Here is a 456875-nt window from a genome sequence, read left to right on the forward strand (position 1 = left end):
CGCACTCATCTTCTCTTTCTCCATCACCATTTCCGGGTCCGCGCTCGGCCGCTACCTGCTGGGACTGGCCGGGGTGGACGACACCGCCTGGGGACACAACGTGCTGTCCGCGATCTCGATTCCGCTGGCGTTGCTGGCCAACTGGCTCGTGTTCCTCTGGGTGCTCACCCGGCTGCCGCGGAAACCGGTCGGGGTCCGCAGCGCGATCCGCGGTGCGATCGCCCTGGCCCTGGGCTTCGAACTGCTGAAGCTGGCTGGCGGGATCTACCTGCGGATGATCGGCGACTCGCCGACCGGGGTCGCGTTCGGCTCCATCATCGGTCTGATCTTCTTCATCTCGCTCGTGGCGCGGATGCTGGTTTTCGTCACGGCCTGGACGGCGACCGCGCGGGACGCGCCGCCGGACCCGATCCGGCCGCCGGCGCCCGTGGTGGTGCGGCCCGTGGTGGCACCCGCCGACCGGCACGGCCTCAAACCCGTGCTGGTGGGTGCGGTGACCGGGGTGGTCGCGACGCTGGCCGCGCAACGCCTCCGGCCCCGCCGCCGCACGTGACACAAGTCCCCAGTGCTATGAACGACTCGTTACTTGCGAAATTTGCAAGTAACGAGTCGTTCATAGCACCACCGGGGGCCTTCAGCTCGGCTTCGCCGACCCCACCACCCACATCGAGAAGAACTGCGAACCGCCGCCGTACGCGTGCCCGAGCGCGACGCGCGCGCCGTCGACCTGGTAGTCCCCGGCCCGGCCCATCACCTGCTTGGCCGCTTCGGAGAACCGGAGCATCCCGGACGCGCCGATCGGGTTCGACGACAGCACGCCGCCCGACGGGTTGATCGGCAGCCGTCCGCCGATCGCGGTCTCGCCCGCCTCGGTGAGCTTCCAGCCTTGGCCTTCCTCGGTGAAACCCAGGTTCTCCAGCCACATCGGCTCGAACCACGAAAACGGCACATAGATCTCCGCCGTGTCCACTTCGGACAGTGGATCGGTGATGCCCGCGGCGCGCCACAACGCGGCGGCGGCGTCCCGTCCCGCCTGCGGGTTCACCTGGTCACGTCCGGCGAACGTGGTCGGCTCGGTGCGCATCGCGGTCGCGTGGATCCACGCCGCACCACCGGGAACGGCGTCGCCGGCCGTCTCGTCGCCGATCACCATGGCGCACGCGCCGTCCGAAGAGGGGCACGTCTCGTCGTAGCGGATCGGGTCCCACAGCATCTGCGAGGCCTGCACCGATTCCACGGTGATGTCGGTCTGCCGCAGGTGCGCGTACGGATTCAGGGCCCCGTTGCGCCGGTCCTTGGCCGCCACGATCGCCCCGATGTGGTCGGGGGCGCCGGAACGCCGGATGTACGAGCGCACGTGCGGCGCGAAATAGCCGCCCGCCCCGGCGCCCACGGGCATCTGGAACGGCGGCAGGATCGACAAACCCCACATCGCGTTCGACTCGGACTGCTTCTCGAACGCCACGGTGAGGACGCGCTTGTGCACACCGGCCTGGACGAGCGAAGTCGCCACGAGCGCGGTCGATCCGCCGACCGAACCCGCGGTGTGCACGCGCAGCAAGGGTTTCCCGGTCGCGCCGAGCGCGTCGGCCAGGAACAGTTCGGGCATCATCACGCCCTCGAACAGGTCCGGCGCCTTGCCGAGGACGACGGCGTCGATGTCGTCCCAGCCGGTCTGCGCGTCGAGCATCGCGCGGTCGATCGCCTCCCGGAGCAGCCCGGGCATGGAAACGTCGGTGCGCTTGGCCTTGTGGTGAGTCTGGCCGGTGCCCAGCACGGCCGCGAGGTGCTTCACGAGAGGACCTCCAGGGTCGCGACCAGGTTCTGTTGCAGGACGGGGCCGCTGGTCGCGTGGGCGAGCGTCTTGCGGGCGCTGCCGTCGAGGATGCGGTTCGCCGCTTCGCCGATGCGCGCCAGCCCGGCGGAGAACATCGGATTCCCGGTCAGGACACCGCCCGACGGGTTGATCCGCACCTGATCGCCCAGGTTCAGCGCGTCGCGCAGGATCAGTTCCTGATGGGTGAACGGCGCGTGCAGTTCGGCGAGTTCGACGCCGTCGAGGTCGAGTGCCCGCCCGGCGGCCACTGTGGACGGTGAGCGGGTGAGGTCCCGGACGCCGAGCGCGGGGGAGTCGACCCGGTGCTCGATCCCGGAGATCACCGCGGGACTGTCGACGAGGTCCGCGGCTCGTTCCGCCGAGGCGAGCACGATCACCGCGGCGCCGTCGGTGACCGGCGCGATGTCGTGGGCTCGCAAAGGATCCGCGAAGTATGGGGTATCGAGCAGTTCGGCGACCTCGACCGAGCCGGAGAACTGCGCGGCCGGGTTTCCGGCGGCGTCGGCACGGCTGCGCGCGGCGACTTCGGCCAAGTCCTTTTCGGACCACAGACCCGCTTCGAGGCCCAGCCTGGCCTGGATCCCGGCGACGCTCACCGAGTCCGGCCACAGCGGCGCGACGACGTACGGATCCATCTGCAGCGCCAGCACCCGCCGCAACTGACCGGCCGACGACTTGCCGAAGCCATAGACGAGCGCGGTTTCGGCCTCACCCATCTTGATCTTCAGCCACGCCTCGTACAGCGCCCAAGCGGCGTCCATTTCGACATGCGACTCGTGGATCGGCGGGAAGGCGCCGATGGCGTCGACGGCGGCGATGAACGAGAAGGCGCGTCCGGCGAGGTAGTCCGAGGAACCCGAGCACCAGAACTCGATGTCCTGTTTGGACAGACCGGTCCGTTCGAGGACTTCGGCGAAGATCGGCACCAGCATTTCCACGCCGTTGGTGGTGCCCGGAGTATTACGAACGTTGGGGGCCTGCGCGAAGCCCACTACTGCTACATCCGGCACGGTGTCCTCACAGATGGTGGGCGAAGGATTCGTACGGCGCGTCGGGCTCGCCGGTCGGTTCGAAATGGCCGATGTTCTCCAGCGACGTCCACCATTCGTCCCGTGGTTTCCAGGCCGCGCGCACGCGCATGCCCATCCGGACGTCGGCGGCGTCGCAGCCGAGCACCAGGTGCAGGAACGCGATGTCCGCGCCGTCGAGCAGGATGTACGCCGCCACGTACGGCGGTTTGATCTTCTGTCCGAGGAACGGCACGTTCACGATGCAGAACGTGGTGACGATGCCGGTGTCGGCGAGTTCGACCTCGTCGGTGGTCGGGACGCCGTCGGTCGGGCAGGCGCCGCGCGGCGGGATGTAGACCTTTTCGCACGACGGGCAGCGCTGGCCGATCAGCTTTCCTTCGGCGAGCCTGCGCAGATAGCGGCTCTCCTCCGGCGACGCGGAATGCTCGTAGCGCAGGTGGATCGGCGTGATCACCACGCTGACCGGCGCGCCCTCCTCACGTTTCGCGACCGGGGGAGGCGGGGCCGTGGGTTCGGTGTCGGGCCCGTCGGCGGGGACGAAGTAGGCGATGTCCCTGATGTGGCCGACGGTCTCTTCTGCCCACCGGATACGCACTCGCTGTCCAGTGTGGACATTCGACGGGCTGCCCGCGTCGACGGCGTGCAGGATCGAGGTGTCGGCGCCGTCCAGCCGGATCAGCGCCCACGCGAACGGCCGGGCCAAGGGCTGGCCGTCGAGCGGTTCGGCGATCCAGGACCACGACACGATCTCGCCCACGGCGGCGACGGGCACGAATTCGGACAGCGCTTCGGCCGTCACGGGGTCGTACTCCAGTGGCGGCACGTGGACACGGCCGTCGCTGCCCCGGATGCCTTCGACACGGCGTTCGCGCAGGGCGTTGACGAACCGGCCGAGCACCGGGCCTACCGAACGGGTGTAGTCGAAGCCCACGTTGAGCGGGGCCGACAGCGGGAGTTCAGGTGCGCTCACAGTCTGAGTGAAACACGTTCTCGAAATTCCGGCAAGATCGGCCTTCTGGGCCTTGCTGGCGGTTGCTCTTGTGTGGAACGCGTTCTAGATTTGCGCGTATGTCGACTGCTACGGGGACACTTGGGGTCTGGAACATCGCCGCGCAGGAGCCGGAGCGGGTCGCGCTCGTCGACCCCGACGGCCGCTCGATCGGCTACGGCGATCTGGCCGCGAAGGCGAACGCGTATTCCCGGGGCTTGCAGGCCCTCGGGCTCGAGGCCGGGGACGTGGTCGTCGTCCTGCAGCCCAACGGCGACGAACTCGTGGCGGCCTATTTCGCCGCCATCCAGTCCGGTCTGTACATCGTGGTGGTCAACTGGCACCTGGTCGGGCCGGAGGTCGCCTACATCCTTTCCGACAGTGGCGCCAAGGCGTTCCTCGCGCACGAACGGTTCGCCGACGTCGCGATCGCCGCCGCCGACGAGGCGGGGATCGCCGAACGCGGACGGTTCGCAGTCGGTGACGTCCCGGGTTTCCGGCGGATCGAGGAACTGGGTTCAGGCGAAGGCGACGGACGTCCGGAGCGGCGTACGGCCGGCTCGCCGATGCTCTACACATCGGGGACCACGGGGCGGCCGAAGGGCGTCCGGCGGCCGCTGTCCGGCGCCGACCCCGACGACGTCCCCGGCGCGTCGACATGGTTCTTCGGGATCTTCGGGCTGGCGCCGCACGACGACCACGTGCATCTGTGCGGATCGCCGCTCTATCACACGGCGGTGCTCAACTTCGTCGCCATTTCCCTGCAGCTGGGCCATACGGCGGTGCTGATGGACCGCTGGGACGCCGAGGACATGCTGCGGCTGATCGACCGGCACCGCGTCACGCACAGCCACATGGTCCCGACGCAGTTCCGGCGGCTGCTCGGGCTGCCGGACGACGTCCGGGCGGCCCACGACCTGAGTTCGCTGCGCGTGATGATCCACGGCGCCGCGCCCTGCCCCCTGGAGGTCAAACGTCGGATGCTCGACTGGTGGGGACCGGTCGTCACCGAGTACTACGCGGCCACCGAGGGCGGCGGCACGGCGATCTCGGGCGAGGAATGGCTGAAGAAACCGGGTTCGGTGGGGCTGCCGTGGCCGGGCTCGACGATCAAGGTGCTCGACGACGAGGGCGCGGAACTGCCCGCGGGCGAGACCGGCACCGTGTACATGAAGATGGGCGACTCGAAGTTCGAGTACCACAAGGACCGGGCCAAGACGGACAAGGCGCGGGTCGGGGATCTGTTCACCCTCGGCGACGTCGGGCATCTCGATGACGACGGCTACCTGTTCCTGCACGACCGCAAGGCGGACCTGATCATTTCGGGCGGCGTCAACGTCTACCCGGCGGAGATCGAGGGTGAACTGGTGATGCACCCGAAGATCGCCGACATCGCGGTGTTCGGCGTCCCGCACGAGGACTGGGGCGAGGCGATCAAGGCCGTCGTGCAGCCGGCGGACGGTGTCGAGCCCTCGCCGGAGCTGACTTCGGAGATCCTCGAATACGCCGCCACCCGGCTGGCGAAGTTCAAGCTGCCGCGTTCAGTCGACTACTTGCCCGAGCTTCCGCGTGATCCCAACGGGAAGCTCTACAAGCGCAAGCTCCGCGATCCCTACTGGGAGGGCCACCGCGCCCCGTAACCCGGATCTCGCGTGATCAGACGGCGATCACGTGTGATTACGCGGCGAACTCGCGTGATCAGACGGCGAACTCGATCATGTCCGTCTGATCACGTGAGTTCGCCGTCTGATCACGCGTGTTGCGGGTTAGCGACCCTTGAAGACGGGCTTGCGCTTCTCGGCGAAGGCGCGGGGGCCCTCCTTCGCGTCTTCGCTCGCGAAGACCGCGATGCCGTATTGGGCGTCGAGCTTGAAGGCCTCTTCCTCGTGCATGCCCTCGGTGTCGCGCATCGTCTTGAGGATCGCGCGGACCGCGAGCGGCCCGTTCGCGGCGATCAGCCCGGCCAGTTCCAGCGCCTTGGCCAGCGCCTCGCCGTCGGGGACGACGTGCCCGATGAGCCCGATTTCCAGGGCCTCGGCCGCCTTGATGTGCCGTCCGGTCAGCAGCAGGTCGGCGGCGACGGTGTACGGGATCTGCCGGGGGAGCCGCACGGCCGAACCGCCCATCGGGAAGAGGCTCCACCGCGCCTCGGACACGCCGAACTTCGCGCTCTCGCCCGCGACGCGGATGTCGGTGCCCTGCAGGATTTCCGTCCCGCCCGCGATGGCCGGCCCTTCGACGGCGGCGATCAACGGCTTCGTCAGCCGGCGTCCCTTGAGCAGGCCCTCGATCCGGCTGGGGTCGAAAGTGCCCTTCTCGAACGAGTCGCTCGGCGAGTTCTTCGACATCGACTTCAGGTCCGCGCCCGCGCAGAACGCGCCGCCCGCGCCGGTGAGTACGCAGCACCGGATTTCGTCGTCCTCGTCGACCCGGTTCCAGGCCTCGACCATGATCCCGAGCATCTCGCCGCTGAGCGCGTTGCGGGCCTCGGGCCGATTCATCGTGACCACGAGGGTGTGTTCGATCTTTTCCACCAGCGCGTGCGGTTCGCTCACCGGTCCTCCACTCACTTTTACTGAACAGCGCCCATTGCCCGGAACGATAACATGTTCTACTTTGGGACCGTGGCACTCAATATCGCGGATCTACTCGAGCACGCCGTCGACGCCGTGCCGGAGCGCATCGCGGTCGTTTGCGGCGATCGGCGGGTCACCTTCGCCGAACTGGAAGAGCGCGCCAACCGGCTGGCGCATCATCTCGCCGCACACGGCGTGGGACCTGGATCCCACATCGGTGTCTATTCCCGGAACTCGATCGAGGCCCTGGAATCGATGATCGCCGCGTACAAGCTGCGCGCGATCGCGATCAACGTCAACTACCGCTACGTCCACGGCGAATTGCGGTACCTGTTCGACAACGCGGACCTCGTGGCGCTGGTCCACGAACGCGAGTATTCGGACAAGGTCGCCGCCGTCCTGCCGGAAACGCCGAAACTGAAACACGTTGTCGTTGTCGATGACGGCAGCGACGGCGAGTACTCGTCCTACGGCGGCGTGAGCTACGAAGCCGCTCTCGCCGAAGGATCGCCTGAACGCGACTTCGGCGAGCGCAGCGCCGACGACATCTACATCCTCTACACCGGTGGCACCACCGGCTATCCCAAGGGCGTCCTGTGGCGCCACGAGGACATCTGGCGCGCGCTGGGCGGCGGCATCAACTTCGTCACCGGCGAGTACGTGCCGGACGAATGGACGCTCGCCGAGCAGGGCAAGTCGGGCAGTCTCGTCCGGCTCCCGGCGGCGCCCCTGATCCACGGCGCCGCGCAGTGGGCCGCGTTCGGCGCGCTGTTCACCGGCAGCCCGGTCGTGTTCGTGCCGCGGTTCGACGCGCACGAGATCTGGCAGGCCGTGCAGGACAACAAGGTCCAGGTGCTCACCATCGTCGGCGACGCGATGGCGCGGCCCCTGATCGAGGCCTACCGCGAGGGTGACTACGACGCGACGTCGATCGTCGCGGTGTCGAGTCACGCCGCCCTGTTCTCCCAATCGGTGAAGCAGGAATTCCTCGCGATGCTGCCCAACGTGGTGATCACCGACGCGATCGGATCCTCCGAAAGCGGGTTCACCGGGATCGGCATGGTCAGCAAGGACAGCGATCATTCAGCCGGTCCCCGGGTCAGTTTCGGCAAGGACGCCATCCTGGTGACCGACGACGGCACGCTCGTCGAGCCGAAACCGGGCGCGATCGGGTTGATCGCGCGGCGTGGGCACGTCCCCCTCGGGTATTACAAGGATCCCGCCAAGACCGAGAAGATCTTCGTCGAGGTCGAGGGCAGGCGGTACGTCGTTCCGGGTGACTACGCCCGCTACGAAGAGGACGGCACGGTGACCCTGCTCGGCCGGGGATCGCAGTGCGTGAACACCGGCGGCGAAAAGGTGTACCCGGAAGAAGTCGAGGGCGCCCTGAAGTCGCATCCGGACGTCTTCGACGCGCTCGTCATCGGCATCCCGGACGACCGGCTCGGGCAGCGGGTGGCCGCGGTGATCCAGCCGCGGACCGGCCGGGAGCTGGACTTCGCCGGGCTCGAAGCGCATGTGCGGACCGAGATCGCCGGGTACAAGGTGCCGCGCACCCTGTGGCTGACCGACGAGATCGGGCGGTCGCCCAGCGGGAAACCGGACTATCCGTGGGCGCAGCGCTACGCCGCCGAGCACGAGCCCGTCACCATCCAACCGGCGTAAGAAGGAGCTACATGCGGACGTCCCTTTGTGATCGGCTCGGGATCGAGCTGCCGATCGTCGGGTTCACCCCGTCCGAACACGTCGCCGCGGCGATCAGCCGGGCGGGTGGTCTGGGCGTGCTGGGCTGCGTGCGGTTCAACGACGCCGCCGAACTCGACTCCGTTCTCGACTGGATGGACGAGAACACCGGCGGAAAACCGTACGGCGTCGACATCGTGATGCCTGCCAAGATCCCGGCCGAAGGGACGTCGGTCGATCTCGCGAAACTCATCCCGCAGGAGCATCGCGACTTCGTCGAACGGACTCTGCGTGACCTCGCCGTGCCGCCCTTGCCGGACGACACCGACGAACGCGCCGGGGTGCTGGGCTGGCTGCATTCCGTCGCGCGGTCGCATGTCGAGGTCGCGCTGAAACACCCCATCCGGTTGATCGCCAACGCCTTGGGATCACCACCGGTGGACGTCATCGAGCAGTGTCACGCGAAGGGCGTGCCCGTCGCCGCGCTCGCGGGTAAAGCGGAGCACGCCGTCCGGCATGTCGAGAACGGCGTCGACTTCGTGGTGGCGCAGGGCTATGAGGCGGGCGGGCACACCGGCGAGATCGCGTCGATGGTCCTGCTGCCCGAGGTCGTCGACGCCGTCGGCGACCGGGTGCCGGTGCTCGCCGCGGGCGGGATCGGCTCGGGACGTCAGGTCGCGGCGGCGCTCGCACTGGGCGCTTCCGGGGTCTGGATGGGATCTTTCTGGCTCGCCACCACGGAATACCTCCAGACCATGGGGGAATCCGAGGCGATGCAACGCGCGCTCGTCGCGGCCGGCTCGTCCGACACCGTGCGCACGCGGATCTACACCGGCAAACCGGCCCGGCTCCTCAAGACGCGGTGGACCGAGGCGTGGGCCTCGCCCGACGCGCCCGAACCGCTGCCGATGCCGTTGCAGAACCTGCTGGTTTCGCAGGCGCACAACCGAATCCACCACGCGGCGGATCCGAGTGTGGTCTCGATGCCGGTGGGGCAGATCGTCGGGCGAATGGACCGGGTACGGCCGGTCGCCGAGGTGATCACCGAACTCGTCTCGGGCTATGAGGAGACCCTGTCGCGTTTGGACAAAACTCGCTGACGTGTCATCCCGCGTGCTATGAACGGCCCGTTACTTGCAAAATTTGCAAGTAACGGGCCGTTCATAGCATCCCGTGCCGCAGAAGAAAGTCCCCTTCGCCACGACGCTGTGGTGAAGGGGACTTTCCGCTCATATCGTGCAAAAGGTTACAACCCGGCGGCCGCGTTCTTGATCGCGGTCGCGAAGGTGCTCACCTCGGCGTAGACGCCGGGAGCGTGCGCCCGCGCGCAGCCTTCGCCCCAGCTGACGACGCCGACCTGGATCCAGGCCCCGGCGCTGTCGCGGCGGAACATCGGGCCGCCCGAGTCACCCTGGCAGGTGTCGACGCCGCCGGAGTTGATGTTGCCCGCGCAGATCTCGGCGCTGGCGATCAGGTCGGCGTAGCTGCCGCCCTGTGCCTTGCAGGTCGCGTCGGAGACGAACGGGACGGTGGCCTTGAGCAGGTAGCGCTGCTGCGCCCCGCCTTCGGACGCGGCACCCCAGCCGGCGACGGTGAACGTGCCGCTGTTGTAGGCCGTCGTGGTGGCGATCGGCAGCGTCGCGATCCCGGTGACCGGGCTCGCGAGCTTGATCAGGGCCCAGTCACCGCCGGTGGAGGTGGGGTAGGTCGGCGACCGGTGCACGTAGGTCGACTTGACCTTCTTGGCCGAGCCGCTCTGCAGGTCCACCACGCCGAGGGTGGCGGTGATGCTCGTGTTGGCCCCGGTCCGCGACACACAGTGTGCGGCGGTCAGCACGATCTGCGGAGTGTAGAGCGCACCACCGCAGCCCATGGAAAGCCTTACCATCCAAGGGAATTCGCCCTGGGCGGCTCGGGTTCCACCGACCACATCGGTGGACGGTGGCTGAGCGGCCGCGGCCGGGGGAGCCGTGGCGAGGCCCGCCAGGGTTCCGGCCGCCGCTACGGCGATCAGGGTCTTTTTGAGCAGGCTGAACCGACGCTTGATGTCCAAGGGTTCATTCCTTCCGGCTGTCCACAGTGGAGGCAGGGAGACTGACTGCGGCCAACTGACTACAGCAGGTCGACGGACACCGGACAACCAACTTTCTTCGGATCTTTCGGATGATGATGGTGATTAACGGACGTTCGCTCCGCGTTGCCGACGAATGGCGTAGCCCGGAGCGTCAAACGCGCATACTCCGGAACCGGTGAGCGCCGAAACCGCCGGAAGGCTGAAACGCGCCGAGGTCGTCTGGCGGGGAGATGGCCGCCGTCGGCGTGGTGTTCGACACACCGGTGACCGAAGCGAGTAGCGCCCAGACCGCCGTGTGGGCGTGTTCTGTTCGCCCACGAGTGTGAGCGTGTCATGAACACTTCGTTCGGGTCAGTACAGGCCAGGTGAATTCGGCCTAGGATCGCCCATTGTGAAAGCGCGTTCGCCACGACTCCATCCACCCGCCGAAGGCCCGGTTCGGGACGGTATTCCCGAACACGGCCGCATTCCACGCTATTACGCGGTCAAAGTCGAACTCCTCGACGTGATCTCGGAATTGGGGCAAGGTGCGGCACTTCCCACCGAAAGGGAACTTTCCGAACGTTTCGAAGTTTCCCGGGCGACGGTCCGCCAGGCCGTCGGCGAGCTCGTGCTCGAGGGCCGGCTCAGCAGGCGCCAGGGGAGCGGAACCTATGTCGCGGGCCCCAAACTCGTCCAGCCGCTCGCCTTGGTGAGTTACACCGAAGGGCTCCGGCGCCAGGGCATCCAGCCGGGCCGGAACCTGATCTCACTCGAACGCCGCGAGGCCGGGCCGTCACTGGCTTCGGAACTGGAGATCGATCCCGACGACGACGTCATCCACATCGAGCGCGTGCTGCTGGCCGACGACGAACGGGTCGGCCTGGAGTCGACTTATCTGACCGCCGCGCGATTTCCGACCCTGATGGAGGTATTCGACCCCACGCAGTCGCTGTACGCCTGTTTGCGCGAAAAGCTCGGCGTGATTTTCGACGGTGCCGAGGAGCGGGTCGAAACCGTGCTGGCCACGCCCCGCGAAGCGCTGCTGATCGGGACGAATCCGGCGTTGCCGATGTTGTTGATGCACCGGACCTCCTGGGGGTCCGACGGGGTGCCGTTCGAACGTGTCCGGTCGCTGTTCCGGGGTGACCGGCTCTCGTTCGAAACCCGTCTCGGCCGCGTGGAGTAGCCCGCCTCTGCCGCAAGTAGTCCTCTGGTTGCGGTACTTGCCCGCTCAACGACCGCGTTGAGAGGACTACTTGCGGTAGAATGTAACGAAAAGGTAACTCATCCGGTCCAATGTTCGAGGGTGCTTCACCTGGGGTTGGGGCGGCGGACACGGGGTGTTGGTGCGCGCAGGCGAGCGTCTGCGGTGTGCGAATCCTCATCATCGGCGGCGGAGTGCTCGGCACTCAGCACGCCTGGCAGGCCGTCGAACGCGGCCACGACGTCGTCCAGATCGAACGCGAACCCGAGGCCCGGGGCGCGTCGGTGCGCAACTTCGGGCTGGTCTGGGTCGGCGGCCGCGCCAGTGGCCTCGAACTGGAGACGGCGGCCAGGGCCCGGGTGCTGTGGGAGCGCATCGGCGAACGCGTACCCGGAATCGGCTTCCGGCCGAACGGCTCCCTCACCGTCGTCCGCACGGAGGCGGAACTCGCCGTCGCCCAGGCCGCGGCCGCGAGCACGGAGGACCGTGGGTTCAAGCTGCTCGACGCCGCCGAGACCCGCGAGCTCAACCCGGCTCTGCGTGGCGACCTCCTCGGCGCGCTCTGGTGCGATCGTGACGCCGCCGTCGAACCGCGGGTCGCCCAGCCCGCGCTGCGCGCCGAACTGGCGAAATCCGGCCGCTACACCTGGGTGCCCGGCCGTGAGGTCCGCGATCTGACCGATCGCGGCGTCGTCGACGATACCGGCGAGACCCACGAAGGCGACGTCGTCGTGCTGTGCACCGGCGCCTGGACGGGTGGCCTGGTGAAGGAACTCGCCGGTCCGACGCCGGTCCGCCGGGTGCGGCTGCAGATGGCCCAGACCGAGCCGCTCGGCGAGGCCCTCACCACCACAGTCGCCGACGCCGACAGCTTCCGGTACTACCCGGCCTATCGCGGCGACGCGCTCGACGGCCTCAACGACGGCCAGCCGCAGGGCGACATCGCCGCGGCCCACGCCATGCAGTTGCTCATGGTCCAGCGCCTCGACGGTTCGCTGACCATCGGCGACACCCACGAATACGACGAGCCCTTCGCCTTCGACACCAGCGAGGACCCGTACGACCACCTGGCCGAGGTCGCCGCGGCGCTGCTCGGCCGGGCACTCCCGCGGATCACGCGGCGCTGGGCCGGGGTCTACGCCCAGACCACCGACACCACGCGGATCGTCCACCGCGCCCGCGTCGCCGACAACGCCTGGCTCGTCACCGGCCCGGGCGGCCGGGGCATGACCTGTTCCCCGGCCATCGCCGAAGACACCGCCGAGGAGCTGTCGTGGTGAACACCGAACTCGTCGTCCTGGACATGGCGGGCACCACCGTCGCCGACGACGGCCTGGTGATCCGCGCCTTCACCGAGGCGATCGCCGCCGCCGGAGTGTCCGAAAAGGACAGCCGCTACCCGGGCATGCTCGGCTACGTCGTCGAAACCATGGGACAGAGCAAGATCGTCGTCTTCCGTGCCTTGCTCGACGGCGACGAAGCCCTTGCTCAGCGCGCGAGCACTGCCTTCCAGGACGCCTACGGGAAACTCGTCGCCGACGGACACTGCGAGGCGATCCCCGGCGCCGAAGACACGATCCAAGAGTTGCGTGCCCAAGGTGTGAAGGTCGCCCTCACCACCGGCTTCGCGGCCAGTACACAGAACGCGATCCTGGACGCGCTGGGCTGGCACGGCCTAGCCGACGCCGTCCTGGCCCCGGGCGAGGGCGTCCGTGGACGCCCGTTCCCCGACCTCGTCCTCGCCGCCGCCCTGCGGCTCGAAATCACCGACGTCCGCCAGATCGCCGTCGCCGGTGACACCCCCTCGGACGTCCAGACCGGCCTTTCCTCCGGCGCTTCGCTCGTCGCCGGTGTGCTCACCGGATCGGCGAAGAAGCCGGAACTGGAAGCCGCCGGTGCCACCCATGTCCTCGAATCCGTCCGCGACCTCCCCGCCCTGCTGTCCTAAAAGGAGCTTTGACGACATGAAGAAACTCGCGGCCGCCGCCCTCGCCGGGCTGCTCACGATCACCCTGGCCGCCTGTGGCGGCACCGCCGGTGGCGCGTCCGGCGACCAGACCGTCACGCTGTACACAGTGGACGGTCTCGAAGACTGGTACACCCAGCGCGTCGAGGAGTTCAAGGCCAAGACCGGGATCACCGTCCAGGCGGTGACCGCGGGCTCCGGCGAGGTCGCCTCGCGGGTGGAGAAGGAGAAGGCCAACACCCAGGCCGACATCCTGGTCACCCTCCCGCCGTTCATCCAGCGGGCCGCGTCGCAGGGCCTGCTCGCGACGACCGCGCCAGCCGGGATCGACCAGGTCCCCGCCGGGCAGAAGGACGGCCAGGGCCGCTACTTCGCGATCATGAACAACTACCTCAGTTTCATCCGCAACCCGCAGGCCTCGCCCAAGACCTGGGACGACCTCCTGTCCCCCGCGCTCAAGGGCAAGCTCCAGTACTCGACCCCGGGCGAGGCCGGCGACGGCACCGCGGTGTTGCTGCAACTCCAGCACGTTCTCGGCGAACAGGGAGCCCTCGACTACCTCGCCCGGCTCGAAGCCAACAACGTCGGCCCGTCGTCCTCGACCGGCAAGCTCCAGCCGAAGGTGGCCAAGGGCGAGATCCTGGTGGCCAACGGCGACGTCCAGATGAACCTGGCCGCGATCGAGAAGAGCGGCGGTTTCGAGGTCTTCTTCCCGGCGGACGCGCAGGGCAAGCGGTCCACCTTCGCGCTCCCGTATTACGCCGGTCTCGTGAACAACGCGCCGCACGCCGAGAACGCCAAGAAGTTCCTGGACTTCCTGCTCTCGCCCGAGGTCCAGAGCAAGGCCGTCGACGCCTTCGGTGCCCCGTCGCGGACCGACGTCACGCCGTCCGGTCCGCGGGCGGACAAGGTGAAGGCCGCGCTCGACGGTGTCGAGATCTGGCAGCCGGACTGGGACGCCGTGCTCGCGAAGCTCGACACCGACCTCTCCGCGTACAAGAAGGCCGTGGGCCGATGACCCCGGCGGTCGAGTTCCGCGGAGTGTCCGTCCGGTTCGGACAGACGACCGCGCTCTCGCCACTGGATCTCACCGTGGCGAGAGGGGAGACCCTGGCCATGCTCGGGCCGTCCGGCTCCGGCAAGTCGACGGCCTTGAAGGCACTCGCGGGATTCGTCGTCCCGAGCACCGGCCGCGTCCTGCTCGACGGCGAGGACGTCACCGGCCTTCCCCCACACCGGCGCGGGCTCGGCGTGGTCGTCCAGAGTTACGCGCTGTTCCCGCATATGCGGGTCGAAGCCAACGTCGCCTTCGGGCTCAAGGCGCGCAAGACCCCTCGCGCGGAGACCGCGAGCCGGGTGACCGAAGCGCTCGAACTGGTCGGCATGGGCAAGTACGCCCGGCGTTTCCCGAGGGAGCTTTCGGGCGGTCAGCAGCAACGGGTCGCGCTCGCCCGGGCACTGGCCATCCGGCCGCGTGTGCTGCTCCTCGACGAGCCACTGTCCGCTTTGGACGCCGCCCTGCGCGAGGACATGGTCGCAGAACTCCTGCGGCTGCGCGCCGAACTGCCCGACACCACGCTGATCTACGTCACCCACGACCAGGGCGAGGCACTGGCGCTGGCCGACCGGATCGCGGTCATGCGTGACTCGAAGCTGGTCGAACTCGGCCCGAGCCGCGAGCTGTACCAGCGGCCGACGACGGAGTTCACCGCGAGCTTCCTCGGCGCGTCCAACCTCATCCCGGTCGAGCTGATCCAGGCCGACGGCACCCGCGTCCGGCTGGGCGATCGCGAACTGGCGGCCGACCCGTCCGGGGTGATCCGGGTGGGCCAGTCCGTCGCGCTCGGCGTGCGGCCGCACCGGATCGGGATCACCGCGGTGGACGCCCCCGGCGCGTTGCCCGCGGTCCTGCGCGGCGTCCAGTGGCGCGGCACGGGTTTCAGGCTCGACCTCGAACTGGCGCCCAACGGCGACGAAGTGCGAGCCGAGGTGCCGGACGTCGAGGGGCTTCCGAGTGTGGGGGAGAAGGTCGGAGTGTCCATTCCGGACGGTTGTCCGCTGGTGGGCATCGGATGACCGGGATCGCCCTGGCCACCGCGGCGGCACCGGTGCGACGGCAGGAGAAACGGCCGGGCCACGGCTGGCTCCTGCTGCCGCCGGTGCTCGTCCTGCTCGGCTTCTTCGGATATCCGCTGGTCCTGGTCGTCCTCCAGTCGCTGGAATCGAAGACCGGCGAATTCGGGCTCTCGGTGTGGCTGGACGTCTTGGGCTCGGCGGAATTCCGGGACGCCGCCTGGAAGACCGTCGCGCTCGCGCTCGGTGCCACCGCGGGCTGTGTCGTACTGGGGACGTTCCTCGCGCTGGTGATCGCGTTCGTCCCGTTCCCCGGCGCACGGACGCTGTCACGGCTGGTGGACACCGTGCTCGCGTTCCCGTCGTTCCTCATCGCGCTCGCGTTCACCTTCATCTACGGCAGCGCGGGAATCCTGGGCGCGGGCGGCTTCCTGTACTCGCCGTTCGGGATCCTGCTGGCGGAGATCACCTTCTACACGCCGTTCGTGATGCGGCCGGCGCTCGCCGCGTTCGGCCAGGTCTCCTCGGCGCAGATGGAGGTCGCGGCCAGCCTCGGCGCGAAACCCGGACGTGTGCTGCGTCAGGTGATCCTGCCGGAAGCCTTGCCGTCACTGGCTTCCGGCGCCTGCCTGACCATGCTGCTGGCGATGAACGAGTTCGGCATCGTGCTGTTCCTCGGCGCCAAGGACGTGACGACCTTGCCGATGCTGGTCTACGGCAAGGGGATCGTCACCTTCGACTTCCCGCAGGCGTGCGTCATCGCCGTGGTCAACGTCGCGTTCTCCCTTGCCCTGTACGGAACCTACCGGCGACTGACGAACGGAGGCCGTCGTGCTGCTGTGGACAAGGCGTAGCCGGATACTGCTGTGGACGGTGTTCGCGGTGCTGTTCGTCGCGATCGTCCTGGCGCCGTTGCTGATGATCGTGCTGGCGTCGGTCGCCGGGAACTGGACCGGGCTGCTGCCGGGGTCGCTCACCGGGTCGCATTTCGCGCAGGCGCTGTCGGGGGAAACGTTCGCGAGCCTCTCGGTGAGCCTCCAGACCGGCGTGATCGCCTCGGTGGTCTCCGTGCTGCTGGGGACCTGGGCCGCGCTCGCCGCGCCGTCCGCGCCGCCGAAGCTCCGGAAAGCCGTCGATACCCTGTTCCACCTGCCGATCGCGGTGCCGTCGGTGGTGCTCGGGCTGGCGTTGCTGGTGGCGTTCAGCCGTCCGCCGCTGGCGTTCAACGGGACGCGCTGGATCGTGCTGCTCGGACACGTGATGATCCTGCTGCCGTTCTCCTACAGCACGGTCTCCGCCGCGATCGCGCGGATGGACCCGCTGCTGGCGCAGGCCGCGGCGAGCCTCGGCGCCGGACCCGCCCGCGTACTGCTGCGGGTGCGGCTGCCGGTGCTGCTGCCCGCGATCTCGGCGTCGGCGAGCCTCGCGCTGGCGATGTCGATGGGAGAACTGGGCGCGACGATGATGCTGTACCCGCCGGACTGGCGCACGCTGCCCGCGAGCATCTTCGCGCTCACGGACCGGGGACAGGTGTTCCTGGCGTCCGCGAGCACGGTGCTGCTGCTGGCCGTCACGCTCGCCGGGGTGGTGATCCTCGGCCTCGCCCGCGGGAGGGCCGCCCAGCGTTGAACGGCACAGCGTTGAACGGCACAGCGTTGAACGAAACAGCGTTGATGCAACCGTTCGCGGCCTTCGTCCCGTCTTGGAGCCATGAAGAACGCAGCGAAAACGCTAGGCGCGGGGCTCGTGCTCGCCGCGACGGCGGCCTGCGGCGCGGGCGGCCCGGGAGCACCGGCGAACACGGGCACCCCGCCCGTCGTCACCACACCGTCGGATCTGCCCACCTCTCTTCCGGCCAGTCCGCCGGTGGCGAAACCACCGATATCGCGGCCGACGGTCGGTCCGCCGCCTTCGGACACGATGCTGCCGCCGTCGCAGGTCGACGCCCGAGTGCCCGCGCAGGTCAGCGCGGACAAGGGCGGCGCGATCCTGAACGTCCACATCGAACTGAGCGGCTGCGACGAGGCGGCCGCGAACCTGGCCGAGCAGAACGCGCGGCGGGTCGTGATCAAGGTGAAGATCGATCACGGCGATCCGGGGCGGATGTGCCCGCAGGTGATCCGCTACGCCGTCCTGCCGGTTCAGCTCGCCGAGCCGGTCGGGCCGCGGGCCGTGGTTCTGGAAGCGGGTTGAGATCATGTGCAACCCCACAGCGGCCTCGTTCCGTCCTAGCCACATGAGGTACTTAACGAATGTCATCGGCCTTGGCCTGATCGTCGTTGCGGTATCCGCTTGCGGGGCGCAGAACCAGGCAACGGAACCCGCGGCCGGACCCGGTAACGGCGACCTCAGTACCGTCCCGTCGCCGTCCGTTCCGCCGTCTTCGTCGCCGGCGCCCGCTCCGGGCAACCAGCCCGGGAGTCAGCCGGGTGTGCCCGGCGCGCCGCGCCAGGAGGTGCCCGAAGGCAGCACCAAGCTGCCGGACAAGCAGCTCGACGCCGCGGCGCTGCCCGCGGACTATCCGCGTGAGGTGTACACCAGCAACGGCGGGACGATCCTGAACATCCGCGGCCAGGAAGGCGGCTGCGGACACGCGACGGCGGAGGCCGCGCAGCAGGACGGGAACCGGGTCACCGTCAACCTGACCGAACTGAAGGGCCAGACCGGCCAGATGTGCACCATGGACATCCGGCACCCGGTGATCTCGGTGACGCTCGCCGCGCCGCTGGGGGAGCGGACCGTGGTCCTGAAGCAGATGCGCTGACGCGTGGGTCGGGAGTGGCGTTTCGGGGTTTGACCCGAAACGCCACTCCCGACCCCAGTGCCTGGTCGCGCCGCCTACGGGATGAGGTCGGCGGCCGGATAGCGAGGGGACGGGCGGTCGAAGAGCCGGGTGGGACGGTGCCGCAGGTGGAGGTCGAAGAACGCGCGAAGGTAGGCGCGGCTGGTACCGACGGCCTCACCGGGAGGAAGTGTGCCGATCTCCCCCTGAACGTATTCCTCCGGCGTCGTGCCGGGTGGGAGCTTCGCGACGCCGGAGGCGACGATCTGCGGGAGCAGTGACTCGTAGTCGGCGAAGGAGATGTGCTTGGCCTCCTGCAGTTGCAGGTCCCGTTTCCAGGCGCGCTGGTGGGCCCAGAATGACGCGATCGAGGGGTCGGCCGGGTCTCCTCGGTGTGTGAGGTTGAAGGCCGAACTGCTGAACAACAGCACTGGGCGGTCCAGCCCCTCGGTGGCGACCGGCGGGAGCACCGCCGCCGGTGGCGCACCCGGCAAGTCCATGCCGTAACTGAGGTAGCTGTCGACGACGACACCGGCCTTGATACGGGGCTCGTAGTACATGGCCTCGGCGGTCGTGGCGCCACCGCCGGAGTGGCCGAACATGCCGACCCTGGTCAGGTCCAGTGCGTCGGCGAGACCGGCGGGCAGGCGCCGCTGCTCGGCATCGGGGTTCCGGCCGCCTGCCAGGACGTGGAGCTGGTCGAGGACGGTCCGGGTGTCGGCGACCCTGGCGGCGATGGTCGTGCGGTCGAACTCGACCACTTCCTCGGCAGTGGCGGGGAGCTTGACCTGCCTCTTTTCGACCCTGCCGCCGGGATGAGTGGCGGAGGGCGGAAAGTCGACGTCGCTCTCGTAGGTGTGGTCGATCGTCACCACCACGGAGCCGTGGCTGGCCAGGTCCTCGACGAGAGTGGTGTTGAAGGCACGGGGCGCGAGGTGTCCCGGCGAGAACAGCACCACCGGACGACGGCCTCCGCGTAGCTCCACCGGCGCTCCTGTCCGGCCATGGGTGCGGACGGCGGCGAAGTCCACGCTGCCTTTCGGAATGACCGGGGGGCCGTCGCCCCACGTGCCGACGGCGGTCGCCAGGCCGTCTGCCGCGCCCCTCTGCAGATACGGCGCGATCGGGTATCGGTCGGCGTCACGGGCCGGATACCAGACGCTGATCATCAGCTCACGGTATGGCCGCGTTGGTACCCATGGGTCCGAACGGGATCTGTCGACCAGATGCATCGACACGGTGCCGACCGAATGCGGGCCGGTCGGGGCGGGCAATGTCAGCCGCGATCCGGCAGACGGTTCTGCTCGCGCCTCGGTCGGCGCGAGCAGAACCGTCAACAACGTGGTCAGTGCGGCGATACCCGCACGACGTAAGGGTCCTCTTGCTCCTTGGGACTGCTCAGATCTGGACATGAACCGAGGGTCCCGCCCGGAGCCGGGGCGGGACCTCACGCGCGGGTAGCATTCCATTCCCCCATGCGGGGGGACACCTGCGCCGCTACAACGTCAGTGGAAACTGATCTGCAGCACCGGTTCCGAGGTGGCCTCGAAGAAGTCGTTGCCCTTGTCGTCGATGACGATGAACGCGGGGAAGTCCTCGACCTCGATCTTCCAGACCGCTTCCATCCCCAGCTCGGCGTACTCGAGGACGTCGACCTTCTTGATGCAGTCCTGCGCCAGCCGCGCGGCCGGGCCGCCGATGGAGCCGAGGTAGAAGCCGCCGTGCTCGTTGCACGCCGAGGTCACCTTCTTGGACCGGTTGCCCTTCGCCAGCATCACCAGCGAGCCGCCCGCGGCCTGGAACTGCTCGACGTAGGAGTCCATGCGACCGGCCGTCGTCGGGCCGAAGGAGCCCGACGCGTAGCCCTCGGGCGTCTTCGCGGGGCCGGCGTAATACACCGGGTGGTCGCGAAGGTACTGAGGCATCTCTTCGCCCGCGTCGAGCCGCTCGGCGATCTTCGCGTGCGCGATGTCGCGGGCGACCACGAGCGGGCCGGTCAGCGACAGGCGCGTCTTCACCGGCAGCTGCGAGAGCTGGGCGCGGATGTCCGCCATCGGGCGGTTGAGGTCGACGGTCACCACCTCGTCGGACAGGTCGTCCTCGGTGACGTCCGGCAGGAACCGCGCCGGGTCGCGCTCGAGCTGCTCAAGGAACACGCCGTCGGCGGTGATCTTCGCCTTGGCCTGGCGGTCGGCCGAGCACGAGACGGCGACGCCGACCGGGCACGAGGCGCCATGGCGCGGCAGGCGGATCACGCGGACGTCGTGGCAGAAGTACTTGCCGCCGAACTGCGCGCCGATGCCGAATTGCCGCGTCATCTCCAGCACCTGCTGCTCGAGGTCGACGTCGCGGAAACCGTGGCCCAGCTCGGATCCCTCGCTGGGGAGGTCGTCGAGGTAGCGGGCCGAGGCCAGCTTCGCGACCTTCAGGTTGAACTCGGCCGACGTGCCGCCGACGACGATCGCGAGGTGGTACGGCGGGCACGCGGCGGTGCCGAGGCTGCGCAGTTTCTCGTCGAGGAACTTCGCGAGCCGCTTCGGGTTCAGGACGGCTTTCGTTTCCTGATAGAGAAATGTCTTGTTCGCGCTGCCGCCGCCCTTGGCCATGAACAGGAATTCATAGCTGGGTTCGTCTTGGCCATCTTTGTGATACAGCTCGATCTGAGCAGGCAAGTTGGTGCCGGTATTGCGCTCATCCCAGAAATTCACCGGCGCCATCTGCGAATAGCGCAGATTCAACTCCTGATAGGCGTCGAAAATGCCTCGTGAGAGCGCGCGCTCGTCGTCGGCGCCGGTGAGGACGCCTTCGCCGCGCTTGCCGATCACGATCGCGGTGCCGGTGTCCTGGCACATCGGGAGCACGCCGCCGGCGGAGATCGCCGCGTTGCGCAGCAGGTCCATCGCGACGAAGCGGTCGTTGCCGCTGGCTTCCGGGTCGTCGACGATCGCGCGTAGCTGCGCCAGGTGTGACGAGCGCAACAGATGCTGGATGTCGGTGATCGCGGTCTTGGCGAGCTTGGTCAGCACTTCCGGCTCGACCTTGAGGAACTTCCGGCCCGCGGCTTCGACGACCTCGACACCTTCGGTGCTGAGCAGGCGGTACTCGGTACGGGTGTCCTTCGCGAGCGGAAGGACTTCAGTGTGCTGGAACGTGGTGGGCGCCACTGCGCAGGCTCCTTTGCCGGCATCGGGAACCCGCCCACGGTACTAGGCGAGGCCCCTGTGACCGGCGCCACGTGGGCGGGCGGCCCTCCAGCGCGTGCTATGAACGACCCGTTACTCGCAAAATTTGCCAGTAACGGGTCGTTCATAGCGTCGGCGAGGTGGAAGCGGTCTGCAATTCTCGCACTGCAATTTGTGGCCGCGAACCACAAATTAGTTCGGGAGGCCGGGCCCACCCCGACGGACCCGACCTCCCGGGGAAAGCGATCCAGGTGCGAACACCCGATCGCGAAGACTTATTACCTGCTCGACGGTCTCGTGACGCAGGTCATAAGTCAACGCTGCCGAACGGGTGTCGCTTTTACCGCGCCGAAAGGCGCAGTGAGGACTACGAAGCGTAGGCGCGCAGGCGGTCGGCTCGCTCGCCCTGGCGAAGCTTCGACATGACCTCCCGCTCGATCTGGCGAACGCGCTCACGGGAGAGCCCGAAGTGCTTGCCGATCTGGTCGAGCGTGCGGGGCTGGCCGTCGTCGAGGCCGTAGCGCAGGCGGATCACGTACTGCTCCCGGTCGTCCAGCGTCGCGAGCACGCGGCGCAGGTCGTCCTGCAGCAGGCCGGAGATCACGGCGCTCTCGGCGTCGGTCGCCTCGGAGTCCTCGATGAAGTCACCGAGCGGGGCGTCCTCCTCGGTGCCGACCGGCATGTCGAGGCTCACCGGGTCACGCGAGTGGTCGAGCAGGTCGGAGATCTTGTGCGCCGGGATGCCCGATTCGGCGGCCAGCTCGTCGTGCGTGGCGTCGCGCCCGAGCTGCTGGTGCAGATCGCGCTTGATGCGGGCCAGCTTGTTCACCTGTTCCACCAGGTGGACCGGCAGCCGGATGGTGCGTCCCTGGTCGGCCATCCCCCTGGTGATGGCCTGACGGATCCACCAGGTGGCGTAGGTCGAGAACTTGAACCCCTTGGAGTAGTCGAACTTCTCCACCGCGCGGATCAGACCCAGGTTCCCCTCCTGGATCAGGTCGAGCAGCGGCATCCCCCGGCCGGTGTAGCGCTTCGCGAGCGAGACCACGAGCCGGAGGTTGGCTTCCAGCAGGTGGTTCTTCGCGACGTGGCCGTCACGCACGAGCGCGGCCAGTTCCTTGCGCCGCTTGGGCGTGAGGTCCTCGGCCGTGTCCCTCATGTGCTGGGCGAACACGCCGGCTTCGATGCGCTTGGCCAGTTCGACCTCGTCGGCGGCCGACAGCAGTGCCGTCTTGCCGATCCCGTTGAGGTACACGCGGACGAGGTCCGCGGCCGGGCTCTGGGCGTCGAGGTCTGCTACTGCGTCGGTGAACGCCCCCGCGATCACCGGCTCCTCGGTGGACTGCGCCGGGATACGGCGCTCGCGAATCCCGCGCGCTTCGCGTTCGAGAGTCTGGACTGACATTCTGCCTCCCCGGTCACGGGCTGAACGTGCTGCGATGTGTCCGCCGGATCCGCTCGGCGTAGCAAGCCCTGTGGAAACCTGCTACTCCTCGCCAGCCCGGCTTGGCTGGACACTTTGCACAACGCCGGGAGGTCCTGAAACGTTCCCGGCCGCTATAGAGGAGACGGGCGGCTGACCTGGGGCGTTGCTCGACCAACCCTGAGCTTTTCCTGAGAATGCCCGTGACCGGGAGAAAGAACGTGGTCTAGACCTCTACTAGGAGGGTGAACGGACCGTCGTTCACGCTCCGGACCGCCATCATGGCCCCGAACCGGCCCGTTTCCACCCGTGCGCCGCGTTCGCGCAGGGCGTCGACGACGGCGGTCACGAGTGGTTCGGCGATTTCCGGCCGGGCGGCCGCCGTCCACGACGGACGGCGGCCTTTGCGGGTATCGCCGTAAAGGGTGAACTGGCTTACGACAAGTAGGGGAGCGCCGGTGGTGGCGCACGACTCTTCGTCGCGAAGTATGCGAGCTTCGTGCAGTTTCCGAGCCATTGTGGCGGCCTTCGTCACCTCGTCCTCGACGTGAATTCCCAGCAGCACCAGCAATCCCGGTTCGGCGATGGCGCCGGTCACCTCGTCGCCGACGGTCACGCTCGCTTCCGTGACCCGGGCCACGACGGCCCTCATCGGGCGGCCGGGACGAGCATGCCGTGCCGGACGAGCTGACGGACTACGGGCAGCGCGGCGCCGGCCAGTTCCTCCGGTTCGAGCCCTTGAGCGGCCGCCAGGAGGACGATCAGGTCCTCCAGGGGCAGCGCGCCTTGGCACCCGGCGAGCAGCCGCGTCGCGAGTTCGTCGACCTCGTGCGACCAACCGGGGCCGTCGGTGCGGTGCAGGCGCTGGACGGTGGTGTGCCAGCCCTCCTCGCCCGGCTCGGCGACACTCTCCAGCAGGACGCTCTCCGGGATCCGGAATCGGACATCGAGGAGGGAATCCCCGTTGGCGCGCAGCCATTCCACCCGGTCCAGCCAGTTCGCCGCCTCGGCGCCCAGCGGATCGTCGTAGGCCTGGCGGAGATCCTCACAGACGACGGTCGGCGTCATACCGGACGCGCGCCTGAGGGTGACGAAGCCGAACCCGATGCCCTCGACGTCGTTTTCGGTGAACCAGTCGAGCCAGGCCCCGGATTTCGCGCGGCCTTCGGGGGAGCGGGGGTCGATCCCCGCGTCACGCAGCCACGTGCCGACGTACAGGCCCGGATCGGCGATGTCCCGCTGGACGAACCAGGCATCGGTCTCGGCGGGCAGCCAGCGCGTCACCCGATCGCCCCAGTCCGCGCCCTTGACATGCAGCCAGGAGGCCAGCAGATGCCCGGTGCCGCCGTCGTTGAGGAACCCGGGCAGCTGGCGCACCACGAGCGCGCTCGCGTCGTCGCCGGCGAGACCGGAGTCGCGATAGGTGTAGTCCACTCGCGGCGGGCCGACCACGAACGGCGGATTGCAGACGATCTGGTCGAACCGGCGCCGCGCGACCGGGGCGAACCATTCGCCCCGCACGAGTTCGACGTCCAGTTCGTTGAGCCGGAAGGTGGCCGCGGCGAGCGCGAGCGCGCGGGCCGAGACGTCGGTGGCGGTGACCTTCTTCGCGTGGCGGGTGGCGTGCAGCGCCTGGACGCCGTTGCCGGTGCCGACGTCGAGCAGGCTGCCGACCTCGCGGCGGCTCGTGGCGCGGATCAGGTTGAGCGAGGCGTGCCCGACGCCGAGCACGTGGTCCTCGGGGACGGACTCACCCAGGACGTCGGCGTCGAGGTCCGAAACGACCCACCAGGAACTCTCGTCGTCCCCGTGCGGGCGGACGTCGAGGCCCGCCCGGTAGCCGCCGGTCGCGGGCGCCAGCAGCGTCGCGGTGACGGCGTCCTCCAGCGAGAGCGGCGCGAAAGCGGCTTCGACCTCATTCTCCGGCTCTGTCGACCCCATGAGGAACAGGCGGATCAGCGTGCCGAGGTCTCCGGCGTCGCGAGTCGCTCGGTAGGCGGGTTCGGGTTCGCCGCGGCCGAGGGCGGCGTGCGAGGAGCCGAGGGCGTCGATCACGCCGTCGGTGTCGTAACCGGTCCGGCGGAAAGCGTCCCGCAGCCTCGCGCAGACGTCGTCGGACAGGTCGGGGAGGGCCGCTCGTGTGCTCACGGTGGGTAATACTGCCAGGATGAGGTGGTGAGCCTCGAAAGTGTCCTGGCACCGCTGCAGGCGGCGCTGCCCGGATTGGAAGACCTGTACACCGACCTCCATCGTCATCCGGAGCTGTCGTTCGCCGAAACGCGCACCGCCGCCGAACTGGCCCGCCGTCTCGAGGCCGACGGCTACGAGGTGCACACCGGTATCGGGCGCACCGGCGTCCTGGGCGTGCTGCGTAACGGACCCGGCCCGAAGGTGATGCTGCGCGCCGACATCGACGCGCTGCCGGTCGAGGAGAAGACCGGCCTGCCGTACGCGAGCACGGCCCGCGGGATCGACGCCGACGGGCGCGACGTGCCGGTGATGCACGCCTGCGGCCACGACATGCACGCCGCCTGGCTCTCCGGTGCCGCGTCGCTGCTGGCCGCCGGGCGTGAGCACTGGTCCGGCACGCTGATGGTCGTCTTCCAGCCGGGGGAGGAGGCCGGTGACGGCGCCGTCGGCATGGTCCGCGACGGTGTCTTCGAACCGGTGGGCAAACCGGACGTCGTACTGGGCCAGCACGTCGTCCCCGGTCCGGCCGGCTGGGTCCTGACCAGGCCCGGCGTGATCATGGCGGCCACCGACGCGCTCCGCATCACGCTGCACGGCCGGGGCGGGCACGGCTCCCGGCCGGAGACGACGGTGGATCCCGCGGTGCTGGCCGCGTCCGTGGTGCTGAAACTGCAGACCATCGTTTCGCGGGAGATCTCCGCGACCGAGTCGGCGGTGGTGACCGTCGGGTCGCTGCACGTCGGCACCGCGCACAACATCATCGCCGACCACGCCGTCCTCGAGGTCAACGTCCGCTCCTTCGACCAGCAGGTGCGGGAGAAGGTCGTCGCCGCGGTCGAGCGGATCGTCCACGGCGAGGCCGCCACCGCGGGCGCGCCGAAACCGCCCGAGATCGAACGCATCGGGACGTTCCCGGTCACCGCGAACGACGAGACGGCCACCAACGAGCTCACCGCGGCCTTCCTGGAGCACTTCGGTGAAGGCCGGGTCATGCCGGCGCCGCTGGTCACCGGGAGCGAGGACTTCAGCGAGTTCGGCCGCGCCGCCGGGGTGCCGTCGGTGTTCTGGCTGGTCGGCGGCCTGGACGCGGAGACCGTGGTGAACGCGATCGCGGCCGGCCGGTTCGAACAGGACATCCCCTCGAACCACTCGCCGCTCTTCGCGCCGCTTCCGCACCCGACGCTTTCGGCCGGCGTCGAAGCACTCGTGGTCGCGGCCTGGCATCGGCTCACCCACCCGGGTGTCGGATGAGCTCGGCGAGTGGGAGCATGAATGCCGGAGGTGGTGCTGTGAACGCGCCCGCCCACGGCCCTGAACCGAGGGAACCCGCTCCGGTGCTGATCACCGAAGCCGCCCCGTCCTACGAAGACCAGCTCGCCAAGCGGAAGAAGAAGTACATCATCATGATGTCCTTCCGGATCCCGTGTCTCATCGCCGCCGGGATCCTTTACCAGACCTGGTGGCTGGCACTGGCGCTGATCGCGATCTCCATCCCGCTGCCCTGGATCGCCGTCCTGGTGGCCAACGACCGGCCGCCGCGCAAGAGCGAGTCGGTCAACCGGTACCAGGCCGAGCCGACCCGGATCGAGGGCGGCGGGCACCAGGTCATCGACGGCGGCTGACCCGCTTCGGGAGTGCTATGAACGGGCCTTTCCTTGCAAATTTTGCAAGGAAAGGCCCGTTCATAGCATCCGGCTACGGCTGAGGACCGACCTTGGCGACGGCGCGGGCACCCAGGCGCGTACCCGCCCGGAGGACCTCCACCGTGGACTCGCCGCGCAGCCACGCAGCCAGCACGCCGGCGTCGAAGGCGTCCCCGGCACCGGTGGAGTCGATGCATTCGACCGGCTGTGACGGCACTGAAGTGATGTTGCCGCCCGCGTCGACCCAGCTGGCTCCTTCGAGCCCGGCGGTGACCACGACCTCGCCCACGAAACCCAGCAGTTCCTTCGCCGCCGCCGGATCACTCGACCCGGTCAGCGCGACGAGTTCGCTGGTGTTCGGCATCAGCAGGTCGACCCCGCGCACGTCTTCGAGGAACGCCGCGGGATCGGTGATCAGCGTCGCCGCCTGCGGGTCGACCGACGTCGTCAGCCCTGCCTTCTTCGCCGCCGCCAGTGAGGCGAGCGCCGCGGGCCGCGAGGACGGCTGCAGCAGGACGTAGCCCGAAAGGTGCAGGTGGCTCGCCCCGGTCAGCGCCTGCTCGGTGATGTCTTCGGGGCCGAACTTCGAGTTCGCGCCGCGGTCGGCGAGCATGCTCCGCTCACCGGTCTCGTCGACGAGCACCACGACGCAGAACGTCGGCTCCTCGGCGTCCACCGCGAACATGCAGCGGACCCCGGCCGCCTCCAGTTCGCTCTTCACCATCCGGCCGCCGGAATCGTCGCCGATCCGCGCGATCAGCGTGGTCTCCGCGTCCTCGGTCCGCAGCCACAGCGCGGTGTTCGCGCCCGCGCCGCCGCTGGTGAAGTGGACCTTCGCGCGGATATCGCCGCCGTGCGGGATCGGGCCCACGTGGCGCGCGACCACGTCCAGGCCGACGTCCCCGACGACCACGATCCCGCTCATGCCACGTTCCCGGCGAGGGCGACGGCCACCGCGGTGGCCAGTTCGGCGTTGGACAGCACCAGCGCCTCGTTCGCGTCGAGGCTCACGCCGCCGCTGGCGGTGTGGAAGTGTTCCAGCAGCACCGGCGTGACCTCGCTGCCGTGAACCCCTCGCGAGCGCAGGAGTTCGAGGCCTTCGGCGAGCAGCCGGTCGTGCAGCTCTTTGTCCATTTCGGACGCTTCGGGAATCGGATTCGCCAGCAGCACACCGGAATCGGCGTGCGCGCGATGCGCGGCGATGACCGCGGCGGCCTGCGCGGCGTCGTCGACCCGCCACGGGACGTCGAAACCGGAGGAGCGGAGATAGAACGCCGGGAAGTCGTCGGTGCGGTAACCCAGTACGGGCACCGAGTTGGTCTCCAGCACCTCGAGCGTCGCGGCGATGTCGAGCACCGACTTCACGCCCGAGCAGACGACCGTGGTCGGCACCTTCGCGAGCACGCCCAGATCCGCCGAGACGTCCCAGCTCTGCGACGCGCCCATGTGCACGCCCCCGAGCCCGCCGGTGGCGAACATGCCGATCCCGGCCGCGGCGGCCAGCGCCGCCGTGCTCGCGACCGTCGTCGCCCCGGAGCGGCCCAGGCCGATAGCGGGGCCGATGTCGCGCAGGGAGAGCTTGTCCAGATCCGCACCGGGCGCGCAGACGCGCTCCAGCTGCCCGGCCGAGAGACCGACCAGCGGGACGCCGTCGAGCACGGCGATGGTCGCGGGAACGGCGCCGCCGTCCCGGACCACCTGCTCCAGCCGGCGGGCGACGTCGAGGTTGCGGCCGGGCGGGAGGCCGTGGGAGAGGATGGTGCTCTCCAGTGCGACGACGGGGTCACCGTTGTCGAGGGCGGAGGCGACCTCTTCGTGGAGGGACGATTGCGGAGTCACGAACGAACATCATCGGTGATGTGGGTCCGCGTTACGCCAGCGGGTCAGTTCTCCCGCGAGGTTCTCCCGCGCCGTGCTCTCCCAGCGTGTCCGCGCGCTCTCGCTGCGGTACAGCCGCGGCCGGTCCAGCAGGTTCTCCAGCACGGCCGCGCGCCCGGCGCGCCAGTCCTCGTCGGAGTAGATCGAGTACTCCTCCCGGACGCCGCTCGCGTACTCCTCGTAGACCTCGGGTGAGGCGCCGAGGACGGCGAGGTCGGCGTCGAGCAGTGCCGAGGCGAGAAGGTCGTCTTCCGGGGCGTCGTGCTTGATCGTGGTGAGGACCAGGTCCTCCGCCCGGGCGATATCGGCTTCGGCCACCCCGGCGTTGGTGAGCTCGTCGCGGGTCCAGGCGGCGCTGGCCTGCTCGTCCTCGCCGGGGCGGGCGTCGTAGATGACGTCGTGCGTCCACGCGGCGATGGCGACGACGGCCCGGGCGTGCTCGTCCAGCCCGAATTCGCGGGCGAGGCCCTCGCTGTCGCGGGCGACGGCGGTGGCGTGCCGCAGATCGTGGTAGCGCCGATGCGGTTCGCGGTAGCGGGTTTCGAGGTCGTTCCACGCGACGGCGGCGATCGGGTGATCGCCGCCGAGCCGCGCGATCGCGGTCAACCAGTCCATCTCAGTCGAAGATCCCGCGTGACTTGGCCACCTCGTGCAGCCAGCCCTCGAGCTGCGGCTCCCACTTGACCCGCTCCAGCGCCGCGTGCTCGACCTTGAACAGGCCGAGGAACTCCTGCCCGCGCCCGCCGAACCCGCCGGACTTGGACACCCGGACCCGTTTGGTCACCTCCAGCACGACCTCCGTCTGGACGGACGACGACAGGAAGGTCACCGCCACCGAGGTGAAAACGGGGGCGAAGCGCGGCGAGGGGGTGAAGCGGATCTCCTGGAAGAACGGCAGTTGCTGCGCCGCCCCGTTGATCCGGCCGCGTTCCAGCACGGCCTCGCGGAAGACGAACCCGATCCGGCTGAAGGCGTCGAGGATCCGCTTCTGCGCGGGGAGTGGCTCGATCGAGGCGCCGTCGACGTCGGCGGGGTCGGTGACGGAGTTCGCGATGTCGAGGGTGGTCTGGAGGCCGACGGCCATGCCGTTGAGCGGTTTGCCGAAAACGCTGGAGATCGGGGTCTCCCAGGGCAGGTCGACCTCGAACGGGAGGCGGATCTGCTGGCCGGGGGCGATCCGCTCGCGGCCGGCGAGCTGCTGCGCGCCGAACTCGAGATCCTCGACACCGGGATCGCGCTCGTCCGGGGTGCTGACCCGGGCGAGCAGCTTCACCGAGAGGCCGTTGATCTCTTGATCGACTTCGCCGCCGAGCAGCAGAACCTCGCCGCGCAGGGGGCGGCCGGGGGAGACCGAGTGGTCGAGCAGCCGGGCGTCGATCTTCGCTCCGCCCGAACCGAATGTCGCGAGCACCTTCTGGAACATGGGCGAGATCCTGCCAGGTCCCTGGGGTGCGCAGGAGGATTTGGGGCATTATGGACGGGTGAGCACACAGACCCTTCCGAAGCAGGATACCCGTCCCGAGGGTACCGACAGCACCGATGACGACGCGCCGAAGATGTTCCACTACGTGCGCAAGAACAAGATCGCCGAAAGCGCGGTCATGGGCACGCACGTGGTGGCGCTGTGCGGCGAGGTCTTCCCGGTGACGAAGTCGGCGAAGCCCGGTTCGCCGGTCTGCCCGGACTGCAAGAAGATCTACGAAGGTCTCAAGCCCGGCGACTGACGGACGAGGAGTCCGGTGTCCGAAACCGGACAAAATCTGAAAATCCTTCACATGGTGGCTGCCCGTCCCGGTTTTCGCTGGTAATCAGTACCCGCCAGTAAAACCCGCCGGGACGGAGCCTTCATGCGTAGAACCGGGATCGTGCTCGCCATCGCCGCCTTGCTCGCGGTCTTTTCCCCTGCCGCGGCCCAGGCCGTGACGGGCTGGACCACGGTCGGCTCCGACAACGCCCGCCCGCTCGACGAGGGCCAGGGCCTGGCCACGATCGAGCGGCCGTCCGGGACCATCTACCGCTACACCGGGATCGCGACCGTGCCCGCCAACCTGTCTTCACAGGGCTGGAACCACATCGGCGACCCGGGTTCGGCCCAAGGCTGGTACGTCGAGCCGTTCCAGCGCGACGACCGCGGCGCGAAGCTGTTCCGCGTCGAGTCGCCCAACGGGACCTGGGCGAACTACACGCACGCGCTCGAATCATGGGAAGCGAACAACAACTCGTTCGCCGCCGTCTCGCCCGACGCGCGCTGGCTGGTGGCCGGCGAGTGGGGCACCATGGACCGCCTTCTCGTGCACCCGATGCCGGGCGTCGCGCACACGAACCCGTCGGCGAACCTGCCGTACTCGTCCGCGATCCGCCTCGACCGGCAGGTCCGCGACATCCAGGGCTGCGACTTCGTCAGCGCGACGCGGCTGCTGTGCGCGTCCGACGACCCGGCGGGCACCCTGTTCGGGACGACCAAGCCCCTGCTGCAGGTGGACCTCTCCGGCGCGCTGTCCGGTTCCGACGTCACCGGTCGGGTGACCTCGCTCGGCCAGCTGCCGTTGAAGAGCACCTGCAGCGGCAACTTCGAGACCGAAGGCATCGACGTCGACGCGAACGGGCTCCTGCGAGTCGTGGTGCTGTCGCCGTCGTGGTGCGTGGCCTTCGACAGCAAGACCTGGCGGTTCCGCAAGTCCTGACTCACGTGATTGAAGGCCGAACTCACGTGATCGGACGCGGTGCGCGTTCGATCACGTGAGTTACGGCTTCCGTCACGTGTGTTCGGGGTTACGGGGTGGGCTCCGGGGTGAGGGTCTCGCTGACCGGGGCCTCGGCGCCGGTGCGGCGGGCGTCCTTCTTCGCCCGGCGGCGTTCCTTGCGGGTCTCGACCATCGTGTAGAGCGTCGGGACCAGCACCAGCGTCAGCAGGGTGGAGCTGACCAGCCCGCCGACGACCACGATCGCCAGCGGCTGGCCGATGAACCCGCCCTGGCCGGTCAGGCCCAGCGCCATCGGGATCAGCGCGAAGATGGTCGCGGCCGCGGTCATCAGGATCGGCCGCAGCCGTCGCCTGCCACCCTCGATCACCGCTTCGGACACGCTCATTCCTGAAGCCCGGTACTGGTTGATCAGGTCGATCAGCACGATCGCGTTGGTCACCACGATGCCGACGAGCATCAGCATCCCGATCAGCGCGGGCAGGCCCAGCGCCGTCCCGGTGGCCAGCAGCAGCCCGATCGCGCCGGTCGCCGCGAACGGGATCGACACCAGCAGGATCAGCGGCTGGAGCAGGCTGCGGAACGTCGCCACCATGATCAGGTACACGATGGCGATCGCGGCCAGCAGCGCGAGGAACAGGTTCCCGAACGCCTCCTGCTGGTCCTCGCTGACACCGCCGAGGCTGTACGCCGCCCCGCCACTGAAGGTCAGACCGTCCAGTTTGGACTGAATCGACCTGGTCGTGGCGGCCAGGTCGGCACCGGTGTTCTTGGCGGTCACCGTGGTGCTCAGCTCGCCCGAGGTGCGGTGCACCGCGGCCGGGCTGTCCACTGTGGACACCTTCGCGACGGAGTCCAGCCGGACGACGCCGGTCGCGCTCGGGATCGGCAGCGCCTTCACCGCGTCCACCGACACCGGGGCCGTGCCCGCCCGCAGCACGATGTCCGTGCGCTGCCCGTCCACCGGGAGCTGGGTCACCGTGCGGCCGGCGATGGCCTGGTTCGCGATCTGGCCGATCGTGGTCGCCGAGAGCCCGCGAGCGGCGGCCGCGGCGGCGTCGACCTCGACCTGCACCCGCGGCGAACCCTGCGCGAGGTCACTGGTCACCTCGGTCAGGTCCGAAACGCCGGCGAGCGCCTGGCGGACCTGCTCGGCGGCGGGCTTCAGCGTGGCCTCGTCGGGTGCGGTGACGGTGATCGACACCTGGTCCGAGTTGAAGCCGCCCGCTTCGGCGCCGATCTTGACCTCGCCGAGTTCCGGGCCGCTCAGCTTGCCGCGCAAGCGCTCTGAGAGCGCGTCGAGGTCGGTGTCCTTGGCGACGGTGACCTGGATGTTGGTCGCCGTCCCGCCACCGCCGAAGAAGTTCCCTCCGCCGATGCTCACCTGATAGGTCTCGACGGCCGGTTCGTCGGCGAGCGCCTGTTCCACCGCTCCGGCCGCCTTCTCCTTGGCTTCGGAACTGGTACCCGGCGGCAGTTTCTGCGACAGGCTCAGCGTCGTCGAGCCGGACTGGTCGAGGAAGTTCGTGTTCAGCTGCGACGCCAGCCCGACCGTGCCGCCGAAGATGATCAGCGCCAGCAGGACCACGGTGACGCGGCGTTTCGTGGCGAACCGGATCACCGGCACGTACCCGCGCTGCAGCGGCCCGCGGCGCTCCTTGTCCTCGGCAGCCTGCCGGGTGAGTTCGGCTTCCTGCTCGTTCGCGGGAGTCTTCGGCGGCTTGAGGAACCAGTACGCGAGCACCGGCACGATCGTCAGCGAGACGAGCAGCGACGCCAGCAGCGCCACGGTGACCGTGATGGCGAACGGTGAGAACAATTCGCCGACGAACCCGCCCACGAAGGCGATCGGCAGGAACACCGCGACCGTGGTCAGCGTGGACGAGGTCACGGCTCCGGCGACCTCGCGCACGCCGTCGAGGACCGCGCGTTCCTTCTCTTCGCCGTACGCCAGATGTCGTTTGATGTTCTCCAGCACCACGATCGAGTCGTCGACGACCCGGCCGATCGCGATGGTGAGCGCGCCCAGGGTGAGCAGGTTCAGCGAGAGATCGCCGGTCCACAGCGCGAGCAGCGCCACCACCACCGAAAGCGGGATCGACACCGCCGTCACCAGCGTGGAGCGCAGCGACATCAGGAACAGCAGGATCACCAGGACGGCGAACGCCAGGCCCAGCAGGCCTTCGGTGGTCAGCCCGCTGATCGCGTCCTTCACCGGGGTGCCCTGGTCGAACACGACGCTCATCTCGGCGCCGATCTTCTTCGACAGCTCAGGAAGCTTGTCCCGCACCGAATCCGAGATCGCGACCGCGTTCCCGTTCTCCACCATGGTGATCGAGAGCCCGAGGCTCGGCTTGCCGTTGGTCCGCGTGATCGACGTCGGCGGCGCGAACCCGGTCTGGACGTCCGCGACTTCACCGAGCTTCACCGGCTTGCCCGCCGGGGCACCGGGACGCGGTGTGGGCGTCAGATAGAGGTCGCGGATCGTGTCCACTGTGGTCGGTCCACCGCCGACCTGGACGCTCAGTGTCTTGTCGCCCTCGGTCAGCGTCCCGGCCGGGACGGCGGCACCGGCGGTCTGCAGGGTGGTGGCGATCGACGACGGGTCGACGCCGGCCGCGGCCAGCTTCGCGTAGTCCAGCGCGATGGTGACCCGCGCTTGCCGCGCACCGGTCACCTCGACCTCGCGGACGCCGTCGATCTTGCGCAGTTCCGGCGCGACCTCACCGGTCAGCGCGGGCGCGAGGGCCTGCGGGTCGCCGGTGGTCCCGGCGGCGAGCAGCACCACCGGGAGATCGTCGGTGGACCCCGCCGACACCGTGGTTTCGGTGTTCTGCGGCAGCCGTGCCTTGACCCCGTCGACGACGCGCTGGATCTGCCCGACGGCGGCGTCGATGTCCGTGCCGAACTCGAACTGCGCGGTGATCCGCGACAGCCCCTCCGACGACGTCGAGTTCAGCTCCTCGAGCCCCTTGAGGCCCTGCAGCCCGCCTTCGAGCGGCTCGGTGACCTGCGAATCGACCGCGTTCGGCGAGGCGCCCGCGTACGGCGTGATGATCTGGGCCTGCGGGAACTGCAGCGACGGGAACAACTGCTGCTTGAGCTGCGGCAGGGCGAAGGCGCCGAAGCCGATCACCACCAGGGCGAGCAGCCCGATGAGACTTCGGTTGCGCAGGCTCAGCCTGGCCAGCGTGGACATGACGGGATCCCCCAGAAAGGCGACTCGGACGTTCGGGATACCGGGAGCTTTTCATGGCGGAGGGTGGACTGGATTCACACCACGGGTGGAATCGAAGTACGACTTCGGGATGAGGGGACCCCCCATCCGGTGTCAACTTCGGCGTTCTGTCACCTGATCGGCTTCGCTGTGCGTTTCTTCGTTCACTGACTGTTCCGATTCGTGTTCGGGCTCAGAGTCGCCGTGGGGCCGGGGGCGGCGCAGCGGGACGGTCGTCCGTTCCCACAGTTTGCGGCCCTCCTCGGCGCGGATCCGTTCGCCGGCGCGTTCCATCTCCAGCCGCCGCCATTTACGGCGCTGCCGCTTGGTCGCCCTGGCCGGCCACAGCTCCTGGATCGCGCTGTTGAAGTACGCGCCGCCGACCACGGCGAGACCGATGAAGAACATCAGCAGCAGGAACGCGATCGGCGCGGCGAGCGCGCCGTAGGTGTAGCCGGTCTTGGTGATCCAGTTGAGGTAGATCCGCAAGGCCACGCTGGACAACAGGAAGATGATCATGGCGAGCATCGCGCCCGGCAGTCCCCGGTGCCACGGAAGCCTGCGCGGCAGCGACAGTTTGTACAGCGTGGTGAGCGCCAGCACGATCATCGCCCCGAGGACGGGGTAGTACAGCGTCCCGACCCAGTACGACACCGTGGCGCGCCAGTCGGTGGGGAAGAACTGGGGGAGCAGGTCCGGCCCGATCGCCAGCAGCGGCAGCCCGACCACCAGGATGACCAGCCCGGCCAGGTACAGCAGCAGCGAGAAGATCCGCTGCCAGACGTCGTTGCGGACGCCGTACTGGTCGTGCGCCACGGTGATCGCGTCGACGAACGACGACATCGCCGACGAACCGGCCCACAGGGAGATCAGGAAGCCGATGGAGACGATCTCGCCCTTGCCGACGAACAGGATGCTGTTGACCGTCGGCTCGATGATGTCCTGGACGGCGTTGTCGCTGAAGATCGTCTTGCTGAAGGTGATGATCCGGTCGTGGACGGCGGTGACGACCTCCTGGCCGAACCAGTCGCCGACGAAACCGAGACAGCCGAGAAGACCGAGCAGCAGCGGCGGCAGCGACAGCGTCTGCCAGAACGCGGCCTCGGCGGCCTCGGAGAAGATGTTGCCTTCCCAGGCTTTGTTGAGCGTGCGCTTGAGCAGGCGCAACGGACCTTTGCGTTCCTTTGCGACCTCGGCGGCCGCGTTCTCACGGCCGTTCTCCTCGCTCATGCAGCTCCTCCGCCGGCGCCGAGCGCCTCTGACGGTGTCCAGCATGGTCCATGGTCCGGCATTTGGCTCGACACCCCTGGGTTTTCGGGTGAGTAACCCGACAACGGGGGTGGCGCTTCCGGCGTTCCACGGACCCGGCGGGTAAGCTCCCTTCAGTGCCCTCACCTCAGGCGCCGGCGTCGCAGCCGGGTACCAAAGTGGGGGTTTTTGCTTGTCGGACAGCGGTGAACAGGCTTTTTGGGTGAGGGAGGAGGTGGCCGGAATGTCGGAAACGGTTGAACGCAATCGGGGCAGGCTGGGCGCGCCTCCCGCGGCGCAGGACAGCACCGCCCGGCCACTGCGTGCCTGGCAGCGCCGCGCGCTGACGAAGTACCTGACGACGGGACCGAAGGACTTTCTCGCGGTCGCGACCCCAGGCGCGGGGAAGACGGTTTTCGGCCTGCGGATCGCCGCGGAGCTGCTGAGCGACCGCACGATCGAAGCGATCACCATCGTCGCCCCCACCGAGCACTTGAAGCACCAGTGGGCCGCCGCGGCGGCGGCCGCGGGGATCGCGATCGACTCGAACTTCCGCAACGGCGCGGGTGCCACGTCGCGGGACTACAACGGCGTCGCACTGACCTACGCACAGGTCGCCGCGCATCCGACGCTGCACCGCGTGCGCACCGAGAACCGCAAGACGCTGGTCATCCTCGACGAGATCCACCACGGCGGTGACGCGAAGTCGTGGGGCGACGCGATCCGCGAGGCCTTCACTCCCGCCGTGCGGCGGCTCTCACTGACCGGGACCCCGTTCCGCAGTGACGACTCGCAGATCCCGTTCGTCAGCTACGAGCCCGACGGCTCGGGGTTCCAGCGCAGCAAGTCCGACCATTCCTACGGTTACGCCGACGCGCTCGCCGACGGCGTGGTCCGGCCGGTCGTCTTCCTGGCCTACTCCGGTGAGGCCTCCTGGCGCACCAGCGCGGGGGAGGAGTTCACCGCGCGGCTCGGCGAGCCGCTGACGGCCGAGCAGAACGCGCGGGCCTGGCGTACGGCGCTCGACCCGTCGGGCGAGTGGGTCCCGGCGGTGCTCCAAGCGGCCGACACCCGCCTCGCGCAGCTGCGCGCCAACGGCATCCCCGACGCCGGCGGGCTGGTGATCGCCACCGACCAGGAGTCGGCGCGCGCCTACGCCAAGATCCTGGAGCGCATCTCCGGCCAGAACCCGACGGTCGTCCTCTCCGACGACCCGAAGGCGTCCGGGCGGATCAAGGAGTTCTCCGACTCGACCGATCGCTGGCTGGTGGCGGTCCGGATGGTGTCCGAGGGCGTCGACGTCCCGCGCCTTGCTGTCGGCGTCTACGCCACGAGCGCGTCGACCCCGCTGTTCTTCGCCCAGGCCATCGGCCGGTACGTGCGTTCGCGCAAGCCCGGCGAGACGGCTTCGGTCTTCCTGCCCAGCGTGCCGGTGCTGCTGGAACTGGCCAGTGAGCTGGAGGCCCAGCGCGACCACGTCCTCGGCAAGCCGCACCGCGAGAAGGAGGGCTGGGACGACGAACTCCTGGCCCAGGCCAACCGCACCGAGGACGAACCGGGCGAGGAGGAGAAGGCGTTCACCTCGCTGGGTGCCTCCGCCGAGCTCGACCAGGTCATCTACGACGGCAACTCGTTCGGCACCGCGGTGTTCTCCGGTTCCGACGAGGAGCAGGAGTACCTCGGGCTCCCCGGACTGCTCGAACCGGACCAGGTCCGCGCGCTGCTGCGCAAGCGGCAGGAAGAGCAGATCTCCGACGAGAAGCGGCGCAAGCCCAAGGCCGAAGAGCAGGCGCCCGTCGCGCGGCCGCAGTCGGTCAGCGAACGCCTCGGCAGCCTGCGCAAGGAGCTGAACGCGCTGGTGGGCGTGCATCACCACCGGACGCGGAAGCCGCACGGCGCGATCCACAACGAGCTGCGCCGGATCTGCGGCGGCCCGCCGACCGCGATGGCGACGGTCGAGCAGCTCGAAGAGCGGATCGTCACCCTGCGTACCTGGTAAGTACCAGTCCAAACGCTATGAACGACTCGTTCCTTGCAGAATTTGCAAGGAACGAGTCGTTCATAGCATCCGGTCCCAGGCGAGGGAATCACCCAGCGTAAGTGGTGGCGGTCACACCGTCAGCGGATCTAGACTTCGTACGTCTTGCTACGGCCACGTTGCCAAACCGTGTCCATTTGATGCGGCTTAATCGATTCAGCCATCTTCCCCGAAACCCTTTCGGCGGCATATGTTGTCGCCCACAACATATGCGCGACGAGTGCGACCGGTCCTCCAGGATCGCCGCCCGCGAGCAAGATTCGGAAAGGTTCGAGGATGCGCAGCAGAACCCTTACCCTCCTCGCCACGACAGTGGGCGCCGGCCTGGTGCTCTCGGCTTGTGGCGCCAACACCGCGGACTCCGGGAGCAGCAATTCCTCGCAGTCCGCGCCCGCTCCGGGCGGCGCCGCCGCCGGTGGCAAGGTCGGCGTCATCCTGCCGGAGACCGCCACCTCCGCGCGGTGGGAGGCCTTCGACAAGCCGTTCCTGACCAAGGCGCTCAAGGACGCGGGCTTCGACGCCGACGTCCAGAACGCCCAGGGTGACGTCCAGAAGTTCTCCACGCTGGCCGACGGCATGATCGCGCAGAACGTCAAGGTCCTGATCATCGCCGCCATCAACGGTGAGGTCGGCGGCGCGGTGGCCCGCAAGGCGCAGGCCGCGGGTATCCCGACGATCGACTACGACCGCCTGAACCTCGGCGGCAGCTCCGACTACTACGTCTCGTTCGACAACGAGAAGGTCGGCCAGCTGCAGGGCCAGGGTCTCGCCGACGCGCTGAAGGACAAGAAGGGCGCCGAGGTCGTCATGATCGAGGGTGCCCCGACCGACAACAACGCGACGCTGTTCGCCAACGGCCAGAAGTCCGTTCTTCAGCCGAAGTTCGCCAGCAACGACCTGAAGCTCGTGCGCGAACAGGCCATCGACAACTGGGACAACCAGAAGGGCGGCCAGACCTTCGAGCAGATCCTGACCGACAACAAGGGCAAGGTCGACGGCGTCGTCGCCGCGAACGACGGCCTGGCCGGCGCGGTCATCACCGTGCTGAAGAAGAACGGCCTCAACGGCAAGGTCCCGGTCACCGGCCAGGACGCCACCGCGGACGGCCTCATGGCCATCCTGCGCGGCGACCAGTACATGACCGTGTTCAAGCCGATCAAGGAAGAGGCCGAGGCCGCCGCGAAGCTCGCCGTTCTGCTGGCGAAGGGCGACAAGGCGGGCGCCGACGCGCTGGCCACCGGCAAGGCGAAGGACCCGAAGGGCAACCGCGAGGTCAAGTCCATCCTCCTCGAGCCGAAGCTGACCACCAAGGAAGGTGTCAAGGAGGTCGTGACGCAGGGCTACGTCAAGGCCACCGAGATCTGTGGCGGCGACCTGGCGGCGGCCTGCGCGACGCTCGGTATCTCCTGACCCTGTAAACACCAGACAACCGGGCCGGGGCGTGTTTCCCGACAACGCGCCCCGGCCCGGTACCCAGCCGGGAGAATTCGAGAAACCCCCATGAGTGAACCCATCCTCGAACTGAGGCAGCTCAACAAGAGCTTCGGACCGGTCCACGTCCTCCACGACGTGGACTTCGATGTGCGGGCCGGTGAGGTCACCGCGCTGGTCGGCGACAACGGTGCCGGCAAGTCCACGCTGGTCAAGTCGATCGCCGGGATCCACGGCTACGACTCGGGCACGGTGAAGTTCCAGGGCAAGCCGGTGAACATCCACGGCCCGCGTGACGCCGCGGATCTGGGGATCGAGGTCGTCTACCAGGACCTCGCCCTGGCGGAGAACCTCGACATCGTGCAGAACATGTTCCTCGGCCGGGAACGCGGCAGTAAATGGCTGCTCGATGAGGCCAGCATGGAGAAGGCCGCCCGCGAGACGCTCGCCTCGCTTTCGGTCCGCACCGTGAAATCCGTCCGCACGCCGGTTTCCGCTCTCTCGGGTGGACAGCGGCAGACCGTCGCCATCGCCAAGTCCGTGCTCTGGGACTCCAAGGTGGTCCTGCTCGACGAGCCGACCGCCGCGCTCGGTGTCGCGCAGACCCGCCAGGTGCTCGACCTCGTCCGCCGCCTGGCCGAACAGGGCCTGGGTGTGGTGCTGATCAGCCACAACATGGCCGACGTGTTCGAGGTCGCCGACCGGATCGCGGTGCTCTACCTCGGCCGCCTCGTCGCCGAAGTGCACACCAAGGACGTGACCCACGGCCAGGTCGTGGAACTGATCACCGCCGGCCGCTCCGGCGACCTCGGCCTTGCCCGCCCCGAAGCCGCCGTCCTGTGAGTGGAGAGAAAGAACCGGAAATGACTGAGACTCCTGCAAAGCCCGCCTCGCCGGAGGGGGGCAAGTCGGCGGCCGCCGCGCTCAACCCGTCGGCGGCCATCACAGACTTCGGCATCGATACGACATCGATGTCAACGGGCGAGGCGATCGGCGACTACTTCTCCCGGCTCAAGGCAGGCCAGCTGGGTTCGCTCCCGGCGCTGCTCGGCCTGCTCGTCCTGGTGATCGTGTTCGCTTCGCTGTCGGACACCTTCCTGACGATGAACAACATCGCGAACCTGATGGCGCAGGGCGCCGGCAAGGCGATCATCGCGATGGGCATCGTGTTCGTGCTGCTGCTCGGCGAGATCGACCTGTCCGCGGGTACCGCGTCCGGTGTCACCGCCGCCGTGCTCGCCATGCACTACGTGCGCAACGGAAACCTGTTGGGCGGCATGGGGAACGGCGTGTTCATCGCGTTCCTCGTGGTGCTCGTGATCGCCGGTCTGCTGGGCGTGATCCTGCGGATCTGGGCGGGCGTCGGGTTCGCCGTGCTCGCCATCGCGCTGGTGTTGTCCGGCGCGGCCGCCAACCCGTGGATCGAGATCGTGCTCGCGATCAGCGTCGGTGGCGCGATCGGTGTGCTCACCGGATTCCTGGTCTCGAAGATCGGCATGCCGTCCTTCGTCGTGACGCTCGCGCTCTTCCTTGCCTGGCAAGGTGTCATCCTCCAGTTCATCGGTGAGGGCGGCACGCTCGGCATCAGCACCTCCGACGTGCTGTTCCAGGTCGCCAACGGCAATCTGTCCGTTTTGGGCAGCTGGATCCTCTTCTTGGTGACGGCCGGTGGTTTCGCCGCCGTGTCCCTGGGCCAGCATTTCTCGCGGCTCAAACGCGGGCTCGTCACCCAGCCGACGCCGATGGTGCTGTTCAAGGTCGGCGCGATCGCCGTGGTCGCCGCGGTGGCGACCTACCTGCTGACGCTGAACCGCGCGCCGAACCCGAACATCGTGATCACCGGCGTCCCGTACGTCGTGCCGATCGTGCTCGCCCTGCTGGTGCTCGGGACCTACGTGCTCAACCGCACGCAGTACGGCCGCCACATCTACGCCGTCGGTGGCAACCGCGAAGCGGCCCGCCGTGCCGGTATCAACGTCGAGAAGATCCGGGCCAGCGTGTTCGTCATCTGCTCGGCGGTGGCCGCGATCGGCGCGATCGTCTACTCGTCGAAGGTCGGTTCGGTCGACCCGCAGGCCGGTGGCCTCAACACGCTGCTGTTCGCGGTCGGTGCCGCGGTCATCGGTGGCACGTCACTCTTCGGCGGTAAGGGCCGGGTGGTCGACGCGGTCATCGGCGGTCTGGTGCTCGCGGTCGTCGAAAACGCGCTCGGCCTGCTGAAACAGTCCGCCGCGGTGGTCAATATCGTCACCGGTCTCGTGCTTTTGCTCGCGGCCACGGTGGACGCGCTGTCCCGGCGCCGCGCGGCTGCGTCGCCGCGCTGAGTCCGCATGGAATGATGAAGACCGTGACCAGCACACCCGTTGCACGACCAGACGAGGTGCGCAGGCACAATCGCACGACCTTGCTCAGGTTGCTGCACGTCAGCGGCCCGAGCACCCGGGCGACCTTGGCCACCGAGCTGGGGCTCAACCGCAGCACCATCAAGACCCTCGTCGACGGGCTCGCCGAAGCGGGCGTCGTCGAGGAGCGGGTCCCCAGGCCGGGACGAGGGGCGGGCCGCCCCTCGCTCCTGGTCCTGCCGCAGCCGCACGCGGCGGTGGTGCTCGCGGTCGACCTCCAGGTCGAACACGTGGCGATCGCGCTGGTCGGGTTCGGTGGCCAGATCCTCGGGCGCAACAGCTGGAACCTCCGCGGCCGGATGCGGGAGGCCGACGAGGTGATCACGCATGTGATCGAGTCGACCACCATGCTGGCTGGCGACCTCGGCGTGCAGCCGATCGCCGTGGGAGTCTCGGTGCCCGGTGTCGTCCGCAGGGGCGACGGGTACGTGCACGAGGCCCCCAACCTGCGCTGGACCGACGTGGCGCTCGGGGAACGGCTCGGCAGTGTGCTGCGCGTTCCCATCCTGGTCGGCAACGACGCCGAACTCGGCGCCATCGCGGAACACCTGCGCGGTGCCGCCCGCGGCTCGTCCGACGCCGTGTACGTCTCCGCCGACGTCGGGGTCGGGGGAGGGATCATCGCGGACGGCTCGTCGCTGCGCGGCGGCTCCGGGTACGTCGGCGAGATCGGGCATATGGCGATCCGGCCGGGCGGGCGTCCCTGCTACTGCGGCAGCAGCGGCTGCTGGGAGACCGAGGTCGGCGAGGCTGCCCTGTGCCGTGCGCTCGACCTGCCCGAAGACACCCCGCGCGGGGCGATCCTGTTCGAACTGCGTGAACTGGCCCGCGACCCGCACGCGGCCGAGGAACGGCTCTCGGAGTTCGCCGAGTGGCTCACCCTCGGCCTGGTGAACGTGGTCAACCTGCTCGGCCCGCAGCTGGTCGTGCTGGGAGACCTGCTCACCGTGCTGCCCGAGTCGGTCGTGCGGTCGGTGGCGAACGAGGTGCGCCGCCGGAGCCTGGTCAGCCGGGCCGTCGGCGGGACTCAGATCGTGAGTTCGGCGCTGGGTGCGGACGTGAAGTTGCTGGGGGCGGCGGAGGCCGCCTTCGAGATGATCTTGGATACGGTTTAGGGCCACGGTCCGGGTATGTCATGAAAGGGTCTTTCAGGACGAAAAATGTCCTGAAAGACCCTTTCATGACACTGTCGAGTCTTTCACGAGGCCCGAGAGCAGGCCCACCAGCGCCTGCAGCGACTTCACCTTCGCCGCCTCAGGGTCTTCGGCGTGCGCGATCATCAGCGCCGCCTCCCCGCACGCGCTCAGTACCAGCTGCGCGAGTTCCGGGATCGGCACCGCGATCAGGCGCCCGTCCGCGGCGGCGGCTTCGAGGATTTCGGTGATCAGCCCCAGCCCGTACCGCTGCTCGAGTTCGCGCCACTCCTGCCAGCCGAGGACGGAGAGCGCGTCGGTGAGGGAGATCCGCACCACGTCGGGCCGCACGCACAGGTCGAGGAACCGGGTCAGCGCCGCGATCGCGGCCGTCCACGGGTCGTCCGCCGCCTCGACGACGGCGGTGATCTCCTCGGTGATCTCCGTTTCGAGCTGCTCGATCACGGCCCGGAACAGGCCCTGTTTGTCGCCGAAGTGGTGATACAGCGCGCCACGGGTGACGCCGGCCGCCCGGACGATCTCATCGGCGGGGACGGCGGCGTAGCCCTGCTCGGCGAACAGCGTCCGCGCCGCCGTGATCAGGGCGGTCTGCGTCGACTGCGATCGCTCGGTCTGGCTACGTCGTGGCGTGGGCACGCATGAATTCCACCACCATGGCGCTCAGCAGCTCCGGCTGGTCCTCCGGCACGAAGGTGTAGGAGTCGTCGATCGTCTTCAGTTCGGAGTTCGGAAGCACTCCAGCGAGCTTCTGGCCCAGCCACAGCGGGAAATGCCGGTCTTCGGGCGCCCAGGTCAGCAGCACGGGCTTCTCGAACGCGGGCAGCCGTTCGGCGGCGGTCAGCGTGTACCGCTTGTCGATCCCCGCCATGAACCGGCGCAGGTCCTCGCGGATCTCCGGATTCCGCCTGCTGGGCAGCAGATACGCGTCGAGGATGTGCCGGGGGACAGGATGCTTCACCGCCCAGGCGAAGTTCGTGCTCTTCAGCAGCAGCTGTGAGCGCAGCGCCTGCACGACCGTCCAGACGCCGCCCGGGATCCGGGCGAGCACGGGCAACCCCGCGAAGATCGGCGGCAGGAACCGTTCGAAGGAGTCCGACGGCGTCAGCACGACGCGGCCGATCCGCTCCGGGGACGTGGTCATGAGCAGCTGCGTGAGCGCGCCGCCGGTGTCGTTCGCGACCACGGTGACGTCGGTCAGGTCCAGCACCTCCAGGAACCGCGCGATCAGCGCCGCGACGCCGGGCGGGCTCAGGTCGGCGCCGGGGGCCGGGATCTCGTGCGAGCCGAGCGGCCAGTCCGGGGTCAGGCACCGGAAGCCCGCCTCGGCGACGGTGGGGGCCACCTTCCGCCAGAGCAGGCCGTTGGTCAGCAGGCCGTGCACGAAGACCACGGGAGGTCCTTCGCCGCGGTCGTGGTAGCGGATGCGGGCGCTGCCGAGGTCTGCCTCGTGCACCTCGCCCAGGAGGTCGCTCGTCGTCATGCCAGAAACATACACGCAGTATGTATGTATTTGCCAGGCTCGTTTCAAGTCCGTGAAGGACTCCTTGAGGGACTCAGAGTCCCTCAAGGAGTCCTTCACGGACTGATTCGCTGGCAAAAAACAGGGCGGCCGGCTCGCTCCATGGGGAGCAGCCGGCCGCCGGGTGGTCGTGTACTGGTGGGTTACCGCTGAATGTCCGCAGACAGTTCTTTGAGCTTCGTTTCGTGTGCGCGGGCGTGGTGACCACAGAAGAGCAACTCGCCACCGGTGCTGAGGATGGCTCGAACCTGGGCTGCAGCTCCACACCGGTCGCATCGGTCGGCAGCGGTCAGTTCGGGGCGGGTGAGCGTCGGTGAAGTCATTGGAGTCTCCCTCCGTCCCGGCACCGGTGACCCGGTGCCATCGATCCAGCTACGACCACTTCGGCACTGATGCCGGAAACGCTCGTTTCCGGCCCCGCCGTGTTCGTGCTTCCACTCTTCCAGACGTTTGGCGGCCCGCAAGTGTTCCCGAGCGGGTGTCTCATTTGTCACTGGTAATTACCTCGTATGTCGTAGCGTAATCACGCAACGTAGGAGATGACGCCCGCCGAAACCGTCTTTTCCCATGTCAGGCACCATGCGAAGGTGGGTAGCGCAGTCCTCCGGAATCGCCTTTCGAGCGTCCCGGCTCCGATCTTGTTCGTTCTCAGCGGAATTTCCATGTACGCCGGTGCGGCCGTCGCCGTAGGTCTCTTTTCGGTCGCCTCCCCCGCGGGGGTGGCATGGCTCCGGTGCCTCGGGGCCGCGGTCGTGCTGCTGGCGTGGCGGCGGCCACCCCGCTCGGCGTGGACCGGGCGCGCGTTGCTGCTCGCCGCCACCTTCGGCATCGTCACCGCCGGGATGAACGTCCTGTTCTACGAGGCGCTCGCCCGGTTGCCGCTCGGCACGGCCGTCGCACTCGAGTTCGCCGGGCCTGTTCTGGTCGCGGCGTTCGGCTCGCGCACCCGCCGCGACGTCCTCGCGCTCCTGCTGGTGGTGGCCGGGGTGGTCACGATCGCCGACGTCCGGCTCGAAGGCAGCGTGCTCGGCGTGCTCTTCGCGCTGGGCGCGGCGGCGACCTGGGCCGGGTACATCCTGCTCGGGAAGCGGGTCGCGGCCGGCGGCAACGGGATCGACGCGCTGGCCGTCGGGTTCGTCGTGGGGACCGTGGTGCTGTCGCCGCTGGCGTTCGGCACCGGCGCGGTGTGGGGTTCGCCACGGCTGCTGCTCCTGGGCATCGGGGTGGGCGTGCTCGCGACCGTCGTGCCCTACGCGCTTGACCAGGTCGTCCTGCGCAAGGCCGGGCAGGCACGGTTCGCGCTGCTGCTCGCCCTGCTGCCGGTCACCGCCGGGGTGATCGGCTTCCTCTGGCTGAAGCAGGTCCCGACACTGCCCGAGGCGATCGGCACGCTGGCCGTCGTCGCCGGGGTGGCGCTGCGCTCGCCCGAGCCCCGCGACCGGACCGTGGCCGAACCGCCGGCGTAACCCGATGGCCCAGGGCCCCTCCGAACGGGATACTGACCGGATCGGGGCGAGCAGGAGGACCGGGGCCATGACGAAGGCGGCATCGGCGGCGGCGAAGGATCTGGCCGCGACCGGGGTGAGCGGTGTCCACCTGGCCTGGGCGGACAACAACGGCATCCCGCGGTCCCGGATCATCCCGATCGCCGGGCTGGCGAACGCGGCGAGCCGAGGTGTCGGCGTCACGGCGCTCTTCGCGGTCTTCGACAGCCACGACGCGATCACGTTCGCGCACGCGGGCCTGGCGACGCCGTCGGGCGACGTCCGGCTGATTCCGGTGATCGAGCGGCTGCGGCGGCTCGTCGGCCAGCCGGCGCTCGCCTGGGCCCCCGGACGGCAGGTCGCCGCCGACGGCTCGCCCTGGCCGTACTGCCAGCGCGGGGTCCTGGAGCGGCAGGTCGAGGTCGCCGCGGAGCGCGGGCTGGAGTTCAAGGCAGGCTACGAGCTGGAATTCGCCGTCGCACCGGCCGGGAGTCCCGGCATCGTCGGCTCGCCAGGGCACCGGGGGCCGGCCTACAGCCCGCACGCGCTGGTCCCGCTGGACGGTTTCATCGCGTCCCTGCTGCACGACTTCGCCGCCAACGGCCTCGACATCGGCCAGCTGCACGCCGAGTACGGCCTCGCGCAGATCGAACTCTCGCTGCCGGCCACCGACCCGGTCTCCGCCGCCGACGACCAGTTGCTGGCGCGTCAGACCATCCACGCCGCCGCGCACGCCCACGGGCTCGTCGTGAGCTTCGCGCCGATGGTCGGGCTGGAGACGGCGGGCAACGGCTGGCATCTGCACACCTCGGTCCGCCGCAAGGGCCGCAACCTGCTCGCGGGCGACGGCCTCCCGGGGCCGGAGGGCGCCGCGTACCTGGCCGGCCTGCTGCGGGACCTGCCCGCGCTGACCGCCGTCACCGCGCCCAGCGTCCCGTCCACGATGCGGCTGCGTCCCGGCTACTTCGCGGGCGCCTACGTCTTCTGGGGCGTGGAGAACCGCGAAGCGCCGCTTCGGTACGTGCCCGCGACGACGATGCTCGGTGACGCGCACGCGAACGTCGAGCTCAAGACCTCCGACGCCTCCGCCAACCCGTACCTCGCGCTCACGGCCGTCCTGGCCGCGGGGATGGCCGGGATCGAGGACGCCTTGGTGCCGCCGGAGCCGGTCGATACCGATCCGGGAGGCTGGACCGAGGGCGAACGGGAGAGCCGGGGCATCGTCCGCCTGCCGGAGGACCCGGCCGGGCAGGACGCGGCCCTGCTCGCGTCGCCCCGGGTGGCGGGCGCGCTCGGGAACGAACTCCTGGGCGCCTTCCGCGCCGTCCGGGCCTCGGACGCCGCGTGGGCCGCCGACCGCAGCACCGAAGAGATCATCGCCGAGCACCTGTGGCGTTACTAGCCGCTACCAGAACCGGGAGGGCACGTGACCGACATCCGACGGGCCGGCACCGTCGAAGAGGTCGTCGCCGCCGAGCACCTGTTCGACGGCCCCGCGCAGAGGAGCGCGTCCGAGAAATTCCTCGTGGGGGAGGAGAACCACCTGCTGATCGCGTACGAGGACGGGGTCCCGGCGGGGATGATCACCGGCACCGAGGTGACGCATCCGGACAAGGGCACCGAGATGTTCCTCAACGAACTCGACGTCAGCCCGGACTACCAGCGGCGCGGGATCGGCCGCGACCTGGTCGACGCGCTGGCCACGATCGCGCGGGAACGGGGCTGCACCGGTATGTGGGTCGGCGTCGAACCGGACAATTCCGCCGCGCTGGCGACCTACGCGTCGGCCGGGGCCTCGAACGAAGGACCGTTCATCATGCAGTCGTGGACGTTCGAGAGCTGATGTCCAGCGGAATCGACGACGACCGCACCGGTCTCTCCGGTCATCGCTGGCTGCCCGGCGGCGAGCACCTCGTCGCGGTGGCGCGGCCCGAACTGCCGCAGAAGGACGGGCTCGCCGGCCCTTTCACGGCCTTGGCGGCCCTGCGCGCAGCGGGTTTCGACGTCGCCGATCAGGACGAGGTCGCGGCCTTGGCGGGCACGGTTCTCCCTGAAGTGCCGGAACTTCCGGCGGGTGAAGAGTCCCGTGTGGACTATCGCCTGGCCCTGCCGGTGTCGGAGCCGGGTGCCGGGACGACGCCGGAAGGGCTGGCGCGCGCGATCGAGACGCTCTCGGGCGGACGGCTCGCCGCGGTGCCCGCCACCGGGAACTGGGCGCCGCAGTCGCTGTTCATGCTCCTGGCCGCGCTGTGGCATCTACCGCGTGTCGCGCTGATCGCCGACGTGGACCCGGCCGAATTCGGCGCGCACGACACCCCGGTGCGCGCGCTGCTCGACTACCTCGACACCGGAGTTCCGCCGCTGTGGTCGTCACGGTGGCGCCCGTCGACAGGACATTTCGTCCTGGTGACCGGGATGCGGATCGGCGTCGAAGGAACCCTGGTGTCCCTTATGGACGGTTACGCGTCCTTGGGGGACAACGGTTTACACGACCAGCCAGTGGAATGGGTGGCCGCGGCGCTGAGCCGGATGCTGGTCGTGGTGGACGTCGGTGAGGCCGAGGCCGCCGACGCCGCGATCAAGACGGCCGGTCTGTGGAGTTAGTGTCCTCGGCCGGCTTCGCGAAGCGGGAGTGCTTGCGCCCGTAGAAGACGTAGATCAGCAGGCCGAGCGCCAGCCACGCGGCGAACCGCAGCCAGGTCATCACGTCGAGGTTGAGCATCAGGTACAGGCACGCCAGCGCCGCCGCGATCGGCAGGTAGGGCGAGAACGGCACGGTGAACGGGCGCTCCAGGTCCGGGCGGCGTTTCCGCAGCACCGGGACGGCCACCGCGACGATGATCATCGCCGAGAGCGCGCCGATGCTGACCATGTCGGCGAGTTCGGAGATCGGGATGAAGGCGGCGAGCAGCGCGATCAGCACGGCACCGGCGATGGTCATCCGGTGCGGGGTTCCCCAGCGCGGGTGCGTCGTGCCGAACTTCTTCGGCAGCAGGCCGTCGCGGCCCATCGCGAAGCCGATCCGCCCGATCGTCACCAGTTCCACCATCATCACCGACGTCAGCCCGGTGACCGCGCCGAGCGAGATCAGCGCGCCCACCCAGTGCTGCCCGACCCGGTCGAAGGCGTCGGCGAGCGGGGCGCCCGAGTCGATCTCGGCGAACGGCACCATCCCGGTCAGCACCAGCGAGACGCTGATATAGAGCAGGGCACAGACACCGAGCGCGCCGAGAATGCCGACCCGCAGGTCGCGTTTCGGGTTCATGGTCTCCTCGCCGAGGTTGGCGAGTGCTTCGAAACCGGTGTAGGCGAAGAAGACGACCGCGGCGGCGGTGACCATCCCGGCGATACCGTAGACGGACTGTTCCAGCCCGAGTACGGCTTGCACGATCGGTTGATGCAGCGCGTTCGCGGTCTCCGTCGGCGGCTGGGCGGGCGGAATGAACGGAGTGAGGTTCTCGGCGCGGATGAAGAAGACGCCGACCGCGAGGATCAGCACGCACACCGCGACCTTCACCAGCACGAGCACGTTCGTCACCCGCGCCGACTCCTTGATCCCGATGACGGCGATCACGGTCAGCACGGCGATGATCGCGACCGCGCCGATGTTCACTTTCGCGTCCTCCCCGAACCAGTCGGGCGAAAGTCCCATCAGGTTCGCGAGATAGCCGGACCAGCCGCGGGACACCACGGCCGCGCCGAGGGCGAACTCGAGCAGCAGGTCCCAGCCGATGATCCAGGCGAACGTCTCCCCGAGAGTGGCGAAGGCGTAGGTGTAGGCACTCCCGGCCGTCGGCACACTGGAGGCCAGTTCGGCGTAGCAGAGCGCGGCCAGCCCGGCCACGACGGCGCCGAGCACGAACGACAGCGTCACCGACGGGCCCGCGTGGGACTTCGCCTCGACGCCGGCGAGGGTGAAGATCCCGGTGCCGATGATGATGCCGACGCCGAAACCGATCAGGTCACGACCGCGCAGGCGGCGTTTCAGCTCGCCCGAGTCCTGTCGCTTCAGGACCTCGTCCACGTCCAGAGTTCGCCGCATGAACGGTCACGCTAGAAGATCGCCGCCCACCTCGCAGAACAGTGAGAGCCGAAGGCGACCCAGGGCCCCGGTGGCGGCGCGGCATTGGTTCGCGCCGGGGCCGCCTTCAGCTCTCCAGGACGATGCCGTTCTCCTGCGCCAGGATCGCCGCCTGTACCCGGGACCTCAGCCCCAGTTTCGTCAGCACCCGGGAAACGTGCGTCTTCACCGTCGTCTCGCCGATGTGCAGCCTCGTGCCGATCTGCGCGTTCGACAGGCCGCCGCCGAGGCAGGCCAGCACGTCTCGCTCGCGTTCGGTCAGGTCGCCGAGGCCGTCCGGGACGGCGACCGGTTCCCGGGTGCCCGAGGCGAACGCGGCGATGAGCTTCCGCGTGACCTGCGGCGCGAGTACTCCTTCGCCCGCCGCGACCAGTTTCACCGCCTCGATGAGCCGCGAGGCCTCCACCGATTTCAGCAGGAATCCGGCCGCGCCCGCCCGCAGCGCCGCGTGCACGTATTCGTCGAGGTCGAAGGTGGTCAGCACGAGGACTTCGCACAGTCCCTCGGCGGTCAGTTCCCGCGTGGCGGCGATGCCGTCGACGCCGGGCATCCGGACGTCCATCAGCACGACGTCCGGCCTCAGCGCCCTCGCCTGACGGACGGCGGTGGCGCCGTCCGCGGCCTCGCCGACCACCTCGATGCCCTCGGCGTTGCCGAGGATCATCATCAGCCCGGCGCGGATCGCACCGTGGTCGTCGGCGACCAGCACCTTGATGTTCCCGTCGCTCAAGACCCCTCCAGAGGCAGTTCCGCGCGGACCAGCCAGCCGCCGCCGGACGGTCCGGCCGCGAGCACACCGCCCACGGCGGCGGCCCGTTCCCGCATGTTCAGCAAGCCGAGACCGGTCCCGTTGCCGTCGGGGGAACCCGGCTGAAGATCATTGCGCACTTCGACGGTGAGTATGCCGCCGCGGCGGCGGATGTCGAGGACCGCCCGCCCGCCGGGGGCGTGTTTGGCCGCGTTCGTGAGCGCTTCCTGCGCGATCCGGTACGCGGTCAGATCGACGGCGGCGGGCAGGGGAGGGGCTTCGTCCACAGTGGAGCGGACCTCGACGTCCAGCCCGCTCGCCCGCGCCGATTCGACCAGTTTGGACAGTTCGGCCAGCCGGGCGGGCGCGGTCGGCTCGATCTCGGAGTCCCCTGTGGACGGATCCCCGCGCAGTAGCCCGATCATCGCGCGCATCTCCTCCAGTGCGCTGACACTGTTCTCCCGCACCGATTCCAGCACCTTCCTGGACAGTTTCGGGTCGGCGTTCGCCATCGACAACGCCGCTTCGGACTGGATCGCGATCGCGGAGAGGTGCCCGGCGATGACGTCGTGCAGGTCCCGCGCCATCTTCGAGCGCTCCCCGGCCACGGCGGCCTTGCGGTCCAGCTGGCCGATCGTGGCGACCTGCATCGCGTTCGCCCGTTCGTTCTCGGCGATGTCCCGCTGCTGCCGCACGTTCGTCGCCCACCACACCGGGGTGACCAGGAACGGCAGCAGCGCGAACGCGACCACGATCGCCGTCCGCCATTCCGACGAGAGGATGAGCGCCAGGCAGACCACCGCGAGCGTCCCGATCGCGGCGATGCCGATCATCGTCCGGCTGGTGCGCCGCGAACCGTAGAGCGTCGTGGCGTAGAGGAAGTCGGTGAAGACGACGAGGATCGGCAGCGAGGGACTGATCGCCACGATGTCCACGATGACCACGGCCAGCGCGCAGAGCACCGCCAGCGGCACCTTGCGGCGCAGCATCTCCAGCGAGCACAGCACGGTCAGCTCGGTCAGCCGGATCCACAGCGGTGTCGTGTCCGGGCCGTTGAGCAGGACCTGCATCCCGCTCAGGTAGACCAGGGCGCCGGCGATCCAGGTGCCGGCGGCGATGACGAGGTCCTGCTTCCACTGGGGAAGATGGCTCAGGCGCGGGACCAACGGGGGCACCGGTCCATCCCAGCACACCGGGACGCGGGACGGGTCCTCCTAACTGATGACGATGATCTAGATCTGTTCACCGACGCGGACCGGCGGTGCCGCGGGCGAGACTCGAACCGTGAACAAGATCTGGGACTTCATCGCGGAAAACCCGATGGCGGCCGTGATCGCCGGCGGGGAGATCGGCTTCTGGGTCGCCATCGGCGCCGGCCTGCTGGCCCGCTACCTGCTCCGGCTGAAGCGGACGAGCACCGTACTGCTGGCTCTCACCCCGGTGATCGACATCGTGGTGCTGGTCGCGACGGTCCTCGACCTGCAAGGCGGCGCCAAGGCGACCTTCGTGCACGGCCTCGCCGCCGTGTACCTGGGCTTCAGCGTGGCGTTCGGGCCGTCGATGATCCGGTGGGCCGATGTGCGGTTCGCGCACCGGTTCGCGGGCGGGCCGCCTCCGCCGCCCAAGCCGAGGGGCCGGGAGAAGGCCCGCGCCGAATGGCGCGACTGGGGGAAGTGCGTGCTCGCGAGCGCGATCGCCGCCGGGGTGCTGCTCGTGCTGATCGTCATGGTCGGCGACACCGAGCAGGTCGCGGCGCTGTGGGGCTGGCTGCCGCGGCTGGGGGTCGTGACGGCCATCTGGTTCGCCACCGGCCCGCTGTGGCAGCAGTTCACGCCCCACGACGACCACAAGGACGACGACCGTATTTCGGAAGGAGCGCGACGATGATCGAGCTACTGGGGATTCTGCTGCTGGTGCAGGGCGGCGGCGGGCTGATCAACCGGCTGCTGGGGAGCAGCAACCCGAGCTGGTTCGTCCAGCTTCACCTGCTCCCGCCGGGGATGCACATCGTCGCGAGCGCGCTGATGGTGGCCGCGGGGGCGGCGGTGCTGTTCGGCGAGCGTGCGCGCAAGCAGCGCCGCAGCGGGTCAGAGTGACACGAGGACCTGCATGACCCCGAGAACGATGGTGACGACCGTCAGCACGACGGTGACCACGGTGAGCCGCGTGACCCGCGCGCTCACCGTGTTCTCGTAGGAATACCGGGTCTCCTCGTCCATCGCCTCGGCCTGGCGGTCGAGCTGGGCCACGATCCGCTCCACGCCCATGCTGGTGACCAGACGCCGCTCCAGCAGGTCGACCTCGGGCGGGAGTACCGAATGGAGCATTTCGAGGATGTCGTCGAGCGAGCCGCGGAGCAGGCGGGTGCGGGTCGCTGCCTTCTTCTTGGTTTTCAGTGCTTTCATTTCGCGCTGGGCGTTGCGCAGCCATTGGTCGGCGAGCGCCATCCGGATCAGGACCCGTTCGAGGATGAAGAGCATCCCGTGGTCGAGCCCGCCGACGGCGCTGTCGATGCCGAAGTACGGCTCGTCCTCGCCGAACGGGCCGCGCATCAGCTCGCCCTGGTGCTCGATGTAGTCGGAATCCTTGCTGTTGAGGCAGATGATCCCGCCGGCCATCGTGTAGGCGGCGACGAAGGAGCGCGTGCCCCAGGATGGTCCGAGCGCGTCGCGGGCGACCTCGCGGGGCACGAACCGCCAGCCCTCGTCGCTGGTCGCCATCCCGTAGAACGGCCGGGGATCGGCCGCGACCCGTTGCGCGGGTGGATGTCCGTCGTGCGACCGAAGTTCGACGCACCAGCCTTTACGGCTCAGCCCCTCGGACAGCTCGCAGCCCTTGGTCAGGTCCTCGAAGACATGGGTGACGGCTTTGAGGAGCGAGGAAAAGGACTTCTCGCCGTAGCGGCCGTGCAGTCCGCTCTGCCCGTTCGCGGTCTCGCGGCCCTGAAGGCTCTGCAGGACGGCGATGGCGAGGTCGAACTCGGTGGCCTGGCGATCGGGGTCGGCGTTGGTGATCGTGGTGGCGAGGATCAGCGTCATCGCGTGGTAGGCCGGGTGCCAGGTGACGACGAGTTCGCACGGCAGGCTGACCGCGCCGACACAGATCGACAGCCGTGAACCGCCGGTGCGTTTGCGCAGCACCCGTCTTCGCGGCGGGGTCGTGTAGCTGGCGAGGAAGCCTTCCGCGGCGGCCCACTCCTTGCCGAGGTCGCCGTCGAGATGGGTCAGCAGACCCCGGTCCCGGCCGCCGTCCAGGACCTTCTCCGCCTCTCGCTCGGACAAGGGGACCGCCCAGGCGAAGGTGAGGAGCAGTGCGGTCATGCGTCCTCGCGGCGCAGCAGGGCGACCAGGTCCCGCCCGAGATGGCGACGCAGCGGGCCGGAGGCGTTGACCAGTTCGTCGCGGTCGATGTGCTCGTCGGCGGGGCCGAGGTCCTCGAGGACGTGGTAGGTCCACTCCCAGGCCGTCCGCCAGCCCGCTTCCGCGGCGTCCGCGGTGACCTCTTCGGGATCGAGATAGCGGATCGGGAGTGCCGGTCCGTCGCCGTCGCGCAGCGCTTTGTCGAACTCTTCGCGGCCGACGCGGCGGGAGCGGACCTCGCCGTCGGCCTCGACGCTGTCCAGGCTGTACTTGCCCTGCCCGATCGGCGACCGGCTGTAGGCCAGCACGAGCGTGCCGCCCGGCGCGGTGACCTCGGCCAGGCGTCGCAGGATCGGCGCGACGTCCGAGGTCGGCACGTGCTGGATGACGTGGCTGCACACCACGAGGTCGTACGGGCCACCGTCGAGTTCGGTGATCGGCGAGACGGTGAAGGTGACTTCGGTGTCCTTCAGCGCGTTCCGGCGGGCCGTGGCGAGGCGGTCCGGGTCGGGGTCCGCGGCGGTGATGACGGCGGAGAACCGGGAGAGCCAGTCGAGCAGGCGCCCCTCGCCGCAGCCGGCGTCGAGCGCCTTGAGCTCGTCGCGCGCGCCGAGGCCCGCCGTGAGCTGCTCGGCGACTTTGCCGAGGGCGCGATCTTCGCTGGCCGTCCAATAGCCGTCGTAGGGTTCGTGCCGTCGGATGAACATCCCGGTGACGTGGTCGCCGGCGTCCGGGTAGCGGTAGCTCTCGGTCAGCACAGTCGCGAATATAGCCGGATTCGAGGCTTCTCCTCCCCCTCCGCGCGGGATTACCCTCCAGGTGTGGCAACCGGGCCTGTCGCGTTGTACACCGCCGTCGCCGTGGCGCCGACGGTTCTTTTCTGGTGCGCGCTGAAAGTTCCGGCGGTGCTGCGCTGGTGGCGACGCCGTCGTGAGCCCGAGGTCCCGGCCGGGCCGCCCATCGAGCAACTCGCCGCCGATCTCCGGCGGGTGCACCGGCTGCTGGCCGACCTCCCGTCCGGAGCTTCGGCCGTCCGACGGCACGGCACTCGCCAGGCGTACGACGCGCTGCTCGTCCAGGCCTGTCAGGAGGTCGAGGTCGCGCACCGGCTGGACACGCTGCCGGAGGGGTTCGACCGCGGGATCGAACGGCTGCGTATCGAGGAATCCCTGGCGGAGCGCGGACTTTCGGTGTCCTGAACCGGTTTGTATCGAATGTATGCGGGTCACCGGGAGCCTCCCCGGTATGAAGAGGCTGGGACTGCTCGCTTCGCTCCTCCTGGTGTTCGCGCTCATCCCCGGGGTCGCCTCCGCCGCGGCGACCTTCCCGAGGATGGACGCGGCCACGGTCGACGGCTATCGCTGGACGCCGGGTACGACCTTCGACACTTACGCCGCCCGCATCGCCGCGCTGGAGACGAAACTCCCACCACGCGGGCTCCCGGAAATCCTTTCGACGGCGAACCGGTCGGCGCGGCCGCTGTGCCACGGCACCTACCTCGCCGCGGCGCTGAAACCGGCGGGCTTCTGCTGGGAGAACGCCAATGACGACAAGACCAACGACTGGATCCCGCAGGGCCTGACCGGCTCCGGTGACGCCGACGCGGCGACCGGGAAGGTCGGCGGCAAACGGGTCGTGGCGACGTCCTGGCACACCCCGGGCGACACCATGGTCCGCCTGTCCTTTGTGGACGCTTCCGGGCTCGGCTACCGGCACGTGCTGCTCGTGGAGCCGACGTCGAACGACAATTTCGCCGTCGTGCAGGGGCACGGGCACGGGATGACCTGGATCGGGAACCGGCTGTTCGTCGCGACCACCGGGGGAGTGGTGCGAGTGTTCGACACGCGCCACTTCTGGAAGGTCGACGACAGCTCCGGCGTCGTCGGGAAGGGCCCGGGCGGCAAGTACCACGCGGCCTTCTACGACTACGCGATGCCGCAGATCGGCGCGTTCTGGTACCCCGGTGGCGGTACCTGCACCACCGCGACGGGGCCGCGTCCGTGTCTTTCGACGATGTCCTTCGACCACAGTGACAGCTCGATCGTTACCTCCGAGCACGTGTCCAATGGAGCCGGGAGCCGGGTGCTGCGCTGGCCGTTCGACCGCGCGACCGGCCTGCCGAAGATGTCGGCCGACGGCACCGTGCACGCGAAGGAAGGCTTCCTGTCACCGGTCTGGGGGATGCAGGGAGCGGTGTCGCGTAACGGATATTTCGTGATGACCGGCGTCTGCCCGGAGTACGCCGGGGTGCCCGGCGACCATCCGTCGTGCCTGCATGGCGGTGTCGGCGGCACGTCGACGTCCCGGCTGAGCGGGAAGGCACCGGTGAACTCGCAGAACCTGTCGTACTGGCCGGCGACGGGGGAGCTGTGGCTGATGAACGAGCAGCTCCGGGAGCGGGTGACCGTGCACGTCCCGTGGACCACGCTCACCGGCAGGCCCTGACGCCCCTCCCTTTCGCGTTTAGTCCTCTAGTTGCGGTCCTTGCGTACGCAACTACCGCAACTAGAGGACTAAACGCGAAAGACCCCGTCACCCAAGGGCGACGGGGTCTTTCGTGAGCCTGAAATCTAGTCCAGGTAGTCGCGCAGCACCTGCGAACGCGACGGGTGACGCAGCTTCGACATCGTCTTCGACTCGATCTGCCGGATGCGCTCACGGGTCACCCCGTACACCTGGCCGATCTCGTCGAGCGTGCGCGGCTGGCCGTCGGTGAGGCCGAACCGTAGCCGCACCACACCCGCCTCACGCTCGGACAGCGTCTGCAGCACCGACTGGAGCTGGTCCTGCAGCAACGTGAACGACACCGCGTCGACCGCGACGACGGCCTCGGAGTCCTCGATGAAGTCACCGAGCTGCGAGTCACCTTCGTCACCGATGGTCTGGTCGAGCGAGATCGGCTCACGGGCGTACTGCTGGATCTCGAGGACCTTCTCCGGGGAGATGTCCATTTCCTTCGCGAGCTCTTCGGGGGTGGGCTCGCGACCGAGGTCCTGCAGGAGTTCACGCTGTATACGGCCGAGCTTGTTGATGACCTCGACCATGTGCACCGGGATACGGATGGTGCGGGCCTGGTCGGCCATCGCGCGGGTGATCGCCTGACGGATCCACCAGGTGGCGTACGTGGAGAACTTGTAGCCCTTGGTGTAGTCGAACTTCTCGACCGCGCGGATCAGACCGAGGTTGCCCTCCTGGATCAGGTCCAGGAACGCCATGCCGCGACCGGTGTAGCGCTTGGCCAGCGAAACCACGAGCCGGAGGTTCGCCTCCAGGAGGTGGTTCTTCGCCCGTTCACCGTCGCGCACGATCCACTTGAGGTCGCGCCGCATCTGGGTGACGAGCTTCTCGCCCTCCTCCTCGGCGTTGCGGACGCGCTCGGCGGCGTAGAGCCCGGCCTCGATGCGCTTGGCGAGCTCCACCTCCTCCTCGGCGTTCAGCAGGGCGACCTTGCCGATCTGCTTCAGATACGCGCGGACCGAGTCCGCCGAAGCGGTGAGCTCGGCGTCCTTGCGGGCCTGGCGCAGCGCCTCGGACTCCTCCTCGTCCCAGACGAAGTCCGGGTTGTCGGAGGTCTTTCCGGCGTTCTTGTCGGCGTTCGTGCGACGTGCGCGCGGGGGCGTCTCTTCGACGTCCTCCTCGGACTCGGCGTCCTCTTCCGTCTCCTCGGTGACCGTCGCGTCGACGACGTCCACCTCGACCTCTTCGAGGTCGGACAGATCCGGGGTTTCGAGGTCGGCTTCGTCGATCTCGCCGGGGCCGTCTTCCGATTCGCCGTCTTCGGTCTTGGCACCCTTGGTGGTGGGTTTCTTGGCCGGAGCCTTCTTCGCCGGGGCCTTCTTCGCGCCGGCCGCCTTGGGAGCGGTCTTGCGCGCCTCGGGCTTGGCCGCGCCGGTGGCTGCCTCGTCGGCCGGCTCGCCGGCTGCGGTCGCTGTCTTCGTCCCGCTTCGGGTTGCGGTTCTTGCGGCTGCCACTTACGCCCTTTCGCAGCGGTCGAACATGACGAGCCGAGGTGTGATGGCCTCAGCTGCCTCAAACTTCGGGGAACACCCCTCGGCCTGCGGTTTTCCACGTTCTCGTGAATGCCGCCGCCGTGGGCCGTGTTCCATTGTAACGACGATACGTGACAGCGTCGCCGCGCGGATCACCGACCGGCGGGCGCGACACGCCGTCCGACCCGCCGAAGTGACATCTGTGGCACGGATGTCAGCTCGGCCGCGTCAGTGTTCGATGCCTTCCGCCGCGGCCGCCGCCGCACCGACGATGCCCGCGTTGTTCTGCAAGGACGCGACGATGACGGGCGTGCGGATCTCCAGCAAGGGCACCCACTTGTGCGACTTCTTGCTGACCCCGCCGCCGACGATGAACAGGTCCGGCCAGATCAGGTTTTCCAGCACGGTGAGATACCTGTTCACCCGTTCCGCCCATTCGGGGTACGACAGTTCCTCGTTGTCCTTGACCGACGCCGCCGCCTTCTTCTCGGCGTCGAACCCGTCGACCTCGATGTGGCCGAACTCGGTGTTGGGCACGAGCTTGCCGTCCTGGAAGACCGCGCTGCCGATGCCCGTGCCGAAGGTGAGCAGCGCGGTCACGCCGCGGCGTGCCACCGGGTCGCCCCAGCGGACCTCGGCCATGCCCGCCGCGTCGGCGTCGTTGAGCATCGCGATGTCGTCGACGGTGCGGCCGAGACGCTTGGCGAACAAGGCGTCCGCGTCGGTGCCGATCCACTTGTGGTCGATGTTGGCCGCGGTGTGCGCGACCCCCTTCTTGACCACCGCCGGCAGGGTGACCCCCACCGGGCCGTCCCAGCCCGCCTGCCCGGTGATCTCGGCGACGACGTCGGCCACCGCTTCGGGCGTGGACGGCTGCGGCGTGGCGAAGCGAATTCGGTCGCCGACCAGCTGTCCCTGCTCCAAATCGACCAACGCGCCCTTGATCCCGCTACCGCCGATGTCGATTCCGAAACCTCGGGTCGCCTCCACTGACGTGGTCCCTTCTCGCACGATTCAGAAGCCTGCCTCGGAGACTTTAACCGGATGTGGTGACATGGCGGACGTGGGAGTTGACGAGACGTTGCTGAAGAGTGTCGCCGAGCGTGTCGCGGGCGAGGCCGCCGAACTGGTCCACGAGGCCTGGACCGGGATGAACGCGGGCCGCCAGGTGCGGGTGGACACCAAATCCGCCGACACCGACGTGGTGACCGCGGTGGACCACGAGTCGGAACGACTGGTGCGCGCGCGGCTGGCCGAACTGCGGCCGGACGACGCCGTGCTGGGCGAGGAGGGCGGCGGCGTCGCCGGCGACGGGGTCACCTGGGTTGTCGACCCGATCGACGGAACGGTGAACTTCCTCTACGGCCTGCCGTGGTTCGCCGTTTCGGTGGCCGCACAGATCGGCGGGGTGTCGGTGGCGGGCGCCGTCATCGAACCGGTGAGCGGCCGCCGCTGGACCGCCGCGCGCGGGCAGGGCGCGTTCCTGGACGGGCGGCCCTTGTCGGTCAACGCCCCGGAGCGGCTCGATCTGACGCTCGTCGGCACCGGATTCGCCTACAAGGTCGAACGGCGCACCAAACAGGCCCGCTTCGTCGCCGAACTGGCGACGCGGGTGCGCGACGTGCGGCGCAACGGAGCCGCCTCACTGGACCTGTGCGCGGTCGCGGCGGGCTGGCTGGACGCGTACGTCGAACACGGGCTCGGCCGGTGGGACTGGGCCGCTGGGGCGCTCATCGCCGCCGAGGCGGGAGCCCTGGTGTCCCTTCCGGGGGAAGACGCCGAGCTGGGACCGGACGCGACCTTCGCGGTGGCGCCGTCGATCGCCGCGCCGTTGCGTCAGGCGCTGGTCGACTCCGGGGCGGGCGTGATCTGAGGGGTTCCGGACGCTATGAACGACTCGTTACTTGCAAAATTTGCAAGTAACGAGTCGTTCATAGCACTTGAGAGAGGGTCAGCAGGGGGCTTCGCGAGCGGCCTTGAGCAACGCCTGGTCGATCACCGGGGCACCGCCGCCGGAGGACTGCTCGCCGCCGCCGTTGCCTTGCTGCGCCTTCGACCACTGCGTCAGCTGCTCGAGCACCTGGCGCGCCTCGGCCTTCGGGCGGATGTCGCCGAAGAGGCTGCCGGTGGTGATCGTGACCGACGCGTCCTTGCGGTTGTCCTTCACCAGTTCGGCGCACGGGACCACCAGGCTCAGCGTGCGGGCCGCCGCCGCGCCGTTCTCGCCGAAGCGGATCTGGCCGCGGCACTTGGCTTCGGAGTTCTCGTAGGCCGGGTCGTTGACCGGGTCCAGCGCCTGGGAGAAGCCCAGTTCCTTGAGCGAGTTGGTGGCGATGCCGCCCTGGCCGCGGACCTTGGAGCCGTTGAGCACCTGGACGGCGACCTTGTCCGGCGGCACCGGCGCGCGGTCGTCCAGCCCGTCGTGCGCCAGCGGTGTGTACGTGACGCCGGGCTGCGGCGCGGGCGGCGGATCGCAGCGGATCACGGCGTCGATGTCGCTGCGGCTCGTCACGACGTTCACCCAGACGATCACAGCGCCGAGCGCCAGCACCCCGATCACGATGAGTGCCGGCAGCGGATTGTGTTTGCGATACGGCTTCGCCTCGCGGTCCCCGATGCCGTTCCCCGACGCCACCTGCCAGTCCCTTCCCCAAAGCCCGGATCCCCGGACGGTGTGTTCACTCACACCGTCGTGTCCGATCAGCCTAGGCGTTACGGCGAAGGTGATCGGCGCGGGCCTCCGGATAGCACCACGCGATGGCCACTCCGGGCAAGCGGCCGGGCCCGTGGGGTGAGGATCCCGACTCGGGGGCAACCCATTCGGACGACAGGCGTCTTTATGGCAGGTTCCCCCTGTTGGGTGACGTAATCGCAGCAATGTCTGACTCGTTGCAGAGCCGGTATCGGCGTGAGCTACCCTTCGCGGGCTCAGGCGGCAGTAAGAGGGACAAAAGAGAGACCTCGCTCACTGCCTCGCCGGGCACAAACAGGGGCGCTGGGACGTTAACCAGCGGCACGAAGGATTCACGAGCCGCGCGCTCGAGGGTCCGGGCCATCTGACATCGAAGCTGATCGCAGGGGTGAGGGACAAATGGCGACCGACTACGACGCTCCGCGCCGCAGCGAAGCCGACGAGCTGGCCGAAGACTCGTTGGAAGAGCTCAAGGCACGGCGTAACGAAAACCAGTCCGGCGTCGTGGACGTCGACGAGGACGCGACCGCCGAAAACTTCGAGCTGCCGGGCGCGGACCTCTCCGGACTTTCCGGGGAGGACCTGACCGTCAAGGTCGTGCCCAAGCAGGCCGACGAGTTCACCTGCTCTGTCTGCTTCCTGGTGCACCACCGCAGCAGGTTGTCGGAGGAGAGTGGCGGACGGCTCATCTGCCGCGACTGCGCCTGAGCCTACGGGCACAGGGGACGGCGCGACAGGGGTTTCGGGGTCTAAACAGGAATAAGGGGGCCGGCCATGGTGCCGGCCCCCTTTCCCGTGTCAGGAGCTTTGGACGCCGTCGCGCGCCGGGTGGCGCAGCAGTTCGGCCACTTTTTCCGGGTGCCGGGTGCTGAAGAGCCAGTACGGCGTCGGGTCTTCGGGGTCGGTGAGCCACACCCGCACGACCGGGCCGACCCAGCCCCGGTGCAGCACGAACGCCGCCGGATCGGCGTCGCGGCCGAGAGCCTTGCGCTTCTCTTCCTTGCCGATGACCTCGACATCGCCCACGAAGCGCAGCGGCAGATGCGCGTCCCGCAGCCACAGCTCCGGCCGGTCATCGCCGGTGACCTTCACCCGTGACCGGCCCAGGGAGAGCATCAGCGCGATCACGGCGGGGATCAGGACCACATACGGCAGCCATCCGCGGAGCCCGGGATAGCCCATGTCGATCTCCGCGGCCAGCAGCCCGCCGCCCAGCAGCGGCAACGGCCAGCCCCACCACGGGACATAAAGCCGCTCGGAATGCTTGATGGTGCCGCCTTCGGCCGCGTTCACGCTTTCACCCACGCGTTCAGGGTAGTCTCGCCGCCCGTGTCCACCGTTCAGGTACTGCTTTCCCGGATCGACCCTTCGGTCCCTCTCCCTGCCTACGCGCGTCTCGGCGACGCGGGCGCCGACCTCGTCACCACCTCGGATCTCGTGCTCGCGCCGGGCGAACGCGGCGTGGTCGGGACGGGCGTCGCGATCGCCCTGCCGCCCGGGTACGCGGGCTTCGTCCACCCGCGATCGGGCCTGGCCGCCCGAGCCGGCCTTTCCGTGGTGAACACCCCCGGCACGATCGACTCGGGGTACCGCGGTGAGATCCGCGTCTGCCTGATCAACCATGATCTCACCGAGAAGGTCGTGCTCACCCGCGGCGACCGGATCGCTCAGCTGGTCGTGCAACGGGTCGAACAGGCCGAGTTCGTCGAGGTCGCCGAACTCGAGCCGTCCGAGCGCGGCGAGGGTGGGTATGGCTCCACGGGCGGACACGCCAGACTGGGAGCCGGAGTCAGGGAAGGAACGGAGAACTAGTGGGGATTTTCGGACGCAAGCGCGAGGCGAAGTCCAGCGGACGGCACGCCGCGCCCGAGGTCGAGGACCGCACCGGTGACGTCGAGGACGGTGGCGAGGAGATCGAGCCGCAGCTGTCGGAGACCGAGGACGGCCCCTTCGACGTCGCCGACGCGCCCGAGGACGGCCTCCCGAGGATCGACCTCGGCTCGGTGAAGGTGCCGGTGCCGGACGGTTCCCAGGTGCAGGTCGAGATGGACCCGGACAGCGGCGGCGTCCGCGCCGTGCACGTCGTCACCGAACAGGGTCAGATCACCGTCAGCGGTTACGCGGCGCCCAAGTCCGGCGGGCTGTGGAAGGACGTCAGCACCGAACTCACCGAGCAGCTGCGCGCCGACGGCGCCAAGGTGTCGGTGGGCATGGGGGAGTGGGGCCTGGAGCTGTCCGCGATCGTCGGCGACGTCGCGCTGCGGTTCGTCGGGGTCGACGGCCCGCGCTGGATGCTCCGCGGCGTCATCGCCGGGCCGCAGTCGCAGGCCTCGCAGGCGCCCGCGGTGCTGCGCGAGATCGTGCGGCACACCATCATCGACCGCGGCGACGCGCCGATGCCGGTCCGCACCCCGCTGACCATCACGCTGCCCGACGCCGTCGCACAGCACATCGCCGAGCAGCAGGGTTGATTTAATCGCGCTGTGTTTATTTGATCGCGCGCTGACGAAAACTCGCCGAAGGGGCGTCGTTTCGTAGGCAACTCACGTTGCGTGCGGAGGCGCCCCTTCATCGAGTTTTCGTGGGCCTTCGGCCCGAAAGAGGGCGCGCGACGGGTGAAGTCTCCGTCGGGCGCGGGGCGCCCTTGGGGAGACCGTGTGGTCGAGGCAGCGTCGGTCGGGAGCCCGTGGTGTCGTTGGCCCGTTGGCTAGCTGGTTGCTTTAAGCCAGGCCAGCACGGTCGCCCGGCCCAGGGATTCCCGGTCCGCGCCGAGGGCGGTGAGCGTCGACTCGCCGACCTCGGCGCGCGGCAGGGCGGCTGCCCAGGCGTGGGCGACCTCGGCCGGATGGATCGGGTCGTCGACGCACGCGCCGATCCCGGCGGGCACGTCGAGGCCCTTCAGGTCCTCGAGTGCCGGGGCGGGATGGGACGCCGCCGTCCGCAGGCTCGCCGCGAGCCCGTCACCGTGCCGTCGCCACGCCCGGCCGAGCTCCGCCGAAAGCCACTCCGGTACACCATCGGACGACTTCGCCAGCGCGCCGTCGACCCCGTTTTCGGCCACCAGATCGGCTGACAGCCGCGCGGCCAGCGACGCGGGTGCTCGTCCGGCGGGGCCGTTCCAGGCCGGGAGCGCGGCCAGCAGGCCGGTGCAGCGGCCCGGATTCCGGACGGCCCACTCGGCCGACAGATGCGCCCCGAACGAGATGCCTCCGACGAGGAGCGGACCGTGTTCGGCGGCCAGCCTGTCCAGCTCGGTCAGATAGCCCTCGGCGAGGCGGTCTCCAGGGGGTGGCGGCGGGGCCAGCAGAGGGATGCCGAGCGTGCGCAGCGGGCCTTCGAACACCCTGCGTACGAACACTTCGTCGGACCCGGTGCCGGGCAGTACGACCGCCGTCGTGGGCGGAATGGCGGAGGACACGGTGCGATCTTCTCCCAAACGCATCTTGAATCACATGATGCCCTGGCCCGAGCACAGTTACGCTGGTTTACGCACGGGCCGTTCAAGTCGGGGGCCCCGGAGCACAGGAGCACCGTTATGTCCGCCAAAGACGGCGGCTACTTCAGCCGGTTGGTTCGTAAGCTGACCAGCGACGTCGAGGATCTCGACGCCGACGACCTGTCCCAGAAATCCGAGGCCGGCGGTGCGCAGCGCGCGTGTGATTGCCGATCGGGTGAAGAGGTGACGGTGCTCGGCAGAATCCGCAGTGTGGAGCTCTGCCCGACCAACGAGGCCGCGACACTGCAGGCCGAGCTGTTCGACGGCACACAGGGTGTGACGCTAATCTGGCTCGGACGCCGCCGGATCCCCGGAATCGAACCCGGGCGAACCATCAAGGTGCGCGGCCGGATGGCCGAACGTGATGGCCAGAAGGTGCTTTACAACCCATATTACGAACTTCAGAGCACTGTGAGTTGATCCCGCATCGTGACTGAACCCGCCAGCGGCGAACCGAAGAAGACCGGGGAAGAGCCGGACGGCGAAAAGCCCCAGCCGACCCTGTTGGAACAGATGGGTGGGCTGTCGGGGCTGTTCTACTCCTCACTGCCGGTCATCGTGTTCGTGATCGCGAACTCCATCTTCGGCCTCACGGTGGGTATCTGGGCGGCGGTCGGCAGCGCGGTGGCGATCACCGTGCTGCGGATCGTGCGCAAGGAGCCGCTGCAGCCCGCCATCTCCGGATTCTTCGGGGTGGCGATCGCGGCGTTCATCGCCTACCGGACAGGCTCGGCCAAGGGCTTCTTCCTGTTCGGTATCTGGACGAGCCTGGTCTACTTCGGTGTCTTCGTGCTCTCGATCGTCGTCCGCTGGCCGCTCGCCGGCGTGGTGTGGAACGCGCTCAACGGCAGCGGCCACGCCTGGCGCAAGGACAAGAAGTCGCTGATCGCCTATTCGATCGCGACCGGTGCCATGGCGCTGATCTTCGGCGCCCGGTTCGTCGTGCAACGCTGGCTCTACGACGAGGACTACACCGGCTGGCTGGCCTTCGCGAAGATCGCGATGGGCTACCCGCTGTACGCGCTCGGCCTGCTCACCGTCGTCTGGGCGGTGCGGCGGTCGGACAAGCACCTCAAGGCGCAGGCCGAGGAGGAGCCTCCCAAGGAGACCGACGCCGAGGTCGAGGCCCGCCTGCGGGAGAAGTACGCGCAAGCGCCCGCCGTGGAGAACTAGACGCGCTCGTCAAGACCCCGATGCTATGAACGGCCCGTTACTTGCGAAATTTGCAAGTAACGGGCCGTTCATAGCATCGGCGAGTGAGGTGACCGGGCCGCTCAGTACCCGAGTGCCGTCCGGATCTCCGGTTCCACGTCCGAGGTGGCCACGAACAGCAGCTCGTCGCCCGGCTCCAGCGGGTCTTCCGGCTGCGGCACGATCACGCGGTCACCGCGCAGGATCGTCACCAGGGCCGCGTCACGCGGCAGGTTGATCTCGCTGACCGCCTTGCCCGCGAGCGGCGTCTCCTCCGGGAGGGTGAGTTCGACGAGGTTCGCCTGGCTCTGCCGGAAGGTCATCAGCCGCACGAGATCGCCGACACTGACCGCCTCTTCGACCATCGCCGCGAGCATCCGCGGTGTCGACACGGCGACATCGACGCCCCAGGCGTCGTTGAACAGCCATTCGTTGGCGGGGTTGTTCACCCGCGCCACCACCCGGCGCACCGCGAACTCGGTCTTCGCCAGCAGCGACACCACCAGGTTCGCCTTGTCGTCACCGGTCGCGGCGATCACGACGTCGCACTGCTCGATGCCCGACTCTTCGAGGATCGACACCTCGCAGGCGTCACCCAGCACCCAGTCCGCCTGTTCGACGGTGTGCGGCTCGAACTGGTCGGCCTCGCGCTCGATGAGCATCACCTGGTGGCGCCCGTCGATCAGTTCCGCGGCGATCGACCGGCCCACCGCGCCGGCACCGGCAATCGCGACCCGCATCAGTTCTCCTCTTCCGGTTCGCGAGCGGCGACGCTGGTCACTTCGCTGACGGTGCCCGACTTCGCCGCGACGTAGACGACGTCATCGGCTTGGATCACGGACTTGGCGTCGGGCAGCACGGCGGTGCCGAACCGCATGATGAACGCGACCCGCGCGCCCGAGGTGTCCTGCAGTTCGCGCACGCTGCGCCCGAACCACCCCTCGTGCAGCGGGAGTTGCAGGAGCGCGACGTTGCCCGACGGGTCTCGCCATTCGGAGGCGACGCCGTCGGGAAGCAGGGTGCGGAGGAACCGGTCGGTCGTCCAAGGGACGGTCGCCACGGTCGGGATGCCGAGCCGTTCGTAGACCGCCGCGCGCTTGTGGTCGTAGATCCTGGCGACGACCTTGTCGATGCCGAAGTTCTCCCTGGCCACCCGCGCGGAGATGATGTTGGAGTTGTCACCGCTGGACACCGCCGCGAAGGCACCCGCGCGTTCGATCCCGGCCTCGATCAGCACCTTCCGGTCGAATCCGACGCCGACCACCTGCTGACCGTGGAAATCACTGCCGAGCCGCCGGAACGCCTGCCGGGTCTTGTCGATGATGGCGACGTCGTGCCCCAGCCGCTCCAGCGCCGCGGCCAGGGATGCGCCGACCCGGCCGCATCCCATGATCACCACGTGCACGCCCTGCCTCCTTAGTTCTCGGACGTTCACCCGTCCGCAGGTACCCAGACATACCAGCGCCGAACCTACCGTGAGGAGCGACCGTTAGTCTTCTGCGGTGTCGAAGTTCCCCACCGTATTGAAGAGGCTGGTCCTCGGGCGCCCGTTCCGTAGTGATCGCCTCGGTCATACGTTGCTTCCCAAGCGCATCGCGCTGCCGGTTTTTGCCTCCGACGCGCTGTCAAGCGTCGCGTACGCGCCCGAAGAGATCTTTCTGACCCTCAGCGTCGCAGGCCTGTCCGCCTACGCTTTCGCGCCCTGGGTCGGGGTGGCCGTCGCGCTGGTCATGCTGGTCGTGGTCGCGTCCTATCGGCAGAACGTGCACGCCTACCCCAGCGGCGGCGGGGATTACGAGGTCGCCAACACCAACCTGGGCGGCAAGTTCGGTCTCACCGTGGCCAGCGCGCTGCTGGTCGACTACGTGCTCACGGTGGCGGTGTCGACGTCGGCCGGGGTGGCGAACATCGGTTCGGCCCTGCCGTGGGTGGCGCAGCACAAGGTGATCGTCGCGGTCGCCATCGTCGTCGTGCTGACCGCGCTGAACCTGCGCGGGGTGCGTGAATCGGGCCGAGCGTTCGCGATCCCGACCTACGGGTTCATCCTCGGCATTTTCGGCATGGTGGTCTGGGGCCTGATCGAGGCGGCCTCCGGCGCCGACATGCGGGCCGAGAGTGCCGGGTTCGAATTGCACGAAGAAGCCTCTTTGACCGGTTTCGCGTTCTTCTTCCTGCTGTTGCGGACGTTCTCCTCCGGCGCGGCGGCGCTGACCGGGGTCGAGGCGATCAGCAACGGTGTCCCGGCGTTCCAGAAACCGAAGTCGAAGAACGCGGCCACCACGCTGCTGCTGATGGGGGTGCTCGCGGTGACGATGCTGATCGGCATCATCACGCTGGCGATCATCACCGAAGTCAAGTTCGCCGAGCATCCGGCGACCCAGCTCACGGGCACTCCGGCGGGTTACGAGCAGAAGACCATCGTCGCGCAGATCGCGCAGGCGGTGTTCGCCGACTTCACCCCGGCGTTCTACTACATCTCCTTCGTCACCGGCATCATCCTGCTGCTGGCGGCGAACACCGCGTTCAACGGCTTCCCGGTGCTCGGGTCGATTCTCGCCCAGGACCGCTATCTGCCGCGCCAGTTGCACACCCGTGGTGACCGGCTGGCCTTCTCCAACGGCATCCTGTTCCTCTCAACCTTCGCGCTGGTCCTGATCATCGCGTTCGACGCCGAGGTCACGAAGCTCATCCAGCTCTACATCGTGGGTGTGTTCGTCTCCTTCACGATCAGCCAGCTGGGCATGATCCGCCACTGGAACCGCTTGCTGACCAGGGAAACCGAGCCGGCGGTGCGGCGGCGGATGCGACGTTCGCAGACGGTCAACGCGATCGGTTTCACCCTGACCGGCACCGTGCTGATCATCGTGCTGATCACGAAGTTCCTGCTCGGCGCCTGGATCGCGATCGCGGCGATGGTGGCGATCTACGGCCTGATGACCGCGATCCGCAAGCATTACGACCGGGTCGCCGAGGAATTGCGCGAAATGGAGCGGAAGCCGGTCGTATTGCCTTCGCGTAATCATGCGATCGTGCTGATTTCGAAGCTGCACCTGCCGACGTTGCGCGCGCTTTCCTATGCGAAGGCCGTGCGGCCGGACGTCCTCGAAGCCGTCACCGTGAACGTCGACGACATGGAGACGCGCAAACTCGTGCAGGAATGGGACGACCACAATTTCAAGGTGCCGCTGAAGGTGATCGAATCGCCGTATCGCGAGATCACCAAACCGGTGCTGGACTACGTGAAGCGCGTGCGCGGGGACAACCCGCGCAATGTGGTGACCGTGTTCATCCCGGAGTACGTCGTCGGGCACTGGTGGGAACAGGTGCTGCACAATCAGAGCGCGTTGCGGCTCAAAGGACGCCTGCTGTTCCAGCCCGGGGTCATGGTGACCAGCGTGCCGTGGCAGCTCGAATCCTCGGAAAAGGCGATCAAGCGCGACCGGAAGGCGCGCCCGGCGGCGGGCGACGTCCGCCGCGGGTTCTCACCCGTCGCCAAGCAGCCGAAGACCACCGTCGTCGAACCCAAGACCAAGACCAAGACCAAGGAAAAATCTGAATGACTGTGGACGCGTCGACCGGCACCTGGCTCGGACGGACGATCGAACTCGAGGTCGGCGCGGTCGCGCACGGCGGGCACTGCGTCGCGCGGGCGGAGGGACGGGTCGTGTTCGTGCGGCACGCGCTGCCCGGCGAACGGGTCCTGGCTTCGATCACCGATGACAAGGGCGGTTCGTTCTGCCGCGCCGACGCCGTCGAGGTCATCGAGGCTTCGCCGGAACGCGTGGAGCCGCCGTGCCCGCTCGCCGCGCCGGGGGAGTGCGGCGGCTGCGACTGGCAGCACGCGTCCCCCGGGTACCAGCGTGAACTCAAGGCGACGGTGGTCGCGGAGCAGCTGAAGAGGCTGGCCGGGATCGAGCGCGAGGTCGTCGTCGAAGCACTCGACGGCGGGCCGCTGGACTGGCGCAGCCGGGTCCGCCTCGTCGCGGGGAAGGACGGCCGCGCGGGTTTCCGGGCGAACCACAGCCATCGCGTGGTCCCGATCGACGACTGCCCGATCACCGTTCCGGGCGCGCTCGAGGACGTGGTCTCGCGGAAGTGGCGTCCCGGCTCGGAAATCGAGGTCACCAAGGACGGTGACGGCAACGTGCACCTGCGGGACCTCTCGACGGTGCACGGGAAGACCAAGCCGCGGCAGCTGACGGGCGGGCTCGCCGTGCAGCACGCGGCCGGTCGCGACTGGCGGTTCGACGCCCACGGTTTCTGGCAGGTGCACCCGGCCGCCGCGGACACGCTCGCCTCCGTCGTCGCCGAATGGGCCGAAGCCCCGCGCGACGGTGTGGCCTGGGACCTCTACGCCGGTGTCGGCCTCTTCGCCTCGGTGCTCGCCGAGCAGGTCGGCCCGGGCGGGCGGGTCCTGGCCGTGGAATCCGGCCGCCGCGCGGTCTCCGACGGCGAAGAGAACCTCGCCGACCTGCCGCAGATCCGCTGGCGCTCGGGCCGTGTCGAGCACCTGCTGGCCGACGCCCCGAAGCCGGTCGACGTCGTCGTCCTCGACCCGCCCCGCAAGGGCGCGGGCAAGGCCGTCGTCGAGTCCATTGTGGAGGGATCGCCGGACCGGATCGTCTACGTCGCCTGCGACCCGGCGGCACTGGCCCGCGACATCGCCCTGTTCGCCGGGCACGGCTACGGCCTCAGCGCCCTGCGCGCCTTCGACGCCTTCCCGATGACGCAGCACGTCGAATGCGTTGCGTTGCTGCAATAGTCGCGCATTTGTAGACCATCGGAATGGATATCGCGGCGAATTCGCGGACAGGCGTCAGGTGAGCTTGTCCGGGCGCTGAGTGCTGGCTAACTTGATTCTCGTGGTGACGAGGAAAAGTGGGTCGGCGAGGTCGTGAGTGGCATTCGAATCATGGACCACATCGCGCTTCCTCCGGGAGTCAAAGCCGAGGAATTCGTTTATCGGAACGGTAAGAAACAGATCATCTACACGGCGCCGTATCCATCCGAGGGTCCGGTGTTCGTGCGGGACACGCTGGGGCGGCCGGCGTGGATGTTCATGTACGCCCATTTCGTCTTCACCTGGGCGGAAGGCGCGGTCCACGTACAGGTCAGTCACGGCACGCTGAGTGGATCGAAGATGCTGCTGTGGAAGAGCGTCAAGATCGCCGCGTCCTGGTCGGGGCCCGCGCTGGCGGAGTTCGGCACGGCGTGGGCCTTGGAGCAGGTCGCGAGTCCTTGCCGTGCAGGCGGCGGTTCCGCGTGATCAGACGGACGACTCGCGTGATCAGACGGACGACTCGCGTGATCAGACGGACGACTCGCGTGTTTGGACGGACGACACGCCTCGCGGCTGGATTCCACCCCGTGTCGTCCGTCTGGACACGCTCGCCGTCCGTCCGGACACGCGTGTCGTCCCCGCAGTCACGCGAAACCGCCGTCCGCGCACCGGCCAGCAGAACCACACTCTTGACCCTGACGACCCGAATCACTCACGACGCGCCTTCTGTACCGGACATGGGGCGGCCCAGTAGCGCACTGGCGACGGATTCGATGTGCGGCGCCAGATCTTCGGTCGTCGCCTCGGTGATGGCGGGGGTGCCGACGACGGAGCGGAGGATGCCGATGCCGAGCAGCCAGGCGCTCAGCAGTTCGCTGCGCAATTGGTCGTCCGGGCCCGTCGCCATTTCCCGGAGAACGTCGACGTAGTGGTTGCAGACCTCTTCGCGCATCCGCTCGCGGGTGCTTTCGTGGCCGGACGAGCGCAGCATCGCGACCAGGGGGTGCTCCCCGCCGAACCGCGTCCAGTCCTGGAACACCACCGAGCGCATCATCCGCGCGACCATTTCCTCCGGCGGGCCGTCCAGGAGGGGGGAGGGGTCGCCGGACGCGGTGGCCTCGTCGAAGAGACGTTGCTTCGAGCCGAAATACCGGAAGATCAACGTCGGGTCGACGTCGGCGTCGCGGGCGACGTCGCGCATCCCGGTCGCGTCGAAGCCATCGCGGGCGAAGCGGAGGCGTGCCGCTTCGAGGAGTCGTTCCCTGGTGGCCTCGCGGTCGCGTTTCTGCTTGCCCGTCACTGTTCTCCCTGAAGTCATCGCTCGTTGACATAGTACCCGAGGACGGCTAGCTTCGAATAAGTCACCAGTCGATGACTTATGGGGTGCGGACATGAAGAACTTGGTCGTGGCAGGCGGAACCGCGGGAATGGGGCTCGGCCTGGCCCGTCATTACCTGCGCGAGGGCGCCCACGTGACCGTCATCGGGAGGGACGCCGAGAAGGGCCGTCGCTTCCTTGGCGAAGCGGGGGAGCGCGGCGCGTTCATCCAGGCCGATCTGACCGTGGTCGCCGAGAACAAGCGGGTCATCGAGGAGGTCAAGGCCCGTCACGCATCCCTCGACGGACTCGTGAACACCGCGATGCGCCACTTCTCGCGCCGGGTGGAGACGGTCGACGGCTTCGAGGGAACGTTCTCGCTCTACTACGTCAGCAGATTCGTGCTCGCCTACGGGCTCACCGAACTGCTGGAGAAGGGGACCGACCCGGTCATCGTCAACGTCGGCGGAGTCGGCGTGACGAAGGGAAGGATCCCTTGGGACGACTTGAGTTTGAAGCAGGGCTACAGCGGTATCAAGGCGGTGCTCCAGGCCGGGCGGGCGACCGATCTGCTCGGTGTCGCGTACGCGGCGAATCATGTGGGCGGGCGCACGCGCTACCTGCTGCACCATCCCGGATTCACCGACAGTGGCTCGGATTCGCTGGCACAGCCGGTGAAAACGATCGTCAAGGTGCTGGCCAGGTTCTTCGCGCAGCCCGTGGAGAAGAGCATCCAGCCGATCATCGAGCTGATGGACACTCCCGGTGCGGGCGGGCTCCTCGCCTACGACAGGCGGGATCCGGTGGACCTATCACTGTCCACACTGGACCCCGCCGCTCGCCGGCTCTATGAGCTGACCGAACACGTGCTCTAGCCGCGCGCGTCCTCTTTGAGCATGTCCGCGCATTTCTCGCCGATCGCCATGGTCGTGATGCACGGGTTGACCGCGACCAGGAAGGGCATCGCCGAACCGTCGGCGACCCGCAGCCCCTCGACCCCGCGCACCCGCAGGCGGGCGTCCAGCACGGCGAGCGGGTCGCCGTCGCCACCCATTTTCGAGGTGCACGAAGGGTGATAGACGGTGTTGTGCGTCTTGCGCAGGTAGTCGGCGATCTCGTCGTCGGTCTTGACGTCCTTGCCCGGCGCCAGTTCGATGCCCGCCCATTCGTCCAGCGCGGGCTGTTCGGCGATCTTGCGCGCCAGTTTGATCCCGTAGGTCATCACGCGCATGTCGTGCGAGTCGCTGAAATACCGGGGATCGACCTTCGGCTTGTCCCGGTAGTCCCGGCTGCGCAGCCGCACTGTCCCGGTGGACCGGCTCCGCGTGACGTTCGGTGTCAGGCAGAAGCCGTTCTCCGTCGTCGGGTATCCCTGCCGCAGGGTGTTCATGTCGAACGGCACGGAACCGTAGTGGAACATCAGATCCGGCCGGTCGAGGCCTTCCTCGGTGGTGGTGAAGATGCCGATTTCCCACCACTGCGTGGATTCGGTGACCATCGGCTGCAGCGCGTCCCATTGGATCACGCCTTCCGGGTGGTCCTGCAGGTTCTCACCGACACCGGGGGAGTCGACGAGCACGTCCACGCCGACGTCGCGCAGGTGCGCGGCCGGGCCGATCCCGGACAGCATCAGGAGTTTCGGGGTGTCGATCGCGCCGGAGGAGAGGATCACCTCACGCCGGGCACGCAACTTCACGCCGTGGATCAGGTCGTCGGCCAGGTATTCCGCACCGGTGCAGCGTTTACCGTCGAACAGCAGCCGCCGGACCCGGGCGCCGGTGATGATCTCCAGATTCGGCCGGCTACCGATGATCGGGTGCAGATAGGACACCGACGCCGACGACCGCGTGCCGTCCTCGCGCGCGTTGATCTGGAACCAGTTCGCGCCGTGGGTGACGGTCTTGCCCGAGTTGAATTCGGTGGTCGGGATGCCGGCCTGCTGACAGGCTTGCAGCAGTGCGACGCCGGTCGGGTCGTGCGGCGGTACCGAGCGGATCGTCACCGGGCCCGACCGGCCGTGGTGGTCGCCGGGGCCGTCGTTGGTCTCGAGCCGTTGGTACAGCGGGAAGATGTCTTCGGCCGACCAGCCGGGCAGGCCGAGCGACGACCATTCGTCGAGGTCCTCCGCGGGCGCCCAGAACGCGATGCACGAGTTGTGCGACGAACAACCGCCGAGCACCCGCGCCCGGGCGTGGCGCAGGAAGGAGTTCCCGGAATCCTGCGGCTCGACCAGATAATCCCAGTCGTAGCCGGATTCCAGCAGGCCCATCCATTTCGTGAGCTCCAGCACCGCCGGGTCGTCCACATCGGACGGTCCCGCCTCCAGCAGTGCCACGGTGACGTCCGGATCCTCCGAGAGTCTCGCCGCGACGACCGACCCAGCGGTCCCGCCGCCGACGACGATGTAGTCGAACTCTCCGGTCACTGTGCGGCCTCCTCGGGATTTGCTTCAGCGGCGTGATCGGCCAGGACGCCGCTCTTGTGCCGCAGGACGAACCAGTAGTACGCGAAACCGATGACCGCGACGGCGACGACGAACAGCACGGCGCCCCATTCGAGGTACCAGTGGTAGGGCTCGGTGGCGTTGTAGACCTCGCGGCGCGGCCAGGCCAGGTTGACCACGATCGCACCGCCCCAGAGCACGCCGAGGATGTTGACCGGCAGGCCCAGCTTGCCGAGGGAGAAGTACTTGGCGCCCGGCACCTTCGGCGGCGGCCATTCCCCGCGCAGCCGCTTGATCAGCATCGGGATGGTGACCAGCAGGTAGGCCAGGTAGATCATGATGATGCCGATACTGGTGATCACCGTGAAGATCTGCGGCTGGCCGACGTTGACCACCAGGATCAGGATCGCGATGACACCCGAGACGATCGCGGGGATCACCGGCGTCTTCGTCTTCGGCGACACCTTCGCCAGATGCTTTCCGGCGGGCAGGTTGTTGTCCCGGCCCATCGCGAACATCATCCGGATCGACGCGGACTGCACGGCCAGGTTGCACACGGTGATAGCGATGACCACGGCCAGCAGGAAGATCGTGCCGACGGTGCTGCCGAGCACGTCGAGGACGATGAACTGCAGGCCGCCGGTGGCGATCTCCGGGTTGTTGATGTCGCTCACGGCCATCAGCGCGAGGATGAGGATGAGCCCGCCGATGACGAACGACGCGATGAGCGCGCGCATGATCGCCTTGGGCGCGTTCTTGCGCGGGTCGTGGGATTCCTCACCGAGCGAGCTGGCCGTGTCGAAGCCGTACATGACGTAGGTCGACGCGAGCGAGGCGACCAGGAAGGCGCCGAAATAGCCCCAAGGCTGGTCGGCGCCGGTGTTGTTGGTCTGCATCACGACTTCGGGACCCCGGGTGATGTTCACCGCGAGCGCGACGATCAGCAGGACCGCGGCGACCAGTTCGATGAACACGCCCGCGCTGTTGATCCGGGCCATCAGCTTGACGCCCCAGGCGTTCACCAGCGTGGTGAACAGGATCAGGACGGTGCCGAGGATGACCGCGTTCAGCGCGCTGTCGTCGGAGAAGGAGAAGAACGACCAGATCTGGGGGAGCGTGATCTGGTACGCCAGCGCGACCGCGGCGATGGTGACGATCGACGCGGTGAGCATCATCCAGCCCGCCAGCCAGGCCACATGGGGGCTGCCGAGCCGTTTCGACCAGTTGTAGATCGACCCGGCGACCGGATAGTGCGCGGCCAGTTCGGCGAACGACAGCGCCACCATCAGCTGGCCGACGAACACCATCGGCCACGACCACCAGTACGCGGGCCCGCCGAAGCTGAAGCCGAAGTAGAACAGCTGGAAGGTCCCGGTCAGGATCGAGATGTAGCTGATCCCGGCGGCGAAGGTGTGGAAGTTCCCGAGGGACCTTTCGAGCTCCTGTTTGTAGCCGAAACCGGCGAGGCCGTCGTCGGAAGGAGTACTCATCGGCACTTTCCCCTTCGTCAAGCCGGCTCCCCGGAGAACCAGCGCTGAGGTGCGGGCCGGAGGTTCTGGTAGATGTGCTTCGCCTCCGTGTACTCCGCCAGACCGGTCGGGCCCAGTTCGCGCCCGAACCCGGATTGCTTGTATCCGCCCCATTCCGCCTGCGGCAGGTACGGGTGGAAGTCGTTGATCCAGATCGTGCCGTGCCGCAGCCGGTTCGCGACCCGCTGCGCGCGGGAGGCGTCGGAGGTGAACACCGCGCCGGCCAGGCCGTAGTGCGTGTCGTTGGCGATGCGGACGGCGTCGTCCTCGTCGGTGAAGGTCTCGACGGTGAGCACCGGGCCGAACGATTCGTCGACGACGGCGCTGCTGCCCTGCTTCACGTTGTCGAGGATGGTCGGCAGGTAGTAGTGCCCCTTCGCGAGCTCGCGATCGTCGGGGCGTTTGCCGCCGGTGCGCAGGACGGCGCCCTCGTCGAGGGCGGCGGCGACGTAGCGTTCGATCTTTTCCAAATGGGCGGCCGAGATCAGCGGGCCGGTTTCAGCCTTTGGGTCGAAAGGTCCACCCAGTCGGATCAGTTCGGCGCGGCGGACGAGTTCGTCGACGAATTCGTCGTGCCACTCCTGCTGGACGATCAGCCGCGTACCCGCCGAACAGACCTGCCCGGAGTGCAGGAACACCGCGGTCAGGGCGTAGTCGACCGCGGTGTCGAAGTCGGAATCGGCGAAGACGACGTTCGGGTTCTTCCCGCCGAGTTCGAGGGCGACCTTCTTGACCGTGGCCGCGGCGGACGCGGCGATGATCTTGCCGGTCGCGAGGCCGCCGGTGAAGGACACCATGTCGACGTCGGGATGTTCGGACAGCAGGGCTCCGGCCTGGGCGCCGGCGCCGAGCACGAGGTTGGCGACGCCGCCGGGCAGCCCCGCCTCGGTCAGCAGCTTCATCAGCAGGATCGAGGTGTGCGGCGTCAGCTCGCTGGGCTTGAGGACGAACGTGTTGCCCGCCGCGAGCGCCGGCGCGACCTTCCAGATGGTCTGCAGGAGCGGATAGTTCCACGGCGTGATCAGCCCGCAGACGCCGACCGGCTCGTGCACGATCCGGCTGAACGCGTCCGGGTCGCCGGTGTCGACCACGCGGCCGGCGTCGTTCCCGGCGAGTTTGCCGAAGTAGCGCAGGCACGCGGCGATGTCGGCCATGTCGTACTTGCTCTCCACCAGCCGTTTCCCGGTGTCGAGCGACTCGGCGCGGGCGAAGATCTCGGCGTCGCGATCGAGCAGGTCGGCGACCTTCAGCAGCAGCGCGCCACGCTCGGGCGCGGATGTGTTCGGCCAGGGTCCGGTGTCGAAGGCCTTCCGGGCGGCGGCGATGGCCGCTTCGGTGTCCTCACGGGTGCCCTCGGCGACCTCCGCCACCAGCGAGCCGTCCGCGGGACAGCGGATCTCCCTGCGACCGCGGCCGACCGCGTCGACCCATTCGCCACCGATGAAAAAGTCCGCCATCAAGCCCTCCGAACCGGCTCCTGCTCAACCGTCGATCAGGGATTATCGCGGGCACGGCACGTGACCGCTACTTGGCAAACGAGACCATGTTCACACCCGTGGGTGGCGAGTGGTGATTTTCTTACCTGTGACTCGTGACGCGGTGGCGGGGAGGCTCTCAGGTGCCCTCCGTAGACTGGTCGGAACGGCGGAAGAGGAATCAGGCGAGGTGGGAGAGTGACGTTGCTCGAGTCCGTGCACGGACCGGCCGACTTGAAGCGGATGAACCAGGAGCAGCTCGGTGAGCTGGCCTCGGAGATCCGGGACTTCCTGGTCGAAAAGGTCCGTCTGGCCGGTGGGCATCTCGGCCCCAACCTCGGCGTCGTCGAGCTCACGATGGCGCTGCACCGGGTCTTCGACTCGCCGAGCGACGCCATCGTGTGGGACGTCGGTCACCAGGCCTATGTGCACAAGATCGTCACGGGGCGCCATGAGGGCTTCGGCAAACTCCGTCAGCTCGGGGGCCTCACCGGCTACCCGGCGCGCGGCGAGAGCGAGCACGACCTCGTGGAGAACAGCCACGCCTCGACGGCGTTGTCCTATGTGGACGGTCTGGCGAAGGCGTTCGAACTCGGCGGGGGCGGCAGGCACGCGATCGCCGTCGTCGGTGACGGCGCGCTGACCGGCGGGATGTGCTGGGAGGCGCTCAACAACATCGCCGCGAACCCGCGCCGCCCGGTCGTCATCGTCATCAACGACAACGGCCGGTCCTACTCGCCGACCATCGGCGGCGTCGCCGACCACTTGGCTTCGCTGCGGCTGAAGCCGGGTTACGAGCGCGTGCTGGACCGCGGCAAGGAAATGCTGCGGCACACCCCCATCGTCGGCAAGCCGATCTACGCGGCGCTGCACGCGGCGAAGGCGGGCCTCAAGGACGCGCTGAGCCCGCAGATGATGTTCTCCGACCTGGGCCTGAAATACCTCGGCCCGGTCGACGGACACGACCTCGTGGCGCTGGAAAAGGCTTTCCAGAGTGCGCGCGACTTCGGCGGCGCGGTCATCGTGCACGTGGTCACCGAGAAGGGCCACGGCTACGAGCCCGCCGTGACCAACCAGGCCGACCAGATGCACCAGACCGACCCGATCGACCCGGAGACCGGCCTGCCGCCGGTCAAGGGGCCGAGCTGGACCGGCGTCTTCGCCGACGAACTGGTCAAGATCGGCGCCGACCGCGAGGACGTCGTCGCGATCACCGCGGCCATGCTGCGCTCGACCGGGCTGCACAAGTTCGCCGAGGCCTACCCGGATCGCTGGTACGACGTCGGGATCGCCGAGCAGCACGCGGTGACCTCGGCCGCCGGGCTCGCGATGGGCGGGAAACACCCGGTCGTCGCGGTCTACTCGACCTTCTTGAACAGGGCCTTCGACCAGCTCCTGATGGACGTCGCGCTGCACCGCCAGCCGGTGACGCTGGTGCTGGACCGCGCCGGGATCACCGGGCCGGACGGGCCGAGCCACCACGGCATGTGGGACCTCTCGCTGCTGGGCATGGTGCCGGGGATGCGGGTCGCCGCGCCGCGGGACGCCGGCACGCTGCGCGAGGAACTGCGCGAGGCCGTCGCCGTCGAGGACGGGCCGACCGCGCTGCGGTTCTCCAAGGGCGGCGTGATCGACTCCGTCCCCGCCGTCGAACGCGTCGGCGTGGTGGACGTGCTGCGCAAACCGTCCGGTGACGCCGACGTGCTGCTCGTCGCCGTGGGCGCCTTCGCGATGCTCGGGCTCGCCGCCGCGGACAGGCTCGCGGATCAGGGCATCGGCGTGACCGTGGTGGACCCGCGCTGGGTCGTTCCGGCGCCCGCCGAACTGGTCGCGCTGGCCGAACAGCACAAACTCGTCGTCAGCGTCGAGGACAGCGGCCGCCACGGCGGGTTCGGATCCGCGCTGGCCGCGCTGTTCCGCGACGCCGAATGCGACGTCCCGCTGCGCGACCTCGCCGTACCGCAGGTGTTCCACGAGCACGGCTCGCGCGAGGAGGTGCTGGCCCGCATCGGCCTCACCGCGCAGGACGTCGCGCGCCGGGTCACCGAATGGTCCGCGAACCTGGCGAGCCGGACGCCCGCTCCGGAGGACACGCACCGCTGAGTTCAGTGCTATGAACGGCCCGTTACTTGCAAATTTTGCAAGTAACGGGCCGTTCATAGCGCGCGTTACGCCCGCCAGACGGTGCCTCGCCGCTCGTACTCCAGCACGATTTCGGCCCGCTGGGCGGCCTGGGCGCCCAGGAACCGTTCGATGAGCCAGAGCGACACGTCCAGCCCGGACGTGATCCCGCCGCCGGTGATCAGGTCGCCGTCGTCGACAACGCGCGCGTGGATCACCTTCGCGCCCTGAGCGGCCAGGTCCGCCTTCGCGCCGCTGTGCGTGGTCGCGTTCCGGCCCTTCGTCAGGCCCGCCGCGGACAGCACCATCGTGCCGGTGCAGATCCCGACCGGCAGCGCCCGCGAAGACGCGAGCCGCCGCAGGAAGCCCTGATCGGAGATCAGCCGGTGCACGCCGGGTCCGGTGCGGTCGGTGTAACCGCCGCCTGGCACCACGAGGACGTCGGCCTCGCCCGGCGACCAGCCACGCGCGACTTCGACGGTCGTGCCGTACGTGCAGCGCACGGTTCCAGGCGGCCCCGCGGTCACGAGCGAAGAATGAACAGCGCCGCCGGTGAGTTTCCCGGCCAGCCCCAGTACCTCGACGGGCGCGGCGAAATCCTGTTCCTCCACGCCGTCGTACATCAGGATCTGGACTCGCAAGGACGAACCCGCCGAACCCGCCGAGACCGCCGAGGCCGAGGGCACGGTGACTCCGGCGGCGAGACCGGCGGACAAGGCTGAAGCGCGCAGAAAAGTTCGACGCTGCAAGACGACCTCCCAGGTGATGTAACCCAGTGGTCGTACGGAAACCGTGTCAGGTTCCCGTGATCCGGGCGACCGCGCGGACGACGAGGTCGCGGTTCGCGGCGGGGGAGGAGAACCCCAGGATCGACAGGTGCACGACGAGGCTCAGCAGTTCCTCGGCGTCGAAGTGGTCCGGTACGGTCCCGGCGCGCTGCGCGTTCTGGATCGCGGTGACCTTGTCCGCGTGCGCCCGCACCTCGGCCTCCGGCATCGCGTCGAAGCCCTGCTCCAGGCGGAGCCAGCCCATGAGCCGCAGCACCTCGGGGTGTTCGAGGTAGCGGTCGAACAGCTTTCCCGCGTAGCCGGGGAGATCGTCCGGGGTGATCGGAAGGGATCTGATGGCGAGGTCCACCTGCTCCTGGACGACCATCTCGAAAAGGTATTCCTTGCTGCAGAAATAGGTGTAGATCAGGGCCTTGTTGGCGCCGGCGTTCTTCGCGATGCGATCCACCCGCGCGCCGGCGATGCCGTACGTCGCGAACTCCTGCGTCGCCGCCGCCAGCAGTCTCCGCTTCGTCGCTTCCTTGTCCCTGACCATGTCCCCGAGTCTAACTAACTGGTTGGTTGACAGCTAGTCCGGTCTCGTGGCAACCTGAGTTGGCAACCAACTGGTTAGTTAGGAGATCGACATGAAGGTCGCACTGGTCACGGGAGCCTCCTCGGGAATCGGCGAGTCGACGGCGCTCGCCCTGCAGGACGCGGGCTACACCGTCTACGGCGCCGCCCGGCGCGTCGACCGGATGGCCGGGCTCGCCGAGCGCGGCGTCAAGATCCTGAAGATGGACGTCACCGACGACGCCTCGATGGTCGCGGGCATCGAGCAGATCATCGGGGAGTCCGGCCGCATCGACGTCCTGGTCAACAACGCCGGCTACGGCTCCTACGGCGCTTTCGAGGACGTGCCGCTGTCGGAAGGCAAGTACCAGTTCGAGGTCAACGTGTTCGGCCTCGCGCGCCTGGTCCAGCTGACCACGCCGCATATGCGCGAGCAGGGTTCCGGCAAGATCGTGAACATCTCCTCGATCGGCGGCAAGATCTATGAACCGCTCGGCGGCTGGTACCACTCGACGAAGTTCGCGGTCGAAGGCCTGAGCGATTCACTGCGGCTCGAACTCAAGCCGTTCGGCATCGACGTCGTGGTCATCCAGCCCGGCGGTATCAAGACCGAATGGGGTGGCATCGCCGTGGAGAACCTGCTGAAGACCTCCGGCGACACCGCCTACGGGCCGCAGGCGAAAGCGCTCGCGAAGCTCTTCGAGCAGGCTGTACGCGGTTCCGAGCCGAAGGTGATCGCCGACGAGATCGTGAAGGCGGTCCGGGCCCGTCGCCCGAAGACCCGCTACGCCGCGGGGTTCGGGGCCAAGCCGATCCTGTTCGTGCGCCGGATCCTCCCGGACCGCGCCTTCGACGCGATGTTCCTCGGCGCACTCCGCCGCTTCGCCTAAGCGCGCGTGGCGCTGCGCCGGAACTCGCTCGGGTTGACTCCCCGGACCCGTTTGAACGCCGCGCTGAAGCCGAACGGGTCGGAATAGCCCACGGTGCGGGCGATGTCAGCGACGGTCGAGGCCGTCCGCTCGACCAGGAGATCCGCCGCGAGCGTCATCCGCCAGCGGGTGAGGTAGGTCAGCGGCGGTTCGCCCACCAGGTCGGCGAACCGCTTGGCCAGCGTCGACCGCGACACGCCCGTCTGCTCGGCCAGCGAGGCGACCGTCCACGGTGCCGCCGGTTCGGCGTGCAGCAGGCGCAGCGCGTCACCGACCAACGGGTCCCGCTGGGCGGCCCACCAGGCCGGGGGTTCGCCGCCGGGCCGGTCGAACCACTCGCGCAGCGTGCAGACCAGCATCCAGTCCAAGAGCCGGTCGAGGACCACCTGCTGGCCTGGCGTGTCGACGGCGACCTCGGCGGCGAGGTGGCCCAGCACGGCGTCGGGACTGCCTCCGGGGTCCGCGCGCACCACGACGGGCAGCGCGTCCAGCAGCCGGCGGCTGATCTCGCCGCGCACCGGATAGGCGCCGACGATCAGGGTCGTGGCGCCCTCGGCGTTCTCGTCGTGGTCGGCCCAGCCGAGCCGGTGCCGGGTCCCGCCCAGCTCCGGCACCGCGCAGTCCTCGCCGCACGCGATCGGTTCGGCCAGGGTGGCGACCTCGTCGACGAAGGTGAACGTCGCCGGGCCGCGCACGAGGATCGTCTCGCCGGCGCGAAGCGGCTCGGGCGGATGGTGCTCCGGCACGATCCAGCCCGCCCCGGTGAGGACGGTGCACAAGGTGAGCGGTGGGCCGTCCACGAACTCGAGCGCCCACGGCGGGGACAGGGTCGAGCTGCCGAACAACGAGCCGTGGGCTCGTACCCCTCGGATCAGGTCACTGAACGCGTCCACCCTGGCGAGGTTAGACGAATACACAGGCGATCCGGCTTCTTACCCATGGGATCGTCCGAGCCGGTCCGGTTGAATCGGTGTCATGAGTACCGGTTCACTGACCACTGAAGACCTCGAATTCCTCCGGCGTCCCCTGCACGGGTTCCTGTCCGTGGCCGCGGGGCCACTTCCGCCGCAGCCACGGCCGGTGTGGTTCGAGGCCACCGCCGAGGGCATGATCCAGCTGTTCACCGGCGCGGACTCGCTCAACGTGCGGCGACTGAGCCGCGACCCCCGCGCCTCGATCGTCGTCGCCAGTCCGGTGGGTGAACGCGAGCGCTGGGTGTCGGTCGCCGGCGGTGTCACGGTGGAGCCGGACGGGGCACCGGACCTGTGTGCCCGCCTGGCCGCCCGCTACTGGGATCTCGGCGATCAGGCCCGTGCCGACGACCTCGCCGGGATGCTGGAGCTGGACTGGGTCCGGCTCGTCATCCGCCCGGAGACCGTCGGCCGCTACCTCATGTGACCTTGGCGAGCACCACGGGCTGTTCCGCGGCCACGGGACCGTAAACCTCCGGTGGCTCGGGGAAAAGCTTGACCAGCAAAGGAAACGCGATGGCCGCCGTGCACAGCGTCACCACCATGCTGATGTCGACGCCGCCCGCGATGTCCTTGAGCGGCCCGGCGATCATCGGGGTGTTGGCGGTCAGCAGCCCCAGCGTCGTCGCCGGGATCCACGCGGCCATCGCCCGCCAGTTCACCCCGCGGGTGAACCAGTAGCGCCCGCCTTTGCGGCCCTGGTTGAACACCTGGAGGTCGTCCGGATCGTAGAACCCGCGCCGCAGCACGAAACCGATCATCATGATCACCATCCACGGCGAGGTGCACAGGACGATCAGCGTGGCGAAGGCGTTGATGCTCGAAACCATGTCCAGCACGAAGTTGCCGACGAAGATGAAGATCACGCTGAGCGAGCCGATCAGCAACGTCGCTTGCACGCGGCTCAGCTTCACGAAGATCGAACTGAAGTCCAGGCCGGTCCCGTAGAGCGAGGTCGTACCGGTGGACAGCCCGCCGATCAGCGCGACCACGATCAGCGGGATCGCGTACCAGAGCGGCGAAATCGCGGTCAGGCCGGTGATGTAGTCGGCCGGGTCGGCGACCAGGGTCGCGGTGGCGATGCCGAAACCGAACGGCAGCAACGTCGCCAGCTGCGCCAGGAACGGCGCGGCCAAAAGGGAACGGCGGCTGTACCGCGCGGGAATGTAGCGCGTCCAGTCACCGAGAAAGGCGCCGAACGAGATCGGATTCGCCATCGTGGTGAGCGCGGCGAGGATCCAGGTCGGCCAGAAATCGCCGAGGGCGTAGGTGCCGGTGCCGGCGAACCCGGGATCGAACGTGCCGCCGTAGGCCACGATCCCGAGCAGCATGATCGCCGTGCCCAGGACGACGGCCACCCGGTTGACGAGCAGCATGAAGCGGTAGCCGTAGATGCACACGACCAGCGTCGCGATCGCGATGACGCCGTACGCGACGCCGCGCAGCACCTCGCCGCCGTCGAAGCCGAAAAGCCGTTGGGCCGCACCGGCGACGGCGTCGCCGCTGACCCAGACCGAGATGGCGAAGAACGTGATCGCGGTCAGCAGCGAGAGGAACGAGCCGACACAGCGGCCGACGACGCCGAAGTGCGCGCCGGAGGAGACGGCGTTGTTGGTCCGGGTGAGCGGGCCGAACAACGACATCGGCGAGAGCACCAGCGCTCCGACGACCACACCCGCGAAGGTGGCCGCGACCGCCGCCCAGAAGCTCAGTCCGAAGGCGATCGGGAGCGTCCCGAGGATGATGGTGGCGAAGGTGTTCGCACCGCCGAACGCCATCCGGAACAGGTCGCGCGGGCGCGAAGTCTGTTCCTCAGGCGGGATCGGCGCGATGCCGTGCTGCTCGACTTCGGTGATCTTCTCACCCATGGGGACCTCCAAAATACGCAAGTAGTCCTCTGGTCGCGGTAGTCGGCGATACGAACTACCGCGACCAGAGGACTAAACGCGGTCAGGCGAAGCGGGTCATGACGTGCTTCACGCGGGTGTACTCGGCGAAGGAGTAGGACGAGAGGTCCTTGCCGTGACCCGAGTGCCCGAAGCCGCCGTGAGGCATTTCCGCGACCAGCGGCCCGTGGGTGTTGACCCAGACGCAGCCGAAGTCGAGTTCGCCCGAGACGCGGGTCGCGCGTCCGAGGTCGTGGGTCCAGATCGACGACGCCAGTCCGTAGGGGACGCCGTTGGCCAGCCGTACCGCCTCGTCCTCGTCCACAAAGGACTGGACGGTGATGACCGGGCCGAAGATCTCCTCCTGCACGATCTCGTCGTCCTGTTTCAGACCCGAGACCACGGTGGGGGAGAAGAAGAAACCGTGATCACCGGCGGGTGAACCGCCGGTCTCCACGTGGGCGTGCGACGGCAGCCGCTCGATGAGCCCGCGAACCCGGCCGAACTGGGCCTCGCTGTTGAGCGGGCCGAAATCCCGGCCGGGCGCTTGTGCGGCGGCGGCCTTGGTCAGTTCCGCGACGAACTCGTCGTGGATCGCGGCGTCCACCAGTACCCGGCTGCCCGCGGTGCAGTCCTGCCCGGCGTTGTAGAACGCCGCGCCGACGATGCCTTCCGCCGCCTCGGCGAGGTTCACGTCGCCGAAGACCAGCAGCGGCGCGTTCCCGCCGAGTTCCAGGTGCGTGCGCTTGAGATCGGCCGCCGCCACGGTGGCGACGTCGATCCCCGCGCGGGTCGACCCGGTGATCGACACCAGTTCGGTGATCGGGTGCTTCACCAGCGCGCGGCCGGTGTCGCGGTCGCCGCACAGCACGTTGAACGCGCCCTGCGGCAGGAACTCCGACGCGACCTTCGCCAGCAGCACGGCCGTCGACGGCGTGGTCTCCGCGGGTTTGAGGACGACGGTGTTGCCCGCCGCCAGCGCCGGGGCGATCTTCCAGACACCCATCATCAGCGGGTAGTTCCACGGCGCGATCTGCGCGCAGACGCCGACCGGCTCGCGGCGGATCACCGAGGTGTGCCCCGGCGTGTACTCGCCGGCCGCGCTGCCTTCCAGATGCCTTGCCGCGCCGGCGAAGAACCGCAGCGCGCTGACGCACTCCGGGATCTCCTCCTCCAGCACGACGGCGCGGATCTTGCCGGTCTCGCGGATTTCGAGCTCGGCGAACTCCTCCGCGCGGGCCTCGACGGCGTCGGCGATCTTCAGCAGCGCGAGCTGACGCTGGGCGGGCGTGCTTTTGCGCCAGACCTCGAACGCGCGGTCCGCGGCGGCCAGTGCGGCGTCCACATCGGACTGTTCGGAAAGAACGCTGGTGCCGAAGACCTCGCCGGTGGCCGGGTTCACGAGGTCGAGCGTCCGCGAGCCGGCCGCCGATACCTCGGAGCCGTCGACGAAGTTCTGGACTGTGTTTATAGATGAACCCGCGGCCGCGATCGCGTCGACAGGGCGCTCGTTCTCGAGTTCGCTCACGTCGTGCTCCTCGGGCGCCCTGTCACCGCGATAGCGAGGCCTTCGGCCAGGGCGGGTTCAGGCAGCTCCGCCAACTGTGTCTGAGTCATTTCTTCTCCAGGTGGGTAGGCTCGAACATCTTCAGCAGAGCGGGGACGACGACCACCGATGGGCCCGGCGTGCGCAGCGCCTCGGCGAGGTCCTTGCCGACGGTGTCCAAAGAGGACAGCGTCGCGGGAACGCCGAACGACTGCGCCAGCGCGACGAAATCGGGCCGGGCGAGTTCGGTTGCGGTGGACTGGCCGAACGCGCCGGTCAGGTACTCGCGCAGGATGCCGTAGCCGCCGTCGTCGACCACGAGCCAGGTGACGTTCAGGTCGTGCTGCATCGCGGTGGCGAGTTCGGCGATGCCGTACATCGCGCCGCCGTCGCCGGAGACCGCCAGCACCGGGCCGCCGGTCGCGACCGCGCCGCCGAGCGCGCCGGGCAGGCCGTAGCCGAGCCCGCCCGCGCCCTGCGCGGTGTGGATCGGCGAGCCCTCGGGGTTCCACACGGACCAGGCCCAGTAGGCCGCGATCGTCATGTCCCAGAACGTCTGCGTGCCCGCGGGGACCGCCGCGCGGATGTCGTCGATGAGCTTGCGCTCGGTTTCGAGCGGTTGCCCGTCGAGCCGCTCCCGCACCTTGCCGAGCAATTCGGCCACGGCGGCTTCCGCCTTGCCATCGGTCTGATGGAACGGCACCTGCTCGAGAAGTCCTTGCAGGGCAAGGCGGACGTCGGCGTGGATGCCCAGAGCCGGGTAGTTCGACTCAAGCTTCCCGAGGTCGGCCTCGACCTGGATCATCCGCCCGCGCGGGGCGAACTCGCGGTAGTTGCTGGACAGTTCGCCCAGCCCGGAACCCAGCACCAGCAGCACATCCGCGTCCGAAAGGAACTCGGTGCTGTGCCAGTCTTCGAGCCAGGACTGGCCGGACAGCTCGTGGTCCCAGCCGAAGACACCCTTGCCGCCGAACGTCGACAGCACCGGGGCGCGCAAGGCTTCCGCGAGTGCCGTCAGTTCCGCCTGGGCGCCGGATCGCAGCGCGCCGCCACCGGCCAGGATCACCGGCTTCTTCGCCGCACCAAGGAGATTCGCCGCCTCGGCGATCAGCTCGGGCAGCGGGGCGAGCGGTGCCGGTCGCGCCGTCACCGACGTGATCCGCGGCAAGGTGGTCCGCTCCAGCAGGATGTCCTGCGGGATCTCGACCCACACCGGTCCGTACGGCGCGGTCGAGGCCGATTCCCAGGCCGCACGCAGCGCCGTCGGGATCTGGCTGACCGTCCGCACCACGTGCACCGACTTGACGACGTCACGGAAGCTGGCCTGCTGATCGGGCAATTCGTGCAGGTAGCCGTGCCGTCCGCCGCCGAGCCCGGCGACCGGGATCTGGCTGGAGATCCCGAGCACCGGCACCGACGCGGCGCGGGATTCCTGCAGGGAAGCCAAAGTCAGCAGCGCACCAGGGCCGGTCGACACGATCATCGGTGTCACCGGGACCGGGCCTTCGGGATTCGCGGCGAGCCGGGCACGGGCGTGCCCGTCGGCCGCGAACGCCAGGTTGTTCTCCACCCGCGAGCTGATCACGCGCAGGTCGGAGGTGCGCCGCAGGGCCTCGAACAGGCCGAGCGCGTGCTGGCCGGGCAGGCCGAACACGGTGTCCGCGCCGAGCGCACCGAGGGTTTCGACGACGACGTCGCCGCCTATCCGTTCTGTCATTCGCTCTTCCCCAAGCTGAGCAGGCTCACCAGGTCGTAGGCGACGTGGGAGGCCGCGATGGCGGTGATCTCGGCATGATCGTAAGCCGGGGCCAGCTCCACCACATCCGCTCCGATGAGGTTGCAGTCGCGCAGGCCTCGCAGGATCTCCAGCAGTTCGCGGCTGGTCATGCCGCCCGCCTCGGGGGTGCCGGTGCCGGGCGCGTGCGCGGGGTCGAGCACGTCGATGTCGACGGAGATGTAGAGCGGGCGGCCGCCGATGCGCTGGCGCAGCGCGTCGACGGTCTCGGCGACCCCGCGGCGCATGACGTCGCCGGAGGTGACGATGCCGAATCCGAGGCGGCGGTCCTCTTCCAGGTCCCGCTTGCCGTACAGCGGGCCGCGCGTGCCGACGTGAGACAGCGCTTCGGTGTCGAGGAGGCCTTCCTCGGAAGCCCGCCGGAACGGGGTGCCGTGCGTGTACGGCTCGCCGAAGTAGGTGTCCCAGGTGTCGAGGTGCGCGTCGAAGTGCAGCAACGCCACCGGGCCGTGCTTCTTCGCCGCCGCGCGCAGCAGCGGCAACGCGATCGTGTGGTCACCGCCGACGGTCACCAGCCGCGTCCCGTTCGCGGTCAGCGCCTCCGCCTCGTCCTGCAGGGTCTCGATCGCCTCGCCGATGTTGAACGGGTTGAGCGCGATGTCCCCGGCGTCGACCACCTGCGTTTCGGCGAACGGGGAGACGTCGAGTTCCGGGTGGTACGGGCGCAGCAGCCGGCTGACCTCGCGCAGCGCGGCGGGGCCGAACCGCGCGCCGGGGCGGTAGGACACCCCGGCGTCGAACGGCACCCCGACGACGGCGACGTCGGCATGCTCGACCTGATCGATCCGCGGAAGCCTGGCGAAGGTCGCGAAACCGGCGAACCGGGGCACCTTCGCGGAGTCGACGGGTCCGATCGGGTTCTGCACAGGCACGGCTGGTTCTCCTTTTTCTTTCTCTGATGGGAGTTTCAGGACTTCGAGGCAGCGAGTTTCGCCGCCGCTTCTTCTTCGGCGACCGCGCTGCCGTTCAGGCGGCGCGTCCACACGGTGAGGATCTCGTCCGACGTCCGCGGGGTCAGGAAACTGACCAGCAGGTAGACCGCGAGGCTGGAGCCGAGACCCCAGTAGATCGGGCTGTTGGCTTCGACGCCGTCGATGAACATGAACGCGACGACCACGACCGTGCCGACGACCATCGAAGCGAGCGCGCCCTGGCGGGTGCCGCGTTTCCAGGCCAGCCCGCCGATGATCGCGACCAGCAGGCCGCCGACGAGGATGTCGTAGGCGATGGTCAGCGCGTTGACCACGTCGTCGACCACCATGGCGATGCCGATCGCGACGATGCCCAGGACCAGGGTGGTGACGCGGTTCCTGGTGACCTCGTTGAGGGCCTTCTTCAGGCCCAGTTTGGACATCAGGTCCGAGGTGCTGACCGTGGAGCACGCGATGAGCGCGCCGCTCGCGGTCGACATCATCGCGGAGAGGGCCGCCGCGAGCACCAGACCGCGGATACCGGCGGGCAGCTGCTCCTCGACGATGGTGGCGAACGCGTCCTGCGCGCTGGCGAGGCTCGGGTAGAGCGCCTTGGCCGCGGTGCCGATCAGCGCGCCGGCGAGGCCGTAGACCAGGCAGTAGACGCCGGAGATGATGCCGCCGCCGGTGGCGATGCCGGGGGTGCGGGCGGTGAACACGCGCTGCCAGATGTCCTGGCCGATCAGCAACCCGAAGCTGTAGATCAGGAAGTAGGTGAGGATCGTGTCGCCGCCGATGGCGGTGAGTTCGAAGTAGCTCTCGTCCAGCCGCGCTGCCATCCCGTCGAAGCCGCCCGCCGAGACGATCGAGACCGGCAGCAGGATGAACAGGATGCCGATGGTCTTGATGACGAACTGGACGATGTCGGTCAGCGTGATCGACCACATGCCGCCGAGCACCGAGTAGAGCACCACGATCGACCCGCCGATGGCGATCCCGACCCAGCTGGGGACGTTGAACAGGACCTTGAAGATGGTGGCGAACGCCAGCGTCGAGGTGACGGTGAGCATCAGCGTGTAGGCCCACATGACGACGCCGGAGATGGCGCTGGTGGAGCCGCCGTAGCGCAGGTCGAGCATCTCGCCGACGGTGTAGACGCGCAGCTTCACCAGCCGCCGCGCGAACAGCGTGTGCAGGACGAGGATGCCGACGCCGATGGCGATCACGAGCCAGGCGCCGGAGATGCCGTAGGTGTAGCCGAGCTTCACGCCGCCGACCGTCGAAGCGCCGCCGAGGACGACCGCCGACATCGTGCCCGAGTACATGAACCAGCCGAGGCGGCGGCCCGCGACCAGGTAGTCGGACTTGGTCTTGGCCAGCCGCAGGCCGAACCAGCCGACGCCGATCATGCCCGCTATGTAGAGCGCGATCACCGCGTAGTCACCGGCCACGATGTCCTCCTTGCCTTTGTCGTCCGGGTCACCGTAGGTTCGCGCGCTCCTTGAACGACATGGGAGGATTCGTCCAAAGTCATGCAGTAGCGAGGACGAAATGACCCAAATCCACGATCCAGTCGACTCCGATGTGAATGTCCCGTTACGGGCCGTGGTCGGCAACCCGGAACTGGCACTCGACCCGGTCGTGGAGACGCTGCGCCCGGGCGCGCTCGACGCCCCGGTGCGCTGGGCCCACGTCAGCGAGCTGCTGGATCCCGCGCCGTACCTGCTCGGGGCCGAACTGCTGCTCACCGCCGGGGTGAACCTGCCGGTGGAGCCGCGCGAGATCGACCGCTACGTCCGGCGGCTGGCGGGCAGCGGTATCTCGGCGCTGGGGTTCGGGCTCACGCCGGGCGCGTACGAGACGTTGCCGCCGCCGCTCCGGAGGGCGTGCGCCGAACACGGCCTGCCGCTGCTGGTGGTCCAGCCCCGGACGCCGTTCCTCGCGATCAGCCGGGCGGTGTCGGTCGCGCTCGCCGAGGCCGGCCAACGGGAACAACGGCGGATCGCGGCCGCCCGGGAGGCTTTGACCAGGGCGGCGGGGGACGGGCTGGGCGAACTGGCGAGCGCGTTGGCCGGACGGCTGCGGGCGTGGGTGGCGCTCGTCGGCGTCGGCGACGTCCTCGCCGCCGACCACGGAGCGCCGTCCCCGCTGCCCGCCGAGGTCCGGGATCTGGTCGCCACGCTGCGGGCGGGGCGGGGGATCCGGAGCGCGACGACGGAACTGCCCGACGGCACGCACGTCGTCGCGCAGCCGGTGTACCCGCAGGCGACGGCGTCGCATCTGGTCGTGATCGGCCGGCCCTCCCGGTTCGACGGCGCGGACCGCTCGATCCTGTCGGTCGGGGCGGCGCTGCTCGGACTGGTCGGCCGCGCGGGTTCGGACGCGGCGGAGCTGGGCGCCATCGCCACCGCGTTGCTGCTGGGAGAGACCGATGTGGCCGGCGGGGACGAACGCCGCCTGGTCGCCGGGATCGCCTACCGCCGCGGGCCCGACGAGGTCGCGGCGCGCTACGACTGGCTGCGCGCCCGGCTGGACACCCCGCTCGTGCGGCTGCTGCCCGGACCGCGGTTCGCCGCGATCGTCGGCGAGGCCCCGGAGATCGGCGACCTCGACCGGCTCCGTGCCGACGGCTGGCTCGCGGTGGTGAGTTCGCCGGTGCCCTCGGACCGGCTCCCCGAGGCGGCCACCGAGGTGGAGCTGCTGCTGCGCCGGGCCGCCGCGCTGGAACGACCGGTGGTGGCGGAGGCGTCGGGGCTCGGGCTGGACGCGCTGATCACCCCGAGCGCCGGGGCGGGTTTCGCCGCCAAGGCGCTGGCGCCGCTGCGCGAACTCGACCGGAAAGGCGAGCGCGAACTGGTGGAGACACTGCGGACCTGGCTCGCGCATCACGGCGGCTGGGACCGGACGGCCGCGGAACTGGGCGTGCACCGCAACAGCGTCCGGCACCGGATCGGGCAGATCGAACGGGCGCTGGAGGTGGATCTGGCGGACCCGGAGATCCGGATGCGGCTGTGGTTCGCCCTGCGCTGGTCCTGAGGCCTTTCAAGCGAGGGGTCGCGGTCGTCTCTGAACGTGAGTGGCACCCTTTCTTTGAACGCAACCGCAGAGTCTCCCAAAGGGCACTCCGCGCCCGACGGAGAGTTCACCGTCGCGTGCCTCTTTTAGGCCGGAGGCCCACGGAAACATTTTGCAGGGCGCCTTCCACGATGGAGTGAGTCCACTGTGGTCCGGCGCCCTGCGGAATGTTTCCGTAAGCGCGCGACAGATCAACACAGGTCACTCTCAGGAATCTGTGGCAACGTAGGGTCGTGCGAATTCTGGTAGTCGAAGACGAAGAACCCCTTGCCGACGCGATCGCACGCGGCCTGCGGCGCGAGGGGATGGCGGTGGACATCGCGCTCACCGGAGACGACGGTCACGAAAAGGCGACCGTCACCCGGTATGACGTCGTGCTGCTCGACCGCGACCTGCCCGGGATGTCCGGCGATGACCTGTGCCGCGAGATCGTGTCCTCCGGCGAGCTGACGCGTGTCCTCATGCTCACCGCGAGCGGTTCCGTGTCGGATCGGGTGGACGGGCTCTCGCTCGGCGCCGACGACTATCTCGCGAAGCCGTTCGCCTTCCCCGAACTCGTCGCGCGCGTGCGGGCTTTGGGTCGCCGCGCGACTCCGGCCGCGCCGCCGCTGCTGACCGCGGGCGACGTCGAACTGGATCCGGCGAGGCGGACCGTCCGCCGCACGAGCGGCCCGGTCGAGCTGACCCGCAAGGAATTCGGCGTGCTCGAGGTGCTGCTTTCGGCCGCCGGTTCGGTGGTCAGCAGCGAGGAGCTGCTCGAGCGGGTGTGGGACGAGAACGCCGATCCGTTCACCACCACCGTCCGGGTCACCGTGATGACGTTGCGGAAGAAACTCGGCGAGCCGGGGATCATCGAAACCGTCGTCGGCTCCGGCTACCGGGTGCCGGAGCAGGGGACAGCACGCGGGTGAAACCGTCCGGCGCTCGCAGCCTGCGTGCCCGGGTCACGCTGCTCGCGACCGGTCTGGTCGCGCTGGTCAGCCTGCTGTTGCTCTGGCTGGCCTGGAACCTGGTCGGCGACGCCGTTTCCGCCGTGCCGCAGCTGCCGCCGGGCACCACGGTGCGGGTCGACGGTGTCGATGTCGACGCCTCGGCGGTCACCGAACATCTGCGGGTGTACTCCCGGAACCGGGTGCTGTTTTTCGGCGCGGCCGCGTTCTGTTTCGTCGTGCTGGCGGCCGGGATCCTCGCGTGGACGTTCACCGCGCGGGTCCTGCAGCCGCTGCGCGAGATCACCGGTACCGCTCGGCGGCTTTCGATCGAGTCGATGGGGGAGCGGATCGGCGAGGTCCGCACCAAGGACGAACTCGCGGAACTGGCCGAGACCTTCGACGACATGCTCGACAGGCTGCAGGCCGCGTTCGACGCGCAGCGCCACTTCGTCGCCAACGCGAGCCACGAACTGCGGACGCCGCTCGCGGTCATCCGCACCGAACTCGACGTCACCCTGTCCGACGAGCACGCCGACGAGGCGGAGTTGCGGCGGATGGCGGGGGTGGTGCGCGACGCGACCGAGCGGGCCGAACGGCTCGTCGGCTCGCTGCTGCTGCTCGCCCGCACCGATGGCGCCGGTCTCGTGGCCAGGGAGCCTGTCGATCTCGCGGTGATCGTCGCGAGCGCGTGGCGTTCGGTGCGGGCCGAGGCCGAGAAACGGGACATCCGCGTCGAATTCGCCACCGCGGGCGCGCCGACGTTCGGCGATCCCGCGCTGCTGGAACGGATCGCGGGCAATCTGCTGGAAAACGCCGTGCGGCACAACGTCGACGGTGGCTGGCTGGACGTCGTCACGCAGGGCGGTCCACTGTGGTCGGTGCTGCGCGTGCGCTCGTCCGGCGGCCTGCTCGACCCGGCGGCGGTGCCCGAACTGTTCGAACCGTTCCGCCGCGCCGGCGTCGCCAGGACGGCCCGCACCGGTGCCGGGCTCGGGCTGTCGATCGTGCGGGCCGCGGTCCAGGCCCACAGTGGAACGGTGTCCGCGGAACCCGTTGTGGGCGGCGGTCTTTCTGTGACGGTGCACCTTCCCGCTGTGCCCTGAGCCATCACCGGGGTTACGGTTCATTCATGGTCCCCAGCATGCGGCTGAACAACGGAACGTCCCTTCCCCAGCTCGGTTTCGGGGTGTACAAGATCGGCGACGACGAGGTGGTGCGCGCGATCCGCACCGCCATCGAGGCCGGCTACCGCGCCATCGACACGGCGACCCTGTACGCCAACGAGCGTGGCGTCGGTGAGGCCGTCCGGACCAGTGGGCTACCCCGAGAGGACCTGTTCGTCACCACGAAACTGTGGAACACCGAGCACGGATACGACTCGGCGTTGCGCGCCTTCGACACGAGCATGAGCGAACTCGGCCTCGATTACGTCGACCTGTACCTCATCCACTGGCCGCTGCCGTCGCGGGACAAGTACGTGGAAACGTGGCGGGCGCTGGAAAAGATCGCTTCGGACGGCCGGGCGCGCGCGATCGGCGTGTCCAACTTCCAGATCCCGCACCTGGAGCGGCTGATGGAGGAGACCGGCGTGATCCCGGCGGTGAACCAGATCGAGTGCCACCCGTGGCTGCACCAGCCGTTGCTGCGGAACTTTCACATCAAGCACGACATCGTCACCGAGGCGTGGAGCCCGCTTGCGCGCGGCGGGGAACTTCTCGCCGACGAGAAGATCACGACGATCGCGGGGAAACACGGCAAGACCCCGGCGCAGATCGTGCTGCGGTGGCATATCGAGATGGACCACATGGTGATCCCGAAATCCGTCACCCCGGAACGGATCGCCGAGAACATGGACATCTTCGACTTCGCGCTCGACGCCCACGACACCGCCGCGATCGCGACGCTGGAGCAGGGGCGGCGGATGGGCCCGGACCCGGACGAACTCTCGTAAGCGCGGGTGGCCCCAAGACCGCCACTAGAGGACTAATTGCGGCGGTCGGTAAGTGCCAAACCGGCCCGCAGCACCCCGGCGGCGTGTAGAAGGGCTTGCCGGGCAGAGGGATCGACGCCCACCCGGCTCGCGAACCCGTGCAGCTGCCCGGGATGCCGCCGGTGGATCACCGGGACCCCGGCCTCGGCCAGTTTCCGCGCGTAAGCCTCACCTTCGTCGCGCAGGGGGTCGAAGCCCGACGTCGCGATGTAGGTCGGCGGCAGGCCCGCGACGTCTTCGTCGTACAACACCGAAGCGCGCGGGTCGCGGTAGAGCGCGGCGTCGGAGAGGTAGCGGTCGCGGTACCAAGCGCGTTCCTCGGTGTCGAGGCGGAAACCGAGCCCGAACAGCTCATGCGACGGATGGGTGCCGAACGCGTCGGTCGCCGGGTTCAGCAGGAGGCTGAACGCGGGCCGGGCGCACTCGCCGCGGGCGCCCGCGTGGGCGACGACGGCGGCGAGGTTGCCGCCGGAACTGTCCCCGCCGACCGCGATCCGGCTCGGATCGACGCCGTACCGGTCGGCGTTCGCGTGTACGTGGGCGAAGGCGGCGATCCCGTCCTCGACCGCGGCGGGGAACGGGTGTTCCGGGGCGAGCCGGTAGTCCACCGAGACCACGCGCATCCCGGCTTCCTCGGCGAGGTAACGGCAGGCGCCCTCGTGCGTCTCGATCCCGCCGAGCACGAATCCGCCGCCGTGGAAGAACATCAAGGCCGGACCCGGCGAAGCGGCACCCGCCGGTTCGTAGACCCGTATCCGCATCGGCCCGGCAGGACCGGTGAACACGTGATCGGCGCTGCGGACGTCCCCGCCGATCCCCGCGCCCGCCAATTCCCCCGCCTGGTTCAATTCGGCGCGCGCCCGTTCGACGCTCCCGTTGCGGTGCGGATAATCGAAAGGCGCCAATTTGGACATTTTGATGAGCACCTGCGAACTGGTCGCCAGCCGCTGCCCGTCCAGGCGGACGGGGCGGCCGGCGACCAGGCGCAACAACGGTTCCGGAAGACCGAGAAGGAACCGGAGGGCGGCCATGAGCGAACGCACGAGCAGTCTCCTGCTCACAGATGGCATGGCCGGAACCCTACGCTCAACGGACGTCCACGAAGACCGGATTCCCATAGAGCCACAGGTCCTCGAACGGGTTGGACTGTCCGATGACGTCGGCGCTCGGTTCGATACCGCCGGGTACGTGCTCCTTGCCGTCGGTGCCGCGCGTCCGCACGAAGAACGGCTCGCGCACGTTGCGGAAGGTGTGCTTGAAGGCGACCCGCCGCCCGGGCACCCACCGCGGTTCGAAGGAGCGCATCACCCGCGTGCCCGGCGCCGTCTGGGCGTCGCGGTCGGCGGCGGGGCCGGTGACCGGCCCGGAGACGAGGTCGAGCCGCGCGAGCCGGGGTATCGCGCCGCCACTGTTGGGCCGGGACGCGAGCTTCGCCGAGACGACGACCGTGACGTCGTCCCCGCGACGGACGCGGAGCCTGCCGCCCATGGTGGCGGAGTCCCAGTGGCTGTACGCGCCGAACTCCAGCTCCTGCGCGAGCCCGCCGTGAACCACCCAGACGCGTCCCGCGCGTAGTCCTTCGAGCACTCCTTCGTGGCTCTTGCGGGTCACGCCGACGACCGTCCGGCTGAATTCGGCGGGTGCGAAGTCCGCGTACGGCGCCAGAACCTGCGGGACGCCGGTGTCGATCGGGTCCGGGTAGACGCCGTGCTCGTCGTAGTAACCGTCGGGGACTCCGGGCCGGACCAGGGTGTCGCCGCGGTTGTAGTGCGAGTCGGAGTTGCTGGTGATCCACCACGGCTTCCCCTCGGCCAGCAGCGAATCCCACAGTCCGCCGACGGTCGCGGTGCTCCAGTCGAAACCGCCGTAGGTGCGGTAGGCCTCCACCGGGAAACCCGGCCACGAGTTCGCGCCGGGGGAGTTGCCGTACCCGCCCCGGGCGCCACCGCCACCCAGCGGTTTCGGGAAGCCGTCGGCCTGTGCGCCGGGCGCGCCTTCCATGCCGATGACGATGCCGGGCGAGGCGTCCCGCAGCGCGCGGATCTCGTGCGGGGCGATCCGGCCGTTGCGCAGAGGGTGGTTGATCACCACCACCGGCGCGTGGATCCGGCGCGCCCGCTCTTCGGTGGCGAGCCAGCGGATCGCCGCGACGGCCAGGGCTTCGTTCGACGGCGTGCCCGGCTCGGTCCCGGTGAGCCGCCAGTCGAAGGCGCGCTCGAACTCGCGCAGTTTCGCCGCCTGGTTCTCGCCCGCCTGGAAGAACAGCGTCGCGTGCTCGGCGCCCGGGACATTCCACTCCATGCCCTGCCACAGCAGGAGATCGCGGTGTTCGCGCTGCGCGGCGCGGATCGCGGTGTTCGTCCGCTCCACAGAGGACTTCTCGTGGGTGGCGTGGCCGTGGTCGGTGATCACCGCCCAGTCGGCGCCGTGCGCGCGGGCGCCGTCGGCGATTCCGTCCACTGTGTACATCGCGTCGTAGGAGTACTGAGTGTGGATGTGGTGGTCGCCCACCAGCCACCGGTAGCGGTCGCGGCCGAAAAGCCGTCTGACATCGATGTCGAGATCGACGTCCAGATCGAGGCCGGTGGCCTCCGCCGGCGCCGCGAGCGGTGCGGCCGCGGCCGCGGCGGACACCAGGCCCGCCCGCTTGAGGAATCCGCGACGGTCCACGTGTTCGCTGTTCATCGTGCTCCTGCCTGGAAGGTTCTCGAGTCGGCAGGACGCTAGAGAGCGCCGCTGAACGGGTGGTGTCCAAGCGGCCAACAGGCGGCACCGTGTGATGATCGTCCCTGTGGAAGAACCGGAACGGAAACGCTCGGCGTCGCACCGGTTGCTCTGGGTACTCGGGGTGGTCCCGCGACGCCGAACCCGTGCCGCTGGGCGCCCGGGGACGGCGGCTGAGGGGCCGTCTCCCCGGAGGATGGCCGGGGAGACGGGCCCTTTCCCGCTACATGTCCCGGTTGGCCGGGGTGATGCCGAAGTCGCGGTTGTCCACTCCGGTGATCCGGACGCTGCCGGTCTCGTCGCCGGTGATGCGGACGCTGTCGTCAGCGCTCGCCACCCCCGCTCCGAGCATCAATCCCAGAACCGCCGCGCCGGCCCCCAGGCCCACGCGCACGACGATGTTCTTCATCGGTATTCCTCCCAGTGTGTGTTTCTTCCCCAGTACCTGGAACCCCAGGTGGGGATGAGTGTTCCGGAAATCGCGGGCACACGCCACAAAGTCCGCGAAATACGCAGAAAGCCACCGCGAGCGATCGAGAGATCGCCGGCGGTGGCTTCCTGTGTCGAGGGTCAGGAGACGGGCACGCTCGCCACGCCCTGAGCCAGGAACGGCTTGCCGTTGACCTTTTCGGACACACCGGCGCGGTCCAGGTACGGCGTGATGCCGCCGAGCCAGAACGGCCAGCCCGCACCGAGGATCAGGCACAGGTCGATGTCCTGGGCCTCGGCGACCACACCCTCGTCGAGCATGATCCGGATCTCCTCGGCGATCGCGGCCAGCGCGCGGTCACGCACCTGCTCGGACGTCGACGGCGAATCGCCGCGCTGCCAGAGTTCCGCGACCTCGGGGTCGACGGTGGCGTTGCCCTTGTCGTCCCACTGCCAGACGCCCTTCTTGCCCGCCTTCACGAAGCGGGCGAGGTTCTCGCTGACGGTGAACCGGTCCGGGAACGCCTCGTGCAGGGTTTCCCCGACGTGCAAGGCGATCGCCGGGCCGACCAGCTGCATCAGTGTCAGCGGCGTCATCGGCAGGCCCAGCGGCTCCAACGCCTTGTCCGCGACCTCGAACGGCGTGCCCTCGTCGACGGTCACCAGCACCTCGCCGAGGAAGCGCAGCAGCAGCCGGTTGACCACGAACGCGGACGCGTCCTTGACCAGCACGCTCGACTTCTTGAGCTGCTTGCCGACCGCGAACGCGGTGGCGAGGGCGGCGTCGTCGGTCTTCTCGGCGCGCACGATCTCCAGCAGCGGCATCACCGCGACCGGGTTGAAGAAGTGGAACCCGACCACGCGCTCCGGGTGCTTCAGCCGCGACGCCATCGCGGTGATCGACAGCGACGAGGTGTTCGTCGCCAGGATCGCCTCGGGGGAGACGTACTGCTCCAGGTCGGCGAAGACCTTCTGCTTGACGCCCAGTTCCTCGAACACCGCCTCGATCACGAAGTCGGCGTCGGCGAACGCGGACTTGTCGAGCGAACCGGAGACGAGTGCCTTCAACCGGTTCGCGCCGTCCGGCGAAACCCGCTTCTTGGCCAGGAGCTTGTCGATCTCACCGTGCACATAGGACACACCTTTGTCGACCCGGTCCTGGTCGACGTCGGTGAGCACCACGGGCACCTTGAGACGGCGGACGAACAGCAGCGCCATCTGGCTGGCCATCAGGCCCGCGCCGACGATGCCGACCTTGTTCACCTTGCGCGCCAACGACTTGTCCGGCGCGCCGGCCGGGCGCTTGGCCCGCTTGTTGACCAGGTTGAACGAGTACAGCCCGGCCCGCAGGGTGTCGTCCATGAGCAGTTCGGCGAGGCCGTCGGTCTCGGCCGCGTAGCCGCGGTCCAGATCGTTCTCCCGTGCCAGCTCCAGCAGCTCGACGGCCTTGGTCGCGCCCGGGGACGCGCCCTTCGTCCGTCCGTCCACAAGGGACTTGGCGCGGGCGATCGCGGCGTCCCAGCCGGCACCGCGGTCGATCTCGCGGCGGGCGGGGGTGATCTCGCCGTTGACGACCTTCGCCAGCCACAGCAGTGACTGTTCGAGGTAGTCGGCCGAGCCGAAGACCTCGTCGACGATGCCGAGCTCCGCCGCCTGCGCGACCTTGAGCATCTTGTTCTGCGCCAGCGCGTTCTCGATGATCACCGTGACGGCGGCGTCCGGCCCGATCAGGTTCGGCAGCAGCTGCGTGCCGCCCCAGCCCGGGAACAGGCCGAGGAAGACCTCGGGGAACGCGATCGCGGGGGTGTTCTCCGACAGCGTGCGGTAGTGGCAGGAGAGCGCGAGTTCGAGCCCGCCGCCCATCACCGCGCCGTTGATGAAACCGAAGGTCGGGATCTCGGTCTCGGTGAGGCGACGGAAGACGTCATGCCCGGTCTGCGCGATTTCCCGTGCCAGCGCAGGATCCGCGACCGCTTCGACACCGGAAAGGTCGGCGCCGACGGCGAAGATGAACGGCTTCCCGGTGACCGCGATCGCGGCGGGCTCCGCGGCGAAGGCGATGTCGATCGCGGCGTTGAGGCTCACCAGGCCCTGCGGGCCGAAGGTGCTGGGCCGGGTGTGGTCATGGCCGTTGTCCAAGGTGATCAGGGCGACCGGCTTGGTCAGACCGGGCACCTTCACCAGGCGCGCGACGGCGTTGGTGACGACCTCGTCGGGGAAGGCGGCTTTCGCCTGCTCAGCGGTGAAAGTCATTACTTCGCCCCCTCGAACGCCGGGTTTTCCCAGATCACAGTGCCGCCCATGCCGATGCCGATGCACATGGTGGTCAGGCCGTAGCGCACGTCGGGGCGCTCGGCGAACTGACGCGAAAGCTGCGTCATCAGCCGGACACCGGAGGACGCGAGCGGGTGGCCGCAGGCGATCGCGCCACCCCACTGGTTGACCCGGGGGTCGTCGTCGGCGACCCCGAAGTGGTCGAGGAAGGCCAGCACCTGGACGGCGAACGCCTCGTTGATCTCGAACAGGCCGATGTCGTCGATCGACAGGCCGGTGCGCTTGAACAGCTTCTCGGTGGCGGGCACCGGGCCGATGCCCATGACCTCCGGCTCGACGCCGGCGAAGGAGTAGCCGACGAGCCGCATGCCGATGGGCAGGCCGAGTTCGCGGGCGGTGTCCTCGTCGGCGAGAAGCGCCGCGGTGGCGCCGTCGTTGAGGCCGGCCGCGTTGCCCGCGGTGATCCGGCCGTGCGGGCGGAACGGCGTCTTCAGCCCGGCGAGCTGCTCCACGGTGGTACCCGGGCGCGGCGGCTCGTCCTCGGTCGCGAGCCCCCAACCCAATTCCTTCGAACGGGTGGCGACCGGGACCAGCTCGGGGCCGATCTTGCCGGTCTTCACCGCTTCGGCGTACTTCTCCTGGCTGCGCGCGGCGAAGGCGTCGGTGCGCTGCTTGGTGATCGCCGGGAACCGGTCGTGCAGGTTCTCCGCGGTCTGGCCCATCACGAGCGCCGTCGGATCGACGAGCTTGTCGGCGATGATGCGGGGGTTCGGGTCGACGCCCTCACCCATCGGGTGACGGCCCATGTGCTCGACGCCGCCGGCGATGGCGATGTCGTAGGCGCCGAAACCGATCCCGCTCGCGATGGTGGTTACCGCGGTCATCGCGCCCGCGCACATGCGGTCCAGCGCGAAACCGGGTACCGACTTCGGCAGGCCCGCCAGCAACGCGGCGGTGCGGCCGATGGTCAGGCCCTGGTCGCCGATCTGGGTGGTGGCGGCGATCGCCACCTCGTCGACGCGCTCGGGCGGCAGCTCGGGGTGCCGCCGCAACAGTTCCCGGATGGCGTTGACGACGAGGTCGTCGGCGCGGGTGCCGGCGTACATGCCCTTGTCGCCGGCCTTGCCGAAGGGCGTTCGCACCCCTTCGACGAAGGCGACATTGCGAACCGACCGCGCGTTCGGCGCGAGCGGTGTTGCTCCTGCGGCCACGAATGCTCCTGAAGTAGAGGTAGTCCTGACCGCACCCTAGCCCTGGTTACCCGTCGGTAACCAGGTTGGTGGCCCGGTCGAGTGGGGGAAGGCACACTCCCGTGGGTATCGGGGTCGGCCGCTTGGCCGATCCGGAGTCCGTCAGGAAATTGCTATGTTCGAAGTGATCAGGGGGAGGATCACCATGGCATCGTCGGGCCCGGCCGTCTCTCGCCGCGCGCTCCTGGGGATGGCGGCGCTGCTGCCGCTGGCGGCGTGCACCCGGGGGACGCCGCCGGCCCCGTCACCGCCACCCGCTCCGCCGCCTCCATCGCCGCCGCCGACCACGCGGCAGCACCACGATCGCTTGCTGGAGCTGGAGCGGAAGTTCGATGCCAGGCTCGGGGTGTACGCGCTCGACACCGGCGATGGCGGCACGGTCGAACACCGCGCGGACGAGCGGTTCGCGTTCTGCTCGACGTTCAAGGGCGTGGCGGCGGCCGCCGTCCTGCAGCGTAATCCGTTGTCGCACCTGGAAACCCGGGTCAGCTACTCCCGTGACGACCTGATGAAACACGCCCCGGTGACCGGGCAGCACGTGGCGACCGGGATGACGATCCGCCAGCTCTGCGACGCCGCCGTCCGGTTCAGCGACGGCACCGCGGGCAACCTCCTGCTGCGGGATCTCGGCGGCCCCGCGCAGCTGACGGCGTTCACCCGCAGCCTCGGCGACACGGTGACCCAGATGGACCGGGTCGAACCGGCGATCACCGAGGCCACGCCGGGCGATCCGCGGGACACCACGACACCGCGCGCGTTCGGCGCCGACTATCAGAAGATCGTGCTCGGGGACGCGCTCGCGGCCGACAAGCGCGACTTCCTCCGCGATCTGCTGCGGCGCAACACCACCGGCGCCCAGCGGATCCGCGCCGGACTGCCGCCGGGCTGGGTCGTCGCCGACAAGACCGGGACGGGGGACTACGGCACGATGAACGACATCGCCATCGTGTGGCCGCCGGACGGCGCCCCGATCGTGCTCGCGCTCATGTCCAGCAAGACGGCCAAGGACGCGCCTTACGACCAGGCGCTGCTCGCCGAGGCCGCGAAGTACGTGGTCGAAAAACTCGCCTAGTGAGCAATGGGATCACGTGAGTTCCGTCCCTGATCACACAAGATCCGGGACTGATCACGTGAGTGCGGCTTAGGAGCCGGTGGCGCTGGGGAGCAGGGCGGGGCAACCGCCGGTGGCGTAGGCCGGGTCGTATTCGAAATGCCACTTCTCGTTGTCGTAGCGGCGGCACCAGCCCAGCGCGCCGCCGTTCTTCTCCACCCAGGCGGCCGAGGCCAGCGGCTGGATGTCGACGGCGATTCCCTTGACGTGCATGGACGTCTCCGGCGTCAGCACGTACCGCTTGGCCAGTTCCTCGGTGCCGAAGCGCTGCACGGCGTTGTCGAACTCGCGCTGCTGCTGGCCGCGGCTGCGTTTGCCGTCGTTCACGCACAGGCTGATGTTCTGTTGCTTGGCCTTGGCGCGCAGCGTGTTCCACGCATCGAGGACGTCGGGACGAAGACCGACCGGCTGCTCGTCGACGTAGCGCTTGTCGAGAGCGCATTTCGGACCGGTCTCGGGTCCGGGGACCTCCTCGACGACCGCGAGCGCCTGGCCGGTCACCGGTTTGAAGGTGAACGGGAGGCCGCCCGTGGCGCCTAGCGACACCATCGCGATCCCGACGAGCCCCAGGGCCACGAGCACGCTGATCGCCGTCCGGCGGCTGCTCGCGACTGTGGTGGGCACCACCCCGAAGTTACCCGGCGCCGGGCGGGCCGCCACGGTTTGTGACGTTGTTCCCAGAATGCCCGAAGAAGCCAACCAAATCGGAAAAGGCCTGGTGAGCGGTGGGCTCGTGAGTGGCAATGACGGTTCTCACCACCATTACCACTCACGACCCCACGTTACCGGCTCAAATACCCGAGCCACCCTCCGAACGCCGTGATGTCCTCGGCGCCCTCGACGGCTCCGGGCTCGCAGACGAACCCGGACACCTCGCTCCCGTCGGCGAGGCGAACCTTCCCGATCGCCAGCGGCGCGGGGATCCCGGCCACGAACTCGCCGAATCCCGCGAGCGGCAGATCCCAGACCTCGGACTCGATCGGCGCGCCCCCGGAGGCGACCCGCACCAGACCGGGTTTGGGCGGCACGGTGTCCAGCGCGAACAGCCGGTACTCGGCCGCCGTCGGCCCCGCCGCGACGAACCGGCCGCCGCGCGACGTCAGTTCGTGGTTCAGCGGCTGCCCGCGCAGATGCGCGCCGACGACGGCGATCCGCGTCCGGCGCGGCACCGAGCGGGCGACGTCGGCGAGGATCCGGTCGGCGAACGCGGCGCCGACGAGCATCACGCCGAACGGCAGCCCGCCGACCGCACCGGCGGGAACGGCCAGTGACGACAGGCCCAGCAGGTTCGTCGAATTCGTGAACCGGCCCAGCCGGGAGTTCACCCCGAGCGGGTCGGCGTCGACTTCGGCGATCGTCGGATGCTCGGTCGTCGTGGGCAGCAGGACACAGTCCACAGTGGACAGCACTGCCGACGCTTCCCGCGAAAGGTCGTCGAGCGACGCGAGATCGGTGAACAGCCGATGTGCCGGGATGTCCTGGGCCGCGCTGATGATCCGCCGCACGGCCGGATCCACGACGTCGGGATGCGCGTCGATGAACTCGCCGACGGCCGAGTACCGCTCGGCCACGAAAGCGCCGTCGTACAGCAACCGCGAGGCGGCCAGGAACGCCGATATGTCGACAGGCACCAGTTCGGCGCCCGCGTCCCGATAGGACTCGGCCGCGGCGGAGAACGCCTCCGCCCAGCCTTCCTGCAACGGGCCCAACTCCTCCGGGACACCGATCCGGAAAGGACGGTGGACCACCGGGAGCTCGCGCGGCTCGCTCAGGCACGCGAACGCCGTCGAAGCCTCGTCGACCGTCCGCGCGAACACGGTCACGCAGTCGATGCTCCGGCAGGCGGGGACGACGCCGGTCGTCGGCAATAGCCCCCGTGTCGGCTTCAGGCCGACGATCCCGTTGAACGCCGCCGGCACCCGGCCGGATCCGGCGGTGTCGGTGCCCAGTGCGAGATCCGCGATCCCCAGCGCCACCGCGACGGCCGAACCGGAACTCGACCCGCCCGAAACGTACGCCGGATCGACCGCGTTGCGGACCGCGCCGTGCGGACTGCGCGTGCCGACCAGCCCGGTCGCGAACTGGTCCAGGTTGGTCGTGCCGAGGATCAGCGCCCCGGCCGCGCGCAACCGCGCCACGACGGGCGCGTCCTCGTCCGGCCGGTAGGCGTACTCGGGACACGCGGCCGTCGTCGGCAGCCCGGCGACGTCGATGTTCCCCTTGACCGCGGCGAGTTTCCCGTACAGCGGCAGGGATTCCCCGGCCGCCCGGCGGGCTTCCAGTTTCTCCGCGTCGGCGAGAACGTCGTCCTCGGGACGTAGGTCGATCCAGATCTCCGGCCGGTCGACCCGGGCGATCCGGTGGTACGCGGCCCGAACCCGCTCCTGCACACTCATCCCGCGCTCCTTCCGAGGACCACCAGCGGAGTGCCGGGGGCGACCTGCTCACCGGGGGAGACGAGTATCTCGACGACTTCCCCGTCGGCCGGGGCGGGGATCCGCGCCTCGGTCTTCATCGCTTCGAGGATCACCAGGGTCTCCGCCTGGTCGACCCGCTTGCCGGGTTCGACGTCGACCCGCCACACGGTGGCGGCGAACGGGGCTTCGACGACGTGGCCGCCGGGCGGTGCCTCGATCTTCGTGGTCGGGACCTTCGCCCCGGCCGGTTCCGGCCGCGGGTCGAACTCGCCCGCCGCCGCCCACGCCTGCCGTTCGGCCTCGAACGCCGTGCTCTGTTTCGTCCGGAACTCGGCGATGTCCGCGGCGTTGTCGGCCAGGAACCGTTCGTGGTCGGCGAGCGCGAACTCGCCGTCGGTGATGTCGAGTTCCAGTTCGCCCGCCGAGCTTCGCGCCCGCAGGTCCAGCAGTTCCTCGGCGGACACCGGATACCACGAGATCCGGTCGAAGAAGCGCAGCAGCCACGGGAACCCCGGCTCGAACGAACCCCGCTGCCGCCAGCCGCTCCACACCTGCACGGTCCGTCCGACGAACTGGTACCCGCCGGGGCCTTCCATGCCATAGATGCAGAGGTACGAACCGCCGATCCCGACCGAGTTCTCCGCGGTCCAGGTGCGGGCAGGGTTGTACTTCGTGGTGACCAGGCGATGGCGAGGATCCAGCGGCGTGGCCACCGGCGCGCCGAGGTAGACGTCGCCGAGCCCCAGCACGAGGTACTCCGCGTCGAACACCGTCCGGTAGACGTCGTCCACACTGGACAGACCGTTGACCCGCCGGATGAACTCGATGTTCCATGGGCACCACGGCGCGTCGTCGCGCACGCCGGCCATGTACCGCTCGATCGCCTCGCGCGTGGCCGGGTCGTCCCAGGACAGCGGCAGCCGCACGGTCCGGCTCGGTACCACGAGATCGGCGGTGCGCGGCAGATCGTGCTCCACCTCGCGGACGAGACCGAGCAGTTTCGAGACCGGCAACACGTCCGGGTCGACGTGGATCTGGAGCGAGCGGATGCCCGGCGTCAGGTCGACGACGCCACTGAGTCCTTCCGAGGCCAGCCTGTCGGCCAGGGCGTGGACCCGCATCCGCAAGGCCAGATCGAGTTTCATCGGCCCGTACTCGATCAGCAGGTTGTCGTCCCCGCTGCGCCGGTAGGTGACCTCCGGGTTCTCCTCCGAAGTGGACAGACGGCCGAGGATGCCGCCGTCGTCGATCGCCTTCCGGCTCGCTTTGACCGCGGTGCCGGGAGAAGTGCGCAGGGAGACGGCGTGCTCGGAGGTGATCGGCACGAACCGCACGGTGTCCCCGGGCCGCAACTGGCCGAGTTTCCAGCGTTGCCCGGTCACCACGGTGGCCGGGCAGACGAACCCGCCGAGGCTCGGCCCGTCCGGGCCCAGCAGGATCGGCAGGTCGCCGGTGTAGTCGACGGCGCCGATCGCGTACGGCGTGTCGTGGATGTTCGACGGGTGCAGGCCCGCCTCGCCGCCGTCCTCCCGTGCCCACGTCGGCCGGGGCCCGACGAGCCGGACGCCGGTGCGCGCGGAGTTGAAGTGCACTTCCCAGTCGGTGGCGTAGAACGTCTCGACGTCGTCCGGGGTGAAGAACTCCGGCGCCGCGTGCGGCCCCTCGGACGCGCCGATCTCCCAGTGTGTCCCGAAAACCGGGCGCTCGTCCTCGGGAACCACACCGCCGACGGCGTTCTCCGGAAGAGGCCCGGGGGAGAGGACGTCGCCGGTGGCGAGCGCGCGGCCGCCGTGCCCGCCGAAACCGCCCAGGGTGAACGTGGCCGCGCTGCCCAGGAAAGCCGGTACGTCGATCCCGCCGCGGACCAGGACGTAGGCGCGGAGACCGGCCGTGCCGGTGCGGACGTCGAGCACGCCGCCCGCGGGGATCTCGATCGGTGCCCACTGGGGAACGGTCTCGCCGTCGACGGTCACCGGGGAGGGAGATCCTGTGACGCAAACGATTGCGGCGTCGGTGAACCTCAGTGAAACACCGTCCACAGTGCACTCAAGCCCGGGTGCGCCTTCGGGGTTGCCCAGCGCGCGGTTGCCCAGCCGGAGCGAGAGGTCGTCCATCGGCCCGCTCGGCGGGACGCCCACGTGCCAGAACCCGAGCCGCCCCGGCCATTCCTGGACGGTGGTCATGGTGCCACCGCGCAGCACTTCGATCCTGGGGTCGGTGTCGGTGATCCCGTCGAGCGTCGCGGTGTCGTGCGTGACCTCGCGCAACCGCTCGTCTTCGGCGACCGCGCGCAGCTGGCCGAGGTTCGTGCGCACGCCGTCCACCCGGCTTTCCGCGAGCGCGGCGCCCAGTGCTGCGAGTGCCTCGGCCCGGTCCGCGCCGACGGTGATCACCTTGGCCAGCAAGGGGTCGTAGTGCGTGGTCACCCTCGTGCCGGCTTCCACCCAGGTGTCCACCCGGACTCCGGAGGGGAAATCGGCGCGGGTCAGCAGGCCGGCGCTCGGCCGGTGCCCGGCGGCCGGATCTTCGGCGTAGACCCGAGCTTCGATCGCGTGCCCGCGCGGCTCCGGGGTGGTGCCGAACATGCCGGCGTCCCCGTCGGCGAGGCGCAGCATCCACGCGACCAGATCGATCCCGTAGACCGCTTCGGTGACCGGGTGCTCGACCTGCAGCCGCGTGTTCACTTCGAGGAACGCGGCCTCTTCCCGGACCGGGTCGTAGATGAATTCGACCGTGCCCGCCGACCGGTAGCGCACCGACGCGCAGAGGTCGACGGCCGCCGAGACCAGTTTCTCGCGCATCGCCTCGGAAAGACCCGGTGCGGGGCACTCTTCGAGCACCTTCTGGTTGCGGCGCTGCAGAGTGCAGTCCCGCGTGCCGAGCGCCAGCACCTCACCCGCGCCGTCGCCGAACACCTGGACCTCGACATGCCGGGCGCGGGTCACCAGGCGTTCCAGGAACACGCCCGAGATCGAAAAACTCTTCGCCGCGATGCTCTGCACCGCGTCCCAGGCGTCCCGCAGTTCTTCGGCCGAGGCGCAGGCACGCATACCGATCCCGCCGCCACCGCCGGTGGCCTTGAGCATCACCGGATAGCCGATCTCGGCGGCCGCGGCTTCCGCGTCGGCGAGCGTGTCCAGCAGCCCGGTGCCCGGCAGGAGCGGGACTCCGGCGTCGACGGCCTTCGCTCGTGCGGTGTGCTTGCTGCCGAACACGTCCAGGTGCTCGGCGGAGGGTCCGGCGAACCGGATCCCGGCCTTCTCCGCCGCCCGGGCGAAGGCGGCGTCTTCGGACAGGAAGCCGTAACCCGGGTGGATCGTGCCCGCCCCGGTTTTCAGCGCGGCTTCGATGATGGCGTCACCGAGGAGGTAACTCTCCCTGGCGGGTGCCGGGCCGAGCCGGACGGCTTCGTCGGCGAGCCGTACGTGCGCGGCGGTGCGGTCGGCGTCGGAATAGACGGCGACCGTCGCGATGCCCATCTCCTTGGCGGTCCTCAGGATGCGGACCGCGATTTCCCCCCGGTTGGCGACGAGCAGCTTCACACGCCACCGCCGGTGACGATCATTCTGACCGCGGTCGGATCGAAACCGTTGCAGGGGTTGTTGATCTGCGGGCAGTTCGACACCAGGACGAGGACGTCGGTCTCGGCGCGCAGCTTCACTTCGAGGCCGGGTGCGGAGATGCCGTCGACGATGCCGAGTGTGCCGTCCTGTTCGACCGGCACGTTCATGTACCAGTTGACGTTGCTGACCAGATCCCGTTTACCGAGGCCCCATTTCGCGCCCTCGGTGAGGAAGTTCTCCACGCAGGCGTGCTGGTACCGCGTGTGCTGGCCGTACCGGAGGCTGTTGGACTCCTTGCTGCAGGCGCCGCCGATCGTGTCGTGCCGCCCGCAGGTGTCGCCGACGACGGTGAGCAGCGGCGCGCCCGCACCGGTGCGCAGCACGCTACCGGTGGTGAGGAAGATGTTGCGCTGCGCGGCGATCGTGGCCGCCGCGCTGTACCGCTGGGACGTGTCGGCGGCGTCGTAGCAGAGGAAGTCGACGGCCTGGTTGCCGCCGAGATCGATGATGGCGAGGGTCTCGCCGCGGCGCAGGACGGTGGAGTACGGCGCCCGCGCGGCGACCTCGGTGTCGGAGACGGTCTTCGTGGTCATGCCATCCCCCTGGCGGTGAGGTAGTCGGCGGTGTTCTCGAAGGCGCGCTGGGACTCGGGTGACGCGGTCCATTCCGGACTGTCCGGAGTGGACGGTGTGCTGCGCTGCGCGAGGACCTGCAACGGGGTGACCGTGTAGTCCGGGCGCGGGTCGAGCGGGTGTGCCACGTTGGCGATCAGGACGACGACCGGGAGTTCGGTGCGCAGGACCACGGATTTGCCCGGTCCGGCCGAACCGGTGAACGTCAGCCCGCCGTCGGCCTCGACGTGGATGCCCTGGAAGAACGAGAGGCTCGGCGGGAGGTCGCGCGGGGTGAGGCCGTTCTTCGCCGCGGCCAGCGTGAACAGCGCGTTCCCGGACGGCGATCCGCCCTGCGGGCTCCCGTCGCCGTAGCGTTCGGTGTTCCCGTCCACAGTGGACGTCCCGCACAGGGCGTCGTGTTTGCCGCTCTCGTCGGTGACGAGCGTCGCGAGCACCCGGGCCTGGTCCGAAAGCAGCGTCATCGCCTCACCGAGGTAGGCGTTCCACTGGACCTTCACCGTGTCCGCGGCGTTCAGCCGCTCCCACGGCCCCTCGGCGTTGAACAGCAGCAGATGCGCGCAGGCGTCGCCTTCGACGTCGGTCAGCCGGAGTTCGGTACCGCGGGCGAGCACCTTGTGCGTGTAGCCGCCGCCGGCGACGGTCTCGGCCCAGACCAGCTTCGCCGGGTCGACCCCGGGAGGCGGATCCGGCCAGGCGGACGCGGGGATGACGGGCATCGCCTCCGCGACCGTGCCCGCCTGGGCGCGCGCGTGATCGCGAGCGCCGTACGTGGTCGATGTCGTGCTCATGGAACCTTCCTTCAGGTCGCGGGGACGGGAACCGTGGTGAGCGCGGAGCGGCGGCGCCAGCAGAGGAAGCCGGTGAGCAGCGCGGCGCCGACGAACTCGATCGGGAACAACAGGGCCCAGGCGGAACCGGTGCCCGCCAGGTCGTAGATCTCGGCTCGTGGCCAAGCGATGTTGACGATCATCATCGCGCCGTACCCTACCGCCGCGACGTTGACCGGAAGAGCCCATCGCCCCAGGGAAAAATGGCCGGGTTCGGCGGTGAAACGGCCTTGGCGACGGCGCAGCAGCAGCGGTCCTGTGACCAGTAAGTAGGCCAGGTAGACCACGACCACCGACGTCGCGGTGATGGTGCTGAAGATGGTGGGGTTGCCGAGGTTCAGCAGGAGCAGCCCTATGGCGAGCAGACCGGACAGGACGGCGGGCGCGATCGGCGTACCGGTGCGGGCGTTGACCGCGGAAAGCCGTCCGGCGGCGGGAAGCGCGCCGTCGCGGGCCATCGCGTAGATCAGCCGCACGGTGCCGGTCTGGATGGTCAGGGTGCAGACGACGACGGCGATCGCGACGTCGGCGAGGAAGACCCGGCCCAAGGTGTCCCCGAAGACGGCCGTGATCACGTACGGCAGGCCCTTCCCGGCCAGCTGCCCGTCGGTCAGGCTCGGTGCGGCCATCAGCGCGGTGAGCACGACGGCGAGCCCGCCGATCCCGGAGATCAGGAGCGCGCGGAGCACGGCGCGCGGCGCGGTGCGGCGGGCGTCTTTGGTCTCCTCGGCGACCGAGGCGGCGGTGTCGAAACCGTAGAGGACGTAGGCCGCCATGAGCGCGGAAGCCAGCACGCCACCCGCTCCCGGGCTGTCGCCCGACGGCTGGAGCACGACCTGCGGACCGCGGACGGCGAACAGCGCGAGCCCGGCGATCAGCACCACGACCCCGACGAGTTCGGCCGCGACCCCGATGTCGTTGATCCGCGCCATGAGCCGGACGCCGCCGGCGTTGACCACCGTGGTGAAGACGATCAGCAGGGTGCCGAGCAGGACGGCGTTGGTGGCGCCGGTCGGCGACGTCACCGCGGGGTCGCCCCCGACGAGCTGGAAGCCGCTCCACACCGAGGGGAGCACCACCTGCAGCGCGATCGCCGCCGCGGCGAGCGCGACGACGCAGCCCAGCAGCATCATCCAGCCCGCGAGCCAGCCGGCGAAGCCGGGCACGAGATGTTTCGCCCACTGGTAAACGGAACCGGCCAGCGGGAAACGGGCGGCGAGTTCGGCGAAGGTGAGCGCGACGAACATTTGCCCGGCGAGCACGACCGGCCAGGTCCAGAAGAACAGCGTGTCGCCGAACGAATAGCCGAAGGCGAACAGCTGGAACACCGTGGTCAGGATGGAGACGAAGGAGAAACCGGCGGCGAAGGCGGAGAACCCGCCCAGTGTCCGGCGGAGTTCTTGGCGGTATCCGAAGGAAGAAAGGTCCTCGGAAGGCATGGCGGGACTCCCGTCACTGAAGGCTGATTTCGATCAGCTGACCGAAATTAAGCGCATGCGGGGTCCTTCCGATCTCCGCCCGGTAAGCGCGGTGTTAACAGATACCGGATTCGGTAACCTGATCCGACCGCCGGGCTTAACAAAGATCGCCGCGGAGAAATGGCAGGATCGGATAGATGACGAAAACGACCGGGGTCGGCAGACCGAGAGCCAGCGGTGCGGCGGCGAGCAAGCGGGAAGCGCGGCTCGCGGTACTGGACGCCGCGGGGGAGCTGTTCACCGGCGCCGGGTACGCGGCGACGACCACCCGGGCCATCGCCGAACGCTCCGGCCTGCGGCAGGCGTCGCTCTACTACCACTTTCCGTCCAAAGAGGACATTCTCGCGGCGCTGCTGCAGGACACCGTCCGGCCGTCGCTGGAGGTCGCCGGTGGGCTTTCGGCCGGTCAGGCACCGGTCGGCGTCCGGCTGTGGGCGCTGGCGTACGCGGACACCCATCTGCTCGGCAGCGCGCGGCACAACATCGGTGCGCTGTACCTGCTGCCGGAGATCGCTTCACCGAACCTGGCCCAGTTCCGGGCCGAGCGGGCGGAACTCAAGCGTGTCTACGGCGCGCTCGTCGCGGCGGCCGGGGTGCCGCCGGAGCTGCTGGCCATCCGGACGGATCTCGTGTTCGGGCTCGTCGAGAGCATCGCGATCGCCCGGCGTGACAACCCCGCCCTGGACGTCGAGGCGCACGCCGTCGAAGGCGCGGACTGCGTCCTGCGGATCTCCGGTCTCGGGGAACCGGACGAGGCCCTGCGCACTTCCGCGCGCGCTCTGCTGGAGAGCTGAAGGGCGTCAGGCAGCGGCGGCGGTCGAGTGCAGCGCTTTGCTCAGCGCCGTCGCGGTCAGCTCGATCTGCCACGGCCGGGCGCCGGCTTCGCGCAGGACGTCGGCGATCGAGTCCTCGCTCAGGTCGGCGGGCGGGCGCCAGCAGGTGCGGCGCACGAGTTCCGGCAGCAGCAGGTTCTCCACCGGCAGTCGCCGGTCCTCCGCGATCGCGGACAGTGCCGCACGCGCGGCCGCGAGCCGGGCGGCGGCGTCGGGATCCTTGTCGGACCAGCGATTCACCGGCGGCGGGCCGTCGGTCTGCTGCGCCGGGGTGGGCAGCTCGGCGGTCGGTAGCGCGCGGGCGGCCTGCAGATGGCGCAGCCAGCTCGAGGTGTACTTGCGCTGGACCCGGCCGCTGAACACCGGCAGTGCCTGCAGCTGCTCGACGGTCTTCGGGTCCGCGGTGACGGCGTTGATGATCGCGGTGTCGGGCAGGATCCGGCTCGGTGCGCGGTCGCGTTTGCGGGCGAGTTCGTCGCGCGCCTGCCACAGTTCGCGCACCGCGGCGAGCCCGCGGGCACTGCGGATCTTGTGCACCCCGGAAGTCCGGCGCCACGGCTCGGCCCGCGGTGCGGGCGGGGGCGCGGTGCGGACGGCTTCGAACTCCTGCTTCGCCCATTCGATCTTGCCCTGGGCGGTCAGCTCGGCTTCGAGCTTCTCGCGCAGTTCGATGAGCAGTTCGACGTCGAGGGCGGCGTAGTTCAGCCAGTCGACCGGGAGCGGGCGCTTCGACCAGTCGGCGGCGCTGTGTCCCTTCTCCAGCTGGTAGCCGAGAAGGAGTTCGACGAGGGTGCCGAGGGCGACACGTTCGTACCCGGCGAGACGCCCGGCGAGTTCCGTGTCGAACAGGCTCTTCGGGTGAAGATCGAGTTCGGCCAGGCACGGCAGGTCCTGTGAGGCCGCGTGCAACACCCATTCGGTGTCGTTGAGTACCTCCGCGAGGGGTTCGAGCTGTCCCTCGAGCGGAATGGGGTCGATGAGGAAGGAGCCGGCACCTTCGCGGCGCAGCTGGACCAGATAGGCCTTCGGCCAGTACCGGTAGCCGGACGCTCGTTCGGTGTCCACGGCGATGGCCCCGCTGCCGCCGGCGATCTTCGCGCAGGCTTCGGCGAGGGCTGTCGCGTCGGCGATGACCGGTGGAGTGCCCTCTGAAGGCTCGCGTAGCAGAACCGGAGCACTGGTGTCATCAGTGCCGGTCGTCGGGTCTGCCTGCGGTTCTCCGGGTCGGTCGCCTTCCATAGGTGAAGACCCTACGGGACGAGCGGACCGCGCCTGGTCCGCCCGCCCCGCAGGGCAGTTCGCCTTTGTCAGCGGATCACGCCGGCACGCATGGCCAGCGCCACCATCTGAGCCCGGTCACCCGTGCCGAGCTTGCGCCCGATGCGGGAGAGGTGAGACTTCACTGTGAGAGCGGAGAGGCTGAGTTCCTCACCGATCTCCTTGTTGGACTGGCCGTCGGCGACGAGTTGCAGCACCTCGACCTCGCGCGCCGAAAGCTCGCGCGGGGTGTTGTCGGTGCCGGCAACGCGGGTGCCGGTGGCCAGGACCGGTGCGACGCTCGGGTCTGCGTAGACGCCGCCCTCGAGCACCCTGCGGACGCCGTCGGTCACTACGACCGGCGATGCCGACTTGAGCAGGTATGCCTGGGCGCCGGCTTGGAACGCCGACCTGACCGCGTACGGGTCATCTGATGAAGCGAGCACCACTACTCGAGGCCAGCCATGGCTACGAAGTTCCGTAACCAGCTCGATGCCGCTGCCATCCGGCAGTCCGAGATCAAGGATCGCCAGGTCACAAGGCCCAGTGGCCTGTGCTCGCGCCCTTGCCTCGGCCACCGTGGCGGCCTCGTGGACGGTGCCCGCACCCATCTGTGCGAGTCTTGCTGAGATTGCCTCCCTCAACAACGGGTGATCATCTACCACCAACACGGAAAAAAGTTCTTCCCGCGGGTGGGGAACCATGCTCGCCGGCAAAGCACCGGCTGGCGTGGATCGGACGGCCTGAGAAATGCCGACGGTAGCCACGTCACTACCTCCCTGGAGTCGGTCGTGCCCCCCGACCGGCACCGGGACCTTCGGCCGTTCAGCCGCGCCAGCTTTAGACCGAAAGTGGTGTCGTCGAAGGCACTGTAGCCGGACTGAGGGCCTCACGGGGGGATCGAATGGGTATCTATCTCAAACCAGCGGTCACTCAGGGAGTTCGTTGTAACACGATCGGGCTAGTACACAGCCGGTGGCTAACACATCGCCGAAAGAACACGATGCACTTCAGTTACCGGGTTCGAATCGACTGTGCAGATGGCCCGTGCAGCTGCGGGTGCCGCCTCGTGAAGGCCTTGGCCACCTGTGTCTTAGACGGCGAAAACCGCCTCCGGCATGGGCATGATCAACTTGCCGGACGTTCATGATCGCTTCGCTCGGTGACCGTCGCGGTAACGCTCCGCAGGCGTCTCGGGGCGCTCCGGAGACCCGATCCGGACTACTTGATCTTGTTGCTCACCGTGACACTGTGAGTAGCACGAACGGGGTGGTCCAGACCTCCGTGCGGCCCACTGTGCGCTGGTCGGCGGCGGTCTAGGCCATCTGGCCCCACGAGGGGTCTCGACGGCGTACAGACGCTCTGAGGCCTTCGCGCCCTACGTACTCTCGCTCCCCGACGCGCTCCCGCGCGCTCTCGACGCGAGTCCGTGAAGGCCACCTTGAGGGACTCTGATTCCCTCAAGGTGGCCTTCACGGAACGTCGGGCGGGAGCAAGGGACCTTTAGTATCGCTAGCTTTCCTAGCGGCGCTAGTCGGCCGGAAGGCGCAAATTAACCCGAATGCCGGGTCTCGATTGCTGAGACCTCGGCGTGTCGAAGGGTGTCGAGGGGTGTGTCAGGAGGACTGGCGCTGCTCGAAGAGCGTCACGCCGACCGGCGGCAGCCCGACGACGCTCGCCATCACCTGGCAAAAGGCCTGCCCGTGCGACCGCAGAGCGGCGTCGGTCGGCGTCCAGGACGCCCTCAGCTCCAGGTCGTCGGTGCGCGAGGGGCCGGAGATGTCGCCGAAGCGGGCCGACGAGGTCTCGGTGACCGTCCCACCCAGCGCCGTCCACTCCGCGCCGGAGCTTTCCAGCGCATCGGTCAGCCAGGACCAGCCCACGGCCGGGAGGAAGGGATCGGTCGCCAGTTCCCGGTCGAGCTCCGCCCGCACGTACATGACCAGGCGCAGGACACCGTCCCAGCCTTCCTGGCCGTCCGGATCGTGCAGCAGCACCAGGCGTCCGGAGGCCAGCACGTCCGCCGGTCCTTCGACCTCGCAGCTCACCGCGTACGACCACGGAGCCAGGCGCCGCGGCGGGCGCATCGTCTCCAGCTGCACTTCGGGACGGGGCTGGACGGATTGCAACGCCGCGACGGCTTCACGGAAGAGGTCGGGTACTGACGTCATCGCGGTCACCAACCGACTGTAAGACGCCATCGCCGCGATCGGGGCGCAGACGCGCCGAGAGTAAGGGCTCGGAGACGTCATGGCACCATGAACACGATGTCTCCTTCAGCTGTTTCTCCCGCGCAGACCGTCCCCGCGGCCCGCCGTGCCCTGCCCGGCGCGCCGTTCCTGGCCGCCGCGCGCGGCGAACGGCCGGCCCACACCCCGGTGTGGTTCATGCGCCAGGCGGGCCGGTCGCTGCCCGAGTACCGGGCGCTGCGCGAGGGCACCTCGATGTTCGACGCCTGCTTCGACCCCGAGATGCTCGCCGAGATCACCCTCCAGCCGATCCGCCGTCACGGCGTCGACGCGGCCATTCTCTTCAGTGACATCGTCGTCCCGCTCAAGGCGGCGGGCCTCGACATCGACATCGTCGCGGGTACCGGCCCGGTCGTGGCCGAGCCGATCCGCGACGCCGCGGGCGTGCGCGCGCTGCCGGTGCTCGACCCGGAGCAGGTGGAGCGGGTCGCCGACGGGATCCGGCTGCTGGTCGGGTCGCTGGGCGAGACGCCGCTGATCGGCTTCGCCGGCGCGCCGTTCACGCTGGCCTCCTATCTCATCGAGGGCGGGCCGAGCCGCAACCACGAGCACACCAAGGCGCTCATGCACTCCGAGCCGCGGCTGTGGCACGAGCTCGCCGGGCGCCTGGCGGAGATGGCGATCACCTTCCTCAGTGCCCAGCTCGACGCCGGTGTCGACGCGATCCAGCTGTTCGACTCGTGGGCGGGCGCGCTCTCGGAGCGGGACTACCGCGAGTTCGTCCTGCCGCATTCGGCGAAGGTTCTGGACGCCGTCGCCGGGTACGGGGTGCCCCGGATCCACTTCGGCGTCGGAACCGGCGAGCTGCTGGTGGCCATGCGCGACGCGGGTGCCGACGTGGTCGGCGTCGACTGGCGTATCCCGCTCGACGAGGCCGTCCGGCGGCTCGGCGGCGGTGTCGTCCAGGGCAACCTCGACCCCGCGCTGCTGCACGCGTCCTGGCCGGTGCTCGAAGCGGAGATCCGGCGCATCCACGCCGAAGGCCGCGCGGCCGACGGCCACATCTTCAACCTCGGCCACGGCGTCCTGCCCGGCGTCGACCCCGATGTCCTGACGCGCGTGGTCGGGCTGGTGCACGAGCTTCGACCGTGAAGACCGTTGCCGTCGTCGGTGGCGGGATCTCCGGGCTGACCGCGGCCTACCGGCTGCGGACACTGCTCGGCGACGACGCTCGCATCGTCGTCTTCGAGGCGACGGACTCTCTCGGCGGGAAACTCCGCACGATCGAACTCGCCGGCGAACGCTACGACGTCGGCGCCGAGGCCTTCCTCGCCCGACGCCCCGAAGCTCTCGCGCTGGTACGCGAAGTCGGGTTGGGCGAGAGCCTCGTCCATCCGACCAAGGCCCGCGCGAAGATCCACGCCGGCGGTACCGTGCTCGGCCTGCCGCCGGGCACGGTCATGGGTGTCCCCGCCTCGGCCGACGCCGTCGCCGGGGTGCTGTCGGAGAAGGGACGCCGCCTCGTCGAGGCCGAGTCGTCGCTGCCGCCGGTGGATCTGCCCGCCGGGGACACGCCGCTCGGTCCGCTGCTGCGGGAGCGGTTCGGCGATGAACTGGTGGACCGGCTCGTCGATCCGCTGCTGGGCGGGGTCTACGCCGGGGGAGCGGACGGCCTCGGACTCCGCGCGACGATGCCCGGTCTCGCGTCGGCGGTCGATCGCGGCGCGCGGTCGCTCACCGAAGGCGCCGCTTCGCTCATGCCCGCCTCGCCGAGTACGGCGCCGGTCTTCGGGACTCTGCTGGGCGGACTCGGCACGTTGATCCAGCGGCTCGCGGAGCTTTCGCGTGCCGAGATCCGGACCGGGGTCACGGTGACGGCGCTGAACCGCACCGCGACTGGCTGGCTGATCGACGGTCTCGAAGCGGACTCCGTTCTTCTCGCCGTCCCGGCACCCTCGGCCAGGCGGCTGCTCGACGGTGTCGCCGGAGTGGCGTCGTCGGCGTTCGCGGACGTCGAACTGGCGTCGATGGCGGTGATCGCGCTCGCGTTGCCTGCCGGGACCGCGCTGCCCGAGTCTTCGGGCGTGCTGATCGGCGCGGGTGAACGGGACTCGGCGGGAAAACCGTTCGCGGCCAAGGCGTTCACCTTCTCTGCCCGTAAGTGGGCGCACTACGGCGAAGGCCCGGTGCTGGTGCGCGGGTCGGTCGGCCGGTTCGGCGAACCGGGCGCGCTGCACGCCGACGACGACGAACTCGTGCGCGTGATCCGCGACGACCTGGCCCGGCTGACCGGCGTCACCGCCGCGCCGATCGAGACGCTGGTGACCCGCTGGGGCGGCGGGCTCCCGCAGTACGGCACCGGTCACCTCGAACTCGTCGAGCGGATCGAAAGCGCCATCGCGGACGTCCCCGGGCTCGCCGTGGCCGGCGCGACACTGCACGGTGTCGGGCTCCCGGCGTGCATCGCCACCGCCGACGCGGCCGCCCGGCGCATCGCCGGGATCACACCGACCCACGAGGGCTCCTGAGCACGGGCAGTGCCAAGATGGCGGTATGGCGCGGCTGAACTACAACGAGCTCAATGACACCATCCGCTACACCGCCTGGTCGGTCTTCCGGGTCGAGCAGGGCAAGCTCGGCGAGGACCGCGCGAAGGCGGCTTCGGAGACCACCGAGTACCTCGACGCGCTCGAAGCCAAGGGTGTCGTCGTTCGCGGGGTGTACGACCTTTCGGGGCTGCGTGCCGACGCCGACTACATGATCTGGTGGCACGCCGAGGAGATCGAGCAGGTCCAGGCGGCCTACAGCGGTTTCCGGCACACGCCGCTCGGCCGCGCCTCGGTTCCGGTGTGGAGCCAGGTCGCGCTGCACCGCCCGGCGGAGTTCAACAAGAGCCACGTCCCGGCGTTCATCGCCGGTGAAGAGCCCCGCAAGTTCGTCTGTGTCTATCCGTTCGTGCGCTCCTACGAGTGGTACCTGCTGCCGGACGACGAGCGCCGCAAGATGCTCGCCGACCACGGCAAGGAGGCCCGCGACTACCCGGACGTCCGCGCCAACACGGTCGCGTCGTTCGCGCTCGGCGACTACGAGTGGATCCTGGCCTTCGAGGCCGACGAACTGCACCGGATCGTCGACCTGATGCGCCACCTGCGCGGCACCGAGGCCCGCCTCCACGTGCGCGAGGAGATCCCGTTCTACACCGGGACCAAGGTGGCGCCCGCCGAGCTGATCGCCCTGCTGCCCTAGTGAACGCATCAGTGGACGCGCGCGTCTGGACCACGCTCACCGGCGACACCCTCGCCGAAGACGCCGTCGAGGTCACCGGCCCCGAATCCGTGCTGCCCGGCACCTTCCGGATCGAGGAGGTGGCGACGACGAGCATCGCCGCGGCGACCCTTTCCGCCGGCGAACTGCTGCGGCTGCGGGGGATCGAACCGGGCCGGGTCTCGGTCGACACCCGGCACGCGGCGGCGTCGTTCCACAGCGAGAGCCACATCCGGGTCGACGGGGAACCGGTGCCGTTCAGCGCGCCGCTGTCCGGCGACTACCGCGCGAACGACGGCTGGGTGCGGCTGCACTGCAACTACCCGCGCCACGTCTCGGCCGTGTGCTGGGGACTCGGCGTGCCCGCGACGCGCGCCGCGTTCGAAAAGGTCGTGGCGGCCAAGTCGAAGTTCGAGGTCGAGTCGGCGGTGGTCGGTGCCGGCGGCGCCGCGGCCGTGCTGCGCACCCGCGAGGAATGGCTGGCGCACAAGCAAGGACAGGCCTCCGCCACACTGCCGGTCGCCGACATCCGGACGCTCGGGCCGTCCGAACCGGTACGGCTGTTCGAATCCGACCGGCCGCTGGGCGGGGTACGGATCCTGGACCTGACCCACGTCATCGCCGGCCCCGTCGCGGGCCGCGTGCTCGCCGCGCACGGCGCCACCGTCATGCACATCGGGTCGGCCCAGCTGCCGACCGTGCCGCCGCTGGCCGTCGACACCGGCATGGGCAAACTCTCGGCGTATGTCGACCTGGAGACCGAAGCCGGACGCTCACGGCTGCGCAAGCTGATCGCCCGCGCCGACGTCGTCCTCCAGGGTTTCCGGCCGGGATCGTTGGTGGCCAAGGGTTTCTCTCCGGAGGCGATCGCCGAACTCCGGCCGGGGATCGTGATCGCGGACCTGTCCGCCTATGGCTGGGAAGGGCCGTGGGCGCGCAGGCGCGGCTTCGACAGCCTGGTGCAGATGGCGTCCGGGATCGCCGACGAAGGCGGGAAGATCGCCGGGCTCGACGGTCCGGGACCGCTGCCGGTGCAGGCGCTCGACCACGCGACCGGCTGGCTCACCGCGGCGGCGATCATGACCGCCGTCCGCCGCGCCGCCACCGACGGCGGCACCCAGCACGTCCGGACGTCGCTCGCCGGAACCGGGCATTGGCTGGACTCGTTGGGGCGTAAGGATTCTGAGGTGTCCGAGTTCGACGTCGCCGAGTTCCTGGAAGACGCCGACAGCCCGCTCGGACGGCTGACCCGGGTGAAGATGGCGGGTGTGCTGCCGGGATCGAATCCGTGGTGGGTAGAGGGAACGCGCGTGCCGGGGAGCGACCGAGCCGTTTGGTGACCCGCGAGTACCGCAACTAGAGGACTAAACGCGGCGTGACCACCAGGGCTTGCGCTTCGGTTTCGGTATTTCGCCGCGCTCGACGAGCCAGGTGCCGAACGCGTCCGCGTAGGCCCGCGCGCGGATCGCGTCGGTCTTCGGATGGCTCGCCATGTACTCGCGGAACAGTGCGGGCAATCGGTCGCCGAGCGCTTCCGCGAGGTCGGGCCGCAGGTAGGCGGCCAGCCTGCGCTGCTTGTTCCGCAGGACGTTCGCCTCGATGCGGAGCCTGTCCGCGTCGAAGCCCGCCGGGGCGTCACCGCCGGTGAGGAGCGCCTTGAGCAGTTCGGCCTGCTGTCCGGCGAGCCGTTTCCGGGGCGAGGTCACGGCGAGACCGCTTCCCGTAGCGCGGCCAGCTCGGCCGCCAGTTCGCTGTCGGGCGGGTAGTCGTCGTCCCGTTCCAGCAGCACCCCGGGCGGCGCTGTACGTTTCCGAAGCTCTCTGAGCAGGTCCAGTACTTCCGGTACCACCGGATGGGCGTGTGTGTCGTGGTAGACGCCGTCGCGTTCGACGCCGCCGGCCATGTGGACGTAAGCCAGTCGCTCCCAAGGGATCTCGTCGAGGAACCGTCCGGGATCGGTGCCGACGTTGCGTGCGTTGGCGTACAGGTTGGCGACGTCGATGATCAGCAGGCAGCCGGTCCGCTCGGTCAGCTCCCGCAGGAATTCCGACTCGGAGAAGTCCGCCTCCGGCCATTCCAGCACCGCGGCGATGTTCTCCACCGCGAACGGTACGTCCACAATGGACTGAGTCAGCTTGACGTTGTCCACCAGGACATCGAGCGCTTCCCGGGTGCGGGGGAGCGGCATCAGATGGCCCGAGTCGAGACCGCCCGCGCGCACGAAGCACACGTGGTCACTGGCCATCGGCGCGCCGAGCTCGCGGGTGATCTCCGCGAGGTGCTCGACGCGCGCGGTGTCCAGCGGTTCGGCCCCGCCGAGTGACAGCGAGACGGCGTGCGGCAGGACCGGGATCCCCTTCTCCCGCAACGCGACCAAGGTCTCGGGGAGATGCCCGGCGTGCAGGTTCTCCGCGACGACCTCGACCCAGTCGACGCCGGGCAGCCGCGCGATCGACAGGTCCAGCTCGTGCCGCCAGCCGATCCCGATCCCGAGCCGCCCGGGTCCGTCAGCCACCACAGCCTCCGCCGCCCCCGCCGCAGGAGCTGCCACCGCCACCGCCGCCGCACGAGCTTCCGCCCGAGGAACCGGTGCTACAGGTGCTGCCTCCGGACGAGCCGCCGCCAAAGCCACCCGAAACGGGAGGCGGGATCAGCGCGGCGCTCAGTTCCTCGTCCGGGTAAAACGCGAGCCCGCCGAGCGCGACCGCCACCGCGGCGCCGCCCAGCACGGCGCCACCGGCCGCGCCGCCCACCGCCGCACCGTGGGAGATCCCGCGCTTGCGCTCCCGTCCGTGGGCGGACTTGGCCCGGTGGAGGACCCGGCTGCCTTCGCTGGTCGGGCGCGGGCCGGTCCTCTTCTTCTTGACGGCCCTGGCGACCAGCGTCGCGAACAAGGCCGCGATCAGCAGCGGGATCAGGAAGCCGATCGGGCGGTCGCGGGAGATCCCGGCGAACAGGCGCACCACGCCGAGGACGAACACGGCCAGGTAGAGGCCGAACACGACCCGGCGGATCTGCGGCGTCGCGTCGGCGACGAGGAGCCCTCGCGCTTCGAGACCCTTGGCGAGCGCCTGCATCGGCCCCGACATCCGCAGGCGGTCGCGAATGCCGCGGGTCGTGTTGCTGTAGCCCGGCTTGGCTCCCTTGGCGACGGCCCTTTCGATGGGGTCCGCGGGCTCGGCTCCCGTCAGCTGCAGCTGCTTCGAGCTGCTGACCCGCAGCGTCCCGCGATCGACCAGCGCCGCGATGGCCGTGTCGACCACCCGGTCCGGGCCGCCGGCGAGATAGGCGAGTTCGTAGGTCGTCGGCTGAGGCCCGGAAACGGCGGCGCGCGGTGCCTTGCGGCCCAGCTTGACCGCGATCGTCCACAAGAGAGCGACGATCAGCGGCAGCACCAGCAGAACGGCGTAGATCGCCAGGAAAGTGGGTCCGGGGATGCCCCAGGTGTCGTCCATCGCACGGGCCTTTCGCGAGCAGGTGCACTTACCGTAGTCGGACGCTTTTCGGTCCGGTCGTGGTTCCGTTGAGCCGCATTCGAGCAGGAAGGGGAATCCCGCACGACGGTCGTTCAGCCGTCAGCCGTCAGCCGTCAGCCAGAGCCGCCACCACCGTCGCTGCCACCACCACCCCCGCCGCCGCACGAGTGGCCGCCGGAACCGCCCAGCCCGGCCATCAGGATTCCGAAGTCGTCGCCCCCTCCGTACGTGTTGCGGCTGAGTCCACGTCCTGGCCATCGGCGGAGTTTCGCGAGGGCGTGACCGCCGGTTCCGGTCACGGTGAGAGTGCGGGTCAGTGCCGGGGCCAGGGCCTGGTCGGGATAGGCGGAAAGGCCACCGAGCGCCACGGCTCCCGGCGCACCGGCGACGAGACCGCGATCTTCGGCCGCCTCGGCGAGCACTCGGCGGCCCGCCCGGGTGGGCCGGCCTTGATGCCGGGTGCGGCCGAAACGCAAGGCCGCGAAGGCCGACCCGAGTACCGCGGCCACGAGAACGGCCAAGAGCACGGTCGGGGAGCCGATCCCTTCGACCAGCCCGGCCGCGAACAGCACGACGTAGCAGACCGAGGCGATCCGCCAGCCGACTTTCCGCCGCCCCTCCGGTACGAGCAACCCGCGGTCCGCGAGGTCTTCGCGCAGCGTCCGGATCGCCTCGCCGCGGCTCAGATACCAGCGGAGCCGGAATCCTTGGATCCGTGGGAGAAGCTCGACGATCTCCTTGCCGACGGCGTCGACCGGTTCGAGCGGGGTCCGGTAGAGCCTGCCGGAGCCGGCGATCCGGACCTGCTCGCGTTCGAGCAGGGCGGCGATCACCGTGTCGGTGACGCGGTCCGCGCCGCCGGCCAGCGCGGCCACGTGCCGGACGGTCGGCAGCCTGCCGCCGTCATGGAACCCCCGGCGGAGCCACGCCGCGTGCAGCCCCGCGAGCGCGGCGGGCAGGACTGCACAGGCGGCGTAGATCCAGGCGAAAGCCGGTCCGCTGATACCCCACGGTCCGTTCATACGACACCGCCCTCCCCGACGCTGCTCTGTTCATCGAGAACGCGCTGGGGAGGGCGGTGGTTCGCTTCGGTTGGTTACGACTCGGGAACGAGCGTCAGCGAGATCGAGTTGATGCAGTACCGCTGATCCGTCGGCGTGGCGTAGCCCTCGCCTTCGAAGACGTGCCCGAGGTGGCTGTGACACGACTTGCACAGCACCTCGATCCGGCGCATCCCCATCGCGGTGTCCTCGCGGAGGAGGACGGCGTCGGTATCGGCCGGGTCGTAGAACGACGGCCAGCCGCAATGGCTTTCGAACTTGGTGTCGCTGCGGAACAGTTCGGCGCCACAGGCGCGGCACTGATAGACACCGACACTCTCGGTGTCCGTGTACTCCCCGGTGAAGGGGCGCTCGGTGCCCGCCTTGCGGAGTACCGCGTACTCTTCAGGGCTGAGCTGTTCCCGCCATTCCTGTTCGGACTTGACCACGCGAGGCGTGGCTCCGACAACGGGTTTCATGCCTTTCACCCGTTCCACGTTACTCCGCGAGCCAGGCCAGGGCCCGGCCGATGATGTCCCATGCGGTGACCATCACGCCGAGCACGATGAGGATCACGACGAGCGCCGAGATCCACCAGCGAAGACCACCGAGGCGGTTGCTGGAGTCGGCGAAATCGGAGACACCGTCGAGGCACGCTTCCACGGTGAAGTTGGGGCCGCAGCGTTCGATGCGGTCCAGATGCTCGGCGAAGGCACGAGCTTCGGGGTCGTACGGGTCTAGGCCTACCAGGTCCTCGCGGAAGCGAGGATTCTGGCCAGGCCCGAAACGTCCGCTATCGGCCATACCAGCAACAGTAAGCCAAGATGGTCTTTTGGCCTACCGCCGCCGAGTGTGTCGCCGGTCAAGCCGTCATCCCTGGTTACCCTGCGCGCTGCGGGTGTCACCGGCGATCAGGAGCTGGCCGCCGCCGTCGACGACACGGACGGTCTTAGGCTCGCTGTACCCGCCCTTGAAGGTGAGGTTGATCGTGATGTCGACCGAGCCGTCGGTGTTGTTGCCCTTGAGAGCGTTGGCGCCCTTGTAGCTGCTCAGCGAGTTCGCCGCCCAGTACTCCTGGAACTTCGCCTGGTCGCCGTAGACGGCCTGCGCGTCGGGTGTGAGCATCGCCCAGCCTTCCGGCGAACCGGCACTGCTGTAGAAGTCCACGACTCGCTGCCCGCCGGCCTGGTACCCGATCTTGCCGCCGCTCGACGCCGCGGACGACGTGGGCGCGGTGCTCTTCGAGCCCTTCGGCGGCGTCGCCGAGGCGGAGGTCTGAGGGTTCGCTCCGGCGTTGTCACCGGTCTGATTGTTGCTCCCGTTGCTCGAATTCAGCACCAGGAACACGATCACCGCGATCACCACGACGGCGGCACCGGCGCCCGCGAACAGGGCGGCCTTGCGCTTGGCGTCGTGTTTGCCCGAGGAGGGACGCATCGGGGCGGCCGCGGACGGCGGCGGGCTCGCCGCGGCGACCGGGCGCGGCGGCGTGTTCGGCGGGGCGGCCTGCGAGCGCATCGGGATGAACGCGGCCGTCGGCGGGTGCTGCTTGGCCGGAGCCGGGGGAGGCGCGGAGGACTGGGCCTGGGGATCGGTCCGCTGCCACGGCGGCCGGTCCCCGCCGGGGTTGCCGCGTCCCGGGGTGTCGGGCGCGGCCGGCTGTCTGCCGCCGCCCGCTCCGAAGAGCCGCGGCGAGGGCGACATGCCCGAGCCGGATTCCTGTGCCGCCAGCGCGGCCAGGCGCTCGCGGGCCTCGGCCATGGTCGGCCGCTCGGTCGGTTCGGGCCGCAGAAGGCTCATCAGCAGCGCCGTCGCGCCACCCGCCTGCTGCGGGGGGTTGATCTGCCCGTTCGCGGCCGCGTAGAGCAGCGCGAGCTGGTTGGAGCTGTTCCCGTACGGCGTCTGGCCCTCGATGGCCTGGTAGAGCGTCGCGCCGAGCGCGAAGACGTCGGAGCTGGGCACCGGGTCCGAGCCGCGCGCCAGTTCGGGCGCGAGGTAGGCCGGGGTGCCGCCGATCAGGCCGGTCTGGGTGAGCGTCATGTCGCCGGCCGCGCGCGAGATGCCGAAGTCGGTGATCTTCGCGGTGCCGGCTTCGTCGATCAGGATGTTGCCGGGTTTGACGTCGCGGTGCACGATCCCGGCGCGGTGCGCGGCGACCAGCGCCGACGCGACCTGCTCGCCGATCTTCGCGACGCGTCCCAGCGGCAGCGTGCCCTCATCGGAGATGATCGCCGAGAGGCTCGGGCCGTTCAGGTATTCCATCACCAGGCACGGGTCGCCGCCGTGCTCCGCGATGTCGAACACCACGATCGCGTTCGGGTGCTGGAACCGGGCCGCGTTCTTCGCCTCGCGCATGGCGCGCTGGCGCATGTTGTCGCGTTCGGCTTCGGAGACGCCGGGCTGCGGGAGGATCTGCTTGACCGCCACCGAGCGCTCGAGGCGGACATCGATGGCACGCCAGACCACCCCCATGGCACCGCTACCAATTTGCTCGACAAGGCGGTAGTGCCCAGCGATCAGCTGACCGGTGTCGATGGCGACTGCTCCTGACACATTCTTTGACGAACACATCCCGGGTGATGGTGGCGTTACGCGGTCGTGATGGTCCCGCGCACCCGATCGAGTGTAGCGGGCGCCGGTTTCGGGCCCCCGTCAGCTCGCCGGTGCGGAGGCGGACAATTCTTCTTCGCCGCTCGGCTCGGGTGTCGGGAGGGCCTTGCGCCGGAAGACCTTGACCAGTCCGATGGCGCCCGCCGCGGCGAAGACGGCGTAACAGATCAGCAGGGCTGGGGGCGTTTCTCCGGTCAGAGCGTCTCCGAGGACGACGACCGCGACCGTTCCCGGCAGACTGCCCAGCGCGGTCCCGATCAGATACGGAGTGAAACGAACCGATGACACTCCGCACAGGTAACTCAGCGGAGCGAACGGCACCATCGGGATCAGCCTTAAGGAGGTGATCGCCAGAACTCCGCCGTCCGAGAGCCGGTCGTTGACCGCGCGGACCTTGGCCCGGTGCAGATGCCGGGTGACGAGGTCCCGGCCGAGCGCCCTCGACAGGGCGAACGAAAGTCCTGAGGCGACCGTCGTCGCCAGGATGCCGACGACGACGCCCGTCGTGGTGCCGAGCAGGAGCCCGCCCGCCAGGTTGAACACCGTGCGGGGGATCGGCGCCACGGTGAGCACCGAATACATCAGGAAGAACACCAGCGGCGTGGCCGGACCGGTCGCGGCCGCCCAGGCCCGCAGCCCGGCCGGGCCGGGGATCGGCAGCAGGACCGCGGCCGTCACGAAAACGGCGAGCACGGTGAGCGCGAGGAGTAATTTGGTACGGCCGGACACTGGGTCAACCGTACGGTATTCGCTGTGATCGACACCGAAGCGCTGCGGCGGCAGCCCGAACTCACCGGCGAGACCGTCGTCCTGAAGCAACTCGACGAGTCGTACTTCGAGGCCTCGTGGAAGGCGTTGCAGGAACCGGAGACCATCCGGCTGACCGGCACGCACACCGTGTTCACCGAGGAACAGATCCGCAAGTGGCTGGCCTCCCGGCCGGGCCTCGACGACCGGGCCGACTACGCGATCGTGCGCGATGAGGACGGCGTCTATCTCGGCGACGTCGTGCTTTCGGGTCTTGACGAGGACAATCGCTCCGCCGCGTTCCGCATCGCGCTGACCGGCCCCGACGTCTTCGGCAAGGGTTACGGCACCGAGGCGACGAAGCTCATCCTGGACTTCGCGTTCGAGGTCGTCGGCCTGCACCGCGTCTCGCTCGAGGTCTTCGACTTCAACCCGCGGGCGCGGCACGTCTACGAGAAGTGCGGGTTCGTCCGCGAGGGGCTTCAGCGGGAAGCCCTGTGGTGGGACGGCGCATGGCATGACGTCCTCACGATGGCCGTTCTGAAGAGCGATCCGCGCCCCTGATCGGCGATACGGTGGGCGCATGCCCAAGAACGGTGAGCCGATCGAGGTCGAGGCAGGCGAGCGCAAGGTCCGGGTCTCCAGCCCGGACAAGGTCTACTTCCCCGCCCGCGGGATCACGAAGCGCCAGGTCGTGGAGCACTATGTCGCGGTCGGCGTGCCGCTGCTGCGCGCGATCGGCGAGCGGCCCACGACGCTGAAGCGCTATGTCGACGGCGTCGAAGGCGAGTGGTTCTACGCCAAGCGCGTGCCGAAGGGTGCCCCGGACTGGGTCGAGACGGCGAAGATCACCTTCCCTTCCGGCCGGACGGCCGAGGAGGTCTGCCCGACCGAACCCGCCGTGTTCGCCTGGGCGGCCAACCTGGGGACCTTCGACTTCCACCCGTGGCCGGTGCGGCGGCCCGACGTCGACCACCCGGACGAACTCCGCATCGACGTCGACCCGCCGGACGAGGCCGGGTTCGCCGACGCGGTGCAGGTCGCGGGCGTGGTCCGTGAGGTCCTCGACTCCGCCGGGCTCGTCGGCTACCCGAAGACCTCAGGCGGCCGGGGCGTGCACGTGCTGGTGCGGATCCGGCCGGACTGGGACTTCATCGACGTCCGGCACGCGGTGATCGCCCTGGGCCGCGAGGTCGAGCGGCGGATCCCGGAGAAGGCGACCATCGCGTGGTGGAAGGAAGAGCGCGGCGGACGGGTCTTCATCGACTACAACCAGGCCGCGCGCGACCGCACGGTGGCCTCGGCCTGGTCGGTCCGCGGCACCTCGCGCGCGACGGTGTCGACCCCGCTGACCTGGGATCTTCTGACCGAGGTCGACCCGGACGACTTCGACGTCCTCACCGCCGGCGCCTTCTACGCCGAGCGCGGCGACCTCCACGCGCCGATGGACGAGCAGGCGTTCGGCCTCGAGACGCTGCTGGAGTGGTACGCGCGGGACGAACGCGACCACGGGCTCGGCGAGATGCCGTATCCGCCGGACTATCCGAAAATGCCGGGCGAGCCGAAGCGGGTCCAGCCCAGCAAGGCGCGGGACGACTAAGCGCGTGAGGGCCACCCTCAGGGACTCTGAGTCCCTGAGGGTGGCCCTCACGCGCTTCTAGCCCCGAGTGAACTCGCAGCCCGCGACCTGGACGAATTCGCCGGTGCGGGTGGTGAACCGGGCGGCGCCGGTGGTCAGCTGGTCGGCCACGATCTTCGACGTCCCGTCCGGGCGCAGCCGTGCCCAGTAGCAGTGCCCGTTGCCGCCCGGCGCCGGTCCGGGCGAGCGATACGAGCCGGCCGCGACCTCGGTGCCGACGAGGTAGGTCCCGTCGGCGAACCGGCTGACGGCACCGGCGGGAGCCGCGCGGCCTGAGGTCACAGGAGGTGCCGGGACGGTCACGGTCGGCGCGGGTGCGGCCTCCGCCGTGACGGTGACCGTCGCGGGGACCACCGGTGGCGCGGAGGTGACCCTCGGGGAAGTGGCGGCGACCACGCCGACGCCGGCGCCCAGGGTGAGGGCGACGGCGAGCCCGGCCAGGAGCGGCAACGCATTTCGTGACGGTGCGTGCGGTATCGGTGACCAGTTCGTACTTCTCATCCGTCTCTTCTTCGCTTTTCTCGCGGAGTGATTGCGAACTCGTGTCGATCTAGAAACCTGTTACCGCTTGAGAACGAATCGATACAAGACTGTGTGACGCGTGGAGCAAAGTCGTAACGCCAAAGCTCCTGCCAGCGACATTTCCCTCCGAACCGTACGCTGGGGGAGACGAAGGAGTGCTCGTGGACGACCTGATCGCCTTTCTCGCCGCGCGTGTCGGACAGCGCCAGGCGTTGATCATGCAGGCGGTCAAGAAAACCGAGATCAGCGATTCGCTCAATCGCGGTGAGACCAAGGTCGTCATCGAAAAGAAGATCCGCTCGCTGAACGACATCGAACTCGACGTGATCAATCAGATGATCAACGAGATCGAGGCGACCCGGCGGATGCTGCAGACGCACCGCACCACCGTGTCGGAGAAGGTGCCGGGGTTCCCCCTGTACGGCAACGAGTACTGGTGCGAGACGTGCAACGTCCCCGCGGACGAGGCCGGGACGAACTGGTGCCTGACCCTGCGGCTGCTGGCGCTGCCCTACGCCGACCACCCGGACTACAGCGAGCGCTGGCGCCCCTGAGCGGGGAATGCCCGCCGGGTCCGGGCGCGTTGATCCAGGGGTGATCAGGCTTTCGGTACTGGATCGGTCCCCGACCCGCCGCGGTGGCGACGCGCCCCGCGCGTTGCGGGACACCGTCGGGTTCGCGCGGGACATCGAAGCGCTGGGGTATCACCGGTTCTGGGTCTCCGAGCACCACAGCGTGCCCGGCGTCGCCGGTTCGGCGCCCACGGTGCTGGCGGCCGCGGTCGCCTCGGCCACCGAGCGGATCCGTGTCGGCACCGGCGGCGTGATGCTGCCGAACCACCGCCCGCTGGTGGTCGCCGAACAGTTCGGGGTGCTCGAATCGCTGTTCCCCGGCCGGATCGACATGGGACTGGGCCGCTCGGTCGGCTTCACCGGCGGCGTGCGCCAGGCGCTCGGGCACGAGAAGGACGACGCCGATCGCTTCGGCGACCAGGTCCGGGAACTGCTGGGCTTCCTCACCGGCGATCAGACGGCGTATCCGGGCGTGCACGCCATCCCGGCGGAGGGCCTGCGCGTGCCGGCGTTCCTGCTGGCCACCGGCGCGGGGGCGCGGCTGGCCGCGGAACTGGGGCTGCCACTGGTGATCGCGCCGGTCCGCGGTGAGGGTCCGCTGCTCGAAGCCATCGAGGGTTACCGCGCCGCCTTCCGACCTTCCGCGCAGGCCGCGCGGCCGTCTGTCGTGGTGTCCACGGCGATCGCGGTCGCCGAAACGGCGGAGCGGGCACGGCGGCTGCTGATTCCCGAAGCGTGGTCGACGGTCTACTCGCGCAACCACGGCGTCTTCCCGCCGCTCTCGCCGGTGGACGAGATCCTCGCCGGGCCGTTGTCCGACCGCGATCGGGAGCGGCTGGACCGGGCACTCGACGGCCAGATCGCCGGCACCCCGGGCGAGGTGGGGGAGCGGCTCGCCGCTCTCGTCGCCAAGACCGGCGCCGACGAGATCCTGGTGACCACCAGCACCTTCGACCAGGCCGAGCGGCTGGATTCCTACCGCGCGCTGGCCGAGGTGGCGGGGTTGCGGAGCCTCGCCGCGGCCTCGTGACCCCTTTCAGGACGCCGAGCGTTTGACGATCAGCTCCGGTTTGATCTCCCGTTCCAGGAACCGGTGGTAGTCGATCGCGTTGATCGTGGCTTCGACCTGCTCGAAGGTCGGCGGTCGCAGACCCCCGTTGAGCACGACGGTGAGGCTCTTGCGTGCGATGTTGATGACGACCGGATCGACTCCGACGTCGTCGCACACCGCGAGCAGCACCGCGGTCCAGTACCGCAGATCCTCGTTCTCGCCGAGGTGTTCCCACCTCGCGACCAGCCATCTGCCGTTCATCAGCGCGCCCGCCATCTTCCACGGGTCGTGCACCATGTACGGCTCGGAAAGACCGCTCATCGTTCGCGCCAACGGATCATGCGGGGCTCTTCTCTGCCGGGGGCCGACTCCGTGTGGCGGGTATTCGGCGCATACGGGGTCGCGGACGGCTCGGAAGACCGAAATCTTCGGCGAATCCCTTTACCGGACAGGGAATGTCATGTCAGCTCGCTCGCCAAGACCGCATTGAGAGGGCTACTTGCGGTCTTGGTGAAAACCTAAAGGCGTAACTGAAGCTGGGTGAGGATGCGCTGCGCGGGGTCGTCCAGGTCCACCCCGGACACCTCGCCGGCGCGCCGCACCCGGTACCGCACCGTGTTCGGGTGGATGTTCAGTTCGCGCGCCGCCCGCCGGACGTCGCCGAACGCGTCGAGGTAGGCCAGTACCGCGGGCACCAGGATCCCGCCGTGGTCGGCGTCGTGCGCGACCAGTGCGGTCAGCCGCGGGTCGCGGATCCTCGGTTGCTCACCGAGGAACGCGAGCACTTCCGAGAGCAGGACCTCGGCGCGGACGTCGGCCAGCGAAGCCACGTCCGCGGTCCCGTGCCCGCGCGCCATCGTCGCCAGCACCCGGTCCGCGTCGCCGCGGGACCCCGCCGCGTCGGAGAGCCGAGGTACGACGCCGCCCAGTGCCGCGCGCACCCGGACGTCGAGATGTCGTTGCGCGGTGCCGACGATTTCCTTGGCCAGCGCGAGGACCCGCGCCTCGGCGTGCTCGGGCAGATCCGGTAGCAGCGCGTAGACCCGGCCGCCGATCACGCTCACCAGCGCGCTCCGCCGGTACGCCGCGGTGTGCACGGTGATCAGGTGCACCAGTTCCGCCCGCCGTAGCTGCCGGTCGGTGGCGGCCCCGTCGCGGGGGAGGGAGAACGCCAGCACCACCGCCGGTTTGCCGGGGTCGGCGCCGATGTCGTCGGCCACGGATTCCACGTCAAGACGCCCGTCGAGCAGGCCGGCCAGCAGGTCTTCGCGGAGCCGGAGTTCCGGGCTGGGCAGCGTCCGGTGCCGGATCAGCTGCGGCGCGAGCGCCCGGCTGGCACCGAGCAACGCGACTTCCGCGCTCTCGGTGAGGGGATGCGCGCCCTCCTGCACCCAAATCGTGCCCAGCGGCTGCGACCCGGCGTGGATGCCGGCCACGATCCGTCGCCGGATGCCGAGGTCGGGCCGTTCGTCGATGCGCACGATGCCTTCCCCGGCGCGAAGCCGCTGATAGACACCCCATTCGCGCAGCATCGCGAGATACCGCTCCGGGCCTTCGCGGCCGAGGATCGAGAGCCTGCGCAACTCGTCGACCTCGTCGCCCGCTCGCGAATAGGCCAGTACGCGGCTAGCGGTGTCCTCGATGCTGACCAGGCCGCCGGTCAGGGTCGCGATGGTCTGCGCGAGCGAGAACAGATCGCCCAGCACTTCGCCGTTGTCCGCCTCGCCGCCCGCGCGCGCCGCGTCGACGACACCCCTGGCCAGCGCCTCCACCTGCTCCCAGCGCGCTTCGTGGCCGACCTCGATCAGCGCGATCCCGGCATCGGCCGCGACGTCCACGGCGGCCGAGCCGTTCTTGACCGCCACCCCGGCCGCGCCCGACCGTCCCGCCGCCCGGATCGCCCCGGCGGCCGACCGGCCGCGTGCCCCGATCACCAGGACGAGGTCACCCGGATGGGCGTCAGGCGGGTCTTCCGGATCGTGGATGACGACGTCCTCCACCTCGACGCCGAGTCCGCCCGGCGCCGCGAGCACCCTGAACAGCGGTTCTCCGAGTGTGGTGAGGACGTGCCGCAGCGAAGCGCCAGGCACTTTAGCGGCCGGTTCTGTAGTCGTTCTCATCACCGAATTAAGCCGATCGGACAAGACGGTCACCCTGATTCTAGCCAGTTGAACAAGCCGCGGCCGAGCCGTCAGGTCTACCGTTCGGGAAGAGACCTTTAACCGGCGAAGTGAAGTCAGGAGCAGTCAGTGGACGCCGTGACCCAGACCCCCGCCCCGCAGAACGAGCCGGTGCTGAACTACGCACCGGGTAGCGCCGAGCGCGCCGAACTCGAGGGTGCGCTCAAGTTGCTGGGCGGCGCCGACCCCATCGACATCACCGTGACGATCGGTGGTGAGCAGCGCAAGGGCGGCGGCGAGAAGATCGAGGTCGTCCAGCCGCACAACCACCGCGCGGTGCTGGGTGTCATCCACAGCGCGACCGAGCAGGACACCCACGACGCGATCGCCGCCGCCAAGGCCGCGGCCCCCGGCTGGCGCGCGCTGTCCTACGACGACCGCGCCGCGATCATCCTGCGTGCCGCCGACCTGCTGGCCGGCCCCTGGCGCGCCCGTATGAACGCCGCCACCATGCTCGGCCAGTCGAAGACGGCGCTGCAGGCCGAGATCGACTCCGCCTGCGAGCTGATCGACTTCTGGCGTTTCAACGTCGCGTTCGGCCGTCAGATCCTCGCCGAGCAGCCCGTCAGCTCACCCGGTATCTGGAACCGGATGGAGCACCGCCCGCTCGAGGGCTTCGTGTATGCCATCACGCCGTTCAACTTCACCGCGATCGCCGGCAACCTGCCAACCGCGCCCGCGCTGATGGGCAACGTCGTGCTGTGGAAGCCGTCGCCGACGCAGAGCTACGCCGCGCACCTGCTGATGCGCCTGCTCGAAGAGGCCGGCATGCCGCCGGGCGTGATCAACCTGCTGCCGGGTGACGGCAAGGCCGTCTCCGACGTCGCCCTGACCCACCGCGACCTGGCCGGGATCCACTTCACCGGCTCCACCCCGACGTTCCAGCACCTGTGGGGCACCGTCGGCGCGAACATCGGCGGCTACCGGACCTACCCGCGCCTGGTCGGTGAGACCGGCGGCAAGGACTTCGTGCTCGCGCACTCCTCGGCCGACGTCGACATCCTGCGCACCGCGCTGGTCCGCGGCGCCTTCGAGTACCAGGGCCAGAAGTGCTCGGCCGCGTCCCGCGCCTACGTCCCGCGTTCGCTGTGGGCGAGCCTGAAGGACGAACTGGTCTCCGAGACCGAGGCCATCACCTACGGCGACGTCAACGACCTGAGCAACTTCGGTGGCGCCGTGATCGACCGCCGCGCGTTCGACAAGCACGCGGCCGTGCTGAAGAGCGCCGCCGAGGACAGCGAGGTCGAGGTCGTCGCGGGCGGTACCGCGGACGACAGTGTCGGCTTCTTCGTCCGGCCGACCATCCTCGTCTCGGGCAACCCGAAGCACGAGATCTTCCGCACGGAGTACTTCGGCCCGATCCTCTCGATCCACATCTACGAGGACGACACCGACGACGCGTTCGACAACGTGCTGAAGCTGGTCGACGAGACGGCCGACTACGCGCTCACCGGCGCTGTCATCGCCAACGACCGTACGGCCGTGGCGAAGGCGTCCGAGGCGCTGCGCTTCGCCGCCGGCAACTTCTACGTCAACGACAAGCCGACCGGCGCCGTCGTCGGCCAGCAGCCCTTCGGTGGTGCTCGCGCGTCCGGCACCAACGACAAGGCCGGTTCGGTGTTCAACCTCCTCCGCTGGACGAGCCCGCGCTCGATCAAGGAGACGTTCGTTCCGCCGACCAGCGTCCGTTACCCCCACCAGGGCTGAGATCTTCAGGAGTCCGTGATGTTGCGTGCCCCGTTGCTCGCCGCCGCCCGATCCCGGCGGATGCGCAAGCTGGTCGAGGTCGTCCCCGCCACCCGATCGGTGGTGACCCGGTTCGTCGCCGGTTCCGGGACGTCCGACGCCGCCCGGGTGGTCCGCGAACTGGCCGACGACGGCCTGCGTGTCACCCTCGACCACCTCGGTGAGGACACCTCCGACGCCGAGCAGGCCTCGACGACCGTCCGCGCCTACGAGGAGCTGCTGTCCGCGCTGGCCGCCGACGGCCTCGCGTTCGGCGCGGACGTCTCGGTGAAGCTCTCCGCGGTCGGGCAGTTCCTGCCTGCCGACGGCGAGAAGGTCGCGCTGGAGAACGCCCGCAAGATCTGCGCGGCGGCCGAAGCGGTCGGTGCCACGGTCACCCTCGACATGGAGGACCACACCACCACCGACTCGACGCTGGGCATCCTGCGGGAACTGCGCACCGAGTACCCGTGGGTCGGCGCGGTGCTGCAGGCCTACCTGCGGCGGACCGAACAGGACTGCCGTGACCTCTCCGGCGAGGGCTCCCGCGTCCGGCTGTGCAAGGGCGCGTACGCCGAACCCGAAGAGGTCGCGTTCCAGGGCAAGTCCGAAGTGGACAAGTCCTACGTCCGCTGCTTGAAGATCCTCATGCAGGGCAAGGGTTATCCGATGGTCGCCTCACACGACCCGCGGATGATCGCGATCGCCGAGAAGGTCGCGTCGGACGCCGACCGCGAGCCGGGCGACCACGAATTCCAGATGCTGTACGGGATCCGTCCCGACGAGCAGCGCCGGATCGCGGGCGACGGCAAGACGATGCGCGTCTACGTCCCCTACGGCGACGAATGGTACGGCTATTTCATGCGCAGGCTGGCGGAACGCCCGGCGAACCTGGCGTTCTTCCTGCGCGGACTCGCCACCCGGGGCTGACCCGGTCCCAGGTGGCACTGCTCCGCTGAAGTAAAAGGGGCCCTTCCCGGGGAAATCCGCCGGGAAGGGCCCCTTCTTCGTGCTTGTCAGGCCTCTTGGGCCTCTTCCTTGAGCTTGTCCACGTCGATGTCGCGTGCCTGCTGGATGAGATCTTCGAGGGTCTTCTCCGGGAGCGCGCCCGGCTGGGAGTAGATCACCGTCTTGTCGCGGATCACCGCGAGGGTGGGGATGGAGCGCACGTCGAACGCGGCCGCCAGCTGCTGCTCGGCTTCGGTGTCGACGCTCGCGAACACGATGTCGTCGTGGTTGCCCGACACCTTCTCGTAGGTCGGCGCGAACTGGCGGCACGGCATGCACCAGCCCGCCCAGAAGTCGATGATCACGAAGTCGTTCTCGGAAACGACCTGATCGAAGTTGGCGGCGGTCAGCTCCACAGTGCTCATGCCCGGCACAACGAAACACGCCCGGCGCACATTCCCAGAGGAACGCGTAGCGTCGGGATCGAGTGACCCAGGAGACTTTCGCGAGGAGGACCACATGGCCGACGGGGACATCCTCAGCCGGATCGACGAACTGGTCAGCGAGGAGCACGAACTCCGCTCGCGGGCGATCGGCTCCGGGCTGAGCTCGGACGACCGCACCCGGCTCGCCGGCGTGGAGCAGCAGCTCGACCAGTGCTGGGACCTGCTGCGTCAGCGGCGGGCGCGGGTCGAGTTCGACGAGGACCCGGACGAGGCCACGCCGCGGCCGATCTCCGAGGTGGAGTCTTACCGGCAGTAACAGTCCGTGAAGGCCTCCTTGAGGGACTCAGAGTCCCTCAAGGAGGCCTTCACGGACTTGCCGAGGTGAGCGCCGGGACATGGCGGGGTCAGGCGGGGCAGAGGGTTCCGTCGACCGGGATCTTGCCGTCGATCAGGAACGCCCGGGTCGCGTCGGTGACACAGGGGGAGAGCCCCAGCGCGCCGTGCCCGGCGCCCTGCCAGGTGATGGTCACCGCGCTCGGCATCTGGTCGGCGGCCCGGCCGGTGCCCTGTTCAGGGGTGACCGGGTCGGTCGCGGTGCCCGCGACGAGGATCGGCGGAGCGCCGGGAGCACCCGCGGGCGGGAGCGGTTCGCGGCGTACCGGCCACGGGCTGCACCACGCGAGCTGTTGCGCGGCGAGCACGCCGAACTGCGGGTACTTGTCGCGCAGGGTCGTGGTGAGGCGCGTGAGTTCTTCGGCCGAAAGCCGTGTCGCGCTGTCGTTGCACTTGGTCGCGAGCGTGCCGTCGAGGCGGGACGGCCGCGCCCGGGTGTCCTTCAGTACCGGCTCGGCGAACGCGGCGAGCGGCGTGACGTCGCCGGTCTGCGCCGCCTTGAGCGCCTCGGCCAGTTCCACCCAGCGTGAGCGCTGCGCCAGCCCGGAATAGAGGGCGTACATCGCGATGCCCGGAGTGATGTCCACCCCGTCGGTGGTCACCGCGGAGGCGGAGCGCAGCCTGTCCGCGACCGCGTTCACGGCCGAGCGGGCGTCCCCGATCGGGCAGCCCCTGGCGATGCAGTCGGCGCCGAACGCGTCGAGCGTGGACTGCGCGCTCGCGGCGATGGATTCCCCGACGGCGGCGGAATCGGCGCCCGGATCGGGCAGCCCGTCGAGCATCATGCGCCCGACCTGCGCGGGGAACCGCACGGCGTACTCGGCGAGGACCTTCGAGCCGTCACCGCGCCCGAGCGCGTGCAGCCGGTCCAGGCCCAGTTGTTCCCGCACCTCGTCGAGATCGCCCGCGGTCCGCCAGCTGTCCATCGCGACCTGCGAGTCGTCCAGTTCGATCGCGCACTGCTGGCCGGCCTTGCGTGCCGCGTCGACGACGGCTTCGAGATCCGAGGCCGTCGGGTCGCCGCCGAGCAGGTCGGTGCGGATCTCCGCCGGGATGCACTGCACCGGGGCGGACATGCCGGTCCCGCGCCGGTCGACGCCGACGAGGGAGAACTTCTGCAGGTACTCGGGCGGCAGCGACGCGGCCAGCCGGGCGGCGTAGAGCGAACCCGGTTCCCCGTCGACGTCGTTGACCACGACCAGCGGGATCGGCCCGTCGCCCGCCTTGACCACGGCGATCCGCGAGAGCCCGCGGCCCGGCAGGTCCGGCGCGTCGAGCGTGGTGGGCACCCGGGCGCACGAGAACTTCAGCGTGTCCGGCACGGATGGCTGGCCCAGCCGCTGCCGGGTCGCGTCGTCACAGTCCTCCCATTTGATGCTCGGGGACTGTGGTTCGTTCAGCGGCGGCAGTGGTACCTGCTGCGCCGCCGGCGGGGCGCCGCCGGTGGGTTTGCCGTCGTTGTCGATCACCGCCGGGCGCACGGACGGCCCGGCCGTGCAGCCCGCGAGAACGGCGGTGACGAGGGTCGTCATCAGGATCAGCCGTGGCCTGCGGCGAACGGTGCTGGCGGGGCGCACGGGCTGGTCCTCACTTTCCGGGCATGACACGAGCTCGTGGATGAGCTTCGCAGGTTACGTGTCAGAACCCGGTTAGCGGGTGCGTTTGACCTCGCCGCGGAACACCGCGTCCAGGTCGTAGCGGGCGACTTCGTCGAGCTGGGCGTAGGTGCAGGAGTCCGGCTCGCGGTCGGGGCGCCAGCGCTTGAACTGCGCGGTGTGGCGGAACCGAGACGGATAGCCGCCTTCGGTGTGCTCGTAGCCGACCTCGACGACCTTCTCCAGCTTCAGCGGCACCCACGGCGCTTCCTTGGACTTCCACCGGGTGATCCCGCCGGGCACGCGCTGGCCCTCGCGGACGTTGTCGCCCAGCCACGGGTGATCGGTGCCGTCCGTGATCAGCGGCGCCAGTTCCTCGGCCAGTTCATGCCGCCGGGTGACCGGGAACGAGCCGACGACGCCGGGGTGATGCAGCACGCCGTTCTCGTCGTACAGCCCGAGCAGGAACGAGCCGACCATCTCGCCGGCCTCCCCGTCGACGTGCCAGCGCAGCCCCGCCAGCACGCAGTCGGCCGTGCGCGAGTGCTTGTACTTCAGCAGCACGCGTTTGCCCGGCGTGTACGGCTCGTCGAGCGGCTTGCCGATGACGCCGTCGAGACCCGCGCCCTCGAACAGCTCGAACCAGTGCCGCGCGGTGTCCGGGTCCGTGGTGGCCGGGGTCAGATGGATGCCGTCCGACGCCAGGTTCTCCAGCCGCTCGCGCCGCTTCGACGTCTGTTCGTCCAGATAGGACTCGTCGCCCAGCGCCAGCAGGTCGAACGCGACGAACTCGGCCGGGTTCTGCTCCGAGAGCAGCGTCACCCGGCTCGCGGCGGGGTGGATCCGCTCGGTGAGCGCGTCGAAGTCCAGCTTCCCGTCCCTGCCGATCACCAGTTCGCCGTCGAGCACGATCTGCTTCGGCAGGGTCGCTTTCAGCCGCTCGACGACCTCGGGGAAGTACCGGTTGAGCGGCTTCTCCGCCCGCGACTGCAGGGTCAGCTCGTCACCGTCGCGGAACACCAGGCAGCGGAACCCGTCCCATTTCGGCTCGAACAGCAGACCGCCGGAATCGGGGATCGCCTTCGCCGGTTTGGCGAGCATCGGCTTGATCGGCGGCGTCAAGGGAAGCGACATGACGGCCATTCTTGTCTTATCGGCGCGTTCAGCGCACCCGTTGCGGTGAGGCCGTGTCGAGTTCGATCCGGACGGCGGTGGGCAGCACGTCGACGCCGAGCGATTCCCTCGCTCGGGTCAGCACGGTGGCGTCGAGCTGTTCCCAGACCCGTTTCAGGTCGGTGCCCTCGCTCAGCCAGAGCGTGATCCGCAGTGCCGGGTTCTCGCTGTCACCGACGGCTCGGACCCGGGCGCGGCCGACGCCGTCGATCGTTTCGGCGTCGAGCCGGACGGCCTCGGAGATGGCCGACGAGGTCACCACGAGGTCGTCGTCGAGTTCGAGGTCCGGACGGCCTTCCGGGCGCAGCGAACGGAAGAACCACCACAGCCCGAGCCACAGCAGGAGCACGCCGAGCACGAGCGCGCCGATACGGGAAGCGAGCGCGTTCCGGGAAAGCCAGTCGAGCGCGATCGGGTCCACCAGCGGACGGCGGCCGCGGTAGGCGCCGAGCCAGCCCGCGCCGACGACGAGCGCCGCGGCGCCGGCGAGGAGCGCGAGCAGTCCGATGAGGACGGTCAGCGACCGTTCCGTGCCGGTGGACCGGCCGAGTGCCTTGGCGGAGACCGAACGGCTCATCGGCGGTCCTTCGGGGAGTCGACGACGACGGACACCTTCGGCCGCCGTACCAGGGGGACTTCGTCGAGCAGGCCGGAAACCGTCTCCAGCAGCCGCGGTCGCAGCTCGCCTTCGGTCTCCATCCTGCTGGTCGCGCGGACGCGGACTTTCTTGGCGCTGGCGGTGACCTTCGCGCCGGCGACGTTGTCCTGCGCCCGCACCGTCACCCCCACCAGCCGCGCCAGTGAACGCGGCGACGTGGTCACACTGACCTCGTTCGCCGGATCGGTCAGCCGGATCGCGCGCCGCCCGGCCGAGGCGGCCGCCACGATCAGCAGCAGCCCGGCCACCGCGACCACGATCGCGGTGACCCGGACCGCGGAACCGTCCCAGGTCAGTTCCGCGAGCCTGTCGCGCCAGTCGTCCCACGGGACGAACAGCGGCCCCCGCCCCGGCCGCCACCACCCCCAGCCGACCTCCAGCGCGAGCAGGACCCCGGCGGCGGCCAGCGCCAGCCCGATCAGGGCGGACAGCAGGCGGACGAACAGACGCATGCGCGTACTCCTTCTAGCGGACGCGGGGTGCGATGTCGGGCAGCAGCGCGGAGACCGTCACCGAGATGTCGCGTACCTGATAGGACGTGATCCGCTCGACCTCTTCGGTGACCCGGGCGCGCAGATCGCCGACGATCCGCCGTACCGGTGCCGGGTACTTCAACGCGACGTCGAGCACGAGGTCGACGTCGTTGCCCTCGCCGCCGACCTTCGCGCTCGCCCCGTGCGTGCCCAGCCCGACCCCCGCGATCCGCCGCTCGGCCCGCGTGGTCCCGTCGACCTGGTCCGCGGCGTGCTGCGCGACCTTGCGGACCACGGCGGGCGCGATGGTGAGCCTGCCGCGGTCGTCCGGGCTTTCGGGGCCGGGAGGGAGGGTCATTTGTCGCGGCCCCGGCCGAACAGGTCGCCGAGGTCGAGTTCGCCGTCGATGACCCGGCCGACGACGAGGCCGATGATGCCGACGGCCAGGGTCACCAGGAACGCGGTGAAGCTCTGCGTCGCGGCGAGGCCGAGGATGAGCCCCGCGATCAGGCCGGTCTGGGTCCCGTTCATCATTCGACCCGCGAGGTCTCGGTCTCGCCGCCGTTCTCGTCGGGCAGGTGGATGTCGTTGACCGAGATGTTGACCTCGATCACCTCGAGGCCGGTGATCTGCTCGACCTGGCCGATCACGTTGCGGCGGACCGCCCGCGCCACGTCGACGATGCGCGCGCCGTACTCGACGACCACGTCGAGGTCGATCGCCGCCTGCTTCTCGCCGACCTCGACCGACACACCGGACGTGGTGACCGTGCCGGAGCCGGGGATGCGCTCGCGGATCGCGCCGAAGGCCCGCGAAACCCCGCCGCCCAGCGCGTGGATCCCGGTCACCTCACGGGTGGCCAGCCCGGCCACCTTCTGCACCACCACCGACGAGATCGTGGTCTTGCCGGCGGCTCCATCCTCGTTGAGGGAAGATCCGGTCCCGGCGCCCGCCACCGGGGTGTCGGTCTTGCTCGCGCTCGGCTGAGCCATGAAGTTCACTCCTTCTCGCACCTGCGCCGCACGGCCTGCGCGCGCGGCGTTCCCTACGCTCTCACCGATCCGGACACGCGCGCATGCCGAGTCGTCACGCGCAGTCCCCCGAACGGGTTAATCAGTTCCGGGGGACCGTCTGTCCTTTGTGGACGCTCAGTCCGGGTGGACGTCGACGACGTGGACGTTCACCGCGGGCGGCGGCGAGCCGAGCTGCCTGGTCAGCGCCTCTGTGACGCGGTGGCGCAGCAGATCCGCGGCCGCCGCTTCGACGCCGAACCGGACCGTCACCAGCACCTGCAGCACTTCGCCTTCGAGCGCGACGGCCGAGACGTGCACCCCGCCGATCCCACGCCCGGCTTCGGCGGCGAGCTTCCGGGTCATCAGCACCAGCGCCCGTTCCGAAACCTGGGTCTTCCCCCCGGCCGAGGGCAGATCCAGCGGGGGCGTGGTGTGCCCGCCGCGGACGCCGCCGACCGAACGGAGCACCCGTTCGACGAGCCCGGGTGGCGTCGGCACCGGGCGATTCGCCGCGGCGCGCACCTGCTCCCACCGGGGGTCGTCGCGCGGATCGTCGCTCATCACCGTTCCCCGGATCGGAGGTCGCCGCCGAGGTCTTCCCGGCGGAGTTTCGCGAGCAGCGCCACCCTCGCGCGGTGCAGGCGGGCGCGCAAGGCGGGCACACTGACCTCGAGGACTTCGGCCACCTCCTCGTAGGTCAGCCCCTCGAATTCTCGCAGAATCAGCGGGATCCGCTGGCCGACGTCGAGTTCGGCGATCGCGCGCAGCACGGTGCCGACCTGTTCCGCGCTCACCACATGGCCTTCCGGGCCGGGCACGATCCCCGCGTCGCCCTCGTCGAGGGGGACCGTGGGCTTCCGGCGCCGGACCATGCTGAGCGCGCCGTTGGTGGCCACCCGGTACAGCCAGGTGGACACGGCGGCCTCGTGCCGGAACCCGGGGAGGGCGCGCCACGCGGAGAGCCAGGCCTCCTGGACGACGTCCTCGGCCTCGGACGCGCTGCCGGTGATCCGCAGCGCCACCCGGTACATCTTGGCCGTGTGCCGCCGCACCAAGGTGTCGAAGGCACCGTGGTCCCCGCTGGCGGCCCGGGCCACCAGTTCCTCGTCCGGAACCGGCGCGGGCTCGCTCACCCGCCCTCCCGGCGGCGGTAGCGAAGCATCGTGAAGCCGTCTTCGTGCAGCAAAGACGCGAGGTCCATCCGCCGCGGCTCCGGGGAGGGACGACCGAAGGCGATCCGGCCCGCGCCCGCACCCGCCAGCAGCGGGGCGACGGTCAGGCACAACTGGTCGACGAGGTCGTTCGCGATCAGGTCGCCGAACAGCGTCGGCCCGCCCTCGCAGTCGATCCGGTACAGGCCGCGTTCCCCGAGGAGTTCGAGCGCGCGGGGGAGATCGACGTCGTCGGCGCCGGCCACCAGGACCTCGGCACCCGCGCGCTCCAGCGCGGCTCGCGGCGCCTTCTCGGTGGTGAGGACGATCGGCGGCACCTTCGTGTCGGTGAACAGCGGGCCCGCGGGGTCGAGTTCACCGGACCGGGTCACCACGGCGATCGGCGGGACCTCCGACAGCCCGAGCGCGACCCGGCGCGCGGCGCGTTCGGGGCTGACCCGCGCGCCGCGGTAGCCCTCGGCGCGGGCAGTGCCCGCACCCACCAGGATGACGTCGGAAAGCAACCGGCCGAGCAGGAAGATCCGTTTGTCCGCGGGATGCGAAAGCCCCTCGGACAGCTCGTCGACGGCGACGGCCCCGTCCGCGGAGCTGACGAAGTTGACCTGGACCCATGCCTGGGACAGGTCTTCCGGATATCCGTAGAGCCGTTCGAGGTCGGCGTCGGAGACGGCGCCCGCCGGTGTCGTTGGCCACAAAAGCTGCACGGGCCTATCCCAGCACGCGCCGCACGACACCGCTGAGCGGGGGATACGCCGGTCAGGGAGGGTGAACGGCCGTCACCGGTGCCGTTACTCTCGCCGAATGCCCGCCCGCCTGATCGATCGCCGTCCGGAGCTGTCCGCCGACGAGCTGATCACCGCGCTCGTCCCGCCGCCCCGGTTCGACGCGGTCCGGTTCTCCACCTACGTGCCCAACCCGGACGAGCCGACCCAGGCCGCGGCCGTGGGCGACTGCGGCGCGTTCGCGAGGCGGGTTTCGGAGGCCGCGAACCGGAAGCCGAAGTCGAAGCTGCGCGCGCTGTTCGGCGGCGGGGACGACGCGCCTTCCGGGCCGATGGGGCTCTATCTGGACGGCGGGTTCGGCGTCGGCAAGACCCACCTGCTCGCCTCGACGTGGCACGAGACGCCGTCGCCCAAGGCGTACGGCACCTTCGTGGAACTGACCCACCTCGTCGGCGCGCTCGGGTTCGCCGAAGCGGTGCGGAGGCTTTCGGAACACCGGTTCCTGGCGATCGACGAGTTCGAACTCGACGACCCCGGCGACACCATGCTCGTCACCCGGCTGCTGCGCGAACTGACGTCGGCGGGCGTCTACGTCGCGGCGACCTCCAACACCCTGCCGGACAAACTCGGCGAAGGCCGGTTCGCCGCCGAGGACTTCCTACGCGAGATCCAAGCGCTGTCATCCCGGTTCGGCGTCGCGCGCGTCGACGGCCCGGACTACCGGCACCGCGGCCTCCCGGACGCGCCGCCGCCGGCGAGCCCGGAGGAGCTCGATGCCTCCGCCGCCGCGCATCCCGAGTCCACTGTGGATGATTTCGACGCGCTGTGCGACCACCTGGAGAGCCTGCACCCTTCGCGCTACGGCAGGCTTCTCGACGGTGTGAGCCGCGTGCACCTGCGCGACATCCACCCGGTTCCCGACCAGAACGTGGGGCTGCGGCTGGTCGCCTTCGCCGACCGGCTCTACGACCGCGCGATCCCGCTGGTCGTCACGGGCGAGCCGGTGCCGCTGCTGTTCACCGAGGAGATGGTGGACGGCGGCTACCGCAAGAAGTACCTGCGCGCGGTCAGCCGTCTGACGGCGCTGGCGCGCGACGCCGTGCAGCCCACCACCTGAGCAACGTCCCAGTGGCGAGCACGGTCGCGATGGCGAACAGCGTGCCGCCCACGACGTCGGTCAGGTAGTGGTAGCCCAGCCCGATCATGCCGATGGTGACGCTGCCGAGCACGACGGCGCCGACCATCGCGATGACGGCCGTCGCGACCCCGGGCCGGGCGAGCAGGACGAGCACGGTCAGCACCGCGACCAGCGCGACGGTGTGCCCGCTCGGGTAGGCGAGCCAGGTGTTCTTCCAGCGGTCGAAGAGCGGTTTGAGCACCCAGGTGTTGGCGAGGATGGCGATGAGCGGGCCCGCCACGGTCACTATCGCTTCGAGACGGTGGTGGCTCAGCAGGCACAGGCCCGCGGCAAGGAGCGCCACCGGGATCAGGACGTAGGCCTCGGTCGGCAGCACGAGCAGGTTCAGCAGGTCGTGGTCGGCGCCGAAGGTGCGCCGGACCCACGAATCGGCGACGGCGTCGGGGCCGGAGAGCCCTTCACCGGAGACCAGCATCCCCAGCACGACCATGATCACCGCGCAGGTCACCGCGATCAGCCCGTACGGCTCCCGTCCGTTCACGGCGCGAGATTACGCGAAGGGCGGTCGCCCGGGATACACGGCGATCAGTCACCATGCGGAGACGGCATGCGGAGAAACGGGGGACGATGCGGATCACGGTGGTCGGCGGCGGAGTGGTCGGACTGAGCTGCGCGCACCGGCTCGCCGAAGCCGGGCACGACGTCACGGTGGTCACCGCCGCGAAACCCGGGGACACGACCTCGGCGGTCGCGGGCGGCGTGATCTTCCCGCCGGTGTCGGCGAACTCGGACCGGATCGACCGCTGGACCGCGACCGGCCTGGCGGAGTTCCGCGACTCGGCCGCGCCGGGCGTCCGCCTGCTTCGCGGAACGTTCCTCACCTCGCGTGTCGCGCCGCTCCCGTCTTGGGCGTTCTCGATTCCCGACCTCGACCACTCGCCCGGACGGCTCACCTTCACGACAGCGGTCGTCGACACCCCGGTGTACCTCGACTGGCTAGCCGAGCGCGTCGCCGCTTTGGGGGTGCGTACCGAATACCGGGTCGTCTCGCGGCTCGACGACGTCGACGCCGATCTCGTGGTCAACGCGGCCGGCCTCGGCGGCGCGCGGCTGGCGGGGGACAGCACCGTGATCCCGGTCGGCGGCCAGGTGGTGCACGTCGCCGACCCCGGGCTCACCGAATGGATCGTCGACGACTCCTCGCCGGTGCTGAGCCACGTGATCCCGCACGGACGGCACGTCGTCTGCGGTGGCACACAGGAACCCGGACGCGACGACGTCGTGCCGGACCCCGGGGTGGCCGCGGACATCGTGCGGCGCTGCCGGGAACTCGTGCCCGCCCTGGCCGACGCCTCGGTGCTGGGGACCAAGGTCGGGCTGCGGCCGTTCCGGCCCGAAATCCGGCTGGACCGGGACGGGCGCGTCATCCACTGCTACGGCCACGGCGGCGCCGGGATCACCCTGGCGTGGGGCTGCGCGGACGACGTCACCGACCTGGCCGACGGCGGCTGACCGCGGATACGGGAGTAGTCGGCTAAACGCGAACGTGGCGATCACTCACGACCCAACGCGTGGTCCGCGAATCAACGCCGTGAAGGCCTCCTTGAGGGACTCTGAGTCCCTCAAGGAGGCCTTCACGGACTGACGCCACGCGACAACGCACGCAAGTAGTCGGCTGCTTGCATTGTCGGGTCGTGCCCCTGCCGCTGCCCCTGCCGCTGTCGGACCTCGGCCGCGCGGTGGTCGTGAGTGGCGATTCGGGTTCTCTTGAGGGGTAAAGCAAAAGTGGCGTGGTGGGTGCTCGTTACGTGTTGTGAAAGCCACTTTCGCAACCTTCAACGTTGTGAAAGTGGCTTTCACAACTCCTGCAGACACCGGCGCCACGCGATAACCCACGCAAGTAGTCGGCTAAACGCGGGCGGCGAAGGCGGCGTGGTCCGCTTCGGTCTGGTCGGCGTACGCGACCGCGTAGGCGCCGATGGCCTCGTCGAGGTCTTCGTCGTCCTCGAAGTACCCCGCCAGCGTCTGCGGGTGCAGCGACCGCGTGTGCGCCCGCGCCAGCAGCGCGCCGGCGAGCCTGCCGTAGTCGTCGAGGTGATCCTTCTTCAGCTCGGCGGGATCGATGTCGCCCTTGAGGTTGCGGAACTGCCGCACGATGTAGGGCAGGCCGTCGATGGTCGTCCAGCCGAGCAGGATGTCCGACTCGGCCTGCACGAGCCGCGCGCCTTCGACGATCCGGCGGCCTTCGTGTTCCGGAGCCGCCAGGCCCAGGTGAGGCGCCAGCGCCGACGGAATGGCCTGTTTCACTTGCAGCACAAGGTCTTCACCGCTGTTGCCGTGCAGCAGCGCGACGTAGCTGCGCAGCCCGACACTGCCGGTGCCGACCACCCGGAAGGCCACATCGGACACCCGGTACCGCGAGATCAGCGTCCGCCGCGACTCGCGCAGTGTGTCCACATAGGACATGAGTCCGGTGATGACCGCGTCCGCGGTCGCGTCGTCGACGTGAGTGAGCACTGGCGGATCCTCGACGAACCGGTGGTGTTCCAGGCCGGTTTCGTGGTCGTCGATCCGCTTCGTCCACTTCGCGGTCACTTTGGCGCTGGTGTTCTTCAGCGCCTTCTCGGCCGCTTCCTCGAAGTCGTCGATCAGGTCGTGCGCCTTGACCTTGTTCAGCACCGACGCGTTCGGCAGCGCGTTCCAGGCGCGCAGGAACGGCAGTTCCGCGAGTCCCCGGATCGTGCGCCGGTAGGACTTCACCGCGTCCTCGGCGGCCTCGCGGCACCCCGATTCGCCGATCCCGCCCTCACGCCCGGCGAGCACGAGACTCGCCGCCAGCCGCTTGAGATCCCACTCCCACGGCCCGGGCACCGACTCGTCGAAGTCGTTGATGTCCATCACGATCTGGCCCTCGGGCGTGCCGTACAGCCCGAAGTTCGCCGCGTGCGCGTCCCCGCAGAGCTGCGCCGTCAGCCCGGACACCGGCGTGCCCGCCAGATCCGCGGCCATCAGCCCGGCGGCGCCGCGATAGAAGGTGAACGGCGACGCGAGCATCCGCTCGCGCCGCAGTTGCACCAGCTCCGGTAGCCGCCCTTCGTTGGACCGCGCGAAGAACTCCGCCACGTCCGGACGGTCCCGTCCCGCCGCCGCGTGGTCGTGCGCCGACGACGGGGCCTCGTCCCGCAGTGCCTTACCCCTGGCGAACCAGTCCTCCGGCGTCACCGTCTCGGTGCCGACCAGAGGCCGCTCCACCCACTCCCGCTCGTCTCCCATGGACAGCCAACGTACCGGCCGCCCGAAAGGTTCACCGGGTCTTGACGACCTCCGTGATCGCGTCGATGCCCCGGTCGAGTTCGTCGCGGCTGATCACCAGCGGCGGCGCGATCCGCAGGGTGCGGTCGTGGGTCTCCTTGCACAGCACCCCGCGCTCGGCCAGCGCCGTGGACGCCTCCCGGCCGGTCGGCCCGCCGGGCGTGATGTCGATGCCCGCCCAGAGCCCGCGGCCGCGGACCTCGGCCAGCCCGTCGCCGACGAGTTCACCCAGCCGGGTGTGCAGGTGGGCGCCCAGTTCCCGCGAGCGCTCCTGGAACTCGCCGGTCTTCAGCAGCCCGACCACGGCCCGCCCGATCGCGCAGGCCACCGGGTTCCCGCCGAAGGTGGACCCGTGTTCGCCCGGCCGCAGCACGCCGAGCACGGCCTGGCTACCGACCACGGCCGAGACCGGCATGATGCCGCCGCCGAGGGCCTTGCCCAGGGTGTAGACGTCGGCGCGGACCCCTTCCTGGTCCAGCGCGAGGACAGTGCCCGTGCGCGCGAGCCCGGACTGGATCTCGTCGGCGATCAGCAGGACGTTGTTCTCGTCGCACAGCCGCCGCGCTTCGGCGAAGTAGCCGACGGGCGGCACGATCACGCCCGCCTCGCCCTGCACCGGCTCCAGCAGGACGGCGGCGGTGCGTTCGGTGATGGCGTCGCGCAGCGCGTCGACGTCGCCGTACTTGACGGTGACGAAGCCCGGGGTGAACGGGCCGAAGTCGGCGCGGGCGGTCTCGTCGGTGGAGAAGGACACGATGGTCGTCGTGCGGCCGTGGAAGTTCGACCCGGCGACGACGATCTCGGCCATCCCGTCGGGGACGCCCTTGACCTGGTAAGCCCACTTCCGGGCGATCTTCACGGCGGACTCGACGGCCTCCGCGCCGGAGTTCATCGGCAGCGTCATCTCGGTGCCGGTCAGGTCGGCCAGCTCACGGCAGAACAGCCCGAGCTGGTCGTGGTGGAACGCGCGCGAGGTCAGCGTGACGCGGCCGAACTGCTCGATCGCGGCGGCGATCAGGCCCGGGTGGCGGTGCCCGAAGTTCAGCGCCGAGTACCCGGAAAGGAAGTCGAGATAGGTCTTGCCCTCGACGTCGGTGACCGAAGCGCCCTCGGCGGTGGCGATCACCACCGGCAGGGGGTGGTAGTTGTGTGTGCTCCACTGCTCGTCGAGGGCGATGAAGTCGGCGGCTGAGGTGGCGGCGGTGTCCCGGCCGGCGAAGGTCGTCATGCGTTCAGGTTAGATGCCGCCCGCGTGGAGTTCAGCCGGAAAACGTTGCTTTCACCCGTTGTTCGTTGCGTATCGAGGGGTGCAGGCGGCGAAATCATGCGGAAGGCCCGCGCTTACCGCAGGCGCGGCGCCCGGAGCGCGGTTATCGTCGCCGGATGGCGAAAAAGGACCGAGCCTCCGTCCGGGACGTGCTCAGGATCGGCAAGGGCTCCGCCGACGAGACGGCGCGGCATGATCCGGGCTCGTTCCCGATCGGGCCGCACAAGAAGCCCCAGGCGCAGCAGGAGCTCCTCGGCTCCGCGGGCAAGCTCGCGAAGCTGCAGGAGGCCCTCTACGCGGAGGGCGTCGGTGGCGGCGGCCGCAGCCTCCTGCTGGTGCTGCAGGGGATGGACACCTCCGGCAAGGGCGGCACGGTGGGGCACGTCCTCGGCCTGGTCAACCCGATGGGGGTGCGGTACGCCGGGTTCAAGAAGCCGACCGCCGCCGAGCGGCGGCACCACTACCTCTGGCGGGTCCGCAAGCAGCTGCCCGTGCCCGGGCAGGTCGGCGTGTTCGACCGCTCCCACTTCGAGGACATCCTGGTCCCGCGCGTGCAGAAACTCGTGCCCGCCGCGGAATGGCGCAAGCGCTACGCCGAGATCAACGACTTCGAAGCGGAACTGACCGCCGCGGGCACCACGATCGTGAAGGTGTTCCTCGACATCTCGCCGGACGCACAGCTGAAGCGGCTCAAGGCGAGGCTGGACAACCCGGACAAGCACTGGAAGTACAACCCGGCCGATCTCGACGCCCGGGCCCAGTGGGCCGACTACCAGAAGGCCTACGCCGACGTCTTCGCCAAGACCTCCACGCCCTCGGCGCCCTGGTACGCCGTGCCCGCCGACCACAAGTGGTACCGCAACTGGCTGGTCGCTCAGCTGTTGATCGAGACCCTCGAGGAGATGGACCCGAAGTTCCCCGTGACGGACTTCGATCCCGAGACGGAACTGAAGAAGCTGGAAGGAGTTGGCGTACCCGCGTAAGCGTCTGAAAGAGTGCGGGATGTGACCGACATCAGCATCGAAGATCTTCCGTTCCTCCGACGTCAGGCCCGTACCCAGCGCTTCACCCTCGGTGCGCCGAAGGAGTTCAAGGTCGCTCCGGACGGCTCCCGGATCCTGTTCCTGCGGACCGAGTCCGGTACCGACTCCCGGCACAGCCTGTGGTCGTTCGACATCGTGTCGGGCGAGGAGACGAAGCTGGTCGACGCGGCGGAACTGCTGCCCGGCGAAGAGGATCTGCCCGCCGAGGAGCGGGCCCGGCGCGAGCGCAGCCGGGAGACCGGCGGTGGCGTGGTCGGCTATGCCGTCGACGACGCCTTCACCGTCGCCGCGTTCTCGTTGTCGGGCAAGCTGCACACCCTCGAACTGGCCACCGGCACGGTGTCCGTCCTGGTCGACGGCTCGGTCGTCGACCCGCGGCCCAGTCCGGACGGCACGCGCGTCGCCTATGTCCGCGACCGTCGGTTGCGGGTGGTCGACCGGGTGACCGGCGAGGACAAGCTGGTCGTCGACGAGGCGGGCGAGGACATCGCCTGGGGGCTCGCGGAGTTCATCGCGGCCGAGGAGATGGGCCGCGCCCGGGGTTACTGGTGGGCACCGGACGGGCGGAGCCTGCTGGTCGAGCGGTCCGACCGGGCGGCCGTGCCGCGCTGGACGATCGCCGACCCGGCCAACCCGCAGGCGCCCGCCAACGTCGTCGCGTATCCGGCCGCGGGCGAGGCGAACGTCGACGTGACACTGGCGATCATCGGCCTCGACGGCTCCCGTGTCGACGTCGCGAAGACCGACTGGGAGTACCTGGCCGCGGTGCACTGGTCAGCTGCCGGGAAGCCGCTGCTTTCGGTGCAGTCGCGTGACCAGCGCAAACTCGAGATCCACGCGGTGGACCCGGCGGACGGTTCGGTCGAGGTGCTGCACACCGAGACCGACGGGCACTGGGTCGAGATCGCCGCGGGTGTCCCGGCGTGGACCACGGACGGCCGCCTGGTGCGCGAGAGCGCCGCCGACGGTGACCACCGGCTCGTCGTCGACGGTGTCGCGGTCACCCCGCCCGGGCTGCAGGTGCGCTCGATCCTGCACGTCGGCGACGAGGTGCTGTTCAGCGCTTCGGACGCCGACCCGACGCAGATCCACGTCTTCCGCACCGAAGGCGGCGAGCTCCGCCGTCTCTCCACTGAGGACGGTGTGCACGTCGGCTCCGGCAACGCTTCGCTGACCGTGCTGTCGTCCTGGAGCCTGGAGCGCAGCGGCCCGGTGGTGACCGTGGTGTCCGGTGAGAAGACGCTGGCGCGCATCGGTTGCTACGTCGTCGATCCCGACGTCGTGCCGAACCTGACCTGGCTGACACTGGGGGAGCGGGGCCTGCGCGCCGCGCTGCTGCTGCCCACCGGGTACGAGGAGAGCGAAGGCAAACTCCCGGTCCTGCTCGACCCGTACGGCGGCCCGCACGCCCAGCGTGTCCTGCAGACCCGCAACGCCTACCTGACCCCGCAGTGGCTGGCGGACCAGGGTTTCGCGGTCCTCGTCGCCGACGGGCGCGGTACGCCGGGCCGGGGTTCGGCGTGGGAGAAGGAGGTCGCGGGCAAGCTCGCCGACGTCACCCTCGCCGACCAGGTCGACGCGCTGCAGGCCGCGGCCGCGCTGCATCCGGAACTCGACACCGACCGGGTCGCGATCCGCGGCTGGTCCTACGGCGGCTACCTGTCCGCGCTCGCCGTGCTGCGGCGTCCCGACGTCTTCCACGCCGGCGTCGCGGGCGCACCGGTGACCGACTGGTCGCTGTACGACACGCACTACACCGAGCGCTACCTCGGGCTGCCGCAGAAGGAAACGCAGGCCTACGAGCACAACTCGCTGATCGCCGGCGCGGGGGAGCTGTCCCGGGCGCTGCTGATCGTGCACGGCCTGGCCGACGACAACGTTTTCGTCGCCCACTCGTTGCGCCTGTCGTCGGCACTGCTGGCCAAGGGGCGCCCGCACGTGTTCCTGCCGCTGGCCGGCGCGACCCATATGACACCGCAAGCCGAAGAGGTCGCGGAGAACCTGATGCGCACGCAGGTGGACTGGATCGTGCGTGAGCTGACCGGTGACGCGGTGAAGAGCGAGGAGAACGCATGAAACGGTGGGGCATCACCATTCCGCTGACCGGGGTACCGCTCGCGGCGCACAAGGAGATGGTCGAGCGGCTGCCCGATCTCGGCTACACCGACGCGTGGTCGGCCGAGACGGCGGGCAACGACGCCTTCACCCCGCTGGTACTGGCCTCGCAGTGGGCGCCGCAGCTGCGGCTGGGCACCGCGATCGTGCCGGTGTACACCCGCGGTCCCGGCCTGCTGGCGATGCAGGCGGCGACGGTCGCGGAACTGGCGCCCGGCCGGTTCGTGCTCGGTATCGGGGCGTCGTCCCCGGTGATCGTGAAGAACTGGAACGCCGCCGAGTTCGAGGCCCCGTTCGCCCGGTCGCGGGACACCTTGCGGTTCCTGCGGGCCGCGCTGGCCGGGGAGAAGGTCAGCGAGGACTACGAGACGTTCTCGATCAGCAAGTTCCGGCTGGAACGGCCCACCGACCCGCCGCCGTCGATCATGCTCGCCGCGCTGCGGCCGGGGATGCTGCGACTGGCCGCGAAGGAGGCCGACGGCGCCATCACCAACTGGCTGGCCGCTTCCGACGTTCCCAAGGTGCGCAAGGAGATCGGGCCGGACGTGGAGCTGGCCGCCCGGATCTTCGTGTGCCCCACCGAGGACAAGGCCGCCGCGCGCGGGCTCGGCCGGATGCTCATTTCGAGCTACCTGACCGTGCCGGTGTACGCGGCGTTCCACGACTGGCTCGGCCGCGGCGACGCGCTCGCGCCGATGCACGCGGCGTGGGCGGCGGGTGACCGGCAGAAGGCCAACCAGGTCATCCCGGACGAGGTCGTCGACGACCTGATCGTCCACGGCAGCCTCGACTCCTGCCGCGAGCAGGTGCAGTCCTATGTGGACAACGGGCTGACGACGCCGATCATCGCGCTGCTGCCGACGGGTGAAGACCCGTTCGCGCAGGTGCGAGGTCTCGCTCCGCGCTCCTGACTGGGTCACCGGCTGCTATGAAAGACTCGTTACTTGCAAATTTTGCAAGTAACGAGTCTTTCATAGCGCGCGTGGGGCACTCAGGCGACGTTGAACAGCTCCTCGTACCGCGAAGCCATCATGTGCGACCCCTTGATCTCCGAAGTCGTCGCCGCGTCCAGGATTCCCACCTCTTCGGCGTAAGTCGCGCCCCCCGACGGCCCGAGCGGTAGCGAGATCATCGGCGCGCCCGGCGTGTAGGTCCGCAGCTCACCGCCGTCGACCAGCGCCCGGATGTTCGCCACCACGACCTCCGCGTGGTCACCGGCAGACTTGGCCAGTTTCGCCTCCGGCAGCGCGGTGATGTCGCCGAGCGCGAACACCCGCTCCCGGCCGGGGAGCCGCAGTTCGGCGGTCACCTCGACCTGACCGTCCGGTCGCCGGGCGGTGGCCAGCCCGCCGTCGAGGTAGGCCGTGTGCGGCGCGCCGCCGAAGCATTGGAACCAGAGGTCGGCGGTGACCTCGCCGCCGGAACTCAACGAGGCGGTGAACGTCTTGGCCTGTCCCGGTTCCGACACCGGCGTCTCGGCCAGCGAGGTGCCGAGCAGGAGTTCGACACCCAGTTCGTCGAGCTGGCGGCGGACCTCCGCGCGGAACTCGTCCGGGAATCCGGGCAGGATCCCCTCCGCCGGATCGATGATCGTCACGGCCTTGTCCGGCCACACCGCCTTGATCTCGCCCGCCAGTTCGAGCCCCACCGGGCCCGCGCCGAGCAGCAGCACCTTCTCCGCGCCGGCCAGTTCCTCCCGCGTGGCACGGATCTTCGCCTTCGCGGCGGCACTGTCCTGGAAGTCGATCTTCGCCGGGAACGGGTACGCCGAGCCGGTCGCCAGCACGATGAAGTCCGGTGTCAGCCGCTCACCGGAACCGAGCGTGATGCCGTTCTCGTCCACGCTCGCCGCGCGGTCCCGGACGACCTTTCCCCGATCGAGAAGCCGGTCATAGGGATAAAAGAGCCGATCCGTCCACTCGGGATCGACGAGGCCGCGCAACGCGGCCACGTGGTGGACGAAGTCCTCGCGCGGTTCGACGAGGACGACGTCGGTGAACGCGTCCAGTGCCTTGGCGACGGAAGTGCCGCCGTATCCCCCGCCGATGACGGCCACGGTCGTGGTCATGGGAACCCCCTAGTTCGTAGTACGGAATGTTGGTACTGCGAACTACATTAGTTCGTACTCCGAACGATCGTCAAGTAGACTCCGTCCATGACCACGGCCGAAGACCTCGGATTCGCGACAGCACTGGTCCGGCTCTCGCATCTGGTGCAGCGCGCCTTCATCGACGTCGGCCGTTCGTACGACCTCACGCCCCAGCAGGCGCAGTTGCTCTGCGTGCTGGCACAGGGCGACACCGGGGTCGGGATGACCGACCTGGGCAAGATGCTGAATCTGGAGAAGTCCAGCGTCACCGGCCTGGTGGACCGCGTGCAGCGGCGCGGGCTCGTCGAGCGTGTCGCCGCACCCGGTGACCGCCGCGCGCTGAAGATCACGCTGACCGAGGAAGGGCTCCGGCTCGCGAACGCCGCTCACGAAGGCGTCGTCGAGAAGCTGGAGGTGATGGCGTCCGATCTTCCGGCGGAGCAGCGTGACGCGATCGCTTCGGCCGTGTGGCGGATGGCGCCCGAAGACTGAGTCAGGGCCAGAGGACGGCGGCGAGCAGGAGGCCGGCCGTCGCGGCCCCGATCCCCGCGACCACGGTGAGGCCGACGTTCAGGACGGCTCGCGGCCGCGCCTCCTCGGTGAACAGCCGGAGCGTTTCGTAGCCGAACGTCGAGAATGTCGTGAGCCCGCCACAGAAACCGACCGCCAGCAGCGAGCGGATCGCGTCCGGCTGGCCGCCGTGGAGTGCCCAGCCGGTGAGGACGCCGAGGAGCGCGGAGCCCGCGATGTTGACCACCCACGTGCCCCACGGGAACGCGGAATCCCGCCACGCCTGGACGCGCCGGTCGGTCAGGTAGCGCAGGATCGCGCCGAGACCGCCGCCGAGCGCGACGAACAGAACGGTCATTTCAGCACCGCCCGGGTGATCTCGTGTCCGGTGTAGACCGCGAGCAGTGAGGCGAGCACCGTGCCGAGCGCGTACGTCAATCCAGTGAACGGATGGCCGGTCGTCACCAGATCGAGCGTCTCGGTCGCATAGGTCGAAAACGTGGTGTAGCCGCCGAGGATCCCGACCCCGAGGAACGGCCGAAGCAGCCGGTGCGGATCCGCCGCGGCGGTGAGCGCCGCCATCAGGATCCCGATCAGCAGGCAGCCGGAAACGTTGGTGGCGAAGGTGGAAACCGCGAACTGACCACGGGAATGGGGGAGTGCGACGGTGAGGCCGTACCGCGCGAGGCTGCCCAGCGCGCCACCCGCGCCGATGGCCGCGAGCACGTCCCATCGGGTGGCGGGAGCCCGTCGCGGGACGGATGCCGGATCAGCCATGGGTGGCAGCTTAGAACCGCTGTCCGGGTGAACTCGGCCCACGGTGTCGAAGATCGCTCGCAAGACCGTTTTTCCCTGCTGGGCGGTGAATTTTCTCGAAACGTGTCGTAGGCTGGTTGACGCTCCAGGCCGATTTTCGGTCCGTCCGCTCGTCTAAGCGAAGGTGGCAGGATGGCTCAGGAACAGTCAGGTACGCAGGCTCCCGTCAGCGGTTTGCTGCTGGAAGTAGAGATGATCCCGACCGCGACAGACCGCGGGAAGGCCAACGGCGCCGCCGCCGACAACGACGGTAACGACGGCTGAGTGCCCGAAACGCCGACGCTGGCTGACCTCGTGGCTCCGCTCGGGGTCAGCCAGTTCTTCCAAGACGTCCAGGGCGAGACCTACCGCCGTTTCGAAGGCCGGACAGGGCGGTTCGCCGACCTGTTGCCGTGGCCGGCGCTCAACGCGATCCTCCGGCAGCATCGGCTGGATTTCCCGCGCCTGCGCCTGGCTCTCGACGGGCAGCCCGTGCCCATGGAGAGCTACACCGACCTCGTCCCCACCCGCCGCAGTGGCACCGTCCCCCGGCTGCAGAGCGCTCCGTTCACCGAGCATCTGCGAGGCGGCGCGACGATGGTGCTCGACGCGATCCAGGAACTCAGCGACCCGATCGGCGACCTCGCCAGAAGGCTCGAACACGACCTGCGCGAGAGCGTCCAGGTCAACCTGTACGCCGGCTGGGGCGTGACCCACGGCTTCGACGTGCACTGGGACGACCACGACGCCTTCATCATCCAGGTCGCCGGCCGCAAACGCTGGCGGATGCACGGCCCGACCAGGCCCGCGCCGCTGCATCGCGACGTCGAGCAGCCCGAACAGCCCGGTGAACCGATCGCCGACTTCGTCCTCGAAGACGGCGACGTGCTCTACGTGCCGCGCGGGCACTGGCACGACGTCACCGCGGTCGGGGAGATGTCCCTGCACCTCACCCTCGGTTTCAGCCCGGCCACCGGTGTCGACCTGGTGTCCTGGCTCGCCGACGCGCTGCGTTCCAGTGCCACGTTCCGGCAGGACCTGCCGAGGTTCGCGACGGAAGAGGAGCGCGCGGCCCGTGCCGACGCCCTGCGCAAGGAGCTCGACGCCGCGCTGACCTCCGACGTCGTCGGCCGGTTCCTCGCCGATCGCGATGCTTCGGCCCCGGCACATCCGAGGGTCGGACTGCCCTGGGCGGCGACCCCCGGTCTGCTGCCGGACGGCGACGAGACCGAGGTCCGGTTCCTCGTCCCGAGGGCGGTGCTCGAATCCGGCGACGGCCGGCTGACCCTGCTCGCGGCCGGAAAACGGTTCGTGTTCGCGGCCGCGGCCGGGCCGGTGCTGACGGCGTTGCTCGACGGCACACCCCAGGCGGTCAAACGACTCGCCGAACTGTCCGAACTCGATCGGGGGACCGTCCGGGCACTCCTCGGCGAGCTCACCACACAGGGGCTTCTCTCGATCGGCTGAATGTCACAGGGGACGAGAAGTGTGAAGGGAGACCGACCGGGGTAAGCTAAGGCATGCCTAAGGTCAAGTCCGGGGCGGTCGGCCGATGACCGCCCAGCTCTCGGACACCGAAGCGCCGCCGAAAGCGTTACCCGGCTGCGCGACCGTCGCGCGGATGCTCGGCGCCAGCCCGGCCGGCACCGCCGCCGACATGCGCTGCTGGCTGCTCATCGAGCAGCCGGGCCCCTGGCCCGCGGACGCGCTGGAAAACATGCTCGACGAGGCATTCCCCGCCGAGCGGCGTGAGCTGCTCGAGAACCTGAGACGGTCACACGGGCTCCGCCCGCTGCTGATCCGCCGTCCCGGAAAGCATCAGCGCGACCCGGATCGCCCCCGCATCGTGTACGTCGGCGGGGGCGAACCGGGCAACCGCTGGCTGGAGCGCCTGGAGATCCGGGACCTGAGCGAACTGGCGGAGCTGGACCTCGAAGCCGTCGCGGACGGCGTCGGCGGTCTCGGCAAGCCGGTGCTCGGGCCGCTGTTCCTGGTCTGCACGCACGGCACCAAGGACATGTGCTGCGCGGTGCTGGGCCGCCCGCTGGCGTCGGCCCTCAACGCCAACCATCCTGGCCGCTCCTGGGAGGTCAGCCACGTCGGCGGCGATCGCTGGGCGGGCAACCTCCTCGTCGTCCCCGACGGTTTCCTGCACGGCCAGCTCAACCCGGCCGAGGCGGCCCTGGTCGCCAAGGCGGCGTTGCGCGGGCAGGTCGAGCCGGACCAGTTGCGAGGCCGGACCTCCGCGCGGACGGCGTGGTCGCAGTTCGCGGAGATCGCGATCCGGCGGCAGACGAATCTGTCCGGTCTGGACGACGTCCTCGCCGTCGGCGAAGAGCCGCTGGCCGAAGCCGACGCGCGGAAAGTCACCGTGCGCGGTGGCGACGACCTCTACTCGGTGACGGTCCGGCGCCGGTCGGCGACGCCGCGGGGAGACAGCCGCTGTGCCGGGCTGATCCAGCCCGCCGGATATGTCACGGAAAACGTCGTCAAGCTCTGAATTCCCCGCGTGTGCAAGTACCGCAACCAGAGGACGAAACGCGGCTTGGGTCACCCGCGTTCGAACATACGTTTGACACTCACTTAGAACATGTGTTCGACTGGCCGGGTGCGATGGGAACGACAGCGGGCGGACGGCGGAGAGCCGGTCCTGCCCGGATTGGAAGGGTTGCTGCGTTCGGTGCGCGCGCCCGAGTTCGACGGCGTCACCTTTCACGAGGTGCACGCCAAATCCGTGCTGAACAAGGTTCCCGAGGGTTCGGGTGTCCCGTTCGGATGGACCGTGAATCCGTACCGGGGCTGCTCCCACGCGTGTACGTACTGTTTGGAAGGATCGACGCCGGTCCTGATGGCCGATGGCCGGACGCGGGCGCTGGCCGACCTGGCGCCCGGCGACGAGATCTACGGGACGCGCGGTCGCGGCGCGGGTCGGCGCCTGGCGCCCACGACCGTGCTCGCGCACTGGTCGACGCTCAAGCCGGCCTTCCGTCTGATCCTGGACGACGGCACCCGGATCGTGGCCAGCGGCGACCATAGGTTCCTTACCGGGCGTGGCTGGAAGCATGTGACGGGCACTCGCTGGGGCGCGGCACAACGGCCGCATCTGGTCGGTGGCACCGAACTCGTCGGCGTCGGACGGCTCACCCGCACCCCGGACGACACCATCGGCTACCGTGCCGGTTTCCTCTGCGGGATGCTGCGCTCCGGCGGGTTCTCGGCCGAGCAGGACGCCGCGGATCGCGCGCTCACGTACCTGCCCGACTTCGGGGCCTCGGTCGGGTTCGTCCAGGTTCCGCCGTCGCCGGATTCCCATTGGCAGCGCGGATTCCTGGCCGGACTGTTCGACCTCGCCGGCAGCTACCGGCACGGCGCGCTGCGCGTCACCCACGACGAGGCAGACCTCATCTCGACCTTCTGTGGCGCGCTCGACAGGTTCGGCTTCCGTTACGTGAAAACGGAGAACGCCAAGTTCCGTCCGTTGTGGACGGTCCAGCTGCTCGGCGGCCCGGGGGAGGAGATGCGGTTCTTCCACCTCGCCGATCCCGCCGTCGGCTGGAAACGGTCGCTCGACGGCCTCGCCATCGGCCGGACCAGGCGGAAGGTGTCGGCCATCGAGGAGCTGGGCATCGAACTCCCGCTGTTCGACATCACCACCGGCACCGGCGACTTCATCGCGGACGGCATGGTCACGCACAACTGTTTCGCGCGGAAGACGCACACCTACCTGGACTTCGACGCCGGACGCGATTTCGACACCCAGGTGGTGGTGAAGGTCAACGCGCCCGAGGTGCTGGCCGCGCAGCTGCGGCGGCCGAGCTGGAACCACGAGCACGTCGCGATGGGGACGAACACCGATCCCTACCAGCGGGCCGAAGGCAGGTACAAGCTGATGCCGCGCATCATCACCGCGCTCGCGGACTCGGGGACACCGCTGTCCATTCTCACGAAGGGGACGGTGCTGGCCAGGGATCTGCCGCTGCTGGAATCGGTGTCGAAGGACGTGCCCGCCGGTCTGGCGATCTCCTTGGCGTTACTGGACGAGGAACTGCAGCATCGGCTCGAACCGGGGACGCCGAGCCCTCGGGCCCGGCTCGAACTGATTCGCAAGGCGCGGGAGGCCGGGCTGCCTTGCTCGGTGCTGGTCGCCCCGGTGCTGCCGTGGCTGACCGATTCGGTGGAAGCGCTCGACGCCCTGTTCGCCCGGCTCGCCGAGGCCGGCGCGACCAGGGTCACCGTCCTTCCGCTGCACCTGCGCCCGGGTGCCCGGGAATGGTTCGCGCGCTGGCTCGGCCGTGAGTATCCGGCGCTCGTGCCGAAGTACCGGGAGCTGTACTCGCGCGGCGCCTATCTGCCCAAGCCGTACCTGGAGCGGCTCGGTGCGCGCGTCGGGCCGTTGTTGCGCCGGCATGGACTCGCTGCACGTGAGGACGACGAACAGCGGACGCAGGTGAAGATGCCCGTGCAGCGCACCGACGGGCCGGAGAAGATCGTGCCGGCGGCGGAGCAGCTCAAGCTCCTCTGACCAACGCGAGGTAACGCGGAGCGGCACCTGGGGGTGCAGCCAGTTTCCGGTGCGCAGGGCGCACTGTGAATCCTCTTACCCCGCAACGGGTTCGGCCGTTCGGTCCAGTCGCTTGGCTTAATCGCGTTTCGTGCTTAATCTCGATAGGGACGAAGGCGAGGAGGTGCCTGTGACCACCCGGACGGATCGCACCGCCGCTGTCCGCATCGCCTGGGCCGCGACCAAGCTGACCAGAGCGGGCAGACACCCGATCGCGATCGGCAGGCTGGCCGCCACCGTCGGCATGGACCCCGGCGAGGCGCGACGGCTGATGGATCTGATGGGCTTCGCCATCCGCGACGGCCTGGTCCTGATGGATCGCGGCCCCCGCCAGAGCTCCGACGGCGACCCGGACGACCGGTACCGCGTCGACCTCTTCCTGCTGGCCATCGCCACCGGTGAACCCGTGCACGCGGACGCGACCTGCCCGGTCACCGGCACACGCGTCCGCGTCCACTTCACCCGGGAAAGGGTGCTGAGCGTCGATCCGCCGCAGGCCGTGGTCGCCGCGGCGGGCCTGCCCGGTATCGACCTCGCTCTCCGGGGGGACTACGTCGAAGCCCTGGTCTGCAGTCAGTTCTTCGCTTCGAGGGAGGCGGCCGCGGGCTGGCTGCTGGACAACATCGACGGCCGGGTCTTGTCCGTGCCCGAATATCTGGGGCACGCCCGGCGCATGGCCGCCGCGCTGGAAGCCTGGCCGACGATCTGACGAGACGCGGGCTTGTACCTGGTCGCGAGGCATCAGGGGCGATTCGTTAGCCTTTGACGTCGGCGAAAAGCCGTCGAATCGCAGAATCGTGATGCCGAAGGAGAGCACCCGCAGTGCTTCGCACCCACAAAGCCGGCACCTTGCGTGCCGAGCACGCCGGTCAGACGGTCACCCTCACCGGATGGGTGGCTCGGCGGCGCGATCACGGCGGCGTCATCTTCATCGATCTGCGCGACGCCAGCGGCGTGAGCCAGGTCGTCTTCCGCGAGGGCGAGATGGCCGAGCGCGCGCACCAGCTGCGGTCGGAGTACTGCCTCCGCATCGTCGGCGAGGTCTCGACGCGCCCCGACGGCAACGCCAACACCGAGATCCCCACCGGCGAGATCGAGGTGCTGGCCACCGAGCTCGAGGTGCTGTCCGAGGCCGCCGTGCTGCCGTTCCCGATCGACGACCGGGTCGACGTCGGCGAAGAGGTGCGCCTCAAGCACCGCTACCTCGACCTGCGCCGCAGCGGCCCCGCCGCCGCGATGCGCCTGCGCAGCGACGTCAACCGGGCCGCCCGCGAGGTGCTGCACGCGCAGGACTTCGTCGAGGTCGAGACCCCGACCATGACCCGTTCCACCCCCGAGGGCGCCCGCGACTTCGTGGTCCCGGCGCGGCTCAAGCCCGGCTCCTGGTACGCGCTCCCGCAGTCGCCGCAGCTGTTCAAGCAGCTGCTGATGGTCGGCGGGCTCGAGCGGTACTACCAGATCGCGCGCTGCTACCGGGACGAGGACTTCCGCGCCGACCGGCAGCCGGAGTTCACCCAGCTCGACATCGAGATGAGCTTCGTCGAGCAGGACGACGTCATCGCGCTCGGCGAAGACATCGTCGGCGCGCTGTGGAAGCTGATCGGCGCCGAGATCCCGCGCCCGTTCCAGCGCATCACCTACGCCGACGCGATGGAGAAGTACGGCTCGGACAAGCCGGACCTGCGCTTCGACCTCGAACTCACCGACATGACGGCGTTCTTCGCCGACACGCCGTTCCGCGTGTTCCAGGCGCCGTACGTCGGCGCCGTCGTGATGGCGGGCGGGGCCGACCAGCCGCGCCGGACCCTCGACGCCTGGCAGGACTTCGCCAAGCAGCGCGGTCACCGCGGTCTCGCCTACATCCTGGTCAACGAGGACGGCACGCTCGGCGGGCCGGTCGCGAAGAACCTGTCGGAGAAGGAGCGGGAGACCGTCGCCGAGGCCGTCGGGGCCAAGCCCGGCGACTGCGTCTTCTTCGCCGCCGGCAAGTCCGCCGACGCGCGTTCGCTGCTCGGCGCCACCCGGCTGGAGATCGGCAACCGTCTCGGCCTGATCGACGAAAACGCCTGGTCGTTCGTCTGGGTCGTCGACTTCCCGATGTTCATCTCGGCCGAAGAGTCCGACGACGTCGCCGTCGGTGGCGGCAAGTGGAAGGCCCTGCACCACGCCTTCACCTCGCCGACCCCGGAGTGGATCGGCAAGCTCGCCGACGACCCGGGCGGCGCGCTGGCCTACGCCTACGACATCGTCTGCAACGGCAACGAGATCGGCGGCGGCTCGATCCGTATCCACCAGCAGGAACTGCAGAAGCAGGTCTTCGAGCTGATGGGCCTCGGCGAGGAGGAGGCGCAGGAGAAGTTCGGCTTCCTCCTCGACGCCTTCGCCTTCGGCCCGCCGCCGCACGGCGGTATCGCGTTCGGCTGGGACCGGATCGTCATGCTGCTGGCGAAGGCCGACTCGCTGCGTGACGTGATCGCGTTCCCGAAGACCGGCGGTGGGTTCGACCCGCTGACCGCCGCCCCGGCGCCGATCACCCCGGAGCAGCGCAAGGAAGCGGGCATCGACGCGAAGCCGGCGCCCCCCGCCAAGAACTGATGCTCCACCTCAGGGCCGTGTGCCCGCCGGAGCGGACCGACGAAGCGGTCCGCATCCTGCGGGCCCACACCGGCACCGCCCACCTCATCGTCCATCGCGGGGTGGCGGTGGCGCCCGAAGGTGATCTGGTCGAGGCCGACGTCGCGCGTGAGGCGGCCGACGAGATCGTCGAGTCGCTGTGCGGGCTCGACCTCGACCACACCGGCGGAATCACGCTGGAAGCGCTCGACACCACGGTGTCCGACGCGGCCGACAGGGCCGAAGAGGACGCGCCGGGGGAGGGTGCGGACACCGTGGTGTGGCAGGAACTCGTCGGCCGCACCGGCGAGGAGTCCAGGCTCACCTGGACATTTCAGACGTTCCTGACCATCGCGTGCCTGCTGGCCGCGGTCGGGGTGATCACGAACTCGTCGGTCACCATCGTCGGCGCGATGGTCGTCGGCCCGGAATTCGGGCCACTGGCCGCGATCGCGGTCGGGCTGGTGCTGCGCCGGAGTGATCTCGTGAAGCAGGGCAGTATCGCGCTGCTCGCCGGATTCCCGATCGCCATGGCGGTCACGCTCGGTGTCGTCGTGGCCGGAAGTTTGACCGGTGTCCTCGAGGTGGACAAGCTCGTGGACAACCACGAGGTGGATTTCGTTTACCAGGTGGGAATCGCGTCGCTGATCGTCGCGCTGCTCGCGGGCGCGGCCGGGATGCTTTCCATGACGTCGGCCAAATCCGCCGCGCTGGTCGGTGTCTTCATCTCGGTGACCACGGTCCCGGCGGCGGGTTACGCCGTGGTCGCGGCGGTTGCCGGTCAGTGGGACCGGTGTCTTTACTCCGCCGGTCAGCTGCTGGTCAATCTCATCGGAATCGTTGCAGCTGCGGCCATTGTGCTGATGTTTCGCCGTCGTGGGCAACGATCGAGGGTAACGGAACGTCCGCTTTCACGCGGATGAGTCCCAGATCGCGCCAGTGCGCGTGATTGCCCGGATCTCAGTCGTCATGGTTGCTCAGTCACGAGTAGGGTCGGTGGTAATGACAGTCGATACCTCCTCTGCCGACGATTCCACAGTCGGAGCTGGAGCCGAAACGTCCGTCGTCGCAGCGGCGGTCGCTGCCGGTGAGACGGTTCTTTCGCGCCGCTTCGGCAGCGCCATCACCCTTGTCGCACCCGAAGACCTCGCCGGCACCGGTCCGGCGACGGTGGTTCGCGCGCGGGTGGCGTCGTCGCCGTTCGCGTTGCCGCGCACACTGGTGATCAAGCACTACCCCGATCCGCCGGAACCGGGGCGCGCCGACCCGTTCGCGCAGGAGGCGGTCAGCTACCAGCTGTTCACCGCGCTCGCGCCCGAGGACCGGATGTGCCCGGAACTCCTCGCGCACGACGGCCGCGATCGCGTCCTGGTGATCGAGGACCTCGGACGTGTCCCGACACTGCACGACAAGCTTTTCGCCCGCGACGCCCGCGGTGCCGAACGCGCGCTGCTGTCCTGGGCCCGGTCGCTGGGCAGGCTGCACGCGAGCACCGCGAGCCGCGAGGCCGATTTCAACGCGCTGCTGCGCCGTCTCGGCGGTCCGGTCAAGAACGAGGACGCGCCGCTGCCCGCGGTCTGCGCGCAACTGCCCGACCTGCTGGAAGAACTGCTCGACGTCGAGACGCCGGAGCCGGTGCAGCAACGGGTCATGGAGGTCGCCGAACGCGCCGGTTCGCCGTCGTACCGCGCGTTCAGCCCGGTCGACCTCAGCCCGGACAACAACCTCGTGACCAATGACGGAGTGCGCTTTCTCGACTTCGAACGTGGCCGGGTGCGCAGCGCGCTGGTGGACGCGGCGTACCTGCGGCTGCCGTTCGCGTCCTGCCCGGACGCGCTGGCGCTGCCGCCGGGGATGAGCGAGGCGATGATCGCGGCCTGGCGGGCCGAGGTGGTGTCGGTCTGGCCGGTGCTCTCGGACGAGGAAGCGCTGGCCGAGCACCTGATGGACGGTCAGTTGCTGCTGCTGTGGATCGTCACCTGGGAGATCCTCCCGGAACTGGACCTCACCCGGCACGCCACCCCGGTCAGCCGGGAGGCCGCGTTGGTGACGTGGTGGCGTGAGCTGGCCAAACACTCGATGCGCGCCCGGCTGACGGATATCTCCGAGCACGCCACCCGGGTCGCCGCGGCGCTCGGCGCCCGGCTGGGTCCGCACGCGGACCTGGCGTTCTACCCCGCCTTCCGCTAGCGGCCGCACGGACTTTTCGCTCGCCTGTCCTCGTCGCGTTACCCAGGCATCACCGCAGGTGAGTCTGCGTGGCGGATGGTGTTGGTCGTGACCGTGATCAGTGTCGAAGTCACTCCGAGTCCCGAACCCGACCACTCCTTCCTCCCGCCCGTGACCGGTGCGCCCCGGCGCGCTCGGAGACTGGTCGTGCTCGGCGATTCCACGGCGGTGGGCCTGGGTGACCCGCTGCCGGGCCGCGGCGGCTGGCGAGGGGTCGGCCCGCTCGTCGCCGAAGCGCTGGGCGTCGAACCGGACGGCTACCTGAACGCGTCGTTCACCGGCGCGCGCATGGGGTGCGTGCTGACGAAGCAGCTTCCCGCGGCCGCGGCGCACCGCCCCGACGTCGCGCTGCTCGTGGCGGGGATGAACGACACGCTGCGGCCCGATTTCAGTGCCGAGAAGATCGCCGCGGACCTCACCGAGGTGATCCGGTCGCTGGCCGCCGTCGGCACCACCGTGGTACCCGTGCGCTACCACGACCACGGCAAGGTTTTCCGGCTCCCGCAGTCACTGCGGCGGGCGCTGAGCGAGCGCGTGGCCGAACTGAACGCGGCCATCGCCGGGGTCGTCGAGCGTGAGGGTGTGCCCTGCCTCGACCTGGAACTGCTGCCCGGCGCCTACGACCTCACCGCGTGGAGCGTCGACCGGCTGCACCCGTCGGAGCTGGGCCACCGGATGCTCGCGACCGGGTTCACCGAGCATCTCGCCGTCGCCGGGTTCTCGGTGCCGCGGCCGGTGAGCCTGACCTGCTCGGGAGGGGTGGATCCGAGCACGGCCGGGCATGTCGGCTGGCTGGTGCTGAAGGGTGTCCCGTGGGTGTGGCGGCGGGGCCGCGAGTTCGTGCCGTACGCGGCCGTGATCATGTGGAGCGCGTTCCGGGAGCGGCTGCGCTGACCTGTGCCGGGGAACGTCGGTGGCTACGGCTACCGTCGACACCGTGGCACAGGACGAACTCTTCACCGTGAACCCCGATCTCGGGCCGCCTCCGGAGCCGGCCGAGCCGAGGGACGTCGCCGTTCCGCCAGGCTCGCCGCTGGCCGTGCGGATGCGGCCACGGTCGCTCGACGAGGTCGTCGGCCAGCAGCACCTGCTGCGCGAGGGCGCGCCGCTGCGGCGGCTCGTCGAGGGCGCGGCACCCGCGTCGGTGCTGCTCTACGGCCCGCCGGGGACGGGCAAGACCACGCTCGCGAACCTCGTTTCGGCCGCGACCGGACGCCGGTTCGTGGCGATGTCGGCGCTGTCGGCCGGGGTGAAGGAGGTGCGCGGGGTCATCGAGGAAGCCCGGCGCCGCCGGAGTTACAACGCCGAGAACACCGTCCTGTTCATCGACGAGGTCCACCGGTTCTCCAAGACCCAGCAGGACGCGCTGCTCGGCGCGGTCGAGGACCGCACGGTGCTGCTGGTGGCGGCCACCACCGAGAACCCGTCGTTCTCCGTCGTGGCGCCGCTGCTCTCGCGGTCGCTGGTGCTGCAGTTGCAGCCGCTGACCGACGAAGACATCGTCGCGCTGATCGAACGCGCGCTGACCGACGAACGCGGCCTCGGTGGCGAACTCGCCCTGACCGACGACGCGCGGGCGCACTTGGTGCGGCTGGCCACCGGCGACGCGCGGCGCGCGCTCACCGCGCTGGAGGCGGCCGCGGACGCGGCGGGCGCGACCGAGCACAAGACCATCGATCTCGCCATCGTCGAGTCCACAGTGGACAAAGCGGCGGTGCGGTACGACCGCGACGGCGATCAGCACTACGACGTCATCAGCGCGTTCATCAAGTCGATCCGCGGTTCCGACGTGGACGCCGCGCTGCACTACCTGGCGCGGATGATCGAGGCCGGGGAGGACCCGCGGTTCCTGGCCCGGCGCCTGGTCGTGCACGCGAGCGAGGACATCGGGATGGCGGACCCGACGGCCCTGCAGTCGGCCATCGCGGCGGCGCACGCGGTGCAGTTCATCGGCATGCCCGAAGGCCGTCTCGCGCTGGCGCAGGCGACCGTGCACCTGGCGACCGCCCCGAAGTCGAACGCCATCATCACCGGGATCGACGCCGCGCTCAGCGACGTCCGGTCCGGGCGGATCGGGACGGTGCCGCCGCATCTGCGGGACGGGCACTACGCGGGAGCGGAGAAGCTCGGTAACGCGAAGGGCTACCGGTCTCCGCAAAAGGTGCCGGAAGGTGTTCTGCCGCAACAGTATCCGCCGGACGAACTGGTCGGGCGGGACTACTACGAACCGACTGCGCGCGGCGCGGAGCGGACTCTGCACGAGCGGGTCCCGAAGCTGCGCCGCGTGATCCGGGGCGAACGCTAGCCGGCATCGCCTAACGTATAACGATCTATATAGCGGTCCGTGAAGGCCTCCTTGAGGGACTCTGAGTCCCTCAAGGAGGCCTTCACGGACCGCTGCCTCCCACAGTCTGAGAATCGGTGTCATATCGTGGACGACGGACATAAAGTCCGGGACATGTCGCCGAGAACCTTCCTGCGGGCCGTCACGGCCGTTTCCGCCGTCGTGCTCCTGGCCGGGTGCAACGCCTCCGCCAAGGACCCGGCCGCCCAGAACGCCACCGGGCCCGCGCTGGTCCTGATCACGCCGAGCCCGGTCGGGGTCAACGACTTCCTCAAGCTCGCCGTCCAGGGCGTCGAGGACTCGGCCAAGAAGCACAACGGGACGCAGAAGGTGTATCAGAGCACCGACCCGACGTCGATCCAGCAGAACCTCGCCGCCGCGGTGCGCGAGAAGCCCGCGGTGATCGTCGCGGTCGGCTTCAACTTCGCCGACGCGCTCGCGAGCGAGGCCGAGCGGAACCCCGAGCAGAAGTTCCTGTTCGTGGACTCCTGCACCACCCAGCCGTTCCCGAACGTCACCTGCGCGGTGTTCCGCGAGCACGAGGGCACCTACCTCGCCGGTGCCGAAGCCGGGCTGCTGAGCAAGACCGGCAAGGTCGGCGCCGTCGTCGTGCTCGACGCGGCCCAGTTCCACCGGTACTCGGTGCCGTTCGGGCAGGGCGCGGAGAAGGCCAAGCCCGGCACCACGCTCAGCCCGTTGTACATCGGCGGCGCGAATCCGTTCAACGACCCGGCCCGGGCGAAGGCGCTGGCCACCACGCTCGGCGGCCAGGGTGTCGACCAGGTCATGGGCGCGGCGTCGGCGGCGGGCAACCTCGGCGTGTTCGAAGCGGCGAAGCAAGGCGGGTTCTTCGCATTCGGCGTCGACGCCAACCAGTGCCCGGCCAGCCCGGGGCAGGTCGTGGACAACGTCATCAAGCGCACCAACGTCGTCATCGGCGACGGGGTCGACGCGGTCCTCGGCGGCAAGTCCGGCGAGGTGAAGTCCTACGGGCTCAAGGAGAACGGCATCTCCCTGACCGGCCTGCAGCCGGAGGCCCCGACGTCGCAGTGCGTCGTCGCGAGCCACCCCGACGTGCTGGCGAAGGTCGGCGAGCTGCGGGACCAGATCATCTCGGGCGCGATCGTCGTCGATGACCCGGCCAAGTCCTAGCGCGGTCTCACTCCGGGGGATTGTCAAGCGGTTCCCCGGAGTGCTCGCCAACGACCACGTCGACCTCGACGTCGGCGCGGGGGAGATCCACGCGCTGATGGGTGAGAACGGCGCGGGCAAGTCCACGCTCATGTCGGTGCTCTACGGCCTGCACCGGCCCGACGAGGGCACGATTTCCCTGCACGGCAAGGAAGTCTCGTTCGGCTCACCGGCACAGGCCATCGAGGCCGGTGTCGGCATGGTGCAGCAGGGGTTCGCGCTGTTCGGCGAGCTCACCGTCACCGAGAACGTCGTGTTCGGCCGCGAGCCGACCCGGCGCGGTCTGCTGGACCGCAAGGCGGCGACGGCCCGCGTCACCGAACTGATCGAGCGGCACGAACTGCGGCTGCGGCCCGGCGACCGGGTCCGCGATCTGCCGGTCGGGCTCCGGCAGCGGGTCGAGATCCTCAAACTCCTCTACCGCGAGGCCGACGTCCTGATCCTCGACGAACCCACCGCCGTGCTGACGCCGCCCGAAACCGAGCGGCTGTTCGGCGTACTGCGCGTGCTCGCCACCGAGGGCCGCACGATCCTGGTGGTGTCGCACAAACTCCAGGAGGTCCTCGCCGTCAGCGACCACGTGACGGTGCTGCGGGACGGCCGCGTCAGCGCGCGCGGGCGCACCGCCGACCAGACGGCCTCCGGGCTCGCCGCGGCGATGACCGGCCGCGAGGTCGACCTCGACCGGATCCACCCCGCCGGGACGCCCGGGGACGCCGTCCTCGAAGCCCGTGCCTTGACCGTTCCCGGACCGGAAGGAAAGCCGTTGCTGGACAACGTTTCCCTGACCGTCCGGGCCGGGGAGATCGTCGGCGTCGCCGGGGTCGCGGGCAACGGCCAGGCCGAGTTGTCCGGCGCGATCACCGGTCTCCTGAAGACGGAAGGCGAAGTAGTCCTCAAAGGACAGAGCCTCGACGGCCTTTCGGTCCGGGCCCGTCGTGACGCCGGGCTCGCGCACGTCCCGGAGGACCGCTCCGAGGTCGGCTCGGCGCCCACGGCGGGGCTCAAGGAAAACCTGGCCGTCGGTTTTCACCGGAAGCAACCGTTGGTGCGCAAGGGTTTCCTGCGCCGCAAGGCGATCGACGACCACGCGGCCGCGATCATCGAGGCCTACGACGTCCGAGCGTCCGGGCCCGCGGCCGCGATGGGCACCCTGTCCGGCGGCAACCAGCAGAAGGCGATCTTCGGCCGCGAACTCACCCACGACGCCCCGTTCCTGCTGATCGAGCAGCCGACCCGCGGGGTCGACGTCGGCGCGATCGAGAACATCCACGCCCGGCTCGTCGCCCATCGCGACGCCGGGCACGCCGTCTTGCTGATCTCCGCCGAACTCAGCGAAATCCTCGCGCTGTCGGATCGTGTGCTGGTGCTGTTCGAAGGCCGGATCGTCGCGGAGTTCACCAAGGCCGAAGCCGATCAGCACGACGTCGGCCTGGCGATGGCCGGAGGTGCGGGATGAAACGCCTGCGTGTCCTCGCCATCCCGGTCGCCGCCGCGCTCGTCCTCGGCGCGATCCTGCTGCTGGCGACCGGGACCGACCCCCTCTCCGCCTATGGCGCGATCGTTTCGGGCGCCTTCGGCCCGGACGGCATCGGCGACACCCTCGCCTACGTCGTTCCCGTCGCGGGGATGGCCGCCGCGCTCGCCATCCCGCTGCGCGCGGGCATGGTCAACCTCGGCGGGGAGGGCCAGCTGGTGCTCGGCGCGATCAGCGCGCTCGCCGTCGGGCTGTACGTCCCCGGTCCCGGCCCGGTGCGGGTGGCGCTCGCGCTGCTCGCGGGAGTTGTCGCCGGGGCCGCGTATGCCGCGCTGGCCGCGGTCTGCGAGAACCGGTTCGGCGTCCCGCTGCTGATCAGCTCGCTGCTGCTGAGCTATCCGGCGATGTCGCTGGCCGGGTATCTGGTGCGGTTCCCGCTGAAGGACGCCGGTTCCAGCCTGCCGCAGAGCCCACGGTTACCCGAAGACACGAGACTGCCCGAACTGGGCTCGGGCGGGGTGACGACCGGGATCTTCCTGGTGCTGGCGGTGATCGCGGTGTACACGGTGATCGACGCCCGCACTCCGGCCGGTTTCGAGACGAAGGTGACCGGCTGGGCGCCCCGGTTCGCCGCTTACGCCGGCATCGACCGGCCGAAACTCACCGTGCGGCTGCTGGCGGCCTCGGGCGGGACCGCCGGACTGGTCGGCGCGATCGCCGTCCTCGGCTTCCCGTACCGGTTCATCGACGGCGCCCTGATCACCCCGCAGTACACCTGGATCGGCCTGCTCGCGGCCCTGCTCGCCGGGGCAAGCCCGCTCGGGACGCTGCTCGCGGCCGTCTTCTTCGCGGCGCTGACCAGCGGCGGGTTCGCGATGGAACGCGCCACCCAGGTCCCGCGCGAACTGACCGCGGTCCTGCAGGCCGTGCTGATCCTCTTCCTCGCCGCCACCTCGGGTGTCTTCCGGCGGAAGGCGAGGCGGGCATGATCGACGCGAGCCTGTTCTCCTCGGCGCTCACCGCGCTGACACCCATCCTGTTCGCCGCGCTCGCGGGCACGCTGTGCCAGCGGGCGGGAGTCTTCAACATCTCGCTCGAGGGCTCGCTGCTCGTCGGGTGTTTCGGTGCCGTGGCGGGCAGCTGGTACACCGGCAGCGCGTGGATCGGCGTCGTCGTCGCGGTCATCGCCGCGACGGCCTACTCGCTGATCCTCGCGATCGGGTCGATCACCTTCGACGGCGACCCGATCGTGCTCGGCGTCGCGAGCAACCTGCTGGCCGTCGGGCTGACGAGCTTCCTGATCCGCACAGTCTTCGGCACCGAAGGCTCCTTCAGTGATCCGACGTTGCAGGGCCTCGGGCAGTTCGGTCCGCTGCCCGGGCATTCCCTGCTGGTCTACCTCTCCTGGCTGGCCGTGCCCGCGCTCGCGGTGCTGCTGTACCGGCACCCGTGGGGACTGCGGCTGCGCGGCGTCGGGGAACGGCCGGAAGCGGCGTCCAGCCTGGGCGTCAACGTGACGAAGTACCGCTACGGGGTGATCCTCGCCGGGGGAGCGCTGTGCGGTCTCGGTGGTGCGCAACTGGCGCTGGGCTCGGTGACGTTGTTCGCCGAGAACATGACCGCCGGCCGCGGCTGGATCGCCGTCGTCGCGGTCATGCTGGGCCGCGCGCATCCGCTCGGCGTGCTCCTGGCCGCGCTGCTGTTCGGCCTCGCCGAGGCGTTCGGCTTCCGCCTGCAGGGCATCGGCCTGCCGCAGCAGGCCACCGACGCGGCCCCCTACGTCGTCACGCTCGTGGCGTTGTTCCTGTCGAATATCAAACGCAAGAAGGGACAGCCCGCGTGAGCGACGTCCTGCCCATCACGAAGATCCCCCGGCACGGTCTGCCGCCGCTCGCGCTGGTCGTCGGCGACCCGGACCGGGCGACGGCGGTGGCCGAGTCGCTGGAGGACTCCGTCCTCGTCGGGCAGAACCGGGAGTACCGCAGCTATACCGGCACCTGGAAGGGCGTCCCGGTCGTCGTGTCCTCGCACGGTGTCGGCGGCCCCGGCGCGCTGTGCCAGTTCGGCGAACTGGCCGAGGCCGGTGTCCACACCTATCTCCGGCTCGGCACCGCGGGCTCACTGACCGACGGGATCACCGACGGCGACCTCGTCATCGCCGAGGCCGCGGTCCGGGACGACGGCGTCACCCAGCAGCTGATCCACCCCGAGTACCCGGCGTTCGCGACCCCGGAGGCCGTCGTGGCGCTGGCCCGCGCCGCCGGTGACGCGCACCGGGGCGTGGTGTGGACGCGGGCGGCGTTCAGCCCGCTGGTGCTCACCCTCCCGATGGCCGACTACCTGGCCGCGCGCGTGATCGCCATTGAGATGGAACTCTCCACGCTGCTGGTGTTCGCGGCATTGCGCGGCCTGCGGGCCGGTGGTGTGCTCGTGATCGACGGCGACGCGCGGGCCGAGCATCCCGACCCGTCGGCCTACGACCCGCACCGCGACGTCGTGGCCGCCGGGGTGGCGAGGGCGACCCGGGTGGCGCTGGACGCGCTGATCGAGCTGTGACGATGCGTTCTCAGCGGGAAAGAGTGCTTCGAACGGAAGGGGCGGCATGACCGAAGTGTGGCGAAAAGCGGCCCTGGAACTCGCCGACACCCTCCGGACGGACGCGGCCGAGCGGGACCTCGCCGGACGTCTCCCGGTCACCGAGGTCGGCCTGCTGCGCGAGTCCGGTCTCCTGCCCCTGCTCGACACCGCGGGCTGGACGGCCGCGAACCAGGCCACGCGCATCGTCTCCGCCGCCGACGCCTCCGCCGGGCACCTGCTCGGCTACCACTACCTGCAACTTTGGCGTGCCGGCCTGTTCGGGCCGCGGCCATCGAGCGAACCGGGCTGGTTCTGGGCGGGTGTGAGCAATCCGCTCGACGCCGCCTTGCTCCTGACCCCGGCAGGCGGCGGGTTCACCGTCGAGGGCACCAAGGCCTTCGCCACCGGTGCGGCCGTCGCCGACAGGCTGGTCGTCAGCGCGACGAGGACCGACAACGGCGAGAAGCTCACCTTCGTCGTCGACGCGCGAGCCGGCGGGATCACCTTCCCCGGTGAATGGGACAACATCGGCCAGCGGCTCACCGCGAGCGGCGCGGTGCGGTTCGAAGCCGTCCGGGTCGACGCCGGCGACGTGCTCGGTGTCCAGCCGGAGGACCAGTCCGATCCGAAGGTGCCCCGTATCTCGCTGGCGGCCATCGGGTTCCAGCTCATGCTGGCGCAGGTCTACGTCGGCCTCGCGTTCGGCGCGCTCGACGCCGCCGCGGCCTACACGCGGGAGACCGCGCGGCCTTGGACACTGTCCGATGTGGACAAAGCGACCGAGGACCCGTACACGCTGGCCGGCTACGGTGAGCTGGTCGCGAACGCGCGGGCGGCCGGACTCGCCGTCGACGCGGCGGTTTCCGTACTCGGCGAGGCGGACGAGCGCGGTTTCGCGCTGACCTCGGCCGAGCGTGCCGAAGCGGCGATCGCCATCTCGTCGGCGAAGGTCGTCGCGAGCCGGGTGGCGGTGGAGACCACGAGCAAGGTCTTCGAATTCACCGGCGCTCGGGCGACGGCGACCAAGTACGGTTTCGACCGCTTCTGGCGCAACGCCCGCACCTTGACGCTGCACGATCCCGTGTCCTACAAGGCACGCGAGGTCGGCGACCATTTCCTCAACGGGATCCCGCCGTGTCTTTCGGGGTACAGCTGATGACGCTGCCCATCCTGGCCGAAAGCGTCCGTCTCGACGACGAAGGCGTGCACATCCTCGACCGTCGCGTGTTCCCGTTCGCGCGGGAATGGGTGCTGTGCCGGACCTCGGACGAGGTCGCGGTGGCCATCGAGGACATGGTCACCCAGTCTTCCGGGCCGTATTTCGCCGCGCTCGGCGCGATGGTGCTCGCCGCCCGCGAGGCGTCCGGGCTCGCGCCCGCCCAAGCGCGCGCGTACCTGGACCGGGCGGGGGAGCGGATCGTCGCGACCCGCAAGACGAACAATCATCTGCGCAAGGCCGTCGCCGCCGTTCTGTCCGAAGTAGACAAATCGGCAGCGGATCTCGTCGAGGCCGCGACCGCGGGCGCGCGACTGGGCGACGAGCTGTACCGCTCCCGCAGCCGCGCGCTCGGCACGTATACGGCGGCGCTCGTGCCGGACAAGGCGACGGTGCTCACCCACTGCTGGGCCGACCTCTATCTGGTCGAATTCGTGCTCGCCGCGCGGCGCCACGGCAAGGAGTTCTCCTTTCTCTGCACGGAAACCCGGCCGTACCTGCAGGGCGCGCGGCTGACCGCGGAGACGCTCGTCGAGATGGGCGCGGACACCCGGCTGATCACCGACGGCATGGGTGCCGCGGTGCTGGCCTTGGGCGAGGTCGGCGCGCTGGTGACCGCCGCCGACCGGGTCACCATGGACGGCCACGTCGTCAACAAGATCGGCACCCTCGGCTTGGCCGTGGCGGCGGAGGCGTTCGGCGTGCCGTTCCACGCGATGGTCCAGGCACCCGATCAGGCCGCGCCGACCGGCGCGGACGTGCCGATCGAATACCGCGACGGCGACGAGGTGCTGAGCGTGCTCGGCCACCGAGTGGCCGGCGAGCGTGCCCGGGGGCACTATCCGGCCTTCGACGTGACACCGCCGCGGTTCGTGACGGCGGTGGTGACCGATCGGGGCGCCTACGAGCCCGGACGGCTCCGCGAGTACTACGCAGAAGGGGAAGCGAACCAGTGACCGCAACGCTGACCGCCCGGTGGGTGGTCCTCGACATCGAGGGCACGCTGACCGCCACCAGTTATGTGCACGTCGTCCTCTACGACTACGCGCGCCCGCGCCTGGGCCCGTGGATCGACGAACACCCGGACGACCCCGCGGTCGTCGATGCCGTGGCGCGGATCAAGGAACTGGGCGGGCTTCCCGCGAGTGCGTCCACAGTGGACGTCGTACGGGTGCTGCACGGCTGGATGGACGCGGACCGGAAGATCGCTCCGCTGAAGACGTTGCAGGGCCTCATCTGGCAGCGCGGGTACGCCGAGGGCGACCTCACGACGGAGTTCTTCCCGGACGTCGCGCCGGCGCTACGGGCCTGGCACGAAGCCGGGTTGCGGCTCGCGGTGTTCTCGTCCGGTTCGGTCGCCGGGCAGGTCGCGTCGTTCTCGCGGACCACCGACGGCGACATCACCGGCCTGTTCGAGCGGCACTTCGACACCGTCAACGCGGGCCCGAAACGCGAGGCGCCGTCCTACCGCGCGATCGCTTCCGCGCTGGAGGCCGAACCCGGCGACGTCGTGTTCTTCTCCGACGTCCCGGCCGAACTCGACGGGGCCGTCGCCGACGGCTGGCAGACCGTCGGGCTCGCGCGCGACGGCGAACCGTTCGGCGACGCGGATTTCGGGACACATCGGGCGATCCGGACGTTCGACGAGGTGAAGGTCGTGCCGCGGTGACCGCGCCGGCGACACTGGAACTCGCCGGGCGCGCGCTCGCCGAGGAGTCCGCCCGGTTCGCCGGGCTGGGCTGGATGCGCGGCACCTCCGGCAACCTTTCGGTGGTGCTCGGACGCGATCCGCTGCGGGTCGCCGTCACCGTCAGCGGCCGGGACAAGGGCGAGCTGACCAGCGACGACGTCGTGGTGGTGGGCGAGGACGGGCGGGCCGTGCCCGACCAGCCGCATCCGGGCAAGGTCCCGTCGGCCGAAGCCGGGCTGCACGCCCGGATCGCGGCCGTCTCGGGAGCCGGCGCCGTGATCCACGTGCACGCGATGGCGCCGGTGGTGGCCGCCGAGCACTGGCCGGACGGCGTCGAACTGCGGGACCTGGAGATGCTCAAGGGCTTCGGCCGGGCCGCGCACGACGACCTGGTGACCGTCCCGGTGATCGCCAACGGCCAGGACATGCGCGTGGTCGGCGACGCGTTCGAGGCCGGGTTCCGGGCCGACACGCCGGCGGTGATCGTCGCGCGGCACGGGATCTACGTGTGGGGCGATGACCTGCGCCACGCACGTCATCGCCTGGAATGTCTGGAGTGGTTGCTCCGGTTCCGGGTAGAGACAAGACTCGTTGCTGAGGAAAGGGGAGTGCGATGACCTTGCTGACGGTGTGGCCGGACGACCGACCCGGGGAGATCGCGCTCAGGACCGAGGATCCCGCCGTGATCACCGCCGAACTGGGCCGCCTCGGTGTCCGGTTCGAGCGCTGGGAACTCGTCTCGGACCTGCCGCGCGAAGCGACGCCGGAGCAGGTGCTGGCCGCCTACGAGGAGCAGATCGGCAAGGTTTCCGCGGCCGAGGGCTACACCTTCGTCGACGCCGTCCGCATGACGCCGTCGGACGACCCAGGCTGGTCCGCCCAAGCCGCCGAGGCCCGGCAGAAGTTCCTCGCCGAGCACACCCACGACGATGACGAAGACCGCTTCTTCGCGCGCGGGTCCGGCGTGTTCTACCTGCACGTCGGCGGCCGGGTGTACGCCGTGCTGTGCGAGGCGGGCGACCTGCTGAGCGTGCCCGCCGACACCACGCACTGGTTCGACATGGGGACGCGGCCCGACTACGTGTCGATCCGCTTCTTCCACGACGACGGCGGCTGGGTCGGCAACTTCACCGGCGCCACGCTCGCCGGGGACTTCCCGGACTTCGACACCCTGACCGCCGGGCGCCGCTGACCTCTCTCGCGATGCCATGAACGGGCCTTTCCTTGCAAATTTTGCAAGGAAAGGCCCGTTCCTAGCGCGCTGTCGGGGTCTTTGTCAGGCGGGTGTCCAGAGAGCCGGGACGTTCGGCGGCTCCCAGCCGGGCAGGGACCGGTGGCCCTGGCGGCACACGTAGGCCGTGCCGTTGTGGGTCACCCGCGCGCCGGTGGCGTAGTCGGTGTTCGGCTTCCAGGCGTCGGAGGGCGCCGTCGTGGTCGTCGTGGGCGTGGTCGTCCGGGTGGTTGTCGGACTGGTCGTCGTCGTGGGTGTGGTGGTCGTGGTCGTCGTTCCGGTGGTGGGTGTGGTGGTGGTCGTCGGCGGAGCGCCGCCGCCGCGCGGGTGATCCGACGCGATCGCGTAGGTCGTCCCGCCGAAGGTGAACGTGAAGTTCGACGGCGACGCGATCGGCATGTAGTAGTTCAGCCGGATCTCGACCGTGGCACCTGGGGCGATGGTCTGCCAGGTCGGCACGGTGACCGCGACGCGCTGGAAGTCGCCCTTCATACCACCGACGTTGGGCCCGCTATGGCCCTTGCTCGTGACCGTCAGGCCGAAGCCGGACTGGTCGGACATGCTGCCGGGCGCGCTCGTGCCGTAGTCGAACTCGATCTTCGTCCCACCGGGGATGGTGGTGGTCGAATTGTTGGTGATGCGCATCCGCGGGGTGATCGGGTAGTTCGCGTCGCCCAGCGCGAAGCCGGTCAGGTTGACGTTCGCGTTCAGCACCGACGACGGCGCGGGGCGCGACGACTTCGTGTTGCCGTACGGGGCGGCACCGCGCAGGCCGTCGTTGATCTTCGTGATCAGCGTGTCGCCCATGAAGTACTGGCCCTTGGCGTCGTCGAAGGCGTAGTCGCCCGCCAGTTCCCAGATCATGATGCCACCGATGCCCTTGTCCGCCACGTACTTGGCTTTCGTGGCGAGCGAGGCTTCGTCCTCAGTGGACAGGAACACCTTCTTGTCGTTGTTCCACAACCACGGCGTCACCATCGTGTTGTCGTAGTGCCGGTTGTAGGTGCCGGAGACGCGGTCGGTCGGGTCGGTCTTGGGCGTGAGCCCGTACGCCTCCAGATAGTCCGGGGTGATCTCGTTCTCCAGGTTCTTGGCGTGCCACATGGGATTCGCGCCGGCCGGTACCTCGCCGCCGGCCAGGCCGAGGTCGTGCCAGAGGTTGTCGATGCCGATCGCGCCGTTACCGCACGGCACCGTCGAACCGACCTGGGATCCGGTGCCTGGTGGACATTTCGTCTGATCCGGTAGGGGAGCCTTGCCCCAGAGCCCGTTCGTCCCGCCGGTCACGCCTTGCCAGCCGCGCGTGTAGAACCCGACGCCGATGTTGATCCGGCCGGCCTGCATCGCGCCGCGGAAATAGTGATAGGCCCAGTCGGTATTGAGATATCCCTGCCCGTCGTACTGCGGCGTCGTGTACACCTGCCAATGCGCCAGTTCGGCGTCGTTCCCGGCGTCGTAGAGCGCCGCGTTCGGGCCGGCGAACTGATTCCACGCGCCGTGCAGGTCGTAGCTCATCATGTTGGCGTAGTCGAGATAACGCGTGACGCCGTAGACCTCCTGGCCGCGCAGCAGCCAGCCGGACGCGGGAACGGCCGCGGTCAGCAGGTAGTGCTTGCCGTCGGCGGCACCGGCGCGGTCGATCTTCTCGCGCAGCGTGCGCATCAGGTTTTCGTAGCCTGTCCAGAGGGTTCCGCGATTGGCCTGCGCGATCCAGTAGTCGTCGGGGTTTCCGGCGTAGCTGGCCGACGTCGCGTACTCGTAGTCGATGTCGGCGCCGTTGAATCCGTAGGTGCGCAGGAACTGCACGACGGAATCCGCGAAGACGTCGATCGTCGCCTGGCTCTGCGTCATCTTGTAGAAGCCGCCCGAGGCGTTGCGGGTCCCGTCCGGGTTGAGGAAGCCGCCGGTCTCGGCCCAGCCGCCGATCGAGATCAGCGACTTCACGTTCGGGTTCTGCTTCTTGTACTTGGTCAGCAGATTGAAATGTCCCTTGTAGGGCAAGGACGGGTCCATCTCGGCGCCGGGCACGCCCGGCCATTCCATCCCGATGGACTCGTTGGTCGCGCTCGGGGCGCCGACCGAAACCTTGTTCTGCGCGTCGACATGGGCGAACGCGTAGTTGAGGTGGGTCACCTTCGACCACGGGATATTGTTGACCAGGTACGACGGCGAACCGTTCTTCCCGGTGCGCCAGCTGGTGAAGTAGCCGATCACGCGGCGGGAATGGTTTTCCCCCAGTGATTCCCGGCCGTTCGTGTCGTAGACGGTGCAGTAGGGGGTGTCGACGCCGGGTGTCCGGTAGAGCCCGTCGGGACGGCAGTCCTCATGGCCTGCCGCGTTCGACGTGGACGGGGTGATGACGACGATCATGAGTCCGGCCAGCGTGATGAGCGACGCCAGCAGTGGAAGAAATTTCCTGGTTCTCCTTGGCACGCCGAACCTCCGACAGTGGAAGATGACCCTCGGTCCCAGCAGCTTGAGCCGCTGACCAGGCGCGCGTCAATAGGTGTAGACCAATTTCCATCCTGTGCCGTAGAGCCGGACGTACCTGCGTCGCGTCAGGTCTGGTCTTCGAAAGCAAGGTTCGCGGATGGCCATACTCTCGACCACATCTGGTGAGTGCTATTACGCCATTTCCCTCGACGCGCGTATGGGATGGTTCGCTGGATTTCGCGCAGTTCGGGGAACTGGGGAGATTATCGAGGACCCACGACAGAAAACTCGTTGCCGTCCGGATCGCTCATCGCCAGGTGGCCGTCTTCGCCGATGCCGTGGCTGGTCGCTCCGAGCGAGACGAGCCGCTCGATTTCCGTGGGGGAGGCGCTGAGGTCGAAACGCAGCCGGTTCCGCCCGGTCTTCGGAGTGAACGGCGGGCCGCCCCAGGTGATCTTCGGGCCGCCGTGCGGCGACCGGATCGCGGTCTCCTGGTCGTGATCCCAGACCAGCGGCCAGTCGAGCGCCTTGCTCCAGAAGTAGCCGACTTCTTGCGAACCGTCGCTCGCCACCGCGCCGACGAAGCCGCATTCGGCGAGGAAACCGTTGCCCGGCTCGATGACGCAGAACTCGTTGCCTTCGGGGTCGGCGAGTACCACGTGCTCTTCCTCGGGGAGCTGGCCGATGTCGAGATGCCTGCCGCCGAGTTCGAGCGCCTTCGCGACCGTCTGCCGCTGATCCTCGAGGGATTCGCTCGTCAGGTCGAAATGCATCTGGTTCTGGCGGGTCTTCGGTTCTTCCGTCGGCAGGAAACGAAGCCGGAAACCGGTGTCGTCGTCCGGGATCAGGGTGTCGCCCTCGCTTTCCCAGCCGAGGAGGCCCGCCCAGAAGCGCGTCAGACCTCGAGGGTCGTGCGCGGCGAAACAGAGCGTGTGCAAGGTGACGGTCATAAGCGACGCTAGATACGACGGCGACCCGCACGCAACCGAATAAGGTGCTCTCCCCCGTGGAGTGGACCCGCTTCAATCCGGCGGGGGACGCAGCGGGCCGGGGCGGCTGTGATCGTTGAAACCGATCAAGTCAGCGGAACCCGATCTTCCGAGGAGCACGTATGACCGTCCACCAAGCCACCGCGACCGGGCGACTGCGCGCCGCGTGGACCAGAGCACACGCACCGGTGCCCGGAGTTCCCCGGTGGGCCCGGATCGCCGCCTACGCCATCCCTTTCGCCGTGCTCCCCTCCGGCCTGTGGCGGATCATGACCGTCGTCTTCCACATCGGCGACGACGGCGTGCACGGTGCGGGCCAGCTCCCGTCGTGGTTGCCGGGGCCGGTGTACGTCATCGCGTTGTCCGTTGTCTCCGAGCTGATCGCCTTCACCGCCATCGGGCTGATCGCCGAGTGGGGGGAGGTTCTCCCGCGCTGGATTCCGCTGCTGGGCGGCCGCAAAGTACCGCCCCTCGCCGCCGTCGTGCCCGCCGCTCTCGGCGCCACGATCCTGACTGTTCTGTGGACGACCGCCTACGCCACCTCACTGGCCGGGCTCACCCTCCAAGGCGATCCCCTGCCGGACGACTTCCCCACGGAGTCACTGCACGGCTGGCAACTGGCCTTCTTCGAACTCACGTACGCCCCGCTCCTGCTGTGGGGACCGCTGCTGGCGGCAGTCTGTTTCGCGTACTGGCGGAGGCGCCGGCAGTGAACAAGCACAAGTCCGTGAAGGCCTCCTTGAGGGACTCTGAGTCCCTCAAGGAGGCCTTCACGGAACGATCAGCAGGAGACGCCGGTCCGTCCGTTCTCCACTCGCGCGGTCAACGTCCGCAGGAACGACGGGTCACCATCGGCCGTCACGCGGACGTCGTACCAGCCGCCCGAAACCGGCCAGTCCACAGTGGCCGAACGCCCGGCCCCGACCCGTACGACCCGAGTGAACCGCGACGTCGACAGCCGCAACGTCACCGCCGAGGAACCCGAGTTGGACAGCTTGAACTCGACACCCGAACGCCACGTCAGGAATCGCGTCCGGACATCGACACCCGCGGCGGCCCCGCGACGGTTCCCGCGCAGTTCCCACCACGACCGGTTCGGTCCCTGGACGACCACGCGGTACTCGTCTCCGGTCAGGGGCACGACTTCCGAAGCCTCGCCGCGGACGTCGCGGTGCGCGGGCTCGGCGAATTCGCCCTTGTACGGATAGAGCGCGAAATGCGCCGAAGACGATCCGCTGTTGGCCAGCGACAGCGCGAGCGAGCCGGATTTCACCGCGCCGGACACCGACACCTGGTACGGCAGCGGACGGGACGGCCGGTTGCCGGGCTCGGCGACGGGGAGCGCCTGCTCGGTCGGCGCGGACGGGCGCCAGCGGCTGATCGGCGTGGGGACCGCGCCGGGCCGGGTCACGCGCGGCCGGCGCCCGGTGCGCGAGAAGTCGAAGGCACCGGTGAGGTCTCCCGCCACGGTCCGCCGCCATTTGCTGATGTTCGGCTCGCCGATCCCGGTCCAGCGTTCGAGGAACCGCAGCACCGAAGTGTGGTCGTACACCGTCGAATCGACGTTGCCGCCGAGGGACCACGGCGAGACGACCGTCATCGGCACACGCGGGCCGAAGCCGAGCGGCTGACCGTTGAAGTGGTCCGCGTCGTTGGCCGCGTTGCCGGGCGGCATCGGCGGCGGGACGTGGTCGAAATAGCCGTCGTTCTCGTCGAAGTTGATCAGCAGCACCGTTTTCGACCAGGTCTCCCGGTCGGACGCGAGGGCGTCGAGGACGCGGTAGATCAGGTTCGCGCTGCCGACCGGAGTGGACGCGCCGGGGTGCTCGGAGTCCTTCGCGGAAGGCACCAGCCAGCTGACCGCGGGCAGCCGGCGCGCCTGGATGTCCGCCTTCAGCCGGGTGACCAGCGTCTCCGGCTCGCTGCGGTACATGGCCTTCTTGAACAGGTTCCGCTCGGCGGGGGTCAGCTTCGCGACACCGGCGTCGAACTGCGCCAGCAGCTTCACGCGCTCCTCGGGTGTCTTCTTGAGCAGCCCGTCGTAGAACTCCTCGGTGGTACGGAACTTCCCCTCGACCGAAGCGAGGATCTTCGTGCCGACCTTCTTGAACGGCAGGAAGTACTCGACGGCGTTGTCGGTGAAGTTGTCCCACTCCTGGTAGATCTGCCACGGCACCCCGGCGGCCTCGAGGCGCTCCGGGTACGTCGTCCAGTCGTAGCCCTTGTGGTCGTAGGAGTACGCCGCGTTCGTCACCGCGCGGTTGGTCGTGCTGCCCGGTTCGAAACCCGTGGTCCCGGTCCAGAGGAAGTTCCGGTTCGGGTTGGTCGAGCCGAAGATCGAGCAGTGGTAGGCGTCGCAGATGGTGAACGTGTCCGCGAGTTCGTACTGCAGCGCGATGTCACGGCGCTCGTAGTAGGTCATGGTGGCGGGCGTCTTCGCCGCGATCCAGCCGTTGTTCCAGCCACGCGCCCACGCCTTGCCGCTGCCGTTCCAGCTGTGGTCGAGGTCGCCGAGGTACTGGATGTCGTCCGCTTTCCGCCCGGCGAGTTCGGCCGCCTTGCGCACCGAAAAGGGCAGCACCGTCCCGCCGGCGGGATTCGGCTGCTCGAACACCGATTTCCCCGACGGTAGTTCGAGCGGGTGGGCGTCGGAGAAGCCCCGGACGCCGCGCAGGCTGCCGTAGTAGTGGTCGAACGACCGGTTCTCCTGCATCAGCACGATCACGTGCTCGATGGCGTCGAGTCCGCCGCGCCGCATGGGTTCGGCCATGGCGGCGTGCACGGACGGCGGGAGCAGGGTGGTGGCGGCCGCGGCGCCGGTGGCGCCCAGCAACGTACGGCGTGACAGTTCAGGCATGCCGGAACCTTGACCCAGTAACGTGAACGTCACAAGAACCGAACCGGTCGACTCGGAGTCGGTAGCCGGAGTGGTCCGCCCGTACGATCCCTGGATGGCCGTGATTCCCGAGCATCACGACGAAAACGGCGGTGGGGGAGACCTCGCGAGACCGGTGGTCGCCGACCCCGGTGGCCGTCGCCGCGTCTTCGTCCGCCGGACCGCGATCGGTGTCGGCGCCACCGCCGGTTACGGAGTTCTCCTTCTCGTCGCGCTCTCCGGCGTGCCGGACCTGCCCGCCGCGCTGGGCCCCAGGCCGGTACCCGGGCCGCAGGCGACATCCCAGCCGTCCACGGCAACGCCGCCTACGACAACGCCGAGCGGGCCTCGAACGGCTTCGTCGCCGGAGTCGCGGGGAGCGCCCGAGCCGGTCCGCGAAGCCACGCGCGCGAGCGCCAGGCCTGCTCCGGTCCGGACCACGACCGCGCCCGGCCCGCCGGACACACGGGCCCCCTCCGCCTCTTCGCGGCCGGACAGCGACCGCCGCAACAGCCGCAACAGCCGCGCGCCTGATGACCCGCCCGGGCAGGCGAGGACCACGCCGCCCAAGAGCGGGCGCTGACGTCCGGTTCTCGCCGGTTCGTCGTGAGGTCACTGCACTGAGTGACGGTCCGGCGGGGTGACACCGCCGAACGGCTGGAGGGGCGGTAACCTCACGGGCACCAAAGACCGCAGACCCTTGAGGAGGGCCCGTGTCGGCTGGGCAGATCGCCGCGCTGATCGCCGCAGGAGCGTTTGTCGTGCTGGTCGGGTTGCTGGGGATCGTGCTGTTCAAGGCCGGCCGGACGCTGGACGAGGCCACGATCGCCATCCGCAAGGCGCACGAGAACACCGACCCGTTGCTGATCGGCGCGAACGAGACGATCACGCACGTCAACACGCAGCTCGAGCGGGTCGACGGCATCACCGCCAACGCGCAGGCCGTCACCGGCAACGTCTCCGCGCTGTCGTCGGTGTTCACCGCGACGCTCGGCGGACCGCTGGTGAAGACCGCCGCGCTCTCGTACGGCCTCAGCAGGGCCATCAAGGCCCGCCGCAAGAAGGCGGAAGCGAAAGCGGCACGCCCGAAGAAGCGGGGCCGTAAGTGAAGCGCCTGTTCTGGCTCGGCGTCGGCGTGGTCGCCGGCGTCGCCCTGTCACGCAAAGCGACCGAAACCGCTCGCCAGGCCACGCCCGCGGGGATAGCCTCGAATCTGGGCGACGCCATGCGTGAGCTGGCGGGCGCCGTCGGCTCGTTCGGTGCGGAGGTCCGCGCCGGGATGAGCGAACGGGAACAGGAGCTGCACGACATGGTGTCCGAACGCACCGGCTTGAGCACGGCCTCTGACGGCCCTGCGGGCAGGCACGCGGCCCCGCCGCGGCGCCCGGCCCGGCGAGCTCGCCGGGCGGAGGGCTGATCTGATCGCGTCCGCGATCAGAAGAGCTCAAGCCCCCCGCCGTTCACTCCTGTCCGCATCCCAGCGCCTTCGCGCGAGCTCGTATACAAGGACGAACCCGTGGAAACACACGAAATCACCCAGCGCTTTTTGAGCCACTTCGAGAACAAGGGCCATACCCGCGTTCCCAGCGCGCCCTTGATCCTCGACGACCCGAACCTGCTGTTCGTCAACGCCGGCATGGTCCAGTTCAAGCCGTACTTCCTCGGCGAGGTCCCGCCGCCGTACCCGCGCGCGACCAGCGTCCAGAAATGCGTCCGCACCCCGGACATCGACGAGGTCGGCAAGACCACCCGGCACAACACGTTCTTCCAGATGGCGGGCAACTTCTCCTTCGGCGATTACTTCAAGGAAGGCGCCATCGAGGCGGCCTGGGAGCTGATCACCAAGCCCCAGAGCGAAGGCGGCTACGGCCTGGACCCGGCGCGGATCTGGGCGACCGTCTACGAGGACGACGCCGAGGCGGGCGGCCTGTGGAAGAAGCTCACCGGCCTGCCCGGCGAGCGCATCCAGGCCCGGGACGGCAAGGACAACTACTGGGACATGGGCGTGCCCGGTCCCGGTGGCCCGTGCTCGGAGATCTACTACGACCGCGGCCCGGAGTACGGCCGCGAGGGCGGCCCGGTCGTCGACGAGGACCGCTACATCGAGATCTGGAACCTCGTCTTCATGCAGGACGTGCGGGGTGACAAGAGCCCGAAGCACGGCCACAAGCCGATCGGCGAGCTGCCGAAGAAGAACATCGACACCGGCATGGGCGTCGAGCGGGTCGCGACGATCCTGCAGGGCGTCGAGAACGTCTACGAGACCGACCTCGTCCGCCCGGTGATCGGCCGCGCCGAGGAGTTCTCCGGCCGCCGCTACGGCAGCGACCACACCGACGACGTCCGCTTCCGCGTCATCGCCGACCACGCCCGCACCGGCGTCCTGCTCATCGGTGACGGCGTCACCCCGGGCAACGACGGCCGCGGCTACGTGCTGCGCCGCCTGCTCCGCCGGATCGTCCGCTCCGCGCGACTGCTCGGCGTGCACGAAGCGGTGCTGCCCGCCTTCGCCGCGGTCGTCCGCGACACGATGGGCCCGACCTACCCCGAGCTGGTCGCCGGTTTCGACCGGATCTCCGACGTCGTGCGCGCCGAGGAAGAGGCCTTCCTCGCGACGCTGACCAGTGGCTCGCGCATCTTCGACCTCGCCGCCGTAGAGACCAAGCGTGACGGCGGCTCGCTGCTGGCCGGCGACAAGGCGTTCCAGCTGCACGACACCTACGGCTTCCCGATCGACCTGACCCTCGAGATGGCGTCCGAGCAGGGCCTGACCGTCGACGAAGAGGGTTTCCGCACGCTCATGAACGAGCAGCGGCAGCGGGCGAAGGCCGACGCGGCGTCGCGCAAGACCGGGCACGGCGACCTGTCCGAGTACCGCAAGGTGCTCGAACAGCACGGCGAGACCGAGTTCCTCGGCTACTCCGACCTGCAGGCCGAAGCGAAGGTCGTCGCGCTGCTGGAAGACGGCGTCCCCGTCCGCAGCGTCGGCGCGGGCAAGAAGGCCGAGCTGGTGCTCGACCGCACCCCGTTCTACGCCGAGAGCGGTGGCCAGGTCGCCGACACCGGCGTGCTGCTCGGCGACGGCGTCGAGCTCAAGGTCCACGACGTGCAGAAGATCGTGCCTGGCCTGTTCGTGCACCGCGTCGAGGTGCTCGACGGCGAGGTCGGTATCGGCAGCGCGCTGACCGGTTCGGTCGACCAGCACCGCCGTCTGTCGATCGAGCGGTCCCACTCCGCGACGCACCTGGTCCACGCGGCCGTGCGCGGCGCGTACGGCAAGCGCGCGGCGCAGGCCGGTTCGCTCAACTCGCCGGGCCGGATGCGGTTCGACTTCACCACCTCCGGCTCGGTCTCGTCCGACGTGCTGACCGAGGTCGAGGAGGAGGTCAACGACTACCTCCAGACCAACGTCGAGGTGAACACCTTCGTCACCACGAAGGACAAGGCCCTCGAACTGGGCGCTGTCGCGCTGTTCGGCGAGAAGTACGGCAACGACGTCCGCGTCGTCGACATGGGCGAGTACTCCCGCGAACTGTGCGGCGGCACCCACGTCGACCGTATCGGCCAGCTCGGCCTGGTAAAGCTCGTGGGCGACTCGTCCATCGGCTCCGGCGTGCACCGCGTCGAGGCGCTCGTCGGCACGGACGCGCTCAAGTACGTCCGCAAGGAGCAGCTGCTCGTCTCGCAGCTCGCGAGCACCTTCAAGGTGCCTTCGGACCAGCTGCCGTCGCGGATCGACGACGTGCTCACCCGGCTCAAGAACGCCGAGAAGGAGATCGAGCAGCTGCGCACCCAGCAGGTGCTCGGCTCGGCGGGCGCGCTCGCGGACAAGGCCGAGGACATCGGCGGGGTCGCGGTCGTGGCGGCGAAGCTCGGTGACGGCGTCGACTCGAACGGCCTGCGCGCGCTGGCCTCGGACATCCGCGGCCGGCTCGGCGCGCGCCCCGGCGTGGTCGCGCTGTTCGCACCGCAGGGCGAGAAGGTCGCCTTCGTCGTCGCGACGACCAAGGCGGCGCAGGAAAAGGGCATCGCGGCGGGCAAGCTCGTCCCGTCGTTCGCCGAGGCGATCGGCGGCCGTGGCGGCGGCAAGCCGGACATGGCCCAGGGTGGCGGCACCAACCCGGCCGGTGCCGAGCAGGCCATCGCCTCACTGCGCGCGGCGGTCGCCCAAGTTGGCTGACGACGCCCCCCAGCGGCGCCCGGATCGGGCCGGAGAGTCCGATCCGGGGCGTGGCAGGCGGCTTGGTGTGGATGTCGGATCCGTCCGGGTCGGGGTCGCGCTCAGCGATCCCGACCCCATCCTCGCCAGCCCGCTCGTTACCCTCACTCGAGACGCGAGCGGTGACAAGGACGTCGACCAGCTCGTCGGACTTGTCACCGAACACGACGTGGTCGAGGTGGTCGTCGGCTTGCCGAGGACCCTCAAGGACCGTCACGGCCCCGCCGCGCAGGCGGCGCTCGACTATGCCGAAAAGGTCGCGGTCAAGATCGCTCCGGTACCGGTGCGGCTGGCCGACGAGCGGTTGACCACGGTGACGGCATCCAGGATGCTGTCGCAGCGTGGGGTGAAGGGACGTAAGCAACGTGCCGTCGTCGATCAGGCGGCCGCGGTCGAGATCCTGCAGGCCTGGATCGACGCGGTAACGGCACATCGCGCACGGAAGGGCGATACATGACCGAGCCCCACGGCCGGCCCGAACGCCGGCAGGGCGGCAGACGAAGGTTGCGGGAGCCTGACGAGCCAGTCCAGCCCCCCGCCCGTCGCCGGCCCGAACCTCCGCCGCCGGCCGAGCCGGTGGCCCGCCGACGGCACGTCCGGCAGGAACCCGACGACGTTCCGCCGCCACCGCCGATCCGCCGGGCCGCCGCCGATCCGCCTCCGCCGCCCGCTCGGCGGCAGCGTCCGGCACCGCCGAGACGCGCTCCGGAAACGGCGGCACCCCCGCCTCCTCCGCAGCAGCCGCCGCCCCGGCGGTCCCCCCAGTCGGGTGACCGTGGTTCTGGCATGCCCGCCTACGCCCAGGACGAGCCGCGTCCCGGCCGCCGCAGGCGCCGTGAGGACGACGGCCCGTTCCCCGACGAGCGGCCGACGGACATCCTTCCCGCGATCCAGGAGGCGCCGCTGGCCCGGCGCCCCGGCGCGGCCCCGCTTCCGCCTCAGTCGCCTCCTCAGGGCAGCGAGGAGGAGTACGACGAGATCTTCGGCGACGACGCCTACGACGACACGTATGACGAGTACGGCGAGTACGAGGACTACGACGAGTACGAGGACGAGCAGGGCCTCGACGACGACGATCGTGCCGAGCCCGAACGGATCGAGGACGCCCGCCCGGAGCGCAACGCGCCGCCGCCCAAGAAGCGCAAGAAGAAGCGCGCGCTGGGCTGGGTCGCCGCGCTGGCCGTGCTCGTGCTGCTCGCCGGCGGGGCCTTCTACGGCTTCAACGCGATCTTCGGCTACGACGACTACGAAGGCGTCGGCGAGAGCGACGTCCTCGTCCAGGTGGAGAAGGGCGACTCGACGTCGGCCATCGGCAACCGGCTGCAGGCGGCCGGGGTGGTCGCCAGCGGCAAGGCGTTCGTGAAGGCGGGCGAGGACAACACCGCGGTCTCGCGGCTGCAGCAGGGCTACTACGTCATGAAGACGAAGATGTCCGGTGCCAGCGCGGTCGACAAGATGACCGCGGCCGCGTCGAAGGTCGGCCAGGTCGAAATCCGGCCGTACACCCAGTTCCACGACATCACCCAGCCCGACGGCAAGGTCACGCCCGGCGTGTACACCTTGCTGTCCAAGGCCTCCTGTGCGGACCTGAACGGTACGAGCACCTGCATCCCGGTCGAGGAACTGCGGAAGACGATTGAGACCGCGGATCTGGCGAAGCTGGGCGTGCCGTCGTGGGCGGTCGAGTCCGCCTCCAAGGCCGAGCACAAGGACCGGCGGCTCGAAGGCCTCATCGCCCCGGGCATCTTCAACGTCAAACCCGGCTGGACTGCGGAGGAACTGCTTACCGCCGTCGTGAAGACCTCGGCGGAGCGCATCCTGAACGCGGGGCTGAGCGACCAGTCCAAGGGCGACGGCAAGACGCCGTACGAGACGCTCATCATCGCGTCGATCATCGAACGCGAGGCCGTGAAGGCCGACTTCGGGAAGATCTCGCGGGTCATCTACAACCGGCTCGACGAGAAGATGCGGCTCGAGATGGACTCGACGGTCAACTACGTCCTCGACCGGCCGACCCTGCTCACCAAACCCGAAGAACGGGACAAAGCGGGCGCCTACAACACCTACAAGTCGGTCGGCCTGACCCCGACGCCGATCGCGGTGCCGAGCGCGGAGGCGATCCAGGCCGCGCTGAAGCCGATGGCGGGCGAGTGGCTGTTCTTCGTCAAGTGCGAGAAGAACGGACTCTCCTGCTTCACGGTGACGAACGACGAGCACAACAAGGCCAAGTTGGACGCACAGAGGCGCGGTGTCTACTAAACGCAAGGCCGCGATCCTCGGGAAACCGGTCGAACACTCGCTCTCGCCGGTTCTGCACGGCGCCGCCTTCCGCGCGCTCGGGCTGGACGGCTGGACCTACGAGCGCGTCGAGATGGACGGCCCCGGATTGCCCGCGTTCGTCCGTGGGCTCGGTCCGGAGTGGACCGGGCTCTCGGTCACCATGCCCGGGAAACGGGCCGCGCTGGAGCACGCCGACGAGGTGACGCCGCGCGCGGCGTCGGTCGGCGCGGCGAACACGTTGGTACGCCGGGAATCCGGCTGGCTGGCCGACTGCACCGACGTCGACGGCGTCACCGGGGCCCTCCGGATCGCGGGGGGCTACTCGGCTGATCCGGACGACGCGGCGGTGATCCTCGGAGCGGGCGGCACGGCCGCGGCGGCCGTCGTCGGGCTGGCTTCGCTCGGCGTGCGGACGGTCCGGCTCGTCGTGCGGGACCCCGCACGGGCGACCGAAACGGCCGAAGCGGCGAAGCGGGCCGGACTGGACGTCGAGGTCCTGCGCTGGGCCGACGCCGACTTCGGGAAGCTCGCGGCGGATTCGGCGGTGCTGGTGAGCACCGTGCCCCCGGACGCCGTCCGGCCGCATCTGACGGACCTGGCCGGGATCGGCGTCGTCCTCGACGTCATCTACCACCCCTGGCCGACGGCGCTCGCCGAAGCCGTCGCCGAGCGGGGCGGGCGGCTGGCCACCGGGCTGGACATGTTGCTGCACCAGGCTTTCGGGCAGTCCGAGTATTTCACCGGGCGGCCCGCGCCGCGTGCGGAGATGCGGGACGCGCTGTGCGAGGCGACCGGCGGGATCCTTCCTCTGCCCATCGGGTGATCTGAAAAAATGCCTGACAAGATCGTTCGGGTTCGATAACCTGGCCGACTGCCTCGAGAGGGGTGTCGCGGCAATCTGGTGACCCACGGCGCGCGCCCCTGGCCGGATGGCCCCGCTATCGCGGCGGCAGGGCGCCCTGAATGGGGGACGGGACGTCTCTTTCCCGCTTGCGCCCTGGCGACGTGATCGCGGTCGCGCGCAGACTCGCGAAGAGTGCTGCAGGAAGGAACAAGGGGTCAATGCCTAAACCCGATCGTGACGACTACACCGAAGAAGACATCAACAACGCGTGGGTCGATCAGGCTCCGGTACTGAATTCCACCGTCACCCTGGCCGAATACGACCCGGAGTGGCCAGAACTGTTCGACCGCGAAGCGAAGCGCATCAGGGGGATCCTGGGGGAGCGCGCGCTCATTCTCGAACACGTCGGCTCGACGTCGATTCCCGGTCTGTGCGCGAAACCGATCATCGACATCATGCTCGTCGTCCCGGATTCGGACGACGAAGACGCCTATCTGCCGCAGCTGGAGGCGGAGGGCTACAAGCTCGTCATCCGCGAGCCGGAGTGGGAGAAGCACCGCAGCCTCAAAGGCCCGGACACGAACATCAACCTGCACGTCTACTCGCCGGACAACGGCCAGACCGAGCGTTACCGGCTCTTCCGTGACCGGCTGATCGCCCACGAGGACGAGCTGAAGCTCTACGAGACCAAGAAACGCGAACTGGCCGCGCGCACCTGGAAGTACATCCAGCACTACGCCGACGCCAAGACCGAGGTGATCGACGAGATCATCGAACGGGCGCGGGCCGCCCAATACGACGGCTTCGCCCGGCTCTACGCGGCGCACGCCGAAACCAGCAGCACCAACGCCCGCTACGACCGCCCGGCCATCGTCGAACTGGCCGGGGACGTCGAGGGCAAGCGAGTGCTCGACGTCGGCTGCGCGGCCGGGCACCTCAGCGCCCTGCTCGCGGCGAAGGGCGCGGACGTCTTAGGCGTCGACGCCAGCGAAGGCATGGTCACCGTCGCCCGTGAAGGCTTCGGGGACGTCGCGAAGTTCGAAACGGCCGACGTGTCGCGACCGATGACGTTCCTCCCGGATGCCTCGATCGACGTCATCACGGCGTCGCTGGTCCTGCACTACCTGAAGGACTGGGGGCCGGCGCTGGCCGAGTTCCGGCGGGTGCTGAAGCCCGGCGGTGTCCTGGTGTTCTCGGTGCACCATCCCGGCGAGGACTGGCGCTGGTTCGAGAAGGACGACTACTTCCAGCTCGAACTGCTCGACGACGAGTTCCCGCTGGGGGAGTACAAGCAGAAGGTCCAGTTCTATCGGCGGCCGCTGAGCTGGACCTTCGGCGCCGTCCGGGACGCGGGGTTCGCCGTCGACAGGCTCGTCGAGCCGATGCCGGAGGAGTCCGTCGCCGAGACCGACCCGCGCTGGTACGCGAAGCTGCGGACGAAACCACGATTCCTGTACTTCCGAACACTTCGCGAAGACTAGGCACCGGCAAGCGCCGGCAAGTCCGTGAAGGACTCCTTGAGGGAATCAGAGTCCCTCAAGGAGTCCTTCACGGACTTCCGAAGCGCAAGCTCAGGCGGCGTCGTCTCGCTTCGAGAGGTCCCGGATCAGCGACACGATCTCCCGGCTCACCGGTCGCAGCACTCGCAGCCGCGAGAGCCCCACCAGCCGCGCGACCAACGGGACCGTGCGCTCCACCAGCATCCGGCTGCGCTTCTGTCCCCGGGACCGGTCGTGGATCCAGAACAGCACCATGCCCATCTGGTACAGCCACAGCAGTTCGGGCAGGTCGTCGCGCAGGTCCGGGTCGAGTTTGGCGTCGGAGTCGGCGATGACTTCGCGCATCAGGCCGATCGAGGCGTCCCGCGCGGGCGTCGACTCGTCGCTGAACGGGCTCAGCGGCGAATCCGGGTCGGCGGCGTTGACGAAGAACTGGGTGCCGAAGCGGTGATACGGCTCGGCCACGTCGAGCCAGGTGAGCAGGACCGCCTTGAGCCGGGCGCTGAAGTCCCGCTCACCTTCGATGGCCTGGCGTGCCGTCGTCAGGTGAACCTTGGCTATTTCGTCGTAGAACCCCTGGATCAGCTGGTCTTTCGAGGCGAAGTAGTAGTAGGCGTTCCCGACCGATACGCCGGCTTCGGCGGCGATGGCGCGCATGGTCGTGCGGTCGTAGCCGTTCTCGGCGAACAGCCGCATCGCGGTCGCCACGATCAGCGACCTGGTTTCCTCACTCTTCGCCACTGGTGCACGTTATCCGGTCAGGGCGCCGGGTGCGGAGCGGGCGCCGGATAGCCGGGGTGGCCGGGATAGGGCGGCGGCATCGGCGCGGGCCGCGCGGCGTGGTTCAGGTGGCGGCGCCGGATGCTGTTGAACACCAGCACGTTCCCGACGTGCATCACGCCGAGTACCAGGGCCACGGTTCCGACCTTCACCGACAGCATTTCGAAGATGTCGCGTGCGTCGAGAACGGTGTCGGTGCTGGTGAGGAACAGGGTCACGAAACCGAGGCTGATCAGGTAGAAGCCGACGACCAGCAGCTGGTTGACCGAGTGGGCGAGCGCCTGCTTGTCCTGGAAGACGTCTTCGAGGAACGTCTTGCCGTGCCTGCTCAGGGTGCGGGCGACCAGCACGGTCAGGGGGACGGTGATGACGAGGTAGAGCGCGTAGGCGATGACGACGGGTTGCATGGGGACCTCCTTTTGAACGTGTTCAAGAAGTACCGTAGCCCAAGTTTTGAACGCGTTCAAGTGCGGGTGTTCACCTGAAGCTCACCCGTACGGCCGCCGAAGATGCGTAAGGTCGCACAGACTCTGGGAGGTAAGACCGTGAAACGCATCGCCGCCGTGCTCACATCGGGAGCTTTGCTCGCCGGGACGCTGTTGGCCGCCACTCCGGCGGAGGCCACCGTCGGCCAGAACGTTCGCTTCGCGACGTACAACGCTTCGCTGAACCGCGGAGCGGCCGGCCAGCTGGTGACCGACCTGTCGCAGCCGGGCAACGCGCAGGCGAACGAGGTCGCGGAGGTCATCCAGCTCAACCGCCCGGACGTGCTGCTGATCAACGAGTTCGACTACGTGCCGGGCAACCGCGCCGCCGACCTGTTCCGAGAGAACTACCTGAAGCGCGGCCAGAACGGCGCCGCCCCGATCGACTACCCGTACGCCTTCACCGCGCCGTCGAACACGGGCGTGGCGACCGGTTTCGACCTCGACCGCAACGGCCAGGTCGGCGGCGGCAACGACGCGCACGGCTTCGGCCTGTTCGAGGGCCAGTACGGCATGCTCGTCCTCTCGAAGTACCCGATCGACACCCAGAGCGTCCGCACGTTCCAGAAGTTCCTCTGGAAGGACATGCCGGGCGCGCTGCTCCCGGACGATCCGGCCACCCCGGCGCCGAACGACTGGTACTCGCCGCAGGCACTCGACGTCTTGCGGCTGTCCTCGAAGTCGCATTGGGACGTCCCGGTCCGCGTCGGCCGGTCCACCGTGCACTTCCTGGCCGCACACCCGACGCCGCCCACCTTCGACGGCCCCGAGGACCGCAACGGGACGCGCAACAACGACGAGATCCGCTTCTGGGCGGACTACGTGACGCCGGGCAAGGGCCGCTACATCCACGACGACCGCGGCCGCCGCGGCGGGCTGGGCGCGCACGAGAAGTTCGTCATCGCCGGCGACCACAACTCCGACCCGCTCGACGGCGACAGCGTCCCGGGCGCGATTTCGCGACTGCTGAAGGCGCCTCGCGTCATCGAGACGCGGCCGGGCAGCGAAGGCGCTGTACGGGCGGCTCAGGACCAGGGTGGGGCCAACATCGGCCAGAAGGGTGACCCGTTCTTCGACACGGGCGACTTCAACGACAACGCGCCGGGGAACCTGCGGATCGACTACGTCCTGCCGTCCAAGGGGCTCTTCCCGTGGCGCGCCGAGGTCTTCTGGCCGCTGCCCGGCTCACCGCTGGCACGGCTCAACGACGCTTCGGACCACCATCTCGTGCGGGTGGACGTGTTCGTACCGCGCTGGTGACCCTCTCAGCGCGCTAGCCGCGCGGCTCCCGGGCCGGTGAGCGTGGCGAGTCCGGCACTCCGGCCGCTCACCGCCAAGAGCAGGTCGGCGAGCGGTCCCCGTACCTCGTCGGGGCCCGCGCCGCCGGTCCACTCGGCGTCGGTGGCGATCAGCCGCACGTCCTTGCAGCGTTTGCGGGCACCCCAGAACGGGCTGACGAGAATGTGCTCCAGCGACGCGATCACCGGCTGCTCCGGCATCGGCCGGACGAGGCCCAGCGGCCGGGCGATGTCCTGGCCGTGGATGAGCACGTCGGCGAGCGGGTCGATCGGTTTGGCGCCGGGCGAGCGGCGTGGCGATCCCGCGTCCGCCCGGATCTGGGCGACGAGTTCGGCCGGGGAGAACCGGGCGGCATAGGCGACGGCCTGGTCGGTGTTCATCCTGTCCCAATTGCCCTTGGCCTTGAGGACACCGAGAAGGGTGTCCTTGAGTCGGTTCCTGGTGGACTGCGCCAGATGGCCCGCCATCGCGTGCACCGTCCACTCCGGACACAGGGTCTTCACCGACCAGTCCGTTTCGCCGAGGCCCTCCAGCAGATCCGCGAAACTCAGCCGCTCCGTCTCGGTCCAGGTCAAGATCGTGCCCTCGTCCATGCCTGCTTCCTCCCCTGCAGCCGGTGGTGCCGGAATCCTAGCTAGATTGGGCCCATGAAGATCGCGATTCTCGACGACTATCAGAACGTGGCGCTCGGTTACGCCGACTGGGCCTCCCTCGGCGCCGAGATCGAGGTGTTCACGAACCCGTTCTACGGCGCCGATGAAGTGGTCGAGCGGCTTCAGGGCTTCGACGTCCTGGTCGCGATGCGCGAACGCACCCGTTTCCCCGCCGAGGTGCTCGACCGGCTGCCCGGGCTCAAGCTGCTGGTGAGTACCGGCAAGCGCAACGCGGCGATCGACGTGGCCGCCGCCCGGCGCAACGGCGTGGTCGTCTCCGCCACCGGGTACATCGGCGCGCCCGCGGCCGAGCACACCTGGGCGCTGATCCTCGCCGCCGCCCGGAACCTGCCCACCGAGTTCCGGAACATGAGCGAGGGCGGCTGGCAGAGCACCGTCGGTACGGTGCTGCAGGGCAAGACCCTCGGCCTGCTCGGGCTCGGCAGGCTCGGCGCGGGCGCGGCCAAGATCGGCCAGGCGTTCGGGATGGAGACCATCGCCTGGAGCCAGAACCTGACCCAGGAGAAGGCCGCCCCCCACGGCGTGACGGCGGTGTCGAAGGAAGACCTGTTCGCCCGTTCGGACGTGCTGTCGATCCACGTCGTGCTCAGCAGGCGCAGCAGGGGACTCGTGGGCGCGACCGAACTCGCGTCCATGAAGCCGACGGCGATCCTCGTCAACACCTCGCGTGGCCCGATCGTGGACGAGACCGCCTTGGTGGACTCCTTGCGGCGCAAGGAGATCGCCGTCGCCGCGCTCGATGTCTACGACGTCGAGCCGCTGCCGTCGGAGCACCCGCTGCGCACGCTGGACAACGTCGTGCTCACCCCGCACATCGGCTACGTCACCCGCGAGGCCTACGAGATCTTCTACCGCGACGCCGTCGAGGACATCGCGGCGTTCCAGGCGGGCGCGCCGGTCCGTGTCATGGAGTGAGGCCGAATCATGGAGTGAGGCCGCGCAGTTCGGCCAGCACGGCGTCGGTGTAGGGCGGCCACACCTCGGCCGCCCACGGGCCGAACGCGCGGTCGGTGAGTGTGACGCAGGCGGCGCCGGCGTCCGGATCGACCCACAGGAACGTGCCGGACTGCCCGAAGTGGCCGAAGGTCCGTGGTGAACTCGCCGACCCGGTCCAATGTGGACTCTTGTGGTCGCGGATCTCGAAACCGAGGCCCCAGTCGTTCGGTTTCTGATGGCCGAAGCCCGGCAGGACACCGGAAAGCCCGGGGAAGACGACAGAAGTGGCCTCGCGCACCGTTTCGGCGGCGATGAGCTTCGGAGCCTGGAGTTCGGCGGCGAAGGCGGCCAGGTCGTCCACAGAGGACTCCGCGCCGGAGGCGGGGGAGCCGGTCAGCCGGGTCGACTTCATGCCCAGCGGCTGGAAGAGCGCCTCGGCCTGGTAGTCGGCGAAGGGGATGCCGGAATGCTCGGTGAGCGCGTCGGCGAGCTGTTCGAAGCCGGCGTTGGAGTACAGGCGCCGGTTGCCGGGCGCGGCCATCTGCTTGTGCTCGTTGAAGGCCAGGCCCGAGGTGTGCGAGAGCAGGTGCCGGATCGTCGAGCCTTCCGGCCCGGCGGGGGTGTCGAGTTCGACGACGCCCTCTTCGATGGCGATCAGCGCGGCGTAGGCCGTCAGCGGCTTCGTCACCGACGCCAACCGGTACACCTTCGTCGTGTCGCCGTGCGTGCCCAGCACGTCACCGGCGGCGTTCACCACGGCCGTGGCGGCGTTGTCCACCGGCCACTGTTCGATCTCGCGCACGCTCTCCATGCCCAACACCCTACGAAGCCCGGACCGATCGGGGCGGCCCGGGCTTCGCAGGGTGAGGGATCAGGCGTCGAGGTCGGTCGCCACCAGCTCGGCGATGGCGTCGACGGCCGCTTCGGCGCCGTCACCCTCGGCACTGATGATGACCTCGTCGCCGAAACCGGCGGCGAGCGTCATCAGGTTCAGCACACTGCCGGCCGCGACCGGGTCGCCGTCCACCTTGGCGATGCTCACCGCGACGGACTGAGCCGCGGCCGCCTTGGCGACCAGTGCGGCGGGCCTGGCGTGCAGGCCCACCTTGCTGGCCACGGTGACTCGTTTCTCCGGCATGTTCTTTCCCTTTCGTGCCTTCGGTTTTCTGGAGCTGAAACTACTTGACGGGCTTCGCCGAGGTGGCTTCGAGGTCGGCCTCCATCGAGTCGTCCTCGCGGCCGGGGGTCCGCAGGTTCCACTTGGTGATCACGAAGCGGAAGATCACGTAGTAGATGACCGCGTAGGCCAGGCCGATCGGGATGAGCAGCCAGACGTTGCTGCTCGCCGCCGGTGCGGTGCTGTTGAGCGCGAAGTCGATCGCGCCGGCGGAGAACGAGAAGCCGAGGTGGATGTCGAGCGCGTTGACCAGAGCCAGTGACGTACCGGTCAGGACCGCGTGGATCAGGTACAGCGGCCACGCCACGAACATGAACGAGAACTCGATCGGTTCGGTGACACCGGTCAGGAACGACGTCAGCGCGCCGGCGATCATCACACCGCCGACGATCTTCTTCTGGCTGGGCTTCGCGGTCTGCCAGATCGCCAGCGCCGCGGCCGGGATGGCGAACATGAAGATCGGGAAGAACCCGGTCATGAAGGCGCCCGCGTTGGGGTCCTTCTCGACGAAGAAGTTGTTGATGTCGCCACCGTCGAAGATGAACCACACCGGCACGTTCAGCAACTGATGCAGACCGACCGGGATGAGCAGGCGGTTGAGCACACCGTAGATCCCGCCACCGACCACCGGTGCGCCGGTGACCGCCTCACCGGCGGCTTGGATGCCCTCGTTGACCCAGTGGAAGACCAGGCCGAGCGGCACCGCGAGGATCATCAGCACCACGGCGGTGATGATCGGCACGAACCGGCGGCCGCCGAAGAAGGCCAGGTACGGGGGCAGCTTCACGCGATAGAACTTCTGCCACAGCAGCGCGGTGACCAGACCGACGATCACGCCGGCGAGCACACTGTAGGGCCACTTGAGCGGGTTGAGCATCAGGCCGCCCTGCTTCTCCGGGTCCCAGCCGGGAAGCTCGGAGAAGGGAGCGAAGACCTGGAGAACGCTGGTGAACACGAAGAAGCCGACTACAGCGGCCAGGGCGGTCGCGCCATCACTCTTGCGGGCGAAGCCGACGGCGATACCCACCGCGAACAGCAGCGGCAGCCAGTTGAACAGGGAACCGCCCGCCGCGCCGAGCACGGCCGCGACCTTGTCCCAGCCCAGCCCGTCTTTGCCGAGCAGGTCGTCCTGGCCGAGCCGCAGAAGCAGGCCGGCGGCGGGAAGAGCGGCGATGGGGAGCATGAGGCTGCGGCCGAAGCGCTGGAGCCCGGCCAGTCCCTTGCCCTTGCTCTTCGCCCCCTCGGCGGTGGTGGAGCTCATCGGGTACCTCCATAGTGAGGATGGTGACCGGAATCCGGGGTGTTCCGGTCCAGCTGCATGGTGACCTGGTAGTGATCGCCCCGGTACCAGGAAGTCATGTCTTCGATCGGCTCTCCGTTGACGCTGGAGACCCGGCGGAAGACAAGGAGCGGACTGCCGGCGCGCATGCCGAGCAGGCGTGCCGTTTCGCGGTCCGCTGATTCCGCCCAGACCGTTTGATAGGCGTGGTCAGGGCGGAGGTCGTACGACTGCGCTAACTGGACGTACAGCGATCGGGTGAGATCGAGATCGAGCAGACCCGGCATGCGGCCCGCGTGGTACCAGCCGCGTTCGACCGCGAGCGGCACCCCGTCGGCACGGCGGAGCCGGACCAGCCGGTGCGCCGGGCTCCCGGCGGCCAGGCCGAGGGCGTGCGCCGAGGGGGTGGGCGGGACCTCGGTGGCTGTCTTGACGACCTCCGTGGTCGGCGTCATCCCGCGACGGCGCATGTCCTCGGTGAAGGACATCAGGTAGAGCTGGAGCTCCATCCGCCTGGCGGCGGTGAACGTCCCTTTGCCGCGCACGCGGGACAGGAGCCCTTCTTCGACCAGCTTGCCGATCGCCGACCGTACCGTGAGCCGCGACACCTGATAGGTCTCGGCGAGGTCACGTTCCGAGGGAATAGGTGAGCCGGGGGGTAGCTCTCGCTCGACAGTGCGGCGCAGAATCTCCCGCAGCTGAGCGTGTTTGGGTGTCGGTCCGTTGATCACGCGGTCGGACGGCGGCACCTGTGCCGAAGCGCTCGTCATGGTCACCGTCCTTTCGGGCCGGTCGTCGGGGAACCCGTACTCGCATCTGGTCCGGAAGATTGGTACGTTCCGGTCTAGACCAATGATCCGATGGGGCAGGATGCTCCGTCTCATGAGCGGGTGTCAACCACCGTTACGCGTTCGTGGCCAGGGATCGGGTGCGAGTCGGCGAACGGCGTAGTACAGCTGGTTCGCATGTGGGAAACCGACAGGGAACAGGGAGACCGCGATGGCGGATGACAGGCCGGAAAAGATCCTCGCGGCGCTCGGCGGAGCCGAGAACGTCATCGAGATCGAGGGGTGTATCACCCGGCTGCGCTGTGAGCTCGAAGACATGAGCCTGCTCGACGAGCCGGCGCTGAAGGCCGCCGGCGCGATGGGCGTCGTGCGCATGGGAGCCGGTGTCCAGGTCATCGTGGGGCCGGAGGCCGACACGATCGCCAGTGACATCGAGGATCTGCTGTGAGCCTCGAGATCCTGAGCCCGGTCGCCGGGAAGACGACCGCTATGACCGAAGTGCCCGATCCGGTCTTCGCGCAGGCGATGGTCGGCCCGGGGATCGCGGTCGTGCCTTCGGGCGGGCGTCAGGACGCTGTCTCGCCGGTCGACGGCACGGTCGTGACCCTGCACCCGCACGCCTATGTGGTGGCCACCGAAGACGGCCGCGGCGTGCTGGTCCACCTCGGGATCGACACGGTCAAGCAGAAGGGGGAGGGGTTCACCCTCCACGTCGTCAAGGGCGAGGCCGTCCGCGCCGGGCAGCCTGTCGTCGGCTGGGACCCCGAGGCCGTCGCGGCCGCCGGCTACTCGCCGATCGTCCCGGTGGTGGCGCTGGACGCCAAGGCCGAGGTGCTCTCGGGACTGCTCACCGGGGGCGACGTCGAAGCGGGCGACCCGATCTTCACCTGGGACGCCTGAAACTTCGTACACCAAAGGGTCCCTTTAGGACGGTTTTCGTCCTGAAGGGACCCTTTGTGGCATTTCGGGATTCTTCTCAGGCCGTGACGACCTGGCCGTTCGTGACCTTGACCGCGATCGAGGGCAGCGGCTGGTCCGCCGGGCCTTTTTTGACCGCGCCGGTCGCGGCGTCGAAGATCGAGTTGTGGCAAGGACATTTGAGCTCCGCGCCCTCCGGGACGACGGCGCAGCCCTGGTGGGTACAGATCGCGCTGAACGCGGCCGCGGTGCCCTCGGCGGTCCTGCAGACGATGACGTCCTTGCCGTCGGCGGTCTTGGCGGCCTTCGCCTGCCCGACCTCGATGTCGGCGAGCGCGGCGAGGCTTTCGCCCGGAGCCGCGGCCGGGGGTGCGGCGGCCGAGCCGGTCGAGGGGGTGTCGCTTCCGCAGGCCGAGAGGGCCACGGCACCGACGGCCACGCCGGCGACGGCGGCCCCGGTGGACAGAACGGTGCGGCGGGAATGCAGTTCGGCAGTCATGCCCATACACACGGGCCGCACACCCATCCGGTTCAATTTCGCCGACCATCGGGTGCGGAATTGAACCGAGCGGCCTTCTTTTCCGTGTTCAAAGGCATAGGGGAACCGAACACGCGGAAAGAGATACGGACATGATCCGGTGGTTGTTGCGGGCGGTGGTGGCGGCGGGCCTGCTCGGCTCGGCGTGGGTGCATTACGTCGTATGGCAGGACTGGGCGTCCGAAACGGATGTCGTCGGTCCACTCTTCTTGGTGAACGTGGTGGCCGGTGTGGTCCTCGCGATCGCGGTCCTGGTCTGGCACCACTGGCTTCCCGTGCTCGGGGCGGTCGGCTTCGGCTTGGCCACGCTGGCCGCGTACGTGCTTTCGCTGACCACCGGCTTCTTCGGGGTCACAGAGCAGTTCGCCACCCAGGCCGAACTGTGGGGAGTGATCACCGAAGCGGCCTGCGTGGTGTTCGGGGTGCCTTTGCTCTTCAACCGCGAAGGCACGGATCGGTGAAGGAATTCGCGGAGGACCGGCTGATGCGGGCTTTGCACGAGGAGCACGCCACGGCGCTCTGGTCCTACGCACTGCACCTGACCAGTGGAGACCGGGTCCGGGCCGAGGACGTCGTCCAGGAGACGCTGCTGCGTGCCTGGCGCAACGCCAAGGTGCTCGACCAGTCCGAAGGTTCGGCGCGGGGCTGGCTGTTCACCGTCGCGAGACGGATAGCCATCGACGACTGGCGCGCCGCCGAGGCGCATCCGGAGGTGGTGACCGGCGACCCGCCCGAACGGGCGATCACCGACGGCACCGAACGAGCGGTTCAGGGCTGGCTGGTCGCCGAAGCCCTCGGTGAGCTCTCGCCGAGGCATCGGGACGTCCTCGTCCTGTGTTATTTCCAGGGTTACTCCGTCGCGGACGCTGCGAAGCGGCTTGGTGTGGCCGAAGGGACGATCAAGTCGCGGACGCACTACGCCTTGCGGGCGTTGCGGCTGGTATTGGAGGAAAGAGGGGTGACTCAATGACCGACCCCTTCGCCACCTACGACGCGGCCTACGTGCTCGGGGCGTTGTCCCCGGAAGACCGGTTCGCGTACGAGAAACACCTTCGCGTGTGCGACCAATGCGCGGCTTCGGTGCGTGATCTGGCCGGGATCCCCGGTCTGCTCGCGCAAGCCGGCGCTCCGGCGCTGCTGGAGGAGGAACCGGTGCCCTCGCCGGAACTGCTCCCGACCGTGCTCAAACGGGTCCGCCGGGGAAGGCGGATCCAGCGAGCGGTCACCGCCACCGCGGCCGGGGTGGCCGTCGCGGCCAGCGTCACGCTCGCCGTGGTCCTGACCGGACCCGCCTCGGCGGGCGGGAACCCGATGGCCCTGCTCGGCGACTACCCGGTGACCGCCGAGGTCAGCATGTCCTCGACGGAATCCGGCACCAAGGTGGACATGACCTGCAACTACGGCGGCACCCGCACCGGCGACTACATCCTGGTCGCCGTCGGGGCGGACGGCGGCACCAGCGAACTGGCCTCGTGGCGGGCGATGCCGAAGGACACCGCGCACATCGTGGTCGGCACCGCGATGCGCACGGGGGACATCAAGGCGCTCGAGATCCGCACGCCCTCGGGTCTGCCGCTGCTGCGGATGAACCCCTAGTCCCGGTTTCATGACAGGTCTTCGGCACCGGATGCGGGGTGGATTGGCCGGGCCACGAAAAATTTCGGGAGGTTTCGGGGGAGGAGCCGGGACGTTGAGTGACGCTGTTGGCGATTTCGTGGCCGGGGCGGGTGTGCGTCGATGGACGTCACCCGTGATCAGACGGCGATCACGCGTGATCGGACGGCGAACTCGCCCGTGGCCGGATTCCGCCGCGAGTTCCGTGTCCCATCACGCGTGTTCGCCGTCTGGACACGCGTGTCCTCCCTCAGATCACGCGAAACTTTCGCGGCACAGGTTGAGGGTCGCCTTCAGCTACCCCGTGCGTCAAAGTTCCTGTCACGAAAAGAAGTTCTTGCCTCACGGAGCGCGAAGAGTTCACTCTTGATCTTGTGTTCATGCCGATCGCCTTCGCGGTGGCGGGCGCCGGATCGGCGCTCGCCACCCGGTCCTGCCTGCGCCGCGCGGGCGCCCCGGTCACGCCCTGGGCGGCAGCCCTCGCGGCGGTCTTGCTGGTCGTGGTCTGCCTCCGCCACCAAGGCGGGGCGTGGCCGTCGTGGTGGCTCCCGGTCCCGGCTCTCCTGACCGTCTTCGCGGTCCCGCTGGCCCTGGCGGACCTGAAACACCGCCGCCTGCCCGACATCCTGACCCTGCCCGCGTACCCGGTGCTGGCCGCGGCGCTGGCGGTCGCCGCGGCCGGGGGAGGGGCGGCCATCGCCTGGCGGGCGGTACTGGGCGCGGTCCTGTTCGGCGGCGCGCACGCGCTGGTCCACGCGCTGTCGCCGCGGTCTCTGGGCGCCGGTGACGTGAAGCTCGCCGGGAGCCTCGGCGCGGTGCTCGCCGCGATGGGCTGGCCGTCGGTGGTGCTCGGCGCCGTCGCCGCGGCGCTCCTGAGCGTGGCGCTCGCGGTGGGCGGGCCCAGGCACCCCACGGTGCCGCACGGGCCCGGTCTCCTGGTCGCGGCGTGGGTGCTCGCGGTCTTCGCCGGACCGGCTCCGGGATAGCCCGGCCTGTCCTGGGACGGAAGGGAGGCTGTGACAGGATCTGTCAGGTGTTGCGCTGGATAACCGCAGGGGAATCGCACGGACCCGCCCTCGCCGCCATCCTGGAAGGGATGCCCGCCGGGGTCGAGGTCACGACCGCCGAAGTGGGCGAGCAGCTCGCCCGACGGAGGCTCGGCTTCGGCCGCAGCCCTCGTATGGGTTTCGAGACCGACCACTGTGAGTTCACCGGCGGTGTCCGGCACGGGCTCACCCAGGGTGGCCCCGTCGCGGTCCAGATCGAGAACGCCGAGTGGCCCAAGTGGGAGAAGGTCATGTCGGCCGATCCCGTGCCCGCCGAGGAGCTGGAGGGGCTGGCGCGCAACGAGCCGCTGACCCGTCCCCGCCCCGGCCACGCGGACCTGCCCGGCATGCAGAAGTACGGCTTCCCCGAGGCCCGTCCCGTGCTGGAGCGCGCGAGTGCCCGCGAAACCGCGTCCCGCACGGCGCTGGGCACGGTCGCCCGCGCCTACCTGAAGCAGCTGCTCGGGATCGAGATCCTCAGCCACGTCGTGTCGATCGGCGGCGCTTCGGCCCCCGAGGGCCCGCTGCCCTTGGCGTCGGACCTGCCCGCCATCGACGAGAGCCCCGTCCGGGCGTTCGGCCAGGAGGGGACCGACGCGATGGTCGCCGAGGTCGACGCCGTGCGGAAGGCGGGTGACACCGTCGGCGGCGTGATCGAGGTGATCGCGTACGGCCTGCCGCCGGGCCTCGGTTCGCACGTGCACTGGGACCGCAGGCTCGACGCTCGCCTGGCCGGCGCCCTCATGGGCGTGCAGGCGATGAAGGGCGTGGAGGTCGGCGACGGCTTCACCACCGCCACCCGCTGGGGCAGCCAGGCACACGACGAGATCGACCGCGGCACCGGCCCGGTCGGCGTGACCCGCCGGTCCAACCGCGCGGGCGGGCTCGAAGGCGGCATCACCAACGGCGAGCCGCTTCGCGTGCGCGTCGCCATGAAGCCGATTTCGACCGTCCCCAAAGCACTGTCCACTGTGGATGTCACCACCGGCGAGCCCGCCGTGGCCATCCACCAGCGTTCCGACGTCTGCGCGGTCCCCCGCGCCGGTGTCGTGCTGGAGTCGGTGGTCGCGCTGATCCTCGCGGACGCCGCACTGGAGAAGTTCGGCGGCGACTCGCTGGTCGAGAGCAAGCGCAACGCCGAGGCCTACCTGAAGGCGCTCGAGGAGCGCTGGTGAGCCCTCGCGCGGTGATCATCGGGCCGCCGGGCTCGGGTAAGAGCACGGTCGGCCCGGCGCTCGCCGCCAAGCTCGGCCTCGCCTTCCGCGACAGCGACGAGGACATCGTCGCCCGGGCGGGCAAGCCCATCACCGACATCTTCGCCGAGGAGGGCGAGCCCGCCTTCCGCGCGCTGGAGGAAGAAGCCGTCGCCGAGGCGCTGGCCGAACACGACGGAGTGCTCTCCCTGGGCGGCGGAGCACCGATCACCTCGGGCACCCGGGAGCGGCTGGCCGGGCACACGGTGATCTTCCTCAACGTGGGGATGGCCGCCGGGGTGCAACGCGCCGGACTGTCGGCCGCCCGTCCGCTGCTGGCCGGGGTCAACCCCCGCGCCACCTACAAGGCACTCCTAGACGCCCGGCTGCCGGTGTATCGCGGGGTGGCCACGATCGAGATCGACACCGACCACCGCACACCCGATGAGGTCGTCAAGGCCGCCGTCACCCAACTGGGGCGACTGACCGAGAACAGCAAGGAACGAGCATGAAACGCACCATCACCGGCGTTCTCCTCGCCGCCATGGCCCTGACGCTGACCGCCTGCAGCGAGGAGAAGCCGCCCGCGGGCTCGGACGTGATCCAGACCAGCGCCGCGGCGACCGGCTCGGCCACCGCTTCGGCCGCGCCCGACATGGATGCCGCCGCCGACGTCCAGGTCATGAAGTGCGACAGCAACAGCTACACCCCGAAGGTCACCATCGAGGTCACGAACAGCACCGGTGAGGACGCGCGCTACGCCGTCACCATCGCGATCAAGGACGCCACGGGCAAGGAGTCCGGCGAAGCGCTGTTCGCGAAGAACCGGATGACGCCGGGCCAGAAGGTGACCGAAGAGATCCCGGGGGACACCCCGGTCAAGGGCAAGATCTCCTGCGAGGTCGCCAGGGCCAAGCGGCTTCCGCCGAAGTGAGGGAAACGATGACCGAGCCGGTCCGCATCACCGTCAACACCGCCAAGCCGTACGACGTCGTCATCGGCCGCGGGCTGCTGGGCGAACTCGCCGAGCAGCTGGCCGACGCCTCCAAGGTCGCGCTGATCCACCCGCCGACGCTGACCGCCACCGCGGAGGCCATCCGCGAGGAGCTGGCCGCGGCGGGGATCGACGCGCACCGGGTCGAGATCCCCGACGCCGAGGACGGCAAGGCGCTCACCGTCGCCAGCTTCTGCTGGGAGGTCCTCGGCCGCATGGGTCTCGACCGCCGCGGCGTGGTCGTCGGCCTCGGCGGCGGCGCGGTGACCGACCTCGCCGGGTTCGTCGCCGCGACCTGGATGCGCGGCGTGCGCCTGGTGAACGTGCCGACCACGCTGCTGGGCATGGTCGACGCCTCCGTCGGCGGCAAGACCGGCATCAACACCGAAGCGGGCAAGAACCTGGTCGGCGTCTTCCACGAGCCGAGCGCGGTCCTGGTCGACCTCGCGACGCTGGAAACCTTGCCGCCCAACGAACTCGTCGCCGGCATGGCCGAGGTCGTCAAAACCGGGTTCATCGCCGACCCGCGCATCCTGGAGCTCATCGAGCAGGATTCGGCCGCCGCGCTCGACGCGGGCGGCGAGGTCCTGGGTGAGCTGGTCCGCCGCTCGATCCAGGTCAAGGCCGACGTCGTCGCCGCGGATCTGCGCGAGTCGGACCTGCGGGAGATCCTCAACTACGGCCACACCCTCGCGCACGCCATCGAACGCCGCGAAAAGTACCGGTGGCGCCACGGCGCGGCGGTCAGTGTCGGACTGGTGTTCGCCGCCGAGCTCGCGCGCCTGGCGGGGCGTCTCGACGACGCCACCGCCGAGCGCCACGCCACCGTCCTCAAGCTGCTGGGCCTGCCGACCACGTACGACCCGGACGCGCTCCCGCATCTGCTGGAGACGATGAAGGGCGACAAGAAGACCCGCTCGGGTGTGCTGCGCTTCGTCGTTCTCGACGGGCTCGCCAAACCCGGCAGGCTGGAAGGCCCGGACCCGTCGCTGCTCGCGGCGGCGTACTCCGTGATCGCCGGTGAGGCCCCCAAGAACGGCGGGAGTGTGCTGCTGTGAAGGTGCTCGTCCTCAACGGCCCCAACCTCGGCAGGCTCGGCCTGCGCGAACCGGGGATCTACGGTTCGGCCACGCACGCCGACCTGGCCGAGACCTGCGTCGCGACCGGCAAGGAACTCGGGATCGACGTCGAGGTCCGCCAGACCGATCACGAGGGCGAGATGGTCGGCTGGCTGCACGAAGCCGCCGACGCCGGCTGGCCGGTGGTGCTCAACGCGGCCGCGTGGACGCACTACTCGATCGCGGTCCGCGACGCCGCCGCCCAGCTGAAGGCGCCGCTGATCGAACTGCACATCTCCAACGTGCACAAGCGCGAGCAGTTCCGGCACCACAGCGTGCTTTCGGATATCGCCACCGCCGTGATCGCCGGGCTCGGCGTCGACGGCTATCCGCTCGCCTTGCGCTGGATGGCCGCGAACGCGGGATGAACAACCCGCCCGAGATCACGACCGCCCGGCTGCGGCTGCGCGCGCTCGCCGAGCCGGACACCGAAGCGATCGTCGACCTGTTCGCCGACCCGGCGCTGAGCGCGCACTTCGCGGTTCCCCTCACCGAGCCGGACCGCGTCCGCGAAATGGTCGCCCGGCGGCTGGCCTATCGCGGCCCGGCCGGGATGGGGCACTGGGTGATCGAGCGGGACGGTGAGGTGATCGGCCTCGCGCACCTGCGTCCGGCCGAGGAACTTCCCGGAGCGGTGCCGGAGATCGGCTACTACCTCTCTCGCGCGCACGGCGGACAAGGGCTGGCGACGGAAGCCGCGAGCGCGCTGCTGGACCACGGGCTGGCCGGACTGGGGCTTTCCTCGGTGTGGGCGCTCGTCGGTGAGTCCAATGTGGCCAGTCTGAACCTGGTGCGGCGCTTGGGTTTCCTCGATGTCGGTGGCGATGAGCACTACGGCAGCGGGCAGCATCGCGTGTTCGTCGCGCTGCCGTCGGACCACGGGCGGCCGCACCACATCGAACTGTGGGTCCCGGATCTCGCGCGCGCCGAGCAGAGCTGGGGCTGGCTGCTCGGCGAACTGGGCTGGCGGGAATTCCAGCGCTGGCCCGCCGGGGTCAGCTGGAAACTCGGCGCGACCTACCTCGTCGTCGAACGTTCGCCCGCGCTCAGCGGGGAAACCCACGAGCGGACTTCGCCGGGCCTGAACCATCTCGCGCTGCACGTCGGAACCCGCGAACGGGTGAACGAACTGGCTTCGAAGGCCGTCGAACATGGCTGGTCGCCGATGTTCGCGGAGAAGTTTCCGTATGCGGGCGGTGATCACCACTACGCCGCATACCTCGAGAACGCCGATGGTTTCGAGGTGGAGTTGGTCGCACTACCGGGGAGCGACGTCACCCAGGCGGGTTAAGTCTCGCTACACTCGGCGATCATGCGCCTTTTTCGTGGGGGTCGGCGACCCGCCCGTGTCGTGGTGGCCGTCTTCGCGGTCGGCGCGTTGCTCGTGGCGTGCAGTGACGGCCACACCCAGTCCCAGGCCGACGGCAAGGGCGGCGGGATAGGCGGAGCCCGGCAGGCGCCCGGCGAGGCGCCACGGCCGATGGACGTCGAACTCGCCACGGGTGATCCCCGTCAGAGCGGCGGTGTCGTCGGCGCGGGTGATCAGGACGCGGTCTACAACTACGGCCCGACCCTGATGCGGGACGGCGGCAAGCTCCGGATGTGGTGGTGCAGCCAGTACGGCAGCGCGCAGCCCGCCGGGGACGACATCCTCTACGCCCAGTCGCCCTCGCTCGACGGCCCGTTCACCGGCCCGTCCGGCGGCGGCCCGGCCGCGGTGTTCTCCGGCGCGCCGGGCGCGTTCGACGGGATGCACACCTGCGACCCGTCGGTGATCAAGGTCGGCTCGACCTACTACATGTACTACACCGGCGCGGCGGGCGATCACGCGCTCGGCAACTCGATCGGGCTCGCCACCAGCACCGACGGCCTCAAATGGACGCGGGCCGCGGGCGGGCAGCCGATCATCGGGCCCGCGCACGACGTGCACCGCGCCAACGTCTACGGCGCCGGCCAGCCCTCCGCGGTGTACCTCGACGGCTGGTTCTACGTGCTCTTCACCGACACGACGGCCAAGGCCGCCGGGTGGAACGGCGCCGGTCAGTTCCTGCTTCGCGCCAAGGACGCGGCGTTCACCCAGGGCGTGGAAACGCTGGGGGAGCAGGGTCTCGTGGCCAAGCCCAGCACGATCTCGCCGCGCACCCGCTCGCTGGTCGACGCGTTCAGCACCGACCTGATGTGGGTCGGCGCGCTCGACGCCTTCGTGATCGCCCACGAAACCGAGAAGGGCACCACGCTCACGTTCTGGACGAAGGACTTCACCGCGCAGCCGTACCGGCCGGTGGTCGTCCCCGGTGCGTGGCAGGAGGGCCCCGGCCTGGTCCGGCGGCCCGACGGGCACGCCCCGCTCTCCTCCGGCGACGTCTGCGACCGGGTCCCGTTCGACCTCGTCCGCGCGACGGTGATGGGCGGAGCCAACGCGCCGACCGACCTCAAGCATTTCGGCCTGGACGTCCGCGGCTCCCGGGCCTGCGACGGCGACGCCCGGATCCGGACCTCGTTCGAAGGCGTCGCGATGCCGTCGCCGCAGCGGACGATCGACCTGGTGTCCGCCGGCGAACTGGTGCGCGTCGACCGCCGGTCGGTGGCGGCGGTGCTGGCGGGCGAGGTACTGGACCAGCGCCTCAAGGTGGTCGACCGCTTCCCGCAGGCCGCGCGCCTGCGAGCGGGCGCGCAGATGGTGCGCTCGCCCGGCCGCGGGGTCGGTGTGGTGCTCGACGGCAAGCTCTTCGCCCTGCCGGACGCCGGGGCCGCCGCGCTGAACGACTCGACCGTCGAAGAGATCACCGACCAGGTCTGGGACGGCTATCCGGCCGGTTTCTCGCTCGCGGGCTGAGCCTCGACGTCGGTGTCTTCGCCGTCCGGGGCGGTCTTGGTGATCCGGCCGCCGACGAACAGGCCGAGCCCGGCCGGGATGAGCACCAGCAGGGCCGAGAAGGCGGCGCCGCCGGTGAGCGCGCCGCCGAGTTCGGAGACGCCCGTCTGGTCGACGAACACCGCGCGGCCGATCACGTACAGCACGCCCGAGACCGGTCCGGCGATCAGCGCCGCGATGAACCAGTTCTTGCCGCGTTCGGGTTTGTCCCGCCAGGCGTCCACGGCGCTCCACCCCGCCGCCGCGCCGACGAGGATCGCGAGCGCTAGGGAGATGACGAGCGTCTGGTCGGTGGGGTTGAAGACCTCGTACTTGGCCAGCACGGTGACGGCCGCGCCGTGCAGCAGCGCCATCACGAGTCCACGAGTCAGCCACGGTGCCATTCGGGAAGTTTAACTCGCCAGTAGCCGCAGTCACGCATCCCCGCGCGTGCAGCCGACGAATCCCTTGACGAAGACCGACGCAACCCAGGAATGGACCGGCGGACCGTCTACTCGGAAGCGCGCCAGCGCGACGAGGAGACTTCACCGTCGCGCGCCTCTTTGCCCTGCGAGACGTTTCCGTCAGCGCGCGACATAATAAGCCAGTGCGTGAATACTTCTCTCGCCGCCGCGCGGCGCTGCGTTCCCTGCTGGCCGACTCCGGGGTGGACGCGCTGCTGGTCACCGACCTGCTCAACATCAGGTACCTGACCGGCTTCACCGGGTCCAACGCCGCTCTCCTCGTCCACGGGAGCGGGGACGACAAGACGATCTTCTGCACCGACGGCCGCTACACGGTCCAGTCGGAGACGGAGGTGCCCGACCTGGAGCGGGTACTCGATCGGGCGAGCGCGGCGAAGCTCGCCGACCTGGCCGCCTCGAAGACCCGGGAGTTCGGCAAGACCGGGTTCGAGAGCCAGCACGTCAGTGTCGAGCAGCACGAGGACCTGAAGGTGCGCTTCGACCGCGTCGACCTGGTCCGCACGCCCGGGCTGGTGGAGCAACTGCGGCTGGTCAAGGACGAGCAGGAGATCGAGGCGCTGCGCCAGGCGTGCGCCGCGGCGGACAGGGCGCTGGAGGACCTGGTGTCCGCCGGTGGGCTGCGGCCGGGCCGCACCGAACTGGACGTCGCCCGCGACCTGGAGAACCGCATGTTCGGGCACGGGTCGACGGCGCCGTCGTTCGACTCCATCGTCGCGGCGGGCGCGCATTCCGCGATCCCGCATCACCGGCCGACCTCGTCCGTGCTCGCGACGGGCGACTTCGTCAAGATCGACTTCGGCGCCACCGTCGACGGCTACCACTCCGACATGACCCGCACCTTCGTCCTCGGCAAGCCCGCGGCCTGGCAGGAAGAGGTCTACGAGCTGGTCCGGGGCGCGCAGGAAGCCGGTTGTGACGCCGTTCTCCCCGGCGCCGAAGTGTCCGAAGTGGACAAGGCGGCGCGCAATGTGATCGTCGACGCCGGGCACGGTGACGAGTTCGGTCACGGCCTCGGCCACGGTGTCGGGCTGCAGGTGCACGAGGCGCCCAGTCTCGCCGCCACCGGCGTCGGTACACTGACCGCCGGTATGGCGGTCACCGTCGAGCCTGGTGTGTATCTGCCCGGCCGCGGTGGCGTGCGCATCGAGGACACGCTGGTCGTGCGGGAAGGTACGCCCGAACTCCTCACGCTGAGCACCAAGGAACTCGTGGTCGTCTGACGGCGGCCCGGAAGATCGACACAGGAGACTGCACACTCGTGGCCACCACCAACGACCTGAAGAACGGGATCGTCCTCAACCTCGAGGGCCAGCTGTGGACCGTCACCGCGTTCCAGCACGTCAAGCCGGGTAAGGGCGGCGCCTTCGTGCGCACCACGCTCAAGCACGTGCTGACCGGGAAGGTCGTCGACAAGACCTTCAACGCGGGCACGAAGGTCGAGACGGCCACCGTCGACCGGCGCAACATGACCTACCTGTACAAGGACGCCCAGGACTTCGTGTTCATGGACTCGGAGACCTACGACCAGATCACCGTGCTGGCCATGACCGTCGGGGACAACGCGAACTATCTGCTCGAGAACACCGAGGTCCAGGTCGCGGTGCACGAGGGCAATCCGCTGTACATCGAGCTGCCGACCTCGGTCGAGCTGCTCGTGCAGCACACCGACCCGGGTCTGCAGGGCGACCGCTCCACCGGTGGCACCAAGCCGGCCACCCTGGAGACCGGCGCCGAGATCCAGGTGCCGCTGTTCCTCACCACCGGCGAGAAGATCAAGGTCGACACTCGTGACGGCCGCTACCTGGGCCGCGTCTCCAACTGATGGCCGCTGCAGACAAGTTCGGGCAGGATCGATCCAAGAAGTCACCGAACCGCGGCGGGCCGATCAGCCGTCGCCAGGCCCGCAAGCGTGCCGTCGAGATGATGTACGAGGCCGCCCAGCGCGGTACCGACGCGGTGACGCTGCTGGCGGACCGGGTCGGTTCGGTCGAGGTGGACCCGATCGGCGACTACACGGTCTCGCTGGTCGAGGGCGTGACCGGGCGCCGTGCCCAGATCGACGAGCTGCTCTCCGAGCACGCTCAGGGCTGGACGCTGGACCGGATGCCGCCGGTGGATCTGGCGGTGCTGCGGGTCGGCGTCTACGAGCTGCTGTGGGCCTCGGACGTGCCGGACCCGGTCGCCATCGACGAGGCCGTCGGTCTCGCGAAGGAGCTCTCGACGGACGATTCGCCGCGGTTCGTGAACGGCGTGCTCGGCCGGATCGGCACCATCGCCGACAGGCTCAGGGCCGTCCTCTAGAAGACGTACTGCAACGGGCCGTGTCCTCTTCCGAAGGCACGGCCCGTTCTCATGCTTGATGGTGCCGGTTGGCGTTTCCGGTCCCCCCGGACCGAAAACGTCGCCATCTCTAGTCCTCTTTGGATGGTCGAGCCTCGGGCGGCAGCACGCCCCAGTCGATCAGCTGCTCGGTGAGTTCACCGGGGGTCATGTCGTAGATGATCGCCAGCGAGCGCAGGTCTTCGGTGCGGATGGAGAGCACCTTGCCGTTGTAGTCACCGCGCTGGCTCTGAATGGTGGCGGCGTAGCGGGCGAGCGGCCCGACCTTCTCCGCCGGGAGCTGCTGTAGCCGCTCGAGGTTTATGACGATCTTCGTAGCGGGTTCGGCTCCCGAGGGCACCCGGCCCTCCGGCAGCAGTTCGACCACCGGCACGCCGTAGAAATCGGCCAGCTCGGCGAGCTTCTGCACGGTGACGGCGCGGTCGCCACGCTCGTACGAACCGACGACGACGGCCTTCCAGCGGCCTCCGGACTTCTGCTCCACCCCGTGCAGGGACAGGCCCTGCTGCTGGCGGATCCCGCGGAGCTTGGCCCCGAGCGCCTTGGCGTAATCGCCCATCTGGTGGTTCTCCGTTTCCTCACCCCCAACCGGTCGAGGTGACCGGTCCAGGGGACTCCTAGAGTCGAATACTCAGAGTAATGGTTACGCATAGTTGTCACCAGGTCAAGCGGGTGCTTTCGAGAGGCCTTCGTCACCTGGGGCGCGCCACCCGTAAGACTGAGCCTCCGCTCCTGCTAGTGTCGACTCGATTTCCTCGCTACGCAGGAAGTCGACGTCCTTTAAGGACCCGTCCAGAGAGGCGGGGAAGGAGGTCCGCCTTGTCGTCACGTCCGCGTGGCGCGGCGGAACCGGCGGGAGAGCGTGAGCTCCTCTCGACCGGCGATGTCGCGCGCACGATCGCCCGAATGGCCCATCAGGTCATCGAGAAGACCGCTCTCGGTGCCGGAGGCTCGACTCCACCCGTGTTGCTGGGCATCCCCACCCGGGGTACTCCGCTCGCCCTGCGGCTCGCGGACAAGATCGCCGAATTCTCCGGCGTCCGTCCGCCCACGGGCACGCTGGACATCACGCTCTACCGTGATGATCTGCGCCGCCGCCCGCCCCGCGCGCTCGAACATTCGCAGCTGCCGCCGACCGGTATCGACGACGCGGTGGTGATCCTGGTCGACGACGTGCTGTTCTCCGGCCGCACCATCCGCGCCGCCCTTGACGCCCTGCGCGACCACGGCCGCCCCCGCGCGGTCCAGCTGGCCGTGCTGGTCGACCGGGGGCACCGCGAACTGCCGATCCGCGCCGACTACGTGGGCAAGAACGTGCCCACCTCGCGTGCCGAAGGCATCGAGGTCCTGCTGTCCGAAGTGGACGGACGGGACTCGGTTCTGCTGCGGTCGTTGAATGAGAGCGCTTCACCAGAAGGAGATCGATCGTGAAGCACCTGCTCGCCACCGACGGGCTCGACCCGGCGCTCGCGACAGCCGTGCTGGACACCGCCGAAGAGCTCAAGCACACCCTGCTGGGCCGCGAGGTCCGCAAGCTCCCGACGTTGCGGGGCCGCACCGTCATCACGCTGTTCTACGAGAACTCGACCCGCACCCGCGTCTCGTTCGAGATCGCCGGGAAGTGGATGAGCGCCGACGTGATCAACGTCTCCGCGTCCAGTTCCTCGGTCAACAAGGGCGAATCGCTGCGGGACACGGCGCTGACACTGGCCGCGGCCGGTGCCGACTGCGTGATCATCCGCCACCCCGCTTCCGGTGCGGCGCAACGGCTCTCGGGCTGGCTCGCCGAGGCCGGGACAGCGGTCGTCAACGCGGGCGACGGCACCCACGAGCATCCGACGCAGGCACTGCTCGACGCGGCGACGCTGCGGGAGCGCCTCGGTTCGTTCGAGGGACGCCGGATCGCGATCGTCGGCGACGTCCTGCACAGCCGGGTCGCGCGGTCGAACATCCACCTGCTGTCCTCGCTGGGCGCCGAGGTGGTGCTCGTCGCACCGCCGACCCTGCTGCCCGCCGGGGTGGAAAGCCTGCCGGTCACGGTGTCGCACGAACTCGACGCCGAACTGCCCGCGGTCGACGCGGTCATGATGCTGAGGGTCCAGGCGGAGCGCATGTCAGCCGGGGGGCCAGGGCAGAGCTTCTTCCCTTCGGCGCGTGAGTACTCGATCGCCTACGGCCTCAACGAGCGGCGGATGAAGCTGCTGCCCGAGCACGCCGTCGTCCTGCACCCCGGCCCGATGCTGCGCGGGATGGAGATCGCTTCGGCGGTCGCCGACTCCCCGGCCTCGGCCATCACCGAACAGGTCCGCAACGGCGTCCACGTACGCATGGCGGTCCTCTACCACCTGCTCGCCAGCGAAGGAGCCGCCGCGTGACCACCGTCCTGATCAAGGGCGCCCGCCCCTACGGAGAGGGCGACCCGGTCGACGTGCTCATCGAGGACGGCGTGATCACCGATCTCGGTGCCCTCGAAGTCCCCGCCGACGACACAGACGCCGAAGTGATCGACGCGGCCGGCCAGGTGCTGCTCCCCGGTTTCGTCGACCTGCACACCCACCTGCGTGAACCCGGCCGCGAAGACACCGAGACCATCGCCACCGGTTCGGCCGCGGCCGCGCTCGGCGGCTACACGGCGGTGTTCGCCATGGCCAACACCGACCCGGTGGCCGACAACGCGGTGATCGTCGACCACGTGTGGCGGCGCGGCCAGGAGGCCGGGCTGGTCGACGTGCACCCGGTCGGCGCGGTCACCGTGGGCCTCAAGGGCGAGCGGCTCGCCGAACTCGGCACCATGGCGAAGTCCGAGGCGAAGGTGAAGGTCTTCTCCGACGACGGCCTCTGCGTCGCCGACCCGCTGCTGATGCGCCGCGCGCTGGAGTACTCGACCGCGCTCGGCGTGGTCATCGCGCAGCACGCCGAGGAGCCGCGGCTGACCGTCGGCGCCCAGGCGCACGAGGGCGAGCAGTCCGCGCGCCTGGGCTACACCGGCTGGCCCGCGTCGGCCGAGGAATCGATCGTCGCCCGCGACTGCCTGCTCGCGCGGCACGCCAACGCGCGGCTGCACGTCTGCCACGTCTCGACGTCGGGCACGGCCGACATCCTGCGATGGGCCAAGGAGCGCGGCACCCAGGTCTCGGCCGAGGTCACCCCGCACCACCTGCTGCTGACCGACGAGCGGCTCGCCACCTACGACCCGATCAACAAGGTCAACCCGCCGCTGCGCACCGGGTCCGACGCCGAGAAGCTGCGCGCCGCGCTGGCCGAGGGCGTCATCGACTGCGTGGCCACCGACCACGCGCCGCACGCGGTCCAGGACAAGGACTGCGAGTGGAACTCGGCCCGCCCCGGCATGCTCGGTCTCCAGACCGCGCTGTCGATCGTGGTCGAGACCATGGTCCGCACCGGCCTGCTCGACTGGCGGGGCGTCGCCCGGGTGATGAGCGAGCGGCCGGCCGAGATCGGCAACCTGACCGACCACGGCCGTCCGATCGAGGTCGGCGAACCCGCCAACCTGACACTGGTGGACCCGGACACGGAATGGACCGTCCGGGGCGTGGAGCTCGCGAGTATCGCGGCCAACACCCCGTACGAAGGAATGCGGCTCCCCGGCGTGGTGACGGCGACGTTGCTGCGCGGGCGGATCACCGCGCGGGAAGGGAAGATCACGCAATGAGCGACCGGATTCTGCTGACCCTGGCGGTCTTCGCCTTCTTCCTGTTCTGCGTCTTCCTGATGTGGCGCGGCTGGCGGCGGAAGTCGCGCGCCCAGAGCGTGCAGATCCCGCTGTTCGCGGACATCCCCGCGGAGCCCGGCGACGCGCTGATCGAGTCGACCGGCCTCTACGTCAGCACGACGACGGCGGGGCACTGGCAGGACCGCGTGGTCACCCGCGGCGCCGGCCTGCGCACCGGCGCGGTCTGGCGGCTGCACGACGACGGCATCGCCATCGAACGCGGCGGCGGCCCGGACTTCTGGATCCCGCGCACCGCGGTGACCGGCGTCCGCAAGGCCAAGGGCATGGCCGGGAAGGTGATGGGCATCGACGCCCTGCTGGTCATCACCTGGCTCGCCGGAGACGTCGAACTGGACACCGGATTCCGCGGCGACGACGTCGACGACTATCCACAGTGGATCGAAGCTTTGCAAGACACTCGCAACGAAATCAAGGGAGGTGCCTGATGAGCACCGTGAACGGCACCCGCACACCGGCCGCGCTGGTACTGGAAGACGGCCGGGTGTTCCGTGGCTCCGCGTACGGAGCGCGCGGACGGAGCCTGGGCGAGGCGGTGTTCTGCACCGGCATGACCGGCTACCAGGAGACCTTGACCGACCCCTCCTACCACCGGCAGATCGTGGTCCAGACCGCGCCGCAGATCGGCAACACCGGCTGGAACGACGAGGACGACGAGTCCTCCCGCATCTGGGTCTCGGGTTACGTCGTCCGCGACCCGGCGCGCACCCCGTCCAACTGGCGCTCCAAGCGCACGCTGGACGAGGAACTGGAACGCCAGGGCGTCGTCGGGATCTCCGAGGTGGACACCCGCACGCTGACCCGGCACCTGCGCGAGCAGGGCGCCATGCGGTCCGGCGTCTTCTCGGGTGACGCGCTCGGCACCGACGAGGACATGCTCGCCGAGGTGAAGGCCAGCCCGCAGATGAAGGGCTCCGACCTCGCCGGCGAGGTCACCACCAAGCAGCCGTACGTGGTCTCGCCGGCGGGGGAGACCCGCTTCCGCGTGGTCGCGCTGGACCTGGGAATCAAGTCCAACACCCCGCGGATGATGGCCGCGCGCGGCATCGAGGTGCACGTCCTGCCCTCGACGTCCACTGTGGACGAACTGCTGGCGATCGAGCCGGACGGCGTGTTCCTGTCCAACGGCCCCGGCGACCCGGCGACCACCGCGCACGCGACCGAGCTGACGAAGTCCGTGCTGCAGCGCGAGATCCCGCTGTTCGGCATCTGCTTCGGCAACCAGATCCTCGGCCGCGCGCTGGGACTGGGCACCTACAAGATGCGCTACGGCCACCGCGGGATCAACATCCCGGTGATCGACGTGGCGACCAAGCGGGTCGCGATCACCGCGCAGAACCACGGTTTCGCCCTCGAAGGCGAACCGGGACAGCGGTTCGAGACGCCGTTCGGCGCCGCGCAGATCTCGCACTACTGCCCGAACGACGACACCGTCGAAGGTGTCCGCGCGTTCGACATCCCCGCGTTCTCGGTGCAGTACCACCCCGAGGCCGCCGCCGGCCCGCACGACGCGGCCCCCCTGTTCGATGAGTTCGTTGGCTTGATGGAGAAGGCGAAGTAATGCCGAAGAGGACAGACATCCAGCACGTGCTGGTCATCGGCTCCGGGCCGATCGTGATCGGCCAGGCGGCCGAGTTCGACTACTCCGGCACGCAGGCCTGCCGCGTGCTGCGCGAAGAGGGCCTGCGCGTCTCGCTGGTGAACTCGAACCCGGCGACCATCATGACCGACCCCGAGTTCGCCGACGCCACCTACATCGAGCCGGTCACCCCGGACTTCGTAGAGAAGGTCATCGCCGAGGAGCGCCCCGACGCGATCCTCGCGACCCTGGGCGGGCAGACGGCGCTGAACTGCGCTGTCGCCCTGCACGATCGCGGCGTCCTGGAGAAGTACGGTGTCGAGCTGATCGGCGCCGACATCGACGCCATCCAGCGCGGTGAGGACCGGCAGAAGTTCAAGGACATCGTCCGCACGATCGGCGCCGAGGTGCCGCGCTCGCGGGTCTGCCACGACATGGACGAGGTCCGCGCGACCGTCGTCGAGGTCGGCCTCCCGGTCGTCATCCGGCCGTCGTTCACCATGGGCGGGCTCGGCTCGGGCATGGCGCACACCGACGAGGAACTCGAGCGGCTCGCCACCACCGGCCTCGACGAGTCGCCGGTCACCGAGGTGCTCATCGAGGAGAGCGTGCTCGGCTGGAAGGAGTTCGAGCTCGAGCTCATGCGCGACCGGCACGACAACGTGGTGGTCGTCTGCTCGATCGAGAACATCGACGCGATGGGCGTGCACACCGGCGACTCGGTCACCGTCGCGCCCGCGATGACCCTGACCGACCGCGAGTACCAGCACATGCGCGACGTCGGCATCGCGGTGCTGCGCGAGGTCGGCGTCGACACCGGCGGCTGCAACATCCAGTTCGCGATCAACCCGGAAGACGGCCGCATGGTCGTCATCGAGATGAACCCGCGTGTCTCGCGTTCGAGCGCGCTGGCGTCGAAGGCGACCGGCTTCCCGATCGCCAAGATCGCCGCGAAGCTCGCCATCGGCTACACGCTCGACGAGATCCGCAACGACATCACCGGCGAGACCCCGGCGGCCTTCGAGCCGGCGCTGGACTACGTCGTGGTGAAGGTGCCGCGGTTCGCCTTCGAGAAGTTCCCCGGCGCGGACCCGACGCTGACCACGACGATGAAGAGCGTCGGCGAGGCGATGTCGTTCGGCCGCAGCTTCCCCGAGGCGCTCGGCAAGGCCCTGCGGTCCATCGACACCAAGGCCACCGGTTTCTGGACCCGCCCCGACGCCGAGGGCGCGACGCTGGAGTCCACTTTGGACCTCCTGCGCACACCGCACGACGGGCGGCTCTACGAGGTCGAGCGCGCCCTGCGGTTCGGCGGCACCGTCGAGCAGATCCACGAGGCCTCCGGGATCGACCCGTGGTTCATCGACCAGATCGCCCTCATCGGCGAGGTCGGCTCCGAGGTCCGCGACGCGCTGGTGCTGGACGAGCCGCTGTTGCGGCGGGCGAAGCGCACCGGCCTGTCCGACCAGCAGATCGCCGCGCTGCGGCCCGAGCTGGCCGGTGAGGACGGCGTCCGCGCGCTGCGCCGCCGTCTCGGCGTGCGGCCGGTGTACAAGACCGTCGACACCTGCGCGGCCGAGTTCGCGGCCAAGACGCCGTACCACTACTCGGCCTATGAGACCGATCCCGCGGCGCAGTCGGAGATCACGGCGCAGACCGAGAAGCCGAAGGTGCTGATCCTCGGCTCCGGGCCGAACCGCATCGGGCAGGGCATCGAGTTCGACTACTCGTGCGTCCACGCCGCGATCGCCTTGCGCGAGGCCGGTTTCGAGGCCGTCATGGTCAACTGCAACCCCGAAACCGTCTCCACCGACTACGACACCTCGGACAGGCTCTACTTCGAGCCGCTCTCCTTCGAGGACGTCCTGGAAGTCGTCAACGCGGAGCAGGAGTCGGGCACCGTCGCCGGGGTCATCGTGCAGCTGGGCGGCCAGACCCCGCTCTCGCTCGCGAAGCGCCTCGCCGACGCCGGTGTCCCGGTGATCGGCACCTCCCCGGACGCGATCCACCTCGCCGAGGACCGCGGCGCGTTCGGCGAGGTCCTCACCGACGCCGGGCTGCCCGCGCCGAAGTACGGCACGGCGACCTCGTTCGAGGGCGCGAAGCGGATCGCCGACAAGATCGGCTACCCGGTCCTGGTGCGGCCGTCCTACGTGCTCGGCGGACGCGGCATGGAGATCGTCTACGACGAGGAGTCCCTCGCCGGCTACATCCACCGCGCCACCGAGGTCACCCCCGAGCACCCGGTGCTGGTGGACCGCTTCCTCGACGACGCCATCGAGATCGACGTCGACGCGCTGTTCGACGGCGACGACCTCTTCCTCGGCGGCGTCATGGAGCACATCGAGGAGGCCGGGATCCACTCCGGCGACTCGTCGTGCGCGCTGCCGCCGATAACGCTGGGCCGGACCGACATCGAGACGGTGCGCCGCTCGACCGAGGCCATCGCGCGCGGCGTCGGCGTCCGCGGGCTGCTGAACGTCCAGTACGCGCTCAAGGACGACGTCCTGTACGTCCTGGAGGCCAACCCGCGTGCCTCGCGGACGGTGCCGTTCGTGTCGAAGGCGACCGCCGTGCCGCTGGCCAAGGCGGCCGCGCTGATCATGACCGGCTCGTCGATCAAGGAACTGCGCGAGTCCGGGGTGCTCCCGGCCGAGGGTGACGGGGGCCATATGCCCGCCGACTCGCCGGTCGCGGTCAAGGAGGCGGTCCTGCCGTTCCACCGCTTCCGCACCCCCGAGGGCCACGGCGTCGACTCGCTGCTCGGCCCGGAGATGAAGTCCACCGGCGAGGTCATGGGCGTCGACGTCTCCTTCGGGAAGGCGTTCGCCAAGTCCCAGGCCGGGGCCTACGGTTCGCTGCCGACCTCGGGCAAGGTGTTCGTCTCCGTCGCCAACCGCGACAAGCGCTCGCTGGTGTTCCCGGTGAAGCGGCTGGCGGACCTCGGTTTCGAGATCCTCGCCACCTCGGGTACCGCGGAAGTGTTGCGGCGCAACGGGATTCCCTGCACCGTCGTGCGCAAGCACTACGAGGGTTCCACCGCCGAGGAGCCGAACATCGTGGACGTCATCCTCGGTGGCGGCGTGCAGATGGTGATCAACACCCCGTACGGCAACAGCGGTCCCCGCATCGACGGCTACGAGATCCGCACCGCCGCGGTGTCGCGGGACATCCCCTGCATCACCACGGTGCAGGGCGCGGCGGCGGCCGTGCACGGGATAGAGGCCGTCATCAAGGGCGACATCGGCGTGCGCTCGCTGCAGAGCCTCCAGGCGGCGCTGAAGGCCAAGGCATGAGCGAACGGTTCGGGGCGAGGCTGGCGCGGGCGGTCGCGGAAAAGGGATCGCTCTGCGCCGGGATCGACCCCCATCCGGGGTTGCTCCAGGCGTGGGGTCTCTCCGCGGACGCGGGCGGTTTGGAGAAGTTCGCCCTCACGGCCGCTGAGACGATCGCGCCCGAGGTCGCGGTGATCAAGCCCCAGTCGGCCTTTTTCGAGGCCTACGGGCCTCCTGGGGTCGCCGTTCTGGCCAAGACGATGAAGGTATGCCGGGAAGCGGGCGCGCTCGTCCTGCTGGACGTCAAACGCGGGGACATCGGTTCCACGATGGCGGCGTACACGGCGGCCTTCCTGCCCGCCGGCGCGGAACTCGAAGCCGACGCCATCACCGTGTCCCCGTACCTCGGTTTCGGCTCACTGGCCCCCGCGATCGACGTTGCGCAGACGCAAGGCAAGGGTCTGTTCGTCCTCGCGCGCACTTCCAACCCGGAAGCGCAGGGATTGCAGAATGCCTTGCTGCCCAACGGAAAGACCGTCGCGCAGGACATCGTCGACACGGCGGCCGCGTACAACGCGGGCGTCGGGCCGCTCGGTGACATCGGTGTCGTCGTCGGGGCCACGATCACGCCCGGAGAACTCGATCTGAGCCAGCTGAACGGTCCCGTCCTGGCACCCGGTTTCGGGGCGCAAGGAGCCACTCCGGCCGATTTGCGGGCACTTTTCGGGCCGGGACTGCCCGGCGTACTTCCCGCGTCGTCCCGCGACGTGCTCAAGCACGGGCCGGACCCCGAGGCGTTGCGTGCGGCCGTTCGGAGGACACGGGATTCCCTCGGACCCCAGGAAAAAGGCCAATAGCAGGCCCGGGAATCGGTCATGACCGGCCACCCCCGCATTGTGGGCCGAGGTAACGGGTGGGTACCGTCGCCACACCCACCCAGATTTGAGAACTACCGGAGGAAAACGTGGCACTTCCCCAGCTGACAGAGGAACAGCGCGCTGCGGCGCTGGAGAAGGCCGCCGCCGCCCGCCGCATCCGTGCTGAGCTGAAGGAGCGGCTGAAGCGGGGCGGTACCACTCTGGTCGAGGTGCTGAAGCAGGCCGAGGAGAACGAGGTCCTCGGCAAGATGAAGGTCTCGGCTCTGCTCGAGGCTCTTCCGGGTGTCGGCAAGGTCCGCGCCCAGCAGACCATGGAACGACTGGAGATCGCACCCAGCCGTCGGCTTCGCGGCCTCGGCGACCGGCAGCGCAAGGCGCTGCTGGCCGAATTCAGCGGCGAGTGAGCGGCGTCGGTCAGGACCACCCGGTGCTACCGGGCGCTGACCGCGGCGGTGAGCCGGTGGCGGGGGGAAACCCCCGGCACCGGCTCACGGTCGTCTCAGGGCCCTCGGGCGTCGGGAAGTCGAGCGTGGTGGGGGAGCTGCGCAAGCTGGACCCGGAGATCTACTTCAGTGTCTCGGTGACCACCAGGAAACCGAGGCCGGGTGAGGTCGACGGCGAGCACTATCACTTCATCGACCGGGCCGAGTTCGACCGCATGGTCGCCGGCGACAGGCTGCTCGAATACGCCGAGTTCACCGGGAACTGCTACGGCACCCCGCGTGAGCCCGTCGAGCGGGCCTTGAACGCCGGGCGCAACGCCGTACTGGAGATCGAACTCCAGGGCGCGCGGCAGGTCCGCAGGGCGATGCCGGAGGCCCGGCTGGTGATGCTGATGCCGCCGTCGTGGGACGAACTGGTCGGCAGGCTGACCGGTCGCGGTACCGAGAACGAGGCCGCCGTGAAGGCCCGGCTGGCCGAAGCCGAGCGGGAACTGGCCGCCGCGGGGGAGTTCGACGAGCGTGTCGTCAACGCCGACGTGCGGGACGCCGCCGAGCAGTTGCTAAACTTGATAATCGGCGACCAGACACTTGAAGATTCGGAGCACCACGAGTGACGACCATGTCCACGCTCGGTATTCACGAAGAGCTCGAAGGCATCACCAACCCGCCGATCGACGACCTGCTCGAAAAGGTCAGCTCGAAGTACGCCCTGGCGATCTACGCGGCCAAGCGCGCCCGCCAGATCAACGACTACTACGCCCAGCTGGGCGAGGGACTCCTGGAGTACGTCGGCCCGCTGGTCGAGCCGGGTCCGCGGGAGAAGCCGCTCTCCATCGCGCTGCGCGAGATCCACGGTGGCCTGCTCGAGCACACCGAGGGTGAGTAAACCCAGGATCGTTCTGGGCGTAGGCGGCGGGATCGCCGCCTACAAGGCCTGTGAGGTTCTGCGCGGACTGACCGAATCCGGTCACGACGTCCGCGTGGTCCCCACCGAAGCCGCGCTGAACTTCGTCGGCGCGGCCACCTTCGAGGCACTGTCCGGGCACCCGGTGCACACCGGTGTGTTCACGGAGGTGCCCGAGGTCCAGCACGTCCGCGTCGGCAAGGAAGCCGACCTGGTGCTGATCGTGCCCGCCACGGCGAACCTGCTGGCGAAGGCGGCGCACGGCATCGCGGACGATCTGCTGACGAACACCCTGCTCACCGCCCGGTGCCCGGTCGCCTTCTTCCCGGCGATGCACACCGAGATGTGGGAGCACCCGGCCACCCGCGACAACGTGGCGCTGCTGCGCTCGCGCGGGCTGGTCGTCGCCGAACCCGCCGCCGGCAGGCTCACCGGCACGGACACCGGCAAGGGGCGTCTGGCCGACCCGGCCGAGATCGTCGACCTCGCCCGGCTCCTGCTCGCCCTGCCGAACGCCCTCCCGCGTGACCTCGAAGGCGTGCGCGTGGCGATTTCGGCCGGTGGAACCCGTGAGCCGCTCGACCCGGTCCGCTATCTCGGCAACCGCTCGTCCGGCAAACAGGGCTACGCGCTGGCCCGGGTCGCCGCCCAGCGCGGCGCCGAGGTCACCCTGGTCACCGCGCACACCGTCGCGCTGCCGGATCCCGCGGGCGCGAAGGTCCTCCACGTGTCGACGGCCGAGGAACTGCGCCAGGCGATGCACGCCGAAGCCGCGTCCGCCGACGTCGTCGTGATGGCCGCCGCCGTCGCCGACTTCCGGCCGTCGAACCGGGCCGAGCACAAGATCAAGAAGTCCGACGACGCGCCGGACCCGGTGGTCGAACTCGCCCGCAACGCGGACATCCTCGCCGAACTCGTGCGGAACCGGACGGAAGGCCAGCTGGTCGTCGGGTTCGCCGCGGAAACCGGGGACGATAGGGGTGGCGTGCTCGACCACGCCAGGGTCAAATTGAAGCGCAAGGGTGCGGACCTGCTGGTGGTGAACGCCGTCGGTGAAGGAAAGGCGTTCGGGACCGAGGACAACTCGGGGTGGCTCCTCGGGTCCGACGGGACCGAGATCCCCATCCCGCTCGGCGCCAAGGCGGAGCTGGCGTCCACATTGTGGGACGCTGTTGTGACCTTGATGAAGCGTTGACTGAGTCTCGAACGATAGTCAGTACGCTTGAACACAACTAAGGGGTGCCTAACTCTCTGGGCATCAGACGTCTAGGTGAGGAAGTGACGGCCACCGTGACCGCGTCCACCAGCAGACTGTTCACGTCGGAATCGGTGACTGAAGGTCATCCCGACAAGATTTGCGACGCCATCAGCGATTCGATCCTCGACGGCCTGCTCGCCAAGGACCCGCGGAGCCGGGTGGCGGTCGAAACCCTCATCACCACCGGCCAGGTCCACGTCGCCGGCGAGGTGACCACCGAGGCCTACGCGGATATCCCGACCATCGTCCGCGACGTGATCCTGAAGATCGGCTACGACTCTTCGGCCAAGGGTTTCGACGGGAACTCCTGCGGCGTCAACGTCGCGATCGGCTCGCAGTCGCCCGACATCGCGCAGGGTGTCGACACCGCTTACGAGTCCCGCGTCGAGTCCGACGAGGACGAGATCAACCGCCAGGGCGCCGGCGACCAGGGCCTGATGTTCGGCTACGCCTGCTCGGACACCCCCGAGCTGATGCCGCTGCCGATCGCGCTCGCGCACCGGCTCTCGCAGCGCCTGACCCGGGTCCGCAAGGACGGCGTGCTGCCGTACCTGCGCCCGGACGGCAAGACCCAGGTCACCATCGAGTACGCCGGCGACCAGCCGGTGCGGCTCGACACGGTGGTCGTGTCCACCCAGCACGCGGACGGCATCGACCTGGAGCAGATGCTCGGCGTCGACGTCCGCGAGCACGTGGTCGCCCCGGAGATCGCCGAGCTCGGCCTCGACACCTCCAACGTGCGGCTGCTGGTCAACCCGACCGGCCGCTTCGTCATCGGCGGCCCGATGGGTGACGCGGGCCTGACCGGCCGCAAGATCATCGTCGACACCTACGGCGGCATGGCCCGCCACGGTGGTGGCGCGTTCTCCGGCAAGGACCCGTCCAAGGTGGACCGCTCGGCCGCGTACGCGATGCGCTGGGTGGCGAAGAACGTCGTCGCCGCCGGTCTCGCCTCGCGCGCCGAGGTCCAGGTCGCCTACGCGATCGGCAAGGCGGCCCCGGTGGGCCTCTTCGTCGAGACCTTCGGCACCGAGACGGTCGACCCGTCGAAGATCCAGGCCGCCATCACGGAGGTCTTCGACCTGCGTCCGGCCGCGATCATCCGCGATCTCGACCTGCTGCGCCCGATCTACGCGCCGACGGCCGCGTACGGCCACTTCGGCCGTCCCGAGCTGGGACTCCCGTGGGAGAGCACGACGCGTTCGGCGGCGCTGAAGTCGGCCGCGGGCGCCTGATCCCTCGGTCCAGTAGTGCTATGAACGGGCCGTTCCTTGCAAATTTTGCAAGGAACGGCCCGTTCATTGCACGTGGTGACAGGCTGTGTCGGGGGAGTCTGGTAGAGATCACCGGGTGAGCAGCAGTTCCGAACCCACCCCGCTTTGGGAGCTTCCCGAGCCTCCGAAGGCCGAACCGGCGCGGAAGGCGAAACCGGCGCGCTCGAAGGCCGCCGAACGGCGTGGCGCGCAGCAGCCCGCGCCCGAGAACCCGGTTGCCCGGATCGTCGTGGACATCCCGCTCACGCACCTCGACCGCACCTTCGACTACCGGATCCCGGAGAAGCTGCACGAGGCCGCCATCCCCGGCTGCCGGGTCCGCGTGCGGTTCGCGGGCCAGCTCGTCGACGGCTATCTCGTCGAACGCGCGGACACCACGGAATTCACCGGCAAGCTCGCGTATATCGACAGGGTGACCTCCAGCGAGCCGGTGCTCACCCCGGCGCTGCACACGCTCTGTCGCTCGGTCGCGGACCGCTACGGCGGCACCCTCAGCGACGTCCTGCGCCTCGCCATCCCGTCCCGGCACGCGAAGGTCGAGGGGGAGGCGCCCGCCGAGGCCGCGCCGTCACCGGAGGCTCCCGACACCGCAGCTTGGGAGAAGTACCAGAACGGGCCCGGTTTCCTGGAGGCCGTGGCGGAACGGCGTCCGGCCAACGCCGTCTGGCAGGCCCTGCCGGGTGAGGACTGGCCGCGCCGCCTCGCCGAAGCCGCCGCGGTGGCCTCCGCCACCGGACGCGGCGCCGTGATGGTCGTCCCCGATCACCGCGATCTGACCCGCCTGCACCACGCGTGTACCGAGTTGCTGGGCGCGGACGCGGTGGTCGCGCTGATCGCCGGGCTGGGCCCGGCCGAGCGCTATCGCCGCTGGCTCGCGGTTTCGCGCGGCGCGGTGCGTGTCGTCGTCGGCACGCGGGCGGCGATGTTCGCGCCGGTCACCGACCCCGGCCTGTTCGTGGTGTGGGACGACGGCGACGACGTCCACCTCGATCAGCACGCCCCGTACCCGCACGTCCGCGATGTGCTGATGGACCGGGCGCACGCCGCGAAGGGATCCATGCTCGTCGCCGGGTTCGCGCGTACGGCCGAGGCGCAGTTCCTGGTGGAATCCGGCTGGGCGCAACCGGTCGTCGCGGGCCGTTCCGAACTGCGGGCCGCCGCGCCGCGCGTCACGCCGGTCGGCGAGGACTTCGACGTCGCGCGTGATGAAGCGGCGAAGGCGGCACGGCTTCCTTCGGTCGCCTTCGAGGCGGCTCGGCAGTCGCTGGCCGCCGGATTCCCTGTCCTGGTGCAGGTTCCTCGTCGTGGCTACGTGCCAGGGCTCGCGTGCGGCAACTGCCGGACGTCGGCCCACTGCCGTCGTTGCGCGGGCCCGCTTTCCCTGCCCGGCGGCACGATCGACGGCTCGCCGAAACCGCCCGCCTGCCGGTGGTGCGGTGTCCCCGAGACGAACTTCCATTGCACCGCCTGTGGTTCCGTGCGGTTGCGGGCGGTCGTCGTCGGCTCCAAGCGAACCGCGGAGGAACTCGGCCGCGCGTTCTCCGGATTCTCCGTGCGGACGTCGGGTGCGTCGGAGGTTTTGGCTTCGGTGCCCGGAAAACCGGCGCTGGTGGTGTGCACGCCGGGAGCCGAGCCGGTCGCGGAAGGCGGCTACGGCGCCGCGTTGCTGCTGGACGGCTGGGCGCTGCTGGGACGTCAGGATCTGCGCGCGGGGGAGGAGACCCTGCGCCGCTGGATGGCGGCCGCGGCCCTGGTCCGGCCAGGAACCGACGGCGGCCGCGTGTTCGTCGGCGCTGAAGCGGGTCTCGCCGTCGTGCAGGCGCTGGTGCGCTGGGACCCGTCCTGGCACGCGAGCCAGGAGCTTTCCGAACGCCGCGAACTCGGCTTCCCGCCCGCGATGCGGATGGCGAGTATCGAAGGCACCCCGGAAGCGGTCGCCGGGCTGCTCGGCGATCTCGCCCTGCCGGAAACCGGGGAGGTGCTGGGCCCGGTGCCGCTCGGCGAGGTCGACGAGGACGGCAACGCCGAACGCGAACGCGCCCTCGTCCGGGTCGCGCGTCCGGACGGCAAGGCCCTCGCCGCGGCGATCCACGCGGCCGCCGCGCGCCGCGATGCCCGTAAGGCCACCGAACCCATCCGGATCCAGCTCGACCCGCTGGAACTCATCTAGCCCCCGGCAGCCCGCATTTCGTCCTCTACTTGCGGTAGTTCGACGTCGAACCAGCGCAAGTAGAGGACGAAACGCGAGGGGTTTAACGCGGGGTTTAGAGCGTCGTGCCCGGGACGGCGAGGACGTCGGCGCGAGCCGAAGCGTCCGGAGCGGGCGTGGCGGGCTTCGTGGCACTCGGAGCCGGGGTGTCGCCGAGGGCGGCGGTGAGCAGGCTGACGATCTGCGAGGAGATCGCCGCCCGTCGAGCCTCGAAGCCGGCGTCGGTCAGGGCCGCCGGGTCGGCAGGCGTGCCGAGCACGGGCGTGTGCAGGTGCCCGCCCGCGACACCGGCCAGGCCGAGTCCGGTCCGCAACCGGTTGCTGCGATACATGGATTCGTTCGACAGATAATTTCCGCCGCCACCGGAAGCGGCGATCTCACCGGGCTTCGGCGCGTCCGTCCGGCACACCGCGGTCCCGGTCCCCGGCTTCGTGCTGTCCGGCCAGACGCAGAACGCCTGGTTGTACAGAACCTGGTACTCCCCGGCGGGCGCGGCGAGCATTTTTTCGTACGGCAGCGTGGTTTCGATGAACTGGACGTCAGGCTGCGGCCAGCCTCGCGCGGGCGGGACCCCGCCGGCGACGGACTCGTCGAGGTTGTCCGGGAAACCGCCGCGCCAGGCACCGGCCCACCGCTCGATGTCGAACCGGCCGGGGCGGCCCTGGCTGATGGTCATGATCAGTTCCGGGCGGCGGAACCGGTCCGCGAGCGCCTTGCCGTAGGCCGCTTCGACGATGCCGGTGTCGAAGTAGCTCCACACCACCGGGAACGACACCGCCTGCACCAGCGCGGGCCCGGCCGGGGTCTGGACGACCTTGCCGTCCAGGTGCAGCGCGGCCGCGCCGGACGGGTTCGCGATCCGGACGCCCGCGCCGTTGAGCGTGAACGGGTCGAAGCCGCTCACCAGTACCCGGCGCAGCGACGGGCCGAGCGGGAAACGGGAGTCGTCGAGACCGCGGGCACCGAAGTCGAACGTCTTCAGCAGGTTCGCCCGCGCGGTCGCGGAAAGCGGGAACCGCGGCGTCCATTGGCGCAGCGCCTTGCTCATCTGCAGGCGCGCCCAGTACAACGGCCGGTCGTCGGCCGCGTCGATGCTTCCGAGATCCGGACGGCGGCCCTGCGCGCGGTCGACGGCGGTCCGCCACAGCCCGGCACCGGTGATTTCGGCCAGCTTCTCGGCACGCGAGGCGGTTTTCGTCGAGCAGAGGCGGGTCGTGAAGTCCGAGACGAGCTTGTCGAAGCCGGCGAGCCGGACGAGTTCCGGGCCGACGGCGGGGCCACCGGCCGGAAGCGTCGCGGTGAGCCGCCGTTCCTCGACGGTGATCACCGCGGAGCCGTCGAAGCAGTCGCGCGGACTTTCGGCCTGCGCCACACCGGGCGCCACGAAGACGGGGACGGCCGCGAGGAGCGGGAGCAGGATTCTCCATCGCTTGCCTGGGAGCATCATGAACCGCATTCTGCTCGCCGAGATCGTGCCGCACTACCGACCTTCGCAGGGCCGGGCGGGGTCTTGTCCGGGGTGGACAGGCGGGGCAGACTCGCGCCATGGCCGCGCACAGAAGCACTTTGGGACGCCTCACCACAGTCACCGCGATCGCCACCCTCCTCGCCGCCGCCGTGCCGGGCACCGCGGCGGCCGCTCCACCGACGGCCAAGTCGCCGGTCGCCGTCGGCTACCTGGGCGCGGTGTCGAGTATCGACGCGGACGCGACCGCGATCGGCACGAAGATCCTGCGCGAGGGTGGCAACGCCGTCGACGCGGCCGTCGCGACCGCCGCCGCGCTGGGCGTCACCGACCCGTTCTCCGCCGGTTTCGGCGGTGGCGGTTTCTTCGTCTACTACGACGCGCGCACCGGCAAGGTGCACACTCTCGACGGCCGCGAGACCGCGCCGTCCAGCGCGAACGAGAACCTCTTCGTCGAGAACGGCAAGGCGATCCCGTTCGCCGAGGCCGTCACCAGCGGACTCGGCGTCGGCGTCCCCGGTACACCCGCCACCTGGCAGGAGGCCCTGCGTAAGTGGGGGACCAGGTCGCTGGCGAAGTCGGTCAAGCCCGCCGAAGAACTCGCCCGCAGAGGCTTCACCGTCGACCAGACCTTCAGCAACCAGATCACCAACAACGCCGCCCGCTTCGCGGCGTTCCCGTCGACCCGGTCGCTGTACCTGCCCGGCGGAGCGCCGCCCGCGGTCGGTACGACGTTCAAGAACCCGGACCTCGCCGGCACGTATGCGCAACTCGCCGCGAAGGGCACCGACGTGCTCTATCGCGGGCAGATCGGCGCGGACGTGGTGAAGACCGTGCGGACGCCGCCGGTCGATCCCGCCTCGGCGCTGAACGTGCGCCCCGGCGACATGACCGCCGCCGACCTCGCCAAGTACCGCGTCGTCGAGCGGAAGCCGACCAAGACCGAATACCGCGGTCTCGACGTCTACGGGATGCCGGCGCCGTCGTCCGGCGGGCTGACCGTCGGCGAGGCGCTGAACATCCTCGAGAACAAGAAGCTGAGCAAGCTGGAGAAGGCCGACTACCTGCACAACTTCCTCGAGTCGACCCGGTACGCCTTCGCCGACCGCAACCGATGGATCGGCGACCCGGCGTTCGTCGACGTCCCGGCGAAGGAACTGATCAGCCAGAAGTTCGCCGACAGCCGTGCCTGCCTGATCGATCCGGCGCAGGCCGGGGTGAGCCCGGTCGCGCCCGCCGACCCGCGTAACCCGGTGCCGTGTGCCGCCGGGACGAACGCGGCGCCGACGCCGTACGAGGGCGAGAACACCACGCATCTCACGGTCGCCGACAAGTGGGGCAACGTCGTCGCCTACACGCTGACCATCGAGTCGGAGGGCGGCAGTGGCATCGTCGTACCGGGCCGCGGGTTCCTGCTCAACAACGAACTGACCGACTTCTCCTTCACCCCGGTGACGCCGGGCGTGCCCGACCCGAACCTGCCCGGCCCCGGCAAGCGGCCGCGCTCGTCGATGGCGCCGACCATCGTGCTCGACCACGGCAAGCCGCTGCTCGCCGTCGGTTCGCCCGGTGGCGCGTCGATCATCACCACCGTGCTGCAGATCCTGACCGGCCGCATCGACCGCGGCCTGAAGCTGATCGACGCGATCGCCGAACCGCGCGTTTCGCAGCGGAACTCGGCGGCCGCGCAGGTGGAGCAGGCGTTCCTCGACCAGACCGAAGTGCTGCGGATTCTCACGGCCAAGAAGCAGGGCTTCTCGACGGCTCCCGCGGAGATCGGCGCCGCGACCGGCGTCGAGCGGCTGCGGGACGGCCGGTGGCTCGCCGCCGCCGAGCCCACCCGGCGGGGCGGTGGCTCCGCGGCCGTCGTGCTGCCCTGGCCGCACCGGTAGCCCCGGCCCGCGTTCAGTCCTCTAGTTGCGCTCCTGGACGCGCTATGAACGACTCGTTACTTGCAGAATTCGCAAGTAACGAGTCGTTCATAGCGCGCGACGGCGCATCAGAGGGACAGCGAGCGCGCCAGGTGAGCAGGGTCCTTCTAGACTGAGCGGCGATGTTCGCCCAGTCAGAGGTACCCGTCCCCATGGTGGAGGTGCGTTGATGCGCCTCGTCTTCGCCGGCACCCCCGAGCCCGCCGTCCCTTCGCTGCGCGCGCTGCTGGCGTCCGAGCGGCATGAGGTCGTCGCGGTCGTCACCCGGCCGGACGCGCAGGCCGGCCGCGGCCGCCGCGTCGTGCGGTCCCCGATCGGCGCGCTGGCCGACGAGCACGGGATCGAGGTGCTGACCCCGCCCAAGGCGAGCGACCCCGCGTTCCTCGCCCGGCTCGCGGAGATCGCGCCCGACGCGTGCCCCGTGGTCGCATACGGGGCGCTGCTGCCCCAAGCCGCGCTGGACATCCCCGAGTACGGCTGGGTCAACCTGCACTTCTCGCTGCTGCCCGCGTGGCGCGGCGCCGCGCCGGTCCAGGCCGCGATCCGCGCCGGTGACGAGATCGCCGGCGCCTCGACGTTCCGGATCGTCAAGGAACTCGACGCGGGCCCGGTCTACGGCGTGCTCACCGAGCAGATCGCCGTCACCGACACCGCCGGGGAACTGCTCGGCAGGCTTTCGGAGTCCGGTGCGAAACTGCTCGTGTCCACGATGGACGGAATCGCCGACGGCACGCTGCGCGCGGTCGAGCAGACCGGTGACGGCGTGAGTTACGCGCCCAAGGTGACCGTCGAGGACGCGCGCGTCTCGTTCGCCGACCCGGGTTCCGCGGTCGACCGGCAGATTCGCGCGGTCAGCCCGGAACCGGGCGCGTGGGCGGAGTTCCGCGGCGAGCGGTTGAAGCTCGGGCCGGTGACGGTCGTCGACGAGCCGGGCCCCCCGCCGGGTGAACTGGTCGTCGAACGCAAGCGGGTCCTGGTCGGCACGGCGTCGAAACCGGTGCGGCTGGGCGAAGTACAGGCGCAGGGCAAGAAGCGGATGGCGGCCACCGATTGGGCGCGCGGTACGAGGATCGAACAAGGAGAGCGCCTGCAGTGAACGAGCGTAGGGAACGTCGGCCGTCGAGGCCGGAGCGAGGCCGCCCGGCCCCGCGTAAAGAAGGGCCCAGCCGCCCGCCAGAGATCGACCCGGCTCGGCAGGTCGCCTTCGACGTCCTGCGCGCGGTCCGGGAAAAGGACGCGTACGCGAACTTGGTGCTGCCCGAGCTGCTGCGCACCCGCCGGATCTCCGGCCGGGACGCGGCGCTGGCCACCGAACTGACCTACGGGACCTGCCGCGCGGTCGGCATGCTGGACGCCGTCATCGAGGCCTGCCTCGTCGACCGCTCGCTGGCCAAGGTGGACGCCATCGTGCTGGACGGGCTGCGGCTCGGCGCGTACCAGCTGCTGCGCACCCGCATCCCCGAGCACGCCGCCGTCGGGTCCACTGTGGACCTCGTCCGCGCCGAAGTCGGTTCCTGGATCGCGGGTTTCGTCAATGCGGTGCTGCGGTCGGTGTCCGAAAAGGACGAAGAGACCTGGCTCAACGAGCTGGCCCCGGACGAGGCCGTCGACCCGATCGGCGCGTACGCGCTGCGGACGGCGCACCCGCGCTGGGTCGCGCGTTCCTTCGCCGAAGCGCTGGGGGACAAGGGAGCCGAGCTGAAGGCGGCGCTCGAGGCCGACGACGAGCGGCCCGAGGTGCACCTGGTCGCCCGTCCCGGTGAGATCAGCGCCGACGAACTGGCCGCCATCACCGGCGGCGACGTCGCCCCGTACTCGCCCTACGGCGTCCGGATGCCCTCGGGCTCCGGCGACCCCGGCGATGTGGAGCCGGTCAAGGAAAAGCTGGCCGCCGTGCAGGACGAGGGCAGCCAGCTGTGCGCCGTCGCCGTCACGAAGGTCCCGCTCACCGGCACCGACGTGCGCTGGCTGGACCTGTGCGCGGGCCCGGGCGGCAAGGCCGCGCTGCTGGGCGCGCTCGCGTCGATCAGCGGTGCCACCGTCGACGCCGTCGAGAAGGCGCCGCACCGCGCCAAGCTGATCGAGAACGTCGTCCGTGGGCTTCCGGTGACCATTCACGTCGCCGACGGCCGCGAAACCGAGCTCGAACCGGGCTACGACCGCATCCTGGTCGACGCGCCGTGCAGTGGCCTCGGCTCGCTGCGGCGGCGGCCGGAGGCGCGCTGGCGCCGTCAGCCCAGTGACATCTCGGACCTGACGAAACTGCAGGGCCAGCTGATCACCGCGGCGCTGGACCTGGTCCGGCCCGGCGGCATCGTCACCTACGTCGTCTGCTCGCCGCACCTGGCCGAGACCGAAGGTGTCGTGGGGGAGACCGCGCGCCGCGCCGGCGCCGAGATCGTCGACGCGCGGGAGTTCTTCCCCGACGTCCCGCAGCTCGGCAAGGGCCCGTACGTCCAGCTGTGGCCGCATCGCCACGGCACCGACGCGATGTTCTGCGCCGTCCTGCGGAAGCCGGAAACCGCCGGGTGAGCAGGGTTCTCGGCCTGATCGCGAGCTCCTGCGGCGGACTGGACACCCGGTTCGCCGCGGAGCTCGCGAAACCGGCCGCGGACCGGGGCTGGGATCTCGCGATCACGCTGACCCCGACAGCGGCCCGCTGGCTGGAGACGACCGGCGGGATCGGTGAACTCGAGGCGTTCACCGATCTGCCGGTCCGCAGCACTTCACGGCTGCCGGGCGAACCCCGGCCCCATCCGGATCCCACGGTGTTCCTGTTCGCTCCGGCGTCCGCGAACTCCGTGGCGAAACTGGCGCTGGGTATCGCCGACAACCAGGCGCTGACCCTGCTCGGCGACGTGCTCGGCACCCCGGGCATCACCATCGTGCTGGGCTACCAGATCCAGGACACGCGGGTGCACCATCCGGCCTGGCAACGCCATCTCGACACGCTCGCGTCGGCGGGCGTCACCACCACGAGGCTCACCATCGACGCGCCGTGGACCTCCGTGCTGAACCTGCTGCCAGCGCCTTAGCGGGAAATCTCACGAGGCGGTGTTGCGAAAGCCTCTTTCGCAACCTTGAACGTTGCGAAAGAGGCTTTCGCAACACCGGCGGCCCTCCGGCGTACTTACCCCTCAATAAGTATCCACGATGGCTGCGCCGGTCACGAGGCGCAGAACCCCGTGTCGACGGCGGTGAAGAGATCCTTCGACGCCTTGCCCGGCAACGGATCCTGGTTCAGCACGACGTTCACCTGCTTGCCGTGCGGGATCGCTCCGGACAGGGTGGTGAAGCCGGGGACGCTCCCGCGGTGGCCCCAGAACGTCCCGCCGCACGACAACGGGACCGACACGATCCCGAGGCCGTACTCCGCGCCCGGAACGCCCAGGTTCACGGGCATGGTCCGCTGCATCTCCGCCTGCTGTGGCCGATGCAGGAGCCTGCCGCCGGTGAGCGCGGCGAAGAAGCGGTTCAGGTCTTCACCGGTCGAAACGAGGCCGCCGGAGGTCCAGGCGGCCGAAGGGTCGAGTTCGGTGAAGTCGACAAGGCCGGTGTCGCGGGGTGTGTAGCCCCTGGCGTGCGGGTGCGGCAGTCGTTCGTCATCCCGTGGAGGCAGGTAGGTGTCGCGCAGGCCCAGCGGTTTCACGATCCTGGCGTCGATCTCGTCGGAGACCGAGCGTCGGGTCAGCTTCTCGATGAGCATGCCCGCGACGATGTAGTTCGTGTTGGAGTACGACCAGCCCTTGCCGGGATCGAACAACGGCCCCTGCGCGAGGGCGATCGCCATCAGCTCTTCGGGTTCGGCGCCGCGATGCCGCCACTCGTCGATGTCGATGTCGCGGGAGAAGTCGTGGAGCCCGCTGGTGTGCTGGAGCAGCTGCCGGACGGTGATCTGGGTGCCGTCGTTGCCGTTCCCGCGCACCAGGCCGGGCAGATACCGGTCGATCGGCGTGTCCAGCCGCACCTTTCCGTCGGCGACCAGTTGCAGGACGACGACGGCGACGAAGGTCTTGGTGACACTGCCTGCCCGGAACTTCGAGCCGCGCGGGAACGGCGTCCTCGTCTCGATGTTCCCGACGCCTTCACGCTCCGACCACGTCCGCCCGGACGCGCTCGTCACGGTCGCCTGCGCGCCGGGGACTCCGTCCTGTACCAGCGTCTTCAGTGCCTTGTCGACCTCGTCGCCCGGCTTGGTCACGGCGAGTGCCGGTGCGGCGGTGGTGGCCGCGAGCAACGCGACCAGCGAACCGACAGCGACGATTTTCCTGCCTGGCAAGGTTTTTCGCATGAAGCCAAGTTAGGTAAACCGGAACCGCGCGACCATGAGGCAGGCCCCCACCCCTCAACGGGGGCCTGCCCCACCCCCTAACGCAGGCGCAGCGCGCGCTTCAGGGTGCCGAACAGGTCGGTCTGGTCGGTCAGGCCGACGATGTTCGCCGCCTGCGGCCCGTAGCCCGCGACGCGGATCTGCGTGCCGGTGTGCTCCTGCGACGAGCCGGGCATCCCGGTGCCGTAGTTGATGGTCATGTTCGCGCCCTCGTTGGTGATGAGGGTGGCGGTCTGGCCCGGACTGACCGCGCCGTTGCCGACGATCTGGCTGGTGTGGCCGTGGTCGCCGGTGACGATCACCAGGGTGTCGGGGTTGCTGCGAGCGAACGCGAGACCGGCCGCGACGGCCTGGTCGAAGTCGATCGTCTCCCCGATCTGGCCGCACGGGTCCGCGGCGTGGTCCTGCTTGTCGATGCTCGCGCCCTCGACCTGGAGGAAGAAACCCTTGTCCTTGCGGCGGTCGTCGAGCAGCGAGATCGCCTTGCGGGTCTGGTCGGCCAGCTTCGGCTGCGTCTTCGGCAGCGCCGGGTTCGGCGTGCAGCGGGCCGGCGGCGTGCCGCCCTGCTTCGCGGCGGGCCCGGTCCAGTTGACCGGCAGGTTGCCCGAGGCGAACAGGCCCAGCAACGGCTTGCCCGGCTTGGCCGCGGCGAGGTCGGCCGCGGTGCTCACCACCTGGTAGCCCGCCGACTTCGCCTGGTCCAGCACGGTCTTGCCGGCGAACTTCCCGGCCTTCACGGCCTGGTCGAAGTACTTCGCGCCGCCGCCGAGCAGGACGTCCGGCTTGGTCTGGACCAGCTGCTCGGAGATGGAGCCCGCGCCGCCGTTCTCCTTCGCGTTGACCGCACACTTGGCGCTGGTTTCGTTGGGGCCCTTGCAATCGCGGCCGACGACGTGGGAACCGAGCACGGCGGGCGTCGCGTCCTGGATCTCGGACGTGGTGACGTCACCGGTGCGCAGTCCCGACCGCTGGGCGATTTCGAGGATCGACGGGACGGCGTTGCCGTACGCGTCCACGGAAATCGCGCCGTTGTAGGTCTTCACGCCGGTGGCCCATCCGGTGCCGGAGGCGGCCGAGTCGGTCACGTAGTCGGGCTTGGCGGGATTGTTCCGCTCGACCGCGTACGTCGTGTAGTCACCGGTGAGCGGCAAGCCGTCCATCGCCAGCCGTCCGGCCGCGCCGCGCTCGTAGTTGCGCGCCGAGGTGATCTCGGACTGGCCCATGCCGTCGCCGATGAACAGGATGACGTTGCGGGCGTTGCCGCCCTTGATCGCGGCGCGCACGTCCTGGGTGCGGTCGCCGGACGCGGCCGCGAGGCGGGCGTCGTCACCGGCGGCGAGCGCCGCGGGGGCCAGCGCGAGCAGCGCGGCGCCGAAGGCCCCGCCCGCCAGCCACCTGCGCCGTCCTGTGAACAGCGAAGCCATCGAATCTCCTTGGGATTGCTGGGGATCAGAGCAGTCCCATTAGTCACCGCGCATGTGTGCGGCGGGAGATCTCCGGATGAACGGCCGAAGAACAGCGGCGGTCCGCTAGCGCAGGCTGTGCCCCGGCGAGACGATCCCGGTCTCGTAGGCGAACACCACGGCCTGGCTGCGGTTGGCCGCGCCCAGTTTCCCGAAGATGTTGCCCACGTGGGTTTTGACTGTTTCCAGGCTGATGACCAGATCGGCTGCTATGTCCACATTGGACATCCCGGTGGCGATCAGCCGGAGCACCTCGGTCTCCCGTTTGGTCAGCGAGGCGGGCCGCGGCGCGAGCCCCGACTCCGCCGGGCGCGCTGCCACCATCCGCCGGATCGCGTCGGGGAACAGCAGCGTCTCTCCGGCGGCGATGGTGCGGATCGCGTGCGCGAACTCCTCCTTGCGCGCCCGCTTGAGCAGGAACCCGCTCGCCCCGGCGAGCAGCGCGTCGTACACGTAGTCGTCGTTGTCGAACGTGGTGATCACGAGGACCTTCGGCGGTTCGGGCACTTCGGCCAGCACCCGCCGGGTCGCCTCGATCCCGTCCACGCCGGGCATCCGCACGTCCATCAGGACCACCGCGGGATTCGTCCGCCGCACCAGGTCCACCACTTCGCCGCCGTTACCCGCCTCGCCGACCACGGTCAGGTCGGGCTGGTTGTCCAGCAGCGAACGCAGCCCGGCGCGCAGCAGTGGTTCGTCGTCGACGATCAGGACCCGCAGTGTCATGAGCGCGACCGTAGCGGGATCGTCGTCACCAGCCGCCACAGCGGTTCCCCGTCGACGGCCGGGCCCGCGATGAGCTCGCCGCGCAGCGCCTCGACGCGTTCGGTCAGCCCAGGCAATCCGTTGCCACCACGATCCGACGTGGCGGCCATCTCCCTGAGCGGGTTCACGATCTCGATCCGCAGCGCGTCCGCCAGCACCGCGACCCGCACCGTCACCGGGCCGGGGTGGGCGTGCCGCAACGCGTTCGTCAGTCCTTCTTGGACGATCCGGTACGCCTCCCGCGAAAGGGTCGCGGGCAGTTCGGCGGCGGGCCCGGTCAGCTCGTAGTCGATCACCGCGCCACCGGAACGCGCCCGCTCGGCCAGCGTCGCGGCCTCGATGAGCCGTCGTTCGGGTTCGCGGGACGACTTGTCCTCGCGCAGCAGGCCGAGCACGTGGTCGAGGTCTTCGAGCGCCGCCCGGGACGATTCCTCGATGGTGCCCAGTGCCTTGCGCACGAGTTGCGGTTCGGAATCGACCAGTTCGGCGGCCGCGGCGGCCTGGATGGTCGACGTCGTCAGCGTGTGCCCGATGGAGTCGTGCAGTTCGCGTGCCAGCCGGTTGCGCTGCTCGAAGTGGTTCGCCCGGACCTCGGCCGCGGCGACCCGTTCGGCGGCGGACGGCCCCAGCAGCGCCACCGCGCTGTACTGGAAGAGCTTGGTGAAACCGGAGAGGACGTACGCGATCACCACGAGCGTGAAGAACCCGATCGGCAGCGTCCACGCTCCGGCGACGCCGGGCTCGATCGTCACCTCCTCGCCGAAGATCGCGATGGGACTGCCGCCGCCTCCCGCCCACACCAGGGTCAACACGAAGCCGAGGAACAGGAAGCAGCCAAGGCCGAACAGCACCCAGCCGAGCACGGTGTGCACGAGCAGCCAGCCCGCCGAGCGCCCGCGCTCCGCCCAGGCGACCTTCGTGTTCGGCAGGGGCTGGGCGATCCGCGTCCCCAGCATCTGGTTGGAGATCCAGATGCCGACCCGCCGCATCGGCCCCGGCAGCCCGGCGAGTGCGACCAGCACCCCCATCGCGAGCATGCCGTAGACCATCTTCACCCTCACATCGCCCGGGATGAGGATGGCGGGGATGAGCGCGATCGGGAACGGGATCGCCGTGATCGCCATGCCGAGGAGTCCGAATGGCACGCTCCGATAGCTGCCGATCCGCACCAAGGGTTTCAAGGGATTGATCATGACGGGAACGCTATTCGCACCGGGTATGCGCGCACCTCCCACTCCGGTGCCATTTCGCGTCATCCTCAAGACCACCGACGCCGGTCACAGCCGGTTAGCGGGCGTTAGCGGTGTCCTCCTACACTCGGGCGCGTGGCTCACCGACCTTTGATCGCACCCAGCATCCTGTCCGCGGACTTCGCCCGGCTCGGCGAAGAGATCCGCGCCGTCGCGGGGGAGGGGGAAACCCGCGCGGACTGGGTCCACGTCGACGTCATGGACGCGCACTTCGTCCCGAACCTGACCTTGGGCCTGCCCGTGGTGCAGTCGCTGATCAAGGCCACCGACGTCCCGATCGACTGCCACCTGATGATCGAGAACCCCGACAAGTGGGCCATCGGGTACGCCGAGGCGGGCGCCTACAACGTCACCGTGCACGTCGAGGCCGCGCACGACCCGATCGCGCTGGCGAAGAACCTCCGCGCCGCCGGGGCGAAGGCCGGTCTGTCGATCAAGCCGAACACGCCGATCGAGGATCACCTCGACACCCTCAAGCACTACGACACGCTGCTGGTGATGTCGGTCGAGCCCGGTTTCGGCGGCCAGTCGTTCATCACCGACGTCCTGGAGAAGGTCCGCACCGCGCGACGCCTGGTCGACACCGGGCATCTCAAGCTCGTCGTCGAGATCGACGGCGGGATCAACGCCGACACGATCGAGCAGGCCGCCGAAGCCGGAGTGGACTGTTTCGTCGCCGGTTCCGCCGTCTACGGCGCCGAAGACCCTGGTAAGGCGGTCGCCGCGCTGCGCGAGCAGGCGGCCCGCGTCCGCGGCTGATCCCAGCCCCTGACCCGGCGTCGGGTCAGGAGAAGGAATCGGCCCTCGTGGGTGTTGGATGAGGGGAGCACCGTTTTCCAGCGGCGGTGCGACCAGGAGGAGGGCAGCAGGAGTGTTCACCGGCATTGTCGAGGAACTCGGCGAAGTCACCGCGGTCGAGCAGGTCCCGAACGCCGCGCGGCTGACCGTGCGGGGGCCGCTGGTGACCAGCGACGCCGGTCACGGCGACTCCATCGCGGTGAGTGGCGTGTGCCTCACCGTGGTCGCGGTGGCGGGTGGCGAGTTTACCGTCGACGTCGTGCACGAAACCCTGCAGCGCTCCAGCCTCGCGAAGGTGAACGTCGGCGACGTCGTGAACCTGGAACGCGCGACGCCGGCGGGCGGCAGGCTCGGCGGGCACATCATGCAGGGCCACGTGGACGGCACCGGCGTCTTCCTCAAGCGGGACGAACAGGGTCTGACCTCGTTCGCCCTGCCGGGAAGACTGTCACGGTACGTGGTCGAAAAGGGGTCGATCGCGGTCGACGGCATCTCCCTCACGGTCGCTTCGGTGACCGACGAGGAGTTCGCCGTGGCGCTGATCCCGACCACTCTCGAAGTGACCACCCTCGGCCGGAATCAGCCGGGTGACCTGGTGAATCTCGAGGTCGACGTGGTCGCCAAGTACGTCGAGAAGCTGGCCATGCCGCACCTGCGTCCGCAGGGGGACAATGGTGGCGGCGGCACGGAGGAGCGGGCGTGACTGAAACGAGTGCGATTCCGGGGTCGGCGGATCTGACCCCCTGTGGAAGCGGGGTGGCCGTGAACACCGACGCCATCGAGGCGGCGATCGCCGACATCAAGGCGGGCCGCCCCGTCGTCGTGGTCGACGACGAGGACCGGGAGAACGAAGGCGACCTGATCTTCGCGGCGGAGAAGACCACGCCGGAACTGATGGCCTTCATGGTCCGCTACACCTCGGGTTACGTCTGCGTGGCGCTGACCGAAGCCGAGGCGGACCGGCTGAATCTTCCGCCGATGTACCACACGAACCAGGATCAGCGCGGCACCGCGTACAGCGTCACGGTCGACGCCGCCGAGGGGATCACCACCGGTATCTCCGCGGCCGACCGGTCGCACACCATCCGGCTGCTCGCCGACCCGGCGTCCCAGGCGTCGGACTTCCGGCGCCCGGGCCACGTGGTCCCGCTGCGTGCCAAGCAGGGCGGCGTCCTGCGGCGTCCCGGGCACACCGAAGCCTCCGTCGACCTGGCCCGCCTGGCCGGGCTTTCGCCGTCCGGCGTGCTCTGCGAGATCGTGTCGCAGAAGGACGAGGGCGACATGGCCCGCCGCGACGAGCTCGAGGTCTTCGCCGCGGACCACGACCTCAAGATGATCACCATCGCCGATCTGATCGCCTACCGGCGCCGGACCGAGAAGCAGGTCGAGCGGGTCGCCGAGGCGCGTATCCCGCTGACAGCCGGTACCTTCCGCGCCGTCGGTTACGACAGCCTGCTCGACGGCATCGAGCACATCGCCTTCGTCTACGGCGAGATCGGCGACGGCGACGACATCCTGGTCCGCGTGCACTCCGAGTGCCTCACCGGCGACGTCTTCGGCTCCCTGCGCTGCGATTGCGGCCCGCAGCTCGAAGCCGCCTTGGAAGCGGTGGCCAAGGAAGGCCGGGGCGTGGTGCTCTACATCCGCGGCCACGAGGGCCGGGGCATCGGGCTGCTGCACAAACTGCAGGCCTACCAGCTGCAGGACGCCGGCGCGGACACCGTCGACGCGAACCTGCAGCTCGGCGTCCCCGCCGACGCGCGGGACTACGGCACCGGCGCGCAGATCCTGTGCGACCTCGGGGTCCGCTCGATGCGGCTGCTGACGAACAACCCGGCCAAGCGCGTCGGCCTCGAGGGCTACGGCCTGCGGGTCACCGGCCGCGTCTCGCTGCCGATCTCGCCGAACCCGGAGAACCTGCGTTACCTCAAGACCAAGCGGGACCGGATGGGGCACGACCTGTCCCAGCTGGAACATTTCGACCAGGTCGGCGCCGAGGTCGACCAGGGCAACGGAGGTGGCTCGCGGTGAGCGGCGAAGGCCGTCCGGACGTCGAACTCGACCTGTCCGACTGTAAGAACATCCGGCTCGGGATCGTGGCCACACGCTGGCACACGAAGATCACGACCGCCCTGCTGGAGCGCGCCCTGGCCGCGGTCAAGGCGGCCGAGCTCGAAGAGGAGCCGACGATCGTGCGCGTCGCGGGCGCCGTCGAACTGCCGGTCGCCGCGCAGGCACTGGCCCGCACCCACGACGCCGTCGTCGCGCTGGGCGTGGTCGTCCGGGGCGGCACGCCGCATTTCGAGTACGTCTGCGACGCGGTCACCGCGGGCCTGACCAGGGTGGCGCTCGACGAGAGCACCCCGGTCGGCAACGGCGTGCTCACCTGCGACACCGAACAACAGGCCCTCGACCGCTCCGGCCTGCCGGGCTCTATCGAGGACAAGGGCTACGAAGCGACGATCGCGGCGCTGGACGCCGCGCACGCGCTGCGGAACCTGCGCCAGCCGTGGACCGAGCGGGGCTTCGTGTGAGCGTCGAGGCGGATGTGATGACAGAAACCGAGGTCGTGGTGGTGCGGCCGCGCCGCGCGCTGGTGATGTGCTCGGTGCTGGCGGTGATCCTGCTGGCGACGTTCGTGGTCGTCGCGGTGCTGCTGCGCGGCTCGGACACCGGCGTGATCTTCCAGCCGTCCGACCAGGCGGCGATGATCGGGATCGGCGTGCTGCTCGCGGCGGGCACGATGCTGTTCGCGCTGGCGCGCGTGAAGGCCGACGCCGACGGCATCGAGGTCCGGAACGTGCTGCTGACCAAGCGATTCGCGTGGAGCGAGGTGCTTTCGGTGAGCTTCCCGGACGGTGCCTCGTGGGCACGGCTCGAGCTGCCGGACGACGAGTACTACTCGGTCATGGCCGTCCAGGCGGTGGACCGGGAACGAGCGGTGGACGCGGTGCGGGCGCTGCGGCGGCTGCACAAAGCGGCCTGGAACGGCTGACGCCCTTCGCGCTCTCTGGCGACTCCCGCGTGCTATGAACGGCCCGTTACTTGCAAATTTTGCAAGTAACGGGCCGTTCATAGCGTTCGTTCGGCAGACCACTCAAAGCTCGAAATCCACCACGATCGGCGCGTGGTCCGAGGAACCCTTGCCCTTCCGCGCCTCACGGTCCACATAGGAATCCGTGACCGCCCCCGCCACCTTCGTGTCGGCGTAGACGAGGTCGATCCGCATTCCCTTGTTGTTCGGGAAGTTCCCGGCCCGGTAGTCCCAGTAGGTGAACGGGTGGTCGTACTTCAGCGGCCGCGGGAACACGTCGGACAGGCCGAGGTCACGCAGCGCCGCGAGCGCCTTCCGCTCGGGCTCGGTCACGTGCGTCGACTCGGTGAAGACGCCGATGTCCCAGACGTCCACGTCGGCGGGCGCGATGTTGAAGTCGCCGAGCACCGCGAACGGCAGTCCCCGCGTCAGCTCCTCGCGCACGGTCGCTTCGAGCGCCGAGAGCCAGTTGAGTTTGTAGGTGTAGTGCGGGTTGTCGAGTTCGCGCCCGTTCGGCACGTACACCGACCACAGCCGCACCCCGCCGCAGGTCGCGCCGATGGCCCGCGCGTCGTTCTTCTCTTCGAAGGTGGGCTCGCCGGTCAGCCCGCGCGTCACGTCCTCCAGCCCCACCCGCGAAACGACGGCGACGCCGTTCCAGCGCCCGCTGCCGTACGCCGCCGTCTCGTAACCCAGTTCCCGCACGGCGTCGAAGGGGAACGCGTCCGTGCCGCATTTGAGTTCCTGCAGGCACAGCACGTCCGGCTGCACCGACCCGAGCCAGTCCAGCACTCTCGGCAGCCGGGGCCCGATCGAGTTCACGTTCCAGGTCGCGATCCGCATGCCCGCGAGAATCCCACACCGCACCGACAACAATGGCTCCCGGATGCCATGAACGGCCCGTTACTTGCAAAATTCGCAAGTAACGGGCCGTTCATGGCACGCGCCGGGAGTGGAGGTCAGACCCCGGTGGTCGAGCGGATCCAGGAGCGGCTGGACGCGACGCTCCCGTAGTTGTTGGTGCCGCGGGTGTTCGAGCCGCTCTGGTTCTGCACGGTCGAAGCGACACCGACCTGGACGCCGTTGGAGACCTGGGGGCCGCCCGAGTCGCCCTTCCACGCCGAACCGTTGATGCCGACGCTCTGGATGGCCGGGCCGCCGTAGGCGTCGGACGAGCTGCCGGACACGCGGACGTTGGCCACCTTCAGCGCCGAGGCGGGCGGGCCGGTCGGGGTCTCACGGCCCCAGCCGTAGAGCTGGTTGGTGGACCCGACCGACGGGTTCGCGCTGGCCAGGCCGATCGGCGTGACACCGGCGTCGGAGACCAGGTGCAGCAGCGAGACGTCGGCGCCGGTCGGCGAGGACACCTTGCGGTCGACGGCGATCACGCGGCCGCCCTGCAGCGCGTTGCTGCCGACGCGGACCCGCATACCGGTGCCGTCCGAGTCGAGGCAGTGCTTGGCGGTCAGCACCCAGCGCTGGGCGATGACACTGCCGGAGCAGTTGAACCCGTCCCACTGACGGCCGGGGGTGTTGACGTAGACCTGGGCGCCCCAGCTGACGGTGGGGGCGGTGCCGCCGCCCACGATGTTGGGCTGGACCCCGGTGGGGGTGCCCGCGGAGGCGACCGCGCCGGCGGTCAGGGTGAGTGCGGCGGCGGCGAGGGACGCGGCGCCCAAAGTACGAAGACGGCTCACGGTGCAGGAGTCCTTTCGAGCGTCATGAGGACGAAGAACCGAGTGAAAAGGAACTGGGACGGAAAGTAATCACCCATTCACCCGCTAGGAACCAACGAACGTCTGGTCCGGTCGAATACCCGACTTAGGTCGGTATACGTTGCGAAATGCGGACCGCATCGTGGGAATGGCCACTCGATGGGTTGACCGGACCCTGGCTTAGGACGGGGCCTCGTAAGACTGTCGGTGGGGCCCCATAGGCTTGACGACGTGGCTGACCCGACCACCTACCGTCCCTCGCCGGGGAGCATCCCGGACGCACCTGGCGTGTACAAATTTCGCGACGCCACGAAGCGGGTCATCTACGTCGGCAAGGCGAAAAGCCTCCGAAGCAGGCTGAACTCCTACTTCGCCGACCTCACGGGCCTGCACCCGCGCACGCGCCAGATGGTGACGACGGCGGCGAGCGTCGAGTGGACCGTGGTGAGCACCGAGGTCGAGGCGCTCCAGCTCGAGTACAACTGGATCAAGGAGTTCGACCCGCGGTTCAACGTCCGCTACCGCGACGACAAGAGCTACCCGGTCCTCGCCGTCACCATGAACGAGGAGTTCCCGCGCCTGCACGTCTACCGCGGCGCGGCCAAGAAGGGCGTCCGGTACTTCGGGCCGTACGCGCACGCTTGGGCCATCCGCGAGACGCTCGACCTGCTGCTGCGCGTCTTCCCCGCGCGCACCTGCTCGGCCGGGGTCTTCAAACGGCACGGCCAGATCGGCAGGCCGTGCCTGCTGGGCTACATCGGCAAGTGCTCCGCGCCGTGTGTCGGCAAGGTGTCCGCGGATGAGCACCGGGATATCGTCGAAGACTTCTGTGATTTTCTTGCCGGTCGCACCGACGCGCTGATCCGCCGCCTGGAACAGGAAATGGCGGCCGCGTCCGAAGAGCTGGAGTTCGAACGCGCGGCCCGGCTGCGTGACGACCTCGGCGCGCTGCGGCGCGCGATGGAGAAGCAGGCGGTCGTGCTCGGCGACGGCACGGACGCCGATGTCGTCGCCTTCGCCCACGATGAACTCGAGGCCGCGGTCCAGGTCTTCCACGTGCGCGGCGGCCGGGTCCGCGGGCAGCGCGGCTGGGTGATCGACAAGGCCGAGGAGATGGACGTCAAGGACCTCGTCGACCACTTCCTCACGCAGTTCTACGGCGAACAGGCCGATCGGGCCGACGATCACGACGGCGTACCGCCCGTGCCGCGCGAGGTGCTCGTCCCCGAACTGCCCGCCGACGCCGAAGCGCTGGGCGAATGGCTTTCCGGGCTGCGCGGTTCGAGGGTGAGCCTCCGGGTGCCGCAGCGCGGGGACAAGCGCGCGCTGGCGGCGACCGTGGAGCGCAACGCGGGGGAGGCGTTCACGCAGCACAAGCTGCGCCGGGCCGGCGACCTCACCGCGCGGTCGGCCGCGCTCGCGGAACTGCAGGACTACCTGGCACTGGAAACCCCGCCGCTGCGCATCGAATGCGTCGACATCAGCCATATCCAGGGCAGTGACGTGGTGGCGTCGCTCGTGGTGTTCGAGGACGGGATCCCGCGCAAGTCCGAGTACCGGCGCTTCGCGCTGCGCGAGGCCGCGGAGGAAGGCGACGTCGCGTCGATCGCCGAGGTCGTCCGCCGCCGTTTTTCCCGCTATCTCAAGGAAACCGCCGAGGACGCGCCGGTCGATCCGGACCGGCCGGGTATCGACCCGGAGACCGGCCGGCCGCGTAAGTTCGCCTACGCGCCGAACCTGCTCGTCGTCGACGGCGCGGGCCCGCAGGCCACCGCCGCCGCGGACGTGCTCTCCGAACTCGGCATCACCGATCTGGCCGTGGTCGGGCTGGCGAAGCGGCTGGAAGAGGTGTGGCTGCCCGGCGATCCCGATCCAGTGATCCTGCCGCGCACCTCCGACGCGCTGTATCTGCTGCAGCGGCTGCGTGACGAGGCACATCGCTTCGCCATCAGGTACCACCGGGAGAAGCGGTCCAAGCGGATGCAGGTGTCCGCATTGGACGGTGTGCCGGGACTGGGGCAAGCTCGCCGTACCGCGCTGATCAAGCATTTCGGCTCGGTGAAGAAACTCCGTGATGCACGGATCGAGGAGATCGAGGCGGTGCCCGGCTTCGGCAGGCGCACCGCGGAAGCGGTCGTCGCGGCGCTCGCAGGGGAGCCCGTGGGGACAGGGGAGTCCGGTATTACGTGATGATCGGGGAAAGGACCATCGTGAGTGCGCAAGAAGAAGGCCGCGGTTCCGGAATGGAGGTTGCGGTCGTTTCAGGATTGTCCGGGGCCGGCCGCAGTACCGCGGCGAAATGCCTGGAGGACCTGGGCTGGTTCGTGGTGGACAACCTGCCGCCCGAGCTGATCGCCACCATGGTCGAGCTCGGCGCGCAGGCGCGGGGCGCGATCACCAAGGTCGCCGTGGTGATGGACGTGCGTTCGCGTGCCTTCACCGACGACCTGGCGTCGGTCATCAAGGACCTCGATGCCCGCGGCTACAAGCCGCGTGTGCTGTTCCTGCAGGCGACCGACGCGGTGCTGGTGCGCCGGTTCGAAGCCGTCCGCCGCGGGCACCCGATGCAGGGTGACGGGAGGCTCGCCGACGGCATCACCGCCGAGCGCGCGCTCCTGGAGCCGCTGCGGGACGAGGCCGACCTAGTGCTCGACACGTCGTCGCTTTCGGTGCACGACCTGCGGGCGAAGATCGAGGACGCCTTCGGTTCCGAGTCCAGTACGCAGACCCGGGTCACCGTGCTCTCGTTCGGCTACAAGTACGGCCTCCCGATGGACGCGGACCTGGTGATGGACGTCCGGTTCCTGCCGAACCCGTTCTGGATCCCGGAACTGCGCGACCACACCGGTCTCGAAGGCGAGGTCCGCAACTACGTGCTCAGCCAGGAAGGCGCCGACGAGTTCCTCGACCGGTACCACCAGCTGCTGCGCCTGATCGGCGCCGGCTACAAGCGCGAGGGCAAGCGGTACCTGACGCTGGCCGTCGGCTGCACCGGCGGAAAGCACCGCAGCGTCGCCATTTCCGAGGAACTCGCCCAGCGTCTGTCCAATGAGGACGGCATGGCCGTGAAGGTGGTGCACCGCGACCTTGGCCGCGAGTAGCGACCTGCGCGCGGTGGCACTGGGTGGCGGGCACGGCCTGCACGCCACCCTCACCGCGTTGCGCCGGGTGACCTCGCAGGTCACCGCCGTGGTCACCGTCGCGGACGACGGAGGCTCGTCCGGCAGGCTGCGCCGCGAACTGGGGCTGCTGCCGCCGGGCGATCTGCGGCAGGCCTTCGCCGCGTTCGCCGCCGAAGACGGCGGGACCCTGTGGGCGGAGGTGTTCCAGCACCGCTTCGGCGGCGACGGCGCGCTCGCCGGGCACGCTGTCGGGAACCTGTTGCTGGCCGGCTTGTTCGAGGTGCTGGGTGACCCGGTCGCCGCGCTCGACGAGGCGAGCAGGCTCATGGGCATTTCCGGCCGTGTCCTGCCGATGTCACCCGAACCGTTGGAAATCCAGGGTGAGGTCTCGGGACTGGACGTCGAGAATCCCTCGGCGTTGCGGCGGATCCGCGGTCAGGTCGCGGTGGCGACCACGCCCGGCCAGGTGCACCGGATCAGCCTGCACCCGACCGGTCAGGCGGACCGGCCGCCGCGAGGCTGCGTCGAAGCGGTCGACGCGGTGCTCGGCGCGGACGCCGTGTTCCTCGGGCCCGGGTCGTGGTTCACCAGCGTGCTCCCGCATCTGCTGGTGCCGGACCTGCACGACGCGTTGCTCCGAACGAACGCCACGAAAGTGGTCATTCTCAATCTGATCCCCCAGCCGGGGGAGACCGCGGGGTTCTCCCCGGAGAAGCATTTGGACGTACTCTTCGAACACGCCCCGGAGTTGCGGGTGGACGCGGTCATCGCCGACGGCGACTCGGTCCCCTCACCTGCCCGGTTGCGTGACGCGGCCGGGAGACTCGGCGCCCGGGCGTTGCTGGGGGCGGTGGCTGACCCGGTCGTGACGGGGCGGCATGATCCTGATGCGCTCGCGGGCTGTATGCGGGACGCTCTCGGTCTCACCGGGGGAGGAGCTGAAGGTATGGAGGGGCAGCGATGGCGATGACCGCCGCCGTGAAGGACGAGCTGAGCCGGCTTGAGATCACCAAGATCGGCCCGCGCCGCGCGGAGGTCGCGTCGATGCTGCGATTCGCGGGCGGGCTGCATATCGTGGCGGGCCGCGTCGTGGTGGAGGCCGAACTGGACACCGGTTCGGTGGCCCGGCGGCTGCGTAAGGAGATCCACGAACTGTACGGACACCAGTCCGACGTCCACGTCATCTCTTCCAGCGGGTTGCGCAAGGGCACGCGGTACGTCGTACGGGTGGTCAAGGACGGTGAGGGCCTCGCCCGGCAGACCGGCCTGATCGACCAGCGCGGCCGCCCGGTACGCGGGCTGCCCGCCGCCGTCGTCTCCGGCGGCGTCGCCGACGCGGAAGCCGCCTGGCGCGGCGCGTTCCTGGCCCACGGTTCGCTCACCGAACCCGGCCGCTCGTCGTCACTCGAAGTCACCTGCCCCGGCCCGGAGGCCGCGCTGGCGCTCGTCGGCGCCGCCCGGCGGATGGGCATCCAGGCCAAGTCACGCGAGGTCCGCGGCGCGGACCGCGTCGTGGTGCGCGACGGTGACGCCATCGGCGCCCTGCTGACCCGCCTCGGCGCGCACACCAGCGTGCTCGCGTGGGAAGAGCGGCGGATGCGCCGCGAGGTGCGCGCCACCGCGAACCGGCTCGCGAACTTCGACGACGCGAACCTGCGCCGCTCGGCCCGCGCGGCCGTCGCGGCGGCGGCCCGGGTCGAGCGAGCACTGGACATCCTCGGCGACTCCGCCCCGGATCACCTGCTCGCCGCGGGCAGGCTGCGGCTGTCGAACCGGCAGGCCTCGCTCGAAGAACTGGGCCAGCTGTCCGACCCGCAGATGACCAAGGACGCCGTCGCCGGCCGGATCCGCCGCCTGCTCGCCATGGCCGACAAGAAGGCGAAGGAACAGGGCATCCCGGACACGGAATCCGCTGTGACGCCCGAAATGCTGGAAGAAGACGAGGCTTAGCGGCTCACCGACCCGCGTTTAGTCCTCTACTTGCGTTCGTTGCGTGCGCAAGCATCAGGATGCGCGTGAGGGCCACACTCAGAGTCCCTGAGGGTGGCCCTCACGCGCATCGCGATCTGGCACCTGCTCGCCGAAGACCGTGCAAGTGGCCGGGTCGCCCTCAAGCGCGGCGGTGGCCAGCAGGACGGCGCCCGCGGTCCATGTGGTGCGCTCGTCCGGCCAGAACTCCTGGTCCGAAAACTGGTATCCCGTCCAGTACGAGCCGTCGTCGTGCCGCAACCGCGTGACGCAGTCGAGGAGTTCGGCGGCACGGGTGCGGTCACCGCGAGCGGCGAGGGTGAGAGCGAGTTCGGCCGTCTCCCCACCGGTCGCCCACGGCTCATGGTCGACGCAGCGCACCCCGAGCCCCGGTTCGACGAACCGGTCCCAGCCGCCGGCGATCCGTTCCGCGGCGACGGATCCGGTCACGACGGAACCCAGGATCGGGTAGTACCAGTCCATCGCGTGCGGTTTCACCGCGAACAGGTCCGGTTCGCCGACAAGGGCAGTGCGAAGACTTCGTGCCGAGGACTCCCAGTGCGGACGCTCCTGACTCAGCTCCGACGCTAGGGCGCTCGCCTGGGTCAGGGCGTGGTGGATGCTGCTGCACCCGGCGATCAGGCGGACTCCGGGATCGGTTCGCCAGGGGATGGCACCGGACGGCTGCTGCCGTCGCACGACTGCGTCCAGGGCGCGATCCACAGTGGGCCACAAGCGTTCCACGAACGAGTGGTCTCCGCTCAGCAGGAAATGATGCCGTACCCCGACGGCCGCATAGGCCGTGAAATTCGTGTCCATAGTGGACAGACTGATTTCGTCGCCGCGGTACTCGGCCGCCCAGGAGCCGTCAGGACGCTGGTTCCGCGCGAGCCAGCCGTACGCGGCCTCGGCTTCCGCGTGCAGCCCCGCGACGTCCAGACCCATGGCGGCTTCGATGTGGTTCCAAGGATCGAGGTGACCGCCCGTCTGCCAGGGGATCCCGCCATCCGGTCGTTGGACGGCCGCGATCGTGGCGGCGGTGGCCTTCACGGTTTGCGGGCGTAGACGACGAGGCTCTTGCCGAGCAACGGATTCAGCACGCGTTCGGCGAATCTGACCGGGCGAGGACTCCGCATGATGTCCCACACCAGGAACCGGTGGTACAGCTCGCAAAGCCGATGACCGGTGTCGGGTCCGACAGCACATTTCAGCCACCAGTAAGGCGAATGCAGCGCATGCGCGTGGTGACTGCCGATCGTCCGCAGTCCCGCGCTCGCCATGCGGTCGAGGAGTTCGTGGCGCCGGTAGATCCGGATGTGTCCGCCCTCGACCTCGTGATACGCGTCCGAGAGCAGCCAGCAGATTCGCTCCGGCCACCAGCGCGGGACCGTCGCCACCGCCAGGCCGCCGGGCGACAGGACCCGGCTCACCTCGGCGAGCACGGCTCGGTCGGAGTGGATGTGCTCCAGTGTTTCGGCGACGATCACCCGGTTGAAGGCCTTGTCCGGGAACGGAAGCCGGAGGGCATCCGCCCGGACTGCCAGCGCCGACGTCGAAATCGGAGCTTCGCCGGCGTCCGCGATGGTGGAGAACATGTCCCGGACGTGCTTCAACGCGGTGTCGTCGAGATCGGCGGCCACCACGTCCGCGCCGCGTTTGTAGGCCTCGTAGGCATGCCGTCCGTCCCCGCAGCCGAGGTCGAGCACCCGGTCACCCGGGCCGACGGGGAACCGGTCGAAGTCCACGGTCAGCACTCGGCCCGCTCCCGGTTCGACGCCTGTCCGAGGATTTCCCGGTAGTGGTTCGCGGTTTCCTCGGCCGTCCGCCGCCAGTTCAAGGTGCTTGCGGCGTCGAGACTTATCGCGGACAGATCGGCGCGCCGACGCCTGTCGCCGAGCAGTGCGCTGATCGCGTCCGCGAGGGCATCGGGATCGGCGGGTGGGACAAGGATTCCGGCGTCCCCGACGACTTCGGGCAGCGCTCCCGCGGTCGTGGCGACCACTGGCGTCCCGCACGCCATCGCTTCCGCGGCCGGTAGCGAGAATCCTTCGAAAAGCGACGGCACGCACACGATTTCGGCGGAGGCTATGAGGTGAGCGAGTTCGTCGTCCGACAGGCCGCTGACGAAACGCACGTTCGCGTCGGGGCCGAGATCCGCCAGGGCCCGCGCGGCCGGGCCGTCCGGTTTCGGTTTACCCACCACGATCAGTTCTCCGTCGACCTTCGCCCACGCGGTGAGCAGCCGGTCGAGGCCCTTGAGTGGCTCGTCCGCGCTCGCTGTGGTGACGACCCTGCCCGGTACCCGCGCGATCTCGGGACGGGGTTTGAAGACGCGGGTGTCCGCGGCGAGCGGCACGACCCGGATCCGTTCGTGCGGCACGCCCATCTCGCGGGCGATCGCGTCGCGCGAAGCCTGGGACACCGTGAGCGTGGGCAAGCGCCGGGCGACGCGATGCTGCATGCGAACAAAGCCGTACCAACGCTTGACCCGCTCCGCTTCCGGGCCGGCGACCGTGGCGAGTTTCAAGTCGCGGTCCACCGCGATGGGGTGGTGGACCGTCGCGGTCGCCGGAAGTCCACAGTGGAGTGTTCCGTAGCCGAGTCCCTGGTTGTCGTGCACGATGTCGAACTCGGCCCGGCGTTTCGCGAGATGCCGGGCGGCACGCAGGGAGAACGCCAGCGGTTCAGGGAATCCGCCGCGGCGCATGCCGAGGAACTCCACCCACGAAGGCAGATCACGCAGTTCCCTCGGCTTCGGGGTGCGAAACGGGTTCGGCTCGGCGAACAGGTCCAGCCCCGGCAGTTTCGTCAGCCGCACACCCTCGTCGACGTCCGGGTAGGGCGGCCCGGCCAGTTCCTCGACCTGATGGCCCAGCTCAGTGAGCTCGCGGCTCAGATGCCGGACGTACACGCCCTGTCCGCCGGAACGAGGGTTCCCCCGATAGCTCAGCAGCGCGATCCGCAGCGCACTCACCGATCCGTCTCCGGCCGTTCCCCCGAGTGACCTGTCCTACCCGCCCAAGTCGCGTGCGAGGCCTTGCAGCGCAAGGTGATCCGGTCTTTCTCGCCCAGTTCCCGTGCCGCGCGGTTCGCCCACACCGCCCAGGTTTCCCGGTTCTCCACCGGAATCCCCGACGCACGGCGCTCCACCGAGCGGACGGCGTCCTCGTGAAGGCCCGCGAGCCACAGGAATTCGGCCTCGTTGGCGGCCGCGTAGGCCTGTTCCACCGTCGGCTCCTCGTCTCCGGACACCGGTTCGATATCCGACGTCGCGGCCGCCAGCCGAGCGTGCAGCCGCGGCGTCACCTCGAGTAGGGGGCCGCTCCACAGCACGGTTTCGGTCGCCAGACCGGCCTGCGTCCGGCGGACGGCGGTCCGGAGACCGGCCAGGACATCACGGACGTGCACCGCCCTGTCCGGGCCGCCGCTCGCGGCGCTCGCCTTGGTCAGGATCGAGATCGGGATCGGACCGCGGTCGGCCGCCAGGCACAGCAGATCCAGCAGGATCGCCCGCGTGGGCCGGGGTGAGGGCAGAGAGCCGGTGTCTTCTTCTTCGGCCTCCGCCCCTTTCTCCTCCTGGCCGACGCTGATGAAGGTGACCTTCGCATCGCCGAGCTTGATCACGTCGCGATGTGCCAGTTCGGCGTTCAGCACCCGCCGCCCGTTGACGAGCGTGCCGTTGGCGGAGTCGAGATCGGACAGCCACGCGGTCGTGCCGTCCCACCGGATTTCGCAGTGGAGCCGGGAAACGCGCGAATCGCTGACACGGAGGGTGGCGCGCCTGCTGCGGCCGAGCGTCATGAGCCCATAGGAGAGTTCGTGTTCGACGATCGGCTGTCCGGGGACGTCGATGATCAGCGTGGCGGGTGTGATCTTCGGCGAGGTGGGCGAGCCGTTGCCCTTTTCCGAGCCGTCCATCCAGTCGATCGTCCGCCGCTCTGACTCGTCCTGCGGTCGGTCCGGCCGGAGCCGCCCCGCATGAACGTGCCCCGGTTTGGAGATGCGGGGAGGATCGAAGGTCGGCGGCTTGCCGGGCGTGGGCGCCGGGACCAGCCGCACCACGGTCGCGGCCGGGAGCTCCTTCGGGTCCCGCGTCGCCACCACGGTCGTCACCCACGACAGCTCCGGATCGGTGGACAGGCTCCGCAGGAGACCGGTCAGCCGGGAGGTGACGTCGGGATCGAGATCGTCCAGACCGTCCACCGCGATCCGCACCGGACTGTCCGTCCACTGTGGAGCGAGGGTGCGCAGTGGGCCGAGGATCACCAGATCGAAAGCGCTTGCGCCGGCTCGCGCGGCGTCGTCGAGCCCGCTCAGGAACGCCTCACCGGCCTCGGCGAAACCGGGGACGGTGCGCCGCAACTGGCGCGCCAGTTCCCGCGCGAGCTGTTCCGCGGTCTGGCCGCGGGAGGCGAACAGCACGGCGTGCAGGAAGTCCGGCGGCACATACGATCCGGCCACCGACGGCCGCGCGAGCGCCGCGAGCATGGTCGATTTCCCGGCATCCGCCGCGCCGCTGATCGCGACCAGCCGGGCACCCGTGAGCAGATGCCCGACGGTCTCGCCGAGTTGCGGATTCTGCCGGTAGTTCGCGGTCAGCCGTTCGATATCCGGAGCGGCGGGATTGCCCGCCAGCGGCGAACGGCGCCACGCGGGGGAGGAGTTGAGCGCGAGCCACAGCCCTTGATCGGCCCCGATCACCTCCCGGGTGCCGTCGAAACCCAGGTGCACGGCGGTCTGCGCCGGGCACAGCCCGGTGATGACCCGCTTGAGGTCCGCACACCGGACGCGTTCGCCGAGACTCGCGTCCCCCGAACGCAGCACGGTCACCAGCGAGCGGCTGAAGCAACCGTTGGCCGCCACCCGGTCGTCGGAGGCGGTGAGCAGGTCGAACCGTTTGCCCGCCTCGCTGACGATCCGCAGCCAGCGCTTGCCCGCCTGGATCGCGCCGATCCCCGCGTGGCAGGTGTCGAGCAGGATCACGAGCCCGTCGAGAGTGGAATAGCGGCCGAGGAGTTCCTTGATCCGCTGGGCGAACAGGAACGACTTCCGGCTGTCCACCGGCAGGCTGGTTTCCCTGGTGAGGAAGTAGAAGTCGTCGTCGGCGTACTCGCCGTGCCCGACGAGCGAAAGGAAAAGCGTCGCTTCGTCTTCCGACGCGCGTTCGAAGGCCTCGACGAGCGCGTCGTCGAGTTCGACCATCGTCGGGTCGATGAGCAGGCCGCGGCCGTCCGCGAGCGCCGGCACGCAGCCGCCGATTTCGGGATCGAGCAAAGTCTTCGAAACGGCGTGGCCGACGTCCGGGAGGAAGGAGAGAAGGTTCAGCGAAGCGCATTGCGCCGCGACGACCAACGACCTCCGCTCTCCCACGGCGATCACTTTGTCGCATCGGCGGGGCACCGGCAAGCACTTCGGCCATACTGGGCGCCATGGCTCGGATCGTTCTGGTGCACGGCATCGCCCAGGAACAGAAGTCCGCGGACACCCTCGAGGCGGAATGGCTGCCGAGCCTGGCGGGCGGGATCCGGCTCGCCGGGGACACCGTGCTGGCCGACGACCTGTGGCGGGACGCCCGGCCCGGCGCGGCCGGCGCGCGGATGGCGTTCTACGGCGACCTTTTCCTCCGCGACGGGCAGCAGGGCGGCGCCGACGAACTGACCGTCGAGGAAGGGGCGCTCGCCGAAGCACTGGCGGCGGAGTGGCTCCGGAACGCGGCCTTCCGCTCGTCGCGCGAAGGCGATCGGAACCTGGCGCGGACCGAACTGGCTCACCTGGGCGGAGTGTCCGAGGAGTACCAAGGTGTGCGCGCGGCCGCCCGTCCGGTGCTGAACGCGCTGGTGCGACTGCGGCCGTTCGCCCGGCTCGGGGTCGCCTTCGCCGAACGCGTACTGGTCAAGGCACTCAAACAGGTCACGCTGTACCTCACCGACGAGACGATCCGCGAACGCGTTCAGGAGCGCGTCGCCGCCCATATCGGACCGGAGACCGAGGTGATCATCGGGCATTCCCTCGGTTCCGTCGTCGCCTACGAAGCCGCCCACCGGCACGGCGGCCCGCTGCCGCTGCTGCTCACCGTGGGCTCGCCGCTCGGTCTGCGCACGGTGGTCTACGAGCGGACGCGCCCGCAGCCGCCGTCCGTTCCGCCCGGCGTCGCGCGCTGGGTGAACCTGGCCGACCGCGACGACCTCGTCGCCGCCAAGCCGGACCTCGGCCCGATGTTCCCCGGCGCGGACGGCGTCCTCGACAGCGGTTACACCGTCGACAACGGGGCCAAACCGCACGAGGCGGCGTTCTACCTGGCCAAGCGCCGGACCGGCGAAGTCCTCTCCGCCGCCTTGTCCGCTTAGCTTCCCGTGTGGCTCAGCGTCTTCGCGGGCTGCCAGCCCGGCGGACCGAACACGAAGCCCAGTTTGTCCCGCCAGGTTCCGGCGGCGCGGACGTCGCGCAGGATCGAGCCGTACTCGTGAAAGCCGACCTTGAGCAGGTTGTGGGTCTCGATGTTCTTGGTCAGCCCGTAGGTCGGCCGTTTGCCTTCGAGGACGAAGCTGTCGAACAGGCGATCCCAGATGATCAGGATCCCGCCGTAGTTCGCGTCCAGGTACTCCTCGTCACTGCCGTGGTGCACACGATGGTGTGAAGGTGTGTTGAAGACGTACTCGAACCAGCGTGGCAGCTTCCGGATCTTCTCGGTGTGCACGAAGAACTGGTAGACGAGGTCGATGGAGAGACCGGTGAGGATCATCCACGGCGGGATGCCGGCGAACGCCAGGACGGACCAGAACGGCAGCTGGAAGTAGGGGGTCCACTTCTGGCGCAGCGCGGTCGAGAAGTTGTAGTGCTCACTCGAATGATGGACCTGGTGGCCCGCCCACATGATGCGCACGCGGTGGCTGGCCCGGTGGTAGGCGTAGAAGACGAGTTCCTGGCCGAGCAGCATCAGGACCCAGGTCCACCAGTCGCCCGGACTGAACTTCACCGGCGCCAGTTCGTAGAGCGCGGCGAACACGAACAGCATCCCGATCCGGAAGACCCCGTTGATCACGACGGCCACCGCACCCATGGACATGCTGGTCCGGGTGTCCTTGACGCTGTAGCCGATGACGTTGTCGTCATGGCCCAGCACATGCAGCGCGAGGATCTCGATCGCGACGAACAGCAGGAACACCGGTGTCGCCATCAGCACCGGGTCACTCAGATGGACAAGGAAATCCGCCACCGAACCGCACCCTCTTCCTCTGCAGCGCCGCTAACTGACCTTAAGGTAACTTACCCTAGGGTCATTTACCACAGGGTAAGATACCGGCCGTGACAGAAGCAAGGGCCGTCGGGACCAAGGGCGTGCCCCGCGAAGAGCGGGAAACCCAGATCGTGCGCGCCGGCACGGAGGAGTTCGGCAAGAACGGGTACGCCGGGGCGTCGATGGTGGAGATCGCCCGCCGGGTCGGTGTCACGAAACCCTTGCTGTACCAGTACTTCGGCTCGAAGGACGGGCTCTACCTCGTGTGCCTGAACCGGGCGGGGGACAGGCTGACCGAGGGAGTCGCCGAGACGATGGCGGCGGCGGACCGGCCGCCGGAGCGGATGCCGCTCGCGGTGCTCTCGGCCATCTTCGAGACCTTCGACCACGACCGCTACGCGTGGAAACTGCTCCGCGACCCGACGGTGCCTTCGACCGGCGAGATCGCCCGGGTCGCGGTCGACTACCGCTTCCGGCTCGACGGGTTCGCGCTGATCGGCGCCGCCCAGCTGATGCGCTCACGCGGGCTCGACGACGATCGCGACATCGAGGCGATCGCCCAGGTGTGGACCGGGGTCGTCGATTCGCTGATCAGCTGGTGGATCGATCAGCCCGATCAGGACGCGGCGGCGATGACCGACCGATGCTCGCGGATCATGCGGAACCTGTTCGGCTGGTGAGCGCGATCAGGTCCGCCACCGCCGCCCGGCCGTCGGCGAAAGCGATTTCGGGTAGACCGGTGAGCGGGAACCAGGCGTACTCGGAACTCTCTTCTTCGAGGCCTTCGCGCACAAGGTTTTCTTCGGCGGTCTCGGCGCCGGAGAGGAATCCGCCGACGGTGTCCCAATGACCCTTCCGCGGTTCATGTGCCCTGCGCAGCAACAAAAGCCGACCACTCTCGAGCACGAGCCCGAGAGTGGTCGGCAGTGGATTGTCGTATTTGGTGAACCCGCAGGCGGGGCACTCGACGTGGGCTTCGCCGTCACCGGCGTGCCGGGTGCCCGCGCCGCAGCGAGGGCAGAACTTCCAGTCCTTCACCGGCGGCAGCCCTAGCCGCCGGTGAAGGACCGGTCAGAAGACCAGGTCAGAACCACCACTGGTTCTTGGCGCCCGCGACGAAGTCCCACAGCTGGACCTTGGAACCATTGCCGGTCGTGTTCGCGTCGTCGTCGAGGTAGCGGCCACTGTGCGCGTTCTGCAGGCGCAGGAAACCTTCGGGGTTCTCGGTGATACCGAACCACTGGTTCTTACTGCCGGCCACGAAGTCCCAGAGCTGGATCTTGGTGCCGTTGCGGCCGATCGAGTTGAGGTCGGCGTCCAGGTAGCGGCCACTGTGGACGTTCTGGAGCCGGTAGTAGCCCTCGGGGTTCTTCGACATGTACCACGCCTGGTTGGCGGGCACGGTCTCGTTCTCGTCGATCAGGCAGGTCCACAGCTGGACCTTCGTGCCGTTTCCGTTGATGGAGTTCATATCCGCGTCCAGGCACCGGGTTTCGTCCGTGGCCGGGCCGATGTAGTAGGCCACCTGCTGCATGGCGAGTCCGGCGCCACGGACCTTCGCCGGGCGCAGCTTCACTTCGCCGGCGCTGACCGCCTTGGTCGGCTCGGCCGCCTGCGCGGCGGGCGCGACGAACAGCGCCGAGAATCCGGCAAGGACGGTCGCGGATACCAAGAACCGTTTGAGATTACGCACTCTGCTCCCCAGTTCGTCGCAGATGTCTCCACTGGGCCCCGACCAGAACACCTGCTACCGGTGATCCTGCCGTGCCGTGCAGGCCCCGTCAACGAGGTACTTTCTGACAAAAAACGCCACCCCGCCGGGAAATCCCGGACGGGGTGGCGTTCCTCCAGTTCTTCCTGGATACGGTCGAGGTGCCCGGCGCCGCTCCGGACACCCCGACCGTGCTCAGGTCGCGGCGTTGGAGTTGCCGCGCAGTTTGACGTTGGCGCTCGAGGCGTTCTTGATCGCCGTCTCGATCTGCGCCATCGTCGAGGACGAGGTCAGTCCCGGCACCGTCGCGGTGTTCAGCGCGTAGAGCGTGAACGTGTACGGGTGGGTGGATCCGCCGGGACAGGGGCCGAAGTACTTCTGCGAGTTCGCCCCACTGCTCATGGCCTTCTGCTTCGCGCCGTTCTGGTTCGGGACGGTGAAACCCGCTCCGAGACCTTCGGGAAGCGATGCGGCCGAAGCCGGGATATCCCAGATGGCCCAGTGCAGTTTGTTGCCGTTGTTCGCCACGTCGGCGAAGACGACGGCGTAACCCTTGGCGCCCGTGGTCCCGGCACCCCACGCCAGCGGTGGGGAGGTGTCCTGGCCCGCGGAGCCGTCACCGGCGCAGGTGTACTTGGCCGGAATGGACGCGTTGTCGGCGAACGCGGAACTGTTCAGTTTGAACGCGCCCGGCTGCGAGGAACCCGGGAACTTCAGCCGCACCACCACGTTGTCGATCCCGCTGGGCGTGCCGCCGTTCTTGTCGGCGTTGGTCGAGGTGACCCACAGACCGCCGTCCGGGGTCTTGGTGACCGAGCGGATCCTGCCCCAACGGCCGGAGAACAGCGACTGCACGGAGCCGACGCCGGTGCCGGTGGCGTTGATCTGCGTGGCGAACACCTGCTGGCTGGTGACGGCCGCGACGTAGATCCAGTCGTTGACGATCTCGATCCCGCTGGGCCCGCCGGAACTGGTCGGCCAGGTCTTCTTCGGCGCGACCGTGCCACCGCAACTACCGGTGGAGCCCTCGCACTGCGGCCAGCCGAAGTTGCCGCCCTTCTGGATCAGGTTGAGCTCGTCCTGAGTACCGTCCCCGAACTCCGACGCCCACAGTTGACCTCGGGAGTCCCACGCCAGGCCCTGCGGGTTGCGGTGCCCGAAGCTCCACACGTACCGGGCGTTGCCGCCGGTGGAGAAGAACGGGTTGTCGCCGGGCGCCGAACCGTCGGAGTTGAGCCGCAGGATCTTCCCGTTGAGCGAACCCTTGTTCTGCGGGGTGTCCTTGTTCTGCCCGTCACCGGCGGTCGCGTAGAGCTTGCCGTCCGGACCGAACCGGAGCCGCCCGCCGTTGTGGTAGCGGTTCTTCGCGATCCCGGTGAGCACCGGTGTCGCCGTCGAGGACAGGGTTCCGTTGTCGTAGGTCATCTTCACGATCCGGTTGTCGCCGGAAGCCGTGATGTACAGGAAGATCGTGTGATCGGTGGCGTAGTTCGGCGAGATCGCCAGGCCGAGCAGGCCACCTTCACCATTGGTCCCCACCGCGCCCGGAACCTTGCCCAGCGTGGTCTTCTGGCCCGACGGCGTGATCCGCAGGATCTCGAACCGGTCCCGTTCGGTCGCGAGCGCCGTGCCGTCCGGCAGGAAGTCGACGGACCAGGCGAGGTCGACCTTGGTGATGTCCTTGTCGTACTCGGGAATTCCGCCACCCGCGTTACCGCTGGTCTTGGCGGTCACCGCGCTGCTCGCCGCGGAGGTGTTCCCGTCCGGGTCGCGCGCCTTCACCGTGAACGTGTAGGAGGTGTTCGGCGTCAGCCCGGTGATCGTGGCTTCGAGCGAAGGCGTCGTCGCGACCTTTGCGCTGCCCTGATAGACGTCGTAGCCCGAGATGGTGCCACTGTTGTCGGTGGAAGCGTTCCACGCCAAGGAAACACTATTGGCCGTCACTGACGTCGAGCGTACGTTCCCGGGTACCGTCGGCGGTGTGGTGTCGCCGCTGGGCGGAGTCGTGAACTGCACGACATTGCTTTGCTGCGAAGGGTTCCCGGCCGCGTCGAAGGCGCCGACCGAGATGTCGTAGGCGGTGTTCGGCGTCAGGTTGTCGACGGTCGCGGTGAGCGTGTTCCCGTCGACGGTCTTGAGGATGTTGCCGCCACGCATGACCTCGTAGCGGACCACGCCGACGTTGTCGGTCGCGGCTTCCCAGGTGAAGGTGGCCGAGCGGGCCTTGATGTCCTTGGCCGCCAGGTTCTTCGGCGGTGTCGGCGCCTCGGCGTCGGTCACTCCGCTCGCGGTGAGCTTGTCCGCGTTGGGGCCGCCGTTGGCGGTGGTGGAGGTGGTGCTGATCTTGTTCGCCCCGGCCGTCAGCGCGACGTCCTTCGTGACGGTCTTCCACGTGGTCCACGCGCCGGTACCCGGGAAGGAAAGCGTCCCGGCCGCGGTGCCGTTGATGCTCAGCGAGACCGGCCTGTCGACCGTGGTTCCGTTGGCATAGCGGAAGGTCAGCGTCTGGGTTCCGGCCTGCGCGGCGTTCACCGTGTACTCGACATAACTGCCGACGATGTTGTCGAAGTTCACGAACCCGGAGCCGGAATAGCCCGCATGGTTCGACTCGACCGCGCCTTGGGAGATCGTCGCGGCTTCGGATTCGTGCTCGGTCGGTGCCGCGCCGGCGGGGAGCGCCGGCACCAGGGCGAAGGTGATCGCCGATGCGGCGGCACACGTGAGAAGCGCGCGCCACGGGGGTCGGGGTGCCACTGGTTCCTCCATGCGTGAAGTCGGGGTAGGGAGGTACAACGGCGGGCCGGGCGAGGCCCGGGGGAGAGCGGGAGTTTTAGTTAGGAAACTTTCCTATCTATGGGACAGATCACACACCAGTGGGTGCTTCGTGTCAATACTCGACTTGGTTCGTCACCGGGTGTCATGACGAGCCTGCGCATCCAGGTGTCACCGGCCACCGGGACAACGCGTTTAGTCCTCTAGTTGCGGTACTTGCGCGTGCAAGTACCGCAACTAGAGGACTAAACGCGAAGGAAGAGAGGGCTCAGCCGGCGATGTCCGCCCGCGCGATGACCTTCACGATCTTGGCGCGTACCAACGACTCCTCGGGTACGGCGTTGCGCTTGCCGTAGGCCTCGGCGTTGTCCTGGCCCATGTACCGGCTACCGAGCCTGATCGCCCATTCGAGCATCTCGTCGTAGTCGTGGTGCAGTTCCGCTTCGGCGGTGATCTGCACATACGAGTACGGCGGCTTCTGGTCGTCGACGCACAGCGAAAGCCGCGGGTCGCGCCGCAGCGCCTTCCCCTTGAGCGTGTCCGTGCCGGTGGTGAAAATGAGCTCGTCCCCGCCGGGGCCCTCGTTCAGCAGGAACCACACCGGCGTCACGATCGGCGCCCCGTTCGCGCGGACCAGGCCGAGCATGCCCGTGCGGGTGCCCTCACTCGCGAAGTTCCACCACTCGTCCCGGCTCATTTCACGCATGAACCAGACGCTACCGGCGTCCGCGGAGACCGGCACCCCGGTCACCCGTGCGGGTGCGGGGGGTGCCGACTAGCCTGGCCTGCTGTGCGAGACGACGAGCTGACCGGGATGGGGCTGGCCGACGAGGGGCTGACCCGCCGCCTCAAGGCGCTGGCCTGCACCGCGCCCTTGCACGACCTCGACGGGCGCAAGGCGAAGCTGGACTGGGCGGACGCCACGATCTACCAGATGGCCGAGATCGCGCTGCATACGATCGACCAGGTCACCGTATCGATGGATTTCGACACCGGCGCCGACCACGAACAGGTGATCGTGCGGCTACTGCCGTTCGTCGCGCTCCAGGCCCCGGGCCGGACGCCGGACGAACACGCCAAGGTCGCCCGCTGGGTGCTCGACAACCTGATCAACGTCGGGACCACCGATCGCGGGTTCCGCCGCGTCTACGGCTCGATCGGCCCGGGCGGCGGCTACCAGCGGCGTCAGTTCGACTTCAAGCTGCTGGTCGAGCTGGCCGCGCCCGACGGCGAGGTCTACCTGCGCGCCACCGACGAGGCGATCAACGTCCTGGTCGGCGCGCTGGACACCGACGTCGAATCCGCGCAGATCGCGGCCGAGGTCAAACTGGAGAACCTGATCAACCGCGGCCGTCTCGCCGACGCGAAGCTCGCCGCCGAGCAGGCCCGCTACCGCACCGTCCAGTACGGCGAGACCCTGCGCGCCAAACTCGACGCCACCCGGCGTGACGTGCGCGCGGTCGACTGGGAGCGGGAGGTACCGGACCTGCTCGACCAGGCGCTTTCCCATATCGAGTCCCGCTTCCGCGCGGAGAACGCGATCCTCAAGAACATCACCGCGTCCCGCGACGAGACCGAGGACCTCGACCGCAAGCGTCGTGCCGCCGAGCTCGTCGACATCGTCAGCGATTGCATCCGCCGGCACACCAGGCTGCAGTCGAGGCTCGCCGACGCCGGGGCGGTGTTCCGCGCCGAACAGGACCGCCAGCAGTTCTCCGGGCCGCCGCAGCGCGCCACGATCGACCTGTTCGGCCAGCTGCTGATGCCGACGCTGGGCCTGCCGATCGCCGACGCCGTCGCGCCCGCCGAGTCGTTCTTCCACGCCGGGGCCGGTATCTCGCCGCCGACGGTGCCGTCGCTGTCCTCGCTGGTGTCGCTGCTGCTGCGGCCGGCGCCCGAACGCGACCAGCTTGTCGGAGAGATCCCCGAACCCGAACTCATGCCCGCCGACGTCACCGACCGCTTCGGTGACGAGCAGTGGCGCCTCGCCGACGACCTGCTCGATCTGCCCGAGGTGCCGCGGCGGCTGTCCGGGCTGCTCGAAGAGGCCCGCCGGATCGATCGCTCGCTGCCCGCCCTGGTCGCGTTGCGGGCGGTCCACGCCTACAGTCCCGAGGTCGGTGCGGCGCTCCGGCTGGGGGAGCGCCAGGTGCTGCTGGCCGTCGACGACGGCACGCTGCTGGAAGATCCGGAGTTCGGCGGGGCGGACCTGCTGCTTTCGTCGGCGCGGGTCGATCGGCACGACCAGGAAGAGGAGGACGTCGCGTGACGCCGGTGACCACAGGGGACGTCGAATCCGCGGCCAGGCTGGTCTCGTTCGGAATGCGCCCGAAGCAGCTGCCGTCGAGGGACGTCGTCTACGGCGATCTCGTCCGGCGCTACGGCGAGGACAGCGCGTTCAAGCAGCTCACCCACGCGGTCGCGGCCGGGCTCGGGCTGATGGTGCTGGAGGTCAACTTCCAGGCCGGTGCCGTGCTGGCCGCGACCGACGAGTCGGTCTTCGAGATCAAGATGGACAGCTACGCGCGGCAGAGCAAGATCCGTGAGCGCCGCGAGACCGAAAAGGTCCTCCACGGGCTCATCCACCTCGCCGCCGCCGCGCTCGGCTACCCGCGCCCGGACGACCTCGCGAATGACACCTACATCGGCCGCGTCAGCGTCGAGCAGGTGGACGCGATGGTCCGGGAGGCCTGCCGGATCCTCGACGAGCGTGCGGCCGAAGCCGAAGCGAACAACGACCCGCTGGCCGACGCGCCCGAACTCGAACAGGCCTGGCGCGCCTACGCCCGTCGACCCGCGGCGGCGGCGACCAAGGACGGCAGGCTGGCCTCGGACACCACGCGCGGCATGGTCGCGCGCGCCCTGCGCTTCCTCGCCGATCAAGGCTTTCTGGTCCAGGTCAGCGGGGAACAGGGCGGGACCTACCGGACGACGCCGCGCTACCAGGTGCAGGTGCGCGAACTCGCCGCCGACGCGGCCTTCGACGATCTGCTCGCGCTGAACGTGGTCTCGGTCGCCAACGGCGGCGGGACCTTGCGCGCGACCGCGTCGGACACGCTCTAAAGGGGAGAAGATGTACGAGCTTTCGCGGGTTCGCCTGCACTCGGTGGGCCCGGCGGGCGCGCGGTACCAGGACGTCGTGCTGGACTTCAGCGGCGTCGGCGCGGCCATCACCGCGCCCAAGCAGGACGCGCTGTTCAGCGCCGGGATCCACCTCGCCGGGGAAGGCCCGCCGCGGCGCCCGTCGCCGGCGAGTGTGCTGTTCCTGGAGAACGGCGGCGGTAAGTCCGTCCTGATCAAGCTGATCTTCTCGGTCATGCTGCCCGGCCGCCGTCAGGTCGTCGGCACGACGAACACCAAGGTGCTGGAGAAGTTCGTCGCCGCCAAGGACGTCTCGCACGTCGTGCTGGAGTGGCTACAGGTCGAGACTGGTCAGCGCGTGATCACCGGCAAGGTGTCGGAATGGCGCGGGCACGTGGTGTCGTCGGATTCGGAGAACCTGGCCGACTCCTGGTACTGCTTCCGCCCCACACCTTCACTCGACATGGATTCGCTGCCGCTGACCTCGGACGGCCGGCTGCTCACGATGTCCGGATTCCACGACAAGCTCGACAAGGTGCACGGCGGGGAACCGGAACTCGAGCTGTTCTGGACCCGGCGTCACCACGAGTGGACGTCCCGGCTGGACGGGCTCGGGCTCGACACCGAGCTTTTCCGGTACCAGCGCGCGATGAACGCGGGCGAAGGCGAGGCGGCGGACGCGTTCGCGTTCAACACCGACGAGGCGTTCATCGAATTCCTGCTGCGCGCGGTGCTTTCCGAGGACGAGCCGAAGGACCTCGCCGAGGTCGTCTCGACCTATGCGCACAACCTCGCCCAGCGTGGGGATCTGCTGGCGGAGCGGGACTTCGTCGCCGGAGCGCTCGATCTGCTCGGACCTCTGGCCGAGGAGGAAGGTGTGGCCGCCGCGTCGCGGAAGCTCGCCGACGCCGCCCGCGCCGAGATGCGGACGCTGGCCGGTCAGGTCAAGGGCCGGGACAAGCTGGAGAACGAGCGGCTGAGCGGGCTCGACCAGCACGTCGACGAGGTGAAGTCGGCGGAGAAACTCGCCGAGGGCGACCATCGCAGGCTCACCGCCGGGGTCACCGAACTGCGGCGGCTGGTGGGGAAGCTGCGGCTCGACGAGGCGCAGGAGAGCAAGAAGCGGATCGACGGCGAACTTTCCGAAGCCAAGACGGCCGCCGAGGCCTGGCGTGAATGCGCCACCGTGCTCAACCATCTCAACGCCGCGCGCAAGGCCCGCGATTTCCGGGAACTGGTGGGGAATCGCGAGCAGAAGGCGCAGCCCGCGCTGCAGGCGCGCAACACCGCCGCGTCCGCGCTCGCCCGGGGGTTGCTGGCGCTGGCCAAGAACGCGGCCGAGCAGGCCACGAAGGCCGAAGCCCATGTCGGTGCCTTGCGTGCCGAGGCCGAAAAGGCCCAGTCGGAGCGCGACGAGTCGTCGAACCTCGCGGCCTCGCGCCGCGCGGAAGCCCGGGGACTGGGCGCGCGGATCGCCGAGATCCGCGAGGAGATCGCGGAAGTCGTCCGCGCCGGTGCGCTCAAAGCCGGCGCCGACGTCGCCGAAGCGGCACGTTCGGCCCGGACCGAAGCCGAGACGACCGCCGCGGAACTCGTCCGGCGCGAACAGGAACTCGAACGGGTCGCCGAGGATCTGCGCTCCGCGCAGTCGACCGTCAACGACGCGCACCGGCTGGCCGGGTCCACAAAGGACCGTTTGGAGCGCGCGGCGGAGGAACTGGACCGGGCCAACCGGCGCACCGACGCGCTCGCCGTCGAACCCCGGTTGACCGAGCTTCTGGGCGTGGACGACGTCGCGCTGGAGACGGATCTTCCGGTGCTGCTCGAGCGTCTTCGTGAGTCCGGTGCGACCGCGGAGAAGGAACAGACCTCCCTGCGGATGGAGGAATCCGTCGACGAGCGCGCGCTGGCCGCGCTCGGTTCCGGTGGTCTCCTGCCCGCCACCGAAGAGGTCCAGGCCGCTTTGGACGCGCTGGAAGCCGCGGGGATGAACGCGTGGTCCGGCTGGCGCTATCTGTCTACTTTGGACCCGAAGCGGCGGGCGGCCGTGCTGGCCAGGGCGCCCCAGCTGGTCTCGGGAATCCTGCTCAACGAACCGGAGCAGGTCCGGCTCGCCGAAAAGGTGCTCGCCGAACGGCGCTTGCTGCCCACCACGATCATCCCGGTCGCCACGACCGAAGCCACCGCCACCGATCGCCTGCCGGGTGAAGCCGGGATCGAGTTCCTCGTTCCGCCCAACCCGGCGATGTACGACGAGGAAGCGGCCGACGCCGAGCGTGAGGCCATCGCGCGCCGGCACGCGGAACGGCAGCGACGGCTGGAAGCGCTGGCGACCTCGCTGGCCGAGGACGGCGCGCTGTCGTGGAAACTCAAGACCTGGCGCGAGGATTACCCGCCCGGCAGCATCGCGACCCTGGCCGAACAGCTGCAGAGCGCGCGTACCGCGCAGGAGACCGCGCACACCGCTTTGGATCAGGCGGAGAAGGAGTTCCAGCGCCTCGGCGAGAAGGCGAACACGCTTCGAGAGCGTGTTCCCGAACTGCGCACGGCGTCCGGCGAGGCGGGGGAGCGGGCACGCAGGCTGGAAGCCCTCGCCACGCGTGCGGGGAAGATTCCCGAGTGGACGGACGACGTCGAGCGGGCGACCGAGGTCGCCGAGCGGGCCGAGTCGACGGCGTCCGAGGCCGCGGTGAAGGCGTCCCGGCTGCGCGAGCAGGCCGGCGAGGAACAGCGCACCGCCGACGGTCACCGGCGCACCGTGACGACGGCGAAGTCGGAACTGGCCGAGGTGCCGGGATCGAGCGATGTCACCGAGGACGACGCCACGCCCGCCGAACCGGTCGACGCGTTGCGGCGGACTTTCGCGTCGGCGTCCGAGGCGTACGCGAAGGTCGAGGTCGGCAGCGATCTGCGGGCCGAACTTGACCAGGCGGAAAGCGTGGAAGCGTCGGCACGGGCGGCCATCGAGGCGCTCGACGACGCGGTCCGCGAACGGGCCGCCGAACTACTGGAGACGCCGGACGGGTCCGACTCTTCGGCGCGGGCGGCCGCGCAGGCGCGGGCGAACCGGGCGGTCGCGGTGCTGGAAGACGAGCGCACCGAGATCGTCGGCCTGGTCGCGACCCGCAAGGCGGAACTGAGCCAGCTTCCAGAACAGCCCTCGGCGCTCGCCGCGATCTCTTCCGACGCGCGGCCGAAGGACATCGAGCACGGCTTGGCGCTGATCGACGACGCCAGCCTCGAGGTTTCCGCCGCCGCCCGGAAGTGGGAGGAACTCCAGGAACGCCGCGCCGAGGCCGAAGCGACGCTGGAATCCGCGAAGACGTCGGCGTCCGGCTTCGGCCTGCTGGCCGAGTCGATGGCGCTCCTGCTGTCCAAAGAGGATGATTCGGCGGCGTTCGACGGAGACGTCGAATCCGCGCGCACCAAGCATTCCCGGCTCAACGCGTCGCTCACCGAAGCGCAGGAGGCCGCCGACGCGGGCGACCGCCGGGTCCGGGCCGCCGCCGACCAGCTGGCGCAGTACGCCACCGACAAGCGGTTCGAGAAGCTCAGCACGCCGGTGCGGCAGCAGGTGATCTCGGTCCGCCGCGACCAGTTGCCCGCGCACGCCGCCGAGTGGGCCGAGGCACTGCGGCCCCGGCTGCGCACGCTCACCGACGATCTGGCCCAGATCGACCGTCACCGCGGCGGCATCATCACCCGCCTGCAGGGCATGGTCGACGGTGCCTTGCGCACACTCCGTGCGGCACAACGGGTTTCCCGGCTGCCGGACGGCCTCGGCGACTGGTCCGGCCAGGAGTTCCTGCGGATCCGGTTCACCGAACTCGAGGACAACGTGCTCGCCGAGAAACTGGGCGAGGTCGTCGACGAGGCAGCAGTGGGGAAGACCTCCGATGGCCGCGACGTCAAACGGGACGGGCTTTCCCTGGTGCTGCGCGGTGTGCAGGCCGCCGCTCCCAAGGGTTTCCGGGTCGACATGCTGAAGCCGGACTCCGTGCTGCGGACCGAACGGCAGCGCGTGTCCGAGATCCGCGACGTGTTCTCCGGCGGGCAGCAGCTGACCGCGGCGATCATCCTGTACTGCACGCTCGCCGCGCTGCGGGCCAACAACCGCGGCAAGGCGCGCAACCGGCACTCCGGCGTGCTGTTCCTCGACAACCCGATCGGCCGGGCGTCGGCCGGGTACCTGCTGGAGTTGCAGCGGGCGGTCGCCGAGGCGCTGGGCGTCCAGCTGATCTACACGACCGGCCTGTTCGACGCCGGCGCGCTGAGCGAGTTCCCGCTGATCGTGCGACTGCGCAACGACGCCGATCTGCGGGCGGGGCGGAAGTACCTGTCCGTCGACGCGACGATCCGGAGCGCCACCGACGAACTCGGGGAGCCTGACGGCGTCGCACGGCTTTCGGCGACGCGGCTGTTCACGCGGCCCGCCGAGGCGCCCGAGGACGCGGAGGTGGAGACGGCCTGACGACAAGGTAGCACAGGGTGGCACAGGGTGCTACGATGCAGCTATGGGCGTTCAGCATGAGATCTCCCAGCGTGATCTCCGGAACCGATCCGGCGAGATCATGGACGCGGTCGAGCACGGAGAAACCTTCACCGTGACCCGTAGCGGCTCGCCCATCGCCCAGTTGGTCCCGCTGTGCCGTCGGCACGCCGTCTCACGGGACCAGTTCGCGGCCGTCTCGGCGAACGCTCCGCTCATCGATCCGGACAGGTTCCGCGCGGACCTCGACGACGCTTTCGCGGGGGAGGCGGACGATCCCTATGGCCGCTGAGGTCCACGGCCTGCTCGACACGAACATCCTCATCCTCCGGCGGGCGATCGATCACGCCCAGCTGCCGGATCTGATGTCGATCAGCACGATCACGCTCGCCGAGTTGTCGGCGGGTCCGCATTACGCCATCGATCCCGAGGAGCGGGCCCGGCGAACGGATCTGCTGCAACGGGTGGAGTCCGAGTTCGACCCGCTGCCGTTCGGCACGGAGGCGGCGCGGATCTTCGGCCGGGTGTCGGCGTCGGTGCTCGCGATGGGCAGGACGCCGCGGCGACGGGTGGCCGACCTGATGATCGCCAGTGTCGCCGTTGCGCACCGGATGCCGCTGTACACCACGAATCCTCAGGATTTCGAAGGCCTGAAAGAACTTCTCGACGTCGTCCCGGTTACTCGGCCGGAGTAGGCCGAGAGCGGCTCGCGGTCCGATACTGCCCAGGGGCCTGGCGGCGTACGCGCCGGAAGGCTCGGCTGAACGCGTACACCGACGTGTAGCCGACCGAGTGGGCGATGGTGTCCATCGTGTCGTCGGTGTCGCGGAGCCGGACCGCGGCCAGGTCCATCCGCCACCGGGTGAGGTAGTCGCCGGGGGTCCGGCCGGTGGTTTCGCGGAAGCGGCGGGTCAGCGTGCTGCGCGAGGTCGCCAGTTCCGCCGCGAGCAGGTCGGTCGTCCACGGTTTTGCCGGGTCCTCGTGGATCTTGACCAGCGCCACGCTGATCAGCGGATCGCCGAGGACGCCGAGCCAGGTTCCGCGCGTCTCGGCGGGTTTCTCGGTCCGCCACACGCGGAGCAACTGGACCAGGAGGATGTCGACGAGCCGGTTGAGAACGAATTCGGTGGCGATCTGCGGCTGGGCCAGTTCCCGCGACAGCAGCCGGACGGTGTCGTCCAGCCCGCCACCGCCGTGGTTCGCGCGGATGTGCACCAGTTCCGGCAGGGTGGCGAGCACCTGGGTGGACACCGCCGGGTCGTAGTCGTAGGACGCGCCGAGGACATGGGTCTGCACCTCCCCGGAACCGAGGCGCAGCACGCCGCCACAGTCCCGTGCCTTCTCCGCCGCCGTGCAGAGCCCGGGAATGATCGGGGCGTCCGGGGCGCTGCGCAGGGTGTGCTCCGGTCCGTTCGGCAACAGGACGACGTCGCCGGGCATGAGCTGCCTCGGCGGGTGGCCCGGCAGGTCCAGCCAGGCCGTACCGCAGGTGATGGCGTAGAAGGCCGCGCCGGCGATGCCGTGCCAGAGGATCCCCCACGGCCCGGACGCCTCGATCCGGGCTCCGGCGGTGCCCCGGACACCGCCCACGGCGAGAGTTTCGGCCAACAGGTCCATGCCATCGAGGATAGTGCGACAGATGGATATGTTCGTGGCGTATTCAGGCATCGATACGACCACATTGCGCGTCATATGATCAAGTTCATGGCAGACACGATCGACTTCGACGAGATGAACCGCGCCGTGATCACCGACTTCCGGGCGAACGGCGGCAAGGCGGGCGGCATGTTCGAGGGCTATCCGCTGGTGCTCGTGCACCACACCGGCGCGAAGTCCGGCACCGAACGGATCGCGCCGCTGGTCCCGTTCCTGGAGGACGACCGGATCTTCATCTTCGCCAGCAAGGGCGGTGCCGACGAAAACCCGTCCTGGTACCACAACCTGGTGGCCAACCCGGAGACCAAGGCCGAATTCGGCACCGAGACCTTCCCGATCCGCGCACGGGTGCTCACCGGTTCCGAGCGCGATGACGTCTACGCCAAGCAGTCCGCCGTCCAGCCGCAGTTCGCCGATTACCAGCGCAAGACCAGCCGGGTCATCCCGGTGATCGAACTGGAGCGGATCTAGCCACGCGCCGTCAGTCCTTGCGGCCGGTGAAGGCGAGCGACGTCCCGAGCCCGATCATCACCAGCCCGCTGGTCCCGCCCACCAGCTGAAGCCGTCGCGGTGACCGCGCGAACCACGTCCGCGCGGTCCCGGCGACGAGCGCCCACACCGTGTCGGAAATCAGCGCGATCAGCGGCAGGCAGACCCCGAGCACGAGCATCTGCACCGGGACCGAACCGGCCGACGCGTCCACGAACTGCGGCAGGATCGCGGCGAGGAAGACGATCGACTTCGGGTTCGCGAAGCCGACGACCAGCCCGTCGCGCAGGACCGTGAGCGTCCGGCCCGGCGTGGTCCGGACTTCGGCCGCGAAGGCGTCGGCGAGTTCGCGGCGGTTCCGGATCGCCTGCACCCCGAGATAGACCAGGTACAGCGCGCCCGCCAGCTTGATCACGGTGAACGCCGTGGCGGACCCGGTGACGACGGCGCCGAGCCCGAACGCGACGGCCAGCACCTGCAGGTAGACGCCCACGGCGTTCCCCGCGACGGTGAGCAGCGCCTCGCGCCTGCCGACGGTCAGCGCGCGGCTGATGGTGAACAACACGCTCGGACCCGGTACGACGATCATCAGGAAGGTGAGGGCGGCGAAGGCCGCGAACTGCCCGGCGGAGACCATGCCCGGAGGTTACGGCGCGCGGCGGGCGAGGCGCAGCGGATTTCCGACGGTGAGGAAAGAAGCGAAAGACGACCGACGGCCGCCGTGCTGTTTCTAGCATCCGTGTCATGCCTTCGGATTCGCCGGGAAACGGCGACGGAATCCCCGACCTCACCTCCTACGCCCGGGCAGCCGTCCGCCTGCATCCCCGGGCGGGTACACCGACCGCGCACGACAGCCACATCGGCGGACCGTTGCTGTGGCCAGTCGACGAGCCCTGGCCGCATTGTCCCGATACCGCGCGGAACGAGGCGGCGCCGGGCGTGATCCACACCCCGGCCGCCGAGTTGGAAGCGGCGCATCCCTGTGAGAAGGCGATGCCGCTGGGAGGCGTGGCGCAGTTCTTCCGGCGGGACTTCCCGAAGCTGCCCTTCCCGGACGGCACCGACCTGCTGCAGGTGCTGTTCTGCCCGGACCCGCACGACGGTCCAGGCTACTGGGGGCCGGGTGTTCAGGTGGTCTGGCGGAATTCCGCCGGAGTGACCGCTCTGCTCGAGAGCCCGCCTGAGCCGTTCCAGAGCGACCACTACGAGTACCTTCCCGCCCGGCCTTGCTCGTTCGCGCCGTGCGAGGTCGTCGACCATCCGCATCCGTCGGAGCTACCGGCCGAGCTCAACGCGACGCTGCCCTTCACGAATGAGCATGGTGATTTCGTCGATGGCGAGGCCGAAGCCGCCTGGCCTCCGCTGGCCACCGGCTCCAAGCTCGGCGGCCTGAACGTCTGGTGGACGTCCGACTCCCGGAGTTTCCCGCTGATCTGCCCGGACTGCGGTGCCGGGCTCGAACTCCTGCTGGCCCTGGAAAGCTCGGAAGGTCCGGACGGCGAGTGCTCCTGCGATCAGCCGGACGACGGGCCCGGCTGGGAGCTGGCGGGTTCGTCGGTCAACGTCTTCGTCTGCGGTGCCGACGCGAAGCACACGATCAGGCCGCACGCGGACTGATCCCACGCTCTGTCGGCGTCCGGTGGTAGGAACGATCCGTGACCCTCAAGATCGGCATCCGGCAACGCCGTGCTCGCCTGGCCACCCGGCATCGCCTCGCCACGCCCGCCGCGTCGGTGCACGACGCGGCGGACGCGGTCGTCGCGCTGCACGCCACGGATCCGGCGTCGGTGCACCTCTCCGCGTGGGCGCGGGTCAAGGGCGACGGCGTCGCGGAGGTGGAGAACGCGCTCTACGACGAGCGCACGCTGATCCGGATGCTCGGCATGCGCCGCACGGTCTTCGTCGTCGGGCACGAGAACGCGGCGCTCATCCAGGCGGCCTGCTCGGCCGACATCGCCAAGAAGCAGCGCCGCCTGCTCGAACAGCATCTCGGGCAGCAGGGTCACCCGGAGAACGTGCCCGAGCCGGAGCGCTGGCTGGCCGACGTCGAGGACGCCACCGAGCGGGCGCTCAAGGCCCGTGGCTCCGCGACGGCGCAGCAACTGAGCGAGGACGAGCCGCGGCTCAAACAGCAGCTGTTGATGGCGAAGGGCAAGCCGTACGAGGCGATCGCCAACGTCACCAGCCGTGTCCTGTTCCAGCTCGCCGTCGACGGCCGCATCGTGCGCGGCCGTCCGCGCGGCAGCTGGATCAGCAGCCAGTACCACTGGGCCCCGATGTCCGGCTGGCTGTCGCACGGCCTCACCGAATGGGACGCCGACGCGGCCAGGGTCGAGCTCGCCCGCAAGTGGCTGTACTCCTACGGCCCCGCCCCGGCTGCGGACCTGCGCTGGTGGATGGGCTGGACGGTCGGCCAGACGAAGAAGGCCCTCGCCGCCATCGAACCCGTCGAGGTCGATCTGGACGGCGTCCCCGGCGTCGTGCTCGCCGACGACCTGGAGCCGGTCGCGGAGCCCGAGCCCTGGGTCGCCCTGCTCCCGTCGCTCGATCCGACCTCGATGGGGTGGATCGAGCGCGAGTGGTACCTCGGCCCGCACAAGGCGCCGCTGTTCGACGGCACCGGCAACATCGGGCCCACCGTCTGGGCCGACGGCCGGATCGTCGGCGGCTGGGCGCAGCGTCCGGACGGCGAGGTCGTGCACCACTTCCTGGAGGACGTCAGTGCGGACGTCGAGCGAGCCGTCGAAGCGGAGGCGAACCACCTGGCCGAGTGGTTCGGAGAGGTGCGAGTCACGCCACGGATGCGGACGCCGCTGGAGCGACGGTTAGGCGCTGTCCGATAAGTCTGCTCGCGGTCTTCGCGCCCAGGTGGTCCCTGACGGCACGGGCGGGATCACCCGAGTACGGCCCGGTACGAGGGCGACCCGCCCGCACCGCCAGGAACCACCTGGATCACGAAGCCCATCGAGCAGACTTATCGGACAGCGCCTAGCACAGGAAAGCTGAGAGTTCGCAACAGAGGTGCTGGTGGCGAACCACTTAATCGATTCTTGACCTGACCCACCGAGTGGTGGAAGTCTCGTCAGGGCAAAGAGGGCCGCCCTGGCTCGCACGCTAGGGTTGCGCCCGAGTAACGGACGTCTTACCGGGGCGATCCCGGACGAGTCTCAAGGGAGTGGCAGTAGTGACGGTTCGCGTAGGTGTCAACGGCTTCGGCCGCATCGGCCGCAACTTCTTCCGGGCCGTGCAGGCCGCCGGTCACGACATCGAGGTTGTCGCTTTCAACGACCTCGGCGACGTCGCCACGATGGCCCACCTGCTCAAGTACGACACGATCCTCGGCCGTTTCCCGGGCGAGGTCAGCGTCAGCGACGAGGGCATCGTCGTCGACGGCAAGACCATCAAGGCGCTCGCCGAGCGCGACCCGGCGAACCTGCCCTGGGGCGACCTGGGCGTGGACGTCGTCGTCGAGTCGACAGGCTTCTTCACCAAGGCCGAGGCCGCGAAGGCGCACCTCGCCGGTGGCGCCAAGAAGGTCATCATCTCCGCGCCGGCCTCCGGCGAGGACCTGACCGTGGTGCTGGGCGTCAACGAGGACAAGTACGACGGCTCGCAGACGATCATCTCCAACGCCTCGTGCACCACGAACTGCCTCGGCCCGCTGGCCAAGGTCCTGCACGACGCGTTCGGCATCGAGCACGGCCTGATGACCACCATCCACGCGTACACGCAGGACCAGAACCTGCAGGACGCGCCGCACAAGGACCTGCGCCGCGCCCGTAACGCCGCGGTCAACGTCGTGCCGGCCTCGACCGGTGCCGCCAAGGCCATCGGCCTGGTGCTCCCCGACCTGCTGGGCAAGCTGGACGGCTTCGCCTTCCGCGTCCCGGTCCCGACCGGTTCGGCCACCGACCTCACGGTCAAGCTGAAGAAGACCGCCACGGTCGAGGAGATCAACGCCGCCTACAAGGCCGCCGCGGACGGCCCCCTCAAGGGCATCCTGCGCTACAACACCGACCCGATCGTCTCGTCGGACATCGTCACCGACCCGGCCTCGTGCATCTACGACGCGCCGCTGACCAAGGTGATCGGCGACCAGGTCAAGGTCGTCGGCTGGTACGACAACGAGTGGGGCTACTCCAACCGCCTCGCGGACCTCATCGTCCTGGTCGGGAACAAGCTCTCCTGATGGCCGTCAAGAACCTCGAAGACCTGTTGGGCGAGGACGTCTCAGGTCGGTACGTACTCGTGCGTTCCGACCTGAACGTCCCGCTCGATGGGGAAACCATCACCGACGACGGCCGCGTCCGCGCGGCCCTGCCGACCCTCAAGCGGCTCGCCGAGGCGGGCGCGAAGGTGGTCGTCACGGCGCACCTCGGCCGTCCCCAGGGCGAGCCGGACCCGAAGTTTTCGCTCGCACCGGTCGCCGCGAAGCTCACCGAGCTGCTCGGCATCGATGTCCCGCTGGCGGGTGACCTGGTCGGCGAGTCCGCCAAGGCCACCGTCGCCGGGCTGAACGACGGCCAGGTAGCCCTGCTGGAGAACGTGCGTTTCGACGCGCGCGAGACCAGCAAGGTCGAGGCGGAGCGCCAGGCACTGGCCGCCGAGCTCGCCGCGCTCGTCCCGGGCGGGGCGTTCGTCTCCGACGGGTTCGGCGTCGTGCACCGCAAGCAGGCTTCGGTCTACGAGATCGCGCGGGCGCTTCCGGCGTACGCGGGCGGTCTGGTGCTGGCCGAGGTCGAGGTCCTCAAGAAGCTCACTGAGGACCTGACCCGGCCGTACGTGGTAGTGCTCGGCGGCGCGAAGGTCTCGGACAAGCTGGCGGTGATCGCCAACCTGCTGACCAAGGTCGACAGGCTGCTCATCGGTGGCGGCATGGCGTACACCTTCCTCAAGGCCCAGGGCCACGAGGTCGGCAACTCGCTGCTGCAGGAAGACCAGCTGGAGCAGGTCGCCGGCTTCCTCGCCGAGGCGGAGAAGCGTGGCGTCGAACTGATCCTGCCGGTGGACTTCCTCGCCGCGACGGGCTTCGCCGCCGACGCCGAGTTCGACGTCGTCGACGCGTCGGCCATCCCGGCCGACCGCATGGGTCTCGACATCGGCCCGAAGTCGCGCGAGCTGTTCGCGGGCAAGCTGGCCGACGCGGCGACCGTGTTCTGGAACGGCCCGATGGGCGTGTTCGAGTTCGAGTCCTTCGCCGGCGGCACCCGTGCCGTGGCCGAGGCGCTCGTCAAGAGCGACGCCTTCACCGTGGTCGGCGGCGGCGACTCCGCCGCGGCCGTACGGCAGCTCGGCCTCCCGGAGGACGGCTTCTCGCATATCTCGACCGGCGGCGGTGCGTCGTTGGAGTACCTGGAGGGCAAGGAACTGCCCGGGGTCGCAGTGCTGGGAGAGAACGACTAGTGGCGCGCAAACCGCTCATCGCCGGCAACTGGAAGATGAACCAGAACCACCTCGAAGCCATCGCGCTGGTTCAGAAGATCGCCTTCGCCCTGCCGGAGAAGTACTACGCGAAGGTCGACGTCGCGGTGCTGCCGCCGTTCACCGACATCCGCAGCGTCCAGACGCTGACCGACGGCGACAAGCTGTCGCTCACCTACGGCGCCCAGGATGTGTCGCCGCATGACTCCGGTGCCTACACCGGTGACGTGTCGGGCCTGATGCTGGCGAAGCTGGGTTGCAGCTTCGTCACCGTCGGGCACTCGGAACGGCGCGAGTACCACGGCGAGTCCGACGAACTGGTCAACAAGAAGGCCAAGGCCGCGCTCAAGCACGGCATCACGCCGATCCTGTGCGTGGGGGAGAAGCTCGAGGTCCGTGAGGCCGGCGAGCACATCGCCCACACCACGACCCAGCTGGTCGAGGGCCTCAAGGGGCTCAAGGCCGAGCAGGTCAAGGACGTCGTCGTCGCCTACGAGCCGGTCTGGGCCATCGGGACCGGCAAGGTCGCGACCCCGGCCGACGCCGAAGAGGTGTGCGGAGCCATCCGCGCCACCCTCGCCGAGAAGTACGGAGCCGAGGTCGCGTCCTCGGTCCGCGTGCTCTACGGCGGCTCGGCGAAGGCCAACAACATCAGTGACCTCGTCGCCTGCGAGAATATCGATGGTGCGCTCGTTGGTGGTGCCAGCCTGGATGGTGACGAGTTCACCAAACTCTGCGCACTCGCCGCGGGCGGGCCCCTGCCCTGATCGGGGCATCAACCGGGTAGCCTGGGTATCCGGTCCGTCACACAGCAGTGGACGAGTCCAGGAGTACGGTGTGTTCTGGTGGTCATGAGCCGCTGGTGGCACACCGTTTTCCTGCATTCTCCAAGAGCGCAGAGGATGACATGAAGCTGTTCCTGCAAATCCTGTTGATCGCCTCCAGCTTTTTCCTGGTGGTGGCCGTTCTGCTGCACCGCGGCCGGGGCGGCGGTCTGTCTTCGCTGTTCGGTGGCGGTATGCAGTCGAGCCTGTCCGGTTCCAGCGTGGCCGAGAAGAACCTCGACCGGATCACGGTGCTGCTGGGCTCGGTGTGGCTGATCAGCATCATCGGCCTGGGGCTCCTGCTCAAGGTCTGATCCATCCAGGTGTTTCGGCGTGCCTATGGGGGGCGCGCCGCCGATCCCTATAGGTGTGAGGATTCATGGTTGGCGGTAATGCGATTCGGGGCACCCGTGTGGGTGCCGGACCTTCGGGCGAATCGGAACGGGGTGAATCGGCGCCAAGGCGGCGAATCTCGTATTGGTGCGCCAACGGGCACGAGGCTCAGCCCTCGTTCTCGATGGACGCCGAGATTCCCCACGAGTGGGATTGCCCTCGGTGCGGGCTGCCCGGTGGGCAGGACGAGCAGAACCCGCCCGCCGCGCCGCGGACCGAGCCTTACAAGACTCACCTCGCGTACGTGAAGGAACGGCGTTCCGACGCCGACGGTGAGGCCATCCTCACCGAGGCGCTGGAGCGGTTGCGCCAGCGCCGGGAGATCTAGCCGCTCACCGGTCGAGCGGGTACCGGGCACGCACCCGGAACCCGCCGTCCTCGGTGTCGGCGGTTTCGAAACTCCCACCCAGCAGTCGAGCGCGTTCGGCCAGACCGGTCAGCCCGTGCCCTCCCGAGGGCAGGGCCGCACCGGACGTCCGGGCGCGCTCATTGCGTATTTCGACCTTGAGCGCCCCGTGCTCGCCCTGGATCCGGATGGTCGCGGTGGCGCCGGGCGCGTGTTTGTGCACGTTGGTCAGGCATTCCTGCACGGTCCGGTAGGCCGCCGCCGAAACCTGGCTGGGGAGCAGATCGGGGATCCGCTCGACGGTGAGGTGCACCGGGACGTCCGAGCCGCGGATCAGCCGGTCGAGTTCGTTGATCCCCGGCCGCGGCCCGTCGTCCTCGGAGCCCGAGCGCAGCACGCTCACCAAGGAGCGCAGCTCTTCGAGCGTCTTGGTGCTCAGTTTCCGGATGACCAGGGCGGTCTCGAGCGAACGAGCGTCATTGGTCTGCGCCTGCAGCGCGCCGGCCTGCATCGCGATCAGCGTGATCTGGTGGGACACGACGTCGTGCATCTCCCGCGCCAGCCGGGCGCGCTCTTCCGCGCGGACGGCGTCGGCGTGGAAGCGGCGTTCGCGATCACGGCTGGCGGCGAGTTCTGCGAGCTTCTGCGAGATCTCGGTCCGCGCTCCGATGAGCAGGCCGATGGCCACCGGCATCCCGGCGACGATGACGCCGTAAATCCCGTCCAGCACGTGTTCGCGCCAGCTGAGCTCGACGAAGTCGGGCAGCGGCCACTGGACGAACCGGCAGGTGAAGACGAGTGCGAACCCGGTCCAGGTCTGCCAGTGCATCTGTTTGCGGGTGGCGAGGAAGCCGAGCGCGATCATCGCGGCCAGCTGTGACCAGCCGGCCATGAAACCGGGGACGGTGGCGATCACCGCGAGGAACGGCAGCTTGCGGCGGAAGGCGAGGCCGAGGCACGCGGCGCCGGACAGGTAGATCGAGTACGGCTGGGCCTTCTCGGGGATCACCAGCCAGACGTCGAGCGCGGCCAGGAAGATCGCGAGAGTGTCCACCCCCAGCGCGGCCAGCGCCGGACGTTTGACCTTTACGAACGACATGACCCCGGCGGCGCGGCGCATCCGGTCGGCGGCCCCCGCTCCGGAGCCGCCCACCGAGATACCTGGCATCGAGATACCCTCTGTGCTCATCGCTGGCGACCTCACTCGTCTTGTGGACTTGAATGATGAGACGTGTTCTTCGCCCGATCGGGACGCGCAGGAACGAACAAATGTGCGGATGCTAACGGGTGGATGTATTAGGGCGGTAAGTTTCCCCCAGTCGGGCTAGGGTGCGTCCGTCCACTGTCCGCTCTGCGGACAAGTGCATGAACGTTCGGTCGGTCGAGCCCCCGGCCCCTTAAGTACATCAAGGCCCCCTTCCTCGCGCTAGACGCAAGGAAGGGGGCCTTCACGTACTTACAAGGTCAAGCCGTGGGCGGCTGGTAGACCTTCGTCAGCTTCGAAGCGGCACCGCGGTCCAGCAGCCACAGCGTGCGACGGCTGCCGCGCGCTCCCGCCACCGGGATCTGGACCTCGCCGGCACCGGCCAGCGCCAGCGCGACGGCGTCCGCCTTGGCGTCGCCGCCCGTCACCAGCCAGATGTCCTGCGCGCGACGGATCGCGGGCAGGGTCAGCGACACCCGGGTCGGCGGCGGCTTCGGGCAGTCGCGCACCGCCACGACCGAACGCTCCTGCTCGTACACCGCCGGGGTCTCGGGGAAGATCGAGGCGGTGTGCCCCTCTCCGCCGAGGCCCAGCAGCATGACGTCGAACGCGGGCACGTCGCCGTGGTCTTCGGGACGCGTGTTCGCGGCGAGCACGTCGGCGTAGGCCGCCGCGGCCGCGTCGACGTCGTCACCGAATTCGCCGTCCGAAGGTGCCATGGCGTGCACCCGCTTCGGGTCGAGCGGAACGTGGTCGAGCAGGGCCTCACGGGCCTGCTTCTCGTTCCGCTCGTCGGAATCCGCCGGGACGAACCGCTCGTCGCCCCAGTAGATGTCCAAACGCGACCAGTCGATGGCGTCCCGGGCACTGGATTCGCGCAGTTCCTTCAGGATCGCGATCCCGGTCCCGCCGCCGGTGAGCACCACCGACGCCGAGCCCTTGGCCGCCTGGACGTCCACGAGCCGGGTGACCAGCCTGGCCGCCGCGGCGGCGGCCAGGAGGTCCGGATTCGCGTAGACGACGACCTCGGTCTTGCTCATGAGGCGCTCTTCCCGGTCTTCGCGGGCGCGGGCTTCTTGGCCGCCGAAGCCACCTTCTTCGCCGGAGCCGCCTTGGGGGCGGTGCCCGACGAGATCTTGGAGAGCCCGTTCAGCGAGGCCTCGTAGACCTCGTCCGGGTCGAGCCGCCGCAGCTCCTCGATCAGGCAGTCCTTGTTGTCCCGCCGCTGCAGGGCGATCCGCCGCGTCGGCTGGCCCGGCTGGGTCAGCGCGCCGACCCGCCCGTCCGGCCGGTGCAGTTCCACCGGTCCGGAACGCCGGTCCAGCGTCACCGAGATGATGCCCGCGGCGCCGGTGGTCTTGACCCGTTTGACCGGCACCTTCAGGTACTCGGCCAGCCAGCCCGCGAGCAGCTCGGTCGACGGCGAGTCGGCCTCGCCGGTCACGGTCGCCGAGGTGACCTTCTCGTAGGGCGGAAGGTCCAGAGCGGACACCAGCTGGGCGCGCCAGTGGGTCAGCCGGGTCCACGCCAGGTCGGTGTCGCCCTCCACATAGGACTTCGCCCGCGTGGTGAGCGCCCGCACCGGTGCCTTTTCCGCCGCGGAGTCGGTGATCCGGCGCTGGGCCAGTTCACCGAGCGGGTCCTTGGCGGGTGCCTTCGGGCCCGTGCCGGGCCACCAGGTGACGATCGGCGCGTCCGGCAGCAGCAGCGGCACGACGGCGCTCTGCCCTTGTGCGGCCAAAGCTCCGTAGAGCCGCAGCACGATGACCTCGCTCGCGCCGGCGTCGCCGCCGACCCGGATCTGGCCGTCGATCCGCGGGGCCGCGGTCCGCGCGCCCTTGGCCACCACGATCACCCGCGACGGGTGCTCCCGGCTGGCCTCGTTGGCGGCTTCGATCGCCTCTTCGAGCTTGTCGTCGTCGTCGGCCACTATGACGAGCGTCAGCACTCGTCCGAGCGCCACCTGCCCGCCCTGTTCGCGGATTTCGACGAGTTTCTTGTTCAGCTGCGACGTCGTGGTCGACGGCAGGTCGATGATCACGGACGCCTCCAGTTCCGGCCGGTACGCTCCAGCATCTCGTCCGCCGACTGCGGTCCCCAGGACCCCGGCGGATACTGCTCGGGCGAGCCCTTCCTGGCCCAGTGGTCGATGATCGGGTCCAGGATCTCCCAGGACAGCTCGACCTCTTCGTTCACCGGGAACAGTGACGGTTCGCCGAGCAGCACGTCCAGGATGAGCCGCTCGTAGGCTTCCGGCGAGGACTCGGTGAAGGCGTGCCCGTAGCCGAAGTCCATGGTGACGTCGCGGACCTCCATCGTGGTCCCCGGCACCTTCGAACCGAACCTCAGGGTGATGCCCTCGTCGGGCTGCACCCGGATCACCAGCGCGTTCTGGCCCAGCTCCTCGGTCGACGTCGAATCGAACGGCAGGTGCGGTGCCCGCTTGAACACCACGGCGATCTCGGTGACCCGGCGGCCCAGGCGCTTGCCGGTCCGCAGGTAGAAGGGCACCCCCGCCCAGCGGCGGTTCTGCACCTCCAGCGTCACGGCGGCGTAGGTCTCGGTGGTCGAGTCCTTCGCGAAACCGTCTTCCTGCAGCAGGCTCGGCACCTTCGAGCCGCCTTGCCAGCCGCCCGCGTACTGGCCGCGCGCGGTGGTCTCTTCCAGCGGTCCCAGCGGTTTCGTCGCCGAAAGCACCTTGACCTTCTCCGCCCGCAGCGCGCGCGGCGCGAACGAGACCGGCTCCTCCATCGCGGTCAGCGCCAGGAGCTGCAGGAGGTGGTTCTGGATGACGTCGCGAGCGGCGCCGATGCCGTCGTAGTACCCCGCGCGGCCGCCGAGACCGATGTCCTCGGCCATGGTGATCTGCACGTGGTCCACGTAGTTGGCGTTCCAGATCGGCTCGAACAGCTGGTTCGCGAAGCGCAGCGCCAGCAGGTTCTGCACCGTCTCCTTGCCGAGGTAGTGGTCGATGCGGAACACCGACTCCTCGGGGAAGACGTCGTTCACGATCTCGTTGAGTTCCTTGGCGCTGGAGAGATCGCGGCCGAACGGCTTCTCGATGACGACGCGGCGCCAGGTCTCGTCACTCGCGTCGGCGAGGCCGGAGCGGGCGAGCTGCTTGGTCACCACCGGGAACGCGCTCGGCGGGATCGACAGGTAGAACGCGGTGTTGCCACCGGTTCCCCGTTCGGCGTCGAGGTCCTTGACCGTCTGCGCGAGCCTGTCGAAGGCGTCGTCATCGTCGAAGGTGCCCTGGACGAAACGGATGCCTTCGGCGAGCCGGTTCCACACCGACTCCTTGAACGGCGTCCGCGCGTGCTCCTTGACCGAGTCGTGCACGAGCTCGCCGAAGTCCTGGTGCTCCCAGTCCCGGCGGGCGAAACCGACCAGCGAGAACCCGGCGGGCAGCAGTCCGCGGTGGGCGAGGTCGTAGATCGCCGGCATCAGCTTCTTGCGGGCGAGGTCGCCGGTCACGCCGAAGATCACCAGGCTGGACGGCCCGGCGATCCGCGGCAACCGCTTGTCGCGCGGATCGCGCAGCGGGTTCTTCCAGGCTCGGGTCACTCGCCCACCTCCTGTACAGCGCGGACCAGCTCGGCCAGGCCGGCGGCCCGGTCGGTGAGGTGCAGGCGCAACACCGGGCGCCCGTTGTCCGCGAGCACCTGGCCGTCACCGAGTGCCTGCGCGTGCTGCAGCACTCCTAGTGTGTAAGGCCGGTCCGGCACGTCGAGATCGCTCTCGACGGCGCCGGTGATCTGCAGGAAGACACCGTTCTGGTGCCCGCCCTTGTGATACTGCCCGGTGGAGTGCAGGAAGCGCGGCCCCCACCCGAAGGTGGTCTGCCGTCCGGTGCGTTTGGCGACCTCGCCACGCAGGATCGACGTCGACGCGTCGTCGAGACGGTCGAGGTAGGCCTGCACGGCGAGGTAGCCGGTTTCCGGGGCGGAATCGAAGAAAGCCCGCAGAATATCCGCGAGCTTTCCGTCCGTGGCAACGCCTTCCGAGCCGAATACCTGGACTGAGCCGTCCACAGTGGACGGCTCTTCGCCGCCCTTGAGCGCGTCCGGGTTGTCGAGCAGCGACCGCGCGGCCTTCTTGGCGGCCTCGACGTCGGGCTGGTCGAACGGGTTGATCCCGAGCAGCCGTCCGGCGAACGCGGTGGCGAACTCCCACAACAGGAACTGTGCGCCGAGCGGGCCGGTCACCGAGATCTTCGCGGTGCCCTGAGCCGGGCCGACCGCCACCGGGGTGGCATCGGCCTTCGCGTCGGCGAACCCGGGAGCGTCCGGACCGTCGACCGCGACCGGGAGGAGCCCGGTGCCCTGCTTGCCGGTGGATTCGGCGATCAGCTGCTCCGCCCAGTCGGCGAAGCCCTTGATGCCGGAACCCGTATCGGCGATGACGACCTTTTCGGCGCCGCCCTCGTGTGCCGCGGTCCACGCCGCCGCGAGTTTGATCGCGGGGTTGTCCGCCGAGTCGGCGGCGAGCGTTTCGGCGACCGAAGCGGCCTGGTCGAGCAGACGGGCGACGTCCGCGCCGGCGAGGCCGGACGGGACGAGCCCGAACGCGGTCAGCGCCGAGTACCGGCCGCCGACGTTCGGGTCGGCGAGGAAGACCTTGCGGTAACCCTCCTTTTCGGACAGTTCCGCGAAGGGGGAGCCGGGGTCGGTGACGACCACGATCCGCCGTGCCGCGTCGATGCCCGCGTCGGTGAAGGCCTTCGCGAAGATCCGCCGGTGGCTGTCGGTCTCGACGGTTCCGCCGGACTTCGACGAAACCACGAGGACCGTGCGCTCCAGGTCACCGGCGAGAGCGTCGGCGACCTGGCCCGGGTCGGTGGTGTCGAGGACGGTCAGCGCGACGCCGTCCGTCCCCGTGATCACCTCGGGTGCCAGCGACGAACCGCCCATGCCCGCGAGGACGACGCGATCGACGCCCTCCGAGCGCAGTTCGGTCCGCAGTGCCTCGATCTCGCCGATCAACGGCCGCGAGGACTTGTGCAGCGCCGTCCACGAGAGACGGATCGACGCTTCGGACTCGGCTTCGGGACCCCACAGTGTGGCGTCCTGGGACGCCAATTTCGATGCGACCTGATCGGCGACAAGCCGCTCCGCGAACGGAGCGGCTTCGCCGGCCAGGGCGGCGTCGACAATTTCGACGCCGGTCGTTTCCCCTGCCATGGTCCAGATCAGTCCTTTGCCTTTTCGAGCTGCCCGGTGACGGTCTCGAGAAGTTCCACCCAGGACTTCTCGAACTTCTCGACGCCTTCGTCCTCGAGGACCTTGAAGACGTCGTCGATGTCGATGCCGACCACACGCAGCTTGTCGAAGACGATCTGCGCGTCGGGGCCCTTGCCGGTCACCGTGTCGCCGGTGACGTCGGCGTGGTCCGCGGCCGAGTCGAGGGTCTTCTCCGGCATCGTGTTGACCGTGTCCTTGACGACGAGCTGGTCCACGTAGCGGGTGTCGGAGTACTGCGGGTCCTTCACGCCGGTGGAGGCCCACAGCGGACGCTGCGCGTTCGCGCCGGCCTCGGCGAGCGGCTTCCAGCGGTCCGAAGCGAAAAGCTCCTCGAACGCCGCGTAGGCGAGCCGCGCGTTGGCGATGGCGGCCTCACCGCGCAGCGCGGTGGCCGCCGCGGTGCCGAGGGCGTCGAGCCGCTTGTCGATCTCGGTGTCCACACGGGACACGAAGAAGGACGCGACCGAGTGGATGCCCTTGAGGTCGTGGCCGTTGGCCTTGGCCTGCTCCAGGCCGGCGAAGTAGGCCTCGATGACCGCCTTGTAGCGCTCGACCGAGAAGATCAGCGTCACGTTCACGCTGATGCCCTCGGCCAGGGTCGCGGTGATGGCCGGGAGGCCCTCTTCGGTGGCCGGGATCTTGATCAGCACGTTCGGCCGGTCCACGGTCTTCCACAGGTCCTGCGCCTCGGCCACCGTCTTGTCGGTGTCCTTGGCCAGCCGCGGGTCCACCTCGATCGACACGCGCCCGTCGACCCCCTTCGTGGCGGTGTAGACGTCGCGGAACAGGTCCGCGGCGTTGCGCACGTCGGTGGTGGTCAGCTCGCGGATGGTGGCTTCGACGTCGGCCCCGCGCGCGGCGAGTTCCTTGGTCTGCTCGTCGTACGCCTCGCCCTTCGACATCGCGTTGGCGAAGATCGTCGGGTTGGTCGTCACACCCACGACGTGCTTGTCGCGGACGAGCCCGGCGAGGTTGCCGGTGTTCAGGCGCTCACGGGACAGGTCGTCGAGCCAGATCGAAACACCGGCCTCGGACAGCTGCGCGAGCTTGTCGTTGCTCATGTGCTGTGTCAATCCCTTCAGTTCTTGGTGTTGGAGATCGAGCGACGGGCGGCCTCGACGACTGCCTCCGCGGTGAAACCGAACTCGCGGAACAGCGTGCCGGCGTCGGCCGACGCACCGAAGTGCTCGATCGAAACGTTCTCCCCGGCGTCTCCGGTGAAGCGGTGCCACGACAGGGCGATACCGGCTTCGACCGAGACGCGTGCCTTGACCGACGGCGGGAGCACCGAGTCCTTGTAGGACTGGTCCTGCGCGTCGAACCACTCGACACACGGCATCGAGACGACGCTCGCCGTGATGCCGTCGGCTTCGAGGGTCTTGCGGGCCTCGACGGCCAGCTGGACCTCGGAGCCGGTCGCGATCAGCACGACCTGGGGATCGCCGTCGGACGCCTCGGCGAGCACGTAACCGCCTCGCTTGACGCCCTCGGCGTTGGTGCCCTCCAGGACCGGCACGTTCTGGCGGGTCAGCGCGAGACCCGACGGGTGGTGGACGTCCTCCAGGACGGCCTTCCACGCGTACGCGGTCTCGTTGGCGTCCGCCGGGCGGACGACGTTGAGGCCGGGGATCGCGCGCAGGGAGGAGAGCTGCTCGATCGGCTGGTGCGTCGGGCCGTCTTCGCCCAGGCCGATCGAGTCGTGCGTCCACACGTAGGTGACCGGCGCCTTCATCAGCGCGGCCAGCCGCACGGGCGGGCGCATGTAGTCGGAGAAGATGAGGAAGGTCGCGCCGTAGGGACGGGTGCCGCCGTGCAGCGCGATGCCGTTGAGGATCGAGCCCATCGCGTGCTCGCGGATGCCGAAGTGCAGCGTCCGGCCGTACGGGCTGGTCTTCCACATGTCGGTGGAAGCCTTCTCCGGGCCGAACGAGTCGGCCCCCTTCATGGTGGTGTTGTTGCTCTCCGCGAGGTCCGCGGAACCGCCCCACAGCTCGGGAAGCGGGTCGGCGAGCGCGTTGAGCACCTCACCGGAGGCCTTGCGGGTCGCGATGCCCTTGGCGTCCGGCTCCCACGACGGCAGGTTGTCCGCGAAGCCGTCGGGCAGCGTGCGGGTCGCCATCCGGTCCGCGATCTTCTTGCGCTCCGGGTTGGCGGTGCCCCACGCCTCGAACCGCTCCTGCCACTCGGCGCGCGCGGTCTTGCCGCGGTCGACGGCGTGGCGGGTGTGGGCGATGACCTCGTCGTCGACCTGGAAGTTCTGCTCCTTGTCGAAGCCGAGGATCTCCTTGACCGCGGCGACCTCTTCGGCGCCCAGCGCGGCACCATGGGCCTTGCCGGTGCCCATCTTCTTCGGCGCGGGGAAGCCGATGACGGTCTTCAGCGCGATGAAGGAGGGGCGCTCGGTCTCGGCCTTGGCGGCCTTGATGGCCTCCTCGATCGCGACGACGTCCTCGCCACCCTCGACGACCTGGGTGTGCCACCCGTAGGCCTCGTAGCGCTTCACGACGTCCTCGGACAGCGCGATCTTGGTGTCGTCCTCGATCGAGATCTCGTTGTCGTCCCAGAAGACGATCAGGTTGCCCAGTTCCTGGCGCCCGGCGATCGACGAGGCCTCGGCGGTGACGCCCTCTTCGATGTCACCATCGGAGGCGATCACGTAGATGTGGTGGTCGAAGATGCTCTCGCCGACGGCGGGCTCCGGGTCCAGCAGGCCGCGCTCGCGGCGGGCCGCCATCGCCATGCCGACGCCGTTGGCCAGGCCCTGGCCCAGCGGGCCGGTGGTGGTCTCGACACCCTTGGTGTGGCGGTACTCCGGGTGACCCGGGGTCTTCGAGTCCCACTTGCGGAGCTGCTTCAGGTCGTCCAGCTCCAGGCCGAACCCGGCCAGGTACAGCTGGATGTAGAGGGTCAGGCTCGAGTGTCCCGCGGAGAGGATGAAGCGGTCACGGGCGGGCCACTCGGGGTCCGCCGGGTCGTGGCGCAGCGTCCGCTGGAACAGCGTGTAAGCGAGCGGCGCGAGGCTCATCGCGGTGCCGGGGTGACCGCTGCCGCAGTTCTCGACCGCGTCCGCGGCGAGCACCCGAACGGTGTCGACGGCCCGCGTGTCGAGATCGGTCCAGTCGGCGGGCACGTTGCGCCGGAGGAGTGGGTTCTTCTCGCTGGTAGAGGCGGTTTCGGACACTGAACTCGGACTCCCCGTCATCAGGTTGTGGCTTCTCTTCCCTCGTGGGTAACCCACGCGTACCGCTACTAATCTCAATCGATCCGGAAGGGACGATATTCCTGCTCCGGGCCGTTCGCAGAGGCACGCTGCGACCTACCGCGGCCAGCCTAATGGTTCGGCCGGTCGAGGACCCGCGATCACCCTCTGGAAACAGCACGTCTAACATCGGGGAAGGGTTCAGATCGAAGGGATCCGGGGCCCGCCACATCACCCGGAAGCCTGATGGGCCCGCCCCGAAAACTGACGCAGGGAGTGAAATGTCGTTGGTGAACGCTGCGCACGGACGCAGTGACAACACCAGCGCCGTACATCCGACCGGTGAACGACCGCACGGTGGCCGGCGAACAATCCGCCAGGTCGTCGGCGCTTACGCCGCCCTCGCGAAGCCCAGGGTGATCGAGCTTCTCCTCGTCACCACGATTCCCGCGATGTTCCTGGCAGGCAGGGAAATCCCGTCGCCCTGGCTCGTGCTCGCGACGCTCGTGGGCGGCACCATGGCCGCCGGTAGCGCCAACGCCTTGAACTGCGTCATCGACGCGGACATCGACAAGGTGATGAACCGCACCAAGCGCCGCCCGCTGGTGAAGGATTCGGTATCCCGGCGAGGCGCGCTGATCTTCGGTCTCGTGCTCGGTGTCCTGTCGGTCGTCGTGCTCTATTTCACGGTGAACCTGCTCTCGGCGATTCTCGCGATCGCGACGATCCTGTTCTACATCTTCGTGTACACGCTGGTGTTGAAGCGGCGTACGTCACAGAACGTGGTCTGGGGCGGGGCGGCCGGCTGCATGCCGGTCGTCATCGGCTGGGCCGCCGTCACCGGCACCGTCGAGTGGCCCGCGTTCGTGATGTTCGGCGTCATCTTCTTCTGGACCCCGCCGCACACCTGGGCGCTGGGCATGAAGTACCGCGACGACTACGAGCGCGCCGGCGTGCCGATGTTGCCGGTGGTCGCCAGCCCGCAGCACGTGGCGCGGCAGATCGTCATCTACTCGTGGGTGATGGTCGCCTGGACGTTGCTGCTGGTCCCGGTGACGAGCTGGATCTACACCACGTTCGCGTTGCTCGCGGGCGGCTGGTTCCTCTTCTACGCGCACAGCCTGAACGCGGCGGTGCGGCGCGGCGAGGAGACCAAGCCGATGTCGCTGTTCCACCGGTCGAACACGTACCTGATGATCGTGTTCGTCGCCCTGGCCGTGGACTCGGCCATCGGCATGCCGGTGATCGGCCTGCCTTTCTAGCCTGTCGCGCTTTCCCAAGGGGTGGTGCGCGTTGCCGCGCCGGGTTACCCGTCGGTACGGTCCGGCAAGGTGACGAGGACAACGGAGCGCCCGGCCACGATCAAGGGTGAACGCCGGACCATGGCGATCGCCTGCGTGGTCGTCTTCATGGCCCAGATGGCGACCACGATCTACCTTCCCTCCCTCCCCGTGATCGAGCACGACTTCGGGGTGTCGCGCAGCTTCGCGGCGTTGTCGGTCTCTCTGTTCGTCATCGGCGCGGCGGCGCCGGTGGTCCTGTGGGGCCGGGCCGCCGACCGCTACGGCCGACGCGGCGCGATGCTGGCCGCGCTGGGGCTGTTCGTCGCCGCCAGTGCGGTCCTGATCGTGAACACCTCGCCCGCCTGGCTGCTGATCCTCCGTTCCCTGCAAGGGATCGGCGCCGGGGGCGCGGCCATTATCGCCCGTATCGCCGCGCGGGACCTTGGCGGCGGTGACGCGCTCGCGAAACGGCTTTCGGTGCTGTCCATCGCGTTCGTCACCGCGCTCGGCGGCGGGCAGTTCCTCGGTGGCCTGATCGGCGACTGGCAGATCGGGTTCGCCGTGCTGACGGTGGTCGGGGTGATCTGCGTCATCGGCACGCTGACCCTTTCGCTGGATCCCGGCCGCGGCCGGGAAGAGACGACCGGCATGGTCCGGATCTACTTCCGGATCCTCACCACGCGGGCGTTCCTGCTGCCGACCGTCGCCGCGGGGCTCGGCTTCGCGACGATCGTGCTCCTGCAGGAGGTCGCGCCGTTCGTCTTTCAGCGGCACTTCGGGCTCAGCGTGACCGAGTACGGCAACGTCGGGCTCCTGATCGGGCTGGCCTACTTCGGCGGCGCGCTGCTGGTGAACCGGCTGGCCGGCGGCAAGGGCTCGTCGTGGCTGATGCGGGCGGGCGCGCTGGTCATGACCGGCGCGGGCGCGCTGACGGTCGCCTTGTGGTTGCTGCCGGGGATCCCGCTCACGGCCTCGCTCGTGACGTTCATCGCGCTGTACTGCGGCATCACCTTCGGCCAGGCCGCGCTCTTCCCGAGCAGCATGGCCGTCGCGGTGAGCGAGGTGCCCGGACACGGCGCCTACGCCGTCGCGCTGTGCGGTTTCGTCGCGCAGTCCATCGCCGGCGTCGCGGCCACGTTCGCCGTCCTGCTGCACGAGAACATCGTCTGGGCGAGCGCCGCCACCGGTCTTTCGCTGCTGGCCTTCCTCCTGGTCCGGGTGCGCGCGAGGGAATGAGATGATGGCGGGCGCCGTTGTAATCCGTTCGGCCCCTGTCCCACCTCCGAAAGCAGGCTGCTTTTGTCCGTGTCCCCGGACCGGGAACTCGACGCGCTCGAGCAGGACGTCGCGCTCGAGCAGGAGTACGTCACCACCCTCTACCGCAAGCTCGACGCCGAACGCGTCGACGCGCAGCGCAGGCTCGACGAGACCCTGCGCCAGACCGGCGGCACCCCGCAGGCGCGCACCGAACGCGACGTCGCCACGACGCTGTACACCGACAGGCTGGCCCAGCTGAGCTCCGTCGAGCAGGGCCTGTGCTTCGGCAGGCTCGACTTCGTCCCCGGGCACGCCGAGGAGACGACCTACATCGGGCGGCTCGGGCTGTTCGACGAGGACGACGAGTACCGTCCGCTGCTCGTCGACTGGCGCGCGCCGGTCGCGCGGCCCTTCTACCTCGCCACCGCCGCCTCGCCCGAAGGCGTCCGCCGCCGTCGCCACCTCCGGTCGCTGAGCCGGAAGGTCGTCGGCGTCGACGACGAGATCCTCGATCTCTCCGCCGCCGATCAGGGCCAGGACCTCGGGCTGGCCGGTGAGGCCGCGCTGCTCGCCGCGCTCGAACGCCGCCGCACCGGTGAGATGAGCGACATCGTCGCCACGATCCAGGCCGAGCAGGACCGCATCATCCGCGCCACGCCGAACGGCGTCCTCGTGGTCCAGGGCGGGCCGGGCACCGGCAAGACCGCGGTGGCGCTGCACCGCGCCGCGTACCTGCTCTACACCCACCGCCAGCAGCTCACCACGCGTGGCGTGCTGGTGGTCGGGCCGAACAGCACGTTCCTGCGCTATATCGGGCAGGTGCTGCCGTCGCTGGGCGAGACTGGGGTGCTGCTGGCCACCATCGGGCAGCTGTACCCGGGCCTCGACGCCACCGGGGAGGGAACCCGCGAGGCCGCCGAGGTCAAGGGCCGCCCGAAGATGGCCGACGTGCTCGCCGCCGCCGTCCGCGACCGGCAGCAGGTGCCGGAACCGGTGCTGGAGATCGAGTTCGAGCGCGAGATCCTGATGCTGGACCGCAAGACCTGTACCGAAGCCCGGACAAGGGCCCGGCGCTCGCGGCGTCCGCACAACGTCGCCCGGCGCATCTTCATCTCCGACCTCCTCGACGCGCTGACCAGGCAGGCCGCCCGCAAACTGGGGGAGGACCTGCTCGACGCGCGCGACGTCCAGGACATCCGGGCCGAGGTCGCGGCCGACAAGAACGTGGCCGCGGCGCTCGACTCGCTGTGGCCCAAGCTCACCCCGGAGATCGTGCTCGACGAGCTGTTCGCCGACCGCGAACGGTTGCGCAGCGCGGGCGGAAAAGCGTTGTCCGACACCGATCGTGAGCATCTCTACAGCCCGACCGACGCGAAGTGGACCCCCGCCGACGTCCCGCTGCTCGACGAACTGGCCGAACTGCTGGGCGAGGACGACACCGACGCTCGTGCCGAACGCGTCCGCCGCGAGCGTGAAGACCGCGCCTACGCGGAAGGCGTCCTCGACATCCTCGAACAGGACGAGGAGATCATCGACGAGGAACTCCTGCGGGTGAGCGACGTCCTCGACGCCGAACTCTTCGCCGAACGCCAGCATCGCCGCAGCGAGATGACCGCGGCGCAGCGGGCCGCGCAGGACCGGACCTGGACCTTCGGGCACGTGATCGTCGACGAGGCGCAGGAACTGACCGCGATGGACTGGCGGCTGCTGATGCGCCGCTCGCCGAACCGGTCGATGACGCTGGTCGGCGACGTCGCCCAGACCGGCTCGGCCGGTGGCGCGCGGTCGTGGGGCGAGGTGCTGTCGCCGTACGTCGCGGACCGCTGGAAGCTCGAAGAACTGACCGTGAACTACCGGACGCCGGCGGAGATCATGGCCGTCGCGTCCCGGGTACTCGCCGAGGTCAATCCGGAACTGGAAGCGCCGGTTTCGGTGCGGGAGACGGGTTTCGAGCCGTGGCTGCGTTCGGTGGCACCGGACGGTCTCACCGCCGGACTGCCCGCTCTCATCGACGCCGAACTGTCCGCTGTGGACGGTGGGACGGTCGCCGTGCTGTGCCCGGCTTCACTGGTCGACGAGGTCTCGGAGACGCTCGGCGAGGCGGGGGACCGAGTGTCGGTGCTGCCGGTGGAGCGGGCCAAGGGCCTGGAGTTCGATTCGGTGGTACTGGTGGCCCCCGACGAGGTCGTCGCCGAATCCCCGCGCGGGCTCAACGATCTTTATGTGGCCCTGACCAGGGCGACCCGCCGGCTCGGCGTGGTACAGACCGGTGAGGCTGTTCCGGCGCTCAAGGGTCTTGGCTAAGGTCGGCCGCATGCGCAAATTCGGCAAGATCGTGGTCATCGGCGCGGGCGTGCTCGCCCTGGCGGCCTGTGGCGAGAAGCAGAACACCGCAGGCTCGGCCCAGCCGTCGTCCGGTGCGGCCCCCGCGTCGGCTTCGTCGCAGGCTCCGGCCGCCCCGAAGGGCAAGGAGTGCACGGCGGACGACGTCAAGACCACCGGGAAGTTCGGCGAGGCGCCGACCATCACCATCCCGGACACCTGCGACCCGCCGAAGAAGCTCATCACCAAGGACCTCGAGCCCGGCACCGGCGAGGGCGCCAAGGCCGGCGCGAACCTGAAGATGAACTACACCGTTGTGACATGGTCGGACAAACGAAAGCTTGACAGTTCATTTGATCGTGGCGAAACGCTCGACCTGACTCTTGGCGCCGGCATGGTTATTCCGGGCTGGGATCAGGGGCTTCTTGGCGTCAAGCAGGGCGGGCGGCGGTTGCTGATCATTCCGCCGGACCTCGCTTACGGTGAAGGGCAGCGGGGGATCAAGCCGAACGAAACACTCGCTTTCGTCACAGATGCGGTTTCCGTGCCGGGAGCGTAGAAATCACGTCTTCCCAACGTTGACAATTCCGCTCGTTCGGGTGTCCTCGGTGTCGAGATATTGACCTCGCCCCGCCTCGGTCTTTAGTTTGGCTGGTAAGGGGGTGAGATTCCGGAATGGGACATTCGGACGGGCGGACCTATCGTGGTTTCGTTCGCCTGTGGCATGTTGACGATGGCTGGGGTGTAGTAGAGTCTCCGAGTTTCGCGGATCCGATCTGGGTGCACTACTCCACGGTGTCCGAGGACAGTCGTGGCATTCTCGCCGACGGTTTTCTTCAGCTCTTCGTCGGCGACGAGGTCGAGATCACGGTCGAACATGCCGAGCAAGATGAGTTTCATCTGCGTGCTTTATGGGTGCGATCGATAGGGGGAAATCGGGATGAAAAGAGCTCAAATCGGTAGAGTTGGCGTCATTTTCGCCGGTGTGCTGGCCCTCGTTGGCTTGACCATCGGACCTGCTCAGGCGGAGCATTCCTTTACTTTTACGCAAGCCAACACGAAGTTCGATGCCACTGATACTCACGGTAGGTTCACGGGGCAGGCGAAGACGATTCCAGGTCAGGCGGTGCCGATGACTTGGTCCTTCCGTGTCGCGCCCGCGGTCCAGGCGATCGCGACCAGTTCGATGAACTGCACTGCGGGACATATGCAACTTTCTTATCATGATGCGCACTCAAATATTCCGGTCGACTACTTCTGGCATTCGACCGTTCAAGGTAATCGCTCTAATAATACGAAGTATGATCTCTATGGAAGCTGTACATTCAGCGTGAAGGGGAACGGGAAGGCGAATCTCAAGTTCGTGTTCCATTATTCGATGTTCTGTGGGCCTTGCGGCAATGTCGCTGCTCGGACGATCGCAAACGGCTTCTCGACCACGCTGGATGTGACACCTGCTGGTAGGTGAGCTTCCGCAGAGTTGAAGGGCCCTTCACCGCATCTCACGCGGTGAAGGGCCCTTCGCTGCATCGCATGAGGGGAGTCCTGTCAGCTTCCGGCGTGCTCCCAGGTCAGCAGGGTGATCTCCAGTCCCTTCTCGACCTTCGTCGTCGGCGGCAGGTCGGCCGGGACGTAGCCGGCGCGGCGCGCGACGGCCTCGCTGGCCGCGTTCTGGGCGTCGATCTGCAGCCGAAGCGGTCCGAGGCCGAGTTCCAGCGCGTACGCGGTGAGCACCCGGAGAGACCGGGCCGCGAGATCGCGGCCGCGATGGGCCGGGCCGACCGCGTAGCCGAGTTCGGCCGGGCCGGCCCCTTCCTCCGGTACGAACAGCACCGCTTCGCCGAGCGGTTCGCCGCCGTCGTCGGTGATGGCGAGCCGCAGCCCCACGCCTTGCGCGCGGCGCACGACGCCTTTGTCGTAGTGCGCTTGTGCCTCCGCGGCGTGGAACGGCGACGGCAGGGGCGTGAACCGCGCGACGGCGGCGTTGTCGAACAGGCCGGGCATCAGCGCGATGTCGTCTTCGATCCAGTCGCGCAGGACCAGATCCTCACCGGTGAGCCAGACCTTCTCCGGCCATGGCGTCGTCATGGGATCAGCAGGAGCTTGCCGGTGGTGCGTCGTCCCTCGAGGTCTTCGTGCGCCTGACGAGCTTCGGCCAGCGGGTAGCGGCCGCCGATACTGATCTTCAGCGAGCCGTCCTGGACGGCGGCGAACACTTCGCTCACCCGCCATTCCAGTTCCTCGCGGGTGAGCACGTAGTGCGCGGAGGTCGGACGGGTGAGGTACACCGAGCCGCTGCGGTTGAGCAACTGCGGGTCGATCGGCGGTACCGGGCCGCTGGCCGCGCCGTAGAGGGCGAGCAGGCCGCGGATCTTCAGGCTCGCCAGGCTCCCGTCCACAGTGGACTTGCCGACGCCGTCGTAGACCACCGAGACGCCCGTGCCGCCGGTGAGGTCACGGACGGCCTTCGCGAAGTCGACCTGGTCGTAGCGGATGACGTCGTCAGCGCCCGCCTCCGTCGCGAGCTTGGCCTTCTCGTCGGTGGACACGGTGCCGATCACCCGGGCGCCGCGCGCCTTGGCCAGCTGGACGAGCAGCAGGCCCATCCCACCGGCGGCCGCGTGGATGAGGACGTCGTCCCCGGCCTTGACCTCGTAGGTCGAAGCGATCAGCGCGTGCGCGGTGACGCCCTGGAGCATGGTCGCGGCGGCGGTCTCCGTCGAAACGCCGTCCGGGATCTTCACCGCGATCCGGGCGGGGAGCAGCCGCTGCTGGGCGTAGCTGCCGAGCAAGCCCTGCCACGCGACGCGGTCACCGACGGCGAAACCGGTCACTCCGGAGCCGACCGCGGCCACCGTGCCCGCGCCCTCCATACCGAGGATGAACGGCTTGTCGACCGGGTAGGTGCCCGCGCGGTGATAGGTGTCGATGTAGTTGACGCCCGCCGCGGCGATGTCCACGAGCAGTTCTTCCGGACCGGGTTCGCCGACCTCGACTTCGGCCAGTTCGAGGACTTCGGGTCCGCCGGTTCGCCGGATCTGTACTGCCGTGGGCATACGTCCTCCTCGTTCATGGTCTTTCCGACTCGGACAACTATGGCCGACGCCACGGTTATTCCGCGTGCCGAGCGTCCTGAGGTTAAGCTCGGCCCGTGGCTGAGACCGAAGAGAAGACCGAGACCTCCGCTCCCACGTCGCGCCAGGTCGCGGCCGCCCGTGACTTCGTGAAGCGGCACGGGAAGCCGTCGCGCGCGGTGGTGGAGAACATCGGCCGGATCGGTGCCCGGGTCGTCCTGGTGGGCGCCGACGGCGCGCTGGGCGACGTGGTCGTCGCCTCCACCGAGGCGGGCGAGGCGCTGGTCGAGGCCGTCGAGGACCTCGAACCCGCCGAGTGGGACAGCGAAACCGTCAACGCCACCAAGATCGGTGCCGAGCACCGCCGCCGGATGGCGGGCAAGTGAGCGGTTCCGCGATCCTCGTCGCCTGCTCCGATCTGCCGGAAGGCGACGGCGACGAACACGCCGTTCCCGAGGCGCTGGCCGACCTCGGCTTCAAGACCCGTTGGGCCGCTTGGGACGACACGACCGTCGACTTCGGCGCCGCGGACATCGTCGTGGTGCGCGCCGCCTGGGATTACGCCGAGCGCCGCGACGAGTTCCTGTCCTGGGCCGAATCCGTGCCGGCGCTGGCCAACTCGGCCGAGGTCGCGCGGTGGAACACCGACAAGTCCTACCTGGCCGAACTCGGCGACTCCGGGGTCGCGGTGGTGCCGACGACCCTGATCGCGCCGGACGAGAAAGCCCCTCGCTGGCCCAAGTCCGACTTCGTGCTGAAGCCCGCGATCGGTGCCGGGTCCCGTGGCGCCGGGCGGTTCAAGGCGGGCGACGCCGACGCCGCGGCCGCCCATCTCGCCGGGCTGCACGCCGAGGGGCACACCGCGTTGCTCCAGCCGTATCAGTCCAGTGTGGACGAACAGGGCGAGAGCGCGCTGGTGTACTTCGGCGGCGTGTACTCGCACGCGTTCTCGAAGGCCGCGATGCTGGGCCGGGAACTCGACGAATCCGGTTTGTACGTCACGGAAAAGCTCGCGCCTTTGCAGCCGGCCGCCGCCTTCCGGGCGCTGGCGGAAGACGCGCTCGACGCGACCGCGGCGCTGCTCGGCATCCTGCGCGCGGAACTGCTCTACGCCCGCGTCGACCTCGTCGCCGGGCCGGACGGCAGGCCGCTACTGCTGGAACTGGAACTGGTGGAGCCGTCGCTCGGCTTCCGTCAGACCGACGTGACCGCCGCCTGGCGCTTCGCTTCGGCCGTGCGCCAGCAACTCGCCTGACGCAATTCGTCCTCTACTTGCGGTAGTTGCACGCGCAAGGACCGCAAGTAGAGGACGAAACGCGAGGGTGTCAGGCGGGTTTGACGAGCTTCGCGGCCAAACGCTCGGGCTTCGGCCACCGCACGTCCCGCGCCCAGCCGAACTTCTCGAACAGCCAGATCACCCGCGCCGACACGTCGAGCTGGCCGCGCAGCACGCCGTGGCGCGCGCAGGTCGGGTCGGCGTGGTGGGAGTTGTGCCACGACTCGCCCATGGACAGGATCGCCAGCGGCCAGAAGTTCGCCGCCTTGTCCCGGCTGACGAACGGGCGCTCGCCGACCATGTGGCAGATCGAGTTCACCGACCAGGTGACGTGGTGCAGGAACGCGATCCGGACCAGCCCGGCCCAGAAGAACCCGGTCACCACACCCCACCACGACCAGCTGATCAGCCCGCCCAGCACGGCGGGCAGGAGCAGGCTGAGCGTGATCCACAGCCAGAAGTAGCGGTTGACCACGCGGAGGTCCTTGTCGGCCACCAGGTCCGGGGCGAACCGCTCGTAGTTCGTCACTTCACGGCTGAACATCCAGCCCATATGCGCGTGCCAGAACCCGCGCAGCAGCGCCGACGGCGACGTCCCGAACAGCCAGGGGGAGTGCGGGTCGCCTTCGCGGTCGGCGAAGGCGTGGTGACGACGGTGGCTGGCCACCCAGAAGATGACCGAGCCCTGCACCGCGAAGCTCCCGGCGATGGCGAGCGCGATCCGCAGCGGCCGCCCGGCCTTGAAGGCGCCGTGGGTGAAGTAGCGGTGGTATCCGACGGTCACGCCGAGCGTCCCGACGGTGTAGAACACCGCGGCCAGCGCGAGATCGACCCAGGTCATGCCCCAGCCCCACACGATCGGCACGGCGGCGAGCAGCGCGACGAAGGGGACCAGCAGGAAGGTCTTCAGGATCAGCATCTCACCCCCGCCGCGTCGGTGGGAGATCAGTGGTTTGGACTGGCCTGCCGGTGCGTCCGGCTCCGTGCTGGCGGTCATACGACACCTCGTGCCTCGACTCGGTGGTGGCCCCCATGTGGGCCACCGAACGCAGCGTAAGGGCACCGTCTGGCGAACACGCCGCCCGGGGGTTACGTCCGGTTTGCCGATGGGTCAGTTCGAAGCGGCGAGTTCCCGGTCAGGGGCATCGGCAATCGGAGCGGGACCGCGATCGCGTGATCCGCACCACAGTGCGGCGGTCGCAATGATGACCAGTGCGGAGCCGAGGACGTGGAAGGAGACCAACGCCTCCGGGACTCCGAGGGCGTACTGGACCGATCCGAGGACGCCCTGCGCGAGCGCGACGACCCACACGATCGTGTAGCGCTGCCACAACTGCTTCGGCGCGCTGCCGCGCATCAACTGGAGGCCGAAGACGGCCAGCACGATCAGGTAGACGACCAGCAGGCCGCCGTGGACCTGGGTGAGCGTCTCGATCGGCGCCTGGAGCCGGTGGGTGCCGGGGTCACCGCCGTGCGGGCCCGCGCCGGTGACCGTGGTGCCCGCCACGAGGACGGCCCACATCGAGGCGGCGAGGACGATCAGCGTCTTGCGGCCCGCGTCCGGGATCAGCCACCGGCCGGGTTCGTCGCCTTCCTTGAACGCGCGCAGCAGCAGGACCGCGAGCCAGACCAGGGGAGTGGAGGCCAGGAAGTGCAGCGCGACGGTCCACCATTCGAGCTTGGCGAGCACGGTGATCCCGCCGACCACGGCCTGCAGCATCACCCCCGCGGGCATCGTCCAGGCCAGTTTCACCAGACGGCGGCGGTTCGGGTGCTCGATCTGCACGCGCCACGCGGTGATCACGCACAGCGCGGCGACGGCGATGACGACGCCGGTGAGCATCCGGTTGCTGAATTCGATCCACTGGGTGAGCGCGTCGAATTCGGGGTGGGCCACCGGCACGATGCTGCCTTCGACGCACTGTGGCCAGGTGGGGCAGCCGAGGCCGGAGCCGGTGACGCGGACGACCGAACCGGTGACGCCGATTCCGGCCTGTGCGATCACCGCCGCGATCGCGACCGCTCGCTGAACAGCGAACGAGGGATACGGCAGACGCGCTACAAGGCTCTGGAACGGCACCGCCCGATGCTAGAACGCTTCACCTGAGAGCGTTCCACCGGCCGTACTCGCTGTGTCGGCCGCCTCAGGTGAGGCGAGTGGTCCTGGTCGCCAGCGCCCCGGCGGCGACGCCCCAGCCGGCGAGCACCGCGAACGGGCCCCAGCCGAACGACCCGTCCAGCAGCACCGACCGGAGTCCTTCGGCGAGCGCGCCCGAGGGCAGCAGTTCGACGAACGTCGCGAGGCCCGGCGGCATCGTCGACGGCGCGAGCAGGATGCCGCCGGCGAGCAGCAGCACGAACCAGACGATGTTCGCCAGCGCCAGCACGGCCTCCGCGCGCAACGCCCCGCCGAGCAGCAGCCCGAGCGCGCCGAACGCGAACGTGCCGATGATCAGGAACGGGACGGCGCCGAGGAGTCCGCCCAGTGACGGCGACCAGCCCAGCAGCGCGGCCACCACACCGAGGATGACGGCCTGCAGCGCGACCACGACGAGGGCGGCGGCGACCCGCCCGGCGACGAGGAGCCAGCGGGGCAGCGCGGTTGCGGAAAGTCGTTTGAGGACGCCGTAACGGCGGTCGAAGCCGAGTGCGATGGCCTGTCCGGTGAAGGCAGACGACATCACCGCGAGCGCCAGGATCCTCGGCGTGATCCAGTCCACTTTGGACGCGGAGCCGAGCTGCGCCGACGGGAGGATGTCCAGCAGCGACAGGCCGATCAGCAGCGCCAGCGGGATGAGCAGGGTCAGCAGGATCTGCTCGCCGTGGCGCAGGGTCAGGCTCGCCTCGATCTTCGCGTGCGTGCGCAGCATCTTGCCGAGCGAACCGCGGCCGGGGGCAGGGGTGAACGTGCCCGCGGTGAACCGAGGGGCGGGCGGCGGCGTGGGCAGGGTCGTCATGCGCGCAGTTCCCGTCCGGTCAGATCGAGGAAGACCTCTTCCAGCGTGCGCTTGCCGACCTGCAGTTCCTCGGGCATGACGCCCTGCTGGGCGCACCAGGCCGTCACCGTCGACACCACCTGCGGGTCGATCGGGCCCTCGACGAGGTACGTCCCCGGCGCCGACTCGCGCACGAGGTGCCCCTCGGGCAGGGCCGCTGTCAGCAGGACGGTGTCGAGCCGCGTGCGGGCCTTGAAGCGGAGTTGCGCAGCCTCACCGGCGTCGACGGTCAGCGAGTGCGGCGAGCCTTCGACGACGACCTTGCCGTGGTCCACGATCACCACGGTGTCGGCCAGCGTCTCGGCCTCCTCCATCAGATGCGTGGTGAGCAGCACGCTGACACCGTCGGCGCGCAGGGCGCCGAGCAGGTCCCAGACCAGACGGCGGGCCTGCGGGTCCATCCCCGCGGTCGGCTCGTCGAGGAAGAGCAGTTCCGGCCGCCCGACGAGCGCGCAGGCGAGGGAAAGACGTTGCTGCTGCCCGCCGGAGAGCCGTTTGAACGGCGTCTTCCGCGCCCCGGCGAGGCCGAGGATGTCCAGCAGCCAAGCGGGATCGAGCGGGTTCGCGGCGCACGCGGCGACCAGGCCGAGCATCTCGTCCGCCCGGACGCCGGGGTACGCGCCGCCGCCTTGCGGCATCACGCCGATCCGGGGCCGCAGCGCGGATCCGTCACGCTTGGGGTCCAGGCCCAGCACACGGACGTCTCCCGCGTCAGGCCGCAGGAAGCCTTCGCAGATCTCGACGGTGGTGGTCTTGCCGGCCCCGTTCGGGCCGAGCAGAGCGAGCAGTGTGCCGCGGTCCATCCGCAGATCGAGTCCATCGACCGCGGTGGTGGATCCGTAGCGTTTCACCAGCCCGGTGATCTCGACGGCGGGGGCGTTCACGACAGGTCACGATACGGCCTCATGCCGGGACCGACTGTTCCGGGGACGGTCTGGACAGCAGCAGCGGCGAGATGCGGTGGACGATGAACAGCCCCAGGAGCGTGACCACGATGGCGGCGGCCCACGCGAACGGCAGGACGTACCCCCGGCCGTCGAAGGTGCTGCCCGTCGTGGGAAGCAGGAACGGCAGGACGGCGGTGATGATCGTCGCGGCGACCCGGAACCGCGAAGTCCCCGCCGACGCGGCCAGCGGGATGATCGCCCACAACAGGTACCAGGGCTGCAGCGCGACGTGCAGGACCATCACCGCGCCCAGCGAGACGCCGAGGCCGATCATCGGCCGGTAGCGCCATTTGAAGCTGTCCCAGAGGAACTTGACCGTCACCGCGCCCGCGACGAGATAGCCGAGCGTGCCGAGGATCGGCACCATCGCGTTGGTGTGGTTGCCGAGGCCGAGCACGATGCCGAGGACACCGCCGAGCGCGGCGAGTTCCGACGTCGGCGAGATCCACGACCGGACCAGTCCCGGTGTCCCGAGCGCGCCGACCCAGCCGAAACCGAGCCCGGTGCCGTAGCAGACCGCCACCAGCACCACGCCGAACAGCAGCGCCATCGGCACCGCCGCGGTGAGCAGGTCCTTGAGCCTGCCGTGCCAGCGTCTGGCCACCATCACCGTGAAGAAGGGGAGGGCCAGGATCGCGTTCAGCTTCACCCCGACCCCGAGGGTGATGATCGCCACGCCGAGCCCGATGAAGAGCAATTCGCCCTTCGCCAGTGGCGGGGGACTGTCGCCCTTGATCCGGACCGGCAACCGCCGGATGCCGATCTCCAGCCCGGCCACCATGAGGCCGATCGCCAGCGCGTCGTTGTGGGCGCCCGCGACGAAATGGAAGATCAGCAGCGGGTTCGCCGCGCCGAGCCACAGCGCGGTGGCGGGCTGCACGCCGAACCGCCGGGCCAGCCGGGGCAGCGCCCAGATGATCAGGATGACGCCGATCAACGCGAGGCCGCGCTGCAGCAGGACGCCGGTGACGATGTTGCCGCTGCTCAGCGGGGCGAGCCAGCCCCCGAGGCGCAGCAGCAGCGGACCGTACGGGGCCGGGGTCTCGCGCCACATGTTGGAGACGCCGGACGTCAGCGGGTCGGAGACGCCGAGCGCTTCGGCCGGTCCGAGGGAGTACGGGTCCATCCCGCGGGCGACGATCTCGCTCTGCGCGAGATAGCTGTAGACGTCGCGGGAGAACAGCGGCGGGATGAACAGCAGCGGCGCGCACCAGAGCGCGATGGTGCGGGCGAGCTGGCCCTGGGTGGCGAGGCGGCGGCGGGCGGGCTGGGCGAACCGGCCGAGCATCAGCCAGCTCAGCACGATGATCGTCATCCCGGCCAGGCCCATCGAGAGCGAAACCGTGGGGATGCGGGTGAACAGCCGCAGGACCGGGATGTTCTGCACCGGGTTGATCACCGGCGCGGCGCCGGCGCCGAGCGAGCCGAGCGCGAGGAAGAGGGAGCCGACCGCACCGAACCGGCGGACCACGTTCAGGCCGCGTTCTTCCTTGGCGTCGAGTGGCTCGGGCTCCTGCGGGCGCACCGGGGACAGCGTCGCCACCGATCCTGCCGCCGGATCTTCCGCTTCCGCCCCGTCCGTGTCCCGCCGTGCGGGGTGTTCGCCCACTGCCACGCACGAAGGGTAGCGATCGCGGGAACAGACTGAACGGGTACGTGGTTACCGAGGTCATGACCGGCGGCTCTCCGTGACGATGTCCGGCGAAAGTGACCCTCGCCACTCCGTGAGGCACCCCTCTTTGCCGTCTCCCCGGAAATACGTCACACTTGTGTTGTGAAAAAGACGGGGACGGCGAACCAGGCCGGTGGCGACATGCACGCCGCCGCGGTTCAGGCTGTCCCCGCGCAGGTCGGCCCCGAGGGGCGGACCAGGCATGAAGTGGCCCGCTTGCTGCTGGAACAGGGTCCGATGACCGCCGTCGTGGTCGCCGAGCAGCTGGGGATCAGCGCCGCGGCCGTCCGCAGGCATCTCGACGCGCTGCTGGCCGACGGCGAGGCCGAGACCCGCGACGTGCCCCGCCGCGGACCGCGCGGACGAGGCCGTCCCGCCAAGAACTTCCTGCTCACCGAAGCGGGCCGCGCCCGGTTCGGGCACGCCTACGACGACCTCGCGTCGTCAGCCATCCGGTTCCTCGCCGAACACGCCGGCGAAGACGCTGTGAAGGCCTTCGCCGAGGCTCGCGTCGCCTCGTTGGTCGGCCCGCACCGGGACGCGATCCTCGGGCACACCGACCCCGCTGCCCGCGCCGAGGCCCTCGCCACCGCCCTGACCAGGGAGGGCTACGCTGCGTCGACCCGTCAGGTCGGTGCCGGCGAACAGCTCTGCCAGCACCATTGCCCGGTCGCCCACGTCGCCGCCGAGTTCCCCCAACTGTGCGAAGCCGAAACCGAGGCATTCGCGCATCTTCTGGGTACTCACGTACAGCGGCTGGCGACCATCGCACGCGGTGACAACGCGTGCACCACACACGTACCCGTCGCTTCGACGGGTCACCCGGCCACACCCCGGCCGGGAAGCACGGCGCCCTCCCCAGGGCGCACAGCACGGATCCCGAATGGAGGGAAACCCGCATGACTGCCGCTGCCGAGCAGCGCACTCCCACCACCGCGCCCATGAGCCAGGAAGAGACCATCGAGTCCCTTGGCAAGTACGCGTTCGGTTGGTCGGACTCCGACGAGGCGGGCTCAACGGCCCGCCGCGGGCTGAACGAGGACGTCGTCACCGACATCTCCTCGAAGAAGTCCGAGCCGGAGTGGATGCGCGAAGCACGACTGAAGGCGCTCAAGCTTTTCCGCTTGAAGCCGATGCCCAACTGGGGTGCGGACCTCTCCGGGATCGACTTCGAGAACATCAAGTACTTCGTGCGGTCCAGCGAGAAGCAGGCGACGAGCTGGGAAGACCTGCCCGAGGACATCAAGAACACCTACGACAGGCTCGGCATCCCCGAGGCGGAGAAGCAGCGCCTCGTCGCCGGTGTCGCGGCCCAGTACGAGTCCGAGGTCGTGTACCACTCGATTCGTGAGGACCTCGAGGCCCAAGGTGTGCTGTTCCTCGACACGGACACCGCGCTCAAGGAGCACCCGGAACTCTTCAAGGAGTATTTCGGCTCCGTGATCCCGGCCGGGGACAACAAGTTCTCCGCGCTGAACACCTCGGTGTGGTCGGGCGGTTCGTTCATCTACGTGCCCAAGGGCGTCAAGGTGGACATCCCGCTGCAGGCCTACTTCCGGATCAACACCGAGAACATGGGCCAGTTCGAGCGGACCCTGATCATCGTCGACGAAGACGCCTACGTGCACTACGTCGAGGGTTGCACCGCGCCGATCTACCAGTCCGACTCGCTGCACTCGGCGGTCGTGGAGATCATCGTGAAGAAGGGCGCTCGCTGCCGCTACACGACGATCCAGAACTGGTCGAACAACGTCTACAACCTGGTCACCAAGCGCGCCAAGTGCGAAGAGGGCGCGACCATGGAGTGGATCGACGGCAACATCGGCTCCAAGGTGACGATGAAGTACCCGTCGGTCTTCCTCATGGGCGAGCATGCCAAGGGCGAGGTCCTTTCGGTCGCGTTCGCGGGCGAGGGCCAGCACCAGGACGCCGGCGCGAAGATGGAGCACCTGGCGCCGCACACCTCCTCGACCATCGTGTCGAAGTCGGTGGCGCGCGGCGGTGGCCGCACCTCCTACCGCGGCCTGATCAAGGTCGCGAAGCGGGCGCACCACTCGCGGTCCAGCGTCGTCTGTGACGCGCTGCTGGTCGACACCATCTCGCGGTCGGACACGTACCCGTACGTGGACATCCGCAACGACGAGGTGTCGATGGGCCACGAGGCCACGGTCTCGAAGGTCAGCGAAGACCAGATGTTCTACCTCATGTCGCGCGGTCTCGACGAGGCCGAGGCCATGGCGATGATCGTGCGCGGGTTCGTCGAGCCGATCGCGCGTGAGCTGCCGATGGAATACGCGCTCGAGCTGAACCGCCTGATCGAGCTTCAGATGGAAGGGTCCGTCGGCTAGTGGCAGACAACAACGTTGCCGAAGCTCTGCGCGAGGGGGCCGTCATTCCGGCGGCCTCCCGCGGGGAGCGGTTCACCTCGTACGACGTGGAGGCCTTCGAAGCGCCTCGCGGTCGTGAGGAGAACTGGCGTTTCACCCCCATGAAGCGACTGCGAGGCCTGCACGACGGCTCCGCGGCGAAGTCCGGCGAAGTCACCGTCGCTATCGAGGCCGCCGATGAGCTGGTCATCGAGACGGTCGGCCGTGAGGACTCGCGTCTCGGCGCCGCCGGTGTGCCCAGCGACCGGATCGCCGCGCAGGCGTACTCCGCGTTCGACAAGGCCACCATCGTCACCGTGCCGAAGGAGATCAGCGCCGCGAAGCCCGCGGTCCTGCGGATCTCCGGCCCGGGCGAGGGCAAGGTCGCCTACGGGCACCTGCAGGTGCGTGCCGAAGCGTTCTCGAAGGCCACCATCGTGCTGGACCACGTCGGTTCCGGGACGTACGCGGACAACGTCGAGTTCGTCATCGGCGACTCGGCGAACATCACCGTGGTCAGCGTCCAGGACTGGGCCGACGACGCGGTGCACGTGTCCGAGCAGCACCTCAACCTCGGTCGCGACGCGAAGCTCAAGCACATCGTCATCACGCTCGGCGGTGACCTGGTCCGCGTCTCGCCGACGGCGACCTTCGCCGACCGCGGCGGCGACGTCGAGATGCTGGGGCTGTACTTCGCGGACGCGGGACAGCACCAGGAGCACCGGCTCTTCGTCGACCACGCCGTGCCGAACTGCAAGTCGCGCGTGATGTACAAGGGCGCCCTGCAGGGCGACGGCGCGCACACCGTGTGGGTCGGCGACGTGCTGATCCGGGCGGCCGCCGAGGCGACCGACACCTACGAGCTCAACCGCAACCTGGTGCTGACGCCGGGCGCGCGGGCGGACTCGATCCCGAACCTGGAGATCGAGACCGGCGAGATCGAAGGCGCCGGGCACGCGAGCGCGACGGGAAGGTTCGACGACGAGCAGTTGTTCTACCTCCAGTCGCGCGGAATCGGCGAAGACGCCGCGCGTCGGCTGGTCGTGCGCGGGTTCTTCCACGAGATCCTGGTCAAGATCGATGTGCCCGAGGTGCGCGAGCGTCTCGAGGCCGCGATCGAAGCCGAGCTCGAAGCAGTCGGTGTCTGACTCAGCGGCCTCATCGCGCGCGTCCGTCCACAAGAGACTTTAGGAATCACTGAAATGCCAACCCTGGAAATCAAGGACCTGCACGCCTCGGTCACGACCGACGAGGGCCCCAAGGAGATCCTCAAGGGCGTCAACCTGACCATCAAGTCGGGTGAGACCCACGCGATCATGGGCCCCAACGGTTCGGGCAAGTCCACGCTGTCCTACGCCATCGCCGGCCACCCCAAGTACCAAGTCACCTCCGGGCAGATCCTGCTCGACGGTGAGGACGTGCTCGAGATGAGCGTCGACGAGCGTGCCCGCGCGGGCCTGTTCCTCGCCATGCAGTACCCGGTCGAGGTTCCGGGCGTGTCCATGTCGAACTTCCTCCGCACCGCGGCCACCTCGGTCCGTGGCGAGGCCCCCAAGCTGCGCCACTGGGTCAAGGAGGTCAAGGAGGAGATGGGCAAGCTCGACATCTCGTCCGAGTTCGCCGAGCGCTCGGTCAACGAAGGCTTCTCCGGCGGCGAGAAGAAGCGTCACGAGATCCTGCAGCTGGCGCTGCTCAAGCCGAAGATCGCCATCCTCGACGAGACCGACTCGGGCCTCGACGTCGACGCGCTGCGCGTCGTCTCCGACGGTGTCAACGAGTTCAAGGCGAACAACGACGCCGGCGTCATGCTGATCACGCACTACACGCGGATCCTGCGCCACATCACGCCCGACTTCGTGCACGTCTTCGCCGGCGGCAAGATCGTCGAGTCCGGCGGCCGCGAACTGGCCGACGAGCTGGAGGAGAACGGGTACGTCAAGTACACCGGTTCCACCGAGACCGCCGCGGTCTGATCGCGCTCCGCCTGATCCTGGAAGCACACGACTACACCGAGAGGAGTTGGCCCGATGACCACCACCACGGCTAACTCTGCTGTACCGCTGGACGTAGCGGCCATCAGGGCCGACTTCCCCATCCTGTCCCGTACCGTTCGGGACGGAAAACCCTTGGTGTATCTGGATTCCGGTGCGACGTCGCAGAAACCGGTGCAGGTGCTCGACGCCGAGCGCCGGTTCCTGGAGACCTCGAACGCCGCGGTACACCGCGGCGCGCACCAGCTCGCCGAGGAGGCGACCGACGCCTACGAGTCCGCCCGCGCGCGGATCGCGGAGTTCGTCGGCGCCACCCCGCAGGAGCTGGTGTTCACCAAGAACGCCACCGAGGGCATCAACCTCGTCGCCTACGCGATGAGCAATGCCGCCACGGCGGGTCCCGAGGCCGAGCGGTTCAAGATCGGTCCCGGCGACGAAATCGTCATCACCGAGATGGAACACCACGCGAACCTGGTGCCGTGGCAGCAGCTCTGCCAGCGCACCGGCGCCACGCTGAAGTGGTTCTCGGTCACGCCGGACGGACGGCTCGACCTGTCCGATGTGGACGAACTGATCACCGAGCGGACCAAGGTGCTCGCGTTCACGCACCAGTCCAACGTGCTCGGCACGATCAACCCGGTGAAGATCCTGGTGGAGAAGGCCCGCGAGGTCGGCGCGCTGACCGTGCTGGACGCCTGCCAGTCGGTGCCTCACTTCACCGTGGACTTCCACGACCTGGGTGTCGACTTCGCCGCGTTCGCCGGGCACAAGATGGTCGGCCCGTACGGCATCGGTGTCCTTTATGGACGTCGCGAGCTGCTCGAGGTCATGCCGCCCTTCCTGACCGGCGGCTCGATGATCGAGATGGTCCGCATGGAGGCCACGACGTTCGCCCCGCCGCCGCAGCGGTTCGAGGCCGGCACCCCGATGACCTCGGAGGCCATCGCCCTCGCCGCCGCCGTCGACTACCTGTCGGCGATCGGCATGGACCGCGTCGCGGCGCACGAACACCTTCTCACCGAGGCGGCGCTGGCCGGGCTCGGCGAGATCCCGGGCGTGCGGATCATCGGCCCCACCGACATGACCGACCGCGGTGGGCTGGTGTCGTTCGTCATCGACGGCGTGCACCCGCACGATTCGGGACAGGTGCTGGACAGTCTCGGCATCGCCGTCCGCGTCGGGCACCACTGCGCGTGGCCGCTGCACCGCGCCTGCGCGGTCCCGGCGACCGTGCGCGCGTCGTTCTACCTCTACAACACACTGTCCGAAGTGGACGCACTGGTGCAGGGTGTGCGTGAGGCGCAGAAGTTCTTCGGGGTGGCCCAGGGGAGTGCTGCGCAGTGAATCTCGAGAGCATGTACCAGGAGATCATCCTGGACCACTACAAGAACCCGCACGGCCGCGGTCTGCGCGAGCCGTTCGACGCCGAGTCGTTCCAGGTCAACCCGACCTGTGGTGACGAGGTGACGTTGCGGGTGAAGGTCGACGACGGGAAGGTCGCCGACATTTCGTACGAGGGACAGGGCTGCTCGATCAGCCAGGCCTCGACGTCGGTCTTGACGGATCTCGTCGTCGGGCACACCGTGGAGGAGGCGTTCACCACCATGGACGCCTTCGTCGAGCTGATGCAGGGCAGGGGCCAGATCGAGCCGGACGAGGACGTGCTGGAAGACGGCATCGCCTTCGCCGGCGTGGCCAAATACCCGGCGCGAGTGAAATGCGCCCTGCTCGGATGGATGGCGTTCAAGGACGCCGTCGCCCGCACGACCAACGGAGTTGAGACGGCATGACCGAACAGCAGACCGAAACCCGCGAGGGGCGCACGGCCGCCGACCTCGACGCCGAGACCGCCGCGGCGCCCGATACGGCCGACCTGGCGAAGGTCGAGGACCTCGAAGAGGCGATGCGGGACGTCGTCGACCCCGAACTCGGCATCAACGTCGTCGACCTCGGCCTGGTCTACGACATCCGCGTCGAGCCGGACAACACCGCCACCATCGACATGACCCTGACGTCCGCGGCCTGCCCGCTGACCGACGTCATCGAGGACCAGGTCGGTGCCGCGCTCGTCGGCGGGGGAACGGGACTGGTCAAGGACTTCCGGATCAACTGGGTCTGGATGCCGCCGTGGGGCCCGGAGAAGATCACCGACGACGGCCGCGAACAGCTGCGAGCCCTGGGCTTCACCGTCTGACCCTCTCTCTTTGTCCGTGAAGGCCCCCTTCCCTCGGCTCAGCCGAGGGAAGGGGGCCTTCACGCGCTTGGGGCTCCGGGTTGCGGCGTGGGTCGCTTCGTGGAAGTACGTGAAGGGGTCCTTGCCTACCCTCAAGGTAGGGAAGGAGTCCTTCACGTACTTGGGCCTCGCCTCAGCCGTCACATCGGCCACTTCTGCTTGTGTATAACGACCTATACCGCACCTCGGAGTGCGGTCGGGCTGGTCGTCAGCGGCTCGATCGGGAGCGTTGCCCGGTTCGCCGGAAAACGACGAAGAGCAGCCGCAAGCCCACCAGTGCGCTGACCACCAGCAGGTTGTAGCCGAACATCTGGTGCAGCGTGACCCCCGGAAGGACCTCCGGGCCGGTCGCGCCGCCCAGCAGCAGCACGGCCATCAGCCCGGTCGCCGCGCCGACGAAGGCCAGCAGCAGTTCGTGCACGAGGCCGGTGACGACGTCGCGGTCGCGTTCGTCGGAGAACAGCCGGACGTTGACCGAAAGCCTGCCCTGCTCCAGCGCGTTGCCGATCCGGTCGATGCGGCGGGGGAGGCGGCGCAGCACCGGCAGGAGCGCCATCAGTTCGTTGGTCGCGGTGGAGCGCAACGATTCGGGCCGTAGGCCGGCGCCGACCTGCTCGGCGGCGTAGGCGCGGGATTCGACGACGATGTTGAAGCCCGGTGCCAGCGCGCCCAGCGTTCCCTCCAAAGTGGCCAGTGCGCGGAACACCGCGGCGATCGGCGGGGGCACGCTGAGCCGGAAGTCGGCGATCACCCGGAACAGGTCGGTGAACATGTCCAGATCAGGGGCCTGCCCGTGGTTGAAGTGCTTGGCCACCAACGATCCCAGTGCCCGTTCGAGCCGCTGCTCCTCGATCTCGTCCGGCCGGTCGACGATCTCTAGCAGGCCGTCGCGCAGTGCGGCCGGGTCGCCGCGGTCGAGGGCGAGGATCAGGTTCTGCAGCCCGCCGCGCAGTCCCGAGTCGAGCCGTCCGACGGAGCCGAAGTCGAGCAGGCCCAGCCTGCCGTCGGTCAGCAGCAGGACGTTGCCGGGATGCGGGTCGGCGTGGAAGACGCCGCTGCCCATCACCTGGCCGAGCACGCACCGCAGCATCGACCGCGCGAGCTTGGCGCGCTCCGCCGCGGGGACCTGTTCACGCGCACTGGCGAGCGGTTTGCCGTCCAGGCGCCGCATCACCAGCACGCGTTCGGTGGACAGTGCTTTGTGGACGGTCGGCAGGGCGACCTCGGTATGCGGGTAGGCGGCGCTGACCGCTTCGATGTTCCTTGCCTCCGTGCGGAAATCGAGTTCCTCGACCAAGGCGTCGGCGAACCCGTCGGCGAGGTCGACGACGCCGAGCGAGCGGGCCCAGTCCGCGCGCAGGTCCAGTGCGGCCGCCACCCGGCGGACGATGTCGAGGTCCTGGTCGACGAGTGACTGCACCCCCGGCCGCTGCACCTTGACCACGACGTCCTGGCCGTCGCGCAGTTTCGCCCGGTAGACCTGCGCGATCGACGCGGCCGCGATCGGTTCCGGGTCGAATTCCGCGAAGATCTCGTCGGGGTTGCCGCCCAGTTCCTCTCGCAGCACCGTCGCGACCTCGTCGGCGTCGGCGAAGGCGACCTGGTCCTGGAGTTTGCTCAGTTCGTCGATGAACACCGGCGGGAGCAGGTCGGAACGTGTCGAGAGCAGCTGGCCGAGCTTCACGAACGTCACGCCGCCCTCTTCCAGCGCGCGCCGGAGTGAGCGGGCCAGTTTGGCGTGCCGCACGGTGGCGAGCCCGGGTTCACGGCGGCCGGTGAGGTAGCGGCCGAGGCCGTGTTTGATCGCGATCCGGGTGATCTGCGAGTACCGGCGGGTGCGGGCGGCGCGGCGGCGCAAGGACCGGATCCGGCCGATCAGCCCGAGCCCGGAACCCGCCGGGAGGATGAATTCCGCGACGAACAAGAACATCAGCGTCGCCAGGAAAGCGCCGCCCGCCACGGGAATGATCAGACCGGCGACAGCGCCTCCGCCGGCGAACATCGGCTTCGGGAAGGCGCTGAGGATGCCGCCCGCGACGAGCCAGCCGAAGCCGGCGGCGCAGAACGCGCGGACCACGCCGATCCGCACACCCAGCACGCGGCGGGCGGCGACCACGAGTGGCCACAGCATCAGCGCGTAGACGGGCAGGGTGAGCAGGCCGAGCAGCAGGTTCATGCGATGAGGACATCACGCGCAGCCCGCCCGGGATTCCCGCTGCGGCGGGACGGAGCTCACCCTTGAGAGGGAGCGGATCCCGAAGTTGTAGGTCGTGGTCTGTTCCGGCGGAGCGAACAGGACACCGAGGAGCGCCATCACCGCCGCGGCGAGGAACCCGACGCGGAGATCGGCGACGTCGCCGAGGAACCCGATGAGCGGCGCTCCGGCGGCCTGTCCGAGCGCCAGCATCAGGAAAGCCACGCCGACCCCGAACGCGGGCGACGCCGGATAGGCCCTGGTACCCCAGAGGATCAGCACGCTGGTCAGTCCGATGTAGACAGCGCCGAACAGGGCGGCCGCGACGATCAGCGCCGGTAGCGAACGGGTGGCGAGCGCGAACAGGGCGGTCGCGACCGCGAACAGGACCATCCCGGCCGACCAGGTTCGGCGCAGTCCCGCCCGCGACGTCAGTTCGGCGGTGAACGCGCCGATCAAGCCGGAAGCGCCGAGGACGATCCACACCACCGTCGACTCGGTCTCACCGAGCCCGCCGATGCCGACGGCGATGTCGCGGCCGAACGTCCAGATCGCCGCGCTGGCGAGGCCCAGCATCGCGGCGGCGGGCAGCAGCCGTCCGGTCGCGGGCGGGAACAGCGGCACCGGCAGCCCGTCGCCGGGCTTCGCCTGTCCGCCCGGCGCGACGACGCGGGCGATCCACAGGGTCACCAGCGCCGATGTCGCGGCGAAGGCCCACCAGGCCAGCCGCCAGTCGCCGACGGCGAGGAGCGCGACCGGACCCGACACCAGCACCCCGAGCCCGGTTCCGGCGTTCACCACGGTCTGGGCGCGGTCGCGGCGGGTCACCCGGACGGTGCGCGAGACCGCGTCCGCGAGCGAGGGGGAGGCCAGGCCGGTGCTGGCTCCGGCCAGGACCACGCCGAGCGTGAGCAGGGCCGCCGAGGGGGCGGCCGCGATCAGCGCGGTCCCCGTGGTCGCGGTCGTCCCGGCGGCGAGCGCTCCGGCCCGCGCGCCCCAGCGGGCCGTGATGGCGGTCGAGGCCGCGACGGCGAGGCAGTAGGCGACGTAACTGCCCGCGGCGATGGCGCCGAGCGTGCCGCCGTCGAGGTCGAACTCCGCCCGCAGCGTCGGCGCGAAGAGGCCGTACGCGTACCGCGCGAGCCCGTAGGAGACCGCGATCAGGGCCAGCCCCGCCGCGGTGAGCGTCAGCTCTCGTTTGTGCGAAGAAACCATCAGTGCTCCTCCAGAGGTATACCGATCGGTATACCCAGGGAGTGTTCCTGCATTCGGCGCTCAGGTCAACCGATCGGTATAGTCGAGGCATGCTGACACCGGCCGGCGAGCGAGTCCTGAGCGCGGCGAGCGAGCTGTTCTACCGGAACGGCCTGAACGCGGTGGGCGTCGCGGCCGTGGCCGAGGCCGCCGGCGTCACGAAAAAGACCCTCTACGCGTGCTTCGGGTCGAAGACGGAGCTCACGATCGCGTACCTGCGGCGCCGCCACGACGTCTGGTGGGCGTACCTGGAACAGCAGCTGGCCGAGGCCGGTGCGCCGCGGGCCCTCGTGGTCTTCGACGCCTACATCGATCACCCCCGTCTCGGGAGCGACCGGGGCTGCGCGTTCCTCAACGCGGCCGCCGAGCTGCCCGCGGGGCATCCCGGGCTCGACGTGATCCGGCGGCACAAGGCGGCGGTGCGGGCCAAGTTCACCGAACTCCTCCGCGAGGACGTGCCCCAAGCAGGCGAACCGGAGCGGCTCGCGGAGCAGCTCTTCCTACTGCTGGAAGGCGCGGTGGCGCATACCGGCATCGACGGCGACGCGCACCGTGTCACGCTGGCGAGGGAGATCGCGGAGATACTGCTGAGGGATCCGCGCCGGGCCGTCACCCGCTAGAAAGAGCACATGCGACTTTTCGGCCCGCTACTCGACCGGGCGACTTACCGGCGGTGGGTGTACTTCATCCTCGGCGGCGCCCTGAGCGTGCCGTACCTGCTCTTCGCCGCCATCGTGGTGCCCTCGCTGCTGCCCCTCGTCGTGACGGTGGGGCGCGGCGTGGTCATCGCGATGATCACCGTCGTCCTGGTGATGATCGCGTCGTCGTTCATCCCCGCCGTCCGCGTGCTGGAAGGCGCGGCCGTGCGGGAGCTGCTGGACGACCCGGTGCCCGGAGTGACCTTCGGGCCCGCGGGAAGCTGGCCGGTCCGGCTGCGGTCGAGCGCGATGTTCCTGCTGCACGTGGGATCCGGTTGTGTCGTCAGCCTGGTGAGCCTGGTCGTCCCGGTGGCCTTCGGGTTCGCGGTCGCGGCACCGTTTTCCGGCCGTATCGTGCTGTCCACAGAGGATCCGATCCTGGTGCCGAAGGGCTGGGCGAGCGCGTGGATCCCGGCGGCGCTCCTGCTCGGCCTCGTCGCGCTGGCATACGGCGTCTGGCTGGCCGGTGCCTTGCTCACCCGCGTCGCCCGCAGCCTGCTGGGGATGTCGGCCGCTGAGCGGATCGCCCAGCTGGAGAAACGCACCGAACAGCTCGCCGAACGCAACCGGCTGGCGCGGGAACTGCACGATTCGGTCGGGCACGCGCTGAGTGTCGTGACGATCCAGGCCGGGGCCGCCCGCCGGACGCTCCGGACCGATCCGGACTTCACCGAGCAGGCGCTCACCGCGATCGAGGAGTCCGCCCGCGCCGCGCTCGAAGACCTCGATCACGTGCTCGGCCTCCTGCGCGAGGAGGCTTCGGCCAGGACGCCGCAGTCCGGACTGGCGGAGCTGTCTTCGCTGGTCACGGCGACACGGCTGGCGGGCGCCGAGGTAGAGGCCGAGGTGCGGGGCGAGCCCTCGGGAGTGCCGCCGGTCGTCTCTCGCGAGGCCTACCGGATCTTGCAGGAATGTCTGACCAACGCGCTGCGGCACGCCGGTAAGGTGCCGGTGACGGTGCTCGTCGACGCCGGGCCGGAACTGCTGCGGCTGCGGGTGTCGAACCCGCTCGGTGCCGCCGAGCCGTCGCGTGACGGCGGTGGCCGGGGGCTGCGGGGGATGGCGGAACGGGTGGACGTGCTCGGCGGCACGATCACCGCGGGCCGCGCGGGCGAACAGTGGGAAGTCGAGGTTGCGGTGCCATGGGGGAAACGGCGATGAGTGTCGGTGTCTTGCTGGTCGACGACGAACAGCTGATCCGGGCCGGGTTGCGGGCGATCGTCGCCTCCGAGCCGGATCTGGAAGTGGTGGGGGAGGCGGCCGACGGGGCCGAGGTGCCCGGCCTGGTCTCGAGGTTCCGGCCGGACGTCGTGCTGATGGACGTCCGGATGCCGTCGGTCGACGGAATCAGGGCGACCGCGCATCTGATGTCCACTATGGACACCCCGCCGAAGGTGATCGTGGTGACCACCTTCGAAAACGACGACTACGTCTACGACGCGCTGCTCGCCGGCGCGAGCGGCTTCCTGCTGAAACGAGCCCGGCCCGAGGAGATCGTCGCGGCGATCCGGACCGTGGCGTCGGGGGAGTCGCTGCTGTTCCCGGCCGCGATCCGGCGGTTGGCCGCACAGCAGGCCAAACGCGGGCCGCAGGAAGGGCTCGCCGAGGCAGGGCTCACCGAACGCGAACGCGAGGTGCTGCGGCTGATGGCGGGCGGGCTGTCCAATGTGGAGATCGCGGGCGAGCTGTATCTCGGGGTGCAGACGGTGAAGACGCACGTCGGCAATGTCCTCTCGAAACTCGGCGCGAGGGACCGGACACAAGCTGTGATCAAGGCGTACGACACCGGATTCGTCACACCGGCCGGCTGAACGCGGTAGGTTGATTTTCACATACACGCCCCTGATGTGAGGGAGTTCCTGGGTGGATACGAACGTCAATCGCCGGCGCCTGCTCGGCCTGGGCACGGTCGCGGCCGCGGGTGCGGTGCTCGGAACGGCGCAGATCGCTCAGGCCGCCGGGGCCGACGACGTGGACACGGCCGCCGCCGATGCCTCCGCCGCCGCTCGCCGGATTTCCCGTGTCTACGAACGGGAAACCGTGAAGGCGGGCGGCACCTGGTCGTCCTACATCAGCGTCGCCGACTCCGCCGGGACTCTGGTGCCCGCGGTCTCGGTGCGGGCCGACACGGTGGTCGAGGCCTACAGCGTCAACAAGATCGCGGTCGCCACCGCGGTGCTCGACAAGATCGACCGCGGACTGCTCACTTTGGACCAGCGGGTCGACGTCACCTCCGGCATCGTCATCCAAGACACCGACGGTATCTTCGGGCTCGACGGCGCATACCCGAGTTCGGTGACCCTCGGGCACGCCATGGCCGCGCTGCTCACGCTGTCCGACAACACCGCGGTTCGCCTGTGCGGGCTGGTCTGCCCGGCCGCCGAACTCAACGAGATCCTGCGCGGCAAGGGATTCGTGCACACCCAGGTCGTCCCGGTGGCGAACCCGAACCGGTTCTTCCTCGGCACGACGACCCCGGCCGAGACGCACACGCTGCTGCAGAAACTGGTCGGCGGCACGCTGCTTTCGGCGAAGTCGACCGCGTACCTGCTGAACATCCTGCGCTCGCTGAGCGCGTTCACCGACGGGGTGCGGCTCGACCTGACCTCGGCCGAGCGGCTGCGGGTCGCCACCAAGGCGGGCTGGTTCAACGACGGCCGCAACGAGGCCGGGGTGATGTTCAGCGCGGACGGCAAGCCGATCCTGACCTATTCGCTGTTCGCCTCCGGCGAGTTCGCGGGCGACCCGGCGGTCAACAAGGACGACTACGCCGCGACGCACCCTGCGCTGAAGGCGCGCGCGAAGCTCGGGAAGTCGATGTTCCGCGCGGTCGAGAAGCTGACCGCGACCACCGCTCGCACCTACTCGACCGCTCCGTACCGCGCCTCCAACGGCGGCTGATCGAGGACACGCGTGATTGAACGGCGATCTCGCGTGATTGAACGGAGAACTCACCGCGGCCGGATTCCGCCGTGTGTTCCGCCTCCAATCACGCGTGATCGCCATCCAGTCACGCGTGTTCTCCCTGAGATCACGCGACACCGGAGATCTTTCTCCTGGCCACGAATTGGCCGAGTAGCTAGTCCAGGGCGGCGATGATCAGCGCGGCCATCGCGGCCGGGTCCCCGTTTTCGGGGCGCAGCACCAGATCCGGGGATTCGGGACGTTCGTAGGGGGCGTCGACACCGGTGAAGCCGCTGATCTCGCCCGCCCTGGCCTTCGCGTACATCCCCTTGGGGTCGCGGTCTTCGCAGACTTCAAGGGGGGTGTCGACGAAGACCTCGAGGAACGGCAGCCCGGCCGCCTCGTGCGCGGCGCGGGCGAGTTCGCGATCCGCCTGGTACGGGCTGATCAGCGAGACCACCGACACCACACCGGCGTCGGCGAACAGCTTCGCGACCTCCGCGACGCGGCGTACGTTCTCGGCGCGGTCGGCCGGGCTGAACCCGAGATTCCCGTTCAGCCCGTGTCGGAGGTTGTCGCCGTCCAGCAGGTACGCGGGCCTGCCGGCGGCGACCAGCCTGCGTTCCAGTTCGACGGCGACACTCGACTTGCCGGACGCGGAAAGCCCGGTGAGCCAGACGGTGAGCCCGCGCGTCGCGCGTTCCGTCCTGGTGACGGCGGCGGTATGCCAGACGACGTTCGCCGCCGTCACGCTCGGCCCGGTGATCATGCCCGCCGCGACCGTCGCGCCGGAATGCTCGTCCACGAGCAGGAAGCCGCCGGTGGATCGGTTGCGGCGATAGGGATCGAACAGCAGCGGCTGCCGTGAGCGCAGCCGTATCCGGCCGATCTCGTTGAGGGACAACGACTTCGCGGTCTCGTCGCGGTGCAGTGTGGTGACGTCGAGGCGGTAGTCGAGTTCGCGGATCTCGGCCTTGGTCTCGCGGGTGGTGTGCCGCACGACGTAGCTCGCGCCGGGGGAGAGCGCGCTTTGCTCGGAGAACCAGCACACCATCGCGTCGACGTCCCGGCTGGTGTGCGGGCGGTTCCCGGGGCGGCAGATCAGGTCGCCACGGCCGAGATCGAGGTCGTCGGCGAGCTCGATCGTGACGGCCTGCGAGGCGAAGGCTTCGGTGATCGTGGTGCCGCCCGGTCCCCAGATCGCCCGCACCGTGGTGGTGAATCCCGACGGCAGCACGGTGACCTCGTCGCCGGGCTTGAACACCCCACCCGCGATGGTCCCCGCATAGCCGCGGAAATCGCGGCTGTGCTCCCGGATCACGTACTGCACCGGGAATCGCGCGTCGATGAGGTTGCGATCCGAGGCCACGTGCACCTGTTCGAGGTGATGCAGCAGGGAAGTTCCCTCGTACCAGGGCATGCTGGCGCTCCGGTGCACGACATTGTCCCCGTGCAGCGCCGACATCGGCACGAACGTCAGGTCGTGCACCTGGAGTTTCATGGCGAAGCGGCGGAAGTCCTCACGGATCTCTTCGAAGCGCTCCTGCGACCAGTCGACGAGGTCCATCTTGTTGACGCACAACACCAGATGCGGAATGCCCAGCAGGCTCGCCAGGAACGCGTGCCGCCGAGACTGTTCGAGAACGCCTTTGCGGGCGTCGATCAGGACCAGCGCGAGGTCCGCCGTGGACGCTCCGGTGACCATGTTCCGGGTGTACTGCACGTGTCCCGGGGTGTCGGCGATGATGAACTTCCGTTGGGGCGTCGCGAAATAGCGGTGCGCGACGTCGATGGTGATGCCCTGTTCCCGTTCCGCGCGAAGGCCGTCGGTCAGCAGCGCGAGGTTCGGGTACGCCTCGCCGCGGTCCCGGCTGGTGCGTTCGATCGCTTCGAGCTGGTCGGTGAACACCGTCTTCGAATCGAACAACAGACGGCCGATCAGCGTCGACTTCCCGTCGTCCACACTGCCCGCGGTGGCGAGCCGGACCAATGAGGCACCCATCAGAAGTAGCCTTCCTTCTTCCGGTCTTCCATACCCGCCTCGGAGATCCGGTCGTCGGCGCGGGTGGCGCCGCGTTCGGTCACCCGGGTGGCGGCCACCTCGGCGACGACTTCCGACGGTGAGGACGCCGTCGACTCGACACAGCCGGTGCAGGTCGCGTCGCCGACCGTGCGGAAACGAACCGTTGCCTCGTAAGGGGTTTCGCTCTCGTCCAGGGTGAGGAACCGGGTATGCGCGAGCAGCATCCCGTCCCGTTGGACCACCGGGCGGCGGTGCGAATAGTAGATCGACGGCAGGTCGACGTCCTCGGCCTCGATGTACTGCCAGATGTCGAGTTCGGTCCAGTTCGACAGCGGGAAGACGCGGATGTGCTCGCCCTTGCGATGCCTGCCGTTGTAGAGGTCCCACAGTTCCGGCCGCTGATTGCGCGGATCCCACTGACCGAACTCGTCACGGAAGCTGAACACCCGTTCCTTCGCGCGGGCCTTCTCCTCGTCGCGCCGCGCGCCACCGAAGACGGCGTCGAAAGCGTTCTCCCGGATCGCACGCAGCAGTGCCGCGGTCTGGAGGCGATTCCGTCCGGCCTTCGGATCCTCGACGACGCGGCCGGCGTCGATGTCGTCCTGGACGCTGGTGACGACGAGGCGCAGGCCGTAGGTCTCGACGGTGCGGTCCCGGAACTCGAGTACCTCGTCGAAGTTGTGGCCGGTGTCGACGTGCATCACCGGGAACGGCGGCGGCGCCGGCCAGAACGCCTTGGCCGCCACGTGCAGCATCACCATCGAGTCCTTGCCGCCGGAGAACAGCAGCACCGGTCGTTCGAAGGTCGCCGCGACCTCCCGGAAAATATGCACGGCTTCGGCTTCGAGTGCTTCGAGGTGGGTGAGCTCGTAGGCCGGGGACGCCATCGTGACCTCCGTGGTTCGAGATCAAGAAAGTAGAACAAGTTCTTGTGCTTGGTCAAGAGGTGGAGGACGCTGTCGGCATGGACTTGGTCGCACTCGAAGAGATCCGACGCGTCAAATACCGCTACCTCCGGTGCCTCGACCTGAAGCTGTGGGACGAGATGGCCGGGACCCTGACCGTGGACGCGCGGGCGCGCTACGGCACGCCGTCCTATGGCGAACCCCTGAACTTCGAAGGCCGTGAAGCGATCCTGGGCTTCTTCCGGAACGCCGTCGGGCCGGGGGTGACCACGGTCCACGTCGCCGGTCATCCCGAGATCGAGATCGACGGCGACAGCGCGCAGGGCACCTGGCTGATGCACGACAAGGTGATCGTGCCCGAGCACCGCGTGATGATCGAGGGCGCCGCGTTCTACGATGACACCTACCGGCGCGTGGACGGCGCGTGGCTGCTCGCCTCGACCCAGTACGACCGGCTGTACGAGTCGATGGTCTCGCTGGACGATCAGCCGAGCTTCAAGCTCACCGCGAACCGGTGGGCCGAAGCCCGCAAGTAGAGGACTACTTGCGGCGGCCGCCGGATTCGGTGGTGACGGCGTCGGCGGCGGCGACCAGGGCGGCGCCTCGCCGGGCGATCTCGGCACCGGTGATCGGTTCGCCGACCGACAGCGTGAGCACCAGTTCCTGCCGTCCGGCGGCGTCGAACGTCGGCGCCGCGAGCAGGCTCACCGCGTGCTTGTGGCGCGGTTCCAGGTCGGCGCCGAGGTACACGCGCTCGCCGAGGCTCGAGACGAGTTCGCCGACCAGCCCCCGGACGTCGGCCGGCAGGTCGTCCGCGTCGACGCCCGCCATCAGCGCATAGAGCCGTCGCCCGGCCGAGGTCAGGCTTTCCACGAGGTAGCCGTGCTCGCGGCATTCCGCGACGACGCGGCGCAGGTGGGTTTCGTCCAGCCGCACCGGAACTGTCGGAGGCTTGGCCAGCCACGCGTCGAAGGCCGCGTCGGTGTCCCACAGCACGTACATCAGCCCGACGGGCGGCGCGAACGGGTAGGTCTCGCCGAGTTTGACCCGGCCCGGGCCCGCGCTCTGCAGCATCAGGATCCGGTCGCCGACCACCGCGGACGCGGTGCAGGTGGCGGCGTACCGCCCGCTCAGGTCCTCCAGATGCCGCCGCGCGACTTCGCTCGCGCCGAAACCCTCCCCGGCGACGTGGCCGGCGGCGATCATCGCCGGGCCGAGCCGGTAGGTGACCGTGCGCGGGTCCCGGACCAGGTATCCGCCCGCGGCCAGTTCGGTCACGATGCCCAGGCAGGTCGGCTTGGCCAGGTCCAGTTCGCGGGCGAGTTCCGAGAGGCCGAAGCGTTTCCCCGGACGGGCGGCGAAGAAGTCGAGCAGCCGCACGACCCGTTCGGTCGGCGGAGAGCGCCGAGTCACGGTCATTGACCCATCCTTAGAACGCGTTCTAGTCTGATCTCGCGAGGAACGTACCAAGTCGGTACGTATTTGTACCAGTATGAGGAGTCGCCGGTGCTCACTCAACCGTTCGCCGACGCGATCGTCGAAGCCGAGAAGGTCATCGCCGAAGCGCCGCATATCCGGACCGAGCAGGATCTGGTCGAGGGGTACGACTACCTCGCCGGCAGTATCCGGGCGTCCCTTCAGATGGCGTGGGCCTACGAACGGGACTATCCGTACTTCACCCAGTCCACCGGCCCGTACACGAAAATGGGCCTGGACAACCCGGACACGCTGTACTTCAACGCGAACATCCGTGAAGACCGCGAGTACGTCGTCACCGGGACGCGGGGCACCACGGCCGACGTCAGCTTCCAGATCCTCAACGGCGACTATTCGCCGGTCGAGGTCCCGGACAGCCTCGCCGCCTTCGACGATCGCGAGATCCGGATCGAGGACGACGGCTCGTTCGAACTCCGCTTCGGCCCGGCGAAACCCGACCCCGGTCCGAACTACTTCATCCTCGGCCCCGGTTCGTCGATGCTGGTGGTCCGCGAGGTCCACAGCGATTGGGCCACCGAACGCCGCGGCACGATCCAGATCCAGTGCGCGGACACCGCCGGTGGCTCTCCCGCGCCGCTCACCCGCGACGTGCTGGCCAAGCGGTACGGCGTCACCGGCAAGATCCTGCTGAGCAGGCTGAAGACCTTCCTCGCCTTCCCGAAGTGGTTCTATCTGAACCTGCCGGTCAACACGATGACGGAACCGCGTCCGACGCCCGGTGGCCTGACCACGCAGTACTCGTCGGCCGGGCACTACGAACTCGGTGACGAGGAGGTCATGATCGTCACCGTGCCCCGCTCGGACGCGCCGTACCAAGGCATCCAGCTGGGCAGCATCTGGTACCTCTCGCTGGACTACATCAACCACCAGACCAGCCTCACCGCCGACCAGGCGCGGGTCGACCCGGACGGCAAGATCCGGTTCGTGATCAGCGAACGCGACCCCGGCGTGGCCAACTGGCTCGAACGCACCGGCCACGATCGCGGCTACGTCCAGATCCGCTGGCAACGGCTTTCCCGGGAGCTGGACAAGGCCGACGGCCCCGAAGTCGAGGTCGTGAAGTTCGACGAACTCGCCGACAGGCTGCCGTTCCACGACGAAGCCAGGGTGACCCAGGAGGAATGGACGAGCCGGATCTCGGCGCGTCAGAGCGCCGTCGCGGCGAGGATGCTGGGCTGACATGGATCTCTTGAAGGACAAGGTGGTCGTGGTCTCCGGCGTCGGGCCGGGGCTCGGCCGGTCCATCGCCGTGCGCTGTGCCGCGGCGGGCGCCGATGTCGTTCTCGCGGCCCGCACCGAATCCCGGCTCGCCGAGGTCGCCAAGGAGGTCGACGCGCTCGGCCGCCGCGCCGTCACCGTGCCCACCGACATCACTGACGACGCCTCGGCCGCGAACCTCGCCGAGGCCGCGCTGGAGGCGTTCGGCCGGGTGGACACCTTGGTGAACAACGCTTTCGCGATCCCGCCGATCATGGACCTCGCGGACGTCGACCTGGACGCCGTCCGGGCGGGCTTCGAGACCAACGTGCTCGCCGCGCTCCGGCTGACGCGACTGTTCACGCCTTCGCTCGAAGAGAGCGGCGGCTCGGTGGTGATGATCAATTCGGCCGTGCTGCGGCATTCCCGGCGCACGTTCGGCGCGTACAAGATGGCGAAGTCGAGCCTTCTCGCGCTCGCGCAAAGTCTCGCCTCGGAACTGGGGCCGCGCGGGATCCGGGTCAATTCCGTGGCGCCCGGTTACATCTGGGCGGACTCGCTGAAGTGGTACTTCGCTTATCTGGCCAAGGAACGCGGCGTGCCGCCGGAGCAGGTGTACGCCGAGACGGCGGAGACGATCGACCTGCGCCGTCTGCCGGAACCGGACGAGATCGCCGACACCATCGTGTTCCTGGCCTCGGCGCTGGCCCGGTGCGTCACCGGCCAATGTCTCGACGTCAACGCCGGCGAATACCACCACTGAAGGGGAGACCATGCTGCCAGGGCGGGAAAACGTCGGCACCGTCGAGGATCTGCACGCTTCCGCGGCGAAACTCACCGGGCTGGACGACTTCGGCGGGGACGACCATCTCGAAGGCCTGCGAGTGCTGCTGGAGTCGTACGCCGGTGAGGCGGGTTTGACGCCGTATGGCAACAAAGTCCAGCGCGCGTTCCTGCGCGGGGCGCTGATCGCGAGGTCGTTGAGCGAAGCGTCGTGGAAGCAGAATCCCGCCCATGCCGAGGTTTCCGTCGAACGGCCCATCTTCGTCACCGGGCTGCCGAGGACCGGGACCACGGCGCTGCACCGGCTGCTCACCGAAGATCCCGCGCACCAGGGCCTGGAGGTCTGGCTGACCGAGGTGCCGCAGCCGCGGCCGCCGCGCGAGACCTGGGCGGAGAACCCGGTGTTCCAAGGGATCCAGGCGGGCTACGAGAAGCACCACGTCGAGCATCCCGAGTTCATGGGCCTGCACCACATGTCGGCCGATCAGGTCGAGGAATGCTGGCAGCTTCTGCGGCAGTCCCTGAAGTCGGTGTCCTACGAATGCCTCGCGCACGTGCCGTCGTACTCCCGCTGGCTGGACGGCCAGGACTGGGCCGACGCCTACCGCAGGCACCGGCGCAACCTTCAGCTGATCGGCCTGCCCGACGCCGGGCGCCGCTGGGTGCTCAAGAATCCGAGTCACCTGTTCGCGCTCGACGCGCTGCTGGAGGTCTACCCGGACGCGTTGATCGTGCAGACCCATCGCGCGCCGAGCACGATCATCGCTTCGGTGTGCAGCCTGAACGAACAGGCGTCCGAGGGCTGGTCCGACGTCTTTCGCGGCGACGTGATCGGCCGCGGTCAGCTCGATCTGTGGGCGCGCGGAGCGGAAAGGTCACTCGAAGCAAGGAAACGGCACGATCCGGCGCAGTTCTGCGACGTCCGGTATGAGGATTTCGTCGCCGATCCGATCGGGACGGTCGAGGGTGTCTACCGGCACTTCGAACTACCTCTGAGCGGTGAGGCGCGGGACGCGATGACCGCCGTCCACGCCGAAAGTAGTTCCGGGCAAAGGAAACCCGTGCACCGCTACGACCTCGCGGACTTCGGCCTGTCCTCGGGCGAGGTCGACGAACGCTTCTCCGCCTACCGCGCCGCCCACGACCTCTGAGACCCCGCAATTCGTCCTCTAGTTGCGGTAGTTGCACGTGCAACTACCGCAACTAGAGGACGAATCGCGGAAGGCGTTAGAAGCTCGCGGCGGCGCGCTGGGCGGGGAGGCCACGCGTCGTGATCCCCCGCAGTACCTCGACGCGTTCCGAACCCGGCCGTCCGAGCACCCAGCTCGACCCGGGCACCTCCTTGGCGCGCTTCTTCAACGGTGCCAGCAGCCGGGAAGCGTCCTTGTAGGACCGGATCGCGCCGCTGCCGCATACCAGCGTCGCGAGCGACACCGTCACCGGCAGCTCGTCGGCCGACCAGGGCGTGTCCAGCAGCGCGGTCGCGACGGTACCGATTTCGTCGACGTCGCAGGCGATCAGGAAGTCGTCGCCGCCGACGTGGCTGACGCGCATCCGGCGCAGCCGGGATTCCAGGTCGGTGAGCGTGCGGCCGAGGGTGCGGATCAGGTCGTCGCCCGCGGCGAACCCGGCGGTGTCGTTGATCGTCTTGAACGAGTCGACGTCCAGCCAGGCCGCGACGAACGGTTCCCGCGCGTTGATCCGGCGGTCGACGTCCCTGGCGACGGCGTCACTGCCGGGAAGCCGGGTCAGCGGGCTCAGCGAGACGGCCTCCTCGACCTTCGCCTCCGCCACCCCGCGGACGACCTCGTTCACCAGCACGACACCGACGCAGCGGCCACGGTCGTCGACCACCACGACGTCGTCGCCGGTCCGGCTCCAGTCCGCGTCGGTGACCAGTTCCAGGAATTCGAGCGCGCTGGCGTCGGCGTGGATCGTGTGCGGCCGGTCGGCGAGCCGGGACGCGGGACGCTTGGCGTGCAGGGCATGGCCGTACAACCCGGTCACCGCGACCAGGAACCGCGTCCGGTCGATCGACCACTGTGGACGGTGCCGGTCGTCGATCCCGACGATGCCGCTCGGCGCGTCGGCCGCGGCGAGGACCTCGCGGACGTCGTCGCACGTGGCCGCCTCGGGCAGCGTGGTCGCGGGACGCAGGAAGTCGCCGACGCGACGGGCCCGCGCGGTCCCTGGGAGCACCGGGCCGGGCCCCTCGGCGGCGGGCAGGGGAGCGTGGTCGCCGTCGGGCGGGGCGAGCAGGTTGCCCTGCGCGATCCGCACCCCGAGCCTCCGCGCGGACTCCAGTTGCTCGGTGGTTTCGAGCCCGGTGGCGACCAGCCGGTTGCCGGTGCGCGAGGTGAAGTGCAGCAGCGCCTCGACCACCGCGACGGCGGCCGGGTCGTGCGGCAGGCCGCGCAGCACGGTGCGGTCCAGTTTCACCAGGTCGATGGGTGCGGACGCGAGCAGCGTGAGCGGGAGGTCGCCGCGGCCGAGGCCGTCGAGCGCGAGCCGGAAGCCGAGTTCGGTGAGCCGCCGCATGCCCATGAGCACCTTGTCGGCGGGGACCTGGGAGAACGGCGGCCCGATCTCCAGCACGACGTCCCTGGTCCGGCGCCCGCACAGGCTCAGCGCCTCGGCCAGCGGTTCGAACCGGGTGGGAGGCGCTGCCAGGGTCCGTGCGGACAGGTTCAGGTGCAGGGGGAGCGCGGCATGCGGCTCGGCTTGCTGGCGGACGGCTTCGGCGGCGAGGCCGATGTCGACCTCGGCGAGCCTGCCGTTGCGCCGGGCATCGGCGAGCAGTTCGTGGGCGGTGCCGCGCCCCGGCCGCGCCAGCGCCTCGAACGCGACGACGCCACCGGTGTGCAGGCTGTATAGCGGCTGGTAGGCGAAGCGGACAGCGATCTGCAACGTCACCATCGAATGTTCGCGGGTGAAGGGGGGAAACGAAACACGTGTCAGCTGATGTTCATCGGGAAGGCACCAGGGTTACCCGGAACGGAGCAATCCACGACGGCCGGGCCACCCGATCAGGTGACGCCTGACCGGCCAAGGCGCCCTCCGGAAAAGTGCCGTCATCGCTTCGGTGGTACCTGAAACATCTTCGCGACCGGAGGTGAAAGCGCGCTGGAGCCCGATGGGCAGCGAGAAGAACAGGTCGAAGAACACCGGGACCAGTTCGGGCGGCATCCCGCACAGCGCGCGCAGCCCGTGTCTCCGCAGCTCGTGCACCGTGCGGGCGGAGGACGGCCACAGTGCCCGGCGAGCCGCCGTCGCGATCTCGGCGGGCCCCCGGTCCCACGCCCCCGCGACGGCGGCGGCGACCGGATCCGCCAGCCGCACCGACGTCGCGACGCTGTACCCGGTCGCGGGATGCACCAGCCCGGCCGCGACGCCGAACGGCACGACCGGACCACGGCGGGGTACTCCTACGTCGAGCACGATCCGCACGCGTTCCTCGCGGCCGCGGGAATCCAGCCCGGCGGCGGCCAGCCGTGCCCGCAGCCGGGCCGCCAGCAGTTCCAGCGGCAGTCCGGGCTTCCTGGCCAGCGAGGTCTCCTCGACCAGGACGGTGCCGTCGCCGAGCGGCAGCAGGTACAGGAACCCGGATTCCGTGCCACGCCAGTCCATGAACACCGCCGCGTCCGGGCAGTCCACCAGCCGCAGCGCGTCTTCGGCGGGCAGGACGGCACCGAACGCCGTCTGCTCGTACCGGCTGCCCTTCGGCGTCCCGCCCGAGAGGATCCGGCGGTCGCCGGAGACGTCGAAGACCACTCCGGCCGCGAACGCGCGCCCGTCCGCGAGCCGCACCGACGAGCCCAGACGCCCGGGGACGACCTCGGACACCGTCCCGGCGACGACGTCGTAGCCGCCGCTCAGCCACTCGCGCAGACCGTCGTTGTCCGCCACGAGGTACTGCCGGTCCAGGGCGTGCGGCCCGGTTCCGAAGGCGAGCGTCGTCGAGGGTGCGCAGGCGACGGCGCTCGCGGGTAGCGACGGCAGTTCGTCGGCCCACAGACCGTAGGTCGCCTGCCAGCGCCTGGCCGGCGCCGGATCGATCAGGACCGTCGCGAGGCCGCGGCGGGCGCAGGCACGGGCCAGCGCGCGCCCCGCCGGGCCGCCACCCGCGATCACCACGTCCGCCACCTGGGCATCTCACCATGCCGCCGCGACGGATACGGTGTGACGCATGGAACAGACGGACCCGAGGGCATGGCGGCGCGATCCGGAGAGCGCGGCGGCCGGGTTCACCGACCTCGCCACGAGCCCGTTCCGGATCGACCGGGACCGGATCGCGGCGTCGCCGTTCTTCGCGCGGCTCGGCGGGGTGACCCAGGTGGTCAGCGCCGGGGGAGCCGGGCTGCTGCACAACCGGCTCACGCACAGCCTCAAGGTCGCGCAGGTCGCCCGCGCGATCGCCGAGCGGATCAACTCCTCCAGCGACTCCGCCGAACTCGCCGCGAAACTGGGCGGCTGCGACCCGGACGTCGCCGAGGCGGCCGCGCTCGCGCACGACCTCGGGCACCCGCCGTTCGGGCACCTGGGGGAGCAGACCCTGGACCGCATCGCCCGGCATCGGTTCGGCCTCGCCGACGGGTTCGAGGGCAACGCGCAGTCGTTCCGGATCATCACCACCACCGACGTGCGCGGGCCGTCCGCGTCCGGGCTCGACCTCACCACGGCGGTGCGCGCCGCGGTGCTGAAGTACCCGTGGGCCCGGCTCCACGTGCCCGATCCGCATCCGACGTCGATGAAGGTCCAGCCGCGTGGCGCGGCCGAGCCCGGCGACGCGCCCGGCACCGGCGCGAGCAAGTTCTCCGCCTACAGCACCGAACTCGACGACTTCGCCCAGGCGCGGGCGCCCTTCGACGGGCGGATCGAACCCTGGCAGCAGACCGTCGAAGCGTCCGTGATGGACACCGCGGACGACATCGCCTACGCCATCCACGACCTCCAGGACTTCCACCGGATCGGCGTTCTGCAGCACGCGCCGGTCGCGGCGGAGTTCGCCGGCTGGATCAACCACGCCGTCGAACTGGCCGGGCTGGACGACGCGACGCTGACCGCCGAACGGCGGCTCCCGGGGCGTTCGCTGGAACGCCTGCGCCGCCGGATGCACGTCAAGGACGGCTGGATCGTCGACGACGACGCTTTCACCAGCGCGATCGCCCGTGTCCGCGCCGAACTCGTCGACGGTCTGCTGGCCACCGGCTTCGACGGCTCGATCGAGGCCGAACAGGCCACGGCCGCGTTCTCCGCGAAGTGGACCGCGCGGCTGGTCGACGGCGTGCAGGTGGTGCCCTCGCCCTCGACCCGGACAGGGCACCTCACGCTGCGGCCCGCGCAGTGGCACGAGGTGCAGGTGCTCAAGTTCGTGCACCGGCGATTCGTCCTGTTGCGCCCGGAACTGGCGCTGCACCAGCGCGGCCAGGCAAGCCTGGTGACGACGCTCGTCGACGCGCTCGACGCCTGGCTGCTCGACCGCGACGAGTTCTACCGGCTCCCGCGGCGGCTGCACGATCTGGTCGAACTGGCGCAGGGGGAGTTCTCCGTACTCGCGCGGACGTCGCCGGAACTGCTCATCGGGGCTACCGGGGAACCGGTCAGCGGGGCGGACGCCGTGCGCGGGCTGGCTCGCGGCCGCGCCGTCGTCGACTTCGTGGCGTCGCTGACGGACAAGCAGGCGGTGACCCTCTTGGACGGACTGTCCGGACGATCGTCGCAACCGTGGTCGGACTCATTCGTCCTTTAAGGCCGGTCTTCGAGCACCCTGTGATCGCACGATTACGCTGAACGGCCTACAACCTAGGACCAGAAACGGAAATTACCCATCCGACGTCACTCGAACGGCCGCTGTGGACTGTGCACGGGCAGTACTTAGCTTGATCCTGCCGGTGATCGCCGGTGTCGGTCAGCGTGAGTCGGGGCACGCGCCTAGGAATCGGAGGCGCACGTGCGTCCAACCCGTTCTAGTAGGAGAAGAAGAACGATCCTGACCGCGGGCACCGCGGTGCTCGTCACCGCGCTCGGCCTGGTCAGTCCGCCCATCGCGGCGGCGGAAACCGGGCAGTCCCCGGACGCGTTCTCGGAGAACACCGTCCGGCAGATCGAGGCCCTGCAGTCGATCAAGAAGAGCCAGAGCGCCGGTGAGTCCAAAGTGGACAGCCGACTGCTCGTCGAACAGAAACTCCGCGCACAGCGTATGTCGGCCTCCGCGGTTCCCGCACTGGGGTCTGGGGCGAATGTTTCCGCGGCCGGCACCGTACTCGTGGACATCCGGGGCAAGGTCTCGGACGCACTCCTGAAGAGCCTGCGTGAATCCGGTGCGGGAATTCGCGCGGTCTCCGAGCACTACGGCAGCGTCCGCGCCGAGGTTCCGCTGAACGCGGTCCCGGCCATCGCCGGCCGTGAGGACGTCAAGAAGGTCGAAGCCGCCAACGAGGCGTTCACCGCCCGCGAGCTCGCCGAGCCCGCCGGTGCGGGCAAGCAGGTCAAACGGGAGAGCAAGGAAGAGAAGGCCGCCCGTATCGCGGCCGAACTGAAGAAGGCCGTCGAGGCCCAGGGCCAGGTCGGTATCGCCGCCGGGCCGATCAACAGCGAGGGCGACCGCGCCCACAACGCCGACACCGCGCGCCAGCAGTTCGGCGTCACCGGCGTGGGCACCAAGATCTGCGCGCTGTCCGACGGCATCGACTCGCTCGCGACGTCGCAGGCCCGCGGCGAACTGCCCGCCGGCGTCGACGTCATCCCCGGCCAGGAGGGTGACGGCGACGAGGGCACCGCGATGCTCGAGATCATCCACGATCTCGCGCCGAACGCGTCGCTCGGTTTCGCCAGCGCGTTCAACTCCGACGCCAGCTTCGCCGACAACATCCGCAAACTGCGGTTCGACGCGCACTGCGACGTCATCGTCGACGACGTCCTGTATTTCAAGGAATCGCCGTTCCAGGACTGGATCATCGCCCAGGCCGTGAACGACGTGACCGCCAACGGCGCGCTGTACTTCTCCTCGGCCGGTAACGAGGGCAACGTCGCCGACGGCACCTCGGGCCACTGGGAAGGCGACTTCGTCGACTCGGGCAAGAGTGTCGGCAAGTTCGCCGGCACGGCGCACAACTTCGCCGGCGCCGCGGGCAACCAGATCTTCGAGCCGATCTCGAGCGCGTCCGGCGCCGTGCCGGTCACGCTGTTCTGGTCGGACCCGCTGGGCGCTTCGAACAACGACTACGACCTGTACCTGCTGAACGCGGCGGGCAACGTCGTCGACTTCAGCCAGGACAACCAGACCGGGACCCAGGACGCCTACGAGCGGGTGGACACCACGGGCGGCGCCGGTCTCCGGCTGGCGATCGTCAAGTTCTCCGGCGAGGGCCGCTACCTGTCGCTGTCCGCGCTGCGCGGCCGCTTCACCGACTCGGCCGACGGGCTCAAGGCCTACACCAGTCCCGGAGTGACCGTCGGGCACTCGGCCGCGCGGGACGCGTTCAGCGTCGCGGCGGCTCCGGCGGCCAAGGCGTTCCCGCGGGCCCTCGAACCGGGCGACCCGGCCAACCCGGCCGGCCCGTTCCCGGGTGCGTTCAGCGCGTCGACCAAGGTCGAACGGTTCACTTCGGACGGTCCGAGGCGCGTGTTCTACCAGGCCGACGGCACGCCGATCACCCCCGGAAACGTCTCGGGGACCGGTGGTGAGGTCCGCGCCAAGCCGGACATCACCGCGGCCGACGGCGTGTCCACCAGCGTCACCGGCTTCACCACGTTCTACGGCACGTCGGCCGCCGCGCCGCACGCCGCCGCGATCGCGGGCCTGGTGCTCTCGGGTAACCCGGGGCTGCCCCCGGCCGAGGTGCGCGAGGCGCTGATCACCACCGCCGTCGACATCCTGACCCCGGGCCGCGACAACTCCAGCGGCGCCGGCGTCATCCTCGCCGACAAGGTGCTCGCCTACACCGGTGCCAGCCCGCAGCCGCTGGCCACCGCGGGCCAGCCGACGGTCACCCCGGCCGACGGCGGTTCGGCGCTCGACCCGGGCGACACCGCGAAGGTGACCCTGCCGGTGACCAACAGGGGTGACGGCACCGCGTCGTCGACCAGTGTGGTGCTCACCAGCCCGACCCCGGGTGTCACGGTGGCGCCGCGGTCGAAGTCGTACGGCACGATCAGCCCCGGGCAGACCGGTGTCAACGACTTCACCATCACCGTGCCCGCCACGCAGGAACTGGGTGTGCCGGTGGTGCTGAACGCCCGCGTGACCTTCGCGGGTTCGTTCTCGCCGACCACGACGTCGTTCTCCCTGCCGGTCGGCACTCCGTCGCCGGTGACGCAGAACTTCGCCTACGCCGGTGACGCGGTGGCCATCCCGGACAGCGACCCGACCGGCGTGAGCGTGCCGATCACGGTCAGCGGTGTCGGGCGCGCGTCGAAGCTGACGTTCTCGGTGGACGGGGCCACGTGCACCACCGACCAGACCTCGGCGACCGTGGGCATCAACCACTCGTACGTCGGTGACCTGGTCGGCACGCTGACCTCGCCCTCGGGCGCCAAGGCGACCGTGCTGCAGCGCAGCGGCGGCTCGGGCAACAACCTGTGCCAGGTGGTCTTCGCCGACGGCGCGGCCGCCGCGTTCAGTTCGGTGTCCGCGGCGAATGCCCCGTTCACCGGTACCTATCGGCCGGCGCAGGCGTTCGGTGGCCTGATCACCGGCGCGGCCGCCGACGGCACCTGGACGTTCTCCGCGGTGGACGTCGCCGGTGGCGACACCGGGTCGATCCGCTCGGTTTCCTTGCACATCAACGGTTTCGCCCAGCCTGCCGTGGCTGAGCGGCCCGCGTCCGTCGGCAAGTCCGTCGGCAAGGGCCCGGTGAAGCCGGTCTAGCCGGGCACTGTTTCCGTGAAGGCCTCCTTCACTACCTTGAGGGTAGGGAAGGGGGCCTTCACGTACTTTGAGGGGCATGATGCGGGAGCGGCAGGTGGCGGGCGGGGGCCGGGCGGTCGAGGTCGCCCCGGACCGGCTCGAAGGCTGGTACGCCCGCTTCGCCGTCCGCAACGACGGCGTCCGCTCGACGGAGCTGACGCCGCACACCGTCGCTGTCACCGCCGGCAACGGCGTCGTGGCCATCGCGTCCGTCCCTTTCGGACCACTGGACGCCGAAGGGACCGTCGACGGCCTAGCTGTCGACGGGCTGGCCGTCGGCCCGCTCATCGAGCACGCGCTGGTCTCCCGCCGGATCGCGCTGCTGCTGGTCCGCCGCGGCGGCCACAGTGTCGGGATCGCGCGTGGCGGGGTGGTGGTCCAGTCCAGGACCGACCGCCATCTCGTCCAGGGCCGGTCCGCGGCGGGCGGCTGGTCTCAGCAACGGTTCGCGCGGCGGCGGGAAGGCCAGGCGCGAAACGCGCTCCGCTCCGCCGCCGACGACGCGTTCGAAGTCCTCGTGCCGCAACTGTCCGAAGTGGACGCTGTCGTCCTCGGCGGTGACCGTCGGGCGCTGGAAAAACTGCGCGAGGACCGGCGGCTGGCGCCGCTGTTCGCCCGCGCGGAACCCCGCGTCCTCGACATCGCCGAACCGCGGCGCACGGTGCTCGACGACGCCGCCGAACGCGCCGTCGCGGTGGAGATCACCTTGCGAGGTTCGTGACTTCGGGCACGGTCCGATAAAACCTGTCGACAGCGGCCCGTACACTGATCGCGTGGACATCCTCTTGGAGTGAGCTCCTCCCCGGCATGAGTGCCGGGGAGTCGAAGCTGTTCACCCATCCACCCCTTGTTCTGGGAGTTCCTGTGATCACGGCCTCTGGCCTGCAGCTGCGCGCTGGTTCGCGCATCCTGCTCCAAGACACCAACGTCCGCATCCAGCAGGGCGACCGCATCGGCCTCGTCGGCCGTAACGGCGCCGGCAAGACCACCTCGCTCAAGGTGCTGGCGGGGGAGGGTGAGCCGCACGCCGGCGAGGTCCGCCGCAGCAGCGAGCTCGGCTACCTGCCGCAGGACCCGCGTGAGGGCGACCTGTCCGTCACCGCGAAGGACCGCGTGCTCTCCGCCCGCGGCCTCGACTCCCTGCTGCGCAACATGGAAAAAGCGCAGACCGCGATGTCGGAGCTGGTGGACGACAAGGAGCGCGACAAGGCGATCAACCGCTACAGCCGTCTCGAAGAGCGGTTCGCCTCGCTCGGTGGCTACGCCGCCGAAAGTGAGGCCGCGCGGATCTGCTCCAACCTCGGTCTCGCCGACCGGGTGCTCGCGCAGACGCTGCAGACCCTCTCCGGTGGTCAGCGCCGCCGCGTCGAGCTGGCCCGGATCCTGTTCGCCGCCGCCGAGGCGGGCGCGGGTGGCAAATCCGAGACGATCCTGCTGCTCGACGAGCCCACCAACCACCTCGACGCCGACTCCATCAACTGGCTGCGCGGGTTCCTCAAGCAGCACGACGGTGGTCTCGTGGTGATCAGCCACGATGTCGAACTGCTCGGGGACGTCGTCAACAAGGTGTGGTTCCTCGACGCGACCCGCTCCGAGCTCGACCTGTACAACATGGGCTGGCAGCGCTACCTCGACGCGCGGGCCACCGATGAGAAGCGCCGCCGCCGCGAGCGCGCGAACGCCGAGAAGAAGGCGTCCGTCCTGCATCAGCAGGCCGCGAAACTCGGTGCCAAGGCCACGAAGGCGGTGGCCGCCAAGAACATGGCGCGCCGCGCCGACCAGATGCTCGCCTCGCTCGACGACACCCGGCAGGCCGACAAGGTCGCCAGGATCAAGTTCCCCGTGCCCGCCCCGTGCGGCCGGACCCCGCTCACCGCGGAGGGGCTTTCGAAGTCCTACGGTTCGCTCGAGATCTTCACCGGAGTCGACCTCGCGATCGATCGGGGATCGAAGGTCGTCGTACTCGGATTGAACGGTGCCGGAAAGACGACTTTGCTCCGGCTGCTCGGCGGAATGGAAACTCCGGATACCGGCGAGACCATTCCGGGTCACGGAATGCGTTTGGGCTATTACGCACAGGAACATGAAACGCTCGACCACGATGCGTCCGTGTGGGAAAATATCCGTCACCTCGCGCCGGACACCGGCGCACAGGAGCTGAGGAATCTTCTCGGGTCGTTCTTGTTCACGGGCGAGCAACTCGATCAGCCCGCCGGCACGCTCTCCGGCGGCGAGAAGACGAGGCTCGCGCTGGCCGGTCTGGTGTCCAGCGCTGCCAACGTTTTGCTGCTCGACGAGCCGACGAACAACCTGGACCCGGCCAGCCGTGCCCAGGTCCTCGACGCGCTGCGCAGCTTCGCCGGCGCCGTCGTCCTGGTGACGCACGACCCGGGCGCCGTCGAGGCGCTGGAGCCGGAACGCGTCATCCTGCTGCCCGACGGAACCGAGGACCATTGGTCCCCGGATTATCTGGAACTTGTCCAGCTTGCGTGAGGCCTGCGTCCGTTCGGGTGCTTGATCGATGCCATCCGGCCACTGAAATGGCCCAATGTGATCGCGGTTTCGGCAGTTTTGCGCTCGTCGTCTGGCATTCCGGCGCTCAGTGTTCGATCATTGCGGCGACAGGGGCCGTAATGTGGCCCAGAACACTCTCGGCGGGAAGGCGATCGACGTGGCTGATCTCAAGAAAGGCGCGCGGATCACCGGCAACACGCGTGACAAGCTGGCCGCTGACCTGAAGAAGAAATACGAGAAGGGCTCGAGCATTCGTGCCCTCGCGGAGTCGACGGGTCGTTCGTACGGGTTCGTGCACCGGGTTCTCTCCGAGTCCGGTGTCCAGCTGCGTGGCCGTGGTGGTGCCACCAGGGTCAAGAAGAAGTAGCGGACTGCTGCGCGGGGGGCGCAGTTCCCTTTCCGGGGACTACCGCGGCTTCACGGGATTCACCGGCTAGGCGGTGTTCGTCTGCAAGAAAGGCCAGCCTGGCTCCGAGCAGGACCAGCGGGTAGACCAGGTAGCCGTACCTTGTGGCCGGGGTGAGCAGAATCAGGGCGATGAGCCCGACGGCCATGCGCAACAGCGCGTCGGAACCGGTCGCGGGGGGCCGGCGCACCAGCCAGATCAGGATCGCGACGGCCGCGATCCCGAGCAGGACGAAGGAAATCGCGGTGCCCACAGGGCCGAGCGAGGCGATGAGGTGGCCGGGCAGCGGGCTCGCCGCCGGTGACTTGAGCACGCCGATTCCCATGGGGAACCGGAAGACATGCTCGACGAACGCCTTCGGGTCCACCAGGTACACCGGTACATGCAGGACCACCGTCGTCACCACCAGTGCCGCCGCGTATCCGCCGAGTGCGCGGGGACCACGCCGCGTGAGCAGGAGAACACCCAGCACCACCGCGGCGGGCGCGACGATGAGTTTCGCGCTGATCACCAGTGCCAGCACCAAACCCGCCAAGATCGCGCGACCGGTCGTGGCCAGCGCGAAGGAAAGTACGAGCAGGCCGACGATGGCGAGGTCGGGACCGGCGACGGCCCAGGTCAGCGCGGTCAGCGGGCAGGCCATCGCGAGTTGAGCGGCGCTCACCGGGATCTTCGGCCAGTGCAGGAGCTTCAGTGACACCAGCACGCACGCGACGGCCGCCAGGGCGAACATCCAGCGCGCGTCGGTGAGCGCGTCGGCGACCGGGCCGCCGCCGAACAACGCGCGCGGCAGGCCGAAGACCGTCATCACCGGACCGTATGGCGTGTAATCGTTTACTTCCACCGCGCGACCGAGCGCGGTGACATCGATGTACGGGGTTCCGTTCTCCAGCAGGAGTTTCGCCGACCGTTCGATCACCCAGACCTCGGGCTGTGCCGCCCACGAGATCGGCGTGATGAGCCAGTCCACTCCGGTCAGGCGGCGAATGACCAGCATTCCCAACGGAAGGATCATCGCGAACAGGCCGATGGCGCCGATACCGATCCACCGCGAACCGAGCGCGCCGGCGGGCCGGACGCCGCGCCGGGCGGAGAGGGCCAGCCAGATCGTGTGCGCGAGAGCGAGCCCGTAACCTGCTACAGCGAAATTCGCCCACACGCGGTATCCGTAGAATTCCGCCAAGGCGGTGTTGACGACGGCGAAGATCAGGCACCCGGCGTAGAACGCGAGGTCGATGGTCAGCCGTCGCCGGTCGACGTGGTCGGCCCCCGGGTCCTTGGTCACCGGCTCAGGCTACCGACGCGGCCGGGCTCGCTGAAAAGAGGACGCGGAAATCGGGAAGCATCCGGTGTCCTGGGGTGTTGGTCGTGGTTATATCCGGAAAAAATCTCGACCAATGTCGAGGTTTTGTGGGGGCAAGGAAGTGGGATCCCATGGAGAACATGTGGACGCTGATGAACTCGGCGATGAAGTCGGCCGATGTTCCGAAGGGACTGCACAAGGGGACCCTGCGCCGCGTCGCGCGGTTCGCCAGGCCGCATTGGCGACGGTTGCTGATATTCCTGGTGCTCACCGTCGTCTCGGCGGTGCTGGCGGTGAGCAGCCCGGTACTGGCAGGGAAGGTGGTCGACGCGATCATCGGCGGCCACGACGTGGCGCTGGTGGTGTGGCTGGCCGTCGTGATCGGCGCGCTGGCGCTGATCGACGCGGCACTCGGGCTGGCGGAACGTTCGCAGTCGTCGAGGATCGGGGAGAACATCATCCTCGACCTGCGCGTCGCGGTGTACCGGCACGTGCAGCGGATGCCGGTCGCGTTCTTCACCCGTACGCGAACCGGTGCGCTGGTGAGCAGGCTCAACAACGATGTGATCGGCGCGCAGCGCACCTTCACCGCGACGTTGTCGGGCCTGGTCACCAACGTGATCCAGCTGGTGCTTTCGCTGGTGGTCATGATGACGCTGTCCTGGCAGGTCACCCTGCTGGCGCTGGTGCTGTTGCCGGTGTTCATCCTGCCGACGCGGCGGCTCGGCAAGCGGATGGCCGCGCTGCAGCGTGAGGCCGGGCAGCTCAACGCGTCGATGACCACGCAGATGACCGAACGGTTCTCCGCGCCCGGCGCGACGCTGGTGAAGCTCTTCGGCGACCCGACGAGGGAAGCGGGGGACTTCAACGCCCGCGCCGGGCGGGTGCGCGACATCGGGGTGCGGACGGCGATGCTGACCCGCTGGTTCATGACCAGCCTGACCACGGTCTCCGCGCTCGCGCAGGCGCTGGTGTACGGCCTCGGCGGGTACCTCGCGCTGACCGGTGCGCTCGCGCCGGGCACCGTGGTGGCGCTGGCGTTGCTGCTGACCAGGCTGTACTCGCCGCTCACCGCGCTGGCGAACGTCCGGGTGGACGTGATGACCGCGCTGGTCTCGTTCGAGCGGGTCTTCGAGGTGCTCGACCTCAAGCCGATGATCGAGGAGAAGCCCGCCCCGCGCGGCGTGCCCGAAGGCCCGGTGTCGGTGGAGTTCTCCGACGTCCGGTTCGGGTACCCCGCGGCGGACCGGTATTCGCTGGCCTCGCTCGAAGATGTGTCCACTTTGGACCACCGGGGCGGTGAGGAGGTGCTGCACGGGATCAACTTCCGTGCCGAACCCGGTCAGTTGGTGGCGCTGGTCGGTTCGTCCGGCGCGGGCAAGTCGACGATCGCCTCATTGCTGCCGCGGCTCTACGACGTCGACAGTGGTTCGGTGCGCTTGTCCGGTGTGGACACTCGTGAGCTGAGTTTCGCCTCACTGCGGGAAACCGTCGGTGTGGTGACCCAGGACGGGCATCTCTTCCACGAAACGATCCGGGCGAACCTCGAATACGTGAGGCCCGGCGTCGCCGACGCCGAGATCTGGTCGGCCCTGGAGCGGGCGCGGCTCGCCGACCTGATCCGGGAACTGCCGGACGGGCTGGAGACGGTGGTGGGGGAGCGGGGCTACCGGCTCTCCGGTGGGGAACGCCAGCGGCTGACCATCGCCCGGCTCCTGCTGGCGCAGCCGAGGGTCGTGATCCTCGACGAGGCCACGGCGCATCTGGACTCGCAGTCGGAGGCGGCCGTCGGCGAGGCGCTGACCGACGCGCTGGTCGGGCGGACCGCGCTGGTCATCGCGCACCGGCTGTCGACGGTGCGGGCGGCGGACCAGATCCTGGTCCTCGAGCACGGGGAGATCGTCGAGCGAGGGACGCACGAAGAGCTTCTCGCGCGCGATGGGCGCTACGCGACGCTGTACCTGACGCAGTTCTCGGAGGAGCCTGCGGTGGCGTGACCCTCCTCCCGTAAACGCTATGAACGACTCGTTACTTGCAAAATTTGCAAGTAACGAGTCGTTCATAGCGTTTACGGGACTCAAGCGAGGGCGGGCGAGGAGAACACGGCCTCGACCAGGGCCATCTTGCGCGGATCGTCGCGCATCAGCGGGCCCATCCGGTTCATCGTGTAGCCGAAGGCGATCCCGTTTTCGGGGTCCGCGCCGCCGGACGAGCCGCCGAGCCCGTCGTGCCCGAACGCCCGCGGGTTCGGGCCGAAGCCGCGTTCCTCGCTGCCGAGGTAGAACCCGAGCGCCCATTCGTTGCCCAGCCCGCCGACGACGTCGACCTCGCGGCCCTGGCCTTCCCGGGCGCTCGCCAGTGCGGCGTTCGAGAGCAGCCGCTCGGAACCATCGGCGAGCGCGCCGTAGACGGTCGCGATCGCCCGGGCGGTGCCGTGCCCGTTCAGCGCGGGTAGGATCGCCCGCCGCCACGCGGGATCGTTGGCGTTGCGGCCTTGGACGCGCGGATTCGCCAACGCGGCGAGGGCGGCGGGCCCGGCGTTGGCGAACGCTTGGGCCAGCGCGCCGGCCATTTCGGTGCTGAGCACGGGTTCGACGAGCGTGGAGCAGCGGTCGAGGTCCGCGTCGGAGCCGAGGCCGATCTGGAAGTCCGCGCCCAGCGGGCCCGCGACGTGCTCGGCGAAGTAGGTGTGGACGTCCTGCCCGCTGACGCGGCGGATCACTTCGCCGACGAGGAAGCCGTACGACAGCGCGTGGTAACCGCTGACCGTGCCCGGTTCGAAGAGCGGTGCCTGTGCCGCGAGCAGCCCGGTGATGTGTTCCCAGTCGTAGAGTTCCTCGACCGCCACCGGCCGGTCCAGGCCGATCCCGGTCACCCCGGAGCGGTGCGAGAGCAGCCAGCGCACCGGAATCTTCTGTTTGCCCTCGGCCGCGAACTCCGGCCAGTACTCGGCGACCGGTGCGTCGAGGTCGAGCAGACCGCCGTCGGCGAGGCGGTGCGCGCAGATCGCGGTCATGCCCTTGGTCGTCGACCAGACGTTGGTGAGCGTGTCCGCCCGCCACGGGGCCGTCCGGTCCGGATCCGCCCAGCCCGCCCACAGATCGACCACCGGCTCGCCGCGATGGGTGACGGAGAAGGCGGCGCCGATCTCGTCGCGCCGGGCGAAGTTCTCTTCGAAGGCGGCCCGCACGGGCTCGAATCCCGCCGCGCATTCGCCGTGGATCTCGGGAAGTGTCATGAGCGTGCGACCTCCTTCGGTCACCGGCGGCGTGAGGACACCGACCGGTCGGTATGTGACCGTAGAAGCCCCGCGCGGACGAGTCAAGAGGCTCGTCCGCGCGGGATTCTTACCGCAGTGCCGGGACCCGGGCGCCGTACTTGGCCAGCAGCGCGGCGTTGGCCTCGTCGCCACCGTCCACGTTGGAACTGCGCCACAGCGGGATGTCGACCCCCTGCGCCGCACCGAGGTCCACGACCTCGGCGAGAACCAGGTTCCACAGGAACGCGTTGATCACTGTGGACAGTGGCGCGGTCCGCGGCGCGTCCGCCGGGTAGCTCGAGTCACCGGGGCGGACATGGGAATCGAGCACGATACTGGCTTCTTCGATCAGCGTCGTCGGCGCGCGTTTCGGTGCCGCCGCCACGGACGCGGCCGAACTCACCGCGATGACCGCCGCGCCGCGGGCCCGCGCTCCGGCGGCCAGTTCGACGGGATACGGGTTGACGCCCGAGGTCGAGAACACCACCAGCAGGTCGTCCGGTCCCGGCGCCCGCTCGGCCAGCACCTCTTCGGCCAGCCCGGAGCGGCGTTCGGTCTTGGTGCTGTGCTGCGCGCCGTGCAGCGGCAGCAGTTCGGGGTGGTACAGCGGGTACACGCAGGCGAGGCCGCCCGCGCGGTAGAAGGTCTCGGCGACCGCGGCCAGCGAATGCCCGGCGCCGGCGGTGAACACCAGCGCGTCGGCCCGGATGACCCCCAGTACCAGCTCGGCCGATTTCCGGATCTGCTCCGCGTTACCCCGTTCGGCCTCAGCGAGCCTTTCGGCGACGTCTGCATAACGTTCGGTGGTACTCACCACATCCACCCTTCCGTCAGGAGATCAGCGACGAATGTATCGCGTGGACCAATGGCCGGAGTGGAATACATCGGGAGATGATCGAGGGTGACCCGATCGCTGTGGCCGGGGTTTTCGGAGACTGGAGGATCCAGGGTGAGCGAGGCGGATCCCGCGGTGCGGACCTGGCGAGCGCGTGGCCAGGCGAAAGCCGTGGTGTTGGTGCTGCACGGCGGCGCGGAGCACAGTCATGCCCGCGTTGCGCGGTGGCGGCTGGCGTACCAGCGGATGGTTCCGCTGGCCAAGGACGTCCACCGGGCGGGGAGGGCGCATGGGGTCGAGGTGCGGTTGCTGCGTAACCGGGTCTACGGCTGGAATGACCAGGGTACCGACGCGATCGCCGACGCGCGCTGGGCCTTGGCGCGGATCCACGAAGACCATCCGGGACTGCCGGTCGTCCTCGTCGGTCACTCGATGGGAGGGCGGGTCGCGCTGCGCGTCGCGGACGATCCCGCCGTCGTCGGAGTGTGCGGGCTGGCGCCGTGGACACCACCGGGTGAACCGGTCGGGGCGGTCGAGGGCCGCGCGGTGCTCATCGCGCACGGGACCAAGGACCGGATGACCGATCCGGTGGCATCGCACGCTTTCGCGGAACGCGCCGAAAAGGTGACGTCGCGGTCCGCGCGGTTTGAAATCGGCGGCGAGGGGCACGCGATGCTTCGAAGGTCCGGCGTCTGGAATCGCCTGGTACGCGCTTTCACGCTCGAACTGATCGAAGCCGGGGGAAAGGACGAGACGCTGAGCGCGGCCTGGGATCGGCCGAGCTCCGAACGGCTGCGGATCCCGGTCTAGACCGGGCAGGAGGGAGCACCTTTATGACCACGTCAAGCGTCGACCAGGCGGTAGGCCCGTCCGGCCTGCCCGCGCCCGACGAAACGCGGTGGCCGGGATTGGCCGCACCGCCGCATTCGCCGTTCCGGGCGCGGATCGCCGAGCAGTTGTTCCGCCGCGCGGTGCACCCGCTGGACGTCCGCGTGCGGATGCCCGACGGTTCCCAGCTCGGTTCCGGCGGCCCGGGCTCGCCCGAGATGCGGATCAACCGTCCCGCGGCCTTCTTCCACCGCCTCGGTGTCGACGCGAAGATCGGCTTCGGCGAGGCGTACATGGTCGGCGACTGGACCACCGACGCCCTCGCCGAGGTGCTGACCCCGTTCGCGGAGCGGATGGCGACGCTCATTCCGCCGCTGCTGCAACGGTTCCGCCGGTTCGTCGACCGCGGCCACCCCGCGGGCGAGGAGAACACCATCGAGGGGTCGCGGGAGAACATCCACCGCCACTACGACCTTTCCAACGATCTGTTCGGTGCTTTTCTCGACCCGTCGATGATGTATTCGTCGGCGCTGTTCGGCCCGGACGACGATCTCACCGCCGCGCAGTACCGAAAGATCGACAGCGTGCTCGACTACGCCGGCGTCCGCGAAGGCAGCACCGTGCTGGAGATCGGCACCGGCTGGGGCGAACTCTCCATCCGGGCGGCCGCCCGCGGTGCCCGCGTCACGTCACTGACCATTTCCGAGGAGCAGGCGGCGCTGGCCACCCGGCGCATCGCCGCGGCGGGCTTCGCCGACCGGGTCGACGTCCGGCTGTGTGACTATCGCGACTCCACCGGCGAGTACGACGCGGTGGTCAGCGTCGAGATGATCGAGGCCGTCGGCGAGGCGTACTGGCCCACGTTCTTCGAGACCATCGGGAAGCGGCTTCGGCCGGGCGGTCGGCTCGGGCTGCAGGCCATCACCATGGACCACGAACGCATGCTCGCCGCGGCCCGGTCCTACACCTGGGTCCACAAGTACATCTTCCCCGGCGGCCTCATCCCGTCGACGGAGTCCGTGGAGCAGGGGATGCTCGACCACGCCCGGCTGAAACTGCAGGGGGTGCGCGAGTTCGGCCAGGATTACGCCCACACGCTGCGGTTGTGGCGGGAGAAGTTCACCCACCGGTGGGACGAGATCACCGAACTGGGCTTCGACGACGTGTTCAAACGGATGTGGGAGTTCTACCTGGCGTACTCCGAAGCGGGGTTCCGATCGGGGTATCTCAAGGTCCACCAGTTCGGTTTCGCCGCCGACGGGCGGTGAGCGCCACCCAACCGATGCGGGGTGCCGCGCGTCTTTCACCTAGGGTCTGCGGTTGACTGGGCCCACACGCGAAATCGGGACGGGTGATTCGGCATGACGTATGGAGGCGACGACCGAGGGCGACGGATGCCGCCACAACGGCCGCCGTCCGGCCGCCCCCGGCAGCACCAGCCCGCGCAGATGATGCCGCTGCCGGGCCGGGGCAGCAGCCCGTACGACGAGCGGACGGCGCCGATGGGCCACGGGGGCGAGCAGCGTCCCGCGGGCCCGCCACCACGCCGTCCAGGCCCGCCGCAACCGCCTCCGGGCCGTTCGGCGGACGGAGCGCGCCCGCCGAGGCGCAAGCGTCGCTGGGGCTTCGGCAAGGTGCTGGTCACGTTGCTGACCGTGTTCGTGGTGTTCCTCGCCGGCGTGTGGGTGTACCTGGAGTTCTCCATCAACCGCGTCGACGCGCTGGCCGACTACTCCGGCCGCCCCGCCGCGGCCGAAGGCACCAACTGGCTGATCGTGGGCTCCGACAGCCGGGACGGGCTGACCGCCGCCGAGCAGGAAAAGCTGGTCACCGGCGACAGCAAGGCCGCCGGTGGCGGCAGGCGGACCGACACCATCATGGTCGCGCACGTCCCGGACAACAGCACCAAGCCGACGCTGCTGAGCCTGCCGCGCGACTCCCAGGTGACCATCCCCGGCCACGGCAAGAACAAGATCAACGCCGCGTTCTCGATCGGCGGCCCGACGCTGCTCGCGCAGACCGTCGAAGGTGCCACGGGCCTGCGCATCGACCACTACGCCGAGATCGGCTTCGGCGGGTTCGCCAAGATCGTCGACGCGATCGGCGGCGTCAACATGTGCGTCGAGAAGCCGATGGAGGACACCCTCACCGGGATCAAGATCCCCGCGGGCTGTCAGGACCTCCAGGGCCCGCAGGCGCTCGGGTTCGTCCGCATGCGGCACAGTGACGCCACCCCGCGGTCGGACCTCGACCGCGTCGCCAACCAGCGGAAGTTCATCGGCGCGCTGGTCAGCGAGATCGGCAGCCCCGGCACGCTGCTGAACCCGTTCACGCTGTTCCCCTTGCTGTCCACCGCGCCGGACGCGCTGACGATGGACTCCGGCGACCACCTGCACAACCTGGTGGGACTGGCGCTGGCGATGCGCGGGATCTCCTCGGGCGGCGTGGTCACCACCACCGTCCCGGTGACCAGCGGTTCGGCGGAGAACTGGGACAAGACGAAGTCGAAGCTGCTGTTCGACGCGCTGAAGAACGACACGGAGATCCCGGACAGCGCGATCCTCACCTGATACCCGGGTCACGAAAACGCTATGAACGACTCGTTACTTGCAAAATTTGCAAGTAACGAGTCGTTCATAGCATCTGGCGACCCCCGGAAAACCGGAGGCATCGAGGCGCGTTTTCGGTCACCATGGGGTGATGGAAGCGCCCGCCGAAACCCTCGCCGACGAAGTCGTCGAACTCCGCCGCTGGCGGCCGGAGCAGCTGCGCGTGCTGGCGGACGTCGCCGGGGATTCCGCCGCGCATATCGGCGCCTGGATGATCTGGGCCACCCACGGCTATGGCGAGCCGGAAGCCAAGGAGTTCCTCGAGAGCACCGCGCGGAACTGGGCCGACGGCAAGACCTACGACTTCGCGATCTTCACCGAGGGCGACGTCGTCGGCGGCACCGGCATGATCACGCGTCCCGGCCGGATCGAGATCGGCTACTGGCTCAGCCGTCACCACACCGGTCGTGGCCTGGTGACGAGAGCGGCCCGCTTGTTGACCGCCGAGGCCTTCCGTCTGGGCGCGCCGGAGGTCGAGATCCGGCACGACGAGCTGAACACCGCGAGCGGCGCCGTGCCCGCGCGGCTGGGGTTCACGATGGTCGGCGACGAGGTCGCGGAACCGCCGCTCGCCCCGGCCTGTAAGGGCGTCCACAAGATCTGGCGGCTCAAACGTCCTTAGCCGTACGTTCACGCAGGACGGCCAGCGCCTTGTCGGCGTGCACGGCGAACTTCAGCTCGCTCTTGATGACCTCGAGCACCTTGCGATCGGTGTCGATCACGAAGGTGTGGCGCTTGGCGTGCAACGGGCTGAACTTGCGCCACACACCGAACTGCTTCGCCACCACACCGTCCACATCGGACAGCAGCGGATAGTCGAAGTCATGCTTCGACGAGAATTCGCGCTGTTTGGCGACGGCGTCCGGGCTGATCCCCACGCGGTGCGCGCCGGCTTCGGCGAATTCCGTTGCCAGGTCACGGAAATGACAGCTTTCCGCGGTGCAGCCACTGGTCATCGCGGCCGGGTAGAAGAACAGCACGACCGGGCCGGACGACAGGAAGTCCGACAGTGTGCGCTCCTCACCCTGGTCGTCGAGCAGAGTGAAGTCCGGGGCGAAGTCACCTTGGTCCATGCACGGATCCTGCCATGTCAGTGGGCGTGCCGTTCGATGAGCTCGTCGACCTCGTCCCCGGTCGCGGAATCGGCGACGAACGAGCCGCGGGCCGCGAGCACCCCGTGCCGCCGCAGCCGTTCGGCCTGGTCGTGGTTGCGGACGCCTTCCGCGCCGATACGCAGGTTCAGTTCCTTGGCGCGGGACACCAGCTGGGTCAGGTGCCGCACGTCGGCCTCGTCCTCGCCGGCCGCCAGCGCGTCGATCACCGCGCCGGAGAGGATCACGTGGCGGACCGGGAGCCGGTGCTGGGGGATCAGTTCCAGATCGGCCGAACCGGAGATGGTCAGCACCAGCTGGGCACCCAGATCGGAGAGGACGGCGAACGAGTCCAGCACCTCGCCGCGCGGGTCGAGGACGGATTCGCGGTCCGTGCACAGCCGTAGCGCGTGCGCGGGCAGGTTGTGCCGGTCGAGCTGTTCCTTGACCAGCAGCACCAGATCGGGCTCGATGGCCAGCCGGTTCGGCAGCCGCACGCAGACGTCCGGAGCCGCCTCGCCGAACCGGCGCCGCCACCGCGCGGTGGCGGCGAGGGATTCGGCCAGCAGCCACCGGCCGAGCGGGATGGTCATCCCGGTGGTCTGCGCCAGCGGGTAGAACTCGTCGGAGTCCAGCTCGCCCTTTTCCGGGTGGTTCCAGCGCAGCCCGGCGTTGACCGCGGCCAGCTGATCGGGTTTTGCGAGCTTCACCGTCGGCTGGTAGATCAGCGAGAACTCGCCGTTCTCCAGCGCGCCCGCGATGACCGCGCCGAGCCGGTAGCGGCCGCGATCGCGCGCGTCGAGTTCGGGGTCGAAGAGCATCCACTGTGCTTTGCCGGCTTCCTTGGCGCGGTGCAAGGCGATCTCCGCGGCGCGCAGCAGTTCTTCCGGCCCGCCGTCGGTGACCGAGCGGACGACGATACCGGCGCTCGCGCTCACGCCGATCCCGTTCCCGCCGAGGTAGATCGGTTCGGCCAGTTCCTCCAGCGCCTGTTCGACCAGCCCGATGACGTGGGTGGGGGAGAACTCGCCGCGCAGGAGGACGGCGAAACCGTCGCCGGACAGCCGGGCGACGGAACCGTTGTGCTTGCCGGTGAACACGGCCTTGAGCTTGTTCGCGACCCCGCGCAGCACCTGGTCGCCGACGCCGGCGCCGAGGCCGTCGTTGATCACCTTGAAGCCGTCGACGTCGAGATAGACCAGCGCGACCTGTTCCAGGCCCGGGCCCGCCAGCGCGGATTCGAGCGCGTTGGTGAACGCCGTCGCGTTCGGCAGGCCGGTCAGCGCGTCGTGCACGTTCTGGTGCAGCAGTTGTTCCTGCAGCAGGTGGATCTCGTTGGCGTCGGAGACCATCAGCACCGGGTAGGACGAGCCAGGGCGGTCTCCGGGGAGGTCCGCGAGGGTCACGTCGACCCAGAGCGTGCCTTCCTCGCTGTGGTCCAGCAGCAGGCGTTCCTGGTGCGTCTGCTGGCCGAGTTTCCGGAGCTGGTCGAGCCCGCCCCGCAGCCGCGAGACGTCGTGCTCGGTGGAGCCGAGTTCGGGTATCCGCCGCCCGCGCAGGGCGGCGGGACGGCAGCCGAGCAGCTTCCCGAGCGCCGCGTTCGCCTCGACGATCTCGCCGTCGTGGTCGGCGAGCGCGATCCCGATGGGCGAGGCGGAATAGAGCTTGGTGAACCGCAGCAGGGCGGGCCGGTGATTCGGCTCGGTTTGGACGGCGTCCTGGGCGACGCCGAGCAAGAGCTGCTCGAGTTGCTCTTGGGGAAGCGATACTCCTTTAGTGTCAGCGAGCGTCGCGGCCCATCTTCGAGCGACGTCGACCAACCCTGGCGCGGCACCAGGCTCAGGCACGCTTCACCTCTTCATGCGCGGTTGATGGCCAGCTCAGACAGGGTGTCCGAACCCACGGACCCACACTAGGTATGAGCCGACCGGGAGTAGTGCCACGGCACCATGCGCGAAACGGCGTGTCTACCGGCTGAAAGGGTGATGGCAGCCACACGAGAGGTGACCAGAGGTTACCAAGAGTACTCGATCGTGTTTGTCCCTTTGGTCGGGAATCAGCAGGGCTTCAGCTGGATCGGCAGGCCGTCCGCGGGGACGGGCAGCGAGACGTAGTCCCAGCGGGCCGTGTAGTTCTCCGGGACCGACCATCGGTAGGCCCGCAGCATCTCGTGCAGCAGGGCCTTCACCTCGAGCGTCCCGAAGTGCAGCCCGATGCACTTGTGCGCGCCGCCGCCGAACGGCATCCACGCGAAGCGGTGCGACTTGTCCTCGCGGCGTTCCTCGCCGAAGCGGTCCGGGTCGAAACGCATCGGGTCGGTCCAGTACTCCGGCGCGAAATGATTGACGGTGGGGGAAACCCCGACCAGGGTCCCTTCGGGGATGAAATGCCCCAGAACCTCGGTGTCCTTCACCGTTTTCCTTGCCAGGGAAGGAACCGGGGCCACCAGGCGCAGGGATTCCTTGATCACCAGGTCCAACGTCTTCAGGCTTTCCAGCGCCTCGATATCCGGCAGATCGTCGCCGAGCGCGAGGGATTCCTGTCGCGCCCGTTCCTGCCATTCGGGGTGCTTCGCCAGGTGGTACGCGGCGGCCGCGCTGGTGATGGTCGTGGTGTCGTGCGCGGCCATCATCAGGAAGATCATGTGGTTGACGACGTCGGAGTCGGTGAACCGGTCACCGTCTTCGGTGGTGGCGTGGCACAGCGCGGTGAAGAGATCGTCGCCGTCGCTGCGCCGTTTCGACGGCAGGTTCGCGGAAAAGTAGCGTTCGAGGACTTTGCGGCCGTGCAGGCCCGCCGCCCAGCGGCCGCCGGGCACGGGGAAGCGGACGATGGCGGTGCCGGCGCGCACGGAGTTGACGAAGGCGCGGTTGATCGCGGCCGATTCGTCCCCGGAGCGCATGCCCATGAACACGCGTGTCGCGACGTCGAGCGTGAGTTGCTTGAGGGACCAGTAGATCCGCGGGTTCGGCTTGTCCGCCCAGGTCGCGATGCCTTCCCGCAGCGCCGGTCCCATCTGGTCGACGTAGCCGGTGAGCCGTTGCCGGGTGAACGCCGCCTGCATGATCCGGCGGTGCAGGTGATGCTCGCCGAAGTCGAGCAGCATGAGGCCGCGGTCGAAGAAGTGCTCGATGAAGAACTTCCAGCCCTCTTGGGAGAAGGCCTTGTCCTTGTTCACCAACGCGATCTGGGTGGCCTCCGGGCCGGAGAGGGCGACGATGCGGCGGCCGAACGCGCCCATCCACGACACCGGGCCGTAGGTCTCGTAGCGTTTGAGGCCGAACTCGATGCCGAACCGCATGAAGTCCAGCGCGTGCCCGATGACCGGCGGACCTTCGTCGCCGAGGACCGGCTTGAGGCCCGGCGGGGCGGGCGCGAGTTCCCGGACCGGCCAGGTCGCACCGAGCCAGCGCTGGTCCACCGAACGCGGCAGGGGGATCGAGGTGAGCGGGGGGACCCGCTCGCGCAGCACTCCGGTGACCTTTTCGACGGCGTTCGCCATGGTGACCATCTCCCCGCTGAGATCGGTTACCGCCACCATCGCATCCTTATTGACGTCCTGACAATACTCCGGCGGAAGTACATCGCCCGAGTGTCATGAAAGGGTCTTTCAGGACGTTTTTCGTCCTGAAAGACCCTTTCATGACAGTTGTCAGCCCAGTTCGGCCCGGACCGCGAGAGCGGCCGCGACCAGGTTCCGCAGGGCAGGCTCGACCTCGGCGTACCCGCGGGTCTTCAGGCCGCAGTCCGGGTTGACCCAGATCCGCTCGGCGGGCACCGCGCCCACGGCGGTCCGCAGCAGCCCGCTGACCTCGTCGACGTCGGGGACACGCGGCGAGTGGATGTCGTACACGCCCGGCCCGACGCCGCGGCCGAAGCCCGCCGCGCCGAGGTCGGTGACGACCTCCATCTTCGACCGGGCGGCCTCGATGCTGGTGACGTCGGCGTCGAGCGCGTCGATCGCCTTGACCACCTCGCCGAACTCCGAGTAGCACATGTGCGTGTGGATCTGCGTCGCGTCGTCGATACCCGACGTCGCCAGCCGGAACGACGAGACCGCCCAGGCGAAGTACGCCTCGTGCGCCGCCGCGTGCAGCGGGAGCAGTTCCCGCAGCGCGGGCTCGTCGACCTGGATGACGCGGAGGCCCGCCTCCTGCAGGTCGTGCACCTCATCGCGGATGGCCAGCGCCACCTGGCGGGCGGTCTCGCCCAGCGGCTGGTCGTCGCGGACGAACGACCACGCCAGGATCGTCACCGGCCCGGTGAGCATCCCCTTGACCGGCTTGGCGGTCAGGCTCTGCGCGTAGCGGGCCCAGGCCACCGTCATCGGCTCGGGACGCGAGACGTCGCCGTACAGGATCGGCGGCCTGACGCAGCGCGAGCCGTAGGACTGCACCCAGCCGAAGTCGGTGGCCGCGAACCCGGCCAGCCGCTCGGCGAAGTACTGCACCATGTCGTTGCGCTCGGGCTCACCGTGCACCAGCACGTCCAGGCCGAGGTCCTCCTGCAGCCGGATGACGCGCTCGATCTCGCCCTTCATCGCCGCCTCGTAGCCCGCGTCGTCCAGCGAGCCCGCCTTGTGCGCGGCGCGCGCCTTGCGGACGTCGGTGGTCTGCGGGAACGAGCCGATCGTGGTGCTCGGCAACGGCGGCAGGTCCAGCGCCGCCTGCTGCGCGGCCGCACGCCGGGCATACGGCGAACGGACGGTGTCCTCCGGGCGCAGCGCCTCCAGCCGGGCGCGTACCCCGGCGTCGGCGAGGTCGGCCGCCGTGGCGCGGTCCGTGATGGCGGCCCGGGCGGCGGTGAGGTCGACGCCCTCCTCCTTCAGCGCGCGGCCGAGCAGGACGACCTCGTCGACCTTCTGCTTGGCGAACGCGAGCCAGCCCTTGAGCCGCGGGTGCAGTTCGGTCTCACGCTCGACGTCATAAGGCACGTGCAGCAGCGAGCACGAGGTCGACACGCTGACCGACTTCGCCGTGCCGAGCAGCGTCGCCGCCCGGCTGAGCGCGCGGGTGGGGTCGGTGCGCCAGACGTTGCGCCCGTCCACGACGCCGGCCAGGACCTCCTTGTCCCGCAAGGCGGGTTCGGCCGCGACGGCGTCCACAAAGGACTCATCGGTGACGAGGTCGACGGCGAGGGCGTCGATCGGAGAGCGGGCGAGCACACCCAGTCCGCGGCCGAGTCCGCCGAAGTAGCCGGCGACGAGGATCTTCGGGCGCGCGGTCTCCTTCGCGAGCCGGTGGTAGGCGCGGATGAGCGCGTTGAGCTCCGGCTCGGTGCGGTCGGCGGCGAAAGCGGGCTCGTCGAACTGGACCCACTCGACGCCTTCATCGTGCAGACGGCGCAACAGTTCGACGTAGCCGTCGAGGAGGTCGTCGAGCAGATCCAGCGGCCGGAAGCCCTCCGGAGCGCCCTCGGAGGCCTTCGCGAGCAGCAGGAACGTCACCGGGCCCACCAGCACCGGCCGTGTCTCGACGCCGATCGCGCGGGCCTCGCGGTACTCGTCCAGCGGTTTGGTGCCGGTGAGCGAGAACCGGGTGTCCGGCCCGAGTTCGGGGACGATGTAGTGGTAGTTCGTGTCGAACCACTTCGTCATCTCCATCGCCGTCGCGTCCTGTACCCCGCGTGCGGCGGCGAAGTAGGTGTCGAGCGGCGAAAGGCCGAGCTTCGTGAAGCGTCCGGGCAGCGCGCCGAACAGTTCGGCGGTGTCGAGTACCTGGTCGTAATGGGAGAACGTGTTCGAAGGGACGGAATCCAGCCCGGCGTCCTTGAGTTGCCGCCAGGTCCGGGTACGCAGAGCGCGGCCGGTCTCCAGCAGCGCGGCCTCGTCGGCCTTGCCCGCCCAGTAGCGTTCGAGTGAACGCTTGAGTTCCCGGTCCGGTCCGATCCGGGGGTAGCCCAGCACAGTGGTGCCGATATCGGTCACAGCTCTCTCCTCGCGAGCTTGTCGAGAGAGCCCGGAGCGCGCAGGAGTGACCGCCGTTCGGTCGCGCCCATCCCACGAGGCCCGGACTCACGCACGCCGTCGGCGTACGTACCACGGGCAGGTCTTCGGACTCGTGGGCGACTCGCTCGCGCCTACCGGCCGTCGCTTCCCGGGCGCCATGCCCAGTGCTTTACCGTGTCTCGCACGGTGACGGCTTTCGTTCCCACATACCGCTGCGGGGCAGTCCCGGATTCACACCGGGTTCCCTGTTACCTCGACCGGCCTGGGAGGCCGGGCGAACCAGTAGCACCCCGGAGCGTACCCAATTCGGATCTCGTGTGACTGGAGGCGTAACTCACGTGATCAGAGACGGAACTCGCGAGTTACGCCTCTGATCACGCAAGTTCCGTCTCTGATCACGTGAGTTCGGGGTCAGTCCCAGTCGAGGGCGCCACCGGACTGGTACTCGATGACGCGGGTCTCGAAGAAGTTCTTCTCCTTCTTGAGGTCCATCGCCTCCGACATCCACGGGAACGGGTTCTCGGTCTCGCCGAAGATCGGCTGAAGACCGATCTGCTGCGCACGCCGGTCGGTGATGAAGTGCATGTACTGCTCGATCAGCTCGGCCGACAGCCCGAGCATGCCGCGCGGCATGGTGTCGCGGGCGTAGGCGACCTCGAGCTCGCATGCCTCGGTCAGCATCGTCCGGATCTCGGCCTGGAACTCTTCGGTCCACAGGTGCGGGTTCTCGATCTTGATCTGGTTGATGCAGTCGATGCCGAAGTTCAGGTGGATCGACTCGTCGCGCAGGATGTACTGGTACTGCTCGGCGATGCCGATCATCTTGTTCTGGCGGCCGAGCGAGAGGATCTGCGCGAAGCCGGTGTAGAACCACATGCCTTCGAAGATCACGTAGAACGCGACCAGGTCACGCAGGAAGGCCTGGTCGGCCTCCGGAGTCCCGGTCTCGAAGTCCGGGTTCTCCAGGTTCTGCGTGTACTTCAGCGCCCACGCGTCCTTGTCCGAGATGGACGGGACCTCGCGGTACATGTTGAACAGCTCGCCGTCGACCAGGCCGAGGCTCTCGCAGATGTACTGGAAGGTGTGCGTGTGCACGGCCTCCTCGAACGCCTGGCGCAGCAGGTACTGGCGGCATTCGGGGTTGGTGATCTGGCGGTACACCGCGAGCACGATGTTGTTGGCCACCAGCGATTCCGCGGTGGCGAAGAAGCCGAGGTTGCGCTTGAGCATGGTGCGCTCGTCCTCGGACAGGCCGTCGGCCGACTTCCACAGCGCGATGTCGGCCTGCATGGCGACCTCGGTCGGCATCCAGTGGTTGTTGCAGCCGGCGAGGTACTTCTCCCACGCCCAGGTGTACTTCATCGGCAGCAGCTGGTTGACGTCGGCGCGGGCGTTGATCATCCGCTTGTCGTCGACGTTGATCCGGGCGGCGCCGACTTCGATCTCGCCGAGGCCGGTGGCGTCGGCGGAGGCGTCAAAGGTGGTCATAGAGAGGCTCACTTAGGGAGGGGGTCGTGAGTGGTAATGACGGTTAGAACCGTCATTACCACTCACGAGCGGCGGTCACTGGCAGGCTTCGCAGTCGGGGTCGTCGATCCGGCAGGCGGCACCGTCGGCGGCGACGAAGTCGACGTCGGAGACCTGCGGGATCTCCTTGGACTCCGGCTTGGCGGCCGGGGTCACCGGCACGGCCGGAACCGCGGCGGCCGGGCTGGGCGAGACCGCGGCGGACGCCGACGGGGCAGGCGAAGCGACGGGTGCGGGAGCCTGGGCGGCGGGCTTCGGCGTGGCGGGGGCCGGGGTGGCCGAGACCGCGTTCAGCTTGCCGTCGGTGCCGCGCAGGGTGCTCTTCTCCACGTGCGTCGCGGACCGCGCCCGCAGGTAGTACGTGGTCTTGAGGCCCTTGTGCCAGGCGTAGCGGTACAGCTCGTCGAGCTTGCGGCCGCTCGGCGACGCGATGTACAGGTTCAGCGACTGGGCCTGGTCGATCCACTTCTGACGACGCGAACCGGCGTCCACCAGCCACCGCGACTCGATCTCGAACGCGGTCGCGTACAGCGCCTTCAGGTCGTCCGGCACGCGGTCGATCTGGCCGAGGCTGCCGTCGAAGTACTTCAGGTCCGAGACCATGACCTCGTCCCACAGCCCGCGCTCCTTGAGGGAGCGGACCAGGTGCGGGTTCACCACGGTGAAGTCGCCGGACATGTTCGACTTGACGAACAGGTTCTGGAACAGCGGCTCGATCGACTGCCCGACACCGCAGATGTTGGAGATCGTCGCGGTCGGCGCGATCGCCATCACGTTGGAGTTGCGCATGCCGACGGTCTTGACCCGCTCCCGCAGCGGCGCCCAGTCCAAAGTGAACGAGGTGTCGACGTCGAGCGCGTCGCCCTGGCGGGCGTCGATCAGCAGCTGCAGCGAGTCGATCGGCAGGATTCCCTTGCTCCACAAGGAACCCTCGAACGTCTGGTACTGGCCGCGCTCCTCGGCGAGATCGGTCGAAGCCGAGATCGCGTAGTAGCTGATGTGCTCCATGCTGGTGTCCGCGAACTGGACGGCCTCGTCCGAGGACAGCGGCACACCGATCTCGAACAGCGCGTCCTGGAAGCCCATCAGGCCCAGCCCGATCGGGCGGTGACGCAGGTTGGAGCGGCGCGCCTCCGGGATCGTGTAGAAGTTGATGTCGATCACGTTGTCGAGCATGCGGACCGCGGTGCGCACGGTCTTCTCGAGGCGCTGGGTGTCCAGGCCGTCGGGGGTGACGTGCTTGAGCAGGTTCACCGAGCCGAGGTTGCAGACCGCGACCTCGTCGGTGGTGGTGTTCAAGGTGATCTCGGTGCACAGGTTGGACGAGTGCACGACACCCACGTGCTGCTGCGGCGAACGCAGGTTGCACGGGTCCTTGAAGGTGATCCACGGGTGGCCGGTCTCGAACAGCATCGTCAGCATGCGGCGCCACAGGTCGACCGCGCGGATCTTGCGGGACACCTTCAGCTCGCCGCGCTCGGCCATCGCCTCGTACTCGGCGTAGCGGGCGGAGAACTCGTTGCCGTAGAGGTCGTGCAGGTCCGGGGTCTCGTTCGGCGAGAACAGCGTCCACTGCGCGTCGGCCTCGACCCGGCGGAGGAACTCGTCCGGCACCCAGTTCGCGGTGTTCATGTCGTGGGTGCGGCGGCGGTCGTCACCGGTGTTCTTGCGCAGATCGAGGAATTCCTCGATGTCCACGTGCCAGGTCTCGAGGTACGCGCACGCCGCGCCCTTGCGCTTGCCGCCCTGGTTCACCGCGACGGCGGTGTCGTTGGCGATCTTGAGGAACGGCACGACACCCTGCGACTGGCCGTTGGTGCCCTTGATGTGCGCGCCGAGGCCGCGGACCGGGGTCCAGTCGTTGCCGAGACCGCCCGAGTACTTCGCCAGCAGCGCGTTGTTCTTGTACGCCTGGAAGATCGAGTCCAGGTCATCGTCCACAGTGGTCAGGAAGCAGGACGACAGCTGCGGGCGCGTGGTGCCCGAGTTGAACAGCGTCGGGGTGGACGCCATGAAGTGGAACGACGAGAGCAGCTCGTAGAACTCGATGGCACGGGCCTCGCGGTTGTCCTCGCGGATCGCGAGTCCCATCGCGACGCGCATGAAGAACGCCTGCGGCAGCTCGAACCGGACACCGTTGTGGTGCTGGAAGTACCGGTCGTACAGGGTCTGCAGGCCGAGGAAGCCGAAGTCGAGGTCGCGCTCGGCGTGGATGGCCTCGGTGATCTTGTCGAGGTCGAAGGTCTGCAGCTCGGGGTTGACCAGCTCCAGCTCGATGGCGCGCTTGAGGTAGTCGCGGAAGTACTGCGGGTACCGCGCGGTCATCTCGTCCTGGCTGGCCAGCTGCGGCGACCCCGCGAGGTAGCTGAGGGCCTCGCCGCGGAGCTTGTCCGCGAGCAGCCGGGCGCTGACGTAGGAGTAGTTCGGCTCCTGCTCGACGAGCACCCGCGCGGCCATGATCTGGGCGAGGGCGAGCTCGTCGGCGCTGATGCCGTCGTAGAGGTTGCGCTTGGCCTCGGCCAGCACCGGCGCCGCCGAGACGTCTTCGAGTCCGGAAACGGCCTCGCCGACCACGTGCGAGACGCGGGCCCAGTCGAGCGGGCGGACGGTGCCGTCGGCGGACTTGACGCTGATCTTGACGTCGGAGGACGCCGGCTTCTCGGACTCGCGGGCCTTCGCGCGCTCGTCGCGGTAGAGGACGTAGGCGCGGGCGACCTTGTGGTGCTCACCGCGCATCAGCGCCAGCTCGACGATGTCCTGGATCTGCTCGATGTGCAGAGCGGTCTCAGGCCCGGCGTGGCGGAGCAGGGTGGCTTCGATCTGCTCGGTCAGTTCGTTGACCAAGTGGTGGATCCGCGACGAAGCGGCCGCGTCACCGCCCTCGACGGCAAGGAAGGCCTTGGTCACCGCGACCGAGATCTTGTTCGCGTCGAAGGGGGACACGCTGCCGTCCCGCCGGATGACTCGCACGGTCGCTGGCGCTGTGTCCGAAGATGAGGGCGGCCGCTGACCGGTTTCCAATGACATGCGTGTCTCCAATTGGGCGCGTTGAAGCACCACAAGGCCTCCCAAGGCCGTGCGCTGCACGTTCACAAAGCTGTCCGACAACCGCTCCCGAGCGGTCTCCCCGTCGCTGGGCGGTGCCGGTTCCCAGAGACTACATGTAGGGGTCGGAGGCTGCACGTGCCCCAATGGGTGGCGTGTCATCGTCTCACCCTGCCGGGTTAGGCGATCACGCTCAGCGGCTGGTCAACCGCCGAAAACGATCTTGAAATCCCGCAGGTGAGCGCTCAGGACGGCCTTTTGACCGGCGAGGAAGCCGAGCGGCCCGGCTTCGTTGATCTTCCAGTCCGCGGCCGCCGGATGAGGGCGTGCCTTCGCCCGGACGGGGCTCCGCTTGATCCCGCCGTCCAGGATTTGGACGACGTCGAAGGCGGCGGGCAGCGCCAGCGGGAGCCCCGGGCGGGCGGTGAAGGCGGCCGTCGCGATCCAGTCCTCGTCGGTGGCGGCCGAGGCGGTGAAGGTCCGGCCGTGGGTGAAATCGAGCACGGCGAGGTCCTTGGGGATGCCCCACAGCGCGCGTCCGCCTGCCAGTGAGACCTCGCTGTCGACCCAGATGTCGGTGATCGAGCTGGAGAGGCGTTTGCCGCGGACGGCGACCGTCGCCAGCAGTTCGTGGTACCGCAGCTGTCCGGGTTCCTGGTAGTCGATCCAGGCGGTGAAGACCTGCGCGCGGCCACCCGCGACGACGGGTTCGACGCCGTCGGGAAGTTCGGGCAGTTCGCTGACCGGGACACGCCACAGCGAGAGGTACGCCTGGCCCGCCAGGTTCCACGGCTCCGGGGGATAGGTGGTCATGCGTCCCGCCAGGGCAGGTAGCCGGGCTGGTCGGTGTCGACGCGCATCGAGAACTCCGGTGGTCGTTTCTGCAGGAAGGACATGACCCCTTCGATGGCGTCCGGGCTGGTGCCCAGGCCGCCGATCAGCCGGGAGTCCAGTTCGTGCACGGGGAACGGCGACGGGGCGCTCGCCATCCGGTACAGCAGCTGGCGGGTGACCGCGACCGACACCGGGGACGTGGTCGCAACTAGTTCAAGAGCCAGCTCACGGGCCTTGCCGAGCACTTCCTCGGGCTCGTGAACACTGTGGACCAGTCCGGCGCTCTTCGCTTCTTCGACGCCGAAGACGCGACCGCTGATCATCCAGTCGAGTGCCGTCCCCATCCCGACGAGCCGGGGGAGGAACCAGGCGGACGCGCCTTCGGGGTAGATCCCGCGGCGGACGAACACGAAACCGAAGCGGGAATCCGTCGAGGCCAGCCGGTAGTCACACGACAGGGTGATCGTGACGCCGCCGCCGACCGCGGCGCCCCGTAGTGCGGCGATCACCGGTTTGTTCATCGTGAAGATCCGCTTCGAGCAGCGGCCCGCCGGTTCCTGCCAGGCCGCGTCCGGGCCGGTCGCCGGGTCGAAGTCGAACCCGCCCTGGGAGAGGTCGGCGCCGACGGAGAAGTCCTTGCCGTTGCCGGTCAGGATCACCACCCGCACGTCCTCGTCGCGGTCGGCGCGATCCATCGCGTCACCGAGTTCGTCGGCCATGCGGATGGTGTAGCCATTGCGGGCCTCGGGCCGGTTGAGCGTGACCGTCGCGATGCGGTCGGCGACCTCGTAGGTGATTTCGGCGTACGCGCTCATGACGTGAAGGTAAGGTAACCGGCTAGTGTTGACAAGTTGTCAATAAGGATCACTCGACGTCGTCCAGGTGATCCGAGTAGTACTCGACCGCCCGCCGGTACCGCTGGACTCCTGCGTCGCCGCTGGTCTCCGCGAGCACCTTCAGCAGGGTTCCCACCGCGTCGCGCGCCTCGCCGACGTTGTAGAGCGCCATCGCGAGGAACGTCCTCAGGGCCGCATCCGCGGGGAACTCGGCCAGCCCGCGGCGCAGCGTCGCCAGTGACTCGTCGTATCGGCCCAGGACGCGGTAGGTGCTGCCCAGCCCGACGAACACGCCACGCCTGTCCTCAGTGGACAGTCCTTCGTTGGCCAGCGCGCGTTCGTAATAGGGGGCGGCTTCGGCCTCGAAGCCGAGGGAGTCGTGTGCCCATGCGGTCTGGTAGGCGATGACCGCGTCCCGCGGGTTGCGCTCCGCCAGATCCACCAGCCGCAGGCGGGCCTCGTCGGTGCCCTGCTCTCGCAGCCGGATCGCTTCCTTTGTGTCGCTCATGCGGCGTACGTTAGGCGAGGTCTGTGTACGGAACTTATGCGCGGTCCCGGCAGCCTCGGGGACCATGACGACAACCTTGTCCTCGCGGCAGGCCGCCCGATGGTCCGTGATCGCGCTGCTGTTCGCGTTCTTGGGTTCCCTGCTCGCCGCGGCGCCGTCCGCCGGGGCGGCGCCCGCGTCCGGGATCCGGGCCAGTTACGCCAATCCCGTCCGCAAGGCCGACGGGCACGTCGACGCGCAGGCGACGGTGGACCGCCTCCGCGCGATGAACGCGGACACCTACGCGTTCCTGGTCAACAAGTCCACCGACTGGGCCGACCTGGAACAGGAATTCCTGCCCGCCGCGCAGGCGAGCGGGCTCGCGGTCTGGGTCTACCTGGTCCCGCCGACCGAGTGCCCCGTCGGCACGTCGTGTGCGGAGTACCTGCCCTACAAGAAGGACTACGTCGCCTGGGGTCAGGCGATCGCCCGGCTCTCGGTGCGTTATCCGGTCCTCAAGGCGTGGGCGATGGACGACTTCAACGCCAACGCGAGCACTTTCCCCGCGGATTACACGGCCAAGATGCGCAACACCGCCCGGGTGATCCAGCCGACGCTGGACTTCTATCCGGTGGTGTACGCCAACGCCGTCACGCAGTCCTTTGTGGACGCCTACGCCGCGAGTATCGACAGCCTGATCCTGCCCTTCCGCGACGACCCGTACCGCAACACTTTGTGGACCGGGAGTCTCCGCCCGCAGCTGGACCAGATCGTCGCGCGGCTCGCGAACAAGAGCCGCAAGGTCATCCTGATGGTGTACGCCTCCAGCTTGTCGCGCACCACGATCACTCCCGACGTCGAGTACGTCCACGCGGTGACCGCCGTCGGCATGGAGTACGCGGCCGCCGGGAAGACCGCCGGCGTCATCCAGTACGCGCTGCCGCTCACCCCGGGCCGGGCGCAGTCCCGTGATGAGCGGGTCGCGCACACCGGCAACAGCGCGCTGGTGTTCACCGTGCAGCCCGACAACGCCACCACCGCCGGGGACTACGCCGCCGCGAGCACGACCGTCCGCCTCGACGCCGGGTCGACGTCGTGCCGGATGGTCGTGTGGCACACCGACGACCGGCCTGCCACGAGCCCGGCCGGCCATCACGCGAAGCAGGCGATCGTCGGCGGGGCGCTGGTGTGGGAGCGCGACGTCGCGAGCGAGGGCACCGACTGGTACACCGCCGCGCCGATCGACCTCACCCCGCGCCTGAGCGGCGGGTCGGCGACGCTCACGCTGCGCTTGTACGAGAAGAAGGCCGTCACGAACTATTCGGTCACCGCCCGGATGGACGACATCAGCCTGACCGGCTGCCATGTCGCGAATCCGGGCTTCGAGGCGGCCGGCGGATGGAGTTTCAGCCGTAAGGGTGGAGACGTCCTCGCCGGTCGGCACACCTATGACCCGGTGTACTCGACGTCGGTGCACGCCGCGGTCGGCGCCCTCTACGGGAACTGAGGGCCTCCGGAACAAAACAATCAGGCGTGCTTGATTTTTCCGTCGGAGGGTGCGAGCCTGGAAAAGACGCGAGGAGGCGGGCATGGCTGACCTTGGCGTGATCCTTGGGGATCTCGCGACGGAATCGCAGGCCATCGACGACGTGGTGGCGGAACTGCCCGCGTCGGACTGGGCGCGGCAGACCCCGGCCGAAGGCTGGACGATCGCCCATCAGATCGCCCACCTGGCCTGGACGGACCAGAAGGCGCTGATCGCGGCGCGCGGGTCCGAGGCCGAGTGGCAGAGCGAGATCGAAGGGCTGCTCGCGACGGGGGAGACCTACGTCGACGACGGTGCGGTCGAGGGCGCGAAAACGCCACCCCGTGAGCTGCTGGAGCAGTGGCGGGCCACGCGGGCGGACCTCGCCACCGCGCTCGCCGCCGTGCCGGACGGGCAGAAGATCCCCTGGTACGGCCCGCCGATGAGCGCCGCGTCGATGGTGACGGCGCGCCTCATGGAGACCTGGGCACACGGCCAGGACATCTTCGACGCGCTGGGCGTCGAGCGGGAGAACACCGGCAGGCTCTGGCACATCGCCCGCTTCGGCACCCGCACGCGCGATTTCGCCTACAAACTCAACTCGCTCGCCCCGCCCACCGAGGAATTCCGGGTCGAGCTGACCGCGCCGGACGGCACCACCTGGGAGTTCGGCCCCGAGGACGCCGAGCAGCGGCTCACCGGCAGTGCCGTCGACTTCTGCCTCGTCATCACCCAGCGCCGTCATCGCGAAGACACCGATCTGGTCGCCATCGGCGCGGACGTCGAGGAATGGCTGGGGATCGCGCAGGCCTTCGCCGGGCCTCCCGGCGCGGGACGGCAGCCAGGGCAGTTCTCGTGAGCACCCCCCTCAGGATCGGCAACGCCTCCGGGTTCTACGGTGACCGGTTCTCGGCCGTCCGCGAGATGCTCACCGGCGGCCCGCTCGACGTGCTGACCGGCGACTACCTGGCCGAGCTGACCATGCTCATCCTCGGCCGGGACCGGATGAAGGACCCGGATCGCGGCTACGCCAAGACGTTCCTCCGCCAGATGGAGGAGAACCTCTCGCTGGCCAAGGAAAAGGGCGTCAAGATCGTCGCGAACGCGGGCGGGCTCAACCCCGCCGGGCTCGCCGGCGCGCTGCGCGAACTGGCCGCGAAACTCGGTGCCGACGTCGCCATCGCGCACGTCGAAGGGGACGACCTCCTCCAGCGCGCGGAAGAGCTGAATTTCGGCAAGACGTTGACCGCCAACGCCTATCTCGGCGCGTGGGGGATCGCGGAATGCCTGAACGCCGGTGCCGACATCGTGGTGACCGGTCGTGTCACCGACGCGTCGGTGATCGTCGGTCCCGCCGCCGCGCACTTCGGTTGGGCACGCGACGACTACGACGCGCTGGCCGGCGCGGTCGCGGCCGGGCACGTGATCGAATGCGGCACGCAGGCCACCGGCGGCAACTACGCGTTCTTCACCGAACACGAGATCGGCGTCCCCGGCTTCCCGATCGCCGAGATCTCCGCCGACGGGTCCGGCGTGATCACCAAACACCCCGGCACCGGGGGCGTCGTGAACATCGGAACCGTTACCGCGCAACTGCTTTACGAGATCACCGGTGCCCGCTACGCCGGACCGGACGTCACGACGAGGTTCGACACGCTGACCCTGGCCGACGACGGTCCGGATCGCGTCCGGATCACCGGTGTCACCGGCGAACCGCCGCCCCCGACGCTCAAGGTCTGCCTGAACGGCCTCGGCGGCTTCCGCAACGAGACGACGTTCGTCCTCACCGGACTGGACATCGAGGCGAAAGCCGTGCTCATCAAGGAACAGCTCGAAGGAGCGCTCAAGGCCCGGCCGCCCGCCGAGGTCCGCTGGACGCTGGCGCGCACCGACCGGCCCGACGCCGAAACCGAACAGCAGGCGAGCGCGTTGCTGCACGTCGCGGTGAAAGACGCCGACCCGGAGGTCGCCGGGCGCGCCTTCAGCGGCGCGGCGATCGAGCTCGCTCTGGCCAGCTACCCGGGCTTCCACGTCACCGCGCCACCCACGGCGGCATCGCCCTACGGCGTCTATCGGGCCGCGTTCGTCGACGCGCGGGAGGTTCCGCACGTCGCCGTCCTGCCGGACGGTTCGCGCCGGGACATCGCTCCCGCCGCCGAAACGCTGACACTGTCCGATGTGGACGAATACGGCCTGCCCGCTCCCTACACCCAGGCGCAGGTCCGGCGGGCACCGCTCGGCAAGGTGATCGGGGCCCGCAGCGGGGACAAGGGCGGTAACGCGAACGTCGGCGTCTGGGCACGTTCCGACGAGGCGTGGCGCTGGCTCGCGCACCGGCTCACCGTCACGGAGTTCAAACTGCTGCTCCCGGAGACCGCGGATCTCGAAGTCCAGCGGCATCTCCTGCCGAACCTGCGGGCGATCAACTTCGTCGTCGAAGGCATCCTCGGCGAGGGCGTCGCGTCGCAGGCGCGGTTCGACCCGCAGGCGAAGGCGCTCGGGGAATGGCTGCGCTCCCGCGAGATCGACATCCCGGAGGCCCTGCTGTGACCGACCTCTTCACCACGCCGGAACGCGCCGAACTGCGCCGGACGGTCCGGAAGTTCGCGGAAACCGAGGTCCTGCCCCACCTGGACGAGTGGGAGCGCGAGGGCGAACTGCCTCGCGATCTGCACCGCAAGGCCGGAGACCTCGGACTGCTCGGTGTCGGCTTCCCCGAAGAGGTCGGCGGCGGGGGCGGCGACTACCTCGACGCGGTGGTCATCGCCGAGGAACTGCACTACGCGGGCGGCTCCGGCGGACTGTTCGCCTCGCTGTTCACCTGCGGGATCGCGGTCCCGCATATCGCCGCGGCCGGTGACCCGGTGCAGATCGAACGCTGGGTCCGGCCGGCGCTGGAAGGCGCCAAGATCGGCTCGCTCGCGGTCACCGAACCCGACGGCGGTTCCGACGTCGCAGGGATCCGCACCACCGCGGTGCGCGAGGGCGACGAGTACGTCATCAACGGCGCCAAGACCTTCATCACCTCGGGCTGCCGCGCCGACTTCGTGACCACCGTGGTCCGCACCGGAGAACCCGGCGCCCACGGCCTTTCGCTCATCGTGGTCGAACGCGGCACACCGGGATTCACCGTGTCCCGCAAGCTCGAAAAGATGGGCTGGCTCTGCTCGGACACCGCCGAGCTGTCCTATGTGGACGTCCGGGTGCCCGCCGAGAACCTGATCGGCGCCGAGAACAGCGGCTTCGCCCAGGTCGCCACCCAGTTCGTCACCGAACGGGTTTCGCTGGCGGTGCAGGGATACGCGCACGCGCAGCGGGCACTCGATCTCACGCTGGACTGGTGCCGCCTGCGGGAGACGTTCGGCCGCCCGCTGATCTCCCGCCAGCTGGTGCAGCACAAGCTCACCGAGATGGCCCGCAAGATCGACGTCGCCCGGACCTATACCCGGCAGGTCGCCCTGCGGCACGTCGCGGGCGAAGAAGTCATCGCCGAAGCCTGTTTCGCCAAGAACACCGCCGTCGAGACCGCCGAATGGGTGGTCAACGAGGCCGTGCAGCTGCACGGCGGGCTCGGCTACATGCGAGAGGCCGAAGTGGAGCGTCACTACCGTGACGTCCGCATCCTCGGCATCGGCGGCGGCACCAACGAGATCCTCACCGGCTTGGCCGCGAAGCGATTGGGATACACCGCATGAGCACGATCAGGTCCGGAGTGGACACGCGGAGCGAGGAGTTCGCCGCCAACCGTGAGTCCATGCTCGGCAAACTCACGGAGATCGACGGCGAACACGCCAAGGCGATCGCGGGCGGCGGCGAAAAGTACGTCGCCCGGCATCGCGAGCGCGGCAAGCTGATGGCCCGCGAGCGGATCGAACTGCTCCTCGACGAAGACTCGCCGTTCCTGGAACTCTCGCCGCTGGCGGCCTGGGGTTCGGACTACCGGGTCGGCGCCAGTGTGATCACCGGGATCGGTGTGGTCGAGGGTGTCGAGTGCATGATTTCGGCGAGCGATCCGACGGTCAAGGGCGGGGCGAGCAACCCGTGGACGGCCAAGAAGAGCTATCGCGCCGCGGACATCGCCGCGCAGAACCGCCTGCCGGTGATCAACCTCGTCGAGTCCGGCGGCGCGGATCTGCCGACGCAGAAGGAGATCTTCATCCCCGGCGGCCGGATCTTCCGCGACATCACGCGGTCTTCGGCGGCGAAGGTGCCCACGATCGCGCTGGTGTTCGGCAACTCCACCGCGGGCGGCGCGTATCTGCCCGGCATGTCGGACTACGTGGTGATGGTCAAGGAACGGGCGAAGGTGTTCCTCGGCGGGCCGCCGCTGGTCAAGATGGCCACCGGTGAGGAGTCCGACGACGAATCGCTCGGTGGCGCCGAGATGCACGCCCGGACCTCCGGTCTCGCCGATTACCTCGCCGCCGACGAAGAGGACGCCATCCGGCTCGGCCGCAGCATCATCAAGCGGCTCAACTGGACCAAGCAGGGGCCGACACCGAAACCGGACTACGCCGAGCCGCTGTACTCCGCCGAAGACCTGCTCGGCATCGTGCCCGCCGACCTCAAGGTGCCGTTCGATCCGCGCGAGGTGATCGCCAGGGTCGCCGACGGTTCCGACTTCGACGAGTTCAAACCCTTGTACGGCAGCAGTCTCGCCACCGGCTGGGCGAATATCCACGGCTACCCGGTGGGCATCCTCGCCAATGCCCAAGGCGTGCTCTTCGGTGAGGAGTCGCAGAAGGCGGCGCAGTTCATCCAGCTGGCCAACCAGATCGACACCCCACTGGTCTTCCTGCACAACACCACCGGCTACATGGTCGGCAAGGAATACGAACAGAGCGGCATCATCAAGCACGGCGCGATGATGATCAACGCCGTGTCGAACTCGAAGGTCCCGCATCTTTCGGTGCTCATGGGCGCTTCCTACGGCGCCGGGCACTACGGCATGTGCGGCCGCGCCTACGATCCCCGGTTCCTCTTCGCGTGGCCCAGCGCCAAATCCGCGGTCATGGGACCGCAGCAGCTGGCCGGTGTGCTGTCCATTGTGGCCCGTGCCGCCGCGGCGTCGCGGGGCCAGGACTACAACGAGGACCACGACACCGCCATGCGCGCCATGGTGGAAGGGCAGATCGAGGCGGAGTCGATGCCGATGTTCCTCTCCGGAATGCTCTACGACGACGGGATCATCGATCCCCGCGACACCCGTACGGTGCTCGGGCTCAGCCTGTCCGTCATCCACAATGGACCAGTGAAGGGCGCCGAGGGTTTCGGCGTCTTCAGGATGTGAGCGGCATGATCGAGAAACTCCTGGTCGCCAACCGCGGCGAGATCGCCCGCCGCGTGTTCCGTACCTGCCGTGACGCCGGGATCGGTACCGTCGCGGTGTTCTCCGACGCGGACGCCGACGCGCCGCATACGGCCGAGGCGGACGTCGCCGTCCGGTTGCCGGGCAACGCGCCGTCCGACACTTACCTGCGTGCCGAACTGATCATCAAGGCGGCGGTCGAGACCGGCGCCGACGCGATCCATCCCGGATACGGTTTCCTGTCGGAGAACGCCGCGTTCGCCCGCGCCGTCCTCGACGCCGGGCTGACCTGGGTCGGCCCGCCGCCCGAGGCCATCGAGAGCATGGGCTCGAAGGTGGAGTCCAAGCGGATGATGGCCGAGGCGGGCGTTCCGATCCTGTCAGAATTGGACCCGGACACGGTCACCGCGGACGACCTTCCCTTGCTGGTCAAGGCTTCCGCCGGGGGTGGCGGACGCGGTATGCGCGTGGTCCGGTCGCTCGGTGAACTGGCGGAGGCCGTCGAAGGGGCCAGTGCGGAGGCGGCGTCGGCCTTCGGCGACGCGACCGTGTTCTGTGAGCGGTATCTGGAGACCGGGCGTCATATCGAGGTCCAGGTCCTCGCCGACAGCCACGGAACGGTGTGGGCGGTGGGGGAGCGGGAATGCTCGATCCAGCGCCGTCACCAGAAGGTCGTCGAAGAAGCCCCGTCGCCGTTCGTCGACGAGGCCATGCGGGAAGCCCTGTTCGACGCCGCGCGCAAGGCCGCGCAGGCGATCGACTACGTCGGCGCCGGCACGGTCGAGTTCCTCGCGGGGCCGGACGGGCGGTTCTACTTCCTGGAGATGAACACCCGGCTCCAGGTGGAGCACCCGGTCACCGAAGCCACGACCGGCCTCGACCTCGTCTCGCTGCAACTGCGGATCGCCGAAGGGGAACACCTTCCGATCGAGGAGCCGGAAACGCGAGGCCACGCGATCGAGGTCCGGCTCTACGCCGAAGACCCCGCTGCGGGCTGGCAGCCGCAGTCCGGCACCCTGCACCGCTTCGAGGTCCCCGCCACCCGGCGGGAGTTCGAAGTCGGCCAGGGTGTGCGACTCGACTCGGGCTTCGTCAGCGGCCAGACCGTCGGCGTGCACTACGACCCGATGCTCGCCAAGGTGATCGCGTTCGCCCCGGACCGCCGGAGCGCGGCGCGGGCGCTGGCCGGAGCCTTGGCCGGCGCGGAGATCCACGGTGTGGTGACCAACCGCGACCTGCTGGTGAACGTGCTGCGGCACGAGGCCTTCCTCGCCGGGGAGACCGATACGGCGTTCTTCGACCGGCACGGGCTGGAAACACTCGCCCGTCCACTGGCCACAGTGGACACCGTGCGGCTCTCCGCGCTCGCCGCCGCCTTGGCCGGTGCCGCGGCGAATCGCGGCGGAGCCCAGGTGCAGCGACGGCTGCCGAGCGGCTGGCGCAACGTCCGGTCAGCCGGGCAGCGCAAACGTTTCTTCCAGGGAGACAACGAGATCGACGTCGTCTACACGCTCACGCGGGACGGCCTGCGCGCCGACGGTCATGAGGGCGTCGAACTGGTTTCCGCCGAGGCGGGCCGGGTCGTGTTCGAGACCGCCGGTGTGCGGCGGGCGTTCGAAGTCGCCCGCTATGGCGACGCGGTCTACGTCGATTCTCCCGATGGCGCGGTCGACCTGACGGCGGCGCCGAGGTTCGCGGATCCGGACGCGGGCCTGGCCGCCGGTTCGCTCGTGGCGCCGATGCCGGGCACGGTCGTCCGGCTCGCGGTCGCCGTCGGCGACACCGTCAAGACCGGCGATCCGTTGCTGTGGCTGGAAGCGATGAAGATGGAACACCGGATCGCGGCGCCCGCGGACGGTGTCGTGACCGAACTCCCGGTGGTCGTCGGGCAGCAGGTCGAAGTGGGCATGATCCTCGCGGTGGTAGGAGAGAACGAATGAACGCGATGAACTTCACCGAGCCCGAGGAGCGCGTCGCGCTGCGGGCGGCGGTCGCCGAACTCGGCAAGAAGTACGGGCACGAGTACTACGGCAAACAGGCCAGGGCCGGGCTCAAGACCGAGGAACTGTGGTCCGAGGCCGGACGGCTGGGCTACCTCGGCGTGAACCTGCCCGAGGAGTACGGCGGCGGGGGAGCGGGAATCGCGGATCTCGCCGCGGTGCTGGAAGAACTCGCCGCGGCGGGCTGCCCGCTGCTGCTCATGGTCGTCTCACCGGCGATCTGCGGCACGGTCATCTCCCGGTTCGGCACCGACGAGCAGAAGAAGCGCTGGCTGCCCGGCATCGCCGACGGCAGCAGGCGGATGGTCTTCGCGATCACCGAACCCGACGCCGGGTCGAACTCGCACAAGATCACCACCACCGCCCGGCGCGACGGCGGCGACTGGGTGCTCAGCGGCCGCAAGGTCTACATCTCCGGCGTCGACGAGGCGGACGCCGTGCTGGTCGTCGGCCGCACCGAGGATTCGAAGACCGGCAAGCTCAAGCCCGCGCTGTTCATCGTCCCGACCGACGCGCCCGGCTTCGAGTACAAGCAGATCGAGATGGATCTGATCTCGCCGGAGAAACAGTTCGGCCTGTTCCTCGACGACGTCCACCTGCCGGCCGACGCGCTGGTCGGCGAGGAGGACGCGGCGATCGCGCAACTGTTCGCCGGGCTCAACCCCGAACGCGTCATGGGCGCGTCGTTCTCGCTCGGCATCGCGCGCTACGCGCTGGGCAAGGCCGTCGCCTACGCCAACGACCGCAAGGTGTGGGGCGCGCCGATCGGTACCCACCAGGGCCTGGCGCATCCGCTGGCCGAGATCAAGATCGAACTGGAACTGGCCAAGCTGATGACGCAGAAGGCGGCGTCGCTCTACGACTCCGGTGACGACTTCGGCGCGGGCGAGTCGGCGAACATGGCGAAGTACGCGGCCGCCGAGGTCGCGATCCGCGCCGTCGACCAGGCCGTGCAGACCCACGGCGGCAACGGGCTCGCCAGCGAGTACGGGCTGGGCACGCTGGTCGCGGCCGTCCGGCTGGGCCGGATCGCCCCGGTCAGCCGCGAGATGGTGCTCAACTTCGTCGGCCAGCACAGCCTCGGCCTGCCCCGGTCCTACTGAGAGGTCCACCATGAGCACGCTCAACGGCAAGACGATCATCATTTCCGGTGGCAGCCGGGGGATCGGCGAGGCCATCGCGATCCGCGCCGCCCGCGACGGGGCGAACATCGCCCTGCTGGCCAAGACCGCCGAGCCGCATCCGAAGCTGCCCGGCACGGTCTACACCGCGGCCAAGGCGATCGAGGACGCCGGCGGCCAGGCGCTGCCGATCGTCGGCGACGTCCGCGACGACACCTCGGTCGAAGCCGCGATCGCGCGGACCGCGGAGCAGTTCGGCGGGATCGACATCGTGCTCAACAACGCCAGCGCGATCGATCTGACGCCGACCGAGGCGGTCAGCATGAAGCGCTACGACCTGATGCAGGACATCAACGCGCGGGGTTCCTTCCTGCTGTCGAAACTCGCCATCCCGTATCTGAAACTGTCGGGCAACGCGCACATCCTGACGCTTTCGCCGCCGATCAGCCTCGACGAGAAGTGGTTCCAGGCCGGGCATCTCGCGTACAGCATCGCGAAGTACTCGATGAGCCTGGTGACCGTCGGGCTCGCGGCGGAACTGCGGCAGGACGGGATCGCGGCGAATTCGCTGTGGCCGCGGACCACGATCGACACCGCGGCGATCCGCAACGTCGTCGGCGCCGAACTGGCCGCGAAGTCGCGGACACCGGAGATCATGGCGGACGCGGCGCACGCGATCCTCACCAAACCGAGCCGTGAAGCGTCGGGGAATTTCTACATCGACGACGAGGTGCTCGCCGCCGAGGGCGTCACGGACTTCTCGAAGTACCGCATCGGCGGATCCGAGGAAGACCTGCAGCTCGATTTCTGGGTCGAAGCACGTTTTCCCGCTGAGACCCCATCAGACTCAGTGGACGCGCGTACCCCGGAATCAGGGCCATGATCCGCGAACCACAGCAGGAACGCAGCCGGACGACGCGGCGGCGGCTGGTCGAGGCCGCCGTCGAGACGATCGGCGAGCTGGGCTGGAACGGCACCACGGTGTCCGTGATCGCCGAGCGCGCCGGGGTCTCGCGAGGCGCGGCCCAGCACCACTTCCCGACCAGGGAGGACCTGGTCGCGGCGGCGGTCGAACACGTCGGCGAGATCCAGATCGTGGAACTGCGCTCCCGCGCGGCCGACCTGCCGAGCGGGCGGTCGCGGATCGAACGGGCCGTGGACATGGTGCTCAACCTGTACAGCGGCCCGATGTTCCGTGCCGCCCTCCACCTGTGGGTCGCGGCCTCGACCGACGAGTCGCTGCGCGCGACCCTGGTGCCGTTGGAGGCGCGGGTCGGCCGGGAAGCACACCGGGTGACGGTCGAACTGCTCGGCGCCGACGAGGCTCACCAGGGCGTTCGTGAGCTGGTCCAGGCCACTCTCGATCTTGCCCGTGGCCTGGGCCTGGCGAATCTGCTGACCGATGACACGAAGCGCCGCAAGCAGATCGTGGCCCAATGGGCGAGGGTCCTCGAGCCGACCTTGGTACCGGCGAAGAACACGAAAACGTAGCGGAACCAAGAAGTCACGGACAACGTCTGAGATCTTGTTAACACTGATGGAGCAGCGACCGATAACACGGTGTGAGTGCTGCTGATCCAGGTAGCTGATCGAGAGAGGTCTGTCCGGTGTCCGGTTCAGAGATCGAACTGTCCCATCGAGCCATGGCGATGCTGCGAGCGGTCGCGGCCCGCCGCGCCCAGATGTCGTGCAGCTGCGAGCCGGACTTGTTCATCGACGGCTTCGCCTGCTGCGATCAGATGACCGCGCGCGCCCTCGCCCGCGGCGGCTACATCAAGCCCGCCGAGACCACCGGCCTCACCGCGGTCACCGGCCGCGTGTCCGCCGAACTGACCGAAGCCGGCCACGCCGCGCTGGCCGTCACGGCCGCCGCCTGACCGCTCGTCTGTCCGGTGTGGACGACACCGTTTACAACCGGCTCCTCCGTTCCTAGGATCCACTCCGGGATGAGGCCGTCGCAGTGCGCGACGGGCATGGGGTTTCTGGAGGTGCCGATGGCTCGCACGGCTCGCCACGCCGACGGTGGGGACGCCCTGAGCGAACTGATGCGGGAAGCGGGGGCCGAACCACGGCGCCGTGGACCGCGCGGGCCGCGACATCGCGCCAAACCGTCGAGCGAGGCGAAGGCAGGCCCGCCCGGAGGCGGGAAACTGCGCCGGATCTCCGTGCTTTCGGCCGGGGGAGTCGTCGTCGGTGGCCTGGTGATCGTGCTGCTCTCGCCCACCGACCCGGCCGACGTCATCCCCGGTCTTCCGCTCGCGCCGCCATCGCTGACCATCGCGCCGCAGGCGGTCGAGGTCCCGGACGACGCGGTGTCTTCGCCCGCCCCGTCGGGGCCCCCGGGCGGCAACGTGGCGCCTCCGCCGCCGTTGTCCGCGTCGATGAACGGTTCGGAGACCCCTTCTCCCGCACCGGCTCCGGTCACGTCGACGGCCGCTCCTGAGTATTCGTACGATCCGCGGGCCGACTATCACGACTATGGCTGGTACTACGACGACTGGAACCGGGGCGGCGGATATCGCGGCGGTTACCACGGCGGCGGTCGCCAGCCGCAATGGGACGGCGGCCGCTGACGCACATCATCGGCCGATGATTCCCGCTTTCCTGATTTTTCCCACCTTCGTGTCAGGTGTCATTCTTCCCGTTTCCTGTATTCGCCCGGGAACCTACTATGGTCCGCACTCTCCACGTTTCCCGGATCGCAGGCAGGGGCTGATCAGGAATAATGAGTGCCGGTCGACATTATCCTTCGGTGTTGCTCGTCCGAAGGATGCTGATCAATCGCGAGGTGGGGAAGCCGTCCCGTCCGCAACCGGTGACGATTCTGCTCGGGCCGGTCGGTTCGGGGAAATCCCACACGCTGGAGGCGATCCGGCGGGATCTGGGCTGGGGCGTCGTGCACGCGCGGTTCGGTTTCGGCCAGGAGGGGCCGGTCGGCACGGTCGACGTGCTCACGGAACTCGCGTACGAGTTGTCGATCAAATGGCGTAATCGATCGAAACCGCAGTTCATTCGGTTCGCCATTGCGTTGATCGCAGTCCGGGCCCAGCTTTCCGGTCAGAATCGTGAGGCGGACCGGCAACAGTTGCGATCTTTGATCAATAATTTCCACGGAATGCGGTGGACACCGCAGCTGGACGAACTGGTGAACACGCTCGCCGACGCGGCGCAGGAAACGAGCCTCGTCGAGCCCGCCTACGCGGAACTGTTCCGCCGCGTGTTCCCCCAGCTGATCCGCGGTGTCCGGCCGCGGCTCGGGAAGGCGCTGTGGTCGCTGGCCGATTTCCCGCACGCGGAAGGCAGATCGCCGCTGGACGCGCTGGTCGACCTGAACCGGCTCGCGCAGGGCCGGGCCCGGGACGCCAAGGCCGTCACGGAATGGCTGGCCGCGGCGTTCCTGGGCGACGTCCGCGAGAACCACCGGCGGATGGCCAAACCGGAAGAGAAGAGCCCGTGCGCCTGCGACAACTCCGAGCGTCGACGGCACTGGCACAACTGGGTCCTGCTGCTGGACGACGTCGACCATCCCGGCGGGGTCGAGTTCCTGGCCGATCTGGCTTCCGCGCGGGAGAGATACGCGGCCGAGCATCCGAACGACCACGAGGCGCACGACGCGTTGCTGGTCATGGCCACCAGCGGGAGATGGCACCGGGAATGGGGCACCGGGTGGCTCGCGCCGTGGAAGCCGGCGTCCGGCGCGTCGTCGACGGTCCGGCCGGTGGTGGAGTGCCGGGAAGCGTCCTATGACGACTGGGCGAATCCGCGCGGGGCGCTCGAATCGCCCTACTACCCGGTCATGCTCGCACCGCAGCCGGCCGGGGAGATCGCGGGAATCCTCAACGCGGGCGCGAACACCCCGAAGGTCGGGCTCGTCCACCGGGCGACCGGTGGCCTGCCGAAGGCGGTCGAGCAGGTCACGGACGCGCTGCGCGGCCGCGATGTCCGTGACGGCGCTCGGGACGTGCTGACCAAGGAGTTCGATGACGGTCAGGATCCCTGCTACCTCAGGCTGACCGAGCTGGGGCTGACCGATCATCTCGACGACGTGCACATCGACGACTTCGTCACGGCCGCGCCGTACGCGACTGCGCCGTGGCTGATCCCGGACGCCGCGCAGAGCCGGATCCAGCAACCGCATGTGGGGCGGATCCTGACCGAACTGCGCACCGCGCTGTGGGTGACGGCGAAGAGTTCGGCCGGCACCACCGACGATCAGGCGGCACTGCATCCGTGGATCGCCGCGAACCTGGTGTCCGCGCTGGCCCGGCGCGGGACCGGGCCGACCTACAAGGACCAGTTCACCGCCCTGCGCGACGACCCGGACACCGAACACGACCCCGTCCGCCTGGCCTACTGCACCCTCGCGGTCGGGGACATCGGCGACGTCGTCACCTTCTTCGAACGCGAGTTCAACCGGATCCCGCACGCCGCGTGGCTCGCGAAACTCAGCCTGGTCCTGCACGCCCCGGACGACCTGCCGCCCGAGCGGGTCCACGCCGACCTGTACGACGACCTGGTCAACCTGGACACCGCGGCCAGGCCCGCCGAGCGGACCGAGATCCGCAACAACATCGCCCGGCTGATCGCCGCGGGCTGGCTGACCGCCGATCCGTTCGCGGTCCGCGGCCAGGACCAGCCCAAGGTGATCGTGAACGCCTTGGCCGCGCTGGCCAGGACCTCGGAGCGGCCCGACGTCGGCGACCTCGTGTCGGCCATCGATCTCGCCCGTCGCGGCGAATTTCCCTGATCCCGGAACGGAACTCACCATGTCCTGGTTCACCGCGTTGAGAACTCGACTGTCCCGAGCCCATGAGCGCGCCGCGGCCGGCCCGCCCGTGCGCCCGCGCGGCTGGGCGCACCGGCATCGCGTGCTGGTGTCGGCGGTCGTGGCGGTACTGCTGGCAGCACTGTTGATGGCGATGAAACCGTGGGAAACCTGTGGTGCCGGGCTGCATTCCGAGGACGCGAACTCCGATTCCGTGGGCTCGCCCTATGTCTGCGTCGGGCTCAACCTCGATTCCGGGCCGGTGCGGAAGAACGATCCGCTCGGCTGGCTGGAGCAACGCATCAAGGACCGCAACGACGCGGTGACGGGTGACTTCAAGACCATCGTGGTGCTGGAGAATCTCGCGCCGGACCCGAAGGTCGACAGCCAGCCGTTCCCGTTCGTGCAGCGCGAGATCATGGGCGCGATCGCCGCGGCGTGGCCGAAGAACGGGCCTGCGGGCATCAAGCTCCTGCTGGCGAACTACGGCAGCAACGCCGACCACTGGCGCACGGTGGTCGACGAGATCGTCGCGGCGGCCGCGAGTCAGCGGATCGTCGCGGTCACCGATGTCGGTGTCAGCTCCGAGAAAAGCCGGGCGCTGGTCGCGGAACTCTCCAAGCACGGCATCGCGACGATCGGCGCCACCGTCACCGCGGACAACATGAACACCGATCCCCAGGGCACGCGGATCGAGAACTTCTTCCGGGTCGGCCCGACCAACACCGACGAGGCGCGGGCCGCCGCCGGGTACATCGCGGCGCACGGTTTCCAGCGCGTGATGATGATCCAGGGCACCAGCGAGGACGACACCTACGCGACGACGCTCGCCGAGGCCTTCCGGAGCACGGCCAAGGTGCCGATCATCTTCACGAAGAAGTACGACTTCAAACCGCTCACCGACATCCGGCGCGAGGTCTATCTCCGGAATCTGTTCGGCAGCTGGCATTCCGATATCTGCGGTGCCCGGCCGGACCTGATCTATTTCGCCGGCCGAGGGCTGGATCTCGGCGCGCTCGTCACGGCACTGGCCGACGACGGGGCCTGCGAACAACTCGCCTCGGTGACCGTGATGACCGGTGACGACGCGAGCACACTCGCCGACAAGCCCTTGCCGCTGGACAAGGACATCGGTGTCCGGCTCCGGTACACCGCGCTGGCGTATCCCGATCAGTGGCGCATGTTCACCGCCGATCCCGCGTATCCGACGTATGCGAAGAACTACGCCAACTTCGTCCGCGAATTCACCGAGACCCACAAGTTCGCCTTGGCGGAACTGTGGGACGGCGCCGCGATGATCGAGCACGACGCCGTCGCCGTCGCGGTCGAGGCGGCGACGAAGAACGTGTCGTCGGATCCGGTTTCGGTGGCGAACCACCTGCGCAATATCGATTGCAACTCAGCGGTTCCGGGCGCGACCGGGTTCCTCGCGTTCGACCAGTCGACCGGGAACCAGCTCGACAAGGCGCTGCCGATCCTGTCCATCGACGCGGACGGTTCGGTGCATCCGGTCGACCTGGTCTGGTCGCGGGGGCGCCCGCTGAACACGGCGGAGGATTGCAACGGCTGAAAGGAAAGGCCGTCCAGGACGGGAAGTCCTGGACGGCCCTTCACCGACCACCGGTGGGGAACGGAAGTCAGCCGGTGTAACCCGCCACGATCTTGGTGTAGTCGTATTTGCCCTGGCCGATTCCCGCACAGTTGTTGCAGTCGCGGTTCACCGCCCAGAACGACAGCCGGGCGAGGTGCTTGCTCGCCGCGTAGTCCTTGATCGCGCGGAAGTCGGCGACGCTGACGGTTTCGCCGGCCACGTCGGTCTTCCCGTTCATCGACGAGAGCCCGCTGCGCCGGTAGGCAGCGTCGTCGCTCAGGCCGAAGGTGGACTTGACGACATTCTTCAGCCCGTCGACGGCACTGCGGGTCTTGCCCGCCATGTCACCGCCGCTGGAGAAGTCGAACGGCATGACCGACCACGCGTCGACACCCGCGCCGAGCGTCTTCGACTGGTTGATCAGTCGCTTGCCGTGGGAGTTGGGGCCGCCGACCTCGGTCGGGATGGTGATGACCACGCGCAGGCCGGGGTTCTTCTGCTTCGTGATCTTGATGGCGTTCAGGATCCGGTCCTGGACGGTGTAGTTCTCGAACTCGTCGGTGTTTTCGATGTCGAGGTCGATGGCCTTGAGCTTGTAGGCGTCAATGACCTTCTGGTAGGCGCCGGCGAGCGCGGCGGGTGTGCCGCACTTCGGGCCGAGCTTGGTGCCGGACCAGCCACCGAACGACGGGATGACGTCCCCGCCCTTGGCGCGGATGTTGTTGATCAGGGTGGCGTCGGAGCCGGTGAGGGAACGGCTGCCGTCCCACTTCGGGTTGCAGCCGCCGTCGGAGAGGACGAACGCCAGCGTGAAGGCCTTGACTCCGGTGGCGTTCATCGCGGCGATCGGGTCCGTCTGTCCCGACCACTGGTACAGATAAGGCGAAGCGAGCACCGGATCCGGGGCCGCCGAGGCGACGGGGGCCAGGCCGACAGCCGTGGCGAGAGCGGCGCCGACGGTGGTGGCCAGGGTCGCCCAGCGTCGTAAAGATTTCATAGGTCCTCCAACTGGTACGCACGCGACGAGCGCGCAGGTTTGGAGCACCTCCGTCTTGACGCGGCGTATCAACCGGGAGGTCACTGTGTGCTCTCTCACGGTGGACTAGACCATTGAGGACTGTCAAGAATTCACCGGAAACCCCGGGGAGAACGACCGACCTTAGTAGGGGGTGATGACCCGGAAAGCGGAGTGACAGCACCGCTCGAACCGGCTAGTTTGCCGAAATGGTGGGGGACTCCCTGATGGCGACCGGAGGCGGCGGCCGAACTGGCCGGTTCGCCGTGCCTCGGCGGGTACTCGGGGCCTGGAGCCTGTGGGAACTACCCAGGCGGGGCCTGATCGGGTACCTGCTCCTCGTCGAAGTGGCCGCCCTCGCGGCCATGATCTACATCTTCGCCCTAAGGCCGCCCGCGTCGGCGTCGTTGATCCCGTTTTCCGCTCTGCTGGGCGGAATGATCCTCAGCGCGGAGCTTTCGCGTCCCGTTGAGCGGTCCCGTGCCGACACCCGGCTCGGTGCCGGGCTGGACGCCGCCTGGATCTTCGCGGGCGCGCTGCTGCTGCCGCCGGGTCTGGCCGCCGCGCTCGTCGTGGCTTCGGCGGCCTACCGCTGGTTGCGGATCCGGCGCGGGATCCCGCACCGCCAGGTGTTCGCGGCCGCCGCCACCATGCTGTCCGCACTCGGTGCCTCGCTCGTCCCCGTGTTGCTGGGAGCGGCGCCTTTCACCGAAGCGGCAAGGGATTTCCCCAGTTTCGTGCTGGCTTTGGGCACCGGACTGGTCTTCCTGTCCGTCGATGCCGCCTTGGCCGCCCCCGCGGCCGAATTCGGCGCGGAACCCTCGGGGTTCGCCTTCGACGCGGCGATGGTCGCGTTCGGACTGCTGCTCGCGTGGTCTTTCGCGGACTGGCCGTTCGTGACGCTGGTGCTCGCGAGCGCGCTCGTGGTGCTGCACCGCGCGGGAACGATGCGAGCCCTGCGCGGGCACGCCGGCACCGACGCCGGTACCGGGCTGCTCACCGCATCGTCCTGGATGGACGGCGCTCGCACCCAGTTCGACCTGCTTCGCGGCCGTGGCCCCGATCTTTCCCTGCTGATGCTCGACCTCGACCATTTCGCCAGGCTCAACGACCGGCTCGGCAGGCGCGTCGGCGACGACCTCCTGCGCGCCGTCGCGGACACCCTGCGCGCGGAGATCCGCGCGGCGGATCTGGTCGGCCGGTTCGGTGGTGAGGAGTTCGTCGTCCTGCTGCCCGGCACCAGCCGGTTCGACGCCCTCGCGATCGCCGAGCGGATCCGGCTGCGGATCGCGTCGACCTCGGTGTCACTGGGTGTGACGAGCCCGGATGACCCGCTGTTCGCCGGCACGACCGTTTCGATCGGCGTCTCGTCGCATTCCGCTGACGGGGAGACCCTCGACCGGCTCGTCGGCGCGGCGGATCAGGCGCTGCGCGCGGCGAAGGCGGCCGGGCGCAACCGGACCGTCGTGTTCGAGACCGAAGAGCCGCTGGACTAGCCGGGGGTCGTGGGCACGCCGATGTCCTCGAACCACAGTTCGGGGTGCTGCTCGATGAACTCGGTCATCAGCGCGGTACAGGCCGGATCGTCGAGCAGGGTGATCTCGACGCCGTTCTCCTCGAGCCAGCCATGCCCGCCTTCGAAGGTGGCCGCCTCGCCGATGATCACCCGGCCGATGCCGAACTGGCGCACGAGCCCGCTGCAGTACCAGCAGGGGGACAGGGTGGTGACCATGATCGTGTCGCGGTAGTGCGGCCGCCTGCCCGCGTCACGGAACGCGGAGGTCTCGGCGTGCATCGACGGGTCGCCGTCCTGCACCCGGCGGTTGTGCCCGCGGCCGAGCAGGACGCCGTCGGTGTCGAACAGCGCGGCGCCGATCGGGACCCCGCCCTCGGCCTTGCCGAGTTCGGCTTCCTCGCGGGCGATGGACAGCAGGTTCGCGGGAACGATCACTCGGCTACTTTACTTCGCCCGATCAAGGACCGAACCTGTCCGCGTTGTCTGCCAGACTCCCTTCCATGAAGCGAGCGAAGCGATGACCACGGGCACGTCGGCGCGGCTGCTGAGGATGCTGTCGCTGCTGCAGGCGCGGCGCGACTGGCCGGGCGCGGACCTGGCCGACCGGCTCCAGGTCGACGTCCGCACGGTCCGGCGCGACGTCGAGCGGCTGCGGGAACTCGGCTACCCGGTGCACGCCACGCCGGGTGTCGCGGGCGGGTACCGGCTCGGCGCCGGGGCCGCGCTGCCGCCGCTGCTGCTGGACGACGACGAGGCCGTCGCGGTCGCGGTCGGGCTGCGCACCGCCGCGAACGGGACGGTGTCCGGGATCGAGGAGACCTCGGTGCGCGCGCTCGCGAAACTCGAGCAGGTGCTGCCCGCGAGGCTGCGCCACCGGGTGTCCGCGCTGAACACCGCGATGATCCCGCTCGGCGGCACGGTGCCGATGATCGATCCGGAGGCGCTGACGGTCATCGCCTCCGCGTGCCGGGACCACCAGCGCCTCCGGTTCGGCTACAGCGGCTACAACGGCGACGTCACCGAGCGGTACATCGAGCCGCTGCGCCTCGTGCACACCGGGCGCCGGTGGTACCTGGTCGCGTTCGACCTCGATCGCGACGACTGGCGGACCTTCCGCGTCGACCGGATCGACGGCGTCCCGGACACCAGTTTCCGTTTCACGCCAAGGGAACCTCCGGCCGAGGATCTGGCGGTCTACGTCTCCCGCGGGATCACGACATCGCCGTACCCGCACCAGCTGGTGCTGCGGGTGAGCGCGTCCGCGGACGCGCTCGCCGAGTATGTGCCGCGGACCATCGGGACGATCGAGGCCATCGACGAACACACCTGCCGCGTTCGCGTCGGCTCCAACAACCTTTCCGTGGTGCCGTACTACCTGGCCCAGTGGGAGGTCGACTTCGTCATCGAGGAGGCGCCGGACGAGGTCAAGGAGCGGCTACGGCTGGTCGCCGACCGCTTCCTGCGCGCGGTCAGCTGATTCGGGGTCTGATTCGGAGTCCGAAGTGGACCGTGCGGCCTTCGCCCGCTTGGCCAGCAGGCCGATCGAGCCGAGCGAGATCAGCGACAGCACGATGATGTAGATCGAAACCGACATCGACGTCCCGGTGGATTCCAGCAGCAGCACCATGATGAACGGCGCGAGCCCGCCGCCGACGACCGCGCTGATCTGATAGCCGAGCGAGGCGCCGGTGTAGCGCATCTCGGCGGTGAACAGTTCCGCGAACAGCGCCGCCTGCGGGCCGTACATGATGCCCAGGAACAGCGAACCGACGAACGAGGCGACCACGAACAACGGCAGCGAGGCCGTGTCGATCAGCAGGAACATCGGGATCGCCCAGAGCGCGACGCCCACCGCGCCGAAGGTGTAGATCTTGAGCCTGCCGATGCGGTCGGACAGTTTCGCCGACAGCGGGATGATCGCCAGCTGCAGGGTGCTGATCAGCAGGGTCGCGACCAGCACGGTGGTCCGCGACATCCCGAGATGGCGGGTGGCGTAGTCGAGAACACCGTTGAGCAGGATGTAGAAGGTCGCGGTGTTGACCATGAACGAGCCGCCCGCCAGCAGCACGGTGCCCTTGTGGTTCTTCAGCACTTCGCGCAGCGGCGACTTCGCGCGGCCGCGTTCCTCGGCGGAGAGTTTCGCCGCCGCACGGCGATATTCCGGGGTTTCGTCGATCCGGACGTGCATGTACCAGGCCAGGCCGAGCACGAGAATGCCGACCAGGAACGGGATGCGCCACGCCCAGGTGAGGAAGTCCGACGGCGGCGCGACCTGCGCGGCGACCAGGAACACCGTGTTCGCCAGTACGACGCCGATCGGGACGCCGAGCTGCACCAGGCTGCCGTAGAGACCGCGTTTGCCGGGCGGCGCGTATTCGGTGGCGAGCAGCATCGCGCCGCCCCACTGCGCGCCGACGGCGACACCTTGCACCAGCCGCAGCAGCACCAGGAGGATCGGTGCGGCGATACCGATGGACTCGTAGGTCGGGAGCAGGCCGATCAGCGTGGTCGCGGCGCCCATCAGCGCGATCGCCATCACCAGGACGGGTTTGCGGCCGTGTTTGTCGCCGAGGCTGCCGGCGATGATCCCGCCGATCGGCCGGGCGAGGAAGCCGACGGCGAAGGTCGCGAAAGAGGCGAGGACCCCGGCAGCGGCGTTGGTGGTGGGAAAGAAGGTCTTGCCGAAGACAAGGGCGGCGGCGATTCCGAAGACGAAGTAGTCGTACCACTCGACGGACGAGGCGAGTGCCGCGGCTGTCGCGGCCCTCCGTCGCTGGGCGGTGGTGATCGTCGGTTCGGCGGAGGAATCCGGGGCGGTTCCAGGGGCGTTCTGTGCGCTGTCGGCCATCTGTATGCCCTTCGTCGGCAGCTGCTGCGGCGATGCGTCCGGGGCAAGTTAACAACCGCTTAGTATGTGGTCAACGTCTCAGCGGGTATTTCTCGATACCGACTGGTTGGTATGTCACTCTGGTGGCGGTATCGCCGGTGATGTCGGATCAGTACTGGTCAGGAGAGTTTCGTGCCGAGCATGCGCAGCACCAGCTCGCTGTACTCCTGGCCCAGCGCCTTCGGCGTCTGGCGGGCCCGGTCGGTGTACCAGCGGGCGACGTCGACGCCGAGCGAGAGTACGGCACGGGCCGCCGTATGCGGATCACCGACGGAGAACACGCCCGCGTCCGTGCCCGCGGTGATGACCTCGCGGACGACCTGTTCGATGCGGCGGCGCAGTTTGGCGACGACCTCGAACTCCTCGTCCGGCAGCGCGTGGAGTTCGTACTGCACGACGCGTGCCACGGTGTGCCGTCGGGCGTGCCAGGCCACGAAGTCCTCGGTCAGCAGGCGGATCCGCTCGACCGGATCGGTCTCCCGCGCCACGACGCTCTCGACCAGGGAGAGTGTCTGTTCATGGCCGTATTTGGAGATCGCGAACAGCAGTGCGGCCTTCGACGGGAAGTGCACGTACAGCGCCGCGGGGCTCATGCCCGCCGCGGAGGCGATGTCCCGGGTGGTGGTCGCGTGGTAGCCGCGGCGCGCGAACGATTCGACCCCGGCCAGCATCAGCCGTCGTGCCGTCTCCGGCTGGACGTCCGGCCACAGTTCGGCCGAAAGCGACATGGTCATCCGCAGATCCTCCCAGACGCTCGTACCGGATGGTGGGCTTGACACCGCCTCCGGTCCTTTCCATTGTAAGTGAGCGCTCGCTTAGTGCCGCGCTCGCTAGTGAACACAGAGGAGATCGAAGAGTGAACTCGTTCAAGGATCGCGTCGCGATCGTCACCGGCGCGAGCCGGGGTATCGGGCTCGGGATCGCCAAGGACCTGGTCGAGCGAGGCGCGAAGGTGTGCATCACCGCGCGCAAGCCAGAACCGCTGGCCGAGGCCGTCAACGAGCTGGGCGGCGCCGGCGTCGCCATCGCCGTCCCGGGCAAGGCCGACGACACCGCGCACCAGGACGAGGCCGTCGCCAAGACCATCGAGGCCTTCGGACGACTGGACATGCTGGTCAACAACACCGGCATCAACCCGGTGTACGGGCCCACGCTGGACATCGACCCCGAGGCCGCCGCGAAGATCTTCGCCGTCAACGTGCTCGCGCCGCTTTCGTGGACCCGCCGGGCGCGGGACGCGTGGATGGGGGAGCACGGCGGTTCGGTGGTGAACGTCGCGTCCGTCGCCGGTCTCGGCGCGTCGCCCGGAATCGGCATGTACGGCGTCAGCAAGGCCGCGCTGATCCGGCTCACCAAGGAACTCGGCTTCGAGCTGGGCCCGAAGATCCGGGTGAACGCCGTCGCGCCGGCCGTGGTGAAGACGAAGTTCGCGACCGCGCTGTACGAAGGCCGCGAAGAAGAAGTGTCGGCGTCGTACCCGATGAAGCGCCTCGGCGTACCGGCGGACATCGCGAGCGCCGTGTCGTTCCTGCTCTCGGAAGAGGCGGGCTGGATCACCGGGCAGACGATCGTCCTGGACGGCGGCGTCACGCTGGCGGGTGGCCTGTGACCGCATCGTTCACCGAAGCCGGGGTGGTCGTCACCGGCGGAGGCGCCGGCATCGGTGCTGTCCTCGCCCGCCGGTTCGCCGCCGAGGGCGCCCGTGTCGTGGTCGCCGACCTGAACGGGGACGCCGCGGCCGAAGTCGCGAAGGAGATCGGCGGCACGGCTGTCGCCGGGGACGCCGCGAGCGAGGCCGGAGTCGCCTCCCTGATCGAGACCGCCCGAGAAACGCTCGGCGAGGTCGACGTCTTCTGTGCCAACGCCGGGATCGCTCCGATGGGCGGCGTCGACGCGCCCGAAGAGGACTGGGCGCGGATCTGGGACGTCAACGTGATGGCGCACGTCCGCGCGGCGCGGCTGCTGCTGCCTCCGTGGCTCGAACGCGGACGCGGGCACTTCATCTCGACGGTGTCCGCCGCGGGTCTGCTGACCACCCTCGGCTCGGCGTCGTACTCGGTGACCAAACACGGCGCGCTCGCGTTCGCCGAATGGCTGTCCGCGACCTACCGCCACCGCGGGCTGACCGTGCAGGCCATCTGCCCGCAGGGCGTGCGGACCGCGATGCTGGAGAACACCGGCCCCGCGGGCGAACTGCTCATGGGCGCTTCGGCGATCCAGCCGGAGCAGGTCGCGGACGCGCTGTTCGAGGCCATCGCCGAAGAACGGTTCCTGGTGCTGCCGCACCCCGAGGTCGCGGACTACTACGCCGCGCGGGCCACCCAGACCGACCGCTGGCTCGGCGGGATGAACAAACTGCAGCGCAAGATCGAACAGGTCGTCGGCGAATGACCCCGCGCCGCGACCGTCTCCGCACGGTCGCGGCGCCGTGTCCCGCGTTCAGACGACCTCGTTCAGTTTTCCGGTGGCGACATCGAAGACGAAGCCGCGGACGGAATCCTTCTTGGGAATGAACGGGCTGCCCTTGATCCGGGCGATGGACTTCTTGAATTCGTCGTCGGTGAAGGTCAGCATTCCGCAGTCGGTGTGGTGAATGAGGATGATCTCTTCGGTGCCGAGCAGTCGCTGGCTGATCGCGAGAGAGCGGACCTCGTCCTCGGTGACGACACCGCCCGCGTTGCGGATGACGTGCGCCTCGCCTTCCTGCAGGCCGAGTACTCCATAGACGTTGATGCGGGCGTCCATGCAGGCGAGCACGGCGACGTGCTTGGCGGGCGGCCGAGGCAGCGGCCCGGAGAAACCCGCGGCGTAGCCGGCGTTGTTGGCCAGGAGTTCGTCGGTCGGGTGGATGCGCCAAGCTGCGGGCTTTCGGTTATCGAACGGGCGTGAGTGGGATTCACGGCACCGGAAACAAATCGGACCTGACGCGTACTCTATGATCACTCAATAGTGTTATCCACGCTATTTGTCGGTCACCTAAAATTACGAACACATGTTCGACAAATGTGCGGTATTATGGAGGGGTGGCCGAGACCTCCGTTCTTCCCCCGTTGCCGCAGGAGTTGTGGCGTGCCGGGAAACTGGAGCTTGCCCACGGAGTGGCTGAGGCGTTGACGTTGATGCGTGCCGCGGCCGCTGTGTTGGGCACGTATCTGGCGGAAATCGAATCCCGGGGCGCCAAGGACCTTTACGGCTATGCCAATACAAAAATGTGGCTGGCTGATGTGGCGCGGATTGCTCCGGCTGATGCGAAGAAACTCGTGGATCGCGCGGTGGCGCTGAACCCGACCCGCGCACTCGATGGCACCGAGGTTCCAGCACTCGCACCCGCCACCGCGGCGGCAGCTGCGGATGGCGCTGTCGGGGAGCAACACATCGACCGGATCATCGAAGTGTTGAAAAGGATCCCCGCGCATGTCTCGGTCGAGAACCGGGATGCTGCCGAGAAGATCCTCGCTGATCTTGCTCGTGATGGGGGTCCTGGGCAGATCGCGGCCGCTGAAGCAGGCTTGATGGCCTGGCTGGACCCGGACGGCAATGAGCCGAAGGATCCTGAGCCGGTTGAGCCGCGTCGTGAGTTGAGGTTGCACCGTCGGAAGGACGGGTTCTGGAAAATCGCCGGCCTGCTCGATGACGAAGCAGGTGCGCGGACCATGGCGGCGATCGAGGCTTACTCCAAGCCTCGTCCGGTCGACGAGTTCGGCCAAGCTGATCTGCGGACGGTGTGGGAGCGCCAGGGTGACGCGTGGGTGGATCTTCTCGATCTGGCGATCGCGAGTCCGGACCAGCCGGGGACGTGTGGGTATCGGACGATGGTGCATGTCCTGGTCGGTTTCGAGGAACTGAAATCGGGTCTCGGCACCGCGAGCGTGGATTTCGTGGGTCAGATGACGGCCCGCGAGGCGCGGATCGCCGCCTGCGACTGTCTGATGCTGCCGATCGTGATGAGTGCCGCCGGTGAACCCCTGGATGTGGGGCGGATCAAGCGGTTCGTCACCCCGGGTCAGCGGAGGGCCTTGAACGCCCGCGACCGAGGATGCTCCTTCCCTGGCTGTCAGCGGAGACCGAAGCGCTGTCACGCTCACCATATTCACCACTGGGCAGACGGCGGCATGACCGACCTTCGCAACCTGTGCCTGCTCTGTTCCTTCCACCACCGCCTGATCCACCACGGCGACTGGGAAGTCCGCATGGCACAGGATGGGTTACCTGAGTTCATCCCGCCTCAGTACTTGGATCCGTTACAACGGCCGAGTCGCAACACGCTGCATCACACTCTCGTCTGAGCCGAGGAGCCCGCCAGCCACACCGCCGACGGGCCCCTCGGCATGCCCACGGCAAGAACCGTGCGGCGACTCGGCACGCCACCTCGCCCTAAGAACCTGAATCGTCACTTACGACCCGCTGGACCGTGCGACCATCCCGCGGCCCGAAAGCGCTCAGTGCCTCACTGTCGCTCGCCCGGGCGTTGAGGAAGTAGTCCGTCCATTCGTCGACGTCCGGGTACGACGACCCGGCGCGGATCGCGGCCCGTGCGTGTTCGACGTCGAATTCGGTGCGGCGAAGGCTCACGGCGCCGTCGGCCAGCAGCGCCCAATGCGCGCCAGGGCGGCCGTAAGGCATGCCGACGCTGCCGGGATTCACCACGAGCCTGCCGTGGGCGAGCCGGACGAAGGGCATGTGGGTGTGCCCGCACAGCACGGTCGACACGTCGGCCGGAAGATCGGCGAGGACTTCCGCCCAGCGATCCAGTGTGCTGTCGACGAGGACGACCTCGTCGTCATCCCGGGGAGTGCCGTGGCAGAAGACGATCTTCCCGAAGCCGTCCACCGGCAGGGTGACCGGATGGGGGAGCCCGGCCAGCAAGGCGACGTGGTCCGGCCGAAGTTGCGAGGCGGCCCATGGCGCGATGGGGTCCGGGATGTCCGTACGACCGCCGCGGGCGAGGGCGGCCAGTTCGCGGTCCGCGTTGCCACGTACCCAGACGACCCGGTCTCCCCACGAGATCAACCGGTCGAGGACCTGGACCGGTTGCGGGCCCGCGGCGATGTCCCCGGTGAGCACGATGCGATCGGCTTCGGCGACATCGGGTTCCGCCAGAACGGCGTCGAGTGCCGGCAGGACACCGTGGATGTCGGACAGTACGGCGATCGTCATGGCCGGAGCCTGCCAAGGCCGGCGATCCCATGCAAGGCGGGCCCGCTCGGCGGTTGATCTTCGCCGGGGGATCGGCCACTGTGGGAGCGGGGTCTTGTCCGCAGTGAGGAAACTCAATGAGCAAACGCTTTGTGGTCCGCGGGTTCGTGCTTTCCGCGGCCGTCGCGGGATCGATGCTCACCGCGGGCTCGGCGATGGCGAGCACCGCCGAGCCGTGCGCGGTCGGCGCGTCGGGTGATGTCGCGGCGGCTTCGTGCACGCCGTACCGCAAGCAGAGTCAGGGCTGGAGCAGCAAAACCGCCTGCAACCGTGCCGGTAACGAAGGCGCGCAGGCGATGCGCTGGACCGGCTGGAACTGCAACCAGGCGTTGGCGGGCTGGGAGTTGTGGGTGCGCACCTGCACCGCACTGGCCGCAGAGAAGGCCGCGGTGACCACGCGCGAAACGGTCTGATCCAGGGCGAGGCCGCCCCAGGTTCATAAACCCGGGGCGGCCTAGTCTCCTTGGTAGGGCGGGAAATTCGGCGGACGGCGTTCGTTCCAGCTGGCCAGTCCTTCGGGAAGTTCCGGGCGGGTGAAGGAATCGAGCATCAGCGCGGTGGCTTCGCGGGCGGATTCCTCCAGTGACAGACCAGCTTCTCGCGTGATCTGGCGTTTCATCAGCGCCATCGAGCGGGGTGCGCTGTAGGTGGCGAGTTCGGTGGCATACGCGTGCGCCCGCAGCGAGAGTTCTTCCGCCGGAACGATTTCCTGCACCAGACCGTACTCGTGCGCCTGTTCGGCGGTGAAGGTCCGGCCGGACAGCAGCAGGTCGAGCGCCCGGCCGCGGCCGACGAGTTCCGGCAGCAGTTTCGCGACGCCGTATTCGGCGATGAGACCGCGCCGTGCGAACGCGGTGGTGAATTTGGCGCCCGCGGCGGCGAACCGGACGTCGGCGGCGCAGGCGATCACGAAGCCGAGGCCGGCGCAGCCGCCGTTGATCGCCGCGACGACGGGAATATCGGCATACGCGGCGGCGAGGACGTTGCGGAAGCCCTCGTGCTCCGGCCCCTCCTGTTCCGGCACGGCCGCGCCGCTCGACGAAATTCCCTCCAGCAGTCCCAGATCCGCGCCGGGGCAGAACGAACGCCCGCTGCCGGTGACGACGACGGCGCGCACTCCCGGGTCGGCGGACGCCTTGCCCAGCAGTTCGCCGTAGCGGACCTGCATCGCCTGGTCCATCGCGTTGCCACGCTCGGGTTTGTCGAAGGTGATCGTCGCGACGGTACCGTCGGCGGCGTAGCGCACAGTGTCCAAATCGGACGGTGAGAGCTGATCGGTCACGTCGGCCTCCTTGCCTCGTAGTCATACTAAGCGTTCGCTTAGGCCTCGTCGAGACCTTGACGTGCCCGCCGCCCGGCTTCTACGGTCGGTCGTACCGACTGGTCGGTGTGGCGTTGTCGAGGAGGACCCCTGCATGAGCCCCTACGATGCGAAGCCGTGGCTGGCCGCTTACGACGACCGGATGAAGGCCGCGGAAGTGCCGGAGATGACCACGCTCCCGTCGGCCTTCCGGCGGACGGTCCTGCGCTCTCCGCATGCCACCGCGATCGCCTACTTCGACGGCCGGATGAGCTACCGCGAGGTCGACGAGCTCTCCGACGGCATCGCGCGGCACCTGATCGCGTCCGGTTTCGCCCCCGGCGACCGGCTCGCCCTGATCCTGCAGAACATCCCGCAGTTCGTGCTGGCGTTGCTCGGCGCGTGGAAGGCGGGCGGGATCGTCGTCCCGGTCAACCCGATGTACCGCGAACGGGAACTTCAGCACGTCTTCGACGACGCCGGCGTACGCGCTGTCGTGTGCTCCCAGAGCGGATGGAACCGCCGTATCGCCCCGCTGGTCCCCGGCAGCGGCGTGACGATCGCGCTGACCACCAGCGAACTCGACCTGCAGACCCGCGACGATCCGCGCGTCTTCGTCAAGACGGTGCGGGAACCGACCCCTGGCGCCGCCGATCTGCTCAAGGTCGCCCGGGCCGCGGCGGGCGGACCTCCACCGGACCTCGGCCTCGGGCCGGACGACGTCGCGCTGATCAGCTACACCTCGGGCACCAGCGGAACGCCGAAGGGTGCGATGAACACCCACGGCAACCTCGGCGTGAACGCGGCCGTGCTCAGCACTTTCAGCGGCCTCGGCGAAGGCTCCACCCTGTTCGGCCTGGCGCCGCTGTTCCACATCACCGGCATGGTCTGCGAAATCGCCTCCGCCATCGACATCGGCGGCACACTGGCGCTCGCGTACCGGTTCGAACCCGGCGTCGTGCTCGACGCCTTCCTGGAGCACAAGCCCGCGTACACGGTCGGCCCGTCGACGGCCTATATGGCGCTGATGGCCCAGCCCGACGTCCGCCGCGAGCACTTCGAGTCGTTCCAGTTGCTGTACTCGGGCGGAGCCGCGCTGCCGCCCGCCGTCGTGGACGTGTTCCGCGAGCGGTTCGGTCACTACATCCACAACGGCTACGGGCTCACCGAGACGACCGCGGGCTGCATCGTCGTGCCGGGCAGTCTCGAAGCGCCCATCGACGAAGAATCCGGCACGATCTCGATCGGCCTGCCCGTGCCCGGCACGGTCGTGCGCATCCTCGGCGAGGACGGCGAGGAACTGCCTTTCGGGCAGGCGGGCGAGATCGCCGTCGAAGGTCCGATGGTGATCCCCGGCTACTGGAAGCGGCCCGAAGCGACTGAAGCGGCGCTACCCGGCGGCAGGCTCCTCACCGGCGACATCGGCTTCATGGACCCGCGTGGCTGGGTCTACGTCGTCGACCGCAAGAAGGACATGATCAACGCTTCCGGCTTCAAGATGTGGCCGCGCGAGGTCGAAGACGTCCTCTACACGCATCCGGCGGTACGCGAAGCGGCCGTCGTCGGCGTCGCGGACGACTATCGTGGCGAGACCGTGAAGGCCTACATCAGCCCGGCGCCGGGCAGCACGCCCGACCCGCAGGACCTCGTCGCCTTCTGCAAGGAACGCCTCGCCGCGTACAAGTACCCGCGGGTGGTCGAGGTGCTCGACGAACTGCCGAAGACGGTGAGCGGCAAGATCCTCCGCCGTGAACTCCGAGCCAGGGGCTGATCGCCGATGACCAGGATCGAGACCGTCCGCGGGGCCGTCGACACCGCCGAACTGGGCCGGGTGCTCATGCACGAGCACCTGTTCGTGCTCAGCCCGGAGTTCATGGCGAACCATCCCGAGCACGACGGCTTCCGCGAAGACGAGCACGTCGCCGAGGCGATCCGGCGGCTGAACGAACTGAAGGCCGCCGGGATCGACACGATCGTCGACCCGACCGTGATCGGGCTCGGCCGCTACATCCCGCGTGTCCAGAAGGTGGCGGCCTCGACCGATCTCCGCATCGTCGTCGCCACCGGGCTCTACACCTACAATGACGTCCCGCATTACCTTCATCACCGCGGACCCGGCCTCATCTTCGACGACGGCGAGGACCCGTTGATCGGCCTGTTCACCGGCGACATCGTCGACGGGATCGCCGGTACCGGGGTCAAGGCGGGCCTGCTGAAGTGCGCGACCGACGAACCGGGCGTCACCCCGGGCGTCGAACGAGTGCTGCGCGCGGTCGCCAGGGCGCACCGTGAGACCGGCACACCGATCATGACCCACACCCACGCGCCGACCAGGCGCGGGCTCGAACAACAGGCGATCTTCGAGACCGAAGGCGTCGACCTGAGCCGGGTCCTCATCGGGCACAGCGGGGACAGCACCGACCTCGCCTACCTGACCGAGATCGCCGACAAGGGGTCGCTGCTGGGGATGGACCGCTTCGGGCTCGACCCGTTGTTGTCGTTCGAAGAGCGCGTCGCCTCGGTCGCGGCGATGTGCGAGCGCGGTTACGCGGGAAGCATGGTCCTCTCACATGACGCCTCCTGTTTCATCGACTGGTTCGAGCGGGACAAGATGGCCGCCGTGGCACCCAACTGGCATTTCCTCCACATCACCCGGGACGTGCTGCCCGCCCTGCGGGAGCGCGGGGTGCCCGAATCCGACATAACGACGATGCTGGTCGACAACCCCCGCCGGTTCTTCGAGCACATCGGCGGCTATTAGTCCCATTCCCCTGACGTCGACAAACCGGCCGGTATGCTGAGCGTCCGCACGAGAAGGAGCCGGCCATGACACGAGCGACCACCCGTAAGGCGGGTACGGCCGAGGCGAGCGGCGACGACCAGGCCGCCGTGCCCCGCCGTCTGCTGTCGCACGCCACGAAGCTCTTCGCGAAGAAGGGTTTCGACCGCACCTCCGTGCAGGAGATCGTCGAGGCGGCCGGGGTCACCAAGGGGGCGATGTACCACTACTTCGGCTCCAAGGACGACCTCCTCTACGAGATCTACGCCCGGGTGCTGCGTGCGCAGACCGAACAGCTGGAGAAGGTGGCTTCGAGCGAGGCGCCGCTGCGGGAGCGGCTGCGCTCGGCCGCCTCGGACGTCGTCGTCAGCACCATCGACAACCTCGACGACAACACGATCTTCATGCAGTCCATGCACCAGCTCAGCGTGGAGAAGCAGAAGGCCGTCCGCGCGGAACGCCGCAAGTACCACGAGCGGTTCCGCACGCTGATCGAGGAAGGCCAGGAATCGGGCGAGTTCCGCGGTGACAAACCGGCCGACGTGATCGTCGACTTCTTCTTCGGTTCCGTGCATCACCTCGGTTCCTGGTACCGGCGCGGCGGCGCGCTCTCGGCCCGCCAGATCGGCGACCACTACGCCGATCTCCTGCTGGCCGCGCTGCGTCCCGAGTAGAGGCTCAGCCGGGTGGTGCGGGTACGAGGCGTTCGGCGAACCAGTAACACCGCCGTTCGAGCACCGTTCCCACCTCCCACCCCGAGGTGAAGGCCAGCAGTCCTGTCGCCACCTCTTCGGCGGCTTCGGGTGGCCAGCCCTGGGCGGCCAGGCTCGACCGCAGGGCTTCGGCGTAGTCGGAGTAGGTGAATCCCGGCAGGTCCGCCACGCGCGCCGTCGTCGTCCCGCAGTGGGAGTTCAGTCCGCCGAACGACCGGCTGCAGCCGCATTCGGAATCGGCCGAGAGGTCTCCGTCGCTGCAGCTCGGGGCGATCCAGATCAGCTCGCCCTCGACGCAGTCGTTGAAGTCGTTTTCCCGCGCACCTTGGGTCTCCGAGGTGGCCACGAGCAGTTTCATGGTGACTCCCTGTTCGCTCTGATGTTCGAACAGGTCTACCGGCGGGGTCCGACACTTTCCGGACCCCGCCGAAACGAGTCAGGCAGGAAGGTTGATCAGCGGCGCGAGGGCCGCGCGATGCCGCCCAGGAGTGCCGAAGGCGATCTCGTCGCTCTTCGCGCGCTTCAGGTACAGATGCGCGGGGTGTTCCCACGTCATGCCGATCCCGCCGTGCAACTGGATCGCCTCTTCGGTGGCGTGGACGGCGATGAGGGAGTTGCGCGCCTGCGCCACCGCGACGGCGATCGGGATGTCGTCGCCGGAAGCCAGGCAGTCGGCGGCGTACCGCGCGGTCGCCCTGGCGTTGGCCAGATCCGTGTACAGGTTCGCCAGCCGGTGTTTGAGCGACTGGAACGAACCGACCTGGCGCCCGAACTGGTAGCGCTCCTTGAGGTAGCGCACGGTTTCGGTCAGCGCCCATTCGGCGATCCCGAGCTGTTCCGACGCGAGCAGGCCCGCCGCCGTCACGAGCGCGGTGTCCAAGGCGGACGGTGCCGTCGCGGCGTCGGCGACGCGTTTCGCGGCCACGTTCTCCAGCGTGACGTCGGCGATGCGCCGGGTCAGGTCCAGCGAGATGGCCTCGGAGACCGTCACCCCGGCCGAAGCCGCGTCGATCGTGTAGAGCCCGGGGCCGTCAGGACCCACCGCCGGGACGACGATCAGTTCGGCCACCGACGCGTCGGCCACGCTGCGGACGTGGCCGCTGAGCGTCCCGTCCGCGGCCGCGGTGACCGTCGTGGGGAACGCGGCACCGGGTGCGGTCGACAGCGGGATCGCCAGCGCGCCGATGAGCGAGCCGGCGGCCAGTTTCCCGAGTTTTTCCACCACTTCCGGTTGCGAAGTGTCCGTCGCCAGCAGCGCCGACGTCGCCAGCACCACACTGCCGAGGTAGGGGACCGGGGCGACGCTGCGCCCGAGTTCCTCCATCACGACGGCGACTTCACGCGCCGAAGCGCCGTGCCCGCCCAGCGCCTCCGGCACGGCGAGACCCGCCGTGCCGAGGTCGGCGGCGAGCGTGCGCCACAGCTTGAGGTCGTACGGTTCGGCCGTCTCCGTCCTGGTGATCAGCGCGGCCGCTTCGGTGCGGTCGGTGAGCAGATCGCGGACGCTGGCGCGAAGGTCCTCTTCGACCTCGGAGTACAACAGGTCGCTCATCGGGGCAGGTCCTTCCAGGCGACGTCCTTGTCGATGCGCGGCTCGGACGGCAGTCCCAGCACCCGCTCGGCGATGATGTTGCGCAGGACCTCCGAGGTGCCGCCCTCGATGGAGTTCCCCTTGGCGCGCAGGTAGCGGTAGCCGGCTTCCCGGCCGAAGAAGTCGACCCCGTCGGGACGCCGCATCGTCCAGTCGTCGTAGCGCAGGCCGTCGTCGCCGAGCAGTTCGATCTCCAGCCCCGACGCGGCCTGGTTCAGCTCCGAGAACGCGACCTTGACCGCCGAACCCTCCGGGCCCGGGGCGCCGACGGCGAGTTGCTGCCGCAGCCGGGCACTCACCAGGCGCAGGCTTTCGCCTTCCACCCACAGTTTCAGCAGCCTGTCGTGCAGTTCGGCGGTGCGCAGTTCGGGGCGCTCGCGCCAGGTGTCCGCGACGACGCCGACCATGCCGCCGTCGCGCGGGAAACCGGCCCCGCCGATCGCGACGCGCTCGTTCATCAGCGTGGTCTGCGCGACCTTCCAGCCCTCGCCGACCGCGCCGAGGCGGTGGGCGTCGGGGATCCGGACCTCGCTGAGGAAGACCTCGTTGAACTCGGCCTCACCGGTGATCTGGCGCAGCGGCCGGACTTCGACGCCCGGAGCGGTCATGTCGCACAGGAAGTACGTCATGCCCGCGTGTTTCGGCACGTCTGGATCGGTGCGGGTGACCAGGATGGCCCACTGCGACTTGTGCGCGCCCGACGTCCAGACCTTCTGGCCGGTGACGACCCAGTCGTCGCCGTCGCGTACCGCGCGGGTGCCGAGCGCGGCGAGGTCGGATCCGGCGCCCGGCTCACTGAACAGCTGGCACCACACCTCCCGCTCGGTCCACAGTGGACGCAGGAAGCGCTGGTGCTGTTCCGGCGTGCCGAAGGCGAGGATGGTCGGCGCGGCCATGCCGAGGCCGATGCCGATCCGCCGCTTGTCGTTCTCCGGCGCGCCCGCGGCGGCGAGCTCGGTGTCCACAACGGACTGGAGCGAACGAGGGGCGCCGATTCCGCCGAGGCCCTCGGGGAAATGGATCCACGCGAGCCCGGCGTCGAACCGCGCGTCGAGGAAGTCCTGGCGCGGCGTGCTTTCCGGCGGATGCGCGGCCAGTAGATCGGCCACGCGCTTCTTGAGGTCTTCTGGCGTCGTCATGTTTTTGAATGTCACCGTGACGCCTCCGTGCGGTACTTCTTCAGTTCGCGGTGCGCCAGCGAGCGCTTGTGCACCTCGTCCGGGCCGTCGGCGAGGCGCAGCGTGCGCACCTGCGCCCACATCTCGGCGACCGGGAAGTCCTGGCTGACCCCGCCCGCGCCGTGCACCTGCACGGCCTTGTCGAGGATCCACTCGACGGTGATCGGCGTGGAGATCTTGATCGCCTGGATCTCGGTGTGCGCGCCCTGGTTGCCGACGGTGTCCATCAGCCACGCGGTCTTGAGCACCAGCAGGCGCTGCTGCTCGATCTTGACTCGGGCCTCGGCGATCCAGTCCTGCACCACGCCCTGTTCGGCGATCGGCTTGCCGAAGGTCTCCCGCGACAAGGCGCGGCGGCACATCAGTTCCAGCGCGCGTTCGGCCATCCCGATGGCGCGCATGCAGTGGTGGATCCGGCCGGGGCCGAGGCGGGCCTGCGCGATGGCGAACCCGTCGCCCTCGCCGGCGATGAGGTTCTCCGCGGGCACGCGGGCGTCCTCGAACACCACTTCGGCGTGGCCGCCGTGGTCGCCGTCGGTGTAGCCGAACACGTGCATGCCGCGTTTGACGGTCATGCCGGGGGTGTCGCGGGGGACCAGGATCATGCTCTGCTGCTTGTGCGGCGGGGCGTCCGGATCCGTCTTGCCCATCACGATGAAGATCTTGCAGTTCGGGTTCATCGCGCCGGAGATGTACCACTTGCGGCCGTTGATGACGTACTCGTCGCCGTCACGCCGGATGCTGGTGGCGATGTTGCGGGCGTCGGACGAGGCGACGTCGGGCTCGGTCATCGCGAAGGCGGAGCGGATCTCGCCCTCCAGCAACGGCTGCAGCCACTGCTTCTGCTGCTGCTCGGTGCCGAACATGGTCAGGACTTCCATGTTCCCGGTGTCCGGGGCCGCGCAGTTCACCGCGGTCGGGGCGAGCCGGAGGCTGCGGCCGGTGATCTCGGCCAGCGGCGCGTACTGCAGGTTCGTCAGCCCCGCGCCGTGGTCGCCGGGGAGGAAGAAGTTCCACAGACCGCGTTTGCGGGCCTCGGCCTTCAGCTCTTCGACGATCGGCGGCTGCGACCATTCACTGTCGCGCTCGGCCAGCTGAGCCTCGAAGACCGGCTCTGCGGGGTAGACGTGCGAATCCATGAACTCGAGGAGTTTTCCGCGCAGTTCTTCGGTTTTCGCGTCGAAGGCGAAGTCCATCTCTATCCCTCTTCCTTGAGAGTCTCGTTGCCGTGCGCGATAAGTGGGACGACGCCCGCGCCGATACCGTCGAATCCGGTGCCGACGGTCTGGCCCTTGCTGTAGCGGAGGTGGATGCCTTCCAAGATGACCGCGAGCTTGAAGAAGGCGAAGCCCACGTACCAGTTGAGCCGGGAGACGTCGCGGCCGGAACGCTCGGCGTACCGGGCGATGACCTCGTCGTTGCGTGGGTAACCCGGCGCGGAACTGGCGTTGGACACGAACTGCAACGACACCTTGTCCCGTTCGGCGTAGGCCACCAGCAGCGCGAGGTCGGTCAGTGGGTCGCCGAGGGTGGACATCTCCCAGTCCAGTACCGCGGTGATCCGGTCGTCGGTGTTCACCAGCACGTTGTCCAGCCGGTAGTCCCCGTGGACGATCGACGGCTTGCCCGAAACCGGCACGGTCGCGGCGAGCCGGTCGTGCAGTTCGTCGACGCCGGGAAGGTCGCGGCTGCGGTTGCCGTCGAGCTGCTTCTTCCAGCGCCGCAACTGGCGTTCGAGGAAGCCTTCCGGGCGGCCGAAGTCGCCCAGCCCCACCGATTCCGGGTCGACGGCGTGCAGCTCGACCAGCGTGTCGACCAGCTCGTCCGCGATCGCCCTCGTCCGGGCGGGGCCGAGCGCGGCAAGCTCGTTGTCCGTGCGGTAGGGCGTGCCTTCGACGAACTCCATCACGTAGAACCGTGCGCCGAGGACGTCGGTGTCGTCGCACAGCAGCACCGTTTCCGGTACCGGGACGGCCGTGCCGTGCAGGCCGGAGATCACCCGGAACTCGCGGCCCATGTCGTGCGCGGTGGGCAGGACGTGGCCCAGGGGCGGCCGCCGGACCACCCAGCGGGTCCGGCCGTCGCCCACGATGTAGGTGAGGTTCGACCGGCCCCCTTCCACGACCTGGCCGCTCAGGTCCCCGGTGACGAGCCCGGGCCGGTGCTCGTCCAGGTGGGCCTTGAGCCTGGCCAGGTCGAGGCCCGGCAGGTCGGTCTGGTTCATGGCGCCTCCAGCAGCTGACTTTCCGGGTACAGTACCGACCAGTCGGTATGTCGTACAGTGGTGCACCGGCACAGGGTGCCGGAGGTCACCTGCTCAGGCGATGAGGCGGGCGACCATCTCGGCGACGCAGGCCGGTTTGGCCTCGCCGTCGATCTCGATCGTCCACCGGACGACGGCCTGTTTGCCACCGGCGACGTCGGTGACCTCGATCAGTTCGGCGCCGGCCCGGATCTTCGCGCCGACCTTGACCGGCTGGGGGAAACGGACCTTGTTGAGGCCGTAGTTGATGCCCATCTTCAGCCCGTTGACCCGGTAGATCTTCCCGACGAAGCCCGAGATGAGCGACAGCGTCAGGAACCCGTGGGCGATCGGCGCGCCGAACGGGCCCTCGGCCGCCTTCTCGACGTCGACGTGGATCCACTGGTGGTCGTCGGTCGCGTCGGCGAACAGATTCACCCGTTCCTGGGTGAGCGTCAGCCATTCGCTGTAGCCGAAGTGCTCACCGACCGCGTTCTCGAAATCCTGGAGGGAGGCGAATTCGCGCATGTCCTTAGTCCTTCGGTCCGCCGGCGACGTAGATGACCTGGCCGGAGATGAATCCGGCGCCGTCGCTCACCAGGAACGACGTGAGGTTGGCGATGTCGTCGGGCGTGCCGACGCGCTGCACCGGGATCTGCGCCGCGGCCGCCGCCTTGAAGTCCTCGAACGACATGCCGATCCGCTCGGCGGTCGCCGCGGTCATGTCGGTGGCGATGAAGCCGGGGGCGATGGCGTTCGCGGTGACGTTGAACTTGCCCAGTTCGATCGCGAGGGTCTTGGTGAAGCCCTGCATGCCCGCCTTGGCCGCGGAGTAGTTGACCTGCCCGCGGTTGCCCAGCGCCGAGGTGCTGGACAGGTTGACGATGCGGCCCCACTTCTCCTGCGTCTGGTACTTCTGCACCTCGCGCGTCATCAGGAACGAACCCTTGAGGTGCACGCCCAGCACCGAGTCCCAGTCCTGCTCGGTCATCTTGAACAGCAGGTTGTCGCGGGTGATGCCGGCGTTGTTGACCAGCACGGTCGGCGCGCCGAGTTCTTCGGCGACCCGGGTCACCGAGGCCTCGACCTGCGCGGCGTCGTTGATGTCGAGCGCGACACCGACGGCCTTGCCGCCCTCGGCGACGATCGCCTCGGCTCCCTGCTTGACGCTCGCTTCGTCGAGGTCGAGCAGGCCGACGGCGAACCCGTCGGAGGCGAGCCGCGTGGCGACGGCGGCGCCGATGCCACGGCCTGCGCCGGTGACGATCGCTACGCGGGAGGGGTGGTCGGTCACGGGTGGACCTCCTCGTCTTTGAGTGTGAAGTGCCGCCGAGTCTGCCGTACTAAGCAGTCGCTTTGGAAGGGAACGCGCAGGATCTCACTCGGGAATTCGTGCCGGACCCGCGGTTCAGCTCGCCCGCCTGCCGAGGACCTCGTCGATCAGCCGGGGCAGTTCGCCGCCGTGCCACGAAGTGGCCGAGAACCGTTCTTGCGCGATCCCTTGCCACGGCGCGATCAGGTCGCCGTCGGCCAGCTGGATCCCGCCTTCCCGTGGGGTCAGACCGCCGATCTCGTGAACCGAGACGCCCTCGGCGGCGAGGCTCTTCCTGATGAGCTCGACGTCTTCCGGCCGCGCGGCGACGAGGAGGTTCCAGTCGCCCCAAGCCTGAGCGAGGTCGAACGGGCTGAGCCCGGCTTGCGCGCAGACGTCGGCGGGCGCGTCGTCCAGCCGGATGTCCGTGGTGATCATCGCGCCGAGCCCGTTGGCGTCGCAGAGGGTCCGCACCGTGGGGAAGAGGCCGTCGGAGACGTCCATCGCGGCACGGGCCAGGGACCGGGTCGCGAGCATCCTCCCGGCGAGCACCTGCGCCATCGGACGGCAGGCACGCTCGCGGATCTCGGCGACGGCGTCATCCGGGAGACTCGCCTGTTCTCCGGCGAGCAGCGCGTACGCCCAGAGATAGCCGGGCGAACCGACCAGCAGCAGGCGATCGCCCTCGGACGCGCCGGTTCGCCCGAGCCTGGCATCCGGGACGCAGCGGCCGATCGCGGTCGCGGTCAGCTGGCGGACCGGGCCGTCGCGCAGATCCCCGCCGACGACCTTCGTCCCGTGGGCGCGGGTGCAGTCGTCCACGCCGTCGAGGAGCCGCCGGAACTCCCCGGCCGTGGTCTCCTTCGGCAGGGTGTAGTTGACGACCAGGCCGAGCGGCGTGGCTCCGGCCGCCGCCAGATCCGACAGGTTGATCGTCGCCAGCAGCCAGCCCGCGTGATATGGATCCGTTTCACCCAGGATGGTGACCAGAGGAGTCGGGCAGCTGTCGGTGGTGGCGACCAGTTCGCCGCCGGGGAGATCGTCGGCGTCGAGGACGGCGCAGTCGTCACCGAACCCCCGGACTCCGCCGTACCTCGGTCGCAGGATGTGCTCGAGGATCGCGTGCTCGCCGAGGTCGCCGAGGCGGATGTCGTCCCCGACGGGGGAGATTTCAGTTACGCCCGGCATGATCCGCCAATCGGGACGGGGCGACGTAATGGTCGCTGGAGTAGTTGTGCGGCATTTCGCCGTAGGGCTGATCGCTGCCGGTACTGGCGAACAGCATCAGATTGCAGATCCGGGTACCGGGATGCAGGAGTACCGCGTGCCGCAGATGGTTCACGATCTCCAACGTGAGGACGGCGCCGTCCTGCCTGCCGAAGCCGGGACTGACCTGACCGCACAGGACCACACTGATCCCGAGACGCGCGTAATCGCTCGTGCCGTCGACGAGGCCGACGAGTTTCTCCGAAAGGCCGATCTTTTCCAGTGTCGGCGCGAGAACGACTTCTCCCGGCTCGACGCGCAGCCTGCCCTCGGCGTCGAATTCCCTCGGCCGCAATTCCGGATAGGTGCTCCGGTCGGCGATGTCGACGGTTCCCGTGGTGACCAGTTCGAACGCCTCGTGACCGAGCCGCAGGCTGATCGCGGCGGGGCGGACGAGGGCTGGGTCGAACGGGCTGATCGTGAGTTCCCCGGTGCCGTGAGCTCGCCTGATCGCCCGGTCGGTGAGCACTCCCCGGCGGGGCCACGTTATCGACATGACGACGCTCCGTTTTCGAAAGACGCGTTTTCGAAGGACGCGTTTTCAACGGACGCGTTCCCGAAGGCCCTCACGACGGCACCGACGAGCATCCGGAAATCGTGCTCGGTCAAGTCACCGTTGGGCTGGTCGTCGGTCTGGCCGGGCTCGCAGTAGACGACGGTGGTCGGGGTGCGATGCGTCCCCTGGATCACCACCGTCGCGGTCAGCCCGGCGTCGATCGGCCGGACAGTGTGGACGATGCCGGTGTCGCACGAATAGACCTCGCCGCGCCGGACATGCGGTGACTTCACCACTTTGAGCCGGGCTTCCCCGTCGGCGAGCAAGGCCGCGGGATCGGCCGGATCGGCGCCGTAGCGGTACCGATCGTGCGGCTTACCGCCTTCGCCGGTCTCGTTGTACTCGACCATGTGCATGCCTTCACCGGCGATGATGGTCGAAGCGAATTCCCAGCGATGGCTGTGCGGGTTGGACTCACCGCGCGACGGTTTCTCGGACGACGGCCATACGTGGAGCCGGATCCGGAAATCGGCGGAGGAATGGAGGACCATCTTGGCGAAGCCGTTGGGGTGCCAGTAGGAGCGCTTGGCCGCGGCCCGGACGGATTCCTCGTCGCGGAGGATTTCCTCCAGCCACGAAAGGAATGTCTCGCGGTCGTCCTGGACCCGGTGCGCCATCGCGCGCAGCCAGGACAGGTCCGCGAGGCCGTCGCCGGGCCGGGATTCCGTGACACCACTGAGAAAGGCGTGCGCGTCAGGTGAATCGGCGGGCGAGGGCGGATTGTCGGTCATCGAAGTGTTCCTGGGGGGCTGAGCGGGGGAACGGCCGCGGCGAATGCGGCCGTGCGGAGGGCGGTGACGGCGTCCAGCGTCTGCCAGATGGGTAGGTCCCCGCTTCCCCAAGCCCACAGCCCCTGGTCGGCCTCGTAGCGCTCCCAAAGGGTTCCGAGCGCCCGGTTAAGCCGGGGGAGTGGCAGGAAGGGGGCGGCGGCCAGCGCTTGGACGACCCAGGCGGAGGTGAAGTGCCGGATGATGATCCGGGTCGTCCCGTCTCCGTCGGGGCGAGGTCGTTCGAGATCCTCGGCCACGCCGTCATCCGGGTGCGTCCGGTCGACGAGCCATTGTGTGGCTTCGTCGGCGGCGTCCCGGACGTCGTTGCGATCAGCGCGGCTGCGCAGGACGTCCCTCAGTGCGACGACGGCTCGGGCGGTGTGCGCCACCGAGGCCTCCGGGGCGACCAGTCCGGCCTCGTTCTTCTCCGGCCACAGGTATGTGCCGTCGAAGTCGAGCCGGGCCGCCAGGAGGGCGTCGATCAGGCTGTCGGTCAGCGGGGCGTCCGGTCGCAGCCGGACCGCCGTGTGGAGCACGGCGGACAACAGGTAGGGGCGGGTCCTGCTGTACGAGTCGAGCGACCGCTCGAGCAGGTCCAATCCCTTGCCGGCGGACATCGTGCTCGTCCGGAAGAGCGCGTCCACCGCCGCCGAGGTGGTCTCGGGCCGTTTCCCGCCCGACCGGCCTTGCCAGCCCTCGTCCGAACCCAGCGCGTAGAGATCCTCGGCGAGCGTATGTAGGTCGATGTAGGGCTCGCCTACCACCAGCATCGTGCTGATGCCGTAGGCGGTGCTGAGCGCGGTCGGCCCGGAGGTCTTCTGCAGGTTGTGCCGCCAGCCGAGCGGCCTGCCGTCCTCGTCGCGGATCAGGTGCTCGGCCAGCCTCGTCCCGACGGTGTGGAAGACCTGCAGCAGCGACCGGGACGTGTCGACGACTCCGGCGTCACCGGCGGTGGCGGGGACGTGTTCCTGAGGCGATCGGGCCGTTTCCACCAGCGTGAACAGTGAGTTCGCGGCGCGGAAGTGATCGTCGAGCTGCCGGGCGTTATGCGTCGACGGCAGGTATTTTCCGGTCTCCCACTGGGTCAGGTTCGCCCTGGTGACTCCGACGACCTGAGCGGTCTGGGCCTGCGTTTCTCCGGCGGCCTTGCGGAGACGCCGCAGCTCACTCCCGACACCCGACGCGGTAACGGTTTCCGCATCAGGGCTTACCGGCCCGTCCCCGGCCGATGTAGGCTTGATGTAGGCACTAGACACGGGCTTACCTACCTTGTGTAGGCAATGTAAGGTGGTGACTGAACGTGCACACAACGGGGAGAGTACAGCAATCGGATCGGCTTCCGCTGGCGCGTCGGTCAACGCCTTGCCTCGCTGTGTCGGGGGCGGTGCCGGGCTCCGTTCTGCCAGGTCCCGGCGTACGCGACCCACCTGAGGGCGGGGGCCGGTACGACCCGGGCTCGGCCGGATCGCGGATGCGTTAAGCCATCTGAAGGTGACTGTGCGCATCCGTCTCGGCTTCAGCCGTCTGCGGGCCACACGAATGCCGGAGTAGGCGTCGTGTGTGCCGACCCGAGTCCGCGCACCGCCGCATCGGGGGTGAACCCCATGACCCACCACGAGACCTACACGGCTGAACGACGTAGCCGGTTCGACCGTCTGCTCGACCATTTCGACAACTGGCTCAACGCGACCGAGGACGACGCCGTTGCCACCGCACGCGGCCGGCAGGTCAGGCGCGTGCCGAACAGCAGGCGCCGGGTCTACCGCGATCCCCGCTGGGACACCGTGCACGCCTGCGAAGTGTGCCTGGGCACGGGGATCCGCCCGTCCGACGCCGTCTTTTGCCCGGACTGCACCGGAACCGGAGTCGTCCGATCCACCCCCACGGTGGCCGCCGCCGCCGAGCAACCCGCCGGACGGACAGGAGGAAGGCCATGAACCAGTGGCAGGAACCCCAAGCGATCGTGGAGCTGGCCAGAGAGGTCACGGTCGTCCGGACGCCGAACCCCATCATCGGCCTCTATCACTGGCGGTACGAGATCGCCGCGTTGCTGGTCCTCCCGTACGCGCTGGTCTCGCTGTTCCAGGCCGTCGGTCCGGTCTGGGCGGCGGTGGTGCTGTTCGGTGTCGTCAACTGGCTGTTCTACTGGCGCGCGGCCCGGAACTTCCTCCGCGGCCGGCTCCGCTCGATCGTCGTCCAGCACCGGCTGCGCACGGGGTTCGCCCGGGCGCGGGTCTGCACTCTCGACGGCAGGCTCCCGGTGATCCTGTGGACCAAAGCGCACGGCGACGAAGTCGATGTCACCGTGTTCTGCCCCGCGGGGGTCGGCTACGAGCGCATCGAACAGCGTCGCGCCTTGCTCGCCGCGGCCTGCTTCGCCGCCGATGTCCATGTGTACCGACATCATCGGCGTGCAGATCTGGTGCACCTCTCGGTCTGCGACGCGCGGCTGCGGCGGGACGCGGAGGAAAGCCCCGCGGTCGTCACGCCCGGGATGTCCGCTGGGCGACGATATGCCGCGGAGGAGGCCGGTGGCACCCTTCGCCGGCCGGGGCTCGTCTGAGGAACGCAGGTCAACCGATTTGCTTGCCCGCCGCGTCGTAGGCACGCAAGGTCTTCTCCGCCTTGTAATCGGTGTTCGGGGCGTAGTAGGCGTACGCGCCACTCGCCACCTGGACCTGGACGATCGAGCCATCGGGCAGCAGGACCTCGACCTTGGCCACCTCGGGTGCGGTCCGGCCCCAGCCGAGGTGGCCCGGTCGGTACGGGATGGTCTGCGCCGCGGCAGGCGAGAGCTTGACGCCGGGTGGCAGCTGATAGGGGCCGTCGGTCCCGGTCATGCGGCTGCTGGTGTTGCAGTTCACCAGCCTTCCGGTCGACGACATCGCGAACACGAGTTCCCCGTCCTCGAAGGGAACGACCGGTCCAGGCCGCAGCAGAGCCGGGTCGATTTCGAAGTAAGGAGCGCAGGCGAAGGCCTTGGGCTGTTTCGGTCGCTCGGCCCCGGCGGGTCCCGGCGAAATCGGGCTCTCCGGGCCGACCCGTAACCGCGTCGCCATGGCTTCGGCCCAGACGCGCAACGCGGCCACCCCCAGTCCCGCCCGCTTGAGCACGAGCACCTCGTGGACGGTGCCGGACGGTTCTCCCGGCACCGCGCGCAGGATGAGGCGCGCCTCGTCGTCGTTCACGCGTGCCGGAAGCCCGGCGATCGTGAATTCACCGCCCATGCTGTCTCGAAGTGTGTCCTCGGTATCGAGTCTCACCTGTCGCGTTTCATCGGACTTCAGCACGGAACAGCCATTCGACTGGACGAGGTCGGCTTCGGAGGCGAGCGGCCCGATCCCGGCATCGTCGTACAAAGCCGAACACAGCACCCTGGCCTGCACGGGAGCGGGGAGGTCGAGCAGCGCGACGCCTTCGACCGGCTCGGTGTGTGCGAATTTCAGTGGCCAGCCAGGCGATTTCGGCTTGTCGTCGAGGATCACGGGCAGCAGGGCTTCGAGTGTCCGGCGAACCATGCCGGGCAGTCCCGGCTCGGCGCCCTGCTTCGCCACGGCCCGGACGTACAGGTTCGTCCCCTTGTCCGGCTCCACCGTCGTGGCCGACAGCAGTTCGACCGCCCCGTGCATCGCCTTGTCGCTGTCCGCGCCGATACGTGCCGGGCGGCCGTGCACACTCTCCGGGCGAGAACCGATCTCCGCCAAGGGAAAGCGTTCGGTGCTCACTTCCATCGCCAGGGTGGCGTTGTCGAGCAGGCACTCCGAGCGGTAGACGGTGTTCTGGACCTTCCGGCTCACCGGTGCGCCGAGCACGTCACGCCAGCGCGCGGGATCGAGGGCCTGGCAAAGCAGTTGCGCGCTGGGCTCCTCTTGGGCGTAGGCGATTCCGTCGCCGTAGGGCATGGTCACCGGCCGCAGGCCGAAATCGGGCGGGAACGAAGGTGGCGCGTCCTCGGCCGAGCAACCTGCCGACAAGGCCGTGACGAGCAGGGCCATGACAAGCGAGGACAGGGCCAGAAGACCAGGAAACCGGCTCACCCGGTGGAGGCTACGTGGTCGGCCGGGGACTGGTCCCCGTCATGCCCGGGACGTCCGCCGGGCGACGATATGCCGGGCAGGAGGCCGGTGACGCCATTCGCGGGCCGGGGCTCGCCTGAGGAACTCCTCGCGAAGCCGCTCGATGAATGCCTCTCCGCGAGAGTCGGCGAGCGGCCTCAGCGGGCCGGTCCGCGTATGGGCGGTGAAGAACGTGTCCGCGTCCGGATGGACCATCGGGAAGGACGGTTCCTCGTCCCGCTCCACCGTCGCGCCTTGTGCCTCGAGCGTGGGCACGAGGCGGGTCTCCCACGAGCGGTCCCCGGCGGAGACGTGCGCACGGAGGACGTCGGACAGCACCGTGAAGGCCCCGCCCGGTTCGGTGCTGGCCGGCCAATAGACGACCGAGAGCAGCCCGTCGGGCCGCAGAGTCCCCGCCCACGACAGGATCGTGGCGTCGGGTTCGGGCAGTTGCTGGAGTCCGAAGACCGACACGACGGCCGCCGCGGAGAGGCTCGGATCGAGCGTCGAGGCGTCTCCTTCGATGACATGCACCAGCGGGTTCCCGGCGGCCCGGCGTCGAGCCCGGGCGGCCATGCCCGCGGACAGGTCGATGCCGATGATCTCCCGGCCGGGCAGGTGCTCGGTGAGCACGTCCAGTTCTGGGAAGGTGCCGCAGCAGGGCACGAGAACGGGCCCTTCGGGTAGCGCTTGCGGGAGGGCTTTCACGGCCGCGGCGACCCATGGTGCGAAGCGGGGGACGTAGTAGGCCTCGTACCCGTCGACGGCCTCGTCCCAGCCGCGGGCGATGCGGGCGAGGTATCCGGCGTGCTCGGTCATCGGACCTCAGGACGCCGTCTGCAGGGCTTCCGCCTGCTCGGCGACCGGAGCGGTGACCACCCGTGCCGGGATGAGGAGCGAGCCCAGCGCGATCAGCCCGGTCAGCGCCATGGCGCGTTCGACCAGCCCCAGCGGGATCGCCCGCCACCACGGCTGGCCGCCGTTCATCGACACCACGATCGCCCCGATGATGACCCCGAACCAGGCCAGTGCCGCGACCGCGAGCACCCGGGTCACCGCCCGGCGGGCGGGGGACGAGGGGAAGACGGCCTTCGCGGCGAACCACACGGCCAGCGGCAGGGCGACGAAGGCCACCACGCTCGCGATCCGGTGCACCGTGCCGCCGGTGCTCGGCCCGATCGCCCAGTTGTTCTTGGGGAACGCCACGATCAGCACCAGGCTGAGCGTCCAGAGCGCGCAGAAGACCGAGGCCGCCGACAGCGCCGGGATGTGCTTGCGGCGGATCAGCACGCCGAAGCCGATCGCCGAGCCGATCGCGACCAGCAGGACCGCGACGTCGAAGATCCACTTGTTCTCACTCAGCGCGTATTCGCTGATGGTGCGGGAGACCGGGCTGATGTCGCTGGTGGCGGGGAGGACCTGCAGCAGCAGGATCAGCAGGGCTCCACCGGCGACCGAGGCCACGGCGGCCAGCAGGGCCAAGGGGGACCTGGCGGTGAGCTGGGGCGTCGTCATAGTCAAAAGGTAACCATCGAACCTGAAGATTCTCTTAGGCCAACCTGTCGGAATCGACAGGAATGTCCTGTTACCCCGGCCACATCGCAGTGATCGTTCCGGCACCGTCGGTGAGATCGCTGGGCCGAAAGGGGTGTCCGCGACTTGTGGCGGGTCCCTCAGGTGGGGTCACGGGTCTAGGGTCTCGCTACCGGTGACCTCACCCGGTCACCGGACTGTCCAAGGAGGTCAGTCTGTGGGGTATTCACCAAACCGGCGAAGAGCGGGATGGACGGCGGCGACACTGGTGCTCGCCGGCACGTTCGTGGCACTTCCGTCGGCCACGACGGCGGGGGCCGCGGACAACGTGGTGCGCGCCAATCAGGCCGTGGCACGGTCCTGTTTCGCCGCAGTGCAGAAATCCGGCACGTCGGGTACCGACCGGCGTGAGTTCACGTCCACTGTAGACGGTCTGCTGCAGGCGCGGATCGCGCCGCGCGGCGGTGGCGAAGGCGACTGGGACCTCGCGGTCTTCGACAAGGCCAGCGGCGCGGTGGTCGCCGCGTCCGCCGCGTTGCGAAGCCACGAGCTCGCCGAAGGATTCGTCAAGAAGGGACAGCAGCTGATCGTGCAGACCTGCCGGTACGCCGGTCAGGCACGCGACGCGCTGCTGGGAGTCGACTTCCTCGCGCTCACCCCGCAGGGAACAGCGACCGGCGCCGCGCCCGCGACGCAGCGCGCCGAACTGGTCCGGGTGGAAACCCCGGCGAAGCAGGACAAGGACAAGCTGCTCCGGCTCGGCCTGGACGTCACCGAGAAGGCCGACGCCACCGGCGTCGAGGTCGTTCTCGCCAACGACGCCGACCGGAAGACGCTGGCAGACAACGGCTTCAAGTCGAAGGTCGTCGACGCCGACCTTTCGGCGCGGTCGATCCAGAACGCCAAGACCGACCGCGAGTACGCCGCGAAGACGCCGGGCTCCACGCTGCCTTCCGGGCGCACGAGCTACCGGCACCTTTACGACTACCAGTTCGAGGTCAAGGAACTGGCCCGCAAGAACCCGAGGATCGTCACGGCGTTCACGCTGCCGCAGCCGACCTGGGAAGGCCGCGACGTCGTCGGAATCGAGATCGCGAGCGACGTCAAGAACATCGCCGACGGCAAACCCGTCAACTTCACCATGGGTGTGCACCACGCCCGTGAATGGCCGGCCGGCGAGCACGCCATGGAATGGGCCACCGAACTGGTCAAGGGCTACACGAGCAACAACCCCGAGATCCGGGGACTGGTCGGCCGCACGCGCAACATCGTCGTGCCGATCGTCAACGCCGACGGCTTCGAGATCTCTCGCGAGGCCGAGCCCAAGGGTGACTTCTCGCGCTTCGACTACGAGATGAAGCGTAAGAACTGCAACGTCAACGACTCGCCCAAGGAGTTCGCGACCGGCGTCTGCAAGGCGAACCCCGGCGGCCGTGAACGTGGCACCGACCCGAACCGCAACTACGCGGGCTTCTGGGGCGGCGCCGGCGCGTCGACCCTGTGGCGCAGCGACACCTTCCGCGGCTCCGGCCCGTTCTCCGAGCCCGAGACGCAGAACATCCGCTCCATCGTGTCGAACCGTCAGGTGACCAACCTGATCACCCTGCACACCTTCTCGAACCTGGTGCTGCGCGTGCCGGGTGTCGCCGCCGTCCGGCCGCCGCTCGACGAGCCGGCGTACAAGGCGCTCGGCGACAAGATGGCCACGCGCAACGGGTACACCAGCCAGCCGTCGTGGGCGCTCTATGACACGACCGGTTCGACCGAGGACTGGTCGTACTGGGCCACCGGTGGCTGGGGCTTCACGTTCGAGATCGGCGCGACCGAGTTCCACCCGCCGTTCGCCAGCGGTGTCGTCGCCGAGTACACCGGCGTCGCTCCCGCGGCAGGTGCGGGCAAGGGCGGCAACCGGGCGGCCTTCATCGACATGCTGGCCAACACCGCCGACCCGGCGGCGCACTCGACGCTGATCGGTTCGGCGCCGAAGGGCTACCAGCTGAAGCTGCACAAGACCTTCCAGACGCCGACGTCGCCGGTAGTGCAGCCGGACGGCTCGACCAAGCCGCCGGTCTACGTCACCGACAACCTGAACTCGTCGCTGGCCTCGACCGGTGGCCGGTTCGCGTGGTCGGTCAACCCGTCGACCCGTCCCTACGTCGCGGGCCGCTACGGCCGCGAGCCGCAGGGACCGGCGCAGCCGAACATCGCGGTGACGAACCCGGCCGGCGTGCCGGCGATCAACACCAACTACCCGACCGACCCGGCGTCCGAGAGCTTCGCGTTCCACGTCGACGGGCTCCCCAAGGTGGACAACGGCAAGTTCAGCGTCGACGTCAAGTGGGCCAGTCAGGACACCGACTGGGACCTGTACATCTTCGACGCGGCCGGCAACATGGTCTCGTCGTCGGCGAACGGTTCGACCACGGAAGAACACGCGATCCTGTACGACCCGCCCGCCGGGGACTACACGGCCGTGATGGTCAACTACGCGCAGGCCAGCCCGTCCACTGTGGACGACTGGACCGGCGGAGTGTCCTTCCAGTCCCCGATCCCGCCGACCTACGGCCCCAAGGAGGCGTACCAGCTGACCTGTACGTCGCCGAAGGGCAAGCTCGTCGGGCTCGCGGACGTCTACGTTGACCGCGGCCAGACGGTCGACGTCGGTGAGGTCTGCACCCGTTCCGCGCGCGCCAACAAGGAACGCCGGTAACAGTCAGTCATTTGCGCGTGAAGGCCCCCTTCCCTCGACTGAGCCGAGGGAAGGGGGCCTTCACGCGCAGCCGGGTCAGGCGGTGCCGACGACGCGGTCCCGCACGATCCGCATGGTCGCCGAGTCCACTGTGGACGGCTCGGCGGCGAGCCAGCCGCCGATCTCGTGCAGGAACTGCTCCGGCGTCATCGGTGGCGCGGGGGAGCGGTCATCGTCGTCCGTGGTGATCTCGCCGGTGCGGCTCGGGTACACGATCATCGCCCCGCACAGCGTGACGCCGGGCAGGATCCGCCGGTATTCGGCGAGGCTTTCGGTCAGCCGGCTCCCGCCGCCGCGGAAGGCGCGGCCGTTGCGCAGCAGGCGATCGCCGTCACCGGTTTCGTAGTGCCCGGGCAGCCACAGCTTCGATTCGACGAGCACGAGCCGTTTCCCGCACAGGACAGCGTGGTCGACGTCGGCGAAGACCGAGTCCGGCCACGAGAGGCCGTGGAAGATCCGCGCGCCCGGGAGCCGGGTGAGGTAGCGCTCGAGCAGGTCGGCGGTGAGGCGCTCGGCGAGTTCGTCGGGCTCGGTGCCGGGGGCGCCGAACACCCGCTTCCCGCCGAACTCGGCGGCGAACCGGTTCCTGGCGCGGGAAGCGGCGAGGTAGCCGCGGGCGAGCCGCTGCACGAGCAGGGCGGTCCCGGCGGTCAGGATCAGCCAGACGATCAGCGTGGGGGCCGAGAACCCGACGCCGGTCAGCACCGGCAGCAGGACCAGCACCATCCCGCAGACCGCCGCCACCACCGGGGTGTGCCCGGGGCCGCGTCGCCGTCCGTGGCGCACGCGCGCGTCCTGCGCGGCGAATTCCCACCACTCCAGGTCGTCCGGATCGATCACGACCTGTTCGGGGACATACCCCGGTTCGTCGCCGAACGGCCGTCGCGGTCGCGGCCGGATCGGCACCCGCACGGAGCGCCCGTCCGCGTCGTACCCGGCGCGCAGCATCGGATCGCTGAGCGTGTCGTAGGCCTCGCGGACGAGCTGGAACGTCAGCGCGGATCCGCCGGCGTCCGGGTGATGCGACTTCGCGAGCCGCCGGTAGGCGGTTTTGATCTCCGTGGCCGAGGCGGCCTTGCCCACGCCGAGCACGTCGTAGTAATCGACATCGGGCACGGGCGGTTCACCTCCAAAGGGCCGGGCCGCAACACTATTCGGCCGCCGTGCCGGGGCCGCAACCACCTCCGCGGCGCGTCGGGGTGACCCGCGGTCATACTGTTTCGCTTGTGGCGGAACGAGGTCCACCTCCCGTGCGTCCTGGATATCGTGGAGATCGACAGGACACGAGGAAGGACCACGGTGGGAGAACCGGTTACCGGCACGGCGGCGGGGGTGCCGTTCACCGCCTTGCCGCCATCGGCCGAGGTCAGCGGCCCCGCGCCGGTGGTCGTCGCCTGGCACATGATCGATTCGCCCCGCACCGACGCCGCGTTCGCGGCCGCGTTGCCGCTGGCGGGAGTGCCCGCGTGGCGCGTGTACCTCGGAATGCCGTTGTGCGGCGCGAGAATGATCGACGGCAGCATGGACGCCCTCGTCGAACGCGCCCGGCGCGACGCGATGCTCGCCTACGTCGATCCGATCGTCCGCCAGGCCGCGCTGGAGTTCCCCGCCGCACTGGCTGAACTGCGGGAACGCTGCGGTTTCGACACCTCCCGGATGGCCGTCGCCGGCGGTTCGCTGGGCGGTTCCGTGGCGCTGACGATCCTGGCCACGCGGGAGATCCCGGTCCGCGCCGCGGCGCTGGTCAACCCGGCGGTCCGCGCCCGTTCGGTGGTCGGACTGGTGGAAGGCCTTGTGGGGGAGCCGTATCAGTGGAACGACGAGTCGGACCAGGCGGCGGATCAGCTCGACTTCGTCGCACGATCGGGTGAAATTTCGGCCAGGGAAAAGCAGGTTCCGCTGCTGGTCGTGAGCGGCGAGGAGGATTTCCCGTCGCTGCGCACGGACGCGGACGATCTCGTCGGCGCGTTGCGCGGGCAGTACACCGTCCCGGACGACGTCCGGCTGACCCGGGTGCCCGGCCTCGCGCATCCGCTGGCCGACGACCCGGGAATCGAGCCCGCGCCGCAACTGCCGATCGCCAAGGCTGTCGACGACGAGGTCACCGAATGGCTGGTGCGCCACCTCGGCTGACGAGGCTCAGCAGGCGGCGGGCGGCGCGGACCGGGCGGGACCGAATTCCAGCCGCAGCTTGTCGGTTTTCGGGACCACGAAGGCGACACCGCTGCCCGCCCGCCAGTTCGACGGCACGAACACGTACTGGCCGCCGGACTGCAACAGCAGTTTCAGCCCGGTGTACCGGTATTTGTAGGCGGCCGCGGGGTCGGCGCACTTCACCTGAAGGACACCGTTCGTGGTGAGGTTGAGGCTTTCGGCGCTGTAGATCGTCGCGGCGGGGCGGGCGGGGATCTGCGCCGCGACCTCGAACCCGCGCCGGACCCCGACGGCGCTCGAATAGTCGCTGACGGCCCAGAACAGCCCGATGGTGACCAGGACATAACCCAGGAAGAGCTCCAGCAGGCTCGACCTCGGCACGGACGCCCACTGGCGCCAGGCGAAGAGCACCATCAGCACGCCGAGCGCGAAGCCGAGCCCCGGCAGTCCGGGGCGGTCGCGGAACGGCTCCGGGTTCAGCGCGACGAGCACCGTCGCGACGATCAGGACGACGCCGAGCCCGGCGGCGATCGGCGTGCAGACGCGGAGCAGCCGCGCCCAGGCGTGTCCGGTGAGGCGGAGCCGGAGAAAGCCGACCAGGATCAGAAAGCCCAGTACCGCGCCCGCCGCGCCGGCCAGCGGCAGGAGGACGCCGTCGATGCCCCGCGCGAAGATCTCGTCCGGTGTCTGTCCCAGCAGCGTGTAGTGCACGCGGAAATAGGCGAAGAACGTCTGGGTGTCGATGAGCCCGAAGAAGTAGAGCAGCGCGGTGAGCAGGGTCGTGTTGGCCAGCACCGTGCCGATCAGCTTGAGCGCCCGCGGCGGGCCGGGATCGGGCTCTGCCGCTTTCGGCTCGGGTCTGCGGAGGCCGCGCCGCGAGGTCATCCGGACGTGGTCTCGCCGGGTTGCTCATTGCCGGGGGACGGGCTCTCCGACGTCGTCGACTCCTCGGTGACCTCGGACTTGCACGCGACGGCCCGGATCGTGACCGTCCCGCCGGGCTTGACCGGTGAATGCGTGATGGTGCTGATGCACTCGCCCAAGCCGTTGATCACGACCTTCACGCCGCACAGACTCCCGTCGGGGCAGCCGCGCCGGATGTCGTCCTCGATATCCGATTTGGCGATCGGGGGAGAGGCGCCGAGACGGGTGTGGTCGTAGGTGATCGGGCTGCCGGGCACTCCCGGCCGCTCGGGGTTCTCGGTGCGACCGCCTCCTTCGCCGGACGGCTGCGACGAGGCGGACGCCGTCGGGGCGGTCTCGGTGGCCACGCCGGTGCCGGTCTGGTCGGCCGGTGCGGTGTCCCGGGGAGCGGACGTCCCGCCGCATCCCGCCGCGAGTCCTAGGGCGGCGATCATCGCCACCGCGCTGAGCAGCCGTTTCATCGACCTCACCGTCCCTGGAAGACGTCTCTCCTGATTAAGGACGCGGAATGAGGGCTCCCTGATACGTCCTGCTTTGGTCCATTCAGGGGTATTTCGCGCGATCCGCCTTTTCGGGCAGTTCGAGGGGGACCGGAGGGCGACAACTTTGCGGACCAGGCTTCCGACCGGCTCCAAAATATGTTAAGAAACTTTACTAACTAATAGGGAGGCGCGTTTTGAGTTCATCCCCGCAGCCGGGGCTCGAGCGGAAGATCGGGCCTCTGCAGGCGACGGCCATCAACATGACCCAGATGTGCGGGATCGGCCCGTTCGTCACCATCCCCGCGATGGTGGCGACCCTGGGCGGCCCGCAGGCCATGTTCGGCTGGCTCATCGGCGCGCTCATCGCCCTCGCCGACGGCCTGATCTGGGCCGAACTCGGCGCCGCCCTCCCCGGTGCCGGCGGGACCTACGTCTACCTGCGCGAAGCGTTCGGGTTCCGGACCGGCAGGCTCATGCCGTTCCTGTTCGCCTGGAGCGCGGTGCTGTTCATCCCGCTGATCATGTCCACCGGCATCATCGGCCTCGTCCAGTACCTCGGGTACCTGATCCCGGGGGTGTCGGACGAGGGCGGGACCACCGGGCTCGGCAAGGTCATCGGGCTCGGTGTCATCGCGCTCGTCGTGCTGGCGCTGTTCCGCAAGATCGGCGAGATCGGCAAGCTGACCACCGTCCTGTTCGCGATCATGCTGTTCGCCGCGCTCTCGGTGATCGTCGCGGCGTTCACCCACTTCGACGCCGCGCAAGCGTTCGCCTTCACGCCCGGGGCGTTCTCGTTCGACGGCGGCGCGTTCTGGGCCGGGCTCGGCGCGGGCCTGATCATCGCGATCTACGACTACCTCGGCTACAACACCAGCGCGTACCTCGGCGGCGAGGTACGCGACCCGGGCCGGACTCTGCCGAGGTCGATCCTCTTCTCGATCCTCGGCATCATGAGCCTGTACTTCCTGCTGCAGCTCGGGGTCCTCGGCTCGATCCCGCTGGAGGAGCTGAAGAACGCGACGTCCGTCGCCTCGACCGTGCTGGAACAGGCCTGGGGCACCGGTGCGGCCAAGGTCATCACCGTGTTCATCGTGATCGCCGCGATCGGTTCGGTGTTCGCCGGGCTGCTCGGCGGCTCGCGGGTGCCCTTCGAGGCCGCGCGCGACAAGGTGTTCCTGCCGGTGTTCGCCAAACTGCACCCGAAGCTGAACCTGCCGACCGCCGGTGTGCTGACGATGGGCGCCATCGCCGCGGTCGGCTCGCTGTTCACCCTGACCGCGGTGATCAACGCGGCGGTGACGGTGCTCGTGCTCATCCAGTCGCTCGCGCAGGTCGCCGCGATCGTGGTGCTCCGGCGTCGCAGGCCGGAGCTGGAGCGGCCCTACCGCCAGTGGCTGTACCCGATCCCGACGATCATCGCGCTGCTCGGCTGGGTCTACATCTACTTCTCCGCCACGTGGCTTTCGATCGGGCTCTCGGTGGGGTGGATCGCGATCGGCGTGGTGGCGTTCCTCGCCTACGCGAAGGCGGAGCGGGTGTGGCCGTTCGGGCCCACCGGCATTCAGGAATCGTTCGCAGGGGCGGCAGAGGGGACTGGGAAGTGACGGGGGAAGACCTGATCCTGGGGATCGACTTCGGGGGCACGAAGGTGGCGATCGGGCTGGCCGACAGAGCCGGGAGCCTGCTGGCCACCCGGCGGCTCGACACCGACGCGGAGGCGGGCGCCGAGCAGGTGGTGAGCCGCGCGCTCGCGGCGGCACGGAAACTGCTCGCCGACGAAGGCGCCGCGGACGACCTCGTCGCGATCGGCGTCGTCAGTCCCGGCATCGTGCTGGAGGACCGCATCCTGCTGGCCCCGAACGTGCCGGGCTGGGAGGAACTGCGGCTGAGGCGACTCGTCGCCGCCGAGTTCGGCTCGATCCCGATCGAAGTGGGCACCGACGCCAAGGCGGCGGCGCTCGCGGAATGGCGATGGGGGGCACTGGCGGACACCGATCCGGCGGTGTTCCTCTCGCTGGGGACCGGTATCGCCGCGGCGGTCCTGGTCGGCGGCCGGCTGCTGGCCGGCGCGAATGGCGCTGCGGGAGAGATCGGGTACAACCTCCTCTCACCGCAGGACACCGACGGTTTCGCCGGCGGAGCGGCGCCGCTGGAGGAAGCCGTCGGTGGGCGTGGGCTGGGTGGCCGGGCGAGTGTGCTGCTCGGCCGCCCGGTAACCGCGGGCGAACTGTTCGGCCTCGCCAAGGAGAACGCGCAGGCGAAGGAACTGGTCACGGCCGCGCTCGACGAACTGTCCATGCACGTCGCGAACCTCGCCATCACGCTCGACCCGCAGCGCATCGCCGTCGGCGGCGGCTTGGTGCGCTCGGCCGACGTCCTGCTGCCCGCGCTGCGTGAGCGGCTGGCGCAGGCCGTCCCGTTCCCGCCGGAACTGGTATCGGCGAAATTCGACCAGGACGCGTCCCTGCTGGGTGCGATCGCGCTGGCGCTGGGAGCCTAGCGACAGTTTGAGAGACACGCCATCGGCACGGTCCTGGCTTTCGGGACATGGCACGCGGTCGTCTGGGCCGAGGCTGTGTGGAAATAGGGACACTCAACGTCCCTATTTCCACACAGGTCCTTACTCGGATCCGATACGGGAACGGGGGCCGCGTCTCCGGCGGGCTTGACCGCGCGCGAGGGGCAGCAGGGCTTGTGACTGTGTGGATTTTGGGACATCTGACGTCCCAAAATCCACACAGTCCCGCGATCCTCCGTTGATCAAGGCACACCCAGCCGCGACCTGGGGCGTTCACCAGGACACTCGCTCCGCTCTCCGGCCGCACCTCCGCCAGAACCCGAATCGCCACTCACGACCCCACCGGCGAGATCACCGACCGAAGCCGCCGGGCCTTCGCTAGATCCGATCTAGCGAAGGCCCGGCGGCTTTCTCGCGCCTAGGGGGTGAGGCGAGAGGAGGTCCCGGTGAACGAAAGCCCACTACAGGTGGCGGTGATCATCGGCAGCACCCGGGAGGGGCGGGTGGGGGATGCCGTCGGTAAATGGTTCACCGGCCGCGCCGAGATCAGGAACGACCTCGTCGTCGACGTCCTCGACCTCGCCGACTTCGACCTGCCCGCCGGGTTGCCGGAGCAGGCGACTCGCGAGATGACGCGGTTCACCGAGCGGGTCGACGCGGCGGAAGGGTTCGTCGTCGTCACCCCGGAGTACAACCGCAGCTTCCCGGCGTCGCTCAAGCAGGCGATCGATTGCGCCTACGACGAGTGGCGCGCGAAGCCGGTCGGGTTCGTCTCCTATGGCTACCGCTCGCAGGGTCTCTACGCCGTGGAGCAGCTGCGATCGGTCTTCACCGAACTGCACACCGTGACGATGCGGGACACGGTCGCCTTCAACCTTCTCGACGGGACCTTCGCCCGCGACGGCACCCCGTTCGACACCGAGGGGCAGGGCCAGGCCGTGACCACCCTGCTCGACCAGCTCACCTGGTGGGGCTTCGCCCTGCGCGAAGCGCGCACCTCTCGCCCGTACGTCTGCTGAAGCTTCTGAAAGGAACAAGGAAATGACTGAACTGGCCATCGAGGCCTCGGGGCTGGTCAAGGTGTTCGGGGACAACCGGGCGGTCGACGGGATCGACCTCAAGGTCCCCGCCGGCACCGTGTACGGCGTCCTCGGGCCCAACGGCGCCGGCAAGACCACCGCCGTGAAAATGCTCGCGACCCTGCTTCGCCCCAACAGCGGCGAGGCTCGCATCTTCGGCAAGGACGTCGTCCGCGACGCCGACGCGGTCCGCTCCATGGTGAGCCTGACCGGGCAGTACGCCTCGGTCGACGAGGATCTCACCGGGACCGAGAACCTGATCCTGATCGCCAGGCTGACCGGCCACCGCAAACCCGCCGCGCGGGACCGGGCGGCGGAACTGCTGGCGGCGTTCGGCCTGACCGAGGCCGCGGGACGGCAGGTGAAGAACTACTCCGGCGGGATGCGGCGGCGGATCGACATCGCCGCGAGCATCCTCAACACCCCGGACGTGCTCTTCCTCGACGAGCCGACCACCGGTCTCGATCCCCGCAGCCGCAACCAGGTCTGGGACATCGTCCGCGCGATCGTGCAGCACGGCACCACCGTCCTGCTGACCACGCAGTACCTCGACGAGGCCGATCAGCTGGCGTCCCGGATCGCGGTCATCGACCGCGGCAAGGTCATCGCCGAGGGCACCAAGGGGCAGCTGAAGGCGTCCGTCGGTGCCGGGGCGGTCCACGTCCGGCTGCGCGACGCGGACCGGCGTTCCGATGCCGAAACCCTGCTCACTCGGGTCCTCGAGGCGCAGGTGCAGCTCGAGTCCGATCCACTCGCGCTGACCGCGCGGCTCGCCGGCGACAGCACCGAGCAGGGCGCGGCGGAGCACGCCTCGCGTGCGCTGGCCGAACTCGCCCGCGCGGGAATCGTCGTCGACACCTTCTCCCTCGGCCAGCCGAGCCTCGACGAGGTCTTCCTGGCCCTGACCGACCACACCGCCACGCCTGAGGAGAGTGCAGCTTGAGCACCACGGCAGTCAAAGAAAACGAAACCGTTCTCGCGGCACCGAAGGCGGAGGATCTCGCCGCCGTCCTGATCGCGAAGAACCGCCCGCCGCGCCCCAGCGCGCTGTCGGCCTCGGTCACCTTCGGGTGGCGCGCGATGCTGAAGATCAAGCACGTGCCCGAGCAGCTGTTCGACGTCACGGCGTTCCCGATCATGATGACGCTGATGTTCACGTACCTGTTCGGCGGCGCGCTGTCCGGCTCGCCGACGGAGTACCTGCAGTTCGTGCTGCCGGGCATCATGGCGAGCAGCATCCTGATGATCACCATGTACACCGGCATCTCGGTCAACACCGACATCGAAAAGGGCGTGTTCGACCGGTTCCGCACGCTGCCGATCTGGCGGCCGTCGGCGATGGTCGGGTATCTGCTCGGCGACATGCTGCGCTACCTCATCGCGTCGCTGGTGATCCTCGGCGTCGGGCTGATCATGGGCTTCCGTCCCGGCGGCGGGTTCGGCGGCGTGGCCGCCGCGATCCTCCTGCTGCTGGCGTTCTCGTTCGCGTTCTCGTGGATCTGGACGATGTTCGGCCTGCTGCTGCGCAGTGAGAAGTCGGTGATGGGCGTCAGCATGATGGTGCTGTTCCCGCTGACCTTCCTCAGCAACATCTACGTCAACCCGGAGACGATGCCGGGCTGGCTGCAGGCCTTCGTCAACGTCAACCCGGTGACCCACGTGGTCGCGGCGGTCCGCTCGATGATGGACGGCAGCTGGGACGGCGGCGAGATCACCTGGGTGCTGATCGCGGGCGGGGTCATCCTCGCGGTGTTCGGCACGCTGACGATGCGGCTCTACAACAGGAAATGACCGGGGGTGACAAGGTCCCCTGGCGGCTCAAAGCCGCCAGGGGACCTTGTCTTCCGGTGCGTAGCGGCACGACGAACCGGTGGTGACCGAGGCGCGCAGGTGCGCGGCCAGCCCCGGGTGCAGTTCGTCGAGTTTGCGCAAGGTGTCGCGGATCCGGGCGGTCACCGTCTTGCGGGCGCGTTCGGCCTCGTCGCCCAAGCGCCGGGTGCGGCCGCCGAGCCCGGCCGCCGACCGCAGTTCCGCGAGCAGCGCGTCCCGTTCGCGGTCCAGCGTCGCGGCGCGCGCGTCCTGGCCCAGCCCGGTCGCGGTGTCGATCAGTTCGTCGAGTTCGTCCAGACGGCGGCGGTAGCGGGCTTTCGCTTCGTCGTCGAGGACGTCGTCGCCGCCGAGACTCTTGGCGGCGACCACGACCTCACCACCCTCGGGATCGAGCAGCCGCACGGCCGGCACCTCCGAACCGGGTCTGCCCAGCAGGAAATGCAGGTCCCGCAAGCCTTTCGAATCCGGCAGATGCGCGGTGACACCGTCGAAGCGCAGTGTCCACACCGCTTCGTCGCGGCGGAATTCGGCGGCCGGTGCCGCCGGGGCCTGCGCGCGGTTCCGGATCTCGGCGACCCGGGCCACGATATGGCGCATACCGAGTTCGGTGGCTTCTCTGTCCACTTCGGACAGAAGTGCCGCGGCTGCGCCGGCGTCTCCTTCGAGGTTGCGTCCGAGAAGTGCCTTCACCAGCTGGGACCTGGCTTCGACCGCCCAGGGGACGGCGCGCAGCCGGTCCGCCGAACGCGCCGCCGCGGTGAGCCGCTCGACGGCGTCATTCCAGCGTTCCTGCGCCAGATCCAGCCTGCCCAGCCAGAGGTCGACCGGTCCGCTGATGTCGCAGCCGAACAACGCGATCACCCATTGCCCGCTGTAGGGCAGGAACGCCGCACGGGCCGCTTCGCAACGCTCCGGATCCCGGGACACGGCGGCCGCCTGGGCCTGGCAACGGATCCACAGCAGTTCCAGCTCACGGGGATACGGCTCGGCCTCCGCCGCGAGGTCGGTGAGCCGCACGGCTTCCTCGGCGTCCTCCCTCTCCGAGGCCGTGATCGCCGCCATGATCCGGCCGTAGGAATAGCCGGCCTTCGCGACTTCGCGGTGCAGCGTGGCGAGGTCGTCGTAGCGGCCCTCCAGGCACCAGCGCATCCACCGCTGCTGCTGGTTCAGATCGCCGAAATGGGGGTGAGTGTGGCCCTCGTGACCTTGGTTCGCCTGTTGGAGAAAGGCTTCGGCTTCGGCGAACCGGCCCTGGAGCGTGGCGATGATGCTCTGGTCGATCATCGACGCCAGATGGGAACTCGGCACCCGGCCGTCGCCCGCCATGGCGATGAAGTCCCGGTACTGGTCGAGATAGCGGGGGTCGCCCTGTTCCAGCAGCGCGACCCATTTGAACGACGACGCGTAGTGCACCAGCTCCGGATTGTCCGTGCGGCGGCCGATCACGATCAGCTCGTCGGTGAGTTTCTCCCGTTCCGCGGCGCTGCCCGGACCCCAGATCGCGTCGTGCCGCGCCCACAAGCCGAACAGCAGCGCGGAATCGTCCTGGTCGTCACGGGCGGCCACGGTGATCGTCGCGGTCAGTTCCTGCGTCATCCGGTCGACGGAGAGATCGTCCCCGGGCTTACTGCCACAGAGCCGCCGGTGCGACTCGGTGAGCAGTTCGGTGGTCTCTTCGACGCGCGCGCCCAGGTGATCCGACCGGATCAGGGTGAGCGTGAGCCGGGCGAGCAGATCGTCCTCGTCGAGTTCGCGGACGAGCACCGAGGCCTCGTCGAGGACTTGCCGTCCCTCTTCGCTCTCCTGGTGGCGGGTCAGATGCGCGCCCAGTTCGAGCGCGATGACCGCTCGCTGTCGTGGGTCCGCAGCGATCTCCATCGCCCGCCGGTAGTGCGCCGCGGTCTCCTCGGCCGCCATCCGCCCGGTGGCGTCGATCGCCGCGGCCAGCAGCAGGTCGACGGCCTGCTGGGGCTCGAGTTCCGGGCCGGCGAGCAGGCCGTGGCGGGCCAGGTCGGCGGGGAAGAGCCGGTCCGGCGACTTCGGCGACGCGCGGACCGCCGCGACGACCGCGGCATGACGTCGTCGCCGGTCGGCTTCGGGCAGGTCCGCGTACAGCGTCTCGCGGACGAGGTCGTGGGCGAACGCGAAGCGGCCTTGCCCGTGCACCATGACCAGCCGGGCCGCGACGGCCTGGTCCAGCAGCCTGTCCACGTGCGGGACGGGTGCCGACGCCACCCCGGCGAGCAGCCTGCGGTGGAACTCCCGGCCGAGTACGGCGGCGGTGGTCAGCAGGTCCAGAACCGGTTGGGGGAGCAGGGAAAGCCGCCGCTGCAGCGCGTCGGCGACACCGGGCGCGATCGTCTCGGCGGAACCGCCGCTGTGCCACAGCCGCGCCGTCTGCTCGACGAAGAACGGATTGCCGCCGGTGCGGCGGTGGACCTCGGTGACCAGGTCCTCGTCCGGTTCCGCCCCCGCCGTCCTGGCCATGAGCGCACCGACCTCGTCCGGTTCGAGACCGGTGAGGGTGACCGACGTGGCCTTCGCCAGCAGCGGCAGCATGAGCGACCGGAGCGGGTGGCCGTCCGCCTCGACCTCGACGTCACGGTACGTGCCGATCAGCAGCAGCCGTTCGAACCAGGTGTGCTGCGCGGCGAATTCGAGCAGCCGCAGCGACGCGGTGTCCGCCCAGTGCAGGTCGTCGAACACCACCACGACCGGCCGGTCCTGCGACGCGGCCACCAGCGCGCTCGTCACCGCGTCGTAGAGGCGGAACCCGTCCGCCGCGGCGTCACCCCTGGCCTCGCCGAGCAGGACGTCCAGTTCGGTGCCCGCCATCGCGGCCCACCGGCCCGGTTCGATCGAGCGCCGCAGCCCGCGCACCACCTGCGTCCACGGCCAGTACCCCGGCGCACTCGCGGAATCCCAGCAGGACCCGTTGAGCACCAGGGCACCGAGGCGCTTGGCCTCTTCGGCGGCGCCGGTGACGAGCGTGGTCTTGCCGATCCCGGCCTCGCCGGTGACCAGCACCAGCCCGCCGTGGCTTTCGGCGGCGCGGCCGATTTCGGCGCGGAGGACACCCGCGGGATGGTCGCGTCCGATAAGCGCGGCTGACATGTCCGAATCCTCCCAGTGGGGTCCGACAATCTCACGACTCCCACCGGTTGTCAGGCACCACCCCGGCTCGGTGCGGCGCCGGAGAGCGCGGCCTGGTGATCGACGTCTCCCACTCGCTGGGAACCGCGCGGGGCCCGGAAGCGACCTCCTCCTTGTGACGAATCGAGTGGGACAGCGGGTGAACCGCCGCCGAAATTCGTGCCCGGCCGGGCGAACGAGGCCTGTTGTACCAGGTCAGGTGCTACGTGGCTGGAGTAGTGTGCGAAGCATGGGGAGCATTCGCTCACGGGTGGTGGCGTGGATCGGCCGCCGCTACCTCGCACGGCAGCAGAAGAACGGTTTCGACCTGTCCAAGATGTCGATCATCCCGGACAACGTGCTGAGGCCGCTCAAGCGCGACGGTCTCGACCCGGTCCCCGAGCTGGGCCGGATCCGCGCCGAGGAGCCGATCAGTCACCTGGACCTGCCGTTCGGGATGAACGGCTGGCTGGTCACCGGCTACGACGAGGCCAAGGCCGTGCTCGGCAAGGTGACCGAGTTCAGCAGCGACTTCACGAACCTGGTCGGGAACGCGGGCGTGACCGAGGACCAGAACCCCGGCGGGCTCGGGTTCGCCGATCCGCCGGTGCACACCCGGTTGCGGCGCCTGCTCACACCGGAGTTCACCATGCGGCGCCTCGCCCGGCTGACGCCGCGGATCGACGAGATCGTCGCCGACCAGCTCGACGCCATGGAGAAGGCGGACGGCCCGGTCGACCTGTGGGAGGCCTTCGCACTGCCGATCCCGTCACTGACGATCTGCGAGCTGCTCGGTGTCCCGTACGAGGACCGCGACGACTTCCAGCGGCTGAGCACCGCGCGGTTCGATCTCTTCGGCGGCGCGGGCGCGTCACTCGGTGCGATGACGGAGTCACTGTCCTATCTGGACGACATCGTCAAGAAGCAGCGAGAGAACCCCGGCGACGGCCTGCTCGGCATGCTCATCAAGGAACACGGCGACGAAATCGACGACCGGGAACTCGCGGGCCTCGCCGACGGGGTGCTCACCGGCGGGCTGGAGACCACGGCGAGCATGCTCGCGCTGGGCGCGCTGGTCCTGCTGAAGGACCGCGCGCTGTTCGAGACCGTCCGCGGCGACGACGAGGCCGTCCACAAGTTCGTCGAGGAACTGCTCCGCTACCTGACCGTTGTGCAGATGGCCTTCCCCCGGTTCGCCAAGGAGGACATGGAGGTCGCCGGCGTGCGCATCGCCAAGGGCGACATCGTGCTGGTCTCGCTCAATGTCGCGAATCGCGATGGCGTCCTCGGTGACGACATGGAGAAGTTCGACGCGACCCGCGAACCGACTTCGCATCTCGCCTTCGGCTGGGGCATCCACCGCTGCATCGGCGCCGAGCTCGCCCGGATGGAACTGCGCACCGCCTATCCCGCGCTGGTGCGCCGGTTCCCGGAGATGCGGCTGGCGATCGAGCCGGACGAGGTGGACTTCCGGAAGGTCTCGATCGTCTACGGCGTCGACGCGCTGCCTGTCCTGTTGGACTGAGCCTCTAGTTGGACTGAGCCTTAGGCGACTCCTCGCGGGCGGAACTGGATGCTGATCCGGGGCCCGACCGGTTTGGCGGTCTTCGGGACGGCGTGTTCCCACGTCCGCTGGCAGCTGCCGCCCATGACGATCAGGTCGCCGTGGCCGAGCGCGTGCCGGAGGGTCTCGCCTCCGCCGCCTCGCGGGCGCAGGGCCAGCTGGCGGGCCGCGCCGACCGAGACGATCGCGACCATGGTGTCCTCGGTGCGCGAGCGGCCGGTGTCGTCGCCGTGCCAGGCGACGCTGTCCCGGCCGTCCCGGTAATAGCACAGGCCCGAGGTCACGAACGGCTCGCCGAGTTCGTCCGCGTAGTGCGCGGAAAGCGTGTCCCGCGCTTCGGTGACGATCGGATGGGGGAGCGGCATACCCTCGCGGTAGTAGCTCAGCAGCCGGGGGACGGCGACGACACGGTCGTACATCTGCCGTCGTTCGGCCTGCCACGGCACGTCTTCGGCGAGTCGGGTGAACAGTTCGTCCGCGCCGGTGAGCCAGCCCGGGAGCACGTCGATCCAGGCGCCGTGGGACAGCTCAGTGCGCCGGAGGGCACCGAGCGAGCCGAGCCCGAGGGTGGCGCACTCGTCGAACAACGAGGCTTGAAGCGCGGGGGTCATGGCGACCGAACGTACCCCGATGACGACGGTTTGTCGAACGCGTGTTCGATTCGGATAAAATGGCCTGCGCCGCAGCGGCGACACCGTACGCGGTCGAGCAGGAGTTCGAAGACCTCACCGCCGCGTTCGACGTGCGGGTACGCCGACGCTCGTGGTGAACAGCAACGGCAGCACGGACTGGCTGAAGACGGCCGCCGTGGTCACCACGAAGGCCGTTCCGGGAGCGCGGCACGTCGAACTCGACGGCGAGTTCCACAACGTCCCGGCCGAGCGGCTGGTGCCCGAACTCAGCGCGTTCTACCGGGATCCTCGCTGATCGCCCGGAGATAGGCGGCGCCGCGCGGGGAGATCCGGTAGCCGACCTCGAGACTCAGTGTCAGGCCGAGGTTCTTGAGCTTGCGGATGTCGACCTTCAACGGATCCTTCTCGCGGCCGAGGATCTCGGCCAGTTCCTGCGCGCGACGGCCGGCGTTGTCGGCGATGAGCCGTAGCGTTTCGTGGGTCCACGGACCGCGTTTGTCCATTTTGGACAGCCGCTTCCCGATGCCGGCCACGTCGCTTTCGGACAGTTCGGCGTCCGCGCTGAGCGCGTGGCGTGGATCGGGCCCGAGGTGGCGCAGGCGGATGCGGTACACCGGGGCGTCCGGGGCGTCCGGGGCGCCACGCAGCGTCCCGCGGACCGCGTTCGCGGAGTCCGCCCCGGAACGGACGGCCTCGGCGTCGGTGATGGCGGCGGGGTCGACGATCTCGACCGAGTCGACGGCGATCACCCCGGCCGACAGGTTCAGGGTGTCGCCCGGGCGGACGTTCTGTTTCGCCCAGCGCCGGAACACCAGGTCGATCGTCCCGGCTTCCAGGCCTTCGAGGACCGTCATGGAGAGGATCACCGGATTTACCCAATCAGCGGGACATCGGCGCGTCAACTTCTTGTCGGATGACGGTTCGTGCTCGTACAGTCGCAGCCTGGTCCTGGTCTGGACCACCGCCGCCCTGAGTGTGCAGGAGGCAGGATGCGGAGACGACTTCGGACCGCTGGGGTGGTCGCGGCGGCCGTGCTCGGGCTGGTCGCGTCGGCGATGCCGGCGGGCGCGCAGGTCGGGACGGGGCCCTGGACGGCGGAGAATCCCTCGTTCAACGTCCAGGAACGCGGGTGTGGCAACGTCGACGGGCTCACCTTCGAACTGACCTGTTCCACCGGGAGCGGTGACCAGCGGGCGGAGCGCCGCTACGTGACCTACACCGGCGGCACCCGGCAGTTCGAGGGCTCGTTCCGGATCACCAGCATGGCGGGCACCCGGATCAGCCTGAAGCAGACCTTCCGCGACGCGCCGACCGCCGGCCCGTACTTCATGCTCGCGGTCGAACGCGGCGGGCGGCTCTACGCCGTCCACGGCGGGGCGACCCTCGGCAGCGGGGCCACCGTCGGGACCTCGGTGCGGGTCAACACCGTGCACCAGGTGGGAAGTACGCACAAGACCTATATCAACGGTTCGCTGAAGCAGACCGTGAGCAGCAGCGGTGGCAGCTACTACGACAAGTTCGGGGCCTACCGGACGGCCAGCGGGGCCGGGCCGGTCAAGGTGACCTGGAGCGGGGTCAAGTTCTGGCGCAAGTGAACCGGTGTGGCTTCACGGACCTCGGCGCCACGCGTCGAGGTCCGTCCACGCCCGCAGGCTGAGCCCGCTTTCGAAGCGGCGGCGTTCCCGGGTGATCGGGTCGGTGAACTCCAGGACCTTCGCCAGCAGCTGCAAGGGTTCGGTGAAGTCGTCGAGCGGGGTCTCGGTCAGGTCGGGGTAGAAGTCGTCGCCGAGGATCGGCAGCCCGAGGCCGCTCATGTGCAGCCGGAGCTGGTGGGTGCGGCCGGTCGCCGGGAGCAGCCGGTAGCGGCCGAGACCGTCGCGGTGCTCGATCAGTTCGACGCGGGTTTCCGCGTTGGGCGGCCCGTCGACCTCCTGCGCGGCGATCACCCCGCGTTCCTTGACGATGCGGCTGCTGATCTCGCGCGGCATCGCGATCGCCGGATCGTAGGGCGCGATCGCCTCGTATTCCTTGTGCACCAACCGATCCCGGAACATCGTCTGATACGCGCCGCGCCGTTCGGGGGTGATCACGAACAGCACGAGACCCGCGGTGACCCGGTCGAGCCGGTGCGCGGGGATGAGCTGCGGGAGGTCTAGTTCGCGCCTAAGCCGGACCAGCGCGGTCTCGAGAATGTGCCGCCCGCGCGGGATCGTCGCGAGGAAATGCGGTTTGTCGGCGATCAGGAAATGCTCGTCCCGGTGGACGACGGACATCTCGAACGGGACTTCGACCTCGTCGGGCAGGTCACGGTGGAACCAGATGAACGAGTCGGGCACGAACGGCGCGTCGACGCCCAGCGGCCCGTCGAGCCCGACGATGCGTTCCTCGCGGAGCATCTCTTCGATCCTCACGGGATCGACGCGGGGGAGCCGCTCGGCGAGGTGCTCCCGCAACGTCGTCCACGGGCCCTCGGCGGGCATCTTCAGCCTCGCGGGATCGAGCCCGTGCCGGGGCGGGAGCGGCGGGCGGAGCTTGCGTCTCATCGCCCCGCAGCCTAGCCGGGGCCGGTTCAGGAGCCGGTCTGGTCGCGGTACCGGGCCAGATAGCGCTCGGTGACGTCGGCCTCGGCGATCGCGGTGGCCTCGGCGCGGGTCCGGCGGCCGATACCCGGCGGGAAGCCGTTCTTGGCGAGCCGGTGCTCGATGCTCTCCTCCATGTAGGCCATGGAATAGAAGTACGCCACGAGCGCGGCCATCAGCACGATCGCCAGCCGCAGAGGGAGCGGGCCGGGCAGGAGCAGCCACACCGCGCACAGCGGCGCGATCATCACCGTGCTGCGGGCGACGTGACGCAGGCGCCAGCTTCCGGTGGTCGCGTCGTGGAGGATCCAGTCGTGGTAGCGCTCGGGCAACCTGCCGCCCAGCGAGTACCACAGCCAGCGGACCACGTCCGGGCGCTTCCGGGGCATCGGACGACTCCCTTCCTTCGATCTCGTCACAGTACACTAATCGTTAGTACACTAATCATTAGTGTTGCCGACGCCACGGCTAGGATCGGCGGCATGAACGCGGAGGGGCCGGAGATGAAGACGATCGACCTGGGCGAGGACCCGCTGGCGCTGGAGCGGCAGGTGTGTTTCGCGCTGTCGGTGGCTTCGCGCAGCGTCATCGCGATCTACCGGCCGCTGCTGGAGCCGCACGGTCTCACCCATCCGCAGTACCTGGTGATGCTGGCGCTGTGGGAGCGCGGCCCGCAGTCGGTGAAGGACCTGAAGACGGCTTTGCGCGCCGAGGCCGCCACCCTGTCGCCGCTGCTCAAGCGGCTGGAGGCGATCGGTTACGTCACCCGGCGGCGCAGTACCGAGGACGAGCGGCTGCTGACCGTCGAGCTGACGGAATCGGGCCGCGCGCTCCGGGCGGAGGCGGAGAAGATCCCGTACCGCGTCGTGGAGACGCTCGGAATGGAGGTCTCCGAGCTGGAGGCGCTGCACAAAGCGCTCACCCGGGTCATCGAAGCCACGGCGTGAGCGGACTGTGACGAGGGTGTGACGAAATAAGGGTGTGAGCCCGGTCCGGGGTGGGTAATTTCTGTCACGCCAACTCAAGATGACAGGAAGCAGAGGTCCCGTGACCACCTCGACCCCCGCCCCCACGGAATCAAGCCTGGACCTGATGACCCGGCTGAACGCGTACCTGGAGGACGTGGCTTCCGCCCTGGGGATAGGGATGAATTCGTGCACCGCCGACCTCACCGGTCCGGTCACGGCCTGTCTGAAACTCGAGTGGCGTCTTTCCGGTTTCCCCGAGCGTGACGTCGATCTGCTGTGGCACGAGGAGCACGGCTGGTCCGCGGCGGTCGCGAAACACGCGGGGGACGACCACCACGTCGTCGTCGGCTATCTCGGCGGCCGGATGGTGGCGCCGCAGCCCCGGCGGGTGGCCCGGTTCGTCGAGACCCTGCGCACGGGTGACCACCAGGACTGCTGGCCCGGCCCGCCGACGCTGCGTACCGCCGGCGGACCGTCCGCGTTGGCCAAGGAGCTTTCCGCCTGGGCCTGAACGCTCAGCCGGGCGGAGTGAGGACCGCGTCGAGGGCGATCGTGATCATCCGGCCGATCATGAACCGCGGCGCGCGGACCCCGATCGCCTGACGGTCGAAGACGCCTCTGGCGTGGACCCGCCAGGTGCCGTCGCCGTTGTCCTCCGGTCCGGACGCGGTCAGCGTGAGCGGGCAGGAAGTCCCTCGCGCGCCGAGCGTTCCTTCGACCGACCACTTGCCGTGGCCGCCTTCGACCCGGCCCGCCGCGAAGGTCAGCACCGGATGCGCTTCGATCGAGAGCAGACCCGGTTTGCGCAGGTCGAGGTCGCGTTTGGCGATACCGGTGTCGATGCGGTCGAGGTCGAGCGCGGCCTCCACGCCGCTGACCCCGTCTTCGTCGACCCGCACCGAGCCCAGCGTGACCGGGATGGTGCCCCGGACCTCGCGGAAGCCGAAGTTCGAGACGGTGAACGCGGCCTCGGTCCGGTCGGCGAGCACGGTCCAGGTGCCGGTGCGCATGGACGTCCCGGTGGTCATCGCCGCTCACCCGCCGGGGCCAGGCCGAGCGAGGGCAGGGACGTGTGGAGCACGTGGTGCACGTCGACCCGGTCGGGGCCGGGCAGCAGCGCCGGATCCTCGCCGGGCAGCAACTCGGTGCTCATGATCGCCTTCTGGGCGGCTTCCATCGCCTCGATCGACTCGGTGAAGCCGAGGACGAGGGTGGACCGGTCTTCGGCGGTCAGGACGTAGAAGCCGCTGACGCCGCCGAGTTTCCGCACGGCGGGCCAGATCCGTTCGCGGCCGCCGAACTCGGCGGCGTCGGCCTCGGCCTGGGTGAGCGGACGGTCGAACCAGGTCGCGTGCGCGATCTTGGCCTCGGCCGTCCCGACTTCGACGTCGGCGACTTCGAACACGCGGGCGTCGAAGGTGCCCGGGGTGCGATGGTCGGCGGCGGCGAGCGCGGAGCCGCGATCGCGCCACAGCGCGACGACGAGCCCGGTCACCCCGCCGACCTGGGCGAGTGTGCAGGTACCCGGCGAACCGGTGCCGGGGTGGAGTTCCGCGGCCAGGGCGTGGGCCCAGCCGTCGGTCTCGCCTTCGAGCGAGCGCCGGAACTGGTGGACGGTGGCGTACATGGGCTTTTCCTTCCCTCTCGGACGCCTTGGACTCTGCGCCGACGGCGGGGCCCGGACATCAGTGCCAGTACGCAGCCCGGTACGGAATCGGCCGCGGGGAGCGATACTCCTTCCGTGAGCCGGGAACCGTTCGTGGGCCGGGCAGGCGAGCTGGCCGGCCTGCGGGGCTGGATCGCGGACGCGGCGGCCGGCTCCGGCGGGCTGGTGCTCGTCTCCGGGCCGCCCGGGATCGGCAAGACCCGCCTGGTCGAGGAGGCGACCACCACGGCACCCGCGGTGGTGTGGGGCCGGTGCGCCGACGATCCGGGCGCGCCGCCGCTGTGGCCGTGGCGTCGCGTCGTCGAGGCGCTCCCGTCCGTCGATTCGGCCGTGACCACCGCGTTCGCCGAATCCGAAGGCGCCGCGGACGTCCAGGCGGCGAGGTTCCGGCTGGTGGCCGCCGCGGCCGACGCGCTGGTCGCCGCCGCCGAACCGGACGGCCTGGTGATCGTCCTGGAAGACCTGCACTGGGCCGACGAAGCGTCCTTGCGTCTCCTCCGGCACCTGGCGGGGGAGCTGCGGCGTTCGAAGCTGGCAGTGATCGCGACGCACCGGGACACCGGGCACACCCCCGCGCTGGACGCCGCCCTGCCGGATCTCCTGCGCCGCCCGGGCGCGCGAAGTCTCACGCTGCCGCCGCTGGCCGTGACCGAGGTCCGGGTGCTGCTCACCGAGCTCGCCGGGGTGCCGCCCGCCGAGGAGAACGTGCGCGACGCGCATCGCCGCTCCGGCGGGAATCCGCTCTACCTCGGCGCGATCGCGCGGTCGGCGGGCCGGTCGGAGCTGGGTCATCTCGTCCGCGCGGCGGTCGCCGCCCTCGGACCGGACGTACGGCGGCTGCTCGCCATCGCGGCCGTGCTCGGTGAGGACGTCGAGGCTTCCGTGCTGGCGGAGGTTTCCGGCGAATCTCTGGGAGACGTCGCCGACGGGCTCGACCAGGCCGTGCGGGCCGGAGTGCTGAGCTTGGGCCGGTTCGCGCACGCCGTCGTCCGGGACGGCGTTTACGCCGACCTCGGCCAGGGCGAGCGGGAGGCGCTGCACGGACGCGCCGCGGCCGCGCTGGAGAAGCGCGCCGCGCTCGATCCCGCGCTCGCCGGGACGGTCGCCGGGCATTGGCTGCGGTCGGCGACGGCGCCGCGGAAGACGGCGGAGTGGGCGGCGATCGCGGCCGCCGAAGCGAACCGGGCGCTGGCCTTCGACGAGGCGGCGAGGTTTCTCGCGATGGCGCTGGACGCCCGCGCGAGAGCCGGGGTGTCCGAAGTGGACCGTGCCGGGCTGCTGCTCGATCTCGCCGTCGCCGAGTACCGGACCGGCCGGTTCGTGCGGAGCCTCGACCATGCCCGGCGTGCCGCCGAACTGGGGCTGGTCACGCGGGCGGCGTTGGTGGTGCGGGATGTCGCGGCGCCGGACCTGTTGCCCGGAATCCGGGATCTGGCCACCCGTGCGCTGGCCGTCGACGGAGTCGACAAGGCGACGCGAGCCCGCCTGCTCGCCCACAGCGCGTCGGTGGAAGCCGACTTCGGCCGCTTCGCCGAGGCAGGGGCGCTCGCCGAGGAAGCCTTCTCGGTGGCCGAGGAGTCCGGCGACCCCGAGGCGCTCGTCGACGCCGTCCGTTCCCGGATGAAGGTCGACCCGGACACCCTCCCGCGGCCCGAACGACTGCGGCTGGGCGCTCTCGCGGCCGAGCTGGGCGCGCGGACCGGGCAGCCGATGGTCTCCTTGTGGGGCCACAAATGGCGGATCGACGCCGCGCTGGAAGACGGCCGGATGGCGCTCGTCGACGACGAACTCGTCGCGGTGACGACGCTGGCCCGGCTGACCAGGCTCCCGCTGATCCGCTGGCACGATCTGCGCCTGCGCAGTTCGGTGCTGGCGATGCGCGGTGATCTGGCCGAGGCCCGCGAACTCGACTTCGAGGCCGAAGAACTGGCCGACACCGAACTCGTGGACGACTTCTCCGCGAAAGGGATGTCGTACGCGTTCCGCACCCAGCTCATGCTGCTCACCGGTGATCCCGGCGATCTGGGAGAGGGTTACGAGGGCTTGCTGGACCGGGCGCCGCACCTGCCGGTCACGCTGGTCTCGCGGCCGCTGCTGAGCCTGCTCCAGGGCAAGGCCGACGAGGCGCGGGTGCGGTACGAGCAGCTGGCGCCGCTGGTGCGGAGCCCGGAGTTCGCGCTGCACGCGACCGGCGCGCTGCCCAACCTCGTGCCGCTGGTCGAAGCTTTCGGAGACGTCGAGATGGCGGCCTATCTGCTGCGCCGTCTCGACGAGGTCCGGCCGATCGTGTCCGGCGGCGCCGGCGTCTTCTGCACCGGCTCGACGCTGGAGCAGCCCGCCCGGCTCAATGCCGTGCTGGGCAGGAACGACGAAGCGGCGCGGCTGTTCGAACAGGCCATCGCGATCAACACGGCCATCGGCGCGCGTCCCGCGGTCGCCTGGGCGAGACTGTGGCTCGCCGAAGCGCTGGCCGCCCAAGGCGCTTTTGTGCGCGCCCAAGGGATCGCGCGAGAGGCCTCGGACGAGTTCCGCCGCCTGGCCATACCGGGACCACTCGCCAGGGCTTCGGCGCTGCTCGACCGGATCCGCGCCGGACGCCGGGCCGCCGACCCGCTCACCGGGCGGGAACGCGAGATCGTCGCCCTGCTCGCCGACGCGCTGAGCAACCGCAAGATCGCCGAACTGCTGGTGCTTTCCGAACGCACGGTGGAAAGCCACGTCCGCAGCATCCTGGCGAAACTGGGGCTGGCGAACCGGACCGAGGTCGTCGCGTGGGCGAGCCGCGAAGGCGTCGTCAGGGACTGACGGTCAGCCTGCCGAGGATCCGGGCGACCACCGCGTCGAGATGCTGGTCGAGGTAGAAGTGGCCGCCCGCGAAGGTCTCCATCGCGAACGGGCCGGTGGTGTGCTCGCGCCAGGTCTCGACGTCGCGCAGGTCCAGAATCGGGTCCGCGTCGCCGGCGAGTGCCACGACCGGGCAGCTCACGCCGGGCCCCGGCCGATAGCGATAGGTCTCGATGGCCTTGTAGTCGCCGCGCAGCGCGGGCAACGCCAGTTCGAGGAGGTCGGGGTCGTCGAGGATCTTCGTGTCCATACCGCCGAGCCGGTTGACCTCGGCGAGGAACCTGGCGTCGTCGTCGAGGTGCGTCCACTCCTCCTTGAGCCTTCCGGGCCCGGGCCGTGCCGAGACGAACAGCGCAGACGGGACGATGTCACGCGCTTCCAGCCTTCGCGCGACCTCGAACGCGATGCTGGCGCCCATGCTGTGCCCGAAAAGGGCGAACGGCCGGGGCAGGGCGGAAACGACGTCCACCAGCCGCTCGACGAGGACGTACAGATCGTCGATGACCGGTTCGGCGAGGCGATCCTGGCGGCCCGGGTACTGGACGGTGTGCATCTCGACGGCGGGGGAGAGTGCCGCGGACAGCGCGAAATAGGCGCTCGCCGACCCGCCCGCGTGCGGGAAGCAGACGAGCCGCATCCCGGCGGAAGGCGCCGGGTGGAAGCGTCGCGTCCAGCCGTGTGGAGCCTGCGCTGTCATCGGAATTCCCCCTTCTCCGCGTGGAAATCGTCCCCGCATGTTCGGAATGTACGGGGGATTCGCGGGCCGAGTCCATGGTGTGCGGTGCATGTCGCGTCTTGTCGGCGGGACAGCGGTCCGCGGCTCACTCGCTCGCCGTGTCCGTACGAAGATAGCCGGTGATCATCGCCACGAGCTCGTTCTCCAGCCGTGTGGTGTCGATGGAGCCGGGCGCGGCGATGAGCTGGTGCACGGTCATCTCCACAGTGGATGTCACGAGCCGGGCGGCCGTGTCCTTGTCCTGGACCCGGACTTCCGGGTGGCGGCCGAACAGGTCCCGCAGATCACCGATCAGCTCCCACTCCTGCCGGGTGACCTTCTCCAGCAGTTCGCCGGAGCGGGGCGCATGCTCGATCATGATCCGCAGCAGTTCCGGGTCGTCGAGATGGTTCTCGATCACCGTTCGCACGAACACCCGCATGATGTCCTCGAGTGACTCCGGCAGGTCTTCGTGACGGCGGAGCGTCGCGGTGGCCCGGTCGCCGTCGAGGTGGCGGATCAGCAGCTCGGCCCGGACCTGGCGAGGCTGTTTACGTGGCTGGATCCGGCGCTGCTCCGACGTCATGGCACTCCCTGGGAACCGGCGCGAAAGCGAGCTGAAGACGGCACACTCGACGGGCTGGAGGGGGCGGTGCTGCTGGGGCACGCACAGTCCATTCAGGACCAACGGCGGGTGCTCGTCGACCGTCGGGTCCTGCCGCGTCGCGCCATCACGACGAGGCCTTACTGGGCGACCGGCAAGGAAGGCCTCTGAGCGCGGGTCGGCCTGAACGCAATTAGAGGACTAAACGCGGCCGGCTCTCACGACCTAGACACGTCGGACCAATCCATCACGTGCGGGGCGCTTGCGGGGTCGTGAGTGGCGATTCGGGTTATGGGGTGGGAGGGCGAAGGTGGCGTGGTTGACGCCGGGCCGCCTGCGACCCCAGGACCAGGACGGAGGCTGTGTGGAAATAGGGACACTCAACGTCTCTATTTCCACACACCCCCTTGCCTCGCCACTGATGCCGGGCTCCGCAGTGAGACGAGCAGCCCAGCTGGTCGAAGCGCCCGGCACTGTCGGTCCCGCCTGGAACACTGGGGGTACGGGGGCATGGCGGAAGGGAGCGAGTGTGGCGGAGGACCTGAAGATCAGGCTCGGCGTCGGGCTGGGGACCGGGACGGCGCCGGAGGAGTTCGGCGCCGCTGTCGATCTGCTCGAACGAGAGGGCGTCGATTCGCTCTGGCTGCCCGAGGCGGTGTACTCGCCCCGGGTCGACCCGGTCGTCGGGATGACGCACGCGCTGGCCAGGACGGCGAAGCTCAAGGTCGGCACCGGGGTGATGGTGCTGCCGGGCCGGGATCCGGTGCTGGTCGCCAAGCAGCTCGCCTCGCTGGCCGCGTTCGCCCCGAAACGGGTCCTGCCGGTGTTCGGGCTCAAGCCCGCGCGCGACCCGGAACTGCCACTTTTCCCGGTGCCTCAAGGTCGCCGCGCCGGGGTGTTCGACGAGTCGTTGCGGCTGATCAAGGCGTTGCTGACGCAGGAGGAGGTGACCTTCGAGGGCGAGTTCTTCCGCGTCGAGGGGGTGAGCCTCGGCATGCGCCCGGTCAAGCGGCTCGACCTGTGGCTCGGCGGGAAGGCGCCGGGCGCGCTGCGCCGGATCGGCAGGCTCGCGGACGGCTGGCTGGCCAGTTTCCTCACGCCGGAGGAGGCCCGGGCCGGCCGCGAGGCGATCCAGAACGCGGCGGCCGAGGCGGGCCGCGAGGTCGAGGCCGACCACTTCGGGATCAGCCTCATCGTCGCCGATAACGGGATCCCGGACGCGCTCGCGGCCTCGATCGCGGCGCGTTCGGACGCCGACCCGTCCCGTCTGATCGCGGGCAGCTGGGCGGCCGCCCGCGACCTCGTCGGCGAGTACATCGACGCCGGGCTGAGCAAGTTCGTGCTCTACCCTGCCGGACCGGAGCCGATCGAGCGGTTCGTCGAGAACTTCGTCGACCACGCGATCCCGCTGCAGAACTAGTCGAACTTCAGCTGCTCGGTCCGCCGCGGCATCAGCAGCAGCGCGCCCACGCTGAGCACCGCGATCACCAGCATCGCGAGGAAGACGTGGTGCGTGGCGTCCGCGAGGGCGTCACGCACGAACGTCGTCGTCGGCGTGGCGGGCCCGTTGCCCTCCAGGACGACGCTGGTCGCGTCGACGCCGGACGGCAGGTTCTCGACCCCGGCGGGCGGGTTGGCGAAGCGGTTCGCCAGCGTCGCGTTCGCGATCGCGCCGAACATCGCGACGCCGACGGCGCTGCCCAGCGAACGGCTGAACATGTTCGTCGCGGTGACCACGCCGCGGCGTTCCCAGCCGATGGTGGACTGCACAGCCACCAGCGTGGGGCTCGACGCCAGGCCCAGGCCGATACCGAGGACGAACGCGGCCGCGGCCGCGAGCCAGATCGACGACCCCGCCGCCAGGAAAACCGTCATCGCGGCGCCGGCGATGACGATCACGCTGCCGATCAGCGCGGTGTCCCGGAAGCCGATCCGCATGTAGACGCGGCCCGCCAGCGACGCCGAGATCGGCCAGCCGACGGTCAGCGCCGCCAGCGCGAACCCGGCGACGAGCGCGCCGGTGCCGAGCACGCCCTGCGCGTAGGTCGGCAGATACGAGGTGAGCCCCATCAGCAGCATGCCGACGACGACGGCGATCAGGTTCCCGCCGATCAGGGTCCGCCGGGTGAAGATCCACAACGGCACCACCGGTTCGTCCGCCTTGCGTTCCACCAGCACGAAACTCACCAGCATGACCAGCGCGACGCCGAAGATCAGCAGGCTCGGCACGGACGCCCAGCCCCAGGCGACGCCACCTTCCAGCAGGCCGAGGATCAGCAGCGAGCAGCCCAGGGTCAACAGCGTGGCACCGAGGTAGTCGATGCGGTGCGAGCGGCGTTCGACGCGCTCGGAGAAGTTCCGGTGCAGCATCCACGCGGCGAGCGCGCCGAGCGGCAGGTTGATGAAGAAGATCCAGCGCCAGTCGAGGTACTCGGCGAACACGCCGCCCAGCGTCGGCCCGACCACCGAGGAAATGGCCCACACGCTGGCGAGATAGCCCTGCACCCTGGCGCGTTCCTCGACGGTGTACATATCGCCGACCATGGTGAGCGCGATCGGCTGGATGGCGCCCGCGCCGATGCCCTGCACCGCGCGGGCGGCGATCAGCACCGGCATGCTCCAGGCCGCGCCGCAGAGCACCGAGCCCAGCAGGAACGCAGCGATCCCGAAGAACATCACCGGCCGCCGGCCGAGGACGTCGGCGAACTTGCCGTACAGCGGCACGGTGACGGCCTGGGTGAGCAGGTAGATCGAGAACAGCCACGGGAACTGCGAGAAGCCGCCCAGATCGGCGACCACCGAGGGCACCGCCGTCGCGATGATGGTCGAGTCCAGCGCGATCAGGCCGGAACACAGCATCACGGCGATCAGGACGGGGCCGCGTTCGGAGCGGAAACCGACCCCTTCCTTCGCGGTGTCCGGGGCCGGGGTGGTCATCTGTGGCGATCTCCTCGGGCTCATGAACGGCGGCAACTGCTTCGCATGGGTAAGCATTCCATGGAGACACCCGGTCATGGGATCGATTTATTCGGTGAGTTATCCCGCAAAATGGATCGGATGAGCACCTGGATCCGCCCCCTCCGCCGCGGCTGGGTCGTCCGCGACGCCGTCCCCGGGCCCGACGTCGACGAGTTCGCCGACCCGGACCGGGTGGTCGCCGCGCTCGCCGTCGCCTCCGGAGACAGCCTGCTGGCCGTCCAGCATCCGGCCAGGACCCCGGCCGCGCTGGCGGGCGGCCTGTCGATCGAGGAAGCGCTGCCGCAGGCCAGGGACACCCTGGAGCGGATCCGCGAGCGGCACTACCGTCCGGTGGCCGACGTCGTCGCGCCCTACCGCATCGACGGGCCGGACGGTGTCGCGCTGGGCGTGCTCTGCCTGGTCGACCCGGCGGCGGTCCGGGACAACGGGATGACCAGGGTCCGGCACACCGAGGACGTCTATCCGGACGTCGTCGCGGAACGGGCCGCGATGCTCGCCGGGCTCGGCTGCGCGACCAGCGCCGCGATGCTGGTGCCCGCCACCGGTGGCCGCGAGTTCACCGCGCTGGTCGAACAGATCTGCGGCGGCCTCGAGCCCACTTTGTCCACAGTGGACGGTGTGGGCCGCAAGCACGAACTGTGGCTCGCCGGCCCCGGTGCGGGCCAGGACGCGTTGCTGGCGGCGCTGGACGAGATGGATCTCCTGGTCGCGGACGGCAACCACCGGGTCGCGGCCGCCGCGGCGTCGGGGAGCGGAGCGCTGCTGGCGCTGGTGACCGGCGGGCCGGGGCTGCGGATCGGCCCCATCCACCGGGTGCTCACGGGTACCGGCTTCGACGCGGGCACGCTGGTCCGGCGCTGGCTGGAGGCGGGGTTCGAAGTCCTGCCCGGACTCCCTTCGCCGCCCACCGAAGCCGGAGAGGTGACCGTGGTGGTGGGGGAGTCGGCGTTCCGGGTCCTGCTCGGCAAGGCGGGCGGTGACCACGCCGTCGTCGAACAGGACCTGCTCCGCGGCGCGCTCGGCGTCGATCCGGACGGGCCGGGCGTGCGGCCGCTGCTTCCGGGCGCCCCGGTGCCGGAAGACGCGGACGCGGTGTTGCTGCTGGCCCCGGTCCCGTACGCGGAGGTGCTCGCCGTGCACGCGGCCGGGCTGAGGATGCCGAGGAAGGCCACGTATTTCACGCCGAAACCGCGCAGCGGCCTCCTCCTGGCCGACGTCTAGGGAGTCCTTTCCGAGGAGCTTTTGTCGGAGGCCCGGCTTAGGATCGCCCTCGTGGACCTGCCCGTGATGCCGCCGGTGAAGCCGATGCTGGCCAAAGCCGTGCACGAACTGCCGCGTACGCCGGGGCTGCTGTACGAGCCCAAGTGGGACGGCTTCCGTTGCGTCGTCTTCCGCGACGGCGACGAGGTCGTGCTGGGCTCGCGCAACGACAGGCCGCTCACGCGCTACTTCCCCGAACTGGTCGACCTGCTCAAGGACGCGTTGCCCGAGCGGTGCGTCGTCGACGGCGAGATCGTGCTGGTCACCGAGGGCGGGCTCGACTTCGAGGCGCTGCAGTTGCGCCTGCACCCGGCGGCGTCGCGGGTGAACAAGCTGGCCGCGGAGACGCCGACGAGTTTCGTGGTGTTCGACCTGCTCGCCCTCGACGACCGGGATCTGACCCCGGAGCCGTTCGGGGAGCGGCGGAAACTGCTCGAAAGCGTCGTCGACACGAAGTTCGCGCGGGTGCACCTGACCCCGCTGACCGAGGACGCGGACGTCGCCCAGGACTGGTTCACCCGGTTCGAAGGCGCGGGGTTCGACGGCGTGATGGCCAAATCCGCCGACGCGCCGTACGAGCAGGACAAGCGGCTCATGTGGAAGGTCAAGCACCAGCGCACCGCCGACTGCGTCGTCGCCGGATTCCGGTGGCACAAGGACGGTGCCGGCGTCGGATCGATGCTGCTCGGGCTTTACAACGACGAAGGCATCCTTCATCACGTGGGCGTGGCCAGCAGTTTCACCGCCGAAAGGCGCCGGGAACTGGTCGGCGAACTCGCGCCGCTGCGGGAGAACGCGCTGGAGAACCACCCCTGGCGAGAGTGGGTCGAGGCCCACGAAGAGGCGGGCGGGCAGATGCCCGGCGCGGGGAGCCGGTGGGCGCCGAAGAAGGACTTGAGCTGGGAGCCGGTCCGCGTCGAATGGGTCGCCGAGGTCCGCTACGAACACGTCGAGGGGACGCGGTTCCGCCACGGCGGCAGGCTCGTGCGCTTCCGCCCGGACCGGGATCCGGCCTCGTGCACGTACGCGCAGCTCGAAGAGGTTCCGCCGGCCGAACTGGCCACGTTGTTCACCGAGCTGGGGGAAGCATGAAGGCGGAGCCGGTCACGCTCGACCTCGACGGCGTCGAGTTCACGGTGTCCAATCCGGGCAAGGTCTACTTCGCCGAGAACGGCGAGACCAAACTGGACCTCGTCGAGTACTACCGCGCCGTCTCCGTGCCGCTGCTGGCGCAGCTCGGCGGGCGCCCGCTGCTGCTGGAGCGCTATCCCGACGGCGCGGGCGGCAAGTCCTGGTTCCAGAAGCGGGTCCCGAAGAACGCGCCCGACTGGCTGACCACGACGGTGGTGTCCACTCCGAACGGGACCACTTCGGACGCTCTCGTGGCCAAGGACCTCGCGCACGTCATCTGGGCGGTCAACCAGGGCTGCCTCGGCTTCCATGTCTGGCCGAACCGGGCCGACGCACCGGACATCAGCGACCAGTTGCGCGTCGACCTCGACCCGTCGCCCGGGATCGGCTTCCCCGAGTTGCGGCAGGGTGCGGTACTGACGAAGGCGCTGCTCGACGAACTGGGCATCACCGCGCAGCTGAAGACGTCCGGTTCGCGCGGGCTGCATCTTTATGTGCCGCTCGAACCGAAATGGGACGGCTACGAGGTCCGCGCCGCCGCCGTCGCGCTCGCCCGCGAACTGGAACGCCGCCATCCGGAGGAGATGACGGCACAGTGGTGGAAGGAGGCGCGCGGCTCCCGGGTGTTCGTCGATTTCAACCAGAACGCGCCGCACAAGACCGTGTTCGGTGCCTGGTGCGTACGGCCGCGGGTCGGCGGGCAGGTGTCGACGCCGATCGGCTGGGACGAACTCGAAACCGTCGAGCCCGACAAGCTCACGCTGTCCACAGTGCCCGCCCGCTTCGCCGAACGCGGGGATCCCTGGGCGGACACGAAACCACAGTCGATCGAGCCGCTGCTGGCCATGTCCAGGAAGGACATGGAGGACGGGCTCATGGACGCGCCATGGCCGCCGGTCTATCCGAAGATGCCGAACGAACCGCCTCGCGTCGCGCCGAGCCGGGCCAAGAAAGCCGACTAGTGGTCACGATCGGAACCACTGGCTCAGAGCGGCAGGTCGAAGGCGAGTTGCGCGCCGGCCATCGGCTCGGCCTTGCGCGCGGAACGGTGACCCGGCAGGGTCGCGGCGCACCGCGGGCACGGGGCGACGTCGGTCGCGGCCAGATCCACCGGCGTCCACATGCGGGATTCCTTGTCCCCGCAGGCGGAACGGCGATAGCGGAGGTCTTCGGAGCGGGTCATCAGATGTGCGGCGGGGGAGTCCTCCGGCAGCGCACCGACCAGATACCAGCGTCCGGCGGCGTTCGTCATGGAACTGTCCTCCCGATACAGGTGGTCCAGCTCGAGATTCTTTCCGCACGCCAGTGTCAATGAGACACGCGGCGATTCCCGGTATTTCCGCCTTTCGGCGTGTCAGTCCTGTCAGTCCTGAATGAACCGCAGGACGCGGAGCATTCCGCGCTCGTCCACGGCCGCGTGATCGTCCGTGACGCAGGCTTGAAGGCGCGCGGTGACGGCCTCGGTGTCGATCCCCGAGCCGATCAGCACCAGTTCGCTCCGGCGCGGCTCGCCCGAGGGCCACGCCGACCGCTCGACCTGGATGAACGAGCCCACGGTGTGCACGCCGAACCGTGACCGCGGGCCGTTCGGGCCGAAGTCGAGGAAGCCCTTGATTCGATAGAGCCCGCCGGGGCGCTGTTCGAGGAAGTCCATCAGCCCGCGCGGGTCCAGCGGCCGGTCCGAGGTGAACGCGACGCTGTCGTACGCGGTGTGGAAGTGGTGCTCGTGGTCGTGCTCTTCTTCGCGGAGGTCGTCGAAGGACATCTGCCCGGCCCGTTCGCGCGGCCGGGCGTCGAAGAACAGCGCGGGGTCGATCCGGCCGTGGGAGGTCGTGATCACCGGCGTGCCGGGCGCGATCTCGTCGATCGTGCCGCCGAGCTTGACGAGGGCGTCTTCGCCGACCCGGTCGGTCTTGTTGAGCACGATCAAATCGGCGAAGCGGAGGTGCTCGTCGAGTTCCGGATGGCGCTGCCTGGTCGCCTCGAACTCGGCCGCGTCGACGAGTTCGACCAAACCGCCGTACGCGATGGCGGGGTTCTCGCTGGCGATCATCAGGCGGATCAGGTCGCGCGGTTCGGCGAGCCCGCTGGCCTCGACCACGATGACGTCGATACCGGCTTCGGCCTCGGAAAGCTTGGCCAGCATCGCGTCGAGGCCGCTCGCGTCGACGGCGCAGCACAGACAGCCGTTGCCGAACGACATCATCGTGTCGACCTGGCCGGAGACGGCCATCGCGTCGACGGCGATACTCCCGAAGTCGTTCACCACGACGCCGATCCGCGCACCCTGGCGGTTGGCCAGCAGGTGGTTGAGCAGGGTCGTCTTCCCGGAACCGAGGAAGCCCGCGACCAGGATGACCGGGATCCGCCTGTCGACCACGAGTTTCCTTTCCGCCGGAGTTCCCCGCACTCTAGCGACGGCCGGTGCCGGTCAATACACCGGTCCGGGGAAAAAGGAGAAGGCCGTGCGGGTAAATGCACTCGAAAGTGTGACTAATGGTGTCGGCTAAAACGATCATAACGGGATCTTGAATGGTCGTGATCATTTTACCGAGTGTAATTCGGTGAATCTTCTGCGAAGTCGGACGCAATTCTAAATATTGTCACCCGCACGCTTTCTACCTGCTAGAACCGTGTCCATGGCGGGGCTTCTGCCATTTGGTGGAGCGTGTTGGTGTTTTTGTGGGGTATCGTTCCTCGTCTGGTCTGGACCCGGCCAGCTCACCGAGCGGCTTGATCCTCCGGTAATTTGCGAAGCGCAGGAGGAATGGTGATCGTTCCCGCCGCCGGTACCGGCGTCGAATTCGGAGAGTGGGAAGCTGAAGTCTCGACTGCCTCCATGCGGGTGACGGATATCCCCCGCTTGCCTCCGGACCTTGGTCCCCCGCGACGGAGCGTCGATGTGGCCGAAGCCGAGGACTTCCTCCGGCTGTTCCACCACGAGTCGGGTATCGGGGAGGCGCGGCTTCACGAGCGGCTCGACCGGGTCCGCGCCGAAATCCAGGAGACCGGCACGTACCGGCACACCGCGGGTGAACTCGAATTCGGGGCGCGGGTCGCCTGGCGGAACTCCGCCCGGTGCATCGGCAGGCTGTACTGGCAGGGACTGAAGGTGCGGGACCGTCGCCAAGTCACCGGAGCCGCCGCCATCGCCGACGAATGCGTCGCCCACCTGCGTGACGCGACCCGGGCGGGCCGGATCCGCTCGACCATCACCGTGTTCGCTCCCGACGGACCCGACGGGCCCGGCCCGCGAATCCACAATGACCAGCTCATCCGCTACGCCGGCTACCGGCTCAGCGACGGCTCCGTGCTGGGCGACCCGCGCTACGCCGACTTCACCGAAGACGTCCAGGGACACGGCTGGCGACCGCCGGAGCGCAAGGGTTCCTTCGACGTGCTCCCGCTGCTGATCGAGTCCGAACCGGGCGAGCGGCGGCTCTTCCGCCTGCCGTCCGACGCCGTGCTGGAGGTGCCACTGTCGCATCCGGACCACCGCTGGTTCGCCGGGCTGGGACTGCGGTGGCACGCGGTACCGGCGATCAGCAACATGCGGCTGCTCATCGGCGGCGTCCAGTACGCGGCGGCACCGTTCAACGGCTGGTACCTCGGCACCGAGGTCGGCGCGCGCAACCTGGCCGATTCCGACCGCTACGACCTCCTTCCGGTGATCGCGGACCTGATGGGCCTGTCGACGGCGTCGGAGCGGACGCTCTGGCGCGACCGCGCGCTCGTCGAACTGACGCTCGCGGTCCAGCACTCCTTCGACGCGGCGGGCGTGACCGTCGCCGACCATCACAGCGAATCGCGGCGGTTCCTCACGCATATCGCCAAGGAGGAACGGGCGGGCCGCCGCTGCCAGGCGGAGTGGAGCTGGATCGTTCCGCCGATGTCCGGCGCGCAGACCGCCGTGTTCCACCGTTACTACGACGAACCGGATCCGGCCGTGAGGCCGGCCTTCCTGCCTCCTGAGTAAGCGGCGCTCCATGCGCCCCGACGGGTGAGGGGTGAGCCGAATGCGGCGTGTCGATCGGCCGGACGGCGGTACGGGTTGCGCCCGGGCGGACAATGGGGGAATGGCCGCAGTACTCGTCGCCCACGCCGGGAAATCCGGCGGGACAAGGGAGATCGCCGAGGTGATCGCCGAGGTGCTGCGCGAGGCCGGGTTGCCGGTCGACGTGCGGGACGCCGCCGACGTCACGGACGTCGAGCCGTACGCCGCGGTCGTCGTCGGGAGCGCCCTGTATCGCCGGCGCTGGATGCCGGAAGCGGTCTCTCTGCTCACCGAGCACGAAGAAGCCCTCGGACGGCGGCCGGTCTGGCTGTTCCACAGTGGTCCCTGCGGGCCGTTGGCCGCGGGCAAGCGCGTCAGCCTTCCGGTGGGAATCGCCCTGCTGGCCGCGCGGATCGACGCCGAGCGCACGGCCACCTTCGGCGGCAGGCTCACCCCGGCCACCGCGCGCGGCCTGTTCTGGAAGGTCATGGCCTCCGGTCCCTGGGCGGGCGACTTCCGCGACTGGCCGACGATCCGTGCCTGGGCCCGCGACGTCGGCCGTAGCGTGCGTATCCGCGTCACCCTCTGAAACGCCGTTTTCGTCGGTGCCCTGTCGTAGGGTTCCCCCATGGACAAGGGTGGCTGGACCGACGTCGTCCTGCTCGAACGGTTGGAGGGCTGAGTGGCCGCGGAATGGAAGCCGTCACCGGTGATCAAGGTCTACGAGGCGCTCGGCGCGGTGGCCGACGGGCGGGTCGAGCTGGACGGTGACACCGCGCGCGTGGCGTCGTCGGACAAGGCCAAGACCTACGACGTGCGCCACGATCCGGCCGCGGGGTCCATCACGGCCAACGACAACGGCTCGTACTGGCAGGGCTACCTCGGCTACCCGGGGATCGCCTATCTGATGGAGCGCGGGCTGATCACCTACGACCGGGAGCGGGCCACCGAGCTGGCCGGTGTGCCGTGGAAGGAACTCGCCACCCGGTACCGCAACGACTGGGCGAAGGTCGAGAAGCACGTCCGCGGCGACCTGGCCGAGCGTGGCGTCGACCTGGACCGGTTCGACGCCGGACTCGCGGAGATCTCGGCTCAGCTGGAGAAACTGGCGCTCACCAAGCTTTCCCCGCGGCTGCGTCCGCCTAAGTAGGATGCACCCACCGGGCGTGGCGGGGCAACGCGGTCGCGGTGTCCCGCGCGCCGAGCAGTGCCGCCAGGAAATCCTTGACGGCGGCCGCCTGCGGGCGATCCGGATCGAGGACCACCGCGATCGAGCGCTCCAGCGGGGGTGACTCGAGCGGGACGGCGCGCAGCCCGGCGAACTCGATCAGCGGCAGGACGAGCCCCGGGATCACGGAGATGCCGAGACCGGCCGCCGCCAGCCCGGCGACGGCGGCGATGTTCCGTGCTTCGATCGCCCGGCCGGGCACCGTTTCCGTGGCGCGCAGCGTCCGGTCGACGAGGCCGCGGATGCTGCTCGCCGCGGAGAAGGTGATGAACGGTTCCTCCGTCAGATCCGTCCAGGACAGCGTCTCCGTCCCGTCGAACCGATGTCCTCGCGGGAAGACACAGCAGAACCGGTCGGCGGCGAGGTCGTGCACGCGCAGACCGGGCAGCGGCTCGGACACCACCGTGACGGCCAGGTCGACGTCGCCCGCCCGGACCTTCTCGAGGACTTCCCCGGAGAGCGCGTCCTCAATGGACAGTTCGACGCCGGGGTGCCGCCGCCGGTAGTCCGCGACCACCGGCGGCAGCAGGATCGCGGCGAGCGAGGGGAGCGTCGCGATCCGGACCTTGCCCCGCGTACCCGCGAGGAAGCCGGTGAAATGCCGCATCCCGGTGTCGAAGGACTCGACGACGGTCCGCGCGATGCGGACGAATTCGGCGCCTTCGGTGGTCAGCACCAGGCTGCGGGTGGTCCGTTCGAACAGCGGCACCCCGACTCGCCGTTCGACCTCCCCGATCGCCCGGCTGAGTGACGACTGCGCCAGGTGCAGCCGTTTCGCGGCGGTCGTGAAGCCGCCCGCGTCGGCGACCTCGACCACCGCCCGCAGCTGCTGCACCGTCAGATCCATGCGCATAGTGCATCAGTCTATGCGAAACTCTTGCTTGACCTCTATAGGCGGCCTGGATCACAGTCAACGAGTCAACGCTGACCGCTCGTTCCTCGAAAGGCCGGGAAATGCTTGCTGTAGCGGGTTTCCTGACAATCGCGGTGTTCCTGGCCGGGGTCCTGTCACGCCGGCTGTCCGTGCTCCTGGCACTCACCGTCATCCCGATCGTCGCGGCGCTCGCGGTCGGCGCCGGGCCGCGGCTCGGCGAGCTGATCGGCAAGGGGCTCACCACGGTGGCCCCGGTGGCGATCATGATCACCTTCGCCGTCCTGTACTTCTGCCTGATGAGCGACGCCGGCCTGTTCGATCCGGCGGTGCGCCGGATCGTGCGGTGGGCCAAGGGCGATCCGCTGAAGATCGTCGTCGGCACCGCGGTGCTCACCGTGCTGGTCGCCCTCGACGGCGACGGCGCGTCCACGTTCCTGATCACGGTTTCGGCCATGCTTCCGCTCTACCGGCGGATCGGTATCCGTCCCGTCGTCCTGGCCGGCGTGGTCTGCCTCGGCGCCGGGGTGATGAACATGGTGCCGTGGGGCGGGCCGACCGCGCGGGCGATGGCGGCGCTCGACCGGGACAGCGGGTCGATCTTCCTGCCGCTGCTGCCCGCGATGATCGCCGGGATCCTGTGGGTGCTGGTCGCGGCGTGGCTGATCGGCCGGGCGGAACGCAAACGGCTCGGTGTCGTCACCCTCGACCCGGACGAGCACGCCCCGGAGGAGTCCGTCCGCGACCGCAAGGGCCGGGTCCGGTTCTGGTGCAACGTGGTCCTGACGCTGGCCCTGGTCGCCACGTTGCTCGCGCAGCTGGCGAAACTCGAGGTGGTGTTCATCATCGCCTTCGTGCTCGCCCTGCTGATCAATCGTCCGAAGTGGACACAACAGCAGGAGCTGTTCGAGAAGCACGGCCACAACGTCGTCCTGGTGACGACCATGATCTTCGCCGCGGGCGTGTTCACCGGGGTCCTTTCGGGCACCGGCATGATCGACGCGATGGCCCGCGCGCTCGTCGGCGTCATCCCGGGCTGGGCGGACGGCGCGCTGCCGGTGCTGACCGCCGTCACCAGCATGCCGCTGAGCCTGGTGTTCACCCCGGACTCCTACTACTTCGGTGTGCTGCCGGTACTCGCGGAGACCAGTTCCGCGCTCGGCGGTGACCCGGCGGAGGTCGCCAGGGCGGCGCTGCTGGGGCAGATGACCACCGGCTTCCCGCTCAGCCCGCTGACCGCGTCGACCTTCATTCTCCTCGGCATGACCGGGGTCCAGTTCGGTGAACACCAGCGGTTCATCTTCAAATGGGCATTCGGCACGACGCTCGTGATGACCGTCGTCGCCCTGCTCACCGGCGCGATCTCATGGTGAGAGGACAGATGCGGGCACAACGGGTGCGGATCGGCAGTGGGGCGGGTTTCGCGGGCGACCGCTTCGAACCGGCCGAAACACTGGTACGGGAAGCCGGGCTGGACGACCTGGTCCTGGAATGTCTCGCCGAGCGCACCATCGCGCTCGGGCAGCAGCGCCGGCTCGCCGATCCCGGCACCGGGTACGACCCCCTGCTGGTCGCCCGGTTCGGCAGGCTCCTGCCGATCGCCGCCGAACACGGGGTCCGGGTGCTGAGCAACATGGGCGCGGCGAACCCCCTGGCCGCGGGGAAGGTGACGGCCGGGCTCGGGATCGCCCGGCGGGTCGCGGTGGTCACCGGCGACGACGTGTTCTCCCGGCTCGATCCGGCGAGTCCGGCGATGGAGGACGGGCGTCCGTTGCGCGAGCACGGCGAACTGGTGTCCGCCAACGCCTACCTCGGCGCCGACGCGATCATGCCCGCGCTCGCCACCGGCGCCGACGTCGTGCTGACCGGCCGGGTCGCCGACCCGTCGCTGTTCCTCGCCGCGCTGGCGGACCGGCACGGCTGGGACCTGACCGAGCCGGGCATCGCCGCGGCGGGAACACTCGTCGGGCACCTGCTCGAATGCGCCGGGCAGATCACCGGCGGCTACTTCGCCGACCCGGGGTCGAAAGACGTGCCGGGGCTCGAAAACCTCGGCTTCCCCTTCGCGGACGTCGAGGCCGACGGCGCGGCGGTGATCGGCAAACCGGGCGGCACCGGGGGAGTGGTGTCGCGGGCGACCGTCCGCGAGCAACTGCTGTACGAGATCACCGACCCGACCGGGTACGTCACTCCCGATGTGGTGCTGGACCTGCGGGAAGTCCTCGTCGACGAGATCGGGCCGGACCGGGTCGCGGTCAGCGGTGCCGTCGGAAGGCCCCGGCCGGATCGCCTGAAGGTGAGTGTCGGCTACCGCGCCGGATTCCGCGCGGAAGCGGAGATCTCTTATATGGGGCCGAATTCGCCGCGACGGGCGCGGCTGGCCGGAGAGATCGTGACCACCCGGCTCGGTGGCAGCGACGTGCGTCTCCGGGTCGACGTACTGTCCACTGAGGACGGCGGTGAATCCCGGCTCCGGGTGGCTTCGCTCGCTCCGGATCAGGGCCTCGCGGAGCGCGTGTGTCACGAGGTGGAGTCCTTGTACACCAACGGTCCCGCCGGTGGTGGTGGTGTCCGCACCCGTACGTCGGAAGTGATCGGGATCGTGTCCACCCTGGCCGACCGCGAGATCGCCGAACCCGCGGTGACCGTCTTCGAGGGGCAGTGATGGTGAAGTTGTACGAGATCGCCCATTGCCGGGCGGGCGACAAGGGTGACACCTCGATCCTTTCGCTCTTCCCTTACCGGGACGAGCTTTTCGACGATCTGGTGCGCGAGGTGACCGTCGAGCGCGTGGCGGCGCATCTGGCCGGGCAGGTGCGCGGTCAGATCGTCCGGCATGTCCTGCCGAACCTCTGCGCGCTGCAGTTCTCCTGCCGCCAAGCGCTCGACGGCGGCGTGACGACGTCACTCGCGGTCGACACCCACGGCAAAGGCCTGAGTTTTCGGTTGCTGTCCATGACGGTCGACATCGAGGAGTGACCATGAAGGCGTTGTACCGCGGTTGTGTGCTGGCTTCGGTCGCCTTGGCCGTCGCGGCGACGACGGCCGCTCCGGTCGCGGCGGCCGGCTCGTTCTTCTCGTATGAGCGCGAGGCGACCTACGCGGTGCATTCGGAAGACGTCCGGGTGCCCGTCCGCGACGGTGGTCACCTCGCCTGCCGTCTGCACCGGCCCGCCGACCCGTCCGGGGCGCCCGCGCCCGGCCGTTTTCCCGCGATCTCGTGCTCGCCGGGGATCTCACCGCCGACCTCGAGGTCTCGACCACGGCGGCGGGCGGCAATCTCGCGGCCGTCGTCGAGGACGTCGCCCCGGACGGCACGGCGTCCCGGATCACCTCGGGCTGGCTGAAGCTGAGCCACCGCGACGGCCACACCGAGCTGTCGCCCGTGCGACCCGGCGCCTGGTACCGCACCGCGGTGCACGTCTGGCCGACGCACTACCGCCTCGCGGCCGGGCACACGCTCCGTCTCACGGTGTCCAGCGACGACTACCCGGAGATCGATTCCGACGCGCCCGCAGGGACGGTCTCGGTCCGCGTCGGCGCCGGTGGTTCAGCGCTCCGGATGACCACGCTGGGGTCTCACTAACCGTCATTGCCACTGACTGGCGCCTTTCGGATAATCGGGCATGGGTTCCGATCACCCTTTGGTGTTATTCGAGCCAGTTCATTGTTGCAGATAATCGCGAACACATGTTCGACAAATGTGCGGTATTATGGAGGGGTGTCCGAGACTCCCGTTCTTCCTCAGCCGCCGCAGGAGTTGTGGCGTGCCGGGAAACTGGAGCTTGCCCACGGAGTGACTGAGACCTTGACGCTGATGCGTGCTGCGGCCGCTGTGTTGGGCACATATCTAGCGGAAATCGAATCCCGTGGCGCCAAGGATCTGTACGGGTATGCGAACACGAAAATGTGGCTTGCCGATGTGGCGCGGATTGCTCCTGCCGATGCGAAGAAACTCGTGGATCGTGCGGTGGCGCTGAACCCGACCCGCGCCCTGGACGGCACCGAAGTGCCGCCGCTCGCACCCGCCACCGCCGTGGCTGCAGCCGAAGGTGCGGTCGGGGAGCAGCACATCGATCAGATCGTGGCGGTGTTGAAGAGGATCCCCGGTCATGTGTCGGTGGAGAATCGTGAGGCTGCGGAGAAGATCCTCGCTGATCTGGCTCGTGATGGGGGTCCTGGGCAGATCGCGGCCGCTGAAGAGGGCTTGATGGCCTGGCTGGACCCGGACGGCAATGAGCCGAAGGATCCCGAACCGGTCCAGCCGCGCCGGGAGTTGAGAGTGCACCGCCGTAAAGACGGGTTCTGGAAACTCACCGGCCTGCTGGATGACGAAGCCGGTGCGCGGACGATGGCGGCGATCGAGGCCTATGCGAAACCCCGCCCCGTCGACGAGTTCGGCCAAGCGGACCTGCGGACGGTTTGGCAGCGGCAGGGTGACGCCTGGGTCGACCTGCTTGACCTGGCGATCGCGAGCCCGGACCAGCCCGGCACCTGCGGGTATCGGACGATGGTGCATGTCCTGGTCGGCTTCGAGGAACTCAAAACCGGTCTCGGGACCGCCAGTGTGGACTTTGTCGGTCAGATGACCGCCCGCGAAGCGCGGATGGCGGCCTGTGACTGCTTGATGCTGCCGATCGTGATGAGCGCAGCCGGAGAACCCCTCGATGTGGGGCGGATCAAACGGTTCGTCACCCCCGGCCAGCGAAGAGCCTTGAACGCCCGGGACCGGGGCTGCTCGTTCCCTGGCTGTCAGCGGAGACCGAAGCGCTGTCACGCCCACCACGTTCATCACTGGGCAGACGGCGGACACACCGATCTCCGCAACATGTGCCTGCTCTGCTCATTCCACCACCGACTCATCCACCACGGCGACTGGGAAGTCCGCATGGCCGCCGACGGGCTACCGGAATTCATTCCGCCCCAATACCTGGATCCGCTACAGACCCCGAGGCGCAACACGCTGCACGCCACTCTCGTTTGACCGAGGAGCCCGCCAGCCACACCGGCGACGGGCCCCTCGTCATGCCCACAGCCAGAACGCGCTGGGACGGGTTGGTCGTGAGTGGCGATTCGTGTTCTGGTGAACCTTGATTCGTGTACCTACTGCGGACACGTTCCTGCCGCCTGCCAGGTCGCAACTAGAGGACTAAACGCAGACGACCTTGATCGGGCTCAAGTCAGTCGCAGTGTTCCAGCGGGCTGTTGTAGGTGACGCCGCCCGCGGAACCGCCCCAGCGGACGCACTTGCCCGCCGCGCTCGCCCGGACCGGTCCGGCGAACCACGAGAACGAGCCGGAGTCGGTGATCCGGGACGCTCCCTGGACTTCGAGGTAGGCCGAGGTCGCCGTCGCGGTTCCGGCGGACGTGCTCTTCATCGTGCTGACGCAGTTCTGTCCGTTGGAAGCGTTGTAGGACAGGTAAACCGTGCCCGCGGTCCCGAGCGGAGCCGAGTCGATCACGCCGTACCCGCCGCCGCACGCCGGGGCGCCGAGGGTAGCTTCGGTGACGGTCGAGAAGCGGATGGTCTCGTTGGCGTTCCCGGCCGGGCCGGCCTCGTACAGCACGCCGACCGAGCCCGAGGACAGCTGGACCATGTCGGAGTAGGCGGCGTCGCCGCTCCACACCAGCGTTCCGGCCGAGTTGCCCTGCCAGTTCGCGCCTTCGTCGAACGACGACCGCACGACCAGTTCCTTGCGGCGGTCGCAGACCGACGGTCCGGCGAACAGGATCCGGTTGTGCTTGCCCGCCTGGTCGGTCGCGGTCATCCGCGCGGTCGAGGACTGCACGACCGGGGTGATCAGGTCCTCCTCGAAGGAGAACTTCGCGGAGAAGCTCGCCCCGCCGTCGGAGCTGATCGCGGAGGCGCGGTTCTTCGCTCCGCCACTGAGGCATTTGTTGTCGTTGTTGGCCTGGTTGCGGGCCGCGGTGTGGATCCGGCCGTCGATCAGTTCGGTGACGCTGATCTCCTGCGGGTTCAGCCCGGCCGACGCCGCCGGGGTGTCGGTGGCGCCGCGTTTCCAGGTGATCCCTTGGTCGTCACTGTAGATGAGCGCGCCGCTGTTCTTCGCGCCGATGGTGTAGCTCATCCCGGCGACGAGCCGGCCGGCGTGCGCGCCGCGCGTCAGCACGATGCCGTGCGACGGCCCGGTCGCGAGCCATCCCGGCGCGGTGCTGAACCCGAGCTGGGTGGTGAGCACCTTCGGCGCCGTCCAGGTCTTGCCGTGGTCGTCGCTGATCGAGACGCGCGGAATGCGGTTGCAGTCCGGGTTCTTGACGCATTCCATCACCGACAGCAGCACGATCCGCCCGGTGGAGGGGATCACGATCGGTGTCGGGTTTCCTTTGGTGTCACCGAAACCTTCGATGACGACCTTCGACGGACTCCAGGTCTTCCCCTTGTCGGCCGAACGTTTCACGACGAGGTCGATGTCCCCGCGGTCGTTGCAGAAGCTGGCGCCGCCCTTGCGTCCTTCGGCGAACGCGAGCAGTTCGCCATTGCCGGCCGTGACCACGGCCGGGATTCTGAAGCAGTCGTAACCTTCCGTTTTCTCTTTGTACACCACCGTGTTTCCGACGGCGGCGGCCGAGATCTGCTCGGCGACGGGAGTGGCGAGGGAGGTGGCAGGGGAGGCGCCGACCGCCGCGGTGGCGACGAGGGCCGCGAACAGGCCCTGTGCGACGCGGGAGATCTTCACGGGAGTGCTCCGTCCTGGATTCGATTCCGGGTGACGGGGCGTCAGCGTCCCTCCGCCCCGTACAGCCGCCGTACAAAGCCGCGTACAACCCGGTTTCGCTTTGTGTGTCAGGTGACGCAGAGCGGTGGCCCCGGCCGTGTCAAAGTCATCGCGCCGGGGCCCGGCGCGACATCGGAAGGGGAGGGTCGATGAAGGTGAACGATCCCGAGGGGCGTCAGTGGGAGATCGATCGCCGTTTCGCGCCGTGGCGCCGGCGGGTTCAGCCGTTCGCGGTGTTCGCCGGTGGCTACCGGCACTACCGGCTCAAGCCCGACTTGAGTTTCCTCGACGAGGCCGAGCCGAAGAGCGACGAACCACCCGGCAAGCTCGCCACCGTCCTGATGGTGCTGCTCTTCTTGTACGGGCTCCCCGAAATCGTGATGTACGTGTTCATGGCGATCCTGCTGATACCGGTCAGGTTGCTGGAAATGCTCTGCCAGGGCCTCGCAGGGCTGGTGTCGCAGGCCGTCCGCCGGTTCAGGAAGGCGCCTTCGAGGGTCGATGTCCTCGGTTGGCAGAAGGAACAGAACGGTCTCGCGTCGCTGACGATCCTCAAGGTGCCCGACGGGCTCGTCGCGCCCTTGGTCGCCGAACTCGGCGGCCTGCTCCGCGGGCGGACCGCGTTCGATCCGGGCGAGCCGGCGGTGCGCGAAGTGCTCACCCGGATGGGAGCGCGGGTAGAACGACACCGCACGTTGCTTCGCCCGAAGGCCCCACGATGACCGCGGATCTGTGCCAGGATCCCGTTCCGAGGGGGACGACGATGCGGGTAAGCGCCACCGGCGGCGGCGAGTGGCTGATCATGCGCCGCTTCGCGCCATGGCTGCGCCGGGTGCGGCCGTTCATGCTGGTCGAAATCACCGCCTGGCTGGTGACGGGTGTGGTGCTCAGTGCTCGTCGGGCGCGAGCTGCCTGAGGTCGCGGAGGCTCCGGACGACCAGCCGCTGGCGTCCGGTGCTGAGCAGCCCGTCCGCACGCAGGGTCCGCAGCGTCCGCGCGACCGCTTCCCGGGACGCCGACGCGAGACCGGCCAGGTCCTGCTGGCTGATCCGCAGGGCGATCAGGGTGCCTTCGGGGACGGGGACGCCGTACCGCTCGGCGAGGTCGACCAGGATTGCGGCGATGCGCTCGGCGGCGGTGCTGTCGCCGAATTCGGTGCGGCGCGAGTTGGCGTAGCGCAGACGGGAGGTGATGATCCGGAGCAGGACCACGGAGATCCCGGCGTGTTCGCGCAGGACGGAGTTGAACGCGCGCGAGGACAGCCAAAGCCCGGTGACCGGCTCGACGGCGACCGCCGTCGCCGAGCGCAGACTGCCGTCCATCGAGGCCATCTCGCCGATGATGTCGCCGGGGTCCCGGACGGCGAGCACGGCGTCGTAGCCGCCGGTGGACACCGAGGTGATCTTGACCCGTCCGGTCATCAGGATCAGCACCCAGTCGGACCGGTCGCCCTCGCGGATGATCACCGTCCCGGCCGGGTAACGGCGCAGTTCGGCCTCGGCACGCAGCGCCTTGCGCTGGCCGTCGTCGAGCAGTTCCCAGAGCCTGCCGGGTGAGTCGTGCGGCTCCGCCGCCGGCTGTGTCATGCCTGTCGTTCGCCTCCGTGCGCGATCATACGAGCCGAACCTGGCCGGGGATTTCTTGGTACGCCTGGGAAAGGCGCCGGATGCCGTCCTTCAGCTGTGAACTGGTCGCGGTACTGACATAACTCAGGCGCAGGTACGGCCCCGGCGCGTCGGCGGCGAAGTAGAGCCTGCCGGGGGTGACCGCTACTCCGGCGCGGAAAGCGGCGCTGGTCAGCGTCACCTCGTCGACGGACCCCGGCAGCGGTTGCCAGAGGTGGTAACCGCCGGTCGGCACCGGCACGACACGCCAGGTGGGCAGGTACTCCCGCAGTGCGGACACGGCGACGTCCCGCCGCTCGCGCAACGCGGCCGCGAGTGCCTTCAGATGACGCGGCCAGGCCGGAGAACTCACCAGCTCCAGGGCGGTTTCCTGCAAGGGGCGCGGTACGAAGAAGCTCTCGACGGCGTGGAGCCCGCGCAGCCGTTCCAGCGCCGGGCCGCGGGCGGCCAGCGCGCTGATCCGCAGGCTCGGCGACGCCGGTTTCGTGAGCGAGCGGATGTGCACCACGACGCCGTCGGGATCGTCGGCCACGAGCGGCGGCGGGGGCGCGGGGCTGCCGGGATGCGCCATCAGCCGGGCGAAGTCGTCCTCGATGATGAAAGCGCCCGCTTCTCGCGCGATCCGCAGGATCTCGGTACGGCGTTCGGCGGACAGGACCGCGCCGGTCGGGTTCTGGAACGCGGGCTGGCAGACGAACAGCCGGGCGCCGGTGTCGCGGAAGGCGTCCGCGAGCAGGTCGGGCCGGACGCCGTCGCGGTCGATCGGCACCGGCACCGGCCGCAGGCCCGACGCCCTGGCGATGGCCAGCATCCCCGGGTAGGTCGGCGACTCCACCAGCACCGGCGCGCCGGGGGCGCCGAGCGCGCGCAACGCCGTGGTCAGCGCGCTCTGCCCACCGGCGGTGATCAGGACGTTCTCGACACTCACCGGGCTGCCGATGTCGCGGGCGAACCACGACCGCAGTTCGGGCAGCCCGCAGATCGGCGGCCGGGTCCAGGCGCCGGGACGGCGTCCGGCGCGGGCCGAGGCGGCCGCGAGTTCCCGTTCCGGCTGCAGGCTGGGGTGGGTATAGCCGCCGTTGAGGTCGATCACGCCCGAGGGCGGGTCGCTCAGCGCGGCGAGCACGCCGGTCGCGTCGATCGTGCGTGCGCCCGCCTGCGAGCTGAGCGACACCTCCTGCCACGAGACGTCGCCCGCCGGCATCGGGTCGCGAGGGGGCGGCGCACGGAAGACACCGGCCCCGGGGCGGGAGATCACCAGGCCTTCGGCGGCCAGTGCGGCGATGGCGCGCGACACCGTCACCGGGCTCACCTTCAGCTGCCGGACGAGCTCGCGGCTGGACGGGAGCTTTCCTTCGATCGGATAGCGCTCAAGCTCAGACCTCAGCTGTTTGACCAGGCTGATGACGCTGCTACCATCGGACATGAGACTGGATGATAGCGCTATCGCGGACCGGACAGTAGCGGTCCGCTCCGGGACCGTGCTGGCGGCGCTGGGTGTCTTCGCCTTCTCGTTCACCTTCCCCGCCACCGTCTGGGCGCTCGAGGGGTTCGGCCCGTGGACCGCCACCGGAGCACGTTGTGTCCTGGCCGCGCTCGTGGCCGCCCTCTGTCTCCGAGTCTTTCGCGTTCCCCTGCCGAGACGTGACCAGTGGCGCGGCCTGGTCGTCGTAGCCCTCGGATGCGTGCTCGGTTTCCCGACGCTGACCACACTCGCGTTGCAGACGTCGTCGACGGCGCACTCCGCGGTGGTGATCGGGATGCTGCCGCTGGCCACCGCCGTCGTCTCGTCGAGGCTCACCGGTCATCGGCCGTCCCGCCGGTTCTGGCTCGCCGCCTCGGCCGGCGCGATCGCGGTGCTGGTGTTCACCGTCAGCCAGAGCGGCGGCGGACTGTCCACAGCGGACCTGTTCCTGTTCGCCGCGCTCGTGCTGTGCGCGTTCGGGTACGCCGAGGGCGGCCGGCTGGCCCGGGAGATGGCGGGCTGGCAGGTCATCGCCTGGGCGCTGGTCATCGCGCTGCCCGTCACCGTCGCGCTCACCGTCTTCGGCGGTGTGACGGAGCCTCTCCATCTCGGCGGCGAGGCGATCATCGGGCTGCTGTACGTCGCGCTCATCTCGCAGTTCGGCGGGTTTTTCGTGTGGTACCGGGGAATGGCCGAGATCGGCGTCGCCAAGGCGAGCCAGATCCAGCTGGCCCAGCCGCTGCTGACGCTGATCTGGGCGGTCCTGCTGCTCGGCGAGCATCTCCCGGCGGCCGCGCCGGTGACGGCGTTGATCGTCGTCGCCTGCATCGTGGTGACCCAGCGGTCCCGAAGCTAGATCAACGTCGCGAATCCGCGAGACCACGGGGTCCGCGCGGTGATGGGCTGAGGTACATGACCACCTCGACCCTCGACACCTCCGCACGGACCCCGGTGAAGGGATGGCTCGCCGTCCTCGCGGTGACGCTGGGAATCTTCTCCCTAGTCACCACCGAGATCCTGCCGATCGGGCTCCTGACCCCGATCGGCGCCGATTTCCGGATCTCGGCGGGGACGGCGGGCCTGACCATGACGATGCCCGGCTTCCTCGCCGCGATCGCCGCGCCGTTCGTCACCGTCAGCGCGGGGAGGGTCGACCGGCGGATCCTGTTGTGCGGGCTGATGGTGGTGCTGGCACTGGCCGACGTCCTCGCAGCGACCGCGCAGGCGTACTGGGCCGTGCTGGTCTCCCGGGTCCTGGTCGGGCTGGTCATCGGCGCGTTCTGGGCGATCGGCTCGGGCCTCGCCGCGCGGCTGGTGGGACCCGGACGCGCGGGGACGGCGACCGCGGTGATCTTCTCGGCCGTCCCGCTCGGCTCCGTCTTCGGTGTCCCGGCGGGGACGCTGATCGGCGAACTGCTGGGCTGGCGGGCGGCGTTCGCCGTGATGGCCGTCTTCACGCTCGGCGTCCTCGCCGCACTGGCCTTGTTGCTGCCTCCGCTGCCCTCGGCGCGGGCCACCCGCCTGGACGTGCTGCGGGAGATGACGCGCCTGCGGGTGACGCGGCTCGGGCTGCTCGTCACGGTGCTGGTCGTGCTCGCCCACTTCGGGACCTACACCTACATCACGCCGCTTCTGCGGCAGGTGACGCAGGTGAGCCCGGAGCTGATCACCGTGTTCCTGCTGGTCTACGGCACCGCGGGGATCGTGGGCAACTTCGCCGCCGGGGCGGCGATCGCTCGCGACCTCCGGCTCACCTTCCTCACCGCCGCCGGCCTGATCGGCGTCGCGACGCTGGCGTTGCCGTTCGCCGGCGGCTCGGACGTCGGCGCGCTCGTCCTGCTGGTCGTCTGGGGTCTCGCTTATGGAGCCGTCCCGGTCTGCTCGGGCACGTGGTTCGCGCAGGCCGCGCCGCACGCTCCCGAAGCGGCGTCGGTGCTGTTCACCTCGTCGTTCCAGGCGACCCTCTCGGCGGGCGCGCTGCTCGGCGGATTCGTCGTCGACGCGGTGTCCGTCTCGGCCGTGATGATCGCGGGCGGGGTGCTCGCGTTGGTCGCGGTGGGAGTCCTCAGCCGAGCACGGTCAGCGTGACCAGCGCGGTGGTCCCGACCAGCAGGGTGGAGAGCAGGCCGAGCAGCAGCGCGCGGCCGCCGGTGCGGACCAGCGTGGCGATCCGCACGGCGCAGCCGAGCCCGAACAACGCTCCGGCCAGCAGCAGCGTGCAGGTGATCTTGGCGAGGTCGAGCGCGACACCCGGCACGATCCCGGTGCTGCGCACGGCCGCCATCGCGAGGAAACCGAGCACGAACAAGGGGACGAGCGGCGGGCGCTTTCCGTCCGCGGGCCGGTGGCGTTCGTGCACGCCGACCGCGGCGACCATCGGCGCCAGCAGGACCACCCGGCTGAGCTTGATCACGATGGCGACCGCGACGGCGGCGCTCCCGGCCGGGGTGGCCGCCGCGACGACCTGCGCGACCTCGTGCACGCCGAGCCCGGCCCAGCCGCCGATCCGGAGCGCGTCCAGGCCCAGCCAGCCGCCGAGCAGCGGGACGGCGGCGATGGCGAGCCCGCCGTAGAAGGTGACCAGCGCGACCGCGGTCGCGACGTCGGAGTCGTCCCGCTTGACGACCCCTTCCATCGCGGCGATGGCCGACGCGCCGCAGATCGAGAACCCGGTCGCGACCAGCATCGCCAGCCCGCGCGGCACGCCGAGCAGCCTGCCGAGGCCGATCGTGCCGAGGAACGTGATGCCCACGGTGAGCACGACGGCGATCAGCGTGCCGGGGCCCAGCGCCAGCACCGCCGGGAGCGAGAGCTGCAGCCCCAGCAACACGACCCCGGCACGCAGAAGCTTCTTCGTGACGCCTGAGATCGCCTTCCGGGTCTCGTCCGACAGCGAGAGCAGCGACCCGGCGAGGATGCCGAGCACGACGGCGACGGTGAGCGCGCCGACGACCGGGATCACGGTGCTCACCAGGTACGCGGCGGCCACGCCCGCCCCGGTGACGGCCAGTCCGGTCAGGTAGGGGTGCGTCCGTCTCGCGTGCGCGGTGCTCATACCGTCAAGCCTCACCCGGTGGCGCGTGCCTCGGTAGCCGGGAAAGCGAGGGGTAGGTCATAGACTTGGACTATGACCACACCCGACCTGGACTCCCTGCGCCTGCTGGTGCTCGTGGACGAGCTCGGCAGTATCGGGCAGGCCGCGGCCAGGCTCGGGATCGCGCAGCCGTCGGCCAGCAAACGACTGTCCACAGTCGAACGACGGCTCGGGCTGGTGCTGGTCGACCGCACGCGGCGGGGTTCCGCGCTCACGCCCGACGGCCGGGTCATCGCGGGCTGGGCGCATCGTGTGCTCTCCGAACTCGACGGCCTGCTCGACGGCGCCGAAGCCCTGCGCACCCAGCACGAGGCGGAACTCCGGGTCGCCGCGAGCATGACGCTGGCCGAGCATCTGGTCCCCGGCTGGATCGGCGAGCTCAAACGCGCGAATCCGGGGCTGTACCTCGGACTGGAGGTCACGAACTCCGATCAGGCCGCGGAACTGGCCAGGGACGGCAAGGTCGATCTCGGTTTCGTCGAGTCGCCAGGGGCGCTGCCCGGACTTTCGTCGAAAAGGGTGGCCACCGACCGGCTGGTGCTCGTCGTGGCCGCGGCCCATCCGTGGGCTCGCAGACGCCGTCCGCTGACCGTGGCGGAACTCGCGATCACGCCGCTGGTGGTCCGCGAACCCGGTTCCGGGACCAGGGAAACCGTCGACACCGCGCTGCGCAAGGCCGGTGTGGGCCCGGCGAAACCGTTGCTGGAACTGGGGTCCGCCTCCGCGGTCCGGAACGCGGTGATCGCGGGCGCCGGACCGGCGGTGATCAGCGAACTGGACGTCGCCCGGGATGTCGCCGACGGCAGGCTCGTCCCGGTCGTGGTCGACGGCGTCGAGTTCGGGCGTGAACTGCGTGCGGTCTGGCCCGCCGGGCGGCGGCTCGCCGGTCCGGCCGCGGAACTGCTGGCTTTGGCGGTGCGTTCCCGGAGTGCGCGCGGCTGATATTTGAAATTCCATCGGATCTGTTCACGTTTACTGTGAACGGCTTGTTAATCGCGCGTGATACCCAAATGATCGCCAGGGTGATACCGACGATAGGGCGAACCGTCGTCAATTCACCGAAATGCGGCCGGACCACCATTTCCCGTGGTCCGGCTCGGAACGTCAATGGTGAACTCCCGGTAACGCCGCCGGATGGCGTATCGGATGTTGGGACACCTGGTCGTTGACTGTTCTTCCCTGCTACTGCGGGAAAACACGGGGACTTCGATGTCGGCGGCGTATCCGGAACGCTAATTTTCCGCGACGATCCCCGGCTGGCGCAGGTCGGCGAGTCGCGTATCGGTTCCTGTGACGGGAAACCCTACTACCGAGTATTGACGTGAAGCGCCGGCTGCGTTTAAGTACGCCCGGTAACTATGTCACTCTTCCGCGTGCTCGGAGGCTTCCCGTGGGTAAGTCGATTCGTGGCGCCGATGCCTCAACGTTGACCGGTACGGCAGATCTGCTCATCGCGGTTCATCCGTTCGGTGTTCCGTCGGCGCGGTTCGCCGCTGCGGCGACAGGTGCCGGCGCGCTCGGCGTTCTCGACCTGACCGGAGGAGACCGGGCCGCCCGCGAAGAACTCGACTTGGCCGCGGACTGGCTCGCCACCGGGTTCGGCGTCCGTGTCGCGGGAGCCGTCGAACTTCCCGCCGCGGCGCATACCGTCCTGCTCGCCGCAGGGACGGATATATCCACTGTGGACTTTAGTGGCAGGCGGGTGCTGGCCGAGGTCACCGGCCGGGAAGAGGCGGCCGAAGCCGTCGCCGCCGGGGCGGACGGCCTGATCGCCCGAGGTCACGAGGCGGGCGGCCGGGTCGGCGACCTCGGCACGTTCGTCTTCCTGCAGCAGTTGCTCGCCGACCCGGGGATCACCGTCCCGGTCTGGGCCTACGGCGGGATCGGCGAGCATACGGCGGCCGCCGCGGTCGCCGGTGGCGCGGCCGGTGTCGTGCTCGACACCGCGTTCGCGCTGCTCCCCGAGGCGGAACTCCCCTCGGACGTCACGCTGGCACTCGAAGGGCTCGACGGCTCGGAGACCACAGTGGACGGCGGGATCCGCGGCGTCCGCCGTCGCGGTACCGACGGCCCCGCGCTGGAAGCCGGGCAGGACGCGTTCCTGTCCCGGCGTTTCCGTGACACGTGGGGAACGCTTCCGGCCGCGATCCGCGGCATCCGCGCCTCGATCGCGGGAGGTCTCACCGCGTCCGGCACCGCGTTGCCGCTCGCGCAGGGCCCGATGACCAGGGTCAGCGACCAGCCCGAGTTCGCCGGAGCGGTCGCCGTCAGGGGAGCGCTGCCGTTCCTGGCGCTGGCGTTGTCCGGCCCGGCGCAGACCCGCGAAATGCTCGAAAAGACGAAGACGGCGCTCGGTGACACGCCTTGGGGAGTCGGCGTGCTCGGGTTCGCGGCCGAGGACGTCCGTGCCGCGCAGCTCGACGTCATCCGGGAGATCCGGCCGAGCCACGCGATCATCGCCGGCGGCCGCCCGGCGCAGGCGAAGGCGCTCGAAGACGTCGGCATCTCGACATTCCTGCACGTCCCGTCGCCGGGACTGCTCCGCCAGTTCCTCGAGGCAGGCGCCCGCAAGTTCATCTTCGAGGGGGCGGAATGCGGCGGGCACGTCGGCCCGAGGAGCAGCTTTCCCTTGTGGGAAGCCCAGATCGGGGTACTCCGCGAGTTCATCGGCACGGGGAACGCCGACGGTATCGAGGTGTTCTTCGCCGGTGGTGTGCACGACGAGCGGTCGGCCGCGATGGTCACCGCGGCCGCCGCGCCGCTGACCCGGAGCGGCGCCACGATCGGTCTGCTGATGGGGACCGCTTACCTGTTCACCGAGGAGGCCGTCCGTGCGGGGGCGGTGCTGCCGTTGTTCCAGCGCCAGGTCGTCGAAGCCACGCGCACCGACCTGCTGGAGACCGCGCCGGGGCACGCGACACGGTGTGTGAGTTCGGCTTTTACGAGCGAATACGCGGAACTCAAGCGCGAACTGAAGTCGCGGGACGTACCGGACCGGGAGGCCTGGGAGCGGCTGGAGAAGCTGAACGTCGGGCGGCTTCGGTTGGCCAGCAAGGGAATCGAGCGGGTCGGCGACGCACTGCACGAGGTCGAGGAAGACCGGCAGCTCACCGAGGGCATGTTCATGGCCGGGGACGTCGCCGTGCTCAGGTCCGAGGTCACGACCATCGCCCGGCTGCACGAAGCCGTCGGCGCGGGCGCGGTGGCGTTTCTCGAAGCGCGGGCGGACGAACTCCTCAGCGCGAGGGAAGAAGAGCCTGCCCCGGAGCCGCTCGACATCGCCATCGTGG

Annotated in this window: 432 protein-coding genes, 1 pseudogene and 1 riboswitch (2 of these 434 running past the window's edge); of the genes and pseudogenes, 243 read left to right on the forward strand and 190 right to left on the reverse strand. The window is 69.2% G+C overall.

The window, feature by feature from the left end; translation table 11 throughout:
* On the forward strand, positions 1-553 hold the 3' portion of the coding sequence (locus ACLJRL_RS04330; RefSeq protein WP_410654663.1) for a YhjD/YihY/BrkB family envelope integrity protein. It extends 470 nt beyond the left edge of the window; only the last 553 of its 1023 coding nucleotides appear in the window; the start codon falls outside the window, past its left edge; the stop codon is at positions 551-553.
* A gap of 81 nt (positions 554-634) precedes the next feature.
* On the opposite strand, the gene ACLJRL_RS04335 is transcribed toward ACLJRL_RS04330, so the two are convergent.
* Genes ACLJRL_RS04335 through ACLJRL_RS04345 form a run of 3 tightly spaced genes read right to left on the reverse strand, consistent with a single transcriptional unit; the run spans position 635 to position 3838 of the window.
* Positions 635-1795: a thiolase domain-containing protein gene (locus ACLJRL_RS04335; protein ID WP_410654664.1), complete on the reverse strand. Its 1161-nt coding sequence runs from the start codon at positions 1793-1795 to the stop codon at positions 635-637.
* Positions 1792-2847, reverse strand: a complete 1056-nt coding sequence (locus ACLJRL_RS04340) for a thiolase domain-containing protein (protein WP_410654665.1) — start codon at positions 2845-2847, stop codon at positions 1792-1794. Before ACLJRL_RS04340 ends, ACLJRL_RS04335 begins: the two co-directional genes overlap by 4 nt.
* Positions 2848-2854: 7 nt before the next feature.
* Complete coding sequence (locus ACLJRL_RS04345; RefSeq protein ID WP_410654666.1) at positions 2855-3838, reverse strand: Zn-ribbon domain-containing OB-fold protein; 984 nt, start codon at positions 3836-3838, stop codon at positions 2855-2857.
* 98 nt (positions 3839-3936) lie between these two features.
* Between ACLJRL_RS04345 and ACLJRL_RS04350 the strand changes: the two genes are divergently transcribed.
* The gene (locus ACLJRL_RS04350) at positions 3937-5496 is read left to right on the forward strand and encodes an acyl-CoA synthetase (protein WP_410654667.1); all 1560 of its coding nucleotides are present in this window, start codon (positions 3937-3939) and stop codon (positions 5494-5496) included.
* A 126-nt stretch (positions 5497-5622) separates the two neighbouring features.
* Here ACLJRL_RS04350 and ACLJRL_RS04355 read toward each other — a convergent pair whose 3' ends face one another.
* A complete protein-coding gene (locus tag ACLJRL_RS04355; RefSeq protein WP_410654668.1) occupies positions 5623-6411 on the reverse strand; it encodes a crotonase/enoyl-CoA hydratase family protein in 789 nt (262 codons plus the stop codon).
* A gap of 69 nt (positions 6412-6480) precedes the next feature.
* Between ACLJRL_RS04355 and ACLJRL_RS04360 the strand changes: the two genes are divergently transcribed.
* Together ACLJRL_RS04360 and ACLJRL_RS04365 are read left to right on the forward strand one after the other, a co-directional pair.
* On the forward strand, positions 6481-8097 hold the full coding sequence (locus tag ACLJRL_RS04360; RefSeq protein ID WP_410654669.1) for an acyl-CoA synthetase: 1617 nt from the start codon (positions 6481-6483) through the stop codon (positions 8095-8097).
* 11 nt (positions 8098-8108) lie between these two features.
* Positions 8109-9215, forward strand: a complete 1107-nt coding sequence (locus ACLJRL_RS04365) for an NAD(P)H-dependent flavin oxidoreductase (protein WP_410654670.1) — start codon at positions 8109-8111, stop codon at positions 9213-9215.
* Between the two features lie 146 nt (positions 9216-9361).
* Here ACLJRL_RS04365 and ACLJRL_RS04370 read toward each other — a convergent pair whose 3' ends face one another.
* A complete protein-coding gene (locus ACLJRL_RS04370; RefSeq protein WP_410654671.1) occupies positions 9362-10168 on the reverse strand; it encodes a S1 family peptidase in 807 nt (268 codons plus the stop codon).
* A 412-nt stretch (positions 10169-10580) separates the two neighbouring features.
* Here ACLJRL_RS04370 and ACLJRL_RS04375 point away from each other — a divergent pair, with 412 nt between their 5' ends.
* The 9 genes from ACLJRL_RS04375 to ACLJRL_RS04415 all read left to right on the forward strand — a co-directional run bounded on the left by ACLJRL_RS04375 (position 10581) and on the right by ACLJRL_RS04415 (position 18178).
* Positions 10581-11357 carry a GntR family transcriptional regulator gene (locus ACLJRL_RS04375; RefSeq protein ID WP_410654672.1) on the forward strand — a complete coding sequence of 259 codons (777 nt, stop codon included), beginning with the start codon at positions 10581-10583 and terminating at the stop codon, positions 11355-11357.
* Between the two features lie 185 nt (positions 11358-11542).
* Positions 11543-12655 (forward strand): TIGR03364 family FAD-dependent oxidoreductase, encoded by a 1113-nt coding sequence (locus ACLJRL_RS04380; RefSeq protein ID WP_410654673.1) that lies wholly within the window; start codon positions 11543-11545, stop codon positions 12653-12655.
* Positions 12649-13323: a phosphonatase-like hydrolase gene (locus ACLJRL_RS04385; protein ID WP_410654674.1), complete on the forward strand. Its 675-nt coding sequence runs from the start codon at positions 12649-12651 to the stop codon at positions 13321-13323. The genes ACLJRL_RS04380 and ACLJRL_RS04385 overlap by 7 nt, the downstream gene beginning before the upstream one ends.
* Before the next feature lie 16 nt (positions 13324-13339).
* Entirely contained in the window at positions 13340-14359 is a 1020-nt protein-coding gene (locus ACLJRL_RS04390; protein ID WP_410654675.1) for a 2-aminoethylphosphonate ABC transporter substrate-binding protein, read from the forward strand.
* A complete protein-coding gene (locus ACLJRL_RS04395; protein WP_410654676.1) occupies positions 14356-15417 on the forward strand; it encodes an ABC transporter ATP-binding protein in 1062 nt (353 codons plus the stop codon). Before ACLJRL_RS04390 ends, ACLJRL_RS04395 begins: the two co-directional genes overlap by 4 nt.
* Positions 15414-16268 carry a 2-aminoethylphosphonate ABC transporter permease subunit gene (locus tag ACLJRL_RS04400; RefSeq protein WP_410654677.1) on the forward strand — a complete coding sequence of 285 codons (855 nt, stop codon included), beginning with the start codon at positions 15414-15416 and terminating at the stop codon, positions 16266-16268. Before ACLJRL_RS04395 ends, ACLJRL_RS04400 begins: the two co-directional genes overlap by 4 nt.
* Positions 16246-17043 (forward strand): ABC transporter permease, encoded by a 798-nt coding sequence (locus ACLJRL_RS04405; RefSeq protein ID WP_410654678.1) that lies wholly within the window; start codon positions 16246-16248, stop codon positions 17041-17043. Before ACLJRL_RS04400 ends, ACLJRL_RS04405 begins: the two co-directional genes overlap by 23 nt.
* An 81-nt stretch (positions 17044-17124) precedes the next feature.
* Positions 17125-17607: a hypothetical protein gene (locus ACLJRL_RS04410; protein ID WP_410654679.1), complete on the forward strand. Its 483-nt coding sequence runs from the start codon at positions 17125-17127 to the stop codon at positions 17605-17607.
* Between the two features lie 43 nt (positions 17608-17650).
* Positions 17651-18178, forward strand: coding sequence for a hypothetical protein (locus tag ACLJRL_RS04415; protein ID WP_410654680.1), 528 nt, complete (start codon positions 17651-17653; stop codon positions 18176-18178).
* A 74-nt stretch (positions 18179-18252) separates the two neighbouring features.
* On the opposite strand, the gene ACLJRL_RS04420 is transcribed toward ACLJRL_RS04415, so the two are convergent.
* From ACLJRL_RS04420 to ACLJRL_RS04440, 5 genes are all read right to left on the reverse strand, one after another.
* Entirely contained in the window at positions 18253-19665 is a 1413-nt protein-coding gene (locus ACLJRL_RS04420; protein ID WP_410654681.1) for an alpha/beta hydrolase family protein, read from the reverse strand.
* A 36-nt stretch (positions 19666-19701) separates the two neighbouring features.
* Positions 19702-21360 carry a fumarate hydratase gene (locus ACLJRL_RS04425; protein ID WP_410654682.1) on the reverse strand — a complete coding sequence of 553 codons (1659 nt, stop codon included), beginning with the start codon at positions 21358-21360 and terminating at the stop codon, positions 19702-19704.
* A gap of 385 nt (positions 21361-21745) precedes the next feature.
* Positions 21746-22783, reverse strand: coding sequence for a sigma-70 family RNA polymerase sigma factor (locus tag ACLJRL_RS04430; protein WP_410654683.1), 1038 nt, complete (start codon positions 22781-22783; stop codon positions 21746-21748).
* A gap of 244 nt (positions 22784-23027) precedes the next feature.
* On the reverse strand, positions 23028-23453 hold the full coding sequence (dtd, locus tag ACLJRL_RS04435; protein WP_410654684.1) for a D-aminoacyl-tRNA deacylase: 426 nt from the start codon (positions 23451-23453) through the stop codon (positions 23028-23030).
* Positions 23450-24949: a methyltransferase gene (locus ACLJRL_RS04440; protein WP_410654685.1), complete on the reverse strand. Its 1500-nt coding sequence runs from the start codon at positions 24947-24949 to the stop codon at positions 23450-23452. Before ACLJRL_RS04440 ends, dtd begins: the two co-directional genes overlap by 4 nt.
* 27 nt (positions 24950-24976) lie before the next feature.
* Between ACLJRL_RS04440 and ACLJRL_RS04445 the strand changes: the two genes are divergently transcribed.
* Positions 24977-26242 carry an amidohydrolase gene (locus tag ACLJRL_RS04445; protein WP_410654686.1) on the forward strand — a complete coding sequence of 422 codons (1266 nt, stop codon included), beginning with the start codon at positions 24977-24979 and terminating at the stop codon, positions 26240-26242.
* A 17-nt stretch (positions 26243-26259) separates the two neighbouring features.
* Positions 26260-26613, forward strand: a complete 354-nt coding sequence (locus tag ACLJRL_RS04450) for a DUF3099 domain-containing protein (protein WP_410654687.1) — start codon at positions 26260-26262, stop codon at positions 26611-26613.
* Between the two features lie 73 nt (positions 26614-26686).
* On the opposite strand, the gene ACLJRL_RS04455 is transcribed toward ACLJRL_RS04450, so the two are convergent.
* From ACLJRL_RS04455 to ACLJRL_RS04470, 4 genes are read right to left on the reverse strand one after another with little or no spacing between them, the layout of a single operon-like run.
* Positions 26687-27559 carry a carbohydrate kinase family protein gene (locus ACLJRL_RS04455; protein WP_410654688.1) on the reverse strand — a complete coding sequence of 291 codons (873 nt, stop codon included), beginning with the start codon at positions 27557-27559 and terminating at the stop codon, positions 26687-26689.
* Positions 27556-28473 (reverse strand): pseudouridine-5'-phosphate glycosidase, encoded by a 918-nt coding sequence (locus ACLJRL_RS04460; RefSeq protein WP_410654689.1) that lies wholly within the window; start codon positions 28471-28473, stop codon positions 27556-27558. Before ACLJRL_RS04460 ends, ACLJRL_RS04455 begins: the two co-directional genes overlap by 4 nt.
* Before the next feature lie 9 nt (positions 28474-28482).
* Positions 28483-29127 carry a hypothetical protein gene (locus tag ACLJRL_RS04465; RefSeq protein ID WP_410654690.1) on the reverse strand — a complete coding sequence of 215 codons (645 nt, stop codon included), beginning with the start codon at positions 29125-29127 and terminating at the stop codon, positions 28483-28485.
* 1 nt (position 29128) lies between these two features.
* On the reverse strand, positions 29129-29935 hold the full coding sequence (locus ACLJRL_RS04470) for a sporulation protein (RefSeq protein ID WP_410654691.1): 807 nt from the start codon (positions 29933-29935) through the stop codon (positions 29129-29131).
* 58 nt (positions 29936-29993) lie between these two features.
* On the opposite strand from ACLJRL_RS04470, the gene ACLJRL_RS04475 reads away from it, so the two are divergent.
* Both ACLJRL_RS04475 and ACLJRL_RS04480 read left to right on the forward strand, forming a co-directional pair.
* Positions 29994-30236 carry a DUF3039 domain-containing protein gene (locus tag ACLJRL_RS04475; protein ID WP_410654692.1) on the forward strand — a complete coding sequence of 81 codons (243 nt, stop codon included), beginning with the start codon at positions 29994-29996 and terminating at the stop codon, positions 30234-30236.
* A gap of 123 nt (positions 30237-30359) precedes the next feature.
* On the forward strand, positions 30360-31196 hold the full coding sequence (locus tag ACLJRL_RS04480) for a hypothetical protein (RefSeq protein ID WP_410654693.1): 837 nt from the start codon (positions 30360-30362) through the stop codon (positions 31194-31196).
* An 88-nt stretch (positions 31197-31284) separates the two neighbouring features.
* Here ACLJRL_RS04480 and ACLJRL_RS04485 read toward each other — a convergent pair whose 3' ends face one another.
* Together ACLJRL_RS04485 and ACLJRL_RS04490 are read right to left on the reverse strand one after the other, a co-directional pair.
* Positions 31285-34413: an efflux RND transporter permease subunit gene (locus ACLJRL_RS04485; protein WP_410654694.1), complete on the reverse strand. Its 3129-nt coding sequence runs from the start codon at positions 34411-34413 to the stop codon at positions 31285-31287.
* Positions 34414-34545: 132 nt separating this feature from the next.
* Positions 34546-35661 carry a YihY/virulence factor BrkB family protein gene (locus ACLJRL_RS04490; protein WP_410654695.1) on the reverse strand — a complete coding sequence of 372 codons (1116 nt, stop codon included), beginning with the start codon at positions 35659-35661 and terminating at the stop codon, positions 34546-34548.
* Positions 35662-35923: 262 nt separating this feature from the next.
* Here ACLJRL_RS04490 and ACLJRL_RS04495 point away from each other — a divergent pair, with 262 nt between their 5' ends.
* From ACLJRL_RS04495 to ACLJRL_RS04515, 5 genes are all read left to right on the forward strand, one after another.
* Positions 35924-37678, forward strand: coding sequence for a DEAD/DEAH box helicase (locus tag ACLJRL_RS04495; RefSeq protein WP_410654696.1), 1755 nt, complete (start codon positions 35924-35926; stop codon positions 37676-37678).
* 315 nt (positions 37679-37993) lie between these two features.
* Positions 37994-39127 carry a sugar ABC transporter substrate-binding protein gene (locus ACLJRL_RS04500; protein ID WP_410654697.1) on the forward strand — a complete coding sequence of 378 codons (1134 nt, stop codon included), beginning with the start codon at positions 37994-37996 and terminating at the stop codon, positions 39125-39127.
* A gap of 90 nt (positions 39128-39217) precedes the next feature.
* Positions 39218-39991, forward strand: a complete 774-nt coding sequence (locus ACLJRL_RS04505) for an ATP-binding cassette domain-containing protein (protein WP_181773403.1) — start codon at positions 39218-39220, stop codon at positions 39989-39991.
* Positions 39992-40011: 20 nt separating this feature from the next.
* On the forward strand, positions 40012-41472 hold the full coding sequence (locus ACLJRL_RS04510; RefSeq protein WP_410654698.1) for a sugar ABC transporter permease: 1461 nt from the start codon (positions 40012-40014) through the stop codon (positions 41470-41472).
* An 11-nt stretch (positions 41473-41483) separates the two neighbouring features.
* Positions 41484-42665, forward strand: coding sequence for an ROK family protein (locus tag ACLJRL_RS04515; protein ID WP_410654699.1), 1182 nt, complete (start codon positions 41484-41486; stop codon positions 42663-42665).
* A 63-nt stretch (positions 42666-42728) separates the two neighbouring features.
* On the opposite strand, the gene ACLJRL_RS04520 is transcribed toward ACLJRL_RS04515, so the two are convergent.
* The 3 genes from ACLJRL_RS04520 to ACLJRL_RS04530 all read right to left on the reverse strand — a co-directional run bounded on the left by ACLJRL_RS04520 (position 42729) and on the right by ACLJRL_RS04530 (position 44546).
* Complete coding sequence (locus ACLJRL_RS04520; protein WP_410654700.1) at positions 42729-43340, reverse strand: TetR/AcrR family transcriptional regulator; 612 nt, start codon at positions 43338-43340, stop codon at positions 42729-42731.
* Positions 43321-44184 carry an alpha/beta fold hydrolase gene (locus ACLJRL_RS04525; protein WP_410654701.1) on the reverse strand — a complete coding sequence of 288 codons (864 nt, stop codon included), beginning with the start codon at positions 44182-44184 and terminating at the stop codon, positions 43321-43323. Before ACLJRL_RS04525 ends, ACLJRL_RS04520 begins: the two co-directional genes overlap by 20 nt.
* A 182-nt stretch (positions 44185-44366) precedes the next feature.
* Positions 44367-44546: a hypothetical protein gene (locus ACLJRL_RS04530; protein ID WP_410654702.1), complete on the reverse strand. Its 180-nt coding sequence runs from the start codon at positions 44544-44546 to the stop codon at positions 44367-44369.
* Between the two features lie 339 nt (positions 44547-44885).
* On the opposite strand from ACLJRL_RS04530, the gene ACLJRL_RS04535 reads away from it, so the two are divergent.
* The 4 genes from ACLJRL_RS04535 to ACLJRL_RS04550 all read left to right on the forward strand — a co-directional run bounded on the left by ACLJRL_RS04535 (position 44886) and on the right by ACLJRL_RS04550 (position 48311).
* Positions 44886-45689 (forward strand): EamA family transporter, encoded by an 804-nt coding sequence (locus ACLJRL_RS04535; protein WP_410654703.1) that lies wholly within the window; start codon positions 44886-44888, stop codon positions 45687-45689.
* Positions 45690-45756: 67 nt separating this feature from the next.
* Positions 45757-47109: a glutamine synthetase gene (locus tag ACLJRL_RS04540; protein ID WP_410654704.1), complete on the forward strand. Its 1353-nt coding sequence runs from the start codon at positions 45757-45759 to the stop codon at positions 47107-47109.
* Positions 47110-47133: 24 nt separating this feature from the next.
* On the forward strand, positions 47134-47550 hold the full coding sequence (locus ACLJRL_RS04545) for a GNAT family N-acetyltransferase (protein WP_410654705.1): 417 nt from the start codon (positions 47134-47136) through the stop codon (positions 47548-47550).
* On the forward strand, positions 47550-48311 hold the full coding sequence (locus tag ACLJRL_RS04550; protein WP_410655159.1) for a DUF6885 family protein: 762 nt from the start codon (positions 47550-47552) through the stop codon (positions 48309-48311). The genes ACLJRL_RS04545 and ACLJRL_RS04550 overlap by 1 nt, the downstream gene beginning before the upstream one ends.
* On the opposite strand, the gene ACLJRL_RS04555 is transcribed toward ACLJRL_RS04550, so the two are convergent.
* The 3 genes from ACLJRL_RS04555 to ACLJRL_RS04565 form a co-directional block, all read right to left on the reverse strand.
* Complete coding sequence (locus ACLJRL_RS04555; protein WP_410655160.1) at positions 48286-49731, reverse strand: APC family permease; 1446 nt, start codon at positions 49729-49731, stop codon at positions 48286-48288. The genes ACLJRL_RS04550 and ACLJRL_RS04555 overlap by 26 nt on opposite strands.
* Positions 49732-49855: 124 nt before the next feature.
* Positions 49856-50518, reverse strand: coding sequence for a response regulator (locus ACLJRL_RS04560; RefSeq protein WP_410654706.1), 663 nt, complete (start codon positions 50516-50518; stop codon positions 49856-49858).
* Positions 50515-51711, reverse strand: a complete 1197-nt coding sequence (locus ACLJRL_RS04565) for a sensor histidine kinase (RefSeq protein ID WP_410654707.1) — start codon at positions 51709-51711, stop codon at positions 50515-50517. The genes ACLJRL_RS04560 and ACLJRL_RS04565 overlap by 4 nt, the downstream gene beginning before the upstream one ends.
* Before the next feature lie 109 nt (positions 51712-51820).
* Here ACLJRL_RS04565 and ACLJRL_RS04570 point away from each other — a divergent pair, with 109 nt between their 5' ends.
* Positions 51821-52423, forward strand: coding sequence for a hypothetical protein (locus ACLJRL_RS04570; RefSeq protein WP_410654708.1), 603 nt, complete (start codon positions 51821-51823; stop codon positions 52421-52423).
* Positions 52420-52632, forward strand: a complete 213-nt coding sequence (locus tag ACLJRL_RS04575; RefSeq protein ID WP_410654709.1) for a hypothetical protein — start codon at positions 52420-52422, stop codon at positions 52630-52632. Before ACLJRL_RS04570 ends, ACLJRL_RS04575 begins: the two co-directional genes overlap by 4 nt.
* Here ACLJRL_RS04575 and ACLJRL_RS04580 read toward each other — a convergent pair.
* Positions 52624-53856: a hypothetical protein gene (locus tag ACLJRL_RS04580; RefSeq protein ID WP_410654710.1), complete on the reverse strand. Its 1233-nt coding sequence runs from the start codon at positions 53854-53856 to the stop codon at positions 52624-52626. The two genes, ACLJRL_RS04575 and ACLJRL_RS04580, sit on opposite strands and share 9 nt — an antisense overlap.
* Positions 53853-54653 (reverse strand): class I SAM-dependent methyltransferase, encoded by an 801-nt coding sequence (locus ACLJRL_RS04585; RefSeq protein ID WP_410654711.1) that lies wholly within the window; start codon positions 54651-54653, stop codon positions 53853-53855. The genes ACLJRL_RS04580 and ACLJRL_RS04585 overlap by 4 nt, the downstream gene beginning before the upstream one ends.
* A gap of 63 nt (positions 54654-54716) precedes the next feature.
* On the opposite strand from ACLJRL_RS04585, the gene ACLJRL_RS04590 reads away from it, so the two are divergent.
* Complete coding sequence (locus ACLJRL_RS04590) at positions 54717-55094, forward strand: hypothetical protein (protein WP_410654712.1); 378 nt, start codon at positions 54717-54719, stop codon at positions 55092-55094.
* Between the two features lie 46 nt (positions 55095-55140).
* Positions 55141-56340 (forward strand): hypothetical protein, encoded by a 1200-nt coding sequence (locus ACLJRL_RS04595; RefSeq protein WP_410654713.1) that lies wholly within the window; start codon positions 55141-55143, stop codon positions 56338-56340.
* A 125-nt stretch (positions 56341-56465) separates the two neighbouring features.
* Here the strand turns inward: ACLJRL_RS04595 and ACLJRL_RS04600 are convergent, their stop codons facing one another.
* Together ACLJRL_RS04600 and ppgK are read right to left on the reverse strand one after the other, a co-directional pair.
* Entirely contained in the window at positions 56466-57866 is a 1401-nt protein-coding gene (locus tag ACLJRL_RS04600; protein ID WP_410654714.1) for an RNA polymerase sigma factor, read from the reverse strand.
* Between the two features lie 246 nt (positions 57867-58112).
* A complete protein-coding gene (gene ppgK, locus ACLJRL_RS04605; protein WP_410655161.1) occupies positions 58113-58874 on the reverse strand; it encodes a polyphosphate--glucose phosphotransferase in 762 nt (253 codons plus the stop codon).
* A 64-nt stretch (positions 58875-58938) separates the two neighbouring features.
* Here ppgK and ACLJRL_RS04610 point away from each other — a divergent pair, with 64 nt between their 5' ends.
* Positions 58939-59757 carry an inositol monophosphatase family protein gene (locus ACLJRL_RS04610; protein WP_410654715.1) on the forward strand — a complete coding sequence of 273 codons (819 nt, stop codon included), beginning with the start codon at positions 58939-58941 and terminating at the stop codon, positions 59755-59757.
* A 78-nt stretch (positions 59758-59835) separates the two neighbouring features.
* On the opposite strand, the gene cei is transcribed toward ACLJRL_RS04610, so the two are convergent.
* Positions 59836-60519: an envelope integrity protein Cei gene (gene cei / locus ACLJRL_RS04615; protein WP_410654716.1), complete on the reverse strand. Its 684-nt coding sequence runs from the start codon at positions 60517-60519 to the stop codon at positions 59836-59838.
* A gap of 456 nt (positions 60520-60975) precedes the next feature.
* On the opposite strand from cei, the gene ACLJRL_RS04620 reads away from it, so the two are divergent.
* A complete protein-coding gene (locus ACLJRL_RS04620) occupies positions 60976-61284 on the forward strand; it encodes a DUF4193 domain-containing protein (protein ID WP_410654717.1) in 309 nt (102 codons plus the stop codon).
* A 90-nt stretch (positions 61285-61374) separates the two neighbouring features.
* Here the strand turns inward: ACLJRL_RS04620 and ACLJRL_RS04625 are convergent, their stop codons facing one another.
* Positions 61375-61881, reverse strand: coding sequence for a DUF3093 domain-containing protein (locus ACLJRL_RS04625; protein WP_410654718.1), 507 nt, complete (start codon positions 61879-61881; stop codon positions 61375-61377).
* Positions 61882-61905: 24 nt separating this feature from the next.
* Here ACLJRL_RS04625 and dut point away from each other — a divergent pair, with 24 nt between their 5' ends.
* Both dut and ACLJRL_RS04635 read left to right on the forward strand, forming a co-directional pair.
* The gene (dut, locus tag ACLJRL_RS04630) at positions 61906-62388 is read left to right on the forward strand and encodes a dUTP diphosphatase (protein WP_410654719.1); all 483 of its coding nucleotides are present in this window, start codon (positions 61906-61908) and stop codon (positions 62386-62388) included.
* On the forward strand, positions 62388-63047 hold the full coding sequence (locus ACLJRL_RS04635; RefSeq protein ID WP_410654720.1) for a DUF3710 domain-containing protein: 660 nt from the start codon (positions 62388-62390) through the stop codon (positions 63045-63047). Before dut ends, ACLJRL_RS04635 begins: the two co-directional genes overlap by 1 nt.
* Before the next feature lie 236 nt (positions 63048-63283).
* Here ACLJRL_RS04635 and ACLJRL_RS04640 read toward each other — a convergent pair whose 3' ends face one another.
* Positions 63284-63994, reverse strand: coding sequence for an alpha/beta hydrolase (locus ACLJRL_RS04640; RefSeq protein ID WP_410654721.1), 711 nt, complete (start codon positions 63992-63994; stop codon positions 63284-63286).
* Between the two features lie 117 nt (positions 63995-64111).
* Between ACLJRL_RS04640 and ACLJRL_RS04645 the strand changes: the two genes are divergently transcribed.
* A complete protein-coding gene (locus tag ACLJRL_RS04645; RefSeq protein ID WP_410654722.1) occupies positions 64112-64492 on the forward strand; it encodes an OB-fold nucleic acid binding domain-containing protein in 381 nt (126 codons plus the stop codon).
* Positions 64493-64501: 9 nt separating this feature from the next.
* Positions 64502-65245 (forward strand): DUF3159 domain-containing protein, encoded by a 744-nt coding sequence (locus ACLJRL_RS04650; protein WP_410654723.1) that lies wholly within the window; start codon positions 64502-64504, stop codon positions 65243-65245.
* Between the two features lie 101 nt (positions 65246-65346).
* Here the strand turns inward: ACLJRL_RS04650 and ACLJRL_RS04655 are convergent, their stop codons facing one another.
* Together ACLJRL_RS04655 and ACLJRL_RS04660 are read right to left on the reverse strand one after the other, a co-directional pair.
* Entirely contained in the window at positions 65347-66003 is a 657-nt protein-coding gene (locus tag ACLJRL_RS04655; protein ID WP_007033567.1) for a potassium channel family protein, read from the reverse strand.
* The gene (locus tag ACLJRL_RS04660; RefSeq protein ID WP_410654724.1) at positions 66003-66668 is read right to left on the reverse strand and encodes a potassium channel family protein; all 666 of its coding nucleotides are present in this window, start codon (positions 66666-66668) and stop codon (positions 66003-66005) included. The genes ACLJRL_RS04655 and ACLJRL_RS04660 overlap by 1 nt, the downstream gene beginning before the upstream one ends.
* 97 nt (positions 66669-66765) lie before the next feature.
* Here ACLJRL_RS04660 and ACLJRL_RS04665 point away from each other — a divergent pair, with 97 nt between their 5' ends.
* The 3 genes from ACLJRL_RS04665 (at position 66766) to ACLJRL_RS04675 (ending at position 70529) form a co-directional block, all read left to right on the forward strand.
* Positions 66766-68823: an APC family permease gene (locus ACLJRL_RS04665; protein WP_410654725.1), complete on the forward strand. Its 2058-nt coding sequence runs from the start codon at positions 66766-66768 to the stop codon at positions 68821-68823.
* The gene (locus ACLJRL_RS04670; protein ID WP_410654726.1) at positions 68820-70025 is read left to right on the forward strand and encodes a class I SAM-dependent RNA methyltransferase; all 1206 of its coding nucleotides are present in this window, start codon (positions 68820-68822) and stop codon (positions 70023-70025) included. The genes ACLJRL_RS04665 and ACLJRL_RS04670 overlap by 4 nt, the downstream gene beginning before the upstream one ends.
* A gap of 150 nt (positions 70026-70175) precedes the next feature.
* The gene (locus ACLJRL_RS04675; RefSeq protein ID WP_410654727.1) at positions 70176-70529 is read left to right on the forward strand and encodes a hypothetical protein; all 354 of its coding nucleotides are present in this window, start codon (positions 70176-70178) and stop codon (positions 70527-70529) included.
* 226 nt (positions 70530-70755) lie between these two features.
* Here the strand turns inward: ACLJRL_RS04675 and ACLJRL_RS04680 are convergent, their stop codons facing one another.
* Complete coding sequence (locus tag ACLJRL_RS04680; RefSeq protein WP_410654728.1) at positions 70756-71343, reverse strand: TetR/AcrR family transcriptional regulator; 588 nt, start codon at positions 71341-71343, stop codon at positions 70756-70758.
* A 91-nt stretch (positions 71344-71434) separates the two neighbouring features.
* On the opposite strand from ACLJRL_RS04680, the gene ACLJRL_RS04685 reads away from it, so the two are divergent.
* Positions 71435-72235 carry an SDR family NAD(P)-dependent oxidoreductase gene (locus tag ACLJRL_RS04685; RefSeq protein WP_410654729.1) on the forward strand — a complete coding sequence of 267 codons (801 nt, stop codon included), beginning with the start codon at positions 71435-71437 and terminating at the stop codon, positions 72233-72235.
* On the opposite strand, the gene ACLJRL_RS04690 is transcribed toward ACLJRL_RS04685, so the two are convergent.
* Genes ACLJRL_RS04690 through ACLJRL_RS04700 form a run of 3 tightly spaced genes read right to left on the reverse strand, consistent with a single transcriptional unit; the run spans position 72232 to position 76789 of the window.
* Positions 72232-73785, reverse strand: a complete 1554-nt coding sequence (locus ACLJRL_RS04690; protein WP_410654730.1) for a GMC family oxidoreductase — start codon at positions 73783-73785, stop codon at positions 72232-72234. The two genes, ACLJRL_RS04685 and ACLJRL_RS04690, sit on opposite strands and share 4 nt — an antisense overlap.
* The gene (locus ACLJRL_RS04695) at positions 73782-75293 is read right to left on the reverse strand and encodes an APC family permease (protein ID WP_410654731.1); all 1512 of its coding nucleotides are present in this window, start codon (positions 75291-75293) and stop codon (positions 73782-73784) included. Before ACLJRL_RS04695 ends, ACLJRL_RS04690 begins: the two co-directional genes overlap by 4 nt.
* Before the next feature lie 17 nt (positions 75294-75310).
* Positions 75311-76789, reverse strand: coding sequence for an aldehyde dehydrogenase family protein (locus ACLJRL_RS04700; protein ID WP_410654732.1), 1479 nt, complete (start codon positions 76787-76789; stop codon positions 75311-75313).
* A gap of 216 nt (positions 76790-77005) precedes the next feature.
* Here ACLJRL_RS04700 and dxs point away from each other — a divergent pair, with 216 nt between their 5' ends.
* Positions 77006-78910: a 1-deoxy-D-xylulose-5-phosphate synthase gene (gene dxs / locus ACLJRL_RS04705; RefSeq protein WP_410654733.1), complete on the forward strand. Its 1905-nt coding sequence runs from the start codon at positions 77006-77008 to the stop codon at positions 78908-78910.
* A gap of 65 nt (positions 78911-78975) precedes the next feature.
* Here the strand turns inward: dxs and ACLJRL_RS04710 are convergent, their stop codons facing one another.
* Together ACLJRL_RS04710 and ACLJRL_RS04715 are read right to left on the reverse strand one after the other, a co-directional pair.
* Positions 78976-79677: a DJ-1/PfpI family protein gene (locus ACLJRL_RS04710; RefSeq protein WP_410654734.1), complete on the reverse strand. Its 702-nt coding sequence runs from the start codon at positions 79675-79677 to the stop codon at positions 78976-78978.
* 46 nt (positions 79678-79723) lie between these two features.
* Entirely contained in the window at positions 79724-80251 is a 528-nt protein-coding gene (locus ACLJRL_RS04715; protein WP_410654735.1) for a TetR family transcriptional regulator, read from the reverse strand.
* Between the two features lie 91 nt (positions 80252-80342).
* On the opposite strand from ACLJRL_RS04715, the gene ACLJRL_RS04720 reads away from it, so the two are divergent.
* Positions 80343-81158: an oxidoreductase gene (locus tag ACLJRL_RS04720; protein WP_410654736.1), complete on the forward strand. Its 816-nt coding sequence runs from the start codon at positions 80343-80345 to the stop codon at positions 81156-81158.
* Here the strand turns inward: ACLJRL_RS04720 and ACLJRL_RS04725 are convergent.
* Positions 81155-82090, reverse strand: a complete 936-nt coding sequence (locus ACLJRL_RS04725; protein ID WP_410654737.1) for an AraC family transcriptional regulator — start codon at positions 82088-82090, stop codon at positions 81155-81157. The genes ACLJRL_RS04720 and ACLJRL_RS04725 overlap by 4 nt on opposite strands.
* 82 nt (positions 82091-82172) lie before the next feature.
* On the opposite strand from ACLJRL_RS04725, the gene ACLJRL_RS04730 reads away from it, so the two are divergent.
* Positions 82173-82595, forward strand: a complete 423-nt coding sequence (locus ACLJRL_RS04730; protein WP_410654738.1) for a pyridoxamine 5'-phosphate oxidase family protein — start codon at positions 82173-82175, stop codon at positions 82593-82595.
* Here the strand turns inward: ACLJRL_RS04730 and ACLJRL_RS04735 are convergent.
* The 5 genes from ACLJRL_RS04735 to ACLJRL_RS04755 all read right to left on the reverse strand — a co-directional run bounded on the left by ACLJRL_RS04735 (position 82588) and on the right by ACLJRL_RS04755 (position 89757).
* Positions 82588-84036, reverse strand: a complete 1449-nt coding sequence (locus ACLJRL_RS04735) for a purine-cytosine permease family protein (RefSeq protein ID WP_410654739.1) — start codon at positions 84034-84036, stop codon at positions 82588-82590. The two genes, ACLJRL_RS04730 and ACLJRL_RS04735, sit on opposite strands and share 8 nt — an antisense overlap.
* 82 nt (positions 84037-84118) lie before the next feature.
* Entirely contained in the window at positions 84119-85525 is a 1407-nt protein-coding gene (locus ACLJRL_RS04740; RefSeq protein WP_410655162.1) for an aminobutyraldehyde dehydrogenase, read from the reverse strand.
* Between the two features lie 142 nt (positions 85526-85667).
* Positions 85668-87317, reverse strand: a complete 1650-nt coding sequence (locus ACLJRL_RS04745) for a thiamine pyrophosphate-binding protein (RefSeq protein WP_410654740.1) — start codon at positions 87315-87317, stop codon at positions 85668-85670.
* A complete protein-coding gene (gene speB, locus ACLJRL_RS04750; protein ID WP_410654741.1) occupies positions 87314-88267 on the reverse strand; it encodes an agmatinase in 954 nt (317 codons plus the stop codon). Before speB ends, ACLJRL_RS04745 begins: the two co-directional genes overlap by 4 nt.
* A 35-nt stretch (positions 88268-88302) precedes the next feature.
* Complete coding sequence (locus ACLJRL_RS04755; protein WP_410654742.1) at positions 88303-89757, reverse strand: sodium:solute symporter; 1455 nt, start codon at positions 89755-89757, stop codon at positions 88303-88305.
* A gap of 100 nt (positions 89758-89857) precedes the next feature.
* Between ACLJRL_RS04755 and ACLJRL_RS04760 the strand changes: the two genes are divergently transcribed.
* The 4 genes from ACLJRL_RS04760 (at position 89858) to ACLJRL_RS04775 (ending at position 94264) form a co-directional block, all read left to right on the forward strand.
* Positions 89858-91342: a PucR family transcriptional regulator gene (locus ACLJRL_RS04760; RefSeq protein WP_410654743.1), complete on the forward strand. Its 1485-nt coding sequence runs from the start codon at positions 89858-89860 to the stop codon at positions 91340-91342.
* 272 nt (positions 91343-91614) lie between these two features.
* Positions 91615-92292 carry a response regulator transcription factor gene (locus ACLJRL_RS04765; protein ID WP_410654744.1) on the forward strand — a complete coding sequence of 226 codons (678 nt, stop codon included), beginning with the start codon at positions 91615-91617 and terminating at the stop codon, positions 92290-92292.
* A complete protein-coding gene (locus tag ACLJRL_RS04770; RefSeq protein WP_410654745.1) occupies positions 92289-93416 on the forward strand; it encodes a sensor histidine kinase in 1128 nt (375 codons plus the stop codon). The genes ACLJRL_RS04765 and ACLJRL_RS04770 overlap by 4 nt, the downstream gene beginning before the upstream one ends.
* 26 nt (positions 93417-93442) lie before the next feature.
* Positions 93443-94264, forward strand: coding sequence for an aldo/keto reductase (locus ACLJRL_RS04775; protein ID WP_410654746.1), 822 nt, complete (start codon positions 93443-93445; stop codon positions 94262-94264).
* A 32-nt stretch (positions 94265-94296) separates the two neighbouring features.
* Here ACLJRL_RS04775 and ACLJRL_RS04780 read toward each other — a convergent pair whose 3' ends face one another.
* The 5 genes from ACLJRL_RS04780 to ACLJRL_RS04800 form a co-directional block, all read right to left on the reverse strand.
* Positions 94297-95373, reverse strand: coding sequence for an alpha/beta hydrolase (locus ACLJRL_RS04780; protein ID WP_410654747.1), 1077 nt, complete (start codon positions 95371-95373; stop codon positions 94297-94299).
* Between the two features lie 16 nt (positions 95374-95389).
* Positions 95390-96988, reverse strand: coding sequence for a twin-arginine translocation signal domain-containing protein (locus ACLJRL_RS04785; protein WP_410654748.1), 1599 nt, complete (start codon positions 96986-96988; stop codon positions 95390-95392).
* Positions 96989-97250: 262 nt separating this feature from the next.
* A complete protein-coding gene (locus tag ACLJRL_RS04790) occupies positions 97251-97436 on the reverse strand; it encodes a hypothetical protein (protein ID WP_410654749.1) in 186 nt (61 codons plus the stop codon).
* A 161-nt stretch (positions 97437-97597) separates the two neighbouring features.
* Positions 97598-99709 carry a 3-hydroxyacyl-CoA dehydrogenase NAD-binding domain-containing protein gene (locus ACLJRL_RS04795; protein ID WP_410654750.1) on the reverse strand — a complete coding sequence of 704 codons (2112 nt, stop codon included), beginning with the start codon at positions 99707-99709 and terminating at the stop codon, positions 97598-97600.
* Complete coding sequence (locus ACLJRL_RS04800) at positions 99709-100941, reverse strand: thiolase family protein (RefSeq protein WP_410654751.1); 1233 nt, start codon at positions 100939-100941, stop codon at positions 99709-99711. Before ACLJRL_RS04800 ends, ACLJRL_RS04795 begins: the two co-directional genes overlap by 1 nt.
* Before the next feature lie 184 nt (positions 100942-101125).
* Here ACLJRL_RS04800 and bla point away from each other — a divergent pair, with 184 nt between their 5' ends.
* Positions 101126-102052, forward strand: coding sequence for a class A beta-lactamase (gene bla, locus ACLJRL_RS04805; protein ID WP_410654752.1), 927 nt, complete (start codon positions 101126-101128; stop codon positions 102050-102052).
* Between the two features lie 69 nt (positions 102053-102121).
* Here bla and ACLJRL_RS04810 read toward each other — a convergent pair whose 3' ends face one another.
* From ACLJRL_RS04810 to ACLJRL_RS04835, 6 genes are all read right to left on the reverse strand, one after another.
* Positions 102122-102715 (reverse strand): D-alanyl-D-alanine carboxypeptidase family protein, encoded by a 594-nt coding sequence (locus tag ACLJRL_RS04810; RefSeq protein ID WP_410654753.1) that lies wholly within the window; start codon positions 102713-102715, stop codon positions 102122-102124.
* 158 nt (positions 102716-102873) lie between these two features.
* Entirely contained in the window at positions 102874-104487 is a 1614-nt protein-coding gene (atzF, locus tag ACLJRL_RS04815) for an allophanate hydrolase (RefSeq protein WP_410654754.1), read from the reverse strand.
* Positions 104484-108050: an urea carboxylase gene (gene uca, locus ACLJRL_RS04820; RefSeq protein ID WP_410654755.1), complete on the reverse strand. Its 3567-nt coding sequence runs from the start codon at positions 108048-108050 to the stop codon at positions 104484-104486. The genes atzF and uca overlap by 4 nt, the downstream gene beginning before the upstream one ends.
* On the reverse strand, positions 108047-108664 hold the full coding sequence (locus ACLJRL_RS04825; RefSeq protein WP_410654756.1) for an urea amidolyase associated protein UAAP2: 618 nt from the start codon (positions 108662-108664) through the stop codon (positions 108047-108049). Before ACLJRL_RS04825 ends, uca begins: the two co-directional genes overlap by 4 nt.
* On the reverse strand, positions 108661-109494 hold the full coding sequence (locus ACLJRL_RS04830; RefSeq protein ID WP_410654757.1) for an urea amidolyase associated protein UAAP1: 834 nt from the start codon (positions 109492-109494) through the stop codon (positions 108661-108663). Before ACLJRL_RS04830 ends, ACLJRL_RS04825 begins: the two co-directional genes overlap by 4 nt.
* Positions 109495-109505: 11 nt before the next feature.
* Positions 109506-110972: an amino acid permease gene (locus ACLJRL_RS04835; protein ID WP_410654758.1), complete on the reverse strand. Its 1467-nt coding sequence runs from the start codon at positions 110970-110972 to the stop codon at positions 109506-109508.
* A 176-nt stretch (positions 110973-111148) separates the two neighbouring features.
* Between ACLJRL_RS04835 and ACLJRL_RS04840 the strand changes: the two genes are divergently transcribed.
* Positions 111149-111805: a TetR/AcrR family transcriptional regulator gene (locus ACLJRL_RS04840; RefSeq protein ID WP_410654759.1), complete on the forward strand. Its 657-nt coding sequence runs from the start codon at positions 111149-111151 to the stop codon at positions 111803-111805.
* Positions 111806-111811: 6 nt separating this feature from the next.
* On the opposite strand, the gene ACLJRL_RS04845 is transcribed toward ACLJRL_RS04840, so the two are convergent.
* The 3 genes from ACLJRL_RS04845 to ACLJRL_RS04855 all read right to left on the reverse strand — a co-directional run bounded on the left by ACLJRL_RS04845 (position 111812) and on the right by ACLJRL_RS04855 (position 115281).
* The gene (locus ACLJRL_RS04845) at positions 111812-113083 is read right to left on the reverse strand and encodes an HRDC domain-containing protein (RefSeq protein WP_410654760.1); all 1272 of its coding nucleotides are present in this window, start codon (positions 113081-113083) and stop codon (positions 111812-111814) included.
* A gap of 68 nt (positions 113084-113151) precedes the next feature.
* A complete protein-coding gene (locus ACLJRL_RS04850; RefSeq protein ID WP_410654761.1) occupies positions 113152-113868 on the reverse strand; it encodes a response regulator in 717 nt (238 codons plus the stop codon).
* An 849-nt stretch (positions 113869-114717) separates the two neighbouring features.
* Positions 114718-115281: a DUF3000 domain-containing protein gene (locus ACLJRL_RS04855; RefSeq protein WP_410654762.1), complete on the reverse strand. Its 564-nt coding sequence runs from the start codon at positions 115279-115281 to the stop codon at positions 114718-114720.
* Positions 115282-115368: 87 nt separating this feature from the next.
* Between ACLJRL_RS04855 and hemE the strand changes: the two genes are divergently transcribed.
* Genes hemE through ACLJRL_RS04875 form a run of 4 tightly spaced genes read left to right on the forward strand, consistent with a single transcriptional unit; the run spans position 115369 to position 119894 of the window.
* Positions 115369-116442, forward strand: a complete 1074-nt coding sequence (gene hemE / locus ACLJRL_RS04860; RefSeq protein ID WP_410654763.1) for a uroporphyrinogen decarboxylase — start codon at positions 115369-115371, stop codon at positions 116440-116442.
* Complete coding sequence (gene hemG / locus ACLJRL_RS04865; protein ID WP_410654764.1) at positions 116439-117818, forward strand: protoporphyrinogen oxidase; 1380 nt, start codon at positions 116439-116441, stop codon at positions 117816-117818. The genes hemE and hemG overlap by 4 nt, the downstream gene beginning before the upstream one ends.
* 25 nt (positions 117819-117843) lie before the next feature.
* Positions 117844-118536, forward strand: a complete 693-nt coding sequence (gene hemQ, locus ACLJRL_RS04870; protein ID WP_410654765.1) for a hydrogen peroxide-dependent heme synthase — start codon at positions 117844-117846, stop codon at positions 118534-118536.
* Between the two features lie 11 nt (positions 118537-118547).
* On the forward strand, positions 118548-119894 hold the full coding sequence (locus tag ACLJRL_RS04875) for a CoA transferase (protein ID WP_410655163.1): 1347 nt from the start codon (positions 118548-118550) through the stop codon (positions 119892-119894).
* A 24-nt stretch (positions 119895-119918) separates the two neighbouring features.
* On the opposite strand, the gene ACLJRL_RS04880 is transcribed toward ACLJRL_RS04875, so the two are convergent.
* The 8 genes from ACLJRL_RS04880 to ACLJRL_RS04915 form a co-directional block, all read right to left on the reverse strand.
* Complete coding sequence (locus ACLJRL_RS04880) at positions 119919-120260, reverse strand: hypothetical protein (protein WP_410654766.1); 342 nt, start codon at positions 120258-120260, stop codon at positions 119919-119921.
* Positions 120257-121069: a DUF692 domain-containing protein gene (locus ACLJRL_RS04885; RefSeq protein WP_410654767.1), complete on the reverse strand. Its 813-nt coding sequence runs from the start codon at positions 121067-121069 to the stop codon at positions 120257-120259. The genes ACLJRL_RS04880 and ACLJRL_RS04885 overlap by 4 nt, the downstream gene beginning before the upstream one ends.
* Positions 121062-122009, reverse strand: a complete 948-nt coding sequence (locus ACLJRL_RS04890; protein WP_410654768.1) for a TIGR04222 domain-containing membrane protein — start codon at positions 122007-122009, stop codon at positions 121062-121064. Before ACLJRL_RS04890 ends, ACLJRL_RS04885 begins: the two co-directional genes overlap by 8 nt.
* 134 nt (positions 122010-122143) lie before the next feature.
* Positions 122144-123052, reverse strand: coding sequence for a TIGR04222 domain-containing membrane protein (locus ACLJRL_RS04895; protein ID WP_410654769.1), 909 nt, complete (start codon positions 123050-123052; stop codon positions 122144-122146).
* A gap of 74 nt (positions 123053-123126) precedes the next feature.
* Positions 123127-123549 carry a peptide-methionine (R)-S-oxide reductase MsrB gene (gene msrB / locus ACLJRL_RS04900; protein ID WP_410654770.1) on the reverse strand — a complete coding sequence of 141 codons (423 nt, stop codon included), beginning with the start codon at positions 123547-123549 and terminating at the stop codon, positions 123127-123129.
* A gap of 19 nt (positions 123550-123568) precedes the next feature.
* Positions 123569-123874: a hypothetical protein gene (locus ACLJRL_RS04905; RefSeq protein WP_410654771.1), complete on the reverse strand. Its 306-nt coding sequence runs from the start codon at positions 123872-123874 to the stop codon at positions 123569-123571.
* Positions 123875-123940: 66 nt separating this feature from the next.
* Positions 123941-125542: a protein kinase domain-containing protein gene (locus tag ACLJRL_RS04910; RefSeq protein ID WP_410655164.1), complete on the reverse strand. Its 1602-nt coding sequence runs from the start codon at positions 125540-125542 to the stop codon at positions 123941-123943.
* Between the two features lie 180 nt (positions 125543-125722).
* Complete coding sequence (locus ACLJRL_RS04915) at positions 125723-126409, reverse strand: TVP38/TMEM64 family protein (protein ID WP_410654772.1); 687 nt, start codon at positions 126407-126409, stop codon at positions 125723-125725.
* A 24-nt stretch (positions 126410-126433) separates the two neighbouring features.
* Here ACLJRL_RS04915 and ACLJRL_RS04920 point away from each other — a divergent pair, with 24 nt between their 5' ends.
* Both ACLJRL_RS04920 and ACLJRL_RS04925 read left to right on the forward strand, forming a co-directional pair.
* Positions 126434-126991, forward strand: a complete 558-nt coding sequence (locus ACLJRL_RS04920; protein ID WP_410654773.1) for a GNAT family N-acetyltransferase — start codon at positions 126434-126436, stop codon at positions 126989-126991.
* A 19-nt stretch (positions 126992-127010) separates the two neighbouring features.
* The gene (locus ACLJRL_RS04925; protein WP_410654774.1) at positions 127011-128027 is read left to right on the forward strand and encodes a DNA polymerase domain-containing protein; all 1017 of its coding nucleotides are present in this window, start codon (positions 127011-127013) and stop codon (positions 128025-128027) included.
* A gap of 57 nt (positions 128028-128084) precedes the next feature.
* Here ACLJRL_RS04925 and ACLJRL_RS04930 read toward each other — a convergent pair whose 3' ends face one another.
* A complete protein-coding gene (locus ACLJRL_RS04930) occupies positions 128085-128567 on the reverse strand; it encodes a hypothetical protein (protein WP_410654775.1) in 483 nt (160 codons plus the stop codon).
* A gap of 182 nt (positions 128568-128749) precedes the next feature.
* Here ACLJRL_RS04930 and ACLJRL_RS04935 point away from each other — a divergent pair, with 182 nt between their 5' ends.
* Both ACLJRL_RS04935 and ACLJRL_RS04940 read left to right on the forward strand, forming a co-directional pair.
* Positions 128750-129142: a DUF6221 family protein gene (locus tag ACLJRL_RS04935; RefSeq protein WP_410654776.1), complete on the forward strand. Its 393-nt coding sequence runs from the start codon at positions 128750-128752 to the stop codon at positions 129140-129142.
* A gap of 7 nt (positions 129143-129149) precedes the next feature.
* On the forward strand, positions 129150-130190 hold the full coding sequence (locus ACLJRL_RS04940) for an LLM class flavin-dependent oxidoreductase (RefSeq protein WP_410654777.1): 1041 nt from the start codon (positions 129150-129152) through the stop codon (positions 130188-130190).
* Positions 130191-130196: 6 nt separating this feature from the next.
* Here ACLJRL_RS04940 and ACLJRL_RS04945 read toward each other — a convergent pair whose 3' ends face one another.
* Together ACLJRL_RS04945 and ACLJRL_RS04950 are read right to left on the reverse strand one after the other, a co-directional pair.
* Positions 130197-130532 carry a hypothetical protein gene (locus ACLJRL_RS04945; RefSeq protein ID WP_410654778.1) on the reverse strand — a complete coding sequence of 112 codons (336 nt, stop codon included), beginning with the start codon at positions 130530-130532 and terminating at the stop codon, positions 130197-130199.
* Between the two features lie 197 nt (positions 130533-130729).
* Positions 130730-132331: a PucR family transcriptional regulator gene (locus tag ACLJRL_RS04950; RefSeq protein ID WP_410654779.1), complete on the reverse strand. Its 1602-nt coding sequence runs from the start codon at positions 132329-132331 to the stop codon at positions 130730-130732.
* A gap of 129 nt (positions 132332-132460) precedes the next feature.
* Here ACLJRL_RS04950 and pruA point away from each other — a divergent pair, with 129 nt between their 5' ends.
* Positions 132461-134098: an L-glutamate gamma-semialdehyde dehydrogenase gene (gene pruA, locus ACLJRL_RS04955; protein ID WP_410654780.1), complete on the forward strand. Its 1638-nt coding sequence runs from the start codon at positions 132461-132463 to the stop codon at positions 134096-134098.
* An 18-nt stretch (positions 134099-134116) separates the two neighbouring features.
* Positions 134117-135046, forward strand: a complete 930-nt coding sequence (locus tag ACLJRL_RS04960) for a proline dehydrogenase family protein (RefSeq protein ID WP_410654781.1) — start codon at positions 134117-134119, stop codon at positions 135044-135046.
* 86 nt (positions 135047-135132) lie between these two features.
* On the opposite strand, the gene ACLJRL_RS04965 is transcribed toward ACLJRL_RS04960, so the two are convergent.
* A complete protein-coding gene (locus ACLJRL_RS04965) occupies positions 135133-135489 on the reverse strand; it encodes a thioredoxin family protein (protein WP_410654782.1) in 357 nt (118 codons plus the stop codon).
* Positions 135490-135583: 94 nt separating this feature from the next.
* On the opposite strand from ACLJRL_RS04965, the gene ACLJRL_RS04970 reads away from it, so the two are divergent.
* Positions 135584-135826 (forward strand): DUF2630 family protein, encoded by a 243-nt coding sequence (locus ACLJRL_RS04970; protein ID WP_410654783.1) that lies wholly within the window; start codon positions 135584-135586, stop codon positions 135824-135826.
* A gap of 88 nt (positions 135827-135914) precedes the next feature.
* Here ACLJRL_RS04970 and ACLJRL_RS04975 read toward each other — a convergent pair whose 3' ends face one another.
* The 10 genes from ACLJRL_RS04975 to ACLJRL_RS05020 all read right to left on the reverse strand — a co-directional run bounded on the left by ACLJRL_RS04975 (position 135915) and on the right by ACLJRL_RS05020 (position 142691).
* Positions 135915-137480 (reverse strand): alpha/beta hydrolase, encoded by a 1566-nt coding sequence (locus ACLJRL_RS04975; protein WP_410654784.1) that lies wholly within the window; start codon positions 137478-137480, stop codon positions 135915-135917.
* 72 nt (positions 137481-137552) lie between these two features.
* Positions 137553-138632: an ATP-dependent DNA ligase gene (locus ACLJRL_RS04980; protein WP_410654785.1), complete on the reverse strand. Its 1080-nt coding sequence runs from the start codon at positions 138630-138632 to the stop codon at positions 137553-137555.
* A 28-nt stretch (positions 138633-138660) separates the two neighbouring features.
* Positions 138661-139248, reverse strand: coding sequence for an alkaline shock response membrane anchor protein AmaP (locus tag ACLJRL_RS04985; RefSeq protein ID WP_410654786.1), 588 nt, complete (start codon positions 139246-139248; stop codon positions 138661-138663).
* The gene (locus ACLJRL_RS04990; protein WP_410654787.1) at positions 139245-139781 is read right to left on the reverse strand and encodes a DUF6286 domain-containing protein; all 537 of its coding nucleotides are present in this window, start codon (positions 139779-139781) and stop codon (positions 139245-139247) included. Before ACLJRL_RS04990 ends, ACLJRL_RS04985 begins: the two co-directional genes overlap by 4 nt.
* A 13-nt stretch (positions 139782-139794) precedes the next feature.
* Positions 139795-140160 (reverse strand): Asp23/Gls24 family envelope stress response protein, encoded by a 366-nt coding sequence (locus ACLJRL_RS04995; RefSeq protein WP_410654788.1) that lies wholly within the window; start codon positions 140158-140160, stop codon positions 139795-139797.
* The gene (locus tag ACLJRL_RS05000; RefSeq protein WP_410654789.1) at positions 140157-140333 is read right to left on the reverse strand and encodes a hypothetical protein; all 177 of its coding nucleotides are present in this window, start codon (positions 140331-140333) and stop codon (positions 140157-140159) included. Before ACLJRL_RS05000 ends, ACLJRL_RS04995 begins: the two co-directional genes overlap by 4 nt.
* Positions 140333-140794, reverse strand: coding sequence for an Asp23/Gls24 family envelope stress response protein (locus ACLJRL_RS05005; RefSeq protein WP_410654790.1), 462 nt, complete (start codon positions 140792-140794; stop codon positions 140333-140335). The genes ACLJRL_RS05000 and ACLJRL_RS05005 overlap by 1 nt, the downstream gene beginning before the upstream one ends.
* Positions 140795-140950: 156 nt before the next feature.
* Positions 140951-141376 (reverse strand): hypothetical protein, encoded by a 426-nt coding sequence (locus ACLJRL_RS05010; protein ID WP_410654791.1) that lies wholly within the window; start codon positions 141374-141376, stop codon positions 140951-140953.
* On the reverse strand, positions 141376-141948 hold the full coding sequence (locus tag ACLJRL_RS05015) for an RNA polymerase sigma factor (RefSeq protein ID WP_410654792.1): 573 nt from the start codon (positions 141946-141948) through the stop codon (positions 141376-141378). The genes ACLJRL_RS05010 and ACLJRL_RS05015 overlap by 1 nt, the downstream gene beginning before the upstream one ends.
* On the reverse strand, positions 141945-142691 hold the full coding sequence (locus tag ACLJRL_RS05020; RefSeq protein ID WP_410654793.1) for a pyrimidine reductase family protein: 747 nt from the start codon (positions 142689-142691) through the stop codon (positions 141945-141947). Before ACLJRL_RS05020 ends, ACLJRL_RS05015 begins: the two co-directional genes overlap by 4 nt.
* Before the next feature lie 97 nt (positions 142692-142788).
* Here ACLJRL_RS05020 and zapE point away from each other — a divergent pair, with 97 nt between their 5' ends.
* Positions 142789-143826: a cell division protein ZapE gene (zapE, locus tag ACLJRL_RS05025; protein ID WP_410654794.1), complete on the forward strand. Its 1038-nt coding sequence runs from the start codon at positions 142789-142791 to the stop codon at positions 143824-143826.
* Here the strand turns inward: zapE and ACLJRL_RS05030 are convergent.
* Complete coding sequence (locus tag ACLJRL_RS05030) at positions 143777-144388, reverse strand: phosphatase PAP2 family protein (RefSeq protein ID WP_410654795.1); 612 nt, start codon at positions 144386-144388, stop codon at positions 143777-143779. The two genes, zapE and ACLJRL_RS05030, sit on opposite strands and share 50 nt — an antisense overlap.
* A gap of 86 nt (positions 144389-144474) precedes the next feature.
* Here ACLJRL_RS05030 and ACLJRL_RS05035 point away from each other — a divergent pair, with 86 nt between their 5' ends.
* A complete protein-coding gene (locus ACLJRL_RS05035) occupies positions 144475-145359 on the forward strand; it encodes an FAD-dependent oxidoreductase (RefSeq protein ID WP_410654796.1) in 885 nt (294 codons plus the stop codon).
* 396 nt (positions 145360-145755) lie between these two features.
* Here the strand turns inward: ACLJRL_RS05035 and ACLJRL_RS05040 are convergent, their stop codons facing one another.
* Together ACLJRL_RS05040 and rocD are read right to left on the reverse strand one after the other, a co-directional pair.
* Positions 145756-147120, reverse strand: a complete 1365-nt coding sequence (locus tag ACLJRL_RS05040) for a DUF2252 domain-containing protein (protein WP_410654797.1) — start codon at positions 147118-147120, stop codon at positions 145756-145758.
* Between the two features lie 31 nt (positions 147121-147151).
* Positions 147152-148387 carry an ornithine--oxo-acid transaminase gene (gene rocD / locus ACLJRL_RS05045; RefSeq protein ID WP_410654798.1) on the reverse strand — a complete coding sequence of 412 codons (1236 nt, stop codon included), beginning with the start codon at positions 148385-148387 and terminating at the stop codon, positions 147152-147154.
* Between the two features lie 155 nt (positions 148388-148542).
* Here rocD and ACLJRL_RS05050 point away from each other — a divergent pair, with 155 nt between their 5' ends.
* Genes ACLJRL_RS05050 through ACLJRL_RS05060 form a run of 3 tightly spaced genes read left to right on the forward strand, consistent with a single transcriptional unit; the run spans position 148543 to position 152495 of the window.
* Positions 148543-149409, forward strand: coding sequence for a PPK2 family polyphosphate kinase (locus ACLJRL_RS05050; protein WP_410654799.1), 867 nt, complete (start codon positions 148543-148545; stop codon positions 149407-149409).
* Positions 149410-149430: 21 nt separating this feature from the next.
* Positions 149431-151545, forward strand: a complete 2115-nt coding sequence (locus ACLJRL_RS05055; protein ID WP_410654800.1) for a prolyl oligopeptidase family serine peptidase — start codon at positions 149431-149433, stop codon at positions 151543-151545.
* Positions 151542-152495, forward strand: a complete 954-nt coding sequence (locus ACLJRL_RS05060) for an LLM class F420-dependent oxidoreductase (protein ID WP_410654801.1) — start codon at positions 151542-151544, stop codon at positions 152493-152495. Before ACLJRL_RS05055 ends, ACLJRL_RS05060 begins: the two co-directional genes overlap by 4 nt.
* 80 nt (positions 152496-152575) lie before the next feature.
* Here the strand turns inward: ACLJRL_RS05060 and ACLJRL_RS05065 are convergent, their stop codons facing one another.
* Positions 152576-153652, reverse strand: a complete 1077-nt coding sequence (locus ACLJRL_RS05065) for an NAD(P)/FAD-dependent oxidoreductase (RefSeq protein ID WP_410654802.1) — start codon at positions 153650-153652, stop codon at positions 152576-152578.
* Positions 153653-153739: 87 nt separating this feature from the next.
* Here ACLJRL_RS05065 and ACLJRL_RS05070 point away from each other — a divergent pair, with 87 nt between their 5' ends.
* Complete coding sequence (locus ACLJRL_RS05070; protein WP_410654803.1) at positions 153740-154165, forward strand: MarR family winged helix-turn-helix transcriptional regulator; 426 nt, start codon at positions 153740-153742, stop codon at positions 154163-154165.
* A gap of 1 nt (position 154166) precedes the next feature.
* Here the strand turns inward: ACLJRL_RS05070 and crcB (ACLJRL_RS05075) are convergent, their stop codons facing one another.
* Together crcB (ACLJRL_RS05075) and crcB (ACLJRL_RS05080) are read right to left on the reverse strand one after the other, a co-directional pair.
* A complete protein-coding gene (gene crcB, locus ACLJRL_RS05075; protein WP_410654804.1) occupies positions 154167-154541 on the reverse strand; it encodes a fluoride efflux transporter CrcB in 375 nt (124 codons plus the stop codon).
* Entirely contained in the window at positions 154538-154960 is a 423-nt protein-coding gene (gene crcB, locus ACLJRL_RS05080; protein WP_410654805.1) for a fluoride efflux transporter CrcB, read from the reverse strand. Before crcB (ACLJRL_RS05080) ends, crcB (ACLJRL_RS05075) begins: the two co-directional genes overlap by 4 nt.
* 171 nt (positions 154961-155131) lie before the next feature.
* On the opposite strand from crcB (ACLJRL_RS05080), the gene ACLJRL_RS05085 reads away from it, so the two are divergent.
* The 20 genes from ACLJRL_RS05085 to ACLJRL_RS05180 all read left to right on the forward strand — a co-directional run bounded on the left by ACLJRL_RS05085 (position 155132) and on the right by ACLJRL_RS05180 (position 176068).
* A complete protein-coding gene (locus ACLJRL_RS05085) occupies positions 155132-155263 on the forward strand; it encodes a hypothetical protein (RefSeq protein ID WP_410654806.1) in 132 nt (43 codons plus the stop codon).
* Positions 155264-156445, forward strand: a complete 1182-nt coding sequence (locus ACLJRL_RS05090; RefSeq protein ID WP_410654807.1) for a cupin domain-containing protein — start codon at positions 155264-155266, stop codon at positions 156443-156445.
* A gap of 85 nt (positions 156446-156530) precedes the next feature.
* Complete coding sequence (locus ACLJRL_RS05095) at positions 156531-157478, forward strand: sucrase ferredoxin (RefSeq protein ID WP_410654808.1); 948 nt, start codon at positions 156531-156533, stop codon at positions 157476-157478.
* Positions 157479-157586: 108 nt separating this feature from the next.
* Entirely contained in the window at positions 157587-159500 is a 1914-nt protein-coding gene (locus ACLJRL_RS05100; RefSeq protein WP_410654809.1) for an intein-containing Rv2578c family radical SAM protein, read from the forward strand.
* A 169-nt stretch (positions 159501-159669) separates the two neighbouring features.
* Positions 159670-160248, forward strand: a complete 579-nt coding sequence (gene merB / locus ACLJRL_RS05105) for an organomercurial lyase (protein WP_410654810.1) — start codon at positions 159670-159672, stop codon at positions 160246-160248.
* A 113-nt stretch (positions 160249-160361) separates the two neighbouring features.
* Positions 160362-162134, forward strand: coding sequence for an aspartate--tRNA ligase (aspS, locus tag ACLJRL_RS05110; protein WP_410654811.1), 1773 nt, complete (start codon positions 160362-160364; stop codon positions 162132-162134).
* Positions 162134-163075, forward strand: a complete 942-nt coding sequence (locus ACLJRL_RS05115; RefSeq protein ID WP_410654812.1) for a DUF389 domain-containing protein — start codon at positions 162134-162136, stop codon at positions 163073-163075. Before aspS ends, ACLJRL_RS05115 begins: the two co-directional genes overlap by 1 nt.
* 79 nt (positions 163076-163154) lie before the next feature.
* A complete protein-coding gene (locus ACLJRL_RS05120) occupies positions 163155-164342 on the forward strand; it encodes a phosphotransferase (RefSeq protein WP_410654813.1) in 1188 nt (395 codons plus the stop codon).
* Positions 164343-164417: 75 nt separating this feature from the next.
* Positions 164418-165275, forward strand: a complete 858-nt coding sequence (locus tag ACLJRL_RS05125; protein ID WP_410654814.1) for an SGNH/GDSL hydrolase family protein — start codon at positions 164418-164420, stop codon at positions 165273-165275.
* Positions 165276-165318: 43 nt separating this feature from the next.
* Positions 165319-166686 carry a replication-associated recombination protein A gene (locus tag ACLJRL_RS05130; protein WP_410655165.1) on the forward strand — a complete coding sequence of 456 codons (1368 nt, stop codon included), beginning with the start codon at positions 165319-165321 and terminating at the stop codon, positions 166684-166686.
* 153 nt (positions 166687-166839) lie between these two features.
* On the forward strand, positions 166840-167877 hold the full coding sequence (locus tag ACLJRL_RS05135) for a BMP family ABC transporter substrate-binding protein (RefSeq protein ID WP_410654815.1): 1038 nt from the start codon (positions 166840-166842) through the stop codon (positions 167875-167877).
* A 40-nt stretch (positions 167878-167917) separates the two neighbouring features.
* On the forward strand, positions 167918-169375 hold the full coding sequence (locus tag ACLJRL_RS05140) for an ABC transporter ATP-binding protein (RefSeq protein WP_410654816.1): 1458 nt from the start codon (positions 167918-167920) through the stop codon (positions 169373-169375).
* Positions 169372-170382, forward strand: coding sequence for an ABC transporter permease (locus ACLJRL_RS05145; protein WP_410654817.1), 1011 nt, complete (start codon positions 169372-169374; stop codon positions 170380-170382). The genes ACLJRL_RS05140 and ACLJRL_RS05145 overlap by 4 nt, the downstream gene beginning before the upstream one ends.
* Positions 170379-171236 (forward strand): ABC transporter permease, encoded by an 858-nt coding sequence (locus ACLJRL_RS05150; RefSeq protein WP_410654818.1) that lies wholly within the window; start codon positions 170379-170381, stop codon positions 171234-171236. The genes ACLJRL_RS05145 and ACLJRL_RS05150 overlap by 4 nt, the downstream gene beginning before the upstream one ends.
* Positions 171233-171949: a nucleoside phosphorylase gene (locus ACLJRL_RS05155; RefSeq protein WP_410654819.1), complete on the forward strand. Its 717-nt coding sequence runs from the start codon at positions 171233-171235 to the stop codon at positions 171947-171949. The genes ACLJRL_RS05150 and ACLJRL_RS05155 overlap by 4 nt, the downstream gene beginning before the upstream one ends.
* Positions 171950-171995: 46 nt before the next feature.
* Positions 171996-173126, forward strand: coding sequence for an acyl-CoA dehydrogenase family protein (locus ACLJRL_RS05160; protein ID WP_410654820.1), 1131 nt, complete (start codon positions 171996-171998; stop codon positions 173124-173126).
* Complete coding sequence (locus ACLJRL_RS05165; RefSeq protein WP_410654821.1) at positions 173126-174142, forward strand: methylthioribose-1-phosphate isomerase; 1017 nt, start codon at positions 173126-173128, stop codon at positions 174140-174142. Before ACLJRL_RS05160 ends, ACLJRL_RS05165 begins: the two co-directional genes overlap by 1 nt.
* Positions 174139-174855 (forward strand): acireductone synthase, encoded by a 717-nt coding sequence (gene mtnC / locus ACLJRL_RS05170; protein WP_410654822.1) that lies wholly within the window; start codon positions 174139-174141, stop codon positions 174853-174855. Before ACLJRL_RS05165 ends, mtnC begins: the two co-directional genes overlap by 4 nt.
* Positions 174852-175493, forward strand: a complete 642-nt coding sequence (gene mtnB, locus ACLJRL_RS05175) for a methylthioribulose 1-phosphate dehydratase (protein WP_410654823.1) — start codon at positions 174852-174854, stop codon at positions 175491-175493. The genes mtnC and mtnB overlap by 4 nt, the downstream gene beginning before the upstream one ends.
* The gene (locus ACLJRL_RS05180) at positions 175490-176068 is read left to right on the forward strand and encodes a 1,2-dihydroxy-3-keto-5-methylthiopentene dioxygenase (protein ID WP_410654824.1); all 579 of its coding nucleotides are present in this window, start codon (positions 175490-175492) and stop codon (positions 176066-176068) included. The genes mtnB and ACLJRL_RS05180 overlap by 4 nt, the downstream gene beginning before the upstream one ends.
* An 84-nt stretch (positions 176069-176152) precedes the next feature.
* Here the strand turns inward: ACLJRL_RS05180 and ACLJRL_RS05185 are convergent, their stop codons facing one another.
* Positions 176153-178540: a chitinase C-terminal domain-containing protein gene (locus ACLJRL_RS05185; protein WP_410654825.1), complete on the reverse strand. Its 2388-nt coding sequence runs from the start codon at positions 178538-178540 to the stop codon at positions 176153-176155.
* Between the two features lie 263 nt (positions 178541-178803).
* Positions 178804-179490, reverse strand: a complete 687-nt coding sequence (locus ACLJRL_RS05190) for a VOC family protein (RefSeq protein ID WP_410654826.1) — start codon at positions 179488-179490, stop codon at positions 178804-178806.
* 161 nt (positions 179491-179651) lie between these two features.
* Here ACLJRL_RS05190 and ACLJRL_RS05195 point away from each other — a divergent pair, with 161 nt between their 5' ends.
* Positions 179652-180242 carry a hypothetical protein gene (locus tag ACLJRL_RS05195; RefSeq protein ID WP_410654827.1) on the forward strand — a complete coding sequence of 197 codons (591 nt, stop codon included), beginning with the start codon at positions 179652-179654 and terminating at the stop codon, positions 180240-180242.
* 68 nt (positions 180243-180310) lie between these two features.
* Here the strand turns inward: ACLJRL_RS05195 and ACLJRL_RS05200 are convergent, their stop codons facing one another.
* The gene (locus ACLJRL_RS05200; protein WP_410654828.1) at positions 180311-182386 is read right to left on the reverse strand and encodes a phosphocholine-specific phospholipase C; all 2076 of its coding nucleotides are present in this window, start codon (positions 182384-182386) and stop codon (positions 180311-180313) included.
* A 94-nt stretch (positions 182387-182480) separates the two neighbouring features.
* Between ACLJRL_RS05200 and ACLJRL_RS05205 the strand changes: the two genes are divergently transcribed.
* The 8 genes from ACLJRL_RS05205 (at position 182481) to ACLJRL_RS05240 (ending at position 191228) form a co-directional block, all read left to right on the forward strand.
* Entirely contained in the window at positions 182481-182987 is a 507-nt protein-coding gene (locus tag ACLJRL_RS05205; protein ID WP_410654829.1) for a hypothetical protein, read from the forward strand.
* Positions 182988-183117: 130 nt separating this feature from the next.
* The gene (locus tag ACLJRL_RS05210) at positions 183118-183513 is read left to right on the forward strand and encodes a DUF948 domain-containing protein (protein ID WP_410654830.1); all 396 of its coding nucleotides are present in this window, start codon (positions 183118-183120) and stop codon (positions 183511-183513) included.
* Positions 183510-183821, forward strand: coding sequence for a hypothetical protein (locus ACLJRL_RS05215; protein WP_410654831.1), 312 nt, complete (start codon positions 183510-183512; stop codon positions 183819-183821). Before ACLJRL_RS05210 ends, ACLJRL_RS05215 begins: the two co-directional genes overlap by 4 nt.
* Before the next feature lie 99 nt (positions 183822-183920).
* Complete coding sequence (gene alaS, locus ACLJRL_RS05220; protein WP_410654832.1) at positions 183921-186584, forward strand: alanine--tRNA ligase; 2664 nt, start codon at positions 183921-183923, stop codon at positions 186582-186584.
* Positions 186577-187080, forward strand: coding sequence for a Holliday junction resolvase RuvX (ruvX, locus tag ACLJRL_RS05225; RefSeq protein ID WP_410654833.1), 504 nt, complete (start codon positions 186577-186579; stop codon positions 187078-187080). The genes alaS and ruvX overlap by 8 nt, the downstream gene beginning before the upstream one ends.
* 329 nt (positions 187081-187409) lie before the next feature.
* Positions 187410-188882 (forward strand): endolytic transglycosylase MltG, encoded by a 1473-nt coding sequence (gene mltG / locus ACLJRL_RS05230; protein WP_410654834.1) that lies wholly within the window; start codon positions 187410-187412, stop codon positions 188880-188882.
* A gap of 13 nt (positions 188883-188895) precedes the next feature.
* Complete coding sequence (locus ACLJRL_RS05235) at positions 188896-189726, forward strand: shikimate dehydrogenase (protein ID WP_410655166.1); 831 nt, start codon at positions 188896-188898, stop codon at positions 189724-189726.
* Positions 189727-189965: 239 nt separating this feature from the next.
* On the forward strand, positions 189966-191228 hold the full coding sequence (locus ACLJRL_RS05240; protein WP_410654835.1) for a GrpB family protein: 1263 nt from the start codon (positions 189966-189968) through the stop codon (positions 191226-191228).
* A gap of 90 nt (positions 191229-191318) precedes the next feature.
* On the opposite strand, the gene ACLJRL_RS05245 is transcribed toward ACLJRL_RS05240, so the two are convergent.
* A complete protein-coding gene (locus tag ACLJRL_RS05245; protein WP_410654836.1) occupies positions 191319-191987 on the reverse strand; it encodes a TetR family transcriptional regulator in 669 nt (222 codons plus the stop codon).
* Positions 191988-192004: 17 nt separating this feature from the next.
* Positions 192005-192433, reverse strand: coding sequence for a hypothetical protein (locus ACLJRL_RS05250; protein WP_410654837.1), 429 nt, complete (start codon positions 192431-192433; stop codon positions 192005-192007).
* 138 nt (positions 192434-192571) lie between these two features.
* Here ACLJRL_RS05250 and ACLJRL_RS05255 point away from each other — a divergent pair, with 138 nt between their 5' ends.
* Positions 192572-193771, forward strand: a complete 1200-nt coding sequence (locus tag ACLJRL_RS05255) for an endonuclease/exonuclease/phosphatase family protein (protein WP_410654838.1) — start codon at positions 192572-192574, stop codon at positions 193769-193771.
* A 5-nt stretch (positions 193772-193776) separates the two neighbouring features.
* Here ACLJRL_RS05255 and ACLJRL_RS05260 read toward each other — a convergent pair whose 3' ends face one another.
* Positions 193777-194403, reverse strand: coding sequence for a maleylpyruvate isomerase family mycothiol-dependent enzyme (locus ACLJRL_RS05260; protein ID WP_410654839.1), 627 nt, complete (start codon positions 194401-194403; stop codon positions 193777-193779).
* Positions 194404-194457: 54 nt separating this feature from the next.
* On the opposite strand from ACLJRL_RS05260, the gene ACLJRL_RS05265 reads away from it, so the two are divergent.
* Positions 194458-195399 (forward strand): D-2-hydroxyacid dehydrogenase family protein, encoded by a 942-nt coding sequence (locus ACLJRL_RS05265; protein WP_410654840.1) that lies wholly within the window; start codon positions 194458-194460, stop codon positions 195397-195399.
* A 7-nt stretch (positions 195400-195406) separates the two neighbouring features.
* On the opposite strand, the gene ACLJRL_RS05270 is transcribed toward ACLJRL_RS05265, so the two are convergent.
* Genes ACLJRL_RS05270 through ACLJRL_RS05285 form a run of 4 tightly spaced genes read right to left on the reverse strand, consistent with a single transcriptional unit; the run spans position 195407 to position 198646 of the window.
* Entirely contained in the window at positions 195407-196231 is an 825-nt protein-coding gene (locus ACLJRL_RS05270) for a serine hydrolase domain-containing protein (protein WP_410654841.1), read from the reverse strand.
* 60 nt (positions 196232-196291) lie between these two features.
* The gene (locus ACLJRL_RS05275; RefSeq protein ID WP_410654842.1) at positions 196292-196558 is read right to left on the reverse strand and encodes an HPr family phosphocarrier protein; all 267 of its coding nucleotides are present in this window, start codon (positions 196556-196558) and stop codon (positions 196292-196294) included.
* A 40-nt stretch (positions 196559-196598) separates the two neighbouring features.
* Positions 196599-197858, reverse strand: coding sequence for a PTS transporter subunit EIIC (locus ACLJRL_RS05280; RefSeq protein ID WP_410654843.1), 1260 nt, complete (start codon positions 197856-197858; stop codon positions 196599-196601).
* Complete coding sequence (locus tag ACLJRL_RS05285) at positions 197855-198646, reverse strand: GntR family transcriptional regulator (protein ID WP_410654844.1); 792 nt, start codon at positions 198644-198646, stop codon at positions 197855-197857. Before ACLJRL_RS05285 ends, ACLJRL_RS05280 begins: the two co-directional genes overlap by 4 nt.
* 220 nt (positions 198647-198866) lie before the next feature.
* On the opposite strand from ACLJRL_RS05285, the pseudogene ACLJRL_RS05290 reads away from it, so the two are divergent.
* Together ACLJRL_RS05290 and ACLJRL_RS05295 are read left to right on the forward strand one after the other, a co-directional pair.
* Positions 198867-199112: pseudogene (locus ACLJRL_RS05290) on the forward strand (glucose PTS transporter subunit EIIB); the annotation flags it as partial.
* Positions 199109-199564 (forward strand): PTS glucose transporter subunit IIA, encoded by a 456-nt coding sequence (locus ACLJRL_RS05295; protein ID WP_410654845.1) that lies wholly within the window; start codon positions 199109-199111, stop codon positions 199562-199564. The pseudogene ACLJRL_RS05290 and the gene ACLJRL_RS05295, both read left to right, overlap by 4 nt.
* Positions 199565-199640: 76 nt before the next feature.
* Here the strand turns inward: ACLJRL_RS05295 and ACLJRL_RS05300 are convergent, their stop codons facing one another.
* Positions 199641-200081 carry a ubiquinol-cytochrome c reductase iron-sulfur subunit gene (locus tag ACLJRL_RS05300; protein WP_410654846.1) on the reverse strand — a complete coding sequence of 147 codons (441 nt, stop codon included), beginning with the start codon at positions 200079-200081 and terminating at the stop codon, positions 199641-199643.
* Positions 200082-200212: 131 nt separating this feature from the next.
* Between ACLJRL_RS05300 and ACLJRL_RS05305 the strand changes: the two genes are divergently transcribed.
* From ACLJRL_RS05305 to ACLJRL_RS05355, 11 genes are all read left to right on the forward strand, one after another.
* Complete coding sequence (locus ACLJRL_RS05305; RefSeq protein WP_410654847.1) at positions 200213-200581, forward strand: hypothetical protein; 369 nt, start codon at positions 200213-200215, stop codon at positions 200579-200581.
* Positions 200578-201090, forward strand: a complete 513-nt coding sequence (locus tag ACLJRL_RS05310; RefSeq protein WP_410654848.1) for a sigma-70 family RNA polymerase sigma factor — start codon at positions 200578-200580, stop codon at positions 201088-201090. Before ACLJRL_RS05305 ends, ACLJRL_RS05310 begins: the two co-directional genes overlap by 4 nt.
* Complete coding sequence (locus ACLJRL_RS05315; RefSeq protein WP_410654849.1) at positions 201087-201716, forward strand: anti-sigma factor family protein; 630 nt, start codon at positions 201087-201089, stop codon at positions 201714-201716. The genes ACLJRL_RS05310 and ACLJRL_RS05315 overlap by 4 nt, the downstream gene beginning before the upstream one ends.
* A gap of 392 nt (positions 201717-202108) precedes the next feature.
* Positions 202109-202720, forward strand: coding sequence for a prepilin peptidase (locus tag ACLJRL_RS05320; protein ID WP_410654850.1), 612 nt, complete (start codon positions 202109-202111; stop codon positions 202718-202720).
* A gap of 47 nt (positions 202721-202767) precedes the next feature.
* On the forward strand, positions 202768-203955 hold the full coding sequence (gene aroC / locus ACLJRL_RS05325; protein WP_410654851.1) for a chorismate synthase: 1188 nt from the start codon (positions 202768-202770) through the stop codon (positions 203953-203955).
* Positions 203952-204485 carry a shikimate kinase gene (locus ACLJRL_RS05330; protein WP_410654852.1) on the forward strand — a complete coding sequence of 178 codons (534 nt, stop codon included), beginning with the start codon at positions 203952-203954 and terminating at the stop codon, positions 204483-204485. The genes aroC and ACLJRL_RS05330 overlap by 4 nt, the downstream gene beginning before the upstream one ends.
* On the forward strand, positions 204482-204907 hold the full coding sequence (locus ACLJRL_RS05335) for a hypothetical protein (RefSeq protein WP_410654853.1): 426 nt from the start codon (positions 204482-204484) through the stop codon (positions 204905-204907). Before ACLJRL_RS05330 ends, ACLJRL_RS05335 begins: the two co-directional genes overlap by 4 nt.
* Before the next feature lie 8 nt (positions 204908-204915).
* Complete coding sequence (gene aroB / locus ACLJRL_RS05340; RefSeq protein ID WP_410654854.1) at positions 204916-206025, forward strand: 3-dehydroquinate synthase; 1110 nt, start codon at positions 204916-204918, stop codon at positions 206023-206025.
* The gene (gene aroQ, locus ACLJRL_RS05345; protein WP_410654855.1) at positions 206022-206453 is read left to right on the forward strand and encodes a type II 3-dehydroquinate dehydratase; all 432 of its coding nucleotides are present in this window, start codon (positions 206022-206024) and stop codon (positions 206451-206453) included. The genes aroB and aroQ overlap by 4 nt, the downstream gene beginning before the upstream one ends.
* Complete coding sequence (locus tag ACLJRL_RS05350) at positions 206450-207376, forward strand: GNAT family N-acetyltransferase (protein WP_410654856.1); 927 nt, start codon at positions 206450-206452, stop codon at positions 207374-207376. Before aroQ ends, ACLJRL_RS05350 begins: the two co-directional genes overlap by 4 nt.
* A 60-nt stretch (positions 207377-207436) precedes the next feature.
* Positions 207437-208921, forward strand: a complete 1485-nt coding sequence (locus tag ACLJRL_RS05355; RefSeq protein WP_410655167.1) for a beta-xylosidase — start codon at positions 207437-207439, stop codon at positions 208919-208921.
* On the opposite strand, the gene ACLJRL_RS05360 is transcribed toward ACLJRL_RS05355, so the two are convergent.
* The gene (locus tag ACLJRL_RS05360) at positions 208891-209313 is read right to left on the reverse strand and encodes a B-4DMT family transporter (protein ID WP_410655168.1); all 423 of its coding nucleotides are present in this window, start codon (positions 209311-209313) and stop codon (positions 208891-208893) included. The two genes, ACLJRL_RS05355 and ACLJRL_RS05360, sit on opposite strands and share 31 nt — an antisense overlap.
* A gap of 233 nt (positions 209314-209546) precedes the next feature.
* On the opposite strand from ACLJRL_RS05360, the gene ACLJRL_RS05365 reads away from it, so the two are divergent.
* From ACLJRL_RS05365 to nusB, 3 genes are read left to right on the forward strand one after another with little or no spacing between them, the layout of a single operon-like run.
* Positions 209547-210644, forward strand: a complete 1098-nt coding sequence (locus tag ACLJRL_RS05365) for a M24 family metallopeptidase (RefSeq protein WP_410654857.1) — start codon at positions 209547-209549, stop codon at positions 210642-210644.
* 38 nt (positions 210645-210682) lie between these two features.
* Entirely contained in the window at positions 210683-211246 is a 564-nt protein-coding gene (efp, locus tag ACLJRL_RS05370) for an elongation factor P (protein ID WP_410654858.1), read from the forward strand.
* Positions 211246-211725: a transcription antitermination factor NusB gene (gene nusB, locus ACLJRL_RS05375; protein WP_410654859.1), complete on the forward strand. Its 480-nt coding sequence runs from the start codon at positions 211246-211248 to the stop codon at positions 211723-211725. The genes efp and nusB overlap by 1 nt, the downstream gene beginning before the upstream one ends.
* Before the next feature lie 109 nt (positions 211726-211834).
* Here the strand turns inward: nusB and ACLJRL_RS05380 are convergent, their stop codons facing one another.
* Positions 211835-212323 carry a transcriptional regulator gene (locus ACLJRL_RS05380; RefSeq protein WP_003096372.1) on the reverse strand — a complete coding sequence of 163 codons (489 nt, stop codon included), beginning with the start codon at positions 212321-212323 and terminating at the stop codon, positions 211835-211837.
* A gap of 260 nt (positions 212324-212583) precedes the next feature.
* Here ACLJRL_RS05380 and pyrR point away from each other — a divergent pair, with 260 nt between their 5' ends.
* The 13 genes from pyrR to ACLJRL_RS05445 all read left to right on the forward strand — a co-directional run bounded on the left by pyrR (position 212584) and on the right by ACLJRL_RS05445 (position 227296).
* Positions 212584-213195 (forward strand): bifunctional pyr operon transcriptional regulator/uracil phosphoribosyltransferase PyrR, encoded by a 612-nt coding sequence (pyrR, locus tag ACLJRL_RS05385; protein WP_410654860.1) that lies wholly within the window; start codon positions 212584-212586, stop codon positions 213193-213195.
* Complete coding sequence (locus ACLJRL_RS05390) at positions 213192-214139, forward strand: aspartate carbamoyltransferase catalytic subunit (RefSeq protein WP_410654861.1); 948 nt, start codon at positions 213192-213194, stop codon at positions 214137-214139. Before pyrR ends, ACLJRL_RS05390 begins: the two co-directional genes overlap by 4 nt.
* Positions 214136-215437: a dihydroorotase gene (locus ACLJRL_RS05395; protein ID WP_410654862.1), complete on the forward strand. Its 1302-nt coding sequence runs from the start codon at positions 214136-214138 to the stop codon at positions 215435-215437. The genes ACLJRL_RS05390 and ACLJRL_RS05395 overlap by 4 nt, the downstream gene beginning before the upstream one ends.
* Positions 215434-215943 carry a transporter gene (locus ACLJRL_RS05400; protein WP_410654863.1) on the forward strand — a complete coding sequence of 170 codons (510 nt, stop codon included), beginning with the start codon at positions 215434-215436 and terminating at the stop codon, positions 215941-215943. Before ACLJRL_RS05395 ends, ACLJRL_RS05400 begins: the two co-directional genes overlap by 4 nt.
* Complete coding sequence (gene carA / locus ACLJRL_RS05405; RefSeq protein ID WP_410654864.1) at positions 215943-217076, forward strand: glutamine-hydrolyzing carbamoyl-phosphate synthase small subunit; 1134 nt, start codon at positions 215943-215945, stop codon at positions 217074-217076. Before ACLJRL_RS05400 ends, carA begins: the two co-directional genes overlap by 1 nt.
* The gene (gene carB / locus ACLJRL_RS05410) at positions 217076-220390 is read left to right on the forward strand and encodes a carbamoyl-phosphate synthase large subunit (RefSeq protein ID WP_410654865.1); all 3315 of its coding nucleotides are present in this window, start codon (positions 217076-217078) and stop codon (positions 220388-220390) included. The genes carA and carB overlap by 1 nt, the downstream gene beginning before the upstream one ends.
* The gene (gene pyrF / locus ACLJRL_RS05415; RefSeq protein WP_410654866.1) at positions 220387-221226 is read left to right on the forward strand and encodes an orotidine-5'-phosphate decarboxylase; all 840 of its coding nucleotides are present in this window, start codon (positions 220387-220389) and stop codon (positions 221224-221226) included. The genes carB and pyrF overlap by 4 nt, the downstream gene beginning before the upstream one ends.
* Before the next feature lie 107 nt (positions 221227-221333).
* Positions 221334-221651: an integration host factor, actinobacterial type gene (gene mihF, locus ACLJRL_RS05420; RefSeq protein WP_364025209.1), complete on the forward strand. Its 318-nt coding sequence runs from the start codon at positions 221334-221336 to the stop codon at positions 221649-221651.
* The gene (gene gmk, locus ACLJRL_RS05425; RefSeq protein WP_410654867.1) at positions 221648-222304 is read left to right on the forward strand and encodes a guanylate kinase; all 657 of its coding nucleotides are present in this window, start codon (positions 221648-221650) and stop codon (positions 222302-222304) included. The genes mihF and gmk overlap by 4 nt, the downstream gene beginning before the upstream one ends.
* Before the next feature lie 5 nt (positions 222305-222309).
* Positions 222310-222576 carry a DNA-directed RNA polymerase subunit omega gene (rpoZ, locus tag ACLJRL_RS05430; RefSeq protein WP_364025271.1) on the forward strand — a complete coding sequence of 89 codons (267 nt, stop codon included), beginning with the start codon at positions 222310-222312 and terminating at the stop codon, positions 222574-222576.
* On the forward strand, positions 222569-223789 hold the full coding sequence (coaBC, locus tag ACLJRL_RS05435; protein ID WP_410654868.1) for a bifunctional phosphopantothenoylcysteine decarboxylase/phosphopantothenate--cysteine ligase CoaBC: 1221 nt from the start codon (positions 222569-222571) through the stop codon (positions 223787-223789). The genes rpoZ and coaBC overlap by 8 nt, the downstream gene beginning before the upstream one ends.
* A 95-nt stretch (positions 223790-223884) precedes the next feature.
* A complete protein-coding gene (gene metK, locus ACLJRL_RS05440; RefSeq protein WP_410655169.1) occupies positions 223885-225087 on the forward strand; it encodes a methionine adenosyltransferase in 1203 nt (400 codons plus the stop codon).
* A gap of 115 nt (positions 225088-225202) precedes the next feature.
* Positions 225203-227296: a primosomal protein N' gene (locus tag ACLJRL_RS05445; RefSeq protein ID WP_410654869.1), complete on the forward strand. Its 2094-nt coding sequence runs from the start codon at positions 225203-225205 to the stop codon at positions 227294-227296.
* A 94-nt stretch (positions 227297-227390) separates the two neighbouring features.
* On the opposite strand, the gene ACLJRL_RS05450 is transcribed toward ACLJRL_RS05445, so the two are convergent.
* The gene (locus tag ACLJRL_RS05450; RefSeq protein WP_410654870.1) at positions 227391-228782 is read right to left on the reverse strand and encodes a hypothetical protein; all 1392 of its coding nucleotides are present in this window, start codon (positions 228780-228782) and stop codon (positions 227391-227393) included.
* A 98-nt stretch (positions 228783-228880) separates the two neighbouring features.
* Between ACLJRL_RS05450 and ggt the strand changes: the two genes are divergently transcribed.
* The 4 genes from ggt (at position 228881) to ACLJRL_RS05470 (ending at position 233766) form a co-directional block, all read left to right on the forward strand.
* A complete protein-coding gene (gene ggt / locus ACLJRL_RS05455) occupies positions 228881-230692 on the forward strand; it encodes a gamma-glutamyltransferase (protein ID WP_410654871.1) in 1812 nt (603 codons plus the stop codon).
* A 208-nt stretch (positions 230693-230900) separates the two neighbouring features.
* A complete protein-coding gene (fmt, locus tag ACLJRL_RS05460; protein ID WP_410654872.1) occupies positions 230901-231827 on the forward strand; it encodes a methionyl-tRNA formyltransferase in 927 nt (308 codons plus the stop codon).
* Positions 231824-233263 carry an RsmB/NOP family class I SAM-dependent RNA methyltransferase gene (locus tag ACLJRL_RS05465; RefSeq protein WP_410654873.1) on the forward strand — a complete coding sequence of 480 codons (1440 nt, stop codon included), beginning with the start codon at positions 231824-231826 and terminating at the stop codon, positions 233261-233263. The genes fmt and ACLJRL_RS05465 overlap by 4 nt, the downstream gene beginning before the upstream one ends.
* On the forward strand, positions 233260-233766 hold the full coding sequence (locus ACLJRL_RS05470; RefSeq protein WP_410654874.1) for a flavoprotein: 507 nt from the start codon (positions 233260-233262) through the stop codon (positions 233764-233766). Before ACLJRL_RS05465 ends, ACLJRL_RS05470 begins: the two co-directional genes overlap by 4 nt.
* Before the next feature lie 131 nt (positions 233767-233897).
* On the opposite strand, the gene ACLJRL_RS05475 is transcribed toward ACLJRL_RS05470, so the two are convergent.
* The 4 genes from ACLJRL_RS05475 to ACLJRL_RS05490 form a co-directional block, all read right to left on the reverse strand.
* Positions 233898-235022, reverse strand: coding sequence for a serine hydrolase domain-containing protein (locus tag ACLJRL_RS05475; RefSeq protein WP_410654875.1), 1125 nt, complete (start codon positions 235020-235022; stop codon positions 233898-233900).
* A 77-nt stretch (positions 235023-235099) separates the two neighbouring features.
* On the reverse strand, positions 235100-236485 hold the full coding sequence (gene phoA / locus ACLJRL_RS05480; RefSeq protein WP_410654876.1) for an alkaline phosphatase: 1386 nt from the start codon (positions 236483-236485) through the stop codon (positions 235100-235102).
* A 105-nt stretch (positions 236486-236590) separates the two neighbouring features.
* Positions 236591-237250, reverse strand: a complete 660-nt coding sequence (locus ACLJRL_RS05485) for a response regulator (protein ID WP_410654877.1) — start codon at positions 237248-237250, stop codon at positions 236591-236593.
* Complete coding sequence (locus tag ACLJRL_RS05490) at positions 237247-238482, reverse strand: sensor histidine kinase (RefSeq protein WP_410654878.1); 1236 nt, start codon at positions 238480-238482, stop codon at positions 237247-237249. Before ACLJRL_RS05490 ends, ACLJRL_RS05485 begins: the two co-directional genes overlap by 4 nt.
* 147 nt (positions 238483-238629) lie before the next feature.
* Here ACLJRL_RS05490 and rpe point away from each other — a divergent pair, with 147 nt between their 5' ends.
* From rpe to ACLJRL_RS05515, 5 genes are all read left to right on the forward strand, one after another.
* A complete protein-coding gene (gene rpe, locus ACLJRL_RS05495) occupies positions 238630-239298 on the forward strand; it encodes a ribulose-phosphate 3-epimerase (protein WP_410655170.1) in 669 nt (222 codons plus the stop codon).
* Positions 239299-239410: 112 nt separating this feature from the next.
* Positions 239411-240040, forward strand: a complete 630-nt coding sequence (locus ACLJRL_RS05500) for a riboflavin synthase (RefSeq protein WP_410654879.1) — start codon at positions 239411-239413, stop codon at positions 240038-240040.
* Between the two features lie 53 nt (positions 240041-240093).
* Positions 240094-241368, forward strand: coding sequence for a bifunctional 3,4-dihydroxy-2-butanone-4-phosphate synthase/GTP cyclohydrolase II (locus tag ACLJRL_RS05505; protein ID WP_410655171.1), 1275 nt, complete (start codon positions 240094-240096; stop codon positions 241366-241368).
* Positions 241365-241871, forward strand: coding sequence for a 6,7-dimethyl-8-ribityllumazine synthase (ribH, locus tag ACLJRL_RS05510; RefSeq protein ID WP_410654880.1), 507 nt, complete (start codon positions 241365-241367; stop codon positions 241869-241871). Before ACLJRL_RS05505 ends, ribH begins: the two co-directional genes overlap by 4 nt.
* A gap of 17 nt (positions 241872-241888) precedes the next feature.
* Entirely contained in the window at positions 241889-242332 is a 444-nt protein-coding gene (locus tag ACLJRL_RS05515; RefSeq protein WP_410654881.1) for a PH domain-containing protein, read from the forward strand.
* Positions 242333-242434: 102 nt separating this feature from the next.
* On the opposite strand, the gene ACLJRL_RS05520 is transcribed toward ACLJRL_RS05515, so the two are convergent.
* Complete coding sequence (locus ACLJRL_RS05520; protein ID WP_410654882.1) at positions 242435-243214, reverse strand: exodeoxyribonuclease III; 780 nt, start codon at positions 243212-243214, stop codon at positions 242435-242437.
* Between the two features lie 116 nt (positions 243215-243330).
* Positions 243331-244068, reverse strand: a complete 738-nt coding sequence (locus ACLJRL_RS05525) for a S1 family peptidase (RefSeq protein WP_410654883.1) — start codon at positions 244066-244068, stop codon at positions 243331-243333.
* 249 nt (positions 244069-244317) lie between these two features.
* Between ACLJRL_RS05525 and uvrC the strand changes: the two genes are divergently transcribed.
* Genes uvrC through whiA form a run of 4 tightly spaced genes read left to right on the forward strand, consistent with a single transcriptional unit; the run spans position 244318 to position 249158 of the window.
* A complete protein-coding gene (gene uvrC / locus ACLJRL_RS05530) occupies positions 244318-246276 on the forward strand; it encodes an excinuclease ABC subunit UvrC (RefSeq protein WP_410654884.1) in 1959 nt (652 codons plus the stop codon).
* On the forward strand, positions 246276-247187 hold the full coding sequence (gene rapZ / locus ACLJRL_RS05535) for an RNase adapter RapZ (RefSeq protein ID WP_410654885.1): 912 nt from the start codon (positions 246276-246278) through the stop codon (positions 247185-247187). Before uvrC ends, rapZ begins: the two co-directional genes overlap by 1 nt.
* 4 nt (positions 247188-247191) lie before the next feature.
* Positions 247192-248178, forward strand: coding sequence for a gluconeogenesis factor YvcK family protein (locus ACLJRL_RS05540; RefSeq protein ID WP_410655172.1), 987 nt, complete (start codon positions 247192-247194; stop codon positions 248176-248178).
* Entirely contained in the window at positions 248169-249158 is a 990-nt protein-coding gene (whiA, locus tag ACLJRL_RS05545) for a DNA-binding protein WhiA (protein ID WP_410654886.1), read from the forward strand. The genes ACLJRL_RS05540 and whiA overlap by 10 nt, the downstream gene beginning before the upstream one ends.
* Before the next feature lie 78 nt (positions 249159-249236).
* On the opposite strand, the gene ACLJRL_RS05550 is transcribed toward whiA, so the two are convergent.
* The 4 genes from ACLJRL_RS05550 to ACLJRL_RS05565 are packed head-to-tail and all read right to left on the reverse strand — an operon-like array spanning position 249237 to position 254546.
* Positions 249237-250226 (reverse strand): prenyltransferase/squalene oxidase repeat-containing protein, encoded by a 990-nt coding sequence (locus ACLJRL_RS05550; RefSeq protein ID WP_410654887.1) that lies wholly within the window; start codon positions 250224-250226, stop codon positions 249237-249239.
* A complete protein-coding gene (locus tag ACLJRL_RS05555) occupies positions 250223-250930 on the reverse strand; it encodes a class I SAM-dependent methyltransferase (protein WP_410654888.1) in 708 nt (235 codons plus the stop codon). Before ACLJRL_RS05555 ends, ACLJRL_RS05550 begins: the two co-directional genes overlap by 4 nt.
* A complete protein-coding gene (locus ACLJRL_RS05560; RefSeq protein ID WP_410654889.1) occupies positions 250924-252150 on the reverse strand; it encodes a glycosyltransferase family 4 protein in 1227 nt (408 codons plus the stop codon). Before ACLJRL_RS05560 ends, ACLJRL_RS05555 begins: the two co-directional genes overlap by 7 nt.
* A complete protein-coding gene (locus ACLJRL_RS05565; protein WP_410654890.1) occupies positions 252147-254546 on the reverse strand; it encodes an FHA domain-containing protein in 2400 nt (799 codons plus the stop codon). Before ACLJRL_RS05565 ends, ACLJRL_RS05560 begins: the two co-directional genes overlap by 4 nt.
* A gap of 59 nt (positions 254547-254605) precedes the next feature.
* On the opposite strand from ACLJRL_RS05565, the gene ACLJRL_RS05570 reads away from it, so the two are divergent.
* On the forward strand, positions 254606-255523 hold the full coding sequence (locus ACLJRL_RS05570) for a hypothetical protein (protein WP_410654891.1): 918 nt from the start codon (positions 254606-254608) through the stop codon (positions 255521-255523).
* Here ACLJRL_RS05570 and ACLJRL_RS05575 read toward each other — a convergent pair.
* Positions 255520-256392, reverse strand: coding sequence for a sterol desaturase family protein (locus ACLJRL_RS05575; protein WP_410654892.1), 873 nt, complete (start codon positions 256390-256392; stop codon positions 255520-255522). The two genes, ACLJRL_RS05570 and ACLJRL_RS05575, sit on opposite strands and share 4 nt — an antisense overlap.
* 89 nt (positions 256393-256481) lie before the next feature.
* On the opposite strand from ACLJRL_RS05575, the gene ACLJRL_RS05580 reads away from it, so the two are divergent.
* Positions 256482-257093, forward strand: coding sequence for a TetR/AcrR family transcriptional regulator (locus ACLJRL_RS05580; protein WP_410654893.1), 612 nt, complete (start codon positions 256482-256484; stop codon positions 257091-257093).
* Here ACLJRL_RS05580 and ACLJRL_RS05585 read toward each other — a convergent pair.
* The 4 genes from ACLJRL_RS05585 to ACLJRL_RS05600 all read right to left on the reverse strand — a co-directional run bounded on the left by ACLJRL_RS05585 (position 257068) and on the right by ACLJRL_RS05600 (position 261602).
* A complete protein-coding gene (locus tag ACLJRL_RS05585) occupies positions 257068-257451 on the reverse strand; it encodes an NUDIX domain-containing protein (RefSeq protein ID WP_410654894.1) in 384 nt (127 codons plus the stop codon). The genes ACLJRL_RS05580 and ACLJRL_RS05585 overlap by 26 nt on opposite strands.
* 46 nt (positions 257452-257497) lie before the next feature.
* Positions 257498-258106, reverse strand: coding sequence for an RICIN domain-containing protein (locus ACLJRL_RS05590; RefSeq protein ID WP_410654895.1), 609 nt, complete (start codon positions 258104-258106; stop codon positions 257498-257500).
* Between the two features lie 213 nt (positions 258107-258319).
* Complete coding sequence (locus ACLJRL_RS05595) at positions 258320-260878, reverse strand: PQQ-dependent sugar dehydrogenase (protein WP_410654896.1); 2559 nt, start codon at positions 260876-260878, stop codon at positions 258320-258322.
* Positions 260879-261164: 286 nt separating this feature from the next.
* Positions 261165-261602, reverse strand: coding sequence for a PPOX class F420-dependent oxidoreductase (locus tag ACLJRL_RS05600; protein WP_410654897.1), 438 nt, complete (start codon positions 261600-261602; stop codon positions 261165-261167).
* Positions 261603-261710: 108 nt separating this feature from the next.
* Here ACLJRL_RS05600 and ACLJRL_RS05605 point away from each other — a divergent pair, with 108 nt between their 5' ends.
* Genes ACLJRL_RS05605 through ACLJRL_RS05625 form a run of 5 tightly spaced genes read left to right on the forward strand, consistent with a single transcriptional unit; the run spans position 261711 to position 269161 of the window.
* Positions 261711-263165, forward strand: a complete 1455-nt coding sequence (locus tag ACLJRL_RS05605) for a hypothetical protein (protein ID WP_410655173.1) — start codon at positions 261711-261713, stop codon at positions 263163-263165.
* A 53-nt stretch (positions 263166-263218) separates the two neighbouring features.
* Positions 263219-263959 carry a hypothetical protein gene (locus tag ACLJRL_RS05610; protein WP_410655174.1) on the forward strand — a complete coding sequence of 247 codons (741 nt, stop codon included), beginning with the start codon at positions 263219-263221 and terminating at the stop codon, positions 263957-263959.
* 10 nt (positions 263960-263969) lie between these two features.
* Positions 263970-268448 carry a hypothetical protein gene (locus ACLJRL_RS05615; protein WP_410654898.1) on the forward strand — a complete coding sequence of 1493 codons (4479 nt, stop codon included), beginning with the start codon at positions 263970-263972 and terminating at the stop codon, positions 268446-268448.
* A 43-nt stretch (positions 268449-268491) separates the two neighbouring features.
* Positions 268492-268758 (forward strand): type II toxin-antitoxin system Phd/YefM family antitoxin, encoded by a 267-nt coding sequence (locus tag ACLJRL_RS05620; RefSeq protein WP_410654899.1) that lies wholly within the window; start codon positions 268492-268494, stop codon positions 268756-268758.
* Positions 268748-269161 (forward strand): type II toxin-antitoxin system VapC family toxin, encoded by a 414-nt coding sequence (locus tag ACLJRL_RS05625; protein WP_410654900.1) that lies wholly within the window; start codon positions 268748-268750, stop codon positions 269159-269161. The genes ACLJRL_RS05620 and ACLJRL_RS05625 overlap by 11 nt, the downstream gene beginning before the upstream one ends.
* On the opposite strand, the gene ACLJRL_RS05630 is transcribed toward ACLJRL_RS05625, so the two are convergent.
* Positions 269145-270083, reverse strand: coding sequence for an AraC family transcriptional regulator (locus ACLJRL_RS05630; RefSeq protein WP_410654901.1), 939 nt, complete (start codon positions 270081-270083; stop codon positions 269145-269147). The genes ACLJRL_RS05625 and ACLJRL_RS05630 overlap by 17 nt on opposite strands.
* A gap of 87 nt (positions 270084-270170) precedes the next feature.
* Between ACLJRL_RS05630 and ACLJRL_RS05635 the strand changes: the two genes are divergently transcribed.
* A complete protein-coding gene (locus ACLJRL_RS05635) occupies positions 270171-270593 on the forward strand; it encodes a nitroreductase/quinone reductase family protein (RefSeq protein ID WP_410654902.1) in 423 nt (140 codons plus the stop codon).
* A gap of 10 nt (positions 270594-270603) precedes the next feature.
* Here the strand turns inward: ACLJRL_RS05635 and ACLJRL_RS05640 are convergent, their stop codons facing one another.
* On the reverse strand, positions 270604-271248 hold the full coding sequence (locus ACLJRL_RS05640; protein ID WP_410654903.1) for a LysE family translocator: 645 nt from the start codon (positions 271246-271248) through the stop codon (positions 270604-270606).
* A 107-nt stretch (positions 271249-271355) separates the two neighbouring features.
* On the opposite strand from ACLJRL_RS05640, the gene ACLJRL_RS05645 reads away from it, so the two are divergent.
* From ACLJRL_RS05645 to ACLJRL_RS05675, 7 genes are all read left to right on the forward strand, one after another.
* Positions 271356-272228 (forward strand): hypothetical protein, encoded by an 873-nt coding sequence (locus tag ACLJRL_RS05645; protein WP_410654904.1) that lies wholly within the window; start codon positions 271356-271358, stop codon positions 272226-272228.
* Between the two features lie 38 nt (positions 272229-272266).
* The gene (locus ACLJRL_RS05650; protein WP_410654905.1) at positions 272267-273454 is read left to right on the forward strand and encodes a winged helix DNA-binding domain-containing protein; all 1188 of its coding nucleotides are present in this window, start codon (positions 272267-272269) and stop codon (positions 273452-273454) included.
* A 341-nt stretch (positions 273455-273795) separates the two neighbouring features.
* Positions 273796-274800, forward strand: a complete 1005-nt coding sequence (gap, locus tag ACLJRL_RS05655; RefSeq protein WP_410654906.1) for a type I glyceraldehyde-3-phosphate dehydrogenase — start codon at positions 273796-273798, stop codon at positions 274798-274800.
* Positions 274800-276014, forward strand: coding sequence for a phosphoglycerate kinase (locus ACLJRL_RS05660; RefSeq protein WP_410654907.1), 1215 nt, complete (start codon positions 274800-274802; stop codon positions 276012-276014). The genes gap and ACLJRL_RS05660 overlap by 1 nt, the downstream gene beginning before the upstream one ends.
* The gene (tpiA, locus tag ACLJRL_RS05665; protein WP_410654908.1) at positions 276014-276799 is read left to right on the forward strand and encodes a triose-phosphate isomerase; all 786 of its coding nucleotides are present in this window, start codon (positions 276014-276016) and stop codon (positions 276797-276799) included. The genes ACLJRL_RS05660 and tpiA overlap by 1 nt, the downstream gene beginning before the upstream one ends.
* A gap of 140 nt (positions 276800-276939) precedes the next feature.
* Positions 276940-277170 carry a preprotein translocase subunit SecG gene (gene secG / locus ACLJRL_RS05670; protein ID WP_125783705.1) on the forward strand — a complete coding sequence of 77 codons (231 nt, stop codon included), beginning with the start codon at positions 276940-276942 and terminating at the stop codon, positions 277168-277170.
* Between the two features lie 65 nt (positions 277171-277235).
* Positions 277236-277577: an RNA polymerase-binding protein RbpA gene (locus ACLJRL_RS05675; RefSeq protein WP_410654909.1), complete on the forward strand. Its 342-nt coding sequence runs from the start codon at positions 277236-277238 to the stop codon at positions 277575-277577.
* A 4-nt stretch (positions 277578-277581) separates the two neighbouring features.
* On the opposite strand, the gene ACLJRL_RS05680 is transcribed toward ACLJRL_RS05675, so the two are convergent.
* The 7 genes from ACLJRL_RS05680 to tkt all read right to left on the reverse strand — a co-directional run bounded on the left by ACLJRL_RS05680 (position 277582) and on the right by tkt (position 287223).
* On the reverse strand, positions 277582-278784 hold the full coding sequence (locus tag ACLJRL_RS05680; RefSeq protein ID WP_410654910.1) for a sensor histidine kinase: 1203 nt from the start codon (positions 278782-278784) through the stop codon (positions 277582-277584).
* Positions 278785-279059: 275 nt separating this feature from the next.
* Entirely contained in the window at positions 279060-279839 is a 780-nt protein-coding gene (gene pgl, locus ACLJRL_RS05685; protein WP_410654911.1) for a 6-phosphogluconolactonase, read from the reverse strand.
* Positions 279836-280840 carry a glucose-6-phosphate dehydrogenase assembly protein OpcA gene (gene opcA, locus ACLJRL_RS05690; RefSeq protein WP_410654912.1) on the reverse strand — a complete coding sequence of 335 codons (1005 nt, stop codon included), beginning with the start codon at positions 280838-280840 and terminating at the stop codon, positions 279836-279838. Before opcA ends, pgl begins: the two co-directional genes overlap by 4 nt.
* On the reverse strand, positions 280837-282366 hold the full coding sequence (gene zwf, locus ACLJRL_RS05695) for a glucose-6-phosphate dehydrogenase (RefSeq protein ID WP_410654913.1): 1530 nt from the start codon (positions 282364-282366) through the stop codon (positions 280837-280839). The genes opcA and zwf overlap by 4 nt, the downstream gene beginning before the upstream one ends.
* On the reverse strand, positions 282363-283982 hold the full coding sequence (locus tag ACLJRL_RS05700) for a glucose-6-phosphate isomerase (RefSeq protein WP_410654914.1): 1620 nt from the start codon (positions 283980-283982) through the stop codon (positions 282363-282365). The genes zwf and ACLJRL_RS05700 overlap by 4 nt, the downstream gene beginning before the upstream one ends.
* An 8-nt stretch (positions 283983-283990) precedes the next feature.
* On the reverse strand, positions 283991-285103 hold the full coding sequence (gene tal, locus ACLJRL_RS05705) for a transaldolase (RefSeq protein WP_410654915.1): 1113 nt from the start codon (positions 285101-285103) through the stop codon (positions 283991-283993).
* A 17-nt stretch (positions 285104-285120) separates the two neighbouring features.
* On the reverse strand, positions 285121-287223 hold the full coding sequence (gene tkt, locus ACLJRL_RS05710; RefSeq protein ID WP_410654916.1) for a transketolase: 2103 nt from the start codon (positions 287221-287223) through the stop codon (positions 285121-285123).
* 299 nt (positions 287224-287522) lie between these two features.
* Between tkt and ACLJRL_RS05715 the strand changes: the two genes are divergently transcribed.
* From ACLJRL_RS05715 to ACLJRL_RS05740, 6 genes are all read left to right on the forward strand, one after another.
* Positions 287523-288503, forward strand: a complete 981-nt coding sequence (locus tag ACLJRL_RS05715; RefSeq protein ID WP_410654917.1) for a heme o synthase — start codon at positions 287523-287525, stop codon at positions 288501-288503.
* A 69-nt stretch (positions 288504-288572) separates the two neighbouring features.
* Entirely contained in the window at positions 288573-289760 is a 1188-nt protein-coding gene (locus ACLJRL_RS05720; RefSeq protein WP_410654918.1) for an MFS transporter, read from the forward strand.
* 69 nt (positions 289761-289829) lie between these two features.
* Entirely contained in the window at positions 289830-292085 is a 2256-nt protein-coding gene (locus ACLJRL_RS05725; RefSeq protein WP_410655175.1) for a HelD family protein, read from the forward strand.
* Positions 292086-292095: 10 nt separating this feature from the next.
* Entirely contained in the window at positions 292096-292662 is a 567-nt protein-coding gene (locus ACLJRL_RS05730; RefSeq protein ID WP_410654919.1) for an FKBP-type peptidyl-prolyl cis-trans isomerase, read from the forward strand.
* Positions 292663-292778: 116 nt separating this feature from the next.
* Positions 292779-293066, forward strand: coding sequence for a cold shock domain-containing protein (locus ACLJRL_RS05735; RefSeq protein ID WP_410654920.1), 288 nt, complete (start codon positions 292779-292781; stop codon positions 293064-293066).
* Positions 293044-293571: a hypothetical protein gene (locus tag ACLJRL_RS05740; protein WP_410654921.1), complete on the forward strand. Its 528-nt coding sequence runs from the start codon at positions 293044-293046 to the stop codon at positions 293569-293571. Before ACLJRL_RS05735 ends, ACLJRL_RS05740 begins: the two co-directional genes overlap by 23 nt.
* Before the next feature lie 80 nt (positions 293572-293651).
* Here the strand turns inward: ACLJRL_RS05740 and ACLJRL_RS05745 are convergent, their stop codons facing one another.
* Positions 293652-294191, reverse strand: a complete 540-nt coding sequence (locus tag ACLJRL_RS05745) for a GNAT family N-acetyltransferase (RefSeq protein WP_410654922.1) — start codon at positions 294189-294191, stop codon at positions 293652-293654.
* The gene (locus ACLJRL_RS05750) at positions 294188-295159 is read right to left on the reverse strand and encodes a quinone oxidoreductase family protein (RefSeq protein WP_410654923.1); all 972 of its coding nucleotides are present in this window, start codon (positions 295157-295159) and stop codon (positions 294188-294190) included. Before ACLJRL_RS05750 ends, ACLJRL_RS05745 begins: the two co-directional genes overlap by 4 nt.
* 95 nt (positions 295160-295254) lie before the next feature.
* Here ACLJRL_RS05750 and ACLJRL_RS05755 point away from each other — a divergent pair, with 95 nt between their 5' ends.
* On the forward strand, positions 295255-295563 hold the full coding sequence (locus ACLJRL_RS05755; protein ID WP_410654924.1) for a hypothetical protein: 309 nt from the start codon (positions 295255-295257) through the stop codon (positions 295561-295563).
* On the forward strand, positions 295560-296432 hold the full coding sequence (locus tag ACLJRL_RS05760; RefSeq protein ID WP_410654925.1) for a RimK family alpha-L-glutamate ligase: 873 nt from the start codon (positions 295560-295562) through the stop codon (positions 296430-296432). The genes ACLJRL_RS05755 and ACLJRL_RS05760 overlap by 4 nt, the downstream gene beginning before the upstream one ends.
* 70 nt (positions 296433-296502) lie before the next feature.
* Here ACLJRL_RS05760 and ACLJRL_RS05765 read toward each other — a convergent pair whose 3' ends face one another.
* From ACLJRL_RS05765 to mptB, 5 genes are all read right to left on the reverse strand, one after another.
* A complete protein-coding gene (locus ACLJRL_RS05765; protein WP_410654926.1) occupies positions 296503-297450 on the reverse strand; it encodes an acyl-CoA desaturase in 948 nt (315 codons plus the stop codon).
* A 114-nt stretch (positions 297451-297564) separates the two neighbouring features.
* Positions 297565-298533 carry a COX15/CtaA family protein gene (locus ACLJRL_RS05770; RefSeq protein WP_410654927.1) on the reverse strand — a complete coding sequence of 323 codons (969 nt, stop codon included), beginning with the start codon at positions 298531-298533 and terminating at the stop codon, positions 297565-297567.
* Between the two features lie 64 nt (positions 298534-298597).
* Positions 298598-299410, reverse strand: coding sequence for an ABC transporter permease (locus ACLJRL_RS05775; protein WP_410654928.1), 813 nt, complete (start codon positions 299408-299410; stop codon positions 298598-298600).
* Positions 299407-300333, reverse strand: coding sequence for an ABC transporter ATP-binding protein (locus ACLJRL_RS05780; RefSeq protein WP_410654929.1), 927 nt, complete (start codon positions 300331-300333; stop codon positions 299407-299409). Before ACLJRL_RS05780 ends, ACLJRL_RS05775 begins: the two co-directional genes overlap by 4 nt.
* A gap of 19 nt (positions 300334-300352) precedes the next feature.
* Positions 300353-301939: a polyprenol phosphomannose-dependent alpha 1,6 mannosyltransferase MptB gene (mptB, locus tag ACLJRL_RS05785; protein ID WP_410655176.1), complete on the reverse strand. Its 1587-nt coding sequence runs from the start codon at positions 301937-301939 to the stop codon at positions 300353-300355.
* A gap of 231 nt (positions 301940-302170) precedes the next feature.
* On the opposite strand from mptB, the gene ACLJRL_RS05790 reads away from it, so the two are divergent.
* Genes ACLJRL_RS05790 through ACLJRL_RS05820 form a run of 7 tightly spaced genes read left to right on the forward strand, consistent with a single transcriptional unit; the run spans position 302171 to position 308619 of the window.
* Positions 302171-302971, forward strand: a complete 801-nt coding sequence (locus ACLJRL_RS05790) for a helix-turn-helix transcriptional regulator (protein ID WP_410654930.1) — start codon at positions 302171-302173, stop codon at positions 302969-302971.
* Positions 302972-303009: 38 nt separating this feature from the next.
* A complete protein-coding gene (gene sufB / locus ACLJRL_RS05795) occupies positions 303010-304416 on the forward strand; it encodes a Fe-S cluster assembly protein SufB (RefSeq protein WP_410655177.1) in 1407 nt (468 codons plus the stop codon).
* Positions 304416-305582, forward strand: a complete 1167-nt coding sequence (gene sufD / locus ACLJRL_RS05800; RefSeq protein ID WP_410654931.1) for a Fe-S cluster assembly protein SufD — start codon at positions 304416-304418, stop codon at positions 305580-305582. Before sufB ends, sufD begins: the two co-directional genes overlap by 1 nt.
* Before the next feature lie 54 nt (positions 305583-305636).
* Positions 305637-306407 carry a Fe-S cluster assembly ATPase SufC gene (sufC, locus tag ACLJRL_RS05805; RefSeq protein WP_410654932.1) on the forward strand — a complete coding sequence of 257 codons (771 nt, stop codon included), beginning with the start codon at positions 305637-305639 and terminating at the stop codon, positions 306405-306407.
* Positions 306408-306461: 54 nt separating this feature from the next.
* On the forward strand, positions 306462-307769 hold the full coding sequence (locus tag ACLJRL_RS05810) for a cysteine desulfurase (protein ID WP_410654933.1): 1308 nt from the start codon (positions 306462-306464) through the stop codon (positions 307767-307769).
* The gene (gene sufU / locus ACLJRL_RS05815) at positions 307766-308215 is read left to right on the forward strand and encodes a Fe-S cluster assembly sulfur transfer protein SufU (RefSeq protein WP_410654934.1); all 450 of its coding nucleotides are present in this window, start codon (positions 307766-307768) and stop codon (positions 308213-308215) included. The genes ACLJRL_RS05810 and sufU overlap by 4 nt, the downstream gene beginning before the upstream one ends.
* Positions 308212-308619 (forward strand): metal-sulfur cluster assembly factor, encoded by a 408-nt coding sequence (locus tag ACLJRL_RS05820; RefSeq protein WP_410654935.1) that lies wholly within the window; start codon positions 308212-308214, stop codon positions 308617-308619. The genes sufU and ACLJRL_RS05820 overlap by 4 nt, the downstream gene beginning before the upstream one ends.
* 247 nt (positions 308620-308866) lie before the next feature.
* On the opposite strand, the gene ACLJRL_RS05825 is transcribed toward ACLJRL_RS05820, so the two are convergent.
* Both ACLJRL_RS05825 and ACLJRL_RS05830 read right to left on the reverse strand, forming a co-directional pair.
* Positions 308867-310834, reverse strand: a complete 1968-nt coding sequence (locus ACLJRL_RS05825; protein ID WP_410654936.1) for an ABC1 kinase family protein — start codon at positions 310832-310834, stop codon at positions 308867-308869.
* 12 nt (positions 310835-310846) lie between these two features.
* The gene (locus tag ACLJRL_RS05830; RefSeq protein ID WP_410654937.1) at positions 310847-312067 is read right to left on the reverse strand and encodes an MFS transporter; all 1221 of its coding nucleotides are present in this window, start codon (positions 312065-312067) and stop codon (positions 310847-310849) included.
* A gap of 89 nt (positions 312068-312156) precedes the next feature.
* Between ACLJRL_RS05830 and ACLJRL_RS05835 the strand changes: the two genes are divergently transcribed.
* From ACLJRL_RS05835 to ACLJRL_RS05850, 4 genes are read left to right on the forward strand one after another with little or no spacing between them, the layout of a single operon-like run.
* Complete coding sequence (locus tag ACLJRL_RS05835) at positions 312157-312726, forward strand: TetR/AcrR family transcriptional regulator (RefSeq protein WP_410654938.1); 570 nt, start codon at positions 312157-312159, stop codon at positions 312724-312726.
* A 9-nt stretch (positions 312727-312735) separates the two neighbouring features.
* The gene (locus ACLJRL_RS05840) at positions 312736-313965 is read left to right on the forward strand and encodes a sensor histidine kinase (RefSeq protein ID WP_410654939.1); all 1230 of its coding nucleotides are present in this window, start codon (positions 312736-312738) and stop codon (positions 313963-313965) included.
* The gene (locus tag ACLJRL_RS05845) at positions 313962-314615 is read left to right on the forward strand and encodes a response regulator (RefSeq protein WP_410654940.1); all 654 of its coding nucleotides are present in this window, start codon (positions 313962-313964) and stop codon (positions 314613-314615) included. The genes ACLJRL_RS05840 and ACLJRL_RS05845 overlap by 4 nt, the downstream gene beginning before the upstream one ends.
* A gap of 52 nt (positions 314616-314667) precedes the next feature.
* On the forward strand, positions 314668-315705 hold the full coding sequence (locus ACLJRL_RS05850) for a serine hydrolase (protein WP_410654941.1): 1038 nt from the start codon (positions 314668-314670) through the stop codon (positions 315703-315705).
* 178 nt (positions 315706-315883) lie between these two features.
* Here the strand turns inward: ACLJRL_RS05850 and cysC are convergent, their stop codons facing one another.
* Together cysC and cysD are read right to left on the reverse strand one after the other, a co-directional pair.
* On the reverse strand, positions 315884-317710 hold the full coding sequence (cysC, locus tag ACLJRL_RS05855) for an adenylyl-sulfate kinase (RefSeq protein ID WP_410654942.1): 1827 nt from the start codon (positions 317708-317710) through the stop codon (positions 315884-315886).
* Complete coding sequence (gene cysD / locus ACLJRL_RS05860; protein WP_410654943.1) at positions 317710-318618, reverse strand: sulfate adenylyltransferase subunit CysD; 909 nt, start codon at positions 318616-318618, stop codon at positions 317710-317712. Before cysD ends, cysC begins: the two co-directional genes overlap by 1 nt.
* Before the next feature lie 77 nt (positions 318619-318695).
* Here cysD and ACLJRL_RS05865 point away from each other — a divergent pair, with 77 nt between their 5' ends.
* On the forward strand, positions 318696-319172 hold the full coding sequence (locus tag ACLJRL_RS05865) for a nuclear transport factor 2 family protein (RefSeq protein ID WP_410654944.1): 477 nt from the start codon (positions 318696-318698) through the stop codon (positions 319170-319172).
* A gap of 4 nt (positions 319173-319176) precedes the next feature.
* On the opposite strand, the gene ACLJRL_RS05870 is transcribed toward ACLJRL_RS05865, so the two are convergent.
* Positions 319177-320049 (reverse strand): helix-turn-helix domain-containing protein, encoded by an 873-nt coding sequence (locus ACLJRL_RS05870; RefSeq protein ID WP_410655178.1) that lies wholly within the window; start codon positions 320047-320049, stop codon positions 319177-319179.
* A gap of 93 nt (positions 320050-320142) precedes the next feature.
* Between ACLJRL_RS05870 and ACLJRL_RS05875 the strand changes: the two genes are divergently transcribed.
* From ACLJRL_RS05875 to ACLJRL_RS05885, 3 genes are read left to right on the forward strand one after another with little or no spacing between them, the layout of a single operon-like run.
* Complete coding sequence (locus ACLJRL_RS05875) at positions 320143-321312, forward strand: hypothetical protein (protein WP_410654945.1); 1170 nt, start codon at positions 320143-320145, stop codon at positions 321310-321312.
* Position 321313: 1 nt separating this feature from the next.
* Entirely contained in the window at positions 321314-322093 is a 780-nt protein-coding gene (locus ACLJRL_RS05880; protein WP_410654946.1) for an SDR family oxidoreductase, read from the forward strand.
* Between the two features lie 10 nt (positions 322094-322103).
* Complete coding sequence (locus ACLJRL_RS05885) at positions 322104-323264, forward strand: sulfotransferase family protein (protein WP_410654947.1); 1161 nt, start codon at positions 322104-322106, stop codon at positions 323262-323264.
* 76 nt (positions 323265-323340) lie between these two features.
* On the opposite strand, the gene ACLJRL_RS05890 is transcribed toward ACLJRL_RS05885, so the two are convergent.
* Both ACLJRL_RS05890 and ACLJRL_RS05895 read right to left on the reverse strand, forming a co-directional pair.
* Positions 323341-325029 carry an EAL domain-containing protein gene (locus ACLJRL_RS05890; protein WP_410654948.1) on the reverse strand — a complete coding sequence of 563 codons (1689 nt, stop codon included), beginning with the start codon at positions 325027-325029 and terminating at the stop codon, positions 323341-323343.
* Positions 325030-325098: 69 nt separating this feature from the next.
* Positions 325099-326256 (reverse strand): lycopene cyclase family protein, encoded by a 1158-nt coding sequence (locus ACLJRL_RS05895; RefSeq protein WP_410654949.1) that lies wholly within the window; start codon positions 326254-326256, stop codon positions 325099-325101.
* Between the two features lie 43 nt (positions 326257-326299).
* On the opposite strand from ACLJRL_RS05895, the gene ACLJRL_RS05900 reads away from it, so the two are divergent.
* From ACLJRL_RS05900 to ACLJRL_RS05920, 5 genes are all read left to right on the forward strand, one after another.
* On the forward strand, positions 326300-327862 hold the full coding sequence (locus ACLJRL_RS05900; protein WP_410654950.1) for a deoxyguanosinetriphosphate triphosphohydrolase family protein: 1563 nt from the start codon (positions 326300-326302) through the stop codon (positions 327860-327862).
* Between the two features lie 237 nt (positions 327863-328099).
* Positions 328100-330982: a S8 family serine peptidase gene (locus tag ACLJRL_RS05905; protein ID WP_410655179.1), complete on the forward strand. Its 2883-nt coding sequence runs from the start codon at positions 328100-328102 to the stop codon at positions 330980-330982.
* Positions 330983-331058: 76 nt separating this feature from the next.
* On the forward strand, positions 331059-331742 hold the full coding sequence (locus tag ACLJRL_RS05910; protein WP_410654951.1) for an acVLRF1 family peptidyl-tRNA hydrolase: 684 nt from the start codon (positions 331059-331061) through the stop codon (positions 331740-331742).
* 143 nt (positions 331743-331885) lie between these two features.
* Positions 331886-333514: an ABC-F family ATP-binding cassette domain-containing protein gene (locus ACLJRL_RS05915; protein WP_410654952.1), complete on the forward strand. Its 1629-nt coding sequence runs from the start codon at positions 331886-331888 to the stop codon at positions 333512-333514.
* A 178-nt stretch (positions 333515-333692) separates the two neighbouring features.
* On the forward strand, positions 333693-333902 hold the full coding sequence (locus ACLJRL_RS05920; RefSeq protein WP_003071237.1) for a helix-turn-helix domain-containing protein: 210 nt from the start codon (positions 333693-333695) through the stop codon (positions 333900-333902).
* Here ACLJRL_RS05920 and ACLJRL_RS05925 read toward each other — a convergent pair.
* Positions 333889-335226: a glycosyltransferase family 87 protein gene (locus ACLJRL_RS05925; protein WP_410654953.1), complete on the reverse strand. Its 1338-nt coding sequence runs from the start codon at positions 335224-335226 to the stop codon at positions 333889-333891. The genes ACLJRL_RS05920 and ACLJRL_RS05925 overlap by 14 nt on opposite strands.
* Before the next feature lie 149 nt (positions 335227-335375).
* Between ACLJRL_RS05925 and ACLJRL_RS05930 the strand changes: the two genes are divergently transcribed.
* The gene (locus tag ACLJRL_RS05930) at positions 335376-337241 is read left to right on the forward strand and encodes an ABC transporter ATP-binding protein (RefSeq protein ID WP_410654954.1); all 1866 of its coding nucleotides are present in this window, start codon (positions 335376-335378) and stop codon (positions 337239-337241) included.
* 80 nt (positions 337242-337321) lie between these two features.
* Here ACLJRL_RS05930 and ACLJRL_RS05935 read toward each other — a convergent pair whose 3' ends face one another.
* Together ACLJRL_RS05935 and ACLJRL_RS05940 are read right to left on the reverse strand one after the other, a co-directional pair.
* Complete coding sequence (locus ACLJRL_RS05935) at positions 337322-338482, reverse strand: serine hydrolase domain-containing protein (RefSeq protein ID WP_410654955.1); 1161 nt, start codon at positions 338480-338482, stop codon at positions 337322-337324.
* 109 nt (positions 338483-338591) lie between these two features.
* On the reverse strand, positions 338592-339320 hold the full coding sequence (locus ACLJRL_RS05940; protein ID WP_410654956.1) for a sugar isomerase domain-containing protein: 729 nt from the start codon (positions 339318-339320) through the stop codon (positions 338592-338594).
* Between the two features lie 132 nt (positions 339321-339452).
* Between ACLJRL_RS05940 and ACLJRL_RS05945 the strand changes: the two genes are divergently transcribed.
* The 4 genes from ACLJRL_RS05945 to ACLJRL_RS05960 all read left to right on the forward strand — a co-directional run bounded on the left by ACLJRL_RS05945 (position 339453) and on the right by ACLJRL_RS05960 (position 343397).
* A complete protein-coding gene (locus ACLJRL_RS05945; RefSeq protein ID WP_410654957.1) occupies positions 339453-340148 on the forward strand; it encodes an alpha/beta hydrolase in 696 nt (231 codons plus the stop codon).
* Positions 340149-340171: 23 nt separating this feature from the next.
* Positions 340172-341434, forward strand: coding sequence for a class I SAM-dependent methyltransferase (locus tag ACLJRL_RS05950; RefSeq protein WP_410654958.1), 1263 nt, complete (start codon positions 340172-340174; stop codon positions 341432-341434).
* 93 nt (positions 341435-341527) lie between these two features.
* Positions 341528-342736, forward strand: coding sequence for an LCP family protein (locus ACLJRL_RS05955; RefSeq protein ID WP_410654959.1), 1209 nt, complete (start codon positions 341528-341530; stop codon positions 342734-342736).
* A 130-nt stretch (positions 342737-342866) separates the two neighbouring features.
* Entirely contained in the window at positions 342867-343397 is a 531-nt protein-coding gene (locus ACLJRL_RS05960) for a GNAT family N-acetyltransferase (RefSeq protein ID WP_410654960.1), read from the forward strand.
* On the opposite strand, the gene ACLJRL_RS05965 is transcribed toward ACLJRL_RS05960, so the two are convergent.
* The 9 genes from ACLJRL_RS05965 to ACLJRL_RS06005 all read right to left on the reverse strand — a co-directional run bounded on the left by ACLJRL_RS05965 (position 343384) and on the right by ACLJRL_RS06005 (position 356563).
* Entirely contained in the window at positions 343384-343848 is a 465-nt protein-coding gene (locus ACLJRL_RS05965) for a peroxiredoxin (RefSeq protein ID WP_410654961.1), read from the reverse strand. The genes ACLJRL_RS05960 and ACLJRL_RS05965 overlap by 14 nt on opposite strands.
* Before the next feature lie 17 nt (positions 343849-343865).
* The gene (locus ACLJRL_RS05970) at positions 343866-345713 is read right to left on the reverse strand and encodes a diguanylate cyclase domain-containing protein (RefSeq protein ID WP_410654962.1); all 1848 of its coding nucleotides are present in this window, start codon (positions 345711-345713) and stop codon (positions 343866-343868) included.
* Between the two features lie 209 nt (positions 345714-345922).
* A complete protein-coding gene (locus ACLJRL_RS05975) occupies positions 345923-347368 on the reverse strand; it encodes a cytochrome P450 (protein WP_410655180.1) in 1446 nt (481 codons plus the stop codon).
* A 150-nt stretch (positions 347369-347518) separates the two neighbouring features.
* Positions 347519-349792 carry a 5-methyltetrahydropteroyltriglutamate--homocysteine S-methyltransferase gene (gene metE / locus ACLJRL_RS05980; RefSeq protein WP_410654963.1) on the reverse strand — a complete coding sequence of 758 codons (2274 nt, stop codon included), beginning with the start codon at positions 349790-349792 and terminating at the stop codon, positions 347519-347521.
* A gap of 98 nt (positions 349793-349890) precedes the next feature.
* A riboswitch (cobalamin riboswitch) is annotated at positions 349891-350112 on the reverse strand.
* A 112-nt stretch (positions 350113-350224) separates the two neighbouring features.
* Positions 350225-351301 carry a ribonucleotide-diphosphate reductase subunit beta gene (locus ACLJRL_RS05985; protein WP_410654964.1) on the reverse strand — a complete coding sequence of 359 codons (1077 nt, stop codon included), beginning with the start codon at positions 351299-351301 and terminating at the stop codon, positions 350225-350227.
* A gap of 75 nt (positions 351302-351376) precedes the next feature.
* Entirely contained in the window at positions 351377-354367 is a 2991-nt protein-coding gene (locus ACLJRL_RS05990; RefSeq protein ID WP_410654965.1) for a ribonucleoside-diphosphate reductase subunit alpha, read from the reverse strand.
* A 222-nt stretch (positions 354368-354589) separates the two neighbouring features.
* The gene (locus ACLJRL_RS05995) at positions 354590-355198 is read right to left on the reverse strand and encodes an acetoacetate decarboxylase family protein (protein ID WP_410654966.1); all 609 of its coding nucleotides are present in this window, start codon (positions 355196-355198) and stop codon (positions 354590-354592) included.
* On the reverse strand, positions 355195-356034 hold the full coding sequence (locus tag ACLJRL_RS06000; RefSeq protein WP_410654967.1) for an enoyl-CoA hydratase-related protein: 840 nt from the start codon (positions 356032-356034) through the stop codon (positions 355195-355197). The genes ACLJRL_RS05995 and ACLJRL_RS06000 overlap by 4 nt, the downstream gene beginning before the upstream one ends.
* Positions 356035-356083: 49 nt before the next feature.
* Positions 356084-356563 carry a tetratricopeptide repeat protein gene (locus tag ACLJRL_RS06005; RefSeq protein WP_410654968.1) on the reverse strand — a complete coding sequence of 160 codons (480 nt, stop codon included), beginning with the start codon at positions 356561-356563 and terminating at the stop codon, positions 356084-356086.
* 64 nt (positions 356564-356627) lie between these two features.
* Between ACLJRL_RS06005 and ACLJRL_RS06010 the strand changes: the two genes are divergently transcribed.
* The 13 genes from ACLJRL_RS06010 (at position 356628) to ACLJRL_RS06070 (ending at position 372831) form a co-directional block, all read left to right on the forward strand.
* On the forward strand, positions 356628-358049 hold the full coding sequence (locus ACLJRL_RS06010; protein ID WP_410654969.1) for a hypothetical protein: 1422 nt from the start codon (positions 356628-356630) through the stop codon (positions 358047-358049).
* Positions 358050-358131: 82 nt separating this feature from the next.
* The gene (locus ACLJRL_RS06015; protein WP_410654970.1) at positions 358132-358926 is read left to right on the forward strand and encodes a TIGR03084 family metal-binding protein; all 795 of its coding nucleotides are present in this window, start codon (positions 358132-358134) and stop codon (positions 358924-358926) included.
* A complete protein-coding gene (locus ACLJRL_RS06020; protein WP_410654971.1) occupies positions 358923-360617 on the forward strand; it encodes an acyclic terpene utilization AtuA family protein in 1695 nt (564 codons plus the stop codon). Before ACLJRL_RS06015 ends, ACLJRL_RS06020 begins: the two co-directional genes overlap by 4 nt.
* Positions 360614-361762 carry an acyl-CoA dehydrogenase family protein gene (locus ACLJRL_RS06025; RefSeq protein ID WP_410654972.1) on the forward strand — a complete coding sequence of 383 codons (1149 nt, stop codon included), beginning with the start codon at positions 360614-360616 and terminating at the stop codon, positions 361760-361762. The genes ACLJRL_RS06020 and ACLJRL_RS06025 overlap by 4 nt, the downstream gene beginning before the upstream one ends.
* Positions 361759-363357, forward strand: a complete 1599-nt coding sequence (locus ACLJRL_RS06030) for an acyl-CoA carboxylase subunit beta (RefSeq protein WP_410654973.1) — start codon at positions 361759-361761, stop codon at positions 363355-363357. Before ACLJRL_RS06025 ends, ACLJRL_RS06030 begins: the two co-directional genes overlap by 4 nt.
* 5 nt (positions 363358-363362) lie before the next feature.
* Positions 363363-365315 (forward strand): biotin carboxylase N-terminal domain-containing protein, encoded by a 1953-nt coding sequence (locus ACLJRL_RS06035; RefSeq protein ID WP_410654974.1) that lies wholly within the window; start codon positions 363363-363365, stop codon positions 365313-365315.
* Positions 365312-366478 (forward strand): acyl-CoA dehydrogenase family protein, encoded by a 1167-nt coding sequence (locus ACLJRL_RS06040; protein ID WP_410654975.1) that lies wholly within the window; start codon positions 365312-365314, stop codon positions 366476-366478. Before ACLJRL_RS06035 ends, ACLJRL_RS06040 begins: the two co-directional genes overlap by 4 nt.
* A gap of 10 nt (positions 366479-366488) precedes the next feature.
* On the forward strand, positions 366489-367379 hold the full coding sequence (locus ACLJRL_RS06045; RefSeq protein ID WP_410654976.1) for an SDR family oxidoreductase: 891 nt from the start codon (positions 366489-366491) through the stop codon (positions 367377-367379).
* A complete protein-coding gene (locus tag ACLJRL_RS06050; RefSeq protein WP_410654977.1) occupies positions 367376-367987 on the forward strand; it encodes a TetR/AcrR family transcriptional regulator in 612 nt (203 codons plus the stop codon). The genes ACLJRL_RS06045 and ACLJRL_RS06050 overlap by 4 nt, the downstream gene beginning before the upstream one ends.
* A 116-nt stretch (positions 367988-368103) precedes the next feature.
* Positions 368104-368373, forward strand: a complete 270-nt coding sequence (locus tag ACLJRL_RS06055; protein WP_410654978.1) for a hypothetical protein — start codon at positions 368104-368106, stop codon at positions 368371-368373.
* Between the two features lie 117 nt (positions 368374-368490).
* Entirely contained in the window at positions 368491-369069 is a 579-nt protein-coding gene (locus ACLJRL_RS06060) for a hypothetical protein (protein WP_410654979.1), read from the forward strand.
* Positions 369070-369248: 179 nt separating this feature from the next.
* Entirely contained in the window at positions 369249-371243 is a 1995-nt protein-coding gene (locus tag ACLJRL_RS06065) for a hypothetical protein (RefSeq protein WP_410654980.1), read from the forward strand.
* Between the two features lie 19 nt (positions 371244-371262).
* Positions 371263-372831: an ABC transporter substrate-binding protein gene (locus ACLJRL_RS06070; RefSeq protein ID WP_410654981.1), complete on the forward strand. Its 1569-nt coding sequence runs from the start codon at positions 371263-371265 to the stop codon at positions 372829-372831.
* A gap of 67 nt (positions 372832-372898) precedes the next feature.
* On the opposite strand, the gene ACLJRL_RS06075 is transcribed toward ACLJRL_RS06070, so the two are convergent.
* Entirely contained in the window at positions 372899-373849 is a 951-nt protein-coding gene (locus ACLJRL_RS06075) for a chitinase (RefSeq protein ID WP_410654982.1), read from the reverse strand.
* Positions 373850-374076: 227 nt separating this feature from the next.
* On the opposite strand from ACLJRL_RS06075, the gene ACLJRL_RS06080 reads away from it, so the two are divergent.
* Positions 374077-375363: a GGDEF domain-containing protein gene (locus tag ACLJRL_RS06080; protein WP_410654983.1), complete on the forward strand. Its 1287-nt coding sequence runs from the start codon at positions 374077-374079 to the stop codon at positions 375361-375363.
* On the opposite strand, the gene ACLJRL_RS06085 is transcribed toward ACLJRL_RS06080, so the two are convergent.
* Complete coding sequence (locus ACLJRL_RS06085) at positions 375360-375818, reverse strand: nucleoside deaminase (protein ID WP_410654984.1); 459 nt, start codon at positions 375816-375818, stop codon at positions 375360-375362. The two genes, ACLJRL_RS06080 and ACLJRL_RS06085, sit on opposite strands and share 4 nt — an antisense overlap.
* 82 nt (positions 375819-375900) lie before the next feature.
* Here ACLJRL_RS06085 and ACLJRL_RS06090 point away from each other — a divergent pair, with 82 nt between their 5' ends.
* Entirely contained in the window at positions 375901-376860 is a 960-nt protein-coding gene (locus ACLJRL_RS06090) for a helix-turn-helix transcriptional regulator (protein ID WP_410654985.1), read from the forward strand.
* Here ACLJRL_RS06090 and ACLJRL_RS06095 read toward each other — a convergent pair.
* Both ACLJRL_RS06095 and ACLJRL_RS06100 read right to left on the reverse strand, forming a co-directional pair.
* Positions 376819-378231, reverse strand: coding sequence for an MFS transporter (locus ACLJRL_RS06095; RefSeq protein WP_410654986.1), 1413 nt, complete (start codon positions 378229-378231; stop codon positions 376819-376821). The genes ACLJRL_RS06090 and ACLJRL_RS06095 overlap by 42 nt on opposite strands.
* A 158-nt stretch (positions 378232-378389) precedes the next feature.
* Positions 378390-379004, reverse strand: a complete 615-nt coding sequence (locus ACLJRL_RS06100) for a TetR/AcrR family transcriptional regulator (RefSeq protein ID WP_410654987.1) — start codon at positions 379002-379004, stop codon at positions 378390-378392.
* A gap of 122 nt (positions 379005-379126) precedes the next feature.
* On the opposite strand from ACLJRL_RS06100, the gene ACLJRL_RS06105 reads away from it, so the two are divergent.
* Together ACLJRL_RS06105 and ACLJRL_RS06110 are read left to right on the forward strand one after the other, a co-directional pair.
* Positions 379127-379879 (forward strand): SDR family oxidoreductase, encoded by a 753-nt coding sequence (locus ACLJRL_RS06105; RefSeq protein WP_410654988.1) that lies wholly within the window; start codon positions 379127-379129, stop codon positions 379877-379879.
* Positions 379876-380661, forward strand: a complete 786-nt coding sequence (locus tag ACLJRL_RS06110) for an SDR family oxidoreductase (protein ID WP_410654989.1) — start codon at positions 379876-379878, stop codon at positions 380659-380661. Before ACLJRL_RS06105 ends, ACLJRL_RS06110 begins: the two co-directional genes overlap by 4 nt.
* Before the next feature lie 48 nt (positions 380662-380709).
* Here the strand turns inward: ACLJRL_RS06110 and ACLJRL_RS06115 are convergent, their stop codons facing one another.
* Positions 380710-381120, reverse strand: coding sequence for a beta-class carbonic anhydrase (locus tag ACLJRL_RS06115; protein WP_410655181.1), 411 nt, complete (start codon positions 381118-381120; stop codon positions 380710-380712).
* Between the two features lie 173 nt (positions 381121-381293).
* Here ACLJRL_RS06115 and ACLJRL_RS06120 point away from each other — a divergent pair, with 173 nt between their 5' ends.
* Positions 381294-382556 (forward strand): DUF222 domain-containing protein, encoded by a 1263-nt coding sequence (locus tag ACLJRL_RS06120; RefSeq protein WP_410654990.1) that lies wholly within the window; start codon positions 381294-381296, stop codon positions 382554-382556.
* Positions 382557-382644: 88 nt separating this feature from the next.
* Here ACLJRL_RS06120 and ACLJRL_RS06125 read toward each other — a convergent pair whose 3' ends face one another.
* Positions 382645-383427 carry a metallophosphoesterase family protein gene (locus ACLJRL_RS06125; RefSeq protein WP_410654991.1) on the reverse strand — a complete coding sequence of 261 codons (783 nt, stop codon included), beginning with the start codon at positions 383425-383427 and terminating at the stop codon, positions 382645-382647.
* Between the two features lie 116 nt (positions 383428-383543).
* Here ACLJRL_RS06125 and ACLJRL_RS06130 point away from each other — a divergent pair, with 116 nt between their 5' ends.
* Complete coding sequence (locus ACLJRL_RS06130) at positions 383544-383879, forward strand: hypothetical protein (protein ID WP_410654992.1); 336 nt, start codon at positions 383544-383546, stop codon at positions 383877-383879.
* Positions 383880-383920: 41 nt separating this feature from the next.
* Here ACLJRL_RS06130 and ACLJRL_RS06135 read toward each other — a convergent pair whose 3' ends face one another.
* A complete protein-coding gene (locus ACLJRL_RS06135) occupies positions 383921-384748 on the reverse strand; it encodes an enoyl-CoA hydratase-related protein (protein ID WP_410654993.1) in 828 nt (275 codons plus the stop codon).
* A gap of 133 nt (positions 384749-384881) precedes the next feature.
* Here ACLJRL_RS06135 and ACLJRL_RS06140 point away from each other — a divergent pair, with 133 nt between their 5' ends.
* The 3 genes from ACLJRL_RS06140 (at position 384882) to ACLJRL_RS06150 (ending at position 388219) form a co-directional block, all read left to right on the forward strand.
* Positions 384882-386537, forward strand: coding sequence for an AMP-binding protein (locus tag ACLJRL_RS06140; protein WP_410654994.1), 1656 nt, complete (start codon positions 384882-384884; stop codon positions 386535-386537).
* Positions 386538-386543: 6 nt separating this feature from the next.
* A complete protein-coding gene (locus ACLJRL_RS06145) occupies positions 386544-387527 on the forward strand; it encodes a phosphotriesterase (protein ID WP_410654995.1) in 984 nt (327 codons plus the stop codon).
* Positions 387528-387592: 65 nt separating this feature from the next.
* Positions 387593-388219 carry a TetR/AcrR family transcriptional regulator gene (locus ACLJRL_RS06150; protein ID WP_410654996.1) on the forward strand — a complete coding sequence of 209 codons (627 nt, stop codon included), beginning with the start codon at positions 387593-387595 and terminating at the stop codon, positions 388217-388219.
* A 4-nt stretch (positions 388220-388223) separates the two neighbouring features.
* On the opposite strand, the gene ACLJRL_RS06155 is transcribed toward ACLJRL_RS06150, so the two are convergent.
* The 11 genes from ACLJRL_RS06155 to ACLJRL_RS06205 form a co-directional block, all read right to left on the reverse strand.
* Positions 388224-388616 (reverse strand): hypothetical protein, encoded by a 393-nt coding sequence (locus ACLJRL_RS06155; protein WP_410654997.1) that lies wholly within the window; start codon positions 388614-388616, stop codon positions 388224-388226.
* A gap of 78 nt (positions 388617-388694) precedes the next feature.
* Positions 388695-389810, reverse strand: a complete 1116-nt coding sequence (locus tag ACLJRL_RS06160) for an acyl-CoA dehydrogenase family protein (RefSeq protein WP_410654998.1) — start codon at positions 389808-389810, stop codon at positions 388695-388697.
* Positions 389807-390988, reverse strand: a complete 1182-nt coding sequence (locus tag ACLJRL_RS06165; protein ID WP_410654999.1) for an acyl-CoA dehydrogenase family protein — start codon at positions 390986-390988, stop codon at positions 389807-389809. Before ACLJRL_RS06165 ends, ACLJRL_RS06160 begins: the two co-directional genes overlap by 4 nt.
* Positions 390989-390999: 11 nt before the next feature.
* Positions 391000-392223 carry an acyl-CoA dehydrogenase family protein gene (locus tag ACLJRL_RS06170; protein WP_410655000.1) on the reverse strand — a complete coding sequence of 408 codons (1224 nt, stop codon included), beginning with the start codon at positions 392221-392223 and terminating at the stop codon, positions 391000-391002.
* A gap of 2 nt (positions 392224-392225) precedes the next feature.
* Positions 392226-393251 carry a phosphotransferase family protein gene (locus ACLJRL_RS06175; protein ID WP_410655001.1) on the reverse strand — a complete coding sequence of 342 codons (1026 nt, stop codon included), beginning with the start codon at positions 393249-393251 and terminating at the stop codon, positions 392226-392228.
* Positions 393252-393344: 93 nt separating this feature from the next.
* Entirely contained in the window at positions 393345-393797 is a 453-nt protein-coding gene (locus tag ACLJRL_RS06180; protein WP_410655002.1) for a MaoC family dehydratase, read from the reverse strand.
* Positions 393798-393801: 4 nt separating this feature from the next.
* On the reverse strand, positions 393802-394563 hold the full coding sequence (gene fabG, locus ACLJRL_RS06185; protein WP_410655003.1) for a 3-oxoacyl-ACP reductase FabG: 762 nt from the start codon (positions 394561-394563) through the stop codon (positions 393802-393804).
* Positions 394564-394677: 114 nt separating this feature from the next.
* Complete coding sequence (locus ACLJRL_RS06190; RefSeq protein ID WP_410655004.1) at positions 394678-395769, reverse strand: thiamine-phosphate kinase; 1092 nt, start codon at positions 395767-395769, stop codon at positions 394678-394680.
* On the reverse strand, positions 395753-396343 hold the full coding sequence (gene dcd, locus ACLJRL_RS06195; protein WP_410655005.1) for a dCTP deaminase: 591 nt from the start codon (positions 396341-396343) through the stop codon (positions 395753-395755). Before dcd ends, ACLJRL_RS06190 begins: the two co-directional genes overlap by 17 nt.
* Complete coding sequence (locus ACLJRL_RS06200; protein WP_410655006.1) at positions 396334-397134, reverse strand: hypothetical protein; 801 nt, start codon at positions 397132-397134, stop codon at positions 396334-396336. Before ACLJRL_RS06200 ends, dcd begins: the two co-directional genes overlap by 10 nt.
* On the reverse strand, positions 397131-398414 hold the full coding sequence (locus tag ACLJRL_RS06205; protein WP_410655182.1) for a helix-turn-helix domain-containing protein: 1284 nt from the start codon (positions 398412-398414) through the stop codon (positions 397131-397133). The genes ACLJRL_RS06200 and ACLJRL_RS06205 overlap by 4 nt, the downstream gene beginning before the upstream one ends.
* Positions 398415-398777: 363 nt before the next feature.
* Here ACLJRL_RS06205 and ACLJRL_RS06210 point away from each other — a divergent pair, with 363 nt between their 5' ends.
* Positions 398778-399110 (forward strand): hypothetical protein, encoded by a 333-nt coding sequence (locus ACLJRL_RS06210; protein WP_410655007.1) that lies wholly within the window; start codon positions 398778-398780, stop codon positions 399108-399110.
* Positions 399107-399736 carry a hypothetical protein gene (locus tag ACLJRL_RS06215; protein WP_410655008.1) on the forward strand — a complete coding sequence of 210 codons (630 nt, stop codon included), beginning with the start codon at positions 399107-399109 and terminating at the stop codon, positions 399734-399736. The genes ACLJRL_RS06210 and ACLJRL_RS06215 overlap by 4 nt, the downstream gene beginning before the upstream one ends.
* 10 nt (positions 399737-399746) lie before the next feature.
* Here the strand turns inward: ACLJRL_RS06215 and ACLJRL_RS06220 are convergent, their stop codons facing one another.
* Genes ACLJRL_RS06220 through ACLJRL_RS06230 form a run of 3 tightly spaced genes read right to left on the reverse strand, consistent with a single transcriptional unit; the run spans position 399747 to position 402743 of the window.
* Positions 399747-401210: a hypothetical protein gene (locus ACLJRL_RS06220; RefSeq protein ID WP_410655009.1), complete on the reverse strand. Its 1464-nt coding sequence runs from the start codon at positions 401208-401210 to the stop codon at positions 399747-399749.
* 39 nt (positions 401211-401249) lie between these two features.
* Positions 401250-402047, reverse strand: a complete 798-nt coding sequence (locus ACLJRL_RS06225; protein WP_410655010.1) for a class I SAM-dependent methyltransferase — start codon at positions 402045-402047, stop codon at positions 401250-401252.
* A gap of 6 nt (positions 402048-402053) precedes the next feature.
* Positions 402054-402743: a DUF998 domain-containing protein gene (locus ACLJRL_RS06230; protein ID WP_410655011.1), complete on the reverse strand. Its 690-nt coding sequence runs from the start codon at positions 402741-402743 to the stop codon at positions 402054-402056.
* Between the two features lie 235 nt (positions 402744-402978).
* On the opposite strand from ACLJRL_RS06230, the gene ACLJRL_RS06235 reads away from it, so the two are divergent.
* Positions 402979-405471, forward strand: coding sequence for a M14 family zinc carboxypeptidase (locus ACLJRL_RS06235; protein ID WP_410655012.1), 2493 nt, complete (start codon positions 402979-402981; stop codon positions 405469-405471).
* Between the two features lie 75 nt (positions 405472-405546).
* Here ACLJRL_RS06235 and ACLJRL_RS06240 read toward each other — a convergent pair whose 3' ends face one another.
* A complete protein-coding gene (locus ACLJRL_RS06240) occupies positions 405547-406626 on the reverse strand; it encodes a J domain-containing protein (RefSeq protein ID WP_410655013.1) in 1080 nt (359 codons plus the stop codon).
* 183 nt (positions 406627-406809) lie between these two features.
* Here ACLJRL_RS06240 and ACLJRL_RS06245 point away from each other — a divergent pair, with 183 nt between their 5' ends.
* Positions 406810-407643 (forward strand): alpha/beta hydrolase family protein, encoded by an 834-nt coding sequence (locus ACLJRL_RS06245; protein ID WP_410655014.1) that lies wholly within the window; start codon positions 406810-406812, stop codon positions 407641-407643.
* Positions 407644-407649: 6 nt separating this feature from the next.
* Here ACLJRL_RS06245 and ACLJRL_RS06250 read toward each other — a convergent pair whose 3' ends face one another.
* Positions 407650-408549: a hypothetical protein gene (locus ACLJRL_RS06250; protein ID WP_410655015.1), complete on the reverse strand. Its 900-nt coding sequence runs from the start codon at positions 408547-408549 to the stop codon at positions 407650-407652.
* Entirely contained in the window at positions 408546-409049 is a 504-nt protein-coding gene (locus tag ACLJRL_RS06255) for a hypothetical protein (RefSeq protein WP_410655016.1), read from the reverse strand. Before ACLJRL_RS06255 ends, ACLJRL_RS06250 begins: the two co-directional genes overlap by 4 nt.
* A 215-nt stretch (positions 409050-409264) precedes the next feature.
* Between ACLJRL_RS06255 and ACLJRL_RS06260 the strand changes: the two genes are divergently transcribed.
* From ACLJRL_RS06260 to ACLJRL_RS06280, 5 genes are all read left to right on the forward strand, one after another.
* Positions 409265-410674, forward strand: a complete 1410-nt coding sequence (locus ACLJRL_RS06260; protein ID WP_410655017.1) for an APC family permease — start codon at positions 409265-409267, stop codon at positions 410672-410674.
* Positions 410671-411570 (forward strand): ROK family protein, encoded by a 900-nt coding sequence (locus tag ACLJRL_RS06265; protein ID WP_410655018.1) that lies wholly within the window; start codon positions 410671-410673, stop codon positions 411568-411570. Before ACLJRL_RS06260 ends, ACLJRL_RS06265 begins: the two co-directional genes overlap by 4 nt.
* 464 nt (positions 411571-412034) lie before the next feature.
* Entirely contained in the window at positions 412035-412607 is a 573-nt protein-coding gene (locus tag ACLJRL_RS06270) for an NADPH-dependent FMN reductase (protein ID WP_410655019.1), read from the forward strand.
* Positions 412608-412629: 22 nt separating this feature from the next.
* The gene (locus tag ACLJRL_RS06275) at positions 412630-413610 is read left to right on the forward strand and encodes an ATP-binding cassette domain-containing protein (protein WP_410655020.1); all 981 of its coding nucleotides are present in this window, start codon (positions 412630-412632) and stop codon (positions 413608-413610) included.
* On the forward strand, positions 413607-414458 hold the full coding sequence (locus ACLJRL_RS06280; RefSeq protein ID WP_410655021.1) for an ABC transporter permease: 852 nt from the start codon (positions 413607-413609) through the stop codon (positions 414456-414458). Before ACLJRL_RS06275 ends, ACLJRL_RS06280 begins: the two co-directional genes overlap by 4 nt.
* Before the next feature lie 27 nt (positions 414459-414485).
* On the opposite strand, the gene ACLJRL_RS06285 is transcribed toward ACLJRL_RS06280, so the two are convergent.
* Complete coding sequence (locus ACLJRL_RS06285) at positions 414486-417611, reverse strand: ATP-binding protein (protein WP_410655022.1); 3126 nt, start codon at positions 417609-417611, stop codon at positions 414486-414488.
* A gap of 268 nt (positions 417612-417879) precedes the next feature.
* Here ACLJRL_RS06285 and ACLJRL_RS06290 point away from each other — a divergent pair, with 268 nt between their 5' ends.
* Complete coding sequence (locus ACLJRL_RS06290; protein ID WP_410655023.1) at positions 417880-419154, forward strand: cytochrome P450; 1275 nt, start codon at positions 417880-417882, stop codon at positions 419152-419154.
* Between the two features lie 20 nt (positions 419155-419174).
* Here ACLJRL_RS06290 and ACLJRL_RS06295 read toward each other — a convergent pair whose 3' ends face one another.
* Complete coding sequence (locus tag ACLJRL_RS06295) at positions 419175-419804, reverse strand: alpha-ketoglutarate-dependent dioxygenase AlkB (protein WP_410655024.1); 630 nt, start codon at positions 419802-419804, stop codon at positions 419175-419177.
* Between the two features lie 151 nt (positions 419805-419955).
* On the opposite strand from ACLJRL_RS06295, the gene ACLJRL_RS06300 reads away from it, so the two are divergent.
* Positions 419956-420120 (forward strand): hypothetical protein, encoded by a 165-nt coding sequence (locus ACLJRL_RS06300; RefSeq protein ID WP_410655025.1) that lies wholly within the window; start codon positions 419956-419958, stop codon positions 420118-420120.
* Here the strand turns inward: ACLJRL_RS06300 and ACLJRL_RS06305 are convergent.
* The gene (locus tag ACLJRL_RS06305) at positions 420092-420691 is read right to left on the reverse strand and encodes a hypothetical protein (protein WP_410655026.1); all 600 of its coding nucleotides are present in this window, start codon (positions 420689-420691) and stop codon (positions 420092-420094) included. The genes ACLJRL_RS06300 and ACLJRL_RS06305 overlap by 29 nt on opposite strands.
* Positions 420692-420814: 123 nt before the next feature.
* Between ACLJRL_RS06305 and ACLJRL_RS06310 the strand changes: the two genes are divergently transcribed.
* Positions 420815-421420: a hypothetical protein gene (locus ACLJRL_RS06310; protein WP_410655027.1), complete on the forward strand. Its 606-nt coding sequence runs from the start codon at positions 420815-420817 to the stop codon at positions 421418-421420.
* 12 nt (positions 421421-421432) lie between these two features.
* Here the strand turns inward: ACLJRL_RS06310 and ACLJRL_RS06315 are convergent, their stop codons facing one another.
* Both ACLJRL_RS06315 and ACLJRL_RS06320 read right to left on the reverse strand, forming a co-directional pair.
* A complete protein-coding gene (locus ACLJRL_RS06315) occupies positions 421433-422368 on the reverse strand; it encodes an RluA family pseudouridine synthase (protein WP_410655028.1) in 936 nt (311 codons plus the stop codon).
* Between the two features lie 26 nt (positions 422369-422394).
* Positions 422395-422793: a DUF5313 domain-containing protein gene (locus ACLJRL_RS06320; protein WP_410655029.1), complete on the reverse strand. Its 399-nt coding sequence runs from the start codon at positions 422791-422793 to the stop codon at positions 422395-422397.
* A gap of 114 nt (positions 422794-422907) precedes the next feature.
* Here ACLJRL_RS06320 and ACLJRL_RS06325 point away from each other — a divergent pair, with 114 nt between their 5' ends.
* The gene (locus tag ACLJRL_RS06325) at positions 422908-423351 is read left to right on the forward strand and encodes a MarR family winged helix-turn-helix transcriptional regulator (RefSeq protein ID WP_410655183.1); all 444 of its coding nucleotides are present in this window, start codon (positions 422908-422910) and stop codon (positions 423349-423351) included.
* Positions 423352-423451: 100 nt separating this feature from the next.
* A complete protein-coding gene (locus tag ACLJRL_RS06330; RefSeq protein ID WP_410655030.1) occupies positions 423452-423883 on the forward strand; it encodes a DUF6292 family protein in 432 nt (143 codons plus the stop codon).
* Positions 423884-423887: 4 nt separating this feature from the next.
* Here ACLJRL_RS06330 and ACLJRL_RS06335 read toward each other — a convergent pair whose 3' ends face one another.
* Together ACLJRL_RS06335 and ACLJRL_RS06340 are read right to left on the reverse strand one after the other, a co-directional pair.
* The gene (locus tag ACLJRL_RS06335; RefSeq protein WP_410655031.1) at positions 423888-424400 is read right to left on the reverse strand and encodes a YceI family protein; all 513 of its coding nucleotides are present in this window, start codon (positions 424398-424400) and stop codon (positions 423888-423890) included.
* Positions 424397-424999: a hypothetical protein gene (locus tag ACLJRL_RS06340; protein ID WP_410655032.1), complete on the reverse strand. Its 603-nt coding sequence runs from the start codon at positions 424997-424999 to the stop codon at positions 424397-424399. The genes ACLJRL_RS06335 and ACLJRL_RS06340 overlap by 4 nt, the downstream gene beginning before the upstream one ends.
* Positions 425000-425113: 114 nt before the next feature.
* Between ACLJRL_RS06340 and ACLJRL_RS06345 the strand changes: the two genes are divergently transcribed.
* A complete protein-coding gene (locus tag ACLJRL_RS06345; RefSeq protein WP_410655033.1) occupies positions 425114-427843 on the forward strand; it encodes an ATP-binding protein in 2730 nt (909 codons plus the stop codon).
* On the opposite strand, the gene ACLJRL_RS06350 is transcribed toward ACLJRL_RS06345, so the two are convergent.
* Both ACLJRL_RS06350 and ACLJRL_RS06355 read right to left on the reverse strand, forming a co-directional pair.
* Positions 427833-428579 (reverse strand): thioesterase II family protein, encoded by a 747-nt coding sequence (locus ACLJRL_RS06350; RefSeq protein WP_410655034.1) that lies wholly within the window; start codon positions 428577-428579, stop codon positions 427833-427835. The two genes, ACLJRL_RS06345 and ACLJRL_RS06350, sit on opposite strands and share 11 nt — an antisense overlap.
* A gap of 124 nt (positions 428580-428703) precedes the next feature.
* Complete coding sequence (locus ACLJRL_RS06355; protein ID WP_410655035.1) at positions 428704-429183, reverse strand: TetR/AcrR family transcriptional regulator; 480 nt, start codon at positions 429181-429183, stop codon at positions 428704-428706.
* Positions 429184-429249: 66 nt separating this feature from the next.
* On the opposite strand from ACLJRL_RS06355, the gene ACLJRL_RS06360 reads away from it, so the two are divergent.
* Positions 429250-429372, forward strand: coding sequence for a hypothetical protein (locus ACLJRL_RS06360; RefSeq protein ID WP_410655036.1), 123 nt, complete (start codon positions 429250-429252; stop codon positions 429370-429372).
* A 358-nt stretch (positions 429373-429730) separates the two neighbouring features.
* Positions 429731-430621, forward strand: coding sequence for a TIGR03854 family LLM class F420-dependent oxidoreductase (locus tag ACLJRL_RS06365; RefSeq protein WP_410655037.1), 891 nt, complete (start codon positions 429731-429733; stop codon positions 430619-430621).
* Here the strand turns inward: ACLJRL_RS06365 and ACLJRL_RS06370 are convergent.
* On the reverse strand, positions 430618-432138 hold the full coding sequence (locus tag ACLJRL_RS06370) for an MDR family MFS transporter (protein ID WP_410655038.1): 1521 nt from the start codon (positions 432136-432138) through the stop codon (positions 430618-430620). The genes ACLJRL_RS06365 and ACLJRL_RS06370 overlap by 4 nt on opposite strands.
* Before the next feature lie 120 nt (positions 432139-432258).
* On the opposite strand from ACLJRL_RS06370, the gene ACLJRL_RS06375 reads away from it, so the two are divergent.
* From ACLJRL_RS06375 to ligD, 3 genes are read left to right on the forward strand one after another with little or no spacing between them, the layout of a single operon-like run.
* Complete coding sequence (locus tag ACLJRL_RS06375) at positions 432259-433401, forward strand: DUF1015 family protein (RefSeq protein WP_410655039.1); 1143 nt, start codon at positions 432259-432261, stop codon at positions 433399-433401.
* A 51-nt stretch (positions 433402-433452) separates the two neighbouring features.
* Positions 433453-434532, forward strand: coding sequence for an ATP-dependent DNA ligase (locus ACLJRL_RS06380; protein ID WP_410655040.1), 1080 nt, complete (start codon positions 433453-433455; stop codon positions 434530-434532).
* Positions 434529-435533 carry a non-homologous end-joining DNA ligase gene (gene ligD / locus ACLJRL_RS06385; protein WP_410655041.1) on the forward strand — a complete coding sequence of 335 codons (1005 nt, stop codon included), beginning with the start codon at positions 434529-434531 and terminating at the stop codon, positions 435531-435533. The genes ACLJRL_RS06380 and ligD overlap by 4 nt, the downstream gene beginning before the upstream one ends.
* Positions 435534-435556: 23 nt before the next feature.
* Here ligD and ACLJRL_RS06390 read toward each other — a convergent pair whose 3' ends face one another.
* Together ACLJRL_RS06390 and ACLJRL_RS06395 are read right to left on the reverse strand one after the other, a co-directional pair.
* Positions 435557-435823: a hypothetical protein gene (locus ACLJRL_RS06390; RefSeq protein ID WP_410655042.1), complete on the reverse strand. Its 267-nt coding sequence runs from the start codon at positions 435821-435823 to the stop codon at positions 435557-435559.
* A 111-nt stretch (positions 435824-435934) separates the two neighbouring features.
* Positions 435935-436951 carry a CobW family GTP-binding protein gene (locus ACLJRL_RS06395; RefSeq protein WP_410655043.1) on the reverse strand — a complete coding sequence of 339 codons (1017 nt, stop codon included), beginning with the start codon at positions 436949-436951 and terminating at the stop codon, positions 435935-435937.
* A 387-nt stretch (positions 436952-437338) separates the two neighbouring features.
* Here ACLJRL_RS06395 and ACLJRL_RS06400 point away from each other — a divergent pair, with 387 nt between their 5' ends.
* From ACLJRL_RS06400 to ACLJRL_RS06410, 3 genes are all read left to right on the forward strand, one after another.
* On the forward strand, positions 437339-438547 hold the full coding sequence (locus ACLJRL_RS06400; protein WP_410655044.1) for a nitric oxide synthase oxygenase: 1209 nt from the start codon (positions 437339-437341) through the stop codon (positions 438545-438547).
* A 100-nt stretch (positions 438548-438647) separates the two neighbouring features.
* Complete coding sequence (locus ACLJRL_RS06405) at positions 438648-439154, forward strand: flavodoxin domain-containing protein (RefSeq protein ID WP_410655045.1); 507 nt, start codon at positions 438648-438650, stop codon at positions 439152-439154.
* A gap of 93 nt (positions 439155-439247) precedes the next feature.
* On the forward strand, positions 439248-439715 hold the full coding sequence (locus ACLJRL_RS06410; protein ID WP_410655046.1) for a hypothetical protein: 468 nt from the start codon (positions 439248-439250) through the stop codon (positions 439713-439715).
* Here ACLJRL_RS06410 and ACLJRL_RS06415 read toward each other — a convergent pair.
* Positions 439708-440646: a LysR family transcriptional regulator gene (locus ACLJRL_RS06415; protein ID WP_410655047.1), complete on the reverse strand. Its 939-nt coding sequence runs from the start codon at positions 440644-440646 to the stop codon at positions 439708-439710. The two genes, ACLJRL_RS06410 and ACLJRL_RS06415, sit on opposite strands and share 8 nt — an antisense overlap.
* 101 nt (positions 440647-440747) lie before the next feature.
* Here ACLJRL_RS06415 and ACLJRL_RS06420 point away from each other — a divergent pair, with 101 nt between their 5' ends.
* The 5 genes from ACLJRL_RS06420 (at position 440748) to ACLJRL_RS06440 (ending at position 445648) form a co-directional block, all read left to right on the forward strand.
* Complete coding sequence (locus ACLJRL_RS06420; RefSeq protein ID WP_410655048.1) at positions 440748-442037, forward strand: CitMHS family transporter; 1290 nt, start codon at positions 440748-440750, stop codon at positions 442035-442037.
* A gap of 8 nt (positions 442038-442045) precedes the next feature.
* Positions 442046-443329, forward strand: a complete 1284-nt coding sequence (locus ACLJRL_RS06425; protein WP_410655049.1) for an acyclic terpene utilization AtuA family protein — start codon at positions 442046-442048, stop codon at positions 443327-443329.
* On the forward strand, positions 443329-443643 hold the full coding sequence (locus tag ACLJRL_RS06430; protein WP_410655050.1) for a hypothetical protein: 315 nt from the start codon (positions 443329-443331) through the stop codon (positions 443641-443643). Before ACLJRL_RS06425 ends, ACLJRL_RS06430 begins: the two co-directional genes overlap by 1 nt.
* A gap of 175 nt (positions 443644-443818) precedes the next feature.
* Entirely contained in the window at positions 443819-444250 is a 432-nt protein-coding gene (locus tag ACLJRL_RS06435) for a CocE/NonD family hydrolase C-terminal non-catalytic domain-containing protein (RefSeq protein WP_410655184.1), read from the forward strand.
* Positions 444251-444385: 135 nt separating this feature from the next.
* Positions 444386-445648: a DUF222 domain-containing protein gene (locus ACLJRL_RS06440; protein WP_410655051.1), complete on the forward strand. Its 1263-nt coding sequence runs from the start codon at positions 444386-444388 to the stop codon at positions 445646-445648.
* Positions 445649-445844: 196 nt separating this feature from the next.
* Here ACLJRL_RS06440 and ACLJRL_RS06445 read toward each other — a convergent pair whose 3' ends face one another.
* A complete protein-coding gene (locus ACLJRL_RS06445) occupies positions 445845-447362 on the reverse strand; it encodes a sialidase family protein (protein WP_410655052.1) in 1518 nt (505 codons plus the stop codon).
* Between the two features lie 188 nt (positions 447363-447550).
* Here ACLJRL_RS06445 and ACLJRL_RS06450 point away from each other — a divergent pair, with 188 nt between their 5' ends.
* Both ACLJRL_RS06450 and ACLJRL_RS06455 read left to right on the forward strand, forming a co-directional pair.
* Positions 447551-448123 carry a hypothetical protein gene (locus tag ACLJRL_RS06450; RefSeq protein ID WP_410655053.1) on the forward strand — a complete coding sequence of 191 codons (573 nt, stop codon included), beginning with the start codon at positions 447551-447553 and terminating at the stop codon, positions 448121-448123.
* A 41-nt stretch (positions 448124-448164) separates the two neighbouring features.
* Positions 448165-448317: a hypothetical protein gene (locus ACLJRL_RS06455; protein ID WP_410655054.1), complete on the forward strand. Its 153-nt coding sequence runs from the start codon at positions 448165-448167 to the stop codon at positions 448315-448317.
* On the opposite strand, the gene ACLJRL_RS06460 is transcribed toward ACLJRL_RS06455, so the two are convergent.
* Positions 448289-448987: a Crp/Fnr family transcriptional regulator gene (locus ACLJRL_RS06460; RefSeq protein WP_410655055.1), complete on the reverse strand. Its 699-nt coding sequence runs from the start codon at positions 448985-448987 to the stop codon at positions 448289-448291. The genes ACLJRL_RS06455 and ACLJRL_RS06460 overlap by 29 nt on opposite strands.
* 25 nt (positions 448988-449012) lie before the next feature.
* Entirely contained in the window at positions 449013-450452 is a 1440-nt protein-coding gene (locus ACLJRL_RS06465) for a PLP-dependent aminotransferase family protein (protein ID WP_410655056.1), read from the reverse strand.
* Here ACLJRL_RS06465 and ACLJRL_RS06470 point away from each other — a divergent pair.
* Positions 450451-451347 carry a DMT family transporter gene (locus ACLJRL_RS06470; RefSeq protein WP_410655057.1) on the forward strand — a complete coding sequence of 299 codons (897 nt, stop codon included), beginning with the start codon at positions 450451-450453 and terminating at the stop codon, positions 451345-451347. The genes ACLJRL_RS06465 and ACLJRL_RS06470 overlap by 2 nt on opposite strands.
* Positions 451348-451403: 56 nt before the next feature.
* The gene (locus ACLJRL_RS06475; protein WP_410655058.1) at positions 451404-452579 is read left to right on the forward strand and encodes an MFS transporter; all 1176 of its coding nucleotides are present in this window, start codon (positions 451404-451406) and stop codon (positions 452577-452579) included.
* On the opposite strand, the gene ACLJRL_RS06480 is transcribed toward ACLJRL_RS06475, so the two are convergent.
* Positions 452557-453546, reverse strand: a complete 990-nt coding sequence (locus ACLJRL_RS06480) for a YeiH family protein (RefSeq protein ID WP_410655059.1) — start codon at positions 453544-453546, stop codon at positions 452557-452559. The two genes, ACLJRL_RS06475 and ACLJRL_RS06480, sit on opposite strands and share 23 nt — an antisense overlap.
* Positions 453547-453618: 72 nt before the next feature.
* On the opposite strand from ACLJRL_RS06480, the gene ACLJRL_RS06485 reads away from it, so the two are divergent.
* Together ACLJRL_RS06485 and ACLJRL_RS06490 are read left to right on the forward strand one after the other, a co-directional pair.
* Positions 453619-454527 carry a LysR family transcriptional regulator gene (locus ACLJRL_RS06485; protein ID WP_410655060.1) on the forward strand — a complete coding sequence of 303 codons (909 nt, stop codon included), beginning with the start codon at positions 453619-453621 and terminating at the stop codon, positions 454525-454527.
* A gap of 448 nt (positions 454528-454975) precedes the next feature.
* On the forward strand, positions 454976-456875 hold the 5' portion of the coding sequence (locus ACLJRL_RS06490) for an SDR family oxidoreductase (RefSeq protein ID WP_410655061.1). 4898 nt of this gene lie beyond the right edge of the window; the window shows 1900 of its 6798 coding nt (coding positions 1-1900); its start codon is at positions 454976-454978; its stop codon lies off the right edge, out of view.

The sequence above is a fragment of the Amycolatopsis sp. lyj-112 genome (assembly GCF_046549055.1).
Lineage (GTDB): Bacteria > Actinomycetota > Actinomycetes > Mycobacteriales > Pseudonocardiaceae > Amycolatopsis.

Excerpts from the sequence above, each read along its gene's own strand:
- ACLJRL_RS04350 (WP_410654667.1), top strand. The coding sequence starts at position 3,937 with ATGTCGACTGCTACGGGGACACTTGGGGTCTGGAACATCGCCGCGCAG.
- ACLJRL_RS04365 (WP_410654670.1), top strand. The coding sequence starts at position 8,109 with ATGCGGACGTCCCTTTGTGATCGGCTCGGGATCGAGCTGCCGATCGTC.
- ACLJRL_RS04390 (WP_410654675.1), top strand. The coding sequence starts at position 13,340 with ATGAAGAAACTCGCGGCCGCCGCCCTCGCCGGGCTGCTCACGATCACC.
- ACLJRL_RS04395 (WP_410654676.1), top strand. The coding sequence starts at position 14,356 with ATGACCCCGGCGGTCGAGTTCCGCGGAGTGTCCGTCCGGTTCGGACAG.
- ACLJRL_RS04400 (WP_410654677.1), top strand. The coding sequence starts at position 15,414 with ATGACCGGGATCGCCCTGGCCACCGCGGCGGCACCGGTGCGACGGCAG.
- ACLJRL_RS04410 (WP_410654679.1), top strand. The coding sequence starts at position 17,125 with ATGAAGAACGCAGCGAAAACGCTAGGCGCGGGGCTCGTGCTCGCCGCG.
- ACLJRL_RS04415 (WP_410654680.1), top strand. The coding sequence starts at position 17,651 with ATGAGGTACTTAACGAATGTCATCGGCCTTGGCCTGATCGTCGTTGCG.
- ACLJRL_RS04420 (WP_410654681.1), bottom strand. The coding sequence starts at position 19,665 with ATGGAATGCTACCCGCGCGTGAGGTCCCGCCCCGGCTCCGGGCGGGAC.
- ACLJRL_RS04430 (WP_410654683.1), bottom strand. The coding sequence starts at position 22,783 with ATGTCAGTCCAGACTCTCGAACGCGAAGCGCGCGGGATTCGCGAGCGC.
- dtd (WP_410654684.1), bottom strand. The coding sequence starts at position 23,453 with ATGAGGGCCGTCGTGGCCCGGGTCACGGAAGCGAGCGTGACCGTCGGC.
- ACLJRL_RS04450 (WP_410654687.1), top strand. The coding sequence starts at position 26,260 with ATGAATGCCGGAGGTGGTGCTGTGAACGCGCCCGCCCACGGCCCTGAA.
- ACLJRL_RS04455 (WP_410654688.1), bottom strand. The coding sequence starts at position 27,559 with ATGAGCGGGATCGTGGTCGTCGGGGACGTCGGCCTGGACGTGGTCGCG.
- ACLJRL_RS04465 (WP_410654690.1), bottom strand. The coding sequence starts at position 29,127 with ATGGACTGGTTGACCGCGATCGCGCGGCTCGGCGGCGATCACCCGATC.
- ACLJRL_RS04470 (WP_410654691.1), bottom strand. The coding sequence starts at position 29,935 with ATGTTCCAGAAGGTGCTCGCGACATTCGGTTCGGGCGGAGCGAAGATC.
- ACLJRL_RS04480 (WP_410654693.1), top strand. The coding sequence starts at position 30,360 with ATGCGTAGAACCGGGATCGTGCTCGCCATCGCCGCCTTGCTCGCGGTC.
- ACLJRL_RS04485 (WP_410654694.1), bottom strand. The coding sequence starts at position 34,413 with ATGTCCACGCTGGCCAGGCTGAGCCTGCGCAACCGAAGTCTCATCGGG.
- ACLJRL_RS04490 (WP_410654695.1), bottom strand. The coding sequence starts at position 35,661 with ATGAGCGAGGAGAACGGCCGTGAGAACGCGGCCGCCGAGGTCGCAAAG.
- ACLJRL_RS04495 (WP_410654696.1), top strand. The coding sequence starts at position 35,924 with ATGTCGGAAACGGTTGAACGCAATCGGGGCAGGCTGGGCGCGCCTCCC.
- ACLJRL_RS04500 (WP_410654697.1), top strand. The coding sequence starts at position 37,994 with ATGCGCAGCAGAACCCTTACCCTCCTCGCCACGACAGTGGGCGCCGGC.
- ACLJRL_RS04505 (WP_181773403.1), top strand. The coding sequence starts at position 39,218 with ATGAGTGAACCCATCCTCGAACTGAGGCAGCTCAACAAGAGCTTCGGA.
- ACLJRL_RS04510 (WP_410654698.1), top strand. The coding sequence starts at position 40,012 with ATGACTGAGACTCCTGCAAAGCCCGCCTCGCCGGAGGGGGGCAAGTCG.
- ACLJRL_RS04515 (WP_410654699.1), top strand. The coding sequence starts at position 41,484 with ATGATGAAGACCGTGACCAGCACACCCGTTGCACGACCAGACGAGGTG.
- ACLJRL_RS04525 (WP_410654701.1), bottom strand. The coding sequence starts at position 44,184 with ATGACGACGAGCGACCTCCTGGGCGAGGTGCACGAGGCAGACCTCGGC.
- ACLJRL_RS04530 (WP_410654702.1), bottom strand. The coding sequence starts at position 44,546 with ATGACTTCACCGACGCTCACCCGCCCCGAACTGACCGCTGCCGACCGA.
- ACLJRL_RS04535 (WP_410654703.1), top strand. The coding sequence starts at position 44,886 with ATGTACGCCGGTGCGGCCGTCGCCGTAGGTCTCTTTTCGGTCGCCTCC.
- ACLJRL_RS04540 (WP_410654704.1), top strand. The coding sequence starts at position 45,757 with ATGACGAAGGCGGCATCGGCGGCGGCGAAGGATCTGGCCGCGACCGGG.
- ACLJRL_RS04550 (WP_410655159.1), top strand. The coding sequence starts at position 47,550 with ATGTCCAGCGGAATCGACGACGACCGCACCGGTCTCTCCGGTCATCGC.
- ACLJRL_RS04575 (WP_410654709.1), top strand. The coding sequence starts at position 52,420 with ATGATCGAGCTACTGGGGATTCTGCTGCTGGTGCAGGGCGGCGGCGGG.
- ACLJRL_RS04580 (WP_410654710.1), bottom strand. The coding sequence starts at position 53,856 with ATGACCGCACTGCTCCTCACCTTCGCCTGGGCGGTCCCCTTGTCCGAG.
- ACLJRL_RS04595 (WP_410654713.1), top strand. The coding sequence starts at position 55,141 with ATGAAGAGGCTGGGACTGCTCGCTTCGCTCCTCCTGGTGTTCGCGCTC.
- ACLJRL_RS04610 (WP_410654715.1), top strand. The coding sequence starts at position 58,939 with ATGGCGGACGTGGGAGTTGACGAGACGTTGCTGAAGAGTGTCGCCGAG.
- ACLJRL_RS04620 (WP_410654717.1), top strand. The coding sequence starts at position 60,976 with ATGGCGACCGACTACGACGCTCCGCGCCGCAGCGAAGCCGACGAGCTG.
- ACLJRL_RS04645 (WP_410654722.1), top strand. The coding sequence starts at position 64,112 with ATGTCCGCCAAAGACGGCGGCTACTTCAGCCGGTTGGTTCGTAAGCTG.
- ACLJRL_RS04655 (WP_007033567.1), bottom strand. The coding sequence starts at position 66,003 with ATGCGGGTCGCGATTGCCGGTGCCGGCGCGGTGGGCCGGTCGATCGCC.
- ACLJRL_RS04670 (WP_410654726.1), top strand. The coding sequence starts at position 68,820 with ATGACTGTGGACGCGTCGACCGGCACCTGGCTCGGACGGACGATCGAA.
- ACLJRL_RS04675 (WP_410654727.1), top strand. The coding sequence starts at position 70,176 with ATGGACCACATCGCGCTTCCTCCGGGAGTCAAAGCCGAGGAATTCGTT.
- ACLJRL_RS04685 (WP_410654729.1), top strand. The coding sequence starts at position 71,435 with ATGAAGAACTTGGTCGTGGCAGGCGGAACCGCGGGAATGGGGCTCGGC.
- ACLJRL_RS04695 (WP_410654731.1), bottom strand. The coding sequence starts at position 75,293 with ATGAGTACTCCTTCCGACGACGGCCTCGCCGGTTTCGGCTACAAACAG.
- ACLJRL_RS04700 (WP_410654732.1), bottom strand. The coding sequence starts at position 76,789 with ATGGCGGACTTTTTCATCGGTGGCGAATGGGTCGACGCGGTCGGCCGC.
- ACLJRL_RS04715 (WP_410654735.1), bottom strand. The coding sequence starts at position 80,251 with ATGGTCAGGGACAAGGAAGCGACGAAGCGGAGACTGCTGGCGGCGGCG.
- ACLJRL_RS04720 (WP_410654736.1), top strand. The coding sequence starts at position 80,343 with ATGAAGGTCGCACTGGTCACGGGAGCCTCCTCGGGAATCGGCGAGTCG.
- ACLJRL_RS04730 (WP_410654738.1), top strand. The coding sequence starts at position 82,173 with ATGAGTACCGGTTCACTGACCACTGAAGACCTCGAATTCCTCCGGCGT.
- ACLJRL_RS04735 (WP_410654739.1), bottom strand. The coding sequence starts at position 84,036 with ATGGGTGAGAAGATCACCGAAGTCGAGCAGCACGGCATCGCGCCGATC.
- ACLJRL_RS04745 (WP_410654740.1), bottom strand. The coding sequence starts at position 87,317 with ATGACAGAACGGATAGGCGGCGACGTCGTCGTCGAAACCCTCGGTGCG.
- ACLJRL_RS04760 (WP_410654743.1), top strand. The coding sequence starts at position 89,858 with ATGACCCAAATCCACGATCCAGTCGACTCCGATGTGAATGTCCCGTTA.
- ACLJRL_RS04775 (WP_410654746.1), top strand. The coding sequence starts at position 93,443 with ATGGTCCCCAGCATGCGGCTGAACAACGGAACGTCCCTTCCCCAGCTC.
- ACLJRL_RS04780 (WP_410654747.1), bottom strand. The coding sequence starts at position 95,373 with ATGCCATCTGTGAGCAGGAGACTGCTCGTGCGTTCGCTCATGGCCGCC.
- ACLJRL_RS04785 (WP_410654748.1), bottom strand. The coding sequence starts at position 96,988 with ATGAACAGCGAACACGTGGACCGTCGCGGATTCCTCAAGCGGGCGGGC.
- ACLJRL_RS04790 (WP_410654749.1), bottom strand. The coding sequence starts at position 97,436 with ATGAAGAACATCGTCGTGCGCGTGGGCCTGGGGGCCGGCGCGGCGGTT.
- ACLJRL_RS04795 (WP_410654750.1), bottom strand. The coding sequence starts at position 99,709 with ATGACTTTCACCGCTGAGCAGGCGAAAGCCGCCTTCCCCGACGAGGTC.
- bla (WP_410654752.1), top strand. The coding sequence starts at position 101,126 with ATGGCATCGTCGGGCCCGGCCGTCTCTCGCCGCGCGCTCCTGGGGATG.
- atzF (WP_410654754.1), bottom strand. The coding sequence starts at position 104,487 with ATGAGTGTGCAGGAGCGGGTTCGGGCCGCGTACCACCGGATCGCCCGG.
- ACLJRL_RS04825 (WP_410654756.1), bottom strand. The coding sequence starts at position 108,664 with ATGACCACGAAGACCGTCTCCGACACCGAGGTCGCCGCGCGGGCGCCG.
- ACLJRL_RS04830 (WP_410654757.1), bottom strand. The coding sequence starts at position 109,494 with ATGAGCACGACATCGACCACGTACGGCGCTCGCGATCACGCGCGCGCC.
- ACLJRL_RS04835 (WP_410654758.1), bottom strand. The coding sequence starts at position 110,972 with ATGCCTTCCGAGGACCTTTCTTCCTTCGGATACCGCCAAGAACTCCGC.
- ACLJRL_RS04840 (WP_410654759.1), top strand. The coding sequence starts at position 111,149 with ATGACGAAAACGACCGGGGTCGGCAGACCGAGAGCCAGCGGTGCGGCG.
- ACLJRL_RS04845 (WP_410654760.1), bottom strand. The coding sequence starts at position 113,083 with ATGGAAGGCGACCGACCCGGAGAACCGCAGGCAGACCCGACGACCGGC.
- hemE (WP_410654763.1), top strand. The coding sequence starts at position 115,369 with ATGTCTCCTTCAGCTGTTTCTCCCGCGCAGACCGTCCCCGCGGCCCGC.
- hemQ (WP_410654765.1), top strand. The coding sequence starts at position 117,844 with ATGGCGCGGCTGAACTACAACGAGCTCAATGACACCATCCGCTACACC.
- ACLJRL_RS04890 (WP_410654768.1), bottom strand. The coding sequence starts at position 122,009 with ATGGACGACACCTGGGGCATCCCCGGACCCACTTTCCTGGCGATCTAC.
- ACLJRL_RS04895 (WP_410654769.1), bottom strand. The coding sequence starts at position 123,052 with ATGAACGGACCGTGGGGTATCAGCGGACCGGCTTTCGCCTGGATCTAC.
- msrB (WP_410654770.1), bottom strand. The coding sequence starts at position 123,549 with ATGAAACCCGTTGTCGGAGCCACGCCTCGCGTGGTCAAGTCCGAACAG.
- ACLJRL_RS04905 (WP_410654771.1), bottom strand. The coding sequence starts at position 123,874 with ATGGCCGATAGCGGACGTTTCGGGCCTGGCCAGAATCCTCGCTTCCGC.
- ACLJRL_RS04910 (WP_410655164.1), bottom strand. The coding sequence starts at position 125,542 with ATGGGGGTGGTCTGGCGTGCCATCGATGTCCGCCTCGAGCGCTCGGTG.
- ACLJRL_RS04925 (WP_410654774.1), top strand. The coding sequence starts at position 127,011 with ATGCCCAAGAACGGTGAGCCGATCGAGGTCGAGGCAGGCGAGCGCAAG.
- ACLJRL_RS04930 (WP_410654775.1), bottom strand. The coding sequence starts at position 128,567 with ATGAGAAGTACGAACTGGTCACCGATACCGCACGCACCGTCACGAAAT.
- ACLJRL_RS04940 (WP_410654777.1), top strand. The coding sequence starts at position 129,150 with ATGCCCGCCGGGTCCGGGCGCGTTGATCCAGGGGTGATCAGGCTTTCG.
- ACLJRL_RS04945 (WP_410654778.1), bottom strand. The coding sequence starts at position 130,532 with ATGAGCGGTCTTTCCGAGCCGTACATGGTGCACGACCCGTGGAAGATG.
- ACLJRL_RS04950 (WP_410654779.1), bottom strand. The coding sequence starts at position 132,331 with ATGAGAACGACTACAGAACCGGCCGCTAAAGTGCCTGGCGCTTCGCTG.
- ACLJRL_RS04960 (WP_410654781.1), top strand. The coding sequence starts at position 134,117 with ATGTTGCGTGCCCCGTTGCTCGCCGCCGCCCGATCCCGGCGGATGCGC.
- ACLJRL_RS04965 (WP_410654782.1), bottom strand. The coding sequence starts at position 135,489 with ATGAGCACTGTGGAGCTGACCGCCGCCAACTTCGATCAGGTCGTTTCC.
- ACLJRL_RS04970 (WP_410654783.1), top strand. The coding sequence starts at position 135,584 with ATGGCCGACGGGGACATCCTCAGCCGGATCGACGAACTGGTCAGCGAG.
- ACLJRL_RS04980 (WP_410654785.1), bottom strand. The coding sequence starts at position 138,632 with ATGTCGCTTCCCTTGACGCCGCCGATCAAGCCGATGCTCGCCAAACCG.
- ACLJRL_RS04985 (WP_410654786.1), bottom strand. The coding sequence starts at position 139,248 with ATGAGCCGTTCGGTCTCCGCCAAGGCACTCGGCCGGTCCACCGGCACG.
- ACLJRL_RS04990 (WP_410654787.1), bottom strand. The coding sequence starts at position 139,781 with ATGCGTCTGTTCGTCCGCCTGCTGTCCGCCCTGATCGGGCTGGCGCTG.
- ACLJRL_RS04995 (WP_410654788.1), bottom strand. The coding sequence starts at position 140,160 with ATGACCCTCCCTCCCGGCCCCGAAAGCCCGGACGACCGCGGCAGGCTC.
- ACLJRL_RS05000 (WP_410654789.1), bottom strand. The coding sequence starts at position 140,333 with ATGAACGGGACCCAGACCGGCCTGATCGCGGGGCTCATCCTCGGCCTC.
- ACLJRL_RS05005 (WP_410654790.1), bottom strand. The coding sequence starts at position 140,794 with ATGGCTCAGCCGAGCGCGAGCAAGACCGACACCCCGGTGGCGGGCGCC.
- ACLJRL_RS05010 (WP_410654791.1), bottom strand. The coding sequence starts at position 141,376 with ATGAGCGACGATCCGCGCGACGACCCCCGGTGGGAGCAGGTGCGCGCC.
- zapE (WP_410654794.1), top strand. The coding sequence starts at position 142,789 with ATGCCCGCCCGCCTGATCGATCGCCGTCCGGAGCTGTCCGCCGACGAG.
- ACLJRL_RS05035 (WP_410654796.1), top strand. The coding sequence starts at position 144,475 with ATGCGGATCACGGTGGTCGGCGGCGGAGTGGTCGGACTGAGCTGCGCG.
- ACLJRL_RS05040 (WP_410654797.1), bottom strand. The coding sequence starts at position 147,120 with ATGGGAGACGAGCGGGAGTGGGTGGAGCGGCCTCTGGTCGGCACCGAG.
- rocD (WP_410654798.1), bottom strand. The coding sequence starts at position 148,387 with ATGACGACCTTCGCCGGCCGGGACACCGCCGCCACCTCAGCCGCCGAC.
- ACLJRL_RS05050 (WP_410654799.1), top strand. The coding sequence starts at position 148,543 with ATGGCGAAAAAGGACCGAGCCTCCGTCCGGGACGTGCTCAGGATCGGC.
- ACLJRL_RS05060 (WP_410654801.1), top strand. The coding sequence starts at position 151,542 with ATGAAACGGTGGGGCATCACCATTCCGCTGACCGGGGTACCGCTCGCG.
- ACLJRL_RS05065 (WP_410654802.1), bottom strand. The coding sequence starts at position 153,652 with ATGACCACGACCGTGGCCGTCATCGGCGGGGGATACGGCGGCACTTCC.
- ACLJRL_RS05070 (WP_410654803.1), top strand. The coding sequence starts at position 153,740 with ATGACCACGGCCGAAGACCTCGGATTCGCGACAGCACTGGTCCGGCTC.
- crcB (WP_410654804.1), bottom strand. The coding sequence starts at position 154,541 with ATGACCGTTCTGTTCGTCGCGCTCGGCGGCGGTCTCGGCGCGATCCTG.
- crcB (WP_410654805.1), bottom strand. The coding sequence starts at position 154,960 with ATGGCTGATCCGGCATCCGTCCCGCGACGGGCTCCCGCCACCCGATGG.
- ACLJRL_RS05085 (WP_410654806.1), top strand. The coding sequence starts at position 155,132 with ATGGCTCAGGAACAGTCAGGTACGCAGGCTCCCGTCAGCGGTTTGCTG.
- ACLJRL_RS05095 (WP_410654808.1), top strand. The coding sequence starts at position 156,531 with ATGACCGCCCAGCTCTCGGACACCGAAGCGCCGCCGAAAGCGTTACCC.
- ACLJRL_RS05115 (WP_410654812.1), top strand. The coding sequence starts at position 162,134 with ATGCTCCACCTCAGGGCCGTGTGCCCGCCGGAGCGGACCGACGAAGCG.
- ACLJRL_RS05120 (WP_410654813.1), top strand. The coding sequence starts at position 163,155 with ATGACAGTCGATACCTCCTCTGCCGACGATTCCACAGTCGGAGCTGGA.
- ACLJRL_RS05125 (WP_410654814.1), top strand. The coding sequence starts at position 164,418 with ATGGTGTTGGTCGTGACCGTGATCAGTGTCGAAGTCACTCCGAGTCCC.
- ACLJRL_RS05135 (WP_410654815.1), top strand. The coding sequence starts at position 166,840 with ATGTCGCCGAGAACCTTCCTGCGGGCCGTCACGGCCGTTTCCGCCGTC.
- ACLJRL_RS05145 (WP_410654817.1), top strand. The coding sequence starts at position 169,372 with ATGAAACGCCTGCGTGTCCTCGCCATCCCGGTCGCCGCCGCGCTCGTC.
- ACLJRL_RS05150 (WP_410654818.1), top strand. The coding sequence starts at position 170,379 with ATGATCGACGCGAGCCTGTTCTCCTCGGCGCTCACCGCGCTGACACCC.
- ACLJRL_RS05160 (WP_410654820.1), top strand. The coding sequence starts at position 171,996 with ATGACCGAAGTGTGGCGAAAAGCGGCCCTGGAACTCGCCGACACCCTC.
- ACLJRL_RS05165 (WP_410654821.1), top strand. The coding sequence starts at position 173,126 with ATGACGCTGCCCATCCTGGCCGAAAGCGTCCGTCTCGACGACGAAGGC.
- ACLJRL_RS05180 (WP_410654824.1), top strand. The coding sequence starts at position 175,490 with ATGACCTTGCTGACGGTGTGGCCGGACGACCGACCCGGGGAGATCGCG.
- ACLJRL_RS05190 (WP_410654826.1), bottom strand. The coding sequence starts at position 179,490 with ATGACCGTCACCTTGCACACGCTCTGTTTCGCCGCGCACGACCCTCGA.
- ACLJRL_RS05195 (WP_410654827.1), top strand. The coding sequence starts at position 179,652 with ATGACCGTCCACCAAGCCACCGCGACCGGGCGACTGCGCGCCGCGTGG.
- ACLJRL_RS05200 (WP_410654828.1), bottom strand. The coding sequence starts at position 182,386 with ATGCCTGAACTGTCACGCCGTACGTTGCTGGGCGCCACCGGCGCCGCG.
- ACLJRL_RS05205 (WP_410654829.1), top strand. The coding sequence starts at position 182,481 with ATGGCCGTGATTCCCGAGCATCACGACGAAAACGGCGGTGGGGGAGAC.
- mltG (WP_410654834.1), top strand. The coding sequence starts at position 187,410 with ATGCCCGCCTACGCCCAGGACGAGCCGCGTCCCGGCCGCCGCAGGCGC.
- ACLJRL_RS05240 (WP_410654835.1), top strand. The coding sequence starts at position 189,966 with ATGCCTAAACCCGATCGTGACGACTACACCGAAGAAGACATCAACAAC.
- ACLJRL_RS05250 (WP_410654837.1), bottom strand. The coding sequence starts at position 192,433 with ATGCAACCCGTCGTCATCGCCTACGCGCTCTACCTCGTCATCACCGTC.
- ACLJRL_RS05260 (WP_410654839.1), bottom strand. The coding sequence starts at position 194,403 with ATGGACGAGGGCACGATCTTGACCTGGACCGAGACGGAGCGGCTGAGT.
- ACLJRL_RS05265 (WP_410654840.1), top strand. The coding sequence starts at position 194,458 with ATGAAGATCGCGATTCTCGACGACTATCAGAACGTGGCGCTCGGTTAC.
- ACLJRL_RS05270 (WP_410654841.1), bottom strand. The coding sequence starts at position 196,231 with ATGGAGAGCGTGCGCGAGATCGAACAGTGGCCGGTGGACAACGCCGCC.
- ACLJRL_RS05275 (WP_410654842.1), bottom strand. The coding sequence starts at position 196,558 with ATGCCGGAGAAACGAGTCACCGTGGCCAGCAAGGTGGGCCTGCACGCC.
- ACLJRL_RS05280 (WP_410654843.1), bottom strand. The coding sequence starts at position 197,858 with ATGAGCTCCACCACCGCCGAGGGGGCGAAGAGCAAGGGCAAGGGACTG.
- ACLJRL_RS05285 (WP_410654844.1), bottom strand. The coding sequence starts at position 198,646 with ATGACGAGCGCTTCGGCACAGGTGCCGCCGTCCGACCGCGTGATCAAC.
- ACLJRL_RS05300 (WP_410654846.1), bottom strand. The coding sequence starts at position 200,081 with ATGACTGCCGAACTGCATTCCCGCCGCACCGTTCTGTCCACCGGGGCC.
- ACLJRL_RS05305 (WP_410654847.1), top strand. The coding sequence starts at position 200,213 with ATGATCCGGTGGTTGTTGCGGGCGGTGGTGGCGGCGGGCCTGCTCGGC.
- ACLJRL_RS05315 (WP_410654849.1), top strand. The coding sequence starts at position 201,087 with ATGACCGACCCCTTCGCCACCTACGACGCGGCCTACGTGCTCGGGGCG.
- ACLJRL_RS05335 (WP_410654853.1), top strand. The coding sequence starts at position 204,482 with ATGAAACGCACCATCACCGGCGTTCTCCTCGCCGCCATGGCCCTGACG.
- aroB (WP_410654854.1), top strand. The coding sequence starts at position 204,916 with ATGACCGAGCCGGTCCGCATCACCGTCAACACCGCCAAGCCGTACGAC.
- ACLJRL_RS05350 (WP_410654856.1), top strand. The coding sequence starts at position 206,450 with ATGAACAACCCGCCCGAGATCACGACCGCCCGGCTGCGGCTGCGCGCG.
- ACLJRL_RS05360 (WP_410655168.1), bottom strand. The coding sequence starts at position 209,313 with ATGGCGCTGCTGCACGGCGCGGCCGTCACCGTGCTGGCCAAGTACGAG.
- nusB (WP_410654859.1), top strand. The coding sequence starts at position 211,246 with ATGGCCGCTGCAGACAAGTTCGGGCAGGATCGATCCAAGAAGTCACCG.
- ACLJRL_RS05380 (WP_003096372.1), bottom strand. The coding sequence starts at position 212,323 with ATGGGCGATTACGCCAAGGCGCTCGGGGCCAAGCTCCGCGGGATCCGC.
- ACLJRL_RS05400 (WP_410654863.1), top strand. The coding sequence starts at position 215,434 with ATGAGCGACCGGATTCTGCTGACCCTGGCGGTCTTCGCCTTCTTCCTG.
- carA (WP_410654864.1), top strand. The coding sequence starts at position 215,943 with ATGAGCACCGTGAACGGCACCCGCACACCGGCCGCGCTGGTACTGGAA.
- carB (WP_410654865.1), top strand. The coding sequence starts at position 217,076 with ATGCCGAAGAGGACAGACATCCAGCACGTGCTGGTCATCGGCTCCGGG.
- pyrF (WP_410654866.1), top strand. The coding sequence starts at position 220,387 with ATGAGCGAACGGTTCGGGGCGAGGCTGGCGCGGGCGGTCGCGGAAAAG.
- rpoZ (WP_364025271.1), top strand. The coding sequence starts at position 222,310 with ATGTCCACGCTCGGTATTCACGAAGAGCTCGAAGGCATCACCAACCCG.
- ACLJRL_RS05450 (WP_410654870.1), bottom strand. The coding sequence starts at position 228,782 with ATGATGCTCCCAGGCAAGCGATGGAGAATCCTGCTCCCGCTCCTCGCG.
- ggt (WP_410654871.1), top strand. The coding sequence starts at position 228,881 with ATGGCCGCGCACAGAAGCACTTTGGGACGCCTCACCACAGTCACCGCG.
- fmt (WP_410654872.1), top strand. The coding sequence starts at position 230,901 with ATGCGCCTCGTCTTCGCCGGCACCCCCGAGCCCGCCGTCCCTTCGCTG.
- ACLJRL_RS05475 (WP_410654875.1), bottom strand. The coding sequence starts at position 235,022 with ATGCGAAAAACCTTGCCAGGCAGGAAAATCGTCGCTGTCGGTTCGCTG.
- phoA (WP_410654876.1), bottom strand. The coding sequence starts at position 236,485 with ATGGCTTCGCTGTTCACAGGACGGCGCAGGTGGCTGGCGGGCGGGGCC.
- ACLJRL_RS05485 (WP_410654877.1), bottom strand. The coding sequence starts at position 237,250 with ATGACACTGCGGGTCCTGATCGTCGACGACGAACCACTGCTGCGCGCC.
- ACLJRL_RS05490 (WP_410654878.1), bottom strand. The coding sequence starts at position 238,482 with ATGATCAATCCCTTGAAACCCTTGGTGCGGATCGGCAGCTATCGGAGC.
- ACLJRL_RS05515 (WP_410654881.1), top strand. The coding sequence starts at position 241,889 with ATGACAGAAACCGAGGTCGTGGTGGTGCGGCCGCGCCGCGCGCTGGTG.
- ACLJRL_RS05520 (WP_410654882.1), bottom strand. The coding sequence starts at position 243,214 with ATGCGGATCGCGACCTGGAACGTGAACTCGATCGGGCCCCGGCTGCCG.
- rapZ (WP_410654885.1), top strand. The coding sequence starts at position 246,276 with ATGATCGGGGAAAGGACCATCGTGAGTGCGCAAGAAGAAGGCCGCGGT.
- whiA (WP_410654886.1), top strand. The coding sequence starts at position 248,169 with ATGGCGATGACCGCCGCCGTGAAGGACGAGCTGAGCCGGCTTGAGATC.
- ACLJRL_RS05570 (WP_410654891.1), top strand. The coding sequence starts at position 254,606 with ATGGCTCGGATCGTTCTGGTGCACGGCATCGCCCAGGAACAGAAGTCC.
- ACLJRL_RS05600 (WP_410654897.1), bottom strand. The coding sequence starts at position 261,602 with ATGCGTGAAATGAGCCGGGACGAGTGGTGGAACTTCGCGAGTGAGGGC.
- ACLJRL_RS05605 (WP_410655173.1), top strand. The coding sequence starts at position 261,711 with ATGGGGCTGGCCGACGAGGGGCTGACCCGCCGCCTCAAGGCGCTGGCC.
- ACLJRL_RS05610 (WP_410655174.1), top strand. The coding sequence starts at position 263,219 with ATGCGCCCGAAGCAGCTGCCGTCGAGGGACGTCGTCTACGGCGATCTC.
- ACLJRL_RS05615 (WP_410654898.1), top strand. The coding sequence starts at position 263,970 with ATGTACGAGCTTTCGCGGGTTCGCCTGCACTCGGTGGGCCCGGCGGGC.
- ACLJRL_RS05620 (WP_410654899.1), top strand. The coding sequence starts at position 268,492 with ATGGGCGTTCAGCATGAGATCTCCCAGCGTGATCTCCGGAACCGATCC.
- ACLJRL_RS05625 (WP_410654900.1), top strand. The coding sequence starts at position 268,748 with ATGGCCGCTGAGGTCCACGGCCTGCTCGACACGAACATCCTCATCCTC.
- ACLJRL_RS05630 (WP_410654901.1), bottom strand. The coding sequence starts at position 270,083 with ATGGACCTGTTGGCCGAAACTCTCGCCGTGGGCGGTGTCCGGGGCACC.
- ACLJRL_RS05635 (WP_410654902.1), top strand. The coding sequence starts at position 270,171 with ATGGCAGACACGATCGACTTCGACGAGATGAACCGCGCCGTGATCACC.
- ACLJRL_RS05640 (WP_410654903.1), bottom strand. The coding sequence starts at position 271,248 with ATGGTCTCCGCCGGGCAGTTCGCGGCCTTCGCCGCCCTCACCTTCCTG.
- ACLJRL_RS05645 (WP_410654904.1), top strand. The coding sequence starts at position 271,356 with ATGCCTTCGGATTCGCCGGGAAACGGCGACGGAATCCCCGACCTCACC.
- ACLJRL_RS05660 (WP_410654907.1), top strand. The coding sequence starts at position 274,800 with ATGGCCGTCAAGAACCTCGAAGACCTGTTGGGCGAGGACGTCTCAGGT.
- secG (WP_125783705.1), top strand. The coding sequence starts at position 276,940 with ATGAAGCTGTTCCTGCAAATCCTGTTGATCGCCTCCAGCTTTTTCCTG.
- ACLJRL_RS05675 (WP_410654909.1), top strand. The coding sequence starts at position 277,236 with ATGGTTGGCGGTAATGCGATTCGGGGCACCCGTGTGGGTGCCGGACCT.
- ACLJRL_RS05680 (WP_410654910.1), bottom strand. The coding sequence starts at position 278,784 with ATGAGCACAGAGGGTATCTCGATGCCAGGTATCTCGGTGGGCGGCTCC.
- pgl (WP_410654911.1), bottom strand. The coding sequence starts at position 279,839 with ATGAGCAAGACCGAGGTCGTCGTCTACGCGAATCCGGACCTCCTGGCC.
- ACLJRL_RS05700 (WP_410654914.1), bottom strand. The coding sequence starts at position 283,982 with ATGGCAGGGGAAACGACCGGCGTCGAAATTGTCGACGCCGCCCTGGCC.
- tal (WP_410654915.1), bottom strand. The coding sequence starts at position 285,103 with ATGAGCAACGACAAGCTCGCGCAGCTGTCCGAGGCCGGTGTTTCGATC.
- ACLJRL_RS05715 (WP_410654917.1), top strand. The coding sequence starts at position 287,523 with ATGTCGTTGGTGAACGCTGCGCACGGACGCAGTGACAACACCAGCGCC.
- ACLJRL_RS05730 (WP_410654919.1), top strand. The coding sequence starts at position 292,096 with ATGCGCAAATTCGGCAAGATCGTGGTCATCGGCGCGGGCGTGCTCGCC.
- ACLJRL_RS05735 (WP_410654920.1), top strand. The coding sequence starts at position 292,779 with ATGGGACATTCGGACGGGCGGACCTATCGTGGTTTCGTTCGCCTGTGG.
- ACLJRL_RS05740 (WP_410654921.1), top strand. The coding sequence starts at position 293,044 with ATGAAAAGAGCTCAAATCGGTAGAGTTGGCGTCATTTTCGCCGGTGTG.
- ACLJRL_RS05745 (WP_410654922.1), bottom strand. The coding sequence starts at position 294,191 with ATGACGACGCCATGGCCGGAGAAGGTCTGGCTCACCGGTGAGGATCTG.
- ACLJRL_RS05750 (WP_410654923.1), bottom strand. The coding sequence starts at position 295,159 with ATGCCCACGGCAGTACAGATCCGGCGAACCGGCGGACCCGAAGTCCTC.
- ACLJRL_RS05765 (WP_410654926.1), bottom strand. The coding sequence starts at position 297,450 with ATGACCGCCAGCACGGAGCCGGACGCACCGGCAGGCCAGTCCAAACCA.
- ACLJRL_RS05775 (WP_410654928.1), bottom strand. The coding sequence starts at position 299,410 with ATGACGACCCTGCCCACGCCGCCGCCCGCCCCTCGGTTCACCGCGGGC.
- sufB (WP_410655177.1), top strand. The coding sequence starts at position 303,010 with ATGAGCCAGGAAGAGACCATCGAGTCCCTTGGCAAGTACGCGTTCGGT.
- sufC (WP_410654932.1), top strand. The coding sequence starts at position 305,637 with ATGCCAACCCTGGAAATCAAGGACCTGCACGCCTCGGTCACGACCGAC.
- ACLJRL_RS05810 (WP_410654933.1), top strand. The coding sequence starts at position 306,462 with ATGACCACCACCACGGCTAACTCTGCTGTACCGCTGGACGTAGCGGCC.
- ACLJRL_RS05820 (WP_410654935.1), top strand. The coding sequence starts at position 308,212 with ATGACCGAACAGCAGACCGAAACCCGCGAGGGGCGCACGGCCGCCGAC.
- ACLJRL_RS05825 (WP_410654936.1), bottom strand. The coding sequence starts at position 310,834 with ATGAACCTGCTGCTCGGCCTGCTCACCCTGCCCGTCTACGCGCTGATG.
- ACLJRL_RS05830 (WP_410654937.1), bottom strand. The coding sequence starts at position 312,067 with ATGGTTTCTTCGCACAAACGAGAGCTGACGCTCACCGCGGCGGGGCTG.
- ACLJRL_RS05835 (WP_410654938.1), top strand. The coding sequence starts at position 312,157 with ATGCTGACACCGGCCGGCGAGCGAGTCCTGAGCGCGGCGAGCGAGCTG.
- ACLJRL_RS05840 (WP_410654939.1), top strand. The coding sequence starts at position 312,736 with ATGCGACTTTTCGGCCCGCTACTCGACCGGGCGACTTACCGGCGGTGG.
- ACLJRL_RS05845 (WP_410654940.1), top strand. The coding sequence starts at position 313,962 with ATGAGTGTCGGTGTCTTGCTGGTCGACGACGAACAGCTGATCCGGGCC.
- cysC (WP_410654942.1), bottom strand. The coding sequence starts at position 317,710 with ATGGGTGCCTCATTGGTCCGGCTCGCCACCGCGGGCAGTGTGGACGAC.
- cysD (WP_410654943.1), bottom strand. The coding sequence starts at position 318,618 with ATGGCGTCCCCGGCCTACGAGCTCACCCACCTCGAAGCACTCGAAGCC.
- ACLJRL_RS05865 (WP_410654944.1), top strand. The coding sequence starts at position 318,696 with ATGGACTTGGTCGCACTCGAAGAGATCCGACGCGTCAAATACCGCTAC.
- ACLJRL_RS05880 (WP_410654946.1), top strand. The coding sequence starts at position 321,314 with ATGGATCTCTTGAAGGACAAGGTGGTCGTGGTCTCCGGCGTCGGGCCG.
- ACLJRL_RS05885 (WP_410654947.1), top strand. The coding sequence starts at position 322,104 with ATGCTGCCAGGGCGGGAAAACGTCGGCACCGTCGAGGATCTGCACGCT.
- ACLJRL_RS05890 (WP_410654948.1), bottom strand. The coding sequence starts at position 325,029 with ATGGTGACGTTGCAGATCGCTGTCCGCTTCGCCTACCAGCCGCTATAC.
- ACLJRL_RS05900 (WP_410654950.1), top strand. The coding sequence starts at position 326,300 with ATGGAACAGACGGACCCGAGGGCATGGCGGCGCGATCCGGAGAGCGCG.
- ACLJRL_RS05910 (WP_410654951.1), top strand. The coding sequence starts at position 331,059 with ATGATGCGGGAGCGGCAGGTGGCGGGCGGGGGCCGGGCGGTCGAGGTC.
- ACLJRL_RS05930 (WP_410654954.1), top strand. The coding sequence starts at position 335,376 with ATGGAGAACATGTGGACGCTGATGAACTCGGCGATGAAGTCGGCCGAT.
- ACLJRL_RS05935 (WP_410654955.1), bottom strand. The coding sequence starts at position 338,482 with ATGACACTTCCCGAGATCCACGGCGAATGCGCGGCGGGATTCGAGCCC.
- ACLJRL_RS05950 (WP_410654958.1), top strand. The coding sequence starts at position 340,172 with ATGACCACGTCAAGCGTCGACCAGGCGGTAGGCCCGTCCGGCCTGCCC.
- ACLJRL_RS05955 (WP_410654959.1), top strand. The coding sequence starts at position 341,528 with ATGACGTATGGAGGCGACGACCGAGGGCGACGGATGCCGCCACAACGG.
- ACLJRL_RS05960 (WP_410654960.1), top strand. The coding sequence starts at position 342,867 with ATGGAAGCGCCCGCCGAAACCCTCGCCGACGAAGTCGTCGAACTCCGC.
- ACLJRL_RS05965 (WP_410654961.1), bottom strand. The coding sequence starts at position 343,848 with ATGGACCAAGGTGACTTCGCCCCGGACTTCACTCTGCTCGACGACCAG.
- ACLJRL_RS05975 (WP_410655180.1), bottom strand. The coding sequence starts at position 347,368 with ATGGCGAACGCCGTCGAAAAGGTCACCGGAGTGCTGCGCGAGCGGGTC.
- ACLJRL_RS05985 (WP_410654964.1), bottom strand. The coding sequence starts at position 351,301 with ATGACCACCTTTGACGCCTCCGCCGACGCCACCGGCCTCGGCGAGATC.
- ACLJRL_RS05990 (WP_410654965.1), bottom strand. The coding sequence starts at position 354,367 with ATGTCATTGGAAACCGGTCAGCGGCCGCCCTCATCTTCGGACACAGCG.
- ACLJRL_RS05995 (WP_410654966.1), bottom strand. The coding sequence starts at position 355,198 with ATGACCACCTATCCCCCGGAGCCGTGGAACCTGGCGGGCCAGGCGTAC.
- ACLJRL_RS06000 (WP_410654967.1), bottom strand. The coding sequence starts at position 356,034 with ATGAGCGCGTACGCCGAAATCACCTACGAGGTCGCCGACCGCATCGCG.
- ACLJRL_RS06005 (WP_410654968.1), bottom strand. The coding sequence starts at position 356,563 with ATGAGCGACACAAAGGAAGCGATCCGGCTGCGAGAGCAGGGCACCGAC.
- ACLJRL_RS06010 (WP_410654969.1), top strand. The coding sequence starts at position 356,628 with ATGACGACAACCTTGTCCTCGCGGCAGGCCGCCCGATGGTCCGTGATC.
- ACLJRL_RS06015 (WP_410654970.1), top strand. The coding sequence starts at position 358,132 with ATGGCTGACCTTGGCGTGATCCTTGGGGATCTCGCGACGGAATCGCAG.
- ACLJRL_RS06030 (WP_410654973.1), top strand. The coding sequence starts at position 361,759 with ATGAGCACGATCAGGTCCGGAGTGGACACGCGGAGCGAGGAGTTCGCC.
- ACLJRL_RS06035 (WP_410654974.1), top strand. The coding sequence starts at position 363,363 with ATGATCGAGAAACTCCTGGTCGCCAACCGCGGCGAGATCGCCCGCCGC.
- ACLJRL_RS06040 (WP_410654975.1), top strand. The coding sequence starts at position 365,312 with ATGAACGCGATGAACTTCACCGAGCCCGAGGAGCGCGTCGCGCTGCGG.
- ACLJRL_RS06045 (WP_410654976.1), top strand. The coding sequence starts at position 366,489 with ATGAGCACGCTCAACGGCAAGACGATCATCATTTCCGGTGGCAGCCGG.
- ACLJRL_RS06050 (WP_410654977.1), top strand. The coding sequence starts at position 367,376 with ATGATCCGCGAACCACAGCAGGAACGCAGCCGGACGACGCGGCGGCGG.
- ACLJRL_RS06060 (WP_410654979.1), top strand. The coding sequence starts at position 368,491 with ATGGCTCGCACGGCTCGCCACGCCGACGGTGGGGACGCCCTGAGCGAA.
- ACLJRL_RS06070 (WP_410654981.1), top strand. The coding sequence starts at position 371,263 with ATGTCCTGGTTCACCGCGTTGAGAACTCGACTGTCCCGAGCCCATGAG.
- ACLJRL_RS06075 (WP_410654982.1), bottom strand. The coding sequence starts at position 373,849 with ATGAAATCTTTACGACGCTGGGCGACCCTGGCCACCACCGTCGGCGCC.
- ACLJRL_RS06080 (WP_410654983.1), top strand. The coding sequence starts at position 374,077 with ATGGTGGGGGACTCCCTGATGGCGACCGGAGGCGGCGGCCGAACTGGC.
- ACLJRL_RS06090 (WP_410654985.1), top strand. The coding sequence starts at position 375,901 with ATGACCACGGGCACGTCGGCGCGGCTGCTGAGGATGCTGTCGCTGCTG.
- ACLJRL_RS06095 (WP_410654986.1), bottom strand. The coding sequence starts at position 378,231 with ATGGCCGACAGCGCACAGAACGCCCCTGGAACCGCCCCGGATTCCTCC.
- ACLJRL_RS06100 (WP_410654987.1), bottom strand. The coding sequence starts at position 379,004 with ATGACCATGTCGCTTTCGGCCGAACTGTGGCCGGACGTCCAGCCGGAG.
- ACLJRL_RS06125 (WP_410654991.1), bottom strand. The coding sequence starts at position 383,427 with ATGACGATCGCCGTACTGTCCGACATCCACGGTGTCCTGCCGGCACTC.
- ACLJRL_RS06130 (WP_410654992.1), top strand. The coding sequence starts at position 383,544 with ATGAGCAAACGCTTTGTGGTCCGCGGGTTCGTGCTTTCCGCGGCCGTC.
- ACLJRL_RS06140 (WP_410654994.1), top strand. The coding sequence starts at position 384,882 with ATGAGCCCCTACGATGCGAAGCCGTGGCTGGCCGCTTACGACGACCGG.
- ACLJRL_RS06145 (WP_410654995.1), top strand. The coding sequence starts at position 386,544 with ATGACCAGGATCGAGACCGTCCGCGGGGCCGTCGACACCGCCGAACTG.
- ACLJRL_RS06150 (WP_410654996.1), top strand. The coding sequence starts at position 387,593 with ATGACACGAGCGACCACCCGTAAGGCGGGTACGGCCGAGGCGAGCGGC.
- ACLJRL_RS06155 (WP_410654997.1), bottom strand. The coding sequence starts at position 388,616 with ATGAAACTGCTCGTGGCCACCTCGGAGACCCAAGGTGCGCGGGAAAAC.
- ACLJRL_RS06160 (WP_410654998.1), bottom strand. The coding sequence starts at position 389,810 with ATGAGCGACCTGTTGTACTCCGAGGTCGAAGAGGACCTTCGCGCCAGC.
- ACLJRL_RS06165 (WP_410654999.1), bottom strand. The coding sequence starts at position 390,988 with ATGACGACGCCAGAAGACCTCAAGAAGCGCGTGGCCGATCTACTGGCC.
- ACLJRL_RS06170 (WP_410655000.1), bottom strand. The coding sequence starts at position 392,223 with ATGGACTTCGCCTTCGACGCGAAAACCGAAGAACTGCGCGGAAAACTC.
- ACLJRL_RS06175 (WP_410655001.1), bottom strand. The coding sequence starts at position 393,251 with ATGAACCAGACCGACCTGCCGGGCCTCGACCTGGCCAGGCTCAAGGCC.
- ACLJRL_RS06180 (WP_410655002.1), bottom strand. The coding sequence starts at position 393,797 with ATGCGCGAATTCGCCTCCCTCCAGGATTTCGAGAACGCGGTCGGTGAG.
- ACLJRL_RS06190 (WP_410655004.1), bottom strand. The coding sequence starts at position 395,769 with ATGCCGGGCGTAACTGAAATCTCCCCCGTCGGGGACGACATCCGCCTC.
- dcd (WP_410655005.1), bottom strand. The coding sequence starts at position 396,343 with ATGTCGATAACGTGGCCCCGCCGGGGAGTGCTCACCGACCGGGCGATC.
- ACLJRL_RS06200 (WP_410655006.1), bottom strand. The coding sequence starts at position 397,134 with ATGACCGACAATCCGCCCTCGCCCGCCGATTCACCTGACGCGCACGCC.
- ACLJRL_RS06210 (WP_410655007.1), top strand. The coding sequence starts at position 398,778 with ATGACCCACCACGAGACCTACACGGCTGAACGACGTAGCCGGTTCGAC.
- ACLJRL_RS06215 (WP_410655008.1), top strand. The coding sequence starts at position 399,107 with ATGAACCAGTGGCAGGAACCCCAAGCGATCGTGGAGCTGGCCAGAGAG.
- ACLJRL_RS06225 (WP_410655010.1), bottom strand. The coding sequence starts at position 402,047 with ATGACCGAGCACGCCGGATACCTCGCCCGCATCGCCCGCGGCTGGGAC.
- ACLJRL_RS06230 (WP_410655011.1), bottom strand. The coding sequence starts at position 402,743 with ATGACGACGCCCCAGCTCACCGCCAGGTCCCCCTTGGCCCTGCTGGCC.
- ACLJRL_RS06250 (WP_410655015.1), bottom strand. The coding sequence starts at position 408,549 with ATGACCTCGCGGCGCGGCCTCCGCAGACCCGAGCCGAAAGCGGCAGAG.
- ACLJRL_RS06255 (WP_410655016.1), bottom strand. The coding sequence starts at position 409,049 with ATGAAACGGCTGCTCAGCGCGGTGGCGATGATCGCCGCCCTAGGACTC.
- ACLJRL_RS06275 (WP_410655020.1), top strand. The coding sequence starts at position 412,630 with ATGACTGAACTGGCCATCGAGGCCTCGGGGCTGGTCAAGGTGTTCGGG.
- ACLJRL_RS06285 (WP_410655022.1), bottom strand. The coding sequence starts at position 417,611 with ATGTCAGCCGCGCTTATCGGACGCGACCATCCCGCGGGTGTCCTCCGC.
- ACLJRL_RS06290 (WP_410655023.1), top strand. The coding sequence starts at position 417,880 with ATGGGGAGCATTCGCTCACGGGTGGTGGCGTGGATCGGCCGCCGCTAC.
- ACLJRL_RS06295 (WP_410655024.1), bottom strand. The coding sequence starts at position 419,804 with ATGACCCCCGCGCTTCAAGCCTCGTTGTTCGACGAGTGCGCCACCCTC.
- ACLJRL_RS06310 (WP_410655027.1), top strand. The coding sequence starts at position 420,815 with ATGCGGAGACGACTTCGGACCGCTGGGGTGGTCGCGGCGGCCGTGCTC.
- ACLJRL_RS06315 (WP_410655028.1), bottom strand. The coding sequence starts at position 422,368 with ATGAGACGCAAGCTCCGCCCGCCGCTCCCGCCCCGGCACGGGCTCGAT.
- ACLJRL_RS06320 (WP_410655029.1), bottom strand. The coding sequence starts at position 422,793 with ATGCCCCGGAAGCGCCCGGACGTGGTCCGCTGGCTGTGGTACTCGCTG.
- ACLJRL_RS06325 (WP_410655183.1), top strand. The coding sequence starts at position 422,908 with ATGAAGACGATCGACCTGGGCGAGGACCCGCTGGCGCTGGAGCGGCAG.
- ACLJRL_RS06335 (WP_410655031.1), bottom strand. The coding sequence starts at position 424,400 with ATGACCACCGGGACGTCCATGCGCACCGGCACCTGGACCGTGCTCGCC.
- ACLJRL_RS06340 (WP_410655032.1), bottom strand. The coding sequence starts at position 424,999 with ATGTACGCCACCGTCCACCAGTTCCGGCGCTCGCTCGAAGGCGAGACC.
- ACLJRL_RS06350 (WP_410655034.1), bottom strand. The coding sequence starts at position 428,579 with ATGACAGCGCAGGCTCCACACGGCTGGACGCGACGCTTCCACCCGGCG.
- ACLJRL_RS06355 (WP_410655035.1), bottom strand. The coding sequence starts at position 429,183 with ATGACGTCGGAGCAGCGCCGGATCCAGCCACGTAAACAGCCTCGCCAG.
- ACLJRL_RS06370 (WP_410655038.1), bottom strand. The coding sequence starts at position 432,138 with ATGACCACCCCGGCCCCGGACACCGCGAAGGAAGGGGTCGGTTTCCGC.
- ACLJRL_RS06375 (WP_410655039.1), top strand. The coding sequence starts at position 432,259 with ATGAGCACCTGGATCCGCCCCCTCCGCCGCGGCTGGGTCGTCCGCGAC.
- ligD (WP_410655041.1), top strand. The coding sequence starts at position 434,529 with ATGAAGGCGGAGCCGGTCACGCTCGACCTCGACGGCGTCGAGTTCACG.
- ACLJRL_RS06390 (WP_410655042.1), bottom strand. The coding sequence starts at position 435,823 with ATGACGAACGCCGCCGGACGCTGGTATCTGGTCGGTGCGCTGCCGGAG.
- ACLJRL_RS06400 (WP_410655044.1), top strand. The coding sequence starts at position 437,339 with ATGGTGATCGTTCCCGCCGCCGGTACCGGCGTCGAATTCGGAGAGTGG.
- ACLJRL_RS06405 (WP_410655045.1), top strand. The coding sequence starts at position 438,648 with ATGGCCGCAGTACTCGTCGCCCACGCCGGGAAATCCGGCGGGACAAGG.
- ACLJRL_RS06415 (WP_410655047.1), bottom strand. The coding sequence starts at position 440,646 with ATGCGCATGGATCTGACGGTGCAGCAGCTGCGGGCGGTGGTCGAGGTC.
- ACLJRL_RS06420 (WP_410655048.1), top strand. The coding sequence starts at position 440,748 with ATGCTTGCTGTAGCGGGTTTCCTGACAATCGCGGTGTTCCTGGCCGGG.
- ACLJRL_RS06425 (WP_410655049.1), top strand. The coding sequence starts at position 442,046 with ATGCGGGCACAACGGGTGCGGATCGGCAGTGGGGCGGGTTTCGCGGGC.
- ACLJRL_RS06430 (WP_410655050.1), top strand. The coding sequence starts at position 443,329 with ATGGTGAAGTTGTACGAGATCGCCCATTGCCGGGCGGGCGACAAGGGT.
- ACLJRL_RS06450 (WP_410655053.1), top strand. The coding sequence starts at position 447,551 with ATGAAGGTGAACGATCCCGAGGGGCGTCAGTGGGAGATCGATCGCCGT.
- ACLJRL_RS06455 (WP_410655054.1), top strand. The coding sequence starts at position 448,165 with ATGCGGGTAAGCGCCACCGGCGGCGGCGAGTGGCTGATCATGCGCCGC.
- ACLJRL_RS06460 (WP_410655055.1), bottom strand. The coding sequence starts at position 448,987 with ATGACACAGCCGGCGGCGGAGCCGCACGACTCACCCGGCAGGCTCTGG.
- ACLJRL_RS06470 (WP_410655057.1), top strand. The coding sequence starts at position 450,451 with ATGAGACTGGATGATAGCGCTATCGCGGACCGGACAGTAGCGGTCCGC.
- ACLJRL_RS06465 (WP_410655056.1), bottom strand. The coding sequence starts at position 450,452 with ATGTCCGATGGTAGCAGCGTCATCAGCCTGGTCAAACAGCTGAGGTCT.
- ACLJRL_RS06475 (WP_410655058.1), top strand. The coding sequence starts at position 451,404 with ATGACCACCTCGACCCTCGACACCTCCGCACGGACCCCGGTGAAGGGA.
- ACLJRL_RS06480 (WP_410655059.1), bottom strand. The coding sequence starts at position 453,546 with ATGAGCACCGCGCACGCGAGACGGACGCACCCCTACCTGACCGGACTG.
- ACLJRL_RS06485 (WP_410655060.1), top strand. The coding sequence starts at position 453,619 with ATGACCACACCCGACCTGGACTCCCTGCGCCTGCTGGTGCTCGTGGAC.